Below are 458,938 nucleotides of genomic sequence, written 5' to 3' on the forward strand. Positions count from 1 at the left end.
CAGCCAGCGCGGCCAGTTCCTGCACTTCCAGAATCACCAGGTAATAACCGGCATCGGCGGCCGCCGGTGCCACCGGCTGCAGGATCGCCTCGCGCTCGAGCTGCAGCTCGCGCTTGCGCTCGTCCAGCAGGCGCATGGTGACGCGCGCCAGTGCCTGCAGCCCGGTGCGTTGAGTGTCGGTGAGCGTGCGCGGCTCGGTGTCGAGCACACAGACGGTGCCCAACGCCACGCCGTCGGAGGTGACCAGCGGCATGCCGGCATAGAAGCGCGCGCCGGTCTCGCCGGTGACGACCGAGACATCGGCAAAGCGGCTGTCCTGGGTGAGGTCGCGTACTTCCATCAATTGCTCGGGGCTGCGGATGGCGTGATCGCACACGGCCTGGCTGCGATCGGTCTGCTGCATGCCCAGACCGAGCTGGGCCTTGAACCATTGGCGGTCGCGATCGACCAGCGACATCAGTGCGATCGGCGTGTTGCACAACGAGGCCGCCACCTGCACGACGTCCTGGTAAGTGTCCTCGGGCAGGCTGTCGACGATGCGATAGCCGTCCAGGACCTGTTGGCGGGAGGCTTCGTCAGCCGGGGGCATTTGCTTCATCGGGTAAGTCGGACAAGCGCGAGCGAGAAAGAGGCCACGATACCGGCACCATCGATAACGCCGCGTGGATTTGCCATACGCCCGAGCACAGCCTGCAGGGCGGATTCAGATCCACATCCCCGCCGCGCTACGAGGCTAGGGGACATGCAACCGGCGGACTGAAGCGCCGGCGCGAGATTTCAAACCCAAGTGCGATGCCTGCGCATTGCACGCAGGCACCGGCGACTCATACGCGCACGCACCGTTGCGTACGCGGATCTGGCAACGGCGCGGCTCGAAAGCCGCGCCGTCGGTGTGCGACTGACCAGCCTCAGCGCTTGACCGGCTTGCCGTCCACGTCCAGCACCTGCACCTCACCCAGCTTGAGCGCACGCACCGGGGCTTCGATCTTCTTCAGGTCGCCCACGATCACCCAGGTCATCGCGTTGGGCGCGATGATTTCCTTGATGGCCTTCTGCGCGGCCGGCTGGTCGATCGCTTCCAGTCGCGGCTTGAGCGTCTGCACATAATCGTCGGGGCGGTCGAACTGCACGATGCCTTCGATCGCACCCAGCACCGCGCCAGTGGTTTCGAAGCTGCCGGGCAGGGCGCGGATGCGCTGGTTCTTGATCTTCTCGATCTCGTCGGTGGTCAGCGGCTTGTCGCCGATGATCGCGGTGGCTTCCTTGAGGATCTCGTTGGCCGACTCGGCGGTCTTGTCGGTCTGCACCGGCGCGGAGAACATGTACGGCCGCTGGCCCTGCGCATCCAGCATGCGGGTGCCGGCACCGTAGGCCCAGCGCTTGTTCTCGCGCAGGTTCATGTTCAGGCGCGAGGTGAAGGTGCCACCGAAGGCGCCGTTGGCCACGCCGATCGCCAGGTTGTCCGGCGCCTTGGTGGACGGTGCGAGCAGGCCGGCCAGAATCACCGACTGCGGCGCATCCGGGCGGTTGATCAGGTACACGCGCGGCTTGGGCTGCGCGGCGACCTGGACCAGGTTCTTCTTCGGCAACGGCGTGGCAGGCGCCTTCCAGTCACCGAAGGCGGCATCCAGCTGCGGGATGATCTGCGCCAGCGTGGTATCGCCGGCCACCAGGATGCGCAGGTTGTCCGGACGCAGCCACTGGCGGTGGAAGGCCTGCAGGTCCTGGGCGTTGAGGCTCTTGATCGCCGCCTCGGTGCCGCTGCCGGTGAGCGGGATGCCGTAGGGGTGGTTCTGGCCGAACAGCAATGGCGGCAGCGCACGCAGCGCCAGGCTGTTGGGCTGGGTCTTTTCCTGCGCAATGCCGGCCAGCCACTGGCCGCGGATGCGCTCGATGTCGGCAGCCTTGAAGGCCGGGTTGCGCACAATGTCGGAGAACAGCTGCAGCGACGGCTGCAGCTGGTCGTTGAGCGCATCCAGCGAGGCGCTGCAGCTGTCCAGATCGCAGCCGACCGCCGTGATGGCGCCCAGGCGCTGGCGACGCTGCGCCACTTCCACCGAATCCAGCGCGGCGGTGCTCTCGTTCATCAGCGCGGCGCTGAAGCTGGCGGTACCGAGCTTGTTGCCCTGGTCGGCCGCATACCCGGCATCGAACAGCAGTTCCACCTGGGTGACCGGGATGGTGTGGCGCTCGGCCAGGATCACCTCGACGCCGTTCTTCAACTTGCCGCGCTGCAGCTGCGGGAAGCTCAGGTCGGGGAACTGGCTGGTCTGCGGCACGCCCTTGCTGCGGTCCAGCGTGGAGGCGGTGGTTTTGTATTTGCCAGCGGCCGGCAGCCTGGGCGCCGGCTTGCCGGGTTCTTCGCCACGCGCGACCACCACCTTGTCTTCGGCGGCGGGGTCGAAGTCCTTGCCGGCCGGCAGCACGGTGAGCAGATAGTCGCCCTTGCCGAACCAGGTGGCCGCGGTCTGCTTGACGCTGTCCACGGTGGCGGCCTGGCCGCGCTGCAGATCCTGCTTGTAGGCGCCCGGGTCGCCGCGGTAGACCTGGCCCTCGGCCAGGATCACCGCCTTGCCACCGAAGCCGCCGACCTTTTCCAGCCCGCGCACGAAGCCGGCGCGGTAGGCCACCTGCGCGCGCTGCAGCTCGTCGGCGGTCGGGCCCTGGGCAATGAACTTCTTGAGCTCCTCGTCGATGATCGCCTCGACCTTGGCCGGGTCCACGCCGTCCTTCACGTCGGCCTGGATCTGCACCTGGCTGGACAGCGCGAACGGCTGGATCGCCGCCGACACGTCATCGACCAGATTGTCCTGGTAGACCAGGCGCTGATACAGCCGCGAGGTCTTGCCGCCGCCGAGCACGGTGGTGGCCAGGTCCAGCTGGATCGCCGCATCGCTGCCCAGCTGCGGCGCAACCCATGTGCGGTAGATGCGCGGCTGCGAGACGTGATCGTGCTGCACGCCACGCTTCTGCGCGGCCAGCGGGGTCACCCACGGCTGCTGGCGCGCCACCGGCTTGCCAGACGGGATGTCGCCGAAATACTGCAGCGCCTTGGCACGCGCCTGCGCCACGGTGATGTCGCCGGCCAGCACCAGGGTGGTGTTGGCGGCGCCGTAGTTGTCGTTGAACCACTGTTTGACGTCGGCCAGCGAGGCCGCGTCCAGATCTTCCATCGAGCCGATGGTGTCGTGCTGGTACGGGTGGTTGGCCGGGAACAGGTTGGACAGGATGTTCTGGTCCACGCGGCCGTAGGGGCGGTTCTCGCCCTGGCGCTTCTCGTTCTGTACCACGCCGCGCTGGGTGTCGAGCTCTTCCTGGCCGATCGCGCCGAGCAGGTGACCCATGCGGTCCGATTCCAGCCACAGCGCGGTGTCCAGCGCGGTGGTCGGCACGGTCTCGAAATAATTGGTGCGGTCGAACCAGGTGGTGCCGTTCATGTCGGTGGTGCCGACCTTTTCCAGCGGCGCGAAGAAGCTGCCCTTGTTGTTCTCCGAGCCGGAGAACATCAGGTGCTCGAACAGGTGCGCAAAGCCGGTCTTGCCGGCCGGCTCGTCCCCGGAGCCGATGTGGTACCAGATGCTTACCGCCACCACCGGCGCCTTGTGGTCTTCGTGCACCACCACGGTCAGGCCGTTGGGCAGGGTGAAGCGGGTGTAGCCGATCTCGGGAATGGCACTGCTGGCCGCGGGCTTGGACAGGCTGGCCGGGGCGGCAGCGACGGCGGGAGCAACGGTACCGGCAGCGACGCCGAGCACACCGGCGATCAACAGGGACAGCGGACGCAGCATGTGACACTCCAGAGCAGGACAATCGGCCGAGGGTAGTGGCTGCCCGGCAGTGTCGCAAATGCTGTCCGGCAGGGGGGCAGGTGCGGCCACCGGCGGGGCGGCGTGCGACGGGACGCCCGGGCCGGCGCGGGTGGGGGTGCGGCAACCACCGGCCCGCCAGCAGGCCCGGCGCACGCGCTCAAGTTGATCATCGCCTCGCCGTTACCTGGGGCGACCTACCTTGCCCAGACGTTGCCCGCCGATCACGCCATGACCGTCCTGTTGCCGCCCGTACCCATTCCCGCCGACGACGCCCTGCGCGTGGAGGCGGTGCGTCGGTTGGGGGTGCTGGATACCGAGCCGGAGGCCGAATTCGACGATATCGCCTGGCTGGCGGCCCACATCACCGGCGCCCCGATGGCGCTGGTGTCGCTGCTGGACGCCGACCGCCAGTGGTTCAAGGCGCGTTGTGGCACCGATCTGGAAGGTACCCCGCGCGCGATGTCGTTCTGTTCCTACACGGTGATGGGGACCGAGCTGCTGGAAGTGCCCGATGCGGCGGCCGATCCGCGCTTCGCGCGTAACCCGCTGGTCACTGCCGCGCCAGGGGTGCGCTCGTATGCGGGCGTGCCGCTGGTCGGCCGTGAGGGCTATGCCTACGGCACCTTGTGCACGCTCAGCACCCAATCGCGGCTGCTCGACGAAAACCAGAAGCAAGGCCTGATCCGCCTGGCGCGGCAGGCCGTCGGTCAACTGGAGGCGCGTCGCGACCGGTTGGCTGCGCAGGCGCAGCGGCAGACCCTGAGCCGTTTGCTGGAAGCCATGCCCGACGGCGTGGTGTCCTGCGACAGCGACGGGCTGCTGCATGAGTTCAACCACGCCGCACGGCAATGGCACGGCACCGATCCGCGCCTGTTGCCGCCGACGCAATGGGCCCAGCACTTCGATCTCTATAACGCCGACGGCAGTGCGCTGCTGCCCACCGACGCCATCCCGCTGGTGCGCGCCTGGGCCGGCGAGCACGTGCGCAATGCCGAGATGGTGATCCGCGCCACCGGCCAGCCGGCACGCAGCGTGCTGTGCAATGCCGACCCGGTGGTCAGCGACCAGGGCGCGGCATTGGGTGCGGTATGCGTGATGCACGACATCACCCAGTTGCGCGATGCCTCGGCTGCGCTGGCGGGCGAGCGCGCACGTCTGCAGTCGCTGGTGGACGCCTCGCAGGATGTGGCGATCATCGCGTTCGATCCGAACGGGCGCATCGAATTGTTCAACCCCGGCGCCGAGCGCCTGCTGGGCTACGCGGCCGACGAGGTGTTGGGCCGCTGCCCGGCGCAGTTCCACCTGCCGGCCGAGCTGGAGCGGCACATGGCCACGCTGGCGTTGTCGCCGCCGTCGTACATCAAGCTGGCCGCCGCCGCTGCAGGCGACTTGCTCGAAGAAGAAATCTGGACCCTGGTGCGCAAGGACGGCGGACTGCGGCGCGTCCGGCTGTGCTTCAACATCATCCACGACGCGCAGCAGGGACTGTCCGGCTATCTGGCAATGGCCATCGACGTCACCGCCGAGCTGCAGGCGCAGGCCGCCGCGCAGCTGGCGGCCGAGCACTTCCGCGGTGCGTTCGAAACCGCCCCGCAGGGCATGGCGATCGTCTCGCTGGATGGCGACTGGCGCGACGTCAACCCGTCGCTGTGCAGCATCCTGGGATATCCGCGCGAGCAGCTGTTGCGCACCACCTTCCAGACCATCACTCACCCCGACGATCTGGACATGGACCTGCGCCTGGTGCAGGAACTGATCGACGGCAAGCGCGACAATTACAGCCTGGCCAAGCGCTACATCAGCCAGCAGGGCGCGGTGATCTGGGCGCAGCTGTCGGTGTCGCTGGTGCGCGACAGCAGCGGCGCGCCGGTGCATTTTGTCTCGCAGATCCAGGACGTCACCGAACGCCATGTCGCCGCCGAGCGCCTGGCCGAAAGCGAAGCGCGGCTGCGTGCGATCAGCGATGCCACCCCCACCCTGGTGGGACATTACGATGCCGCGCAGCGCTGCCTGTTCGCCAACCAGGCGCATCGCGACTGGCTCGGCGTGGAGCCGGCCAGTCTGGTCGGCTGCGCGATCACCCAGGTACTGGGCGAGGAGCTCGGTGCGGAGGCGCGCGCTGCGCTGGCGCAGGTGAGCGCCGGGCAGCGGGCCCACTTCGAACACGTTCTGCGTGGTGGCGCGACACCGCGCGATGTGGAAATCACCCTGGTGCCGGAAATGCAGGGCGCAGCGGCGCAGGCGCAGGGATTCTTCCTGATGGCGCAGGATGTCACCGCGCACAAGACCCTGCATCGGCTGATGCACGAGCGTGCGACCCGCGACGCCCTGACCGGCCTGCCCAATCGCCACGCCTGGTCCGAGGCGCTGCAGGTTGCGGTGACCCAGGCGCAACAGCGGCAGTGCGCGGTCGCGGTGATGTTCCTGGATCTGGACGGCTTCAAACGCATCAACGATGTCCACGGCCACCGCGCCGGCGACGCAGTGCTGGTCGCCTTCGGCCGCTGCCTGCAGCAGGCGGCCGAAGGCCACTATCTGGTGGCACGCCTGGCCGGCGACGAATTCGTGGTGCTGCTGGACAACCTGCAGGATCCGCAGACCGAATGCGCCGCCGTGGCAGACCGGATCCGCGCCGCATCGGCGGCGGGCGCCATGTTCGGTGAGCAACATCTGCCGATCCGGTCCAGCATCGGCGTCGCCTGGCAACACGGCCAGCAGGCCGACGCTGCCAGCCTGATGCACGCGGCAGACGAAGCGATGTACGCCGTCAAACGCGCCCGCCACGGCAGTGCCACCGCCGGACGCGACGCCGCGCGCTGACGCAGCGCATGCAGCAACACACACTTCTCCAACAGCAGAAGGTGCCCGCAGGGCGGGTGAGGGTACGGCCTACCCATAAAACCGCGTCAATCGCATCGATGATGTTCACTACCGGCGATGTTGAGGCCCATTATCGCGGCCGTCTGGAGAGGTGATGCAGGGGATGGATGCATGGATTGCAGAGCGATGATCTGCGGCTTGGCTGCAAGGCCCTTGCCCGCCTACCATCGCAGGACACGCCGCAAGTACGTCCTTGTAGGCTCTTACGCGGCATCCATGCCGCGTAAGGTCCCGCGACGGTAGGCGCGCAAGGACCCATCGAGATGGTCGGTGTGCATGATTGTGAGCCGTGCACGTTGCACGGCGGTCTGCTGATCTGCGGTCTGGTCAGCTTCTTTTGATCCGATGACGCGCTTGTTCTGGTGCAGATGCGGCTTTCGGGCACGCTTACCCGAATCCCCGCTCCGCGCCCCAGCCCGCGGTTGCGTCACGCGCGCCAGTGGCGCGCATGCCGTGCCTTCGCGCTCGCAGGGAGATGCGCTCTACATCCCTCCATCAAGCCGCCTGCACCACCGAGCGCCGTTGCGTCAGTGCAGCCTGCTGCGGCACCAACCGGAACACTGCCACTGCGCGGGTCAGATCCGCCGCCTGGTCTTCCATGCTGCGTGCCGCAGCGGTGGCTTCTTCCACCAGCGCTGCGTTCTGCTGGGTCATTTCATCCAGCTGCATCACCGTGGTGCTGACCTGCTCGATACCGGCGCTTTGCTCGGTACTGGCGGCGGTGATCTCGGCCATGATGTCGGTCACCCGCTGCACCGAGCTGACCACCTCGGTCATCGTGCTGCCGGCCTGTTGCACCAGGTCCGAGCCCTGCGCCACTTTTTCCACCGAATCGGAGATCAGCTGCTTGATCTCCTTGGCCGCGCCGGCCGAACGCTGCGCCAGCGCGCGCACTTCGGTGGCTACCACCGCAAATCCGCGGCCCTGCTCGCCGGCGCGTGCCGCTTCCACCGCCGCGTTCAAGGCCAGGATGTTGGTCTGGAACGCGATGCCGTCGATCACTCCGATGATGTCGGAAATCCGTGCCGACGATTGCGTGATTGCCTGCATGGTGCTGACCACTTCCTGCACCACGCGGCCGCCGCTTTCGGCCACTTCGCCGGTGCCCTTGACCAGCTGATTGGCCTGGCGCGCGTTGTCGGCGTTCTGGCGCACGGTGGAGGTGAGTTCTTCCATCGACGCGGCGGTTTCTTCCAGGTTCGCCGCCTGGTGCTCGGTGCGTGTGGACAGGTCGGCATTGCCGCTGGCGATCTCGCCGGCGGCGGTGTTGATCATCTCGGCCGAGTGCTGGATGCCCTGCACGATGGTGGTCAGCTGGATCGCCGTACGGTTGGCCGCATTGGCCAGGCGGCCGAATGCGCCCTCGTAATGCGATTCCACCCGCTGCGACAGATCGCCATCGGCAATCGCGGCCATGATGCGGCCGACATCGTCCAGGCCTGCATCGGCCTGCTGCATCAGGCGGTTCAATGCCTGCACCATTTCGGCAAATGCGAACTGGTAGCGCGCCTGCTCGCCACGTGCGGAGAAATCGCCGCGCGCGGCCGCGTCGGCCAGGCGTGCGATATCGCTGTTGATTGCCGACAGGTTGCTCTTCACCGTGTCCAGCGCTTCGTGCAGCGCCGCGCGCTGGCCGGGCAGGCGACGCATGTCGCGGCGCAGATCGCCGCGGCCGTACTCGCCCATCAGGTCCATCGCCTCGTTGATGGCATCCAGATGCTCGAACACCACCGTGTTCACGCCATGCGCCAGGGTGCCGTAATCGCCAGGGAAATCCTCCGGAATGCGGTGCGCGATGTTCTCGCCCTGCTGCAGGCGGATCATGGTCTGCATTTCGCCGTTGAAGCGCTGCAACTGGGTCTGCATCTGCTGCATGCTGTGCATCAGCTGGCCGGTTTCGTCGCGCGATTCAACCCGGATATCGTTGTCGAAGCGGCCCGAGGCGATCGCCTCTGCGGTACGCGATGCTGCCCGCAGCGGTGCCGCCATCGCCGAGGCGATCAACCAGCACAGGCCGATCACCATCGCCACCAAGGCGCCGCCGATCAGGGTCAGGGTGCGGGTGAAGCCCCAGGCCTGCACCTGGATGTCCTCGGCGTACACGCCCATCACCAATACCCAGTTCCAGGCCGGAAAGGTCTTGGCATAGCTGATCTTGGGCAGCTGCTCCTGCTTGCCCGGCTTGGGCGCGTTGTAATAACTGAAGCCGTTGCCGCGCTCGATCGCCGTCTTGATGTCGCGATAGACGTACTGCCCGGCATCGCTCTTGTAGTCGCTCATGTCGGTGCCGACGGCGCGCTTGGGATGCATCAGGATGCGCATCTGCGGGTCGACGATGAAGAAGTAATCCACCCCGTCGTTGGTGCGCATGTCGGCCAGCGTGGTGCGTGCAGCTTCCTTGGCCTGCTCGACCGTCAGTTCGCCGGCCTTGGCCTTGTCTGCATAGTGCTGCATCACGGTCAGGCCCATCTCCACCTCGGTCTTGACGCTGAGCTTGCGCGCCTCGATCAGGTCCAGGTATTGCAAGCGGGCCGCAGCCACTGCCAGCAGGATCACGCCCACCGTCAACAAGCTGCACAACAGCACGAACTTGCGGGTGAGCGGGAGATTGGCAACGTGACGACGCAACAGGGAGACAACAGGCATGGGACGGCATCCAGAACGCGCGCAGGGCGCTATGTCATGAATAGCGGCTGATTCACATGCGGGTTGAATGCTAATTGCGGCAGCGTCCGCTTTCGGCAGCTGCAATGTAGGAGCGCCCCCGGGCGCGATGGGGCGTTATCGATAACGCTTCATCGCGCCCGGGGGCGCTCCTACAAGGTCATGGGCATCGATCCAGCGATCGATGGGTGACGCGACATTGGTGACTTGCAGACTGTCGGCAGCTTGCAAGGTAATGGCGGACACGCACTGCGTGCCCGCCTTATTGCATCAGCCTGCCGCGCAGAAGCCGAATTCGGCCGTCGCACCGGCGGCCAGGGTGCGGTTGAAGTCCACCCCGCTGGCCTTGAGCGTGCTGCCGCTCTGCGACCAGGTGACGTTCCAGGCGTTGTTGACGGTGCCGGTGACAGGCAGCGAGATCGCCCAGGTGCCGCTGGCGGTGCCGGTGTTGGTGACCTGCACGCGGTTGCAGTAGCCACCGTTCCACTGGCTGTCCACGCTCACCTTGGTGCTGAAGCTGCCGCTGGGTGTCGGTGTCGGTGTCGGTGTCGGTGTTGGCGTGGGAGTCGGAGTGGGAGTAGGCGTCGGCGTGGTGCTGCTCACCGTGCCCCACAGCGTCCGCAGCAGCGCCATCTTGTCATCGCGCACGCTGGTCCAGTCGTCGCGCAGGATGCCGCCAGTGTCGCCACTGTTGGGATTCCACGACCAGTAGAAGCCCTCGTTGATGCCCTTGCTGCGCAGGTACTTCACCAGCGCGTCCTGCCAGACCTTGTCGCGTGCGTCGCCTTCGCCGTACTTGCCGCCGAATTCGCCCAGCAGCAGCGCATACGTGCCGGCGAACTGGCCGAAGTGGCGGTCCCAGATCGCCGGCATGTTGTTGGGGAAGTTGCTGTCGTTGAAGTACGCCTGCGCGTACACGTCCGGCCCGTAGACATGCGGTGCCAGCAGCAGCCGGTTGGCCGGAATGTTCAGCGGGGTGCAGGCCAGCGGCTGCAGGTTGCCGCCCCAGAAGATGCCGCCGTTGGTCGAGCAGACCGGATTGTCGGTGATGCCTTCCACCGCGATGATCCACTTCGGCGCCACCGCCAGCACCGCGGCCGAACCGCGCTCGGCGGCCTTGTTCCAGTCGGTGGCCGCGTTGCCGGTGCCCCAGGTGGCGGCACCGTGCGGCTCGTTCTTCAGGTCCAGGCCGATCACGCTGGGCACGTTCTTGTAGCGGTTGGCGACAAAGCGCAGATCGTCCAGCCACTGTGCTTCGGAATACGAGCCGGTGTACCAAAGCTCGGAGATGGCGGCGCAATCGGGGGTGTGGTGATCCAGCAGCACATACATGCCGCGCGCGTTGAATTCGTTGATCACCTTGTCCAGGATCTGCAGCGAGCTCAGGCCCTGCAGATCGGCATTGAGGCTGTAATCGATGCTGGTCGGCATCGTGCTGCTGCGCAGGGTGGCCGGGCAGAACGGCAGACGCACGGCGTTGAAGCCCAGGTCCTGCATCTGGTTGATCATGTCCTTCCAGTTGCGTGCCCACAGACCGTGCATGACATGGTTGCCGGTCTCGAAGCCGAACACGTTGACGCCCTTGAGCTGCACCACCTTGCCGCTGTCGTCGACAATCTTGTTGTTGCTGATGGAGTAGCTGAAGGCCGGTGCGGCGGCGAGCGCCAGCGCGGTGGCCAGTGCGAGCGTACTGGCAGTCCTGAAGATGGACATGGTGGTCTCCCTAGCGAACCCGGCTCGACACCCGAACCCGGTGAGGGGGGCATCTTGGTCCGCGGCCGCATCGTTTGGCGTGATCCGGACCACAGAAAGGCGCATTGCCGCACCGGTCACACGCAGGCTGCGGGCCGGGTCGCTTTCGCGCACACTATCGCCGCTGTCGCCTGTCCGCAGGCTGTCCTTTCTGTCCCCGGAGTGTCTTCCAATGTCCTTTCTGCGTGCCGAACTGGCGCAATGGCGCGCCTCGCCTGCGCGCGAACTGATGGCCGGTGCGGTCGCTACCTTTGCGCTGATTCCCGAAGTGATCGCCTTTGCGTTCGTGGCCGGCGTCGACCCGCAAGTGGGGCTGTTCGCGTCGTTCGTGATCGGGATTGTCATCGCGTTCTTCGGCGGCCGCCCAGCGATGATTTCCGCTGCGGCCGGGTCGGTGGCCCTGGTGGCCGCACCGCTGGTGGCCGCACACGGCTTGCCCTATCTGCTGGCGGCCGGGCTGCTGGCCGGTGCGGTGCAGATCCTGTTCGGTCTGTTGCGGCTGGGCGTGCTGATGCGTTTTGTCAGCAGCTCGGTGCGCACCGGCTTCGTCAACGCGCTGGCGGTGCTGATCTTCGCCGCGCAGCTGCCGCATCTGCAGCACGCCAACCTGGCCACCTGGGGCATGTTGGCGTTGGGCCTGCTCATCATCTACGGCCTGCCGCGGCTGCCGTTGCCGGGCGTGTCGGCAATCCCTTCGCCGCTGCTGTGCATCCTGGTGCTGACGGGGCTGGGCTCAGCGTTGCACCTGCCACTGGAGACGGTGGCCGACCTGGGCAAGCTGCCCAACGCGCTGCCGGTCCTGCAATGGCCGGCGGTGCCGCTGACGCTGGAGACCTTGCGCATCATCGCCCTGCCGGCGCTGGCCATCGCGATGGTGGGGCTGCTCGAATCGCTGATGACCGCACGCGTGGTCGACGAACTCACCGACACCCCGAGCAACAAGAACCGCGAGTGCACCGGGCTGGGTCTGGCCAACACCGCGGCCAGCCTGTTCGGCGGCATTGCCGGCTGCGGCATGATCGGACAGACCGTGGGCAACGTGAAATACGGCGGGCGGGGCCGTCTCTCCACCCTGTTCGCCGGGGTGTTCCTGCTGATCCTGATGGTGCTGCTCAAGCCGTGGGTCTCGCAGGTGCCGGTGATCGCGCTGGTGGCGATCATGGTGATGGTCTCGGCCGAGACCTTCGACTGGCGTTCGCTGCGCACCGTGGTCACCCATCCGCGCACCTCCAGCGTGGTGATGCTGGCCACCGTGGCGGTGACCCTGGTCACCCGCAACCTGGCCGCCGGGGTGGCGGTGGGCGTGGTATTGAGCGGGGTGTTCTTCACCTTCAAGGTGGCCGGGCTGCTGCAGATCACGCACAGCGACGGCGACGACGGCGTGCGTACCTACCACGTGCGCGGGCAGGTGTTCTTCGCCTCGGCCGACGTGTTCATCGACGCCTTCGACGCGCGCCAGGTGCCCGGCCGCGCAGTGGTGATCGACGTCGGCCGCGCGCATTTCTGGGACATCACCGCGGTGGCGGCGCTGGACAAAGTGGTGCAGCGGCTGCGTCATCACGCGCTGGACGTCCAGGTCAAAGGGCTGAATGCCGGCAGCCGGCGTCTGATGCAGGCGCACGCGCTGGGCGACGATGCGCTGGAGTCCGCACTGCCGTAAGCGCGCTGGTGCGCCGGCCGGTCGTGCGCCTGCACATCCGTGTACGCCGGCTGGCCGTGCGCTGCGCCGGCCGGCGGGCGGACTCAAGTTCGCGCGTTCAGCGCCGATGAACCGGCATCGAGACTGCCGGTGACCCGTCGTGATGCCAGTGCGTTCCAGCCCGAGAGGTGTGCCCGCGTGCCGTGACCGGCGCTGCGGGCCTGCGTCTGCCCGCGGGATGGTGCGGCAATGACCACGGCACCGTTGCTGGAACGCATGGTGGACCTGACCGCCATCCGCGATGCCGATCTACTCGACCTCAGCCTGTTGCGCACCATGCGCGAGGTCTGCGCGTCCGAGGAATTGTCGTTGCTGCGCATCGCGCCGGATGGCCGCACCATGGCCGAAACGCGGCTGCGCGAGGATGGCCGGCTGTCGCTGACGGTGGCCGATATCCACGACGCGCAGATGCGCGCGCAACTGGCCGACCTGCATGGGCCGGGCGATGTGGTGCAGTTGCAGCAGGACGGCCGCGCGCTGCTGGTGTACCCGATGATGGAGGCACGCGGCATCCGCACCTGCCTGCGCGTGGGCGGTTCGCGCGCACCCGGCGCTGCCGAACAGGTGATGCTGCAGGGCTTTGCGCGTTTTTTCCAGAATTACCGCAGCCTGCTCGACGATGCCCAGCGCGATGCGTTGACCGGCCTGCGCAACCGCAAGACCTTCGACGATGTGATCCTGCGCCTGTTCGCCGGTGGTGCGGACGCGGCGGCCAGCGAAGGCGTGTGGCTGGGGATCGTCGACATCGATCACTTCAAGCGCGTCAACGACAGCTTCGGCCACCTGTACGGCGACGAGGTGCTGTTGCTGGTTGCGCAGTTGATGCAGCGCTGCTTCCGCCAGGACGATCTGCTGTTCCGCTTCGGCGGCGAGGAGTTCGTGATCGTGTTGCGCGGCGTGGACCGCGACCTCGCGGTGAGTCTGTTCGAGCGCTTCCGTATGGCGGTGGCCGAGCAGGTGTTTCCGCAGGTCGGCAAGGTCACGCTCAGTACCGGCATCGTCGAGCTCACCGACGGACAGTTGATCAGCCAGCTGCTCGACGAGGCCGACAAGGCGCTGTACTGGGCGAAGCAGCACGGCCGCAATCGCACCGAGGTGTACGCCGAACTGGTGGCCAGCGGAAGGATGCAGCAGGTCACCCAGCAGGTCGGCAGCGTCGACCTGTTCTGAGCGACAGTGGCGTTCGGCGGCGGCGCTGCGGCATAGACCGCCGCAGCCTTTAGCTGTTTGACGGCATCCAGCGCCGTGAGGCGCAAAGTGGATGCCGTGCCAGGTGGCAGCGCGATGTGCTGCGCCGCGCCGCATCGCTGGCTGGCCCTATCGATCAATGCTGCGTCGCTGCCGATGCATGTCGTCAGCGCGACGGCATGCATCGCTCGCCGCCGTGCACACCCGATCGAACGCCGCAGTAGCTACACTCCAGGGCTGTTCGGACACTACCTGGGTGCTGCAGTGAAGCGAGTTGTTACCAAACGCGTTGCAATGGGAATGCTGGCGATGGCGGTCTCGACCGCACTGATGGCGGCGACGCCGAGCTTCGATGGCGCGCGCATCTCGCGCGACGTCAAGGAGCTGTCCTCCGATGCCTATGAAGGCCGTGGCCCGGCCACCGCCGGCGAGGAAAAGACCATTGCCTACCTGAGCAAGCAGTTCGCCGACGCCGGCCTGCAGCCGGGCGGCGATCTGACCGACGGCAAGCGCGCCTGGACCCAGGCGGTGCCGCTGCGCCGCGCCGATATCGTCGGCACGCCGACCATCGCCCTGCAGCACGCCGGCAAGCCGCAGGCGCTGACCCAGGGCAAGCAGATCGCCATCCGCGCCGCGCTGGATGGCTCGTCCAAGGTCGACATCGCCAACGCACCGCTGGTGTTCGTCGGCTACGGCGTCAAGGCGCCCGAGCGTGACTGGGACGACTTCAAGGGCGTGGACCTGAAGGGCAAGATCGCGGTGGTGCTGATCAACGATCCGGATTTCGAAACCGGCAAGGGCGCCTTCGACGGTGCCGGCATGACCTACTACGGCCGCTGGACCTACAAGTACGAAGAAGGCGCCCGCCAGGGCGCGCTGGGCGTTCTGGTGGTGCACGAAACCGCGCCCGCCTCCTATGGCTGGGACACCGTGGCCAGCTCCAACACCAACACCATGTTCGACGTGGTGCGCGACAACCCGCGCGCCGCGCATCCCACCCTGGAAGGCTGGATCCAGCGCGATCTGGCCGCCGACCTGTTCAAGCAGGCCGGGCTGGATTTCGACACCTTGAAGAAGCAGGCGCAGACGCGTGGCTTCAAGCCGGTGGAACTCAAGGGCCAGGGGCTGAGCGCCAGCTACCAGGTCAAATCCGACGTGATCACCTCGCACAACGTGGTCGCACGGCTGCCAGGCAGCACGCATCCGGATGAAACGCTGATCTACAGCGCGCATTGGGACCACATCGGCGTCGGCAAGCCGGACGCACGCGGTGACACCATCTTCAACGGCGCGCTGGACAACGCCAGTGGCACCGCCGCACTGCTGGAGCTGGCGCGCGGCTTTGCCGCCGGCCCCAAGCCGCAGCGCTCGGTGGTGTTCCTGGCGGTCACCGCCGAAGAAAAGGGCCTACTGGGCTCGGAGTTCTACGCCTCCAAGCCGCTGTACCCGCTGGACACCACCGTGGCGGTGATCAACATGGACGGCATGAGCCCGTTCGTACCATCGCGCGATTTCGGCATCTACGGCACCGCAAAACTCGAATTGCTCGATCAGCTCAAGACCGTCGCCGGCCAGTGGAAGCTGCGCTACACGCCCGATCCCAAGCCGCAGGCGGGGTACTTCTTCCGCTCGGACCATTTCTCCTTCGCCAAGCGTGGCGTGCCGGCGCTGTCCTACGCGGCCGGGCAGGATTGGGAAGTGGGCGGCGTGGCCGCGGGCAAGGCCGCCTCCGACGACTACACCGCCAAGCGCTATCACCAGCAGGGCGACGAGTGGAAGCCGGACTGGACCTTCGCCGGTGCGGCGCGCGATCTGGGCGTGCTGTACGCGCTGGGCCAGCAGCTGGCCGATTCGCGCCAGTGGCCGAACTGGAGCAACGATTCGGAGTTTCGCGCCACCCGCGACGCCAGCGAGGCTGCGCGCAAGTAACACCGGCCGCTATGGCGGCAGCGCTTCCGTCAGGTGGCGCTGCTGTTGTTCGATGCGGCATGTGCGATGTGCGCATGTGCCGCCTCCGGACAGGGAGGGCGCCAGAGCGGCTGATCTGGCGCCTGGCTGCAGGGCCCTTGCCGCCCACCATCGCAGGACACGCCGCAAGTACGTCCGTGTAGGCTCTTACGCGGCATCCATGCCGCGTAAGGTCCCGCGACGGTGGGCGGGCAAGGACCACCGGAGATGGTCGGTGGGCATGGTGCAAGCAAGGCACGATGCATTTAACGATGCGGCTCAACGCCGATGTCCATTGCTTGACCAACAGCTTTCACTTGGCCACCGACCAACTCCCTGGCGCGGTGTCCTTGCCGGCGATCACAGGCGCAGACGCAGCCTTCATGCACTGCGCCGACGTGGGCCAGGCCCGACATCGCTTATTCCGATACACCATGACGCGCGGCAGAATGCCTCAGATTCGCTCAGTTCCATTGAGGTGATCGCGCGCGCCGGAAGGCTGGCGCTGCAACCGATTGCAGTTCCTGGCACATCACTTGCAGTTGTTCTGACATGGCAGTGCGGTTTGCCGCCCGTGACAGCACGCGCGCCAGACTGCAATCTGTTGGGGTAGCGTTCGGTCGCTGCGGCGTAGTCTGCCGCGCGGTCCTCGTCGGGTGGGGCGAAGACTGCAGCGCGGCCTTCGTTTCCTTTAACGGTCGATTCTTTAAGATGAGCCGCGACGTCATCGTCGCAGCCAGGAGAGCTTGTGCATCGGAGTGGTCTTAGAGCTGCTGATTCTGCGACGTGGTCCCGCACTGCCGGGCTCGCCCGCACTGCGGTGCATGCGGCGACGTCGCCACGCGTAGCGGGGAGGGATCTCCCGCTTCAGCCCACACTGCCGCGATCGTGCGGCGGGCAGCCTTGATGGACGGCACTGTGACTCTTTCCCCCGCACCAACCGATCTTCCCCCCGTTTCTGCCCTCGACGCCGGTCAGCCCACGCTGCCACCGGAAGCGCCGCTGGCCATGCCCGAGCAATCCCTGCGCGAAGGCCGTCTGCAGGTGCCGCATCAGCGCACCGCGCCGGTCGGCATCGGCTTTCGGCGCTTCTATCTGATCGGCGGCACCGTCGCCACCACCGCCGTGGCGGTGTGGGTGATGCTCAGCGTGCTGTGGCCCGATGGCCTCAGCGTGCTGGAAGGCTGCCTGCTCGGCCTGTTCGTGCTGCTGTTTGCCTGGATCGCGATGTCCTTCGCCAGCGCGGTGGCCGGTTTCGTCACCGTGGTGGCGCGCGCCGGACGCAAGCTCGGCATCGACCCGGAAGCGCCGCTGCCGACCCTGCACACGCGCACCGCGTTGCTGATGCCCACCTATAACGAAGACCCGCGCCGGCTGCTGGCCGGCCTGCAGGCAATCTACGAATCGGTGGCCGAAACCGGCCAGCTGGAGCATTTCGACTTCTTCGTGCTCAGCGATACCACCCGCGAACACATCGGCCGTGCCGAAGAACTGGTGTACAACGAGCTGTGCGACCGCGTCGACGGACACGGGCGCATCTTCTACCGCCGCCGCGCCGACAATGCCGCGCGCAAGGCCGGCAATGTCGCCGACTGGGTGCGCCGTTTCGGCGGCAACTACCCGCAGATGCTGATCCTGGACGCCGACAGCGTGATGACCGGCGACACCATCGTGCGGCTGGTCGCCGGCATGGAAAACAACCCGGACGTGGGCCTGATCCAGACCCTGCCGGCGGTGGTCAACGGGCAGACCCTGTTCGCCCGCATGCAGCAGTTCGGCGGGCGCGTGTACGGGCCGATCATCGCCTTTGGCGTGGCCTGGTGGCATGGCGCCGAGAGCAACTACTGGGGCCACAACGCCATCATCCGCACCCAGGCCTTCGCCGATCACGCCGGCCTGCCGTCGCTGCGCGGGCGCAAGCCGTTCGGCGGGCATGTGCTCAGTCACGACTTCGTCGAGGCGGCGCTGATGCGGCGTGGCGGCTGGGCCATGCACATGGTGCCCTACCTGCAGGGCAGCTATGAGGAAGGCCCCCCCACGCTGACCGACCTGCTGATCCGCGACCGTCGCTGGTGCCAGGGCAACCTGCAGCACGCCAAGGTGGTGGGCGCCAAGGGCCTGCACTGGATCAGCCGCATGCACATGCTGATCGGCATCGGGCATTACTTCACTGCGCCGATGTGGGGCCTGCTGATGCTGATCGGCATCGGCATTCCGCTGGCCGGTGGCGGGATCGATCTGGCCGGCGACCTGCCGTTCTCGCCCGCCCGTTACTGGCATGGCAGCAGCCAGGGCAACGCGATCTGGATCTTCGTCTGCACCATGTTCGTGCTGCTGGCGCCCAAGCTGCTGGGCTATATCGCGCTGCTGCTCAACCCGCGCGAGTTGCGCGCCTGCGGCGGCGCGATCCGCGCGCTGCTGAGCATCCTGCTGGAAACCGTGCTGGCGGCGCTGATGGCGCCGGTGGTGATGTACCTGCAGTCGCGCGGCGTGTTCGAGGTACTGGCCGGCAAGGATTCGGGCTGGGATGCGCAGGTGCGCGACGACGGCAAGCTGTCGTGGCCGGCGCTGTTGCGCAGCTACGGCGGGCTGACCGTGTTCGGCCTGTTCATGGGCGCGGTGGCCTATACGGTGTCGCCATCGCTGGCGGCCTGGATGGCGCCGGTGATCGTGGGCATGGCGGTGTCGATCCCGGTCGTGGCATTGACCTCGTTGCGCCGCACCGGCCTGGCCCTGCGCCGCGCCGGCATCTTCTGCATTCCCGAAGAGCTCGATCCGCCCAAGGTACTGGTGCGTGCGGCCGAGCTGCGCCGTGCCGCCGCACTGGAGCCGTCGCTGATCTGAGCGCGCAGGCGGCGCATGGCTGGATCGGTGCGCGTTGCGATCTGCGCGTCTGTCGCGCCGGGGCAGCGGCGCGCACCAGGCGGCGAGAGCGGTCGGGCTGTCCGGCTCGACCGGCCCGTGATCGGCCCGGCCGATGGCGACATGCATAATGCCCAGCCCGCAAGCGGAGCTGGATGATGCTGGAAGTGATCGAACGCGAGACCGGACCGAACCCGCAATGGACCGTGCTGTGGCTGCACGGCCTGGGCGCCGATGGCAGCGACTTCGCCCCGATGGTGCCGGAACTGGTGCGCCCGGACTGGCCGGCGCTGCGCTTCGTGTTTCCGCATGCGCCGATCCGCCCGATCACCATCAACAACGGCGTGCGCATGCGCGGCTGGTACGACATCGTCGGCATGGATTTCGCCACGCGCGCCGACAAGGCCGGCATCGCCGAATCGGTGGCCCAGGTCGAGGCATTGATCGCCCATGAGCAATCCCGCGGCATCGCCCCCGAGCGCATGCTGCTGGCCGGGTTCTCGCAAGGCGGCGCGGTGACCCTGGCGGTCGGACTGCAGCGCCGCGTACCGCTGGCCGGGTTGATCGCCCTGTCCACCTATCTGCCCGAGCCGGCGGCGGCCGCCAGCCAGCTGCAGCCGGTCGCTGCCCGCCAACCTGTGTTCATGGCCCACGGCACCGCCGACCCGGTGGTGCCGTTCGGTGCCGGCCAGGCCAGCATGCAGACCCTGCGCACGCTCGGTTTCGAACTGGACTGGCACACCTACCCGATGGGCCACCAGGTCTGCCTGGAAGAGATCGAGGCCTTGCGCACCTGGATGCAGGCGCGCTTCACCGCCGCCTGAGGCCATGGCCCAGCACGCGCCCCAGACCGCCTGGATGCCGGACCTGTGCCGGCTGCCGCGGTTGGGCGCCATGCTGGGCCTGGCCGAACTGGTGGTGCTGGTGGTGACCCTGGTGCCCGACGCCGGTGCGGCGCGCAATATCACCCTGTCGCGCTTTGTCTCTGCCAGCGGCCTGGCGCTATGGCTGGCGCTGGCGGTCAGCGTGCTGTTATGCGTCCTGCGGCCGGCGTTGTCGCGGCTGCCGCCACGGGTGGGCGGGCTGGCCGCGCTGTCGATCGCCGCGGTGGTGGCGATGCTCGGTGCCGGAATCGTGCACGCCCTGTATGCGGCGCTCGACCAGGCCCCGCTCGGTCCCCTGGTCGGCTTCTGGCGCTTCACCCTGGGCAGCGCGGCGACGGTGGTGCTGATCACCGCGCTGGCACTGCGCTACTTCTACGTCAGCGACCGCTGGGAAGCGCAGGTGCAGGCCAATGCGCGTGCCCAGGCCGATGCCTTGCAGGCACGCATCCGTCCGCATTTCCTGTTCAACAGCATGAATCTCATCGCCAGCCTGCTGCGCCGCGACCCGGTCGTGGCCGAGCAGGCGGTGCTGGACCTGTCGGATCTGTTCCGCGCCGCGCTCGGTGCCGGCGAAGGCATGTCCAGCCTGCGTGCCGAATGCGAACTGGCCGAACGCTACCTGGCGATCGAATCGCTGCGCCTGGGCGAGCGCCTGCAGGTGCGCTGGCACCGGCAGGAGCCGTTGCCGTGGGAGCTGCCGATGCCGCGCCTGGTGCTGCAGCCGCTGGTGGAAAACGCCGTGCTGCACGGCGTCTCGCGCATGCCCGAGGGCGGCACGCTGTACCTGTCGCTGCGCCAGCGCGGCAACCAGTTGCAGATCCGTATCGTCAATCCGGCACCGCAGCCGGGCACCCAGTTGCCGCTGGTGGCCGGGGCCGGGCATGCCCAGGCCAGCATCTCGCACCGGCTGGCGTTCCAGTTCGGGGCCGGGGCACGGATGGCGGCCAGCTGGGCCGAGGGCTACTATGCTTGTGAGATCACATTGCCGCTGTCGTGACGGGGGAGTCGCTGCAGCGAAGGGGGATGTCCATGACGGCCACGCAAGTGCGGGTGCTGATCGCCGATGACGAGCCGCTGGCGCGCGAGCGCCTGCGCCTGCTGCTGGGCGAACATCCGCATGTCGAAGTGATCGGCGAGGCCGAAAACGGCCAGCAGGTGTTGCAGCAGTGCCATCACCTGCATCCGGACCTGGTGTTGCTGGACATCGCCATGCCCGGCGTCGACGGCCTGGAAACCGCGCGCCTGCTGCGCCAGAGCCAGCCGCAACCGGCGGTGGTGTTCTGCACCGCCTATGACCAGCACGCATTGTCGGCCTTCGATGCCGCCGCGCTGGACTACCTGATGAAACCGGTGCGCCCCGAACGCCTGGCTGCCGCACTGGAAAAGGTGGCCACCTTCCTGGCCGGGCGCGCCCCCAGCGCCACGCCGCCGCCGTTGCGCACGCATCTGTGCGCACGCCTGCGTGGCAGCCTGCGGCTGATCGCCATCGGCGACATCCGCTACCTGCAGGCCGAGGAAAAGTACGTCATCGTCCACCACGCCCGCGGCGAGGACCTGATCGAAGAGTCGCTCAAATCGCTGGAAGACGAATTCGCCGACCGCCTGGTGCGCATCCACCGCAATTGCCTGGTCGCGCGCGCCGAACTGGTGGAACTGCGCCGCAGCGGCGATGGCCAGGTGCACGCGGTGCTGCGCAACGTGCCGCACCCGCTGGAAGTGAGCCGCCGCTGCGTGGCCAGCCTGCGCGAGCAATTGCGTTAGTGCGTGACCTGTCACGTGTGCTGAGGTGCGTTGCTCGGTCGCGGCACTGTGCTGCGGGCGCCGGCGTGCGCTCCAGGTAGGAGTTACGCGCCCGGTCCGTGATAATGGCCCGATGACCACGCTCCGCATCGCTACCCGTAAGAGCCCGCTCGCCCTCTGGCAGAGCGAACACGTCGCCGCCGCGCTGCGCCAGCACCACCCCGGCCTGGAGGTCGCGCTGGTGCCGATGAGCACCCGCGGCGACGAGGTGCTGGACCGTTCGCTGGCCGCGATCGGCGGCAAGGGCCTGTTCCTGAAGGAGCTGGAGCTGGCGATGCTGCGCGGCGAGGCCGATTGCGCGGTGCATTCGCTCAAGGATGTGCCGATGGAGCTGGACGCGCCCTTCGTGCTGCCGGCGATCATGGAGCGCGGCGATGCCGCCGATGCATTGGTGTCCAATCTCTATGCCAACCTGCAGGCGCTGCCGCTGGGCGCACGCGTGGGTACCTCCTCCTTGCGACGTCAGGCGCAGCTGCGCGCGGCCCGCCCGGATCTGGAATTGATCGACCTGCGCGGCAACGTCAACACCCGCCTGGCCAGGCTCGATAACGGCGGTTACGACGCCATCGTACTGGCCTGCGCCGGCCTGCAGCGGCTGGGACTGGATGCGCGCATCACTGCGCGTCTGGACGTCCCTGACTGGCTGCCGGCACCGGCCCAGGGCGCGGTGGCGGTGGAATGCCGTGGCGACGATGCGCGTATCCATGGCCTGCTGGCAGTGCTGGACGCCGGCCGCACGCGCGCCTGCGTGGAAGCGGAGCGGGCGATGAATCGCGCGCTGCACGGCAGCTGCCATGTGCCGGTGGCGGCATTCGCGCGTTGGGAAGGGCAGGGCCTGTTCCTGCAGGGCATGGTGGGCAGCGCCAGCGATGGACGCCTGATCCACGCCGAGGCGCACGGCAGCGCTGACGACACCGAGGCCCTCGGCCGCCTGGTCGCGCAAGGCCTGTTCGACAAGGGCGCCGCGCAACTGCTGGCCGAGCTGTAACGCGCCGTCGCGTCAGCCGGTAACACGACCGGTATCGACGCCAGCGCCCAGGCGCAACCTCCAGACCTGGCCGCGACGCACGCAATGCCCGCCCGCACGCAACCCCCGCTCTTCGTAGGAGCGGCCCCGGCCGCGAGAGGCTTTATCGGGAACGCCCTCGCGGCCAGGTCCGCTCCTACCGCTCGCGGTTGCGTAGTCGAATGTCTGGGCCCATTGACCACCGCTTCGCGCAGGGGCCTCTTCGGCAAGCTGCGCTCTTCGTAGGAGCGGCCCCGGCCGCGAGAGGCTTTATCGGGAACGCCCTCGCGGCCAGGTCCGCTCCTACCGCTTGCGGTTGCGTAGTCGAATGTCTGGGCCCATTGACCGCCGCGTCGCGCAGGGGCCTCTTCGGCAAGCTGCGCTCTTCGTAGGAGCGGCCCCGGCCGCGAGAGGCTTTACCGGGAGCCTGTCGCGGCCAGGTCCGCTCCTACCGCTCGCGGTTGCGTAGTCGAATGTCTGGGCCCATTGACCGCCGCGTCGCGCAGGGTCTGTCCGGCAAGCTGCGCTCTTCGTAGGAGCGGCCCCGGCCGCGAGAGGCTTTACCGGGAAAGCCCTTCGCGGCCAGGTCCGCTCCTACCGATCGCGGGTGTTTACTTGAACGTATAGACCAGGTTGACCGTGGTCAGGGTGTCGGTCTTCTTGTCGCCGTCGCTGACCTCGCTGTTGTGGCGCATCTGCCAGGCGGCCTTGAGCGCGAAGTGCGAGTTCATGCTGACCTGCACGCCGAAATCGTTCTGCGCGTAGGTGTTGTATTCGCCCGATTCCACCAGCAGCGTGTTGATCAGGTCGGTGTTGTCGGTGACGGTGTACTTGAGGTCGAACAGCCCGCGCCCGATCAGCCCGGTCTCGTTGCGGTCTTCGTCGCTGTTGTGCGCGCGCCGGATACCCGGGCCGATCTGCGCATCCAGGTAGAAGCGGTCGGCATCGATCAGGCGCGTGCCGTAACCGATACCGAAGGTGGCCAGGCGGTCGTAGGTGGCAAAGTCGTCGTGTTCGTAACGGCCGGTGGCGGTGAGCTGGCGGTGCTCGCCCAACTGCAGCGCGCTGCCGGCGCTGCCGGTGTAACGCTCAGCAGTGGTCTGGCGCTCGCGCGAGGTGCTGCCGTCGTCGTTGGTGTTGGTGTATTCGGAACTGGAGCGCAGCGCGGTGGCATCCAGGCTGTGGATCCAGTCACCGTCGGTATAGCGCAGGCGGATCCGGCCATTGAGGCTGTCGGTGGTGCTGTTGCCGTGGGCGGCGGCATAGCCGAGCTCGCCACTGCTCCCGCCCCACGGCGACGGCATCACGGCTGCGGCAGGGTCCGCCGGGGCCGGTGCGACTGCCTGGGCCCAGACGGTGGGCGTGATCAACAACAGCGGCAGCAGGGCAGACAACGGGGCACGGCGGGACATGGGCGGCTCGCTTTGGAGGACAGGGGCGAAAGAGGGTGGAAGCGATTTCATGATAACGGACTGAGCGGCTGCGTCATGAGCAAGTGAATGCCGCGCTTCAGAAGGGGTTCGGGCGTCGGCTTGCGCAACGGCAGCGGCTGGCGCATCGCAAGCAGGCCCGGCCTGCGCGCGCTGCAGGCCCGCGGCCCGCCCGCCCGCGCGCAGTCGCGGCGCCGATCCAGGCATGATTGCCGGTGTACAGCGACGCTCACCCTGCCACGCAAAGACTCGGACATAATCGACGCATGGACCGCTACGAACGCATCAACTCCCTGCATCGCTTGCTCAAATCGGCACGCTACCCGGTCACGGTGGCGCGGCTGCAGGATGAGCTGAGCTGCTCCCGCGCAACCGTGTACCGCGACCTGGCGTTTCTGCGCGATGCGCTGATGGCGCCGGTGGAAGGCGACGGCGAATCGGGGTTCCGTTATCTCTCCGGCGAAAGCGACCGCTTCGAACTACCCGGCCTGTGGCTGAGTTCGGAAGAACTGCACGCGCTGCTGGCCTCCCAGCAACTGCTGGCGCGCACCGGTGGCGGGGTGTTGTCCTCGATGCTGGCGCCGCTGCAACAACGCATCGAAGGGCTACTGGCCGCCCAGGCCGGCGTGTCGCAATGGCCGGTGGACCGGGTGCGGGTGATTCCGCACCGCGGCCGCAAGCTGGACGAAGCCAGCTTCCGCACCGTGGCCTCCGGCGTGCTGGAGCGCAAGCAGCTGAGCTTCGACTATCGCGCCCGTTCCACCGACGAATCGACCAAGCGCACGGTGTCCCCGCAGCGCATCACCCACTACCGCGACAACTGGTACCTGGATGCCTGGGACCACGGCCGCGATGGCGTGCGCAGCTTTGCGGTGGACCGCATCAATCACGCACGCCTGCTCGAGAGCGTGCCGCGCGATGTGCCCGACAGCGAGCTGGATGAGCAGCTGGCGGCCAGCTACGGCATTTTTTCCGGCGCGCCCAAGGGCTGGGCGACCATCGTGTTCAGTGCCAAGGCCGCGCGCTGGGTCGCCGACGAGCACTGGCATTCCAAGCAGCAGGGCCGCTTTCTGGCCGATGGCCGCTACGAGCTCAAGGTGCCGTACAGCAACTCGCGCGAACTGCTGATGGACGTGCTGCATTACGGCTCGGACGCGGAGATCGTCGAGCCGGTCTCGCTGCGCGAGCAGGCCAAGGCGCTGCTGTCGCTGGCCTTGAGCAATTACGACTGAGCGTGGCGGGGGCGTGATGCCTGGAGCAAGCTGTCGTGCGACAGCTGCGTGCGCGTATCCGAAGTAGCCGCTAATGCAGCGTAGCGCGCGTCAATGCCGCCAATGGTGGTAACGCGCGTTGCAGCGCAGTTCCTGCTGCAACCGCGCCGGGAGCGTGCAATTGAAGTTGACGTACCAAGGTCGATAGCGACGCATTGCACCGAATCTTATCGACCGTCGTACCAACCAGCTCATGCCTGTATCAACCGAATCCGGCCGGGCAACCGACCGGCCCGCCCACCAAGCTCAGCGCTTGTTGGGCACTTCAAACCCCAAACGATCCACCTGCTCGCGCAGCTGCGGCACGCGCTTGAGCTTGTCGGTGTAGATGGAGTAGTCGTCGCGCATCTTGTCGACCAGCTTGCGGTACTGGTCGCGGCTCATGTCCGGCTTGCGCGCGAAGATCCAGGCCAGGTCGCGGCCGGGGTAGGAGATCAGCATCCACGAACCGTCCGGTGCGATTTCCAGGATGCGCTGCTTGGCCGGGATGACCTTGTAGAACCATACCCGCCAGTCGCGGTTGCCGCTCTCGGCATCCACCGAGGCGCGTGCGTTGACCTCTTTCTCCGGCTCGCCGAAGCCCTCGCGGTACACATAGCGCACCGCCACCTTGCCGTCTTCGACCAGGGTGTATTCGTCGCGGCTGGTGACGTGGCCGCGCTCGACTGGGTTGGGCATGCGTGCGATCACGTACCAGGTGCCCATGATCTTGGACAGATCGACCGCCGGCTCGCTGGCAGGCGCGTCCTTGGCGGATGCCACGGGCAGGCCGAGGACGAACAGAAAAGCGAGGGCGATCGTAACGGTCAGGCGCATCGCAACATCACAAAGGGGCAGTTGGAGCAGCACACTACCGCATGCAGGGGGCAAGTTCGCGTCAACGGTCGGGTCTGGCGCACCCGGCTGCCTCGGACGCGGCAACCGTAGGCCTGGGTCCGGGCGCGGAAGAGGGCGCCATCGGCGGCTTGGCAATGGTTATCGCACCGCGGCGCCGGCACCCGGCAAGGCGGTCTCTCCGGTTTTCGCCGCCAGGTCGCAGTCGGTGAGATGGGCGCAGGCAATCCTGCCGGCCTGTCCTCATCCTTCCTGCCACGGAGTGCCGCCATGTCGATTCGTCCTTCCCGTCGTTCCGAACGTCCCGACCCGCGCGTGCTGCGCCCGGTCCGGCAGATCGCCCTGGCCGGCCTGGCCCTGGTGCTGGTGTGGCCAGCCGCGCGCGGCCACAGCGAGTGGATCGGCTGGCTGCCGCTGTGGCTGGTCGGCATGCCGATGCTGGCCTGGTGGAGCCTGCACCGGTTCGCGTTGCCGGCACTGGTGCGGCCCGGTGCGCGGCGCGGCGCGCCACGTCGGCGCGGGCCGCAGGCGCAACGCCGACGCAGCACGTCGCGTGCGGCGACACAGGCGCGCGCGGCCTGACCTTCGGCAGGGTCGGGCGGCGGAGGGCTATGCTACGTTCCCGGCGTTCGTTCTCCCGGAAACATTCATGTCCAAACTCGCCTCGATCTGCCTGGTTGCCGGTCTGATCACCGCTGGCGCCGTCTCTGCAGAGGAAACCGCCGTGTCCAACGATCCCTACGCCTGGCTGGAAGATGTTTCCGGCGCCAAGTCGCTGGACTGGGTCAAGGCCCAGAACGCCAAGACCGAGGCGCGCCTGGCCGCCACGCCGGCCTTCAAGCAGATGGAGACCAGCATCCGCGAAGTGCTGGATTCGGACGCGAAGATTCCCGGCGTGCAGAAGATCGGCGAGTACTACTACAACTTCTGGAAGGACAAGCAGCACGAGCGCGGCCTGTGGCGGCGCACCACGCTGGACGAATACCGCAAGCCGGCGCCCAAGTGGGAAACGGTGCTGGACCTGGATGCGCTGAACAAGGCCGAAGGCGAGAACTGGGTCTGGCACGGCGCCGACTGCCTGCGCCCGGATTACCAGCGCTGCCTGATCGCGCTGTCGCGCGGCGGCGCCGATGCCGATGTCACCCGCGAGTTCGATCTGGCCGACAAGCAGTGGGTCAAGGACGGCTTCTTCCGCCCCGAATCCAAGGGCGGGCTGGGCTGGATCGACCGGGACACCGTCTACGTGTTCACCGATTTCGGTGCCGGCACGATGACCAGCTCCGGCTATCCGCGCATCGCCAAGCAGTGGAAGCGCGGCACTCCGCTCAGCGCCGCCACGGTGGTGTACGAGGGCAAGCCGACCGACATGTACATCGCCGCGATGCACGACGACACGCCCGGATTCGAGCGCGATTTCGTCAGCCGCACGCTGGCCTTCTACAACGAGGAGCTGTATCTCAAGGGTGCCGACGGCAAGCTGGTCAAGGTGGATGCGCCCAACTCGGCCAGCAAGTCGGTCAAGCGGCAATGGCTGACCCTGGAACTGCGCGAACCCTGGACCGTGGCCGGCAAGACCTACAAGGCCGGCTCGCTGCTGGCCACGCGCTTTGACGACTTCATGGCCGGCAAGCGCAGCTTCGATGTGCTGTTCGAGCCCACCGACAGCACCTCGCTGGCAGGTATCGCCTGGACGCGTTCGCACCTGGTGTTGAACGTGCTGGAAGACGTCAAGAACCGCCTGAGCGTGATCACGCCTGGGCAGGATGGCTGGAAGAAGAGCGCCTTCGTCGGTGCGCCGGCGTTCGGCACCGTCGACGTCAGCGCGGTGGACAGCGACGACAGCGACGCGCTGTGGTTGACCGTTACCGACTACCTGACCCCGACCACCTTGTCGTGGGTGGAGGTGGGCACCGCGCCGCAGCCGCTCAAGGCCATGCCGGCGTTCTTCGATGCCGGCAAGGACAGCATCGAGCAGCACTTTGCCACCAGCAAGGACGGCACCCGCGTGCCGTATTTCCTGGTGCGCCCCAAGGCGTTGAAGCTCGATGGCAGCGCGCCGACCCTGCTGTACGGCTATGGTGGTTTCGAGATTTCGATGACGCCCAATTATTCCGGCGGACTGGGCCGCGCCTGGTTGGAAAAGGGCGGCGTCTACGTGGTGGCCAACATTCGCGGCGGTGGCGAATACGGCCCGCGCTGGCACCAGGCCGCGCTCAAGCAGAACCGCCACAAGGCCTACGAAGACATGGCTGCGGTGGCCAAGGACCTGGTCGCGCGCAAGATCACCTCGACCAGGCATCTGGGCGTGCAGGGCGGCAGCAATGGCGGCCTGATGACCGGCAACATGCTGACCCAGTATCCGGAGCTGTTCGGCGCGGTGGTGGTGCAGGTGCCGCTGCTGGACATGAAGCGCTACAGCCATCTGCTGGCCGGTGCCTCGTGGATGGCCGAGTACGGCAACCCGGACACCGACGACTGGAAGTTCATCCAGACCTTCTCGCCGTACCACCTGTTCGACCCGGGCAAGACCTATCCGCCGGTGATCTTCCTGACCTCCACGCGCGACGACCGCGTACATCCGGGCCACGCGCGCAAGATGGCCGCCAAGATGATCGAGGCCGGCAAGGACGTGACCTATTACGAGAACATCGAAGGCGGCCACGGCGGCGCGGCCAACAACGCACAGGCCGCGCATATGGCGGCGCTGGCCTACAGCTTCCTGTGGGAGCGGCTAGCGGATTGAGTTGATGTACCGATACGGGCGCGCCGGCAATGGTCGGCGTGCCCGTATTGTTTTGGATGTTTTGCGATCGATTGATCTAGTCGGAGAGTGGTCGATGCTGGCGCTGATGGTTGCTTTGGCATTGAGCGGCTGTGCTGCTCAGGATGCGCACTACGTGCTGCGTGATCACCCCGACGTGCGTGCCGAATTCCATCAGGTCGCCAGCGGCCCACAGTGGCCATCACATTTGGCGTTGCGGTTGCACTCCACAAGCTCCGGCCGGGATGCGTGGTTTCTGCCATGGAATGGTGGCAGCGACGGAAGTCAGCATATGGCCTCGACGACCGACGTCACTGCGCCGGGCTGGCATCCGCCAGACCCCGACGGCGGGCCGCGACCGTTGGGCGATGTCAGCTATATCGGTACAGATGCGGACTATCGCGTCTTGAGCGAGGTGCCGCGCCTGGGCGCACCGGCACCGGCGCACTTTCTGTTGCCCGACCTGCGCGAAGCGGTGTGGTACCGGGCCAGGCAGGACCAGCGCTTGGACGTTGCACGGCAATTCTTCGATCTGGATGGCTGTACCGCGCAGAAGAGGTCGTAGTTCCGGGAGCATCTGGATGAGGCTGGACGATCTGGGACCCCGGATTTGTATCCTGGGACCATCCAATAGTGGGAAATCGACGTTGTCGCAGGCGATCGGGCAGGCGCGCGGATGCGTGTGTGTGCATCTGGATCAGCTGCATCATCTGCCCAACACTGCCTGGACACCTCGATCCAGGCAGGAATTTTTTGCGCTCCACGATCTCGCCATTGCTGGCGAGCAATGGGTGATGGAAGGCAACTATCTGGGTTGCCTTCCGCAGCGTCTGGCACGTGCAACCGGCATTGTTCTGCTGGATATCCCGACGATGACCAGCATGGTGCGCTATTTGCGGCGAACCTGGTTCGAGCATCATCGCTGCGGTGGCCTTGATGGCGCCAGGGAGCAAGTGAAGTGGGAGATGCTTCACCACATCGCGGTCACCGAACGCAGGAAGCGAAAAGACCTCGCGTTGGTGTTCGAGCGCACCATGCTGCCAAAGATCGCATTGCGCACGGTGGCGGCGATCGATCAGTTCTATCGCTCCGCGGGTCTGAAATTCCGGGACTAGCGCCAGTGGCAAAGAGTTCTCGCAGCGAAGCTCAGGCGAGGACCGCCGACCAGGGCTTCGTGCTCAAAACGCTGCATGGATCGCGGTGTTCTGACTTGGCATCAGGCTGCGGATGCTTACAAATGACCCAACCCACGCGCGATCCGCTCCACCGCTTGCTGCAGACGTGGCAGGCTTTGCGTATAGGCGATGCGCACGTGTTGATTGGCGCGATGGAAGCCGAAGTCGATGCCGGGAGTAAAGGCAACATGCTCGGTCTCCAGGAAGTGTGCGCAGAAGGCCTGGGCATCGTCCGAGAATGCGCTGATATCGGCATACAGGTAGAACGCACCCTGCGGTTCGACGGCGATGTTCAAGCCCAGTGCACGCAGCGCGGGCAGCAGGTAATCGCGGCGCTGCTGGAACTCGGCGCGGCGCGCTTCGAAGATGGCGATGCTGTCGGGCGTGAAGCAGGCCAGCGCGGCGTGCTGGGCGATCGTGGAGGCGCTGATGTAAAGATTCTGCGCGAGTTTTTCCAGCTCCGGCACCGCCTCGGGCGGGGCGACCAGCCAACCCAGGCGCCAGCCGGTCATGCCGAAGTACTTGGAAAAACTGTTCAGCACGAAGGCGCTGTCGTCCACTTCCAGCACGCTGTGCGCATCCATGCCGTAGGTCAGGCCGTGGTAGATCTCGTCCACCACCAGGTGGCCGCCGCGCGCATGCAGCGCCTGCGACAAGCCGGCCAGTTGCGCGCGCGACAGCACGCTGCCGGTGGGATTTGCCGGCGAGGCGACCAGTGCGCCGACGCTGTCGGCGTTCCAGCAGGCGTCGACCAGGCCTGGCGTCAGTTGGTAATCGGTGTCTGCGCCGACCGGCACCAGTTGCGCGGCGCCTTCGACCAGGCGCAGGAAATGCCGGTTGCACGGATAGCCGGGGTCGGCGAGCAGCCAGTGTTTGTGCGGGTCGACCAACAGGCTGCTGGCCAGCAGCAATGCGCCGGAGCCGCCAGGAGTGACCAGGATGCGTTCCGGATCGATAGCGCAGCCGTACCGCTGCGCGTAAAACCCGGCGATGGCGGCGCGCAGCGCGGGCAGGCCGCGGGCGGCGGTGTAGCGGGTGTGTCCGGCCGCCAGTGCGGCCTGTCCGGCCGCGACGATCGGTGCGGCGGTGGTGAAATCCGGTTCGCCGATCTCCAGGTGGATCACATCGTGGCCGGCCTGTTCCAGCGCATTGGCGCGCGCCAATAGCGCCATCACATGAAACGGCGCGATGTCCTGGCTGCGGCGGCTGTAGCGGGGGGCATGCGAATGTAGGGAGTCCATACCGAAGAGGATAGAGCAGCATGACCTCGGGCACATGACGCTCCCGGCCGGGCTCTTCCACACTCGGGTGCTGGGATGGCATTGCGTTCATCCAACGGACCCCAATCTGATGAAGCCTGTCCTCGCCCTTCTGATCGCCAGCCTGATGACCACATCTGTTCCTTCCGCCTTCGCAGCTCTCCCGCCGCCACCGGACGTGGCCAAGCGTCCGCATGTGGTCAAGGCCCCGTTCGGCGCCACCCGCAACGACGACTACTACTGGCTGCGCGACGACAAGCGTGAGGACAAGTCGATGCTGGCCTATCTCAACGCCGAGAACGCCTACACCGACACGGTGATGGCGCCGCTCAAGCCGCTGGAAGACACGCTGTATACCGAGATCGTCGGGCGCATCAAGCAGGACGACGCCAGCGTGCCGTATCGCGAGCGTGGCTACTGGTATTACACGCGCTTCGAGGCCGGCAAGGACTACCCGATCCAGGCGCGCCGCAAGGGCAGCATGGACGCGCCGGAACAGATCCTGCTCGACGTCAACCAGATGGCGCAGGGCAAAGGCTACTTCAGCGTCGGCGATGCGGAAGTCAGCCAGGACAATCGCATCCTGGCCTGGGCCGACGATGCGGTGGGCCGTCGCCAGTACACGATCCGTTTCAAGAATCTGGACACCGGCCAGATCTACCCCGATACGGTGGAAGGCGTGTCGGCCAACGTGGTCTGGGCCGACGACAACAAGACGCTGTTCTACGTCGAGAACGATCCGGAAACGCTGCTCACCGTGCGGGTGAAGAAACACGTGCTGGGCACGCCCTCCAAGGACGACGTGCTGGTCTACGAGGAGAAGGACGACAGCTTCTACATGGGCATCGGCCGTACCCGCGACGACAAGTACATCACCATCGGCGTGGAAAGCACTGTGTCGTCGGAGACGCGTTATGCGCCGGCCGACAATCCCGAGCGGTTCACTCTGCTGGCCAAGCGCGAGCGCGATGTCGAATATCACCCCGAGCATTTCGATGGCCGTTGGGTGATCCGCACCAATGCCGATGGCGCCAAGAATTTCAAGCTGGTGACCGCACCCACCGATGCGACCACGCGCAAGCAGTGGACCGACTGGGTGGCGCACGATGACAAGGTCTATATCGAAAACTTCGAGCTGTTCGACGGGTTTACCGCGATCGAAGAGCGCTCCGGCGGGCTGGAACGCGTACGCCTGCTCAAGGGTGATGGCAGTCATGAGTACGTCAAGGCGGACGAGCCTGCGTATTCGATGGGCCTGGCGGTCAATTCCGAGCCGGACACCGAGTGGTTGCGCTACAGCTACACCTCGCTGACCACGCCGGCGACCACCTACGAACTCAATACGCGGACCGGCGAGCGCAAGCTGCTCAAGCAGCAGCCGGTGATCGGTTACGACGCCGGCAAGTACGTCACCGAGCGCGTCTGGGTAACTGCGCGCGATGGCGTCAAGGTGCCGGTGTCGCTGGTGTACAAGCGCGGCTTCAAGAAGGACGGCACTGCGGCGTTGTTCCAGTACGCCTACGGCAGCTACGGCATGTCGATGGACCCGGCCTTCAATCTGCCGGCGATCAGCCTGCTGGACCGTGGCGTGGTGTATGCCATCGCGCACATCCGCGGCGGCCAGGAAATGGGCCGCCAGTGGTACGACGACGGCAAGCTGCTGCACAAGAAGAACACCTTCACCGACTTCATCGACGTCACCCGCGGCCTGGTGGAACAGGGCTATGCCGCCAAGGATCGCGTCGCCGCTTCCGGCGGCAGCGCCGGTGGGTTGCTGATGGGCGCGGTGGCCAACATGGCCCCGCAGGACTACCGCGTGATGGTCGCGCAGGTGCCGTTCGTCGACGTGGTCACCACCATGCTCGATGCCAGCATCCCGCTTACCACCAACGAATACGACGAGTGGGGCAACCCGGAAAAGAAGGCCTATTACGATTACATGCTGTCCTATTCCCCGTACGACAACGTGACCAGGCAGGCCTACCCGGCCCTGTTCGTCGGTACCGGCCTGTGGGATTCGCAGGTGCAGTACTGGGAGCCGGCCAAGTGGGTGGCCAAGCTGCGCGACGACAACACCGGTACCCAGCCGATCGTGTTCCGCACCAACATGGAAGCCGGCCACGGCGGCAAGTCCGGCCGCTTCCGCCGTTACCGCGAACTCGCCGAGTCCTATGCGTTTGTGCTGGATCAGCTCGGGGTCAAGTAGTTGAGGGGCGGGGATTGGGGAGTCGGGATTGGGGATTGGTAAGCAAAACCCGCCCAATCCTGCGTGCAGACGTCCCCTTATCCGCGGTTCGGGGCCCCTTCTCCCGGTGCGAGAAGGGGATGCCCGGACCATCTCTGCGCCCGCTGGCCGTATCATTTACCCATGACGCGACCGACTCGATTCCGCTGGGCCTGGTGGTTGCTGGCCTACGCCAGCCTGGCGACCGGCATCGTCGGTATCTTCGTGCCCGGCCTGCCGACGACCGTGTTCATTTTGATTTCCGCCTGGGCCGCCTCGCACGGCTCCGAGCGCCTGCACAACTGGCTGCTCTCGCATCCGCGCTTCGGCCCGGCAATCGTCGAGTGGCAGACCTATCGCGCGGTCAGCCGCAAGGCCAAGTGGATGGCCACGCTCACCATGACCGTCTGCGCCGGCATCATGCTGTGGTGCGTGCCGGTGTTCTGGGTCAAATGCCTGTCGATCGGCAGCATGGCGGTGGTGGCGATCTGGCTGTGGCTGCGCCCCGAGCCGCCACCGCGCGCGCTGCCCGCTGCGCATTGAGCGCACGGCAGTCAGGGTGTTCTGGCTATACTTCGGGCATGAGCATCATGTCCCGACCGTCTCTTCGTCTCGCACTGGTTGGTGCGACCTTTGTCCTGCTTGCCGCCTGCGGCAACAAGGGCCCGCTGGTGATGCCGCAAAAGCCGGTGCCGGTGGAAGCCCAGCCGGTGCTGCAGCCGCCGGACGCGCCGCAACCGCTGGATGAGTCCTCGCCTGCGCCTGCGCCGGTGAACACCGATACGCAGCCCGCGCCCACCACCGACCAGCCCGCTAGCAGCGGCAATGAGCGCTGACGGCCGCAGCGGGCGTCTGCGTTTCACCAAAATGCATGGCGCCGGCAACGATTTCGTGCTGCTGGACCTGCGCGACGGCACGCCGCCGCCGAATGCCGCGCTGGCCGCACGCCTGGCCGACCGCCATTTCGGGGTGGGCTGCGACCAGATCCTGACCATCGAACCCCCGCGCAGCAGCGAGGCGGTGGCCGCGTACGGCATCTGGAATTCCGACGGCTCGGCCGCGCGCCAATGCGGCAACGGCGCGCGCTGTGTGGCGGCCTGGCTGGTGCGCGACGGCACCGCGCAGGGCGATGACTTCGTCATCGATAGCCCGTTCACCTCCCACCGCGTGCAGCGTCTGGATGCCGGCACCTATGCGGTGGCGATGGGCGTGCCGCAATTCGAGCCCACGCAGATCCCGCTGGCCGGCTTTGCGCATGCGCGCGAGGAATACGCGCTGCCGGTGCATGGCGAAACCGTGCGCTTTGGCGCGGTGTCGATGGGCAACCCGCATGCCGTGGTGGAAGTGGGGCGGGTGGAGGCGGCGCCGGTGGAACGCGTCGGCGGCCTGTTGCAGCAGAACGCCGCGTTCCCCGATTCGGTCAACGTCGGCTTTGTGCAGGTGGTCGACCCGACGCATGTGCGCCTGCGCGTGTTCGAGCGCGGCGTCGGCGAAACCCTGGCCTGCGGCAGCGGTGCCTGCGCGGCGGCGGTGGTGCTGATGCAGCGTGGCCGTGTCGAGCGCGACGTGCAGGTGTCCTTGCCCGGCGGCGAGCTGCGCATCCGTTGGGCCGGCGAACAACAGGAAGTCGTCATGTCAGGCCCGGCCGTGTTCGTCTTCGATGGAGAGTGGAACTGATGAGCGAGAACACGGACACATTCAGCGCGCACGAAGTGGCAACCTGGTTGCGGCGCCACCCGACCTTCCTCAAGCAGTTCCCGGATCTGGCGGTGAGTCTGCTGGTGCCGCGCGACGACGGCCCCACTGCCTCGCTGGCCACCTATCAGCTGGAAGTGCTGCGCGACAAGAACCGCGAGCTGTCGCGGCGCCTGCACGAGCTTGGCCACAACGCGCAGGACAACGAGCGCCTGGCGGTACGCACGCATCAACTGACCCTGGCGCTGATGCGCCAGACCAGCGCGGCCGACACGCTCAAGGCGATGGCCGCCTCGCTGGCGGAAGATTTCAATGGCGAACTGGTGCGGCTGGTGTTGCTCAAGCCGGTCGCCGGCCTGGAGGCCGACTGGCTGCAGATCATCGCCGCCGACGATGCGCGGCTTGCCCCGTTCCGCGATTGCCTGAGCGACGGCGAGCCGATCTGCGGCCGCCTGCAGGCAGAAAAACACGCGCTGCTGTACGCCGACCAGGCTGCCAACGTGCAATCCACCGCGCTGCTGCCCTTGCCCGGCATTGGCCTGATTGCGGTCGGCAGCAGCGACGCCAACCGCTTTTATCCCGGCATGGGCACCTTGTTCCTGCGCATGATGGGCGAGTCCCTGGGCGTGGCCTTGCAGCGCTTCGACACATGATGCGCCGTGCAGGGTGCGCCGATGCGTGCAGCCTGCGCTGGATGGCCGCGCCGATGGTGCGGCAGCGGGGAGTCTGAGGTGGCGTCGGTCGACGATTTCCTGGGATACCTGCAGGTCGAGCGGCAGGTGTCTGCGCATACGCTGGATGCCTACCAGCGCGATCTTGCTGCGTTGGTGAGCTGGGCCGGCGAACAGGCCATCGACGATGTGGCGCAGCTCGATAGCGCACAGTTGCGGCAGTTCGTTGCGGCCGAGCACCGGCGCGGGTTGTCGCCCAAGAGCCTGCAGCGTCGCCTGTCGGCATGCCGCAGTTACTACGCCTGGTTGCTCAAGCATGGCCGCATTGCCGCAAGTCCGGCGGCGGCAATGCGTGCACCCAAGGCGCCACGCAAATTGCCGCAGGTGCTCGATGCCGATGAAGCGGTGCGTCTGGTCGAGGTGCCCACCGACGCGCCGCTGGGCCTGCGCGATCGCGCCTTGCTGGAGCTGTTCTATTCGTCCGGGCTGCGCCTGAGCGAGCTCTGCGCGCTGCGCTGGCGCGACCTGGATCTGGACAGCGGTTTGGTGATGGTGCTCGGCAAGGGCGGCAAGCAGCGTCTGGTGCCGGTGGGTTCGCATGCGATCGGCGCGCTGCGCGAATGGCTGCGCGACAGCGGCGGGCGTGCCGATACGCATGTATTCCCCGGCCGCGCCGGCGGTGCGATTTCGCAGCGCGCAGTGCAGATCCGCATCAAGCAACTGGCAGTGCGCCAGGGCATGTTCAAGGACGTGCATCCGCATATGCTGCGGCACAGCTTTGCCAGCCACATCCTCGAATCCTCCGGCGACCTGCGCGGCGTGCAGGAATTGCTCGGCCATTCGGACATCGCCACCACGCAGATCTATACGCATCTGGATTTCCAGCACCTGGCCAAGGTCTACGACGCTGCGCATCCGCGCGCCAGGCGCAAGAAAGCTGCTGAGTGAGTGGCGCGGCGTGTGTTGCGCGTAGCGGTTAACCACTTCTCTGAAGTACCGCCGCGTGCGAATCGCCGCTCTAGAGCCGCTCTCCCATTCGGAGAGGGGCTGGAGCGCAGGCATCGGCGCTTGTACGCGGATCCATGCGCGGGCCTGCGTGGTTATTCGGGCCGGAGCGTTTCTTGCAGTGATGCGCATATGACGGCCGCATACTGCGGTGACAGGTTTGCGCAGCAGCGTCTCCGCGCCGGCGACGATCCCCCGGTTCATCCCGAAGCGCACACCACGCTCCCGATCGTTCTCGTGTGCGGCTGCTCGATGCCTGCGTACCGGGAGCGCAGACGCATGCTGTCTGCCGTCTGAGCGCGCTGCATCAGTCGCCCGCGCCGCATGCGCGCAGCATGCTTGAACCCGGCAGGGGCGTCCCCACCTCATTGGAAACCCCCGGAGGACCCATGGACCCCAGCCAGAACCCCAACATCGTTCACGCCACCACCATCATCTCGGTTCGGCGTGGTGGGCATGTCGCCGTTGCCGGCGATGGCCAGGTCACCCTCGGCCACACCGTCATGAAGGGCAATGCGCGCAAGGTGCGCCGGCTCGGCCGTGAGGGTCAGGTGCTGGCCGGTTTTGCCGGTGCCGCCGCCGATGCGTTCACCCTGTTCGAGCTGTTCGAAGCCAAGCTCGACAAGCATGGGCAACTGACCCGTGCCGCCGTGGAGCTGGCCAAGGATTGGCGCACCGAGCGCCGCCTGGGCAAGCTCGAAGCGCTGCTTGCGGTCGCCGACAAGGAAACCTCGCTGATCATCAGCGGGACCGGCGACGTGATCGAGCCGGAAGACGGCATCATCGCCATCGGTTCGGGCGGTTCGTACGCCCTGTCGGCTGCCCGCGCGCTGCTGGCGCACACCGAGCTCGATGCCAAGACCATCGCCACCGAAGCGATCAACATCGCCGGCGATATCTGCATTTATACCAATCGCAATGTGGTGGTCGAAGAGCTGTGAATCGGGAGTGGGGAATCGGGAATCGCAACAGCGGTTTTGGTTCCACCCCGACGATATAGGCTCTTGATTTCGCGCTTGCGATTCCCCTTTCCCCATTCTCGATTCCCCAATGCCAAATTCCGATACTTCAACCATGACTCCGCGCGAAATCGTGCAGGAGCTCGACCGTCATATCGTTGGCCAGCACGATGCCAAGCGTGCGGTTGCCATCGCGCTGCGTAATCGCTGGCGCCGCATGCAGCTGCCCGAAGAGCTGCGCAACGAGGTGATGCCCAAGAACATCCTGATGATCGGCCCGACCGGCGTCGGCAAGACCGAGATCGCGCGGCGTCTGGCCACCTTGGCCAATGCGCCGTTCGTCAAGGTCGAAGCCACGCGCTTTACCGAGGTCGGCTATGTCGGCAAGGATGTAGAACAGATCATTCGCGACCTGGCCGACACCTCGGTCAAGCTGTATCGCGAACAGGCCAAGGTGCGCGTGCGCAACCAGGCCGAAGAACGCGCCGAAGACCGCCTCCTGGATGCGCTGCTGCCGCGCCGTGCGGCCGGGATCGGGTTCGATCCGGAAGCGGCGCGCAACGAGCCCTCGGCGCAGGACAACGACACCCGCATCAAGTTCCGCCGCATGCTGCGCAGCGGCGAGCTGGACGAGCGCGAGATCGAGCTGGAAGTGGCGGTCAACGCCAGCATGGACATCATGACCCCACCGGGCATGGAAGAAATGGGCCAGCAGCTGCGGCAGATGTTTTCCAACCTGGGCAGCGGCAAGTCGCAGAAGCGCAAGCTCACCATCAAGGCCGCGCGCCCGCTGCTGATCGAAGAAGAAGCCGGCAAGCTGGTCAACGAAGACGACGTACGTGCGGCGGCGATCGAAGCCTGCGAGCAGCACGGCATCGTGTTCATCGATGAAATCGACAAGGTCGCCAAGCGTGGCGAAGCCGGCTCCAATGGCGGCGATGTCAGTCGCGAGGGCGTGCAGCGCGATTTGCTGCCGCTGGTGGAAGGTTCCAACGTGTCGACCAAGTACGGCACGGTCAAGACCGACCATATCCTGTTCATCGCCTCCGGCGCGTTCCATCTGGCCAAGCCCAGCGATCTGATTCCCGAATTGCAGGGTCGTTTCCCGATCCGTGTCGAATTGACCGCGCTGACCAAGGCCGATTTCGTGCGCATCCTCACCGAGCCCAAGGCGGCCTTGATCAAGCAGTACGAAGCCCTGCTGCAGACCGAGGGTGTGCGCCTGACCTTCGGCGCCGATGCAGTGGAGCGCCTTGCCGAGATCGCCGCGCAGGTCAACGAGCGGCAGGAAAACATCGGCGCGCGCCGCCTGCACACGGTGCTGGAGCGTCTGCTCGATGTGCTGAGTTATGAGGCGCCGGATCGCGACGGCCAGAGCGTCACGGTCGATGCGGCCTATGTCGATGCGCAGCTCGGCGAGCTGGTGCAGGACCCGGACCTGAGCCGCTATATCCTCTGACGGCGAGGGCACCGCACTAGAGAGTTGGTCGGTGGCCGCGTGAAAAACTGTTTGCCGAACGTGCGTCGGACTTCGAGCCGGCGCATCAGGGTCACGGCGCGCATCACGCACTGCCCTTACTGCTCTTAAGCAAGCACACCGACCATCTCGACTTGGTCCTTGCCCGCCCACCGTCGCGGGACCTTACGCGGCATGGATGCCGCGTAAGAGCCTACATGGACGTACTTGCGGCGTGTCCTGCGATGGTGGGCGGGCAAGGGCCTCGCAGCCAAGCCGCAGATCAAGCGCTCTGCAGCCAAACCGCTGCACCCAAACCGCTCAGTCCTCGCCGATATCCTCGTTCCACACGTCCGGGTTGGCCGAGATATAGCCGCCCAGCAGGTCGATGCATTCCTGGCTCTGCAGGTCGATGACAGTAACGCCGTGCTCGCGCAGCCAGGACACGCCGCCCTGGAAGGTGACCGACTCACCGACCACCACGGTGCCGATATTGAACTGGCGCACCAGCCCGCTGCAGTACCAGCACGGCGCCAGCGTGGTGACCATGATGGTGTCCTTGTAGCGACGCTGCCGGCCGGCCTTGCGGAAGGCATCGGTTTCGCCATGCACGGAGGGATCGTTTTCCTGCACGCGGCGGTTGTGGCCGCAACCGAGCAGACGTCCGTCGTTGTGGTACAGCGCCGCGCCGATCGGGATGCCGCCTTCGGCCAGGCCCTGGCGGGCTTCGGCAATGGCGGTGTCGAGCAGTGCGCGGTAGTCGGGGGTGGTGATCATGCAGGCTCCTGGGTGGCGGCGTCGGCGCGACGCAGCATGTCGATGTGGGGAATGCCGTCTTCCAGATACGGTGCGGACGAGGGCGTGAAACCGTGTGCGGCGTAGAACGCCTGCAGGTGCGCCTGCGCACCGAGTTGCACGGCGCTGGCGGGCCACTGCCGGTGCACCAGCCGCAAGCCTTCCTGCAGTAATGCGTGTGCGAAGCCGTGGCCGCGCTGCGTGGCGGCAATCACTACCCGGCCGATGCTCGGCTCGGGGTAACTCACACCGGGCGGTAGCACGCGCAGATAGGCGGCCAACGCACCGTCGTCGGTGCTACCGAGCAGATGCAGTAAACCCGGCAGGCTGTCCTTGCCATCCAGCTCCGGATACGCGCACTGCTGCTCCACCACGAACACATCCGAGCGCAGCCGCAGCAGCGCGTACAACTGCGTGGTGCTCAGTTGGTCGAAGCGCAGGCACTGCCAGTGCAGCGAGGGTGGGGACAGGGACGACATCACCGCATGATAGCGGCTGCGTCGCGTCAGTCGACCGCGCTGTCGGTGTCGATCGCCACCACCACCGACATGCCCGGGCGCAGCCGCGGTGCCAGCGCCTGGTCCGGATCGACGCTGATGCGCAGCGGAATGCGCTGGGCGATCTTGACGAAGTTGCCGGTGGCGTTGTCGGCCGGCAATACGCTGAATTCCGAGCCGGCGGCCGGGGAGATTTCCTGCACACGGCCGTGCAGGCGCGCATTGTCCAACGCATCCACGGTGAAGCTGGCGCGTTGCCCGATGCGGATCTTGGCCATCTGGGTTTCCTTGAAATTGGCCACGATCCACAACGTGTCCGGCACCAGCGACATCAGCTGCGTGCCATTGGTGACGTAGGCGCCCTGGCGTACGCCGAGCTGACCAAGCTGGCCATCGCGCGGGGCCAGGATGCGGGTGTTGTCCAGATTGATCTGCGCCAGTTGCACGGCCGCTTGCGCATTGGCCACCGCCGCTTCCAGGGCGGCGCGATTGACGGTGACGCTGCGTGCGTTCTCCTCGGCGGCCTGCACGGCGGCGCGCGCCTGCGCCACGCCGGCATCGGCCTGCGCACGTGCGGCGAAGGCGGTGTCGCGATCCTGTTCGGATACCAGTTTCTGCTCGGCCAGCTGCTGCGCGCGCGCATACGCCGAGCGGGTGCGGTCGCGCTGGGCCTGATTGCTGCTCAGTGCGGCGCGTTGTTCGGCGATGGTGGCATCGGCGCTATGCCGCTGCTGGTCCCAGTTGGACAGGTTGGCCTGCGCGGTCTGCAGCTGCGCCCTGGCCTGTTCGAGCTGCTGGGCATAGATGCGGTCGTCGATCCTGGCCAGCAACTGACCGTGTTTGACGTGGGCGAAGTCCTGCACCGGCACCTCGGTGACATACCCGCTGACCTGCGGCGCGATCACCGTGATCTGGCCATGCACCATCGCGTTTTCTGTGCGCTCGACGGCGCTGACGAACGGCGGCAGGCGCCATGCATACAGCACCAGGGCGACACCGAGCAGGGCCAGCCCGCCGAAGCCGATCACGCCACCGATGCGGCGGCGCCTGCGGCGTTGCAGATCGGCAGGAGAGGTTGAAGCTGCAGGTGTATTCATGGGCGCGCGGTGGAAGCAGGAGAGGGGGACGCAGCGGATGGGCGCAGATAACGCCGCCACACCAGCACGGACAGGATCCACAGCCCGGTGGCGATGGCGATGCAGCCGATCAATAGGAATACGTCGTTATAGGCGAGCACATTGGCTTCGCGCGTGGCCACGCTGCCCAGGGCGCGCACGCCCTGGGCCTGGCGCAGCGCCGGGTCGCCGATGCTGCGGCCGTACAGCGCGGCATAGGCCTGCACGCGCGCGGCCACTTGCGGGTCGGTCAATGCCAGATGTTCGACCAGTTGGCTGGAATGATATTTCTCGCGCACGACCTGCACGGTGCCGAGCAGCGCGCTGCCGAGCAGGCCGCCCATGTTCTGTGCCATGCCGAACAGCACGATGAAGCTGATCAGGTTGCCCGGCTGCGCGATGACCCGACCCAGCCCGGCCACCATCGCCGGGCCGATGAAAAAGGTGCTGCCAAAGGCGAGCAGGAACTGGCTGACGTACATCTGCTCCGGGCGGGTGAGGCTGGTGGCATCGGCATCCATGAAACAGCCGATGCAGATCGCCGCCACTGCAATGATCAGATGCTCGGCCACCCGCGCCGGATTGATCAGCCACGCGCTGGCCGCCACGCCGACCACTGCACCCAGCAACATCAGCGCGAACAGGGTCTGCAGCTGCGTGTTGGCCAGCCCCAGGGTCTGGAAGAAGCCGATCGCGCCGGTGCTCTGCTCGGACAGCACCAGCCGGATCAGCAGGATCGCCAGGCCCAGCCGCAGCATGTCGCCGCTGGCCAGCCAGCGCGTGTTGATCATCGGGTTGCGGCGGTTGTGCTCGATCCACGCCGCCGTGCACAGCAGCACAATGGAGGCCGCCAGCACCACGCCCAGCCACGGTGTGCTGGTCCACCACAGCAGCCGCCCCAGCGACAGCACCGCCGCCAGCCCGGCCGAACCGGCCGCGAACAGGCTGAAGGTGAGGAAATCCAGCGGCTCGAACACGCGATAGCGGTCGCTGGGCGGCAGTTTGAGCGCCAGCACGCAGGCCAGCGCGAACACCGCCAGGCCCAGTTCGAACAGGTACAGGCCCTGCCACTGCGCAAATTCCAGCAGATCGGTGGAGAACACCCGCGCCAATGGCAGCGCCAGCTGGGTCACCCCCAGCCCGGTCACCACCGCCTTGAGCCGGTATTTGGCCGGGAACGCCTGGATCACGTAATACAGCCCCAGCGAGCTGAGCGCGGCGCCCACCAATCCGTGCGCGGCACGCACGGTGATCGCCGAGCTCAGGCTGTGCACGAACAGATGCGCGAAGGCGATGACCGCATACAGCGCCAGGAAGATCTCGGTGAAGCGCCGCAGCCCGAACTGCTGGCGGAACTTCACCAGCAGCAGGTTGGCCGACATGTTGGTCATCACGTAGGCGGCCGGCAGCCAGGCCATTTCAGTGGCGTAGGCGCCCAGCGTGCCCTGCAGATAGGTCAGGTTGGCGGTGACCAGCGCATTGCTCAGCCCGCCGGTCAGCGCCACCACCACGCCCACCAGCCCGTACTGGATGCGGCGCCGGGTGGAGTGCAGGGGGGTGGAGGCCGACCCGGGTAGGGTGGGCTTCTCGTGGGGCTGCCAGTCGCGCTGGACGTACTTGTCGTGCACGCAGGGCTCGCAGGGCCGGTCGCAGGGAAGGCAGCGATTGTGGTCCGGTTGCGGTCATGGCGGCGTCAGCAGTGCGATAATCCGCCCATGAGCGAATCCCCCTATACCTCCGGTACCACCCATTTCGGCTTCCGCGACGTCGCTGCCAAGGACAAGCAGAAGCTGGTCGGCGAAGTGTTCACCTCGGTCGCGCGCAACTACGACCTGATGAACGATCTGATGAGTCTGGGCGTGCACCGCGCATGGAAACGCTACTTCGTGGCGACCGCGCAGGTGAAGCCGGGCGACCGTGTGCTGGACCTGGCCGGCGGTACCGGCGACATCGCCGTGCTGCTCAAGGAGCGCGTCGGCAACGAGGGCGCGGTGGTGCTGGGCGACATCAACGCCGGCATGCTGTCGGTGGGCCGTGACCGGCTCACCAACCGCGGCCTGGTGGCCGGCTTCGATTACGTGCAATGCAATGCCGAGGCGCTGCCGTTCCCGGATCAGAGCTTCGATCTGGTGACCATTTCCTTCGGCCTGCGCAATGTCACCGACAAGGACGCCGCGCTGCGCGAGATGTATCGCGTGTTGAAGGTGGGCGGGCAGGCGCGTGTGCTGGAGTTTTCCGAAGTCACCGCCGACTGGTTCAAGCCGATCTACGACTTCCACTCGTTCAAGATCCTGCCCAGGCTGGGCCAGCTGTTCGCGCGCGACGCCGACAGCTACCAGTACCTGGCAGAAAGCATCCGCAAGCACCCGCCGCAGGAATCGCTCAAGGGCATGATGGGTGAGGCCGGATTTGCGCGTTGCCACTACAAGAACCTGACCGGCGGCATCGTGGCGATCCACTCCGGCTACAAGATCTGACCCGGATCCGACGCAGCGTGATCTGAGCGTCCGGTCCGGCGCGCAGCATGCGCCGGACATCCCGCGTCGGACATCGCACGAGCACGCCATGCTCGTGTCCGCTTGCCGCACGATTGCACTGTGCGCAGGTGCGTTTGCCGACAAACTTTTGAGACTCCCGTCGCGTTGGCTCCACTGACGGTCGGCGACACTAGGCGCTCTTTTGCCGGAGACGTGGATGCGCTTGTACGCAGGGTTGTCGCGCGTGTTTCCCCGCTCCTTCAGCGCCAAGCTGCTGGCGGTGACCTTTGTCGGCATCCACCTGCCGTTGCTGTTGTTGATCGCCTGGCTGGCCGCGCAAAGCGAGTTGAGCGGGCGCCCGCTGTGGTCGGTGGTGATCGTGGCGCTGCTGGCCACGCTGGCTGGCACCGCGGCGACCCTGTCGGCCCTGTATCGCCTGCTCGCACCGCTGCGCATCGCCGCCGACGCGCTGGATGCGTATTACGCCGATCAACGTCTGCCCAGCCTGCCCGAACATGGCGACGACGAACTGGGGCGGTTGCTGCGTGGCATCAATCGCAGCCTGCGCGGCATCGATGCAGGCATGCGCGATCTGAAGAAGCACGCCTTGTTCGACCCGCTGACCGAGGCCTTGAACCGGCGCGGCTGCGAACAGGCGATGCGCGATTCGGTCACCGCCGCGCAGCGCGAAGGCTGGCCGTTCGTGCTGTTCGTGCTGGACATGGACAACCTCAAGCCGATCAACGACCGCTTCGGCCATCTGGCCGGCGATCGCGTGCTGGTAAGGCTGGTGGAATCGGCCTACGGCTGGCTGGGCGCGCAGGACTGGATCGGGCGCTGGGGCGGCGACGAGTTCCTGATCGGCGTGCATGCCAGCGAGGACGACGCCACGCTCAAGCTCAATCAGTGGCTGTCGATGCTCGAACGCGAGGATGCCGACGAGGCGCCGCTGCATGTGAGCGCCGGCAGCGCGGTGTGCGAGCGTGGCCTAGATGCCACCGAGCTGTATCGCCGCGCCGATGCGGCGATGTATCGCGCCAAGTTCTCCGGTGGCCGGCGTCTGGTACGCGACGGGCATGACAGCCCGCGCAGCCATCCGGTGGTCTAGGCGATCCGGCAATCGCCTGGCGGCCGGGCCGCAGGCGGGTGCACGCCGCGCATGGGCGGCATGCGTCACGCCATCACTGCGGTTGCTGCGCCAGGCCCGCGCCGATGCGGCCAGCGACATGCACGGTGTCCCCAGCCGGCGCGGGTTGAGCGGCCGGCACGTGCTCGCCATCGGCCGCACGGGCAGGCAACCGCCCGGGGCGTTAAAATGCCCAATTCCCTTGCTGCGGTGCCGTCGATGCGCTTCCCGTTCCTGTCGCTGTCCCTGGCCGTGTCCATTGCGCTGGCCGGCTGTTCCAACGAGTCCACGCCGCCGGCCGCCAGCACCGCCGCGCCGGCCACCACTGCCAAGGCCCCCGTGAAAGCAGACGCCCGCAACCACGACGAAAGCTCCTACGCCCAGCCGCAGCTGGTGGTGATCAAGGATCTGGCGCTGGACCTGAAGCTGGATTTCGACGCCAAGCAGATCGGCGGCACCGCCACCTACACGCTGGAATGGAAGGACAAGGCCGCCAAGCAGCTGGTGCTGGACACGCGCGAGCTGAGCATTGCGCAGGTGCAGGCCGACGACGGCAAGGGCACGCTGGCGCCGCTGCAGTTCGCGCTGGCGCCGGCCGACAAGACCTTCGGCAGCAAGCTCACCATCGAGGCGCCGAATCAGCCGGCCAAGGTCGTGATCACCTATCACACCGCGCCGACCGCCTCCGGCCTGCAGTGGCTGGAGCCGTCGATGACCGAAGGCAAGCAGTTGCCTTTCATGTTCAGCCAGTCGCAGGCGATCCACGCGCGTAGCTGGGTGCCGTTGCAGGACACCCCGAGCGTGCGCTTCACCTACAGCGCGCATGTGACCTCGCGCCCGGACGTGATGGTGCTGATGAGCGCCGACAACGACCCCAAGGCCGCGCGCGACGGCGACTACAGCTTCAAGATGCCCGAGCCGATTCCGTCCTATCTGCTGGCGATCGCCGCCGGCGATGTGGTGTTCAAGCCGATTTCCGCGCGCTCGGGCGTCTGGGCCGAGCCGGCCATGGCCGACAAGGCCGCCAAGGAATTCGAAGACACCGAAAAGATGATCGGTGCGGCCGAAAAGCTGTATGGCCCGTATCGCTGGGGCCGTTACGACATGCTGGTGCTGCCGCCGTCGTTCCCGTTCGGCGGCATGGAGAATCCGCGCCTGACCTTCGCCACGCCCACCGTGATCGTCGGCGACAAGTCGCTGGTCTCGCTGGTCGCGCACGAACTGGCGCATAGCTGGTCCGGCAACCTGGTGACCAATGCCAGCTGGAAGGACATCTGGCTCAACGAAGGCTTCACCACCTACGTGCAGGCCCGCATCACCGAGGCGCTGTATGGCGTGGAGATGGCCGAGATGGAGCGCGAGATCGACCAGGGCGACCTGCTGGCCGAAGTGAAGGACATGGCGCCGGCCGACCAGGCGCTGGCGCTGCCGCCGCTGGCCGAGCGCGACCCCGACGAAGCCCTGAGCCAGGTGGCCTACGTCAAGGGCGCGTGGTTCCTGCAGTTCCTGGAGCAGCGCTTCGGCCGCGAGGTGTTCGACCCGTTCCTGCGCGGCTGGTTCGACGATCATGCGTTCCAGAGCGCCACCACCGACCAGTTCGTCGATTACCTCAACAAGAACCTGCTGGACAAGCATCCCAACACGGTCAGCGCGGCCGAGGTGGATGCGTGGTTGAAGCAGCCGGGCATCCCGGCCTTCGCCGCCAAGGCACGCTCGCGCAGCTTCTCGATCGTGGACACCGCACGCATCGCCTGGAGCGGCAGCGGCACGCTGCCGAGCAAGCAGGTCACCGGCGAATGGGGCACGCAGGAATGGGTGCACTTCCTCAGCGGTATGGGCGCCACGCTCAAGCCCGAGCAGCTCAAGCAGCTGGATGAGACCTACCACTTCACCGGCACCCCGAACGGCGAAATCGCCATGCGCTGGTATCCGCTGGCGATCCGCAGCGGCTACACCGATGCGCGCCCCGCTGCAGGCGAGTTCATCGAACGCGTCGGCCGCCGCAAGCTGGTGCTGCCGATCTACGCCGAATTGTTGAAGACCCCGGACGGCATCGCCTTCGCCGAGCAGGCCTTCGAAAAGGCCAAGCCCAGCTACCACCCGATCACCACCGCATCGGTGGCCGAGATGATCGCCAAGGCCAAGGCGGCACCGCCGGCGCAGCCGCAGCCGTAATGGCAGGGGAGGGCGTTGTAGACGCCCTCCCGCCGCTTTCCTTGCTGCATCGTGCAGGCAGCATCGCGCCCTGCAATCGCCGTCGTAGGAGCGCACCCGGGCGCGACGTGGCTTTACCGGGAATGCTCCATCGCGCCCGGGTGCGCTCCTACGGCGTGCCGCAGGTTGATCGCGCCCGGGTGCGCTCCTACGCTGTGTGGCCGTTTGATCGCGGCTGTCGCGGGCAGGCTGGTATCGTTGCCGCTGCCTTTCATGCCTTCCGGAGTCGACGATGAAGTATCTGCTGAGCGCGGCCTTGTGCGTCGCTGCAGTGAGTGGCTGTACCGACCGCGAGGCGCAGCGTCAGGCGCAGGCAAGCGCGCAGGCGCAGGCCAAGCAACAACAGGCCGATGCACTCGCCAAGCAATACGACGAGGCGGTGAAGGCCGGTAACTGGGACATGGCACGCGCGCATGGCGCCGCACTGCTGGAAGGCTACGCCGGTACCGCGGCGGCCACACGCATCGAACCCGGCTATGCCGACATCAAGGCCAAGGGCGACCAGGCGCGCGAACTGCGCCGCATGCAGGCGTTGTGGCAGTACTCGCAGGTGCCGGCCAAGGGCGGCACGCAGCGCTCGGCGATGATCGATGCCAAGAGCCGCGTGGATGTCGACGGCAGCGGCCCCAAGCCGGTGAGCCTGGTGTTCCGCGATCACCCGCAGTGGAAGCGTCACAGCTATCTCGTGCTCAAGGCCGGCGACTTCAATTGCTATGGCGGCTGCAAGGTGCAGGTCTCGGCCGATGGTGGCGCAGCACGCCCGATGGCCGCGCACCGCCCCGACACCGATGAAGCGATCGCGATGTTCATCGACGACGACAAGGCGCTGTGGAAGCTGGTGCGCAATGCCAAGCGCATCAGCATCGCGTTCCCGGTGAAAGCCGGCGGCACACGCACGGCAGAGTTCGACGTGGGTGGCCTGGATACCACCCAGATGCCGGGCTGGAAGTAGGCGCACCGCCCTTGCACGGCAACAGCTGCGCAGTCGGCGTACTGCATCGGCATGAGGTGCCGGTCCATTCGGGTGAGTGCGCGATGTGCGTTCCCTGACGGCTTGCGGCGTTGCCTCAACCATCTCTGGAGTCTCCTCACGTATGGACGCCATGGCCATCACACAGATCTCGCCCGCGTTGTCCGGCTACCGCCACTGGGTATTCGACATGGACGGCACGCTGACCGAAGCGGTGCACGATTTCGCGTTGATCCGACGCGCGTTGGAGATCCCGCCCGAGGCGGACATCCTGCACCACCTGGCATCGCTGCCGGCCGAGCAGGCCGCAGCCAAACACGCCTGGTTGCTTGAGCACGAGCGTGAACTCGCACAGGCCGCACAGCCTGCGCCCGGTGCAGTGGCCCTGGTGCGTGCGTTGCAGGCAGCCGGATGCCGGCTCGGCATGCTCACCCGCAATGCGCGCGCATTGGCGCAGGTGACATTGCAGGCGATCGGCCTGCACGATGCATTCGCCTGGGACGACATCGTCGGCCGCGATGAGGCCGCCCCCAAACCCGCACCCGATGGCTTGCAGTATTTTGCGCAACGCTGGGCAGTGGGGGGCACAGCACTGGTCATGGTCGGCGATCACCACAACGACCTGGCCTGCGGCCGTGCAGTCGGTGCCTGCACCGTGCTGGTCAACACACCCGGCGATCCATGGCCCGGCCTTGCCGACTGGCGGTTGCAGGATTGCACGCAGTTGCTGACGCAGTGGAACCGCTAGCGTGAGCTTTGGCGAGTAGGCCAGGCGCGCGAAGCATGGAGTGCGATGCGTGGCTGGCCGCGTGTCGCTGGATGACGATCAGGACACCGTCATCGCATTGGAAGTGACATGCGCTCGAAGGGGCGTGGACGCTGCTGAATCTTGCAACGCGTCATCAGCAAGCCAGACAGCACACGGCTGTCTGCGCCGTACCCTCATCCGCCCTTCGGGCACCTTCTCCCGATGGGAGAAGAGAAACGTGGCAGCACCCCGTTCGACGACGTAGCTGGCCTTCGGTGAGGTGAGGTGTTGCCTTGCGCAAGCCACAGCAGCTATGTCGCCTCAAGCGTGCAAGGTGCGCAGCACTGACCGACAGGCAGTCCCACCCCCGCTGCACCATCCATGTCACAGCACGCCCGGCGCAAACTGTGCCAGAACCGTGACAGTGCGCCTTGCGCAAGCGACTGCCATCACATCAAACCCTGCTGCTCCAACATGGTGCGTCGCACCAGTGCGCTGGCATGGCGTTTGCTCTTTCCCTCTCGACGTTTCCGACGTCCGCGGTGCAACTGGCGGGTGCAACGCCTGCGCTGCGGGATGTTTCAACCGACTGGTTGTTCAATCGAGAGGGGTAGACGCATATGCACCAATCTTCCTGTCGCAGCCTGCGCAGCAGTGTGCTGCTCATGCTTGCGCTGAGCGCCGCGTTGGCCGGCTGCAAGAAAGACGCCGCCACGGAAACGACGACAACGCCCGCACCGGCCGCCAAACCCGCCGCGCCGGCGGCCGCCGCCGTGGTCGATACCGACAGCGAGTTCACCACCAATGCCAGCAACCCGGACAACTGGGGCGGCATCGGGCGCGACTTCGCGCTCACCCGGCACAGTCCGCTGGCCGAGATCAATCGCGACAACGTCAAGAACCTGAAGATGTCGTGGGAAATGAAGACCGATGCCACGCGCGGCCACGAAGGTCAGCCGCTGGTGATCGGCAGCGTCATGTACATGGTCAGCGCGTATCCGAACAACGTGTTCGCCATCGACCTGGCAGCGCAGGACGACGGCGGCAAGGTGTTGTGGAAGTACACCCCGCAGCAGGACGAACGCTCGGTGGCGGTGGCGTGCTGCGATACGGTCAACCGCGGCGCCTCCTATGCCGATGGCAAGCTGGTGTTCGGCAGCCTGAGCGGCGATGTGATCGCACTCGATGCCAAGACCGGCAAGGAAGTGTGGAAGCAGAAACTCGCGCACCCGGACAAGGGCGAAACTATCACCATGGCACCGATCATCGCCGACGGCAAAGTGGTGGCCGGCATCAGCGGCAACGAGTTCGGCGTGCTTGGGCGTGTCGCTGCCTACAACTTGGCCGATGGCAAGCAGGCCTGGTCCTGCGATGCGGCCGGTACTGACAAATCGATCTGCCTGGGTGCGGATTTCAACAAGGCCAACCCGCAGCATGGCCAGCTCGGCGATCTGGGCGTCAAGACCTTTCCCAACGACGAATGGAAGCGTGGTGGCGGTGCGGCCTGGGGCTGGTACAGCTACGACCCGAAGTTGAAGCTGCTCTACTACGGCACCGGCAATCCCGGCCTGTGGAGCCCGTCGTATCGCTGCGGCAAGACCTCGCAGGAGGAATGCAACAACGGCGAGCATGACAACAAGTGGTCGATGACCCTGTTCGCCCGCAAGATCGATACCGGCGAAGCGGTGTGGGGTTATCAGAAGACCCCGTTCGATCAGTGGGATTACGACGGCATCAACGAGCCGATCCTGGTGGACCTGACCATCGACGGCAAGCAGGTGCCATCGGTGGTGCAGTTCGATCGCAACGGCTTTGCCTACGTGCTCGATCGCCGCGACGGCACCTTGCTGCGCGCGCACAAGTTCGTACCGGCCAACTGGGCCGAACGCATCGACATGAAGACCGGCCGCCCGGTCAAGGTGGCCGCGCATTCGCCGCTGGAGCGCGGCAAGAAGGTGCAGGCCTTCCCGTCGGCGATGGGCGGCAAGGACCAGCAGCCGTGCTCGGTGGATCCGGCCAATGCGGCGGTGTTCTTCTGCGGCACCAACAACTGGCATATGGAGCTGGAACCGCAGGAACGCGGCAACACCATGATGGGCCTGCCCTACGTGTTCGCCAACGTGATGATGAAGCCCAACGAGCCGGGTGCACTGGGCATCGTCAAGGCCTTCGACGTGGTGGAAGGCAAGTCCAAGTGGGAGATCAAGGAGAAGTTCCCGGTGTGGAGCGGCACCCTGGTCACCGACGGCGGGCTGGTGTTCTACGGCACGCTGGATGGCTGGTTCCGTGCGGTGGACAAGGACACCGGCAAGAAGCTGTGGGAGATGAAACTGCCCTCTGGCATCATCGGCAACCCGATCGCCTACAAGGCCAATGGGCACCAGTACGTGGCGGTGTTCTCCGGCATCGGTGGCTGGATCGGCCTGCCGGTGGCCGCAGGTCTGGATCCGTCCGATCCGTATGGCGCGCTGGGCGCAGCCGGTCTGGCATTCGGTGCCGGCTTCGACAAGATCCCACTCGGCGGCATGGTGCACAGCTTCCGGATCGATGGTGCCGGCAAGACCGTGACCGCCAGTGCAACCGCCACGGCGGCTGCAGGCGGCACCGCCAACACCGCAGCGAAGACCGCACGATGAGTTCCACGCAAGGCGTTGGACGCGCGCACTGGCAGTTCGCTGCCGGTGCGCGTGGCATGCACCGACAGCTGTGTCGGCTGCTGGTGCTTTGCAGCCTCGGACTCGTCGCCGCAGGCTGCACCCGCGAGCCGTCCTCACCGACGGCTCGCGCTTCTGCTTCCGCTGCGGCGCCCGCCACGGCGGCTGCCTCCACTGTGGCACCGGTTGCGACAAATACTCCACCGCCAACGCCCGATCCGCACGTGCTGCGGGTCTGCGCCGACCCGGGCAACATGCCGCTGTCCAACAAGGCCGGCGAGGGCTTTCAGAACAAGATTGCGCAGGTCGTGGCCGATGCCATGGGCCGGCGCCTGGAATACGAGTGGCGCACCTATTACCAACGCGGGCTGGCACGCAGCACGATCACTGCCGGCCGCTGCGATGTGTTGATGGACCTCAACAGCGATTTCGAGCAGGGCCTGACCACGCGCCCGCTGTATCGCTCGGCCTATGTGCTGGTGACGCGCAAGGGCCTGGATCTGGTGCCGACATCGCTGGACGATCCGGCGCTGAAAACACTGCGGCTGGGCGTGTTCCAGAGCTCGCCCGCACGCCAGGCCCTGTACGAGCACGGCATCAGCGGCCAGGTGCAATACCTGTTCTACGACTCGGCCACGGCGCCGGAAGAACATCCCGGCAAGCTGGTCGAGCGCGTCGCCGCCAATGAACTGGATGCGGCCGAATCCTGGGGCCCGGTGGCCGGTTATTACGCGCAACGCAGCGGCCTGGGCATGGTGCCACTCAATACCATCGACGATGCGGTGCTGGAGTATTCGATGGCGTGGGCGGTGTCGCGCAAGAACGCGGACCTGCGCGATGCCTTGAACACGGCCATGCAACAGAGTTCAGCAAAGATCGCCGAGATCCTGCGCAGCTATCACGTGCCGCTGGTGCGCTGTGGCGACTGCGTGGCGGCCGGCGATCTGGCCGCGCACGGGCCGTATGCCACGCCGACGCCAGTATCCAAGGCGCCAAGCCCGGCCGCGTCCTCGCAGGAGCTGGCGCAGCTGCAACTGCGCATCGCCGACGGTGCCGATCCGAACCAGGAACTGGCGCATGCGCTGGATGCAGGCGACGCGGTGCGTGCGGCGTGGCTGTTGCGGCATGGCGCCGATGCCAACCGTCCCAACCTGCTCGGCGAGCCGCCGTTGCATCAGGCCATCCGCAACCAGGAACCGGATCTGGTCGGCCTGCTGCTCGATGCCGGCGCACGCCTGGATGCGCGCGATGGCAGCGGCTGGACCGCCTTGATGAAGGCGGCCTGGGCCAACGATGCCGATAGCGTGGCCAGGTTGCTCGGCAAGCGCGCGCCGGTGGACACCGTCTCCAGCGATGGCTGGAGCGCGCTGGACCTGGCGGTGTCCTACGCCGATGTCGGCGTGGTGCAGGCCTTGCTCAAGGCGGGCGCGGATGTACGGCGTGCCAATGCCACCGGCTTCACGCCGGTGATGTTCGCGGTGGCGCGCGACGACCCGGCGATGCTCGATGCGGTGCTGGCCGGCGGTGCCGACGTTGGCCACGCCAACCAGGCCGGCGTCACCGCATTGATGCTGGCCGCCGCGGCCGGGCGCGACGCGGCGGCCAAGCGCCTGCTGGCGGCCGGCGCCGACCCTGCCGCACGCAATCGCGACGGCAAGACCGCCGCTGCATTAGCGCAGGCACGCGGCGATAACGCGCTGGCCACGCTGCTTACCGAGGCCAGGCGCCCCTCCCGGCAATGACTGTGTCACCCGCCGCGCGCACGGGGTGCGCGGTGCTCCCTCCGATCAGAAAGGTTCGTTCATGCGCAAGTCCACCGTGGGTTGTTTCGATCGTTCCATGCGCGCACCGCTGTGCGCGGTGATGCTCAGCGTCGTGCTGGCCGCCTGCGGCAAGGACGCACCGCCGCCCGCGCCCGCGCCTGAGGCGGCCACCGCACCGGCTGCCAGCCCGCCGGCGCCGGCCACCGGCACTGCCGCGCCTGCGCCTGCGGCGGCGAGCGCCGCGGTGCCCAACCCGGCCGCCGGGCCTGCGCCGGATCCGGCCACGCCGCCCGCAGCGCCGGCCACCGTGGTGCCGATCCCGAAGGGGCCGGAGGTCAAGGTCACGCCCGAGCTGATCGCCGAGGGCAAGAAGATCTATTTCTCCGCCGGCTGCAATGCCTGCCATGGCGGCACCGGTGGCGGCGGCATGTGCCCGCCGTTGACCAACGACATCTGGGTGTATGGCAGCGACGACGACACCTTGCGCACGCTGATCAGCGAAGGCACCGCCGCGATGATCACCCACGGCAAGACGCGGGTCGGGCATGAAAAGGTGGTCGGGCAGATGCCGCCGTTCGCGCCGGTGCTCAAGCCGGGCGACACCGAAAAACTGCTCGCCTTCATCCATTCGATCAACAAGACCGCGGGCAAGGCGCAATGAGGCCAGCGCCAACCGGTTGGCAGCACATCCTTGCAGCAACTGCGCTGGGCGCGCTGCTGGCCTTGGCCGGTTGCCGGCGCGATGCGGAGCCGTCGGCGTCCAACGCTGCGCCGGCGGCAGCGATGCCTGCAACGATGCCTGCAACGAAGGCCGCGGCACCGGTGCCCGCAACTCCGCCGGTATTTGCCTATGTGCCCAACCAGCGCAGCGGCACGGTGTCGGTGATCGATACGCACACCGACACGGTGGTGCGTACGCTCAGCGCGCAGGGGCAACTGGGCAAGCGTCTGCAGCAGGTATTGCCGGGCCCGCAGGGGCATCTGTACCTGATCGATGCCGAGCATCACCGCCTGATCGAACTCGATACCGACAAGGACGCGGTGCTGCGCAGCGTGGAGATCGGCGAGAACGCCGAAGGCATTGCGCTGTCGCCGGACGGCAAGCAGTTTGCGGTGTGCGTGGAAGGCCAGAACCAGGTGATGTTGATCGATGCGGCGCAGTTCAGCGTGCAACAGGTGATCGCCAAGCGCGGGCAGGCGCCCGAGCACTGCGCCTACACGCCGGACGGGCAGTGGCTGCTCACCAGCAACGAGGGCTCCAACGACATGGACATGATCGAGCTGGCCACCGGTCGCTCGCGTGGCGTGGTCGCCACCAGCGGTCATCCGCGCGGCATGGCGTTCGCGCCCGACGGGCACAGCGTCTACATCGCGCAGGAAACCGCCAACGTGGTTGACGTGATCGACCTGCAGACGCGCCAACGCCGCGCCAGCCTGCCGGCCGGCGTGCGCACGGCCGGCGTGGCGTTGTCGGCCGACGGCACGCGGCTGTATGCGTCCAACGGCGGTGCCGGCACGCTCAGCGTGATCGATACCAACACTGCGCGCAGTCTCGCCGAAATCGCGGTGGGGCTGCGGCCGTGGAATCCGGCACTGACCCCGGCCGGCGACAAGCTGTATGTCGCCAACGGGCGCTCGAACACGGTCAGCGTGATCGACACCGTCGCGTTGCGCGAGATCAAACAGATCCCCGTCGGCGAACTGCCGTGGGGCGTGGTCATCGCGCGCTGAGCGGCGGGCATGCCGCAGCGCGCCAGGGAGGCCGGATGAAGACACGCGCTGCGGTGGCATGGGGTCCGCACCAGCCGCTGACCATCGAAGAGGTGGACCTGCAGCCGCCGCGGCCCGGCGAGGTGCTGGTGCGCCTGGTCGCCACCGGGATCTGCCATGGCGATGCGCATGCATTGGCGCACGGGCAAGCAAGCAGCTTCCCGGTGATCCTGGGGCAGGAGGGCGCGGGCATCGTCGAAGCGGTCGGTATCGGCGTCACCAGCGTGCAGCCCGGCGATCACGTCATCCCGCTGTACATGCCCGAATGCGGCGTGTGCAAGTTCTGCCGCTCCGGCCGCACCAACCTGTGCCAGGCGATCCGCAGCAGCCAGGAGCGCGGGCTGATGCCCGATGGCAGCAGCCGGTTCTCGTTGCACGGCCGGCCGATCCTGCACCACATGGGCACCAGCACGTTCTCCGAATACACCGTGGTGCCGGAGATCGCGGTCGCGCGGATCCAGCCGGAGGCAGCGCTGGATCAGGTCTGCCTGCTCGGCTGCACGGTCACCACCGGCATCGGTGCGGTACTCAACAGCACGCATGTGCGGCCCGGCGACTGCGTGGCGGTGTTCGGCCTGGGCGGCATCGGCTTGTCGGTGGTGCAGGGCGCGGTACTGGCGCAGGCCGGGCGCATCATCGCGGTGGATATCGACCCGACCAAGTTCGCGCTGGCGCGCGCGTTGGGCGCCACCGATTGCCTGGATCCGCGCGACTACGGCGCACCGATCCAGCAGGTGATCGTGGACCTCACCGATGGCGGCGCCGACCACAGCTTCGAATGCGTGGGCGATGTCGGCGCGATGCGCGCGGCGCTGGAGTGCTGCCACAAGGGCTGGGGCGAGAGCGTCATCCTCGGCGTGGCCGACGACGCGCAGGAAATCAGCACGCGCCCGTTTCAACTGGTGACCGGACGGGTATGGCGCGGCAGCGCCTTCGGCGGAGTGAAAGGGCGCAGCGAATTGCCCGGCTATGTCGCGCGCTATCTGCACGGCGACATCCGGCTGGCGCCGTTGATCACCCGCACGCTGGCGCTGGACGACATCAATCAGGCGCTGGCGGACTTGCGTGCGGCGCGCGGCATCAAATCGATCGTGCTCTATTGAGGAGACGCAGATGGCAGCAGGCACACGCAGCACAGCGAAGTTGCACCATCACGCACTGGCAGGCGCCTGCGCCAGCGCCTTGCTCGCAAGCAGTGCGCTGGCAGTGGCGGCCGAGGCGCCGCAGGTGACCTGGCTGGACCGCATCGAGGTCACCGCCACGCCGATCCCCGGCACCACCATCGATGCGGCGCAACTGCCGTACATGGTGCAATCGGCCACCAACAGCGAGCTGTCGCGCGCGCGCAGCAACAACCTCGGCGATCTGTTGCAGCGGCGCTTCGTCGGCGTGGATGGCAACGATGTGCAGGGCAGCGCGTTCCAGAACGACCTCACCTTCCACGGGTTTCGCGCCTCCGCCTTGCCCGGCGCCTCGCAAGGCGTGTCGGTGTATCTGGACGGCGTGCGTTTCAACGAACCATTCGCCGACATCGTCAGCTGGGACATGCTGCCCGAGTCGGCAATCAATGCAGTGACCCTGATGCCCGGCTCCAATCCCTTGTTCGGGCCGAACACGCTCGGTGGCGCGGTGGTGTTGTCTACCGCATCAGGCCTCACCTCACCAGGAGTGCAGGGCGAGCTGAGCATCGGCAGCGGTGCGCGCAAGCGCCTGGATGCCAGTTATGGGCTCGCCAGTCAGGACGGTTGGCATGGCTTCGTCGCGGTGACCGGTTTCGACGAGAACGGCTGGCGCGATGCCTCCGAGGGCCGCCTGGGAACCGTGTTCGGCAAGGTCGGCAAGCAGGGCGAGCAGACCGACTGGAGCCTGTCGGTACTGCACGGGCGCAGCCGCCTGATCGGCAATGGCCTGCTGCCGGATACGCGCTACACCGACGATGGCCCCGAGCCCGGCCTGTATCGCGCCGACCGCCGCGCGGTGTACACCTCGCCCGATCTCACCCGCAATCGCAATACGCTGTTCACCGCGCAACTGGACCATCGTTTCACTGCGGACACCGCATTGCATGCACTGGCCTACGCACGCGTGGGCCGCCGCGACACCGTCAATGGCGATATCGGCGAGGACTACGAGGAATTCGTCGAAGAATGCGCCTCCGGTTACGCCGACGATGGCAGCGCGCTGGATGCCGATTGCGATGTCGCACGCGCCGATGCCGATGCATTGCCTACCGGCGCGCTCAACACCACCCAGATGCGCCAGGAGGCGCAAGGCCTGGCAGTCAACCTGAGCAGGCAATGGGGTGCGCATGCGCTCAGCACCGGCGTCACCTTTGATCGTGGCCATGTGCGCTATCAGCAATTCGCCCGCGATGGCTGGGTGCAACCGGACCGCTCGGTCGCTGCCGATCCGGATGCCGAGCGCGCGTTTTTTTCCGGCGTGCGCGGCAGCACCAAGACGCTGGGCGTGTTCGTCGCCGACACCTGGGCGCTGGACGCTGCCACCCATCTCAGTGCCGCAGTGCGCTGGAACCGCGTGGTGGTGGACAACATCCTTTCCACCGCCGACGACGGCGACCGCCCACGCGAGCGCTTCGTCTATGCCAAGGCCAATCCATCGTTAGGGTTGACCCATCGGCTCGATTCGGGACTGACGCTGTACGGCTCGGTCGCGCAAAACAGCCGCGCACCGACCGCGATCGAATTGGGCTGCGCCGATCCCACCCAGCCATGCCGCTTGCCGACCGGCCTGCAAGCCGACCCGCGTCTGGAGCAGATCGTCTCGCGCACGTACGAGCTCGGCGCGCGCTGGGCGCCGTCGGCCAACAGCAACGCCAGCCTGTCGGTGTACCGCGCCGACAATCGCGACGACATTTTGTTCCTGCGTGCACCGGACACCCAGCTGGGTTACTTCGACAACGTCGGCCGCACCCGCTACCAAGGCGCGGATCTGGCGCTGCGTCTGCGCAGCGGCGACTGGCAATGGTCGGCCGGCTACAGCTTCCTGGATGCGACCTACCGCAGCGATGGCGAGCTGCTGTCCGGCGAGCGCGTGATCGCCTTGCGTCCAGGCCTGCGCATCGCCGCATTGCCGCGCCACAACCTCAAGCTCGGCGTGGAATGGCAGCACGATGCGCTGACCCTGGGCGCTGGGGTGCGTGCGGTGTCCGGGCGCGTGGCTAGCGGCAACGAGGATGGCCAGGTCGACAATGCCGACGACGACGAGCCCGCACCCGAGCGCATCGACATCGGCACCGCCGGCTACGCGCTGGTGGATCTGCAGGCGCGTTGGCAACTCGGCGCGCGGCTGTCGCTGTTCGCCCGCATCGACAACGTCTTCAACCGCCGCTACGCGACCTACGCGGCCGTGGCCGAAGACGTGTTCCCCGATGGCGAACTCGCGCGTCCGCAGGATGCGCCGGTGGAAACCGGCCCGGCAAGGTTCCTCGCGCCGGGTGTGCCGCGGCAGTATCTGATCGGGTTGCGTTGGGCGTTATGAGGCTGGGGATTCGGGATTGGAGATTAGGAATTCGCAAGGCGCCAGGTGCAATCGCCAGTCGCCCGCAGCGTTATCTGGATGGTGCCGAGCTGCGCTAGCCGAGGGCGCGGTGCCCTCACCGCTCGCAGGACACGCCGTAAACCCGTCCCTGGGGGCTCGGTGGCGGCATCCATGCCGCCACACGGTCCCGCAAGCGGTGAGGACACCGCACCAGACAGTTGATTGGTTGCCTTGTTCAAAACCATGCACACCGACCATCTCGACTGGCCCTTGCCCGCCCACCGTCGCGGGACCTTACGCGGCATGGATGCCGCGTAAGAGCCTACATGGACGTATTTGCGGCGTGTCCTGCGAGGGTGGGCGGGCAAGGGCCCTGCAACCAAGCTCCAAATCATCCGCTCCACAATCGCGGCATTGACACGTGGTGCATGCCGCACCAAACAACAGCGGCACCCACCTGATGGTCAAGAAGTGCTCTTGATAAATCGCTCCAAATACCAGCGCCAAGAACCAGCATGGGCTCTAACGAATCCCCAATTCCGAATCCCAAATCCCCGCCCCTCAATCACCCGGTATCCAGGCCATGCTTGCGCAGCTTTCGATACAGCGTGTTGCGACTGATGCCCAGGGCATCGGCGGTGCGGCTGACATTCCAGCGGTGGCGTTCGAGTTGTTGCTGCAGCACCAGGCGTTCGGCCTGGTCGAGTGCGACGCGGCCGGGCATGTCGTCGGCGGCCACCGCGCCGCCATCGACCAGGCACGGTGCGCTGCCGGCATCGACGATTTCCTGCGGCAGATTCGGCAGGCGGATCACTCCGTCGCTGCACAATACCGCCGCCGTGCGCAGCACATTGCGTAGTTGGCGCAGGTTGCCCGGCCATGCGTAGCTCAGCAGTTTGTGCATCGCTTCTTCGCTGATGCGCACGCTGTGCTCGCTGGTTTCCTCGCGCAGCAGCGTGCGGATCAACTCGGCCTTGTCGCTGCGCTCGCGCAGCGGTGGCAGGTGCAGCACCACGCCATTGAGCCGGTAATACAAATCCTCGCGAAACTCGCCGGCCGCCACCCGCTGCGCCAGATCGCGATGGCTGGCGCTGATCACGTGCAGCTCCAGCGGTACCGCGCGTTCGCTGCCCAGCGGGGTGACGCATTGTTCTTCCAGCACGCGTAGCAGGCGGCTCTGCAAGGGCAGCGGCATGTCGCCGATTTCATCCAGAAACAGGGTGCCGCCGCTGGCCTGCAGCAATTTGCCATGGCGGCCTTCGCGCGCGGCATCGGTGAAGGCACCGCGCGCATACCCGAACAATTCGCTCTCGATCAATGCCTCGGGAATTGCCGCGCAGTTGATCGCCACGAACGCGCCGCCGGCCCATGGCGAGCCGCGGTGCACCGCCTTGGCGAATTCCTCCTTGCCGGTACCGGTATCGCCGCGCAGCAGAATCGATACGCGATGCGCAGCCAATTTCAATGCATTGGCCAGGTTGTGGCGCATGCGCGAATCCGAGCCGACATGTTCGCCGGGTTGCAGCTCGGTATCCGGTGCCAGCTGCGCCGGCCCGCCCACCGCCGGCAGCGCAGCGCGCGCGCGCGGCGGGCGCACCAGTGCGTAGAACCGCCGCCCGTGGCAGGCGCAGCGGATCGACCACAAGGTGCCGGCATCGCTGCCGGCGCGATGCTCGAGGGTGTCGAAATCCAGCTGCATCACCTGCGCGATGTTGCGTCCTACCAGCTGGCTGCGATCGATCTTGCCCAGTTGCTCCAGCACCGCCTCGTTGACTGCCAGCACGCGGCCATCGGTATCGATCGCGATCAGTGCCTCGTGCAGCAGGCCGGCGAACTCGGGCCGGCTATGGAAGCGCAGGATGAAGGCATGGCCGAACTGGTTGAGGAAATGCGAGCGCGAGATCTGCGCCGCCGACATGCTCACCAGGGCCACGGTGTGGCGCTGGATCTGCTTGCCGTCTTGCGCGTTGGGGGTGGACGCATCCAGCACCGCCAGCAGCCCGCCATGCGGGTCCAGGATCGGTGCGCCGCTGCACGACAGCGGCAGATGGCGGGTCAGATAATGTTCGCCGCGGTGCACGCTGACTGCGGTGCGTTCGGCGGCGCAGGTGCCCAGGCCGTTGGTGCCCTGGTGACACTCGGCCCAGCTGGCGCCGCAGAACAGACCGGCCTGGCGGAATTCGCGCAGCAGGGTCGGGTCGTGCACCCTGTGCAGCACGGTCGCCTCGGCATCGGCAAAGATCACGGCGTAGCCGCTGCCGGCGATCTGCTCGTAGAGGTTTTCCATCTCCACCTTGGCAATGCGCAGCACATCGCCCAGACGTTGCTGGCGCTCGCGCACGTGCAGCGCATCGTGCACCAGCGGCTCGGGGGCTGCCTCGGGCAACAACGCGTAATCGTCCAGGCAGCGCCGCCACGAGCGCGACAGTGGCGCGGCAAGCGGCGCGATGTCGCGCAGCCGGCGGATCTGCCGGAGCGCATCCGGCTCGATCTCCGGCAGGGCGATGGACGTGGCGGCGACAACGCTTGGCTCGGACATGGGCCAGCGTTCCTCAGTGGGCGCGAAGCGTCAGTAGAGGCACAGATCGGGCCGATGCTCAAACTGCATTGCAGCAATTGCGGTGCCGACGCGCCCCTTTCCTGCGGGAGCGGGAGCGGGGGTGCGGTGAGGGGCGGTGCGAAGCGTCGTGCTGTTCACGTTGCACGGGGCTTCGCCCGTCCCCTCATCCGCCCCTGCGGGGCACCTTCTCCCGAGAGGAGAAGGGCAAGCGCTGATCAGCGGCGGTGCGCGTCAGAGCGCGTAGCCGAACTGCTGCTTGAACTGGTCGTTGAACTCGGCAAAGTCGAACCGCTGGTTCTGCGTGCCCGGGTGCTCCACCTTCAGCGCGCCCATCAGGTTGCCCATTCGCCCGATCGTCAGCCAGTCGTAACCGCCCTGGATGCCGTAGATCAGGCCGGCGCGGAAGGCGTCACCGCAGCCGGTCGGGTCGACCACGCGGCGCTCGTGCGCCGGCGGGATGTCGTAGGTCTTTTCCGGCGTATGCACCAGCGCGCCCTTGGGGCCCTGCGTGGTGATGTAGGCCTGCACGCGCGAGACGATGTCCTTCTCGTCCCAGCCGGTGCGCTCCTGCAGCAGGTTGGATTCGTAGTCGTTGACCACCACGTACTGGGCCTGCTCGATGAACTGGCGCAGTTCCGGGCCGTTGAACAAGGGCATCGCCTGGCCGGGGTCGAAGATGAAGGGGATGCCGGCGGCAGCGAACTCTTCCGCATTCTGGATCATGCCCTCGCGCCCATCCGGGCCGACCAGGCCCAGGGTCACGCCCGGCACATCCTTCACGTGGTTCTCGTAGCTGCGCATCATCGCGCCCGGATGGAAGGCGGTGATCTGGTTGTTGTCGTGGTCGGTGGTGATGAAGGCCTGCGGGGTGAACAGGTCGTCGATGATCTTCACCCGCGACAGGTCGATCCCCAGCGTTTCGAAGTGTTCGCGGTACGGGCCGAAGTCCTGGCCCACGGTGCCCATCGGGATCGGCGCGCCGCCGAGCAGATGCAGGTTGTAGGCGATATTGCCGGCGCAACCGCCGAACTCGCGGCGCATGCGCGGGACCAGGAACGACACATTCAGGATGTGCACCTTGTCCGGCAGGATGTGGTTCTTGAACTGGTCCGGAAACACCATGATGGTGTCGTAGGCGAGGGAACCACAGATCAGTGCGGACATCGAGTCAGGCCTTTGCGTTGGGAAATACCCGCCAGTTGCCGGGCATGGCAGCGGGACGGCGCGCGCGCCGCGGCGCAAAGGGTAACGGCTGCGACCGATCAGGGCCACAACCGCATGCCATGCCCGGCGTGACCGGCACATGAAAACGACGCCGAAACGGCCGATTTTTCCTTGCCCGCACCGGGGGGGATTGCTAGGCTAGTGGACTTCGTTTTCTGCCCAAAATTTCGCCAGTCTGGCGGCGGGCACGCGACTTACCCAGGAACAACTCCCTCGATGTTCAAGAAACTCCGCGGCATGTTCTCCAACGACCTGTCCATCGACCTGGGCACGGCCAATACGCTGATATACGTACGCGGGCAGGGCATCGTACTGAACGAACCTTCGGTGGTGGCGGTGCGTCAGGACCGCGCAATCGGCGGCACGCGCTCGGTGGCCGCCGTCGGCGCCGAGGCCAAGCAGATGCTCGGCCGCACCCCGGGTCACATCACCACGATCCGCCCGATGAAGGACGGCGTCATCGCCGACTTCACCTACACCGAGGCAATGCTGAAGCACTTCATCAAGAAGGTGCACAAGTCGCGCTTCCTGCGCCCGAGCCCGCGCGTGCTGGTGTGCGTGCCGGCCGGTTCCACCCAGGTCGAGCGCCGCGCCATCAAGGAATCGGCGGAAGAAGCCGGTGCGCGCGATGTGTATCTGATCGAGGAACCCATGGCCGCGGCGATCGGTGCCGGCATGCCGGTGACCGAGGCGCGCGGTTCGATGGTCATCGACATCGGCGGCGGCACCACCGAAGTGGCGGTCATCTCGCTCAACGGCATCGTCTACTCGCAGTCGGTGCGCGTGGGCGGCGACCGCTTCGACGAGTCGATCACCAACTACGTGCGCCGCAACCACGGCATGCTGATCGGCGAAGCCACCGCCGAGCGCATCAAGCTGCAGATCGGCTGCGCCTACCCGCAGGACGAGGTGCAGGAGATGGAAATCTCCGGCCGCAATCTTGCCGAAGGCGTGCCGAAGATGATCAAGATCAACTCCAACGAAGTGCTCGAGGCATTGCACGAGCCGCTGTCGGGCATCGTCTCGGCGGTCAAGCTGGCGCTGGAACAGACCCCGCCGGAACTGTGTGCCGACGTGGCCGAGCGCGGCATCGTGCTCACCGGCGGCGGTGCACTGCTGCGCGACCTGGACCGCCTGATCTCCGAAGAAACCGGCCTGCACGTACAGGTCGCCGACGACCCGCTCACCTGCGTGGCCCGCGGCGGCGGTCGCGCGCTGGAGCTGGTGGACATGCACGGCAACGAGTTCTTCGCGCCGGAGTGATGGGGACGGGAATCGGGAATCGGGATTGGGGAATCGTAAAAACATTCCCTGCCTGCGGCCCTTTGCGGTTACGACGCAGTCCCGCCGATTTGAGTTCCAGAGCAGCCATCAAAACTACTGCGCAGCCGCCTGGCGGGCGTGGCAGGTGCTCGGAATCCTCATGCACCCCCCGTACACTCCGGTTCCTGCGCGCCGCCCGCACCCACCTGACGATTGCTCGCTACGTTTTGTTAGCCGCTCCTAGCCTGAGCCGCACCAAGGGCAGCACAGCGCTCTCCGATTCCCCATTCCCGATTCCCCATTCCCGGCCCTGACAGTGCCCTCCTACGCCGGTCCTCCCGTCGCCTCCCGTCCGGGCGAAGTCACCTCCACGCTGCGGCTGCTGGTCTATCTGGTGCTGGCGATCGTGCTGATCGCGCTCGATAGCCGGGGGGGCTGGCTGAGCCAGGTGCGTCTGCAGGCCAACCTGCTGATCCAGCCGATCTGGGCGGTGGCCGGGTTGCCGGGGCGGATCGGCTCGCAGGTGCGCGACAACGCCGCCACCCATGCGCAGCTGGTGGAAGAAACCCGTACCCTGCGCAATCAGTTGCTGGTGGCCAATGCGCGCCTGACCCGGCTGCAGACCGCCGCGCTGGACAATGCGCAGCTGCGCGAGCTGCTCAACGTGGCCGAGCGCCGCGGGCTGGACGTGCAGCTGGCGCCGATCCTGGATATCGACCTGGACCCGACCCGGCAACGCCTGCTGCTGGACGCCGGCAGCCGCGATGGCGTGCTGCTGGGCCAAGCGGTGATCGATGCCGGCGGGTTGATGGGCCAGGTGATCGAAGTGACCCCGCTGCATTCGACCGTGCTGCTGCTGACCGACCCCGACCACGCGGTGCCGGTCAGCGTGGCGCGCAACGGCGTGCGCCTGATCGTCTACGGCCGCGGCGACCGGCTGGAACTGCGCGACATCCCGCTCAGTGCCGGCGTGCAGGTGGGCGACGAAATCGTCACCTCCGGCCTCGGTGGCCGCTTCCCGGCTGGCTTCCCGGTCGGCAAGGTCTCCGAACTGCACCCGGACGACACCCACGCCTTCCTGGTCGGCGAACTGACCCCGGCCGCCAAGCTCGATCGCGGCCGCGATGTGCTGCTGCTGCGCGCGGGCAAGCCGTTGCGGGTGGTGCCGGGAATCGGGAATGGGGAATCGGGAATCGGGAGTGGCAACGGCGCCGAGGCGACGCCCTCCGCGCGATTGACCAGGCAAGCCGCAGCACCTGCATCGTCGCAAGGGGCTGTGCCTGCTAATTCCCAACTCCCGGATCCCGACTCCCGTCCCCAAAACAACCAGGGCGCAGCCACCGCGACGCCGCAGCGTGGCGCTCCTACCAATTCCCGATTCCCTATTCCCAATTCCCGTTCCCGAAACAACCAGGGCGCAGCAACCGCACCGCCGCAGAACACCGCTCCTACCGATTCCCCATTCCCGACTCCCAATTCCCGTCCGGCTCCGCAGGAGACGGACCAATGACCCGTATGCGCAACACCTGGATCCTGCCGGCGAGCATCGTCATCGCGCTGGTGCTGGGCCTGCTGCCGCTGCCGGTGGTGGTGCAGCCGCTGCGTCCTTACTGGCTGGCGCTGGTGCTGGCGTACTGGGTGATCGAGGAGCCGGACCGGGTCGGGCTGGGCATCGCCTTCGTGGCCGGCGTGCTGGCCGACCTGCTGTATGGCGGGCTGCTCGGCGAGCAGGCGCTGCGGCTGGTGATCATGACCTTCATCCTGCAGCGCTTCCGCGCGCGGATGCGCTTCTTCCCGGTCTCGCAGCAGGCGCTGGCGATCGGCGGGCTGCTGCTCAACGACCGCATCGTCTCCTCGGCCGTGCATCTGGCGGTGGGCGAGCCGACCCTGCCGTGGAGCTACTGGTGGGCGCCGCTGCTGGGCATGGCGCTGTGGCCGCCGCTGTTCGTGTTGCTGGATGCGGTGCGGCTGGGCAAGCGGAGCAAGAAGTAAGCCATGCACGGGCGCCGTCATCCCAAGAACCCGCATGCGGAGGCCGAGCAGTTCCGCCGGCGCGCGGTGCTGGGCTTTGTGATGGTGGTGATCTGCCTGGTCGGGCTGGGCGGCTGGTATTTCAAGCTGCAGGTGCTCGACCACGAGGTCTATGCCACGCGCTCGGAAGCCAACCGCATCAAGCCCAAGCCGGTGGTGCCCGGGCGCGGCATGATCTACGACCGCACCGGCCGGCTGCTGGCCGAGAACGTGCCGGCCTTCCGCCTGGACGTGACCCCGGACAAGGTCGCCGACATGGACGCCATGCTGGCCGCGCTGGGCAAGGTGATCCCGATCGCGCCGGAGGATCTGGAGCGCTTCAACCGCGAGCGGCGCGCACGCCGCAGCTTCCTGCCGGTCACCCTCAAGCTGCGCATGAGCGATGAGGAAATGGCGCGCTTTGCGGTGGAGCGCTGGCGCTTCCCCGGCGTGGAGCTGGAGCCCTACCTGACCCGGCGCTACCCGTACGGGCCGCTGTTCGCGCACATCATCGGCTACGTCGGCCGCATCGACGAGAAGGACCTGGCGGTGCTGGGCGAGGGCAATGCCGCGCTCACCCACATGGGCAAGTCCGGGCTGGAGCGCTACTACGAGCAGGACCTGCGCGGCCAGGTCGGTTACGAGCAGGTCGAAACCAACGTGCAGGGGCGGGCGATCCGCACCGTCGGCCGGGTCGCGCCGCAGTCGGGCGCGGATCTGCGGCTGTCGGTGGATGCCGACCTGCAGCGCGCGATGGTGGCCGCGTTCGGCGAGCACGAGGGCGCGGCGATCGCGATGGACCCGCGCACCGGCGAGATCCTGGGCATGGTCAGCCTGCCCAGCTACGACCCCAACCTGTTCGTCAACGGCATCTCGCATACCGACTTCAAGATGCTCAACGACAACCCGTCGCGGCCGCAGTTCAACCGGCTGGTGCTGGGCGGCGTGGCGCCGGGCTCCACGCTCAAGCCGCTGATCGCGCTGGCCGGCCTGGACAGCGGCCTGCGCCGGCCGGAAGACCGGGTGCTGTCCACCGGCATGTTCTACCTGCCCGGGGTCAGCCGCGGCTGGGGCGACTCGCACCGCGGCGGCCATGGCTGGACCGATCTGCGCAAGTCCATCGCCCAGTCGGTCAATACCTATTACTACCGGCTGGCGGTGGACATGGGCATCGAGCGCTTCGACCACTACCTGGGCGAGTACGGCTTCGGCCAGCCGACCGGGGTGGACCTGCTCGGCGAGATCGGCGGCATCCTGCCGTCGCCGGCCTACAAGTACAAAACCCGCAAGGAGCGCTGGTATCCCGGCGACACCGTCAACATCGCCATCGGCCAGGGCGACTGGAAGGTGACCCCGCTGCAACTGGTGCGCGGGGTCTCGGCGATCGCCAGCGGGCTGCTGCTGCGCCCGCACCTGGTGCTGGAGCAGCGCACCGGCTTCGATCACCCCTGGCAGCCGATGATCCAGCCGCCGGGCAAGCCGATCAGCCCGAGCGCGGCGCATCTGCAGGTGGTGCGCGAGGGCATGATGGACACCATGCGCCCCGGCGGCACCGGCTATGCGATCACGCCGGGCGCGCCGTATCAGATGGCCGGCAAGACCGGCACCGCGCAGGTGGTCAGCCGCAAGGGCGTGGCTGCGGTGGACCCGCGCAGCCTGCCGCTGCACCTGCGCCACCGTGGCCTGTTCGTCGGCTTCGCGCCGGCCGACAACCCGGTCATCGCAGTGGCGGTGGCGGTGGAGGGCGGTGGTTTCGGTACCAGCTCGGCAGCGCCGATCGCACGCAAGATCTTCGACGCCTGGCTGCTCGGCAAGCTGCCCGCCGGCCTGGAGCCGCTGGACAGCGAGCTCGGCATGACCGCGGTGGGCGTCAACCAGTTCGAAGCCGGCGCCACCGATGCGCGCCAGGCCGGCGATGCGGCCGCGGCCACGCTGGACGAGCTGCCGGTGGTGATCGGCCAGACCGCGGTGGCGTTGGACCCCAACACGCCGGCGCAGCCCGTGGTGCCGGATGTGCCCGATGCGGTCCAGGAGACCGACCATTGAGTGACATCCTGCGCTGGCTGGTGGACATGGTTGCGCGCTTCACGCGCAGCCTGGACTGGGTGCTGTGCCTGGCGCTGGGTGCGCTGATGGTGATCGGCCTGTCGGTGCTCAAGAGCGCAGGCGGCGCCGCCAACGGCGATCATCTGGTGATGGCGCAAGCCGTGCGCTTCGTCATCGGCCTGGCTGCGATGTGGGGCATTTCGCGCATGTCGGTGCTGCGCCTGCGCGCCTGGACGCCGTGGGTGTACGGCCTGTCGATGCTGCCGCTGCTGGCGGTGTTCGCGCTGGGCACCGGCAAGTACGGCCGCCAGTGGCTGGACCTGAAACTGTTCTACCTGCAGCCGGCCGAACTGCTCAAGATCAGCCTGCCGATGATGGCCGCCTGGTATCTGCACCGCATGCCGTTGCCGCCGCGCATCTCCACCGTGCTGGTGACCGGCGTGATCATCGGCGTGCCGACCGCCCTGATCATGCTGCAGCCAGACTTCGGCACCGGCGTGCTGATCGCCGCCAGCGGCGTGTTCGTGCTGCTGCTGGCCGGCCTGCCGTGGTGGTGGGTGGCGGTGGGCGTGGGCGGCGTCTCGGCGGCCGCGCCGGTGGCCTGGTTCTGGCTGCTGCGGCCTTACCAGAAGGACCGCATCATGATGTTCCTCAACCCGGAAAACGATGCGCTGGGCGCCGGCTGGAACATCATCCAGTCCAAGATCGCGATTGGCTCGGGCGGTTTCGACGGCAAGGGCTGGGGACTGGGCTCGCAGTCGCATCTGAACTTCATTCCCGAACAGACCACCGACTTTGCATTCTCGGTGCTCAGCGAGGAGTTCGGCTGGATCGGCGTGGCGACCGTGCTCAGCCTGTACCTGATCGTGATCGCGCGCTGCCTGTGGATCGCCTCGCAGGCGCGCGACACCTATTCGCGCCTGGTCGCCGGTGCCACCGGCCTGGCCTTCTTCGTTTACGTGCTGGTCAACGGCGGCATGATTTCCGGCCTGCTGCCGGTGGTGGGCGTGCCGATGCCGCTGATGAGTTACGGCGGTACCTCGGCGGTGTCGCTGCTGGCCGGGCTGGGCTTGGTGATGGCGGTCAAGGCGCACCGCCCGGTGCACGGCTACTGAGCCGGCAGGTTCTGCAGCCGACGCTGACAGGCACTCACCCATGTCGAAAGAGCCAATCACACCAGGCCAGGCGCAGCACGCCGCTGGCGACAAGCCCATGACACGCAGCTGACGCTGCGCAAGGCGCGCGCGGTTCTGCGCGCTGCGTTGCAATGACGACATCCCGGCGCAGGGCCGCTTCGCGCATGCGGCATCGGGTTCGCTCGCCTTCTGTGAATGGGCGCGTCGCTCCGTAGAGTCCGATGCGCCGCCGTCCTGCGCGCGGCCGGGTCGCGTTGCAGTTGCAGGCACGCGCCATTCCTCTTCCAGGTGACCTCTTCCATGAAACTGCTAACCGCCGCGATCGGCGGTGTCTGTCTTACGTTCGCCGCACACGCCGGCGCCATCAACCTTGCCACCGGCGATACGCGCGCGGTCTCCGAGCCGGCGATTCCCGCCACCTGCCAGCCGGTAAGTGCCAGCTACACGCCGAGCGGGCGGCTGTTCGACGCCGCGCTGGAAAGCGCGCCGCCCGATACCAAAGCCATCCAGGCCGCGCTGACTGCCTGCACCGGCAAGAACGGCAGCGTGCTGCTCAAGGCCGGCACCGGCAACGCGTTTCTCAGCGGCCCGCTGACCATTCCCACCGGCGTCACCCTGGTCGTCGATCAGGGCGTGACCCTGTACGGCTCGCGCAATCCGGCCGACTACGGCAGCGGTTGCGGTATCGCAGGCGCCAAGAGCGGCGGCTGCCTGCCGCTGATCAGCGTCAAGGGCACCAGGTCGGGCGTGATGGGCGTACGCACCGGCGGGCGTCAGGGCACGATCGACGGGCGCGGCGACCTGCCCATGCTCGGCAAGAGCACCACCTGGTGGGAGTTCGGCGAAAACGCCAAGGCTGCCGGCCAGGTGCAGAACAGCCCGGACCTGATCAAGGTGCAGAACTCCAATACGTTCACCCTCTACAACGTCAATCTGATCAATGCGGCGTACTTCCATTTCTTCGCGCATATCGTCGATGGCCTGACCATCTGGGGCGTGCGGGTGAAGTCGCCGGCGACCAGCCCCAACACCGACGGCCTGGACCTGGACAGCGTGGTCAACGCCAGCCTGGTCGACAACGATGTAATGGGCGGCGACGACTGCGTGGCGATCAAGACCATTGCGTCCAAGTCCGGCAACATCAGCGTGCGCGACAACCGCTGCTACGGCACCCACGGCATCTCGATCGGCAGCGAGGTGATGTCCGGGGTCAACAACGTGCTGGTCGACAACAACGCCATCACCGCCACCGACGATGCCGGCAGGCGCAGTACCGACAACACCGGCTTGCGCATCAAGACCAGCCTTGCCAAGGGCGGCCCGGTCAGCCTGGTCACCTATCGCAATACCTGCTTGTACGGGGTGACCAGCCCGCTGGTGATCAACCCGTTCTATTCGGTGGGCGGCAGCGGCACCAAGCCCAGCTTCGCCGGGGTCGTCGTCAACGGCCTGCGTACCACCGGCGATGTCGGCCTCAAGGGCAAGGGCTGGATCCTGAAAGGCTTCGATGCGCAGACGCCGCTGGACCTGACGCTGGCCAATGTAGCCACCGGCAATACCGCGGTCTCCGCCAGCGATGCGCAGATCGGGCTGAGCAACAGCGCGCTCACCCCGACCGGCAGCAACGTCACCACCTCCAGCGTGCAACTTGGCGGCAGCGTACCCACCTGCTCGACTGCGCCACGCTTCCCGGCCCTGTGATCGACCAGGCGCGGCCACTCCGCCGCGCCTGACGGCCGGATCGACCTCAAGGGACCCAAGCCGGCCGCTCATGCCATCAGAGGAAGAAATCAGAAGCAGGCCCACGGCATGCCGCCAGACACAAAGCGTCGCCAGCCCCTGGCCCGGTCCACCAGACAACCCCGGTCGGCACACGAGCACCCCCGCACCCCGCACCCCACAATTCCCCCGAATCCCGAATCCCGAATCCCGAATCCCCATTCCCCATTCCCGCACAGCACCCAAACCAATCCCCAATCCCCCCTCCCAAATCCCCGCCGCCCGGAGCGGCAAACTAAAGCTCTTTCCTTTCATGGTCTTATTGCCAGAAGTTCATCTGTTCTCTGTTACCCTCGGCCGATGATTCGACGCACTCTGACCTGCCTGCTCACCCTCGGCTTTGTCGCCTGCGCGACTCAGCCCAGCCCTCCGACCCCGCCGCCGGCCGCCAGCGCGCCCCCGGCCAAGCCGCCGAGCGCCCCGGTCGCGCCCGTCAGTGCCGCTGCCGAAGCGCCCGCGCTGCCGCCGGTGGACCTGACCCCGGTGCCGTTCGAGATCGCCCGCGCCAACTTCGTGCGCGACACCGCCGCTAAATACGGCATCGACGCCGCACAGATCGAAGCGGTGCTGGCGCAGGCGCAATTCAAGGACGCCATCGTCACCGCGATGTCGCGCCCGGCCGAGCGGGTCAAACCGTGGAACGAATACCGCCCGATGTTCATCACCCAGGCGCGAATCGATGGCGGCCGCAAGTTCCTGGCCGAGCATCGTGCCGAGCTGAGCAAGGTCGAAGCGGCCACCGGCGTGCCGGCGCAGGTGATCGTGGCCATCATCGGGGTGGAGACCAGTTACGGCAGCAATGCCGGCAAGTACCGCGTGCTGGACGCGCTGTACACGCTGGCGTTCCGCTACCCGCGCAGCGGCGACCCGGCCAAGCTCGAACGCGAAGTGCGTCGCGAGCTGTTCTTCCGCGATGAACTTGGCCAGCTGTTCGCGCTCGGCAAGGAAGAGCAGCTCGATGTCACCACGCTGATCGGCAGCTATGCCGGCGCGATGGGCATGGGCCAGTTCATGCCGTCCAGCTACCGCCAGTTCGCCGTCGACGGCGATGCCGACGGCAAGCGCAACCTGTTCACCGACCACAACGACGTGTTTGCCTCGGTCGCCAACTACTTCGTCAAGAAGGGCGGTTGGGTGCGCGGTGGCCAGGTCGCGGTGCCGGCCACGCTGGCCGCCGGCCACGAGGAATTCAATCCCACCGACTGGTCGCCGGTGTACACGCTGGCCGACCTGTCTGCGCGCGGCTATCACCCGAATGCGCCGGTGGTGGCCGGCAGCACCGCCACCCCGATCACCCTGGACGATGCCAACGGCAAGCAGTACTGGCTGGGCTTCCAGAATTTCTACGCGATCACCCGTTACAACATTTCCAAGATGTACGCGATGGCCGTGTTCCAGCTGTCCGAGGCCATCGCCGGCAAGGAGTTACCCCCGGCATGAACAGCACGACAGGCCCCAAGTGGCTGATCCCGATGGCGCTGATGCTCGGCTTGGCGGCCTGTAGCAGTGCACCGAAGAAAAGCGCCGGTACCGGCGGCAGCGGCGCGATCAAGGGCGTCAAGGTCGACGGCAAGGGGCCGGCGTATGTGGCCACCGGTTGCCCCTCGACCTCGCCCTACGCACCCGCCAAGGAAGACCCGTCCACGCGCGGCGACTACACCGCCGGCGGCCTGTACAAGCCCGGCGTCAAGGACACCACGCCGGACCACGTGCCCAACGTGGCCTGCATCCCCGAACCGCTGGTCACCAACGAGCCGCGCTCGGCGGTGGGCAACCGCTCGCCGTATGAGGTGCTGGGCAAACGCTACGTGGTGATGGACAACCCCGGCGACTATGTCGAACGCGGGACTGCCTCGTATTACGGCAGCAAATTCCACGGCCGGCTGACCTCCAACAAGGAGGTCTACGACATGTACGCCTTCACTGCCGCCCACAAGACCTTGCCGTTGCCCAGCTTCGCCCTGGTGACCAACACCGACACCGGCGACTCGGTGGTGGTGCGCGTCAACGACCGCGGCCCGTTCCACGATGGCCGCGTGATCGATCTGAGCTACGCCGCAGCGGTCAAGCTGGGCATCACCGGCAAGGGCACCGGCAACGTCGAGGTACGCGGCCTGACCGAAGCCGACAACGGCAATCTGCTGGCCAAGCGCCGCAGCGGCCGCGCGCCGGTCAGCACTGCGGTGGCCGCCGCACGGCCGGCCGCCAGTGCCAGCCAGATCGATGGGTTGGTGCAGCGCCTGCCCACCCGCACCGTGCCGGCCGCCGCCCCGCGCGCAGTGGCCGCCAGTGCCGCCGCTCCGGTGGCCGCCGCAGGGGCGGGCAGTGCAGGAGCGGGCAGTGCAGGGGCCGCTGCGATTCCCGCGGGCGAGCGTTGGCGCTACCGCGTGGCCGATTCGCGCCAGCCCGGCAACGCCGACAACTTCGATGCCTGGATGAAGTCGCAGGGCGTGCGCGTGGCCACCGGCAAGCCGGCTGCCGCCGCGCCGCGGCCTGCCTCGGCTGCCCCGGTCGCGGTCGCGCCAGCCGCCCCGGTCGCGGTGGCGGCGATCAAGCCCGCCGACAGCGCGCCGGCACGTCCGCTCAGGAGCGAACCGGTACCGGTCAAGGCGCCGAGCGTGGCCGAGGCGGCACTGGGCGACATCCTGTTGCAGGTGGCCAGTTTCGCCAGCCGCGAAAACGCCAACCGCGCGCTGTCGCAGCTTGCCTCGGCCGGGATCGCCGGTGCCAGCGTCAGCGACATCGTCAGCGGCGGTCGCACCTTGTGGCGGCTGCGCGTCAATGCGCGCGATCACGCCAATGCCTCGGAAATCGCGCAGCGCATCGCCGGCCTGGGCTTCGGGCGCCCGCAGATCGTCGCCAACTAGCCACGATCGATCCGGCAGCCAAGGCGTCGGTGGGTAGGCCGGCGCCCGCTATCGACAGCTAGCGTCGGGCAGCCGCAATCACCACGCGCCCCATGCAGCTTGCTCGATCGCCCAGTGCGTCAGCCACGTTCGGCGCGTCGTCTGCCGCCATCGCTGAACTGCGCAGGCGCGCGCAGCATCGCGTGCGTCGCCCTGATCGCCGTGGCGCCTTACAATTTCGCATTACCCAGCCTTCGGGCCCGTCAGGAGTCGTTCTTCAATGAAATTCCGCTTCGCCGCCGCTGCGGTGGCCACGTTCGCCTTTGGCCTGGTCTGCGCGCAGACCCCTGCGCCGCAGCCGACGCCTGCCGTTGCCGCTGCGCCGGCCGCCGTCCCGGTTCCGCCCGCACCCGCGCCGGCGGTGTCCAAGTCCTGGATCCTGATGGATTACGCCACCGGGCAGGTGCTGGCCGGTGAAAACATCCATCAGCAGCTGGCCCCGGCCAGCATCACCAAGGTGATGACGTCCTACGTGGTCGCTGCCGAAATCAAGAATGGCAAGGTCAAGCGCGACGACCAGGTCATGATGAGCGAGCGCGCCTGGCGCGAGGGCGGTGCCGGCACCGACGGCAGCTACAGCGGCTTCCCGGTCAACCAGACCGCGCGTCTGGAAGACATGGAAAAGGGCATGGCGATCCAGTCCGGCAACGATGCCGCGATCGCACTGGCCGAGCATGTGGCCGGCAGCGAAGAAGCCTTCGCCTCACTGATGAACAGCTACGCCGCCAAGATCGGCATGAAGGACTCCTACTTCGTCAACGCGCACGGCCTCAGCGCCGAAGGTCACCATTCCACCGCCTACGACCTGGCGATGCTGGGCCGCGCGATGGTGCGCGATTACCCGGAGACCTATGCCTACAACAAGATCAAGGAATTCCAGGTCGGCAGCATCAAGCAGAACAACCGCAACCTGCTGTTGTGGCGCGACCCGGCGGTGGACGGCATCAAGACCGGCCACACCTCCGAGGCCGGCTACTGCCTGCTGAGCTCGGCCAAGCGCGGCGACCAGCGCCTGGTGGCGGTGGTGATGGGCGATTCGTCCGAGCGCCAGCGCGCCGACGACAGCCTGGCCCTGCTCAACTGGGGCTTCCGCTTCTTCGAAACCCACAGCCTGTACGCGCCCGGCAAGGTCGTGACCAAGCAGAAGGTCTGGAAGGGCCAGCAGGACGAAGTGCAGCTCGGCGTGGCCCAGCCATTGCTGGTCAGCCTGCAGCGCGGCCGCTACAACGACCTCAAGCCCAGCATGGAAGTGGCCAAGAACCTGCAGGCCCCGATCAAGCAGGGCCAGCAGATCGGCACCGTCAAGGTCAGCCTGGACGGCAAGATCATCGCCCAGGCCCCGCTGGTCGCCATCAACGCAGTCGAGGAGGGCGGCTTCTTCAAGCGCCTCTGGGATGCGTTCTGGATGTGGTGGGAATCAGAATAAAAAAATGCCGGCGAAAGCCGGCATTTTTTTGGAATCGGGAATCGGGAATCGGGAATCGGGAATCGGGTGTGTTGCGTTTGCTCTACCTATTCCCCATTCCCGATTCCCAATTCCCAGCCCTCAAAGCATCCGGCTGATCGTGAAACTGCCATACACCGGCGTTTCGCGCTGGGTGTCGAATTCGCGGGTGCGGTGGTAGCGGGCGATGGCGAACTTCCAGCGGCCGTACATCACCGCCAGGCCGTAGCCGACGTCGCCTACGAACGGGCGCTTGTCCACGCTGTGGCTGTTGCGGAAGGTGTTGCCGTCCAGGGTGATGTCGCGCAGCACCCAGCGCGCATCGGTGGTCAGGAACAGATGGCCCGACCAGCCGCTGGCGCGTCCGAGCCGGCTGGGGGCGGTATTCTCGCCGGCCGGGCGGGTCGGGGTGCTGCCGAAGTCGTCCGGCAGCTTCCAGCCGAAGCGCACCTCGCCACCGGCATTCAGATGCGTGGCCATGTTGCCGACCGCGCCGCCCCAATGCGAGATGAAATCCCAGCCGAAGCCGTCCGCATTGACTGCCGCATCGCCCGGCCAGCGGCGCATGCGCTCGTGCACCAGGTTGATCAGCGGCTCGTTGTGCAGCTGGTTGTCCCAGCCCTGGAATTTTTCGTCGCCCAGCACATCGTGGATCGCATCCTGCGCTTCCTGCGCAAATGCCCACGGGCCGACCACGCCGACCTGCAGCTGGGTGGTGCGCAGATGCGCATCGTTGCGCGCGTTGTAGCCGAAGCTCGCCAGCAGGATGCCCGCATACGGGCGATCGTCCGGGATCACATCGCGGCGGGTGGGGTCGGTGGGAGTGAAAATCGCCTGGCCGATCGAGAACACCATGTTCTGCTGATCGAACTCGCCCGGATGCAGACGCTCCAGATAGCCGTTGACCCAGCGCGCGGTGCGCGGCAGGCAGGGGTCGTCGGTGTAGTCGACCAGGTTGGGCGACACCAGCGTCAGCACCGCGCCGTTGGAATAGCCCTGGTCCTGATCCTCTCCGCCGAACAGGTCGTTGTCGACCCGGAAGTTCACCGCCGGCGGCGTCCGGCTCATTCTGCTGGAATCGCACTGGTCGGCAGCCACGGCCGGCATCGACAGTGCGGAAAGAGAGAGCAGCAGGGCAGCGGACAAGGCGCGCGGTCGAAGCATGGAGGGCCTGGAAAGGTAAGGAGGGGCGATGTTCAGCAAAGGTGCCTGCGGCCGCTGCTGCGCCGCGTGAACGTGCCCAGGAGCACAAACATTTTCTGCCGGCGCCCCACCGTGTAGAACCATCACCGGCGCGTATCTGTGTTTGGTCCGGGATTGTAATGGCAGATTCTTGCTGAAAGTTGGGGGCGGCCCGCCCGGCTCCCCGGCCGTAACGCGCTCATCCGTTCGACCAGTGCGGGCTTGGGTTTGTCCGCCATCGTCCCGATAATGGGCGGATGGAAATCAGCACCGACAACCCCGATCACGGCTTCCAGTTTCCCGGTACCTTCGAGCTCAGCGCAATGGGCGCGGCCGAGCGCGGGCTGGAAAGCGAACTTCCGCGCCTGCTCGCCGCCACCGGTGTGGAGCTGCTGGAGGAAAGCATCAGCTGGAAGCATTCGTCCAGCGGCAAATATGTCTCGGTCAAGATCGGCTTCCGTGCCGAGAGCCGCGAGCAGTTCGACGCTGCGCACCAGGCGCTGCGCGACCACCCGGAAGTGAAGTGGACGCTGTAGCGATCCAGGCTGCGGAAAGCCCTGTCCCCGTCCTGCCGGCGCAGTTGCGCGATCTCGGCCGACAGGCGTACGCGCCAGTTTGGCGTGCGATGCAGCGTTTCACCGATGCGCGTGATGAGGCCACGGCCGACGAAGTGTGGGTGGTCGAGCATGCGCCGGTGTTTACGCTGGGCCAGGCCGGCAAGCCCGAGCATGTGCTCGCGCCGGGCGAAATTCCGGTGCTGCAGGTCGATCGCGGCGGCCAGGTCACCTATCACGGCCCCGGCCAGCTGGTGGTCTATCCGCTGCTGGACCTGCGTCGGCTCAAGATCGGCGTGCGCGATTACGTGTGCAAGATCGAGCAGGCGCTGATCGACACGCTGGACGAATGGAACATCCTCGCTGAGCGCCGCGAGGGCGCGCCGGGCGTGTACGTGGGCGGGGCAAAGATCGCCGCGCTCGGGATCCGGGTGCGGCGCGGCTGCACCTTCCACGGCCTGTCGTTCAATGTGGCGATGGACCTGGAGCCGTTCCACCGCATCAACCCCTGTGGCTATCAGGGCCTGCAGGTGACCTCGGTGCTAGACTTGGGCGGCCCCTCCGGGATGGACGCCGTCAAGGCGGTGCTGCTCGATCAGCTGGCGCGCCAGTTCGGTCTCGTCCTGCAGCCTGTCTCCGCGTTGCCCGACCTTTCGCTTCCGGCCTGAGCGCCCGTTACTGCCATGACCCAGCCTATCGCCCGTTCCATCCCCTTGCAGGTCGTCTCCGGCGACACCGCCGCACCTGCGCCGCTGCAGACCGGCGTCAAGCAGATCGGTGGCGACAAGATCAACCGCTCGCCAGTGCAGTTCGTCGATGCGCCGGTGTTGCGCAAGCCGTCGTGGATCCGGGTGCGGATTCCGTCCGGCAATGCAGTGCAGAACCTCAAGGCCAAGCTGCGCGAAAACCGCCTGGTCACGGTCTGCGAGGAAGCCAGCTGCCCGAACATCCACGAGTGCTTCAGCCACGGCACCGCCACCTTCATGATCCTGGGCGAGGTCTGCACGCGGCGCTGCTCGTTCTGCGATGTGGCGCATGGCCGGCCCAAGCCGCCGGATGCAAACGAGCCGGCCAGCCTGGCCACCACCGTGGCCGACATGGGCCTGAAGTATGTGGTGGTGACCAGCGTGGATCGCGATGACCTGCGCGACGGCGGTGCCCAGCATTTCGTCGACTGCATTTCGGCCATCCGGGTCAGCTCACCCAAGACCCGCATCGAGATCCTGACCCCGGACTTCCGCGGCAAGGGCCGCATGGACCGCGCGCTGGAGATCCTGGCGCTCAGCCCGCCGGACGTGTTCAACCACAACATCGAAACCGTGCCGGATCTGTACCCGAACGTGCGTCCGGGTGCCGACTACCAGTGGTCGCTGACCCTGCTGCAGCGCTTCAAGGCGCAGCATCCGTCCATCGCCACCAAGTCCGGCATCATGCTCGGCCTGGGCGAGACGATGGAGCAGGTGCACGCCACCTTGCGCGACCTGCGCGCGCACGATGTGGACATGATCACCATCGGCCAGTACCTGCAGCCGACGCCGCACCATCATCCGGTGATGCGCTACTGGACGCCGGAGGAATACAAGGCGCTGGAGGACTACGGCAATGCGCTGGGCTTCAGCCACGTCGCTTCCGGGCCGATGGTGCGCTCCTCGTATCACGCCGATCGTCAGGCCGCCGGCGCGGGCGTTGCTGCTTAAGCCAGCCGATCACGCCTGCGCCCACGCTCAGGCGGGCGCGGCCGCCAGTGCCGGCGTCAGCTGATGCCGCATCCGGCCGCATGCCGAGTGCATGTCGTCGCGAACTGCCCGCGACCGCCCTCGAGTAGCTCCGATGATTTCGAGCTAGAACGACCCACACGACCCCGCACACCGCGGGGTCGTGTCGTCTCCGGCCGCTGCTCTCGGCTTGCAGGGTACGGGCGCGTTCACAATCCGCTACAGGCCCGGCGCTAGGCTGATTCAGCCAGCGGATGACAACGCCAGCAACTTTCGGCACTGTCATGCTGTCTGATCCGTTCACCGCCTTTCTTTCGTCGGCCCTGTGCCGAGAGCCATTCGATGACCTACAACGTTTCTGCGTCCATGAAGGCCGGCCTGCTGGCGCTGGTGTTGACCACTCCGATGGCATTGCTCGCACGCGCCGACACGGCGTTGCCGGCGGCAGCCACGCCCGATCAGGCCACAGCGACCAAGCTGGTCTATGGCCTGCTCTCCGACAGCCGCTATGCCTACCGTCCGCGCACGCTGGACGAGGCCATGACCAAGGACGTGTTTAAGCGCTATCTGGAAACCCTGGACGGCAGCAAACAGTTCTTTACCCAGACCGACATCACCGGCTTCGCACCGCTGGAAGCAGGCGTGGGCGACGCGCTGCGCGGCGGCAAGCTGGATCCGGCGTTCCAGGTGTTCTCGGTCTACAAGAAGCGCGTCGACCAGCGCGTCAAGTATGCGCGCGACCTGCTCAAGCAGGACTTCGATTTCACCGGCAGCGACAAGTTTGAGTACGACCGCAAGGACGTGCCGTGGGCTGCCGACGACAAGCAGCTGGACGTGCTGTGGCGCCAGTCGGTGATGAACGACTGGCTGCGCCTGAAGCTGGCCGGCAAGAAGCCCGAAGACATCCGCAAGACGTTGGACAAGCGCTATGCGGCGCTGGCTGATTCGGTCAACGAGTTGAAGGCCGAGGACGTGTTCCAGTTCTTCGTCAACGCCTACACCAACGCAGTCGATCCGCATACCGACTACTTCACGCCGCGCACGGCCGAAAACTTCAATCAGCAGATGTCGCTGTCGTTGGAAGGTATCGGTGCGCAGCTGCAGAAGCAGGACGACATGGTGGTGATCCGTGAGGTCATCCCGGGCGGTCCAGCAGCGGTGGATGGCACGCTCAAGCCGGGCGATCGCATCGTCGGCGTGGGCCAGGCCAAGAACGGCGCGATCGAGGATGTGATCGGCTGGCGCATCGACGACGTGGTCGCCAAGATCCGCGGCAGCAAGGACACCCAGGTGCGTCTGGAATACATCCCGGCCGAATCGGGCATCGACGGCAAGCACCGCACCGTGACGCTGACCCGGCAGAAGGTGCGCCTGGCCGAGCAGGCCGCCAAAGGCGAGACCATCACCCTGCCGGCCAAGGGCAACGAGCCGGAGCGCCGCATCGGCATCATCAAGCTGCCGGGCTTCTATCAGGATTTCGAAGGCCGTCGCCGCAACGCGACCGACTATGCCTCGGCAACGCGCGACGTCGCCAAGCTGCTGGCCGGCTTCAAGACCGACAAGGTCGACGGCGTGGTGCTGGACCTGCGCAACAACGGCGGCGGTTCGCTGGACGAGGCGATCGAGCTCACCGGCCTGTTCATTGAGCAGGGCCCGGTGGTGCAGGTGCGCGAATCCGGCGGCCGGGTCACCGTCAATGGCGACAGCAATCCCAAGGTGGCCTGGGATGGTCCGCTGGGCGTGCTGATCAACCGCGGCTCGGCATCCGCCTCGGAGATCTTTGCCGGTGCCATCCAGGACTACGGCCGCGGCCTGGTGATCGGTGAAACCAGCTTCGGCAAGGGCACGGTGCAGAACATCGTCGACCTGGACCGCTGGCCGGCGGCGGAAGGCCAGCGCTACGGGCAGGTCAAGCTGACGATCGCGCAGTTCTTCCGCGTCAGCGGCTCCAGCACCCAGCACAAGGGCGTGGTGCCGGACATCGCATTCCCGGCCAGCGTGGATGCCACCGAGTTCGGCGAGAGCACCTACGACAACGCGCTGCCGTGGACGCGCATCGCCGCCGCACCGCACACCCAGTACGGCAACTTCGCGCCACTGCTGCCCAAATTGCAGGGCCTGCACACCGCGCGTATCGCCACCGACAAGGAATTCCAGTGGTGGGAAGAGGACGTCAAGCAGTTCCGCGATGAGAAGGCCAAGAAGTACATCTCGTTGAACGAGGCCGAGCGCGTTGCCGAGCGTCAGAAGCAGGATCAGCAGCGCAAGGATCGCCAGCAGGTGCGCAAGCAGCTGGGCCTGCCGCTGGACCCGCTTGCCGAAGACAGCGACGACGGCCTGACCGGCAACGAGCGCGATATCGTCAAGGACACCGCGCGTGAGAAGGCCGCAGAAAAGCGCCCGGATCCGCTGCTGCACGAATCGGCCGCCATCCTCGCCGATGCGCTGGGCCTGCTGTCGCAGGACCAGCCGCTGTCGGCGCAGGTGCTGCCGCAGTCGACCGCGCCGGGACGTTGGGCCGACTGATCGTTCGTCGAACAGCTGGCGACGACATCAGCGTTAAATACAAGAAACGCCACCGCATCGCGGTGGCGTTTTTATTGGCCGACCCTTTCATGTCTGGCACGACGTCGCGAGCGGATTTGACTGACGATCGATTGCCGGCTGCCGTGCCTGCGTGTCGTGCGACGCCCGTTGTGCTTACGCCAGTGCCTGCCAGACACCTTGCAGACCGAGCACCAGCAAGGTGGTGAAAAAGAAACGTCGAAACGTCTCGGCGGAAATGCGGTTGCGCACCCAGGCACCCAGCCACATGCCGATGGCGGTGGGTAGCAGTGCCCACAACGACGGAGCGATCGCCGCGCGGGGTAGCGCGCCGTGCCAGGCCAGGGCACTGGCCAGCGCCAGCGTCGCCACGCCGAAACACCAGCCCAGGGAGCGGATCAACAGCTCGCGCGGTAGTTGCAGGGCGGTGAGGTAGGGCAGTGATGGCAGCACGAACACGCCGGTGGCGCCACTCAACAGACCGGTGGCCAGCCCGGCCAGTGGCCCTGCCCACGGTTCGTGACGTGCCTGCATCGTCCAGTGTCGACGGGCCAGCCCAAGCAAGGCGTACAGCGCCAGCAGCGCGCCCAACCCGGCGCGGACCAGGCTGGGGTCGGCGCCTGTCAGCACCCCTGCACTCAGCCAGGTGCCCAGCGTCACGGTGGCCAGCAATGGCCACAGACGTCGCAACAGGGTCGCCGTGTCCGGCCCCCAGGCTTGCTGCACATTCGTCACAAGCGAAGGCAGAACCAGTAAGGTCGCTGCCTCGGCAGGCGTCAGCCACAGACCCAGCAGCCCCATCGCAACGGTCGGCAAGCCCATCCCGGCCACGCCCTTGACCCAGCCTGCCAGCAAAAACACGCCTGCGATCAGATACCAGTGGGTGTGCAATGTCTCCATGCAGCCAAGGATCCGGGCTTGTTCCGCGGCAGACAATGCGTGATTGTTTGATGCAGGCTTCGGCAGCGCCGAAGGCTAAGGCGGGATGCCGCGCGTGCAGAGGCCCCTGGCTTGGCTGGCCTGTCCTGTCGGTGGCGAGCGCATGTCGATGACATGCACGTGCTTGTGGAGCGCTCATGCATCTGGAATTTGTCGATTTACGGTTGTTCATCGCGGTGGTCGAGACCGGCAGCATTACTGCCGGTGCACAACGCGCGGCGTTGTCGCTGGCCGCTGCCAGTGCGCGGATTCGTGCGCTGGAGCTGCAGGTGGGCGCCGTACTGCTGGAACGCGGGCGCCGCGGCGTCAGCCTGACTCCGGCCGGCGGCGTGTTGCTGCGGCACGCACGGCAATTGCAACGGCAGGCCGAGGCGCTGCAGCTGGAGCTGGGCGGCTACGGTGGCGGTGGCCAGGTGACGCTGCGGCTGGCGGCCAATACCGCGGCGCTGTCGGCATGGTTGCCCGAACGGTTGGCGGATTTTCTCATCGCACATCCGCAGCTGGATCTGGCATTGACCGAGCAGGGCAGCGACGAAGCTGCCGATGCGGTGCGCGAGGAACGCGCCGACATCGCCGTGGTCGCAGGTCATGCCGATCTCAGTGGGCTGCAGGTGCTGCCGTTCCGTGAGGATCGGCTGGTGCTGGTGATGGCTGCAGCGCATCCACTGGCCGGCGCCGCGACACTGCAATTGAGCGAGCTCGCCGGAATGGACACGCTGGGGCTGGCCGGCGACAGCGCCTTGCAACGGCATCTGCGCGTGCAGATGAACCGCGCCGGCGTGCAGGTGCGCATGCGTGCAAAGGTACAAGGCATCGACGTGTTGTGCCGCATGCTCGCACAAGGCATGGGCGTGGCGATTCTCCCGCACGCCGCAGTGCAACGCTCATGCGTGCGCGATCAACTGGCCACGGTGCCCCTGGATGCAGCCTGGGCACCGCGGCAACTTTCGATCGTGCTGCGTTGCGAGCCTGTGCCGTCGACCATGCTGCAAGCGCTAGTGGATTGGCTGCAACACGACTGAGCTGCGTAGCGTCAGAGCGGCCGGCATCGTGACAGCGTCACGTCGCTGGCGCGATCAACGCGGCCAGGCGAATTCGGCCAGCACCGGATAGTGGTCGGACGGCAATACACCGCCGGGACGCTGATTCAGCGTGGAAAAGCGTGTCGGTGTCAGGCCGCGGAACAGGATCCAGTCGATACGACGGGTCGGCTGCGTGGTGAAGTCCTGGAAGGTTTTTTCCGGGCCTTGCGGTTCGGGGGCACGGGCGCGTGCATCGCCAAGCGAGGCGGTGAGGACGCGGTAGGTGCCCTGGTCAGGATCGCTGTTGAAGTCGCCGGTCAGCACCACCGGAATGTTTGCCGGCAGCGCCGCGATGCGCGACAGGATCAGGCGCGCGCTGTGCTCTCGGGCGGCCTCGTCCTGGTCGCGGTGGGCGAAGTGCGTGTTGAGCAGATAGAAGCGGCGCTTGTCGCTGCGACGCTCGAACAGGGCCCAGGTCACCATGCGCGGCAGGTCGGTGTTCCAACTGCTGCTGCCGGGGACCTGTGGCGTTTCCGACAGCCAGAAGTCGCCCGATTCCACCACCGACAACGCGCGGCTGTCGTAGAACACGCCCATGTGCTCGTCGCTGTCGTCGCCGCGGCGGCCCTTGCCGAACCAGCGGTAATCAGGCAGTTGCGCAGCCAGATATTGCGCCTGTTCCTGCACCAATTCCTGCGTGCCGAAGACATCCGGGTGCGCTTGTTCGACCAATGCCGCCATCGCCGTGCGGCGCACGCTCCAACGCTTGTCGCCATCGGTATCCACCGGCACGCGCACATTGAACGACATCACCCGCAAGGGCGCAGGCGCAGGTGCAGACAACGCAGGCAAGGCGATGCACAGCAGCGCGAGTGCGGCGAACAGGGAACGTGAGATGGCGCAAACGGACAGGCGTGACATGCAGGCGGATTCCTCAAGGACCAATCGGCGAGTCTAATCGGCATGCATGACCGAAATGTCATCGACATACCGCGCCCGCTTGACGTCGTCGCACATCGGCGTAGCATTTGCACCAAGCCATCGGATAGACCGCTGGCTGCCTACTCAACCGTGAGGGATTCTCATGGCACCGCAGTACGACTATCTCGTGTTTATCGGGCGTTTCGAGCCCTTTCACAACGGCCACGCCGCCGTCGCCCGCCACGCGCTGGGCAAGGCGAACAAGCTCATCGTGTTGATCGGCTCTGCCGACACGCCTCGCACCATTCGTAATCCGTGGACCGTCGCCGAACGTGCGGTGATGATCGAGTGCGCGTTGCCGGGCGAGAGCCAGCGGCTGATCCTGCGCCCGTTGCGTGACCATCTGTACAACGAAAGCCTGTGGATTGCCGAGGTGCAGCGCCAGGTCGCCGAGGCCGTACAGGCCGATGGCGGCACGCCCGATGCGCGCATCGGCCTGATCGGCATGGACAAGGACGCCAGCAGCTACTACTTGCGCGAGTTTCCGCAGTGGCCGCTGGAAGATGTGCAACATACCGCCACGCTGTCGGCCACCGAGTTGCGCCGCTATCTGTTCGAGGCCGGCGAGATCGGTTTCCACGGTGGGTTGCTGATGCTGCGCGGCAATGTGCCGGCGCCGGTGTACGACATGCTGGAAGCGTTCCGACGCAACTCGCCGAGCTACGCGCAGCTGGTGGCCGAATACCGTTTCATCGAGCAGTATCGCGCCGCTTGGAAGGATGCGCCGTATCCGCCGACCTTCGTCACCACCGATGCGGTGGTGGTGCATTCGGGCCACGTGCTGTTGGTGCGTCGTCGCGCCGAGCCGGGCAAGGGCTTGTGGGCATTGCCGGGCGGTTTCGTCGGCCAGGACGAAGGGCTGCTGGACGGCTGCCTGCGCGAGCTGCGCGAGGAAACACGGCTGAAGGTGCCGGTGCCGGTGCTCAAGGGCTCGTTGCGCGGACGCCAGGTGTTCGACCACCCCGAGCGCAGCCTGCGCGGGCGCACCATCACCCATGCATTCCATTTCGAATTTCCGGCCGGTGAGTTGCCCGCGGTGCGTGGTGGCGACGATGCCGACAAGGCGCGCTGGATTCCACTTGCCGAAGTCATGGCGATGGGCCCGCGCCTGTACGAAGATCATCTGCATATCCTCGAATTCTTCCTGGGTCGCGGCTGAGGCCGACAACAATTGCGTGCCGTCATCCACCAAATGCGTCCGGGCGCAATCCAAGATCGGCTTGAACCGTAGCCTCCCCGCCGGCGGACAGACCGCTGGTTCATTCGACGCGAAGGAGCTTCCGTCATGCATTACCTCGATAACCTGCTGCTCAACACCGACAGCTACAAGGCCAGCCACTGGCTGCAGTATCCACCCGGCACCGATGCAGCGTTTTTCTATGTCGAATCGCGCGGTGGCGTCTACGACCAGACCGTGTTCTTCGGGCTGCAGTCGATCCTGAAAGAGGCCATCAGCCGGCCGGTGACGCATGCCGACATCGACGATGCGAAGGCCTTGCTGGCCGCGCATGGCGAGCCGTTCAACGAGGCCGGCTGGCGTGACATCGTCGATCGTCTCGGCGGGCAACTGCCGATCCGCATCCGTGCCGTGCCCGAAGGCACGGTCGTGCCCACGCACAACGTGCTGATGACGATCGAATCCACCGATCCCAAGGCGTTCTGGGTGCCGTCGTACCTGGAAACGCTGCTGTTGCGCGTGTGGTACCCGGTGACGGTGGCAACGGTGAGCTGGCAGGTGAAGCAGGTGGTACGCGATTACCTGCAGCGCACCAGTGACGATCCGGAAGGGCAGTTGCCGTTCAAGCTGCATGACTTCGGAGCGCGTGGGGTGTCCAGCCTTGGTTCGGCCGCGCTGGGCGGTGCCGCGCATCTGGTGAACTTCCTCGGCACCGATACCTTGTCGGCGTTGCTGCTGGCGCGTGCGCATTACCACACGCCGGTAGCCGGCTATTCGATTCCCGCTGCCGAGCACAGCACCATCACCAGCTGGGGCCGCGAGCGCGAGGCCGATGCGTATCGCAACATGCTGGCGCAGTTCGCGCGCCCCGGTTCGCTGGTGGCGGTGGTATCGGACAGCTACGACATCTACCGCGCGATCCGCGAGCATTGGGGCACCACCTTGCGTGAGGAGGTGATTGCCTCCGGTGCGACGGTGGTGATCCGTCCGGATTCGGGCGACCCAGTGGATGTGGTCGAGCAATGCCTGCTGCTGCTGGACGAGGCGTTCGGCCATCAGCGCAACGGCAAGGGCTACAAGGTGCTCAACCATGTACGGGTGATCCAGGGCGATGGCATCAACCCGCAGTCGCTGCGCGCGATTCTCGAACGCATCACTGCTGCCGGCTATGCCGCCGACAACGTCGCCTTCGGCATGGGCGGTGCGCTGTTGCAGAAGGTGGATCGCGACACCCAGAAGTTCGCGTTGAAGTGCTCGGCCGTGCGCGTGGACGGGCAATGGATCGATGTCTATAAGGACCCGATCACCGACAAGGGCAAGCAGAGCAAGCGCGGTCGGCTGACCCTGCTGCGCGACCGTGCCGATGGCAGCTATCGCAGCGCGTTGCTGGATGAAGTCGACGCGCATGCCGACAGCGAAGATGCGCTGGTGACGGTGTGGGAGAACGGCGTCATGCAGCAGGAGTGGACCCTGGAGCAGGTGCGCGCACGTGCCGACGCCGCGCGCCGCTGACGTTCGCCGCGCGGCTAGCGGCATGCACGCCTCCTTCGACGACGACTCGTTGCTGTCTGCATCGCCGCTGTTGGCCGGGTTGCGCGCCGCCGCGCCCAGCCTGCGGCGGCGTGTGCCGCAGCAGGACGAGAGCAGCCGATGGCATGCATTGCGCATCGGCGAGCGCGCGTATCGGGCAGCGTTGCCGATCACCTTGACCCCGTATGCCTCGGTACGGCCATGTTCGGCGCGCTGCGGCTTCTGTTCGGAAAACCTGCGTCAACACCGTGGTGGCCCGGCGGCAGCGATGTTACGGCCAGGGCCGGACTACTTTGCGCAGTTGCGCGCTGCGTTGCAGCTGCTGCACGGGGTGCCGTTGTCGTATTCTTTGTCCGGCCTGGAGATGACCGACGACCCGGACTGGTTGCAGGCCTTGCTGCAGACCCTGGCGACGACGCCCGACGGCCCGTGCGTGGAGCAGCGTGTGCTGTACAGCAATGGTGCCGGCCTGGCGCGCGCGCAGGGGGCACAGTTGCTTGATGCCCTGGTCGACTTCGGCCTGTCGTGGATCGAGCTGTCGCGTCACCACCCGCTGCAGGCCGGCAACGACGCGATCATGCGCTTTCGTCCAGACGAGCCCATTGCCGATGCGGCCATTTTCGCGCGGACGGCGCAACGCATCGCAGCGCGCCTGCCGGTGCGGCTGGTCTGCATCGTGCAGCGGGGCGGCGTGGACTGTGCCGATGGCGTGGCGCAGTACATCGCGTGGGCGCGTCGCTGTGGCGCCACGCAGGTGATCTTCCGCGAGTTGTCGCGTCTGGACGATCCGTACCGCAACAATGGCACCTGGCGCTATATCGCGCAGCATCGCATCGGCATGGAAAGCCTGTTGGCGGACTGCATGCAGCAGCCGTGGTGGTCGCATTGGCAAGCCGACGGCATGACTGAGGGTTATTACTTCTGGAATCTGCGCATGCGCAGCGAGGATGGCCTCGAAGTGGTGTTCGAAAGCGCCGACTACGCGGCCATGCACGCACGCCACGCCACCGGCGACCTCTACAAGCTGGTGTTCTTCGCCAATGGCCGCCTGTGCGCGGGCTGGGACCCGGATGCCGATGTGCTGTGGGAGCCGGCCGATGGATGAGCTCGACCAGCGCAGCTGGTGGACGCCGGCGCCGGATGAGCCGTCCTGGGCATTGCCCGAGGATCTGCGCGCAGCCGATCCGCTTGGCGGGCGCGACTGCGGCTGGGTGAATCAAATGCGTCCGTTCGTGCGGCACTTCAGCGTGCCGGGCGCGCAGGTGTTCGACCCGTTCTGTGGATTCGGCAGCACGCTGCTGGCGGCGACGCTGGAAGGGCGTGGCGCGCATGGCATGGAGATCGATGCCGCTCGTGCACAACTTGCACGTACGCGCCTGCAGCGGCACGGCGTGCAGGCGCCGGTCGTGGTCGGCACGCTGGTCGACACCGCGCCTGCGGCGGCGATCGATCTGTGCCTGACCAACGTGCCGTATTTCGGTTGCCACTGGCGCGGTGCGGCACTGCCGGGGCAGTTGTATGCCAGTGCCGATTACGCAGGCTATCTGTCCGGCATGCGGGCGGTATTGCATGCCTTGCGCAAGCGGATGCGAGTGGATGGCTTCGGTGTGGCGATGGTGGAAAACGTCGTCGTCGGCGGGCGGGTGATTCCGCAGGCGTGGGATCTGGGGCGGATCCTTGCCAGCCTGTTCACCCTGCGCGAGGAGCGGGTGCTGTGCTACCGGCGGCCGGGCGCAGCGCTGGCGCCTGCAGGCACGCACAGCAATCGCAGCCACGAGTACGCGCTGATCTTCCAGCACTGCCGTGCGCAGTTGGACCTGCAGCAGGCAGCGCTGCTGCTGCAGGCGCTACGTGCAGACGGCCTGCCGGTGCAGGTGCACGGCAGCTACGCGCGCTGGCTGCAGGCGCCCGAGTCGGTGCCGGAGGGGCCGGCGGATCTGGACCTGATCCTGCAGGCCGAGCAGCCGCTCTGGGACCGCCTCACCGTCTGGCTGCAGGCGCAGGGATTCGCCTTGAGCCTCTGGGGCGAGCCATGCCGGGCGCCGGTCGCGCTGGCGGCGGTGCGTGCCCACCACTATCTGCGCGCCGAGCGCATCGGCGCAGACGGCAGCCGCCTGCAGCTGGACCTGCAACTGCCAGCGGATGAACCGCCGTTGCCCTGATCGGCCAAGCGACGCCGCGCGCACACCGGTTGCGGCTATGCTCTGTGCCGGTTTTGGATGCCGGAATGTCTCCATGTCTTGTTCTTCCCTGATTGCGCGCGGTGCCCTGCTTGGCGCGCTGGCAACCCTGGCTGGTTGCGGTGGCAGCAAGGGCGACACCATGCTGATGCGTGAGTCGTTCAATTCCGACGACACCTACTCGCGCAGTGTGGCCTCCACCTCGCCGCAGGCCTGCGAGGCCGCGCGCCGGGTGTTGTTGAGCCAGGGCTATGCGGTGACGCGTGCCGATGCCGCTGCGGTGGAAGGCAGCAAGAACTTCCAGCTCAAGGAAGCCGACCAGAGCGAACAACTCAATCTGCGCATTTCCTGCGCCACGCAGGACGGCGGCAAGGCGCAGGTGTTCGTCAGCGCATTGCAGGACCGTTACGCGCTGAAGAAGAGTTCGACCTCGGCCAGCGTCGGCGTGGGCGTGCTCGGTTCGTTGTCGTTGCCGGTCGGCAGCAGCGGCGATTCGCTGGTGCGCGTGTCCAGCACCACGGTGCAGGACGCGGCCTTCTACAAACGCTTCTTCGACCGTCTGAATTCGTACCTGCCCAAGGTGACCGAAGCGGTGCCTGCACCTGCAACTGCTGCTCCGCCACCGCCACCGCATGCGATATCACAAGCACCGGCTCCGGTGCCTGCGGCCGCTCAGGCCAGCGAGGCGGCCACTGCTCCCGCCACGCCAGCAACAGCTGCGCCGCAACCTGCTGCAACGCCTGTCGCACAGCCGCCGGTGGCGCCATTGCCGGTGGAGGCGCAGGACCCACCGCCGACACCAGCCAAGCTGCCGCAAACCGAGCCAGCAAGCCAACCGTGACGAAGCGATTCAGGCTCTGCTCCAGAGCCTGAATAGCCGGTTGCACGCTTCACGTCGCGTTCTCGACCAAGTGGCGAAAGTGCAGCCATGACTCGCCAAGGGGCGAGATGGAGACAGACGATGAAGATGCGCAATTCCCTCGTGGGTATGTCCCTGATCGCGTTGATGGCAACCAGCACACTGGCGCAGGCGCAAACGCGTTCGTACCAGCAGCGTTACACCGAAGCAGATGAAGGCCGCAAGTTCGGCGATGGCACGCGCGTGCGCTGCCGCAATGTCGAAGTGCAGAAGAACTCGACCGATCCCAATCGCATCGGCGGGACAGTTGCCGGCGCGGCCATTGGTGGCCTGCTCGGCAACCAGGTTGGTGGCGGCAACGGCAAGAAGCTGGCAACCGTGGCCGGTGCAGTTGCCGGCGGCGCAGCGGGCCGCACCATCCAGGGCAACCGCCAGCAAGCCAACGGTAACCGTCAGGTCGAGCGCGTCTGCGAACGCCGCTGAACCTGATGCAGTGAATCCTACGAGCCCCGGTCCTGCCGGGGCTTTCTACGTCTGAGGATGCAGCAACTTGCTGCCGATTTACACCACCTTGTACCGATGAGTGCGTTTCAGAAGCCCCGCCCGCGGCGGTGGACGGGACTGATGCGGCCTGCGTCAGTATCAGTATTCGCGCCGCACCGACCGCGCCGCCGCCTCTCCGTGCGTCTATGCGCGATGGCGCTGCTCGGTGTGCAGCTGTTGCAGGCTGCCGCGGCCGCGCCGAGCGAGACCGCACGCAAGGCGTCCGTTGACTGTGTGGATGCCTTGCTGCAGAAGCTGGGCTGGAGCATTCGCAGCGCCGCAGTGGGTGCGCCGGTGATCCAGCGCGGCGAGCCGTGTACGCGCGGTTCGCTTGCGCAGGCGCGTGCGGCCGGCGATCTGCAACTGACGCTGCCGGCCAGCTGGAACGCGCAGCAACGCGGCGCCGCGCTCAAGGCCTTGCTGGACGACAGCGCCACCCAATGCGCATACGCGTTCGAACTCGGTGCGGCCACACGGCGTGCCACCACGCAGCTACAGGACAACCCGGGCTACCGGTTTTCGGCGCTGCAGCTGGGCTGGATCGGATTCGGCTGGCGTGGCGCGGCCTCGCAGGGCTGGAGCGGCTTTCGCAGTTTCGGGCGCGGCTATCAACCGCGCGGCAGCAATGCGCAGGCGCTGGATGCGTTCTATCGCGGCCAGGTGCGCTCCGAATGCGGAGTGGGGCGGCAGGTGGCCCAGCTGGCCACCCAGCGCGAGTTGTATGGCGATGCCGGATTCGATCAGGTGTTCACCTCGGGCGAGTTGTCGATCGGCACATTTCTGACCCTGCACGACACCGACAGCATCCTGCTGGGTGCGCATGCCGGCGAGTTCTTCGCCGACGGCAAGGCGGTCAGGACCACGCAGCTGGGGCGGCAGGCATTTGTCGGCGCGCCGGGGTTTATCGCGCATGTGTTCGACAAGTCGTTTCTGGACGACATCCACAACCAGGCCGAAAACTTCGTGGTGGTGGACGTCAGTGATGCGGCGGCGCAGGCGCTGGCGCAGCACGGCGGCTTCGCGCATTACGACGCGCGCAACCGGCAGATATGGGAGCTGGCCAGGGAGCTGCGCGGGCCGGGCAAGCGTCGCTTCGAGCGGCTGCTGTACGAGCGCGATGCCGCGTTGCGTGCCACGCTCGATCCGCAGCAGCAGGCACGCCTGCAAACGCTACAAGGCCTGCTGGATGACCCGTTCTACCAGGGCTTTCTGGTGTACGTGCATCCCAAGGGCATCAAGCCGATCGGGTACCACGTGGCGCGCCTGCTCGATCGCAATCCGCGCACGCCGTATGCCATCGACCTGACCCTGCACAATCTGCGCAGCACCTTGTACTGGCGTTGGATCGACTGGCAGCTGCAACAGTGCGGCGCCGGCACCGCGGCGGAACAATCCATTGAGAATTCCGCCACGCCAGCGTACGCCGGGCGTGGCACCCTGCACTGATCAGATCATGAGGAGCGAATATGGAACTGGGTATGGTGGGTTTGGGCCGCATGGGCGCCAACATGGCCGAGCGCCTGGTGCACGGCGGACACCGCGTGCATGGCTACGATCCGGGCGAAGCCGCGCGTAGCAGTGCACAGGCCAAGGGCATTGTCACTGCCGATGCGCTGGCCGCGCTGGTGTCCGCGCTGCCGAGCCCGCGCGTGGTGTGGTTGATGGTGCCGGCGGGCAAGATCGTCGACGACACCCTGGCGCAGCTGCTGCCGCTGTTGCAGGCCGGCGACATCGTCATCGACGGCGGCAATTCGTACTACAAGGATTCGCAACGCCGCGCCGCGCTGCTGCATGCCAGTGGGATCGCCTTTGTCGATTGCGGCACCAGCGGCGGCGTCTGGGGCCTGCAGGAAGGCTACAGCCTGATGGTCGGCGGCGACGAAGCGGCGGTGACCACGCTGCATCCGGTCCTGGCCACGCTGGCGCCGGCAGCGGACAAGGGCTGGGGCCGCGTCGGCCCGAGCGGCGCCGGCCACTTCACCAAGATGGTCCACAACGGCATCGAGTACGGAATGATGCAGGCCTATGCCGAGGGCTTTGCGCTGATGCAGCACAAGACCGACTTTGCGCTGGACCTGCACCAGGTCGCCGAGATCTGGCGCGATGGCAGCGTGGTGCGTTCGTGGTTGCTGGATCTCACCGCCGATGCGCTGGCGCACAATCCGACCATGGCCGGTATCGCACCGTTCGTGGCCGATTCGGGCGAAGGGCGCTGGACGGTGGCCGAGGCGATCGACCTGGAAGTGTCGGCGCCGATCATCACCTTGTCGCTGATGGAGCGGCTGCGCTCGCGCGACAAGGATTCGTTCACCGACAAGCTGCTGGCCGCAATGCGCAACCAGTTCGGTGGTCATGCGGTCAAGACCACCACGGAAGCCGCGCCGACGATCGGCAGCAAGGACGTCTGAGCGATGCCGATTCCTGCGCGCCTGCATGGCGCGCAGTGCAGGTCTGTTCCATCGCGTCTGTGTCTGGCGACTGCCGGCGTGCCCGCTGACTGATGGCAGTGCGCATCGATGCAGTGCCCGGGCGTGGCAGCGCAGAACGCGAGCGCGCCATTGCCGATGCCAAATGTCGGCTGGGCGCCTGCACCGGCGCCCGGCCGTGCATCAGTCGCGTGAAGCCGCGTTCGCGCCTTCCAGCCATTGCACCTGGCCCGAGGCGGCGCTGCGTTGTGCCAGCTCCAGCAGCTCCATCACCTGCACCGCGTCGGCAGTGCTGACCGGTGCCGGTCCGGCGCCCGCCAGGGCATCGCGAAACGCGGCGTAGCACTGGCGGTAGTCGCCCGGCGTGGTGTCGGGTTGATGGGTATGCACGCGGCCTTCGTCGTCGACGCGGGTCAGCGTGCCCGGAAGCGGGTCCACGCCCCAACCGGCGGTACCGGGGCGGCGCCCGGCGCGCAGCTGGTCTTCCTGGGTATCCAGCCCATGCTTGAGGTAACTGCCACGAGTGCCGTGCACGGCAAAGCGCAGGCCGCTGTCGGCCACCAGCGAGCCGGCGTGCAGGATCACGCGCAGCCGCGGGTAACGCAGGGTGACGTGGAAGTAGTCGTCGCTGCGCGCCTGGTTGCGCTGGCGCTGCAGGTCCGCGCCGATCGCCTGTGGCGTGCCGAACAGCTGCAGCGCCTGATCGAGCAGATGCGGCCCCAGGTCGTACCAGAGACCGGCGCCGGGGATATCGCTTTCGCGCCAGCGGTCGCGCACCTGCGGCCGGAAGCGGTCGAAGTGAGAATGGAATTCCACCACCTCGCCCAACTGGCCTTCGTCGATCAGCCGGCGCACGGTGAGGAAGTCCGCATCCCAGCGCCGGTTCTGGAACACGCTGACGATACGCCCGGCCGCCGCCGCAGCAGCGACCACCTCGCGCGCCTGTGCGGCGTCCAACGCAAAGGGTTTGTCCACCAGCACATGCTTGCCGGCGGCCAGGGCCTGCAACGCGAATGGTGCGTGGGTCTGGTTGGGGGTGGCCAGCACCACCGCATCCAGCGCCGGATCGGCCAATGCGGTTTCCAGATCGGCCAGCACGGCGACATCGGGGAAGTCGGCCTGCACCTGCTGCGGCTTGGACGACACCACGCTGTGCAGGGCCAGACCGGGGGTGCCGGCGATCAGCGGGGCATGGAAGGTGCGGCCGACATAGCCATAGCCGACGACGGCCAGATTGAACGGTTTAGGCATTGAAAACGGTTCATCGCAACGACGGAGGAGGCCTGCATGGTATTGCACCCACCCGTGTGCGCCGGGTTCACAACCCCTGCATCCGGCAGTCACGTATGCACGACGAGCGCCACTGCAGACTGCGGCCACATTCACAGGAGGGTACATCCGATGAAGAACATCACACATGCACGCAAGTTGCTGGCTCTGGCGCTGTCGCTCGGTCTGACGCTGGGTGCCTCGCAGGCATTCGCTGCGCCGCAGGAGCACGCCGCGCACAAGGATCACGCTGCCGACAACATGAACGAATCCAAGAAGCCGGTGACCGACACCTGGATCACCACCAAGGTGAAGGCCGATCTGCTGGCCACCGACAATGTGTCGGGCACCGACGTCAAGGTCGAGACCAAGAACGGCATCGTCACCCTGACCGGCACGGTTGCCACTAAGGCCGAGCACGACAAGGCCGTGGCAGTTGCCAAGGGCATCGAAGGCGTCAAGAGCGTCAAGTCCACCGGCCTGAAGGTCGTCGCTGCAAAGATGTAACTGCAGCGGTAGCGAATGCCGGGCCAGCCGAGGCGAGGCGGCTGAACCGAGCACAAGGCGCACTCCATGGGGTGCGCCTTTTTTGTTGCCTGCGCGCAAGACGGGCACGCCGACGGGCGGCCGGTCGCTCGCGCCATTTTCACGTTTACTGCACTTATGATATGCCCATTCAGCTATGTCGCCGTGGGAGTGATCAGGCTGAATCGTTAATCTCATCCTGAGCCTGATCGGAGACAATGCCGACTTGCCTTCGGGGCCTTGGCAGCGAGCGGATACAGACCTAGCAATGCAGACAACGGTCCAAGAAGACAGATGGGATCGCTGGCGCCTGCCATTACTGGCGGTTGCCGTGTTTCTGATTGTGGTGGTGCCGTCGCTGCTGCTGCAGCAGATGGCGCACAACGCCAACCAGGCCGCGGTGTGGGTGTCGCATAGCCAGGAGGTGCAGGAGACCGCCCAGCGCCTGGAAGCGGCGATGCGCGATACCGAATCTGCAGCCTTGATGCGCTCGCATGGCGTGCAGCGCCCGGCCCTGCTGGAGCGCATGCGGCGCGGCCGGCGCGAGTCGCTGGCGGCAGTGCAGCGGCTGATCGTGCTGACCAAGGACAACCCCGCACAGCAGGTGCGGATGGGGCGCATCCAGAGCACCATCGAGCGGCGCCTGTTGCTGGCCGAGCGGATTGCGGTGACCACCGCGCCGGAGCAGATCCGTCTGCTGATCAACGACATGACCCTGAACAACCCGATCCGCGTGCTGATCGACGAGTTGCAGGACGCCGAGGGCAAGCTGCTGGAGTTGCGCAGTGCGCGCGCCGACACCGAACGCACGCATTACGCGGTGTTGAGCTGGGGCACGCTGGTGGTGCAGTTGCTGCTGCTGGGCACGGTGACCTGGTTGCTGCAGCGGCAGATCCGTCGCCGCCTGGCCGCCGAGCAGGAATACCTGCGCGCCAACGGCCGCGCGTCGTCGGTGCTGCAGACCGTGCGCGAGCCGATCGTGCTGCTGGATTCCGGCCAGCGCATCCTGCTGCACAACCCGGCGTTTGCCGAGTTGTACGGGCTGGACGAGCGCGGCAACGAATCGATGCCGCTGGAGGACGTGGGCGATGGCGTCTGGCGCGATGCGCAGATCCATCAGCGGCTGGCCGACGTGTTGCTGCGCGGCCGCGAGTTGTGGGACTACGAACACGAGCAGCGCGCCGCCGATGGCGTGCAGCGCACCATGCTGATCAACGCGCGGCGCATGCCGCTGCCGGACACCAGCGACGAAGACGTGGTGCTGATGACGGTCAGCGACATCAGCCTGCAGAAGGCCTCGCAGCTGCGCATCCAGGAGCTCAACCGGCAGATGGAAGGCAAGGTGGAGCAGGTGTCGGAGGTCAATCGCGAGCTGGAAGCCTTCAGTTATTCGGTCTCGCACGATCTGCGCGCGCCGCTGCGCCATGTGGCCGGATTCTCCGACAAGCTGGCGCGCCACCTGGGCGATGCGGCGGACGAGAAATCGCGTCACTACATGGAAGTGATCAGCAGCTCGGCGCGGCGCATGGCGTCATTGATCGACGATCTGCTGGTGTACTCGCGCCTGGGCCGCAGCGCGCTGCGGTTGCAGGCGGTGGACATGCAGTCGCTGGTGTCGGAAACCCGCGCGATCCTGGATTCCAACGTGCAGAGCGAGAACACCGGCCACCGTGTGGACTGGCATATCGCGCCGTTGCCGGTGCTGGTGGCCGACGAGAACATGATGCGCCAGCTGTGGATGAACCTGCTCGGCAACGCGGTGAAATACAGTACCAAGCGCGAGGTGGCCAGGATCGAGGTCACCTATACGCCGATGGCCGACGGCGGCCACCAGTTCAGCGTGCGCGACAATGGCGCCGGCTTCGACATGGAATACAGCGCCAAGTTGTTCGGCGTGTTCCAGCGCCTGCACAAGGCCAGCGAATATCCCGGGACCGGTATCGGCCTGGCCAGCGTGCGGCGTGTGCTGACGCGTCACGGCGGCCGGGTCTGGGCCGAAGGCGCGGTCGACGAAGGCGCCACGTTCTATTTTGTGCTTCCTCCTGCGCTTGAAGCGCCCAACCAAGAGTTCAATGTATGACCGCCATCCGTACCATTCTTCTGGCAGAAGACAGCCCGGCCGATGCGGAAATGGCCGTCGACGCGCTGCGCGAGGCCCGCCTGGCCAATCCCATCGTGCACGTCGAGGACGGCGTGGAGACCATGGACTATCTGTTGCGTCGGGGCATCTTCGCCGATCGCGAGGAAGGCTTGCCGGCGGTGTTGCTGCTGGACATCAAGATGCCGCGCCTGGACGGGCTGGAAGTGCTCAAGCAGATCCGCAGCGAGGAGTCGCTCAAGCGCCTGCCGGTGGTGATCCTGTCGTCCTCGCGCGAGGAGAGCGATCTTGCCCGCAGCTGGGACCTGGGCGTGAATGCCTACGTGGTCAAGCCGGTGGACGTGGATCAGTTCTTCAACGCAGTCAAGACGCTCGGCACCTTCTGGGCGGTCATCAATCAGGCACCGGAGCTGGACTGACCCATGCTGCAAGAGGGGGGCAAACTGGAGCAGCTGAAGATCCTTCTGGTGGAAGATTCACCGGAAGACGCCGAGCTGTTGTCCGATCAGCTGCTCGATGCTGGGCTGGATGCGGCGTTCGAGCGGGTGGACAGCGAGCCGTCGTTGCGTGCCGCACTGGATGAATTCCAGCCGGACATCGTGCTGTCGGACCTGAGCATGCCCGGTTTTTCCGGCCATCAGGCGCTGCGCCTGGTGCGCCAGAGCGGCGCCACGCCCTTCATTTTCGTCTCCGGCACCATGGGCGAGGAGACCGCGGTCAAGGCGCTGCAGGACGGCGCCAACGACTACATCATCAAGCACAACCCGACCCGTCTGCCGAGCGCGGTGATCCGCGCGATCCGCGAGGCGCGCGCCGACCTGGAACGCCAGCGCGTGGAGAGCGAGCTGATGCGCGCGCAGCGGCTGGAAAGCCTGGCAATGCTGGCGGCCGGGTTGAGCCACGACCTGCGCAACATCCTGCAGCCGTTGCTGATCGTGCCCGACCTGCTGGCCGGACGCACCGACGATCCGCAGCTGCGCCAGCTGGCCAACGTGGTGGCCGAGTGCGGCCGGCGCGGGCACGAGATGGCCGAGTCGATGCTCTCGTTCGTGCGTGGCTCCAACAAGCCGCGCGAGCAGGTGTCGATCGCCAGCCTGTTCCAGGCGGTGCAGATGTTGCTCAAGAGCAGCCTGCCCGACGGCGTGCGCCTGCAGATGGACACGATCCCGCTGGATCTGACCATCGAGGCCAACTACACCGAGTTGCAGCAATGCCTGCTCAACCTGGGCCTGAATGCGATCCAGGCGATGCCGGGCGGCGGGATACTGACCCTGTCGGCCGATCGCCACGACGGCACGCGCGTGCGCATGAGCGTGGCCGACACCGGCGTGGGCATGAGCGAGGACACCCGCGCACGCCTGTTCAGTCCGTTCTTCACCACCAAGGCCGATGGCACCGGCCTGGGGCTGATTTCCTGCAAGCGCATCGTCGAAAGCTACGGCGGCAGCATCGTGGTCGACAGCCGCCTGGGCGAGGGCACGCGGTTCGACATGATCGTGCCGATGCGTGCGGCCGCAGTGACGATTGCCGACACCGAGCCGCCGCTGGCGTTGGGGCATGGGCAGCGCATCCTGCTGGTGGATGGCGAGGCCACGCGTCTGTCGCTGCTGGGCAATGCCTTGTCCAGCCAGGGCTATCAACCGCAGCTGGCCACCGATGGCGCGGCGGCGCTGCAACTGGTGCAGCAGCACGCGATGCCGGACCTGGTGATCATCGACAGCGACATCATCCAGCTCTCGGCGGTGAGCGTGTTGTTGAGCATGCAGGAGCTGGGCTACCACGGCCCGGCGATCGTGCTCGAGGATGTCGGCGCGCCGCTGCAACGTTCGCATTTTCCGCCGGACATCCCGGTGCATGTGCTGCGCAAACCGCTGGAAATGCGCCGGGTGTTCCGCGCGGTGGCGCATGCGCTGGAAGCGGCCTGAGGCCAGGGTCTGGCGCGCAGGCTCAGATGCGGCACGATTGCAACAGTTGACGCCCACGCTGGCCGCATGCGCGAATAACGCATGACCACCGTGCTTCTCAGCCTCGGCAGCAACGTCCAGCCGACCCACTACCTGCGCCTGGCCGTCGACGCCTTGCGCGCACGCTTCGGCCAGCTTGCCGTCTCGCCGGCGTACCGCACGCCGGCGGTGGGCTTCGACGGGCCGGACTTCGTCAACAACGCCGTGGCGCTGGACACGGACATGGAGCTGGCTGCGCTGGATCATTGGCTGCATGCGCTGGAAGATGCGCACGGCCGCGATCGCAGCGGCCCGCGTTTCAGCGACCGCACCCTGGACGTGGATGTGGTGTTCTTCGGCGATTGCATCATCGAAGGCCCCGGTCATCTGCGCATCCCGCGGCCCGAGCTCAAGCATGCCTTCGTATTGAAGCCGCTGGCCGATATCGCACCCGACTTTGTCGACCCGCTGAGCGGGCAGACCCTGGCCGCGCTGTGGCAGGCGCATCCGCAGCACGGCATCGCGTTCACGACGGTGGCGCTGGATGCGGCCCCGGCGCTGGACGTGGCGCGCTAGCGCCGTTGCAGCTCAACTGAGCTGGCGGCCACCGTCCACATGCAGGGTGTGGCCGGTGACGAAGCCGGCGTCGTCCAGCAGCCAGCGCACCGCCTCGGCGATTTCCTCCGGCGTGCCGATGCGGGCCAGCGGCGTGCGTGCGAGCAGCGCCTGCCTGGCCGCTGCGGATTTGCCTTGCTCCGGCCACAGGATCGCGCCGGGCGCGACCGCGTTGACGCGTACCTCCGGTGCCAGCTCCAGCGCGAGCGAGCGGGTCAGCATTTCCAGCGCACTCTTGGACGCGCCGTACAGCGGGTGATTGCGCATCGGCTGCTGCGCGTGCAGGTCGGTGATGTTGACGATGGCACCGCGATGCTGGCGCAGCTGCGCGGCGGCAGCCTGGGCGATGAAGAACGGTGCGCGTGCATTGACTGCGAACAACTCGTCCCATTGCGCGGCTGTCGCTGCGCCGAGCGCGGTGGGGTAGAACGCGGAGGCATTGTTGACCACGCCATCCAGGCGGCCGAACGCGGCGATGCAGTCGGCGACCAGCTGCGCCGGTGCCTCCGGCAGGCGCAGATCCGCGTGCAAGGCCTGTGCACTACCGGCGCGCAGGGCGTACAGCTCCGCTACACGCGCGCCGAGCGCCTCGCCGGAGCGGTGCGCATGCAGGGCGACGCGGTAGCCGGCCGCATGCAGTGTGGTGGCGATCTGCGCGCCGATCCGGCGACCTGCACCGGTGATCAACACCACCTTGGAACTGTCTGTCATGGCGTACTCGCTCGGCGTTGCAAAGGGCTCGGCTATCCTGTGCATTGTCCCCGCAACCGGTGCCCGCATGCACGCCGACCTTCCTACTCCCGATCCGGACGCCCTGGCGCATAGCGACCGGCTGGCCGCGCATCTGCGCGCCGAGATCGCCGCCGCCGGTGGTGCGATTCCGTTCTCGCGTTTCATGGAGCTGGCGTTGTACGCGCCGGGTCTGGGCTATTACAGCGCCGGCTCCAGCAAGTTCGGCGAGGCTGGCGATTTCGTCACCGCACCGGAGCTGGGGCCGTTGTTCGCGGCTACCGTGTCCGGGGCGCTGGCACCGGTGCTGCAGCAGCTCGGGCCGCAGGCGCGCGTGCTGGAAGTGGGCGGCGGCAGCGGTGCATTTGCCGAAGTCACGCTCAAGCGTCTGCTTGAGCTGGATGCGCTGCCGGAGCGTTACGCGATCCTGGAGCCCAGTGCCGACCTGCGCGAGCGTCAGCGCGAGCGGTTGGGACGCAGCCTGATCCCGCCGGTGTTCGATCTGGTGGAGTGGCTGGACGGGCCGTTCCCGGACGATTGGGACGGGGTGCTGTTCGCCAACGAAGTGATCGACGCATTGCCCACGCCGCGCTTCACGCTGCGCGACGGCGAGGTCTATGAAGAAACCGTGGTGCTGGATGCGCAGCAGCAATTCGCGCGCGGCGAGCAGCCGGCCGATGCCTTGCTGGGCGCGGCAGTGCGGCATCTCGAACGTTATCTGGAGCAGCCCTTCGCCGATGGTTATCGCTCCGAGCTGCTGCCGCAGTTGCCCTACTGGATCCAGGCGGTGGCTGGCGGTCTGAAGCGCGGCGCGATGTTGTTCGTCGACTACGGTTACCCGCGTGGCGAGTTCTATCGTGCGCAGCGCGAAGACGGCACCCTGCGCGCGTTCTATCGCCATCGTATGCATGAGGATTTGTATCGCTGGCCGGGCCTGCAGGATCTGACTGCGTCGGTGGACTTCACCGCGTTGGCCGAGGCCGGCACCGGAGCCGGTTTCGAGTTGGCCGGTTACTGCACGCAGGCGAGTTTTCTGCTCGGCAATGGCCTGGATGCGTTGTTGGCGCAGGCCGACACGCGCACCGACGAAGTAGGGCGCATGCGGCTGCGCGAGCAGATCAAGCGGCTGACCTTGCCCAGCGAAATGGGCGAGCGCTTCCAGGTGATGGGTTTTGCGCGCGACGTCGATTTTGCGCCGGCATTTCTGGCGGGCGATCTCACGTGGCGGCTGTGACGCAGACGCTGCGCCCGTTTCATCGGCCGCGGTTGTGGGTGGGGTTGTGGATCGCTGCGATCGTGGTGGTGATCGCGGTCTGCCTGGGGCCGCCGCCGGAGATTCCGGAGCTGCCGGATAACAGCGACAAGGCCGAGCACTTTTTGACCTTCGCGCTGTTGTGCTGGGGCGCGGTGCAGTTGTTTGCCACGCGCCGCGCGCAGGTTGGTGCGGCCATCGGTCTGGTGGCTTTAGGCGTTGGCATCGAGATCGCGCAAGGCGCACTGACCACCAACCGAAGCGCCGACCCATACGATGCGCTGGCCGACACGCTGGGCATTGCTGCAGGCCTGTGCCTGGCGTGGACGCCGTTGTGTCTTGTGATGTTGCGGATCGACCAGCGCCTGTTCGCGCGGGGTTGAGTTGCGTGCGCGCATGCGTGTACGAATGCGCGTGTGCGCCAGGCACTGCCGTTATCGAGCGGTGTACTTGCGATGGCGCATTGACGCATCGGCAGCGGGTAGCGGGATGTCGTGGCAGCTGCCTGCAGTGTGTGGAGTCCCGGATCCGGCGCATGGCTGCATCGGGTAGCAGCCACGCGTACATCATCGGATGAGACGTCGATCGCAGCCTGTGGATGCGCGGGTTACAGCTTCATGTTCAGGCCAAGATAGAGCTGGCGCCCTGCCGCTGGCGAAAACATCGGCTGCGCCTGCGTCCAGAAGAAGCTGTCGTACCACACGTAGGCATACTCGCGGCCGGTGGCATTGCGGACCTGCAGATCCACGCTCCAGGCGGGATTGATGGTGTATCTGGCGGTGAGATCCAGGGTGGCGAAGCCGCCGTATTTGCCGGCCAGGTTGCGCTCCTCCAGGTAGTAGTCGCCTTGCGCGCGGCCCTGCATTCCCAAGCGCAGCGCAGCGGTCGGGCGGTACTCGACACCGACGTTGCTGATGTAACGCGGCGTTGCGGCCACTTCGCGGCCGACCAGCGACACGCTGGCATCGCGGTCGTCGCGTTCGATCTTTGCCTCCTGGTACGCGTGCGATGCCCATAGCGTCCACCTGTCGCCCAGCTGCGCATTGATCTGCGCATCCACCCCACGCCTGCGTGTCTTGCCCAGGGTGACGGTGGTGCCGGTGGCGGGCATGTTGGAGACTTCGTTGGCCGCATCCTGTTGCCACACCGCAATGCGCGCCTGGCCGCCCTGGAACGGGCTGAATTTCATGCCCAGCTCCACGCCGGTATTGGTGGACGGGCGGACGTCCGCCTGCCCGGCGGTGAGGTAAGCCGGCGCCGTGGACCCGGTCAGCACCTGGAAGCTGCGGCCCCAGTTGGCATAGACGTTGGTGGTCGGGGTGAAGGCGTAGACCAGGCTCAGTTTGGGCTGCTCGATGGTGCCGTAGCGCTGCAGCGGCGCGCGAACGCCGCCGGGCAGTTGGGTGTCGCCGTCGAAGCGGTCCACACGGTAGGCCGGCACGATCTTCAGCGCCTCGGTCGGCTGATAGATCGCCTGCACGTAGGCGCCCCAGTTGTCGAAGGTATGGCGGTCGTCGTTCTGGATGCGTGCCGGCGTGGCATTGAAATTAGTGGGCTCGGCGTAGCTGAAGCGCTCGCGTCGGTAGGCGTTGTCCTGATGCTCGTAGTTGATGCCGCCTTCCAGGGTGAGCGTGTCGCTGCTGCGCCAGGTCAGCGTGTTGAGCATGCCGACCTGGGTCTCGTCCCAGATGCGGCGCTGGCGTGGCGCATTGCCGGTGGGCAGGTCGCTGAAGGTCACCCGGCGGTCGTCGTGATAGCGGTTGGAGTAAAGCTTGGTGCCGAAAAACAGCCCGTCTGCCAGCTTTAGATCCAGATGGACGCCGAACTGGCGCATGTCGCGGTCGTCGCCGTCGTTGCGGTTGCGCAGGTCCGAACTGCGACGGTCTGCCTGCATTTCCGCTGCGGTCATGAAGCCGGGTTCGTCGGCGTGGTTGTGATAGACGCGTGCGGTCAGGCCGATGCGCATGCCGTCGTCGAGGTTGCCGTAGAACCATTTGCCGCCCAACGAATACTTGCTGGAGGTGTCGTGGTCGCGGTAGCCATCGGAGGCCTGCACGCCGACGAAATAGTTCTGCGCAAACCCGTCGCGTTCGCGCCCCACGGCCAGCTGCGCATCGCGGGTGTTGAAGCTGCCGTAGGTCAGGCGCGCGTCGGTGTAACTGCCGCCCTGGCGCGTGCCGAAATTGATGTTGCCGCCGATATTGTGCAGGCCGTAGCGCGGATCATTGGTGCCGCGCACCACTTCGATGTAATTGATTTCCAGCGGGAACAGCATGTCGATGAAGCGCTGGTTGCCACTGTTGACGTTGCTGGGGATGCCGTCGATCAGCGTCTTGATCGCATTGAGGTAACCCTCGCCGTTGAAGGCGCGAAAGCTGACCTTGCCCGATTCGGCGCCTTGCCGGGTTTCGGTGAGCTGGATGCCGGGCATCTGCCCGAGCAGCTCCCAGCTATAGGACACGTTCTTGTCCTCGATCTGATCGGCCCCCAGCACGTCCACCGAGGTCAGTACCTGATGCGCGGTGAGTTGGCCTTCGCCATGCTGGTGGACATCGACCTTGCCGAGCGTCAGCGCCGAATCGGACGACTGTGCGCGTGCCTCAGGGAGCAGCAGAACGGCGCCGACGGCCGCCGCGAGAATGTGGATCTTCATGGATCGGACAGCACCAATACGAAGTGGGAAACCGAATATGGCATCTTTTGCAATATTATAACATAAATGATAAATCTTCGATCCCAGCTGCAGGGTGCTCGCGGTGCGCGTGCGCTGCCGGGGGCTGGATCGCGGCAGCCAGCGCGCTTCGCACCGCGCTCAGCGGTGGCTGCGGTCAGCAGGATTGGAGGCCGGCAGCAGCTCCGGTGACCAGGCGTGGCTGGCCCGGCGCAACAGGCTTGGGTGGCAGGCGGCAGGGGGGGGGGGCTGGTCGCGTCGGTACGTGCCGGCCGCTGGTGCCGGTGTTCTGCGGAGCGTTAGCCAGGCATGCGTACCGCGCGTTCGCGCAACCACTTGGTCGCCACCCACTTTTCGCCGGCCAGGACCGGTGCGCCGGCATGCAGGCTGCGTGTCATTGGATGCGGGCGATCGTAGCTGAAGAACACCGCATTGCCTTTGACGGCGGCAACGTCCAGGTGCGCATCGGGAAAGCGCGTGGCGCCGCCGCGTTCCGGCGTGTTGAGATACATCACCAGCGACGCGACGCGTTGGCCGCCGGCCTGCAGCAACACCGGCGTGCCGGCGGCCGCGGGGTCGAAGTAATCGTAGTGCGGTTGATACTCGGCGCCGGTGGCATAGCGCAACACCTGCAGTCCTTCGCCGTGGTCCACGGGCCAGTCGAGCAGGCGGGCGATGCGTGCTTCGATGCGTTGGCACAGCGCATCCTGCCCCAGCTGCAGGCACATGCTGTGGCTGGTGCGTGCGGCATGCACGATCTGCGCGCCGTTGTCGTTGTCCACCGTGCGCGAACGCGCCAGACGTGGCTGCGCCAGTGCGATCAATGCCTCGCATTCGGCATCGGACAGGAAATCGCCCAGCACCACCACGCGCGGCAGCAACAGGCTGACCAGCACGCGCACCTGGCGATCGCCCAGGTCCAGCAACGAGGCATCGTTGTCCTGCAGCACTGCCGGCACGCGCACCGGCACCGGCAGGCCATGCGTCTGCGCGTGCTGGTGGATGTGGTCGCGCAGCAGGGCCTCGACTGCATCGATGGCGTCCTGTTCGTTCCAGCCCTGATCCAGGAGCGGCTGTAGCGCTTGTTCGGGCGGCTGGCCGGTCATTGCCTGCGCAATGATCCAGTCGCCCAGGGTAGCGGGGATGGGAGGCGGAGTCATCCTCCTACAGTGCATGTCAATGTGTGGCAGGCATGTGTCAATTGTGTCGTCGTAAGACAAATGAAACAGACAGCCCCTATAAAAGTGACGGGGATCTTGAACGTGCTCGCCACTGCAGTGAGCGGAACGCAACCAATTCTTGACGACTCCTCTTCATACCGGACCTTTCTTGACCTGGAGATCAGCCGCATGTCCGTTCGCAATAGCAGCAAGACACTTCTCATGACCTTTGGTACCGCGCTGGCCTTGTCGGCCTGCGGTGGTGGTGCCGATCGTGTCGCCTCGCCCGGCGAGGGCGCATTTCCGCCGGCACCGACGCCGGCTCCCGCACCGACCCCGGCGCCCACGCCGGCACCGACGCCCGCTCCGGCACCGACCGGCCCGGCCGCCGATTGCCCGACCGGTTTCTCCAACGTCGGCACCATCGCCAACAACACGCTGCGCGCCTGCCAGCTGCCGGACACCATCAACGGCAACCTGGTGGTGCCGGCACGTGCGGGCACGGCGTATTCGATCAGCGGACGCGTCAACGTGGGCACCGACCGCGGCGGCAACGCCATCGCACCGGCCGCCGGCAGCACGCAGGGCATCCTGACCATCGAGCCGGGCGTGACCCTGTTCGGTTCGGCGGGTAGCGACTACATCGTGGTCAACCGCGGTTCGCAGATCTTTGCCGAAGGCAGCGCCACCGCCCCGATCGTGTTCACTGCGCGCCAGGCGCTTGAGGGCCAGGTTAGCGCCAACACCATCGGCTTGTGGGGTGGCATCGTGGTGCTGGGCCGTGCGGCCATCAACAACTGCCCGGGCACCACGGTCTCCGGTACGCCGGAATGCCAGGCGCAGGTGGAAGGCACCAACGCGTTCTACGGTGGCAACAGCGCCACCGACAACAGCGGCTCCATGCGCTACCTGCGGGTGATGTACTCGGGCTTCGAAATTTCGCCCAACAACGAGCTGCAGGGCATCACCCTGGCCGGCGTGGGCAGCGGCACGCGCCTGGATCATGTGCAGATCCACAATAGCTCCGACGACGGTATCGAATGGTTCGGTGGCACCGTCAACGGCAGCCACATCGTGATCACCGGCGCCGACGACGATTCGCTGGATACCGACGCCGGCTGGAACGGCGCCCTGCAGTTCGGCATCGTGGTGCAGCGCGCCGGTGGCGGCGACCGCATGAACGAGTGGAGCAGCCTGCGCCGTCAGCCGTATTCGCGCCCGAAGGTGGCCAACTTCACCTACGTGGGCAATGCGCGCGCCGGTGCGGCGATCATGCTCAACCAGGGCACGCAGGCCGCGTTCTACAACTCGGTCGTCACGCGTCCGGCCGGTGGCAGCGGTGATGGCCTGGTGTGCTTCAACCTGGCCGATGCCGACACGCTCGGGACCTTCAACTCGGTGTTCTTCGCCTGCCCGACGGCCTTCGGCAGCGACGCGCGTGCGGCCACCCAGTTCGCGGCCGGCACCAACAACGTCGCCAACGGCGTGTCCACGTTGCAGAACACCTTCGTCAATGGCGCCAATGAAAGCGCCGTGCCGGCCTTCCAGGGCTTGAACGGGGTGAGCAGCTTCTTCCAGCAGGTGAACTACATCGGTGGCGTGCGCGATGCCAACGACACCTGGTGGCAGGGCTGGACCTGTGGCCTGACCGCCGATCGTCCCTGCTGAGGCACAGCATCGCAAGGCAGCCCGCGCGGCTGCCTTGTGATGCGTCCAGCTTCATCTTTCAGTTGCCAGGGCTCCCACGATGCGAACCTCCGCTGTCGCCCGTCTCTCGCGGACGGGCCTGTCTCTTTCCATTTCTACCTTGCTGTTTTCCGGCGCTGCGCTGGCGCAGTCGACCACCACCGATGCCGGCTCTGCCAGCGGCAGTAGCAGCACCGCTACCAGTGCGCCCAAGCAACTCGACCAGGTCGTGGTGCGCGGCGAGTACATTCCCGAACCGATGCTGCAGACCTCGGAGGTGGCATCGTTCGTCACCCGTGAGGACATGGAGCGCACCGGCGACAGCAGCGCGGCGGTAGCGCTGACGCGTGTCACCGGGCTGAGCCTGTCGCGCGGCAAGTATGTGTATGTGCGCGGCCTGGGCGAGCGTTATTCGTCGGCACTGTTCAACGGCTCGCCGTTGCCCAGCCCCGAGCCGATGCAGCGCGTGGTGCCGCTGGATCTGTTCCCAAGCGATGTGCTGGCCAGCGTGACCGTGCAGAAAACCTATTCGGCCGATTATCCGGGCGAATTTGGCGGTGGCGTGATCGATCTGCAGTCGATGGCAGTGCCGGACAAACCCTTCCTGTCGCTGACCGTGGGTGGCGGCGTCAACAGTGTCAGCACCGGCGAAAAAGGCCTGACCTATTACGGCTCCGGCGATGACGAATGGGGCTACGACGATGGCACCCGCAAGCAGCCTGCCGCGTTGCGCGATGCGATCCAGAGCGGCCGGCGCGTGGATCTGGGCAGTTTCTCGCGCGAGGACATCCGCCGTATCGGCCGCAGCTTGAACGACGCCAACCTGTATGTGCTGCAGGAAAAGGACAGCATCGCCCCGGACGTCAATGTCGGCGGCAGTGCCGGTTACAGCATGGACGTGGGCGAGGCCAAGCTGGGCATCATCGCGGTGGCCAGCTACGACAACGAGTGGCGCACGCGCACCGGCAAGCAGCAGGACGGCATCTTTGTCGGCGATACGGTCGAGTTCAATTCCAACTACGACTTCGCCACCACCCGCAACAACGTGCGCACCAACGGCATGCTGGGCCTGGGCTGGGAATACGGCCGCCACACCATCGGCTGGACCACCTTGTATGTGCACGATGCCTTGAAGGTGGCACGCAGCCGTGCCGGCCGCGATGAGCTGGCCGGTTTCGATGTGCGTGACGACAACACCGAGTGGTACGAGCGCCAGCTGATCAACAACCAGCTGCGCGGCACGCACGCGTTCGGCGAGTACGACGATCTCAAGATCGAATGGCGCGCAGCGGTGGCCAATGCCAGCCGCGATGTGCCGTACGAGACCGGCATCCGCTACGAGTTGCTCGATGGCTACTGGGCGCACGATGCCTCGCGCGTGCAGAACTACACCCGCTTCAGCAAGGTCGACGACAAGGTGGCCAGCGGCGGGGTGGATGTGACCTGGCGTTTGCCGATCGAGCACGACTTCACCGTCAAGGGCGGTCTGGCCTATCTGGACAACGATCGCAGCGCGTGGAGCCGCGAGTTCCGCTTCCTGGCGCTGGACGGCCCGCTGCCGTTCTACAACCAGTTCCAGCGTGTGGATTACCTGATCTCCGATTACAACCTCAGCAACGATCTGCTGCGCCTGCGCGAGACCACCGGCAGCTTCGGTGCGGCCGCGTACGATGCGACCCTGAAGGTCAAGGCGGCGTATCTGCAGGCCGAGGGTGAGATCGTGCCGACCCTGCGCGCCACCGTCGGTGTGCGCTACGAAGACGCCACCCAGGCGGTGCATCCGTACGACATCTTCACTGGCGTGCGCCAGGACAGCGTGGCACCGCTGGAGAACAGCTACGCGCTGCCATCGGCCACGGTGACCTGGAACTTTGCCGAGAACCAGCAGCTGCGCTTTGGTGCGTCCAAGACCATCGCGCGCCCGCAGTTCCGCGAGATGGCGCCGCAGCAGTACCTGGACCCGGATATCGACCGCCAGTTCTTCGGCAACCCGTTCCTGGTCGATAGCGAGCTGGTCAACCTGGATGCGCGGTACGAGTGGTTCTTCGAGCCGGGCGAGTATTTCACCGTCGGCGCGTTCTACAAGAGCATCGACAAGCCGATCGAAGCCATCGTCAACGATGCACCCGGCGGCGGCATCGTGCAGAGCTTCATCAATGCGCCCGAGGCCACCTTGTACGGCATCGAACTGGAGGCCAAGAAATATCTGGACCTGCCGATCGCGGCCGACTGGTGGGGCGACAAGCGGGTGTTCGTGTCCGGCAACTACACGCGCACCAAGTCGGAGGTGAGTGCCAGCGATGGCGACACCGTGCAGCCGTTCGGCTTCACCGCACCGGTGCAGGCGACCTTGTTCATCCGCGATGGTTCGGCCTTGCAGGGGCAGTCCGATGACATCGCCAACCTGCAGATCGGTGTGGAAAGCGAGAGCACCCACAGCCAGGCCACCTTGATCGCCAATTATGTCGGTGAGCGGGTGTCCGCGCGTGGTCGACCGGGGCAACCGGATTACATCGACAAGCCCGGCACCTCGCTGGATCTGGTGATCAAGAAGGGCCTGGTATGGTCGGGCAATACGCTGTCGTTGAACTTTGCCGCACGCAACCTGCTCAAGACCAAGTACCAGGAATATCAGAGCCTGGGCGGCAACCGGGTGGACCTGTACGAGTACCAGCCCGGCGTGACGTATGACCTGAGTGTGACAGCGCGCTTCTGATCCGACGCCTGCTGCCAGTATCGCAAACGCCCGCCCTGCCTCGCATGGCGGGCGTTTGCATCTGGGCCCGTGTCACCGTGTGTCGGCATGTGTCATCACTTTCTTCGAACTGACACATTGCTGCCGCATTCTGTCATCCGACCGCAATCCTGAGACGGATGTCCGCTTTGCAGCGCGCTTTGCCCTCCTTGAAACCCCTGATGTCGGCGCGCGGCCGCAGCGCACTGGCCTGCGTGCTGCTGGCCTTGCTCGCGTTGCAGTGCGCGCGCGTGATGTGGTTGGTGATCGCCCCGATCGGGCCGTTGGGCACAACTCAGGTCGCCACGCCTGCACAGGCTGAATTGCCGGCACTGCGCCGCGATGTGTTCTATCGCAGCGTTGCGGAGGCGAATAGCGACGGCATCGTGTTGCATGGCGTACGCGCGGGTGGCGCGCAAGCGGCTGCGTTCCTGAGCAGCGGCGACGGCAGGCAGGGGGCGTATCGCATCGGCGATGGCGTAGTGGCTGGGGTGACGGTGCAGGCGATCGCGAGCGATCACGTGCTGCTGCGTACCGGTAGCGGCGTGCGACGTCTGGCCTTGGTGGAATCCACCGCGTCTGCGGCGGCCACATCGCCGGCAACGGCCGCGCCCGCAGCAGCGGGCGGCGCACCTGCGGTGACGTCGAATGTCGGCGCCGCGGCCGGCACGGCCACGGCGGCGGCCGTCGACCCGCAACAACTGCTCACCACCGCCGGCCTGCGTGCAAGCGAAGACGGCAGTGGCTTCACCGTGATGCCACGCGGCGATGGTGCGCTGCTGCGCCAGGCCGGCCTGGCGCCGGGCGATGTGCTCACCCAACTCAATGGCCGCACGCTCGATGCCGAACACCTGCGCGAGCTGCAGGACGAACTGCGCGATGGCCAGGCGGCCACGCTGACCTACCGCCGCGACGGCCAGACCCACACCATGACCTTGAAGCGCCCGCAATGACTGCTGCCCGCCCCAGATGGCTGTTTTCGGCCACGTTGTTGCTCGCCCTGCCGGCGGTGCCGATGCTGTCGCTGCATGCCGCCGATGCGCCGGCCGTGCGCCTGCAGGATGTGGACCTGCGCGCCTTCATCCAGGATGTGTCGCGTGCCACCGGCATCACCTTCATCGTGGACACGCGCGTGCAGGGCACGGTCAACGTGGCGCGTGCGCAGGCGATGTCGGAACAGGATCTGCTCGGCATGCTGCTGGCGGTCTTGCGTGCCAATGGCTTGATCGCGGTGTCCAGCGGGCCGTCGACCTATCGCATCATTCCCGACGATACCGCTGCACAGCAGCCGGCCAGCGCCGCCAACGGCAACCTGGGATTTGCCACGCAGGTGTTCACCCTGCAACGCGTGGATGCGCGCAGCGCCGCAGAGATCCTCAAGCCCTTGATCGGGCGCGGCGGCGTGATCATGGCGATGCCGCAGGGCAACAGCCTGTTGATTGCCGACTATGCCGACAACCTGCGCCGGGTACGCGGCCTGGTCGCGCAGATCGACACCGACCGCGCGGCGATCGACACGGTGAGCTTGCGTAATAGCTCTGCGCAGGAACTGGCACGCACGCTGACCTCGCTGTTCGGGCAGGGGGGCGAGCGCAGCAATGTGCTGTCGGTGTTGCCGGTGGAAAGCAGCAATTCGCTGATCGTGCGCGGCGACCCGGCGCTGGTGCAGCGGGTGGTACGCACCGCGGTGGATCTGGACGGGCGCGCCGAACGCCGCGGCGATGTCAGCGTGGTGCGGCTGCAGCACGCCAGCGCCGAGCAATTGCTGCCGGTGTTGCAGCAGCTGGTCGGGCAGACGCCGGGCAACGAGGCACAGCCCGGGCAGGACACGCGCTCCAACGCGGTGGATGTGGCCGCCGGCGCTACGGGCGCTGCGCAGACGCAGGTGATCACACCGGCTGCCGGCAAGCGCCCGGTGATCGTGCGCTATCCCGGCTCCAACGCCTTGATCATCAATGCCGACCCGGAAACCCAGCGTGCCCTGATGGATGTGATCCGTCAGCTGGACGTACATCGCGAGCAGGTGCTGGTCGAAGCGATCGTGGTGGAGATCTCCGACACCGCCGCCAAGCGTCTGGGTGTGCAGCTGCTGTTGGCCGGGCGCAATGGCACGGTGCCGTTGATTGCCACGCAGTACAGCGGCGCCTCGCCGGGCATCGTGCCATTGGCCGCGGCAGCGGCCGGCACGCGCAGCAACAACGGCGACGACGATTCGGTGCTGGAACAGGCGCGCAATGTGGCCGCGCAATCGCTGCTGGGCCTGAGCGGCGGCCTGATCGGGCTGGCCGGGCAAAGCAACGATGCGGTGTTCGGCATGATCATCGATGCGGTCAAGAGCGACACCGGCTCCAACCTGTTGTCGACCCCGTCGATCATGACCCTGGACAACGAGCAGGCGCGCATCCTGGTCGGGCAGGAAGTGCCGATCACCACCGGTGAAGTGCTGGGCGCGGCCAACGACAACCCGTTCCGCACCATCCAGCGCCAGGACGTGGGCGTGGAGCTGGAAGTGCGCCCGCAGATCAATACCGCCGGCGGCATCACTCTGGCGATCAAGCAGGAAGTCTCGGCGATTGCCGGGCCGGTCAGCGCGCAGTCGTCGGAGCTGGTGTTCAACAAGCGCCAGATCGAAACCCGCGTGGTGGTGGAAAACGGCGCCATCGTCGCGCTCGGCGGCCTGCTCGACCAGAACGACCGGCAGACCGTGGAGAAGGTGCCGCTGCTGGGCGATGTGCCCGGCCTGGGCGCGCTGTTCCGGCACAAGTCGCGCAATCGCGACAAAACCAATCTGATGGTATTCATCCGCCCGACCATCATCCGCGACGCGGCCGATGCGCAGCGCATGACCGCGCCGCGCTACACCTATCTGCGCGATCGCCAGTTGGCCGATGGCGACCCGGAAGCCGCGCTCGATGCGCTGGTGCGCGACTACCTGCGTGCGCAGCCGCCGCAGCTGCCGGCCGCGCCATCGTCGGCCGTGCCCGCACCGGCAAAAACGCCTGCGCCCGGCGCGCGTCCCGCGCAGCGCTGATGCCATGAACACCGCGCGCGCCAGCATTTCCTACGCGTTTGCCAAGCGCCACGGCGTGGTGCTGCTGGGCAGCGACAGCGCCGCGCAGATCGGCCTGCGCGAAGGCGGCGACGTGCAGGCGCTGATCGAGCTGCGGCGTGCGCTGGGCATGCCGTTGCAGGTGCGCACGCTGGCGCCGTCGGTGTTCGACCGGCATGTGTCGGAGATCTACGCCGATGCCGGCATGGAGCAGGGCGTGCAGGTCGAGGCGCTGGACCTGCACGGCAGCCTGGATTCGTTGATCGACGACATCCCCACCGCCGATCTGCTCGACAGCCAGGACGATGCGCCGATCATCCGCCTGATCAACGGCATCATCGCCGAGGCCGCGCGCCTGGGCGCCTCGGACGTGCATCTGGAATCCTACGAATCGCGGCTGCGCGTGCGCCTGCGCGTGGATGGGGTGATGCGCGAGGCGGCCACCTTGCCCGGACGCATCGCGCCGTTGCTGGTGTCGCGGGTCAAGGTGATGGCGCGGCTGGATATCGCCGAAAAACGCATCCCGCAGGATGGCCGCGTGTCGCTGGTGATGGGCGCCAAGGCGCTGGACGTGCGCGTGTCCACGCTGCCGACGCGCAGCAGCGAGCGGGTGGTGCTGCGCATCCTGGACAAGGAGCAGGGCACCTTGTCGCTGGCCCAGTTGGGCATGCCACCGGCGGTGATGCACACCGTGCAGCGCGCCCTGCAGGTGCCCAACGGCATCGTGCTGGTGACCGGGCCGACCGGCTCGGGCAAGACCACCACGCTGTATGCGGCGCTGAGCCTGCTCAACGATGGCTCGCGCAACATCCTCACGGTGGAGGACCCGGTGGAATACGCCATCGACGGCGTCGGCCAGACCCAGGTCAACGCACGTGTCGGCATGACCTTCGCGGCCGGCTTGCGCGCGATCCTGCGCCAGGATCCGGACGTGGTGATGATCGGCGAGATCCGCGATGCCGAGACCGCGCAGATCGCCGTGCAGGCCAGCCTCACCGGCCACCTGGTGCTGTCCACCGTGCACACCAACGATGCGGTGGGCGCAGTCACGCGGCTGCGCGACATGGGCATCGAGCCATTCCTGCTCGCGTCGAGCCTGCGGCTGATTCTGGCGCAGCGCCTGGTCCGTCGCCTGTGCACGCAGTGCCGCGCACCGCGCCCGCTGGATGCCAGCACGCGGCAGATGTTGCAGGCACCTGCCGATGCAACCATCTACGCCGCCGTGGGCTGCGCGGCCTGCCACCACAGCGGTTATGCCGGGCGCGTGGGCATCTACGAAGCCATCGCGGTGGACGATGCGATGCGCCGCCTGATCGGCGACAACGCCGACGAGGATGCCCTGGCGGCAGCGGCCTTCGCACGCGCAGCGCGCCTGGGTGATGCCGCGCGCGCGGCTGTGCTGCAAGGCCTCACCACGCTGGAAGAAGCGCTGCGGGTCACCCGCCAGCAGGACGATGCGCATGCCGCGGTTTGACTACACCGTGCTCGACCTGCATGGGCACAGCCGTCAGGGCGTGATCAGCGCGGACACGGTACAGGCTGCGCGTGCGCAACTGGAGCAGCGGCAGTGGGTGCCGGTACGCGTGGAGGCGGCGGTGGCGGCCAGCAGCGTGCGTCCGGCGCGTTTCAGCGGCAAGGATCTGGTGCTGTTCACCCGGCAACTTGCCACGCTGGTGGAAACCGCGCCGCTGGAAGAAGCGCTGCGCACCATCGGCACGCAATCCGAGCGGCGCGGCGTGCGCCGGGTCACCGGCCAGACGCACGGGCTGGTGGTCGAGGGCTTCCGCCTGTCCGATGCGATGGCGCGCCAGGGCACTGCGTTTCCGCCGCTGTACCGCGCGATGGTGGCCGCGGGCGAGAGTGCCGGGGCGCTGCCGCAGGTGCTGGAGCGCCTGGCCGACCTGCTGGAGCGGCAGGCGCAGGTGCGCAGCAAGCTGCAGTCTGCGTTGGTGTATCCGGCGGCCTTGGCCCTGACTGCCGGTGCGGTGGTCATCGTGCTGATGACCTTCGTGGTGCCCAAGGTGGTGGACCAGTTCGATTCGATGGGCCGCGCGTTGCCATGGCTGACGCGCGCGGTGATCGGCGTGTCTAACTTCCTGTTGCATGCAGGCATTCCGTTGCTGGTGGCACTGGTCATTGCGGTGATCGCAGCGCTGCGCCTGCTCAAGCGCCCGGAGGTACGCCTGGCGGCCGACCGTGCGGTGCTGCGCGCGCCCTTGCTCGGCCGGTTGATCCGCGACCTGCATGCCGCACGCATGGCGCGCACGCTGGCGATCATGGTCAACAGCGGGTTGCCGCTGATGGAAGGGTTGATGATCGCCGCGCGCACCGTCGACAACCGCGCCTTGCGGCTGGCCACCGACAACATGGTCACGGCAATCCGCGAGGGCGGCAGCCTGGCCGCGGCGATGAAGCGCGCCGGCGTGTTTCCACCGACGCTGCTGTACATGGCCTCCAGCGGCGAAAACAGCGGGCGCCTGGCGCCGATGCTGGAGCGCGCCGCCGATTATCTGGAGCGCGAGTTCGCGTCGTTCACCACCGCGGCGATGAGCCTGCTGGAGCCGGCCATCATCGTGCTGCTCGGCGGGGTGGTGGCGGTGATCGTGCTGTCGATCCTGCTGCCCATCCTGCAATTCAACACCCTCGCGCTTGGTTAAGCGCGGACGCTTATCCCTGGAGATCCTCATGCAGTCTATCCATCACCGCCAACGTCCTTGCTCGCTGTCCTCGCAAGCGCGAACGCGCGGCTTCACCCTGGTCGAGTTGATGGTTGTCATCGTCATCATCGGCCTGCTGGCCACGGTGGTGATGATCAACGTGATGCCCAGCCAGGACCGCGCCATGGTCGAGAAGGCGCGTGCCGACGTGGCGGTGCTGGAGCAGGCGCTGGAGACCTATCGCCTGGACAACCTCAGCTACCCGAGCACCGAACAGGGCCTGCAGGCCTTGCTCAATGCGCCGAGCGGGTTGACCCGGCCCGAGCGCTATCGCCAGGGCGGCTACATCCGCCGCCTGCCGGAAGATCCGTGGGGCCATGCGTATCAATACCGCCGTCCGGGCCGCAGTGGTGGCTTCGACGTCTACTCGTTCGGTGCCGATGGTGCCGAAGGCGGCGACGCCGACAATGCCGATATCGGCAACTGGCGCTGAGTCGCAACAGTGCTCGCGCAAACGGCCATGGCAAGGCAAGCACGGGCATGTGCGTCGCGAGCGCAGGCGCGCGGATTCACCCTGCTCGAACTGCTCGCCGTCCTGGTGATCACCGCACTGGCCAGTACGCTGGTGGTGCTGACCTTGCCCGATACGCGGCGCGACCTGCACGACCAGGCCGATGCATTGGCCAGTGCCTTGCTGCATGCACGCGACGAAGCCATCCTTAGCCTGCGCATGGTCGAGGTGACCGTGGATGCAGGTGGCTACAGGTTCCGCCGCCAGGCGCAGCAACGCTGGGTGCCGCTGGATGAAAAACCGTTCGCCGCGATGCGCTGGCCTGCCGGCGTGCAGACGCAGTTGCCGGTGGGCGGGACGCAGTTGAGCGTGCGCTTCGATCCCACCGGTGCGGCCACGCCGCAACGCATCGCGCTGGCCGACGGCCAGCAACAGCTGCAGGTGGTGGTGGACGCCGCCGGCGTGGTACGGGTCGATGCGCCCCTGCGGTAATCCCCATGCCTGCGCCGGGTTTTCGCTGCTCGAACTGTTGGTCGCGCTGGCGATCTTCGGCATGGCCGTGGTTGGCCTGCTGAACCTGTCCGGCGAAAGCACGCGCACCGCGGTGGTGCTGGAAGAGCGCGCCCTGGCTGCGGTGGTTGCGGAGAATCAGGCGATCGACGCAATGCTGGCGCCCACCGCCGCAGCAGTGGCGCCGGCGAACGGGCAGGAAATGCTGGGCGGACGCAGCTGGGACTGGCGGCGTACGTCGATGCCAGCCGGCAGTACCGGCATCGTGCGCATCCAGGTGCAGGTGCGCGCCGCAGCGCAGGCGCAGGAAATCGCCAGCCTCAGCGTCTTGCGGAGCGCCGAATGATGCGTGCACCTCGCAGCGCAGCGGGCAGTTGTGGCAGCGCGGGCTTTACCTTGATCGAACTGCTGGTCGCCCTGGCGGTGTTCGCGCTGGTGGCGGTCGCCGCGGTGGTGGTGATGCGCCAGAGCATCGACCAGCGCGATGCGGTGCGTGCACGTTTGCAGCAGGTCCGCGAGTTCCAGCTTGCACATGGCCTGTTGCGCAGCGACCTGCAGCAGGCCGCAGTGCGGCGCACGCGCGACAGCGAGGGCGGCGCTGCACGCACCGCGTTCGTCGCCAGCCCGCCCGGTGTGCCGGGGCCGCTGTTCGGTTTTGTACGACGCGGCTGGAGCAATCCGGATCAGGCGCCGCGCGCGTCGCTGCAATACGTGGAATACCGCGTGGTCGATGGACGCCTGGAGCGCAGTGCACGCCCCGCACTCGACGGTGCAATCGCCGGTCCGCCGCAGGTGGTGTTGCGTGGGGTGCGCTCGGCGGTGGTCGGGTTCCATTATCGCGCGCAGTGGAGCGATGGTTGGAGCGGCGGGCTCGACGCGTTGCCGGATGCGATCTCGCTGGAGCTGGACCTGGAGCAATGGGGCCGCGTGCGCCAGTTGTTCCTGCTGCCGGAGGGGCGCGGATGAAGGCCTTGAACGCACGCAGGCAGCAACGCGGCGTCGCACTGCTGACGGTGCTGTTGCTGGTGGCGGTGATGACATTGCTGATGGTCGCAGTGCTGGACGATCTGCGCTTTGGCCTGCGCCGCAGCGGCAACGGCGAGGCGATGACGCAGGCGCAGTGGTATGCGTTGGGCACCGAAACCATCGCCCGGCAACGCCTGCAGGCACTGGCCAGGCGCGACCCGATGCGCACCACGCTGGAGGGTGGCTGGAACGATCAACCGGTGACCTTCCCGCTGGACGACGGCGCAGTGAGCGTGCGGCTGCGCGACCGCGGCGGCTGCTTCAATCTCAACAGCGTGGTCGCCGGTGCACCCGAGCAATGGCAGCGCAGCGACGACGGCGCAGCGCAGTACCGCGCCTTGCTGGAGGTGCTGGGCATCGCACCGCAACAGGCGCAGGCGCTGACCGATGCGCTGGTGGACTGGATCGACAGCGATAGCCAGCCCGGTGCGCAGGGCGCCGAAGACGATCGCTACCTGCAATCGGCAGTGCCGTTGCGCAGCGGGGCGACCCTGCTGGCGGGCGTCAGCGAGCTGCGCGCCATCGCCGGCTACACGCCGCAGGTGATCGCGCAGTTGCGGCCGCATGTGTGCGCACTGCCGGAGGCGCGGCTGTCGCCGGTCAACATCAATACGTTGCGTCTGCAGGATGCGCCGGTGCTGGTGGCGCTGACCGAAGGCGCCCTGGAATTGCCGGCCGCGCGCCGCGTCATCGCCGCGCGGCCGGCCGGAGGATGGCGCGACGCCAGGACCTTCCTGAGCCAGCCTGCGCTGATCCAGGCCGAGCTTTCCAATGCAGTGCTGGAACAGATCGAATTACGCACCCGCTACTTCTCCCTCTACAGCCAGGTCGACCACGCCGGCGCGCAAGTCGTGCTGGACGCCTTGCTGCAGCAGGATCCTGCCGGACGCGTGCGGCTGGTGGCGCGCCAATGGAGTTCCGACGAATGAGTACCACCTTGCTGTTGCTGCCCGCCGATGCCACCGCGCACGCGATCGCCGTGCGTGTGGACGCGCATGGCCAGGTACTGTCGCAGCGTGTGGCCAGCGCGCCGTATGAACCGTCCGCACGCACAGTGCTGGTGGTGCCGGGCGTGGATGTGCATCTGCGCTGGCTGAGCCTGCCTGGCCGCAGCATCGCGCAGTCGGTCGCGGCCGCGCGCCTGCAACTGGCCGAACATCTGGCTGTGGAGACGCCGGCCCTGCATGTGGTGATCGCCGATCGCAGCGAGGCCGATGGCACGCGCCTGGTCGCTGCGGTGGATGGCGCAACAATGCAGCAGTGGTTGGCGCGCGCAGCGCAGCTGGGCGTCGTCCCCGATGCGGTGGTGCCCGATTGCCTGTTGCTGGAGCCCGCCGCGGACGCTGCGGCGGCAGTGGTGGACTGGGACGGTCGCTGGCTGATCCGTGGCGCAAGCCTGGCCTGCAGCCTGGAGCCGGAGGCCGCGCGCATGCTGCTGGGGGCGCGCGCGCCGGCACAGCCGCCAGCGCAGGACACCGCGCACGCCATTGCCTGCCTTGCGCAAGGCGCCACGCGCGCACCGATCAACCTGCTGCAACACGCGTTCGCTGCGCGGCCGGCCGCTGCGCGCACGGTCACTACGCGCCGTCTTGCGGCGCTGGCCGCGCTGGTGCTGCTGTCGCCGCTGGTGCTGGTGCTGGCACAGACACTGCGCTACGAAATCGGCGCGCGCCTGCTGCAATCGCGCGCCGCCGCGCAGTTGGGCGTGCGCGATGCGGCGGCGGTGCCGGCCGCGCTGCAGGCACGCCGGCATACCGGGGCAGCGGCCGATCGCCTGGCCATGCAGCTCGGCGACTTGTTCGCGGCGGTCGATGCCATGCCGGCGGCGGAACTGGATCAGATCGACTACCACGCCACACAGCCGCTGCGCGGCACCCTGCTGCACGCCGATGGCGCCAGCCTGCAACAGTTGTCCACGCGTCTGGCCGGGGAGGGGTGGCAACTGCAGCCCGGCAGCAGCCAGGGCGAGGACGATCGCCTGCGGACGTCGTTCGTGCTGGAGCCATTGCGATGACTGCACCTATGCAACGCGGCGCGCAGTGGTGGCAGGCACGTGCGCCGCGCGAGCGGCTGATGCTGGGCGTGATGTGCGCCGCCGTGGCTGCGTTCGCCTGGTATGCGCTCTACACCCCGTTGCGGCACTGGCGTGCCCAGGCGCAGGCGCGCTATGCCGCTGCGGCGCAGTTGGTGCTCGATGCATCTGCGCAGGCATCGGCGAGCAGGCGTACCGCTGCTCCTGGTACGGCGGCACTGAGCGAGCTCATCGCAAGCAGCGCACGCGAAGCCGGCGTCGGCATCACCGCCCAGCAGCGCAACGCAGCGGGCGGGGTGGACGTGCAGATCGATGCGGTCAGCGCCGCCAGCTTGTTCGGCTGGCTGGAGCGGCTGCGCCAGGCGCATGACCTGGCGCCGACGCAGCTGAGCATCGTGCGCGACCAGGGCCAACTGCGGGTACGCTGCGGGTTTACGGAGCCTGCACCGTGACGCGCCTGCGTTGGATCCTGGTCTTTTTGTTGATGGTGGGCGTTGCGCTGCTGGCATGGCTGCCCCTGCGCCTGGTGTTGCCACGCGAGGGCTTGCCGTTCTCGGCGCTGGACGTGGAGGGTCCGGTATGGGCCGGCACCTTGCGGCAGGTGCAATGGCAGGGCATCGCCTTTGGCGATGTCATGGTGCGGCCGCGCATCTGGCCGCTGTTGCGTGGACAGCGCCAGGTGCACCTGCAGGCCCCGCAGCTGCAACTGCTGCTGGTGGATGGCGCGCAACACGGTATCGGCGATGCGCAGGGCCAGCTGCTGTTGCGCCAGCCGGCGGGCATGGCCTTGATCGATCTGGCGGTGGAGCTGCAGCAGGTGGATCTGCTGTTCGATGCCACCGGTTGCGTGCAGGCAGGTGGCCGGGTCGGCCTGCAACTGCTGGCGAGCGGGGCGGGCGAGCTGCCCGGTCTGCCGCCGTTGCGCTTGTCCGGGCAGCCGCGATGCGTGGATGACAGCGCCGTGCTGAGTCTGCTGCCCGATGCACCGTTGCCTGCCGGCGTGCAGGCCGATGCACAGCTGCAAGTGTGGCGCGATGGGCGTTGGCAATTGCAGTCACGCATCGATCCGGGGCAGGACGCAGTGTTGGGCGTGGGCCTGCAGTTGCTGGGCTTTGCCGCCACTCCGGAGCGCAGCTTGTTGCGCATCGACCAGGGGCAATTGCGCTAGGACTGCTGTTACGCGCGGCGCGGCGAGAATCTGTCGCCTGCACCATTAGCGTGCATGCCCGGAGGCTGGTGTCTTCATCGTGGCCGCTGCGAAGGCACAGTTCATTGATTCGTTGACAACGTTGTCGGCGCAGGACCCTGCGTACTCATTGCGCCAGTTGCTGGGTTGCTTCGATAAGGCAGAAGTGCTGCTTCCGATACACGGGAGCGTGCGGTATGGACTGTGATCCAGCCCGCAACGCGTGTGCTGCGGCCCACACATTCCGGACCCACCGGAATTGGTCTGGTTACCGGGGATTGGTCAGAGACTGGTCCTGTGACAACGATGCCCGCCACGCACCCAAATGATCCTTTGTGCACCGTCGAAGGTCTTGAAAAGCAGGGCTCAGACGCGTTCGCAGCCGCCGGTCAAACACTTTCGGCAGTGACTGTTGACAGGATCTTTTAAAGACCATAAGAATCAAATCCACTGAATTGGTATTTGCCAGTCAGGGCCGTTGATCAGCAATGGCATGCGATGTCCGTCCTGGGAGGGAGGCGGCATCGGCACCCACGGGGGGCCGTACGGGGTGCTCGCAGACAACAGATCGCAGGCGGTTCCGCACGTCCGGAACTGGTGGCCTATGCGCGTGTGGGTGGGTTGCCCAGCGTCGTGATCTGTCTTTGCTGATCGATCGGAATGCCAGCCGCGTCGTCGTCCAGCCATTCCACCTCAGGATCTCCCATGTCACCTGTCCCGCGTGCCTCGTTGCGTTGTTGTTCGCCCTCCTCGCTGTCCGTCGCCATCGCGCTGTCGCTGCTTGCCTGCGGTGCCAGTGCGCAGACGCAGCAATCGCCTCCGACGGCATCGGCGCAGATCTCCCAGCTCGATACCGTCAAGGTCACCAGCTCCTACCAGAAGAGCCTGATCACCGCGATGGACAACAAGCGCGACGACGTGCGCATGACCGATGGCATCTCCGCACAGGACATCGGCAAGTTTCCTGCCGAGAATATCGCCGAGGCGATCCAGCGCATCCCCGGCGTGCAGATCTCCACCATCAACGGGCGTGGCTCCACCATCAGCGTGCGTGGTCTGGGCCCGCAGTATTCGGCCACCACCATCAACGGCCAGGTGATCAAGAGCGCCGACTTCACCGACGGGTTCCGCTACGACATCATCCAGCCGGAAGTGGCCGCCGGGATCGAGGTCATCAAGTCGCCGTCGGCGGACATGGATGCCGGTGGCCTGTCCGGCACGGTCAACATCAACACCACCAAACCGCTGGACTACCAGCAGACCAAGTTGCTGTTCTCGGCCAAGACCCAATATGCGGAGTTTGCCGGTGGCTCGCCCACGCCCAAGGGCGTGCTGACCTATATCGACCAGTTGAAGTTCGGTGGTGGCGATCTGGGCGTGTTCCTCAGTGCCGGCTACCAGAAGCTCAAGGACCGCGCCGATTATCTGTGGATCGACCGCTGGTACACGCAGGACACCGACGCCGGCACCTTGTACATCCCGCGTCGTCCACGCTATCGCTCGATCGAGCGCGAGACCACGCGCAAGATGTTCAATGGCGGCCTGCAGTGGAAGCCCAACGACCAGCTGGAGATGAACCTCACTGCGCTGTATTCGCAGGACAAGACCGCCAACGACATGAACCAGCTGGTGTACTCGTTCGAGCGCAGCCCGCTGACGGTGCTGCAGACCAACGGCCTGACCGCCACGCAGGTGTCGGCATCGGACTACTGGCTGGAAAACAACCGCCAGATCGAACAACACGATCTGTCCACACAGTTGCTCACCTACGACTTCAAATGGAAGGGCGATGCCTGGACGCTCAGCGGCGCGGCCAATTACACCCAGGGCAAGACCGACGAGAACGAACGCGCCGCGATCCTGGGCCGGATCCCCTCGGCGACGCTGCTGGATACCTCCAATCCCGACGCGATCTCGCTGACCACCGATGCCGACGCCACCGATGCAAGCGCCTGGGACAAGCGCAATCTGGTACGTAGTGAATATCCCAACGGTTCCATCCAGTCGCTCAGCAACAAGGAATGGTCGCTGCAGCTGGATGCCGAACGGTATCTGGAGCTGGGTGCGTTGAATGCGGTGCGCTTCGGTGCCAAGTACCGCCGCGAAACCTTCGAGCGCGACGTGCGCCGGCGCGACTTTCTGTATCTGCTCAGGACCGGTGCGGTGTCGGGCTTCGACATGTTCCCGGAGCTGTCGGCCGCCAACAGCACGGTGAGCAACTTCCTCGACGGGCAGCTGGCCTCGCAGGACAGCTGGGTCACCCCGGACATCGCCGCCTACGCACGCTCGCTGGCGGCCGCCGGCATCAGCGTGCCGGTGCTGTTCGCACCGCAGAGCAGCTACAGCATCGAGAACGACATTTCCTCGGCCTATGCGATGGCGCGCATCGATACCGACATCGGCAGCATGCGTCTGCGCGGCAACCTCGGCCTGCGCTACGAAAACACCAAGCGCACCACCGACACCTACCTGACCCAGGCGCAGGCCGCCAGCGACGATGCCAATGTGGTGATCGGCACCGCGCGCGCGCCGTACGAGTATTCCAACTGGCTGCCCAGCCTGAATCTGGTGCTGGACATGCGCGACGACCTGCTGCTGCGCTTTGCCGCCGCCAAGGTGCTGGTGCGGCCGATCCTGGACAGCAACACCGCCATCGCCTCGACCATCTCCACCGGCACCAATACCGGCGGCACCACCACCTATGTCGTCACCCAGGGCCAGACCGATCTGAAGGCACTGACCGCCGACCAGGCCGACCTGAGCCTGGAGTGGTACTACGGCAACGGCGGCGCGCTGACCGTGGCCGGCTTCTGGAAAAACATCAAGAACGGCACCTTCAACAGCATCGTCTGCCCGGCCGCCTTCAACGGCACCGCGCTGTCCAGCAACGCGGCCGGCGACTGCGTGGACAGTGGCGGCGATATCTACGAGATCACCGCCACCACCAACGACTCGAGCAAGGTCAAGATCCGCGGTTACGAACTGGGCTGGACGCAATCGCTGGATGCCTGGTTGCCGATCGACGGCTTCGGGGTGACCACCAACTTCACCCGGGTGATTCCGCAGCGCGATACCGATTTCCAGATCCGCAACCTGTCCGAGCAGACCTGGAACGCCACCGCGTACTGGGAGAGCGCGCATTATTCGGCGCGTGTCTCGCTCAACCATCGCAGCGAGTACGAACAGGACAGCAGCGACAGCTTCTTCGCGCGCGAAGGCCACACCATGAAGGCGCGCACCCAACTGGATGCGGTGCTCGGCTATCAGGTCAACGACAAATTGAGTTTCCAGCTCGGTGGCCTGAATCTCACCAACCGCACCGAGCAGGCCTACAAGGACATCGCCAGCCGCTGGCAGATGACCGGCGTCACCGGCCGCAACTACTACCTGTCGATGCAGTGGGACATGCTGTGATGCCGGGCCAGCGAGCACTGCGCCGGCAGGCATCGCTGCGGGTGGCAGCCAGCAGCGCAGGCAATGCCGCAGGTGTGATGGACGCGCGCCATGCAGTGGCTGCGCGCGTGGATGCGCGGCATGCGCCACGGAGCGCGCCTGCGGTGCAGGCTGGCGGGCGCCATCATGCGCAGGCGTGAGTTCCTTGCCGGCAGCGTCTGCGCCTCGTCGCTGCTTGGCGTGCCGGCGCTGCTGCCGGGCGCGGCGAACGCTGTAGCGACGCGCGCGGGCAGTGGCGGCACGCCGCGTCCCGCGCCACCGCCAGCGGGCACCGATGGCGCAGGCCAGTGGCTGGACCTGGACGAGGGCTGGCGCTTCCACGCGGGCGATCTACCGTTCCCGCGCCTGCTTGCGCAGGACGAAACCTACGACAATGCCAAGGCCGGCCGCGCCTGGGGTGCGGCGGCGCCGGACTACGACGACACCGGCTGGCGACAGCTGCAACTGCCGCACGACTTCGTGGTGGAGCAGGCGGTGCGCGCCGACGCCAACATCGCGCAAGGCTATCGCCCACGCGGCATTGCCTGGTACCGGCGCACGCTACGGCTGGACGAGTCCGCGCGCGGCCAGGCGGTGGAACTGCGTCTGGACGGCATCGCCAGCCATGCCACCGTGTGGGTCAACGGCATGCTGATGGCGCGCAGCTGGAGCGGCTACAACGGGCTGGTCATCGATCTCACGCCGGTCGCGCGCTACGGCAATGCCGTGAACAGCATCGCCATCCGCGTCGATGCCGAGGCGATGGATGGCTGGTGGTACGAAGGCGGCGGCATCTATCGGCACACCTGGCTGGTGCTGCGTGCGCCCTTGCATATCGCCGGCGATGGCCTGGCGGCGGTGCCGCGCGAAGGCCCGGGCGATCTCTGGCAGCTGCCGGTGCAACTGGACCTGGTCAACAGCGGCGAACGGCCTGCCGAGGCGTGGGTGGATGTGGCGCTGCGCGACCCAGACGGTGCTGTCGTGGCGAGTGGCGAGACGCAACTGCGCGTGGCTGCATTCGGTACCGTGCAGGCGGCCATCAGCATGTCGGTGCCGCAACCGCAGCGCTGGAGCGTGGATACGCCGGTGCTGTACCGCGTGCAGGCCAGCGTGCGTGGCACGGACGGCCGCAGCGACCGTGCCGAGTGCGAGATCGGCTTTCGCAGCCTGCGCTTCGATGCCGACCACGGCTTCTTCCTCAATGGCCGCCCGCTCAAGATCAAGGGCGTATGCTTGCATCAGGACCATGCCGGTGTCGGTGTGGCGCTGCCCGATGCCTTGCACGCGTTCCGCCTGCAGCGCCTGAAATCGATGGGCTGCAATGCCATCCGCCTGCATCACGCGGTGGCGCCGGAACTGCTGCAGGCCTGCGACCGGCTCGGCATGCTGGTGATGGCCGAGAACAGGCTGTTCAATCCCGCACCCGAGTATGTGGCGCTGCTGCAGAACATGGTGCGGCGCCAGCGCAACCATCCCAGCGTGTTCCTGTGGTCGCTGCTCAACGAGGAGCCGCTGCAGGGCACCGCCACCGGTTACGCGATCATGGCGCGCGCCGCCAGCGCCGTGCGCGCGCTCGACGATAGCCGCCCGATCACCGCCGGCATGAACGACGGCATGTTCGCCACCCGTGGCGCGGCCGATGTGGTGGACGTGCTCGGCTTCAACTACCGCCAGTTCAACTACGACCGCGTGCATGCGGCGCGGCCACGCACGCCGATGCTGTCCAGCGAGGACACCAGCGCGTTCCAGACCCGCGGCGCGTGGTTCACCGACCTGGACGCGCACGTGGTGGCCGAAGACGACAGCCTGGCCGCGGACTGGGGCAATACCCACCGCCGCGCCTGGCAGCTGATTGCCGAACGCCCGTTCGTCGCCGGCAGCTTCGTGTGGACCGGCTTTGATTATCGCGGCGAACCCACGCCGTTCGAATGGCCGTCGGTGGGCGCGTTCTTCGGCATCATGGATCAATGCGGATTTGCCAAGGGGGCCTACTGGTTGCGCCGCGCGCTGTGGATCGACGACGCGCCGGTGCTGCACCTGTTGCCGCACTGGAACTGGCCCGGTCGCGAAGGCCGGCCGATCAAGGTGATGGCGTTCTGCAATGCTACGCAGGTGGAGCTGTGGCTCAATGGCCGCTCGCTGGGCAAACAGGCGGCGGATCGCGCGCAGATGAATCAGTGGCAGGTGGATTATGCGCCGGGCGTGCTGGAAGCGGTGGCCTGGCGCGACGGCCGCGAGGTGGCGCGTACGCGGGTGGAAACCACCGGCGCGCCTGTCGCGTTGCGGCTCACGCCCGACCGCCCCCAGCTGCGCGGCGATGGCCGCGATGCGCAGCCGGTGACATTGGAAGCGGTGGATGCGCAAGGTCGCCACGTGCCCGATTGCAATGCAATGCTGACGCTGCAGATCAGCGGTGGCCGCTTGCTGGGGGTTGGCAATGGCGACCCGAATGCACACGCCGCCGATCAGGGCATGCAAGTGGCCCTGTTCAACGGGCTGGCGCAGGCGATCGTGCAGGCCGAGCGTGGCGCAGGCGTATTACGGCTGCAGGCGCGCAGCGCAGGCGTGCGCGATGCGGTGGTCGAGATCGCGTGCGTGACGGTGCCGCTGCCAGCCACGGTGCCGATCGTGGCGCCGGTGATGGTGGTCGAAAGCTGGCGCCACACCGCCGCCTTCGCGCAGCCGCCGGCGCCGGATCTCTCGCGCCGCCCCAACGACAACAACAGCTGGAGCAACACGTTGCCCGGCACCCTGGAAACCGCGCCCGAACGCGCCGGCTACGTGTTGTACCGCACCCAGTTCACACCGTGGCAGGGCGTGCAGGCCCACGGCGGCATGCTCGACCTGGGCCGCCTCAGCGGGCCGGCGCAGGTGTTTCTGGATGGCCGTGCAGTGACGCAGGCGGCGGCCGGCACACCGATCAAGTTGGCGCTTGCACCCGCGACCGGCGCGCGCACGCTGGCGGTGATCCTGCAGGTCGCTGCGGATCAACCGTTTGGATTCCACGACGTCGTCACCGTGCAGTATCGGAACTCGCCATGATTACCTCATCGTTTTTCCCGTCCTCGCCCGCGCGGCTGTTCGCCGGCGCAGTGCTGGGCGCATTGCTCGCCATTCCCCTCACCGTGCTTGCCACACCACCCGCACAGGCGGTGCTGCAACGCCTGATCGGCGCACGCGCCGCCCAGTTCGAGATGCGCGTGGCACCGCGCGGCGACGGCGCGGACTGGTATCGCATCGATGCCGGCGGCGACACGGTGCGCATTGCCGGCTCCTCGCAGGTGGCCTTGGCGCGTGGCGCCTACGCCTATCTTGGCCAGGCCGGTGTGGCCTCGATGAGCTGGGAAGGCGACCGCGTGGCGCTGCCGGCGCAATGGCCGGCCTACAGCAGCGGCCAGGTGCGCACGCCGTTTGCGCATCGCGCCTATCTCAACACCTGCACCTACGGCTACACCACGCCGTTCTGGGACTGGCCGCGCTGGCAGCGCGAGATCGACTGGATGGCGCTGCACGGCATCGACATGCCGCTGGCGATGGAAGGGCAGGAGGCGATCTGGCAGGCGCTGTGGCGCGAGTTCGACGTGGGCGATGACGCGCTGGCGGAGTATTTCTCCGGCCCCGCCTTCACCCCGTGGCAGCGCATGGGCAATATCGAAGGTTATCGTGCACCGTTGCCGCAGCAATGGATCGACAGCAAGCGCGTGCTGCAGACGCAGATCCTCACCCGCATGCGCGAGCTGGGCATGCAGCCGGTGCTGCCGGCGTTTGCCGGCTACGTGCCCAAGGCATTCGCGCAGGCGCATCCCAACGCGCGCATCTACCGCATGCGCGCCTGGGAAGGCTTCCACGAAACCTACTGGCTGGATCCACGCGATCCGTTGTTCGCCCAGGTCGCGCGCCGGTTCCTGGAGCTGTACACGCAGGCCTACGGTGCAGGCGAGTTCTATCTGGCCGACGCCTTCAACGAGATGCTGCCGCCGGTGGCCGACGACGGCAGCGACGTGGCCGCCGCCAAATACGGCGACAGCATCGCCAACTCCGATGCCGCACGTGCCAAGGCGGTGCCGGCGGCGCAACGCGATGCACGCCTGGCCGAATACGGGCAGGCCTTGTATCGCTCCATCGCGCAGGTCAATCCGCAGGCCACCTGGGTGATGCAGGGCTGGCTGTTCGGTGCCGACCGCGAGTTCTGGCAACCGCAGGCGATCGCTGCGTTTCTCGGCAAGGTACCCGACGCGCGACTGATGGTGCTGGACATCGGCAACGACCGCTATCCCGGCACCTGGAGGGCAGCGCAGGCCTTCGACAACAAGCAGTGGATCTATGGCTACGTGCACAACTACGGCGCCAGCAACCCGTTGTACGGCGACTTCGCGTTTTATCGACACGATCTGCAGGCCTTGCTGGCCGATCCGGACAAACGCAATCTGCGCGGCTTTGGTGTGTTTCCGGAAGGGCTGCACAGCAACTCGGTGGTCTACGACTATCTCTACGCGCTGGCCTGGGAGGGCCCGCAGCAATCCTGGTCGCAATGGCTCACGCAATACACCCGCGCGCGCTACGGCCGCAGCGATGCGGCCTTGCTGCAGGCCTGGTCGGATCTGGAGGCGGGCATCTACCAGACCCGCTACTGGTCGCCGCGCTGGTGGAACAAGCGCGCCGGCGCGTATCTGCTGTTCAAGCGGCCGACCGCCGACATCGTTGGCTTCGACGACCGCCCCGGCGATCCGCAACGCTTGCGCCGCGCCATCGACGCGTTGCTGCAGCAGGCCGACCGCTATGCCGACGCGCCGCTGTACCGCTACGACCTGATCGAAGACGCACGGCACTACCTGAGCCTGCATGCCGACCGTCAATTGCAGGCGGTGGTGCAGGCCTACGACGCCGGCGACCTCGCGCGCGGCGATGCGCTGCTGGCACGCACCACGCAACTGGTGCAGGGGCTGGATGCACTGGTCGGCGGCCAGCACGAAACCCTGGCCGACTGGACCGGCCAGGCCGCCGCAGCCGCCGGCAACGATGCCGCACTGCGGCGTACCTATGTCGGCAATGCACGTGCGCAGGTCAGCATCTGGGGCGGCGACGGCAATCTGGCCGATTACGCGTCCAAGGCATGGCAGGGCATGTACGCGGATTTCTATCTGCAGCGCTGGACGCGCTTTCTCGGCGCATACCGTGCGGCACGCAAGGCGGGCACACCGTTCGACGCAGCGGCAGTCAACGCGCAGCTTGCCGCGTGGGAGCGCCAATGGGCCGCGCAGGACGAAGTGCCGAAGCGACAGTTACCCCGCGACCCACTGACCTTGCTGCGCGGCTTGCTGGCGCAGGTGGACGCGCAAGAGGGTTTGCAACGTGCCATGCAACGCAATGTGCAAGGCAGTACGCGCGATGCAACGCAAGGCGTTGCCCAAGGCGACGTGCACGGCATGGCGCACGGTGCCATTCGCGGCACCACGCAAGGTACTGCCCAATGAGCAGATCCATATTGCACATCGCGGCCCTCCATGAGCGCTTCCGTACCGAAGCAGCGACACTCGCCACGGGCAGCACGTCTGCAGGCCGCCTCCCCCTGCAGTCGCTGGGCAAGGAACTGCAATGAGCGCACAAACACTCCCTGCTGCAGCTGGTGCCGCAACCGCAACACCCAGGCGCGAACGCTTCCTGTCGCTGGACGTGTTCCGCGGCCTGACCATCTTCCTGATGATCCTGGTCAACACCGCCGGGCCCGGCGCGCAGCCATATGCGCAGCTGACCCACGCGGCCTGGTTCGGCTTCACGCTTGCCGATCTGGTGTTTCCCTCGTTCCTGTTCGCCGTCGGCAGCGCGATGAGTTTTGCGCTGGCCACCGGCACGCCGCACCGGCAGTTCCTCGCCCGCGTGGGCAAGCGCGCCGCGCTGATCGTGATGTGCGGCGTGCTGATGTACTGGTTTCCGTTCTTCCACCCGCAGCCCGATGGTGGATGGGCGTTCACTGCAGTCGATCAACTCCGCCTGACCGGCGTGCTGCAGCGGATCGGCCTGTGCTATCTGCTCGCGGCGCTGCTGGTGCGCTATCTGCCGCCACGCGCTATCGCGCCGGTTTGCGTCGCGCTGCTGCTGGGCTACTGGGCGTTGCTGTACGTCTTTGGCGAGCCCGGTGCGGAGCTGAGCAAGACCGGCAACGCCGGCACCCGGCTGGACCTGTGGCTGTACGGGCATGCGCATCTGTATCGCAAGGATGGCGGCTTCGACCCCGAGGGCCTGCTTGGTACGCTGTCGGCCACGGTCAACGTGCTGGCCGGCTATCTGGGCGGGCGCTTCCTGCAGCGGCACGGCAAGACCGGTGCCGCCACGCGCAGCCTGTTGCTGGCGGGCGCGGGGCTGGTGCTGCTGGCGTTGCTCTGGCACCCGGCCTGGCCGCTGTCGAAGAAGCTCTGGAGCGGGTCGTTCGTCGCCTGCACGGTAGGCCTGGATCTGCTGGCGCTGGGCGTCCTGGTCTACCTGCTGGAGTTGCGCGGCTGGAGCGGCGGCAGCGGCTTCTTCACCGTGCTGGGGCGCAACCCGCTGGCGATCTACCTGTTCTCCGAACTGTTCGTGGTGGTGCTGCGGCTGATTCCGGCCGGCAGCTCCGGGCTGGACCTGTACGCCTGGGCCGGCATCCGCGTGTTCCAGGCCATTGCGCCGGGCCCGCTCGGGTCGCTGCTGTGCGCGCTGAGCTACACGTTGCTGTGTTGGTGCGTGGGCTGGTGGATGGATCGGCGGCGCTGGTATCTGCGGCTGTGATTGCCCGACCCGGCAACGGGTGACGCAGCCCCGGCGCGCGGACAGTGCCGCACCGGCCTGATCATCGGCATGCATCCCGCCCTTGACCAGCGCGGTGGACGCCTGCGTCAGCCAAGCTTGTCATCGCTCCCGACGATCCACAGCCGCTAATGCGCTGCGGGCAAATTGGTACTATATTGGACCTAACGAATCCAAGTCGGTCCGGAGGACAGGCAATGGCCAAACCGAAAACCGAAGCCAGGACGGACACCGACCCCCGGATGGACGCGCTGACGCTGGATGCCTCCGCGCCGACGCCGCTGTATCTGCAACTGGCGAGCAAGCTGGACGAGCAGATCCGCGGCGCGCAGTGGAAGGCCGGCGAGGCGCTGCCGGCCGAGCGCCAGCTGTGCGAGCGGCTGCAGATCTCGCGGGTGACGCTGCGCCAGGCCGTGGACGTGCTGGTCGAACAGGGTTTGGTCTCGCGCCGGCAGGGCGCCGGCACCTTCGTCACCACGCAGATCCAGCACCAGCTCAGCGGCCTGACCAGTTTCAGCGAGACGCTGCGCATCAAGGGCTACGAGCCCGGCACGCGCTGGCTGGAGCGGCGGCTGCGTCCGGCGCATGGCGAAGAGATCCTGCGGCTGGGCCTGTCGCCGGATGCGGCGGTGGCCTCGCTGACCCGCCTGCGCAGCGCCGACGACCGGGTCATGGCCTACGAGCATGCGGTGTTGCCGCAGCGCATCGTTGCCGACCCGCAGCAGATCGGCGATTCGCTCTACAGCTACCTGGACGCGCAGGGCACCCCGGTGGTGCGCGCGCTGCAGTACTTCCGCGCGATCAATCTGCCCGCGCGGCTGGCCGAACACCTGCGCATGAAGACCGGCGAGGCGATCCTGCATGTGGTGCGCGTGGGCTATGCGCGCGACGGCAGCGCGATCGAATTGACCGACACCTATTGCCACAACGATTTCTACGATTTCGTCGCCGAACTGCGTCGCTGATCCAGCGCGGCGCCCCCCAACCGACAACTCAAGAGCCAGCCGATCCATGACTACCGCCAGGCCTGCAAATCCCGTTGTCTCGATCGCCATCGTCGGCGTGCTGTTCTTCATCATCGGCTTCTTCACCTGGATCAACGGGCCGCTGATCACCTTCGTGCGGCTGGCGTTCGACCTCAACGAGGTCAACGCCTTCCTGGTGCTGATGGTGTTCTACCTGTCGTACTTCTTCCTGGCGCTGCCGGCGTCGTGGATCCTCAAGCGCACCGGCATGAAGAAGGGGCTGGCGCTGAGCCTGGTGGTGATGGCGGTGGGCGCGGCCGGATTCGGCCAGTTCGCCACCCAGCGCTGGTATCCGGGCGCCTTGGGCGGCCTGTTCGTGATCGGCAGCGGCCTGGCGCTGCTGCAGACCGCGATCAACCCGTACATCAGCATCCTCGGGCCGATCGAGAGCGCGGCGCGGCGGATCGCGCTGATGGGCATCTGCAACAAGATCGCCGGCATCCTGGCGCCGATCCTGATCGGCTCGCTGGTGTTGCACGGCATCGGCGATCTGTCCGCGCAGGTGGCCAGCGCTGATGCGGCGACCAAGCAGCAGCTGCTCACGGCCTTCGCCGCCAAGATCCACGCACCGTATCTGGTGATGTCTGGCGTGCTGCTGCTGCTGGCGATCGGCGTGCTGTTCTCGCCGCTGCCGGAGCTGCGGGCCTCCGAGGCCAATGCCACGCCCGGCAGCGCGGTTGGCGTGCAGAAATCCAGCATCTTCCAGTTCCCGCACCTGTGGCTGGGCGTGTTGTGCCTGTTCGTCTACGTGGGCGTGGAAGTGATGGCCGGCGATGCGATCGGCACCTACGGCCACGGCTTCAATCTGCCGCTGGACAGCACCAAGATCTTCACCTCCTACACGCTGGGCGCGATGCTGGTTGGCTACATCGTCGGCCTGGCGTTGATTCCGGGTGTGATCTCGCAGGCGCGCTACCTGAGCGTGTCGGCGGTGCTGGGCGTGCTGTTTTCGCTGGGCGCGCTGCTGACCCACGGCTATGTGTCGGTGGGCTTCGTGGCCGCGCTCGGTTTTGCCAACGCGATGATGTGGCCGGCGATCTTTCCGCTGGCCATTCGCGGGCTCGGCCGCTTCACCGAGATCGGGTCGGCCTTGCTGGTCATGGGCATTGCCGGCGGCGCGATCATTCCGCAGCTGTTCGCCATTCTCAAACAGCACTACGACTTCCAGGTCGTGTTCGCTGCGCTGATGGTGCCGTGCTATCTCTACATCCTGTTCTATTCGCTGCGCGGTTACCGTGTGGGCCTGCCGGCCCAGGCCAAGTGAACCAGGCAGCATGATGCGTTCCGACGAACAAGGCACACCCATGCGCAGGCCCACCATCAAAGATGTCGCCGAGCGCGCCAAGGTCTCGTTGAAGACCGTGTCGCGCGTGATCAACAACGAACCGTCGGTGATGCAGGCCACGCGCGCGCGCGTGCTGCGCGCCATCGCCGATCTCGACTACGAACCCGATCCGTCCGCGCGCAACCTGCGCAGCGGCACGCCGTTCGTGATCGGCCTGGTCTACGACAATCCCAACCCGTATCACATCATCGGCATCCAGAACGGCGTGCTGGCCGCCTGCCGCGAAACCGGCTTCGGCCTGCAGATCCATCCCTGCGATTCCACCTCGCCATTGCTGGCCGAAGAACTGGCCGAATGGGTGCAGCGCTCGCGGCTGGCCGGCGTGGTGCTGACCGCGCCGATGTCCGAGCGCCCCGAGTTGATGGCCGGCCTGGCTGCGCGCGGCATCAAGAGCGTGCGCATCATCGCCGCCACCGACGATCCGGGCGACGGCCCCTGCGTCTATATCGACGACCGCGCTGCCGCCTACGAGATCACCGAGCATCTGGTCCAGCTGGGCCATCAGCGCATCGGGTTCCTGTGGGGTGGCCCGCAGCACCGCTCCAGCGGCGAGCGTTACGCCGGTTACGAGGCGGCGTTGAAGGACTACGGCATCACCCTGGACAAGCACCTGGTGATTCCCGGCGATTACACCTTCGACGACGGCTTCCGTGGCGCGCGCCGGCTGCTGTCGTTGCGCGAGCCGCCCACCGCCATCTTCGGCAGCAACGATGAAATCGCCGCGGGCGTGCTGGCCGCGGCCAAGTCCACCGGCATGAACGTGCCGTATCAATTGTCGATCGCCGGCTTCGAGGACAGCCCGTTCTCGCGCCAGTCATGGCCGGCGCTGACCACCGCCAAGCAGGCCACCGACGACATCGCGCGGCATGCCGCACGCCTGTTGATCAGCCAGCTGCGCAGCGATGCCTACGACGACCAGCCCGCGCAATTGCAGAACCGCGGCTTCGTGCCGCAGCTGGTGGTGCGCGGTTCCACTGCACCGGCGCAGACGCCGTCCGCCAAATCCCTTCCTCCCGAATCCGCCTGAGCACGATGAGCCTTCCCACCGAAACCGAGACCTTGATGTTCCGCGAGGCGGCGCAGACCGCCGACGTGGTCGCCGCACAGTTCGCCCGCAATGCCGACACCGTCGCCGCCCTCGCGCAGTCGCTGCGCGATACGCCGCCGCCGTTCGTGGTGACCTGTGCACGCGGCAGTTCCGATCACGCAGCGACCTACGCCAAGTATCTGTTCGAAACACAACTGGGCATCGTGACCGCCTCTGCATCGCCGTCGGTGGGCTCGGTCTACGCATCGCCGCTGCAGTTGCGCGGTGCGCTGTACATCGTGATTTCGCAATCGGGCAAGAGCCCGGACCTGCTACGCAATGCCGAGGCCGCCAAGGCGGCCGGCGCGCGCGTGGTCGCGCTGGTCAACGTCGAGGATTCGCCGCTGGCGCAGCTGGCCGAGGTGGTGATTCCGCTGGGCGCAGGCCCGGAAAAAAGCGTTGCCGCCACCAAGAGTTATCTCGCCTCGCTGGCTGCGCTGCTGCACCTGGGCGCGGTGTGGAAGAACGACCCGGCCCTGCTCGCGGCGGTGGAGGCACTGCCGCAGCAGTTGCGCGCCGCCTGGCAGGCCGACTGGTCCGCGCTCACTGCCGGCCTGGTGCCGGCACACAACCTGTTCGTGCTCGGTCGCGGCCTGGGCCTGGGCGCGGCGCAGGAAGCGGCGCTGAAGTTCAAGGAAACCTGTGGCCTGCATGCCGAGGCGTACAGCTCGGCCGAGGTCAAGCACGGCCCGATGGCGCTGGTGGGGCCGGGCTTCCCGGTGCTGGTGTTCGCCCAGCCCGACGAAACCGGCGCCGGCACGCGTGCGCTCGCGGCCGAATTCCGTGCGCGTGGCGCGCAGGTATGGCTGGCCGCCCCTGACGGCGACCTGCCGCTCGTGGATGCGGCGCACTCGGCCAGCGCGCCGCTGCTGACCGTGCAGAGCTTCTACCGCGCGATCAACGCGCTGGCCCTGCAACGTGGCAACAATCCCGATCTGCCGCCGCATTTGAACAAGGTCACGGAAACCGTTTGAACATGGATGCTTCCCCGATTCAAGCGTTGTGCAATGCACGCGTGCTCACCGACGATGGCTTGCAGGATGGGCTGGTGGTCCTGCTGGCCGGCACGCAGATCCAGGCGGTGGTGGCGGCCGACGATGCGCGCGTTGCGCAGGCGCATACGCGCGTGGATCTGGGCGGCGCCACCTTGCTGCCCGGCTTCATCGACATCCAGGTCAACGGAGGTGGTGGCGTGTTGTTCAACAATGCGCGCGACCCGCAGGCGCTGGCCACGATCGCGGCCGCGCATCGCCGCTACGGCACCACCGGCATGCTGCCGACATTGATCAGCGACACCGCCGAGGTGATGGCCGAGGCGATCGCCGCCACGCGCCAGGCCATCGCGCAAGGCGTGCCCGGCGTGCTCGGCATTCATCTGGAAGGCCCGTACCTGAGCCCGGCCCGCAAGGGCACGCACGACGCGCACAAGTTCCGCCTGCCCGACGCGCACGAGATTGCCGTCGATACCTCGTTGGACAACGGCGTCACCCTGATCACGCTCGCACCCGAGCGCGTACCGCTGGACGACATCCGCGCCTTCGTCGCCGGCGGCGCGATCGTGTTTGCCGGCCACACCGCGGCCAGCTACGAGCAGGCGCGCGACGGCATTGCCGCCGGCGTCAGCGGTTTCACCCATCTGTACAACGCGATGTCGCAGTTGGCCGGGCGCGAGCCCAGCGCGGTCGGCGCCGCATTGGAAGACCCCGATGTGTGGTGCGGCATCATCGTCGATGGCGTGCACGTGCACCCGGCCAGCCTGCGCGTGGCGCTGGCAGCCAAACCGCGCGGCAAGCTGTTGCTGGTCACCGACGCCATGCCGATGGTCGGTGCCGACAGCCCCAGTTTCGACCTTTACGGCGAAACCATCACCGCCGTGGACGGCGTGGTACGCAATGCCGACGGCGCACTGGCCGGCTCGGCGCTGGACATGGCCACGGCCGTGCGCAACAGCGTGCAGTGGCTGGGCGTGGATCTGGCCGAAGCCGCGCGCATGGCGTCCACCTATCCGGCGCAATGCATCGGCCTGGGCCAGCGCCTGGGCCGCATTGCACCCGGCTATCAGGCCGACCTGGTGCTGGTGGATGCCGACGTGCAGGTACTTGCCACCTGGGTGGCCGGGCAGCGCGAGTAAGTCCGCGCGCCGCCGCACGAACCCGTTCGTGCGGCGCGATGCGCTTGAAATCTTGTTTGCGGTCTTGTCTGCGGTGAACCGCCATCGTCGGTACGCTGAGGCGTGATCGTGCGTGCGTGCGTGCGTGCGTGCGTGAGTGCAGGGCATGCTTTCGCCAAGCTCCGGAAAGGCATCAGTGTCGAACGCTGGAGCAGCCAAGCAGAAGTCGGGCGCTTGCGGCGTCACGCAACGCGTAGTGCAACCGACGCGCTTTCCGTTGCAGTAGACGCTCGACGATGACTGCAGCCGCATGCGCTTGCCGCACGTCAGCACTGCAATCGCAGTGGTTTGGCAAGGCGCCGCATACACCATCCACCACAACAAAGCCTGCAACACACTCTGCATCGCAACATCCGGCTGCGCAGCCTTGTGGCATCAGGTCGCTACGCGCAGTGGTCTGCATCGTCGATGCACATGAGTGCGAACAAGATCACGCTGTCATTCCAATATCTGCATCGCCGGTGCGGTTTCAGGCATGAAACTGGGCTTTTGTGGCAGCGAGTTGACAGGCCCGGCTGCGAAAGGCACCTTCGCTGATAACGTTGTCAGCGAGCAGGAGCCACTTCTGAAATCTTGAAAGCGTTGTCGTCCGGCCGCTGGTCGGACTGGCGCTGACCCGCATGCCGCTACGGCGATGCGGGACGCTGCTCGCATCCGGCACAGGGGACGGAGTGCGGGCATGTCACGCGCACCGCGCGTTGTCGTGCAACCACATGGTTGCCACCTGACATCCGTCAAGAGGTCTACGCAATGCCGTCTTCCCGTGTATTCGAGTTGTCCCGTCACCTGTTCTGTCATGCGCACCCGCCGCGTCGTACCCCATTGAGCACTGCAGTCCGCGGCCTGTTGATCGGTGGCGCTACCCTGGCAGGTCTTGCCGCGTTGCCCGCAGGTGCGCAGGAGCAGGCTGCAGCCCCGCAGGAACAGGCGCCCGCGCAAACCAATCCCTCGGTATCCACGCTGGACGAGGTCAAGGTCGTCGGCTATCAGGCAAGCCTCGGCAAGGCACTCAACGTCAAGCGCAATGCCGATGCGATCGTCGATGCGATCAGCGCCGAAGACATCGGTAAATTCCCAGACACCAACGTCGCCGAGTCGCTGTCGCGCCTGTCCGGCATCACCGTGGATCGCCAGTTCGGCGAAGGCGAGAAGGTCAGCATCCTCGGCACCGATCCGGCACTCAATCGCGTGCTGCTCAACGGCCAGACCATTGCCTCCACCAGTTGGGGCGGCGATCCCAACGACCCGGATAGCCGCTCGTTCAACTACAGCACGCTGGCGCCGGAAGTGGTCGGCCTGATGGAGGTCTACAAGACACCGGAGGCACGCATCGACGAGGGCTCGATCGGCGGCACCGTGATCGTGCACACCCGCAAGCCGCTGGACCTTGAGCGCAACACCCTGACCGGCACGCTGAGCTACGGCTATAACGATCGTTCCGAGGAGGGCAAGCCAAATGCCTCGGCGCTGTACAGCTGGAAGAACCAGGATGAAACGCTCGGTGTGCTTACCTCGGTGATGCATTCGCAGCGCGTGTTGCGCCGCGATGGCGTGGAGATCTTCGGCTACGACAATGTGCAAGGCGCGGGGTTTCCGGCGTCCGTGGTCGGCAACAACACCGGCGTGTTTCCGACCTCGATCAACACCGCATTGTTCCAGCAGACGCGCAAGCGCGACGGCGTCAGCGCGGCGTTGCAGTGGAAGCCGGATGCCGATTTCGAGCTCAATCTGACCGGTTTGTACGTCGAGGAGAGTTTCGACAACTACAACCAGAGCCGCTACGGCTACTGGGGTTCCACCCCAGGCGATGCGCAGGCGCTGGGCTTCGAGAACGGCGTGGCGACCTCGGGTACGTTCGGCGACCAGTCCAACACCTACCTGGACGGCTACCTGCGCAACAGCGATGTCAGCACCGGCAGCATCCATCTACGCGCCGACTGGCATGGCGATGGCTGGAATGCGTCCAGCCAGGTGGGCTACACCAGTTCGCAGGGTGGAGCCGAGCGCATCTACGGCATCCAGTTCCGCAACCTCGCCGGTTACAGCTACAACATCGACGGGCGTCGCACCGCGATGGACTACAGTACCGACCCAACCAACGCGTCGGCGATGCAGCTCAACAATGCCTCGGCCAGCCACAGCCCGCAGTACGACAAGGAACGCTACCTGCAGCTGGACTTCGACCATGCGGTGGAGTGGGGGCCGTTCACCCAGATCCTGACCGGCATCAAGCTGACCAATCATGCCACCGGGCAGTCCTCCTACAGCCGCACCTGGACCCCGAACGACGGCAGCACCCTGGCCGCATTCTCGCCGGGCACCACGCCGTCGGGCTATCTGGACGGCTTGTCGACCAGCGCCGACATGCAGCGCTGGTCGACCATCAACAGCGGCGCCATCAGCCAGTACATCGGTGGCCTGGAGGGCGATGACGGCTTGCCGATCAGCTACGCCGGCAACTACAGCATCGAAGAGCAGAACCGCGCCTGGTTCCTGCAGGGAAATTTTTCCGGCGAGCGCTATCGCGGCAACGTCGGCGTGCGTTACGTGCACACCCGCGATTCCACCGATGGTTTCAGCTATGCGCCCGGTGGCGGCTATACGCCGGTCAACTTCCTCAACAGCTACGGCAAGTGGTTGCCGTCCTTCAACATCGCCTACGACCTGCGCGACGATCTGATGCTGCGCTTTGCTGCCTCCAAGGTGATCGCACGGCCGCGCTACACCAACATGACCCCGTACGTGGCCACCGACGACACCACGCTCACCGCGTCCACGGGCAATCCTGGATTGAGTCCGTACGAGTCCACCAACCTGGGCGCATCGCTGGAGTGGTACTTCTCCGACAGCAGCCTGCTCAGCGGCGAGTTCTTCTCGCGCGATATCTCCAACTACATCCTGACCACCGTGGAAGACCGGGTGTTCTTCAACAACGCCACCGGCGGCTCGAGCACCTATCAGACCTCCGTGCCGACCAACGCTGGCGATGCCAAGGTGCGCGGCGTTGCGCTCAACCTGCAGCGCAACTTCGGCAACGGGTTCGGCGTGGTGGCCAACTACACCTATTCCGATTCCAAGACCGACGGCGATTACAGCCTGCCATACAATTCGCGCAACGCCTACAACATCAGCCCGTACTACGAGCAGGGCAAATGGAGCGCGCGGGTGAATCTGGGCTGGCGCTCGGAATACTTCACCCAGATCGGCCGCCTCAACGGCCAGCAGATGACCGATGCATTCACCCAGGTCGATGCCTCGTTCGGCTACCAGGCCACCGAGCGCCTGCGCGTGGCGCTGGAAGCCACCAATCTGCTGGATGAAACCTACTTCAGCTATATCGGTAACAAGAACCAGCCGTACTACATCTACAAGAACGGCCGCTCCTTCATGCTGAGCCTGAATTTCAAGCTGTGACGTCGGCCGGGCGGCTGCTTTCGGGCAGCCGCCTTGTTGCAATGGCGGCGACTCGCGTTTGCAATGAGTCGCTGACGGTCGCCGGCGGATCTTTCGCCAGCCAGTATCGCTGCAGCAACGCTTTGCTTGGCACGGCTACATCCCTGTCGCGTTTCGACAACGGTATGCGCGATGCATCGGCTACGTGCCGGGCTTTCTTGCGGCCGCAATCGCCGCAATCCGCGCCTTCGCCAATGCCTCGCCGATCTGCGGGCCTTGCAAGCCTTGTGCGGCCAGGTCGCGCGCATTGATGGCTAGCGCAGCGGCATGCAGGCGTTTGAGTTGTTCGCCCTGTGGGTACGCGGCGTCTTCGCTACCCAGCCGGCCACGCTTGTCGGCTTCGCAGACAAGCGCGAGTTGCGCGATGCGCTCGGGGCGGCGGAACGCGTCGCAGCGCACCAGCAGCTCGTGCACGGTGCGGTCGCGTAGTTCGGCCAGGCGATGCACGTTCAAGTGTTCGCGGCAGGCGGTGATGGCGAGCTGGCGATAATCCTGCGGCACCTTGAGCCGCTCGCACAATGTCTGCAGCGGGGCAACGCCGCGCTGTTCGTGCATGATGTGGCGCGGCCATTCTTCCGCTGGTGTGAGTGCCTTGCCCAGGTCGTGGGTCAATGCGGCAAAGCCCACCAGCGCGTCGCCGGGCGCCAGTCGCGCAGCCATGTCGCTGACCATTTCCTGGTGAATGCCGGTATCCACCTCCGGATGAAACTCGGCACGTTGCGGCACGCCATACAGTGCATCGATCTCGGGCAGGATGATGCGCAGCGCATCGGTGTCGTGCAGCGTGCGCAGGAATGCCGACGGCTGCGCACTCTCCAGCACGCGGCGCAATTCCTGCCACACACGTTCGGGCACCAGGCTGTCCAGCTCGCCGCTGGCGGCCATCTCGCGCATCAGTGCTGCGGTCTCGGGCGCGACAGTGAAACCAAGCGGTGCCAGGCGTGCCATGAAGCGGGCAGCACGCAATACGCGCACGGGATCTTCGACAAAGGCCGGCCCCACGTGCCGCAGCACGCGCGCCTGCAGATCGCGCGCGCCGCCATACGGATCGAACAACTCGCCGGTGTCCTCGTCGCGTGCGATCGCATTGATGGTGAAGTCGCGGCGCAGCAGATCCTCTTCGAGCGTCACCGAAGGATCGGCATCCACCACGAAGCCGCGATAGCCGCGCCCGGACTTGCGCTCGGTACGCGCCAACGCATACTCCTCGCCGCTGCGCGGATGCAGGAACACCGGGAAATCCTTCCCCACCGGTTTGAAGCCCAGGCGTTCCATCTGCGCCTGATCGGCACCGACCACCACCCAGTCGCGGTCGCCAGCGGGCTGGCCAAGCAGGGCATCGCGGACTGCGCCGCCAACAAGATAGATCTTCATCGCGACATGATGCCCGATGCGGTGCGTGCGTCGTAGAGCGACTGATCCATTGCTTGGCTGTAGGGCCCTTGCCCACCCATCATCGCGACATGCCGCAAGGCAGCGTGGCCCATCTACGGCTTTGCGCATAGATCCGCTGTAGAGCGGGTGATGTGTGGCTTTACTGAAGGGCCCTTGCCCGCCCACCATCGTGGGACATGCCGCAAGGCAGTACGGCTTTGCGGATAGATCAGCTGTAGAGCGGGGTGATGTGTGGTTTTGCTGCAGGGCCCTTGCCCGCCCACCCTCGCGGGACACGCCGCAAGTACGTCCATGTAGGCTCTTACGCGGCATCCATGCCGCGTAAGGTCCCGCGACGGTGAGCGGGCAAGGACCAGTCGAGATGGTCGGTGTGCATGTGCAAGCAGCGCAGGACGTGCATTGCTCGGATCGCGGTGTGTCCGATCAGCCTCTTATCGCAACCTGAGCAGCAGGCAGGCTTCCAGCAAGCAAGCTACAAATCTCTCATCTGCCCAAGGTAGGTCAGGCAAAACGCTTTCATGAAGCAGCCGACCAACTTTCTGGCGCGGTGTCCTTGCCGGTTGCGGGACCGTGTGGCGGCATGGATGCCGCCACCGAGCCTCCACGGACGGATTCACGGCGTGTCCCGCAAGCGGTGAGGGCACCGCGCACTCGCCGACCCGAGCTTTCGATGCACCGAAACAACGCAACGTCGGGAAAGCTTGGTTAGCCCCAGAGCCCCAGAGCCCCAGAGCCCAGAGCCCCAGAGCCCCAGAGCCCAGAGCCCAGAGCCCAGAGCCCAGAGCCCAGAGCTCAGAGCCCAGAGCCCAGAGCTCAGAGCCTCGGAGCCTCGGAGCCTAGGAGCCTCGGAGCCTCGGAGCTTGAGAGCTTGAGAGCTTCAGAGCTTCAGAGCTTCAGAGTCTGAAGCCTCAAAGCCCGAAGCCTAGGAGCGAACGAAAGGCGAGTACCAGAGCGGCATCGTCTGCCCTGCGCCCCAGGCCAAGACAACTACGCGCAACCGCGCAAGCACGATCACCTCATCCGGCCGCCATGCCCGGCGGCTGACTGGGAGCTCAGTCCTGCGCCGCGTTATTGGTCGCCTGGCCTGGCGTGCACACCGGTTTCAGGCGCTTGTCCACCAGCTTGCCCATCAGGCGATCGCTCAGCGGCAGCATGTCGCCGTTGAGCCGCCAGTCGTAGATCACGCTGAAAGCCAGCACACGCGCGACGTACTCACGGGTTTCCTTGTAGCTGATGGTCTCGATCCAGAAGTCCGGCTCGAAGTTGGGCCGTTGCGATTGCCAGCGCCCGGTCGGCCCCGGGCCGGCGTTGTAGGCGGCGATGGTGAGGTAGGGCAGGCCGTAGGTATTGAGCAACTGGCGCAGGTAGGCGGTGCCGATGGCGATGTTGGTGTCCGGCTCGTACAGACTGGTGGCGCCCGCGTAACCAGGCAGGGCGATGCCCTTGGCCACGGCCGCGCCGGTGCCCGGCAATACCTGCATCAGGCCCATCGCGTTGGCTGGCGAGCGGGCGCGCGGATTGAAGATGCTTTCGGCACGGATCTCCGCTGCCACCCAGGCCGGGTCGATCGCGTTCTTGGCCGCTTCGCGGCGAATGCTGTCGTCGTGATGCAGCGGAAAGCGCAATGCATACAGGCGTTGTTCGTCCGGCTGCTTGCCGAGCGCGAACACTGCGCGATCGAACCAGCCATTCTCGCTGGCCACCTGCACCGCCAGCCGGCGCTGGGTGTCGTCGAAGCGGCTTGCGGCATCGTTCCACTCGGCCACGGCCCAACCGGGGCGGTCGATCTGGAACAAGGCGATGGCGCGGAGCAACGCCGGATCGCGCGCGACGGCGGCCTTGGCCTGCGGGGTGTCCTTGGGCTCCCACGGGCACAGCCGATAAGGCTGCTGCAGACGATCGGCGGCCAGGAAGCCGTGGAAGGTCGGCGATTGCGCGGCTGCGCGATACAGCGGCTGCGCGGCCGCGGCAGCGCCGGTCTTCTCGGCCAGGCGCGCCTCGAAATACTGCCAGCGCGAATCGCTGCGCTGGGTGGCGGGCATCTTGCGGATCGCCGCCAATGCCGCCGGCCAGTCGCCACGCGCCATCGCCTCGCGCGCGCGCCATTCGTGCAGGCGCTCGTCGTACGAGGCATCGGGCACTGCATTGAGGCGACGCGCCGAATCCGGCAGGTACGACGCCACCGTCCACAGCGCGATCTGGTACAGCACCTGGCCGCGCTGCGCCTCGCTGAAGCCGAGCGCGCTGGCCAGCTGCGGCAACTGCTGCTCGGCCGCATCCGGGTCGCTCTTGGCCAGCTTGGCCAGGCCATCGACTGCGATGCGCCGGCTGCGCTCGGTCCTGGGCCAGCTCGATGCACGTGGATGCACCTTGTCCAGAAACGCGGCGTAGTCGTTGGCCAGGGCCAGATCGGCTGCCGGCAGACCGCGTGCGGCCGTGCGCATCACTGCGGGCAGTTGTGCATCGGCGGCCGCCTCCACGCGCTCCCAGCGCAGCGCCGGAATGAGCTCGCCGCGCGACTCCAGCCCGGCGACCACCGGATCGCAGGCATCGGGCAGGCCCTTGCCGGTACGCCATAACGTCAACGCATCGCGACTCCACTGCGCATCCAGCTTGCCGGTTGCCTGTCGCGCGGTCAGCTGCGCACAGCGCAGGCCAACGTTGTCGGTGGGTTTCCAGTTGGCCAGCAACGTGGTCCAGTCCTGACGACGCGCCACTGCCGGCAACCAGGTGCTGCGGAAGCTTTCGGCCACCGGCTGGCCTGCATAACGCTGCAGGAATCCCTGTGCCTGCGTGTTGGAGACGTTGTCGATGTTGCGCTTGAGCGTGGCAAATTCCAGCCAGCCATAGAGCGGGTGACGGCTCAGAGCACCGAGCTGACCGGCATCGGACTGGCCGCGCTCTGCGGCGGCGATGGCATCGCGCATGGCGGTCAGTTGCGGGTCGAGGCTTTGGGCATGCAGCGTGGTGCTGCCAAGGCACAGCAGGCCGACGAAAACAGTGGCAAGACGGGGGGCATAAGTCATTGCGCGATGATACCGAAGCGCGCCTGCGCACCTGAGTGAATACGCGCAGGATCGATGCCCGCCAGCGTTGTCGTCAGCGACATGCGCCGCAAGGTGCAGACGCGTGCCGTTGGCGTGCGCTTGTGGTCTGCGGCCCGGCGTGCAATGCGAAGCGTCTCTCACTGCTACATGGTTGGCTTGCGGGGCGTTAAGGTTTCGTTTAAAAGTTGGGGCGGACCGCAGGGCACGGGGGCGTGCGGACACTTAGCAGTCCTTCTGGAGAGAGAAAGGATGAAGCGTCTGATTGGCTCCCCGCGGTCATGCCTGGCCGTGCAGTTGTCGTTGTGTCTGGTTCCCACACTCGCTTGGGCGCAACAGCCCGAGGCCGCCCCGAGTACGCGCACGCTCGACAGCGTGCAGGTCACCGGCACCCGCATCAAGACCGCAGAATTGCAGGGCCAGGTGCCGATCCAGACGCTCAACCGCGCCGACATCGAACGCACCGGCCTGACCTCGATCGGCGAGGTGCTGCAGGAACTCACCGCGTCGGGTTCGGCGCTCAACGCCAAATTCAATTCGTCCGGCAACTTCGGCTTCCCGCCCGATGGCGGCGGTGTGGGCGCCGGCTCGGCGCAGGTGGATCTGCGCCATCTCGGCTCCAAGCGCGTGCTGGTGCTGGTCGATGGCATCCGCTGGGTCAACGAGTCTTCGGCCTCCGGCGTGGGCTCGTCGACCGATCTCAACACCATTCCGTTGGCGATCGTGGAGCGCATCGAGGTGCTCGAAGACGGCGCCTCGTCGCTGTACGGCTCCGATGCGATCGCCGGCGTGGTCAACATCATCACCCGGCGCAGTTTCGACGGTGCGCAGGTCACGCTCAACTATGGGCAGTACGGCAAGGGCGACGGCGCCAACCAGGGCATGGACCTGGCCTGGGGCACCAGCGGCGAGGATTTCAGCCTGTTTCTGGGCGCCAGCTACGTCAAGCAGGATCCGATCTACGCACGCGACCGCGCGCAGGCCCGCTTCCCGATCCCGGGCACCGGGCTGACCTTTGCCAGCTCGGCAACGCCCGATGGTCGCTTCCAGTTCGTCGACCCCAACACCGGCGTGCGCCAGAACCTCACGCCCAACGCCGGCGTCGGCACGCCGCAATACGACGGCAGCGCCGGCTGTACGCGCAGCGACGACTACCACTGTTTCGGCACCGCAGACCGCTACAACTTTGCCGAACAGAACCTGTTGCTGACACCGTCCGAGCGCAAGGGCGTGTTCGCGCAATTCCGCTATTACTTCAACGACGACGTGCAGTGGTACGTCAAGGCGCTGGGCAACCGGCGCGAGTCGACCAACCAGGCCGCGCCCGAGCCGATCTTTCTCGGCCCCGATGCCGGCACCGGCAATCCGCTGGCCGACAACATCGTGATTTCGGCGCTCAATCCGTTCAATCCGTTCGGCTTCGAGCTGAACTCGGCTACCAACTTGATCCAGATCGGCCGCCGCCCGGTGGAAGGTGGGGCGCGCCGTTTCGAGCAGCAGGTCGACACGCAATACTTCGGCACCGGTCTGGTGGGCACCTTCGAAGGTGCGGCGCGCACCTGGTTCTGGGACATCAACGGCATGTACAGCAAGAACAAGGCCGAACAGACCAACTACGGCAGTTACAACCTCTACAACATCAACCTCGGCCTGGGCGATCCGGCCGCATGCGCGGCGGTGGCCGGCTGCGTGCCACTGGATATCTTCAGCGGCGCCGGCAGCATCACGCCGGAGATGTTGCGCTGGATCCAGCCGGTAGTGCGCGACCGCAGCCAGAACGAGTTGAGCCTGTTCACCGCCAATCTGAGCAGCGAGCTGTTCCAGCTGCCCGGTGGCGCGGTGTCGTTCGCCACCGGCTACGAATACCGCAAATACGAAGGGTCCTACCAACCCGATCCGCTCACCGTGGCGGGACGCTACAACGGTGTGCCGTCGTTGCCGACGTCAGGCAGCTACGACGTCAACGAGGCCTATCTCGAACTCAATATCCCGATCTTCGCCAATGCGTCGTTGGGCGACAAACTCGACCTGAATATCGCTGGCCGTTATTCGGATTACTCCACTTTCGGTGGTGAGTTCACGCCAAAGTACGGCTTGCGTTGGCAGGTCACCGATGAGCTGGTGCTGCGCACCAGTTATGCAGAGGGCTTCCGTGCGCCGACCATCGGCGAGCTGTTCGGTTCGGCCGCGCGCGCCGATCTGCAGTTGTCCGATCCGTGTTCGATCGGGCTGGGCGGCGCCGCGCCGCGCGGCAGCGCCGCGAACTGCGCATCGCTCGGTGTGCCGGCCGGCTATCAACAGGCCAACCAGCAGATCTCGGTCACCACCGGCGGCAATGAGCAACTGGATCCGGAACGTTCGCGCAGCTTCAGTGCCGGCTTTGTGTTCAGTCCTGGCTTTGCCAGCAATGCCAGCTGGTCCGACCGCCTCGACCTGGAGATGACGTTCTATCGCCATCATGTCGATGGCGCGATCCAGGCGATCAATGCGCAAACCCAGCTGGATTTGTGCGTGGATACCCTGGACGCGCTGTATTGCAATGGCATCGGGCGCGCCTCCACCGGCGGCATCAATGCATTCAACAACCGGTTGACCAATCTCGGTTCGATCAAGACCGACGGTTGGGATGTGGACCTGTTCTGGACGCTGCCGGAAACTGGGTTGGGGCGATTCAAGTTGTCCTGGCAGAACACCTTTGTGGGCCGCTACGAGGCACTCGGTGCGGCAGGGCAGCGCCAGCCGCAGGGGCCGGGCATCGAAGTGGTGGACAGCGCGATCCCCGAGTGGACCAGCAACGCGGTACTGGACTGGTCGCTGGGCAACTGGACCGCATCGTGGACGGCGCGCCACATCTCCAAACTCACCGAGCAATGCGGCGATGCGGTGGAATTTGCGGTGTGTTCCGATCGTGCCACAGGCACCAATCGCCTGGATGCGATCACCTACCACGATGCACAGCTGGGTTATCGCGTCGATTGGCTCAAGGGGCTGCAGCTCACGGCCGGCTTGAACAACGTCTTCGACAAGGACCCGCCGCTCTGCCTGTCGTGCTCACTCAATGGCTACGACGCCTCTACCTACGACATCCCCGGTGGACGCTTCTGGTATGCGCGGGTCGACTTGAAGTTTTAGTCCATCAGGTCGGGTCGGTCGTAAAGCGGAGAGCGGCTGATCTGCGGCTTGGCTGCAAGGCCCTTGCCCGCCCACCATCGCAGGACACGCCGCAAGTACGTCCCTGTAGGCTCTTACGCGGCATCCATGCCGCGTAAGGTCCCGCGACGGTGAGCGGGCAAGGACCATCGAAGATGGTTGGTGTGCATGGTTGCAAGCAGTGCATGACGTGCGCTGTTCGGTAATAGCGCATCCGATCAGCTTCCCGATTCAATCCGAGTAACAAGCAGCTTTTCACACGACCACCGATCCACTCTCTAGTGCGGTGTCCTCGCCGATTGCGGGACCGTGTGGCGGCATGGATGCCGCCACCGAGCCTACAAGGACGTACTTGCGGCGTGTCCCGCGAGCGGTGAGGGTGCCGCGCACTCCACTAACCAAGCTTTTGATCGCATCTAAACGGCGCTACGACTCTAAATCTCGGTTGTCTTGAAGTGCTTGGAGAGTGTGGATAGATCAATTGCAGAGCGGTTGATCTGCGACTTCGCTGCAGGGCCCTTGCCCGCCCACCATCGCAGGACACGCCGCAAGTACGTCCCTGTAGGCTCTTACGCGGCATCCATGCCGCGTAAGGTCCCGCGACGGTGAGCGGGCCAGGACCCGTCGAGTTGGTCGGTGTGCATGGTTGCAAGCAATGCATGGCGTGCGTTTTTCGGTAATGACGCATCTGATCAGCTTCGCAACGCAACGAGATCAGAACACGGTCTTTTAGCAAGCAACATGCAAATGTTCTGGTGCGGTGTGCTCACCGATTGCGGGACCGTGTGGCGGCATGGATGCCGCCGCCGAGCTTACAAGGACGTACTCGTGGCGTGTCCTGCGAGCGCTGAGGGCACCGCGTACTCGACCCAGGGTGGCGCACCGCGTTTTTTCTAGCATCACCCGCGCACAGGTGCATCGCCGGCCACGTAGTAGTCGGCGGTGCTGCGCGGCAGTGGCGTGCGGCCACGCATGCGGTCGGCGATCTTCTCGGCGATCATGATGGTGGTGGCGTTGAGGTTGCCGGTGATGATGCGCGGCATGATCGAGGCATCGATCACCCGCAGGCCCTCCATGCCGTGTACGCGGCCCTGTCCGTCGACCACCGCCATGTCATCGGTGCCCATCGCGCAGGAGCAGGACGGGTGATACGCCGTCTCTGCGCGTGCGCGCACGAAGGCATCCAGCTCGGCATCGGTCTTGCAGTCCGCGCTCGGGCTGATTTCACGGCCACGATAGGCATCCAGTGCGGGCTGGGCGATGATCTCGCGGGTGATGCGGATCGCATCGCGAAATTCCTGCCAGTCCTGATCGGTGGACTGGTAGTTGAACAGGATCGACGGATGCTGGCGCGGGTCGCGCGACTTGGCATGCACGCGCCCGCGGCTGGGGGTGCGCATCGAGCCCACATGCGCCTGGAAGCCGTGTTCCTTCACCGCATTGCTGCCGTTGTAATTGATCGCCACCGGCAGGAAGTGATACTGGATATTGGGCCAGTCGAACTCTTCGCGCGTGCGGATGAAGCCGCCGGCTTCGAACTGGTTGCTCGCCCCGGTGCCGGTGCCGGCGAACAACCACTGCGCACCGATGGCTGGTTGATTCCACCATTGCAGTGCCGGGTACAACGACACCGGCTTGGTGCAGGCGTACTGGATGTAGACCTCCAGGTGGTCCTGCAGGTTCTGGCCGACGCCGGGTAGGTCGTGCACCAGCTGCACGTCGAGTGCGCGCAGCAGGTCCGGCGCGCCGATACCGGAGCGTTGCAGTAGCTGCGGCGAGGCAATCGCGCCAGCACACACCAGCACTTCGCGGCGCGCATGCGCGTCGATGCCCTCGCTGCTGTTGCCGACCAGGTAATGCACGCCGATCGCGCGCTTGCCGGCAAACAGGATGCGGTCGGTGGTGGCGTGGGTGACGATGTGCAGGCCATCGCGCGGACGTGCCATGTCCAGATAGCCGCGCGCGGTGCTTGCGCGACGCCCCCGCGGCGTCACCGTGCGGTCCATCGGCCCGAAGCCTTCCTGCTGATAGCCATTGAGATCGTCGGTGCGCGGGTAACCGGCCTGCACGCCGGCGTCGACCATGGCATGGAACAGCACGTTGTTGTCGTTCTTCGGCGTGGCCACGCTGACCGGGCCTTCGCCGCCGTGATAATCGTTGGCGCCGATGTCGCGTGTCTCGGCCTTGCGGAAGTACGGCAACACGTCGCGGTAGCTCCAGTCTTCCAGTCCCGGCCGCTTGGCCCAATGGTCGAAATCCAGTGCATTGCCGCGGATGTAGCACATGCCGTTGATCAACGACGAGCCGCCCAATCCCTTGCCGCGCCCGCATTCCATGCGTCGGTTGTCCATATGCGGCTCCGGCTCGGTCTCGTAGGCCCAGTTGTAGCGACGGCCCTGTAACGGGAACGCCAGTGCCGCCGGCATCTGGGTGCGGAAATCCAGCCGGTAATCCGGCCCGCCGGCTTCCAGCAGCAACACGCTGACGCCCGGATCTTCGGTCAGGCGCGCGGCCAGCACGTTACCTGCCGAGCCGGCGCCGATGATGATGTAGTCGTATTCGCGTTGCATGGGGTTCTCCTTGTTGCGGTGCCGGTGTGAAGCGGCTTTCAAGACGATTGCGCGGTGGGCGGCTGTTCTTGTTCGAAATGGCGGCGCGGTCTACAGGATTCAGCTCGCGCAGCTCGCCGGTATCGCCGGCGACGGCTGCCAGGTAGCGGCGGCCGGTCAAAACACCGACGCGTAGCGCTCCAGTTCGACCTGGATGGATTTGGTGCGGGTATAGGCCTGCAGCGTGGCCAGGCCGTTTTCGCGACCCACGCCGGATTGCTTGTAGCCGCCCACCGGCATCGCTGCCGGCGACTCGCCCCAGGTGTTGATCCAGCAGATGCCCGCCTGCAGGCGATGGATCAGGCGATGCGCGCGCGCCAGGTCGGGTGTCACCACACCTGCGGCCAGGCCGTAGGTGGTGGCATTGGCGCGCGCGATCGCTTCGTCTTCGTCGTCGTAGGTGAGCAGGCTCAGCACCGGGCCGAAGATCTCCTCGCGCACGATGGTCATCACGTCGGTGCAGTCGCTGAAGATGGTCGGTGCGACATAGCAGCCCTGTGCCAGCGCGCCATCGCGCAGACGTTCGCCACCGCACAGCAGGCGCGCACCCTCGGCCTTGCCCTGTTCGATGTAGTCCAGCACGCGCTGCATGTGCGCGGCGCTGACCAGCGGGCCGAAGGTGGTGCGCGCGTCCAGCGGGTCGCCGATGTGGATGCGTTGCACGCGTGCCAGCAGCCGCGCCTCGAAGGCGTTGCGCAGCGCGCGCGGCACGAACACACGCGTACCGTTGGTGCAGACCTGCCCGGAGCTGTAGAAGTTGGCCATCATCGCGATGTCGGCGGCCAGATCCAGATCGGCGTCGGCGCAGACGATCAGGGGCGACTTGCCGCCCAGTTCCATGGTCACGTCTTTCAGCGACGAACTCGAGGCACTGGCCATCACCTTGCGCCCGGTCGCGGTGCCGCCGGTGAAGCTGATCTTTTCGATCTGCGGGTGCTCGGTGAGCGCGGTGCCCACGCTGGCGCCGTCGCCGGGCAGCACGTTGAACACGCCATCGGGCAGGCCGGCCTCGGTGAAGAGTTCGGCCAGCTTGAGTGCGGTCAGCGGTGTCACTTCGCTGGGTTTGAAGATCATCGCGTTGCCGGCCGCCAACGCGGGCGCGGCCTTCCACAGCGCGATCTGGATCGGGTAATTCCACGCGCCGATCGCGCCGACCACGCCGAGCGGCTCGTGCCGCGTGTAGAAGAAGCTGCCTTCGCGCAGCGGTACCTGTGCGCCCTGCAGCGCCTGCGCCACGCCAGCGTAGTACTCCAGCACATCCGCGCCGGTGACGATGTCCACGCTGCGGGTTTCGCTCAGCGGCTTGCCGGTGTTGAGCGTTTCCAGCTCGGCCAGCGCATCGTTGCGCTCGCGCAGCAATGCCACCGCACGCAGCAGGATGCGCGAGCGTTCCACCGCGGTCAGTGCCGCCCATTGCTGCTGGCCGGCCGTGGCGCTGTCGACCGCGGCATCCAGGTCGTCGGCACCGGCGTTGTGCACATTGGCCAGCACCTCGCCGGTGGCGGGGTTGACCACCTCGAAGGTGTGGCCGCCGCGGGCGGGAACGTAACGGCCGCCGATATACAGCAACTGGTCGGGAAAACGTGGCATGACAAACCTCCTGTGGGGCGCACGCGGCAGCGGCGGCACCTCAGCGAGTGAGATGCAGGAACTGCAGGTGACGCTCGTATTGATCGATGATGTCGTTGATGATCTGCTCGCGGCTGTAACCGACCAGGTCGTAATCCTGGCTGCCTTCGTACAGATACACTTCGGCGCGGTAATAGCGTTGGTTGCGCAGGCGTTGCGCGGCGAAAGACGGCGTCAGGTAGCCGCGCATCACCACCTGGTAGCGGAAGCCCTGCTGCTCGCCGTGGTCGACGCTGATTTCCATGTCGTCGTCGTCCAGCCGGCTGCTGACCTGCCAGCCTTCTTCCTGCAGCTGCGCGGTGACCGCTTCGATCGCCGGGCGCACGTGGTCGTGCATGAAGCGATAGACCTCATCGCGTGCCGGGAAATGCATCGCCTGGCCCAGGCGCTGACGCCAGCCGCGGTGATGCCGCGATTGCCCGATCAGCGGGCTGGGGCTGTAGAGCTGCGCACGCTTGCGTTGCGATTCTTCGCTGAGCGCGCGCGACAAGCCCCAGGCCATCAGCAGCAACACCGCAGAGAACGGCAGCGAGGCCAGCACCACGGCCGATTTCAATGCGTCCATGCTGCCGGCCAGCAGCAGGCCGCCGGTCACCACCGCGGTGAGCACACCCCAGAACACGCGCAGCCAGCGCGGGCCATCGTCGTGCGGCTCGCCGCCGTGCGAGGACAGCGTGGACAACACCACCGTGCCGGAATCGGCGGAGGTGACGAAGAACACGAAGCTGATCGCCACCGTCACCGTAATCACCGTGCGGCTCCACGGGTAGCCCTGCAACAGCGAATACAGCACCGTCTGCGGCGCATCGATGGCCTGTTGCGCCAGCGCGCCCTGGCCGTGATGCAGCAACTGGTCCAGCGCGCTGTTGCCGAAGATCGACAGCCACGCCAGGGTGAAACCGAGCGGTATCAACAACACGCCGAGCACGAATTCGCGAATGGTGCGGCCGCGCGAAATGCGTGCGATGAACAGGCCCACGAACGGCGCCCAGCCGATCCACCACGCCCAGTAGAACACCGTCCAGTTGCCGAGCCAGTCGCTGCGGCCGCCGTAGGCATACACATCGAAACTCTTGTTGACCACGCTGCCCAGGTAGTCGCCCAGGTTCTGGATCAGCGCATTGAGCAGATACTGCGTGGGGCCGGCGAACAGCATGAACAGCAGTAGCGCGATCGCCAGTAGCATGTTGATGTCCGACATCCAGCGCACGCCTTTTTCGACGCCGGATACCGCCACCACGATTGCCGCGCCCATCATCGCCACGATCAGCGCGACCTGCACCCAATGGGTGTGCGGCACATCCATCAAGGTGCTCAGGCCGGCGTTGAGATGCAGCACGCCAAAGCCCATATCCGCGCCCAGGCCGAACACGGTGGCCACGATGCCCAGCGCATCCACCGTGTAGCCGATCGGCCCGTTGATGCGCTTGCCGATCAGCGGATACAGCGCCGAGCGCAGGGCCAGCGGCAGGTTGTGGCGGAATGCGAAATACGCCAGCGCCATCGCTGCCAGCGCGAACACGCCCCAGCCATGCAGTCCCCAATGCAGAAACAGCAGCTGCATCGCCTGCCGCGCGGAAGCTTCGCCGCTGCCGGTGCCGCCCTGCGGCGGTTGCAGGTAATGGGTGAGCGGTTCGGAGACGCAGAAGAAGAACAGCGTGATGCTGATGCCCGCGGCGAACAACATGCCGGCCCAGGACAGATAGCTGAATTCCGGTTCGTCGTGATCGGCGCCGAGCTTGATGTTGCCGTAGCTGGACAAGGCCACGCCAAGCACAAACACCAGATACACCGTCATCGCCAGCAGGTAGTACCAGCCGACATTGCGCGAGGCCCAGGTCTGCGCGTCCAGCAGCACGCGGCCCGCTTCGAGCGGAAACAACGACACCAACAACGCAAACGTACACACCACCGTGGCCGCCAGCACGAACACCGGGCGCAGGGTGCGCACCGGCAACAGCTGCGGCTCAACCGCACTCATGTCGACACACTCATATGACGCGTATCACGTGCTGTGCTCCCAACGAAAAACCGCCTGCGTTATCGCACAGGCGGTGTCGAGGGGGTGTCATCGGTCGAGTCCGCCAGTGCGAACCCGTAGCCACTTTGCTTGGTGGCTAGCGCAGCAGCTGCAGCGGCACGCGGATGTCCATGCCCACCGCAAGATGGTCGGAGAACGCGGCGGGAATCGCTTCGATATGCTCGATGGTGAGGCTGTCGCTGACCAGGATATGGTCGATCGCCCGGTCCGGACGCCAGCTCGGAAACGTATGCACTTCGCAGCTCGGCGGCTGCAACCGCGTGTGCCGGTACAGCGCCTGCATTTCCGGCCGGTCGGCCATGCAGTTGAAATCGCCCATCAACATCGCGTTGGGATGCTCGGACAACAATTCGGCGATGAAGGCCAGCTGCGCCATGCGCGAATTGGCGCCCAGCGACAGATGCGCCACCGCCACCGCCAGGCCTTCGCGCCCCTGCCCGAACTTGGCCAGCAGGATGCCGCGCCCGCCGATCCGGCCGGGCAGGGCGTGGTCCTGCACTTCCAGCGGTTCCAGCTTGCTGAGCAAACCATTCGCGCTGGAGGCCACCCCGCCCATGCGGCGGTTGGGCTGGTGGCTCCAGTAATGGAAGCCGGCGCGCTCGGCCAGATAGTGGGTCTGGTTGGTGAAGCCCGAGCGCAGGCTGCCCGGGTCGGCCTCCTGCAGGCCAACGATGTCGCGCTCGCCGGCCAGCTTGGCAATGCTGTCCAGGCTGGTGCGCTTGCTGCCCAGCGGCAACGCATGCGACCAGCTGCGCGTGACGTAATCGCTGTAACGGCGGGTGCTGGAGCCGGCCTGGATATTGGCCGTCAGCACCCGCAGGGTGCGCGAATCCGAAGCGTTCACAGGGCGGCGATCGACAGGATCACTTGGCCAGCGTGGCGCGTTCGCGCGCAATCAGGTGATCGGCAATGCGCAGCATGTCCGGGAAGCTCTGGCCCTTGACCAGGTACTTGCCGTTGACGATCAGCGACGGGGTGCCGGTGAGCTTGCTGCGGGTGGCGAACTGCTTGGCGCGGTTGGTCTTGGCCGACACGCCGAAGCTGCTCATGGTGTCGATGAAGGTCTTCTGGTCCACGCCGTACTTGGCGTAGAACGCGGCGATGTCCTGCACCGAATCCTTGCCGCGCTCGCCCTTGAGGGTCTGCTCGGTGTGGATGGCCTTGTACAGCGCTTCGTGGGTCTTTTCCTGCACGCCCAGGGTTTCGGCGGCGTAGAACGCACGGCCGTAGTCGTCCCACGGGCCGCCGAACATCGCCGGCACATAGACGAAGTGCACGTCCGACGGCAGGCCGGCCTTCCACGGCCCGATCAGTGGCTGGAACGCGTTGCAGGCGGGGCAGACATAGCCGAAGACCTCGGCCACTTCGATCTTGCCGGCGGCCTGCTGGTACGGCTGGCCGCCTTCGATATCCAGATAGTCGGTGCCGGCGACCGGCTCGGGGCCGTTCGGCGCGCGCGGTGCGGCGCTGGGGGCGGCGGCCGGCGGGGTGCTGGCGCTCTCGCCAACTGCAGGCGGTGCGGCGGGATCGGCGGCCGGCGTGGCAGCAGCCGGAGCAGGCGCCGTTTCGGCAGCCGGCGTGGTGGCGGCAGGTGCGGTGTCGGACGAGCCGTCCTGGGCCTTGCAGGCGACCAGGATCGGCAGCAGCGCCATCAGCGTCAGGGCGAAGCGGGTCTTCATCGGATTGGATCTCCAGCGTGGGGCGAGGAAAGGGCCGGACGGCCGCGGGGCGCATGATGCCACGGGCGGCCGTCGGTGGCGGTTACGCGGTTCAGCGCTTGGCAGGCGCAGCGTGTTCGCGGGCGATCAGGTAGTCGGCCACGCGCAGCATGTCCGGGTAGTTGCGCGCGCCGATCAGATAGCGCCCGTTGACGATGATCGCCGGGGTGCCGGGCAGCTTGCTGCGCTTGGCGAACTCGCGCGCGGCATCGAGTCTGGCATCGACCGCCTGGCTCTTGTAGGTCTCGATGAAGCGCTGCTGCGGCACGCCATAGCCGGCGTAGAAGGCGGCCAGCTCCTCCGGGGCGACGTTCTGGGTCGGCACGGTCTGCTTCTCGTGGATCGCCTCGAACATGGCGCGATGGCTGCGCTTGGCCACGCCCAGGATGTCGGCGGCGAAGTAGGCACGCGCGAAGGCATCCCAGAACCCGCCGAAGGCCGCCGGCACCGGGGTGAAGCGCACATACGACGGCTGCTTGGTCACCCAGGCCTCCAGGGTTGGCTCGAAGTGCGCGCAGTGCGGGCAGGTGTAGCCGAACACCTCGACCACTTCCACCTTGCCGGCCAGAGGCGCGTACGGCTGGCCGCCGTCGATGACGATGTAGTCGTCGCCTTCGACCGGCGGGGCGTTCTTGTCGGCGGCACAGGCCGCCAGCGGCATCAACAGCAACAACAGCAGGGACAGGCGGGAAAACAGATTCATGCAGGCTCCGTGGGGGTGGAAAGGGGGAGGGCGGGAAACGACGACGCCGGTCGCGGGACCGGCGTCGTGACACGCTGTGGCGGTTGCGGCGGTCAGCTCATGAGCGGGCGGGCGTTGCTGCGGGCAGTTGCGCGGCGGCGGCATCGTCGGCGCGGTCGTGCAGACCCTGCAGGTAGCTGGCCAGCGCCTGGATCTCCTGCTCGGTCAGCGGGTGCGCTACCTGCGCCATGATATTGAACAGCGCCGGGTTGCGCTCCTGGGTGGTGCCGACCTGGTATTCCTTCAGGCGCCGCGCCACGTACTCGGCATGCTGGCCGCCCAGGCGCGGATACGCAGGGCCCGGATTGCCGCTGCCGGACGGCCCATGGCAGGCCATGCAGGCCGGCACGCCGCGCGCGACATCGCCACTGCGGTAGAGCTTCTCGCCGACTTGGTAGAACTTCAGGCCCTGGTACGGCCCCTCGTTGACCACCGCATCGTCGGCCACCCCGGCAGCGGCTTTTTGCGTGGCGAAGTAGGCGCCCAGGTCGCGCATGTCCTGCGCGGTGAGGTCCTTGACGAACGGCACCATCACCGCCGACATGCCGGTATTGCGCTCGCCGCTGGCGATCAAGGCGACCTGGTGCGCCACGTAGCGCTCGGTCTGGCCGGCGATGCGCGGGTACATGGCCACCGCCGGATTGCCGTCCGGGCCATGGCAGGCCGCGCAGGCGGCGGCCTTGGTCTGGCCGGCCTTGGCATCGCCCCAGGTGGTCTTGGACAGGTCCACCTCCAGCGGGGCAATGCGCACCGGCGGCGGATCGGGGATCGGCGTGACCGCCGACTGCGCAAACGCCACGGCGGCGATGACCGGCACGGCGAGGGCGGCGAGGACTAGCACACGAGCATGGCGCATCAGCTAAAGCTCCGTATGGACCCGGCCCGCGCGCGTTGGGTGCTGGCTGTGGCAGGCGTGCTTCGATTATCGACACGCCTTTGCGCCAGGGTCAACGAACAGTGCAGCAAAACCGTCAGGCCCCGAACGTGCGATCCTAGGGAGATGTCGCTCCTTATCGAACAAGCCCGCTACCACCTGTCCGCCCACAACGCCCGGCAATTGCCCGACGATGGCGGCTACGAGGTCGCCTTCGCCGGCCGCTCCAACGCCGGAAAATCCAGCGCGCTCAACGCGCTGACCCGCCAGAACGCACTGGCCCGGGTGTCCAAGACCCCCGGCCGCACCCAGCAGTTGGTGTTCTTCCAGATCCAGCCCGAGCGCTATCTGGTGGATCTGCCCGGTTACGGCTACGCCAAGGTGCCGCAGGACCTGCAGGCGCACTGGCAGGCCTTCATCGACCGCTATTTCCGCACCCGCGAAGCCCTGCGCGGGCTGGTGGTGGTGATGGACATTCGCCATCCGCTCAAGGATTACGACCTGCAGATGCTCGGCTATGCGGCCGAGCGCGGCCTGCCCGCGCACGGTTTGCTGACCAAGGCCGACAAGCTCGGCCGTGGCCAGCAGATGCAGACGCTGCAGAAGGTCAAGAAGGAAGTGACCTCGCGCTTCGGCGACAGCGTGACCGTGCAGACCTACTCCGGCGAGTCGCGCCAGGGCGTGGACGAGTTGCGCGGCATCGTCGGCGGCTGGCTGGGCCTGGACGTCGCGGCGCCTGCCGCGGAGTGAGCCGGGGCGGGCCTGGCGCATGACGCCTGGCCTTCAGAGCATCAGGACGGCGAGCCAGGGCTCGCCGTTTTTTCATTGCGGCACGGCGCCGAATTCGGTCGGCACCCAGGCGAACGCCTTGCCCTCACGGCGCACATGACCCAGGCCCGGGAACGGCAGATGCGCGCCGGCCACCCACCAGCGGCCGTCGGCGGCCTGCGCCAGCAGACGACGCCGTGAGGCGATCGCCTTGCTGCGGTCGCTGTCGGCCTCGAATGAGGCGTCCGGCTGGGCAAACTGCACGGCGTGGTAGTGCAGCACGTCGCCCCACACCAGCACGGTGTTGCCGGCGCCACCGTCGAAGCGATAGGAGACGTGGCCGGGCGTGTGGCCCTGGCTGTCCAGCGCGGTGATGCCGGCCGGCAATGCGCTGATGCCGGGCTGGAAGCGGCGCAGCCGACCCTGGGCCTGATACGGCGCCACCGCTGCGCGTGCCAGCGGGAAGGCGAACTGCAGCGTCGGCGCGGCACCGGCCTCCGAGGCCGGGTCCAGCCAGTACGCGGCATCGGCCTCCGACAGCCACACCGTGGCGTTGGGAAAGGCCGGCCTGCCCTGTGCATCGAGCAGCCCGCACAGGTGGTCCGGATGCGCGTGGGTGAGCAGCACATCGTCGACCTGGGCGGGATCGTAACCGGCGGCGCGCAGGTTGCTCAGCACCTGACCCAGGCCGGGCCCCAGGCACTGCGCGGTGCCGGTATCGACCAGGCTGAGGTGGCTGCCGTCCTGGATCAGATAGGCGTTGACTGCCGTCTGCAGCCCCTTGCCGTCTTCGGGCACGTAGCCCTGCGCGAGCAGGCGGTCGCGCTCTGCCGGGGCCACGTTGGACAGCTGTTGCCGCGTCAACGCCACGCTGCCGTCGAACAAGGCGGTGACGCGCAGCGTGCCGATGCGCTGCAGGTAGAAGCCGGGGACCTGTGCGTGGGTGGATGCGGGCGCAGCGGCGTGCGCCAGCGTGGCGCTTGCGGCGAGCAACAGCGGCGCCAGCGGACGCAGGGCGGAAAAAACAGACATGAGCAACTCCAGGACAGGCGGCAAGCGCCGCGGTGTCGTCATGCTGGCCGCGGCGACCTGCGCGATTCGCTCATTGCGCTGCGCGAAGCGCTCGCGTCGGCGATCTAGCGGCTATTGCCGATGCTGGCCGGATCCAGCCCGTAGCGCTGCTGGAAGCGCTGACTGAAGCTGCGGGTAGAGCGATAGCCGGCCCGCGCGGCCACGGTCTTGAGCGGCCAGCGCGTGCTGTAGAGCAAGGCCATGGCGTGCGCCAGCCGCGCGTCGGTGATCAGTTCGCGCAGCGAGCGGTGTTCGGCAGCCAGATGCCGGCGCAAGGTGGCGCCGCTGATGCCCAGGCTGTCCTCGATATCGCGCGAGCGCCACGCCCGCTGCGGTTGCGCGGTGATCAGCGTACGCACCTGCTCGGCAACGCTTGGTGCCGGCGGCAGCAACAGGCCGCCGTGGCCGCGGCGGCAGAGGGTGACGACCAGTGCGGCCAGCGCCAGGCGTGCTTCGGTATACAGGCCGTGTTGCAGCGCATCGCGCCATTGCCGCAGCGTCAGCGCGAAATCGATCGCCGGCAGTTGCGCGATGTCGGCGCCGGCCTCGGGCAGCGGCTCGTTCCACAATGCGCGTGCAGCGGCCAGCGCCTCTTCGCAGAGGGGGACCACTACGCTCAGGTAGAGCCCGGTCTGCGGGTCGGGCGTGTTGATCACATCGATGCGGCAACGGCGCGTCACCAGGAACAGGTCGCCCGGCACGAACTGCAGCGATTGGGTCGCGCTGCGCACCTGCTTGCGGCCCTGCAGCACCATCGCGAACTGCGCCTGGGTCAGATCCACCGAGCGCGCCCCGTGTTCGCGCCGCGCACTCACGCAGGCAAACCCTTCGGCGCGCTCGCAATGCAGCAGGCTGGCCATCTGCGCGAGCAGGGCGTCGGTGGGTGTGGGCGCAACGGTCATGGCCGGGCGATGCTACAGGATCGCGGCTGCGCGGCTGCGCGGCTGAGGACGATCAAACGCCGTGCATCCGCGCCTGCGGGAAGTTGCGGGGGGGCCAGTTTCAGCCTGGACGGTTGCGGCCTGCGGTGCCCTCCGTCACGCCCGGCCCCAGGTGCTGCGGTCACGCCAGCGCTTGCTGCCTGCCTCGGCCACGCCGTGCGCATGGATGGAAATCTCAGACCCGGCCGATGGCAGCAATTCTTTCCATGCCCTGCGGTTATAGTGCGGGCCTTGCGGTGGCAGGGGAGGACCCCCACATCGTTCCCCTAAATTTTCCTGCGAGCCTGCCCTTGTCGAGTCCCAGCCACGTTGCCGAAACGCCGATCACCGAACGCGCGGAGCTGGTCCAGGTGCTGGCCTCCGGCGAGAAGCCCAGCGCTGACTGGCGGATCGGTACCGAGCACGAAAAGTTCGGCTTCCAGCTCGACGACCTGCGCGCGCCCACGTTCGAAGGTGAGCGCGGCATCCAGGCATTGCTGACCGGGTTGACCCGCTTCGGCTGGGAGCCGGTGCAGGAAAACGGCCACACCATCGCGCTGCTGCGCGACGGCGCCTCGGTGACGCTGGAGCCGGCCGGCCAGCTGGAACTGTCGGGCGCGGCAGTGGAAACCCTGCATCACACCTGCGTGGAAACCGGCACCCATCTGGACGAGGTGGCGCAGGTGGCCGGTGAGTTGCAGCTGGGGTTCCTGGGCATGGGCTTCCAGCCCAAGTGGCGCCGCGATGAAATGCCGTGGATGCCCAAGGGCCGCTACCAGATCATGAAGAACTACATGCCCAAGGTCGGCTCGCTCGGCCTGGACATGATGACCCGCACCTGCACGGTGCAGGTCAACCTGGATTACGCCACCGAAGCGGACATGGTGAAGAAGTTCCGCGTGTCGCTGGCGTTGCAGCCGATCGCCACCGCGTTGTTCGCCGATTCGCCGTTCACCGAAGGCAAGCCGAACGGCTACCTCAGCTACCGCTCGCACATCTGGACCGACACCGACGCCGACCGCACCGGCATGCTGGACTTCGTGTTCGAGGACGGCTTCGGCTACGAGCGCTATGTCGATTACCTGCTCGATGTGCCGATGTATTTTTCCTACCGCGACGGCGTCTACGTCGATGCCAGCGGACAGAGCTTCCGCGACTTCATGCAGGGCAAGTTGCCGGCATTGCCGGGCGCGTTGCCGACGCTGCGCGACTGGTCGGACCACATGACCACCGCGTTCCCGGAAGTGCGCCTGAAGAAGTATCTGGAAATGCGCGGCGCCGACGCCGGCCCGTGGGACCGCCTGTGCGCGCTGTCGGCGTTCTGGGTGGGGTTGCTGTACGACGACACCGCGCTGGATGCGGCCTGGGATCTGGTCAAGGATTTCAGCACCACCGAGCGCCACGCGCTGCGCGACGGCGTGCCCAAGCATGCGCTCGGCCTGCCGTTCCGCAATGGGACGGTGCGCGATTTGGCGGTGGAAGCGGTCAAGATCGCCCGCGAGGGCCTGCGTCGGCGTGCGCGCCTGAATGCCGATGGTCAGGACGAAACCGGCTTTGTGGATGTGATCGCCGAGATCGCCGAGAGCGGCGTGACTGCTGCCGAGCGCAAGCTGGCGCTGTATCACGGTGCATGGAAGGGCGACATCGATCGCGTGTTCCGCGAGTTTGCGTACTGAGCGCTTGCTGATCGCAGCAGTGGTCGCGCGCGGCTGATCGATCGCGCGGATCGTTGCTTGCAGGCGTGAACTCTCGGGTGCGCGCCGGCCTGCACCGCCGAGCCTGCGGGCGAGAGAACGTACTCCAACCCGGCCCTAGCGCCGCTCCGGCATGCACGGCAGGCGCACCGTCACCCGCAGGCCGCCACCTGTTGCACGGTTGTCCAGGCGCAGGTCGCCGCCATGCGCCAGCACGATGCTGTGCGCCACCGACAAACCCAGCCCGATGCCGCCGGTGTCGCGATTGCGCGAGGACTCGCCACGCACGAACGGCAACAGCAGCTGTTCGCGCTGGGTCGGGTCGATGCCGGGGCCGTCGTCGTCGATCCACAGCACGCCCTCTTCGCCGTCGCGCTGCAGTTGCAGGCGCGCGCGCTTGCCGTATTTCAGCGCGTTCTCCAGCAGGTTCATCACTGCGCGCCGCAAGGCCAGCGGGTCGCCATCCAGGGTGATCGCCGGGCCGGGCAGCAGTTCGGCATCGGCGCCGATGTCGGTGGCGTTGTCGACCACGCTTTCCACCAGCAGGCGCAGGTCCAGCGGCGCGCGCTTGCCGCGGTGGCGATCGTTCTGGATGAAATCCAGCGCGGCGGAAATCATCGCCTTCATCTCGTCGATGTCGGCCAGCGCCTTGTCGCGCAACGGCGGCTGTAGGCTGTCCAGGCGGAACGACAGGCGCGCCAGCGGCGTGCGCAGGTCGTGCGCGATCGCCGCCACCATGTGGGTGCGTTCGTTGATCAGGCGGTTCAGGCGGGCCTGCATCGCATTGAACGAATCGGCCGCGCGCACGATCTCCGGCGGGCCGCTGCGTTGCAGTGCGGCAGCATCCGGGTTGCGGCCCAGCCGGTCGGCGGCTTCGGCAAAGCGCTTGATCGGCGCCGACAGCGCGCGCGAGAACCACCACGCCAGCGGCACGTTGGCCAGCAGGCCGGCCAGGAACAGCAGCACCACATGGGTCTTGAACTCGGCCGACAGCCGCCGCGGTGGCGATTCGACCGTGCGCCAGCGGCCATCGGGCTGTTGCAGCGCGGCGGTGAAGCCGTCCAGCAAGGGCACGCCCGGGGTCAGGCGCTCGCTTTCCCAGGCGCCGGGGCTGTCGTCCGGACGCAGTCCATTGCCGAACGGTGGGGCACCGGGGTGGCGCTCGCGCGGCCAGTCGCCTGGCGCCGGCGGCGAGCGCTGCAAGGCCTCGTGGCGATTGCCGGCGTAACTGGCATCGCCATCATCGGCCCCGAATGCCTGCGATTGGCCGGGCATGCGCGGCGGTGGGGACATGCCGATGCGCGGGCCCTGGCGATCGTCGGCGCTGCGGTAGAAGCGCACGCGCTGCTCGGGGACATCCAGCCAATGGGCCAGCAGCATTTCGGCGAACCCGTCGCGCACCTGGCCTGCCGGCGGCAGCGGGGCCTGGGCCGATTCGTGCACCGTCAGGGTCTGGGTGCCGGCCGGCATGCGCGTGGACAGCAGCGCCACCACCTCCGGCGGATGCACCGGCGGCTCGTAGACCGGGGTGCGCATCACCAGCAGGGCGATGCCGATGACCTGGGCGGTGAGCAGCGCCACCGCCAGCAGCACAAAGGTACGGGCAAAGATCGACAGCCCGCGACGTGCCGGTTTGCTCACAGACGCGAAACGCCTGGCAGCAGCATGTAGCCCTCGTTGCGCACGGTGCGGATCAACTCGGTATGCACGCGCTCGTTGATCTTGCGGCGCAGGCGGCTGATCTGGCTATCGATGGCGCGGTCGTAGACGTCGGTATCGCGGCCACGGGCGTAGTCCAGCAACTGGTCGCGGCTGAGCACCCGCTGCGGATGCTCGACGAAGGTACGCAGTAGCGCGAACTCGCCGTCGGACAGGTTGATGAAGATGCCGGTGGGGTCACGCAGGTCGCGCCGCACCACGTCCAGCCGCCAACCGGCGAACTCGTAGACATTGCCACGGTGGTCGGCCTGCTCGCTGCTGGCCTGGCTGCGGCGCAGCAGGGCGCGTACCCGCGCCAGCAGTTCGCGCGGATTGCAGGGTTTGGCCAGGTAATCGTCGGCGCCCACTTCCAGGCCGATGATGCGGTCGGTGTCGTTGCCCAGCGCGCTGAGCATGATGACCGCAGGTGAACCGCGCTCGCTGGCCAGCGCCCGCGCCGCGCTCAGGCCGTCTTCTCCAGGCATCATCACGTCGAGTACGATGAGGTCCGGGCGGCGCTGGGCGATGCTCTTGCGCATCTCCGCCACGTTTTCGGCAACGTCCACCTGGTAACCGTGGGCGCTGAGGAACTCGCCGATCAGCTTGCGCAGGTCCGGGTCGTCGTCGACCACAAGAACGCAGGGTTGTTGCATGTCCATGGAGATCATCGTCGGTGGCGCGGAGCTTGGCCCGCGCAGGGTGGTGGCGACCGGGTACATGGTGCTCGCAGTTGCAGGGCTGGAGCACGCATCATAATGATTGAATTTGTCAACCTTTGGCACACGTGTGACGCAACATGACAGAACGGGACATCGCGCAGGAAACCGGGCCATCGACACTGTGCCGCAGCAATGGCGAGTGTACGCATGACAAGGCGTTTCCGATGATGCGGGTGATCAGCCGCGACAACGGCGTGGGCCTGACCCGGGACATGGTGCTGATGGCGCAGACGCTGCGTGCCGGCGGCATACCGGTGCAGGAAGTGGGCTTCACCAGTCAGCGGCTGCACGACACCGCACGCGAAGCCCGTCTGTGGGCCAGTCGCGCGCTGTTCGGGCGGGTGCCGGTGCAGATCTTTTCCGAGCGCGTGTATGCGCGCTGCCTGCCGCTGGGCCAGACCAACCTGCTGGTGCCCAATCCGGAATGGTTGCTGCCCAAGTGGCTGCCGCGGCTGCCGCAGTTCGACGCGGTGTTGTGCAAGACCCATCACGCGGAGCGGATTTTCCGCAGTCTGGGCTGCACCACGCGGTTCATCGGCTTCACCAGCCCGGATCGCTACGACGCACAGGTCGTGCGTCAGCGTGCGTTCTTCCATCTGGCCGGGCGCAGCACCGCCAAAGGCACCCGCGTGCTGCTGGAGACCTGGCAGCGGCATCCGGAATGGCCGCTGCTGACGGTGGTGCAGAATCCGCGCACGGCCGGCAAGCCGGTGGTGGCGCCGAACATCGACCACCGCGTCCGTTATCTCGACGACGCCGAACTGCGCCGCCTGCAGAACGCGCACCTGTTCCATCTGTGCCCATCCGAGGCCGAAGGCTTCGGGCATTACCTGATGGAAGCGCTGAGCGTGGGCGCGGTGACGCTGGCCACCGACGGTGAGCCGATGAACGAACTGGTCAGGCCCGAGCACGGCGTGCTGATTCCGGTGGCCGAGGTGCACCAGCGGCGTCTGGCGTCGTACTACTTCGTGGACGCGGCGGGCATTGCGCAGGCGGTGGAAACCGCGCTTGCCTTGTCGCAGGCGCAGCTGGATCAGCTGTCGGCCAACGCGCGGGCGTTCTACCAGGCCAACGATGCCGCATTCGCCGCGCGCTTTCGCAATGCGGTGCTGGCGTCGTTGCCGGCAGATGCGGCGGACGTCGCCACAGACGTGGCCCAGGCGGTCGTCGAGAACTGATGCGTTAGCCCCTGGCTTGGCCGGGACACCGCTCTGACAAAGCCCCAGCGTGTTGGATACAGCACGGTGCTGGCGTGGTCCCAGGTCTTGCACGCTGCATGACGGCGCACGCCAGCGATCGGCGCGCAGCGGCAAATGCACGACATATCACGATGCAACGCTCTCCCTGACCAAGCGGGTATAGCCCGCTATTGCCATGTGCGTGCGGTACGCGCATGCGCCATCCAGCCAGGGAGATCGACGATGGTCCAGACACGTTCCACAGCCGTTGCCATCAGTGCATTGCTCGCAGTGATCGGCCTGGGCGGCTGCGCCAGTTTCTGCGGCGCGCCTTCCGGCGGGCCACCGCCGCCGCCCGCGCCACCACAGGCACAGCGTGGTCCGCCACCGCCACCGCCACCGCCACCGCCACCGCCACCGAGTGCGAGCGATCTGGCCGCGATGCAGGCCTGTGCTCAAGAGCAGGGAGTGGCCTTGCCCTCGCCAGCTGCGGCCACGCCGCATCCCGATGCGCCCACGCAGGGCATGGACCGCAGTGCGTTTGAGCGCTGTCTGGCCAGCAACGGCGTGCGGCGGCCAACGCCGATGCCCGGCGGCCCGGCGCCAGATCGCCCGCACGGGCCTGGCGAACCACATGGTCCGCCACCCCACGATCCCGACTTCGACGCCGCGTTGCAGGCCTGTGCCACCGCGCAAGGCATCGCGTTGCCTGCGCCTGACGCGCCGCCCCTTGGCCCGCCTCCGCCCGCGCTGTCGCAATGCCTGGAGGCCGAAGGTTTCGCGCCACCGCCGCGGCATGGCTGATCGTGCTGATCACGCCGCCCGTCGGTTCCAGCTGCTGGCGGCGACGCTGCAGCTGGAGTGAGTTGCGCAGGAGCGGCGGTCGCCCTGCACGATGCATTGCTGGATCCGGAAGAAGCGGACGCTGGCCACGCTTGGCGGCCTCTACCTGGATCCTCTGACAATCGCCAGGCAGTCGCGAGGCCGACTGAAGCGATTTCCCTCCGTGATGCTTCAGCCGGGTCCTATCCGTACACCAGGCACCCGACGACACTCGGCAGTGTCGAGCACGCTACTGACAAGCTCTTCGCCATCGATTGCCCACTGTGTGCGCTCACCCGGTACGAATGATCGATGACGATGCGCGCAGGCAAGAGCCGGACACGATGAGTGCCGTGCCCGACGACACCATGCAGGACAACGCGGCGCTGCGGGACGAGCTTTCCGGCATGCGTCGCCTGCATGCCCTGCAGGTCAGCCTGGCGGCACAGGCCGATGCGCGCATCGCGCTGCAGGAGATCACCGCGCTTGCCTGTGCCTTCGCGCGTACCGACTGCGGCTGTGTGCAACTGGTCAGTGCACACAACAGCGAGATGGAGCTGCGTGTCTATCGCGGACATGACGAACGCAGCACATTCGTCCAGCAGTTCCTGAAGGACGGCTTCCAGGCGACCTGCGACACCGTGCGGCGCGAACGCCGGCAGTTGGTGATCGAGGACATCGAAACCTTCACCCCGTTGAAGGGAACGCCCGATTATGAGGCCGCGCTGTGCAGCGGCATCCGTGCTGCCCAGTTCACTCCGTTGTTCAATCGTGCCGGTGGCCTGCTGGGATTGCTCGGGACCCAGTTCACGGTGCCGTATCGGCCTGCGGAGCACGAACTCAGATTGCTCGAACTGCTCGCATGGACGGCTGCCGACTACATCGAGCGCCATCGCGGCGAGCTGGCCTTGCGCATGAGCGAGTCGCGGCTGGCCGCGCTGTCGGCGGCAAGTTCCGAGGTGCATTACCGCATGAGCGCCGACTGGGACGAGATGCACCAGCTGACCGCCGGCGCACGCACTGCCGATGCGATGGCGACCAGCCGTTCCTGGATCATGGATTACATCCCTGCAGAGGATCAGGCGCTGGTGCGGAGCAGGATCGATGCAGGGATCCGCGCGCGCAGCGCGATCGTGTTCGAGCACCGGGTGCGACGCGCCGATGGCAGCATTGCGTGGATGGCGACCAAGGCGGTACCGGCACTGGGTGCGGACGGGCGCATCACCGAGTGGTTCGGTGCCGGCGCCGACGTTACCGCGCGCAAGCAGGCCGAGGAACATCTACGCGAAAGCGAGGCGCGGCTGACCTATGTGCTCGATCAGGTTCCGATCGGAATCGGCCTGTTCGATACGCAAGGCCGCTTCACCTACCGTAATCCACAACTGCGTGAGCAGCTGGCAGAGCGGGTGCCCTCGCGCGAGTCATTGCAGGAGCAACCGTGGGCCGGGGTCGACCAGCAGGGGCGGGCGGTTGCGATCGAGGAATTTCCCTGCGCCCGTGCGCTGCGTGGCGAAGATGCGACCATGCCGGTGGATTTCCTCGATCCCCGTGACACTGCGCAGCGCTGGTTGCGCATCACCGCGGTGGCGCTGCGCGAAGAGGATGGTGTGACCGGTGGCGTTGCGGTCGTGCAGGACGTCACGGTGCAGCGCCAGGTGCAGACGGAAGTGGGCGCGCTTGCCGAGCGCAATCGCGACATCCTCGAAAGTATTTCCGACGCCTTCTATGGCGTCGACGCGCAGGGGCGCTTCACCTACATCAACCAGAAAGCCGAGCTGCTGTGGGGGCGTTCGCGCGACCAACTGCTGGGAAACCTGCTGTGGGAGCAGTTTCCGGACTCGATCGGGTCGCTTCCGTATCAGGCGCATGTGCGCGCGGCACAGACACGCCAGGTGGTCAGACTGGAAGCCTTGTCGCCGGCATTGGGGTACTGGGTGGATATCAGCATCTATCCCACCAACGATGGCGGCATGTCGGTGTACTTCCGCGACATCTCCGACAAGAAACGCGCCGACGCGCGGCTGCGTGCCAGCGAAGAACGCTTCCGCACCGCATTGACGATCGAAACCGTCGGTGCGACCTACTTCGACATGGGCGGCCGCTTCACCGATGCCAATGACACCTTCCTGAAAATGAGCGGCTACAGCCGTGCCGACGTGGAAGCGGGCACGCTCTCCTGGCAGGCGCTAACCCCACCCGAAGCCAGGGACCTGTGCGAGCGGGCGTTCGAGGAACTCAGGACCAAGGGCAGCGCCACACCGTATGAGCGCCAATACCTGTGCAAGGACGGAACCCGGCGCTGGGCCCTGTTTGCGTCCAAGCGCTTGCCCGACGGCACCGGCTTCGAGTTCGTGCTCGACATCACCGACCGCAAGCTCACAGAAGCGGCGCTGCGCGAGGTGCAGGACCGCAATGCCTTCCTGCTGAAACTCTCCGACGCGCTGCGGCCGCTGTCCGATCCGGCTGCGATCCAGGGCGAGGCCGCGCGCGTGCTGGGCGAGCATCTGGCCGCCGGCCGCGCCTACTACGTCGAGGTGGATGCCAGGGCGCAGCAGTACGTGGTCGAGCGCGACTGGCATCAGCCCGATGAAACCAGTCATGCACGTCGTTTCGCGTTGACCGACTGGCCGATGCCCTGGCTGCTCGACGCGCAGACCTGGGTGGTGCGCGATGCCGCCACCGATCCTGCATTGCCCGACGATCAGCGCGCGGCCTATCTGGGCAACCAGATCGCTGCGCTGATCGTGGTGCCGCTGATCAGGGGCGGCCAGCTGGTGGCGACCTTCGTGGTCAATCAACGCAGCGCACGCAACTGGAATGCCGCCGAGATCCGTCTGGCAGAGGAAACCGCCGAGCGCACCTGGGCGGCGCTGGAGCGTGCGCGTGCACAGGGCGCGCTGCTCGAAAGCGAGGAGCGCTACCGGGTGATTCTGGAGAGCGCGCTTGACTACGCAATCTTTACCACCGATACGCGCGGACACATCCAGACCTGGCCACCGGGAGCGGAGGCGGTGTTCGGCTGGACCGCGGAAGAGGCGATCGGCCAACACATCGCGATGACCTTCGTTGCCGAAGATCGCCTGACCGGCGTGCCGCAGCGCGAGATCGAGCAGGCGCATTACACCGGCGGCACGCCGAATGTGCGCTGGCATCGGTGCAAGGATGGCCGGCACGTCTTCATCGAAGGCGCAACGCGGCCGCTACGCAATGGCAGCGCCGAGCCGCTGGGCTATCTCAAGATCGGCCAGGACGTGACCCGACGACGGCAGTGGGAAGATCGCCAGCAGGTGTTGCTGGCCGAGTTGCAGCACCGCACGCGTAATCTGATGGGTGTGGTGCGTGTGGTCTTCAATCGCACGCAACGCAGCAGCAAGACCATCGCCGAGCTGGCGCTGATCTACAACGATCGCCTGGATGCCCTGGCGCGCGTGCAGGGCCTGCTGTCGCGCCTGAACGAGGGCGATCGCATCTTGTTCGATGAATTGATCCGGGTCGAGCTGTCGGCCATGGGCGCGATCGATGCGCAAGGCCAAGGCGACCGCGTGACACTGGACGGCCCCGCCGGCGTGCGTCTGCGCTCCAGCACTGTGCAGACCTTTGCGCTGGCCCTGCATGAGCTGGCGACCAATGCCAACAAGTACGGCGCGCTTGCACAGGCCGGCGGCCAGTTGCGGGTGCGCTGGCGCCTGCTGGGTACCGCCAAGGGCACTCGCCTGCATATCGAGTGGAGCGAGACCGGTGTGCATATGCCGGCGCCTGGCGAAGCGGCGCAAGGCTCCGGCTATGGGCGCGAGCTGATCGAACGCGCGTTGCCGTACCAGCTGCAGGCCGAGACGACTTACGCGCTGGGGCCGGACGGCGTGCGCTGCACCATCGAGCTGCCGGTATCGCAGAGCATGCGTCTGGACAGCGACGACAGCTGACGGGCGCGTGTTGCGCCTGCACACGCCTGCCAGTGGCGTGCTGCAGTGCGACGGAGGCGGCCGGCGGGCCGAATCTGCCGCCGTGCAGCAGCAAAGGGCGAGGAGCTGCGGACGCCTGGATGGACCTTCAACGCCATGGCTGGCGTGGTGGTGTCGCAGCTGGACTCCGATCCAGGCCACAACCGTCAGCAGCCTCTTTGCGCCGACATGCTCATGGGCATGGATTTTTTCGGATGAATCCATATACTGCCCCCCAGTATCTGGCCGGAGCCGTCATGCCGCATTCGCCGCAGGAGAAAAAGCGGGCGCTAGCACGCGTACGGCGCCTGCGCGGGCAGTGCGACGCGCTTGAGCGCGCGCTGGAGGCGGGCGCAGACTGTGCGCCTGTGCTGCAGCAGATCGCCGCAATCCGGGGTGCCGTCAATGGGCTGATGTCGCAGGTGCTCGAAGCGCATATCCGCGAGGACTTCGGCCACGCCGCCGCTTCCGACGCGCAGCGCGCCGAGCGGGTGCAGGAGCTGCTCGGGCTGGTCCGGTCCTATCTCAAATGAACTCCCACCGGGCCGGCGCCTGCCGTGCCCGTCCTTGAACCCCATCATCAGGAGCGCCACCACATGAAATCCCGTGCAGCAGTTGCATTCGGACCCGGCAAGCCGCTGGAAATCGTCGAGATCGACGTCGCACCGCCACAGGCCGGCGAAGTGCTGGTCCGCATCACCCACACCGGTGTGTGCCACACCGACGCGTTCACGCTGTCCGGCGACGACCCGGAGGGCATCTTCCCGTCCGTGCTGGGCCACGAGGGCGGCGGCATCGTCGAGCAGGTCGGCGAGGGCGTCACCAGCGTCAAGGTCGGCGACCACGTGATCCCGCTCTACACCGCCGAATGCCGCAAGTGCAAGTTCTGCCTGTCGGGCAAGACCAACCTGTGCCAGGCCGTGCGCGCCACCCAGGGCAAGGGCCTGATGCCCGACGGCACCACGCGCTTCTCCTACAACGGCGAGCCGATCTACCACTACATGGGCTGCAGCACCTTCAGCGAGTACACCGTGGTGCCGGAGATCTCGCTGGCGGTGGTGAACCCGGAAGCGCCGCTGGAAAAGGTCTGCCTGCTCGGTTGCGGCGTGACCACCGGCATCGGCGCGGTGCACAACACCGCCAAGGTCAAGCCGGGCGAAAGCGTGGCGGTGTTCGGCCTGGGCGGCATCGGGCTGGCGGTGATCCAGGGCGCGGTGCAGGCCAAGGCCGGGCGCATCCTGGCCATCGACACCAACCCGGGCAAGTTCGACCTGGCGCGCAGCATGGGCGCCACCGATTGCATCAACCCCAAGGACTACGACAAGCCGATCCAGGAGGTCATCGTCGAGCTGACCGATGGCGGCGTGGACTTCAGCTTCGAGTGCATCGGTAACGTCAACGTGATGCGTTCGGCGCTGGAGTGTTGCCACAAGGGCTGGGGCGAGAGCGTCATCATCGGCGTGGCCGGCGCCGGCCAGGAAATCAGCACCCGTCCGTTCCAGCTGGTGACCGGCCGCGTATGGCGCGGGTCGGCCTTCGGCGGCGTCAAGGGACGGACCCAGTTGCCGGGCATGGTGGAGCAATCGATGAAGGGCGAGATCGATCTCGATCCATTCATCACCCACACCATGCCGCTGGAAGAGATCAACGAGGCCTTCCACCTGATGCACGAAGGCAAGTCGATCCGCACCGTGATCCATTTCTGACCGTACGGCCAGGAGCGGCGCGCGGCCGCTTCCGCGCACGTGGTACCCGATACTCCGGGAGGGGCATGATGACCAGCGTCTCGATTCATCCTTCGGTAGACAGTGGTATAGCGCGTGGCGGTGCGGAGAGCTTTCAGGGCGGAACCCTTGAATGCCACTGCGCCAGCGACAAGGTGACCGTGGACGTGGCTGCGCAGACCGCGCACAACCACGCCTGCGGCTGCAGTAAATGCTGGAAGCCGGAAGGCGCGACGTTTTCAGTGATTGCGGTGGTGCCGCGCGACAAGGTGACGGTGACCGCGCATGCGGAGAAGCTCAAGGTCGTCGACGAAAGTGCGGCGATCCAGCGGCATGCGTGCACCGGCTGCGGTGTGCATATGTTCGGTCGCATCGAAGACAAGGGGCACGCGTTTTACGGGCTGGACTTCATCCATACCGAGTTGTCGCAGCAGTCGGGCTGGTCGCCGCCGGGCTTTGCGGCGTTCGTGTCCTCCATCATCGAAACCGGCACGCCGCCGGCGGACATGGACGGCGTGCGTGCGCGCCTCAACGAGCTCGGACTGACCCCGTACGACTGCCTGTCGCCGGGATTGATGGATGCGCTGGCCGCCAACGTGGCACGCAAGAAAGGTTTGCTGCACTGATCGTCCAACCCCGCGGCCGGCGCTCGTGCCGGCCGCGGGTTTTTATCGAAGGAATCTCATGGAACGTATCGAACACCATGCCTGCTTCGGCGGCTGGCAAGACGTCTACCGGCATCAGTCGCAGAGCTTGAACTGCAGCATGCAGGTCGGCGTCTATCTGCCCCCGCAGGCCGCCGATGGCCCGTTACCAGTGCTGTACTGGCTGAGCGGGCTGACCTGCACCGAACAGAACTTCATCAACAAGGCCGGTGCGCAGCGGTATGCGGCCGAGCATGGCGTGATCCTCGTCGCGCCCGACACCAGCCCGCGTGGCGACGATGTGGCCGACGCGGATGGCTACGACATCGGCAAGGGCGCCGGCTTCTATGTGGATGCCACCGAGCAGCCGTGGGCGGCGCATTACCGCATGTACGACTATGTGGTGAACGAATTGCCGGCGTTGATCGAAGCGCAGTTCGCCACCACCGGTGCGCGCGCGATCAGCGGCCACTCGATGGGCGGCCATGGCGCCTTGACCATCGCGTTGAAGAATCCGGGCCGCTATCGCAGCGTGTCGGCATTCTCGCCGATCGTGGCGCCCAGCCAGGTGCCGTGGGGCGAGAAGGCATTCGGCCAGTATCTGGGTCAGGACCGCGCAGCGTGGCAAGCGTACGACGCCACTGCGTTGATCGCACAGGCGCAGGAACGCCTGCCGCTGTTGATCGATCAGGGCGATGGCGACGAATTTCTGGAAAACCAGCTGAAGACGTCGCTGTTTGAACAGGCTGCCAAGGCTGCCGATTATCCGGTTACGGTGCGGCTGCAGCCCGGTTACGACCATAGCTACTACTTCATCGCCAGCTTTATCGGCGAACACATCGCACACCATGCCGCGGCATTGCGTGGTTGATCGTTTGGTCGAGTGCGCGGTAGGTGCGTGGTATGCGATGGTGAATGGTGGATGGTGGTGCGCATTGCGTTACGTTGCATTGCCGCGCTGCCGTGTTGCGCGGGCCGCGGCATGAGTAAAGCGTCGAATTGATTTCCCTGCTCCCCTCGGGAGAAGGTGCCCCGCACGGGCGGATGAGGGACGGGCGACGCCCGATGGAGCGGGCAGCTGGCCTCGTAGAGCAGCCGATCTGCGCGTGGCTGCAGGGCCCTTGCCCGCCCACCCTCGCGGGACACGCCGCAAGTACATCCATGTAGGCTCTTACGCGGCATCCATGCCGCGTAAGGTCCCGCGACGGTGGGCGGGCAAGGACCAGGCGAGATGGTCGGTGTGCTGGTGCAAGCAGAGCATGGCGTACCGTTGTTTGGATAACGGCGTCCTGTCAGCTTTTCAATACAGCGCATTCGACAGGCAGGCTTCAACACAACGCCCTGCAGACGTCCTGGTAAGGCGCGCAAGCAGCCTTTTCGCATCTGAAGTCTGCGTCGACCAGCTGCGTCACATCATTATCTTGTCGGCTATCGCCATTGCCACAAACCAAGAACGGCTAACGCACTACCTGTGCCGCAAGCTTGCCCAATCGGCGCATCGCGCGCTCCAGCGTGTCGCTCCATGGCTGGCCGCAGGTCAGCCGCAGGTGATCTGCGTAGTCGCCACGGCTGGAGTACAGATGACCGGGCGAGGTGCCGATGCGTTCTGCCAGCGCGGCCTCGAACACGGCCTGGCCGCTACCGCCGTCGGGCAATTGCAGCCATAGCGATAACCCGCCTGCCGGGTCGCCCACGCGCGTGCCTTCCGGCCAATGCCGCACGATGGCATCGCGCAGCCGCTGCCCGTTGTCGGCCAGGGTGCGGCGTAGCTTGCGCAGATGCCGTTCCAGATCGTGTTGCGTCAGGTAGTCGGCCAGTGCCAGTTGCGGCAGGCTGGCGCTGCCGACGGTGGAAAAGTACTTGGCACGCACCAGGGCGTCGGTCCAGTCGCCACCCAGCAACCACCCCACCCGCAGGCCGGGCGAGAGCACCTTGGAGAACGAGCCGCAGGTGATCACGTTGGCATGCGTATCGAAATGGCGCAGCGGACGTGGACGTTGCCCCGACCAATCCAGTTCGCCGTAGATATCGTCTTCGATCACCACGGTGCCATGGCGTGCGCAGCTGTCGAGCAATGCGCGCTTGGCGCTGTCGGGCGTGAGGCTGCCGCTTGGATTGTTGAAGTTGGGAATCAGCACTGCCGCACGCACCGGCGTGCGCTGCAACAGCGTATCCAGACGCGCGATATCGATACCCTGGCCGGGACGGTTGGGTACCTCCAGCACCTTCAGGCGCAGTGCCGCCACCGCCTGCAGGATGCCGTGATACGTGGGCGTTTCCACCAGCACCACATCGCCTGGTGCGGTGAGCGTGCGCAGCGCCAGGCTGATCGCCTCCATCGCGCCGGCGGTGATGACCACCTCTTCTGCGTCGACGGTGGTTGCGCAGTGTGCATAACGTTGTGCGATCTGGCGGCGCAGTGCGGCGTGCCCTTGCGGCGGTGCGTAATCCAACGCCGCCGTACGCTGGCGACGCAGCTGCCGCGACAGGGCCGCGGCCAGTTGCGCGGTGGGCAATAACGCAGGCGCGGGGGTGGCAGTGTGCAGCGGCACCAGGTCGGTACGCGCCAAGGTGTCGAGCACGCGCTGCAAGGCCGGGTTGTCGACCAAGCCCGGTTTGCGCCGACGTGTGACGGGTGCTGCGGCCGGCAATGCAGGCGTCGTACTGCGCACGAAGTAGCCTGAGCGCGGGCGCGCTTGCACGCGCCCTTCGCGTTCCAGTTGCAGGCAGGCCTGCACGGCGGTGGCGGTGCTGATGCCATGGTTGGCGGCCAGTTGCCGGATCGAGGGCAGGCGCTCGCCGGCACGCAGGGTGCCGCCTTCGATCTGCTGCCGCAGCTGCGTGGCCAGCGATTCGTACAGCAGCATCTGCGGGCGCCTTCCATCTGTATCGGTCAATTTGCAGCGTATCTGAATCTGTGATGGTCGGGTAGCGCGTTGCAGACTGGCCGTGCCCGGTGAGTACGCCAGGTATCTTCCCTTGTGTGAGGTTGGCCGTGCTGCTTCCTGTGTTTATCGTCGATGCGTTCACCACGCTGCGTTTCAAGGGCAATCCGGCAGCCGTGGTGCCGTTGCAGGCCTGGTTGCCGGAGCCGGTGATGCAGGCCATCGCCAGCGAACACAATCTTTCGGAGACCGGCTTCTTCGTTCGCGACGACAGTGGCGTATTCGACATCCGCTGGTTTTCTCCGCTCAAGGAGGTCGGCTTCTGCGGGCATGCGACCTTGGCCAGCGCGTTCGTGATCGCGACGCACCAGCTGGCGGCGTTTCCACTACGCTTGCGTGCGCCGGCTGTCGGTGAGATCGCCGTTGCCAGGATGGATGAGCGCAGCTTCGAGCTGCGCTTTCCCAACCAGGAGCCGTCGCTGCTGCAAGTAGTGCCGCACGCGTTGTCTGAGTCGTTATCGATCGCGCCCCACGCTGTCTATGCGAACGTGCAGGCGTATATCGCCGTCTACGCCGACCAAGCACAGGTGCGTGCGGTGACGCCGGATCTGGGCCGGATGCTGGCGCTAGCGCCGCGCGATGTGGCGGTCACCGCACCAGGCCTTGAGCATGATTTTGTTTCCCGCTACTTCTGGCCCTGCAACGGCGGTAGCGAAGATCCGGTTACCGGATCGATTCATGCCGCGCTTGCGCCGTTATGGGCGCAGCGGCTGGGCAAGACGCAACTCACCGCGCTGCAGGCCTCCGCGCGTGGCGGCGAACTGCAGTGCCGGGTCGAGCCGCGGCATGTCTACGTGCGCGGCAGCGCTGTCCAGTATCTGCAGGGAACCATTGCGCTATGAACACTCCCCTACCTGTGCATGCAGTATCGGCCGGCGCTGGGCGACGGGCGGTCTGGCAATTGCTGGTTGCCGAAGTCCTGATCGGTTCGGTCGGCGTATTCGTCCACGAAAGCGGGCAGGATCCGGTGACGGCGGTGTTCTATCGCTGCCTGTTCGGGGCGCTGTTTCTTACCCTATGCGGCTTGGTCGGTGGACAGCTACGAGGGCTGTGGCGCGAGCGTGCGCTGTTGCGCGATGCCATCGTCAGCGGTGTGCTGCTGGTGTTGAATTGGGCGGCGTTGTTCGCCGGCATGGCGCGCTCGTCGATCGGCGTGGCGACCATGGTCTACCACGTGTTTCCGTTCGTGATGTTGCTGCTGGCCGCGCTGGTGCAAGGCGAGCGCACGCGGCGTGCCGATCTGGGCTGGACGTTGCTGGCATTCGTCGGCGTGGCCTGCTCGGCAAATCCGGCGCGGTTGTGGCAGGCGGCCGACCGTGGCTATCTGATCGGCATTGCACTCACGCTGCTGGCGGCGCTGCTATGCGGTGCGTCGCTGCTGATGTCGCGCCGTATCAGCCGCGAGCGGCCGTTGGCAGTGGTGACGGTGCAATGCTGGGTCGGCACGTTCCTGCTGGCCGGGTTTTCCAGCAGTGCGGCGTTGCATCCGGGTGTGCACTGGCTGTGGCTGGCGGGCCTGGGCGTGATCCACAGCGGTATCGTCTATGTGCTGTTCTATTCGTCCTATCGCCATCTGCATGTGGCCACGATTGCGGTGCTGGCGTTCGTGTATCCGCTGGTGACGCTACTGCTGGACTATCTGCTCTATGGCCACGCATTGGTGCCGGTGCAGTGGCTGGGCCTGGCGCTGATCGTGGTGGGCACACTGGCGGTGAATCTGAAATGGCGCTGGCCGCGGCGTGTGGCAGACAGCGCACCGGCCTGAGCAAAGTGCCGCCGCGTCGTGCACGCGGCGGCCGTGGAACTCAACGCACGTCGCGCAGTTCCCAGTGGTGCCCGGCCAGGGCCTGCATGCGCTGCTTGAGCAGGTCGCCGGGGATACTGGTGGTGGCGACCAGGTCCACACGCAGATCGCCCTGCTTGCCGGTAACCGTGGCCGATGGATCGTTCACGCCCAGGCTGGGGTCCACCGCGTCCGGGTCGGCCTGCAGCTGGCGCCAGCGATCGAACCAGGCCGGATCACGCAAGGCGGCCTGCAACTGTTCGGCAAAGGCCTCGGCACCATGGGCACTAAAGCTCACGCTCGCATCGCCGCCGCGGGCGAGCTTGGGGTCGGGCAGGCTGATCGAGTAGCTGACAGGCATGTGCAAGGACTCTGATGGATGACGCCGGTACGTTAGTGCAGCGGCGGTGATCGCTCCGTCGACAGGTGGGGACACGTGGGGAGCCTCCAGCTGCGGCGTCACGCTTGTTTTTGCGAGCGGAGCGGGCGCTGTGCGCTCGCCTCGCCAGGTCTTGACTGCCTCTGGAGAACGAGGATGCAACTCGGAGATCCGGTTGTCTTTGTGTCTTAGGACATTAGGGGAGTAGGTGGCGCGGATAGGTCTGCTGTAGAGCGGTTGATCTGCGGCTTTTTGCAGGGCCCTTGCCCGCCCACCCTCGCAGGACACGTCGCAAGTACGTCCGTGTAGGCTCTTACGCGGCATCCATGCCGCGTAAGGTCCCGCGACGGTGAGCGGGCAAGTACCAGTCGAAATGGTCGGTGTGCATGGTGTTCAACGAACCAGCCTGCAACCGTGCGGTGTCTTCGCCGCGCCCTCGACGCTGTGAGCTTGCTGCAGGGCCCTTGCCCGCCCACCATCGCAGGACACGCCGCAAGTACGTCCCTGTAGGCTCTTACGCGGCATCCATGCCGCGTAAGGTCCCGCGACGGTGGGCGGGCAAGGACCAGTCCAGATAGTCGGTGTGCACGGGCGAGCAGGGCGTGGCATGCAGTTTTTGCAGCATGGCTAATCAGTTGCCAAGACGAGCCGAGCAGTTAGCAGGCTTTCAATGAAGCAACCTCAAAACGTCCTGGTGCGGTGACCTTGCCGGTTCCGGGACCCTTGGCGGCATGGATGCCGCCAAGGAGCCTCCATGGACGGATCTACGGCGTGTCGCGGAAGTGGTGAGGGCACCGCGCCCTCGACCAACGAGGCTTTGCTCCGACCTCATAACGCACTGACTCAAAACCTGGTCGTCCTGAGTTGGGACTAGAGGCCGAAGTTGCCCGGAAACGACTGCATAGCGCGGAGACGTGACTGCAGACCGTCGCCATACAGCATTTATGCGGAATTTACGCGGCGGCTGTTGCAGGTCCATAGCGACTTTACGCAGCCCGGGAAGACACTGCGCGGGTTGGCGGAGCGGTTCCGCCGTGGACGATCCCGATGCATCCCTTGACCTGTCTGCTCCATCGCCGCTACGCGCGCGGTGCGGCAGCTCTTTGCCTTGTCGGCCTGCAGACGCTGCATGCGCCGTCGCCTATCGCATCCATCGCGCCGCGTTGCGCGCGTCTCGGGGAGTAGCCGACATGCCTGCCTGGTTGTCCCTGTTGTGCGGCGTGGCCGTACTCGTTGCCGCCGCGTACCTGTTGTACGTGGTCCTGCGCCCCGAAGACTTCTGATGCGAGTGCGCTCCAATGATTGAAACTCTCCTTGTCTACGCGCTGGCCATCGTGCTGGCCTGGCCCCTGGGCCGCTACCTGGCAGCGGTGATGCGCGGCGCCCCGATGCGTGGCGACGTGCTGTTCGGCTGGATCGAACGGCCGTTGTATGCGTTACTCGGTACCCGCCCGCAGCAGGGGATGTCGTGGCGTGGGTATGCGGTAGCGTTCCTGCTCAGCAACCTGGTTGTCGGCCTGCTTACCTGGGCAGTGTTCATGACCCAGGCGTGGCTGCCGTTCAACCCGGACGCCATCCCGAACATGCGCTGGGACACCGCGCTGCACACTATGGTGTCGTTCGTCACCAACACCAATCAGCAGCACTACTCGGGCCAGGCGCAGTTGTCGTATCTGGCGCAGATGACCGGCATCGTCGGCCTACAGGTGGTCACGCCGATGATGGGCCTGGCATTGGCGGTGGCGACCTTGCGCGCATTATTCGGGGGGCGGGCGGTCGCAACTGTGTTCGATGCCTCGCCGGCATCCAATTCGACGGCCAGCGCCAAGCCACGGGTGGCCGGGCTGGAGGAGCCGGAGATCGTCATGCCACGCCCGGGGCGGCAGCAGTCGGCTGCCGGATTGGAGGCGTTGCCGGAGGCAGACGTCGGCAATTACTGGGCGGATGTGATCCGCGCCAGCGTGCGTGTGTTGCTGCCGCTGTGCCTGCTGTGGACCGTGCTGCTCGGCTGGCAGGGCGTGCCCTCCACGCTGCAGGGTGCGGCCACTGCCGCACCGCTGGACAGCAGCGCCGGCATGTCCAAGCAGACCATTCCGGTCGGGCCGGTTGCCGCGATGGTCGCGGTCAAGCAGCTCGGCACCAACGGTGGCGGCTGGTACGGCCCCAACAGTTCGGTGGCGCTGGAAAATCCCACGCCGCTGAGCAACCTGCTGGAGACCTTGGCACTGGTGCTGTTGCCGATGAGCGTGGTGTTCATGGTCGGCTATCTGACCGGGCGCAAGCGCCTCACCGCGCTGGTGTTCGGCACCATGCTGACGATGTCGGTCGCATCCACCGCGCTGTTGCTGTGGTCCGAAGCGCATTCGTCCAGCGCCAGCTCGGCTGCCTTGATGGAAGGCAAGGAGGTGCGTGTCGGCGCAGATGCGTCTGCGTTGTGGGCGGCCTTGACCACGCAGACCTCCAACGGCTCGGTCAATGCGATGCACGATTCGCTGGCGCCGTTGAGTGGCCTGGTCACGCTGGTGGACATGCTGATCAACGCGATCTGGGGCGGCATCGGCTGCGGCCTGCAGCAGTTCGTGGTGTATCTGCTGCTGAGCGTGTTCCTGGCCGGTTTGATGACCGGGCGCACGCCGGAGTTGTTCGGCCGCAAGATCGAAGCGCGCGAGGTGCAGTTGCTTGCGCTGCTGATCCTGCTGCAGCCATTGGTGGTGCTGGGCTTCACCGCAGTGGCGCTGGCGGTGCCGGCATTTACCGCCAATTCCAATCCCGGCTTCCACGGCATCAGCCAGGTGTTCTACGAGTACACCTCGGCCTTTGCCAACAACGGGTCGGGTTTCGAAGGCCTGGGCGATGCGACGTACTGGTGGAACCTGAGTTGCTCGGCGGTGCTGGCATTGGGCCGCTATCCCGCGCTGATCCTGCCGCTGATGGTGGCCGCGCGCATGGCAGTGAAGCGGCGCGCGCCGGAATCGGCCGGCAGCCTGCGGGTCGAAACGCCAACCTTCGCGCTGACCCTGATGGCGATCGTGCTGGTGCTCACCGTGCTGCAGTTCATGCCGGCACTGGTGCTGGGTCCTATCGCTGAACACCTCGCCCTGGCGGCGTCCTGAGAGCTTGAGCAATGTCTACGATCGATACGACTGAAAAACGCGCGCGCGGTGACGCGGCGTTGTTCGACGCCGCCGTGCTGGTGGCGGCGATGCGCGCGGCCTTCCTCAAGTTGGCGCCGCGGCATCTGCTGCGCAGCCCGGTGATGGCGGTGGTGATGGGCGGCACGCTGCTGGCGGCGGTGATCACCGCCAGCGGGTATGGCAATGCCGGGTTTGGCTGGGCGGTGACGGCGATCCTGTTCGTCACCGTGCTGTTCGGCAATTTCGCCGAGGCCATCGCCGAGGCGCGCGGGCGTGGGCAGGCCGCATCGTTGCGCCGTGCGCGCAAGGATCTGGTCGCCCGCCGGGTGGAAACCGCACTTGGCGGCCGCGAGACCCGCGTGCCGGCGGCAGAGCTGCGCCCGGGCGACTACGTGATGGTGTCCGAAGGCGAATTCGTCCCGGCCGATGGCGAGATCGTGCGCGGCGTTGCAACGATCAATGAAGCGGCGGTCACCGGCGAATCGGCACCGGTACTGCGCGAGGCCGGCACCGATCGCAGTGGCGTGATCGGCGGAACGCGGGTGCTCTCCGACGAGATCGTGTTCAAGGTCACCGCCGAGCCGGGGCATAGTTTCCTGGATCGCATGATCGCCTTGGTGGAAGGCGCCAACCGGCAGAAGACGCCGAACGAAATTGCGCTCACCTTGTTGCTGGCGGCGATGACGCTGACCTTCCTGATCGTGGTGGCCTCGCTGCCGGCGATCGCCGGCTTCGTCGGGGTCACGCTGGACCCGCTGTTGCTGATCGCGCTGCTGGTGTGCCTGATCCCGACCACCATCGGCGGGCTGTTGCCGGCGATCGGCATCGCCGGCATGAACCGCGCGCTGTCTGCCAATGTGCTGGCCAAATCCGGCAAGGCGGTGGAAGTGGCCGGCGACGTGGACGTGCTGTTGCTCGACAAGACCGGCACCATCACCTACGGCGACCGGCAGGCCACCGCGTTCCATCCGCTGGCCGGTATCGACCGTGCGCAGCTGCGCGATGCGGCAATGCTGGCCTCGCTGGCCGACCCGACGCCGGAAGGCAAATCCATCGTCAAGCTGGCACGCCAGCAGGGCGCGGTGGCGGTCGAGCCGGAGGGCGCGCATTTCATCGGCTTCACCGCGCAGACCCGCATGTCTGGCGTGGATCTGGCCGGGCGCAGCATCCGCAAGGGTGCCGGCGATGCGATCGTGGCCTATGTGCAGGCGCAGGGCGCCACGGTGTCGCCGGAGTTGAACGGCCGCATCGAAGAAGTCGCGCGCGGCGGCGCCACCCCGCTGGTGGTGGCCGAAGGCCGGCATGTGCTGGGCGTGGTCGAGCTGAGCGATGTGGTCAAGCAAGGCATCAAGGAAAAGTTCGCGCAGCTGCGTGCGATGGGCATCAAGACGGTGATGATCACCGGCGACAACCCGCTCACGGCCGCCGCGATTGCCGCCGAAGCCGGCGTGGACGACTACATCGCCCAGGCGCGCCCGGAAGACAAGCTGGCCCGCATCCGCGCCGAGCAGGCCGGCGGGCGGCTGGTGGCGATGGTCGGCGACGGCACCAACGATGCGCCGGCGCTTGCCCAGGCCGACGTGGGCCTAGCGATGAACTCCGGCACGCAGGCGGCCAAGGAGGCCGGCAACATGGTCGATCTGGATTCGGATCCGGCCAAACTGCTGGCGGTGGTCGAAGTGGGCAAGCAGCAGCTGATCACGCGCGGTGCGTTGACCACGTTCTCGTTGGCCAACGATGTGTCCAAGTACTTCGCGATCCTGCCGGCGCTGTTTGCCGCGGCGATTCCGTCGATGGCCGCGCTCAACGTGATGCAGTTGTCCAACCCGCGGCATGCGGTGCTGGCGGCGTTGATCTTCAATGCGCTGATCATCCCGGCATTGATTCCGCTGGCGTTGCGCGGCGTGCGCTTTCGCCCGTCCAGCGCCACGGCCCTGCTGCGCCGGAACATGCTGATGTACGGCGTGGGTGGCGTGTTGCTGCCGTTTGCCGCCATCAAGTTGATCGACCTGGCGCTTGTCGCCACTTTGGGGAACTGAGTCATGACGATTTCTTCGAAAACCGGTACGTCCACGGCGCAGCCATTGCGTGACGACGGCGCCCTGCGCGGGGCGGTGATGCTGGCGTTGTTCATCCTGCTGGGCCTGGGCCTGAGCTATTCGCTGGTCGCCACCGGCATCACCGGTGCGCTGTTCCCCGCGCAGGCGCACGGCTCGTTGCTGCGCGATGACACGCGTGTGGTCGGCTCGGCCCTGGTGGCGCAGCCGTTTGCCAATGCGCGCTATTTCCAGCCACGCCCCTCGGCGGCCAAGTACGACCCAAGCGCGGCGGCCGGCAGCAACCAGGCGCGCTCCAATCCCGACCTGCAGAGCCGCATCGCCGCCACGCGCGCCGAGGTGGCTGCACGCGACGGCATCGCACCGGAGGCGGTCCCCGCCGAGCTGGTCACCCAATCCGGCAGTGGCCTGGATCCACACCTGAGCCCGGCCGGCGCCCAGGTCCAGGTGCGCCGCGTCGCCGCCGCGCGCGGCTGGCCGGAACAGCGCGTGGCTGCGCTGGTACGGGCCGCCACCGAACAGCCACAGTTCGGCCTGCTCGGGCAGCCGCGGGTGAATGTGCTGGCACTGAACCTGGTGCTGGATCGCGCGGGGAATGGGGAGTCGGGAATCGGGAATGGGGCCAAGCAACAGCACTAGAGCTGTCAGCTCGCGGTAGGCTGCACCAATCCCCAATCCCCAATCCCGCTTCCCCAATCCCGGCCTCCATGATTGACGCCCGCACCCAACAAGCCGACGCGCTGATCGGCGAACTGCAGCGCGAACATGGCGGGCGCCTGACCGTGTTTCTGGGCGCAGCGCCCGGGGTGGGCAAGACCTACGCCATGCTGTCGCGGGCGCGCGAGCGCCTGCGCCAGGGCATGGACGTGGTGGCCGGGGTGGTGGAAACCCATGGCCGCAGCGAAACCGCGGCACTGCTGGACGGCCTGCCACTGCTGCCGCGCACCCGCATCAACTACCAGGGCCGGGAGCTGGAAGAACTCGACCTGGACGCGTTGTTGGCGCGCAAGCCGAAGCTGGCGCTGATCGACGAGCTGGCCCATCGCAACGTGCCGGGTAGCCGGCACGAACGGCGCTGGCAGGACATCGTGGAACTGCTCGATGCCGGCATCGATGTCTACACCACAGTCAACATCCAGCACCTGGAAAGCCTCAACGACATCGTGCTGCGCATCACCGGTGTGCGCGTGTCCGAAACCGTGCCCGATGCGGTGTTCGACCGCCTGCGCGACATCGTGCTGGTGGACCTGCCGCCGCGCGAACTGATCGAACGCCTGCAGCAGGGCAAGGTGTATCTGCCCGAGCAGGCGACACAGGCCTTGCAGGCGTTCTTTTCGCCTTCCAACCTCACCGCGCTGCGCGAGCTGGCGATGCAGACCGCGGCCGACCGCGTCGACAGCGACCTGCGCGACACCCAGGCCGCACGCGGTTTGCCAGGCACTGCCGCCTTGCGTCGCCGCGTGGTGGTGGCCATCGATGGGCGTGGCAGCTCGGATTATCTGGTGCGGGTGGCGCGGCGGTTGTCCGAACGACGCGATGCACCGTGGACGGTGGTCACCGTGCAGACGCGCACCGTGGCCGACGCCGCCTGGCAGCTGGAGATCGACCGCGCCTTCGCACTGACACGCCGCCTGGGGGGCGATACCGCGCTGCTGCACGGCGCCAACGTCGCCGAGGCGTTGCTGGATTTCGCCGCGCAAAACGGCGTGTCCACGCTGGTGCTGGGGCGCACGCGCGAACGCCCGCTGGCGCGCATGTTCAACCGCACACTGACCCAGCAACTGCTGCAGCGTGGCGCGCATTACGAACTGGTCATCGTCAGTTCCGCGGACGCGCGCGCACGCGCACGCCAGCGTTGGCGCAATCCGCGCCAGTGGCTGCAGCGTTACGACCTGGCCTTCGCGGCGATCGCCGCCGCCGCCGCGGTCGCGGTGGCGTGGGTGATCCAGCGCTGGACCGACATCGACGACCTGTCGATGGTGTTCATCGTCGCGGTGGTGCTGGTGGCCTCGCGCACGCGCATGGCTGCCGCGGTGATCGCCGCGCTGCTGAGTTTTGTCGCCTACAACTTCTTCTTCATCGAACCGCGCTTCACCCTGCACATCAGCGCGCGCCAGGGCGTGGTGACGGTATGCCTGTTCCTGATCGCCGCCCTGGTCGCCGGCCGCCTGGCCTCGCGCCTGCGCAGCCAGGTGCTGGCCTTGCGCGCTGCCAATGCGCATGCCAATGCGCTGCAGACGCTGGCCCGCGAGCTCAGCACCGCCGCCGATCTGGGGCAGGTGCTGGAAGCCGGCCGTCGCGCGCTGGCCACGGCCCTGGATGCCGAGGCCTGGTTGCGCCTGGAGCAGCGCGAAAGCGATGCGCCGGCCAGCTTCGGTGCACTCGATCGCAGCGCGGCGGACTGGACCCAGCGCCACGGTCAACCGGCCGGCCGCTTCACCGACACGCTGGCCGGCGCGCAGTGGTGGTGTCTGCCGGTGCGGCACGAACGCGGCAGCCTGGGGGTGGCCGCGCTGCGCTTTCGTCAGAGCGTGCAGCGGCCCGGCCTGGAGGAGCGTCGGCTGGCCGAAGCGATGGTGGAGGACATCGGCCAGGCGGCGCTGCGCACGCGCCTGGTCGCCGATCTGGAAGGCGCGCGTGTCAGTGGCGAAACCGAGCGCCTGCGCTCGGCATTGCTGTCCTCGGTCTCGCACGATCTGCGCTCGCCGCTGGCCTCGATGATCGGCTCGGCCAGCAGCCTGGCCAGCTACGGCGATGCAATGGACGCGCAGGACCGCCACAGTCTGCTCGATACCATCCAGCTCGAAGGCGAGCGGCTGGATCGCTACATCCAGAACCTGCTCGACATGACCCGGCTCGGCCACACCGGGCTGACCTTGAAGCGCGACTGGATTGGTGTGGACGAGCTGATCGGCTCGGCCACGCGGCGGCTGCAGCGCTACCAGCCGGCGGTGCGCCTGCAACTGGATCTGGCCGCCGACCTGCCGGCGATCTGGGTGCACCCGGCACTGGTGGAACAGGCCATCTTCAACGTGCTGGAGAATGCGGCGAACTTTTCGCCAGCCGGTGTGGCCGTGACCGTGCAGGCACGGCTGCAGGCCGGCGCGCTGCAGATCGATATCGGCGACCAGGGTCCCGGCATTCCCGAGGACGAGCGCGCGCGCATTTTCGACATGTTCTACAGCGTGGAGCGTGGCGACCGCGGCCGTCACGGCACCGGGCTGGGCCTGACCATCTGCCAGGGCATGATCGGCGCGCATGGCGGCAGCGTGGAGGCGCTGGCCGGCGCCGATGGTCACGGCACCACGATCCGCATTACGCTGCCGTTGCTCGTTCCCGCCGCGCCACCTCGCCCCGATGCCGACTGACCCCACTGCCATCCCGCCTGCCCGCGTGCTGATCGTCGACGACGAGCCGCAGATCCGCCGCTTTCTCGACATCAGCCTGCGTGCGCAGGGCTACCGCGTGCTGCAGGCCGGCACCGCCGAGGAAGGCCTGGCCACGCTGGCCGGGCAGGGCGCCGAACTGGTGGTGCTGGACATCGGCCTGCCCGATCGCGACGGCCACGAGGTGCTGCGCGAGATCCGCCAGTGGTCCAACGTGCCGGTGATCATGCTCACCGTGCGCGCCGGCGAAACCGAAAAGGTCGCCGCGCTCGATGCCGGCGCCAACGACTACGTCACCAAACCGTTCGGCGTGCAGGAACTGATGGCGCGCATCCGCGCGCTGCTGCGCCAGGCCGGCGCCGGCAGCACGGTGGAAGAGAGCGTGTTCGACGACGGCCGCCTGCACATCCACCTGGGCCTGCGCGAGGTCACCCTCGATGGCGAAGCGGTGCCCTTGAGCCGCAAGGAATACGCCTTGCTCGCGCTGCTGCTCAAGCACGCCGGCCGCGTGGTCACCCAGCCGCAACTGCTGCGCGAGGTGTGGGGCCCCACCCACGAGGAAGATACCCATTACCTGCGCATCCTGGTCGGCAAGCTGCGCCAGAAACTGCACGACGATGCCGCCGACCCGCATTACATCGTCACCGAACCGGGCGTGGGTTTGCGCTTTATCGGGGTGACGCGCTGAGGCGACAACGCCACTAGCGCGGTGGCAGCACCTTGCCCGGATTCAGGATCCCGTCCGGATCGAGCGCGGCCTTGATCGCGCGCATCGCCGCCAGCGTCTCTGCGCTGAAGGCCTGGGCCATGAAGTCGCGCTTGGCCACGCCGATGCCGTGCTCGCCGGAGAGTGTGCCTTCCAGCGACAGCACCAGTGCGAACAGACGCGGCAATGCGGCATGTGCGCGCGCGTCTTCGTCGGCATCGGCCGGGTCGTACATGATGTTGACGTGCAGGTTGCCGTTGCCGGCATGGCCGAAGGCCACGATCGGCAACGCGAATTCGGCGGCAAGCGCTTCCACGCCGGCCACCAGTTCGGGGATGCGCGAGACCGGCACCACCACGTCCTCGTTGATCTTGCCCGGCTTGATCGTGCGCAATGCCGGCGACAGCGCACGCCGCGCGGCCCACAACCTGTCGCGCGCGCTGCCATCGGCGGCCACGTCCAGGCTCACCACGCCCTCGCCATCGGCGGCATCGTGCAAGGCCTGCAATGCGTAGGGCAGGGTGTCGTGATCGCCATCGGCTTCGATCAGCAGCATCGCGCCGGCCTCGGGCACATCGCTGCCATTGCGGCGCAGTAATGCGATCGCACTGGCATCCATGAATTCCAGCATCGTCGGCGTGGTCGGTTGCGCCATGATGCGCGACACCGCCGCCGCGGCGCTGGCCGCATCGCGATACAGCGCGCGCACGCCGGCTTGCGCGATCGCGCGCGGCGTCAGCTTCAAGGTCGCTTCGACGATGATCGCCAGGGTGCCTTCGCTGCCGACCAGCAGATGCGTCAGGTCGTAGCCGGTGGAATTCTTCGTGTACGCGCCGCCGCAGCGGATCACCTCGCCGGTGCCGGTCACAGCGACCAGGCCGAGCACGTTGTCGCGGGTGGCGCCATATTTCACCGCGCGCGGGCCGCCGGCATTGGTGGCCAGATTGCCGCCGACGCTGCAGATGTCCGCGCTGGACGGATCCGGCGGCCAGAACAGGCCATGCGGCTGCAAGGCCTGCTGCAATTGGCCGTTGAGCAGGCCCGGTTGCACGATGGCGCAGCGATCGGCCGGACGCAGCGCAACGATGCGATCCATGCGTGCCATCGACACCACCACGCCGCCGGAAAACGGCACCGCCGCACCGGTGGTGCCGGTGCCGGCGCCGCGCGCGACGATCGGCACGCCATGCGCGCGGCAGGCCTGCACGATGGCCACCACATCCTCGGTATCGCCCGGCAAGGCGACGGCGGCGGGCAATGCCCAGCGGCGCGAATCGTCCTCGCCATAGCGGCGCCGCGCGTCGTCGCCGGTCAACCAGCCATCGGGGCCAAGCCGCGCGGCCAGTAACGCGGCCAGGGCAGTGGGAAGCACATCGGTCATGAAGTGTGATCCTGTGGTGCCGCGCGCTGGATGCATTTCCATCCCAGCACCGCGACGGTGAGCGGCAGCCAGACCCAGCGCAGCTCGGAGAGCAGCGTGGCAAGGCCGCGCGCATTGAAGAAACCGTTGGCGAAAGGCGACACGCGAATCGGCCGCCATGGCGCGAACCAGCGCGCCTCGCTCCAGGGCCAGGTCAGTGCAACGCCCAGGCCACCGGAGGTCATCGCATCCAGCAATGGATGCGATGCGGCGCAGACGAACAAGAACGCTGCTGCCTGCAGCGCGTCCGCACGCAACAGGCGATGCGCAACACCACCCAGCAGCGCGATCAGCCCGGCAAACAGCAACGAGTGGCTGGCACCGCGATGGCCGAACGCATCCGCATACGGAACATGCAACGCGAACGCCAGCACATCGGCATCGGGCAACATCGCCGCGACGATGCCGGCACCGAGCAGGCGCGGCGACAGGCGGCCGCGTTCACTGGCGCACCAGAGCGCCAGCGGCACCGCGGCATGGGTGATGATGGTCGGCATCGCGCGTGGGTCGTCGTCGTCAGCAATCGTCGGCGCGGAAGGCGTCGCGGATCCAGTTCAGCACCACCGGCTCGCCGCTGGCTTCCACTACATCGAAGCGGCACGGCAAGGTCGCCAGCGCCGGGTGATGGGCAAGGAACAACTGCGCGGCCAGCACCAGCTTGCGGCGCTTGCGCGCATCCACCGATGCCGCGCCGCCGCCGAAGCGGTTGTCGCGGCGATAGCGTACTTCCACGAACACCAGCGCCTGGCCGTCGCGCATCACCAGATCCAGTTCGCCGCCGCGGTAGTTGGCGTTGCCCACCACCAGCCGCAACCCGGCCTGCTCCAGCAGCGCGCGTGCGGCCGCCTCCACCGCCGCACCCCGCTGCTGGCGCGCTGCCGGCATGGCGTCAACGGCCGTCGGCGATCGGCACCGGGCGGCCACCGTTGAAGGTGGACCAGGCCGGGGTGCGCAGCACGTTGCCGAAGCCATCCAGATGCAGCGTGCCGGTGGCGCCACGCAGGCCGCCGTCGGTGCCGGTGGCGAGTTTTTCCAGATATGCGCTGATCTTCCAGGCGTCGTAGCCGAACGCGAACAGGCGCGCGCCGGGTCCGCGTGCGCTGGGCAGCGTGCTGGCGACCTGGGTCGAGGCCGGCAGCCCGGACACGCCCAGCGCGGTCCAGGTCTCGCTCGGGTAGATGATGCCGTCCAGGGCCAGGTCGTCTTCGACCTTGCCGGTGCCGGCCACCAGCTGCGAGGTGCCCACGCGCGACTTGCCGGCGAATCCACTCAGGGCCAGTTGCGGCGCCAGCGCGCGCGCGGTGTTGCCGCGCACTGCCAGGAACACCGCATCGGCGGCACCGTAGTTGCGCAGCTGCGCACCGATGTCGCCCGGCACCTCGGCCACGCTGATGCTGCCGGCGACGCTGCCGCCGCGTTCTGTGAAGCGGTCGCGGAAGGCCTTGATGGTGCGCTTGCCGTTGTCGTCGCTGGTGCCGACGATCAGCACGTTGCGGCGCTCGCGCGAGAGCAGGTATTCGGCGGCCATGATGCCGTCGTCTTCCGGCGCCAGCGAGAAGCCGGCGCTGCCGCTGGGCGGTGCCTTGTTGTCGGTGGGGCGGTTGAGCGCCAGCACCGGCACTGCCAATTGGCCGCGCGCGAACACGGCGCTGACCTCGTCGCGACCCAGCGGGCCGACCACGTAATCGACCCCGGCGCTCACCGCCTTGTCGTAGGCGGCATTGGCGCCGGCGGCAGTGCCGGCGGTGTCGAAGAAGCGCAGCTCCGGGCGGCGGCGGGTTTCGGCGTAGTAACCGGCCAGCAGGCCATCGCGCACCGGCGCCGAGGCGGTCGCCAGGCTGCCGCTGAGCGGCAGCAGCACGCCCAGTTTGACCGGCGGGCGGTAGCCGTCGCGTTCGGCCGGCGGGCGCTTGCTGGTGTCAAAGCCCCATTGCGCGTCGCGATCGAAGGCGCGCGGCAGCGCCAGCCCGCGGCTGATCAAGGCGCGGCCGGCGAAGTTGTACAGCGGGTCGCCCGCCGGCAGCGCCGCGGTGCGGCCCTTCAGCGTGGCGTCGTCGAGTGCGGCGAGCAGGCGCACGATCGCGCGCTGGTTCTCGCTGCGCGGGGTGCCGGTCAGGCTGGCGTCGGCGCGTGCGCGGTCGGCGGCGGCCCCGAACAGGTCGCCGGTGCCTTCCAGTGCGGCGGCGCGTGCCAGCAGCCAGCGGGTCTGCAGCGGCTGCGGCAGTCCTTGCGGGCTGTCGCCCAGGGCCTGCAGCGCCTGCGCGGCCTGCTTGTCGATCACCGCCAGCTCGCCGGTCAATAGCGCGAAGCGGGCGCGGTCTTCGCCGCTGAGATGGCGCGGGGTCACCTGCGCCAGCAGCGTGCGCGCACGCGCGTCATCGCCGGCGTCGTGCCAGCCGAATGCAGACGCGGCCAGCAGGCGGCTGCGCTGCGCACCGCTGGCGCTGGCGGCCTCGGCTTCCAGTTGCTGCGCCGCCTCGCGCGGCTTGCCCTGGTCCAGCAACGCCAGCGCCGCGCTCTGGGTAGGCGAGGCGGTCTGGGTCACGCTGCTGGTGGCGCAGCCGGCGGCCAGCATCACCATCAGCGACAGGGCGGAGATCCTTGCAACACGCTTGTTCATTTCAGATCCATTGGACGGGGCCCGCCGGGGCGGACCGTTAAAAACGCTACGATTCTACCCTTTGCCCTACGGAATACCGTTGATGACCTCCCCCGGAACCCTGCACGTGGTCGCCACGCCGATCGGCAACCTGGCCGACCTGTCGCCGCGTGCGCAGGAGGTGCTGCGTGGCGTGGCCGCGATCTGCGCCGAAGACACCCGCCATACCCGCCAGCTGCTCGGCCATTTCGGCATCGACCGCCCGTTGCTGGCCCTGCACGACCACAACGAAGAGGCGATGTCCGAGCGCATCGTCGCGCGCCTGCGCGAGGGCGAGTCGCTGGCCATCGTCAGCGACGCCGGCACCCCCCTGGTCAGCGACCCCGGCTTCAAGCTGGTGCGCGCCGCCCGCGCGGCCGGGATCCGGGTCAGCCCGGTGCCGGGTGCCTGCGCCGCCATCGCCGCGCTCAGCGTGGCCGGCCTGCCCAGCGACCGTTTCGGCTTCGAGGGCTTTCTGCCGGCCAAGAGCGCCGCCCGCCGCGAGCGCCTGGCGCACCTGGCCGGCGAAACCCGCACCCTGGTGTTCTACGAGTCCTCCCACCGCATTGTCGAGTCGCTGGCAGACCTGCGCGGGGCCTTCGGTGACGAGCGCCCGGCGGTGATCGCCCGCGAGCTGACCAAGCTGTTCGAAACCGTGCTCGACGGCACCCTGGCCGAGCTGCAGGCCAGGGTCGAAGCCGACGACAACCAGCGCAAGGGCGAGTTCGTGGTGATGGTGCAGGGCGCCGCCGACGCCGCCGAAGGCCAGCTGGCCGAAGGCCGCCGCGTCTACGCCAAGCTGGCCGAACACCTGCCGCCGTCCACTGCCGCCAAGCTGGCCGCCGAACTGACCGGTGCGCCGCGCAAGGCCTTGTATGGCGGGTAGGTGTGCTGTTGCAGGAGCACGTTGACCTGTAGTGGGATTTTTCTTGATAGGGCCTCTCGCGCCCGGGTGCGCTCCTACGGGCAATTGCGGGCCTGCCGGCGATGGCGGGGCCGGCTCGCGGCGCCGTTCTGAAAGGTGGCGATAGCGTATAGTGCGCCCCGGCGGAGTCGGCCAGACAGTCGCGTCACTCGCAAGAGTGCCGAGGAAAGTCCGGGCTCCATAGGGCAAGGTGCCAGGTAACGCCTGGGCGGCGCAAGCCGACGGAAAGTGCAACAGAAAGATACCGCCTACGTCCCTCGTCACCCCTCTGCCGCCACTGAAGCGTGTCGGCGATGCATATAGGCATCGCCAAGTGCGTTCGGAGGCCGCAGAGGGGTGGCGAGGGGCCGGTAAGGGTGAAATGGTGCGGTAAGAGCGCACCGCGAGTCCGGTAACGGACCGGCACGGCAAACCCCACCTGGAGCAAGACCAAATAGGGATCCATTGGCGTGGCCCGCGCTGGATCCGGGTAGGTTGCTTGAGCGCTGCGGTGACGTAGCGCCTAGACGAATGACTGTCCACGACAGAACCCGGCTTACCGGCCGGCTCCGCCACCTTACTTTCGGGCGTTCGCCCTTCTCAACGCGGGGCCCCTCTGGGGGCCAGAACTCCGCGGCTGTGTCGCTGCCTTCTTTGGGCGTTCGCCCCAAGCAGACACCCACGCTTGGTACCGCCTTCGGCAGTACAAAACGCGGGCCCCGCTCCTAGGCATGCCAAAACCCTGCGGCTGTCGCCGCGCCCCCTTGACTCAAGGGGGCTTGCACTTGGGTGCGTTGCTGGGGCGCCTTGCCTTGGCTGCGATCACTGTGCGCTGGTTGCGGCAGTCATTGTCGACGCGTCCCGACGATGTCCAGCCGCGTTTCGCCCTGGAAGATCCCGGCGGGGCCGAAGCGGCGTTCGTGGATGAAGCCGCTGCCCTGGTGGTCCACCGCGACGATGGTGCTGGCGCGGGTGCCGTAGCTGGAGCCGTTGATGAAGGCGGCCGAGAGCAGGCGTTCGGTGGGCAGGTCCACGCCGGTGTGGGGCAGGGCGGCGTCGGGCGCGATGGCGGGGTTGCCCAGGGCGGTCCACAGCGGTTGCAGGTCGTCGCTGCCGGCGGCACACCAGTCGCGCAGGACTGCAGTCAGCGCGGCGGTCTTGGGCCAGTGCGCGTCCAGCGGGCCGTTGGACATGCCGTGGATGCCCGGCGCCAGCGTGCGTGCCAACGGCGGGTGGTTGCTGAGGTGTTCGCAGCGCTCGGCGTCGCACAGCAATAGATTGAATGGCGGGAATTCGTGCGCAGCCGCTGCCAGGTCGCCGGCGTACACGGCCGCGTCCAGGCTGCCGGCCAGGTAGTCGGCAATGAGATGTCCGCGCGAGCGGCCGGACGCGGTGGCGAGCGGGTCGCGCACATTGGTCACCACTGCGGCGCGGCCGTCGCTGCCCAACCCCATCCAACTGCCGCCCGAGCGCAGGTCGCGGCCCGCCAGCATGCCGTCGGCGGGTGCCGGCCAGCGCGCCAGCGCAGCGGTCGGCCGGTCGTGGAATTCATCGCGGTTGCCCGCCAGCAGCAGGCGCCAACGCGGGTGGGTTTTCCAGGCAAGAGCGACCAGGCACATGGCGCCGATTGTCGCCTGTTTGCGCAACGACCATGTGCAGCTGGCGCAGTGTGAAGTGAGACTGCGGTCGGGTTTACATGGCCTTCACGCCCCTGAATTTTTGTTCAATCTCAAAATCTGAGATGAAACAGCAACTTGTGGATAACCTTTGAACAAGTCTCTAAAGAGTGCTGCAACTCATTGATGCGACTGGCGATTTGTGACCTTCAAAGTTGTTGACAACCTTTGACGCGCTGCTAAGGTGGGCAACGGAGGGAAAACCAGGTGTTTTGTGGTTTTTCGTGGTTCAATGATCCCCCAGCGGGTATTCGAGGTTGTATTCGGTGTTTCAGGGCGAGACTGCCATCACGGTGGACGACAAGGGGCGTATGGCGGTGCCAACCGCGTACCGCGACCTGGTCACGCGTGTGAGCGGCAATCGCCTGGTGCTCACCTACAACCCGTTCGAAGCCGGGTGCCTGTGGCTGTACGCGGAAAAGGAGTGGGAGCGGGTGCGTGACGATGTGATGTCCAAGCCCAATACCCAACGCGTGGTCCGCACGCTGCAGCAGAAACTGGTGGGTTCTTCCGCAGTGCTGGAGCTGGACGCCAATGGCCGTCTGAGCATCCCGGCCAGCCACCGCAATGCGGTCGGCATCGAGAAGAAGGCCGTGCTGCTGGGCATGGGCGACAAATTCGAACTCTGGAGCGAGCAGGCACATCGCGCACTGATCCAGCAGACATTGTCTGACGGGGATCTGGGCGATGAATTGCTCGATCTCAGGTTGTGAGCCGGGGTGCCCGGATGCGCGGTGAAGCGCAGCCCGGTCACCCGGTGTCGCAGCCACCGGCGGCCCATGTGCCGGTGCTGTACACGCAGGTTCTGGACGGCCTGCAGGTGATCGAAAACGGAACCTATCTCGATGGCACGTTCGGACGTGGCGGACACGCCCGTGGCGTGCTGCAACATCTTGGCCCGGGAGGTCGACTGCTGGTGATGGACAAGGACCCCGACGCGATCGCCGTGGCCGAACAGTCGTTCGGTGACGATGCGCGCGTGTCCATCCATCGCGGCAGCTTCGCCGGCCTCGGCCAGGTGGTCGCTGCGGCAACCGTCGACGGCATCCTGCTGGATCTGGGCGTGTCCTCGCCGCAGCTGGACGTGGCCGGGCGCGGTTTCAGTTTCGGCAAGGACGGCCCGCTGGACATGCGCATGGATCCGGATGCCGGCCAGAGCGCGGCCGAGTGGCTGGCGCATGCCAGCGACCGCGAGATCGCCGACGTGCTGTGGACCTATGGCGAAGAGCGTCAGAGCCGTCGCATCGCGCGCGCCATCGTGGCCCGCCGCGCCGAACAGCCGCTGCTGCGCACCGCGCAACTGGCCGATCTGATCGCCTCGGTGATGCCGCGCGGCGACAGCAAGACCCATCCGGCCACGCGCAGCTTCCAGGCGATCCGCATCTACATCAACCGCGAGCTGGACGATCTGGAAGCCGGCCTGGACGCCGCCCTGGGCGCGCTCAAGCCCGGCGGCCGCCTGGCGGTGATCAGCTTCCATTCGCTGGAAGACCGCATCGTCAAGCAGTTCATGGCCCGCTACGCCAAGGCCCCGCCGAGCAACCGCCGCCTGCCCGAAGCGCAGCCGTTCGTGCCGACGCTGCAGCTGATCAGCGGCGCCATCAAGGCCGACGACGCCGAACTGGGCGTCAACCCACGCGCCCGCAGCGCGGTGTTGCGGGTGGCCGAAAAGCTGGGAATGGGGAATGGGGAATCGGGAATGGGCAAAGGCAACAGTGCCGCTGCTTCACGAATCCCGAATCCCGAATCCCGACTCCCGGCGTCTCAAGGAGACGCCGCATGAGCCGCCTGCTGCTCATCGTGCTGCTTGCCTGCAGCATCGCCTCGGCGATCGGGGTCGTGTACATGCGCCACATGCATCGCAAGCTGTTCGTGCAGTTGTCCAAGCTCGAGCACACGCGCGATGAATTGAATATCGAATTCGGCCGGCTGCAGCTGGAGCAGGCCACCTGGGCGGAAAGCAATCGCGTGGATCAGGTTGCGCGTGCGCGCATCGGGATGAAGTTCCCGGAGACCAACGACATCGTGGTGGTGCGCCCATGAGCAGACGGCAGGTGACCGAACGGCAGGACAGCCGTTGTGCACGGCGTAGCCGCCCGCAGGGTGGCGCACACGGAGGTGCGCCATGAAGGCCGGCCGCAACCGCGCGCGCAGCAACTTCAACCTGCGTGGCCGCCTGACGCTGGTCGGCATCGCGCTGGGCCTGTGCTCGGTGACGCTGATCGGCCGGGCGGCGTTCGTGCAGCTGGTCAACCGCGATTTCTACCAGCGCCAGGGCGAAGCGCGCTATCTGCGCGAACTGCCGATCGCCACCTCGCGCGGCATGATCACCGACCGCAACGGCGAGCCGCTGGCGGTGTCCACGCCGGTGGAATCGATCTGGGTCAATCCGCAGGAACTGTTGCGCAACCCGGACCGCATCCCCGAGCTGGCCAAGGCGCTTGGCCAGCCGCTGGACGAGTTGAACGCCAAGCTGGCGCAGAAGGCCGGCAAGGAATTCATGTACCTGCAGCGCCGGATCAACCCGGACAAGGCACATGCGATCGTCGACCTGAAGATCCCCGGTGTGTTCTCGCAGCGCGAGTTCCGTCGCTTCTATCCGCAAGGCGAGGCGATGGCCCACGTGCTGGGCTTCACCAATATCGATGACCGCGGCCAGGAAGGCCTGGAGCTGGCCTTTGACGAATGGCTGCGCGGCAAGCCGGGCTCCAAGAAGGTGGTGCGCGATGCGCGCGGCGCGATCGTGGAGAGCGTGGATCTGGTACGTCCGGCCCAGCCAGGCAAGGACCTGACGCTGAGCATCGACCGCCGCATCCAGTTCCTGGCTTACAAGGAGCTGCGCAACGCACTGATCGAAAACAATGCGGCCGGCGGGTCGATGGTGGTGATGGATGTGGCCACCGGCGAAGTGCTGGCGATGGTCAACCTGCCTACCTACAACCCCAACGCGGTCACCGGCATCAACCCGTCGGCGCGCCGCAACCGTGCGGTCACCGATCTGGTCGAGCCGGGCTCGACGATGAAGCCGCTGACCGTGGCCACCGCGCTGACCGCCGGTGTGGTGACCAAGGACACGGTCATCGACACCAACCCCGGCTACATGTCGGTGGGGCGCTTCACCATCCGCGATGTGCCGCGCAACAACGGCGTGCTCAACGTCACCGGCGTGATCACCCGCAGCTCCAACATCGGCGCGGCCAAGATCGCCGCCAAGGTGCCGGACCAGACCTTCTATCAGTCGATCCGCAACTTCGGTTACGGCGCTGCCCCGCACAGCGGTTTTCCCGGCGAATCGGCCGGCGTGGTGCTGCAGCCGGCGCGCTGGAGCGGCCCGTCCAAGACCACCATGTCCTACGGCTACGGCCTGTCGGTGACGCCGCTGCAGATCGCGCAGGCGTACGCCACGCTGGGCAACGGCGGCAAGTTGACCCCGCCGACCTTCGTGCGCGGCCAGCACAACGAAACCCGCCAGGTGGTCACTCCGGAAGTGGCGCGCCAGGTCATCGACATGATGGAAACCGTGGTCACCCAGGGCGGCGCCAAGGGCGCGGCGATCCTGGGCTATCACGTCGCCGGCAAGACCGGTACCGCGCGCAAGAACGGCGCCAACGGGTACGAGCGCGGGCATTACAACGCGCTGTTCGCCGGCCTGGTGCCGGCCACGCGTCCGCGCTTTGCCACCGTCATCGTGATCAACGATCCGCAGGGCAAGGTGTATTACGGCGGCCTGGTGTCGGCGCCGGTGTTCCACAGGGTGATGGAGGGCGCGCTGCGGCTGATGGACGTGCCGCCGGACGACATCCAGTCGTGGCTGGCCGCGCAGGCCGCCGGCAAGACCGGGCAGCCGGTGGTCAAGCCGCAGCCGGCCGATCTGGACCCGGCGTTGGTGCCGGATCCGGTGGATGAAGTGTCTGCGGGTATTCCCACCGCACTCGCGCCGGCTACATTGCCCGCACCCGCCCAGCCTGCACCGCTGCAGGAGAGCCGCCAGTGAGCCGCAGCATGCCGCTGTCGCAGTTGTTGCCGGACGTGCCGCTTGCGCGCGAGGTGCAGGTGTCGGGCCTGGTGATGGACAGCCGTGCGGTGCGTGCGGGCGATGCCTTCGTGGCGATCGCCGGTTTCGGTGCGCATGGTCTGGGCTTTGTCGACCAGGCGCGCGCCAATGGCGCGGCGGCGGTGTTGTTCGAGCCGCCGGCGCCGGCCGATCTGCCGGCACCGGCCGACGCGATCGCGGTGCCGGGCCTGCGGGCGCGCCTGGGCGCGATGGCCGATCAGTTCCACGGCCAGCCCTCGCGGGCGATGCGCATGGTCGGCGTCACCGGCACCAACGGCAAGACCTCCACCGTGCAATTGCTGGCGCAGGCCCTGACGCTGCTCGGCACCCCGGCCGGCACGCTCGGCACCCTGGGCGTCGGCCTGTACGGCAGCGCCGTGCCGACCGGTTTCACCACGCCGCTGGTGCTGCAGACGCATGCCTTGCTGGCGCAGTTGCGCGACGCGGGCGCGCAGGCGGTGGCGATGGAAGTCAGCTCGCATGCGCTGGACCAGGGCCGCGTGGATGCAGTGCATTTCGACGTGGCGGTGTTCACCAATCTCACCCGCGACCATCTCGATTACCACGGCGACATGGCGCAGTACGGCGCGGCCAAGGCCAGGCTGTTCACGCGCGCCGGATTGAAAGCCGCGGTGGTGAACCTAGACGATGAATTCGGCCGCACGCTGCTGGCCTCGCTCGACCCCGCGCTGCGCGCGATCGGCGTGAGTTCGCGCGCGCAGGCCCAGGCAGGCGTGCGTGCGCAGGCACTGCAGCTGGACCACAACGGCATCAATTTCGCGCTGCATCTCGACGGCCAGGTGCACCCGGTGCACTCGCCGCTGCTGGGCCGCTTCAATGTGGACAACCTGCTGGCCGTGGCCGGTGCGTTGTCTGCGCTGGAGATCGCGCCGGCGCAGATCGCCGAAGTGCTCGGTCGGTTGCAACCGATCCACGGCCGCATGAATCGCCTCGGCGGCGCGCATGGCGCACCGCTGGTGGTCGTCGACTACGCACACACGCCCGACGCGCTGGAACAGGCATTGGCCAGCCTGCGTGCGCATGCACAGGACCGGCTGATCTGCGTGTTCGGCTGCGGCGGCGAGCGCGACACCGGCAAGCGCCCGCAGATGGCGGCCATTGCCGAGGTCAATGCCGACGTGGCGATCGTCACCGACGACAACCCGCGCGGCGAAGATGGCGATGTGATCGTGGCCGATATCCTGCGCGGCTTCGCACGCCCGGATGCGGCCATCGTGCAGCGCGACCGCGCCGCGGCGATCCATCAGGCCATCAGCATGGCCAGTGCCTCCGACATCGTGCTGATCGCCGGCAAGGGCCACGAGCCGTACCAGGAAGTCGCCGGCGTGCGGCATGCCTTCGACGACGCCATCGTGGCGGCGCAAGCCTTGTTGCCGCGTACCGTGCTGGGAGTGCGCGCATGAAGCTCACGCCGCTGTCGTTGATCGCCCACTGGGCCGGTGGCGAGCTGCATGGCGACGACGCCATGATCGACACCGTCGGCAACGACACCCGCACGCTGGCCAACGGCAGCCTGTACGTGGCGCTGCGCGGCGAGCGTTTCGACGGGCACGACTTTGTCGCAGACGCGGTGGCGCACGGCGCCAGCGGTGTGCTGGTCGATCGCCTGCTGCCGGCGCTGAGCGTGCCGCAGGTGCTGGTGGAAAATACCGAACTGGCGCTGGCGCGTATCGCCGCCGGCATGCAGCGCGATCGCGCCACGCGGCTGATCGCCTTGACCGGCTCCAACGGCAAGACCAGCGTCAAGGCGCTGCTGCTGGCCATCCTGACCGAGGCCGGGCGGGTCGACGGCACCACCGTGTACGCCACGCCGGGCAACCGCAACAACGAGATCGGCCTGCCGCTGGCGGTGATCGCGGCGCCGGACGATGCGGACCTGGCGATCTACGAAATGGGCGCCGGCAAGCCGGGCGATATCGCCTATCTCACCGAGATCGCCCAGCCGCACGTGGCCCTGGTCAACAACATTGCGCCTGCCCATCTGGAACGCCTGGGCAGCCTGCTCGGCGTCGCCCGCACCAAGGGCGCCATCTACGCCGCATTGCCGGCCGATGGCGTGGCGGTGATCAATGCCGACGATGCCTTCGGTGCCTGGTTCGAGCAGCAACTGCATGCGCAGCCGGTGCAGGGCCGTCGCGTGTTGCACTACGGCCTGCAGGCCAGTGCCGACATCACCGCGCATGGCTTGCGGCTGCAGGCCAGTGGCGCGCAGTTCACCCTGGTGACCCCGCAAGGCCAGGCGCAGATCGCGCTGCCGTTGCCGGGCCGCCACAACGTGCTCAACGCGCTGGCTGCGGCCGGCCTGGCCTTGGGTGCGGGCATCGCCTTGCCGATCATCGCCGCCGGCCTGGCGCAGGTGCGCCCGGTGGCCGGTCGTCAGATCACCCACGCCCTGCCTGGCGGCGCGGTGCTGATCGACGACAGCTACAACGCCAACCCCGGCTCGCTGGATGCCGCCATCGACACCCTGGCCGCTGCGCCTGGCGAAGGCTGGCTGGTGCTGGGCGACATGCGCGAACTCGGCCCGGAAGGCGCCGCCCTGCATGCCGCCGCCGGACGTCGCGCGCGCGCGGCCAAGCTGCAGCGCCTGTACGCGCTGGGCGAGCTCAGTGCCGCCGCCGCACAGGCGTTCGGCGAGGGCGGCCGCGTGTTCGCCACCCATGCCGCGTTGATCGCGGCCTTGCAGGCGGATCTGGCGCAGCTCGCCGTTTCGCCGACCCAAACGCAGGAATCTTCTTCGATGTACGAACACACCGGTGCGGCGGCGCAGACTGCCGCCACCACGGCGCAAACCCCGCCCACGCTGCTGGTGAAAGGCTCCCGTGGCAGCGCCATGGACCGCATCGTCGCCGCGCTGCTCGCACCGGCGGAGGACGCATCCCATGCTGCTTGAGCTGGCGCGTTGGCTGCAGCAACTGGAGAGCCTGTTCGGGCTGTTCAACTATCTGACCTTCCGCGGCATCCTGGCCGCGCTGACCGCGTTGTTCCTGTCGCTGTGGATGGGCCCGGCGGTGATCCGCAAGCTGGCCCAGTTCAAGGGTGGCCAGCCGATCCGCCAGGATGGCCCGCAGACGCATTTCTCCAAGGCCGGCACCCCGACCATGGGCGGCTCGCTGATCCTGCTGACGGTGACCTTGTCGGTGCTGCTGTGGGGCGACCTGCGCAACCGTTACGTATGGTTGGTGCTGGCGGTGATGGTCTGTTTCGGTGCGATCGGCTGGTACGACGACTGGATCAAGATCGTGCGCCGCGATCCCAATGGCCTGAAGTCGCGCTGGAAGTATCTGCTGCAGTCGATCTTCGGCCTGGCCGCGGGCCTGTTCCTGTACTACACCGCCGACGTGCCGGCCGCGATCACCTTCTACATCCCGATGTTCAAGTCGATCGCGCTGCCGCTGGCCGGCGTGAGCTTTGTGGTGATCGCCTATTTCTGGATCGTCGGCTTCTCCAACGCGGTCAACCTGACCGACGGTCTGGACGGCCTGGCGATCATGCCGACCGTGCTGGTGGCCTGTGCGCTGGGCGTGTTCGCTTACGCCTCGGGCAATGTGGTGTTTGCCGAATACCTGAAGATCCCGCTGATTCCCGGGGCCGGCGAGCTGATCATCATCTGCTCGGCGATCGCCGGCGCAGGCCTGGGCTTTCTGTGGTTCAACACCTATCCGGCCATGGTGTTCATGGGTGATATCGGCGCGCTGTCGCTGGGCGCGGTGCTGGGCACCATCGCGGTGATCGTGCGCCAGGAGATGGTGCTGGTGATCATGGGCGGGGTGTTCGTGATCGAAACGCTGTCGGTGATGATCCAGGTCGCCAGCTTCAAGCTGACCGGCAAGCGCGTGTTCCGCATGGCGCCGATCCATCACCACTTCGAACTCAAGGGCTGGCCGGAGCCGCGCGTGATCGTGCGCTTCTGGATCATTTCGGTTGTGCTGGTGCTGATCGGCCTTGCCACGTTGAAGGTGCGCTGATGAACGACATGTCCCGCCAGGCCACGCGACTGGACGCCATCGGCGGTCGCTACGACCCGTGGCTGCTCGGGGCCGCGGCCACGCTCGCCTCGCTGGGCGTGGTGATGGTGGCGTCCAGCTCGATCGAGCTGTCCGACAACCCGTTCTATTACCTGACCCGCCATCTGCTGTTCCTGGGCATCGGCGTGGGCCTGGCGTTCTGGGCGATGCGCACCGAGCTCAAGACCATCGAGCAGTACAACCAGGTGTTGCTGTTGGCCTGTTTCGGCCTGCTGATGGTGGTGTTCGTGCCCGGCCTGGGCAGCAGCGTCAACGGCGCCAAGCGCTGGATCAACCTGGGCGTGTCGAAATTCCAGACCGTCGAAGCGGTCAAGGTGCTCTACATCGTGTGGCTGTCCAGCTACCTGGTGCGCTTTCGCGACGAGGTCAATGCGACCTGGCCGGCGATGCTCAAGCCGCTGGGCGTGGCGATCGCACTGGTCGGCCTGCTGCTGATGCAGCCGGACTTCGGCTCGTCCACGCTGCTGCTGGCGATCACCGCCGGCATGCTGGTGCTGGGCGGGGTGAACCTGCCGCGCATGTCGATGCCGATCGTGTTCGGCCTGCCGGTGTTCGCCTTCATCGCGATCCTGGAGCCGTACCGGCTGCGTCGCATCACCTCGTTCCTGGACCCGTGGGCCGACCAGCTCGGCTCCGGCTATCAGCTGTCCAACGCCTTGATGGCGGTCGGCCGTGGCCAGTGGACCGGCGTGGGCTTGGGTGCCTCGGTGCAGAAGCTCAACTACCTGCCCGAAGCGCATACCGACTTCATCTTCTCGGTCATCGCCGAAGAGCTCGGCTTTGTCGGCGTGTGCGGGGTGATTTCGCTGTACGCGCTGCTGGTCGGCCGCGCGTTCTGGCTGGGCATGCGCTGCGTGGAAATGAAGCGTCACTTCTCCGGCTACATCGCCTTCGGCATCGGCTTGTGGATCAGCCTGCAGAGCTTCGTCTCGGTAGGCGTGAACCTGGGCATCCTGCCGACCAAGGGTCTGACCCTGCCGCTGATTTCCTCCGGCGGTTCGTCGGTGCTGATGACCTGCGTGGCGATGGGCCTGCTGCTGCGCGTGTCCTACGAAATGGATCGTGCCGAGCGCCTGCGCAGCAAGTTGTCGCCGCAGGGTGCGGGCGCACCGTCGGCCGAGCCGGCCGAACCGGTGGTCGAATCGGCCGCGCCGGCCTACGTGCCCGCGCGCAAGCCGCAGCGCGAGCCGGTTGCCGCCGCGCCGGCACCGGTTGCCGCAGCCTCGGCCACGTCTGCGCATGCGTCTGAGTTCCTGCGCGGCACCAGCCGCATGCAGCCGCGCGTGGAACCGACCTTCGGGAGGATTGCATGAGCGCTCATGCGAATCCCGCGCAAACGCCTGCACATCCAGGTGCGGGGATCCGACCAGTGATGATTCTGGCTGGCGGCACCGGCGGGCATATCTTCCCGGGTCTGGCCGTGGCCAAGGTGCTGCGCGCGCGTGGCGTGCCGGTGACCTGGCTGGGCGCCGACGGCGCAATGGAAACCCGGCTGGTGCCGCAGCACGATATTCAACTCGATACGCTGGCCATCAGCGGCCTGCGCGGCAAGGGCCTGGTGAAATTGCTCGGTGCACCGGTGCGGGTGATGCGCGCGGTGCGCGCCGCCGGCTTCGTGCTGCGCAAGCGCCAGCCGCGCGCGGTGATCAGTTTCGGCGGCTTTGCGGCCGGCCCGGGCGGCCTGGCAGCGCGGCTGCTCGGGGTGCCGTTGCTGGTGCATGAGCAGAACCGCGCGCCCGGCATGACCAACAAGGTGTTGTCGCGGTTTGCGCGCCGTGTGCTGACCGGTTTCCCGGGCAGCTTCGCCGGCGAAGAAGCGGTGGGCAATCCGGTGCGTGCGGAAATCGCAGCGCTTCCCGCGCCGGCCACGCGTCTGCTCGGCCGTGGCAGTGCCGTACGCGTGCTGGTGCTCGGTGGCAGCCAGGGCGCACGCGCATTGAACCAGGCCGTGCCGGCGGCACTGGCTGCGCTCGGTCACCCGGATGTGGACGTGCGCCACCAGTGCGGCGAAAAGCTGCGTGCCGAAGCCGAGGCCGCGTACGCGCAGGCGGGCGTCAACGCCAGCGTCGAACCCTTCATCGCCGACATGGCCGCCGCCTACGCCTGGGCCGACCTGGTCGTGTGCCGCGCCGGTGCCTCCACGCTGGCCGAACTGTGCGCCGCCGGCATCGGCAGCGTGCTGGTGCCCTTCGCCGCCGCCGTGGACGACCACCAGACCCGCAATGCCGAATACCTGGTTGGCGCCGATGCCGCCGTGCTGCTCAAGCAGGACGACACCCTGGCGGCGCGCCTGCAGCAGGTCTTGCAGACCCTGCTCGCCGACCCCGCCCGCCGCCTGGCGATGGCGCAGGCCGCCCGCACCCTGGCCAAGCCGGACGCCGCCGAACGCATCGCCGACATCATTCTGCAGGAAGCCGGGAGTGGTGAATCGGGAATGGGGAATGGGCAGAGCTCAGAACAATTGCAGGAACAGACAGTGATGCAAGAAAACAAGCACACCGGTCAGGCGCTCAACGCCGCCGGTGCCTCGCTTTACACGATTCCCGATTCCCGATTCCCGATTCGCACCTCCACCGGAGGTGCCGCGTGATTCGCCGTCTGCAGGACAGTGGCGACCTGGTGCGTGCGTTTCCGCGCGTGCATTTCGTCGGTATCGGCGGCACCGGCATGAGCGGCATTGCCGAGGTGATGCTGACGCTGGGCTATGAAGTCTCCGGCTCGGACAACTCCGATAACGTGGCGACGCGGCGGCTGGCCAAGCTGGGTGCGCGGGTGATGCGCGGGCATTCGGCTGCCAACGTGCTCGGCACCGATTGCGTGGTGGTGTCCAGCGCGATCCGCGAAGACAACCCCGAGCTGATGGAAGCGCGCAGCCAGCGCATTCCGATCATGCCGCGTGCGGCGATGCTGGCCGAGTTGATGCGGTTCCGTCGCGGCATCGCGGTGGCCGGCACGCATGGCAAGACCACCACCACCAGCCTGGCCGCAGCGGTGCTGAGCGAGGGCGGGCTGGATCCGACCTTCGTCATCGGCGGGCAGTTGCTGGCCGCCGGCGCCAACGCCAAGCTGGGTGGCGGCCAGTGGCTGGTGGCCGAGGCCGACGAAAGCGACGGCAGCTTCCTGCGCCTGAATCCGCTGATGGCGGTGATCACCAACATCGATTCGGATCACCTGGAAAACTACGGCAACGATTTCGCACGCATCCAGGCCGCCTTCGCCGAGTTCCTGCAGCGCCTGCCGTTCTACGGCCTGGCGTTGCTGTGCATCGACGACCCGGAAGTGGCCGCGCTGGCCGGCAAGACGCCGCGCCACGTGATGAGCTACGGCATGAGCGAAAACGCCGACGTACGCGCCGAAGACGTGGTGCAGGACGGCCCGCGCATGCGCTTCACGCTGCGCCTGCCCGAAGGCACCACCACGCCGGTGACGCTGGCCTTGCCGGGCCGCCACAACGTGCTCAACGCATTGGCGGCCGCCGCGATCGGCTGGCAGCTGGGCGTGGCGCCGGAGACCATCGCGCGTGCGCTGGAAAACTTCGCCGGCATCGGCCGTCGCTTCAACGACCTGGGCGAAGTCACCACCAGCACCGGTGCGCGCGTGCGCGTGGTCGACGATTACGGCCACCATCCGCGCGAGCTGGAAGCGGTGTTCGCCGCTGCCCGTGGCGGCTGGCCGGACAAGCGCCTGGTGGTGGCATTCCAGCCGCATCGCTACAGCCGTACCCGCGATCAATTCGATGCCTTCGCCGCGGTGCTGAGCACCGTCGATGCGCTGGTGCTGAGCGAGGTCTATCCGGCCGGCGAAGCGCCGATTCCGGGCGCCGATGCGCGCGCGCTGGCGCGTGCGATCCGTGCGCGCGGCCGCAGCGAACCGGTGGTGGTCGGGCAGATTTCCGGCCTGGCCGAAGTGCTGCCGGACGTGCTGCAGGACGGCGATCTGCTGCTGATGATGGGCGCCGGCGATATCGGCTATGTCGCGCAGCACATCATCAACAACGGTTTCACCGGAGCGAGCGCATGAGCGCGGTGATTCCCAACGCACGTACCAGCGATCCGGCCGCGTTCGGCCGCGTCGCCGTGCTGCTCGGCGGTACCTCGTCCGAGCGCGAAGTGTCGTTGAACTCCGGCAGCAACGTGCTCGACGCACTGTGCGCGCGCGGTGTCGACGCGCAGCCGGTCGACGGCATTCCGGCCCTGGCGCAGGCCCTGGTCGAAAAACGCTTCGATCGCGTCTTCAACGTGCTGCACGGCCATAACGGCGGCGGCGAAGACGGCATCGTGCAAGGCCTGATGGAAGCCTTCAAGGTGCCGTACACCGGCTCCAACGTGCTGGGCTCGGCGTTGAGCATGGACAAGATCCGCACCAAGCAGGTGTGGCTGTCGCTGGGCTTGTCCACGCCGCGCTATGCGCGCCTGGCCGCCGGTGCCAGCGCCGACGACATCCATGCCGCCGCGCGGCAGATCGGCTTGCCGGTGATCGTCAAGCCGGCCAACGAAGGCTCCAGCGTCGGCATCAGCCGCGTGTTCGACCAGGCCCAGCTCGAACAAGCCGTGCTGCTGGCGGCGCGCTACGACGGCGCGCTGCTGATGGAGCAGCTGATCGAAGGCGACGAACTCACCGTGGCCGTGCTCGGCGAGGTCGCGCTGCCGTCGATCCGCATCGTGCCCAAGGGCCAGTGGTACGACTACAACGCCAAGTACCTGGCCGACGACACCCAGTACCTGTGCCCGGGCCTGGACGGCGATGCCGAGACGCAACTGCGCCAGCTCGCCCTGGACGCCTTCCGTGCTGCCGGCGCCAGCGGCTGGGGCCGCGTCGACGTGATGCGCGACCGTGCCAGCGGCCAGCTGTATCTGCTGGAGGTCAACACCGCCCCGGGCATGACCAGCCACTCGCTGGTGCCCAAGGCCGCGCGCCAGCTCGGCATCGATTTCGAAGAACTGGTCTGGCGCGTGCTGGAGCAGACGCTATGACGCCGGGAATGGGGAATCGGGAATCGGGAATCGCAAAAGCGACAGCCGGCAGTGCGCCGCTGTTGACGATTCCCCATTCCCGATTCCCCATTCCCGCGCGCGGAGCGCGCGCATGAACGCCACCCTGCGCATCCTGGCGTGGTTGCTCGCGGTGGCGCTGGTCGCGTTGCCGGTGGTGGCCGTGCTCAATGGCTGGGTGGGTGCCGAGCGTTGGCCGTTGGCGCGCTTGCGGGTGTCGGGCGACTTCAAGCGGGTGCCGGCCGAAGAGTTGCGTGCGGTGGTCCTGCCATATGCGCGCGCGGGCTTTTTCGCGGTGAAGCTGCAGAACGCGCAGGACGCCATCGCGCGCCTGCCGTGGGTGGAAAGTGCGCAGGTGCGCAAGCGCTGGCCGGACGTGCTGGAAGTGCACGTCACCGAGCACAAGCCGTTCGCGCGCTGGGGCACCGACCGCATGTTGTCCGAGCAGGGCCGGTTGTTCCGCACCCCGCCGTTGTTGAAGGATTTCAAGCTGCCGCAACTCGGTGGCCCGGACAGCAAGACCCAGGACGTGGTGGCGCTCTACAACGAATCGCGCGCGTTGTTCGCGCCGACCGGGCTGGATGTGGAGCGTCTGGAAATGGACGCGCGCGGCAGCTGGTCGCTGGGCCTGAGCAACGGCGTGCAGATCGTGATCGGCCGCGACGACGCCCGCGCGCGCCTGCAGCGCTTCGCCCGCGTGCTGCCGCAACTGGCCGACCCGCAACGCCCGATCGCCCGCGCCGACCTGCGCTACACCAACGGCTTCACGGTCGAGCGGCGAATGGAGAGTGGGGAATCGGGAATGGATAAGAAACCCAAGCCGGTGTCGCCCGCTGCGCCTCACGCACTTGTCCTCAATTCTCCTCGCCTCCGTGCACCGCTGTTGACCATTCCCCATTCGCTATTCCCTATTCCCGGCTTTAAGACATGAACCGCAAAGGCGACAAATCCCTCATCGTTGGACTGGACATCGGCACCTCCAAGGTCGTCGCGCTGGTCGGCGAGTACTCGCCCGGCAATCCGATCGAAGTGATCGGTATCGGTTCGCATGAATCGCGCGGTCTCAAGCGCGGCGTGGTGGTGGACATCGAGTCCACCGTGCAGTCGATCCAGCGCGCGGTGGAAGAGGCCGAGCTGATGGCCGGCTGCGAAATCCGCTCGGTGTACGCGTCGATTTCCGGCAACCACGTGCAGTGCAAGAACTCGCCCGGCATCGTGCCGATCCGCGACGGCGAAGTGACCTGGAGCGATCTGGAGCGCGTGCTGGATGCAGCCAAGGCCGTGGCCATTCCTGCTGACCAGCGCATCCTGCATGCGATCCCGCGCGAGTACGTGCTGGACGATTCGCAGGAAGGCATCCGCAATCCGGTCGGCATGACCGGCGTGCGCCTGGAGGTGCACGCGCATCTGGTGGTGTGCGCGCAGTCGGCAGCGGCCAACATCACCAAGTGCGTGCAGAAGTGCGGCCTGCAGGTGGACGATCTGGTGCTGTCGTCGCTGGCGTCCAGCGTGGCGGTCCTGACCGCCGACGAGCGCGAACTGGGCGTGGTACTGGTGGATATCGGCGCCGGCACCACCGACCTTGCGGTCTACGTGCAGGGCGCGATCTGCCACACCGCCTCGTTGCCGATCGCCGGCGACCACGTCACCAACGACATTGCGCACATGCTGCGCACGCCCACCCCGGAAGCCGAACAGATCAAGGTGCGCTACGCCTGTGCGCTGGCGCAGCTGGCCACCGCCGAAGAAAGTATCCAGGTGCCGTCGGTCGGCGATCGTCCGCCGCGGCGCATGCCGCGGCATGCGCTCGCGCAGGCGGTGCAGGGCCGTTACGAGGAAATCTTCGAAATGGTGCAGGCCGAACTGCGCCGCTCCGGTTTCGAGGAAATGGTGCGCGCCGGCATGGTGCTCACCGGTGGTGCGTCGAAGATGGAAGGCGTGGTCGAACTGGCCGAAGAAATGTTGCAGATGCCGGTGCGCGTGGGCATTCCCCAGCACGTCACCGGCCTGGGCGAAGTCGTCGGCAACCCGGTGCATGCCTCCGGCGTGGGCCTGCTGCTGATGGGCAGCCAGATCGAACACCCGCGCCGCCCGTCGATCCCGACCGGTCGCGCCGGGAGCTTGTTCAAGAAATTGAAGAACTGGTATCGCGGGGAATTCTGAAGAATCGGGAATCGGGATTCGAGAATTGGTTGAAGCAAAGGCAAAGCGGTTGCGGCAGATTTGAGTGGAGAGCGGTGAGAGCGGGCAGGGCGTAGTTTTTTTTGCGGTTCCGTCGAGGAAGCAGTGGTTGGCGTGGAGGTGATTCGCTGTTGCGATTCCCCATTCCCGACTCCCCATTCCCGGCATTCAAACAACAACATTCGCCGACATGCGGGTGTTGGGCTGGCGAACGGAGCAATCCGATTCCCCATTCCCGATTCCCCATTCACGGCATCTAAAGAGGACACTGACATGGCACATTTTGAACTGATCGAAAAGATGGCTCCCAACGCGGTAATCAAGGTCGTTGGCGTGGGCGGCGGCGGCGGCAACGCGGTTGCGCACATGGTCAACACCAATGTCGATGGCGTGGAGTTCATCACCGCCAACACCGACTCGCAGGCGATCAAGAACTGCGGCGCCAAGCTGCAGCTGCAGCTCGGCACCAACGTCACCAAGGGCCTGGGCGCGGGCGCCAATCCGGAAGTCGGTCGCCAGGCCGCACTGGAAGACCGCGAGCGCATCATGGACGCGCTGCAGGGTGCGGACATGGTGTTCATCACCGCCGGCATGGGCGGCGGCACCGGCACCGGCGCAGCGCCGGTGGTTGCACAGCTGGCCAAGGAAATGGGCATCCTGACCGTGGCCGTGGTCACCAAGCCGTTCCCGTTCGAAGGCCGTCGCCGCATGCAGGTTGCGCTCAAGGGCATCGAGGAGCTGAGCCAGCATTGCGACTCGCTGATCACCATCCCCAATGAAAAGCTGATCACCGTGCTCGGCCGCAACGCCACCATGATCCAGGCCTTCCGCGCCGCCAACGACGTGCTGCAGGGCGCCGTGCAGGGCATCGCCGACCTGATCGTGCGTCCGGGTCTGATCAACGTCGACTTCGCCGACGTGCGCACCGTGATGTCGGAAATGGGCCTGGCCATGATGGGCACCGGCTCGGCACGCGGCGACGATCGCGCGCAGGCCGCTGCCGAAGCCGCCATCCAGAACCCGCTGCTGGACGACGTCAACCTGGCCGGTGCCAACGGCATCCTGGTCAACATCACCGCCGGCCCGGACTTCACCATGTCCGAGTTCGACGAGATCGGCCGCACCATCGAGGCGTTCGCCTCGGAAGATGCGACCGTGGTCGTCGGCACCGTGCTCGACCCGGACATGCAGGACGAAGTGCGCGTCACCGTGGTGGCCACTGGCCTTAACCGTGCGGTTGCCCGCCAGACCCAGCGTCCGGACCAGCGCGCGCCGATCAAGCTGGTGCGCAATGCCACCACCGGCCAGCCGGAGTTCGGCGATTTCGACACCAGCGGCGGCGATGCGGTGTCCAAGGCCGTCGGCGGCAGCATGGGCCTGGGCCTGCGTCGTCCGAGCAGCGACTCGGTCGGCAGCGGCAGCAACAACGGCGGCGGTTCGGCTGCGCCGGCCGCAGACCTGCCCAACGATTACCTGGATATCCCGGCGTTCCTGCGCCGCCAGGCCGACTGAGGATCGTCGGCTGCGTCGCTACGGCGGCGCGGTCCGTTCCGCCCCGGGGTTCGCCTCGGGGGTGCAGTGCCATGTCCTTTCTGCCGGGTCGGCCACGATCCGGCAGCTTTTGCAGTGGCGTGACCCGGGGATTACAGTTCCCGTCACGCGCGACTTGTTAAAATTCAGATAATCTCTACGGATTAGACAGCCGGTTCAGCGTCTGTCTGCATTGTTCATCCAGACTTCGCATATGACCCAGCAACGCACTCTCAAGAACACCATTCGCGCCACCGGCGTCGGCCTGCACAGCGGCGACAAGGTGTACATGACGCTACGACCGGCTCCGGTCGATCATGGCGTGGTGTTCCGGCGTGTGGACCTGGAGCCGATCGTCGAAGTCCCGGCCGATGCCGAACTGGTCACCGAGACCACGCTGTGCACCGGCCTGACCTGCAATGGCGCCAAGATCCAGACCGTCGAGCACCTGATGTCGGCACTGGCCGGCCTGGGTGTGGACAATGTCATCGTCGAACTGTCTTCGGCCGAGCTGCCGATCATGGACGGTTCGTCCGGCCCGTTCGTATTCCTGCTGCAGTCGGCAGGCATCGTCGAGCAGAACAAGGCCAAGCGCTTCATCCGCATCAAGCAGACGGTGGAGGTGCGCGAGGGCGACAAGGTCGCGCGCTTCGAGCCGTACGAGGGCTACAAGCTCGGCTTCACCATCGAATTCAATCACCCGATGATCCCGGCCAAGCAGTCGCGCCAGGAAATCGAGTTCTCCACCTCGGCCTACGTCAAGGAAATCTCGCGCGCCCGCACCTTCGGCTTCATGCGCGACCTTGAATACATGCGCGAGCGCAATCTGGGCCTGGGCGGTTCGATGGACAACGCCATCGTGCTGGACGAGTTCCGCGTGCTCAACGAGGACGGCCTGCGTTACACCAACGAATTCGTGCGGCACAAGATCCTGGACGCCATCGGCGACCTGTATCTGGCCGGCGGCGCCATTCTGGGCGCCTACGAAGGCTTCAAGTCCGGCCACGCGCTCAACAACAAGCTGGTGCGTGCGCTGCTGGCGGATCAGGCCGCCTGGGAATGGGTCAGCTTCCCCGAAGGCACCGTGCAACCGCCGGTCACCTACGCCAGCCCCGTCTACGCCTGATGTCGGGGAATGCCGCAGTCGGCGTTCGAAGTGTGAACTGCGTCGGATTACCGGCCCGTTCTTAACTTTTATTTAAGACTTCTCTAACTCCTGCGTGGCTGAGGCCCGCTAGGATGCGTCGGGTCGTGCGCGGTCTTCGCAATTCTTTCACGCTGCGGCGGCCGCTTCGCACCAGCGGCGCGGTGCTCACCGTTTGGTGGGTGGAACATCCTGCAGGGAGGCCAGCGCATCGCGCAGACCTCTGTGCGTGGCCTCCGAGACGGGGCGCGGACGCTCGCGATTCTGCTGCATTGGGGAATGCAGCGGGGTGGTAGTGGTCTTGATGGTCACTGCGGTGGCCTTCAGTCCGATGGATCGGGCGGCATCCAGTAATTGGGTCTCGGCAAGTCGCAACTTGGCATGCCAGACAGGTGAATCAACCAGAAAAACGAGCTGTTCGTCTCTGACATTGGCCAGCCGGCAACGGGTGGCCAGATGAGGCGGTAACAGGGGGCGCAACTGTCGGTCCAGCGCATCGAGCCACAACGCTCGGCGCAAGGGGTCGCCAGCCTTTTCACCCAACGCGGCCTCGATGGCCGGTTGTGGGACGGAAGGGTTGCGTGCGTTGGACTTGGGCTTGGACATGACACTCATATGGCGTTGAAGAAAGTTGTAATCAAATCTCGCGAAACCCGGGCGCAGCGGTTGGCCCGCCAGTTCCAGGGCTTTGCCGCGGATCGACCGATGGTAGTCCTCGGCGCCGTGCTTGGGCTGGGCATGTTGATCGGCATCGGTGCCAGCACCGCCACCGGCATGGTGACCAATTCCGCGTTGCAGGCCAAGGTTGCCCGGCAGCAGGCCGAGCTGGCCCAGGCGCAGCGCGCCTCGCAGGCGCAGGTCAACGCACTGGCCGCGCGCATGGGCGAGCTGCAGGCGCAGGCCACCCGTCTCAATGCATTGGGCGAGCGGCTGACCGAAATGGGCAAGCTGAAGGACGGCGAGTTCGACTTCGATGCCCCGGTCGGCGTCGGTGGCGGCGACGAGCCGGTCAGCGACATGCCGGTCGAGTCGCTCAAGCAGACGCTGGGGCAGGTCGAACAGCAGTTCTCCGCCTCCGGCCAGCAACTGAACGTGCTGGCCGCGCTGATGTTCGATCATCAGCTCGAACAGAATTCGGTGCCCTCGCGGATGCCGATCCGCAACACCTACATCACCTCCGGCTTCGGCGGCCGCGCCGATCCGTTCGACGGTGGTTCGGCCTTCCACAAGGGCGTGGACTTCCACGCCAACGTGGGCGACCCGGTGATGTCGGTCGCCGACGGCGTGGTCAGCTATGCCGGCGTGCGCGGCGGCTATGGCAACGTGGTGGAAGTGGACCACGGCAACGGCTATGTGACCCGCTACGCGCACAACTCGCGCCTGGTGGTGAAGGTGGGCGACCTGGTCCGCGCCGGGCAGCAGGTGGCCCGGGCCGGATCCAGCGGGCGCTCCACTGGCGCCCACGTGCATTTCGAGGTGTGGGCGGACGGGCGGGTGGTCAATCCGCGCAAGTTCCTGGGCGATACCAACACGCCGGTGGGCCGCCGCGGGCGCGGTTGACGACGGCGCGGGCGGCGCTTGATTCGTGAAGGCCCGCCCCAAGCTACAATAGGGTGTTGCCATCGACAGGGCGCAGTGCGCCCTGTTTCGTTTACGGCGGCCGGGTCTTGGGGACCGGCGTCGGTCAAACCGTTCCTTTTCAACCGGTTTCTTCAATGATCAACAGTCTGCTTACCCGTGTCTTTGGCAGTCGTAACGAACGCCAGCTGCGCCAGCTCAACCGCCTCGTCACCCAGATCAATGCGCTGGAGCCGACGATCGAGAAGCTCTCCGACGCCGAGCTGCAAGCCAAGACCCCGGAGTTCAAGCAGCGACTTGCCGCCGGCGAGTCCCTGGACAAGATTCTTCCCGAAGCCTTCGCGGTGTGCCGCGAGGCCAGCCGCCGCGTGCTCGGCATGCGCCATTACGACGTGCAGCTGATCGGCGGCATGGTGCTGCACCTGGGCAAGATCGCCGAGATGCGCACCGGTGAAGGCAAGACCCTGGTCGCCACGCTGCCGGTGTACCTCAACGCGCTGCAGGGCGAGGGCGTACATGTGGTCACGGTCAACGACTACCTGGCGCGCCGCGACGCCGCGCAGATGGGCAAGCTGTACAACTGGCTGGGCCTGAGCGTGGGCGTGGTGTATCCGGGCATGCCGCACAGCGACAAGCGCGAGGCCTACGGCAGCGACATCACCTACGGCACCAACAACGAGTTCGGTTTCGACTACCTGCGCGACAACATGGCGCTGTCCAAGGCCGACCGCTACCAGCGCAACCTGCATTACGCGATCGTCGACGAAGTCGACTCGATCCTGATCGACGAGGCGCGTACCCCGCTGATCATCTCCGGCCCGGCCGACGAGTCGCCGGAGCTGTACATCCGCGTCAACCGCATCGTGCCGCAGCTGACCAGGCAGGAAAGCGAAGAGGGCGAGGGTGACTTCTGGATCGACGAGAAGGGCAAGCAGGTGCATCTGTCCGAGGCGGGCATGGGCCACGCCGAAGAACTGCTGATGCAGGCCGGCATCCTGGAAAATGCCGAAGACGGCCTGTACGCCGCGCAGAACCTGAGCGTGGTGCATCACCTCAATGCCGCGCTGCGCGCGCATGCGATCTATCAGCGCGACGTGGACTACATCGTGCGCGATGGCGAGGTGGTGATCGTCGATGAATTCACCGGCCGCACGCTGAGCGGGCGCCGTTGGTCCGATGGCCTGCACCAGGCGGTCGAGGCCAAGGAAGGCGTGCCGGTACAGCGCGAGAACCAGACGCTGGCCAGCATCACCTTCCAGAACCTGTTCCGCATGTACAAGAAGCTGTCCGGCATGACCGGTACGGCCGACACCGAAGCCTACGAATTCCAGAGCATCTACGGCCTGGAAGTGGTGGTGATCCCGACCAACCGCCCGACCGTGCGCAAGGACCATCCGGACCAGGTGTTCCTCAACCGCAAGGGCAAGTTCAACGCGGTGCTGGCCGACATCGAAGACTGCGCCAAGCGCGGCCAGCCGGTGCTGGTGGGTACCACCTCGATCGAGACTTCGGAGATGCTGTCCGAGCACCTGCGCAAGGCCGGGGTCAAGCACGAAGTGCTCAACGCCAAGCAGCACGAGCGCGAAGCCACCATCGTGGCCAACGCCGGCCAGCCGGGCGCGGTGACCATCGCCACCAACATGGCCGGCCGCGGTACCGACATCGTGCTGGGCGGTTCGCTGGAAACCGAGCTGCATGCCATGGGCGACGACATCAGCGACGAGCAGCGCCTTGCGGCCAAGACCGAATGGCAGCGTCGTCACGATGCGGTCAAGGCGGCCGGCGGCCTGCACATCATCGGTACCGAGCGGCACGAATCGCGCCGTATCGACAACCAGCTGCGTGGCCGTGCCGGTCGTCAGGGCGACCCGGGTTCCTCGCGCTTCTATCTGTCGCTGGAAGACAACCTGATGCGCATCTTCGCCTCGGACTGGGTCCAGAAGGCGATGCGCATGATGGGCATGAAGGAAGACGACGTCATCGAAGATCGCCTGGTCAGCCGGCAGATCGAAAAGGCGCAGCGCAAGGTGGAAGCGCACAACTTCGACATCCGCAAGAACCTGCTGGACTTCGACGACGTCAACAATGACCAGCGCAAGGTGATCTACGCCCAGCGCGACGAATTGCTGGATGCCGAATCGGTCAAGGACAACGTCGACGGCATCCGTGGCGATGTGATCTACGACCTGGTCGCACGCTTCGTGCCGCCCAACTCTGTCGATGAGCAGTGGGACCTGAAGGGTCTGGAAGCCACGCTGGAATCGGAGCTGGGCATGCCGCTGGCGCTAAGCGAGATGGCACGCACGCAGGAAGAACTGGACGCCGAGCAGATTGCGGCCAAGGTGCAGGCAGCGGTGGATGCGCACTTTGCCGAGAAGGAAGCGGCGGTGGGCAACGACACCATGCGCGCATTGGAGAAGCACGTGATGCTGACCGTGCTCGACCAGGGCTGGAAGGAGCATCTGGCCAAGATGGATTACCTGCGCCAGGGCATCTATCTGCGCGGGTATGCGCAGAAGCAGCCCAAGCAGGAATACAAGAAGGAAGCCTTCGAGCTGTTCTCCGAGATGCTGGAGAACGTCAAGCGCGAAGTGATCAACCTGCTGGCGCGCGTGCGCATCCGCAGCGAAGAGGAAGTGGCCGAGCTGGAAGAGCAGGAGCGTCTGCAGGCGCAGGCGCGCTTGATGGCCTCGCAGTTCCAGCATCAGGACGCCGGCGGCTACGGTGCCGACGAGGAAGTGGAACAGATGCAGGGCGGCAACGCCCCGGTGCCGGTGTCGCAGGTGACCCGCGACGAGCCCAAGGTGGGCCGTAACGATCCGTGCCCCTGCGGCAGCGGCAAGAAGTACAAGCATTGCCACGGTCAACTCAGCTGAGCTGAGTTGACCGTGGTGCAGCCCGCTTGGCGGGCTGCACACCAGGCGTCCGCATAGCGGACGCCTGGTGCACGGTCCTTGCTTCCGATCCCCGCGCCTTTGGCGCGCCCCCTTACCAAGGGGGGCTCTGCTTACGGATGGGATCCTGAGGGGGTCTTGAAGCAGGAAAGGGGATATCGCAGACCGGGTACGAGGCCACGCTCAGGTTTCGCCGCCCTTGGCCAATTCCCTGCGAAGGCATGGCTTGCATCGTTGCCAGGCAACGACGGGACACCAATCGCATAGACGCTGGAAGCGTCCGGCGATTTGTCTTGCGGTGGGCCTCGGCACGGTAGCTCTGCCGCGCTGTCCATTTCTTGTGGCGCCAACGGCGCCCGCCGCATGCAGGCGTCTCCGCCGGTGCCACTGCGGGGCGTATGCTCGATCCATATCCTGCGTGGAGTGCGGTCATGGCGTTGCTATCCAGCCAGCAATTGAAGGTGTTCGTGCCTGCGCGCGACTACGCGGTGTCGCAGCGGTTCTATCGCGCGCTGGGCTTCGTGCAGGAGGACGAGGTAGGCAATGTGACCTGCTTCCGGCATGGCACGCATTGCGCATTCCTGCTGCAGGATTTCTATCTGCGCGAACTGGCCGAGAACCTGATGCTGCACCTGTGGGTGGACGATGCCGACAGCTGGTGGCAGCACGTGCACGACACCGGCCTGGGCGCGCAGTTCGGGGTGAGCTGCAGCGCGCCGGAAGATCGGCCGTGGGGCGCACGCGATTTCACCTTGCACGATCCCAGCGGCGTGCTCTGGCGCATCGGGCATCCGCTGTAGGCGTGAATCGTGAATCGGGAATCGGGAATCGGGAATGGGGAATTGCAAAGGCGGGCATGGTGCCTGCTTCAACCGATTCCCGATTCCCGAATCTCCATTCCCCGCCGCCAAGCGATTGCACTGAACGGCTCACTCGCGGCACTCTTGTGCCATGCCTGATTCTCTAAGATCCATCCACGTCGTTGCCGGCGTGATCACTGACGCCCGCGGCCGCATCCTGCTGACCCGCCGTACCGAAACCCGCGACATGCCCGGCCTGTGGGAGTTTCCGGGTGGCAAGCGCGAACCTGGCGAGACCTCCGAACAGGCATTGGTGCGCGAACTCAACGAAGAGCTCGGTATCGAGGCGCAGGTCGGCGAGTGGCTGATGGACGTGCCGCAGTTGTACCCGGACAAGCGGCTGCGCCTGGAAGTGCGCCACATCACCGCATGGAAAGGCAGCCCGCGCGGCCGCGAAGGCCAGGCGATGACCTGGGTGGCCGCCGACAAGCTGACCCGTTATTCGATGCCGCCGGCCGATGTGCCGGTGGTCGGTGTGCTGCGCCAGCCCGACCGCTATCTGATCACGCCCGAGCCGGCCGATGACGTGCTGTGGCTGGAAGGTCTGGAGCGTGCGCTGCAGGAGGGCATCACGCGCATCCAGTTGCGTGCGCGGCAGGCCGAACCGGCGCGCTGGCAGGCCTTGCTGCAGCAGGTGATGCGCCTGCGTGGCCGTGCGCGCGCGCAACTGCTGCTCAACCGTAACATCGCACTGGCCGGCGAACTCGGCATCGGCGTGCATCTGGGCGCGGAGCAACTGGCCAGCCTGCAGCAGCGCCCGTTGCCGGCCGAGCAGCCGGTCGCCGCTTCCTGTCACGGGCTGGAAGACCTGCGCCACGCCCAGCGTCTTGGCTGCGATTTTGCGGTGCTGGGCCCGGTGCAGGCGACCGCGTCGCATCCGGGTGCAATACCCCTGGGATGGGATGGATTCGAACGCTTGCGCGAGCAGGTCTCCTTGCCGATCTACGCACTCGGTGGCATGCAGGTCGGCGACCTGCTTGAAGCCCGTTCGCATGGCGCACAAGGCATCGCGGCGATTCGCGCGCTGTGGCCGCAGTGACCCTGCAGTCAGCGATCTTGGTGGTGTTCGGCGGATTGCCGGGCGTCGGCAAAAGTTCCATTGCCCAGGCGCTACTGACGCAATGCACTGCGTTTTATTTGCGTATCGATACGATCGAGCAGTCACTACGCGAAAGTGGTGCACTCGCCAACGATGTCGGAGCAGCGGGCTACATGACCGCTTACGCACTTGCCGAGGCCAATCTGCAACTGGGTCACGTGGTGGTCGCCGATTGCGTGAACCCGTTGCCGGTCACCCGTGAAGCGTGGCGCGATGTAGCTCGTCGTGCACGGAGCCGCTTGCTGGAGATCGAGGTAGTGTGCAGCGATCGCAACGTGCATCGGCAGCGCGTGGAATTGCGGCAAAGCGACGTGGTCGGATTGCGCGTGCCGGGGTGGGCCTCCGTGCTCGCGCATGATTACGTGGCCTGGACCGAGCCGCACTGGGTGATCGACAGCGCCGTGCTGAGCCCGCAGCAGGCGGTCACGCAGATCATGGGCCGGCTTGTCGCATAGCCTGCAAGCGTCACCTATGAGGCATGAGGTTCGGGGTCTCTGAGCCGATACGCTCACTGCCTCGCAGCCCACACCACCATCGTCACCATCACCGATTGCCGGGGCAATGCGCCGTCGCATGTACTTGGCCGCTGCAATCCGCTTACGCCGGGCGCTGCGCTAAAACGTCACCCAGAAGCAGTTGTACTGCCGGCGCAGCCGCAACACGCTGCTTGCGGGCGCACCGCTGGCGAGGTTCTGTTCCAGGCGCAGGCCCCAGGGCCGCGGGCGGCTTGGCGGTGCCGGGAGTGGGGCGTCGATGGCGCTGCCGTCCAGGGATGGAGCCGCTGCCGTGCCGGCATCGGCTTCCCAGGTCGGCGGATCGCGTTGCGGGTACATCGGCACGATGTCCAGCAATGGGCGTTGCACGATCGCCTCCAGCCGGCTCAGCACTTGGTTGGCAGCGGCGTCGGACTGGCCGCTCCACAGGTAGAGGCTGGAGAGCCGATTGACGTCGCGGCTGTCCACCGCCAGTTGCAGCAACGACACCAGTTCGCTCAGCCGGCGCGGGCAGCCGTAGCGATGCAGGCCGGTGTTGCCCTGCGTGCGCGCGGCCGGCGGCGGGCGCGCCGCGGCGCCGACATCTTCGCAGCGGCGGTCGGTGAACATGGTCTGCCCGTCCGCTGTCACGCAGCGACGGATCTCCTGCGCCTGCACGCGCGTGGCCGGGCACAGGCAGAACAACAGCAGCAACGGCAGCAGGAGGCGAGGCATCGGCGCAGCGTAACGGGGCCTGCGTGAGCCGGCGAGCAACGCGCCGGGACCGAAAGAGCTTGCACGGCGTTTGCGCATCACACGCGCGTTTGCCAGTGATGTGCCCGCACAGATACGCCTGCCGAGGGCATGGCTGCGAGCGGCTGGCTCAGCGCCCGAGCAGCTGCAGCACCTGCGTGGTCGGCTTGGCCAGGTTGAGCGTGTAGAAGTGCAGGGCAGGCGCGCCGCCGGCGATCAGGCGCTCGCACACGGTGGCCACCACTTCCGCACCGAAGGCGCGCACCGCATCGGCATCGTCGCCGTAGGACTGCATCTTCTTGCTGATCCAGCGCGGAATTTCCGCACCGCATTGCTCGGAAAAGCGCCGCAACTGCGAGAAATTGGAGATCGGCATGATGCCGGGGATGATCGGGATCTCCACGCCCATGCGCTGCACGGCGTCGCGGAAATGAAAGTACGCGTCGGCGTTGTAGAAATACTGGGTGATTGCGGCATCGGCGCCGGCATCCACCTTGGCCTTGAAGTAACGCAGATCGCTCAGCGCGTCGGTCGCCTGCGGATGGGTTTCCGGATACGCACCGACCTCGATCCGGAACGCGTCGCCGTGCTCGGCGCGGATGAAGGCGATCAGGTCCGAGGCGTAACGTAGGTCGCCCGGATGGCCCATGCCCGAGGGCAGGTCGCCGCGCAGCGCGACGATGCGGGTACAGCCGATCGCGCGATACAGCTTGAGCAGCTCGCGGATCTCCTGGCGGCTGCCGCCGACGCAGGACAGATGCGGGGCGGCTTCGAAACCGTGCTTCTGCTTGAGGTGACGCACCGTCTCGGAGGTGTAGCTGAGCGTGGAGCCGCCGGCACCGAAGGTGCACGACACGTATTCCGGCGCGTAGCCCTTCAGCCTGGCCGCCGTGCGGTCCAGCTGGGCGCGCTGGTCGTCGGTCTTGGGCGGGTAGAACTCGAAACTGAGATGCGTCATCGCGGCGGGTCCGGCGGATCGTACTGGCATAATATCGCTTCATCGCGATGAATGCATATTTGGTTGCGGGTGTCCTGCATTCGGTTACCTCGCGTGCTGTCAGCGGAATGACGGCGCGATCTGCGGGGACCTGCAGGCGCTTGCCGCGCGGCGGCGAGCGAAGCCTTGCCTTGCAGCGGGCAGGCGAATCGCGTTTGTCGCCGCACTGGTTTCACGCGTGATGCCGGTCATCGCGTGGTTGCTTACCGTGACTTGGCGGAGACAGTGGTTGCGCTGCGCCTGCGTGCCATGTCGCGAGCGGGCTTGCGCCGGACGTTGACGCGGGCAGCTCTACACTGGGTGCACTTTCTACGGAGTGCTGCGCATGAGCGATACCACGATGACTGCAATCGCCATACGCGATGGCAAGGGCGATGCGGATGCACTGTACGCCAGCGAGCAGCCGCGCCCGCGTCCGGCGCCGGGGCAGGTGCTGATCCGCGTGCATGCGGCCGGGATCAATCGTCCCGATCTGCTGCAGCGTGCCGGCCACTATCCGCCGCCGCCCGGCGCGCCGCAGACGCTCGGGCTGGAAATCGCCGGCGAGATCGTGGAGCCGGCCGGTCGCTGGAAGGTCGGCGATCGGGTGTGTGCACTGCTGGGCGGTGGCGGATACGCACAGTACGCAGCGGTCGACGCGCGGCATGTGCTGCCGATTCCGCCTGGCATGGATCTGGCGCATGCCGCGGCGCTGCCGGAAACCATCTTTACCGCGTACACCAACCTGTTCGAGCATGGCCGGCTGGCGGCCGGGGAATGGCTGCTGCTGCATGGCGCCACGTCCGGGATCGGCGTGACTGCGATCCAGATGGCCAAGGCCGCCGGTGCGCATGTGCTGGCGACTGCGCGTTCGGCAGGTAAGGCGGCGCAGGCGCGCGAACTGGGTGCCGATGTGGCGATCGACTCCACCACCGAATCGTTTGTCGACGTGGCCAAGGCGCACGGCGGGGTGGATGTGTCGCTGGACATGGTGGGCGCTGCGGTATTCGCCGACACCCTGGAGGCGCTCAACCCACGCGGGCGCATCGTCTACATCGCCTCGCAGGCCGGCTCGACCATCGAGGTGCCGATCCCGCTGCTGATGCGCAAGCAGGCCATCCTCACCGGCTCGACGCTGCGCCCGCGCAGTGCCGACGAAAAGGCGCGCCTGGCCGCGGAAGTGGAGCGCGTGGTGTGGCCGTGGATCGCGCAGGGCAAGCTGCGCGTGCTGCTCGACAAGCGCTTCCCGCTCAACGAAGCCGCTGCAGCGCACCGCTATCTGGAGCAGGGCAGCCACCTGGGCAAGGTCGTGCTGGAGATGTGAGCGCATCGCAAGGCGCATGCAGGTCGCTCTGTCTGCAGCCGGCGTCGCAGGCTTGGCCATACATCGGCCGCAGCCCGGGCGCCCCACCGTAGCCGCCGAGTGCTCCAGCGCGACCAGGTGGAAGGCCACGAACGGCAAGGCGTGCCGTGCAGTTGCACCGATGCAGCATGGCGGCTCCTGCACGGCCACCGGGCGGCGCAGGTATAGCAAAACAAGCAGGAGCGATGTCTCGCAGCGAACCGCAGCGTGACCTTACACTGCGCCGTTGCGTGCGCGTGCAGCGCGCCGCTGCCGCAGTGTCCGTGCATGCGCCCGAAACGGGCGATCGCGCGGGTCCCGCCACGTCCCTATCAGCCCGAAGGTTTCGATGAAGCATCCAGACGCATTGCGCATTGCCCTTGTCGGCATCGGCAAGATCGCCCGCGACCAGCACGTGCCCACCATCGCCGCGCGTGCCGATGTGCAGCTGGTGGCCACGGTGAGCCGGCATGGCACGGTCGATGGAGTGCCGGCCTACCACAGCCTGGAAGAGGCCTTCGCGGCGCATCCGCAGATTGAAGCGGTGGCGCTGTGCACGCCACCGGTCGGGCGGCACGCGCAGGCACAGGCCGCGCTGGCCGCCGGGCGCCATGTGTTCCTGGAAAAACCCCCGGCCGCCACCCTGGCCGAGATCGACGATCTGCGCGTGTTGGCGCAGCGTGCGCAACGCAGCCTGTTCACCAGCTGGCATTCGCGCTGCGCCGCTGCCGTGGAGCCTGCGCGGGCGTGGCTGGCCGACAAGCAGATCCTGCGCGCGCATATCACCTGGAAGGAAGACATTCGCCATTGGCACCCGGGCCAGGACTGGATCCTGGAGCCGGGCGGCATGGGCGTGTTCGACCCCGGCATCAATGCGCTGTCCATCGTCACGCATCTGCTGCCGCGCCCCTTCGCGCTGCGCGAAGCGGAGTTGCACACGCCGGAAAATCGCCAGGCACCGCTGTACGCCAGGCTCGGTTTTGTCGATACCGCAGGGGTGCCGGTAACGGCGGAACTGGATTTTCTGCAGACCGGCCATCAGCGCTGGGATATCGAAGTGGACACCACCGATGGCCTGCTCATGCTCAGTGAGGGCGGTGCCAGGCTCAGTATCGATGGCCAGCCGCAGCCAGTGGAAGCCGCCGGCGAATACGACGGCTTGTACCGGCGTTTCGTGCAGCTGGTGCGCGCCGGCGAATCGGAGGTGGATGTCACCCCGTTCGTGCATGTGGCCGATGCGTTCATGCTCGGCGCGCGCAAGGTCACCGCGCCGTTCGCCTGGTAGCCGGTCGCACCATCCAACGTGTTGCAGCACCCACAACACCGGCGATAAGCCGGTGTTTTTTGTGTCAAAGGCTGGGTGTCTTTGAGACGTGCTTCAACCACGCAGCGGACGCCTCGTGCTGGCCAGACAGCTCAGCGGCGCCACATGCGTGCACCGCGCGCCGGCAGCGTGAAGGTGTAGGAGCCGCTGGAAATACGCACCACGCTGCCCGAGCCCAGTGCATCCACATAATCCGCATTCCAGTACAGCACGCTGCCATTCATCGCCACAGTGGTGGTGACCGGATTGCCGCACTTGTTGATGCCGACAATGCCCAGGCTGCCGCGCCGGAACAGCACATGGCAGGAGCTGGACGACAGCACCTGCATGTCGCTGCCCTGCACGCCGTTGTGGAAGCCGATCATGCGGCGCAGGTCGTCGCGCAGATAGGCGTTGACCCAGCGGTTGTCGCCGCTTTCGTTGTTGTCGGTGTAGACCATCGGCATGCCGCCGTTGCGGCCGATCAGATACGCGTATGCCAGCGTCTCGTCGACGGGGTCGAGGATGGCGTAGCGGAAGCCAGCATTGTTGGGGATGTCATGGGTGACGGCGAAGGTCACCGCGCGATTGCCCGGCAAGGCCTGTCCGGTGGACGCGGGATCCACCAGCTGCTGCAGGCTGGCGCCAATGGCGAATGCATTGCGCACCGCGTTGAACAACGGGAAGTCGTAGGCCGCATGCGGTGTGGACTGCAGGTACGGCGCCAGGAACTGGTCGTAATCGCCATTGCCGCTACCGCCGCCGGTGATCACTTCGCCGAACACATACACGCCGGAACGAATGCCCGCATCGAAGACCCGATTGAGATGGTCGAAGCTCATATGCTTGGCCGCATCGACACGGAAGCCGGTCACACCCAGGCCCTTCAGCGCTTGCAGATAGGCGCGCTGCTGCTGCACCACCCAATCGTTGCCGACCAGGTCGGGCAGGCCCGGATCGCTGCCGCCACCGCAGATGCGATAGGTGCGCACCTGGTAGGCGTCGTTGTAGTTGGTGATGCACTGGGCCGGACCGAAATCGCTGGCGCTCAGGAAATTCGATTGCAAGGTGCCGAACAGACGCAAGGTGTCGTAACGGCCTGGATTCGCAGCGTATTGCGCGAGCACGGCGCTGCCGGGGTAGTTGAGATCCGAGCGTGTCGCGGCCTCGTTGGCCATGTGGTTGAGCACCACGTCGGCATAGGTTTCCACGCCGTTATTGGCCAGCGCCTGCACCATGCGCGAGAACGCTGCGGTGTCGCCCAGCGGGCCATCGATCACGCGCAGATCCTGCGGCTGGTAGCGTGCCCACCACGCGCTGCCTTGCGAGCGATAGGCGGGAGCGACCAACACCTTGCGATAGCCGGCATCGGCAATCTGCTTGGCGCGTGCCTCTACGGTGGCATACGGCCAATTGAAGGCATGCAGGATCACATCGGCCTGCACATTGGCGGTGGTCAGCAGCAGCACCAGCGCGGCGAGCAGCAGCCGCGAGCTGCGTTGAAGCCGTGAGGGTAGGAGTGGAGTGTGCGTATCGCGCATCGGATGGATCTCCAGTCGGTAAGCGCGAGCACACGCATGCTGTGCGATGCCCGCATCAAGGCCTCCGGCCCCTGTTCCGGAAAGCGCGCGCACGGCGTGCAGCGCGCGGTGATGCTAAGCGTGCATCGCGGCGCAACATCGCTATTGTGCATACGTATTCAATGTGAGTACCTGCAAAAACCCCGATGCAGGTCGCGCTTTGCGCGGTGCCGGTGGATCGCGGTACCGCGGTACGGCGCGGTGCTGCAGCCGGGGCGGGCTTGGGCAGTCAGGCTGGGTGGCGCGGGGCGCGGTAAACTGGGCGCACATTCACCGGTTCCCCTCCCATGCGCAATCCGCTGCAAGAACAACTGCTCAAGGCCGGCCTGGTCAAGAAGGCCCAGGTGGACAAGGTCGCGCGCGAGCAGAACAAGCAGCGTCATGCCAAGGGCGCGGCCGTGGTGCCGGCCGAGGTCGACAAGGTGGACGCGGCGCGGCTACAGGCCGAGCGTGCCGAGCGCGATCGCGCGCTGGCCGAGGAACGCAAGCTGCAGCAGCGGCGGCAGGAAGTGCTGGCCCAGGTCCGGCAGATCGTCGAGACCAACAAGGTCAAGCGCGATGGCGAGATCGACTACCGCTTCAACGACGGCCGCGTCATCCGCAGCGTGCTGGTCAATCCCACGCTGCGCAGCCAGCTGGCCAGCGGGGCGCTGGTGATCGTGCGGCATGGCGATGGCTTCGAGCTGATTCCGCGCGCGGCCGCCGACAAGGTCTACAGCCGCGATGCGGACACTGTGGTGCTGGATCATGGCCATAGCAGCACGCCTCCGGCGCCGGACAGCGACGACGACTACTACAGCCAGTTCAAGGTGCCGGACGATCTGATCTGGTAAGTGGCCGCATGGCAGGGCTGCAGGCTACCCTGGCGTTCTTTGCCACCCACCACCGTCATGTCCATCGTTCTCACACCGTTTGCCCGCACCCGTCTGTTTCCCCGCGATGGTCGTCGCAACGCCATCCAGGACTGCACGCCCGAGCAGTTCATCCAGCGGCTCAATGAAGAGGCGCCGGTGCGCGTGATCGAAGGCTATGCGCCGTTCTGCCAGCTGCATGTGCACCGCAACTGGACCTCGACGCGCTGCCTCACTGCACCGATCACCGACGACAACCGCCACCAGCTGCGCTCCGGCTACGAGGCACGCAGCACGCAGGAGTTACCGGTGCTGGTGCGCTGGTTCGAAGGTGTGGAGCCACCGGTGGCGACGTATCTGCTGCCGATCCTTTATAGCCGCGATCAGCTGGCCAAGGAGGGCGCGTCGATCGACGCCGACTGGGGCGTGGTCGGTTGCCTCTACACCACCGAGCCGGAAGAAATTCCGATGGCGCCCATCACCATGCTGCGCAATGCACTGGGCGTGGACGAGGGCGGCTCGGGTGTGGCACTGGATCGCGATGCGTACCGGCGCAGCGTTGCGTTCTGGGAACGCAATGCGAACTGGCGGCCGTAGCGGGCGGATAGCCACGGCGTGTCGTGCAATTCTTCCGCGCGGCAGGGAACGCAGCGCTGCTCTTGAACTCTGGCGTGGCAGTGCGGTGCCGCTCGCCACCGCGGGCGCTTGCTTTCGTCGAGCATAAAAACGTAGCTGCAGGTGGGACTGCAGAGCCGAGCAGCGTCTGCAGTTTTCGGACTTGCCGCAGCGCGACAGTCTCAAGCGCGGCATTGCGTGGATTGCACCGGATCAGCTGCCGGCACCCCTGGCGCAGATGCGTGCTAGCCGACGCCGAGCACGGGCATGTCCGGGGCGACCCATGCGACGGTAGTGATCGCGCCTTGCACCAGTCCCCGATCCCTGAGCTGCGCGAAGACGGCCGCAGGCGGCCAGCCCGCAGGTGCGTCGGCAAAGGGAAGCTGCAGTGATTGCAGCAGGCTGAGGATTTCGGCAAGTTCTTCAGAGCCCTTGAAGCTCAGACTGATGCGGTCTTGCATCGAACTGCCGCGCATCAGCAATGTCTGGCGCATGGCACTGTCGCAGATCACATGGACATGTTGATCCAGGACAGCGGAAACATGGTTCATGCGTTGCAGCCGCCGCTCAGATCTCGCTGAGGATATGGCTGCGGCGCTGTTGGTACTCCGCATCGGTGATCAATTGCTGAGACCTCAGCGTGTCCAGCTCCAGCAGTCTGGCTTGAGCGCTCTTTGGCGCTGCTGACCCTGTCGTTGCCACAGTCGATTTGCGCGACGCGCGCTTTGCGACCCAGACGATCAGGCTGATCACGGCAGCAATGCTGCAGAAGAAGAAAAGAACGATGATCCAGTGCCAGATGCTGAAGCCGCCCATGTTGGTTCCTTTTGACGATGGGTGTTACGTAGTGGTTGACCGGTCTTGCTGCCACGCAGGTAAGCCACAAGCCTTGCCCGAGTATCGCATACGGCAACAGCTGCCATGCCGACGGCAAGGCTACCCGGCGTGCTGGATTCCATGGTGCCTTGCTCGAGGCGTTGCATCCATGCGAGGCATGTCGATGCCGCAGGCACGAACGCAGATTGGTCGCCATGTGGGGCCGCTTGCACGCGGGGCCATCCAGCATCCTGCAAAGAAAACGGGCGCCTTGCGGCGCCCGTTCTGTTCAAGCGGTGACATGCGGGCAATCAACCGCCCGATTGATCAGTAGCGGTAATGATCCGGCTTGTACGGGCCGGCCACGTCCACGCCGAGGTAGTCGGCCTGGTCCTTGGTCAGGGTGGTCAGCTTGACGCCGATCTTTTCCAGGTGCAGACGTGCCACTTCTTCATCCAGGTGCTTGGGCAGGATGTAGACCTTCTTCTCGTAGCTGTCGCGCTTTTCCCACAGGTCGATCTGCGCCAGGGTCTGGTTGGCGAACGAGTTGGACATCACGAAGCTCGGGTGGCCGGTGGCACAGCCCAGGTTGACCAGCCGGCCGTCGGCCAGCAGGAAGATCGCATTGCCGTTGCCGAACACGTACTTGTCGACCTGCGGCTTGATGTTGATCTTTTCCACGCCCTTGAGTGCGTTCAGCGCATCGACCTGGATCTCGTTGTCGAAGTGGCCGATGTTGCAGACGATGGCCTGGTCCTTCATCGCCTGCAGGTGCTCGACGGTGATGATGTCCTTGTTGCCGGTGGTGGTGACGTAGATGTCGCCGCGGCCCAGCGTGGATTCGATGGTGTTGACCTCGAAGCCTTCCATCGACGCCTGCAGGGCGCAGATCGGATCGATCTCGGTGACGATCACGCGGGCACCGTAGGCACGCAGCGAGGCGGCACTGCCCTTGCCGACGTCGCCGTAGCCGCAGACCACCGCGACCTTGCCGGCCAGCATCACGTCCATCGCGCGCTTGAGGCCATCGGCCAGCGACTCGCGGCAGCCGTACAGGTTGTCGAACTTGCTCTTGGTGACCGAGTCGTTGACGTTGATGGCCGGGATCAGCAGCTTGCCGGCTTCGGCGATCTGGTACAGGCGGTGCACGCCGGTGGTGGTCTCTTCGGAGACGCCCTTCCAGTCCTTGACCACGCGGGTCCAGTAACCCGGACGCTCGACGGCCACGCGCTTGAGCAGCGCCTTGATCACGCCTTCCTCGTGCGAGGAGGCCGGCTCGTCGACCCAGGTGGAGCCGTTTTCGAGCTCATAGCCCTTGTGGATCAGCAGGGTGACGTCGCCGCCGTCGTCCACCACCAGCTCCGGGCCGGTCTGGGTGCCGTCGGGCAGGGTGAAGGTCAGCGCGTCCAGGGTGCAATCCCAATACTCTTCCAGCGTCTCGCCCTTCCAGGCGAACACCGGCGTGCCGGAGGCGGCGATCGCGGCGGCCGCGTGGTCCTGGGTGGAGAAGATGTTGCACGAGGCCCAGCGCACGTTGGCGCCGATGTCCTTGAGCGTTTCGATCAGCACCGCGGTCTGGATGGTCATGTGCAGCGAGCCGGTGATGCGTACATCCTTCAGCGGCTTGGTCTGCGCATGCTTGCGGCGGATCGACATCAGGCCCGGCATCTCGTGCTCGGCGATGTCCAGCTCCTTGCGGCCCCAATCGGCCAGGGAGAGGTCGGCGATCTTGTAATCGGTATGTGGGGCGATTTTCGTGACAGCGTTCATGCAATAGCTCCGGTAAGCAGACCAATGTCTGCAATGCGGGGCGCCGTTGAACGATGAATGCTTGTCGAGCCTGGCCGTATTTCCTGCACTTTTCGTGCAGTTGGCGGATCAGTCCGCCATACCGGTCGCAGCGCCCCTCGACGAGAGCGTTGATTATATCGGCAGCACCCCCCTCCGGCATGAATTGGCCGGCTTGAAGTGGCACGCGCCCCAACCAACGGCAGGGGAGCGGGGGAGCGCGTGGCTGCTATGGTCCGGAGTCGATCGACACTGGGGATGGACAATGCAGGCGACACCCGATGCACGGCACGGCAGGCGGCAGCAGCGATGGGCCCTGGCAGGCGTACTGGCGCTGAGCGCACCACTGGCTGCGGCCGCAGCCGTCGCGTCGGCTGGCCCGCCTGCCGCTGCGGCAAGCACTGGCTACCAACTGCCCTCCAAGGCGCTGCAGGCAGTGGTGGACGCCCCGCGCGCGCCGCTGCTGCACCTGTCGCCCAAACGCGACCTGGGCGCGATGGTGCAGTTGCCGGCGTTGCCGGACATCGCCGAGGTGGCCCAGCCCGAACTCAAGCTGGCCGGCCTGCGCATCCATCCCCAAACCTTTGCCAGCAGCCGGTTCTCCTTTGCCGACAAGCTGTGGCTGCTGTCGGTGGCCGACGGCAGCGAGCGGCAGATCGCCGGGCTGCCGTCACCACTGTCGCTGGCCACGTTGAGCTGGTCGCCGGATCAGCGCTACTTGGCGTTCCGCCGCGAGGACGCGGCCAGCGGTGCCAACGAGCTGTGGCTGGTGGACGTGGCGGCCGGGCAGGCGCGGCGTCTGGTGGCCGGTTTGAACACCAGCGTCAACGACGATCTGCGCTGGTTGCCCGATGGCAGCGGTCTGCTGCTGCAGCAGCAAGTGGCCGGGCAGGGCGCGCCGCCCACCCGCGATGCGGTGCCGGACGGCCCGGCGATCCAGCAGACCAGCGCCGCTGCCGGCGTGCGCTCGCTGCCGACCTATCAGGACCTGCTGCGCAACGAGGCCGATGCGCGCGTGTTCGAGTATTACGCCACCGGCCAGCCCATCATCGTCAGCGTGAGCGGGCAGGTGCGCCCGATCGCCACGCCCGGCATCTATCTCAATCTGTCGGTGTCGCCGGATGGCCGTTACATCCTGAGCGAACGCAGCGAACGGCCGTTCTCGTATCTGGTGCCAGTGGACAACTTCGCACGCCGTATCGAGGTGCTGGACCTGCAGGGCAAGCTGGTGCGCCAGATCGCCCGGCTGCCATTGGTGGAAGGCCTGCCGACCGGCAACGATGCCGTGCCCACCGGCGTGCGCGACATTGCCTGGCGCGTCGATGCGCCGGCCACGCTGGTCTGGGCCGAGGCGCAGGACGGCGGCGACCCGGCACGCGAGAGCAAGGTCCGTGATGCGGTAATGATGCAGGCTGCGCCATTTACGCGTGCGCCGGTCACGCTGGCGCAACTGGGCAGCCGCTTCGAAGGCATCCAGTGGGGCCGCGGCGATCTGGCCATCCTCAGCGAAAGCTGGTGGAAGACCCGCCGTACCAAGCAGTGGCGTATCGCACCGGACCAGCCGCAGCGCGCGCCCGAATTGCTGTGGGACCGCTCCTCGCAGGACCGCTACAACGATCCCGGCACGCCGGCGACCGTGGCCGACGGCAAGGGCCGCACGCTGCTGCAGACCGGTGCCGATGGCAACAGCCTGTTCCTGCTCGGCAAGGGCGCCTCGCCGGAAGGCGACCGCCCGTTCGTGGATCGCTTCGATCTGCAGAGCAGACGCGCCACGCGCCTGTTCCATTCGCAGGCGCCGAGCTATTCCGCACCGCTGGCATTGCTGGATGCGCAAGGCACGCAGTTGCTGCTCAGCCGCGAGTCGCCTGAGGAGCCGGCCAACTATGTGGTGCAGGCATTGGGCGATGCAGCGCCTGCGCCGCGTGCGTTGACGCATTTCGCCCATCCGCTGCCGCAGTTGCGTGGCGTGCAGAAGGAGCAGATCCGCTACAAGCGCGCCGATGGCGTGGACCTCACCGCCACGCTGCTGCTGCCGCCCGGTTACGACCCCAAGCGCGACGGCCCGCGGCCGCTGCTGATGTGGGCTTATCCGGGCGAGTTCAAGAGTGCCGACACCGCCAGCCAGGTCACCGACTCGCCCTATCGCTTCAACGCGATCAGCTACTGGGGGCCGCAGGCGTTTCTGGCGATCGGCTATGTGGTGCTCAACAACCCGACCATGCCGATCGTCGGCGAAGGCGATGCCGAACCCAACGACACCTATGTGCCGCAGCTGGTCGCCGATGCGCAGGCCGCGGTGGACGAAGTGGTGCGGCGCGGGGTCACCGACCGCGAGCACATCGCCATCGGCGGGCACTCCTACGGCGCCTTCATGACCGCCAACCTGCTCGCGCACACGCGGCTGTTCAAGGCCGGCATCGCACGCAGCGGTGCCTACAACCGCACGCTCACCCCGTTCGGCTTCCAGGCCGAGGAGCGCAACTACTGGCAGGCGCAATCGGTGTATCAGGCGATGTCGCCGTTCAACTACGCCGACAAGATCAAGGATCCGCTGCTGTTGATCCACGGCCAGGACGACAACAACACCGGCACCTTCCCGATCCAGAGCGAGCGCATGTTCGCCGCGATCAAGGGCCTGGGCGGTAACGCGCGGCTGGTGCTGCTGCCCAACGAATCGCATGCGTATCGTGCGCGGCAGTCGATCCTGCAGATGCTGGCCGAGAGCGAGCAGTGGTTGAAGACCAATCTCGGCGAGCCGGTGAAGGAGACCGGCGCGACGCGCACGCGTTGATCGGTGGTGCGCTGGCACCGGTAGGAGCGCGCTTGCGCGCGATGGGGCTTTATCGATAACGCCTCGTCGCGCCCGGGTGCGCTCCTACGGCGAATGCGTCCGCCTCGCGTCCCGGGAAGATTCGCTGCGCCGTCCACACGATTGGCGCGATCACCGGTAGGAGCGCACCCGGGCGCGACGCAGCATGACCAGGACCGCCACCTCGCGTAGCAGCGGACCTGTCCGCGATGGGGCATCACCGGGAAAGCCCCATCGCGCGCCAGCGCGCTCCTACGAGGGCCATCGGCAGGGAGCGCCAGCACACGATGGTTGGTGTTGAAACCGTCGTGCCGGTCGCGATCATCTAATCCTTTTGGGTTAGTCTTCGACGACTTTGCGCTTGAGAGGGTGTGCGTTTCCGATGAACGAGTACCGCAGCAGTCTTGTGTTCGCTACCCCCGATCTTGCCTTGCGCGACGATGTGCGTCGGCTCGGTGCACTGGTCGGTGACCTGCTCGCCGAGCAGGTCTCTGCGGAATTTCTCGATGAGATCGAACGCGTCCGCACCACGGCGATTGCGCGCCGCGAGAGCGATGCCCCGCCGTCGACGCTGAGCGAGCAGCTGGCCGGGCGCGAGCCGCGCGACGCCGAATCGCTGGTGCGCGCCTTCAGCACCTATTTCCAGGTGGTCAACATCGCCGAGCGCGTGCACCGCATCCGCCGCCGCCGCGAATACCAGCGCAGCGGCACCGACACGCCGCAGCCGGACGGGTTGCACGATGCCTTGCGCCGGCTCAAGGCGCAGGGCGTGACGCTGGACGAACTCAGCGAGTGGTTGCCGCGGATCGACGTGGAGCCGGTGTTTACCGCGCATCCCACCGAGGCGGTGCGCCGCGCGCTGCTGGAAAAAGAGCAGCTGATGGTCGCCAGCCTGGTCGACAACCTGGACGGCATGCGCACGCCCAACGAGCGCGCCACCGACGCGGCGCGCTTCCGCATGGCCTTGACCGCGTCCTGGCAGACCGCCGACTCCTCGCCGGTGCGCCCCACCGTGGAGGACGAGCGCGAGCATGTGGGCTTCTATCTCACCCAGGTGCTGTATCGCGTGGTCCCGGTGATGTACGAAACTCTCGAACACGCCATCGAAGAAACCTACGGCAGCGTGCCGACCCTGCCGCGGCTGCTGCGCTTCGGCACCTGGGTCGGCGGCGACATGGACGGCAACCCCAACGTGGATGCCGTCACCATCGCCGGCACGCTGGATGCGCAACGGCGTGCGGTGCTGGACCGTTATCAGAAGGAACTCTGGCAACTGGCCAGTCTGCTCAGCCAGTCGACCACGCTGGTGGCGGTGAGCCCGGCATTGAGCGAGCAACTGCAGCGCTACCGCGCGCTGTTGCCGGAGGACGCCGCACGCTCGCGTCCGCGCCACGGCGACATGCCGTACCGGCTGCTCAACGATCTGATGCGCGCGCGCCTGCAGGCCACGCTGGACGATGCCGAGGGTGCCTACGCCAGCCCGTCCGAGCTGGAACACGACCTGCAATTGATCCTGGACAGCCTGCAGGCCAACAAGGGCCTGCACGCCGGTTGGTTCGCGGTGCGCCGCCTGTTGTGGCGTGTGCGCACCTTTGGTTTCCACCTGGCGCGGCTGGATGTGCGCCAGGAATCGAGCGTGCATGCGCGTGCGGTGGCCGATGCACTCGGCCAGGCGGATTGGGATGAACAGGAGGCCAGGCAGCGCGCTGCATTGCTCGGTCCGTATGCAGCCGGCGAGCAGGCATTGCCGCGCGTGGATGACGAAGGCAATGCGCGGCTGGATGCGGTGTTTGCCGCGCTTGCCGATGCGCGCAGCCGCCACGGCGCCGATGCGCTGGGCAGCTACATCATCTCGATGGCGCACAACCGCGCCGACGTGCTCACCGTGCTGGCGCTGGCGCGCCGTGGCGGCCTGGTCGACGACACCGGCGCAGTGCCGCTGGATATCGTGCCGCTGTTCGAAACCGTGGACGATCTGCGCGGCGGTACCGGCACCGTGCAGGATCTGCTGGCCGACCCGGTCTACCGCCAGCATCTGGCCGCGCGCGGCGATACGCAGATGGTGATGCTGGGGTATTCGGACAGCGGCAAGGACGGCGGCATCACCGCCTCGCGCTGGGGGCTGCAGCGCGCGCAGGTGGAACTGCTCGAAGCCGCCGCCGAGCTGGGCGTGCGGCTGACCTTCTTCCATGGCCGCGGTGGCTCGATCGCACGTGGCGGCGGCAAGACCAGCCGCGCGCTGGATGCCGCACCGCGCGGCAGTGTCGATGGCCGGCTGCGCGTGACCGAGCAGGGCGAGGTGATCCATCGCAAGTACGGCATCCGTGCCCTGGCGCTGCGCTCGCTGGAACAGATGACCGGCGCGGTGCTGCTGTCCAGCCTGCGCCCGCGTGCGCCCGAGCCACGCGAGGATCGTTGGCGGCCGGTGATGGACCTGGTCGCCGAACGCAGCACCGTGGCGTATCGCGCCTTCGTCGGTGCGCCGGATTTCATGCAGTACTTCCGCCGCGCCACGCCGATCGATGTGATCGAACGCATGACGCTGGGCTCGCGCCCGTCGCGCCGGCTCGGCCAGGACGCGGCGTTGTCCAACCTGCGCGCGATTCCGTGGGTGTTTGCCTGGAGCCAGGCGCGTGCGGTGATCCCTGGCTGGTACGGCGTGGGCAGCGGCCTGCAGGCGGCGGTGGATGCCGGGCACGAAGACACCTTGCGCGAGATGGCGCAGGACTGGCCGTTCTTCCGCACCTTTCTCGACGACGTGGCGATGGTGCTGTCCAAGGGCGACCTCACCATCGCCGAGCTGTTCTCGCGGCTGTCGGGGGAACTGCACGAGCGGTTCTTCCCGGGCATCGGCGCCGAGCTGGCGCTGACCAAGGGCTGGGTGAAGGCATTGACCGGCCAGCAGTCGCTGCTGCAACACGACCCGCGGCTGGCCTTGTCGATCCGCCTGCGCAACCCCTACATCGACCCGATCAGCGTGCTGCAGGTGGACCTGCTGCAACGCTGGCGTGCCACCGATGGCGAGGACGACGAACTGCTGCGCGCGCTGGTCGCCTGCGTCAACGGCGTCTCGCAAGGCGTGCAGAACACCGGCTGATCCGGTTCGCTGATTGGACCGTCGGATTCGATGGTCCAATCCGATCCGACCGTTGGTCGGAGAGGGCGCGGAATCGACAAGCGGACTCTGGTGTAACCGGACAAATCTGTCCGATAATGCCGCGATGACGACTTCCCGCCCTGATGCCGCGCTGCGCCGCCGGCAGATACTCGATGCCGCCGACGAAGTGTTCAGCGAACACGGCGTCAATGCCCCGCTGGAACTGGTGGTCGAGCGTGCCGGCCTTGGCCGCGCCACGTTGTACCGCAATTTCCCCGACCGGCTCGCGCTGATGACCGCGCTGATGACCCGCGGCCTGGATGGCCTGGAGCGGCTGGCCGCCGATCTGGCCGAGCGCCCGGACGGACTGGCCGTGCTGCTGCACGACGTGGCCGAGCACATCGCCCAGTCCGCGCCGCTGGTGGATTTCTGGCGGTCCATCGAACGCGCGCACCCGGCGGTGGAAACCGCCGACCGGCGCGTGGTGAGCATCTTCCTGCCATTCGTGCACCGTGCCCGCGACGCGGGCCTGTGCCGTGCCGATGTCGACGACGAACAGCTGCTGCTGGTGATCGACATGCTGGGCAGCTGCCTGCGCGGCAATGACGAGTCCGAACGCAAACGCCTCGCCCATCGTTCGGCCGATCTGTTGATGCACGCATTGGGCATGCAGGTGCCGGAAGGCGGCACCCGATGAAATCGGCCACGCGTTCGCGCATCGGGCGCTGGACGTTGCGGGGGGCGCTGGTGCTGGCCGCGCTCTGGGGCGGGCTGGCGATCTATTTCGCACTGACCGGCAATGCGTTCGTGCGCGCGGCGTGGGTGGGTTCGTGGTGCGCGATGGCAATCGCGGCGTTGTGGGGCCTGCGCCGTGGCCGCGAGAACTGGGCCTTGGTGGGCATCTTCAGTGCGGCGTTTGCGGTGCTGGCGGTGTCGTGGTGGATGATGCAGCCCAGCCAGGACCGCGACTGGGCCGACGATGTCGCCCAGCGCCTGCGGCCCGAGGTGCACGGCAACATCGTCACGCTGCACAACGTGCGCAATTTCGACTGGCATAGCGAAACCGACTACCAGCCGCGCTGGGAAACCCGCCAGTACGATCTGGACCGTCTGGTCAGTGCCGATCTGGCGCTGTCGTACTGGATGGGCCCGGCGATCGCGCACACCCTGGTGTCGTTCGGTTTCGACGACGGCTCGCACGTGGTGTTCTCGCTGGAAATCCGCAAGGAGCGCGACGAGTCGTTCTCGGCATTGGGCGGGTTTTTCCGCAGTTTCGAAGAGACCCTGGTAGCCGCCGACGAGCGCGACATCCTGCGCGTGCGCACCAATGTACGCGGCGAGGACATGTATCTGTATCGGCTGGCGATTCCCAAGGCCGGGCTGCGCCGCATGTTCATGGGCTACGTGGGCCTGGCCAACGACTTGAATCGCGCGCCGGCGTTCTACAACACGCTCACCAGCAACTGCACCACGATCGTGTTTGCGTTGGCGCGGCAATTGCAGCCCACATTGCCGCTGGATCATCGCCTGCTACTGTCCGGCTACGCCGACGCATACGCCTACGATCACGATGGGCTGATGCCCGGCTACGACTTCGCGACACTGAAGCAGCGTGGGCATTTCACCGCACGTGCGATCGCTGCCGACAAGGCGGCCGACTTCTCCGAGCGCATCCGCGCCGGCATGCCGCTTGCACCGGCGCCTGCCGCTACCGCGAGCGCACCCCGGTGATGCCGCGCTTGCGTGGATGTCGTACCGCTGCAGTGCTGGCGGGTGTACTAGCGAGCCTGTGGCTGAGTGGCTGCGCCATGGTCACGGTGCAATCGCACAGCAGCGGCGACTTCATCGCGCGCACGCGTGGCGATGTGCTCAGCACTGGCGCGTTGAGCCAGGCCAGCGGCGAGACGGTGCAGGTGGCCGGTCTGCAACCCAAGGCCTGCCGCAGCGACCCGATGCCCTGCCTGCAGCAACTCGCCACCGTGGCAGGCATCGGCGATGAGCGCCGGCTGGCAACGCAGGCCGAGCTATGGACCGCGCATGCGATTGCGCTGGGCGGGCGCGACCCGACAACCATGAGCGATGCCGCAGTCGATGCCTGGTTGGAGGCCGCGCGGCATGCGTACGCGTATCTGTTTTTCACCGATCGGGCGCCCAGCGCGCGTGCGTTCGAAAATCGCCAGACGCAGGTGCGCGACTACTACAACTACGCGGTGCAGCAGGTGATCGAACGCCTGTTCGCACGCGCGCAGCAGACCGGCCAGAGCGAGCGCGAGCCGACCAGCATAGGCCGCTGGCAGGTCGGTATCGACATGTCTGCATATCGGTTGCCGGGCGGCGGCAACACGCCGCGCGCGATCTTTGCCGCCTCGGCATTGCGCTTCGATGGGCTGCGCAGCACGTATCGACGCGACGGCTTCGGCGCCGAACTGGTGGCCGAGGTGGACCCGCAGGTGGTCGGCGACCCTGCCGGACTGGCCTTGCAACAATCTGCTGCCGCTGTCGCGACACCTGAGCGTCCACTGCCCACCTTCAGCGAGATGCCGTATGCACCGGCAACGCTGCTGCTGCGCTTCGAGGGCGATACGCTGGATGCGGTGCTGCGCGGTCGTGCCGTCACCGTGGTGCCTTACGACCCGTATCGCCAGAACGAAGTGGTACTGCATGGCCAGCGCGTGCCGCTGGCGGCCAACTTCACCGCCGCGTACGGCCTGTGGCTGGCCAGGTCCGGGTTTGCCGCGCAGTCCCTGCGCTCGATGCTGGGCAGCGCGCGCGGCATCGACCGCCCGCATCTGTATCTGATGCAGCCCTACGACCCGAACCGACGCGTGCTGCTGATGCTGCATGGCCTTGCCAGCAGCCCGGAAGCCTGGGTCAATGTCGCCAACGAAGTGATGGGCGATGAAGCACTGCGCCAGCGCTACCAGATCTGGCAGGTGTACTACCCCACCAATGCGCCGGTGGCGGTCAACCGCGCCGAAATCCAGGCTCTGGTGGAGCGCAGCCTGCAGCACTTTGATCCGTCCGGCACGGCGATCGCATCGCACGACATGGTGTTGATCGGCCACAGCATGGGCGGGGTGATCGGGCGCCTGCTGGTGTCTTCGTCGGGCGAGCGCCTGTGGAATTCCCTGCTGGAAGACTACCGGCTGGACGGCGAGCGCGGCGCACGCGTGCGCGCGAAGCTGTCGCCGTTGCTGCATTTTTCGCCAATGCCGCAGGTCGACCGCGCCATCTTCATCGCCGCGCCGCACCGCGGCACGCCCCTGGCCGAAGGTGGGCTCGGGCGCTTCGTCGGCCGCCTGGTGCGTTTGCCGATCGCCTTGCTGGATCGCTTCGGCGATGTGTTTCAGGATCTGGCCAGCAGCGAGCGGCGCGCGCAAGGCGACGACCCGCGACGCAAGCGGCGCCTGCTGCCGCCGACCAGCATCGACAACCTGCGCGATACCGACCCGTTCGTGCGCGCCAGCATGGACCTGCCGATCTCCCCGCAGGTGCATTACCACACCATTGTCGGACGCGAAAAACCGCAGGTGCCGCTGGCCGAGTCCGACGATGGCCTGGTGCCGTATCGCAGCGCGCATCTGGACGGTGCCGAGTCGGAGCTGGTGGTGACCTCCTGGCATAGCGTGCAGGAAACCCCGCAGGCGATTCTGGAGATTCGCCGCATCCTGCACGAGCAGCTGCAAGCCGAAGCGGCAGACACAAACCAGGCGCAGGCCGCGCGTCCGGCTGCGACGCCTGCGACGTTCTGAGTGCGCTGCACCCTCGCTGGAAGGTGTGGCTACTAGTCACGCACCGCGGGGTGTGGAGTTTGTCCGCTGCCAATGCGCACCATTGTCCGGTACGCGTCCCGGCGTTGCGATCGCTCACGCCTGGGCCGGCAAACCTGGGCAACACGCGGTCATCCGGTGGGTGCGGACGACGCGCAGGAGGCGGAGTGCACGAGCATGCCGATCCCGGCACCGACCGCACTGCCTGACGGTCGCGCAGTCGTTGCGTTGGCCGCGTTTAGCGCGTTGTTTACCTGGCCCGTGCTATCAGGCGGTTCTCGAACACGCTCGAACCAGGGAAGACGCAATGCGCAAGACGCTGTCGGCAGTGATCTGGGTGCCTTTGCTGCTGGCCGGTTGCGGCCGCGGCGAAGGTCAACGCGAGGCAGCCGACCCTGCGGGCGCCACGCCGCCGGCAGCGCAGACCGCAGCGCCTCCATCCGCATCGCCACCGGTCGCCGATGAAGCGGTGCCCGAGTTCCCGGCCATCCCGTCGATCGTGGTGCCGGAGATTGCTGGCGTGACCCCGGCGCAGCGCGCACTGGAAGCCTCGCTGCAGGACATTCTGGACCCGATCGAAGGCGTCAGCGTGACGCCGGCACGTTGCGGCGATGGCGGCAGCCTGATCAACGACGCCGGCATCACCAGCGTCGATGCCAACGGCAATCTGCTGCGCAACGGCGACGGCGGGCTGTTCCACCTCAAGGCCGATGGCAGCGGTACCGCCAACTTCGACGGCGGCCTGATCCGCGTCAATGCCGATGGCAGCGGCACCATCAATGCCAGCGGCGCCGGGGGCGACGACGCGATCATCCAGGTCCAGGCCAGCGGCGCCGGCACCTACAACGGCCCGGCCGGCCTGATCAGTCTGGATGGCAAGGGGGCAGGCACCTGGAACAGCGACAAGAGCGGCTTGGTCGACAACCACGGCGATGGCAGCGGCACCTGGAACGGCCCGCGCGGTCTGATCACCATCAACGCCGACGGCTCGGGAACCTGGAACGGCCCGGACGCACTGGTGCAGAACCGCGGCAATGGCACCGGCACCGTCGGTACCCCGCCGCGCGAAGTGCGCATGCCGCCGCTGCCGAAGGTGCCGCCGGCCGGGCGCTTCCCGCTGCTGCAGAAGTTCGCACTTCCCGGCGCACCGTGCGGCTATCTGATCACCTTGAACGAGCGCATCCTGTTCGACTTCGACAAGGCCGAAATCCGCCCCGACGCCGCGCGCGTACTCGACGTGCTGGCGGCCGCACTCGGCAAGGTCAGCGCCAAGGACATGGAGGTTCGCGGGCATACCGATGCCAAGGGCAGCGACGCCTATAACCAGGCGCTGTCCGAGCGCCGCGCCGAGGCGGTGCTGGCCGCATTACGCACCCGCGGTGCCGCGCAGTCGGCCGGCGCAAAAGGCTATGGCGAATCGCAACCGGTGGCACCCAATACGCTGGATGGACAGGACAACCCCGGCGGGCGACAACTCAACCGACGCGTGGAAATCTTCCTGCGCACCTGAGTGCGGGCCGATCTGCACGCATACAGTCGCATGCAGGCGCAGGAGCACGACGGTCCCGGATAGCTGGCGCGCCGCGCAGGCGTGTGTCGATGGACGGATGCCGGTCCACCTCATGTCAGCGCGGCGCGGCCTCGCGCAGTGCGTCCTGATGGTCGGTGCGTGGGTGATCTACTCAAAGCGGCGCACCATGCGGTGAGTTGCAGGTGGAAAAGACTGATGCCGCACTTCGAGCGGCCAACACACCGACTGCGCCGCCGGCATGCGGGGCGGCCGTGCTCGAAAGCATCACGGACCACTCGTACATTTCGATTCTGAGCGCGCCCTCCGCACCCACCTGACGACCGCCAGCGTTCTTGTGTTGGCCGCTCTGGTACCGCAACCGTGCGACTGCTTCGGAGCATTCATCGCCGCGTGGTGGCTACCCGGACATGTTGGATAAGTTCCGCCAGGTGTCGTCTGCCTTGCACATTGGCCCGGTAAATTCCGCGATGAACAACGGGATGACCAACGCGTATGGGTTCCAGGCAAGCGAAGAGAATGGGGCAGGGCGGTGAACAGACGCCCGCAGGCGATGACGGCAGCGACGCGATGGGGATCGCGTCGTTGCCGTCGTGCGGGATCAATGCGCCGTTGCACGCAGGTGCCAGGCAACGTTCGACGACAGCACTGCGGCTACGATGGCGGATGCCGGCACTCGCACTCGGCGCGCTGCTGCTGATCGGCTGCACGCCGCGTCCGCCCGGGCCGCCCGCAATCGCGCAGACCGCACAGCTGGAACGCGTGGTGGCTGTCTTCCGGCACGGCGTGCGCGCACCGCTGCAGGGCGAAGCCGCCGCCGCGCACTATGCCGATGCGCCGTGGCCGCAATGGTCCACACCGGCCAGCCTGCTGACGCCACACGGGCGCATCGGCGTGCAGTTGAGCGGCGACTATCTGCGTCAATGGCTGGCGCAGCAGGGCGTGCTGCCGCGTAGCGGGTGCCCGGCAGCAGGCAGCGTCTCGGTCTGGGCCAATACCGATCAGCGCACCATCGACAGCGGCGCCTTGCTGGCCGAGGCGCTGGCACCGGGGTGCGGGATCGTCGCCGGACATCGCCCGGCCGGCAGCAACGATCCGTTGTTCCGCCCGATCGAAGCCGGCGCGGTGCCGTTCGATGGCACGGCGGCGGTTGCGGCGATCGAAAGGCAAACCGGTGGCCCCGCCGCATTGCTGCGAGGGCACGCAGCCGAGTTGCAGGCAATGCAGCAGATCCTGGGTTGCACGCGCACCCCCTGCGACTTCGCGCAGATGCCGTCCACGCTGGCACCGTCGGCCAACGGGCGCGGCCTGGCCCTGGGTGGGCCGATCGACCTGACCTCCGGCACCGGCGAGGTGTTGCTGCTGCAATACGCCGAAGGCCTGCCGCTGTCGCAGGTCGGCTGGGGCCGCGCCACACCCGAGCGGCTGGCGCAGGTCTCGCGCTTGCATGCCTTGTTGTTCGACATCTACGCACGTCCGCATTACATGGCCTCACGTTCGGGCGCACCGCTGGCGCGCGAAGTGCTGCAGCGCTTCGGCGATATGCAGGCGCCAAAGGTCTCGGTCTTCGTTGGCAGTGACACGCATATCGCCGCGTTGAGCAGTTTGCTGGGCGTGCACTTTCATCTCCCCGGCTACGGCGCCGACGATCCGCCGCCGGGCGGCGCGTTGCTGCTGGAGCTGTGGCGCGAACCGAATGGGCAGCAGGTGGTGCGTGCGCGGTATCTGGCGCAATCGCTGGATCAACTGCGGACGCTGGCGCCATTGGATCTAGCGCACCCGCCGTTGCAGCAGGAACTGGCCTTGGGTCTATGCACGGGCGAGCAACGGATGGCGTGTCCGTTGAAGGCGTTCGCTCAGGCGTTGGAGCAACAGTTGCAACGTGAGCCTTGAACGCAATGCCGGGGCTTCGATGTGCAGGCACCTTCAGCTCGTCGAAGCATCCGCATGGAGCGGGTAGATGTCGTGCGCAAGATTGATCGGAGTACGGAATTGGTCGGCAGCGCGGCGCCGCATCCGGTGTCGGGACACGCCGTAAATCCATCCCTGGAGGCTCGGTGGCGGCATCCATGCCGCCACACGGTCCCGCCCCCGGACGCGACACCACGCTCCCAGCATTGCTGCTGCTGATCGGCAAGCACTGTTTTCAAGCAGACGTAGCGCCTGCGGATTGGGTCGGCCAGGTCGTCGAGATCACCTCAACACTTCGTCGTTAGGTAGTGGCGGTAGAAGCAAGATCCAGGCCACGACCAGTCAATCAGCCGCCGCTTTTCTCTCAGTTGCCGACAATGATCGGTGGTGCTTGCGCGGGTGCCGGTGTGGGACCTTGAGCGGCATGGATGCCGCGCCAGAGCCTACATGGACGTACTTGCGGCGTGTCCCACACCGGTACGCGCGCAAGCGCCCGCAGTAGACCGAAGCAGTCGCATGAAAACGCCAGATGTCGTGCGCAAGATCGATCGATGCGCGGAGTCGGTCGGCAGCGCGGCGCCGCATCCGGTGTCGGGACACGCCGTGAATCCGTCCCTGGAGGCCCGGTGGCAGCGTCCATGCCGCCACACGGCCCCGCGCTCCCAGTATTGCCACTGCTGATCGGCAGACACTACGCGTGCAACCGCCTTCAGTGGCCGAAGCCCTCAATAACAAAGCATCAGTGACCGGAGCATTCGCACAACCCCACTAGACGTCCAACACGGAGATTCGTCGCCACGCGGTGGCCGCATCAAAAAACCGGACACGCAGTGAATCCATCCGTGGTGCTTCGTTGGACGCATCCACTCCACCAAAACGCACATGGGCCGCATCAGCGGCCCATGTGCAATTCACTATATTCGCTCCCGCAGGAGCAGCTGGCTTACTTCAGCTTGGCGTCGGCGCGCAGGGCGTCGGCGCGGTCGGTCTTTTCCCACGAGAACGCGGTGGCGGTGTGCTGCGCACCGGTTGCGTCGGTGTAGGAGAAGTCCTTCGGCTTGCGGCCGAAGTGGCCGTAGGACGCGGTCTGCTGATACATCGGGTGGATCAGGTCGAGCATCTGGATGATGCCGAACGGACGCAGGTCGAAATGCTTGCGGATCAGCTTTTCGATCTGCTCGTCGGCGATCTTGCCGGTGCCGAAGGTGGTGACCGAAATCGAGGTCGGCTCGGCCACGCCGATGGCGTAGGAGACCTGCACTTCGCAACGGTCGGCCAGGCCGGCAGCCACCACGTTCTTGGCCACATAGCGCGCGGCGTAGGCTGCCGAGCGATCGACCTTGGACGGATCCTTGCCGGAGAACGCACCGCCACCGTGACGCGCCCAGCCGCCGTAGGTGTCGACGATGATCTTGCGGCCGGTCAGGCCGCAATCACCCACCGGCCCGCCGATCACGAACTTGCCGGTCGGGTTGATGTGGAACTTGGTGCCCTTGTGCAGCCACTTGGCCGGCAGCACCGGCTTGAGGATTTCCTCGCGCACGGCCTCGACCAGATCCTTCTGCTTGATGCCAGGATCGTGCTGGGTCGACAGCACCACCGCGTCGATCGCGGTCGCAACGCCGTCTTCGTAGCGCAGGGTGACCTGCGACTTGGCGTCCGGACGCAGCCACGACAGCGCCGAGTTCTTCTTCTTGCGGATCTTGGCCTGCTGCTCGACCAGGCGGTGCGCCAGATGGATCGCGGCCGGCATGTGGCTGTCGGTCTCGTTGGTCGCGTAGCCGAACATCAGGCCCTGGTCGCCGGCGCCCTGCTGTTCCGGGTTCTTGCGATCCACGCCCTGGTTGATGTCCGGCGACTGCTTGCCGATCAGGTTGAGCACGCCACAGGTCTCGCCGTCGAAGCCGACGTCGGAGCTGTTGTAGCCGATGTCCAGAATGACCTTGCGGGTCAGCGCTTCCAGGTCGATCCAGGCACTGGTGGTCACTTCGCCGGCAACGATCGCCACGCCCGTCTTGACCATCGTCTCGCACGCCACGCGGGCGCGCTTGTCCTGGGCCAGGATGGCATCCAGCACTGCGTCGGAGATCTGGTCGGCGATCTTGTCCGGATGGCCTTCGGAGACCGATTCGGAGGTGAACAGGTAGCTGGACATCAGGCTTATATCCCTTGATTCGGATGAAAAGATGGGTGCGGATGATACACCGTCCGACAACCCTGTGCATTGTGCGCCTGAACAGCCCGCTGTGGCGTTAAACCCGTGTCGTGGCGCGGGTTTGCACGGTCATCCGGGTGTCGTCAGCTTGCCATGCAATGGTCGTACTGACCGGTCAGCATGCGCGCGTGCCTGGCGGCATGGCTGCGTGCAGCCACGCCGCTGGAGGGGAATGAGCCATATCGTCGGACAGTGTGCCGGGGCGAGGGGCGCATGGCTGCCATGGCGACCACGAGCCGGGATGCGCGCGTCCGATTGCAGCGCTACGCCGCGGCTTGCTGCGGGGCGCATCTGTGTCAGCGCGCTGCCGATGCCTGCGCGCTGCGCACGCAGCCTGCCTGCGCAGCGCCCGATCGCGGCCGACATTTTTTGCCCTGGAGATGTCCGCATGCACGTGTCCACATTGCACCCTCCCGTCCGCGCCCTGTTCCTGTCCGACCTGCACCTGGGCTCGCGGCACTGCCATGCTGCCGAGATTGCCGCGTTCCTCGGCCGCCAGCGTTGCCAGACCCTGTATCTGGTCGGCGACATCATCGACCTGTGGTGGATGTCGCAGCGGCGCGCGGTCTGGGACGCGGCGCATCAGCAGGTGATCGCTGCCCTGCATGCGCAGGCCAGGCGCGGCACCGAGATCATCTACGTGCCCGGCAACCACGACCGTGCCATCCGCCGCTTCTGCGGCCTGGTAATGCCGGCCATGCAGGTGCGCCGACGCAGCGTCCACACCTTGCTGGACGGGCGCCGGCTGCTGGTCACCCACGGCGACGATTACGACGCGCAAACCCATTTCGGCGGCTTGCAGGAACGATTTGGCGACTGGCTCTATTACCGCATCCTCACCGGCAATCAGCTGACCAATCGTCTGCGGCGGCGCCTGGGCATGCGCTACTGGTCGCTGGCCGAGTTCCTCAAGCGCCGCAGCGGTGCGGCCGAGCGCTACATCGGCCGCTTCGTGGCGGCCGGCCTGGCCGATGTGGTGCGTCGCGATCTGGACGGCATCGTCTGCGGGCACATCCATCGCGCCGCACTGCGCATGCAGGCCGGCCATCTCTACGCCAACACCGGCGACTGGGTGGAGAGCCTGACGGCGCTGCGCGAAACGCAGTCCGGCGCACTGCAACTGGTCAACCATCACGGCGACGTGCTGGCCGAGCTGGCGCCGCAACCTCATGCCGCGCAGCAGCGCGCGGCGTGAGGTTGGCCAGGCGCAGCAGCTGCCGGCAGACCGCAGCTGCCGGTATGTGCCATCGGACGTGCGCGGCGTGCAGCGTTCGCTGTCCTGGTGCAAGGACTGCGGACGGCGGCTGCAGCGCCGTTTTCGACCGCGAGCCGCAGCGCGATGCGAGCACTGCGGCTACTGGCTGACTGCCGGCCGGCCGGAACGCACGTGATGGCACTGGACGATGCCCGTCCTGCTAGCATCGGCCGATGGATTCATTGACCCAGATCGTTCTTGGTGGCGCCGTCGCTGCCGCCATCGCACCGGCCGGACAGCGCCGTGCAGCCCTGTTGGCCGGCGCCGCACTGGGCACCTTGCCCGATCTCGATGCGCTGGTATTGCTGCCGCTGACCGACGATCCAGTCACGCTGATGACGGTGCATCGCAGCGCCAGCCATTCGTTGTTCGTGCTGCCGTTGCTGGGCTGGCTGATCTGGTGGATGTTTCGCCGTTACGGCAACGGGCGCGTGGCCACTGCGCCCAAGCGCTGGTTCTGGGCGATCCAGCTGGCCTTGATCACGCATCCGCTGCTGGATGCCTTCACCGTCTACGGGACCCAGCTGTGGTGGCCGCTGCAGCCGCATCCGGCAATGTGGTCGAGCGTCTTCATCATCGACCCGGCCTACACGCTATGGCTGTTGCTGGCCTGCGCGGTGGCATGGTTTGCGCGCGCGCGGCCGCTCGCGCAGCACGCGCTGGTGATCGGGCTGGCGCTCAGCTCCGCCTATCTGGGCTGGTCGTTGCTGGCCAAGCACCTGGTCGACCAGGAAGCGGACCGTGCACTGGCCGCGCTCGGCTTGAAGGATGCGCCGCGTTTCTCGGTGCCGATGCCGCTCAACACCTTGCTGTGGCGCGTGGTGGCGATGACGCCCAACGGTTATGTGATCGGCGAACGCTCGCTGGTGGCCGACAAGGGGCCGATGCAGTTTCGCGGCTATTCCAGCAACACCCAGGCCCTGGGCGAGGTGGCCGGTTTCGACGCGGTGCGCCGGTTGACTTGGTTCAATCGCGGTTTCATGCGCGCACGCCTGGTCGATGACGAGCTGATGCTCAGCGATCTGCGCATGGGCCTGGAGCCGGACTACAACTTCAACTTCGTGGTGGCGCATCGCCAAGACGGGCAATGGCAACCGATTACGCCCCGGCAGATCCAGGCCGCCTACCGCGCGCCGGTGGCGCGCGATCAGATCGGTGAGGTACTGGCGCAGATGTGGCGCCGTATCTGGCACGAGCCCGCCGGCACGGTACTGACCGGCGACCTGGAACACGCCACCACGCCTGCGCCGGCCGCTCGGTAGCTTAGCTCAGTCGGTTCGCCCAGCAATACGCACGCAGCAAGTCCGGGCAGCCCGCCGGCTCAATACACCGTCGCGCGCGCCTGCACGAACGAGTAGAAGAACACCGCGTTCGGGTCGCTGTGCACCTGCGCCAGTTCGCGGCGCATGCCATCCACGGTGTCTGCGTTCACCGCACCGGCCTCGCGCAACTGGTCGGCCGCCGACAGCAGCACTTCTTCCCAGAACCCGATCATGGTCTTGCGCCGGCCCGGCTCGCGGTTGTCCAGATGCAGCGTCTTGATCTCGGTGTGCACATCGCGAAAGCCGCCCGCCAGCAGCAGGTTGCCCAGCTTGGCGCCGACGAACGGGTCGCCGCCCTGGTCGTGCTGGAAATCGTTGAAGGCCATCCAGTAGCGCCACAGATTGGGCGAATACGGATGCAGCAGGAACGAGGCGTTCATCACCTCGGTGACATACACCGGCGAGCCCGGCAGCAGCACACGCCGCACCTCGTTGAGCACGCGCGCAGGCGAGGGCACGTGCTCCAGCACCCAGCACAGGAACGCCGCATCGAACTGACGCGCCTCGAACGGCAGATCGCTGGCATCGGCCTGCTGCAGCGTGTAGCGCTCGCGGCACCATGCCAGCCGTTCCAGATTGGCGCGTGCCGCGCCCAACTGCGCCTCGCTCAGATCCACGCCGGTGACATGCAGGTCGGGAAAGCGGCGCAGCAGGATTTCGGTCTGCGCGCCCACGCCGCTGCCCACTTCCAGCAGCCGGCGTGCGCCGCTGTAGTCGATCTGGTTGAACAGCGTGGCTTCCAGCAGGCGCGCCTGTTTGAGCAGGCGTGCCTGTTCGGTGGACGAAAACCCATGCAGATAGGTCGGGGTGTCGCTTGGTGCGGTCATGGCTGCAGCTCCAACAACGCAGGAAAACTCAGGCGGCAACCGACAGCGCTGGCGGCACGCCGGCGATCAAGGCATCGAAATACGCGCGGGTCAGTTCCAGCTGCGCTTCCGGCGTTTCGGCGCGATTGACCACTGCACGGAAGTCGGCGCTCTGCGGGTGATCCTTGGCGTACCAGCCCAGATGCTTGCGCGCGATGCGCACGCCCTGCGGCTGCCCGTAGAACGCATGCAGTGCGTCCAGATGGCCGAGCAGGGTGTCGCGCACGAACGCCAACGACGGCGGCGGCAACAGCTCGCCGGTGGACAGATAATGCGCCACCTCGCCGAAGATCCACGGGCGCCCCTGCGCGGCACGCCCGATCATCACCGCATCCACGCCGGTCTCGCGCAGCACTAGCGCCGCCTTCTGCGGCGAGTCGATATCGCCATTGGCGATTACCGGAATCTGCAGCGCCGCCTTGATCTGCGCAATCGTGGCGTACTCGGCCGTGCCGGTGTAATGCTGGTCGCGGGTGCGCCCGTGCACGGCCAGCGCGGCGATCCCGCAGTCCTGCGCGATGCGCGCGATGGTCGGGCCGTTGCGGTGATCGCAGTCCCATCCGGTGCGGATCTTCAGGGTCACCGGCACATCCACCGCCTGCACCACCGCGCTGAGGATGCGTGCCACCAGGTCTTCGTCGCGCATCAGCGCCGAGCCGGCCCAGGCATTGCAGACCTTCTTGGCCGGGCAGCCCATGTTGATGTCGATCAGCTGCGCACCGTGGTCGACGTTGTAGCGCGCCGCCTCGGCCAGTTGCTGCGGCTCGGTGCCGGCAATCTGCACGCTGACCGGATCCGGCTCGCCGGCATGATCCATGCGGTGCAGCGATTTGCGCGTGCCCCAGAAGCGTGGATCGGAGATGGTCATCTCCGACACCGCCAGCCCGGCGCCCAGCCGCTTGCACAGCAGCCGGAACGGCTTGTCGGTGACGCCGGCCATCGGGGCCAGGATCACTTTCGGGTCGATGGAGTAGGGGCCGATCTGCATGGTGGCATTGTAGCTGGGTGGGGGATTGGGGAATCGGGATTGGGGAATCGGGAATCGGGAATCGGGAATCGGGAATCGGGAATCGGGAATCGGGAATCGGGAATCGGGAATCGGGAGAGCAGTTCCGGCCTTCGGTCTTGCGCGGTTTCTGTGCGGGTTGCGTGACCAGTAGAGCGAGGGCAGCGGCGAGAATATTGGTTGACCGTACCCTCACCCCAACCCCTCTCCCGACGGGAGAGGGCTTTCTTCCTTCTCCCTTCGGGAGAAGGTGGCGCGTCAGCGCCGGATGAGGGTACGGGTGCCCGACGCGGCATGACGCCAGGTACCGCCGCCCAGATTGCTATCCGATGAAGAGAACCGAAGCTCAGCGCAGCCGGGTTTGCGGCGTCCGTCGACGGACACGTCCCAACGTGCCGTTCGCGGATCGAAGCAGTCTCCTGTGTATGCCGACGCCTTGAACGCAAAAGGCGACCGCATCGCTGCGGTCGCCTTCGTTGTTTGCTTGAAGCGTGCGGATCACACGGCGGGTTCGGGCACCATGCGCGGCATCGAGGTGGCGGCGCCTTCCACTTCGGTGGAGCGCGCGGCGTAGCGGGTGGCAAAGCGCACGTGGGTGACGAAGCTGGCAGTCGGCGCCTGCGCCAGCGAGGCGACCAGCGCGCCATTGAAGGCGTCGCCGGCGCCGGTGGTGTCCACCGTCTGCGCGCTTTCCGCGCCCACGCGGTAATGCGCGGCCGTGTCGCCGCGCAGCTGTTCTTCCGCATGCGAGATGAAGGCGCCCACCGATCCCAGCGTCACCACCACGGTACCGCCCGGCAGCAGCTTGCGGCACAGCGAATGCAGCGTGTTGCCGTCCAGCGCCGCCACATCGTCGGCATTGATGCGTTCGCCGACGTGGCGGCCGAGCAGGGCTGCAAATTCGGTTTCGTTGGGCGTCAGCACGTCCGACAGCTTGAGCAGGCCGATCGAGGTCGGCGCATTGGCCGGTGCGGCGTTGAGCACGGTCAGCACGCCACATTCGCGTGCCAGCGCCAGCGCCGACTCGATCGTCTCCGCCGGCGATTCCAGCTGCGCCAGCAACACGCCGGACGAGGCCACGAGCGCGCGCTGGTTGTCCACGAACGCTGCGCTCAGCACCGAGTTGGCACCGGCGCCGATCACGATGGTGTTGCGGCCGTGCGCGTCGACATAGATACCGCCGGTGCCGGTCGGCTCGTTGCTGGGCTCGGCGATCAACGCAAAGCCGTCGTGCGCAGCCAGCGAGCGCGCCAGCGCGCCGCCGGCGTCGTCGCCCAGCGCGCACAGGAAGTGCGTCCTGGCGCCGGCACGTGCGGCCGCGACCGCCTGGTTGAAGCCCTTGCCACCCGGGCCGGTGCTGTAGCGACCGGCGATGGTGGCACCCGGCGCAGGCAGGACATCACAGCGCCACACGTGATCGACATTGAAGGACCCGACAACGACGACCGAACTCATAAATACCCTTGACTTGAATGACTGAATGAAACGTGGCGTGCGGTGATTAGACCGTCACGCCGATGAACCCGCGCCGCCTCAACCGAAATGCGAGAGCACGCCGGCAATGGTAGCGGTCATGAACGTGGCGATCGAACCGCCCAGCACTGCGCGCAGGCCGAATTTGGCCAGATCGTGACGGCGTTCCGGTGCCAGCCCGCCGATGCCACCGATCTGGATCGCAATCGAGCTGAAGTTGGCAAAGCCGCACAGCGCATACGTGGCAATCAGCCGACCTTCCGCGCTCAGGCCAACGCCCGGCACTTCGCCCTTCACGATACGCGACAGCTCGCTGTAGGCGACGAACTCGTTGATCACCACCTTCTGCCCGATCAGCGAACCGACCGTGGTCGCGTCCACCCACGGGGTGCCGATCACCCAGGCGATCGGCGCCAGCACGTAGCCGAAGATCGTCGACAGGTTGGTCGGCCGGCCCAGCAGTGCGGCGGCGCCGGTGATCTCGCCCAGCCAAGTCAGCGGTGCGTTGATCAAGGCGATCAGCGCAATGAAGGCCAGCAGCATCGCGCCGATGTTGAGCGCCAGCCGCAAACCGTCGCCGGCGCCGGCGGCCGCCGCATCGATGACGTTGCTGGTGGTCTTTTCCACTTCCATCTTGACCGTGCCGCGGGTTAGCGGGGTGCCGGTCTCCGGCACCAGCAGCTTGGCCACCACCAGGGTGGCGGGCGCGGCCATGATGCTGGCAGCGAGCAGATGCTTGGCATAGAACGCCTGCTGCACGGGGTCGCTGCCACCGAGCATGCCGACATAGGCGGCCAGCACGCCGCCGGCGATATGCGCCATGCCGCCGATCATCATCGTCAGCAGCTCGGACTGGGTCATCTTGGGGATGTACGGACGCACCGTCAGCGGCGCTTCGGTCTGGCCGATGAACACGCTGGCGCACACGCTGGTGGTTTCCGCACCGGACACGCGCATCACCTTGGTGATTGCCCACGCCATCGCGCGGACCACCACCTGCATCACGCCCAGGTGGTAGAGCACGCCCATCAGCGCCGAGAAGAAGATGATGGTGGGCAGCACCTGGAACGCAAAGATGAAGCCGTAGCTGTCGATGTTCATCAGGTTGCCGAAAATGAAGGTGGACCCCTCATTGACGAAGCTCAGCACCTTGACGAAGCCCTTGCCCAGCGAGTCGAACACATCGCGTCCGCCCGGCACCAGCAGCACCAGCGCGGCGAACGAAATCTGCAGCGCCAGACCGGTGGCGACCAGCCTCCAGTCGATCGCGCGGCGGTTGCTCGAAAACAGCCAGGTGATGCCGATGAGCACCGCCAGACCGAACAGGCCGAAACCGATCCTTCCCAAACCTTCGACCATTCCAATCCCCGGGGCTGCTGACGGCAAAACGAGAAGCCTAGAGCAGGGGGTGACCGTGGGCAAGGCGAGCAGCATTCAGGGCCCGCCCGTTGGCCCGCAGGCGAGCCGGGGCGGGCGCGGGCAGTTGCCTGCGCGCGGGCGGGCGAGCCGCGCTTGCGCAAGGTCATTGATCGGGGGGGCGTCGATTCGCTGCCGAGCGTCGCCCGCAAAGACCGCGCCCCGAAGCGCGATCACCTTACCGGACGCCGCTTTTCCAATCAGCCGTCGACAAAACCCGTGGTGCTTGCGCGCGTACCGGCGAGGGACCTTGAGCGGCATGGATGCCGCGCCAGAGCCTACATGGACGTACTTGCGGCGTGTCCCACGCCGGTACGCGTGCAAGCGCCCTCGGTAGACCGGAGCTTGCACTGAGAACCTGAAGATCTCATGCGCATGGTTGGTCGGCGGCGCGGCGCCGCATCCGGCGTCGGGACACGCCGTGAATCCGTCCCTGGAGGCTCGGTGGCGGCATCCATGCCGCCACACGGTCCCGCCCCCGGACGCGGCACCACGCTCCCAGCATTGCCACTGCTGATCGGCAAGCAATGCGTCAAGCACGTGTTGATGTCTGCGGACTCCGTGGCCGCTGTGATCGGTAAGCGATCCATCTGGCGTCACGCGCCAGGCATGGACGCTAGGAAGAACGTGCAGCTCATCTGGCTGTTTGCACTTCTTTCCGGAAGCGATAGAACCGGTGGTACCTGCGCGTGCCGGCATGGGACCTTGAGCGGCATCGATGCCGCGCAACCCTGTCGCCCCGGCAGCACCACGTCCTACACTGCGCACGCCGATCCGGGGCAGGGCGCCGCGGAGGTTGCTGGAGTCTGCCAATGCAATACCGTCGTCTGGGGTCCACCGGGCTGCAGCTGTCGGCCCTGTCGTTCGGGGCCTGGGTCACCTTCGGCAAGCAGATCGGGCGCAGCGAAGCGCGCAACCTGATTGCCGCCGCCTGGGACAACGGCATCAATTTCTTCGACAACGCCGAGGTCTACGCACGCGGCCGCGCCGAAGAAGTGATGGGCGATGTGATCGCCGACCTGCGCCTGCCGCGCGATGGTTACTGCGTGTCGAGCAAGGTGTTCTTCGGCGCGGTGGACAGCCCACGTCCGACCCAGCGCGGACTCTCGCGCAAGCATGTCACCGACGCCTGCCATGCCGCGCTCAAGCGCCTGCGCGTGGACTATCTGGACCTGTACTTCTGCCACCGGCCCGATCCGGACACGCCGATCCGCGAAACCGTGCGCAGCATGGATGCCCTGATCCGCCAGGGCAAAGTGTTGTACTGGGGCACCTCCGAGTGGAGCGCCGAGCAGTTGCGCGAGGCCATCAGCATCGCCGAGCAGGAACACCTGCACGCTCCGGCGATGGAGCAACCGCAGTACAACCTGCTGCACCGCGACCGGCTGGAGCGCGAATACGCGCCGCTGTGCGAGGGCGGGCTGGGCACCACGATCTGGTCGCCGCTGGCCTCGGGCCTGCTGACCGGTAAGTACAACGCCGGCGTGGACGCGGACAGCCGCCTCGGCCAGCCGGGCAATCAGTGGCTGCAGGACGAAGTGCTGGGCGCACCGGAAGCGCGCCGCCTGGAACGCGCCCGCGCCTTCTGCGCGTTGGCCACCGAGCTGGGCCAGTCGCCCGCACGCCTGGCGATCGCCTGGTGCCTGCGCAACCCGCACGTGTCCACGGTGATCCTGGGGGCCAGCCGGGTCGCGCAGCTGGAAGAAAATCTCGGCGCGCTGGAGACCCTGACCCAGGTCGATGCCGACGGTTGGGCACGGGTGGAGGGGGCGACGCGCTGAGGAGTGCCCTGTGCGGTGCATGCGTGCGGGACAGTCGACTGCGCTGCGTTGGTTTGTTGGTTCTCAACGCGAACAAGAGGCTGCACCTGGCAGGTCGTGCACGCCAGCCAAATCCATGCATCGCAAGGTGCTGCCGTCCGCTCAGTCCTCGCGCTTGCCCAGCGTAGTCCTCACCACCGATGTGATCAGCAAGGCCAAGAACTGTGCACGGAAAAACCCCAATCAGAAATCGCGGCTGAATCTTTTCAATAGGATTGGTGAATCGAAATCGTCTGAACCATGCAAAGGTCGTGTCAAGAAGATGAGAATGGCTCTTGATCATTAAATGAGAATGGTTATTATTTGTCTGGCCAACCGACTGGAGATCCAGATCATGACCGCTCATCCCGTGCTGCTCCGCTCCGAACCGGTCAACCTGCGCGACCGTGCTGCTCCGCGCGCCGTCCCCGCAGAAGACCTCATCAGCAGCGAGGCGCTGCTCAAAGGCCGTCGCGAAGTGCTGATCCAGCATGGCGACCGCGTCTATCGCCTGCGCCACACCAGCAATGACAAGCTCATTCTGACCAAGTAAGTTCCACCCTCCGATTCCGCGCAGTGGCGCAGGGGATCGGGTTGTCTGCCGCGGGCGTTGCCGCCGCCGTCCGCGCATCCCACGCTCTTTCCCGGCGGCCGGTCGCGGCCTAGTCTGCAGCACACGCTGCCGGGAACTTCCCTCAAAGGTTCCCGATGATTCGCCTGCATCCGCTGGTGGTCGCGCTGTCGCTTGCGCTGCCCGCTCTTCCGTTGAGTGCCCACGCTGCCGACCTCGCCGCCAGTGGTGATGCCGCGCATGAGGTTCACGACTTCGACCGCTTGCAGGTGACCGCCACGCGCACCCAGCGTGCCCTGGTCGATGTGCCGAGCACCGTGGATGTGATCGATCGCGAACAACTGGACAACCAACTGGTGCGCGAGCTCAAGGATCTGTTCCGCTACACGCCCGGCGTGTCGGTGACCAGCACCAGCGGCCGCTTCACCGGCGCCAACGGTATCCGCATCCGCGGGCTGGACGGCAACCGTGTGGCGATCCTGGTCGACAACGTGCCGGTGTCGGACACCTTCAGTTTCGGCAGCTACCTCAACGCCAATCGCAACTTCGTCGATCTGGAAACGCTCAAGCGCGTCGAAGTGGTGCGCGGGCCGGCCAGCTCGCTGTACGGTTCCGACGCGCTGGGCGGCGTGGTGGCCTTCGTCACCAAGGATCCATCCGATTACCTGAGTGCCGACAAGCACAGCTATGTCGGCCTGAAGTTCGGCTACGAAGGCGACTGGAACGGCCTGTTCGCCTGTGCCACCGGCGCGTTCGGCGGCGAGCGCTGGAGCGGCATGGTGGCGGTCAGTCATCGCCAGGGCCAGGAAGCACAGAACCAGGGCGACAACCGCAGCCGCGATTTCACCCGTACTGCGGCCAACCCGCAGCGCATCGATGGCCGCAGCGTGCTGGCCAAGCTGGTGTACGCGCCCAGCGCGCAGCAGCGTTTCAAGCTCACCGTGGAAGGCAACGAAGACTACGGCAGCATCGATGCATTGACCGGCATCGACCCGCGTGTGACCACGCCATCGCAGCGTATCCTGTCGCAGGACGGACGCGACCATCAGACCCGCGCGCGCGTTTCGCTGCGCCACGAGCTGGATGCGCTGGATTGGGCGCTGGCCGACGATCTGCAGTGGCAGCTGTATCGCCAGGACAGCGAGAGCCTGCAGCGTACCGACGAGCTACGCGGCAACAACACCCGCCGTCATAACGAACACAACTTCGATCAGCGCGTCCACGGCCTGCTGGTCAACGCGCACAAGACCATCGACACCGGCACGCTCAGCCACGACATCACCTATGGCCTGGACGGCACCTGGACCGACACCCGCGCCAAGCGCGATGGCTACTCGGTCAATCTGGCCAATGGCGCAATCACCAATCGCGTCGGTCAGGACGTGTTCCCGGTGCGCGATTTTCCCAAGAGCGAGACCACCAAGCTCGGGCTGTATGCGCAGGACGAGATCCGCCTGTTCGATGGCCAGCTGTCGCTGACGCCCGGGGTGCGCGTGGATTACTTCCGGCTGTCGCCGCAGGTGGACGACATCTTTCGCGAAGACAATCCCGGCGTTGCCGCCGAGACCATCGACGAGACCCAGGTGTCTCCCAAGTTCGGTGCGGTGTGGCGGTTTTCGGACGCGTGGTCGGCGTATGCCAATTACGCACACGGCTTCCGCGCGCCGCCGTACAACGACGTCAACATCGGCTTCACCAATCTGCAGGCGCGCTACACCGCCATCGCCAATCCGGATCTGAAATCGGAGACCAGCCGCGGTGGCGAACTCGGGCTGCGTTTCAATGATGCAGTCGGCTATCTCGGTGTCAGCGTGTACTACACCGACTACCGCAACTTCATCGAATCGTATGCGCCGGCCGGCTTCAATGCCGAAGGGCTGATGCTGTTCCAGTCGCGCAACGTGGACGATGTGGTGATCAAGGGTGCCGAAGCGCGCGGCGGAATCGACCTGGGCGCGCTGGCCGGCTGGCAGGGTTGGTCGCTCAACAGCGCCGTGGCGTATGCGGAAGGCGACAATCTCACCGACAACACCCCGCTCAACTCGGTCGACCCGCTGCGCGGCACGCTCGGCGTGGCCTTCGACAGCGATGCCTGGGGCGCGGAACTGATCGGCACCTTCGTCGCGCGCAAGCGTCGCCCGCAGCTGGACAGCTATTACACCCCGGCCGGCTACGCCACGCTGGACCTGTTGGGGCATTGGCAGTTCGCACCCGGTGCCAAGGTCACCGCCGGCATTTTCAATCTCGCCGACCGCCGCTATGTGGACTGGAATGCGCTGCCCAACGGTACGCTGGCCAGCAGCACGGTGCTCGATCGCTTCACCGGCGCCGGGCGCACCGCCTCGGTCAGCCTGGCGGTGAGCTGGTAGCGGCCATGTCCATCGCCCGCCCGCTGCCGTCGTTGTCGCATGCACGTGCCACCCGCGCTGCGCTGCCGCGTCCGCAGCAGTTGGCGGCGTTGGGTACGGTGCTGTGCCTGTACCGGCCCGCATTGGGCAACGAACTGGATGGCTGGCAGCACGCGGTGGATGCGGCGGCGTGCCGGCAGGTCGACAGCGATGGCGTGCGTGAGAGCATCTGGTTCTTCGATGCCGAGGGGCAGTGCTGCTGGCGCATCTGCCTGCTGCCTGACAGCGATTTCCTGATCTGGGATCGCCTGGTCTCGCGGCTGCCGCCATTGCCGATGGAAACCCATGAGCTGGGCGTCGGCGAGCGGCTGTGGCGTCGTCTGGCCGGGCGCATGCGTGGGGAGGCGTGGCGATTGAGCGCACTGCGCCTGCAGGCGGCCGCCGCCCGCGAGCAACCGTTTGTCGCCAGCCTGGCAACCGTGTCGGCGCTGGGTGCGGAGGTCGCCGCACGCCTGGCGCGCGAAGAGGGCATCGACGGCCGCGTGGAGGTGGACGATTGCTGCTGCGCGCGCGCTGCCGCCTTGCGCACGGCCTCGACCACATCCAGCAACAACAACCCATCCGACATGACCACGTCGCTGGTGCGCCTAAGCCGCTGACGTCTCCAACCACTCCCGAGAGTTCCGATGAGCCGAACGTTTCCCCGTTGTATCGCAGTGACGCTGAGCCTGTTGCCGTTGATTGCCGCCGCCGACGCCCAGCGCGATCGGCAGAGCATCCTGGCGATGCAGGGCGAATACGCGGTGGACTTTGCCTTTGACGAGACGGTGTTGCTCAAGCCCGGTTACGAGCGTGCATCGGCCATGCGCAGCGGCGCCAGCGAAGTGGTGATCGTGGTGGAAGATTCACCGCGCAAGCTGGTGTTGCAGCATCTGCTGGTCGACGAGAAGAGCAGGCACGTGACCAAGCATTGGCGGCAGGACTGGATCTACGAGGCGCCGCAGCGTTTCGAATTCAGCGCCGATCAGACCTGGACGGTGCATGCGCTGCCGCCGGCAGTCACCACCGGCGCCTGGACCCAGTGCGTCTACGAGGTCAGCGACGCGCCACGCTATTGCGGCACCGGGCGCTGGGACTATGCCGACGGCCATCCCACCTGGACCAGCGACCTGAGCTGGCGCCCGTTGCCGCGCCGCGAATACACCAAGCGCAGCGACTACAACGCGCTCGCGGTGATCAATCGCCACACGCTCACGCCCAACGGCTGGACCCACGAACAGTTCAACACCAAGGTACTGCGCAAGCCCGACGGCAGCCAGGAAGCGATCGCGCGCGAGTTCGGTTTCAACGATTACCGCAAGACCACCGAGGTCGACTTCGCCCCGGCCTATGCGTACTGGAAGGGCACCCAGGGCTACTGGGCCAAGGTGCGCACGCGCTGGGCCAGGTTGCTCGATACGCCACCCGGCCTGCATCTGAAGACCAAGCCGGACGGCATGGCGATGATCATGCCGATGTTCCAGCAGGCCGAGGCGGTGCAGAGCGGCAAGCGGGTCAAAGACGCGCAGCTGGACGCGGTGTTCGCGCAGTGGGTCGAACCGGCAAACTAGGCACCCGCATTCCGTAGGAGCGCCCCCGGGCGCGACGTGGCATTCCCGAGAAGGCCCATCGCGCCCGGGACGCTCCTGCGAGGTCGCGCCCTGGTGCGCTCCTACGAGCGAGACGGCTGGGCGCCCAGAGCGATGGGGGCCAAGGTGCGCACGCGCTGGGCCAGGTTGCTCGATACGCCGCCCCGGCCTGCATCCGAAAACCAAACAGGACGCGGTGTTCGCGCAGTGGGTCGAACCGGCGAATTAGGCGCCCGCATTCCGTAGGAGCGCACCCGGGCGCGACGTGGCATTCCCGAGAACGCCCATCGCGCCGCAGGACGCTCTTGCGAGGTCGCGCCCGGGTGCGCTCCTACCGGCGAGACGGCGCTTGGTCATTATTCCTTGAACATCAGGAATGCCGCGACCAGGATCAAGCCGAATGCGGCCCAGTGATTCCACTTCAACGATTGGCCCAGGTAGAAGGTCGAGAAGCCGGCGAACACCAGCAGCGTGATCACTTCCTGCATGCCCTTGAGCTGCGGCGCCGAGTACACCGCGCTGCCCAGGCGGTTGCCCGGTACCTGCAGGCAGTATTCGAAGAACGCGATGCCCCAGCTGACCAGGATCGCGATCATCAGCGGCGTGCTCTTGTACTTCAGATGCCCGTACCAGGCAAAGGTCATGAACACGTTGCTGGCGATCAGCAACAGCACCGGATACAGATAGGCAGTGAAGGGGGCGGTAGGCATGACGGCAGACGGCAGGTAAGGGGGCGGCAGCATAAGCCAGCCCCGTTAAGCGCACGCGACCGTGCCGATGAGCCCGGCACGCGGGCTCAGGGCGTTGGTGGCCGGCGCAACACGTTCATCTGCAGCGTGGCCAGGCAAAACGCCTGGTTATGCATCGCTGCGCCAGTGGCTCCCGCGCTCACCCCTTAGCGCTGCATGCCCCAGCGGCGCACGGTCAGCCGCTCGATGGCCTGGAACACCACGCCTTCCACCAGCAGCCCCAGCACGATCACCATCGCCAGGCCGGCGAACACGCGATCGGTATACAGCTCGTTGCGGTTCTGGAAGATGTACCAGCCCAGGCCGCCCTGGCCGGAGGTGGCGCCGAACACCAGCTCGGCGGCGATCAGGGTGCGCCAGGCGAAGGCCCAGCCGATCTTCAGCCCGGACAGGATCGCCGGTAGCGCGGCGGGAATCAGCAGCTGCGCCACGTAGCGCGGCCCACGCAATCCGTAATTGCGCCCGGCCATGCGCAGGGTTTCCGGCACGGCCTGGAAACCGGCGTAGGTGGTCAGCGCCAGCGGCCACAGCACCGAATGCACCAGCACGAACACCAGGCTGCCGGTGCCCAGGCCGAACCACAGCAAGGCCAGCGGCAGCAGCGCGATCGCCGGCAGCGGATTGAACATGGCGGTCAGCGTGCCGAGCACGTCGCGGCCCCAGCGCGTGGAAGCGGCCAGCGCGGTCAGCACGAAGGCCAGCACCACGCCGAGCGCATAGCCCTGCGCCAGTACGCGCAGCGAAGCGCCCACGCGGCGCAGCAGCTCGCCGGACAGCAGCCCGTCGTAGAACGCGCGTGCGGTCTGCAGCGCGCTGGGCAGCATCAGATCGTCGCCGACCACGCGTGCGGCGATCTCCCACACCGCGACCAGCACCACCAGCACCAGCGCCTTGCGCAGCCACGGCGGTGCCTGCCAGCGCGTCGGCGCGGCGGCTGCAACCAATGCCGGGTCCAGCGGCTGCAGGGCGACTTCGTACTCGGCCCGCACCGGTGGCAGTGGCGGCAGCGCGGTGGCGTTGCTGCGGCTCATGGCAGCGCCTCGCGTTGGCGCTCGGCCGGGCGACGCAGCGGCGCCACCTTGGCGTCTTCCAGGGCGTCGTCGGGCAGGTCGAACAGCAGCCGATGAATGCGCTGCGCGGTCTGCTGGAATGCCACGCTGCCGGCGCTGTGCGGGCCGAACGCATGCGCGTTGAGCTCGGCGCGCACCTGGCCCGGATGCGGCGACAACAGCAGCACGCGATTGCCGACCACCAACGCCTCCTCGATCGAATGGGTGACGAACAACAAGGTGAAGCGCGATTGCTCCCACAGCTCCAGCACCTGCTCCTGCATGCGCGAACGCGTCAGCGCATCGAGTGCGGCGAACGGCTCGTCCATCAGCAACACGCGCGGCCGCATCGCCAGCGCGCGTGCAATCGCCACGCGTTGCTTCATGCCGCCGGACAAGGTGTGCGGGTAGGCCTGGGCAAACGCGCTCAGCCCGACCTGCGCCAGGCTGTCGTCGGCACGTTCGCGCGCCTCGGCACGCGACAGCCTGCGGGCTGCGCGCAGGCCGAACACCACGTTCTCGCGTACGGTCTTCCAAGGCGCCAGCTGGTCGAATTCCTGGAAGACGACGACCCGGTCCGGCCCCGGCCCGGTGACCGCCTTGCCATCCAGACGGATCTGCCCCTCGCGCGGGGTGACGAAGCCGGCCACCGCCTTGAGCAGGGTGGATTTGCCGCAACCCGAAGGCCCCAGCAGCACGAAGCGATCGGCTTCATGCACATCGAAGCGCACGCGATGGGTGGCGCGCACCACGCGTTGCGCCGAGGCGTATTCCAGGCTGACGTGATCGACCTGCAGCAATGGGGTGGACGGACTCATCGCTCAACTCCCGCCCGCAATCAGCGGGTCGTCGAAGAAGTAGTCGCCCAGCTTGCCCGGGGTCTGCTTGATCGCGCCACTGTGCTGCATGAACTTGCCCAGCCCCAGCGTGTTCTGCGGCACCACGGTGAACTGCACTTTCGGGTCCTTGAGGATCTGCAGCACCAGCGCGCGATCGATGCTCGATCCATTGCGACGCAGGAAGATATCCGCCGCCTGCTCCGGATGCGCGGTGACGAAGCGTGCGGCCTGATTCAGCGCCGCGACGAAGGCGCGATAGGTCTTGGGATTGTCGCGGCGGAATTTCTCGGTGGCATACAGCACGGTGGCCGAGGAGGGGCCGCCTTCGATCTCGTAGGAACTGGTCACGATGTGCGCGGCCGGGTTGCGCGCCAGTTCCTGCTCCTGGAATGGCGGGCTGGCGAAATGCGCGGTGATCTCGGTGCGGCCACGGATGATCGCGGCGGCCGCGTCCGGGTGCGGCAAGGCCACCTGCAGCGGATCCAGCTGGTGGGTGCCCTTGTCGCCCCAGCGTTGCTGGGAGGCATGCTGCAGGAAACGCGACTGCACCGACACGCCGGTGGCCGGCACCGCGATGCGGTCCTGCGGGGTGAAATCGCCGATGCTCTTGATGCGCGGATTGTTGCTGATCAGGTAGTACGGGAAGTTGCCCAGCGACGCCACGCCGCGCACGTTCTGGCGGCCATGCGTGCGGTCCCAGATGGTGAACAACGGCCCGACACCGGCACCGGCGATATCGATCGAACCGGTCAGCAAGGCATCGTTGACGGCGGCGCCACCGGACAACTGCAGGAACTGCACGTCGATGTCCACGCCGGCGGCCTTGCCCTGCTGCTCGATCAGCTTCTGATCCTGTGCCACGTCCAGCAACAGATAGACGATGCCGAACTGTTTGGCGATGCGCAGCTTTCCTTCGGCCTGCGCATGCGCGCTGTGCAGCAACGGCAATGCGGCCAGGAGCAGCAGCGCGACATGTCGGGAAAAACGTCGGCGCTGCGGACGTGCGTGAGAGGTGACGGTCAAACGCATGCGGCGCTCCAGTCGAGGGGGGAGGAAGAGGGCGCGTTTCCCAGCGCATTACGTGTTGCGAAACGCGCGCGAGGCAGCACCTTGGCTAGAACGGCGCATCGCCTTCGATGGTGGTGCGGTTGAGCCGGCGACGCAGATGATCGGGCGTGCCGGCGGCCAGATGCATGACCGAGCGGTTGTCCCAGAACACCATGTCGTGCGGCTGCCAGCGATGCCGATACACCAGCGCATCGCCGGTGCTGTGTGCGAACAGGGCCTGCAGCAGTGCAGCACTTTCGTCGTCGGGCAAGCCGACGATGCGGGTGGTGAAATGCTCGCTGACAAACAGCGCTTTCTGGCCGGTTTCCGGATGGGTGCGCACGATTGGATGCTGCACCGGCTTTACTTCGGCAATCTGCTCCGGCGTCAGCGCCGGGCGCCACGGATTGCGCGCACGCAGTTCTTCGTACTTGGCCAGATAGCTGTGCTCGGCACGCAGGTCCTGCACCGCGTGCTTGAGCGCGTCGGGCAGGGTCTGCCAGGCCAGGTGCTGGTTGGCGAACAAGGTGTCGCCGCCTTCGCTGGGCAATTCCTGCGCATGCAACAGCGAGCCCAGGCTGGGGGTGTCCTTGTACGACAGGTCCGAGTGCCAGTAGTGGCCGGCATCACCCAGGCCGATCGGCTCGCCGTTCTCCTTGATGTTGGACACCACCAGCACTTCCGGATGTCCGCGCAACTGGAAGTTGCGCAGCACATGGATCTGCAACGGGCCGAAGCGACGGCTGAAAGCGACCTGCTGCGCCGGCGTGATGCGTTGCTCGCGGAACACCAGCACGTGGTAGTCCAGATGCGCCTGATGGATACGCGCGAAGGTGTCTGCATCCAGTGGCTGTGACAGATCCAGGCCGATCACTTCGGCGCCCAGCGGGGCGTCGAACGGCACGATCCGGACGCTGGAAGAGTGCTTTGGGGAAACCGCATCGCGCGGCGGCTGCGCACGCGCAGCGGAAGTGATGCTGGCCATGACGGTGGCACCTCGACGGCAACGGATGGCCGCCTGGGCCGGCGGCCGGACACACCACTGTAGGCAGTCCGGTCGCCGCTGCGAACGTACGATTGGCAAGGTGCTTATGCGCTGCCGGTATATGCAGCGGTGTGACGGAACGCGGACGGGCGACGCCTGCGCGCCGCCCGTCCGCGGGTTCAACCGACCCGGCCTTAGTCGGTCCGCAGTGCCAAGGCCGGCGGCGTGGACAGGATGCGGCGCGTGCCCGACCAGCCGGCCAGCAGACTCAGCGCAAGGCCAAACGCGCCGCCGAGCAGCAGGCGCGGCCAGTCCGGCGTCAACGCGATCTCGAACGCCTTTTGCCCGACCACCGCCCCGATCACCGCGGCGGCGGTCACCGCCAGCGTCGCCGCCAGCAGGCCGAGCGTGCCGAACTCCACCAGCACCGCGCCACGCAACTGGCCGCGGCGCGCGCCCAGCGTGCGCAGCACCGCGCTGTCATAGCGGCGCTCGCCGGCGGTGGCCTGCAAGGCCGCCAGCAGCACCAGCACGCCGGCCAGCAGGCTGAAACCCATCACCAGTTGCACCGCCTGCGCCACCTGGTCGATCACCTCGCGTACGCGGCCGAGGATCGCATCGATATCCAGCACCGAAATGTTGGGGTAGTCGCGGCTCAGCGACGCCAGCTTGGGCGCGTTGCCGGGCGGCAGGTGGAGGCTGGAAATCAGGTTGTACGGCGCATCGCCGACCGAGCCCTGGTTGAGCAGCAGGAAGAAGTTGACCCGGAACGAGTCCCAGTCGGCCTCGCGGATGCTGGTGACGGTGAAGCTGCGCTGCTGCTCGCCCAGCAGCAGGGTGATGCGGTCGCCCAGTTTGAGCTGATACCGCTGCGCCCAGCCTTCTTCCACCGAGGCCTCCGGCGCGGTGCTGTCGGCCGCCCAGAACTTGCCTTCCAGCAAGGTGTTTGCCGGCGGAAATGCATGCCGCCAGGAGAAATTGACCGGCCGGTTGTCGCCGTCGCCATCGTCGGCCGGATCGCGGTCGCCGCGCAGTGGCGGCTTGTCGTTGATCGCCACCAGGCGCCCGGTCGAAAACGGCTCCACGGCCGCATCCTGCACACCCAGGCCGCGCAGCGTCTGCAGCACCGGTTCGGTCTGCTCGGGCTGGATATTCATCAGGAAATAGTTGGGCGTGTCCGCCGGCAGCCGATCGCGCCATTGCCCGAGCAGGCCGGGGCCGACCACCGCCAGCAATAGCAGCGCGCACAACGACAGCGACAGCCCGACCAGCTGCACCACGCTCAGCCCGCGGCGCCGCGTCAGCGAGGCCAGGCCCAGCTTCCAGGCGCCGCGCAGGCGGTGCTGGATCGGCCGCAGCAGGGCCAGCAGACCCAGTCCCAGCGCCATCGCCACCAGCGCCAATGCGGCCAGGCCACCCAGCACCCAGCCGGCCAGCACCAGGTTGCCGGTCGCGTACACGGTCAGCGCCAACGTGGCCGCCAATGCCGCGGCGTAGACCAGCAAGGAACTCGGCGGCACCGCGGCAAAGCTGCGGTTGAGCACGCGCATCGGCGGCACGTTGCGCAGCCGCAGCAGCGGCGGCAGGCCGAAGCCCAGCAACAGCACCAGGCCGATGCCTGCACCGGCCAGGGCAGGGGTGGCCTGCGGCAGCGGCAGCCGGTTCGGGATCAGGCTGCCCAGCGCCTGCACCAGGCCTTCCTGCGCGAGCATGCCTAAGCCGATACCGACCAGGCAGGCAGGGATCGCGGTCAACAGCAATTGCAGCGACAGCATCGCCAGGATGTCGCGCTGACGTGCGCCCAGGCAGCGCAACACCGCCACGGTGTCGATACGCCGCATCGCAAAGCGGTTGGCTGCCAAGGCAGTGGCCACACCGGACAACAGCACCGCCAGCAACGCCGACAGGGCCAGGAAACGGCCCGCACGGTCGAACGCCGCACGCATGCCGCGCTGGGTGTCCTCGATGCCGACCAGGCGGTATTCGCTGGCGCGCGGTTTCAGCCAGGTACGCAAGTCGGCGATGGCAGCGGGCGCGCCGGAAAACATCAGCCGGTACGAGGCGCGGCTGCCCGGGCCGAGCAGGCCGGCACCATCAATATCGGCGCGATTGACCAGCAGCGGCGGCGACAGCTGCATCAGCTCGCCGGAGGCATCCGGTTCGGCCCGCAGCACGCCGGTGATGGTGAGATGGCCGGCGCCGAATTCCAGCTGTTCGCCCACGCGCAGGCCCAGGGCCTCCAGCAGGCGGGGATCGGCATAGGCCTGGCCCGGCGGTGGTGCGCCCGCAGGCTTGCCCTGCATGCCGGCACTGTCCGTGGACACCAGCAATTGCCCACGCAGCGGGTAGCCCGCGCCAACCCCGCGGATATTGGCCATCTGGCTGGCGTCGCCATGGAACAGCACGCTGGGGAAGCTGACCATGCGCGTGCTCTGCAAGCCACGCCGCTGCGCTTCCGCGGCGAAGTCGGCCGGAATCTCCTGGCGGCCGGTCACGCCGAGATCGCCACCGAGCACCTCGGCCGCGCTGGAGGTCAGCGCCAGGGTCACCCGATCGACCAGCGTGCCGACGGCCGTCATCACCGCCACGCCCAGCACCAGCGCGGCGAACACGGTCAGCAGGTCGCCGGCCAGGAATTCGCGGCGCACCGCGCGCGCGGCTTGGCGCAGCACGTTCATGCGGCCGAACCGGGCTGGGCGTGCAGGCGGCCGCTGTCGATGCGGTAGATGTGGTTGCAGCGCTGCGCCAGCGTCATGTCGTGGGTCACCAGCACCAGGGTGGTATCGCTGGTGGCATTGAGCGCAAACAGCAGGTCGCTGATCTGCGCGCCGGTGGCCTGGTCCAGGCTGCCGGTGGGCTCGTCGGCAAACAGGATGCGCGGTTTGGCCACGAAGGCGCGTGCCAGCGCCACACGTTGCTGCTCGCCGCCGGACAGCTGGCGCGGGTAGTGGCGCGCGCGCGCGCTCAGGCCCACCGCCTCCAGTACCTCGCGCACCCGCGCCGGGTCCTCGCGCCCGGCCAGTTCCAGCGGCAGCGCGATGTTTTCTTCGGCGGTGAGTGCCGGCAGCAGATGGAAGCTCTGGAACACGAAGCCCACCTCGCGCGCGCGCAGGGCGGCACGCGCCTCTTCGTCCAACTGGCCCAGCTGCTGGCCGGAGAGCGCGATGCTGCCGCGGCTGGGCAGGTCCAGCCCGGCCAGCAGGCCGAGCAGGGTGGTCTTGCCCGAGCCGGACGCGCCGACGATGGCGATACTGTCGCCTTCACTGACCGTCAAGCTGATGTTGTCGAGGATGTGGAGTGTTCCCTCCGGTCCGCTGACGGACTTGCCGACCTCGCGGACGTCGATGGCGGTGCGGGTGCTGGAGCGGGGGGCCAGACTGTCGATGAGGAATCTCCGAATGCGTGAAAGAACACTGCGATATGGCGCGCTGGTCCTGTGGCTGCTGACACTGTCCCTGCTTGCGCCGGGAATTGCCTCTGCCAAAAGTCCGGTGGCGACCGCACCGATCCTGGTGGTCGGCGACAGCCTGAGCGCTGCGCACAACATCCCGGTGCAGTCCGGCTGGGTCACCCTGCTGGACCAACGCCTCAAGCGTGACATGGCGACGCCACCGGCGGTCGTCAATGCCAGCATCAGCGGCGAAACCACCTCCGGTGCGCTGACGCGGCTGCCCGGCCTGCTGCAGAAGCACCGCCCCGGCGTGGTGGTGATCGAACTCGGAGGCAACGATGCGCTGCGCGGCCTGACCCCGGCCCAGCTCAAGGGCAACCTGGAAAAGATGATCCAGCTCAGCCAGCAGGCCGGCGCGAAGGTGTTGCTGCTGGGCATCGATGTGCCGCCCAACTACGGCCCCGCCTACCGCGAGCGCCTGAAGGCGAGCTACGCCGACCTGTCCAGGCAGTACAAGACCGCCTTGGTGCCGTTTTTCCTGGAAAAGGTCGCGCTGCAGCCAGGCCTGATGCAGGCGGACGGCCTGCATCCCACTGCCGCTGCCCAGCCCAGGGTGCTAGAAACGGTGTGGCCGGCGCTGCGTCCGTTGCTCGGGCGCTGACAACCGGCGGCCACCGCGCGCCGCCACAGAACGTTAGTTGGTCTTCACGCCCTTTCCACTGCTGATCCGGCATGTTTCACAAAGCTGAAGACCGAGGAAAGTCCATGCGTCAGACCAAGGAAACGTCCGGCCTCGTGCTGGTCGTCGAAGACAACCGCAATATCTCTGAAATGATCGGCGAGTACCTGGAAGGCCGTGGCTTCGAGGTCGACTATGCGCAGGACGGACTCGACGGCTACCGTCTGGCCGCCGAGAACAGCTACGACGTGGTCGTGCTGGATCTCATGCTGCCACGTCTGGACGGCATCGAAGTGTGTCGCCGCCTGCGTAACGACGCACGCAAGTCCACCCCGGTACTGATGCTGACCGCCCGCGACACGCTGGACGACAAGCTCACCGGCCTGGGTTTCGGTGCCGACGACTACCTGACCAAGCCGTTTGCTATCCAGGAACTGGAAGCGCGCCTGCGTGCCCTGATCCGCCGCGAGCGCCGCCAGGTCGGCTCGGAAGTGCTCAAGGTCGCCGACCTGGTGCTCGATCCGGTCAGCATGCGCGCCACCCGCGCCGGCACCGAGCTGCAGCTCTCGCCGATCGGCCTGCGCCTGCTCACCATCCTGATGCGCGAGTCGCCGCGGGTGGTCACCCGCCAGGAAATCGAGCGCGAGATCTGGGGCAACGGGTTGCCGGATTCGGACACCCTGCGCAGCCATCTGTACAACCTGCGCAAGATCATCGACAAGCCGTTCGACCGTCCGTTGCTGCACACCGTGCAGAGCGCCGGCTATCGCATCGCCGACATCGCCCAGCCGATGGCCTGATGTTACCGGCCGGCCGCCGTTCTGGCGGCCGGTCACCTCCTTTAGGCGCCCACGCGCCTGTCGCTTCCGCGTGATGCCGTCTGGCTGCACGACGGGCTTACGGAAGCGTTGCCTATAATCCGGCGCTCTCCCCTGGATGCAGCAATGCCGCACGGGCTTCCACGAAAAATACGTCTCGCCTTCCTGCTGCAGGTCGCCCTGGCGAGCCTGGCGATCGTGCTGGGCGGCTATCTGCTGTCCTTCGTGATCAAGTACAGCCTGGTGCGCACCGTGCTTGCCGACGAGGCAGTGCATTTCTGGCGCCTGCACAAGAGCGCGCCGAGCAATCCGCCGCCGAATACACGCAACATCCAGGGTTATTTTTCCCCTTCCGGCCAGGGCCGCGATCCCGCGCCCGCGGCGTTGCGGCAGTTGTCGCCGGGCTTCAGTGAAGTGGCCGCCGCCGACGCCCTGGTGTATGTCGACCAACGTCCGGAAGGGCGCTTGTACCTGGTGTTCCCACGCTCGCGCGCGGCGCACCTGACACTCTGGTTCGGGGTGGTGCCGGCGATGCTGGTGCTGCTGGCGATCTATGGCGTGTTCTGGGTGACCTACCGGATTTCCAAGCGGCTGGTCTCGCCGATCAGCTGGCTGGCGCGGCGCGTGTCGCAGTGGGATCCGCGCAATCCCGATGTCGACGAACTGGCGCCGGAGCGGTTGCCTGCCGATCTGCAGGGTGAGACGCGGCAATTGGCCGCCGCGCTGCATGCGCTGGGGCAGAGGGTCAGCGACCATGTCGCACGCGAGCGCAATTTCACCCGCGATGCCAGCCATGAGCTGCGCACACCGTTGACGGTGATCCGGGTGGCCAGCGACATGGCGCTGGCCGACGACGAACTGTCGCAGCGCACCCAGCGCAGCCTGCGCCGGATCCAGCGTGCCGGCCGCGACATGGAAGCGGTGATCGACGCCTTCCTGATCCTGGCGCGCGAGGCCGAGATCGACCCGCAAAGCGAAACCTTCGATGCCGCCGAACTGGCCAGCGAGGAAGTCGACAGCGCCCGCGAACTGCTGGGCGACAAGCCGGTGTCCCTGACGATGGTTGGCGACCGCAGCCTGCAGATGTTCGCCCCGCCGCGGGTGATGCGCGTGGTGCTCAGCAACCTGCTGCGCAATGCCTGCGCCTACACCGACACCGGCAGCATCGAGGTGGAAGTCACCCAGGACCGCATCATCGTGCGCGATACCGGCATCGGCATGAGCGAGGAAGCGCGCGCGCGCGCATTCGAGCCGTTCTTCCGCGCCGATCCCACCCGCCCGCAGGGCACCGGTCTGGGCCTGTCGATCGTGCGCCGGCTGTGCGATCGCTTCGGTTGGCGGATCGAGCTGCATAGCGAGTCCGGTGTCGGCACCTCGGTTGCGGTGGTGGTGGCCTGAGTTAACGATAGTCTTGGCTCGCGCGGTCTGTCGCCATCCGTTGCCGCGGGGGAGCGCCCGCAGCACTGATCGATAAGGTTTGGCTGGTTTGGGACCGTCTGCTAATGAGGCAGACGCGCTGCATGCGCCTGGGGCGCCGTTTGCGATTGACGACGCAGCTATTTCCACCGCGTAGCATGAGGCTGTCCGCCTCGCTGATCCACCGCAGACGCCAGCTGCATCTGCGGGATCGCTTGCCGCAATTGATCGACCGATCTGGCAAGCGCCTCGCCAGATCGACCTGCAGGGCGCTACTTCTGCTCCAACACCGGGGCCATCGCCTTGCGCCAGATGGCGTAGCCATCGGCGGTCATATGCAGCATGTCCTGGCGAAACAGCTCGGCGCGCGGTTTGCCGTCGGCGTCGAGCATCGGCGTGTAGACGTCCACGTAGTCCACGTGCGGCAGCGGCGCGAGTGCGTCCTTGATCAGGCGGTTGGCAGTGACGATCGAAGGCAGCAGATGCGCGCGCGACGGGCTGGGTTTGATCGACAGATAGCTGATGCGCGCGGTGGGCAGATCACGGCGGATGCGCTGCACGAATGCCAGCACGTCGTCGCGCACCTGCTGCGGCGTGCGGCCGCTGTTGAGATCGTTGTCGCCGGCATACAGCACCACCTGGCGTGGCGCATACGGGATCACGATGCGGTCGGCGTACCAGGTGCTGTCGCGCACCTCCGAACCGCCGAAGCCGCGATTGATCACCGGCATGCCGGGGAAATCCTGGGCCAGCGTGTCCCAGAAACGGATCGACGAACTGCCGACGAAGACGATGCCGTGCTTGGGCGGCGGTTGTTGCGCATCACTGTCGGAAAAGCGCCGCATGTCGTCTTCCCAGGCGGCGTTGGACACCTGCGCCGGTATCTGTGGCGCGGTGTGCGGGGCGGCGGCGTGGACGTGGCCGGACAACAAGGCAAGCGCGCACAGCAGCGTGCGCAAGGGATGTTTGGTCATGCGAAAGAACCTGCGACAGTGAAGCGGACCACCATGGTGCGACAGGCTGGAAGCCGAGGGCAAACCGGCGGGCGTCCAGCGCCTGCCACGGGTTGCTCGCAGAGCCTGCCGCCGGGCCTGCACCGGCAATGTGGAAAAGACTGCGCCATGCGGCAGCATCTGACGGCCTTGCAGGCCCAACGCCAGCTGTTGCGGCACCTGGTCACGCCCTGGCGGCGCGCTGCACGACGGTGCAAGATTCGCACTTTCCCCAGCAGTGACCACGCCATGCGTTCGAGCCGTCCCCAGATATGCCCTTGCGGCCGGAAGCACTGACGCATGGCCGATCAACTGGGACACGTGCCACGCGGTCCGCGCCGCATGCTCAAGGCAGCGGTCTGGTCATGGCAGGGCCTGCGCGCGGCATGGCTGCACGAATCCTCGTTTCGGCTGGAGGTATGCCTGGCGGTAGTGCTGCTGCCGCTGGGGCTGTGGCTTGGCCAGTCCGGCCTGGAACGCATTGCGCTGATCGCGCCGTTGCTGATCGTGCTGGCCGCCGAACTGCTGAACTCGGCCATCGAGGCGGTGATCGAACGTTACGGCCCCGAGCACCACGTGCTGGCCGGCCGCGCCAAGGACATGGGCTCGGCTGCGGTGTTCCTGCTGCTGATCAATGTGCTGCTGTGCTGGGGACTGATCCTGCTGCCGCGCTTGCTCTGAAGAGTGTGGGCTGCGCGACGCGCAGCTGCCAATCGGCTTCTGTAGGCGACTGGATTGGCAGGTGCATGGAGACCTTCGTTGCGATGGGACGCACCGGATCGCGCCAGCTGACGTATCAACCTGTCACGCGGCATGCAGCGACTGCTTCTGCCGATGGCCGGGCGTCATCTTGCCTGGCCGAATCGCCTGCCAGGCGCACGCGTGCATGCCGGCTTGACTCGCCGCGTGGCATGCTGCGGCTCTCTTTCAACGGAATCGCCTGCATGCCCGTCCTGATTCGCGCCCTGGTGTTGCTGATCCTGACCGTCTCGCTGTCCGGTTGCGGCTACAACGCGATCCAGCAGAAGGAAGAAGGCGTCAAGGCAGGTTGGTCGGAGGTGCTGAATCAATATCAGCGGCGCGCCGACCTGATTCCCAATCTGGTGCGCACCGTGCAGGGCTATGCCCAGCAGGAGCGCCAGGTGCTGACCGAGGTGACCAATGCGCGCTCGCGGGTCGGGCAGATCCAGGTCAATGCCGACGACGAAGCCTCGCTCAAGCAGTTCCAGCAGGCGCAGGGCGAACTCGGCAGCGCACTGTCGCGCCTGTTGGTGGTCAGCGAAAACTATCCGCAGCTGAAATCCGACCAGTCGTTCCGCGATCTGCAGGTGCAGCTGGAAGGCACCGAGAACCGCATCACCGTGGCGCGGGGTCGCTACATCCAGACGGTGCAGGAGTACAACACCTACATCCGTTCGTTCCCGCAGGTGATCACCGCCAAGATCTTCGGCTACCAGCCCAAGCCCAATTTCAGCGTCGAAAACGAAGCGCAGATTTCGCGCGCACCGCAGGTGGATTTCGGCAATCAGCAGACGCCGCAGCAGCCCGCGCAGCCAGCGCAGTAAATACATGAATTTGCGCAGTACCAAATACTGCGCAATGTGCAGCACGGCATGTCGAGGCGATCGTTAGGTTTGCGATGGCAACCCATCGATCGCCAGTTGGATCAATGCCAACTTTCAGGAGCGGCACATCAAGCTCTCTGCCTTGGGGCGATAAGGCACGGCTTGCGCGCCGCTGGCGCACGTGCCTTTGAGCGCCCACGCTGCTAGCGAGGGCTAGGGCGCGGTGCGGGGGAGGGTACTAGGCGAAACCTGTGCGTTATTCATTCACACGAGGCTTCGCTCGCATCCTCATCCGCCCCTTCGGGGCAGCTTCTCCCGCATGGAGAAGGATCAGCCAAGTACCAGTGCCGATGAAGTGTCAGTGCTAATCAGCCAGGAGTTGCGAATGCGGAAGAACTACACGCGGGTGTTCTGGATGTTGGCGCTGTTGCTGTTGCCGGCCTCGCTGCTGGCGCAGGATCTGGCAGCCATTCCGCCACTGCGCTCGCCGGTGGTCGATACCACCGGCACATTGGACGCCACGCAGATCCAGCAACTCGAGCAGCAGGCCCTGGCCTTGCAGCAGCGCAAGGGCGCGCAGTTGCAGGTCCTGATCGTGCCGACCACGCAGCCGGAGGCGATCGAGCAGTACACCCAGCGCGTGTTCGACCAGTGGAAGATCGGCCGCAAGGGCGTGGACGACGGGGTGTTGCTGCTGGTGGCCAAGGACGACCGCCGGGTGCGGATCCAGCCCGGCTACGGCCTGGAAGGTGCGATCCCCGACATCACGGCCAACCGCATCATCCAGGAGTATCTGGCGCCGCGCTTCCGTGAGGGCGACTACGCCGGTGGCATCAGTGCGGCGACTGCGACGCTGGCCGGCCTGATCGAGGGCGAGGCCTTGCCCGCGCCGGTCAGCGGGCACGCCGATGGCGGCGCGGGCAATGGCTCGGGTGGCGGCGGCTGGATCATGGCCTTGTTCATCGGTTTTGTGGTCGCGATGGTGGCGCGCGGCATTCTTGGTGCCTTGCCACGGCCGCTGCGCGCGCTGCTGACCGGCGTCGCCGCCGGTGGCGCCGCCTTGCTGTTTACCTCGCTGCTGTTCGCCAGCGCCGGCGCTGCGGTGATCGGGCTGCTGGCAGGCCTGGCGTCCGGTTCGCCGGGGCGCTTTGTCGGCGGCGGTGGGTGGGGCGGTGGCGGATTCGGTGGCTTTGGAGGCGGTGGCCGCGGCGGTTTCGGCGGCGGCGGCTGGGGTGGTGGTGGCGGATCATCGGGAGGCGGTGGCGCCTCGGGGAGCTGGTAATGCGGTGGCTCAGGCATGTCTTCGCGCCCTCGGCGCAGCGCAGTTTCCCGGCCGGCTGCATGGACGCGATCGCCGCGGCGGTTGCCGCCAGCGAGCGCACCCATACCGGCCAGGTCATGGTGGCGGTGGAAGCCGACCTGCCGCTGGACGCGCTATGGCGCGGGCACACCGCGCGCCAGCGTGCCGAGCAGGCCTTCGCGCAATTGCGCACCTGGGACACCGAAGCCAACAACGGGGTGCTGCTGTATCTGCTGCTGGCCGACCACGCTATCGAAGTGGTCGCCGACCGTGGGCTGCGCAGCCGGGTGCCGGAGGCGCAGTGGGCAGAGGTGTGCCGGCGCATGCAGCAATTCCTGCGCGAGGGCGAGCACGAGGCGGCGGTGCTGGCCGGGATCGAGGCGGTAACCGAGCTGTTGACCGAGCATTTTCCTGCCGCTGCCGGCTCCCAGCATGAAGATGAGCTGCCCGATCGTCCCCAGCTCTTAGGCTGAACGCGTGCGAGGTGTCAGAATAGACGCCTCGCTTTTTCGTGATCCGCGGTCCGCATGATCTATCTGCACGCCATCGACCCCATCGCCTTCTCGCTTGGACCGGTTCAGGTGCACTGGTACGGGTTGATGTACCTGGCCGCGTTCTTCTCTGCCTGGGCACTGGGACGCTCGCGCATCCTGCGCGGCCGCCTGCCGGGCGTGGACATGGACGGATTTTCCGACCTGTTGTTCTACGGCATGCTCGGCGTGGTGCTGGGCGGGCGCATCGGCTACATGCTGTTCTATGCGTTCGACAGCCTGCTGTCCAACCCGTTGATCCTGTTCAAGGTGTGGCAGGGCGGCATGAGCTTCCACGGCGGCCTGCTGGGCGTGCTGATCGCCTGCGGGCTGTGGGCGCGCAAGCACCGGCTGCACTTCTTCGACGTGATGGATTTCGTGGCACCGCTGGTGCCGCTGGGCCTGGGCTTCGGGAGGCTCGGCAATTTCGTCGGCGGCGAGCTGTGGGGCAAGTTCACCGATGCCGGCTGGGGCGTGATCTTCCCGCTTGCACCGGAACTGGCCGGCAAGTTGCCGGCAGAACTCCAGGCGCAGTACGCCGCCGGTGCGTTGAACCAGTTCGCGCGGCATCCTTCGCAGCTCTACGAGGCGGCGCTGGAAGGGGTGGTGATGTTCGTGGTGCTGTGGACCTTCTCGATGAAGCCGCGCGCACGCTATGCGGTGTCGGGGATGTTCGCGCTGCTGTACGGCGTGTTCCGTTTCATCGTGGAATTCGTGCGCGTGCCGGACGCACCGATCGGCTACCTGGCCTTCAACTGGCTGACGATGGGGCAGATCCTGAGCCTGCCGTTGATCATCGGCGGCCTGGTGTTGCTGGCGATGTCGCGCCGCGCGCCAGTGCTGCAGCCGATGCTGGCGCAGACCGCGGGCGCGGAGGCGGCCAAGTGAAGCCCTATCTGGACCTGCTGCAGCATGTGCTGGAACACGGCGCCGAGAAGTCCGACCGCACCGGTACCGGCACGCGCAGCGTGTTCGGCTGGCAGATGCGCTTCGACCTCAACGATGGCTTTCCGCTGGTCACCACCAAGAAGCTGCACCTGCGCTCGATCATCCATGAGCTGCTGTGGTTCCTGCAGGGCGACACCAACATCGGCTATCTCAAGGACCACCAGGTCCGCATCTGGGACGAATGGGCCGACGACAACGGCGATCTCGGCCCGGTGTACGGCAAGCAGTGGCGGCGCTGGACCGGCCCGGACGGCGTCGAGATCGACCAGATGCAATGGCTGGTGGACGAGATCAAGCGCAACCCGGATTCGCGCCGGCTGGTGATCAGCGCCTGGAATGTCGGCGAGCTGCCGCAGATGGCCTTGATGCCGTGCCACAGCCTGTTCCAGTTTTATGTGGTGAACGGCAAGCTCAGCTGCCAGCTGTATCAGCGCAGCGGCGACATCTTTCTCGGCGTGCCGTTCAATATCGCCAGCTATGCACTGCTGACGCATATGGTGGCGCAGGCCACCGGCCTGGGCGTGGGCGATTTCGTGCACACGCTGGGCGATGCGCACCTGTATTCGAATCACTTCGCGCAGGCGCGCGAGCAACTGACCCGCACACCGCGCGCGCTGCCGCGCCTGCGCCTGAATCCCGCCGTGACCGACCTGTTCGCGTTCCGCTTCGAGGACATCGCCATCGAGGGCTACGACCCGCATCCGGCGATCAAGGCGCCGGTGGCGGTGTGAGCATCGCTTGGCTGGCGAGTGATGCCACACATTGATTTGATGTTCGAAGGGATATCGTCCGCTGCATGAAACTTATCCTGATCGTCGCCTTCGACCGCAACAATGCCATCGGCCGCGACAACGAATTGCCGTGGAAGTTGCCCGACGATCTCAAGCGCTTCAAGGCGCTGACCTTGGGCAAGCCGATCCTGATGGGGCGCAAGACCGCGCAGTCGCTGGGGCGTGCCTTGCCGGGGCGAGTGAACCTGGTGCTGACGCGTTCGGGGCAGGTGCCGTTCGCGGACATGCAGGCGGTGGCGTCGCTCGATGAGGCGATTGCGCAGGCCGAGGCGGCCGGTGCACAGGAGCTGTGCATAATCGGTGGCGGTGAGGTCTATCGCCTGAGCATGGAGCGTGCGGACCTGCTGGCCGTCACCGAAGTGGACACCACCGTGGAACGGGCCGACACCTACTTTCCGCCGATCGACCCGGCCGTGTGGGAGCCGGTGCAACGCGAGTCGCATGCGGCCGATGCGCGCCATGCCTTTGCATTCGATTACGTGGACTATCAGCGGCGCTGAGCTCACTTAGCCGCGCATGCACGACGGTGTTGCCGAGGGCATGCAGTCCGCGGTTTCGAGACGGCGATGCAAATCGATGCGCTCGCGTGCCGAAAGGCCCAATGTGCAAGCGTGCCAGTCGCGTAGCGGATACATGATCAGGCTGATTTGCAATCGCCGAGGCATCACCTCGGCATGCTGCAACCAGTGCGCCGACCACGCCCGTTAACTAGTCCGCAGCGGGAGCGGGCGGAGCAGCACTGGGAGCGGTCGAACCGGCGCTCGCGTTCGCATTGTCTCCGCCACCGCCACGCTGGCGTTGCCGGCGGCGCGGTGGCCGGCTGCGCTGTGCGGTCTTCGGCGGCTGCGTGATCGGGATTCCCGGCACCTGCACCACGCGCAGTTCGTCGGTATCCAGCTGCAAGGCGGTGAGTTTGCCGCCCCATACCGCACCGGTATCGATGGCGTGCACGCCCTGGGTGATGGTCAGCCCGAGTGCGGACCAGTGCCCACAGACGATCTTGAGATCGCGCTCGACCCGGCCCGGTACTTCGAACCAGGGATACAGGCCCTGCGCCTGGGTACCCGGCGTGCCCTTGTCGTCGGTGGCAATGCGCCCGCGCGGGGTGCAATAGCGCATGCGCGTGAACAGGTTGATGATTGCGCGGCTGCGGTCGTACCCGCTCAGGCCCGGCGACCAGCCCGGCTGATCGCCGTACATGTTGCGCAGCAGTTTGCGATAGCCGCCGCCCTGCAGTTGCTGCTCGACCTCGCGCGCATGTTTCTCGGCCATCTGCGTGGTCCATTTCGGTGCCAGCCCGGCATGGATCATCATCCAGCCCAGTTCGCGGTCCACATGGGCCAGCTTCTGCATCCGTAGCCAGTCGAGCAGCAGGTCGCGGTCCTCGGCCAGCACGATGCGGAGCAGATCCGGGTTGACCTTGCGTTGTTCCTCTTCCGAACGCGCGCCGATCGCCAGCAGCGACAGGTCATGGTTGCCCAGCACCACCACGCTGTGCGCGCGCAGCGAATGCACCAGGCGCAGCGTTTCCAGCGATTGACCGCCACGGTTGACCAGGTCGCCACAGAACCACAGGGTGTCCTGCGCGGGGTCGAAGTTGATTTTTTCCAGCAGGCGCTGGGTGATGTCGTAACACCCCTGCAGGTCGCCAATTGCCCAGACGCTCATCGCGTGCGCTCCATCAGTCCAGCATCCATCAGTGCAGCGTCCTGGGTACGCTCAGCACGAAGGCGGCGATCGGGGCGGTGAATTCGGTGCCATCGTCGGCCACCATGTCGTAATGACCTTGCATCTGTCCCTGCTCGGTCTCCAGCAGCACGCCGGAGGTGTAACTGAACGCCTCGCCGGGACGCAGCCAGGGCTGTTCGCCGACCACGCCTTCGCCATCCACCCGTTCGGTGCGTCCGTTGGCGTCGGTGATCTGCCAATGGCGCGCGATCAGGCGCGCAGGCACGGCCCCCGCGTTCTGGATGCGGATGCTGTAGGCGAAGGCATAGCGGCCTTCGTCGGGGGTCGATTGATGGGCGAGGAAGCGGGGCGACACCTCGACCTCGACCCGGTAGCGCGGATCATCGTGCATGCGGAAAGTCTAAATAAAACCGTGTGGGAGCGGCGCTCAAGCCGGCTCGACATTGGCCAGGCGGATGAAATCCGCGACCTCGAGTTGTTCTGCGCGAGCATCCGGACGCACCTGCGCGGCCTCGAAGTGGGCGGGCTCGCAGACGTTGGACAAGGCATTGCGCAGGGTCTTGCGACGCTGGCCGAAGCCGGCGCGCACCACGTCGGCAAAGCGCCGCCGATCCCTGATCTGCACCGTGGCCGGATCGCGCGGCACCAGCCGTACCACCGCCGAGTCCACCTTCGGCGGCGGCCGGAATGCGCCCGGCGGCACCACGAACAGCGCGGTGACCTCGCAATACGCCTGCAGCATCACGCTCAAGCGCCCGTACACCTTGCTGCCGGGGCCGGCGGCCATGCGGTCGACCACTTCCTTTTGCAGCATGAAGTGCATGTCGGCTACCGCACCGGCATGGTCCAGCGCATGGAACAGGATCGGCGAGGAGATGTTGTAGGGCAGGTTGCCGACCAGCCGGATCGGCGTGCCATCGGCCAGTGCAGTGAAATCCACACTGAGCACATCGCGATGGATGATGCTCAGCGCGCCGATCGGTGCGGCCGCGTAGGTCAGTGGTGCGATCAGGTCGCGGTCGAATTCGATCACGGTCAGTGCGCCGTGCTTGCGCAGCAGCGGAAAGGTGATCGCGCCCTGACCAGGACCGATTTCGACCAGGTGCTGGCCGGCGCGCGGGTCCACTGCCTGCACGATGCGGTCGATGTAATACCGGTCGGCAAGAAAGTGCTGGCCAAGCGACTTCTTGGCCGGTGCGCTGAAAGAATGATTCATGTGCGCAGTTTAACGTGGCAGCGCCTGCACGCGGTGCCGGTTCTGCGCATGGCCGGCACGCCAGACGGGCTGCGTGCACGCTGTGCCCCGTCGATTGTTGGCAATCAGGCCTCGCTCAGCCGCGTGCGGCCAGGCGCGCGCATAGCTCGGTCGCCGCCATCAGGCTGGACGGGTCGGCGATACCGCGCCCGGCCAGCTCCAGCGCGGTGCCGTGATCGACCGCCACGCGCGGATAGGGCAGGCCGAGCGTGATGTTGACCGCCTGCTCGAAGCCGCTGTACTTGAGCACCGGCAGGCCCTGGTCGTGATACATCGCCACCACCGCATCGAAGCCGGTGAGCTTCTGCGGCAAAAATGCGGTATCGGCCGGCAGCGGGCCGATCAGCTGCATGCCGTCGCCGCGGAGCTGCTCCAGTACCGGGATGATGACGTCCAGTTCCTCCCGGCCCAGGTGCCCGTCTTCGCCGGCATGCGGGTTGAGGCCAAGCACCGCGATGCGCGGGCGTTCCAGGCCGAAGTCGCGTCGCATCGCGGCGTCGGTGATGCGCAGGCAGCGCGTCACGGCCTCAGCAGTGATCGCATCGGCCACTGCGCGCAGCGGCAAATGGGTGGTCACCAGGGCGACACGCACGATGGCATTGGCCAGCATCATCACCACCGGGCAGCCCGCCTGCTCGGCCAGCAGCTCGGTGGTGCCGGTGTAGGGAATGCCACCGGCATTGATCACCGCCTTGTGCACCGGGCCGGTGACGATGCCCTGCAACTTGCCGGACAGGCAGTCGCCGGCGGCGCCACGCAGGCCGGCAATGACCGCCGCCGCATTGGCAGGGTCCGCGGTGCCGAAACGGGTCGGCACGGCCTGGCGGATCGGATGCAGCGGCAGGTCGCCGGGCGCGCGGGCGCGCTGGTCCGGATCGAGCAGCCGTACAGACAAAGACAGCGCCTTTGCGGCGCTGTGCAGGGTGTCCGGATCGGCGTAGGCGATCAGGTGGGCATCCGAGCGCGGCCGCCGGGCGAGCCGGACGCACAGTTCCGGCCCGATCCCGGCCGGCTCGCCTGGCACCAGCGCGAGCGACGGGAGCATCGAATCAGCGCGTCGGCTGCGCCGGCGGCGGCGTCGGTGCGGCAGGCGCCGCAGGGTCGGCCGGCTTGGCTGGAGCGGCAGTGGCATCGCCATCGGCGCGATCGCCGGTGCGGAAGCTCACATACGCTTCGCCACGCAGCTCCTGCAGATAGCGGTTGTACTCTTCTTCCAGCTTGCGGCGGCCGATCGTTTCACGGATCTGCGCACGCTGGCTTTCGGCACTGACGTCGGTCTGACGGCTGCCCACGCGCTGCACGATGTGCCAGCCCGCCTGGGTGCGGAACGGTTCGGACACCGCGCCATCGGCCAAGCCTTCGACCTGCTTGCCGAAGTCCGGGCCGAACGCATCGGCCGGGAACCAGCCCAGATCGCCACCCTGGCCACGGCTGTTGGTGTCTTCGGAGGATTCCTTCGCGGTAGCCTGGAAGTCGGCGCCGCCGGTGATGCGGGCACGCAGCGTGTCGATCTTGGCCTTGGCCTGCGCCTCGGTCTGGCTGTCGTTGATGCGCACCAGGATGTGGCGTGCGTTGTATTCGGTGACCAGCTTCTTTTCGCCGCCGGCATTGGCGTCGCGCATTTCCACCAACTTGAGCAACTGGAAACCGCTCGGGCCGCGCAACGGACCGGCGACCTGACCGGGCTGCATGTCGCGGATCAGCTGGGCGAATGCGTTGGGGATCTCGTCCAGGCTGCGCCAGCCCAGGTCGCCGCCTTCCAGCGCGTTCGGGCTGTCGGAGTACCGCACTGCGGCCGCCGAGAAATCCAGCTCGCCCTTGTCGATCAATGCCTTCACGCCATCGACCTTTTTCTGGCCGGTGGCGATCTGGTCGGCCGTCGCGCCTTCCGGCAGGCCGACCAGGATGTGCGCCAGGTGATATTGGCTACCGGTGGTGGCCTGCTGCGCCAGCGCAGTGTCCACTTCACCTTCGCTCACGCTGATGCGGCTCTGCGCAAAGCTCTGACGCAGGCGCTGCACGATGATTTCGTCGCGCACCGAAGCACGGAAATCGCCATAGCCCATGCCGTCGGCCGCCAGTTTCTGGCGCAGGCCATCGACAGTGGTGCCGTTCTGCTGGGCGATACTGGCGATTGCCCGGTTGAGTTCCTCGTCGCTGACGCGGATACCGCTGCCATCGGCGCGCCCGACCTGCAATTTGACCAGAACCAGACGCTCCAGCACCTGGCGCTGCAGGACATCGTCCGGCGGCAGCTGGTTTTCCCGGCCGGCGTACTGCGACTTGACGTTGCGTACGGCGCGATCGAGCTCGCTCTGCAGCACCACGTCTTCATCGACGATGGCGGCAATGCGATCCAGCGGCTGGGATTGCTGTGCCGAGGCCAACGGCGAGAGCGTGCTGGTGAGTACCAGCAGCGAGGCAAGAACAACAGAGAAAGGCTTGGTCATGGAATCAAGTTCGGATCGTAATCGTCCGGATTAGTCGTGGTATTGCTGGGCGGGACCAGGTACAGGTCGTCGCGGTAATAGCCGAGAATAGCACGGCGCAAAGTGCGGTCCGTGTTCTGCCCGAACGAGCTCAGGCCCTTCAGCACGAACTCCACCTGGATGGAGTTGTCCATCTCGCCATTGCGGTTGCGCACGAACCGGCGCACCAGCGCGCGCACCGCCAGGCAGCAGCTGTCCCACTGCACGCCACCGATGATTTCCAGTGGCTTGCGGTCCAGCAGCGAGTAGTAATAACGGCCGACCGCACTCCAGCTGGGGTTGATCGGGTACAAGAAGGAGAAGTCGGCCTGCTTGAGCTGATCGTTGTTACTGATCAGATCGCGGCGGTACCGGTAAGCCAAATTGATGATGCCGTCGTTGTTGAGCAGGTAGCGCGTACGCAGGCTGGCCAGATCTTCCTTGCGCGAGTTCGGGTTCCACTGATAAGTGGCGCCCATCGACCAGCGGTCGTTGATCATATAGTTGGCATCAGCCACCCAGGCGGACTTGCCCTGCTCGATGGTCTGCTCGCTACCGGCAGCGGCATTGGTGCTGTTGTTGATGGTGACCAGCGAATCGTTGAAGTACAGGATCTGGCCGGCACTCAATGACAGCTTCTCGCGGCCGTCGTCCTGGCGCAGCCAGCGCGAGGTCACTGCCAGGGTCAACTGGTTGGCATCGTTCTGACGGTCGGCGCCGGTATAGCGGCTGTCGCGGAACAACTGTCCGTAGCTGAAGGTGAACGGGCGGGTATCGAAGACCGGCAGATCGTCCTGGTCGCGGTAGGGCACGTACAGGTAGTACATGCGCGGTTCCAGCGTATTGAGATAGTTGGTGCCGAACACCGAGGTCTCGCGGTCGAAATACAGACCGGCGTCCACCGATGCGATCGGCAGGCTGCGCGACGGAGAACGGTCGCCGGTCAGCGGCGCGGTGTTGGCCAGCGTCGAATCCAGCTGATACGCGGTGTAGCGCCAAGCCACGGTCGGAGTGAAGAACCAGGCTGCGCCGGACAGCGGCATCGAGATATAGGGCTTGATGTCAAAGCGCGAACCGCTGCCGTATTCCTTGTTGCGGATGTTGGTGCGGACGTATTCGTCGCCGTTGTTATTGTTGTTGTTGCTATTCGGAATGAAGTCCACTCGATACGAATCGTCATGGGTGAACCGCACTGCCTCGGCATACACGCCGGCCTCGAAGATGCCGAACGGCTTATCCCAGGTGAAATAGGCGCGAGGCTGGCGGTTGTAGGGCAGCGCCTGCTCGTCCAGCGTGTAGTCGGTCAGCTGCCAACGGTCGGCCATTAGGCCGGCGGTCCAGGTCTCGCCCGTCCCGTAGACGCCTACAGTGCTCTGCAGGCTGGAGGCCGAGCCCATCCCATTGATGCGGCTGGTGAAATCTTCCACATAGCGGGTGTCGCTGACCCAGGAGATACTGCTGCGCGCCTGCCAGTGATCATTGATGTTGTGGTAGCCGCTATAGAAGACGCTGCCGCGGTCCTTGTCGCGCAACTTGTCGTTGGGCAGGTAGTTGCCGGTGATTTCGCCGCGACCGCCTTCGTACAGGTAGCGGAACTCGGTGCCGAACATGAAACCGCGCTTGCTCATGTAGCGTGGCAGCAGGGTCGCGTCGTAGTTCGGCGCCAGGTTCAGGTAGATCGGCTGCAGGTAGTCGAAGCCATTGCGTCCGGACAGGCCGAACTGTGGGAACAGCAGACCGGTCTGGCGACGGTCGTCGATCGGGAACTTGAACCAGGGGAAGTACAGCACCGGCACCTTGCCGATCTGCAGCACGGCGTTGCGGGCGGTGCCGAAGCCTTCTTCGTTGTCGACGTCGATCTCCGGCGCGCGCACGCGCCAGATCGGCTGCGAGGGATCGCAGGTGGTATAGGTCGAGCGGTGCATCTGCCCGACCTGGCCCTGCAGGTCCACCGACTCGGCCGCGCCGTTACCGCGCCGGTCCACCAGCTGGTACTGGATGTTGGTGACCTTGTGGGCGTCGGTGTCCTGATTGCCCTCGGCACGGTCGGCGACCATGCGGAAGGAGGTGTCCTGGTAGCGGACATGGCCTTCGGCGATGTAGTTGCCGGTCTCGGTGTCCATGCGCAGGTTGTCGGCGCCCAGGAACTGGTCGCCGCGCTTGAGCGCTACATTGCCCTGGTACTGCGGGGTGGTGCTGGTGCCGGACAGCTGGTCGCCTTCGATGTCGGTCGGCAACTGCTGGCGCATTTCGGCGGCCTTGGCGTCTGCGGCGGGCGCGCCGTCGAAGCCTGGCAGCGGATCCACGGCCGGGCACAGTCCCCAGTTCAGCGGCTTGTCGGCACCCATGGCCGGGAGGCAGATGGCGATGCTCAAAGGCAGGGGCAGCAGGCGGAGAACTCGGCGCACGCGTGATTCAACCAATAAAATGGCGACTAGCTTGCCGTATACCCCGCATAGGGGCAATGAAGAGCTCCCTGGTCGGGAGGGCGAGGTTCATCGCGATGGGGGGCGCGAGCAAGGCGCCGGTAGGGTTCAACGCAGCGCGGCCACGTGCGCCACGCTGCTTTCGCGCAAGGCCTGCAGGTCGTAGCCGCCTTCCAGCATGGACACCACCCGGCCACGGGCATGCCGCTCGGCCAGGGTGCGCAGCGCGCTGGTCAGCCAGGCGAAGTCGTCGGCATCGAGCATCAGATCGGCCAGCGGATCGCGCAGATGCGCATCGAAGCCGGCCGAGATCAGGATCAGCTGCGGGCGGAAGGCATCCACCAGCGGCAGCATCTCGTCTTCCCACACGTTGCGGAAGCGCAGCCCGTCGCTGCCTGGTTGCAGCAGCAGGTTGTGGATGTTGCCGATGCCGCGCTCGTAAACGCTGCCCGAGTGCGGATAGAGCCCGGACTGGTGGGTGCTGAGATACTGCACGCTCGGGTCGCGTTCGAAGATCGCCTGCGTGCCGTTGCCGTGGTGGACGTCGAAATCCACGATGCTGATCCGTTCCAGCCCATGCCGGTCGCGCGCGTGCGCGGCGGCCACGGCAATATTGTTGAACAGGCAAAAGCCCATCGACACCTGCGCGGTGGCATGGTGCCCGGGTGGGCGCACGGCGCAGAAGGCGGTGCGGGTGGCGTCCTGCATCACCGCGTCCACCGCGGCGATGCCGGCCCCGGCCGCGCGCAACGCCGCCGCGCGCGAGCCGGGCGACATCACGGTGTCCACGTCGAGCCGGTGGTGGCCTTCGAAGGCGGTTTCCAGTACCGCGTCGACCTGTTCGCGCTCGTGCACCCGGCACAGGTCGCCGAGCTTGGCCAGCGGCGCCTCGCGCCAGTCAAGGTCCGGGAACGCGTCGCGCAGTGCCTCCACCACCGCTTCCAGGCGGGCGGGGCTCTCGGGATGCTCGGGGCCGGCGTCGTGCCCGAGGCAGGCGGGATGGGTAAAGACCAACATGGGGCAAATCTAGCCTGTCCGCCGTGCCATGTGCAGGTCAGCCGCGCCGGCGGTCGTGCCGCCACAGCACTTCCTGCTGGCCATCGGCGCGCGCCAGCACGCGCGCCAGCACGAACAGCAGGTCGGACAGCCGGTTCAGGTAGCCGATCGCCTCGCTGCGCACGCTCTCCTGGCGCGATAGCGCAACGGTCTCGCGCTCGGCCCGACGCACGATGGTGCGGGCCAGGTGGCAGCGCGCAGCGGCCTCGCCCCCGGCCGGCAGGATGAACTCCTTCAGTGGGGGCAGCATGTCGTTGAAAAGGTCCAGCTGGCGCTCCAGCGCATCGATATCGGCGCTATCGATGGCGGCATGGCCGGGGATGCACAGCTCGCCGCCCAGATCGAACAACTGGTGCTGGATGGTGGTCAGCAGCCCGGCGATCGGTTCCGGCACGCCGGGGGCAGCCAGCAGCACGCCGATGGCCGAGTTGGCCTCGTCCACGGTGCCGTAGGCGTTGACCCGCAGCGCATCCTTGCCGGTACGGCTGCCGTCGCCCAGCCCGGTGCTGCCGTCGTCGCCGGTGCGCGTGTAGATCCGTGACAGCCGATTGCCCATCTCAGCCGGCCTGGGTCTGGCCGGGCGCGCTGGTCAGGCGCTCGGCGGCCACCTGGATCGCCGCGGCAGCGGCGACATATAGCGCGGCGCTGCGCAGATACGGCCCAAGCCAGTCGGTGTAGTTCTTGAACCAGCCGGTCACGGTCGGCTCGGCCACGCTGGCACTGATCCAGTAGAAGCTGCCCTGGGCGATCAACTGGCACAGCGCCACCGAGAGCAACAGCGCCGGCACCAGCCGGGTCAGCGCGCTCCACTGCGCGCCGTGGTACTGCCGACGCAGCCACATGCCCCCGGCCCACAGCGCGAAATACGCCGGGATCAGGCACCAGTACGCCGGCGACACGCAGTAGTGCCGCCAGAAGCTCAGGCCCTGGCTGGTGATCACCAGCCAATCCACCGCCACTGCCAGCAGCATCAGCAGCGGGAACGCCAGCCTGGTGCGCGCGGTCAGATGGAAGCCGCCGATGAAGAACACCGCCCAGGACGCGTCGGGGATCGGCGCGAAGTGATTGATCCGCGTGGCCGCCATCAGGACGGCAAGCAGACTCAAAACCAGGGTGTCGTGCGAGCGAGGAGTCATGCGCGGAGGTGGCCGGATCACAGGCGGGCGAGTGTAGCGTGGAACCCGGCACGCCCGCGCCATTGGCGGCCTTGCGGTGGCCCGCCTGGCCGCCCCCGTTGCTGGACACGACGAACGCAAATTGGTGGGTGCCCGGATGCGTCCTGCACCGGCCAGGGCCGGCAGCGCTCCCTGCGCGAGCAGCCGGGCGCGGCAAGCTGTCCCACCCGCTCGCGGCAACGGGTCATGGGCGAAGGCTTATCATGTGGCAATGACACATCCACATGACGTTCTGATCGTCGGCGGCGGCCTGGTCGGCTCCAGCCTGGCGATTGCGCTGGACCGCATCGGCCTGGATGTCGGGCTGGTGGAAGCCACCCCGGCCGGCACGCCGCCAGCGGTGTTCGACCAGCGCAACCTGAGTTTTGCCGCCGCCACCGTCAATGCGCTGAGCGTGCTGGGGGTGATGGCCAAGCTGCGCAGCGCCCCCGGGCCGATCCGGCGCATCCACGTCAGCCGGGCCGGCGACTTCGGCCGTGTGCAGCTGGATGCGGCCGATTACGGCCGCGACAGCTTCGGCCAGGTGGTGGTGGCGCGCGATTTCGGCGAGGCATTGGCGGCACGTCTGGACGAGCTGACCCGGTTGCGCCGCTATCGCCCGGCACGCTGCATCGGGGTCGAGCCGGTGCAGGACGGTCTGCGCGCGCTGCGGATTGCCACCGCCGATGGCGAGCAGCGCGTGCAGGCCCGGCTGGTGGTCGGCGCCGACGGCACCCATAGCGCAGTGCGCGAGCTGCTGCATATCGGCAGCGATGCGCACGACTTCCTGCAGACCTTGTTCGTGGCGCGGGTGCGCGCCTCCCGCCCACCGGATGGCACCGCCTGGGAGCGCTTCGGCGAGCACGGGCCGACTGCGCTGTTGCCGCGCGGCGATCGCCACTACGGCGCGATCCACTGCGTGGCGCGCGCCGAGGCCGAGGCGGTGGCCGCGCTCGACGAGACCGGATGGCTGGCCAGGTTGCAGCGGGCGGCTGGATGGCGCGCCGGGCGCTTTGTCGCCAGCGGCGAGCGCAGCGCGTACCCGCTGGTGCAGGTGCTGGCCAACGAGTTGGTCGCCGAGCGCGTGGTGCTGCTCGGCAACGCCGCGCAGACGCTGCATCCGATCGGCGCGCAAGGCTTCAACCTCGGCTTGCGCGATGCACTGACGCTGGCCGAATTGATCGAGCACGATCGCAGCGATGCCGGGGCCGGCGCATTGCTGGCCGGTTACCTGGCACGCCGACGCGTGGACCGCGAGCAGACCATCGGGTTCTCCAGCGGGCTGGCGCGGCTTACGGGGAATCCGGCGCCGTTGCTGCGGCCGTTGCGCAGCCTCGGCCTGCTCGCCACCTCGCAGGCGGCGCCGCTGCAGTCGATGCTGGTCGGCGGGGCGATGGGTTTCCGGGGCGATGTGCCGCAGTTGTGCAGGGGCGTCGCATGAGCCGTCGTGGTAATCGTGATGCCTTGATCGTTGGCGGTGGCGTGGTCGGTGCCGCCTGCGCGCTGGCGCTGGCCGATGCCGGCCTGAGCGTGGCCCTGGTCGAAGGCAGCGAGCCCGCGCGTTGGCGGGCCGACCAGCCCGATCTGCGCGTCTATGCCTTTGCCGCCGACAATGCCGCATTGCTCGACAGCCTGGGCGTCTGGGCCTTGGTGCGCGCTGCCCGCGTGCAGCCGTACCGGCGCATGCGGGTCTGGGATGCGGCCGGTGGTGGCGAGCTGAGCTTCGATGCCGACACCCTGGGCCGCGAACAACTCGGCTGGATCATCGAACACGCGGTGCTGGTCGATCGCCTGTGGGCCGCCGTGCACGCGGCCGGCATCGAGGTGCATTGCCCGGCACGCGTGGTCGAGCTGGAGCAGGACGCACACAGCGTGCGGCTGCGCCTGGACGATGGCAGCCGCCTGGAAGCGGCGCTCGCCATCGCTGCCGACGGCGCCGCATCCACCTTGCGCGAGCTCGCCGGTCTGCCGGTGTCGCGGCATGCCTACGCGCAGCGCGGCGTGGTCGCCTTCGTGGAGACCGAACAGCCGCATCAGGCCACTGCCTGGCAGCGTTTCCTGACCACCGGCCCGCTGGCATTCCTGCCGTTCGCCGATGGCCGCAGTTCGATCGTATGGACCTTGCCGGATGCCGAGGCCGCGCGCGTGCTGGCGCTGGACGATGCCGACTTCTCGCGCGAGCTGACCCAGGCCTTCGCGGCGCGGCTGGGGCAGGTGCGTGTGGTCTCCGCGCGCACGGCGTTTCCGCTGCAACGGCAACTCGTGGAGCAATACGTCAGCGGCCGCGTGCTGACCTTGGGCGACGCCGCGCACGTGGTGCATCCGCTGGCCGGGCAGGGCGTCAATCTGGGCCTGCGCGATGTCGTTGCGTTGCGCGATGAGGTGCGCAATGCGCTGGCAAGGCGTGCGGACTGGGCCGCCCCGCATCGGCTGCAGCGCTGGGCGCGCACCCGGCGTAGCGAGAACACCGTGGCCGCCTATGGCTTCGATGCGATCAACACGGTGTTTTCCAACGACGACATGCATCTGACCCTGTTGCGCGGGTCGGTGCTCGGGCTGGCCGGCACGTTGCCGCCGCTGGTCGATATTCTGTGGAAGCGCGCTTCCGGCAGCGCGTGATCGCCTGACGGCCGACGCGCATGGCGTCGGTCATGTGTTGGTATGTCGATACGCTTATAGCGCGGGCAGCATGTTCCATACGACGGGCGCAGCCGGCGTGGCTACAGTCGAGCCATGTCATCTTCCACCACCCGTTCGTCCAAGCCCGGCCTGCTGCTGCTCTGCGGCCTGCTCTGCGACGCCAGCATCTGGCAGCCGCAACGCGCGGCGCTGAGCGATCTGGCCGAGGTGCAGGTGCTGGACTTCGCTGGCTTCGACAGCATCGTGCAGATGGCAGCACACGTATTGGCCGTCGCTCCGCCGCAGTTCGCGGTGGCGGGCCATTCGATGGGCGGGCGGGTGGCGCTGGAAATCGTGCGCCAGGCGCCGCAACGCGTGCAGCGCCTGGCCTTGCTGGACACCGGTATTGCGCCACGCCGCGACGGCGAGCGTGAGCAGCGCGCGGCGCTGGTGCGGCTTGCGCAGACGCAAGGCATGCAGGCGCTGGCACGGCAATGGCTGCCGCCGATGCTGCATCCGGACCGGCACGCCGATGCCGGGCTGATGAACCCACTGATGGCGATGGTGCAGCGGCATAGCGTGCAGACCTACGCCGGCCAGATCGAAGCCCTGCTGGAGCGCCCCGATGCCGCGCCGGTGCTGGCGCAGATCCGCTGCCCGACCTTGCTGGGCGTGGGTCGGCAGGACGTCTGGAGCCCCTTGGCCCAGCACCAGCAGATGGCGCGGCAGATCCCGCACGCACGGCTGGTGGTCTTCGAAAACAGCGGGCATATGGCGCCGCTGGAAGCACCCGCGGCCGTCAGTGCAGCAATGCGCGACTGGCTGCAGGACGCGTGATGGCGGCCCGGTCCGGCCGGCGGCGCGTGCGCTGCCGTCGCTGACCAGGCGTGTCGGTTTTTTCAGCAACACCCCGAGGAGGCTGCATGCCCAACGATGCATCGATCATCATTGCCTGCGAGCAGGCGATTCGCCAATTCGCACTGCTCAATGATCGACACGATCACGACGGGCTCGCCGCATTGTTCACTGCCGACGGCGTGTTCGCCCGCCCCAGTGCGCCGGAGCTGCCGGTGCACGGGCGCGAGGCGATTCTGCAATCGTTCCGCGCCCGCCCGCCGCGGACGACCTGTCACCTGATGCTCAACACCCTGGTCAGCATCCAGTCGCCGACCCTGGCGCATGCGCACAGCAAGGTCCTGCTGTACACCGCTGCAGACACCTCGACGGCGCCGCCCTGGACGGCTCAATCGCCTGCGTTGCTCGGCAGTTTCGACGACGTGCTGGTACTGGAGCAGGGGCGCTGGTTGTTCAAGCAGCGGCTTGGCGCCTTGCTGATGCGCATCGGCGCTGACTGATCGCTGCCTCTAACCCATTCAACGACGCACAGACGGCGCGTTCGCCGCCGCCGCGTACCGCAGCACCGCTTTCCTCCCCCACGTCGCGCCGCAGTCATCCATCCATCGCATTGGAGAATCGCCTAGTGGAACGCGTGAGCTCATCTGCCCGTTGTGCCGTTGCACCGCCACGGTTGCCGTCGTACCGGCGCCGTGTCCTGACCTTGCTGACACTGCTGGGCGCCGGCGTGCCCGTTGCGGCATCCGCACAAGCGGTGCCGGAAACCGCTGCACCGCCGCAGGGCATCAACCTGGGCGGGACGAGTTTTCTCGATGGCTTCGGCTCCTCGACGCCGGGCTGGACGGTGATCGAGTATCTGCGCCACTACGACTTCGACGCGATCAAGGACGCGCGCGGCGACGATTCGGCCGCCTTCCGCGATCCCAAGGTCGGTGTCAGCGTCCTGCTGACCCAGCTGATCTACGTCACGCCCTATCGGTGGAAGCGCGCGTCGCTGAGCCTCAATGCGATCGTGCCGCTGGTCAATTACGACATGTCCTTCGCCGCAGACAGCCCCGTGCAGTTGCGCGGCAACGGGTTCGGGATGGGCGACATTTCCTTCGGCCCGGCGCTGCAGATCGACTCGGTGATGCGCAACGGACGAGTCCTGTTCTTCCAGCGCTTCGCAATCGATGCGTTCGCTCCGGTGGGCAAGTTCGATCGCGATGTCGCGATCAACCAGAGCACCGGATTCTGGTCGGTGGCGCCGCATTGGGCGTTCACCGTGCAGCCCAGCGACAACTGGGAGATCAGCATGCGGCTGAACTATCTCTACAATTTCCGCACCGATCGCGCCGGCGGCGTACCGCCGATCCCGGGATTCCGTTTTCGCAATGGTCAGGCCGGCGATGTGCTGTGGGCCAACCTGGCCAGCTCGGTCAAGGTCAGCGAGCAACTGCGCCTGGGCATCAACGGGTATTACCTGCAGCAGCTGAAGGACAACCGCACCAACGGGCAGCGTGTGCCCGACAGCAAACGCATGCAGTTCTATCTCGGGCCGGGGCTGTCCTGGCGGCTGGATGCCAACAACCTGCTGAATTTCAATGTCTATCTGCCGGTAGAGGTGAAGAACTCGGTGGCCGGCACCAGCGTCAACCTGATGTTCGTGCATTCCCTTTGACGTGGAAGCACGCACATATCCGCAGCATGCGCGCCGGCGGGTCTGCGTGCATGCTGCGGCGCAGACGGATGCAGGCAACGCTGCATGCAGCGCAAGCCCGGGTAGTCCTGCGTTCGAGTTCTGAGCTGTGCAGGCTGCTGCGCCAGACCAGGCCTCGCCAGTGCACGCTGTCCGCGCCAAACCCGTGCGCGCGTCAGATGCCCATGCTGTGGCGCTGGGTATTGGCATGCTCGCGGAACAAAAGCTCGGCACGCGCGCCATCGCGTTGTTCGATGGCCGAGACGATGGCGCCGTGCTGCCGATGTCCGTAGTACAGATCGTCGTAGGCCAGGGTGGGCGAGCGTTGGCCGAACACCACATTGACCGGGCTGACGAAGGGCACCACGGTGCACCGGTCCACGGTCTCGGTCAGGATCGGCTTGTTGGCTGCCACCACGATGGCACGGTGGAAGCGGGCATTCATCGCGCCATAGGCCTGCTCGTCGTCGGCATCCAGGCTGCGCGAGGCCAGGATCCGGTCGCCTTCGCCCAGACAGGCATGCAGCGTGGCCAGCAACGCAGCCGAGGCGCCCTGTTCGGCGACGGCGCGTGCGGCCATGCCTTCCATCAGGGCGCGCACCGCCAGGGCGTCCAGGCTTTCCTGCTGGCTGAAACGTCGCACCGCATAGCCGCGGTTGCCGGCCTGCACCAGCAGGCCTTCCTGGCACAGCGCTGGCAGGGCCTGACGGATGGGGGTGCGCGAGATGGCCAGTCGTTCGGCCAGCGCGGCTTCGGTGATGCGCTCACCGGGGGCGAAGGTGCCGCACAGGATCAGTTCGCGTAGCTGCTGGACCGCTTGCAATCGGTGGTTGTTCGCCATTGGCTCCATTCTCTCGCGCCGTACCGCAGCGCACGTTCCTTCGACGGGGAAAACTCGCAAAACCGGTATAAAAACCTTGCAGATGAGAGCGCTTGGTGGCACTTTGGATCCCAAGGATACCGTTTTGGCGGTCCGGAGTGGCTGGTCGGCGTTGTTGGGATCCCATGGCGGGACGGATTTCGACTCAATCAATGGTGCGCACCCGGCCAGGGAAAGTGGCCGGCGTGCATCGCAGGAGTGCAGCATGGCAAGCATCATCGGCGGCATCGGAACCTCGCACGTTCCCACCATCGGGGTGGCCTACGACAAGGGCAAACAGCAGGATCCATTGTGGAAGCCGTTGTTCGACGGCTACACGCCGGTGGCTGCCTGGTTGGCCGAGCAGCAGGCAGACGTGCTGGTGTTCTTCTACAACGACCATTGCACGACGTTCTTCTTCGACCTGTATCCGACCTTCGCCCTGGGCATCGGCGAGCGCTTCCCGGTGGCCGACGAAGGCGCAGGGCTGCGCAACCTGCCGCCGATCCGCGGCGATGTGCAATTGCAGGCGCATATCGCCGAATGTCTGGTCAACGACGAGTTCGATCTGACTGTTTTTCAGGACAAGCCGATCGACCATGGCTGCGCGGCGCCGCTGCCGTTGCTGTGGCCGCACGTGCCGGACTGGCCGGGCACGGTGGTGCCGATCGCGATCAACGTGCTGCAGTACCCGCTGCCGACCGCGCGCCGCTGCTACCGCCTGGGCCAGGCGGTGCGGCGGGCGATCGAATCCTATCCGGAGGATCTCAGGGTGGTGGTAGTGGGCACCGGCGGGCTGTCGCATCAGATCCACGGCGAGCGCACCGGTTTCAACAACACCGACTGGGACATGGAATTTCTGGACCGCTTCCAGCATGCGCCGGAAACGCTGACCGATCTCACCCACACCGATTACGTGCGCCTGGGTGGCGCCGAGAGCGTGGAGCAGATCATGTGGCTGGCGATGCGTGGCGCGCTGGGCGGGCCGATCCGCAAGCTGCATCAGAACTACTACCTGATGACCACCACCGCGATGACGGTAGTGTTGTACGAGCCGGGCGTCGAAGCCGCTGACGCGCCGTCTTCGGCGCAGTTGCTCGCGCACGCCACGTCTACCGCGAATGCTGCATGAGGGCCGGCCGATGAATCCGCAAGTACAGGGCATGGAGCAGATCGGCGGCACTTACCTGTTCGATCTGCGCACCAGCAACCGCGCGTTGCGCCTCAACCGATTTTTCTGGCATATGATCCGCGCCCCATGGCGCGATCGCTTTCTTGAAGATTCCGAAACCCTGATGCAGGAAGCCGGCCTCACCGAGCATGAAAAGGCGCTGATCCGTGCACGCGACTGGCTCGGGCTGGTGCAGTACGGCGCCAACTTCTTCGTCATCGAAAAATTTGCCCGCGTGGTGCGCATGACCAATCTGCAGGTCTACGCCATCATGCGTGGCGAATCCTTCGAAGATTTCATGCAGACCCGGCGTGTACCCGATGCACGCTGAGCTGCAGGCGGCGGCCTGGTGCCGTCCCGCCGCATTCCCCGACTTCCCAACGTAAGGTCTACCCCCATGACCATGTCCTCCGTGTTCTTCGAACACCGCATCAAGGTCCGGCATCTACGTGTCATCGAGGCGCTGGACCGGCAGAAAAGCCTGCTCCGCGCCTCACGCGTCTTGAACGTCACCCAGCCCGCATTGACGCGTGCCCTGCAGGAGATCGAAGAGATCGTCGGCGCGCCGCTGTTCGAGCGCCATTCGCGCGGCGTGCGCCCCAATGCGATGGGCGAGGTGCTGGTACAGACCGCGCATGTCGTGCTCGGCCAGTTGCGCCGCGCGCAGGACACCTTCGAAGGGCTGTTGCAGGACGACGCGCTTACCATCACCGTGGGTGCGTTGCCGGTCGCCGCTAGCGGCCTGTTGCCGGCCGTGCTGGCCGCCTTGTATCGCGCCGAACCCACGCTGCGGGTACGCCTGCTGCACGGACGCACCGACGAGCTGCTGCCCAAGCTGGCCGGTAACGAGATCGACCTGGTGGTGGGTCGGCTGTATCCGCTGGCCCGCTACGACGCGTTGATCCGCAAGGTGCTGTACCAGGATCCGATCGCGCTGGTGGCGCGCAGCGATCACCCCCTGTTTGCCAACGGCCAGGTGCGCATCGCCGAAGCCGCTGCGTATCGCCAGGTGCTGCCGACGCTGAGCCAGCATGTCGAGCGCGACGTGGCGCAGGTGATGCGCGAGCATGGGCTGGCCACGCGCGATCAGCTGCGTTCCAGTTCGGCCAGCTTCACCCGCGAGATCCTGCTCGGCACCGACAGCATCGCGGTGATGCCGAGCATGATGGTGGCCGGGGATATCGCACGCGGCGAGCTGCGCGCCTTCCAGCTGCAGCAGCCGTCGCAGGCGCGCGCAGGCGGGGTGATCTATCGCGATGGCAGTGCCATCCACAAGCCCGGCGTGCGCCTGTTGATGCGCGAACTGGAACACCAGTTGGCGGTCATGGCCGAGCAGGGGGCGGTGTGGGTGGACGACCAGATCAGCGAGGACAACCTGTTGCTGGGCGAGTCCGCGTGATCGATTGAGCGCGGCATGCGCGGCGTAAGCCGCTGCCATGTCGCGATGGCGCTGGAGTGCGGCATGCATGCAACGGGCAGCTCAGGCTGCCCGTTGTGCTGTCTGGCATCGGTCGCTGCCATGTCGCTGGTGTGGCGGGGCAGCAGCCTGCGGATCACTGCCGGCTGCTCGCGGCGCAATCCACATCCGGGCGCATCACGTCTGGGTGGCCAGCGCATCTTTCAGGCGCGCCTTCTGCAGCTTGCCGGTCGCGGTGCGCGGCAGCGCCTCGACCACGCGCAGGTGTTTGGGCACCTTGTATTTGGCCAGCCGTTCGATCAGATAGGCGCGGATCTGCTCCAGATCCGGCGTCTCGTCGGCCGGCACGATCGCCAGGTAGCCCACCTCTCCCCATTGGGGGTCGGCGATCCCCACCACTGCGCATTCGCGCACCTGCGGGTGATCGGCAAGCAGCGCTTCGATCTCGGCCGGGTACACGTTCTCGCCGCCGGAAATGAACATGTCCTTCTTGCGATCGACGATCCAGAAGAACCCGTCGGCATCGCGCCGCACGATGTCGCCGGTGCGGAACCAGCCGTGCTCGTCGAGCGCAGCGGCGCTTGCCTGCGGGTCGCGCCAGTAGCCGGGGCTGAGGTTGGGGCCGCGCAACAACAGCTCGCCGGGCATGCCGACCGGGCAGTCGTTGCCATCGCCATCGACCACGCGCGTCTGCACTGCAGGGGTCGAAATGCCGACCGCGCCCAGCTTGTCGCGGATCACCGCGCAGTCCACCGACATGCCGAACACCGTGCCGGCCTCGCTCATGCCGAAGCCGCTGACCATCGGCACACCGTCGTCCAGCCAGCCGAGCAGGTCATCGCTGGCATGCGGCGCGCCGCCGCTGACCAGCGCGGTGAGATGCCGCAGCGACGCCGCGTCGAAACCGGGCTGGCTGCGGAAGGCCTGCATCATCTGCGGCACGCCGACGTAATGGGTGATGCCCAGCGACTGGTCGCTCAGCCAGCCCAGCGTGCGCCTGGGCTCGAAGCCATTGGAGACCTGGATCGAGCCGCCCACCGCCAGCACCGGGCGCACGTTGGTGGCCAGGCCGATGATGTGGAACATCGGCGCTTCGCACAGGAAACTGCTACCGGCATCCACGCGCGTGGTGACGCCGAAGTTGTGCGCCACCTGCTGCAGGTTCTGCTCGCTCAGCATCACGCCTTTGGGCTGGCCGGAGGTGCCGGAGGTGAACAGGATCAGGCTGATGCGTTCGGGTGGAATCGACCCGGTGTCCGCCGGTTCGAGCGTGTTCGCCGCATCGACGAAGTCGGCCAGCGAGGCGACATCGGCGCGCCCTGCCGCAACGTCGTCGCCCAACAACAGGCGTGGCTCGGCGCGCTGCAGCAATGCATCCAGTTCGGCCGTGCTCAGCCGCCAGTTCAGCGGCACGTAAATCGCGCCGACGCGTCCACAGGCGAAATGCAGCGCCACCTGCCAGACCGAATTGCGCGCCAGCACGGCGAGCCGTTCGCCATCGATGCAGCCGCGCGCCTGCAGCAAGGCGGCCAGACGGCCGATCAAGACATCCAGTTCTGCGTACGTCCATTGCCGGTCCTGCAGCAGGTCGCGGGCGGCAAGCCGGTGTGGGGTAAGGCGGGCGTGGAAGGAGATCGAGTCGGTCGGCATGGTCATGGCGCTGTCTTCCGAATGCAGATTGGGGGAGTGACTGGCGTGAGTGCGACGGCTGCGGCTGAAGGTTGACGCGTGTGCGAAAACACCTGGCGAACGTTCACCAGAAAGTGCGGACACACCGCAGGAACCGATGGGCAAGGCAGTGCCTGTCGCATCGCGTTGCGACCGCGCTCTGGTGATTGCGCGGTCGGTGGGCTGAAGGGCCTAATTGAGATAGATGGTCTTGGTTTCGAGGAAGGCGTGCAGCCCTTCGATGCCGCCTTCGCGGCCGATCCCGGAGTGCTTGACCCCGCCGAACGGCATGTCGAAGTCCACCCACATGCCATTGATCGAATGACTGCCACTGCGCACGCGGCGGGCGATGCGGTAGGCGCGATCGGGGTCCTCGCTGTAGACCGTGCCGTGCAGGCCGAAGTCGCTGGCATTGACCTTGGCGATCAGGTCGGCCTCGTCGTGGTAATCGATGAAGCTCACCACCGGGCCGAAGATCTCTTCGCGGGCGATGGTCATGTCCGGCGTCACCCCGGCAAACACCGTCGGCTCGATGAAGAAGCCGCGCGGCAGATGCGTCGGGCGGCCGCCGCCCATGACCAGGCGCGCGCCCTCGGCGCTGCCTTGTGCGATGTAGGACTGCACGCGCTCGAGCTGGCGGCCAAGCGCCAACGGGCCCATGCCGGTCTCGGCTGCGAACGGGTCGCCCAGCTTGAGCGCGCCAACGGCCGCGCAGTACGCCTGCAGGATCTGGTCGCGTCGCTGCGCCGGCACCAGCACCCGGGTGAGCGCGAAGCACACCTGGCCGGTGATCGGCATCGAGTAGGGCACCAGGCTGGGCAGCAGCTTGGCGATGTCTGCATCGTCCAGCACGATCGCGGCCGACTTGCCGCCCAGCTCCAGCCCGACCCGCGCCAGGCGCTCGGCGCAGGCCACCCCGATCAGCCGCCCCGCCTGGGTGGAGCCGGTGAAACTCACCTTGTCCACCTGCGGATGGCGGATCAGCTGTTCGCCGACCTCGCGACCGCCCGGCAGCAGATTGAACACGCCATCGGGCACGCCGGCGGCGCTGATGCATTCGGCCAGGATGTAGGCGTCGATCGGCGTTTCCGGTGAGGGTTTGGCCACCACCGTGCAACCGGCCGCCAGGGCCGCAGCGACCTTGTAGCAGAGCAGCACCAGCGGTGCGTTCCAGGGAGTGATCGTGGCGACCACGCCTACCGGCTCCTGCACGATATGCACGCGGCCGCCGTTGGCACGTGCACGCGGCTCCACGAATGGGTGGGTTGCGATCAGGTCGCCGTAATAGTCGAACAGGCCGGGTGCCTGCTGCGAGGCGCGGCGACTGAAGCCGATGGTGGCGCCGACCTGCCCGGTCCAGGCTTCGGCCAGCTCCGGCAGGCGCGCACGCAACCGTGCGGCCACGCGCTTGAGCACGACGCCACGCTCTTGCGGCGATAGCTGCGGCCAGGGGCCGCTGTCGAACGCGGCACGCGCGGCGGCGATGGCCGCCTCGGTGTCCGCCGGCGAGGGCTCGGTGTAGCGCAGCAGGCGTTGTTCGGTGTGCGGGGCAATCACATCGACGTCGCGATCGCCGCTGCTTGCGCGCCATTGGCCGTCGATGAACAGGCCCAACGGCCCACGCGCGGCGATCCCGCGCAGGGTTGCGGACAAGGCTTCCATACTCCCTCCTCGGTGCAGAAAACCACTGGCAGCGCCAGCGATGCGCGTGCTGCGCGCATCGCTTCAGGCGCCGTAGGACGTGCTCAGGCGCTGTTTTTGGTCAGGTCGTATTCGCCCAGGCCAGGCTTGTAGCTTTTCTCGTCGATGAACTGACGGATGCCTTCCTTGCGGGCGTTGTTGTCGAACGAATTGGCCGCTTCCTGCATGCGCACCAGGTAATCTTCGGCTTCGTCGTAGGTCATGGTGCCGACCCGGCGCACCGCATCTTTTGCGTACTTCAGCGCGACCGGGTTCTTCCTGAGCAGCAGCTCGGCCACCTCGCGCGTGCGCGCTTCCAGCCGTTCCAGCGGCACGCTTTCGTTGACCAGGCGCCATTCGGCGGCCTTCTTGCCGTCGACCATCTCGCCGGTCAGCGTCATCCACATCGCATCGCGCATGGACAGCAGTTCCACCGCGACCTTGGTGACGCCGCCACCGGGCAGGATGCCCCAGTTGATTTCCGACAGGCCGAACTGCGCCTCGTCGGCGGCGATCGCCAGATCGCAGGCGAACAACGGCCCGAAGCCGCCACCGAAACACCAGCCGTTGACCATCGCGATGGTGGGTTTCTGGTACCAGCGCAGGCGGCGGAACCAGCCATAGGATTCGCGCTGCGAGCGACGCACGCCGCGCAGGCCCTGGGCCTCGGTCTCGCGGAAATATTCCTTCAGGTCCATGCCGGCCGACCAGGCGGTGCCTTCGCCACCGAGCACCAGCACGCCGACGTTGTCGTCGAATTCCAGCTCGTCCAGCACGTCCATCATGCGGCGGTTGAGCGCCGGGCTCATCGCATTGCGTTTGTCGGGGCGTGCGAACTTCACCCAGGCAATGCGGTTTTCGATGCGGACCGATACCACGTCATGCTCGTTCAAGCGGCGTCTCCTTCGAGTCGGTACAGAGTGGAAGTCACAGTTCTTCGGCGAGCGCGGCGTCCGGCACGTTTGCCCGTTCCAACGTGGCGCTGGCGTTCAACTTGCAGAGTAGGCGCAGCAAGGTCTGCTGCTCGCTGGCCTGCAGGCCGGTGCAGGTGCGCGCGACCGCCCGCGCCAGGCAGCCCTGCGCGGTGCCGAGCGTGCGCTCGCCAAGCGGGGTGAGGTACAGGCCCTTGCTGCGTCGGTCGCGGCCGGCCAGGCGCTCGATCAGGCCCTGCTCGGCCAGTGCGTTGGCGATCTTCATACCGGCAGCGCGATTGACCAGCAGGCGGTTGCCCAGTTCGGTCTGGTCGCAGCCGGGCTGGTCGCGGATATGGATCAAGGCGGTGACGCGCGCCGGGGTCAGGTGCAGTTCGGCCAGTTCCTGGCGCGCGGCGTGGCTGGAGGCCAGGGTCGCCAGTTGCAATTGATAGCCAAGGTCTGCGGCAAGGGCCAGGCGAGCGCTCATCGATCCATCCAAATTGTATCCGTTAAATACAATCTAGCCGACCGAAGCGGGCACTGCAAGAGGTTGTGGCGGTCATAAACGAAGGGCCGTGCGCGCCTGCGTAGCGCGGACGCGCGCGGCCCTGTTTGCGATGCTGCCGAATGCCTTACTGGATCAGCCAGCCGGCCAGCTGTTCGCGGCTCAGGTGGCCGCTGTGCTGGGTGTCGAGCGCGTCGAATTCATCGGCCAGTGCCGGGTTGGCCTGTGCCTCGGCGCGGCTGATGCTGCCGTCGCCATCGGTATCCATGGCCTGGAAGTCGATGCGGTAGCTGCCGACCACGCTGTTGGGCTGGATCGAGCGCACGATCACGCTGGACTCGCCGCGCGGGCGCTCCAGCTGGGCCTGATGGGTGACCTCACCGCTGGACAGCGGCTGGGTGCGAATCACATTGGGCACATCGATCAGCGGCATGCTGCTGGCCGGCGTTGGCGCCTGTTGCGCGAGCGCGTGGCCGCCAAGCAACAGCAATACGGAAAACGAAACGGTACGAACGGTGGTCATCAGATCCCCCTGATGTGGAACAGCCCGCAAGCATAGAGGCTGTCGGGCGTCCTGAGGTGTGCAACGTGCGCTCGGGCTGACGGCAGTGCAGCGTGCGCGATGCGGCATCGGCAACCGGAACCCATGGCCGCAGCGCACCGTCGCACGCCGCATCCAGGACAGCGGCTCAGCCGGGGATGAATGGAAACACGATTTTCAACAAGCCCTTCAGACCGCCCTCGGCAGTGCTGGCCACGGCCTTGGCGCCCAGGCTGTTGAGCGCGCGCCGTACGTCTTCCCAACGCACCTGCGCGATATCCTTCTTCAACAGGTCCGCCACTTCTTCGGCGGTGGGCGTGAGCTTTTGCAGTTCGCGCACGGTGGCCTGCGGATCCGGTTGCAGATAGCCCCAGCGCTCGGCGACTTTCAGCAGCGTGTCGAAGCGTACCGCGACCACTTCGCGATTGCGCTCGTACACCGGCAAGGCACCCACATCCAGGATGGCCTGTTCGAATTGCTGCGCATCGTCCGGGTGCTCGATGCGTACCGCCAGAAAGCCTTCCTTGCGGCTACGCTCGCTGACGTGCTTGGCACCGGAGCGCAGGTTGTCTTCGGTGAGCACGTTGGCGACGATGCGCTGCATTGCAGCGTCGCCTTCCTCGGGTACCAGCGAGCGCCAGCGCGCATAGCCGTCACGACGCAGCGCCTTGACCTTGGCCGAGGTCACCCGCAGCTGCAGCGCGACCATCGCGTTGGAGCTGTTGCGCGAGATGGCGCCGTCGCGTTCGAGCAGCACGAAGATCAGCAATTCCAGATCGCGCTTGGTCAGCGATTGGAATCCCTGCAGCAGGGTCAGGCGCAGGAATTCGTTGCCGAAGGCCGCCGCGTCCTTGAGTTCGATCGGTTGCATGGGGAGTCCTCCACGGGTGACCTGCAGGATGCCAGGACGCTGTTGCGCGACCTGAGAACCGTTGCGACGCGCGCAGCAGTTTCAGCGTCCGGTTTCGCGGCCCGGACGATCGGACCTGAACGTTTCAACTGCGCCACGATCCTGCAAGGTGACGAACACCTGTTTGCCATCGGTGCCGCCGAACGCGACGTTGCTGGCCTTGCGGCCTTTCAACGCGACCGTGCGCAGCAACTTGCCCTGCGGCGAGACCACCGCGATCTGCCCGGCATCGTAGCGGGCGATATAGAGGTTGCCGTCGGCATCGCAACGCATGCCATCCATGCCGAAGTCCGGGAAGCTGATCAGCAGGCGCTTGTTGCGCAGGCCGCCGTCGACGCGGTCGTATACCCATACCTTGCGCGACATGCTTTCGTTGACGTAGAGATGCTTGCCGTCGGGGCTGACGTCCAGCCCGTTGGGAGTGGTCATGCCCGATTCCATCAACGCGACGACGCCCTCGCGGCTGATGTGCCACAGGCGGCCGCTGTTGTCCTTCCAGTTCGGGTCGCTTGCATAGAAGCTGCCATCGGGCGCGATCGCCAGATCGTTGGGGCCGTCGGCGTCGGGCAGCGAGGCGAAGGTGCTGACCGCACGCGTCTGCAGGTTCACCTGCAGGATCTTGTGGCCGGTGAAGTCGGCCACGTACATCGTCCCGTCGCGGAAGCGGATGCCATTGCCGGTACTGCCCTCGGGCAGGGTCACGAAGACCTCTGCCTTGGCGCTGCCATCGGCGTGCAGGGCAATGCGCGCGATGGTGCCGTCCTTGCCCAGATTCACCGCATAGAGCGCGCCATCCGGTCCGGCGGCAGGACCTTCGGCATTGTGGGTGAAGGTGCCGTCGCCGATCAGGTCGCGCGCGACGAAGGGCGCATCGGCAGCGATCGCCAGCGAGCTGGACAACAGCAACGCCAATGGCAGGAAACGGCGGCGGACGACAGCGGTCATGCGGCATGCTCCAGATGGGATCGTTGCCAGTGTGCCAGAACGTGCGCAGCGGCCATGGCGGTGATCACGCACGATCAAGTAAGGTGCCCGGGCAGCATTGGCCGACGAGCGACCAACAGCAGCACTGCGCCCATCTGCGGGCAGTGTGAGTGGGCGCGCTGCGGCATGTACCTACTGACACTCCGTGCGAGTGTGTCGTCGTCGCTGACGACCGCATGCGATGGTGTCAGCCGCTCTCAATCTTGCCAAGGAGGTTTGCATGTCCGTGGAATCGATCACACGTCGCCGTTTGCTCGCCGCGTTCGGCAGTGCAGGCATCCTGCTTGCTGCGCCCGGCTGGGCATTGCCGAAGAAAAAGCCGGGCAAGCCGCTCAACGTGGCGTTGGCCGGCCTGGGTAGTTATGCCAGCGAACAGCTCGCGCCGGGCCTGGCATTGACCAAGCATTGCAGGCTGGCCGGCATCGTCACCGGCACGCCCGCGAAGATTCCGCAGTGGCAGGCCAAGTACGGCATCGCCGACCGCAACGTCTACAACTACGAGAACTTCGACCGGATCGCCGACAACGACGACATCGACGTGGTGTACATCGTCACGCCGACCCATCTGCATGCGCCGCTGACGCTGCGGGCGGCGGCGGCCGGCAAGCACGTCTGGTGCGAAAAGCCGATGGCGATGCATGCCGGCGAATGCGAGGCGATGATCGCGGCGTGCAAGCGCAACAAGGTGGCGCTGACGATCGGTTACCGCATGCAGCACGAACCCAACACGCGTCGCCTGATCGCGATGGCCAGCGAAAAACCGTTCGGCGCGATGCAGCGTGTGCGCGCCGAGGCCGGGTACAACGGCTATCACGATGCGACCAAGGCCGATCGTCCGTGGCGCTTGCGCTCCCAGTTCGGCGGCGGGGCGATGTACGACATGGGCGTGTACCCGCTCAACGCCGCGCGCTACACGGTGGGCAGCGAGCCATTGGCCGTGACTGCCAAGCGCTGGACCGATCGCCCCGAGCTGTTCGACGAAGTCGACGAGCATATGGACTTCACCCTGGAATTCCCGAACGCGGTGCGTGCCGAGTGCAAGACCAGCTTCGGCAACAACATGAACGTGCTGCGTGCCGAATGCGAACGCGGCTGGTACGAGTTGTCGCCGTTCCAGAGCTACCAGGGCGTGACCGGCAAGGCCAGCGACGGGCGCGTGTTCGACGCCAAGGTGCCGCACCAGCAGGCACTGCAGATGGACGAGGACGCGCTGGCGATCATCAACGGCACCCCGCTGCGCGCGCCCGGCGAAGAAGGCCTGCGCGACATCCGCATCGTCGATGCGATCTACCGCTCTGCCCGCGAGGGCAGCAAGCGAATCGTGCTCTGATCGCGCCTAAGCTCCGTCAATCGACGGAGCTGCCCGCCGAAGCGAAACGGGCAGGCTGGCGCGCACCAGCCTGCCACGATGAAGTCCCCAAGGGCCGTGCAGTCGACTACCAAAAAGCGGCTACCCAGCAATCACGCCAGATTGCCATCAGTGCGACTGGCGCAGGTGAATCACCACACCAGCTCCCGCGATACCCGCCAGCACCCACCGCAATAACAACGCCACCAATCCGCGCTTTTACGATTCCCGATTCCCGATTCCCGAATCCCAGCTCTTACGATTCCCCAATCCCGATTCCCCGCTCTCAACCCCGCATCGCCAACACCGTGATCTCCTCACGATCGTGATACAGCTGCTTGGCACGCACGATCAGCGATTTCTCGGCCTGCTGCTCGAACAGGTCCAGGCACAGGCGGGTTTCGTCCCAGCGCTTTTTCATCGGCAGCTTGAGGTTGAAGATGGTGTTGCGGCACCAGCCTTCGCGGATCCAGGTGGCCATGCGTTCGGCCACGCGGCGCGGTTGCTCGACCATGTCGCAGACCATCCAGTCCAGTGCCTGCGCAGGCTTCCAATGAAAGCCGTCGGCACGCAGATGCTCGACCAGGCCGGTCTCCAGCACATGCTCGCGTAGCGGGCCGTTGTCGACGCTGGTGACATGCACATGCTGGCGGGTGAGCACCCAGGTCCAGCCGCCGGGGGCCGCGCCCAGGTCGGCGGCGCGCATGCCGGGTTTGACCAGCGCTTCGCGTTCGTCCGGTGCGAGCAGGGTGAGCAGGGCTTCGTCGAGCTTGAGCGCCGAGCGCGATGGCGCCTCCGGCAACAGCTTCAAGCGTGGAATGCCCAGAGGCCAGGGCGCGCTGTCGGCACTGTCGGCCACTGCCAGCAAGGCGTGGTCGCCATCGAGAAAACAGATATGCAGCCGTGCCAGGCGCGGCTGCGGCTTGTCGGTGAGCAGGCCGGCCTTGCGCAAGGCCGGACGCAAGGCGTTGCCGAAGCTGCGCGCCAGCCCTGCCAGCGGCTTGCCCGCGTCCGAATCCGGGTGTTCCACCCACAGATCGCCGAAACGCGGCTGGCCTTCCAGTGCGGCCAGGATCGGCGTGATGCGGTCCTTGGGGTCGATGCCCTTGAGTTCGGCAATCACCACCAGCTTCTGCCGCGCGAAGATCAGCTCGCGCCAGTGCAGCCTGGCAGCCAGTTGTGCGGCCTCATCGCAGACGAACAGCACATAGCCGTCGTTGCGCTGGGTACGCGCATAGCCGGCGATGCCGACGAATGCGGCGCGCGCGCTCAACTCGGCGGCCAGCTCCGGCTCGAAGCCCTGGCGGCAGTAACACAGCAGGCCGCTCATCGCAGTGCCTGGCGTGCGCGATCGCTGCGGGGCAGATCAGTAATGGTCACCGCCGCCCTCGCCATAGTTGCGCAGTACCGCGCAGGCCTGGTCGCGATGCACGTCGCGCACCACCTCGATGCCGCGGCGGGTGAGCTCGCCCACCCAGTCGGCAGGCAACGGGCCTTCGTCGAATTCGGTCAGCGCCATCACGTCTTCGGCGCGTGCGCCGATCAGCAGCCGGTCGATGCCGGCCCACACCGTGGCGCCGTAGCACTGGCAGCACGGCTGCGCGGAGGTGGCCAGCGTTACCGGCGACAGCACATCGTTCAGGCGCGGCGTCTGCAGGCGCTGCTGCGCGAGCATGTAGGCCATGTTTTCGGCATGCGCCAGCGAGGTGGTCTGCGGCACCACGCGGTTCACCGCCGCGGCGATGATGCGGTGGTCCGGGCCGAACACGATCGCACCGAACGGGCCGCCGCTGCGCTCTTGCACATTCATCCGCGACAGTTCGATTGCCAGCGCCACCTTGTCCTCGTCGCTGGGATAGGCGCGGCTGTCGTCGACATGCGCGTGGATCCAGTCGGGCAGCGTGAGGTGGACTTGCGCGTAAAGCATCAGTGGACCATTTCTGTAGAGGGGGGAGCGGGGCGCAGTGTATCGGCCTGGGCGTCCTTTGCGGCACATTGCCCGGCCACGCACTGGCAGGCACTGATCTCGCGGAAGCCGCACACGCTCATCATGCCGCTGGCCTGGCACTGCGCCATCACGCCTTTGGGGTCGGTGGCACTGTTGACGTTGACGCAGGCCGGGAAGGCGCCGCAGCAGTTGCCCACGTTCTTCACCGTGCAATCGGCGTCGGTGCGGCAGGTGGTGGTCACGGTGACCGGTTTGCCGGTGGCCGGGCCACTTGCCGAGCCGGTCGCCGGAGGCGGCGCGGCGGTATCGGCCGGCGGTGCGGCCACACAGCCGGTCGACACCAGACAGGCCAGCAGCAACAACGTGCTCAGACACCGGGACAAAAGACGGGACATGCGGCCGCTCCGATCAGACAGGTGAGCGGCCATGGTAAGCCCCGGATGCGCGGAATGTGGCGCGCGCTGGATCAGCTACGGAAAACCCCGCGATCCAGGCCCTGCACGCGTTGCGGCTGACGACCCTGGCCGGGGCGCGGCGTGCGACCGCAACACGCCTGCAGCCTCAATGCAGTCAACGCTGTCTGCGCAGCGCCCGCTGGCAGCGCGTGGCAAGGTCCAGTTGCTGCATGCTTTCGTCGCGGCGATCGCTGGGCAGATCGTCATCTGGCCGGCCCGGAAGAAGCGTGCAGAACACCTCGGCCGGGGTCACCGCGTTCGAGACGGGTGGCTGCGGCGAGCAGGCCGCCAGGCCGAACGACAGCGAAAACACCGCGCTGCGCAGCGTGTTTGCAGGCGGGCGTGGACATGGTTGTGGGAGGCACATGGCGGCGTTGCTGGCGGACACAGCCTGCAATCTAGGCCGCTGCGTGCATCAGGTGCCGGCGTCATTTCGCTTCCGCATGCAGTGCTGCGCACCACAGCACGCCGACCAGCAGGCAGGCGATGGCGGCCAGCTCCAGTGGCGTGGGCAGGCGCATTTCCCAGGCAAAGCCGTACAGCAACGCAAAGACCGTCTCGAACACGATCATCTGGCCAACCAAAGTCAGCGGCAGCACCCGGCTGGCCCGGTTCCACAAGGCGTTGCCGATCACCGAGGCCAGGATGCCCAGCAACAGCGAAATACCCCAGAAACTGGCCCAGTCGATCGGCGCATGTGGCGCGCTGCCGATCAGTGCGGCCGGCGCCAGCAATAGCGCCAATGCGCCGGTGACCACGCCGGTCAGCAGCGACCAATCGCCACCGGACAGGTCCGGGCGCCGCCGCAGCCAGCGCGCATTGCCGATCGAATAGGCCGACCACGACACCAGTGCACCGACTGCGCACAGCAGGCCGGCGATGCGGGTGGCGCGATCGCTGGCGTGGTGAGCGGCATCGTGTTGCAAGGTGTCCAGGGCGACCAGCGCCACGCCGATGACGCACAACACGCAGGGCGCGGCCAGGCGTCGCAGTTGCACCGCGCCTGCGGCCCGCGTGCCGATCACGGTGACCACCACCGGCAGCAGGCCGATGATCAGTGCGGTCGCCGCACTGCCGGCCCACTGCACCGCGCTGCCGAGCAGCACGTAATAGATCAGGTTGCCCAACAGGCTCAGACGCACCAGCGCCCACCATTCGGCGCGCCCCAGCCGCGCAGCGGTCTGGCGCGCGCGCGGTGCCAGCACCAGGGCTGCGACCGCGCCATACGACAGGTAACGGGCAACGGCCAGTTGCAACGGCGTGAACGCCGCCAGCAACTGCGGCGCCAGAAACACCAGTCCCCATAACGCACCTGCGCCGATGCCGCAGGCAACACCCACCATCAAGCGCTCACGCATCGTGCTGCTCCTTCATGCCATGCAGCATGCAACGAAGTGCGGCAGGCAGTCTCCATTGCGCTTGTTCATCAACTCAGAAGATACCGCTCTGAGGCGCCGTCCCCACTGGCTGCATCACGCGTGATGACCACAATGGGTGCGCCGATCGCCGCAGGCCTCGCTGCGGCTGCCTGCTGCCGTTCCCGCGCCGGATGGCTGGCATCCGGCGCGGTCTGACTCACTTGGCCCAGGTGTCGCGCAGGGTCACGCTGCGGTTGAACACCGGCGTGGCGGCGCTATGGTCGCGGCGATCGGCAACGAAGTAGCCGGTACGCTCGAACTGGAACGACTGCTCGGGTGCGGCCTGTGCCGCGCTCGGCTCCACATAGCCGCGCACGCTGCGCTTGGACTCGGGGTTGAGATGGTCGCGGTAGGTCTTGCCCTCGGACTCGTCATCGGGCTTTTCCACCGAGAACAGGCGGTCGTACAGGCGGATTTCCGCTTCCACCGCATGCGCGGCGCTGACCCAATGGATGGTGCCCTTGACCTTGCGGTTGGCGCCTTCCATGCCCGGACGCGACTCCGGGTCCAGCCAGCCACGCAGCTCGACGATCTCGCCTGCGTCGTTCTTGATCACCTCGTCCACGCGCGCAATGCCTGCGCCGCGCAGGCGGATCTCGCCGTCGGGCACCAGGCGCTTCCAGCCCTTGGGCGGGACTTCGGCAAAATCCTCGCGCTCGATCCACAGCTCGCGTGAGAACGGCACCTCGCGCGTGCCGAAGGATTCGTCCTTGGGATGGTTGGAAAAGCTCAGCGTCTCGCTGTGGCCTTCCGGCAGATTGGTCAACACCAGCTTGAGCGGGTCGACTACGGCCATGCGGCGCGCCGCGGCCGCATCCAGATCCTCGCGCAGGCAGCCTTCCAGCACCGAGAAATCGATCAGCGAGTTCTGCTTGCTGATCCCCACCCGGTCCACGAACAGGCGCATCGCCGCCGGCGTATAGCCGCGCCGGCGCAGGCCCTGCAGCGTGTACATGCGCGGGTCGTCCCAGCCGTCCACCAGCTGTTCTTCCACCAGCGCGGTGAGCTTGCGCTTGCTCATCACCGTGTAGTTGATGTTCAGCCGCGAGAACTCGATCTGGCGCGGCTTGGCGGCCTCGCGCGGCAGGCCCTTGTCCAGCAGCGGCTGCAGCAGCTCCGGATGCGCGGCCAGGTCCACCTTGTCCACGCACCAGTCGTAGAGCGGGCGGTGGTCTTCGAATTCCAGCGTGCACAGCGAATGGGTGATGCCTTCCACCGCATCGCCCAGCGAATGCGCGAAGTCGTACATCGGGTAGATCGGCCACGCATTGCCGGTGTTCTGATGCTCGACATGCTTGATGCGGTACAGCGCCGGGTCGCGCAGGTTGATGTTGCCGCTGGCCATGTCGATCCTGGCGCGCAGGGTGCGTGCGCCATCGGGGAATTCGCCGGCACGCATGCGCCGGAACAGGTCCAGGTTTTCCTCGACGCTGCGCTCGCGGAACGGCGAATTGCGGCCGGGCTCGGTCAGCGTGCCGCGGTATTCGCGCACCTGCTCGGCGGACAGGTCGCAGACGAAGGCATGGCCGTCGCGGATCAGTTTTTCCGCGGCCAGGTAATACACCTGGAAATAATCCGATGCGTGGCGCAGCTGCGCCCACTCGAACCCCAGCCAGCGCACGTCGTCCTGGATGGCGACCACGAACTCGGGGTCTTCCTTGGCCGGGTTGGTGTCGTCCAGGCGCAGATTGCACAGCCCGCCGAACTCGGCGGCCAGGCCGAAATCCAGGCAGATCGCCTTGGCGTGGCCGATATGCAGATAGCCGTTGGGCTCGGGCGGGAAGCGGGTGCGGATGACCGTGTGCTTGCCGCTGGCCAGATCCTCGCGGACGATCTGGCGGATGAAGTCTTTCTTCTCCGCCGGGGCGGTGGCGTTGGTGGCTAGGGTCTCGGACATGCGCGCATCAGCAATAGGTAAACCGCAAGTTTAGGCGGTGGCACCGGTTAGGGGTAGGCGGCGTGTCGGGGCCGGCCATCGCGCGCCACCTGCGCGCGGTGGTCCTGCGCGCAAGCGCCTTGCTGCCGGGGCCTGCATGGCTGGCCGCAGCCAGGCCGGCTGCCATCGGCAGGCGGCACGGCGGGCTGGCCGGCACCGCCGCCGGCGCGTACGCTGCGGCGATCCTTCGGAGTGCCCCACGCATGCCTTTGCCCCGCCTGGTGATCGGCGACAAGACCCTGTCCTCCTGGTCGCTGCGCCCGTGGCTGCTGCTGCGGCATTTCCAGGTACCGTTCGAAGAGATCGCGCTGCCGCTGGATACGCCGCAATTCCAGGCCCGCATCGCCGGTTATTCGCCCACCCGCAAGGTACCGGTGCTGTGGGACGACACCCTGCATGTCTGGGATTCGCTGGCGATCTGCGAATACGTCAACGAACGCTGGCTGGATGGCCGCGGCTGGCCGTCCGAGCTGTCCGTGCGCGCGCAGGCCCGCGCCGCGGCGGCGGAAATGCACTCGGGCTTTGTGGACTTGCGCACCCAGCTGCCGATGAACCTGGCCCGCGCGCCTGGCCCGGCCCGCTGGGACGCGGCTGCCGAGCGCGATATCACCCGCATCCAGGCGCTGTGGGCCAGCCTGCGCGCCGAGCATGGCCATGCCGGGCAGTTCCTGTGCGGCGACTTCGGTATCGTCGATGCGATGTTCGCCCCGGTCGCGCTGCGTTTTGCCAGCTACGGCGTGCCGTTGTTCGAGGCTGCCGGCGATTACCTGGCCGCACTGGATGCATTGCCGGCACTGCGCGAGTGGAAGCAGGACGCCGCGCGCGAACGCCTGGAGCGCGGCTGACATGCAGATCGCGTATCGCGCCAGTCACATCATCGACGCGCATCTGGCCAAGCACGCGCTGGAGGATGCCGGCATCACCGCTTTCGTGTTTGGCGAGTCGCTCTTGGGCGGTGCCGGGGAACTGCCTGCCTTCGGCGTGCTGCAGGTCTGCGTGGCCGACCTGCACCTGAGCCAGGCACAGGCGGTACTGGCAGAGATCGGCCTGTGCGGCGAGGTCACCCGCGCGCTGTAGCGCAGCGCCCGTCGCAGGAGCGCACCCGGGCGCGACGTGGCGTTCATCGGCACAGCCACGTCGCGCCCGGGTGCGCTCCTACGCTGGTGTTATCGGCACAGCCTCGGCGCGCCCGGGTGCGCTCCTACGATGTGCGCGCGTCATTCCGGCTGGCGCCACCCTGGCGGCGCCGCATCCGGTGCGGCCAGCGCCCGCAGGCGTTTGAACAGCACGGTAGTTTCGGCCACGTTCCAGACCCGCAGCGCGACCTCGAAGGTGTCCAGCGGCTTGGTCAGGAAGTCCTTGGCGCCCAGGCCCAGGGCGCGATGGCGCGCGCTGCGGCTGGGGTCGGCGGTGAGCACGATCACCGGCAGGAAGTGGCCGGGATCGGACAGCCGCGCCAGCTGTTCCAGCAGTGCATAGCCGTCGAGTTCCGGCATCTTCAGATCCAGCAGGATCAGGTCCGGCGCGAATGCCGACACCAGCCCCATCACCCGCAATGGGTCGGTGGTGGCGATGACCTGCTGGAAGCCCTCGCGCTGCAGCAGGTCTTCGAGCAGCCGCACATTGGCCGGCTCGTCGTCGACGATGAGGATGCGGGAACCCAGGATTTCGTCGCGTGTCATGCCAGCAGCCCGTCGATCACAGTGAAGAATTCCGCCACATCGAGCGGCTTGGTCAGATACGCGCGCACGCCCTGATTGCCGACGCGCGCCAGGGTGGCGGTGGTGGCATCGGCACTGATCACCACCACCGGCACGCCGGCGGTGCCCGGTTGCGCCTGCAGCTCGCGCAGCAGTTCTTCGCCGTTGCCGTCGCTCAGATGCAGGTCCAGCAGGATCAGGTCCGGCACGCCGTGCTGCAGCAGCGCGCGCGCCTGCGCCAGGCTGGCCGCTTCCAGCAGCTGCCATTGCGGGCGGCGTTCGCTGAGGGTGCGGATCAGGGCCTGGTTGGACGGGTTGTCTTCGATGCTCAGCAGCCGGCACACGCCCGTGCCCGCGTTACTCGGCGGCACGATGGCGCGCGCCGGCTCGCTGCGTTGCGGTTCGCCCTGCGGCAGCGAGATCCAGAAGCGCGCGCCATCGCGGCTGCTGTCCACGCCGATGCGCCCGCCCATCGCCTCGATCAGCCGCTTGCTCAGTGCCAGGCCCAGGCCGGTGCCTTCCACCGCCGAGCGCTCGGCACCCAGCCGCTCGAACGGCGTGAACAGCCGCTCGATCTGCGCCGGCGTCAGGCCCGCGCCCTGGTCGGCGACCGTGATGCGCACCTGCTCGCCATCCGGCCGCGCGCTCACCTGCACCTGGCCGCCGGTGCGATTGAACTTGACCGCGTTCGACAGCAGGTTGAGCAATACCTGGCGCAGTCGCTGCGCATCGGCGCGCACCGTCCACGGCCCGTCGATGGCAGCCGGCTGCAGCGCGATGCCGTGCTTGTCCGCGTCCGGGGCGATCAGGCCCAGCGCCTCGTGGACGGCCGCGCGCACCGAGACCGGCTCCGGGCTCAGATCCAGTTGGTCGGCTTCGATCCGCGCAATGTCCAGCAGCTCGGTGATCAGCCCCAGCAGGTGCCGGCCGGCGCCGAGAATATGCTGCAGATGACGGCGATGCCCGGGCTCGGGCAGATCCATTTCCAGCACCTGCGCATAGCCCAGGATCGCATTGAGCGGCGTGCGCAATTCGTGGCTGCTGCGCGACAGGAATTCGGTCTTTGCACGGTTGGCGGTTTCTGCCTCGCGCCGTGCCAGTTGCGCTTCGGCGGCACGTGCGGCGAGCAGTTCGCTGGCCTGCGCCAGGCGCTGGCCGACCTGGCCCAGCTCGTCGCCGGCGCGCGGTTGCGGCGCCAGCGGCAGGCCTTCGCCCAGCCGGTCGGCATTGGCGGCCAGCGTGCGCAGGCGTCCGGACAGTGCCGAGGCGAACCACGCCACCGCGAACACCGCGCCCAGGCCGCCCAGCATCGCCGCACTTAAAGTGATGATGAGATTGCGCTGGCGCAGCCCCTGCGCCTTGGCGGTACGTAGCTGCAATTGCGCGGTTTCGTAATTGCGCAGTTCGCGCAGTTCGGCACGCAGGATGTCGAGCTTGTACTTGCCGTCCCACAGCTGGCGGATCTCTTCTTCGCGGCTCAGATCCGGTGCCAGCAACCGGCGCCACCCCTGCATCTTTTCCGCAAACAACGGTTTGATGCGCGCAAACCGTTGCGCCTGCCCCGGGTCGGTGATGCGTTGCGACAGCCGCTCGGCCACCCGTTGCAGGCGCGGCTCGGCATCGCGGTATGGGGTAAGGAATTCATCGCGGCGCACCAGCCGATACCCGCGCACGCCGGCCGCGGTTTCGGCCAATAGCGCGTGTGCTTCGTACAGATCGCTCAACACCTCCAGCGTCTGCCGCACATCGTTTTCGGCGGCGATGTTCTGCCGCTCCACGCTGTAGATCGCCATCAGGGCCACCGCCAGCAGCAGCAGGGGCAGGGTCACCACCGCCAGGCTCTTGCGGGTGATCGGCCAATCGTTCCAACGCACCGCCATTGCATTCATAGCGCGAGTCCGGCTTGGACCGCGTACACCGCGGCCTGGGTGCGATCTTTTACCTCAAGTTTCTGCAGGATTCGCTCCACATGCACTTTGACCGTGCCGGGAGAAATCCCCAGTTCAGCTGCCAGCGTCGCATTGGTGAGGCCGCGCGGCAGCAGGGACAGTACCTGTTTCTCGCGCTTGCTGAGCGCGGCCAGGCGGTCGTCCTGCACCGGCTTGCGCCGACGCGTGGCGAGCGGTCTGGCCGGTTCGGCCACCATCGCCGGCAGCAGCAGTGCAAAGGCCTGCAGCGCCTGCACATCGTCGTTGCCGGGGGCGGGACGGGTGTCGTTCCAGGCCACGCACAGCATGCCAAGGGTGCTGCCCAGCGCCTGGATCGGCACCTTGGCCTCGCGGATATCGGCCGGGCGCGGTGGCATCAGCCAGGCCGCTTCATGGCTGTCGCCGGCTGCGCTGGCACCGGGCGGCAATGCGCGGCCGCGGCTGGCCAGCACCTGCGCGCGCGGCCCGCGCTGTGCCAGCACCGCGCCATGTTCCAGGCCCAGCAACAGCAGCACCCGGCCCAGTACCGCGTCGCAGGCCTGTTCCGGCGTCTGTGCCTGACGCAGCGCCACCGCGACTTCCCAGAGCGCCTGCCAGCGTGCGCTGTCGGATGCTTCGCGGCGTAGCGTCAGGCGCCAATCGCCAGCATTGGTAGGGGTTTCCATGAGTTCGCTCTAGGCCGATCAGCATATTTGAGTATATGCCAGTCGGCAGAATTGTTGGGGCCGCTTGGTTTCGATACTGCGCTTGCCCGATGCGGCAACCCCCTCAACCACACGGAGATTTCCCATGCGTCGCACTCTGTTCTCTCTGGTTCTGGCTCTGGCTGCCACCCCGGCGCTGGCTGGCGGCGTGATGCACTACACCGACAAGGCCACGTTGCCGGCCGGCGGCGAAGAACGCGAAGTCGCCGCGCTGTTCGACACCTGGAACGCGGCACTGGCTACCGGCAATCCGGACAAGGTGGCCGATCTGTATGCCCCGGACGGTGTGCTGCTGCCGACCGTGTCCAACGAGGTCCGCGCCTCGCGCGAGCAGATCGAAAAGTACTTCGAGATGTTCCTGACCAAGAAGCCGCAGGGCGTCGTCAACTACCGCACCGTGCGTGTGCTCGATGACGACAGCGCGGTGGATGCCGGCGTCTACACCTTCACGCTGACCGACAAGGACGGCAAGAAAACCGACGTGCAGGCGCGCTACACCTTCGTGTACGAGAAGCGCGACGGCAAGTGGCTGATCATCAATCACCACAGCTCGGCGATGCCGGAAGTGGACACCGCCACCGCCTCGGTGACCAGGAAGTAACGCCGCATTGGCCGTAGTGGCTTGAAAGCCGCTACGGCCGGCGCCATCCAGCAGGCAATCCTCACGATTGCGGAGTTGCACCATGCTGGGAATCGGCGCTTTCAAACAACGCATGCCACGTCCGGGCGAGGCCTTGCCCGGACGCGCGCAGGCACTACCGCTCCACAACACCCACCTGATCAACGGCCATCCGTTGCGCGGGGAGTTCACCGGCCTGGCCCAGGTGCAGTTCGGGCTCGGCTGCTTCTGGGGCGCAGAACGCAAGTTCTGGAACCTGCCTGGGGTGTACACCACGGCGGTGGGTTACGCCGGCGGCGAGACACCCAACGCCACCTACGGCGAAGTGTGTTCCGGGCAGACCGGCCATACCGAAGCGGTGTTGGTGGTGTACGACGAAGCGTCGGTGTCGTTCGCACAGTTGCTGCGCACGTTCTGGGAAAGCCACGACCCCACCCAGGGCATGCAGCAGGGCAACGACGTCGGCACGCAATACCGCTCGGCGATCTATTGCACGACACAGGCGCAATACGACGCTGCGCTCGCCAGCCGCGATGCGTACCAGCAGCAACTGGACGCCGCCGGGTATGGCGCGATCACCACGGAGATCCGTTTCCCGGCGCCTACGTTCTACTACGCCGAAGACGATCACCAGCAATATCTCGCCAAGCATCCCAATGGCTATTGCGGGCTTGGCGGAACGGGAGTGAGCTGCCCGATCGGGCTGGATGCCTGACGGAAAGGCGGGCCGGATTGAAGCGCTGTCATCCACGTGATCGTGGCGGCGTGCCGATGGCCAACAGTGACCGGCAGCGTCATCACGATCAGGCAGCGCATGGGAGTGCATGCCAGGCAACTTGAATGGCTATGTCGGAGACGACGTGGCCATCTTTTTTTGCGGCGTGCACACCACGCGCCGGCACCGCCGCGGGTGGCCGAGCGGCGAACCGGCCCGGCGCATCATTGCGGTCAATCACGACCGCCGATAGGTGCAATGGATCGGTGCGGCGACCCACTGCATCCAGTCAGTGCAGCCAATGCGCCAGGCGTGCCGGAATCCGCCGGATCAGACGAACTCGCCGGCGAACATGCCGCGCAGCTGGGCGAGCATGTCGGTGCGTTCCGGATGCAGCAGTCGCATGCAGGCAAGCGCGAAGCCGACCGGGCTGGTGCCGGGTGCGGTGATCACGCCGTCGGCGGTCACCACCTTTTCGTGCCGGTATTGCGCAGCACCGGCATACGGCACCACGTGTTCCTGCAGGAAGGCCAGCGCGTTGCTGGTGTGCGCGCGCTGGTCGAGCAGGCCGGCATAGGCCAGGGCGATGGTGGCGCCGCAGATCGCCGCCACCGGGCGCTGGTGCTGCACGCGCTCGACCAGCAGGCCGCTCAGGCCGGGGATTTCGCCGGCCTGCCAACGCTCGCTGCCGGGCAGGATCCAGAGATCGGCGTCCAGCGGCGCCAGATCGGAGAGGGCGAAGTCCGGGGTGATGCGCAGCCCGCCGATCGACTGCACCGGCTGACCATCGATGCTGGCGATGGCGACCTGGTCGCCGAACCATTCGCGCGCCGCCGGCAGGACAACGCCAATTTCCCAATCGGCCACGCCGTCGACCATCACCACTGCAATGTTTGCCATTGTCCGCTACGCCAGTTGAGGAACCCGGATTCTAGGCAGTGCGGGTTGCGCGGGTGTAAGCGACGTGTGGAGAACGACGCCGAACCGCGCGCCGATCAGGCCAAAATGCGCGCATGGCAGCTCAGTGGCGGCAGTGCGGGCGTCGATGCGTCCACAAGCTCGACGGTGCCTGGAAAGTGCGGTGGCCCAGGCCGGCCGCAGTTTCCAATGCCAGCATCGCGAGGGCCTTGCCTTACGCGTCGTGACTGCAGCGTGCTGCGCAGCCAGATTGCAGAAACCAAAACGCCCACAGCCACCAGGCTGCAGGCGTTGGTACTGCGACCCGCGGTGCTGCAATCAGCCGGCGAGCTTGTCGGTGATGGTCTTGCGCAGTGCCTGCAGATCCTTGGCGAAGGCGTCGATGCCGCTGGCCAGCTTTTCGGTGGCCATCGGGTCGGCTGCCAGATCGGTGGCGAAGCTGTCGCTGTCGATCGGGGTGATCTGCGCGTTGTCGGCCTGCGCAGGCGAGAGCTTGCGCGGCAGTTCGCCATATTCGGCGTCGAGCTTTTCCAGCAGCTCCGGTGAGATGGTCAGCCGGTCACAACCGGCCAGGGCTTCGATCTGCGCGGTGGAGCGGAACGAGGCGCCCATCACCACGGTGGACGAGCCGCGCTGCTTGAACTCGTTGTAGACCGTGCGCACGAACACCACGCCCGGGTCTTCGTCGATGCTGGCCGGGGTCTGCCCCTGGGCGACGTAGTAGTCCAGGATCCGGCCGACGAACGGCGAGATCAGGAACACGCCCGCTTCCGCACAGGCCAGCGCCTGCGAGCGGTTGAAGATCAGGGTCAGATTGCAGTCGATGCCTTCGCGCTGCAGCTGGCGCGCAGCCTCGATGCCTTCCCAGGTGGCCGCGATCTTGATCAGGATCTTGTCCTTGGACACGCCACGCTCGGCGTACATCGCGATGAACTTGCGCGCCTTGGCGATGGTCGCCTCGGTGTCGTGCGCCAGGTCGGCATCGACCTCGGTGGAGACGCGGCCAGGGACCAGCTCGGCCAGCCTGACGCCGACGCCGATAGTGAGGCGGTCGGCCACTTCGTTGACGGTGCTGGTGCGGTCTTCGCCGCCGTGTTCGCGGCCCCAGGCCAGTTCGCGCTCGATCAGGTCGGCATACACCGGCAGATCCAATGCCTTTTTGACCAGGGTGGGATTGGTGGTGCAGTCGACCGGCTTCAGGCGCTTGATGGCGTCGTAGTCGCCGGTGTCGGCAACGACGACGGACAGGTCACGCAACTGGGCAAGCTTGGAGGGAGCAGTCATGCGAGTTCTCTCGAATCGTGGAACGGGTCGTGGATAGGACGCAGCGCGCTACGGTAGCGCGCCTGGCGTGTGAAGTCAGGCGCCGGCCAATGCATGTTGATCGTGCACGGCGCTGACACGCAGACGCAGGTCGCGCCCGTCGGGCGTGCGCCAGTCGATGCTCTGACCGACCGACAGGCCGAGCAGCGCACTGCCAACCGGCGCCAGCACCGAGATGCGGCCGTGCTGCACATCGGCCTCGTGCGGATACACAAGGGTGAGCGTATGTCGTTCGCCATGCAGCTCATCTTCGCAATCGATGCGGGAGTGCATGGTGACGACATCGCCGGGAATCTGGTCGGGCGGCACGACGCGTGCGCGGCCCAGTTCGTCACTCAGCGCGGTGGCGGCCGGGTGCTTGTTGAAAGCCGGGGAATCGAGCAGGGCCTCGAGCCGGGCGAGGTCATGGCTGGAAACCAGGATGGACGGCGGCAAGCCGCTGTGGTGCTGCGAAGTCATGGCAATCTCCTTGACGATGGCGGCCCGCCAACATGGCAAGCCTCACTGCCCAGATGAGGGCGCCGCTGCCCGATCGCAATGCATGGCGAGATGGCGCATTGCCCCGGCTGGGTCGGGCAATGCAGGCGCGGCACTACCAGTTGCGGGCCGTGGCCATAGAACCACGCAAGCACGGCAGTGTTGCAGCGCTCAGGTGCGCGCCTTCACTCAGCGACAAGTGGCTGACTTGAAGTTTCCCGTCCGAGTCCACCACGTGCCAATGACACCACAACCGCCAGGTGCTTCCAGAGACATCGCGCCATAACCACCCACCAAACAAAAAACGACGCTTGCGCGTCGCTTATGTCCAAGAAAAGGTGAAAAAAAAACACGTCAAGCAACCGCAGCCATGAAACGATTTCCCGATTCCCGATTCCCGATTCCCGATTCCCGATTCCCGATTCCCGATTCCCGATTCCCGATTCCCGATTCCCGATTCCCGAATCCTCAGGCCGCAACCGCCTTAGGCCCGGTCGCCGGCTGGTCCAGCGTGAACAGGCTCTCCGGCAACTCCTTGAACAACTGCGCCAGCTGCTCCAGGAACGCGGTCATGGCCGAGCTGCGGCGCCAGGCCATGGCGATGCGGCGGCTGGGCTGCTTGTCTTCGCGGAAACGGATCAGGCGGATGTTCTCCGAGCGCGCGACCGGTGGTTTGACCGCCAGCAGCGGCAGCAAGGTCACACCGACATTGGCAGCCACCATCTGGCGCAGCGTCTCCAGGCTGGTGGCCTGGAATTCGGATTTTTCCAAGGCGCCGGCAAGATGGCAGACATCCAGCGCCTGCTCACGCAGGCAGTGGCCGTCTTCCAGCAACAACAGCCGCTGCTCGGACAGATCGTCCAGCGTCATGCTGTCGTGGCGCGACAGCGGATGGCCTTCCGGCACGGCCAGCACGAAGGGTTCCTCGAACAGGAATTCGGCATGCAGCTGCTCATCCTGCAATGGCAGTGCGAGCAGCGCCGCATCCAGCCGGCCTTCGCGCAGCTGGTGCACCAGTTGATCGCTTTTTTCCTCGATCAGCAGCAGTTCCAGGCGCGGGAACCGCTCGCGGATCCGCGGCACCACATGCGGCAACAGATACGGCGCCAGGGTGGGAAAGATGCCCAGCCGCACGGTGCCGGCTTCCGGATCCTGGCTGCGCCGCGCGGCTTCCTTCATCTGTTCCACTTCGGCCACGATGCCGCGCGCGCGCATCGCCGCTTCGCGGCCGGCCGGGGTCAGCATCACCTTGCGCGGCGCACGTTCCACCAGCGGCACGCCAAGCTCGTCTTCGAGTTTCTTGATCTGTGTGGACAGTGTCGGTTGACTGACGAAGCAGGCCGTCGCAGCACGGCCGAAATGCTTGTGGTCGGCCAGGGCGACCAGATATTTCAGGTCACGCAGATTCATGTGCAGCAGCCCTCATTGCGGTGACGGGGTACGACTGGAGCTTAGCGCCCGGGCTGGCCGGGCGCTGGCTTGAGTGCGCTTATGCTGCCTGGGCGACGTTGTCGGCGCTGACCGGTGCACTGGAGCGGATCAGGTAATCGAACGCGCTCAACGCAGCCTTGGAACCTTCGCCCATCGCGATCACGATCTGCTTGTACGGCACCGTGGTGGCGTCGCCGGCAGCGAATACGCCCGGAACATTGGTCTGGCCACGGTCGTCGACGATGATCTCGCCGCGTGGCGACAACGCCACCGAGCCCTTGAGGAATTCGGTGTTGGGCAGCAGGCCGATCTGCACGAACACGCCTTCCAGATCCACGTGCTGGATGTCGCCGCCGGTGCGATCCTTGTAGACCAGGCCGGTGACCTTCTGGCCATCACCCAGCACTTCGGTGGTCTGCGCGCTGGTGATGATGCGCACGTTGTGCAGGCTGCGCAGCTTGCGTTGCAGCACTTCGTCGGCGCGCAGCTTGTCGTCGAACTCCACCAGCGTGACATGCGCCACGATACCGGCCAGATCGATCGCGGCCTCGACGCCCGAATTGCCGCCGCCGATCACCGCCACGCGCTTGCCCTTGAACAGCGGGCCATCGCAATGCGGGCAATAGGCCACGCCCTTGTTCTTGTACTGGTCTTCGCCCGGCACGTTCATCTGCCTCCAGCGCGCGCCGGTGGACAGGATCACGGTCTTGCTCTTGAGCGAGGCGCCATTGGCCAGCTTGATCTCGATCAGACCATCGGCACCGGCCGGAATCAGCTGCTCGGCGCGCTGCAGGTTCATGATGTCCACGTCGTACTGGCGCACATGCTGCTCGAGCGCGGCGGCCATCTTCGGGCCTTCGGTTTCCGGCACCGAGATAAAGTTTTCGATCGACATGGTGTCCAGCACCTGACCACCGAAACGCTCGGCGGCCACGCCGGTGCGGATGCCCTTGCGCGCGGCGTAGACGGCCGCTGCCGAGCCGGCCGGGCCGCCACCGACCACCAGCACCTCGAAGGCGTCCTTGGCGGCGATCTTGGCGGCGTCGCGCTTGGCCGCGTTGGTGTCGAGCTTGGCGACGATCTGCTCCAGCGTCATGCGGCCCTGGTCGAACAGCTCGCCATTCAAGTAGACGGTGGGCACCGACATGATCTGGCGGGTTTCGACCTCGTCCTGGAACCACGCGCCGTCGATGGCCACGTGCTTGATGCGCGGGTTGAGCACGGCGGCAAGATTCAGCGCCTGCACCACGTCCGGGCAGTTCTGGCACGACAGCGAGAAATAGGTTTCGAACTGGTAGTCGCCATCCAGGTGCTGCACCTGCTCCATCAGCTCGGCGGCAGCCTTGGACGGGTGGCCGCCCACCTGCAGCAGCGCCAGCACCAGCGAGGTGAACTCGTGGCCCATCGGCAGGCCGGCAAAGCGCAGCGAGATGTCCTGGCCCGGCGTGGTCAGCGCGAACGAGGGCTTGCGCTGGTTGTCATCGCGGTGGATGTCCAGGCTGATCTTGTCCGACAGCAGCACCAGATCCTCGAGCAGGTCGAGCATTTCGCGCGAGCCGGCGCTGTCGTCGATCGAGGCATTGATCTGGATCGGACGGGTAACCCGTTCCAGGTAGGCGGTCAGCTGGGTCTTGAGGTTGGCATCCAACATGGAGAACTCCTGGGAATGGGCAAGGGGAGGGCGTGGCGTCGCTGCGCTGAGGCAGGTCGCCGGGGAGGAAGGGGATGAACCGCAGCCGGCGCGATGTCGGGAATGCGTGCTGGCGATGGCTGGCGGGCAGCCCGGCACCGGCTCCGGTTCACCCCCGGCCCAGTGCTGGGCCGGAGATGCTCCGGCCTCAACCACAGGCCGGAGGTGTCAGTCGGTTTAGATCTTGCCGACCAGGTCCAGCGACGGAGCCAGGGTCTTGGCACCTTCCTTCCACTTGGCCGGGCAGACCTGGCCCGGGTTGTTGGCGACGAACTGGGCAGCGGTCAGCTTGCGCAGCGTCTCGGTGACGTCGCGGGCGATCGCGTTGTCGTGGATCTCGAGGGTCTTGATGACGCCGTCCGGGTTGATGATGAAGGTGCCGCGCAGGGCCAGGCCTTCTTCTTCGATGTGCACGCCGAACGCGCGGGTCAGCTTGTGGGTCGGATCGCCGATCAGCGGGAACTGCGCCTTGCCCACGGCCGGCGAGGTTTCGTGCCACACCTTGTGCGAGAAGTGCGTATCGGTGGTGACGATGTAGACCTCGGCGCCTGCCTTCTGGAACGCGGCATAGTTGTCGGCGGCGTCTTCCACTTCGGTCGGGCAGTTGAAGGTGAAGGCGGCCGGCATGAAGATCAGCACCGACCACTTGCCCTTCAGGCTGGCCTCGGTGACTTCGATGAAGTTGCCGTTGTGGTACGCATTCGCCTTGAACGGCTGGACCTGAGTGTTGATAAGAGACATTGAGTTTCCTCGTGCGATGAAGGGGGCGGGGGATGGAACAGTCGCCATGGTAGGTAGGATCGATAGATTTCTCAAATCGATTGATGGAATTGTATAGATAGGCTGTGGCTATCGAGTTTGCAGACGGCGTCTGCCGCTGCAGGGGCCGATTCCATCTCCGATAATGGTCAGCCGATGTTGCGCATGAGTGAATGATCCGTATGAGTGAGGACCCAGCCGGTCTTGCCGCCGAGCAGTTGCTGCGGCGTGCGGTCGAGCGGATCGAGCGCAGTGATGCCGAGCCGCTGCTGCTGCACGCGCTGGGCCGCGACCGCGCCTGGCTGTTCGCGCATGGCCGCGATCCGGTCGAGTCGTCGGTCGCTCAGGCATTCGCGGCATTGGTGCAGCGGCGCCAGGCCGGCGAACCGGTGGCGTACCTGACCGGCACGCGTGGGTTCTGGACGCTGGATCTGGCGGTCTCCCCTGCCACGCTGATCCCGCGCGCCGACACCGAGGTGCTGGTCGAGCTGGCACTTGAGCGACTGGACGCCCGGCCGGGCCGCCGCGTTGCCGATTTGGGTACCGGCAGCGGCGCGATCGCGCTGGCCATCGCCAGCGAGCGGCCGCAGGCACAGGTGATCGCCACCGATGCCAGCGCGGCGGCGCTGGCGGTTGCCCGGCGCAATGCCGACAGCCACCGCTTACGCAATGTCGAATGCCGGCAGGGCAACTGGTTTGCGCCGCTGGCCGGCGAGCGCTTCGACCTGATTGCCAGCAACCCGCCGTATATCGCCGCGCAGGATCCGCATCTGGGCGAAGGCGACCTGCGCTACGAGCCGGCCAGTGCGCTGGCTTCCGGCCCCGATGGCCTGGACGACATCCGCCTGATCGTCGCCGATGCGCCTGCGCATCTGCTGCCGGGCGGCTGGCTGCTGCTCGAACACGGCTGGGACCAGGGCGCGGCGGTGGCCGGGCTGCTGCAGGCGCGTGGCTTCGACGCGGTGGCCACGCATCAGGACCTGGAGCAGCGTGACCGGGTGACGTCGGGGCGCTGGTCGCCCGCTGCGGGCTAGCGCGGCCGGCCACGGAGCGGTCGCCAGGTGGAGGGGGGACGGCGCGCTCGGAGCTGAAACAGGACATGCCGCTTCCGGGCACCGACCGTGCCCGTCCGGCGCTGCGTGCAGGAGCCTGGCTCCGTCGCTCCACTCCTTCGCGCTTCGCCGTGCGCCCGCCCTGGCTCGATCGCATGGGGCGCCCGCGTGTGCAGACCGGGTGCCGATACACTAGCGGTTTCCCGCAGGACCGACGCATGCGCACGCTCTATCCCGAGATCACGCCGTACGACCACGGCACCCTCCAGGTCGACGACCGCCACACCCTGTATTTCGAACAGTGCGGCAATCCGCAGGGCAAGCCGGTGGTGATGCTGCACGGCGGCCCCGGCGGCGGTTGCAACGACAAGATGCGGCGCTTCCACGACCCGGCCAAGTACCGCATCGTGCTGTTCGACCAGCGCGGCGCAGGCCGTTCCACCCCGCATGCCGATCTGGTGAACAACACCACCTGGGACCTGGTCGCCGACATCGAGCGCCTGCGCGAACACCTGGGCATCGCACGCTGGCAGGTGTTCGGTGGCAGCTGGGGTTCGACCCTGGCGCTGGCCTATGCGCAGACCCATCCGCAGCAGGTCACCGAGCTGGTGCTGCGCGGCATCTTCCTGCTGCGCCGTTTCGAGCTGGAATGGTTCTATCAGCAGGGCGCCAGCCGGCTGTTCCCGGATGCCTGGGAGCATTACGTCAACGCGATTCCAGTGGTGGAGCGCGCCGATCTGATCTCCGCCTTCCATCGCCGCCTGACCAGCGACGACGAAGCCACGCGTCTGGCCGCGGCCAAGGCGTGGAGCGTGTGGGAAGGTGCCACCAGCTTCCTGCATGTGGACGCCGACTTCGTCACCGGACACGAGGACGCGCACTTCGCCCTGGCGTTCGCGCGCATCGAGAACCACTACTTCGTCAACGGCGGTTTCTTCGAGGTCGAAGACCAGCTGCTGCGCGACGCGCACCGCATCGCCGACATCCCCGGCGTGATCGTGCACGGCCGTTACGACGTGGTGTGCCCGCTGCAAAGCGCCTGGGACCTGCACAAGGTATGGCCGAAGGCACAGCTGCAGATCAGCCCGGCATCGGGGCATTCGGCCTTCGAGCCGGAAAATGTCGATGCGCTGGTGCGCGCCACCGACGGGTTCGCCTGAGCGCAACCGCGAGCGTGCACGGGAAGCTGCAGCAGCGCTCGCGCGCCAGCGGTAGGAGCGCACCCGGGCGCGACGTAGGGTAACGGGACGGCCTGTCGCGCCCGGGTGCGCTCCTACGAGGCAACCGTCGTCACCGAGGCTGCAGATCAGCGCGGCCGCCGCATGCTCCGTAGGAGTCAGTGCGGCAGCAGCGCCTGCGCCAGCGGCGGCAGGATGCGTGCCAGGCGCTGCGCCCACGCCTGTTGCCCGGCGGCATCGGCAATCAGGTCCTGGCGCAGTTCCAGTTCCACATGCAGCAGTCCGCGGCCTTCGCCATAGACCGGAATCGCATAGTCGCTGGTGTCGCTGACCGCGTAGGGCTGGTTGTCGCCAACCACCAGATCCGGCTCGTCGCCCAAGGCCTGCAGCAGGCGGTGCGCCAGCCGCGTGTCGCGGTTGTACAGCACGCCGGCATGCCAGGGCCGTGCATTGCCGGCCATGATCGGCGTGAAGCTGTGCATCGACACCAGCACGGTGGGTTGCCCGCGCTGTGCGCGTGCATCCAGTTCCGCCGCAATGCGCGCGTGGTACGGCGCAAAGATCGCATCGATGCGCTGCTGCCGATCGTCGGCCGACATCTGCAGGTTGCCCGGAATCGAGGTGCCGTCGCTGACCTCGGGCATCAGCGTGGCCGAAGCATGCGGGCGATTGCAGTCGATCACCAGGCGCGAATAGGTCTGCGCGATGGCGACCGCATCCAGCGCATCGGCCAGCAGGCGGGTGACCTCGGCAATGCCGATATCCCAGCCGATGTGGCGGTCCAGCTCCTGCTGCGGCAAGCCCAGATTGGCCAGTCGCGCCGGCACGCGCTGACCGGCGTGGTCAGCGATCAGCAGCCATGGCGAGGCGGCCTGCGGGTTGTGCACGCTGAACGGTGCGGGATCGTCGGCACCGAGCAGGCGGGCAGCGGTCGCTTCAGCCACGCGGGGTGCCGTCCAGTGCGTGATCGACCAGATACAGCCCGGCCCACAGTTTGGGGTCCATCTGATAGCCCTCGGTCATCTTCTGCACCAGCCAGGCGCCGACCTGCGTGCGCGGGATCTCGTGCACGGTGATGTCTTCGCTGGCATCGCCGCCGCCGGCGCCGACCTTGCGCAGGCCGGTGGCGCGGACGAAGGCGATCTTCTCGCTGCTGGCGCCGGCCGAGGTCGGGCCGATCATCAGCACTTCGGCGTGCTCGGCGGTCCAGCCGGTTTCTTCTTCCAGTTCGCGAATGGCCGACAGCTCGATCGACTCGTCGGCATGCACGTCGCCGACCAGGCCGGCCGGCATTTCGATGGTGCGGGCCTGCAGCGGCACGCGGAACTGTTCGACGAACAACATCGCATCGTCCGGGGTCACCGCCACGATGATCGCGGCCAGGCCGCCGGCGTGCACGCGTTCGGAATATTCCCAGGTGCCGCGCACGACCATGCGCTGGTACTTGCCTTCGTAGACCACGGTGGGCGGGGTGTCGTGTCGGTTCATGGATGCAGGCCTTGTTCCAGGGAAACGGGAGTGCGCGGTGCCGGCGCGCCGCCGCAGGCGGCCAGCAACCGGCGCCGGGTGAGCGGGCCGAAGCGCAGGCTCTCGCACAAGCCGCCCAGCATGTCGGTATCGGCTTGCGCGCGCGTGAAACCGGCATCGGTCAGCGCCAGCGGCGCGTCAAGTGCGATGGTGGTGAGCTGACGCCACAGCAGCGCGTGCTCGCGTTGCTCGCGCAGGCGCGCGGCCATCTGCGCCGCGCCGCGCAGGCGCAGGAAAGGGATCTCGTCGATGCGCTCCAGCAAGGCATCCAGGCTGCCGAAATGCGCCAGCAGGACCGCCGCCGATTTGGCGCCGATGCCGGTGACGCCGGGAATGTTGTCGATCGCATCGCCACACAGCGCCAGGTAGTCGGCGATCTGATGGGCGTGCACGCCGTGGCGCGCCTTGACCCCGTCCATGCCCCAACGCAGGTTGCGCGCGTAATCCCACTGCTCGTCGTGCTCGAGCAGCAGCTGCGACAGATCCTTGTCGGCCGACACGATCACCCCGCGCAGGCCGTGCGCACGCACGCTGTGCAAGGCGCTGCCGATCAGGTCGTCGGCTTCGTAGTCGCGGTGCGCCAGCACGCTCAGGCCCAATGCCGCGCACAGCGCCTTGCAATGCGCGAACTGGCGCCGCAATGCATCCGGTGCCGGAGTGCGATTGCCCTTGTAGGCCGGGTAGAGCGCATGCCGAAAACAGCTGTCCAGCGCTTCGTCGAAGGCGATGGTGATGTGCTGCGGATCCTCGCGTTCGAGCAGGTCGAGCAGGAAGCGCGCAAAGCCGTGCACGGCGTTGGTCGGCCAGCCTTGCGCATCCTGGAATTCGTCCGGGATCGAATGCCAGGCGCGGAACACGTACAGGCTGGCATCGACCAGATACAGCGGGGTCGGTCGGCTGATCGACGGCGGCGCGCCTGCAAGCATGGGGGTGTGCGTGGTCACGGGGTCCAGTCGCGCAGCAGCGCACGCGGGTCCGGGCGCTCGCGCTCTGGCACCTGCAGGCGCGGGGTGCCGATATGGATGAAACCGGCGATGCGCTCGTTCTGCTCCAGGCCCAGATAGCCGGTCACCGCCGGGTCGTAGGCCATCCACGCGGTCAGCCATTGCGCACCGAAGCCATGCGCCTGCGCGGCCTGCAGCAGCGCAAAACACACGCAGCCGGCGGTGAGCAGCTGTTCCTGCTCGGGCACCTTGTGCCCGGGGCGCAGCGCGGCGATGACCACGATCACCAGCGGCGCATCGTTGAAACGGTTGCGGTCTTTTTCGACCGCGGCGGGCGGCGCAAGCGGGTCGGCGGCCAGGCTGCGCTCGGCCAGGAAATCGCCCAGTGCCTGGCGGGCATCGCCGCTGATGCGCAAGAAACGGAACGGCACCAGCTTGCCGTGGTCGGGCACGCGCACTGCCGAGGTGAGCATGCGCAGCAGGGTGTCTTCATCCGGGCCGGGTTCGCCCAGCTGTTTGGAGGGGACCGAGCGGCGCGCGTCCAGCGCCTGGAGCGAATACGGTGCGTGCATAATTCCGGGTCGAGGCGAGGATGCGGGCAATTATAGACGGGCCCTTCCCAACGCCCGCCGCATCATGGGCGGCGGGCCGATGCCGGCCCGGTCGTGACATCCCTTCCATGTTCGTCCTGTGCGCCGCCCGATGACCCAGTTCGTATCCACCCCCGTGCTCCCCAGCCGCAATTCGCAGCTGCTCGACCAGGTACGCGAGATCGTGCTGGTGCCGCTGGCCGATGCGTTTGTCCAATTCCAGGACACATTGGCCGAGGCACTGTTCCAGCTGGCGGCCGATGCCGGCCCGGCCCAGAACGACTTCCTGGAGGCAATCCAGGCGGTGCGGCAGCAACGCGAGCCGATCACCGCGCGTTTCCGCGGGCATCTGGCCAAGGCTTGGCAGGGGCTGGAATCCGGGCGGCCGTTGTCGGCCGATCGCAGCCTGAGCCGCGGTGCGGCCGGGCTGACCCTGCTGCCCGAGCAGGACCTGGAGGTGCGCCTGGCGGTGCGCAACCTGGCCGGCGCGCTGCAGCACCAGTGGCGCACGGAGCTGATGCGGCTCAATCGCTATCTGGGCTTCATTGCCGGCGGGCTGCGTATCGACGGCGACAGCAATCCGTTCGGGCCGGAGCATCTGGGCGTGGCCCTGTACGAGGCCTTTCAGGGGGTGACGCTGGCGCCCAAGGCGCATCTGGCGGTGATCAAGGTCTGCGAGCAGCACCTGATGGAACGCGTCGGCCAGCGCTACGGCGCGCTGGAACAGGCGCTGGCGCAGGTGGCGCGCTTGCGCGAGTTGCCGCAGCCGCGCAGCCGGCGGCGCGGCATTCCGCGCCAGGACGAAGGCGCCGGCGAGCAGGCCGCCGAGACGCCGGACTGGATCGCGCGCTTCTTCGCCGACTGGTCGGGCGGGCAGGGCGCGTTGGCCGGCGTCCAGGCAATCGACGTGCATCTGCGCAGCGGCCGCGAGCTGTTGCCGGCCGGCCTGCACCATTTGCTGCAGCATGCACGCCGCCAACGCGAACCCGATGGCGACACGCCCGCACCTGCCGGGCAGCGCCTGCTGTCGCCGCGCGAGGTGGTGTCGGCGCTGTCGCTGCTGCAGACCATGCCTGCGGCCGGCTTCGATGCCATCGACGGCACCGATTCGGGCCTGGCATGTGGCCTGCGGCAGCAGGTCAGGCGCGCCGCCGCCGCGCTTGGGGTGGATCCGGCCACCACCTGCCTCAACCCCGACGACGAGGACGCGCTGGATCTGGTGGCCTTGTTGTTCGCCGCGATCCTGGTGCAGAGCCATCTTTCGGATGCGCAGCGCAGCCTGCTCGGCCAGTTGCTGGTGCCGATGGCCAAGCTGGCGATGCTGGACGGCCACCTGTTCGTGCGCGACGGCCATCCCGCACGCCGCCTGCTCAACCTGTTGGTCGACGCCTGCGATGGCAATGCCGGCGAAACTGCGGCAGAGGAGGCTTTGCTCGGCCAGGTGCAGGCGGTGATCGACACGGTGGTGCGCGATTTCGACGAGCATCCGGGGCTGTTTCTGACGCTGGAGGCCGAGTTCGGCGCCAGCTACGAACAGTATCGGCGCCGGGTGGAAATCGCCGAGCGCCGTGCCAGCGAATTGCAGCGCGCCGAAGAACGCCGCGAAGCCGCACGCAGCATTGCCGCGCAGGCGCTGGCAGAGCGCCTGGCGCGCGGGCCGCTGCCGCCGCTGGTCGAGCACTTCCTCGGCCGCGTCTGGCAGCCGTATGTGCAACAGGTGGCGTTGCGTGGCGACGGCACCGGGCAGGCCTTGGACGCGGCCGTGGCCCTGGGCGATGCGGTGTTGGCGCAACTGGGTGCTGCGCCTGGCGGCGCCGCGCTGGAGCCGCAGCGTGCGCAGCTGCTGCAGGCGTTCGCGCTGGCCGGCCTGGCGCAACGCGACGCCGAGCTGGCCCTGCAGGAACTGCAGCGCGCGCTGCCGTCCACGCCATCGGTGCCGGCTGCGGGAGCGCCGGATCCGGCCCTGTTTGCGCCGACCTTGAGCGCGCTGCGCCCCAGCCCCGGTCCGGCCGAGCCGGTCGGCGAGCCGCTGACGCCGATGCTGGATGCCACCGCGCAGGTGGAATTCGATCGTGTCACCGCCGATTTCTTCCGCGGCATGGCGCTCGGCACCTGCCTGGAGTTCGTCGACCGGCACGGCCGCGTGCAGGCCGGCAGGTTGTGCTGGATCAGCCCGATTTCCGGGCGGCTGATGTTCGTCAACCGGCGCGGCGGGCGGCTGTGCGTGTCCTCGCCGGAGGAACTGGCGATGATGGTGTGGCTGGACCGCCTGCGTCTGCATCGCGACGAGGACGCGTTCTACAGCGCGATGCAGGATGTCGTCGATGCGCTGGACCGGCCGCACATGCTGAAGGCTTAACCCCCGCAGGCGGTTAATACGCGCTGGCAAGCGCCACCTCAGCGATGCACGCTAGGATGTCCGACTGACACGCAAACCCTGGGCGGTCACGACTAAAGTGCGAATTGCGTCACACTTAACAAACGAGCGAAACGCCTACCATGCGGTGGCGGAATTTGGGGCCGCGTCTGTTTTCTTTCGTTTGAATATTTTCACGCCTGCAGGGGCGGGGAGCCTTTGCGCATGACTTTTCAGCCCAGTCCGTCGGGACATCCGGGCCGTGACCAACGCTTGCTCGAACAGGCGCACGCCGTGTTCGTGCCCGCACTCGCGCAGGTTTTTGCCGCTGCAGTCGCACACTTTGACGATGTGCTGTTCGATCGCGCCGAATCCGCGGGCACATCGCAGTTGTTGTTTCTCGACGGCATGCGCGAGTTGCGCCGCAAGCGCGACGAAGTGGCCACGCGGTTCCGCCAGCAGCTGGACGACGGCTGGCAGGCGTTGTTGCTGGGCGAGCCGCTGTCGGCCGAGGTGGTCCTGGCAGGCGACATCGGCACCGGCCCGCTGAGTCTGGTGCCCGAACACGTGCTCGAATCGCGGCTGGCGGTGCGCAACCTGGCCACGGTGCTGCTGCGCGACTTCAAGCAGGTGCTGGCGCGGGTGGACCGCCGCCTGGGCTGGATCGCCGGCGGCCTGGAACTGGTGGCCGACACCAACCCGCTCGGTCCGGAACATCTGGGCGTGGCGATCCACGAAGCTTTCGCCACCTGCGACCTGGCGCCGGAAGTGCGCCTGGTGCTGATCAAGCTGTGCGAGCGCGACCTGGCCGAGCCGATCGGCAAGCTGTATGCGCGCCTGGACGAGACGCTGGCCAAGGCCGGCGTCATGCCGGAAATCTCCCAGCCCAAGCGCCCGCCGCCGCGCGTGCAGCCACGCGGCGACACGCCCGAGGAGCGCGCCCAGGCCGAGGCCCAGGGCGCGGCTGCCGACATCGGCGGCGACGACCAGAGCGACCAGTACGCACCGGCCTGGGCCAACCGCTTCCTGGACCGCTGGGCGCACAGCCGCGGCCGCATGCAGGCCGCCGCCCAGCGTGGCCAGGCCGGTGGCGGCGCTGCCGGCGGCATGGATGGCGGTGAGGCCGATCACCCCGGCGGCAGCCAGGGCATGTTGCTGGAAGCGTTGCACGAACTGCTGCAGCAGACCCGCAGCGTGCGCGACAACACCGCCTCTGCCGCATCGGTGGCGGTGGGCCAGCAACGCCCGCTGAGCCAGCGCGAGATGATGTCGGTGCTGTCGCTGCTGCAGGCCACGCCGAGCGCGACGCTGCAGGCGGCCATCGGCGACGACACCGAGTCGCTGGCGCAGCGGCTGAAGAACGAAGTGCTGTCCAGCGCCACGCGGCTGGGCGTGGACCCGGCGACCGCGCGCCTGGACCCGATGGACGAGGATGCGATCGACCTGGTCGGCATGCTGTTCGACGTGATGCTGGACGAGCGCGATCTGGAAAACCGTTCGCGCGAAATGATCGGCCGGCTGGTGGTGCCCTTCGTCAAGGTCGCGCTGCTGGATCGCAAGATGTTCGTGCAGAAGACCCATCCCGCGCGGCGCCTGCTCAATTCGCTGGCCGAGGCCTGCGAAGGCAACACCGGCGACAGCGCTGCCGAGCGTGTGCTGATGGGCAAGGTCGAGGAAATCGTCGACCGCCTGGTGGCCGAATTCAACGAGAACCTGGCGATCTTCCTGACCCTGGAAGAGGAATTCCGCGATTTCCTGTCGCAGCACCGGCGCCGGGTGGAAATCGCCGAGCGGCGCGCCACCGAAACCCAGCGCGGCCAGGAAAAGCTCGAGCTGGCACGCAGCCGCGCGCTGTCGGAGCTGGAACAGCGCACGCAGGCCGGTACGCCGCTGCCCAGGGCCGTGGAGGATTTCCTGCGTCAGCCGTGGCTGCACCATCTGACCATGGCGATCCTGCGCGACGGTGAGGAAGGTCCGGGCACCGTCGAGGCACTGGCCCTGGCCGATGGCGTGCTGGAAGAACTGGCCGAGGCACGTCGCCACATCGTCGGCAAGCCGTGGCTGCAGGTCTGGCAGCCGGCCCTGCATCGCGTATTTGCCAGCGTCGGCCTGCATGGCGATGCGGTGGTGGTGGCGATCACCGCATTGCACGACACCTTGCAGGCCATTGCCGAAGCGCGCCCGGAGCTGGAAAAGGCCCTGCCGGAGCTGCCGCAGGTCAACCTGCCGCCGCCGGCTGCCGAAAGCGTCAGCGTGGTGCTGGGGGCCGAGGCGGTGGCGCAGAGCATCGATAGCGCCGATGCCGAGCGTTTCCGTGCGATGGATATCGGTACCTGGCTGGATTTCGTCGACAAGGACGGCAAGGTGCAGGCGGGCAAGCTGTCGTGGGTGAGCCCGATCTCGCAGCGGCTGCTGTTCGTCAATCGCCGCGGCGTACGCTTCTGCGTCGCTTCGCCTGAAGAGCTGGCGGTGATGGTGCGCCTGGGCAGGCTGCGCGAGCACATCAACGACGGCGCCTTCGACAGCGCCATGCAGGGCGTCATCGACCGCCTGGATCCGTTGCACAACAGCACCGTGCACTAGCGGGTACCGCGCGATGCGCTTGCCGCATCGCGGTACGCTCAGGCCCGCGCCGGGCCGATAAAGTCCAGCGCCGCTTCGATGACCGAGGCATGGTCGACCATGCGGTTGTGTCCCAGGCCTTCGGTGGTCAGCAACTGCGCCTGCGGCCACAGCGCCGCAAAACGCGCGCCTTCGTCCCAGGGTGTCTCGCGGTCGCGGCGGTCATGGATGATCAGGGCCGGACGCTGGAAACGCGGCAGATGCGGGGACGCATCGAAATCGGCAAAGCGTTTGCCGGTGATCGCATGCAGCAGGTTCTCGAACGGAACGAAGGTCTTGGCCGCGATGCCAAAGGCGCGGAACTGGCGGCGTGCGGTCTCGGCCGGGGCCAGCAATGGCGCGATCAGCACGTAGCGCGCCGGCTGCCAGGCCGCTTCATCGGCGAACACGACCGATGCCGAACCCAGCGAATGACCGATGAAGGCCGCCGGCCGGCCGAAGCGCCGTCCGATCCGGCGCAGCACCTCGACAAAGTGCGGCATGTAGCTGATGCGCCCACCGCTCAATCCGTGCCCGGCCTGGTCGAAGGCCACCACTGCGTAGCCCAGCGCCTGCAGCCGTGGCACCCAGGCGGCAAAGCGCAGGCCATAGCTGGACCAGCCGTGGGAGAGCAGCACATACGGTTGCTGCGCCGGATCGCCCCAGACATACACCGCGATCTCGATGCCATCGATGGACAGGCTGTCGCGGCCCACGTCGGACAGCGTGGCCAGGGTGGATGCGGCATGCCGGCGCGATGCCGCATCCGGCGTCACGAAGCGGCGCGCCAGCAGGCGGCCGGTCGGGCCGGGGGCCAGGCGGCTGGCCAACCCGAACAGCGTGCGGGTCAGGCGCATGCGCCAGCGGGAGGATGCCTTAGCCATGGGAACACTCGCTGGGGGAAGGGCTGCACCCGTCGCCAAATCTTGACGCTGGCAAGATGCGGGGCGAGTCTGCACCGCCAATCTTGTCAGCGTCAAGATTCCCTGCTCCAATGACATCCCGATTTGCGAAGCCGCCATGTCCCACGCGCCCAAGTCAGCGACGTATCACCACGGCGATCTGCCCGCCGCCCTGCGCCGCGCGGCCTGGGAGATCGTCGGCGAATCGGGTCCGCGCGGGCTGAGCCTGCGCGAGTGCGCCCGCCGTGCGGGCGTTTCGCATGCCGCACCGGCACATCACTTCGGCTCGCTGGAAGGCCTGGTGGTGGAACTGGTCGCAGACGGGTACGAACGCATGGTCGAGTGGATCGTGCAGGCCCAGCGCGAGGTCGACCCACTGCTGGGCGGCGGCCTGGGCTATATCCGGTTCGCCATCGCCTACCCGCAGCAGTTTCGCCTGATGCAGAGCCTGGAGCCGCAGCGACGCAGCCTGCCGCGCCTGCTGGCGGCCATCGATGCGGCAATGGCCTGCCTGCGCGATGCCCTGCATGCGGCCTGGCTGGCCCGGCACGGCAGTGCGCCGGATGCGCACCTGCTGCATCAACGGGTGCTGCTGGCCTGGAGCGCGGCGCATGGTTATGCGTGTCTGGCCATCGACCACCGCACCGAAGCGGTGGCGCTGGCACCGCCCGAGCAGTTGCTCGCCCCGATGCTGCCGGCCTTGCTGACGCCCTGAGCGTGGCTGCCGCGCTCTGCTAGCATCGCCGCGACGACAGGCGCGCGAGCGGAGCAAGCCATGGCTGTGCAGGTGCTGGTGCTGAAAGAACGCGCGGCAGGCGAGCGCCGCGTCGCCGCCACGCCGGAAACGGTCAGGAAACTGGTCGCGCTCGGCGCCAGCGTGTGGATCGAGCCAGGCGCCGGCTGTGCCAGCAGCATGGCCGACGCCGCGTATCTGCAGGCCGGGGCGCAGCTCGCCACGGCAGACACGCTGGCCCAGGCCGAGGTGCTGCTGAGCGTGCAGGCACCGCCCACCGAACTGCTGCAGCAATGCAGGCCCCACACCGTGCTGATCGGCATGCTGGCGCCGGACGCCGACCCGGCACGTGCGCAGGCGATTGCCACCGGTGCGCTGGTCGCGTTTCCGCTGGAGCGCCTGCCGCGCACCACGCGTGCGCAATCGATGGACGTATTGAGTTCGCAAGCCGGTATGGCCGGCTACAAGGCCGTGCTGATCGCCGCGCAGCTGGCGCCGCGCTTCTTTCCGATGCTGACCACCGCCGCCGGCACCATGCGCCCGTGCAAGGTGTTGGTGATCGGTGCGGGCGTGGCCGGGCTGCAGGCGATCGCCACCGCCAGGCGGTTGGGCGCGCAGGTCGAAGGCTTCGATGTGCGCCCGGAAACGCGCGAGCAGATCGCCTCGCTGGGCGCGCGCTTCCTGGATCTGGGCGTGAGCGCGGCCGGCGAGGGCGGTTATGCGCGCCAGCTCACCGACGACGAACGCGCCGAACAGCAACGCCGGCTGGCCGAACACCTCAAAGGCGTGGACGTGGTGGTCTGCACCGCCGCCGTGCCCGGCCGGCCGGCGCCGAAGATCCTGAGCACGGAGATGCTGCACGGCATGCGCGCCGGCAGCGTGATCGTCGATCTGGCCGCGGAAACCGGCGGCAATTGCGCTGCCACCCGGCCCGGCGATACCTATGAGCGCGACGGCGTGGTGATCGCCGGGCCGCTCAACCTGGCCAGCCAGGGCGCGGTGCACGCCAGCGAGATGTTCGCGCGCAACGCCTACGCGTTCGCCGCATTGCTGATCAAGGATGGCGCGCTGTCGTTCGACTGGGACGACGAACTGCTGGCCAAGACACGCTGGTCGGCGCCAGCGACTGCGTAGCCCCGCCGAGCCCATGCGCCTTGCGCACTGGCGGGTAGGAGCGCGCTGGCGCGCGATGGCGCTTTATCGGTAATGCTCCGTCGCGCGATGGCGCTTGTCTGTAACGCTCCGTCGCGCGCCAGCGCGCTCCTACGGGGGCTGCGCGCATGTTCGTCTGTGACCGGGATGCCGCCCGTGCGCTGGGGTGCCGCATCCGCCGCGGCAGCGCTGCGTCAATCGTCGGTGGGCGGATGCTCGCGCAGCCAGGTGCTGCGTTCGGCCGGGCTCATCTTCTGCCAGCGTTGCTGCAGCTCATTGCGTTGTTGCTGGTTGAGCGTGCGCATGCGTTCGAACAAGGCCTTGGCCTCGCGGCGTTGCTCCGGGCTCATGTTGCGGAAGCGGTCCATGCCGGCCTTGGCCTGTTTGCGCTGCTCCGGGGTCATGTCCAGCCAGCGGCGCGCGTGGCGGTACATGCGCGGGCGTTCTTCCGGCACATCGTTCCAGCGTTCGCGCAGCGCATCGATCAGCACCTGCCGCTGCTGCTGGGTGAGCTTGTCCCACTCGGGCATCGGCGTGTCTGCCTCGCGCGGTCCGGGTCCTCGCGGGCCGGGGCCATCCGGCGGTGGCGGTCCCGGCGGTCCGGGGGAATGGGCCTGAGCCAGCAGGGACGCGCAGGGCGCGGCGCACAGCAGCAGGGTCAACAACAGGCGGGTGGTGCGGGTCATCGTGGTTATTCCATGGCCAGGGCGGTATCGGACCCCAGCCAGACGTACAGGTCCGGGTTCTGGGTCAGCATGTCGTCGGTATCGGTGGTGGTGCCGGCGACCACCTGGGTCGGGGCGCGGTCCGGCGAGGCGCGCTCGCCTGGACGCAGCTGCAGGCCGATGCCGACCGCCAGCAGGCCGGAACACGCGGTCGCCAGCAACCAATAGCCGCGCCGGGCGCGCGTGGGAGCGGCCGCATGACGGGCCTGGCGCAGGCGCGCCAGGGTCTGCGGCGGCAGGCTGGTCAGTGCGGAGGCATGCAGCTGGCGCAGGTGCGCATCCAGCTGGGCCGGGTCGTGGGAGCGGTTCACAGGAAATCCTCGAACTGTTTTTGCAACGCGTCGCGCGCACGCGACAGGTGGGTTTTGACCGAGCCTTCCGAGCAGCCCATCGCCTTGGCGGTGGTGGCCACGTCCAGGTCTTCCAGCACGCGCAGCGTGAACGCTTCGCGCTGGCGCGCCGGCAGGTTGCGCAAGGCCTCGACCAGCCGTTGGTAGGCCTGTTGATGCTGTTGTTCGTCCACCGGGCCGGTGCCGGGGTCGGCCCAGTCGATGGTGCCTTCGTCGTCGGCGCGCTCGGCCGGCGCCCAGAACTTCAGGCGGAAGCTGCGCCTGCGCTGCAGGTCGATGATGCGGCTGCGCAGGATGCTCCAGAACAGCGGCGTCCATTCGGTGGCCGGGCGCTCGCGGTAACCGAGCAGTTTCACCATGGCGTCCTGCACGGCGTCCAGCGCATCTTCGCGGTGACGCAGGCCGGCCTCGGCAAAGCGGAACGCACGCGGGCCGATGCCGGCCAGGAAGGCGTCCAGCGAAACCGGCACGGTGGCGGCCGGTGCGGCAGGTTGCGGATCGAAAGGGGTTCCCACCAGCACAGCGTAGCTTCCGCGGAGACGATACGACGTCAACGGGCGAGTGCCGATTCGGTTGACACGCGCCCGGGCGCGTACGGCGTGGGTATGATCTGCGGGCCGCACCGGCCAGTGGAGCGAACGACGATGAGCGACGGATTCGTAGCGCTGTACATCTTCATGCTGGCGGCCATCGCCGGCCACGTGATCATCTCGCGGGTGCCGGTGATCCTGCATACCCCGCTGATGTCCGGCTCCAACTTCATCCACGGCATCGTGCTGATCGGTGCGATGGTGGTGCTGGGGCATGCCGATACCACGCTGGAAAAGGCGCTGGGATTTGTCGCAGTGATGCTGGGTGCGGGCAATGCGGCCGGTGGTTACGTGGTGACCGAGCGGATGCTGGACATGTTCAAGTCCAGCAAGAAGCCGTCGGGCGGGGACGCGCCATGAACGTCTCCACTGCCGAGCTGCTGGCATGGCTGGTGAAGTCCAGCTATCTGGTCGCGGCGACCTTGTTCCTGCTCGGGCTGCAGCGCATGGCGTCGCCGCTGACCGCGCGCAGCGGCATCCGCTGGGCCGGGCTGGGCATGCTGATCGCCACGGTGGCGACATTCTTCCTGCCCGAGCTGCATAACGTGCCGCTGATCCTGGCCGCGCTGGCGATCGGTACCGGGGTGGCGTGGTGGTCGGCCAGGAAGGTTGCCATCACCGACATGCCGCAGATGGTGGCCTTGTACAACGGCATGGGCGGCGGCTCGGCGGCGGCGATCGGGGCGGTGGAGTTGCTGCGCTTTGCCTTCTTCGCCAACCGCGATACCACCCACTGGAGCGCCCAGGCGATCGCCGAACTGGCGGCGCGGCGGCCGGACACCCCCACGGTGGTGCTGGCGGTGGTGGGCTCGGCGATCGGCGCAGTGTCGCTGTCCGGGTCGATCGTGGCCTGGGCCAAGCTGGATGGCCGGCTCGACCGTCGGGTGACCTTCGCGGGCCAGCAGGCCTTCAATCTGCTGGTGGCACTGGCAGTGCTGGTGCTCGGCATCTGGGCGGCCAGCAGCCTGCAGCCGCTGGCGATCATCGCCTTCTTCGTGGTGGCGCTGGCGCTGGGTGTGTTGATGACGCTGCCGATCGGCGGTGCCGACATGCCGGTGGTGATCTCGCTGTACAACGCATTCACCGGCCTGGCGGTGGCTTTCGAAGGCTATGTGCTGGGCAACGAGGCGCTGATCATCGCCGGCATGATGGTCGGCGCGGCCGGCATCCTGCTGACGCGCCTGATGGCCAAGGCGATGAACCGGCCGATCAGCGGCGTGCTGTTTTCCAACTTCGGCGGCGGCGGGCAGGCGCAGGAGATCGCCGGGGCGCAGAAGCCGATCGAGGCCGGCGACGTGGCGGCGATGATGGCGTTCGCCGAGCGGGTGGTGATCGTGCCCGGCTACGGCATGGCGGTGGCACAGGCGCAGCACAAGATCTGGGAGCTGGCGCAGCGGCTGATCGCGCGCGGGGTCAAGGTGAAGTTCGCAATCCACCCGGTCGCCGGGCGCATGCCCGGGCACATGAACGTGCTGCTGGCCGAAGCCGGCGTGCCCTACGACCTGATCGCCGACATGGACGACATCAACCCCGAGTTCGCCAGCACCGACGTGTCGCTGGTGATCGGCGCCAACGACGTGGTCAACCCGGTGGCCAGGACCGATCCGGCCAGCCCGATCTACGGCATGCCGATCCTGGACGTGGTCAATTCGAAGAACACGATAGTGATCAAGCGCGGTAAGGGCACCGGCTTTGCCGGCATCGAGAATGCGCTGTTCTACGCCGACAACACCCGCATGCTGTACGGCGATGGCGCGGAAGCGGCCGGCGCGCTGGTCAGCGAGCTGAAGGCGCTGGACGGGGGCGGGCACTGAGGCGTCGCTTCAAGAAAATACAGGGCTTTGTAGGGCGTAGCGGTGTTTAAAGACATTCAAAAGCTCGGCTCTTCGAGTGCGCGGTGCCTTCACCGCTTGCGGGACACGCCGTGAATCCGTCCGTGGAGGCTCCTTGGCGGCATCCATGCCGCCAAGGGTCACGCAACCGGCAAGGACACCGCACCAGGAAGTTGGTCGGTGGTCGAATGAAAAGCTGCCTGTTGCGATTGCAAGTCTTGCGTTGGGACGCTGAAACGTTTGCAGGTTGCTTTGTTGAGCCGCTGCCGTTACCCGGTTTGTGCTGGAAAGCCGATCGAACGCACGGTGATCCGAACAACACACACACACCATGCTTTGCTTGCAACCAAACCACCGACCATCTCGACAGGTCCTTGCCGGCCCATCGTCGCGGGACCTCACGCGGCATGGATGCCGCGTAAGAGCCTACATGGACGTACTTGCGGCGTGTCCTGCGATGGTGGGCCGGCAAGGGCCCTGCAGCAAACTCGCAGCGTCGAGGGCCCCGCAGCCAAGCCGCAGAGCTCCCCGGAAATCGCTGCGTCAGGAAAATAAAGCGCCAGCGCTAAGCAGGAGCGGCGTGACTAGAGCTGTGCACATGAAGCATCAGCTTCAACGGATGCCGAGTGGCAGCCGTTGCGAACGCGTCCGACTCAGCGCGCCGCCCACCACGCCAGGACCAGCGCGGCGGCATAGCACAGCAGGTCGAAGCCGTTGTTGGCCAGTTGCAGCAGGGTCCAGGCCAGCCCGGTGCCCATCTTCTGTGCCGAGGTCCACGGGTCCAGGCCCAGTGCGTTACCCAGCTGCGCCGAGGCGATGCCCCAGTTGGCGCCGACGATGATCAGCGCGGTCGCCACGACCGCGATGCCGATGCGCAAGGGACCGGCGCCCAGCGTGCCCAGGCGCAGCATCCAGACGATTTCCAGCGCCACCAGCACCGCCATCCAGCCGGCCTGGTTGCCCAGCGCGAGCGCGACGAGCATCCAGGCAATCAGGGCGGTGACGCATCCCAGCAGCAGGAGCGGGGGCCAGAGCCAGTGGGCGGTTCTGGCGGACGCGGTGGTAGGCGGCATTGGAGCTCCTGACAGTGCGCACATGATAAAGCGCGCGATGTACTTTGCGCGGTGATGGACGCGCCGATGGAATGCAGCGTCGTCGCCGGCTCCATCCCGCAACGGCAGCGGCCTTGCCGTGGTCGGCTAGAATGGCGGACTTGCGCGCATCCGCCGCGGCCCCATATCCAGCCCATGTACTCCCGTAGCAGCGAACCCGTCCAGTTCGAACGCGATTGCGATGCCGTCATGGTGCCGCAGGGCGATTCGGTGACCCTGCCCGCAGGCAGTTACGGCTATATCACCCAGGCGCTGGGTGGCAGCTATACGGTCTTTGTCGAAGGCAACCTGTTCCGCATTGCCGGCAAGGATGGCGATGCGATCGGCAAGGAGGCCCCGCCGGGGCTGGAATTGCCCGCCGATGCCAGCGACGAAGAGGTGGAGGCACTGGTGTGGCAGCAGTTGCGCACCTGTTTCGACCCCGAGATCCCGTTCAACATCGTCGATCTGGGCCTGGTCTACGAGGCGGTGGTCAGCCATCGCGAGGAAGACGATCAGCGCCGGGTGGACGTCAAGATGACCCTCACCGCGCCCGGTTGTGGCATGGGCGAGATCCTGGTCGACGACGTGCGCAGCAAGGTCGAAATGATTCCGACCATTGCCGAGGCCGACGTCGAGCTGGTCTTCGACCCGCCGTGGGGCCGGCATATGATGTCCGAAGCAGCCCGTCTCGAGACCGGCATGCTCTGACCGTCAGGCGCCATGTCCAAGAGGTGGCGCCGCGTCCTTTCGCCCGCCATACAGGAATCTTCCGGTGTCCGTGTCCTTCGCTTCCACCCGTTCCCCGTCGCCGCGCAGTGCCGACGAGCTGTCCGTGATCCTGGCCGCGCCCGGCTTCGGGCTGCATTTCACCGACCACATGGTCGCCATTTCCTGGACCAACGAGCTCGGTTGGCACGACGCGCAGGTACGCGCGTATGGCCCGCTGCAGCTGGATCCGGCCGCCTCGGTGCTGCATTACGGCCAGGAAATCTTCGAAGGCATCAAGGCCTACCGGCATGCCGACGGCTCGATCTGGACCTTTCGCCCGCAGGCCAATGGCGAGCGGCTGCAGCGCTCGGCGCGGCGGCTGGCGCTGCCGGAACTGCCGGTGGACCTGTTCGTCGAATCGCTGCGCCAGTTGGTGGCGGTGGATGCGAGCTGGGTGCCGTCGGCCCCGGAAACCAGCCTGTACTTCCGCCCGTTCATGATTGCCGACGAGGCGTTCCTGGGCGTGCGTGCGGCGCACAAGGCCTCGTACTACGTCATCGCAAGTCCCGCCGGTCCGTATTTCGCCAAGGGCGTGGCACCCGTGTCGATCTGGTTGTCCACCGAGTACGCACGTGCGGCCAAGGGCGGCACCGGTGCGGCCAAGTGCGGCGGCAACTATGCCGCCTCGCTGCTGCCGCAGCAGAAGGCCTATGCGCAAGGCTGCTCGCAGGTGCTGTTCCTGGACCCGGTGGAAGGCAAGTACATCGAAGAACTGGGCGGCATGAACGTGTTCCTGGTCTACAAGGACGGCACGCTGGTGACGCCGGAACTGTCCGGCAGCATCCTGGAAGGCATCACCCGCGACAGCATCCTGCAACTGGCACGTGATCGCGGCATGCAGGTGATCGAGCGCAAGGTCGCCATCGACGAGTGGAAGCAGGGCGTGGCGTCGGGCGAGATCACCGAGGTGTTCGCCTGCGGCACCGCTGCCGTGGTCACCCCGATCGGCGAGCTGAAGGGCGATGGCTTTGCGGTCGGCGATCTCTCCGCACCGGCCGGCGAGGTGACCATGTCGCTGCGCCAGGAGTTGACCGACATCCAGTACGGGCGCGTCCCGGACCGCCACGGTTGGCTGGTGCGTCTGTCCTGAGCCAGCGCATCGCGTCAAAGAAGGCCTCTGCGCGGTCGCGCAGGGGTCTTTTTTTTGGGGCAACGCAGCAGGTGTGTGCCAATTCCTGTCCGGATATGTCGTCAACTGGCTGAACGGTGCCGTACGGTGTCACAAATCTGATATTTAATTTTTCGAAAGTGCGAACTTCTTATTGTCCAGTCTGGTTGTAGTGCGGTAGGTTCGCTGAACGGATCGATAACAGGGGATCGGTCCGGGACCTCGGTGCTGACCTATGGAAGGCGGCACCGGCTACCACCGCTACGGCGGTTCTCTTTGATCTAGAAGGGAATTCGATGTCGAACGAGTCTTTCCGCAAGCGCCCCCGCGCACTGACCATCCTGAGCGCAGCTGCGCTGACCTCGTTGTTGCTGGCAACCCCGGCCTTTGCCGGCGAGGTGTATCTGGATGGCCTGGCCACCGCCCAAACCCACCAGAAATTCATCGTGACCTATAAGGACGGCAGCACCGCGCTGGCCAGTCCAACCGCGCTGAGCACCTCGCTGCGCACCGCCGCGCGCGCTGTTCCGGCCAAGGCCGGCAAGGCGTTGGGCCTGAACTCGGTGCGCCGCCTGGCGCTGGGACCGGAGCTGGTCAAGGCCGACCGTGCACTCGACCGTGCCGAAGCCGAGACCCTGATGCGCCAACTGGCCTCCGACCCCAACGTGCAGAGCGTGGAAGTTGACCAGATCCTGCACGCCACGCTGACCCCGAACGACACCCGCCTGTCCGAGCAGTGGGCCTTCGGCACCACCAATGCCGGCCTCAATATCCGCCCGGCCTGGGACAAGGCCACCGGCGCCAATGTGGTGGTGGCGGTGATCGACACCGGCATCACCACCCATGCCGATCTCAACGCCAACATCCTGCCGGGCTACGACTTCATCAGCGATGCCACCACGGCGCGCGATGGCAACGGGCGCGACAGCAATCCTGCCGACGAAGGCGACTGGTACGCCGCCAATGAGTGCGGCACCGGCATTCCCGCCGCCAATTCCAGCTGGCATGGCACCCATGTGGCCGGCACGGTGGCCGCGGTGACCAACAACACCACCGGCGTGGCGGGCACGGCCTACAACGCCAAGGTCGTGCCGGTGCGCGTACTCGGCAAGTGCGGCGGCTCGCTGTCGGATATCGCCGACGCCATCATCTGGGCCTCCGGCGGCAGCGTCAGCGGCATTCCGGCCAATGCCAATCCGGCCGAGGTGATCAACATGTCGCTCGGCGGCGGCGGTACCTGCTCGACCACCATGCAGAACGCGATCAGCGGTGCGGTCTCGCGCGGCACCACGGTGGTGGTGGCGGCAGGCAACGATTCTGCCAACGTGTCCGGTTCGCTGCCGGCTAACTGCGCCAACGTGATCGCGGTGGCAGCCACCACCTCGGCCGGCGCCAAGGCCAGCTATTCCAACTTCGGCACCGGGATCGACGTGTCGGCGCCGGGCTCGGCGATCCTGTCCACGCTCAACAGCGGCACCACCACCCCGGGCAGCGCCAGCTACGCGTCCTACAACGGCACCTCGATGGCGGCGCCGCATGTGGCCGGCGTGGTCGCGCTGGTGCAGTCGGTCGCGCCGAGCGCACTCACCCCGGCTGCCGTGGAAACCCTGTTGAAGAACACCGCACGTGCGTTGCCGGGCGCCTGCTCGGGCGGCTGCGGCGCCGGCATCGTCAATGCCGATGCGGCGGTGACTGCCGCCATCAGTGGCAGCAATGGCGGCGGCGGTGGCGGCACCGGCAACACCCTGACCAACGGCACGCCGGTCACCGGACTGGGCGCGGCCACGGGTGCGGAGCTGAACTACACCATCGCAGTGCCGGCCGGTAGCGGCACGCTGACCGTGGCGATCAGCGGCGGCAGCGGCGATGCAGACCTGTACGTGCGTGCCGGCAGTGCGCCGACCGACACCACCTACACCTGCCGTCCGTACCGCAGCGGCAATGCCGAGACCTGCAGCATCAGCGCGCCGTCTGGCACTTACTACGTGCGCGTCAAGGCGTACAGCACGTTCTCCGGCGTGACCTTGCGCGCCAGCTACTGAGGCACGTCGGCACTGCCTGGCCCCGGCCAGGCAGTGCCGATCCGATCCGCTTCACCCCATCAGCGACCTATTGCCCACGTCTGCCGCATCGGCAGGCGCCGGCGGTGTGTTGCCGCTCGACCGGAATGGACATCGGTCAGTCGTCTCGCCGGGCGCCCGCGCCCGTGCACTGCCTGACCCGATCCGCAGCACGTGGAGCCGGTTTGGCCATCTCGCCGCAATTGCGGTACCTCTCAATTAAGGAACGATCGATGTCCAATGTGTCGCAACGTCGTGCGCCCACGCGCGCGCTGGTGGTTCTAGGTGTGTCCGCGCTGACTTCGCTGCTGGCAGTGCCGGCGTTTGCTGGTCAGGTCAATCTTTCCGGGCTGGATTCGCAGCCCACCCTGGACCGCTTCATCGTCAAGTACAGGGACGGTTCCAGCGCCGCGGTGAGCCCGACCTCGCTGCGCGCATCGCTCAATTCGGTCGCCACCGCCGTGCCGGCGCGCGCTGGCCGCGCGCTGGGCCTGAATCACGTGCGTCGCACCGCGCTGGGGTCGGAAGTGCTCAAGACCGACCGTGGCCTGGACCGTGCCGAGGCCGAAACGCTGATGCGCCGGATCGCCGCCGACCCGAGCGTGGAGTACGTGGAAGTCGATCAGATCATGTACCCGACGCTGACCCCCAACGACACCCGTCTGTCCGAGCAGTGGGGTTTCGGCACCACCGCCTCGAGCATCAACGTGCGTCCGGCCTGGGATACCGCCACCGGCACCGGCGTGGTGGTGGCAGTGATCGACACCGGCATCACCAGCCACCCGGACCTCAACGCCAACGTGCTGCCGGGCTATGACTTCATCAGCGACGCGGCGCGTGCGCGTGACAACAATGGCCGCGACAACAACCCGGCCGACCAGGGCGACTGGCGCGCAGCCAACCAATGCGGCTCCGGCGTGGCAGCGGCCAACTCCAGCTGGCACGGGACCCATGTGGCCGGCACCATTGCTGCGGTCACCAACAACAGCACCGGCGTGGCGGGTACCGCATTCAATGCGCGCATCGTGCCGGTGCGTGCGCTGGGCCTGTGCGGCGGCACCACCTCCGACATTGCCGACGCAATCGTGTGGGCATCCGGCGGCACCGTCTCCGGCGTGCCGGCCAATGCCAATCCGGCCGAAGTGATCAACATGTCGCTGGGCGGCAACGGCACCTGCTCGAGCACCTACCAGAACGCCATCAATGGCGCGGTGTCGCGCGGCACCACGGTGGTGGTGGCGGCCGGCAACAGCAATGCCAACGTGGCCAACTTCACGCCGGCCAGCTGCGCCAACGTGATCTCGGTGGCGTCGATTACCTCGGCCGGTGCGCGTTCGAGCTTCTCCAACTTCGGCAGCACCATCGACATTTCCGGCCCGGGCTCGGCGATCCTGTCCACGCTCAACAGCGGTACCACCACCCCGGGCAGCGCCAGCTACGCCTCCTACAACGGTACGTCGATGGCTGCACCGCACGTGGCCGGCGTGGTGGCGCTGGTGCAGTCGGCGGCCAGCCGTCCGCTGACTCCGGCGGCGGTGGAAACGTTGTTGAAGAACACCGCGCGTCCGCTGCCGGGCGCCTGCTCGGGCGGCTGCGGTGCCGGCATCGTCAACGCGGCCGGTGCGGTCAGCCAGACCCCGTAAGACGCCTCGCGGTGCCAGCGGCCGTGCCGTTGGCACCGCTGCGGTCTGCGTGATGCGGTGTGTCTGCAGCACGCTCGATACCCCCATTGCCCCGCCAGAGTGCGGGGCAATGGCGTTTGGGCGCCGGCGCCGGACGGTGGGACGGCGCGGTCCTGGCCGCCGCCGGCATCTGCCTCTCGAGCGGCCACCTTAACCAACCCGGTGGTTCGCCACGCCTGGCCAGCGATACCGGCTCAGGTCCGCGCATACCCGGTCGATAGCGTGGGTAGGTGGGCAGCGACGCCAGTCGGCGCGCCTCACCACGATGCAAGGGCGGCACAGGTGTGCCCTCGTTTGCACCACGACATCCCGGGGAGGGGTCGATCCATGCGTTATTTACCGTTCAAGGGGCTGCGCCATGTCGCGCTGGCCTGTGCACTGCTATGCGGCACGGCGCCTGCATTCGCCGGCGACGTCAGCCTGCAGGGGCTGGGGTCGGCGTCCGCCCATCAGCGTTTCATCGTCAGCTACAAGGACAGCAGCGCCGGCAACCGTGGGCGTCTGAGTGGCTCGTTGCGTGAGATCGCCCGCGCGGTGCCGGCGCGGCGCGGACGGGCGCTCGGCCTGTCGTCGTCGCGCTGGCTTGGGGTCGGGCCGCAATTGCTGGTGGCCGATCGCGCGCTGGACCGGGTCGATGCGGAAACCCTGATGCGTCGTCTGGCGGCCGACCCGGCGGTCAAGCGGGTGGAAGTGGACATGCTGCTGCGCCCGATGCTGGTGCCCAACGACAGCCGCCTGTCCGAGCAATGGGCGCTGGGGACCACCAGCGCCGGCATCAACGTGCGCCCGGCCTGGGACAAGGCCATCGGCAAGGGCGCGGTGGTGGCGGTGATCGATACCGGCGTGACCGCGCATCCGGAGCTGTCGGCCAATGTGCTGGCCGGCTATGACTTCATCAGCGATGCCTTCATCGCCCGCGACGGCAACGCGCGCGACACCGATGCCGCCGATCCGGGCGACTGGGCCGCGGCCAACGAGTGCGGCAGCGGCGCAAGCGCGTCCAGTTCCAGCTGGCATGGCACCCATGTGGCCGGCATCGTCGCGGCCGCCGCCAACAATGGCGCCGGCACCGCGGGCGTGGCGTTCAATGCAAAGGTGCTGCCGGTGCGCGTGCTGGGCCGTTGCGGCGGCTACCTGTCCGACATCGCCGATGCGATCGTGTGGGCCTCCGGCGGCACGGTGTCCGGCGTGCCGGCCAATCCGACCCCGGCCAGGGTGATCAACCTGTCGCTGGGCGGCATCGGTTCCTGTTCGACCACCTTGAGCAATGCGATCGCCAGTGCGGTGTCGCGCGGCACCAGCGTGGTGGTGGCTGCCGGCAACAGCAATATCGACGTATCCAAAAGCGTGCCGGCCAATTGCCCGAACGTGATCGCGGTGGCGGCGACCACCTCGGCCGGGGCCAAGGCCAGCTTTTCCAACTTCGGCCAGGGCGTGGATATCGCCGCGCCGGGGCAGGCGATTCTGTCCACGCTCAACAGCGGCAGCACGGCGGTGGGCACCCCAGGTTACGCGGTCTACAGCGGCACCTCGATGGCGGCGCCGCATGTGGCTGGCGTGGTGGCATTGATGCAGTCGGTGGCGCTCAATCCGCTCAGTGCGGCCAGCGTCGAAGCGATGCTCAAGAGCACGGCGCGTGCATTGCCGGTGGCGTGTCCGCAGGGGTGTGGGGCAGGGTTGGTCAACGCCGATGGTGCGGTGGCTGCGGTGATCGCCTCGACCACCCTGACCAGCAATGCAGCACGCAACGGCCTGGCCGCAGCCACCGGTGGCTCGCTGTATTACCAGGTCAACGTGCCCGCAGGCACGCGCAGCCTGCGGGTGGCGCTCAGCGGTGGTAGCGGCAATGCCGATCTGTCGCTGCGTGCCGGTGCATTGCCGAGCGATACCGCCTACAGCTGCCGCACTGCGGTGGTGGGCAATGCCGACAGCTGCACGCTGAGCGCGCCCGCGCCAGGGGTGTATTACGTGCGGCTCAAGGCCACGCTGGCGTTCTCGGCGGTCACGCTGGTGGCCACGTACTGAGCGTGCCCGGAGTCCTGCGCCGGTGGGGTGCAGGACTCCGGTCTTCCTTGGGGCGTGATCTTGCATCGGCCATGTGACGCCGGCGATGCCTCACGCCGCAGCGGAGGTGCGTGATCGCTGCCGCAAACCGGAGCCACCTTTGGATTTCCAGATGCCGGCTTGCGTCAGCCGGCCCACACGCGGCGCGGTGTCTCGCCGCGGCTAGTCGCAAACACTGCAGGGCCGCGCCTGCAATGCGGCAACGATGCCATCGCCCGGCAATTCCAGCAGCAAGCCGCGTTGCCCGGCGTTGATCCACAGCGACGGGGCATCCAGTGCACTGGCTTCGATCACGACCGGCGCCTGGCGTTGCTGCCCCAGCGGGCTGATGCCGCCGACCTTGTAGCCGGTGCGACGCTCGGCATCGGCCACCTCCATCATGCGCGCCGACTTGCCGTTGCAGGCACTGGCCAGTTTCTTCAGCGACACCCGGCGATCGCACGGGATCACCACGCACACCGCCTGGTCGTCGACCCAGGCCATCAATGTTTTCAGCACCGTGTGCGGCGCCAGTCCCAAGGCGTTCGCCGCCTGCACGCCCTTCGCATCGGCATCGGCCTGGTAGGCGTAGGGGTGCAACACGTAGGCCACGCCGGCGGCATCCAATGCCTTGGTCGCGCGGGTGGCCTTGCTCATGGCGTCAGAGCGATTCGAAGCGGTTGGCGGCGACGTTCTTGCGCACCTTTTCCGGATTCCAGATGCGCCCGTTCATGGCGATGTACACGCCCGCCGGCAGCGACTGCACCGCGCCGACCGCGCAGCCGATGTTGAACTCGGCATCGGAGCCGCGAAAGCGCGCCGGATTGAGCGCGCCGGTCATCACGATGGTCTTGTCGGCGATCGACTGCAGCACCTTGCCGGTTTCCACCATCGAGTCGGTGCCGTGGGTGATCAGCACGTGGCGGGTCGGCTGGGCGGCGATGGTGGCGCGCACAAGTTCGCGGTCGGCGTCGGTGATGTGCAGCGAATCCTTGCGGATGATCGGAATCACCGAGAAGCGGAAGGTCACGCCCAGCTCCTTGAGGATCTGGCCGATCTGCGGGTCGCCGATCTGGTAGTCCGATTTGTCGTCGAAGTAGATCTTGTCGATCGTGCCACCGGTGGTGACGATCAGGAGGTCTTCCATTGCTGCGGGTCCTTCAAACGGGCGCGGTGCAGGCCGCGCGAGGGCCGTCATGATACGACCCCGGCGCGGGTGCTGCCCAAGCGGGTCAACGTGGAGGGCGCTTGCGGCCGAAGCGCGCCGCCATGCCGGGGCCGCCCACCAATGCCACCACCAGCAGGGCCAGCAGTACTTCCAGCCAGGCCAGCCCACGTGCCTGCGGCTGGCTCCAGGCGGCCATCACGCCGTGACTGAACCAGCCCAGCGCAAACACGCCGGCCCAGAAACGCGCACGTGCGCTGCGCAGCGCCAGCGCGGCCATCAGCGCCGGCGGCAGTGCGAACACCAGCAGCGCCGCGGTGCGGTGGCGGTCGTCGTGAAACCAGCTCACGAACAGTACCGTCAGCGCGATCAGCGCGGCAGTCAGCAGCCAGTGCGTGGCACGCACGCTCATGGGCTGGCCAGGCGCCGGGCGATATCGGCCACCCGGCGACCCAGCGCACGCGCCAGCAGCGCTTCGTCCTCGCTCGGTTGCGGGTCGCCGCCGGCGCCGGAGACATGGCTGGCGCCATAGGGCGTGCCGCCGCTGGTGGTATGGCTGAGCGCCGGCTCGGTGAACGGGATGCCGACGATCAGGCAGCCGTGGTGCAGCAGCGGCAGGTGCATCGACAGCAAGGTGGATTCCTGGCCGCCGTGCATCGAGGCGGTGGAAGTGAACACGCCTGCCGGCTTGCCGGCCAGGGTGCCGCTGGCCCACTCGGCGCCCAGGCCGTCGAGGAAATGCTTCATCGGCGCGGCCATGTTGCCGAAGCGGGTCGGGCTGCCCAGCAGCAAACCGCTGCATTCGGCCAGATCGGCCTTGTCCACATACGGCGCGCCCTCGTCCGGCACCGGCGGGGCGCTGGTCTGGGTCACCGCCGCTACCGGCGGTACCGTGCGCAGCCGCGCACCCATGCCCGGTACTTCGCCGATGCCGCGCGCGATCTGCCGCGCCAGCCGCGCCACCGAACCGCCACGGCTGTAATACAGCACCAGAATCTCCGCCATCGCGCATCTACCGCCTGTGTGAGTTGCCGCAGTATCGGCCAAGCCACCGCCTGCCTGCACGCCGCAGTTGCGGCAAGGCCGCGATGACGGCGCATCGGGTACCCTTGCGCGATGTTGCGCGTGAACAAAATCCACCAATGGAAAGAACGGCTGCGCGACCGCGCGCGGACGGTCAGCTTCGGGCGCTTCCTGTGGCGCCGCTTTCTCGACGACCGCCTGTTCCAGGCGGCCGCCTCGCTCGCCTACACCACGGTGTTCGCGCTGGTGCCGCTGGCGATCGTGGTGTTCGGGGTGCTGTCGGCGTTCCCGGCCTTCAACGAGTGGAAGGACGCGCTGACCGACTTCATCTTCAACAACTTCGTGCCCGGCGCGGCGCGCTCGGTGCAGAACTACCTCAATCGTTCGCTGGAGGATCTGGGCAAATTCACCGTGGCCGGTATGGTCGCGCTGGTGGCCTCGCTGCTGATCACCCTGCATAGCATCGAGCAGACCTTCAACAGCATCTGGCGGGTCGCCGCCGCACGCCCGAAGGTGACGCGCTTCCTGATCTACTGGACGGTGCTGACCCTGGGCACGATGCTGGCCGCCGCCTCGATGGCGATGGCCGCCTACGTGTTCGCGCTGCCGCTGTTCCGCACCACCGAAGGCCAGTGGCTGGCCGAATTCGCCTGGCGGCTGGCGCCGATGGCGGTGGAATTCGTCTGCATCGTGCTGATCTACCGCGTGGTGCCGCAGCATGGGGTACGCCTGCGGCATGCGCTGCCGGGCGCGTTGCTGGCGGTGATCCTGATGGAAATCGTCAAATGGGGCTTCGGCTTCTATCTGGGCAATTTCCAGACCTACCAGCGCATTTACGGCGCGCTGTCGGCGCTGCCGATCCTGCTGTTGTGGATCTACCTGAGCTGGGTTTCGGTGCTGCTGGGCGCCTCGCTGGCCTCCTCGATGGCGGCATTCCGCTACCAGCCCGAAGCGATGCGGCTGCCGCCGGGTTTCGAGATCTATGGCCTGCTGCGCCTGCTCGGCCGCTTCCGCCAGGCACGCATCCACGGCAACGGCCTGGATGAAGACCGCATCCTGGCGCTGGAGCCGATGCTCACCGACACGCTGATGCAGGAGTTGCTGTGCGAACTCAAACGCATCCGCCTGCTGCGCCGCGACGAGCGCGGCCAATGGCTGCTGGCGCGCGACCTGGACGTGGTGCCGCTGGCCGAACTCTACGAAAGCTGCCAGCTGCGCGTGCCGATCGAAGACCGCCCCCTGCCGTGCCGCGACGATGCCTACGGCCAGGCCGCTGCCGCTGCGCTGGAACAACTGCGCCAACCCTTGCGCAGCGTGCTGGCGCAACCGGTCGGCGACCTCTACACCCACCTTCCCGGAGACCTCCCATGACCGTGCGCCTTGTGCGCGGCGCCTGTGCGCTGCTGTTGCCGCTGTTGCTGCTGACCGCCTGCAAGCCCACCGGCGAGGGCACGCCCTCCGCCGGCGGTGCAGCGCCGGCGACCACCGCACAGACGCCGCAAAAGCCGGCCGCTCCCGCCGACCCGGCCAGCCCAACCGACACCTCGGTGGTGCAGCAGACCGCCGAGATGCCCAAGCTGTCGCTGCCGACCGTGACCGGCGAGGCCTACGACCTGGCCGCGCATCGCGGCAAGTGGGTGGTGGTCAATTTCTGGGCCACCTGGTGCGCGCCGTGCCTGAAGGAAATGCCCGAGCTGTCGGCGCTGCACACCATGCGCGACACCGTCGAAGTGGTGGGCCTGGCCTATGAAGACATCAGCAGCGCCGACATGCAGGCGTTCCTGAAGGACCACCCGGTGTCGTACCCGATCGCCATTCTCGACCCCTACCAGCCGCCGCAGGACTTCGCCACGCCGCGCGGCTTGCCGATGACGTATCTGATCGGGCCGGACGGCAAGGTGGCCAAGCAGTTCCTCGGCCCGGTGACCGCACGCGACATCGAGACGGCGGTGGGCATCACCGGCAAGGCCGGCTGATGCAGGCGGCGCGCTTTATCGTCACCGGCGTGGTGCAGGGCGTGTGGTTCCGCGCCTCCACCCGCGAGCGTGCGGTTGCGCTGGGCCTGCGTGGGCATGCGCGCAACCAGCCCGACGGCAGCGTGGAAGTGGTCGCCGCCGGGCCAGACGCCGCGCTGGATGCGCTGGAAACCTGGTTATGGCAAGGCCCGCCGGCGGCCAGCGTGGCGGCGGTGACCCGCACGCCCTGCGCGCCGCCGCCGACTGAAGAATTTGTAACTGGCTGAGTCGCTGCCAGCCGAGCAGGCCAACAGACTTGCGATGCGTCGCCGATAACCTTGTCAGCGCGATCAGGCGTGCAGGGGGAATATATGGCCGCTCCATCTCAAGATCACACCGACGGGCAGGAACTGCCTGCCCACCACCGCAACCGTCGCCTGGCGCAGCTGGCGCCATGGCTGTACCTGGGCGTCCTGTCGGGTAGTGGCTGGCTGCTGTTTCTGCAGCCGCAGACCCGCGTGCTGCAGCCGGGGCAGGCGGCCACCAGCTGGCTGCTGGCCTGGATCTTCGGCGGCATCGTGATCGCTGCGGTGCTGTGGAGCCTGAAGCTCGCACGTCACGGCCTGGGCGCGTCCGCTGCCAGCTATCCGCTGTCGGCGCGTCTTCCCGATTCCTGGTCCGACGCCTACGCAGCCCTGTTGCGCCCGGCCCCCGCGGTGCCGCTGTCGGCCTCCAGGCCGGATCCCGCCGGCAACCAACGCGGCGCAGCCTGGCACCGTTTCGGCGGCGGCATGCTCAGCGTGGAGAATTTCGATCCCAACGACGCCACCCGCGCGCCCTGGGACACCCTCGATGCCCAGGCCTGCATCGCGCGTCTGGACGATCTCCGTCCGGCCTGGCAGAACGCCACCGCCAACCGCGCGCTGCAACAGGAGCGTCGCTATTGGCTGGACGTGGTGCTGTCGCTGCTCGACCACGGCGTGATGCGCCCGCTGCAGGACGGCTACCTGCCCGACACCGCCACGCTGCGCACCGAACGTTTCCTGCTCGGCGCCGATGCCGGCCCGATCGTCCTGGCCGAAGTGCCGGCGCTGTTCGCACGCCGCCTGGCGCTGGCGATCGAGACCATGCCGGCCCCGCAGCGCGAGGCGGCCGGCGTCCAGTGGCGTCTGCTGCAGCAACTGCACGGCCTGGTTGCCGAGAGCCGCATGCTGGACGAGCGCTCGCAGGTCATCCAGGTGCTGGCGTGGAATCCGGACGTGGACCTGGATCAGGTCGAAGTGGCGTACATCCTGGCTGCCGAGTACCGTCAGGGCATGCGCGACTGGTTGCGCCGCGCCGCGCTGGTGCGTCTGCCCGACAGTGCGCTACGCCTGGACGAAGTGCTGCTGTCGTCCTGCAGCCCGCTCGGTGCGCAGGCCGACGACGTCGACTACATCGAAGCGATGCGCCCGCTGCACCGCGGTTTCATGCAGCTGTTCAGCCAGCGCCTGAGCCAGCTGGTGCTGCAGGCCGAGCAGGCCGAGCGCCAGGCCGGGCTGTACCCCTTGCCACGTGCCACCGCGGCCAGCGACGAGATCTCTCAGGACTGGCCGGCGTAATCGTCGATCGGTTCCAGCACGCCGTAACGTTCCTTGTGCGGCTTGCCGTCCAGCGGCGGCAGCTGCAGCGTGTCATCGGGCACCGCGGTGTCCGGGAGCCGATCCAGCAGATTGCGGATCAGGCTCAACCGGCCGCGCTTCTGGTCGTTGAAATCCACCAGCGTCCATGGCGCGTCCGGCGTATGCGTCACCTCGAGCATGCGCTCACGCGCGGCAGTGTAGTCCTCGTACTTGCTGCGTGACTGCAGATCCACCGGCGACAGTTTCCAGCCCTTGAGCGGATCTTCCTGGCGTTCGGCAAAGCGCTGTTCCTGCTCGGCCTGATCCACGCACAGCCAGTACTTGAACAGCAGGATGCCGTCGTCGACCAGCAGTTGTTCGAAGCGCGGCGCCTGCTCCAGAAACGCGTCGTACTGCGCGTCGGTGCAATAGCCCATCACCCGTTCCACGCCGGCGCGGTTGTACCAGCTGCGATCCATCAGCACCAACTCGCCGGCCGCTGGCAGGTGCGCCACATAGCGCTGGAAATACCATTGCGTGCTTTCGCGATCGTTGGGTGTCGGCAACGCCACCACCCGGCACTGGCGCGGGTTCAGATGGCTGGCGATGGCCTGGATCACACCGCCCTTGCCAGCGGTGTCGCGGCCTTCCACCAGTACCAGCGCGCGCTGGTTGGTATGCCGCAGCCAGCGCGCCATGTTGACCAGCTCCAGCTGCAGCGGTGCCAGCAACTTCTTGTAGGCCTTGCGTTTCAGGTGCGACATGCGCGTTCCAACAGCGATGGAGCGCGCAGGCTATTCGCCCAGACGTGGACGCAGTGTCGCCAGATTGCAGGGCTTGGTCCGCGCATCCAGCTGCGCACGCACGATCTTTTCCCAGGCCGTGCGGCAGGCCGAGGTGGAGCCGGGCAGGCAGAACACGAAACTGTGATTGGCCAGCCCCGCAAACGCGCGCGACTGCAGTGAGGAGGTGCCGATTTCGTCGACACTGACCGCGCGGAACAACTCGCCGAAACCGGGCATGGTCTTGTCCAGCAACGGGGTGATCGCCTCGGGCGTGCTGTCACGGCCGGTAAAGCCGGTGCCGCCAGTGATCAGGATGCCGTCGACCTGCGCATCGGCGATCCACGCAGAGACGATCGCGCGCATGCGGTAGCGATCGTCCGGACACAGGGCGCGCTCGTGCAGCACATGGCCGTCGTGAGTGAGGGCATCGACCAGATAGTCGCCGGAGCGATCATCGGCCAGCGTGCGGCTGTCGGACACCGTCAGCACGCACAGGTGCAAGGGAATGAAGTCGGGATTGGAAGGCATGCCCCAAGCCTAGCGAGCCGGAACGACCGGGTACAGCACCACGGCGTGAAGCCGCACAACATTGATTGCCAGCGGGGTTCGCTGACACCGGCAATTAGCAACTGACAGTTCGTGGCAAATCGACCAGTCGCTCTCCCTGCGGGGCGAGAAGGCACAGCTTGCGCGCCCCTGGTGCGCGTTCCGCCGAGCGCCCACGCCGCAAGGTTGGACGCCCCTCTCCCGCCGGGATAGGGGCTGGGGTGAGGGTACGGCGAAGCAAGATGCCTGTCGGTACTCGCTTCGGTGAGGGCGGCAGCGCGGCCGGTGATCGGCTCCTCGGCTCGGCAGACATCCTGTCTGACTCGCCGCCGCGGCACATCCCTGTGCCGCTCTCCGCCAATCCCCGGCCACGCTGCCGCTCTGCACGTTGTTTCCATGACCTGAAAAGGTCTTGAAGAAACTCAATGACGCTTTCAAGCACCTCTCCCGCAGGGGCGAGGAGGGACAGCTGGGCGCGCGTGCCTTGGACCGCCCGCGCCGCAAGCGCGGGCCGGGGCACGGACGCGCGGGTTTGGGTGGAGTACAGCGGAAGACAGCCATCTACCTTGAAAAGGCAAGCAGCCCGCTAGTTACCCAACCAACCATGTTGGCGCGCGAGTGCTTGCATCAGATCCGCGAACCCGTCGGCAAACCCATCCATATCGAACACGCCCGACTCGCGCCGACGCTCCGCCACCCGCGCACGCAGCGCACTCAATGCCGCTGGATCACCCGCCAACGCCACCGCCTTGGCAACGAACGCAGCGTCATCGGCCACATTCATCTCATCCAGGCCCAGATGATGATTCAGGCTGCCGGCCACGCGCGCGGCAAATGTCTCGCCGGGCGTGGTCAACACCGGGCAACCGGCCCATAAGGCATCCGATGCGGTGGTATGCGCGTTGTACGGATGCGTATCCAGGAACAGGTCCGCATGCCGGTAGCGCGCCAGATACTGCGCGTGCGGCAGCTTCGGCATGAACACCAGGCGCTGCGCAGCCACGCCTTGCGTCTGCGCCACCGCACGCAGGCGTGCGTCGGCCTCGCCCGGTCCGGACAACAGCCACAGCACGCTGCCCGGCACCGCACGCAACACCGCCAGCATGCGCGCCATGCTGCGGGGATTGAGCTTGTAGCTGTTGTTGAAGCAGCACAGCACCACGCCATGCTCGGGCAGGCCGCACTGCGCCCGCGGCGGCGGCTCGGCGACCACGCGCGAGGTGTCCGACGGCTGAAACGCACCGTTCAGGCGCAGCACGCGCTCGCGGTAGAACGGCTCCAGCGACGGCGGCAGCGCAAACGCATCGCCCAGCACATAGTCCATCCACGGCGCGCCCGACGTGCCCGGATATGCCAGCCAGTTGAGCTGCAGCGGCGCCGGCCGCAGTGCGAACACTTCCGGGCGCCCACCACCGCCCCAGCCGCGCAGGTCGAACAGCAGATCGATGCCCTGGTCGCGGATGTGCTGCGCGGTGGCCAGGTGCCCGAGCGCGGTGACATCGTGCAGCGTGGTGGCTTGCGCCAGGCGCGCGCGGATCTCGCTGCGGTCGTCATGGCTGGTGGCGAACAGATGCAGTTGCAGCGCCGGCTGCCGGCGCTTCAGCGCTTCGAACAGCGCGACCGTCAGCAAGCCGGTGGGATGCGCACCAAAGCCGTTGGAAACGAAGCCGAGCCGCAACCCGCCCTGGCTGCGCATGGCAGTCGGCGGTAGCGGGCGCAACATCGCAGCGACTGCCTGGGCGCGCGTCCGTGCACATGCCAGCTGTTCGGCAGCGCTGGTGTCCTCGCTCAGGAAGGCGAACGGTTCCACCGCGGCAGCGCCCTGCGCCACGGCACTGCGCACCTGCGCAGCGAGCGCATCCAGCTCACGCCAGTCGCACAGGCGGCGTCGCCAGTTGAGCAGTTGCGCAGCGATATACGGCTCATCGGGCAGCAACTGGTGCGCACGCGTATACGCGGCCGCGGCAGCTTCGGCCTGGCCTGCATCTTCCAATGCATGCCCCAGCCACAGCGCGATGCCCGGATGTTGCGGCACCAGGTCCGATGCCTGCTGCAACAACGCTGCCGCGTCGGCATGCCGTTGCTGCGTCCAGCGCACCCGGCCAAGCCGCGCCACCGCTTCCGGATGGCCTGGCTGCAGTGCAAGCGCGCGTTGTACCGCGGCCTCGCCTGCAACGATTGCGCCCATGCCGAGCTCGGCATCGGCCAGCATCAGCCATGCGATGAAGTCGCCCGGCTGGCGTCGCACCGCCTCGCGCAGCTGCAGCAGCTCGCGCGGGACCTGCGCACTCACGGGCTGTCGCTCAACCGTGCCAGTTCGTCGGCCTGATGCTCGTGCAGCAGTCGTGCGATCAGTGCATCCAGATCGCCTTCGATGATGTTGGGCAGGTCGTACAGCGTCAGGCCTTCCACGCGGTGGTCGGTGATGCGGCCCTGCGGGAAGCTGTAGGTGCGGATGCGCTGGCTGCGGTCGCCGCTGCCGACCTGCAACTTGCGCGTCTGCGCTTCGGCGGCGGCCGCCTTGCTGCGTTCGGCTTCCACCAATTGCGCCTTCAGCCGCTTCATCGCCTTGTCGCGGTTGGCGTGCTGGCTGCGCTCGGTCTGGCATTCCACCACCACGCCGCTGGGCACATGGGTGATGCGGATCGCCGACTCGGTCTTGTTGACGTGCTGGCCGCCGGCACCGGACGAGCGGAAGGTGTCCACCTTCAGGTCGGCCGGGTTGATCACGATCTCTTCCACATCGTCGGCTTCGGGAATGATCGCCACCGTCGCCGCCGAGGTGTGGATGCGGCCCTGCGACTCGGTCGCCGGCACGCGCTGCACACGATGGGTGCCGGATTCGAATTTCAGTCGCGAATATGCGCCGCGTCCGACCACCCGTGCCACCACTTCCTTGTAGCCGCCGTGCTCGCCGGGGCTGTCGGATTCGATTTCCACCTTCCAGCCCTGGCGCTCGGCATAGCGCGCGTACATGCGGAACAGGTCGCCGGCAAAGATCGCCGCCTCGTCGCCACCGGTACCGGCGCGTACTTCCAGGAACAGGTTGCCGTCATCGCGCGGGTCGCGCGGCACCAGCAGCAAGGCCAGTTGCGCATCCAGTTCTTCCAGGCGCGCCTGTGCGACGGCGATCTCCTCTTCGGCCAGCTCGCGCATCTCCGGATCGTTGCGCATCGCTTCGGCCGCGCTCAGGTCGGCCTTGGCGCGCGCTTCGTCTTCCAGGGCCACGGCCACCGGCTCCAGCTGCGACAGTTCGCGCGACAGCGCGCGGAACCTGTCGTTGTTGTTGACCACATCGGGGTCGGAGAGCAGGTGCTGCAGTTCTTCGCGGCGCTCGGCCAGCGCTTCGAGCTTACGGCGCAGGGTCGGCGTCATCGGTCCTCACGATCGGGGTGGCTACAGGGGGATGTTGGCAACCCGGTTTTTCCGGGAACAGCCGGTCGGCCGCGCTGGTCAATTCCAGGTCGTTGTTGAGCGCGGCATCGCGCAGCGCGGCAGTGGGCGGATGCAGCAGCCGGTTGGTCAGCGCGTGCGCCAGCTGTTCCAGTACTTCGTCGGCCGGCTTGCCGTTGTGCAATTGCTGGCGCGCCTTGGCCAGCAGTTCGTCGCGGGTACTGTCGCCGAACGCGCGCAAGCGCTTCAGCGGCGCCTGGCGCGCGTTGGCCTGCAAGGTCTCGACATAGCGTGCCACCTGCAGGTCGATGATGGCTTCGGCCTGGTCGGCGGCTTCACGGCGGCCGCGGCGGTTGTCTTCCACCGCGCGTTCCAGGTCGTCCACCGTGTACAGGTAGGCGTCGCCGAGTTCGGCCACCGAGGCTTCGATGTCGCGCGGCACCGCCAGGTCGAACAGCAGCATCGGCTTGCGCTTGCGCGCGCGCAGTGCCTGTTCCACCTGCACCCGCGTCACGATCGGCTCGCGCGCGGCGGTGGCCGAGAACACCACGTCGGCTTCGGCCAGATGGCGGTCCAGATCGGTCAGCGGCAGGGCGTAACCGCCGTGCTGGCTGGCCAGCGTCTGTGCATGCGCAAGCGTGCGATTGGCGATCAACAAGCGGCGCACGCGGCCTTCGCTCAGATGCTTGGCTGCCAGCTCGATGGTTTCGCCCGCGCCGATCAGCAGCACGGTGGATTCGTTGAGCCGCGCGAAGGATTCCTGCGCCAGTCGTACCGCAGTGGAGGCCACCGACACCGGATTGGCACCGACGCGGGTATCGGTGCGCGCCCGCTTGGCGACCGAGAAGGTCTGCTGAAACAGGCGGTCCAGCCCGCTACCCAGCGCGCCATGTGCACGGGCCACTGCCCAGGCATCCTTCACCTGGCCCAGGATCTGCGGCTCGCCCAGCACCATCGAGTCCAGCCCGGTGGCGACGCGGAACAGGTGGCGCACCGCCGCTTCCTCCTGATGCTGATAGAGGTAACCACTCAAGCCCGGCGCATGGGTTTCCAGCCAGGTCACCAGGCTGTGCGGGTCGTCGGACATCGCATACAGCTCGGTGCGGTTGCAGGTGGACAGCAGCGCGGCCTCGCGCACCTGCGGCAACGCGCGCAGGGATTCGAGCGCGCGCGGCAACGCGTCACCTGCGAACGCCGCGCGTTCGCGCAGGTCCACAGGTGCGGTCTGGTGATTCAGTCCGAGCACCCACAACGTCATTGTTCAGTTGCTTGCGATAAGCTGGCGGCCATTCAGGGCCCCATTTTACGGCCCGGTTGCCCCCGATGCCTGTACCGATTCGCATCCTGTGTGTTCTTTTGCTGGTCGCAGTCTCCGCCAGCGCCACTGCAGCACCCAAGAAAGCACCGCCCGCGCCGCCGCCCGGTCGCGCCGGCGCCACCTCGCTGGAGCCGGTGCTCGCCGGCGAATTCGCCTTGCAGGCCGGGCAGTTGGACGATGCCGCCCGCGCCTACCTGGACGCCGCCAAGGCCGAGGCCGGCGACGCCGGGCTGGCCGAACGCGCCGCCCGCATCGCCATGCTGGCCAACGACGACCCGCGTGCGATCGAGGCCCTGGCGCTGTGGCGCTCACGCGCACCCTCGTCGATGTCCATGCGCAGTACCGAAGCCTCGCTGGCCTTGCGCCGCAACGACCTGCGTACCGCCCGCCGTGATCTGCTCGGCCTGCTCAAGGAGCCAGACCCGCGCGGCTGGCGCTTCGCCCTGATCGCCCTGGCCAATGGCGGGCGCGAGCCGGAAGCCTCCGCCGACGTGCTCGAGGACCTGGTCAAGGCCGGCGCCATCCCCAATCAGATCGAAGCCTGGCAGGAATTCGGCCGGCTCGCCCTGCGCATGGAGCGCCCGGCGCTGGCCAAGCGCATCGTCGACGAAGTGGTGCGCCGCTTCCCCGAAGAGCCGCGCGTGGCCTTGTTGCACGCCACCCAGCTGCAGCAGGAAGGCAAGAACGACGAAGCGCTGGCACTGCTGAAGAATGTCGAGCCGCAGGCGGTCAAGGATTCCGAGCTGCGTGGCGCGCTGGCATTTGCCTACGACGCCATGGGGCAGACCGAAGCCGCCGCACGGGTGTTGTCGACCGGGCCGCAGGACACCCAGACCTACGGGCTGCGTGCCTCCATGCTGGCCAAGGAAAAGGATCGCACGGCGCTGGAGGCGCTGTACGGCGAGCTCAAGAGCAATGCCGCCAAGCCCGACCCCGACCGCCGCCTGCTGCTCGGCAAGATCGCCGAATTCCTCAAGCGCTACGACGAGGCGGTGGAATGGTATCGCGGCGTGCCCGGCGGCTCGCAGCTGAGCGAAGCGCGCCTGCGCGCCGCCAGCGCCCTGTACGAGCTGGGCCGCAAGCCCGAGGCGCTCGCCGAAGCGCGCGCATTGCAGAGCGATGCCACTGCCGACGACGACGCGCGTCGCGACGCCTATGTGCTCGAAGCCGAGCTGCACCAGCGCGCCGACGACGCAGCGGGTGAACTGGATGCCTTCGAGCGCGGCCTGGCCGCCTATCCGGACGACGGCGCGCTGCTGTACGCCCGCGGCCTGGCCTGGGAGCGCCGCGACGATGTCGCGCGTGCCGAGGCCGACCTGCGCAAGATCCTGGTGGCCGAACCGGAAAACGTGGCGGCGCTGAACGCGCTGGGCTACACCCTGGCCGACCGCACCACCCGCTACAAGGAAGCGCTGGCGCTGATCGACCGCGCCCGCACCGCCGACCCGGACAACCCGGCCATCGTCGACAGCTACGGCTGGGTGCTGTATCGCATGGGCCGCACCAAGGAAGCCCTGGTGCAGCTGCGCCGCGCCTGGGCGCTGGTCAAGGACCCGGAAATCGCCGCGCACGTGGGCGAGGTGCTGTGGGTCAGCGGCAAGCAGGACGAAGCGCGGCGCTACTTCGATGAGGCACGGCGTCTGGATCCGGACAACCGCGCGCTGCAACGCGCCGTGGAAAAATTCGGGCTATGAGCGGGACGATCCGAACACTGGCCCTGAGCGGGCTGGTGCTGGTCGGGCTGTCGGCCTGCGTCAGCGTGCCGCGCGGGCAGGGCGGTGGCGCCGCAGTGGTCGCGCAGGTTTCCGAGGGTGCGCGGCAGGCCGAAGCCGCACGCCAGGCCTGGCTGCAGACGCATCCTGCCTGGTCGTTCCAGGGCCGGGTGGCGATCAGCAAGGGCAGCAATGGTGGTAGCGGCCGCATCGACTGGCAGCAGGACGGTGCGCAGTATCGCGTGCAGCTCAGTGCGCCGGTAACCCGGCAGAGTTGGGTGCTCACTGGCGACACCGCCAGCGGCGCCGGACGCCTGGAAGGGCTGGAGGGCGGCCCGCGCAGCGGTCCGGATGCCGAGCAGGTGCTGCTGGAAGCGACCGGGTGGACCATCCCGGTCAACCAGATGCCGGACTGGGTGCGCGCGCTGCGCATCGCCGACACGGGCGCCGAACGCGCCGATCTGGATGCGGCCGGGCGACCGCGTACCGTGCAGCAGGATGGCTGGACCATCGACTTTCTCGCCTGGGCGCCGGCCGGCGCCGGGCAACCCGAGCTGCCGCAGCGCATCGAAGCCCGCAACGGCGAGGCCAAGGTGCGCCTGTTGGTCGATCAATGGACGGTATCGCCCTGATGTCCGCGGTGGAGACGGGCTGGTCGGCGTGGCCTGCGCCGGCCAAGCTCAACCTGTTCCTGCAGATTGTCGGGCGCCGCGCCGATGGCTACCACCTGCTGCAGACCGTGTTCCGGCTGCTGGACTGGGGGGATACCATTCATCTTCGTGTGCGCAACGACGGGCTGATCCGGCGCATCGGCGACAGCCTGCCCGGCGTGGCGGAAGACGATGACCTGGTCATCCGGGCCGCGCGCCTGCTGCAATCCAGCGCGGGCACGCAGGCCGGCGCCGACATCCGGGTCGACAAGCGCATCCCCGCCGGCGGCGGCTTCGGCGGCGGATCGTCGGACGCCGCCACCGTGCTGGTCGCGCTGAATGCCTTGTGGGGCCTGGGCTTGCCGGTCCAGACACTGGCCGAGTTGGGGCTGCGGTTGGGCGCCGACGTGCCGGTGTTCGTGCGCGGTCACAATGCCTGGGCCGAGGGTGTCGGCGAGCGACTGACCCCGATCGGTCTTCCGGCGGCGTCCTACGTGCTGGTCGATCCGGGAATTCACGTGCCCACCCCGGTCTTATTTCAATCACGGGAATTGACGCGGGATGCCGCGCCCGTGAAAATAGCGGACTTCGCTTCGGGTTCCCTGCTCGACAATGCGTTCGAGCCGGTCCTGCGGCGCCGTGAACCCGCCATCGAGGCAGTGTTCCAGGCGCTGTCCAGGATTGGGACGCCGCGCTTGACCGGGTCGGGGAGCGGGTGTTTCGTCGAATTCGCCACGGGCGCTGCTGCAGAGCAGGCCATGGCGCAGTTGCCGGACAGCCTGAGGGCGTGGGTCGTGGAAGGTGCAGCGCACTCGCCACTGCTCGACGCGCTGCACGCGAGACAGGTTTGATGCAGGGGCGTCGCCAAGAGGCCCAAGGCACCAGGTTTTGATCCTGGCATTCGTAGGTTCGAATCCTACCGCCCCTGCCAGTTGTTGATGCAGGTCCCTCTGCAACAGTCGTACATGCAGGTCCCCTGCAACAGCCGTATATGCAGGTCCCTCTGCAACAGCCCGCACATCCATGTGCGGGGATTGAACAAGAAGCCCGGCATTTGGTCGGCTTTGTCCAGCTCCATCATCGCCCGCACGCTCTTTGCCGCCGCCCGAGAGATCCCATGCAAGACCAACGTAACCTGCTGGTGTTCTCCGGCAATGCCAACAAGCCGCTTGCCCTGAGCATCTGCAAGGAGCTCGGCGTTCGCATGGGCAAGGCGCTGGTCACGCGCTTCTCCGATGGCGAGGTGCAGGTCGAGATCGAAGAAAGCGTGCGCCGGCAGGAAGTGTTCGTGATCCAGCCGACCTGCGCGCCGAGCGCGGAAAACCTGATGGAGTTGCTGGTGCTGATCGACGCGCTCAAGCGCGCCAGCGCCGCGTCGGTGACCGCGGTCATCCCGTACTTCGGCTACTCGCGCCAGGACCGCCGCATGCGCTCCTCGCGCGTGCCGATCACCGCCAAGGTCGCCGCCAAGATGATCTGCGCAATGGAGGCCGACCGCGTGTTGACGGTCGATCTGCACGCCGACCAGATCCAGGGCTTCTTCGACGTGCCGGTCGATAACGTCTATGCCTCGCCGCTGCTGCTGGCCGACATCTGGCGCGCCTACGGCACCGACAACCTGATCGTGGTATCGCCTGACGTGGGCGGCGTGGTGCGCGCGCGCGCCGTCGCCAAGCGCCTGGACGATGCGGATCTGGCCATCATCGACAAGCGCCGTCCGCGCGCCAACGTCGCCACGGTGATGAACATCATCGGCGATGTGCAGGGCAAGACCTGCGTGCTGGTTGACGATCTGGTCGACACCGCCGGTACCCTGTGCGCCGCCGCTGCCGCGCTGAAGCAGCGCGGCGCGCTCAAGGTGGTGGCCTACATCACCCACCCGGTGCTGTCCGGCCCGGCAGTGGACAACATCAACAATTCGCAGCTCGACGAGCTGGTGGTCACCGACACGATTCCGCTGAACGAAGCTGCGCGCACCTGCGCCAAGATTCGTCAGCTGAGCGTGGCCGAACTGCTGGCCGAGACCATTCGCCGCATCGCCTTCGGCGAGTCGGTGAGTTCGCTCTACGTCGACTGATGCCGCATTCGGTGCCCGGAGTTCCGGGTGCCGGTACCACGTCTCGCCTGGTCGCGGGTGAGACGCTTCATCGCCGCGAGGCGGTATTCCAATCTAGGTAGTGAAACAACATGGCAAAGACTCACGAAATCAAGGTCGAGCGCCGCGCGAACGAGGGGAAGGGTGCGAGCCGCCGCCTACGTCACGCTGGCGTCATTCCGGCCATCGTTTACGGTGGCGAACTCGAGCCGGTCAGCATCCAGCTCAACCACGAGCAGATCTGGCTTGCCCAGCAGAACGAGTGGTTCTACTCGTCGATCCTCGACCTGAACCTCAATGGCGACGTGCAGCAGGTGCTGCTGCGTGACATGCAGCGCCATCCGTTCAAGCAGCTGATCATCCACATCGACTTCCAGCGCGTCAGCGCCAACGAGAAGCTCAGCGCCGCCGTGCCGCTGCACTTCATCAACGAAGCGGCCTCGCCGGCCGGTAAGTCCAGCGAAGTGGTCGTGACCCACGAACTCAACGAAGTTCAGGTGGTCTGCCTGCCGAAGGATCTGCCGGAGTTCATTGAAGTGGACCTCGGTGCCCTGGAAGTGGGCAACGTGATCCACTTGTCCGAGATCAAGCTGCCGGCCGGTGTGGAAATTCCGGAGCTGAAGCTGGGCAAGGAGCACGACGTGGCGGTGGTTGCTGCCAAGCACGTGCGGATCGAGGAAGAAGACGCTGCCGGTGAAGAAGGCAGCGAAGGCGCCGAGACCAAGTAAGCCGTCGGCCGATCCCTCGCACTGCGCGGGATCGGCTGCGGTCACTGGCATGTCTGCACTCCGCCTGATTGTCGGACTCGGGAATCCCGGTCCGGAACACGCGCAAACCCGGCACAACGCCGGGTTTCGTTTCGTCGATGCCCTCGTCGAACGCCATGGCGTGCGCTGGGGGCTGGACGCCAAGTTGTTCGGCGAGACCGCAAAGGTCGAGATCGCCGGGCAATCGGTCTGGCTGCTCAAGCCGGCCACCTTCATGAATCTCAGCGGCAAATCGATCACCGCCGCGTTGCGGTTCTGGAAAATCGAGCCGGAGCAACTGCTCGTTGCACACGACGAACTGGATCTTGCGCCGGGCATCGCGCGGCTCAAGTTCGATGGCGGTCACGGCGGCCAGAATGGCCTGCGCGACACCATTCGCCTGCTGGGGCACGGTAAATTCCATCGCTTGCGGATCGGCATCGGCCATCCCGGCCACAAGGACCGCGTGGTGCCTTGGGTGCTGGGACGGGCAGGGCGCGACGACGACGCGGCAATCGGCGCTGCGGTGGACGCGGCCATCGATGTCCTGCCGCTGGCACTGCAAGGTAATTTCAACGAGGCGATGAAGCGCCTGCATACGGAAAAATAGAGAATGGGGAATCGGGAATGGGAGGAGCGTTGCTCTTGCCATTCTCGATTCCCGATTCTCCATTCACTGGAAAACCCATGGGTATCAAATGCGGCATCGTCGGCCTGCCCAACGTCGGCAAGTCGACCCTGTTCAATGCGCTGACCAAGGCGGGCATCGCTGCGGCCAATTTTCCGTTCTGCACCATCGAGCCGAACGTCGGCATCGTGCCGGTGCCGGATCCGCGCCTCAATCAACTGGCTGAGATCGTCAAGCCGCAGAAACTGATTCCGACCGCGGTCGAGTTCGTCGATATCGCCGGCCTGGTGGCGGGTGCGGCCAGCGGCGAAGGGCTGGGCAACAAGTTCCTGGCGCATATCCGCGAAGTCGACGCGATTACCCACGTGGTGCGTTGCTTCGAGAACGACGACGTCATCCATGTGAACAACAAGGTCGACCCGATCAGCGATATCGAAACCATCGATACCGAACTGGCATTGGCCGATCTGGACAGCGTGGAAAAGGCGCTCAACCGTGCCGAGCGTAGCGCCAAGGGAGGCGACAAGGATGCTGCGGCGCGCAAGCCGGTGCTGGCCAAGTTGCAGGCCGCGCTGTCCGATGGCAAGGCGGGGCGTGCAGCTGGCCTGGACGACGATGAAAAGGCGCTGGTGCGCGACCTGTTCCTGTTGACGCTCAAGCCGGTGATGTACATCGCCAATGTGCTTGAGGACGGTTTCGAGAACAATCCGCACCTGGACGCGGTGCGTCGGCATGCGTTGGCCGAAGGTGCGGAAGTTGTGCCGGTCTCGGCAGCGATCGAGGAAGAGCTGTCGCAGCTCGACGACGAGGACCGCGACACCTTCCTGGCCGACCTGGGTCTGGACGAGCCGGGTCTGAATCGCGTCATCCGTGCCGCCTACAAGCTACTTGGCCTGCAGACCTACTTCACCGCCGGCGTCAAGGAAGTGCGTGCGTGGACGGTCAGGGCTGGCTCGACCGCGCCGCAGGCGGCAGCGGTGATCCATACCGATTTCGAAAAGGGCTTCATCCGCGCCGAGACGATCGGCTTCGACGACTTCATCAAGCACCGCGGCGAAGCCGGTGCGCGCGACGCCGGGCGTTTGCGTCTGGAAGGCAAGGAATACCGCGTGCAGGAAGGCGATGTGCTGCACTTCCGCTTCAACGTCTGACCGGTTGCGCGCGACCCCGATGGTCGCGCGTCTTCGGCACTGACGATCTGCTCAAAATTTTTGTTGACACCGCATGCATCCCACAACAAAATAACGGGCTGCTTCACCCCGAACCGAATTCGCCTCATCGCGCACCGGTCCGGTAGTAAAAGCTGGAGGGATACCCAAGCGGCCAACGGGGGCAGACTGTAAATCTGCTGGCTTACGCCTTCGGTGGTTCGAATCCACCTCCCTCCACCAGTTTCATGTTGTGGCATGCAGTTCCCGGCGCGGGAGTAGTTCAACGGTAGAACCTCAGCCTTCCAAGCTGATGGTGCGGGTTCGATTCCCGTCTCCCGCTCCATTGAACGCAAATGCATGGCATAATACAAAACTCGCTCACGTAGCTCAGTCGGTAGAGCACCTCCTTGGTAAGGAGGAGGTCGAAGGTTCGATTCCTTTCGTGAGCACCACTACTCAATCGTCTTCAACTCCAAACGATTACCGAGACACGCACCCATGGCAAAAGCTAAATTTGAGCGCACCAAGCCGCACGTGAACGTCGGCACCATCGGTCACGTCGACCATGGCAAGACCACGTTGACAGCCGCGCTGACCAAGATCGGTGCTGAGCGTTTCGGTGGCGAGTTCAAGGCGTACGACGCGATCGACGCGGCGCCGGAAGAGAAGGCGCGCGGCATCACGATTTCGACCGCCCACGTCGAATACGAGTCCCCGACCCGTCACTACGCGCACGTCGATTGCCCCGGCCACGCCGACTACGTCAAGAACATGATCACCGGTGCGGCGCAGATGGACGGCGCGATCCTGGTGTGTTCGGCTGCTGACGGCCCGATGCCGCAGACCCGCGAGCACATCCTGCTCTCGCGTCAGGTCGGCGTGCCGCACATCGTGGTGTTCCTGAACAAGGCCGACATGGTCGACGACGCCGAGCTGCTCGAGCTGGTCGAGATGGAAGTGCGCGAGCTGCTCAGCAAGTACGACTTCCCGGGCGATGACACCCCGATCATCCACGGTTCGGCGCGTCTGGCGCTGGACGGCGACCAGAGCGACATCGGCGTGCCGGCGATCCTGAAGCTGGTCGAGGCGCTGGATTCGTTCATTCCGGAGCCGACCCGCGACGTCGACCGTCCGTTCCTGATGCCGGTCGAAGACGTGTTCTCGATCTCCGGCCGCGGCACCGTGGTGACCGGTCGTATCGAGCGCGGCATCATCAAGGTTGGCGACGAAATCGAAATCGTCGGCATCCGCGACACCCAGAAGACCACCGTCACCGGCGTGGAAATGTTCCGCAAGCTGCTGGACCAGGGCCAGGCAGGCGACAACGCCGGTCTGCTGCTGCGCGGCACCAAGCGTGACGACGTCGAGCGCGGCCAGGTGCTGTGCAAGCCGGGTTCGATCAAGCCGCATACCGAGTTCGAAGCCGAAGTCTACGTGCTGTCCAAGGACGAGGGTGGCCGTCATACCCCGTTCTTCAAGGGCTATCGTCCGCAGTTCTACTTCCGCACCACCGACATCACTGGCGCCTGCCAGCTGCCGGAAGGCGTGGAGATGGTGATGCCGGGCGACAACGTGAAGATGGTCGTGACCCTGATCAACCCGGTCGCGATGGACGAAGGTCTGCGCTTCGCCATCCGTGAAGGCGGTCGTACCGTCGGCGCCGGCGTGGTTGCCAAGATCATCAAGTAAGTGCCTGCATCCAGTCGCCTCGCGGCGGCTGGTGCCAAACGAATGGCGGGCCGGCTGAACCGCGGTCCGCCTTCGTTGTCTTAGGGTTTGCGGTAAACGAGTACATACGCCAGTAGCTCAATTGGCAGAGCAGCGGTCTCCAAAACCGCAGGTTGGGGGTTCGAGTCCCTCCTGGCGTGCCACTCCTCTTTCCGGCCCAGCGATTCGGGTCAGATCGGTAACTAGAGCCGGATGAATAGCAAAATCGAGCCTTCCAAAAGCGCGTCTGCTGCCAGCGCTGATATCGTGAAATACGTCATCTCCGCGCTCCTGGTGATCGCGGGGTTGTTTGTGTGGTTCTGGTTTTCTGCGCCCGAGCGCGCCACCCAGTTTGGTGCCTGGACGCCGCAGTTGCGTGCGCTGGCAGTGATCGTGGGGCTGGTGGCCGGCGCATTCGTGTTTTTGGGAACCGGCAAGGGCCGGGAAACCCGTGAATTCATGTCCGAATCCAGGTTCGAGTTGCGCAAGGTGGTCTGGCCGACGCGTCAGGAAGCCATCCGCACCACCTGGGTCGTGATTGTCGTTGTGATCATTCTGAGTTTGCTGTTGGGCGGCTTCGACTTTGTCATCCAGAAGCTCACGCAGTGGTTCCTGGCTCGTTGAGGAGAATCAAGCAGTGAAGCGTTGGTATGTCGTTCACGCCTATTCAGGCTTCGAAAAATCCGTTGCGCAGGCATTGCGTGACCGTATCGCCCGTGCCGAGATGGAAGACCGTTTTGGCGACGTCTTGGTGCCGACCGAAGAGGTCATCGAAATGCGCGCCGGCCAGAAGCGTCGGTCCGAGCGCAAGTTCTTCCCCGGCTACGTGCTGGTGCAGATCGAGACCCACGAAGAGGCCGGTATCCCGCGCATCGACAATGAAAGCTGGCACTTGGTGAAGGAAACTTCCAAGGTGATGGGGTTCATTGGCGGCACTGCCGACCGTCCGCTGCCGATTCGCGACGAAGAGGCCGATGCGATCCTGCAGCGTGTGCAGGACGGCGTCGAGAAGCCGCGTCCGAAGGTGCTGTTCGAGCCGGGTCAGATGGTGCGCGTCACCGACGGTCCGTTCAACGACTTCAATGGCGTTGTGGAAGAGGTCAATTACGAGAAGAGCAGGCTGCGGGTTGCCGTGCTCATCTTCGGTCGCTCCACGCCGGTCGAGCTCGAGTTCGGTCAGGTCGAGAAGGGCTGACGCCGGCCGGGCGCCGTCTAGGCGTCCGACTTGAATGCTGCTATAGTGCGCGGCTCGCTGACCTGGCGAACCGCCGGGAACCAATGGCTGCCGCATGGCAGCCATCTGCGTGTGGTCAGAAACGTGAAGCCGGGACACGTGATTTCCCGGTCCGATGGGGAGCCTGCAGTCAAGGCGCTAGCACCCGGAGAGTATCGAAATGGCAAAGAAGATAACTGCTTACATCAAGTTGCAGGTCAAGGCCGGTCAGGCCAATCCTGCGCCGCCGGTCGGCCCTGCCCTGGGTCAGCGCGGTCTGAACATCATGGAATTCTGCAAGGCGTTCAACGCAGCGACGTCCAAGCTGGAGCCAGGTCTGCCGACGCCGGTGGTCATCACCGCGTACTCCGACCGTACCTTCACCTTCATCACCAAGAGCACCCCGGCCAGCGTGCTGCTCAAGAAGGCTGCAGGCGTGAGCTCCGGCTCCAAGCGCCCCAACACCGACAAGGTGGGCAAGGTGACGCGCAAGCAGCTGGAAGAGATCGCCAAGGTCAAGGAAGCCGATCTGACGGCAGCCGAGCTGGAAGCGGCAGTGCGCACGATTGCGGGTTCTGCCCGCAGCATGGGTTTGACGGTGGAGGGCTAAGACATGGCACAGAGCAAGCGCGTTAAGGCCATTGCGGCCGCTGTCGTTCCGGGCAAGACCTATGCCTTCGAAGACGCAATCAAGATCCTGAAGACCGTGACCAAGGCCAAGTTCGTCGAGTCGATCGACGTTGCCGTGCGCCTGGGCGTGGACGCCAAGAAGTCCGACCAGCAGGTGCGCGGTTCCACCGTGCTGCCGGCCGGTACCGGCAAGAGCGTGCGCGTTGCGGTGTTCGCGCCGGCCGGTGCCAAGGCTGACGAAGCCCTGGCCGCTGGTGCCGAGGCGGTGGGCATGGACGACCTGGCCGAGAAGATGCAGGCCGGCGATCTGAGCTACGACGTGGTCATCGCCACCCCGGACGCGATGCGCGTCGTCGGTAAGCTCGGCACCCTGCTGGGCCCGCGCGGCCTGATGCCCAACCCGAAGGTCGGCACCGTGTCGGCCAACCCGGGCGAAGCGGTCAAGAATGCCAAGTCGGGTCAGGTGCGTTACCGCACCGACAAGGCCGGCATCATCCACTGCACCATCGGCAAGGCCAGCTTCGATGACGAAGCGCTGAAGTCGAACCTGCAGGCGCTGTTGCTGGACCTGATCAAGGCCAAGCCGGCCACCTCGAAGGGGACCTACCTGCAGAAGGTGTCGGTCAGCTCGACGATGGGCCCTGGCGTGACGGTCGACCAGTCCAGCCTTGCGCTGAAGTGAGCTGATGGGTCGGGCCTGTCATGGGCCTGACCCGTCTGTGTAGTACAGCATCGTTTTTCCGGCCCGGGTCACCGTGTGCTGGGAGTCCGTTCCCTCCTTTGGGGTAACGGACATTTTGAAGGCGATCGCCGGCATGTCCGGCGGTAGCCGTCAAAGACCGCAGGCGCGGTCAGCGCAGATCGACGACGGGCATGGATGCTCGCTTTGGCAAGGAGTCGCCGTCGATGCAGCGGGATCGCTTAATCAGGTTCGCAAGAGCCGGCCGGCGTAGATGGTGTCGCCCTTCTGGAGCTTTCTGGTTTACGCGCGTCTGGGACATCCCGGATCGAGCCCACTCCAGGTCTAGAACGGCCACCAAAGGAACATCGGTCGATGTTCCCGGCTTCCAGGAAGGAGGCTGCCCTGGACCGCAACCGGCAGGAGCCGCGAGCGGAGTAGTTTGAAGCTGGGATTGGAGATTCGGCATTGGGGATTGGCAGAAGCGGCTTCATCAGCTCTGGCGAATCCCGAATCGCTAATCCCGAATCCCGGCTTTAACGGAGGAGTGCAATGGCTCTCAATCTGTCTCAGAAGCAAGAAGTAGTCGCCGAGCTGGCAGACATCGCCGCCAAGGCTCACTCCTTGATCGCCGCCGAATACGCTGGCATCACGGTCTCCCAGATGACCGCGATGCGCAAGCAGGCCCGCGAAACCGGCGTGTTCTTGAAAGTTGTCAAGAACACCCTGGCTGCGCGCGCCGTTGAAGGTACTGATTTCGCTGTCGTCGCTGACAAGCTGGTCGGTCCTTTGCTGTATGCGTTTTCGATGGAGGAGCCCGGCGCTGCCGGTCGCCTGATCAAGGAATTCGCCAAGGGCAACGACAAGTTGCAGGCAAAGGTCGTGTCCATCGGCGGGGAACTGTTCCCGGCTGGCCACGTCGACGTGTTGGCTTCGCTGCCGACCCGCGATCAGGCCCTGGCCATGCTGGCCCGCGTGCTGTCCGAACCGGCTGCCATGTTTGCCCGTGCCGTCAAGGCCGTGGGCGACAAGCAGGGTGGTGGCGACGAAGCCGCCGCGCCGGTCGCCGAGACTGCCGAAGCTTGATGTCCTAGCGTTCGCTAGAACCCCAATCCAGAAAATCATTTAAAGGTAATCACAATGTCCCTTACCAACGAACAGATCGTCGACGCCATCGCCGAGAAGTCCCTGATGGAAGTGATGGAGCTGGTCAAGGCCATCGAAGAAAAGTTTGGCGTCTCCGCCGCCGCTCCGGTCGCTGCTGCTGCAGCTGGCCCGGCTGCCGTGGTCGAAGAGCAGACCGAGTTCAACGTGGTGCTGACCAACTGCGGCGCCAACAAGGTCGGCGTCATCAAGGCCGTCCGCGCCGTGACCGGCCTGGGTCTGAAGGAAGCCAAGGATCTGACCGAAGCCGGTGGCATGCTGAAGGAAGGCGCGTCGAAGGACGAAGCCGAGAAGATCAAGAAGGAACTGACCGAAGCTGGCGCGACTGTCGAAATCAAGTAAGCAGTCCCTTGCATCGCCAGCGTTTCACGGTGATGCACTGAAGGCTGGGAGCGTAAAGCTCCCGGCCTTTGGCCGTTGATGGAAAGCCGGGATTTGGGAGGCGGAATTCGGGATTCGAAGGCAATCTTCGCGCATCCCCAATCACGCGATTCCCAATCCCCGCTTCACCGAGTTGGTAGTTGGAAGTAGCGGGAGAAGGCGTGCTGGTGCCGGCAATACCAGCGACTTCCAACTGACAATTTTGTTATTTCAGGGCCGCCGCGACGCGGCCCCCGCAGCCTAGGGTGAAGACTCATGACGTCTTATTCGTTCACCGAAAAAAAGCGTATCCGCAAGGACTTCGGCAAGCAGCGCTCGATTCTCGAAGTGCCGTTCCTGCTTGCCATCCAGGTCGATTCCTACCGCGAGTTCCTGCAGGAAGACGTGGAGCCGAACAAGCGTAAGGACCTCGGTCTGCACGCGGCATTGAAGTCGGTGTTCCCGATTTCCAGCTACAGCGGCAATGCCGCGCTGGAATACGTGGGCTATAAGTTGGGTCAGCCGGTGTTTGACGAGCGTGAATGCCGTCAGCGTGGCATGAGCTATGGCGCGCCGCTGCGCGTGACCGTGCGCCTGGTGATCTACGACCGCGAGTCGTCGACCAAGGCCATCAAGTACGTGAAGGAGCAGGAGGTCTATCTGGGCGAAATCCCGCTGATGACCGACAACGGTACCTTCATCGTCAACGGCACCGAGCGCGTCATCGTCTCGCAGCTGCACCGCTCGCCGGGTGTGTTCTTCGACCACGACCGTGGCAAGACCCACAGCTCGGGCAAGCTGCTGTACAGCGCCCGCATCATTCCGTACCGCGGTTCCTGGCTGGACTTCGAGTTCGACCCGAAGGACGCGCTGTTCACCCGTATCGACCGTCGCCGCAAGCTGCCGGTGTCGATCCTGCTGCGCGCGCTCGGCTACAGCAACGAAGAGATGCTGGCCGAGTTCTTCGAGATCAATACGTTCCACATCAATCCGGACGAAGGCGTGCAGCTGGAGCTGGTGCCGGAGCGTCTGCGTGGCGAAACGCTGAACTTCGACCTGGCCGATGGCGACAAGGTCATCGTGGAAGCGGGCAAGCGCATCACCGCCCGTCACGTCAAGCAGCTCGAAGCCGCCGGCGTTGCCGCGCTGGCCGTGCCGGACGACTATCTGCTCACCCGCATCCTGTCGCACGACGTGGTCGATGGTTCCACCGGCGAACTGCTGGCCAATGCCAACGACGAGATCACCGAAGACCAGCTGGCAGCGTTCCGCAAGGCCGGCGTCGATGCGGTCGGCACCCTGTGGGTGAACGATCTGGACCGCGGTCCGTACCTGTCCAACACCCTGCGGATCGATCCGACCAAGACCCAGCTCGAAGCGCTGGTCGAGATCTATCGCATGATGCGTCCGGGCGAGCCGCCGACCAAGGAAGCCGCACAGAACCTGTTCCACAACCTGTTCTTCACCTTCGAGCGCTACGACCTGTCCACGGTCGGCCGCATGAAGTTCAACCGTCGCGTCGGCCGCAAGGACGTGCTGGGCGAGTCGGTGCTGTACGACAAGAAGTACTTTGCCGAGCGCAATGACGAAGAATCCAAGCGTCTGGTCGCCGAGCACACCGACACCTCCGACATCCTGGAAGTGATCAAGGTGCTCACCGAGATCCGCAACGGTCGCGGCGTGGTCGATGACATCGATCACCTGGGCAACCGTCGCGTGCGTTCGGTCGGCGAAATGGCCGAGAACGTGTTCCGCGTGGGCCTGGTCCGCGTCGAGCGCGCGGTCAAGGAACGCCTGTCGATGGCCGAGTCCGAGGGCCTGACCCCGCAGGAACTGATCAACGCCAAGCCGGTGGCTGCGGCGATCAAGGAATTCTTCGGCTCCTCGCAGCTGTCGCAGTTCATGGATCAGAACAACCCGCTGTCGGAAGTCACGCACAAGCGTCGCGTCTCCGCGCTGGGCCCGGGCGGCCTGACCCGCGAGCGCGCCGGCTTCGAAGTGCGCGACGTGCATCCGACCCATTACGGCCGCGTCTGCACCATCGAAACCCCGGAAGGCCCGAACATCGGCCTGATCAACTCGCTGGCCGTGTTCGCCCGCACCAACCAGTACGGCTTCCTCGAGACGCCGTACCGCAAGGTGCTGGACGGCAAGGTCTCCGACGACGTCGAGTACCTGTCGGCGATCGAGGAAAACGAGTACGTGATCGCCCAGGCGAACGCGCTGACCGACGCCAAGAACATGCTCACCGAGCAGTTCGTGCCGTGCCGGTTCCAGGGCGAGTCGCTGCTCAAGCCGCCGGCCGAAGTGCACTTCATGGACGTCTCGCCGATGCAGACCGTGTCGGTCGCCGCGGCGCTGGTGCCGTTCCTGGAGCACGACGACGCCAACCGCGCACTGATGGGCGCCAACATGCAGCGCCAGGCCGTGCCGACGCTGCGTTCGCAGAAGCCGTTGGTCGGTACCGGTATCGAGCGTGCGGTTGCGCGCGACTCGGGTGTGACCGTCAATGCCTTGCGTGGTGGCGTGATCGAGCAGATCGACGCGGCCCGCATCGTGGTCAAGGTCAACGAGGCAGAAATCGGCGGCGGCACCGATGCCGGCGTGGATATCTACAACCTGATCAAGTACACCCGCTCCAACCAGAACACCTGCATCAACCAGCGTCCGCTGGTGAACGTGGGTGACGTGATCGCACGCGGCGACGTGCTGGCCGACGGCCCGTCCACCGACATCGGTGAGCTGGCGCTGGGTCAGAACATGCTGATCGCGTTCATGCCGTGGAACGGCTACAACTTCGAAGACTCCATCCTGCTCTCCGAGCGCGTGGTGGAAGAAGATCGTTACACCACGATCCACATCGAAGAACTGACCTGCGTTGCGCGCGACACCAAGCTGGGGCCGGAGGAAATTTCCGCCGACATCCCGAACGTGTCCGAGCAGGCCCTGAACCGTCTGGACGAGAGCGGCGTGGTGTACATCGGTGCGGAAGTGCGCGCCGGCGACATCATGGTCGGCAAGGTCACGCCGAAGGGCGAGAGCCAGCTGACGCCGGAAGAAAAGCTGCTGCGTGCGATCTTCGGTGAGAAGGCGTCCGACGTGAAGGACAGCTCGCTGCGCGTGCCCCCGGGCATGGACGGCACCGTCATCGACGTGCAGGTCTTCACCCGCGACGGCATCGAGAAGGACAAGCGTGCGCGTCAGATCGAAGAGTCCGAAATCAAGCGCGTCAAGAAGGACTTCGACGACCAGTTCCGCATCCTGGAAGCGGCCATCTACGCACGTCTGCGTTCGCAGATCGTGGGCAAGGTCGCCAACGGTGGTCCGAACCTGAAGAAGGGCGACAACGTCACCGACGCGTATCTGGACGGGCTGAAGAAGTCCGATTGGTTCCAGCTGCGCATGAAGGACGAAGACGCTGCAGACGCCATCGAGCGTGCGCAGAAGCAGATCCAGGCGCACGAAAAGGAATTCGAGGCACGCTTTGCCGACAAGCGCGGCAAGATCACCCAGGGCGACGACCTCGCACCGGGCGTGCTGAAGATGGTCAAGGTGTTCCTGGCAGTGAAGCGCCGCATCCAGCCGGGTGACAAGATGGCAGGCCGCCACGGCAACAAGGGTGTGGTCTCCAACGTCGTGCCGGTCGAGGACATGCCGTACATGGCCACCGGCGAGCCGGTCGACATCGTGCTGAACCCGCTCGGCGTGCCGTCGCGTATGAACATCGGCCAGATTCTGGAAGTGCATCTGGGCTGGGCCGCCAAGGGCCTGGGTCGCAAGATCCAGCGCATGCTGGAAGCCCAGGCGGCGGTCAGCGAACTGCGCAAGTTCCTGGACGACATCTACAACCACGACAGCGCGATCAATGCACAGCGCGTGGACCTGTCGCAGTTCAGCGATGAGGAGTTGCTCAACCTGGGCAAGAACCTGGTCGATGGCGTGCCGATGGCCACCCCGGTGTTCGACGGTGCCAGCGAAGCGGAGATCAAGCGCATGCTGGAACTGGCCGAACTGCCGCAGAGCGGTCAGACCCAGTTGTACGACGGTCGTACCGGTGAAGCGTTCGATCGCAAGACCACGGTCGGCTACATGCACTACCTGAAGTTGAACCACCTGGTCGACGACAAGATGCATGCACGCTCGACCGGTCCGTACTCGCTCGTCACCCAGCAGCCGCTGGGCGGCAAGGCGCAGTTCGGTGGTCAGCGCTTCGGTGAGATGGAAGTCTGGGCGCTGGAAGCCTATGGCGCGGCCTACACCCTGCAGGAAATGCTGACGGTGAAGTCCGACGACGTGCAGGGCCGCAACCAGATGTACAAGAACATCGTCGATGGTGAGCACGAGATGGTCGCGGGCATGCCGGAATCCTTCAACGTGTTGGTGAAGGAAATCCGCTCGCTGGCGATCAACATGGAACTGGAAGAGTGATCGAGCTGGATCCTGGCGCCGCGATGCGGCGCCGGGATCCGGAACGTAAGGCCCTCGGTTTCATCTCAGCTACGAAATTCCTCCGACCCGGAGATATCAAATGAAAGACCTGCTCAACCTCTTCAATCAACAGCGCCAGACGCTGGATTTCGACGCGATCAAGATCGCGCTGGCATCGCCGGACCTGATCCGTTCGTGGTCCTACGGCGAAGTGAAGAAACCCGAAACCATCAACTACCGTACCTTCAAGCCCGAGCGTGACGGCCTGTTCTGCGCCGCCATCTTCGGACCGATCAAGGACTACGAGTGCCTGTGCGGCAAGTACAAGCGCATGAAGCACCGCGGTGTGGTCTGCGAAAAGTGCGGCACCGAAGTCACCCTGGCCAAGGTGCGTCGCGAGCGCATGGGTCACATCGACCTGGCCTCGCCGGTCGCGCACATCTGGTTCCTCAAGTCGCTGCCCTCGCGCATCGGCCTGATGCTGGACATGACCCTGCGTGACATCGAGCGCGTGCTGTACTTCGAAGCGTACGTGGTCACCGAGCCGGGCCTGACCCCGCTCGAGCGCCGCCAGCTGCTGACCGAAGAGCAGTACCTGACCGCACGCCAGGAGTACAACGACGACTTCGACGCCGCCATGGGCGCCGAGGCCGTGTACGAGCTGCTGCGCACGATCGACCTGCAGTCGGAAATGACCCGCCTGCGCGAGGAAATCGCCAGCACCGGTTCGGAAACCAAGCTCAAGCGCCTCACCAAGCGCATCAAGCTGATCGAAGCCTTCCTGGAATCGGGCAACCGTCCGGAGTGGATGGTCATGACCGTGCTGCCGGTGCTGCCGCCGGATCTGCGTCCGCTGGTGCCGCTGGATGGTGGCCGCTTCGCGACCTCGGATCTGAACGATCTGTACCGCCGCGTGATCAACCGCAACAACCGTCTGCGTCGTCTGCTCGAGCTCAATGCGCCGGACATCATCGTGCGCAACGAGAAGCGCATGCTGCAGGAATCGGTCGATGCGCTGCTGGACAACGGCCGTCGCGGCCGTGCCATCACCGGCACCAACAAGCGTCCGCTGAAGTCGCTGGCCGACATGATCAAGGGCAAGCAGGGCCGGTTCCGTCAGAACCTGCTCGGCAAGCGCGTGGACTACTCCGGCCGTTCGGTCATCACCGTCGGTCCGTACCTCAAGCTGCACCAGTGCGGCCTGCCGAAGAAGATGGCGCTGGAGCTGTTCAAGCCGTTCGTGTTCGCCAAGCTGCAGCGTCGCGGCCTGGCCACCACCATCAAGGCGGCCAAGAAGCTGGTCGAGCGCGAAGAAGCCGAAGTCTGGGACATCCTGGAAGAGGTGATCCGCGAGCATCCGGTGCTGCTGAACCGTGCGCCGACCCTGCACCGTCTGGGCATCCAGGCGTTCGAACCGGTGTTGATCGAAGGCAAGGCCATCCAGCTGCATCCGCTGGTGTGTACTGCATTCAACGCCGACTTCGACGGTGACCAGATGGCCGTCCACGTGCCGCTCTCGCTGGAAGCCCAGCTGGAAGCGCGTGCGCTGATGATGTCCACCAACAACATCCTGTCGCCGGCCAACGGCGAGCCGATCATCGTGCCGTCGCAGGACGTGGTGTTGGGCCTGTACTACATGAGCCGCGCCCTGGAGAACAAGAAGGGCGAGGGCATGGTGTTCGCCAACACCAGCGAAGTGAAGCGCGCCTACGACAACCGCGTGGTGGAACTGCACGCCAAGGTCAAGGTCCGCATCACCCAGGTGGACGTGGAAGCCGACGGCAAGCGCAGCAGCGGCACCTCGATCGTGGACACTACGGTCGGTCGTGCACTGCTGAGCGAAATCCTGCCCGAAGGCCTGCCGTTCCAGCTGGCCAACACCGAGATGACCAAGAAGAACATCTCGCGTCTGATCAACTCCAGCTACCGTCTGCTGGGCTTGAAGGACACCGTCGTGTTCGCCGACAAGCTGATGTACACCGGCTATGCCTACGCAACCCGCGCAGGCGTGTCGATCGGCATCGACGACATGCTGATCCCGGACGAGAAGAAGGGCATCCTCACCGAGGCCGAAGCCGAAGTGCTGGAAATCCAGGAGCAGTACCAGTCCGGTCTGGTCACCGCCGGCGAGCGCTACAACAAGGTCGTGGACATCTGGTCGCGTACCAGCGAGCGCATCGCCAAGGCGATGATGGACACCATTGGTACCGAGAAGGTCGAAAACGCCAAGGGCGAGACCATCGACCAGAAGTCGATGAACTCGCTGTACATCATGGCCGACTCCGGTGCGCGTGGTAGCCAGGCGCAGATCCGTCAGCTGGCCGGCATGCGCGGCCTGATGGCGCGTCCGGATGGCTCGATCATCGAGACGCCAATCAAGGCGAACTTCCGCGAAGGCCTGAACGTGCAGGAGTACTTCAACTCCACCCACGGTGCCCGTAAGGGTCTGGCCGATACCGCGCTCAAGACCGCGAACTCGGGTTACCTGACCCGTCGTCTGGTCGACGTGGCGCAGGACGTGGTGATCACCGAAGTCGATTGCGGCACCACCGAAGGGTTGATCATGACCCCGATCGTGGAAGGCGGCGACGTGGTGGAGCCGTTGAGGGAGCGCGTGCTGGGCCGTGTGGTGGCCGAGGACGTCTACCTGCCGGGCAACGACGAAGAGCCGATCGTCACCCGCAACACGCTGCTGGACGAAGCCTGGGTTGCCAAGCTGGAAGACGCCAGCGTGCAGTCGGTGAAGGTGCGTTCGACCATCAGCTGCGAGTCCTCGTTCGGCGTGTGCGCACGTTGCTACGGTCGCGATCTTGCACGCGGTCACCAGGTCAACATCGGTGAAGCGGTCGGCGTCATCGCCGCCCAGTCGATCGGCGAGCCGGGTACCCAGCTGACCATGCGTACGTTCCACATCGGTGGTGCGGCATCGCGTGCGGCGGCAGTGGACAACATCACCGTCAAGACCACCGGTTCGGTGAAGTTCAACAACCTCAAGTCGGTGGCGCACGCCAGCGGCGCGTTGGTCGCTGTCTCGCGTTCGGGCGAACTGTCCGTGCTCGACGGCCACGGCCGCGAGCGCGAGCGTTACAAGCTGCCGTACGGCGCCACCATCACCGCCAAGGACGGTGATGCGGTCAAGGCCGGACAGAGCGTGGCGAACTGGGATCCGCATAACCACCCGATCGTGTCGGAAGTGGCCGGCTTCATCCGCTTCATCGACTTCGTCGACGGCGTCACTGTCATCGAGAAGACCGACGAACTGACCGGTCTGGCCTCGCGCGAAATCACCGACCCGAAGCGTCGCGGTGCACATGCCAAGGAACTGCGCCCGATCGTGCGCATCGTCGATGGCAAGGGCAACGACCTGACGATCCCGAATACGGATCTGCCGGCCCAGTACCTGTTGCCGCCGCGCTCCATTGTCAACCTGCAGGACGGCGCCGCCGTCGGCGTGGGCGACGTGGTTGCCAAGATCCCGCAGGAAGCGTCCAAGACCCGCGACATCACCGGTGGTCTGCCGCGCGTTGCCGACCTGTTCGAAGCACGCAAGCCGAAGGATCCTGCGATCCTGGCCGAGCGCTCGGGCATCATCAGCTTCGGTAAGGACACCAAGGGCAAGCAGCGCCTGATCATCAAGGACACCGACGGGTCGGAACACGAAGAGCTGATCCCGAAGTACCGCCAGATCATCGTGTTCGAAGGCGAGCATGTGACCAAGGGCGAGACCGTGGTGGACGGCGAGCCGAGCCCGCAGGACATCCTGCGTCTGCTGGGTGTCGAGCCGCTGGCTGCGTACCTGGTCAAGGAAATCCAGGACGTGTACCGCCTGCAGGGCGTGAAGATCAACGACAAGCACATCGAGGTGATCACGCGCCAGATGCTGCGCAAGGTCGAGATCGTCGACCAGGGCACCAGCAAGTTCCTCAACGGCGAGCAGGTCGAGCGCCAGCGCGTCATCGAGGAAAATGCACGCCTGGTCAAGCGCAACGAACTGCCGGCCAAGTACGATCCGGTGCTGCTGGGTATCACCAAGGCCTCGCTGGCCACCGAGTCGTTCATCTCGGCGGCCTCGTTCCAGGAGACCACCCGCGTGTTGACCGAGGCTGCCGTGCGCGGCACCCGCGACAACCTGCGCGGTCTGAAGGAAAACGTGATCGTGGGTCGTCTGATCCCGGCCGGTACCGGCCTGGCGTATCACGCCGGACGTCGCAAGTCGTCGGGTCTGACCGACTCGGAAATGGAAACGCTGTCGGGCAAGCCGGCGGTGGCCGAACCGGTCGCAGCCGTGGCCGACGCTGGCGCGGACGAGGAGTAAGCGCTCCGACGGCGGTCGCAAGACCGCCGTAAGCCAAGCGAAAAGGAGGGCAGGAGGCCCTCCGTTTTCCGGCCTTGGATGGGCCAGCAGGGTTAGAATTCCGTGAAGTTGACGGAGATTCGTCCTGCCAGCTATACTTCCCTGTCTCGGCGGGCCGTTTTTCGGCCTGCCTTTGTTTTCGTGCAAGGCCGTCTCGGCCTCTCAATCAGAAGAATCAACTGATGACGACGATCAATCAGCTGGTCCGCAAGCCTCGGCAAGCGACCACCTACAAGAGTGCCTCCCCGGCACTGGACAAGTGTCCGCAGCGCCGTGGCGTCTGCACACGCGTCTATACCACTACCCCGAAGAAGCCGAACTCGGCCCTGCGTAAGGTTGCCAAAGTGCGCCTGACGAACCAGGAAGAGGTCATCAGCTACATCGGTGGTGAAGGCCACAACCTGCAGGAGCACTCCGTGGTCCTGATTCGTGGTGGCCGCGTCAAGGATCTTCCCGGTGTGCGTTATCACACCGTCCGTGGTTCGCTGGACGCCGCCGGCGTCGCAAAGCGCCGTCAAGGTCGTTCCAAGTACGGCGCCAAGCGCCCGAAGAGCTAAGGAAACACTCCAATGTCCCGTAAAGGTTCTACTCCGCAGCGCACCGTCCTGCCTGATCCAAAGCATGGCAGCGAAACCATTGCCCGCTTCATCAATATGGTGATGCAAAGTGGCAAGAAGTCGGTTGCTGAGAAAATTGTCTATGGCGCGATGGACGTCATTGGCGAAAAGAATCCGAATGCCGTCGAGCTGGTGCAGAAAGCACTGGACAACGTGGCCCCGGCTGTCGAAGTTAAATCGCGTCGCGTCGGTGGTGCTACCTATCAGGTGCCCGTCGAAGTGCGCTCCTCCCGTCGCATGGCGCTGGCAATGCGCTGGTTGATCGACTCCGCGCGCAAGCGTGGCGAGAACACCATGCCGCGCAAGCTGGCTGCAGAACTGTTGGACGCCTCGGAAAGCCGCGGCGGCGCGATCAAGAAGCGCGAAGAGACGCACCGTATGGCGGAGGCGAACAAGGCGTTCGCACATTACCGCTGGTGACCTCGTGGGCCTTGGTAACGGGGCCCTTCAGCACCATATGAGTGCTGTTTGCGACGCGTTACGCGTCGCATCCAATCCGAAGGCCGCCGAAAGGCGGCGTTCGGCCATCCGAAATCCAAGAAATTGAGAGGCTCCCCGTGGCCCGCACCACCCCTATCGAGCGTTACCGCAACTTCGGCATCATGGCCCACATCGATGCCGGCAAGACCACCACTTCCGAGCGCATCCTGTTCTACACCGGTGTCAGTCACAAGATCGGCGAAGTCCATGACGGCGCTGCAGTGATGGACTGGATGGAGCAGGAGCAGGAGCGTGGTATCACCATCACCTCCGCTGCGACCACCGCGTTCTGGTCGGGCATGGACAAGTCCATGCCGCAGCACCGCTTCAACATCATCGACACCCCCGGGCACGTTGACTTCACCATCGAAGTGGAGCGCTCCTTGCGCGTGCTCGACGGTGCGGTGTTCGTGCTGTGCGCCGTCGGTGGCGTGCAGCCGCAGTCCGAGACCGTGTGGCGCCAGGCCAACAAGTACTCGGTGCCGCGCATGGCCTTCGTCAACAAGATGGACCGTACCGGTGCCAACTTTGACAAGGTCGTCGAGCAGCTGAAGGCCCGTCTGGGTGCCTACGCCGTGCCGATGCAGGTGCCGATCGGCGCCGAAGACGGCTTCGAGGGCGTGGTCGACCTGCTCAAGATGAAGGCGATCCATTGGGATACCGCATCGCAGGGCACCACCTTCGAATACCGCGACATCCCGGCCGATCTGGTCGAGATCGCGACCGAGGCGCGTTCGTTCATGGTCGAGGCGGCTGCAGAAGCCAGCGAAGACCTGATGGACAAGTACCTCAACGAAGGCGACCTGAGCGAAGAAGAGATCCTGGTGGGTCTGCGCGAGCGCACCCTGAAGGTCGAAATCGTGCCGGTGTTCTGCGGCTCGGCGTTCAAGAACAAGGGCGTGCAGGCCATGCTCGACGGCGTCGTGCACCTGTTGCCGTCGCCGGCCGACCGTCCGCCGGTCCAGGGTATCGATGAGGACGAGAAGGAAGACACCCGTCCGGCCACCGATACCGCGCCGTTCTCGGCGTTGGCGTTCAAGATCATGACCGACCCGTTCGTGGGCTCGCTGACGTTCTTCCGTGTCTACTCGGGCACGTTGAACTCCGGCGACCAGGTCTACAACCCGGTCAAGTCGAAGAAAGAGCGCGTGGGCCGCATCCTGCAGATGCACTCCAACAATCGCGAAGAGATCAAGGAAGTGCGCGCTGGTGACATCGCCGCTGCCGTGGGTCTGAAGGACGTCACCACCGGCGACACGCTGTGTGCGCAGGACAAGGTCATCACCCTGGAGCGCATGGTGTTCCCGGAGCCGGTGATCTCGATGGCGGTGGAGCCCAAAACCAAGTCGGACCAGGAAAAGATGGGCATGGCCCTGGGCCGTCTGGCGCAGGAAGATCCCTCGTTCCGCGTCAAGACCGACGAGGAATCCGGCCAGACCATCATCTCGGGCATGGGCGAGTTGCACCTGGACATCATCGTTGACCGTATGCGTCGCGAGTTCAATGTCGAGGCCAACGTCGGCAAGCCGCAGGTGGCCTACCGCGAAACCATCCGCAAGTCCGACGTCAAGTCCGACTACAAGCATGCCAAGCAGTCCGGTGGTAAGGGTCAGTACGGTCACGTGGTGATCGAGCTGTCGCCGATGACCGAGGACGATCGCAAGAGCGACAACGTCAAGGACGATTTCCTCTTCATCAACGACATTACCGGCGGCATCATCCCGAAGGAATTCATCCCCTCGGTCGAAAAGGGTCTGCGCGAGACGATCACCAGTGGTCCGATCGCCGGCTTCCCGGTGGTGGGCGTGAAGGTCAAGCTGGTGTTCGGCTCGTACCACGACGTCGACTCCTCGGAAATGGCGTTCAAGCTGGCCGCGTCGATGGCGTTCAAGCAGGGCTTTGCGAAAGCCAGCCCGGTGTTGCTGGAGCCGATCATGAAGGTCGAAATCGTCAGCCCGGAGGATTACCTGGGTGACGTGATGGGCGACGTGAGCCGTCGTCGTGGCGTGCTGCAGGGTCAGGACGACAGCCCGTCGGGCAAGATCATCAACGCGATGATTCCGCTCGGTGAAATGTTCGGCTACGCGACCTCGCTGCGCTCGATGAGCCAGGGCCGCGCGACGTTCTCGATGGAATTCGACCACTACGAAGAGGCACCGGCCAACATCGCCGACGCCGTCACCAAGAAGGGCTGAGTTCGCTCAGCCGCTTCTCACAAATTTTTCAATTAGAGGTAGTTAGTCATGGCAAAAGCTAAATTTGAGCGCACCAAGCCGCACGTGAACGTCGGCACCATCGGTCACGTCGACCATGGCAAGACCACGTTGACAGCCGCGCTGACCAAGATCGGTGCTGAGCGTTTCGGTGGCGAGTTCAAGGCGTACGACGCGATCGACGCGGCGCCGGAAGAGAAGGCGCGCGGCATCACGATTTCGACCGCCCACGTCGAATACGAGTCCCCGACCCGTCACTACGCGCACGTCGATTGCCCCGGCCACGCCGACTACGTCAAGAACATGATCACCGGTGCGGCGCAGATGGACGGTGCGATCCTGGTGTGTTCGGCTGCTGACGGCCCGATGCCGCAGACCCGCGAGCACATCCTGCTCTCGCGTCAGGTCGGCGTGCCGCACATCGTGGTGTTCCTGAACAAGGCCGACATGGTCGACGACGCCGAGCTGCTCGAGCTGGTCGAGATGGAAGTGCGCGAGCTGCTCAGCAAGTACGACTTCCCGGGCGATGACACTCCGATCATCCACGGTTCGGCGCGTCTGGCGCTGGACGGCGACCAGAGCGACATCGGCGTGCCGGCGATCCTGAAGCTGGTCGAGGCGCTGGATTCGTTCATTCCGGAGCCGACCCGCGACGTCGACCGTCCGTTCCTGATGCCGGTCGAAGACGTGTTCTCGATCTCCGGCCGCGGCACCGTGGTGACCGGTCGTATCGAGCGCGGCATCATCAAGGTCGGCGACGAAATCGAAATCGTCGGCATCCGCGACACCCAGAAGACCACCGTCACCGGCGTGGAAATGTTCCGCAAGCTGCTGGACCAGGGTCAGGCAGGCGACAACGCCGGTCTGCTGCTGCGCGGCACCAAGCGTGACGACGTCGAGCGCGGCCAGGTGCTGTGCAAGCCGGGTTCGATCAAGCCGCATACCGAGTTCGAAGCCGAAGTCTACGTGCTGTCCAAGGACGAGGGTGGCCGTCATACCCCGTTCTTCAAGGGCTACCGTCCGCAGTTCTACTTCCGCACCACCGACATCACTGGCGCCTGCCAGCTGCCGGAAGGCGTGGAGATGGTGATGCCGGGCGACAACGTGAAGATGGTCGTGACCCTGATCAACCCGGTCGCGATGGACGAAGGTCTGCGCTTCGCCATCCGTGAAGGCGGTCGTACCGTCGGCGCCGGCGTGGTTGCCAAGATCATCAAGTAAGTGCCTGCAATCCAGCGGCTTTAGTCGCTGGATCTGCAAGAAGGAGGGTCGGCGCAAGCCGGCCCTTTTTTTGGTCCCGGGTCAGGGCTCGCAAACGTCCTTATAGGGCAGGGTGCTTGCGCGACCACAATCACGCCGCTATAATGCGCGGCTCGGTGTCCCTGGGTAGGGCGCTGAGTTACAGCGAAAAGAACGGCAGGATGCCGCTCGTGTTCGCCAGACCGGGAAGGTCGCGTTGCATGGAGCACTCAACAACTCACATGTTGTTGACCGTGCTCTTGTTGCGCACTATACTTTTCTGTCTGGGCAGGCCGGTTTACCGGTCTGCCTCAGTTTTTGGGCGGAGGAAATGCCCTCGCCAGCAGGACGCGCGGCGATTTCATCTACGTCAGGAATATCGGGGCAGGTATCCCAGAGGCCTTGCCCGTCGCTCTTTTAACGAAGGAAGCTTCCGTCATGTCGGAACAAAAGATCCGGATTCGGTTGAAGGCGTTCGATCATCGTTTGATCGACCGTTCGGCCAGCGAGATCGTCGAAACGGCTAAGCGGACCGGCGCGCAAGTGCGTGGCCCGATCCCGTTGCCGACCAAGATCGAACGTTACACCATCCTCGTATCCCCGCATGCCGACAAGGATGCGCGTGACCAGTACGAAACCCGCACGCACAAGCGTGTGCTCGATATCGTCGACCCGAACGACAAGACCGTGGACGCGCTGATGAAGCTCGAACTCGCGGCTGGCGTCGACGTACAGATCAAGTTGACCTGAGGACTACGACCATGACGAAGAAATATTCGTTGGGCTTCGTGGGCCGTAAGGCTGGCATGAGCCGCGTCTTCACTGAAGATGGCCGCTCGGTGCCGGTTACGCTGATCGAAGCAACTCCGAACCGCATCGCGCAGATCAAGACCGTTGAAACCGACGGTTACAGCGCAGTGCAGATTACCGTTGGCGCGCGTCGCGCCGCACTGGTCAACAAGCCGGCCGCTGGTCACTTCGCCAAGGCGAAGGTGGAAGCGGGTCGCGGCTTGTGGGAATTCCGCGTTGAAGATGCGCAGCTCGGCGACTTCGCCGTCGGCGGCGAAATCAAGGCGGACATCTTCGAGGTCGGCCAGAAGGTCGACGTCCAGGGCGTCACCAAGGGTAAGGGTTTCCAGGGCACCATCAAGCGCTACAACTTCCGTATGGGCGATGCAACTCACGGTAACTCGCTGTCGCATCGCGCGCCGGGTTCGTTGGGTCAGCGCCAGACCCCGGGTCGCGTTTTCCCGGGTAAGAAGATGTCGGGCCACATGGGCGCCGTGCAGCAAAGCACGCAGAACCTGGAAGTGGTCAAGGTCGACGTCGAGCGTGGTCTGATTGCTATCCGCGGCGCCGTGCCTGGCGCAGCTGGTGGCGACGTGATCGTCCGTCCGGCGAGCAAGGCATAAGGAGAGATGACGATGGAACTCGTTATCACGGGTAGCAACAACAAGGTCTCGGTCTCCGATGCCGTGTTCGGTCGCGAATTCAGCGAAGATCTGGTTCACCAGGTCGTCGTCGCTTATCGCAATGCCGGCCGCGCTGGTACCAAGGCTCAGAAGACGCGTTCGGAAGTTGCGGGCACGACCAAGAAGTCGAAGAAACAGAAGGGCGGCGGTGCGCGTCATGGCGCGCTGACGGCTCCGATCTTCATCGGCGGCGGCGTGACCTTTGCGGCCAAGCCGCGCAGCTTCGAACAGAAAGTCAACCGCAAGATGTACCGTGCGGCCATCTGCGCGATCTTCTCTGAGCTTAATCGCCAGGGTCGCCTGATGATCGTCGATGCGTTCGACGTCGAAACCACCAAGACCCAGGGTCTGATCGAGAAGCTGAAGGGACTGGACGTGGGCAAGCGCCCGCTGATCGTCACTGAGGAAGCATCCGAGCACCTGTATCTGTCCGCCCGCAATCTGCCGTATGTGCAGGTGCGTGATGTGCAGGGTCTGGATCCGGTCGCTCTGGTCGGGGCCGATACGGTCGTGATCACCGCCGATGCGGTCAAGAAGGTCGAGGAGTGGCTGGCATGAGCAGCAACGAAAAAATCTTCAGCGTGCTGCGTGCTCCGCGAGTCTCTGAAAAGACCGCGCGCCTGCAGGAAATCTCCAACCAGTATGTCTTCGAAGTTTCGAACGAAGCCACCAAGGCCGATGTAAAGGCCGCGGTTGAGCAGCTGTTCGACGTCAAGGTCAAAGCGGTCAACGTGGTCAACGTCAAGGGCAAGAGCAAGTCCTTCCGTAACCGTGCTGGCAGCCGTGGCAATTGGCGCAAGGCGTACGTCCGCCTGGTTGATGGTCAGTCCATCGACGTAACGGCCAAGGCCTGAGGTCCATCCCATGCCATTGATGAAGTTCAAACCCACCTCTCCCGGCCGTCGTTCCGCCGTGCGCGTGGTCACCCCCGATCTGCACAAGGGCGCACCGCACGCGGCGCTGCTCGACTCGCAGAGCAAGTCCGGTGGTCGTAACCACCATGGCCGCATCACCGTGCGTCACGTCGGTGGTGGTCATAAGCAGCACTACCGCATCATCGACTTCAAGCGCAACAAGGAAGGCATTCCGGCGCGTGTGGAGCGGATCGAATACGATCCGAACCGTACCGCTCATATCGCCCTGCTGTGCTACGTCGACGGCGAGCGTCGCTACATCATCGCCCCCAAGGGCCTGAAGGCTGGCGATCAGGTCATTGCCGGTGCCAACGCACCGATCAAGACCGGCAATACGCTGCCGCTGCGCAACATCCCGGTCGGTACGACGGTCCACGGTATCGAGCTGAAGCCGGGTAAGGGCGCTCAGATCGCACGTGCTGCCGGTGCAGCCGTCCAGCTGGTCGCTCGCGAAGGCATCTATGCCACGCTGCGTCTGCGCTCGGGCGAAATGCGCAAGGTGCCGGTCGAGTGCCGCGCCACCATCGGCGAAGTCGGCAACGACGAGCACAACCTCGAGAAGCTGGGCAAGGCTGGCGCCAAGCGCTGGCGCGGTGTTCGCCCGACCGTTCGCGGTGCGGCCATGAACCCGGTCGATCACCCGCACGGTGGTGGTGAGGCCAAGGCTGGCCAGGGTAATCCGCATCCGGTCACCCCGTGGGGTGTTCCGACCAAGGGTTACAAGACGCGCAAGAATAAGCGCACCCAGCAATTCATCGTCCGCGATCGTAGGGGCTAATCGACCATGGCACGTTCACTTAAGAAGGGCCCGTTCGTCGATCACCACCTTGCAAAGAAGGTGGAGTCCGCTGCGGGTAGCAAGAAGCCGATCAAGACCTGGTCGCGCCGTTCGATGATCCTGCCGGAAATGGTAGGCATCACCATCGCCGTGCATAACGGCAAGAACCACATTCCGGTGCTCGTCAACGAGAATATGGTCGGCCACAAGCTCGGCGAATTTGCCGTCACCCGGACCTTCAAGGGTCACGGTGGCGACAAGAAGTCGAGCAGGTAAGGAGAGATGACGATGGAAGCGAAAGCAATCCTGCGCACCGCGCGCATCTCCCCGCAGAAGGCCCGCCTGGTCGCTGACCAGGTGCGTGGACTGTCCGCCGAACGTGCGGTCAATCTGCTGAAGTTCTCGGACAAGAAGGCTGCGCACCTGATCAAGAAGGTTGTGGAGTCGGCTATTGCCAATGCCGAGAACAATCAGGGCGCGGATGTCGACGAGCTGAAGGTCAAGACCATCATGGTTGATGAAGGTCCCTCCCTGAAGCGTTTCATGGCGCGGGCGAAAGGCCGCGGTACCCGCATCCTCAAGCGCACCAGTCACATCACTGTGATTGTCGGCGCCGCCAAGTAAGCGGAAAGGAAAAGACCATGGGTCATAAAGTTCATCCGACTGGAATTCGCCTTGGCATCGCCAAGGACTGGAATTCCAAGTGGTACGCAAGCAAGGCCGACTTCGCCGCCTACCTGGCAGCCGACCTGAAAGTGCGTGAAATGCTGCGCAAGAAGCTCGCGCAGGCAGGTATCAGCAAGATCTTGATCGAGCGCCCTGCCAAAACCGCCCGCGTGACGATCCACACCGCCCGTCCGGGCGTGGTGATCGGCAAGCGTGGCGAGGACATCGAAAAGCTGCGTAAGGAAGTGAGCGCGATGATGGGTGTTCCTGCCCACATCAACGTCACCGAAGTGCGCAAGCCGGAGCTGGATGCGCAGCTGGTCGCCGAGTCGATCGCGCAGCAGCTTGAGCGTCGCATCATGTTCCGCCGCGCAATGAAGCGCTCGGTCGGCAACGCGATGCGCTTGGGTGCCCTGGGCATCAAGGTCAATGTGGCTGGCCGCCTCAACGGTGCAGAAATTGCCCGTTCGGAGTGGTACCGCGAAGGCCGCGTGCCGCTGCACACGCTACGTGCCGACATCGATTACGGTTTTGCCGAGGCGTCCACGACGTACGGCATCATCGGCATCAAGGTCTGGATCTATAAGGGTGAGGTCTTCGACTTCTCCCAGGTTGGCCAGGAGAAGCAGGACGACAGCCCGCGCAACGATCGTAACGATCGCGGCGACCGTGGTGACCGTCCTTCGCGCCCGGCTCGTGAAGCGAGGTAACGGCAATGTTGCAACCCAAGCGAACCAAATATCGCAAGATGCACAAGGGCCGTAACGACGGCCTGGCATGGAGCGGAAACGCCGTCAGCTTCGGCGAGTACGGCCTCAAGGCAACCGCGCACGGTCAGCTGACCGCGCGTCAGATTGAAGCAGCACGTCGTACGATCAGCCGCCACGTCAAGAAGGGCGGCAAGATGTGGATTCGTGTGTTCCCCGACAAGCCGATCACCAAGAAGCCGATCGAAGTCCGCATGGGCTCCGGTAAGGGCAACGTGGAGTACTGGGTCGCGCAGATTCAGCCGGGCCGCATGATCTATGAAATCGAGGGTATTCCCGAGGATATCGCACGTGAGGCGTTCCGCCTTGCCGCCGCGAAATTGTCGGTGACCACCACTTTCGTGACCCGGACGGTGCGCTGATGGATATCAAACAACTCCGCGAGAAGTCGGCTGACGAACTGAAGGCCCACCTGACCGATCTGCGTAAGGAGCAGTTCTCGCTCCGTATGCAGCAGGTCACCGGCCAGCTGCCGAAGACCCACGATACCCGCCGGGTGCGCCGCGAGATTGCTCGCGTCAAGTACCTGCTCGGCAGCACCAAGTAAGGACGGCCGCGATGAGCGACAACAACGAAAAGCAAGCGCTGCGCACGGTCGAAGGCCGTGTCGTCAGCAACAAGATGGACAAGACGGTCACCGTGTTGGTGGAGCGCCAGGTCAAGCACCCGTTGTACGGTAAGTACATCAAGCGCTCGTCCAAGCTCCACGCACACGACGCCGACAATGCCTGCAACGAAGGCGATGTCGTGCGTGTGACCGAGATTGCTCCAATGTCCAAGACCAAGAACTGGCGGGTGGTCGAAATCGTCACCCGTTCGGCCGAATAAGGGAGATCTGAATCATGATCCAGATGCAGAGCTACCTCGATGTCGCCGACAATTCGGGTGCCAAGGAAGTGATGTGCATCAAGGTGCTGGGCGGCTCCAAGCGCCGTTACGCACACATTGGCGACATCATCAAGGTGACCGTCAAGGACGCCATTCCGCGCGGTAAGGTCAAGAAGGGCGAAGTCTACGACGCCGTCGTGGTGCGTACCCGCAAGGGTGTGCGCCGTCCCGACGGTTCGCTGATCCGCTTCGATGGCAACGCCGCTGTGCTGTTGAACAATAAGCAGGAGCCGATCGGGACCCGCATCTTCGGGCCGGTGACGCGCGAGCTGCGTTCCGAGAAGTTCATGAAGATCGTCTCGCTCGCTCCCGAAGTGCTGTGAGCGGAGGACATATACATGGCTAACCGTATCAAGAAGGGCGACCAGGTCGTCATCAACACCGGCAAGGACAAGGGTAAGCAGGGTGAAGTTGTGCGTGTGGATGGCGATCGCGTGATCGTCTCCAATGCCAACGTCATCAAGCGCCACACCAAGCCGAACCCGCAGGCGGGTGTCGCCGGCGGCGTGGTCGAGCGTGAAGCGTCGATCCATATCTCCAACGTCAATATCGTCAACCCGGCAACGGGCAAGGGCGAGCGCGTTGGCTTCAAGGTGCTGGAGGATGGACGCAAATTGCGTGTGTTCCGCTCCAGCGGTGAGGCGCTCGACGCCTGAGGAATGCGATCATGAACACTCGTCTCGAAAAGTTTTACAAGGAAAACGTGGTGCCGGCCCTGATGAAGGAATTCGGCTACACCAATCCGATGGAAGTGCCGAAGCTGGTCAAGGTCACGCTCAACATGGGCGTGGGCGAGGCGGCTACCAACAAGAAGATTCTGGAAAATGCGGTCGCCGACATGTCCAAGATCTCCGGTCAGAAGCCGGTGGTCACCAAGTCGCGCGTTTCGGTCGCATCGTTCAAGATTCGTGACGGTTGGCCGATCGGCTGCAAGACCACGTTGCGTCGCGCCAAGATGTACGAGTTTCTGGATCGTCTGATCAACATCTCGCTGCCGCGCGTGCGCGACTTCCGTGGTGTTTCGGGTCGCTCCTTTGACGGTCGTGGCAACTTCAACATGGGTGTGAAGGAACAGATCATCTTCCCGGAAATCGACTTCGACGCCGTCGACGCGATCCGCGGTATGGATATCGCCATCACCACCACCGCCAAGACGGATGCGGAAGCGAAGGCGCTGCTGGCAGCGTTCAAGTTCCCGTTCCGTAACTGACCGTCGAGGACATCCGAAATGGCAAAAACCTCCATGATCCACCGCGACATCAAGCGTGCAAAGCTGGCGAAGAAATTCGCCGGCAAGCGTGATGCGCTGAAGAAGATCCTCTCCAGTCAGGATGCGTCCTACGAAGAGAAGATCGACGCGTCGACCAAGTTGCAGAAGCTGCCGCGCGATTCGTCGCCGAGCCGCCACCGCAACCGTTGCGAGTTGTCCGGTCGTCCGCGCGGTGTCTACCGCAAGTTCGGTCTGGGTCGCAACATGCTGCGCAAAGCCACCATGAACGGCGACGTTCCTGGCCTGCGCAAGGCAAGCTGGTAACAGCATTGCCGGTCGCTCGCGGCCGGCTTGAGCAGGATGGTTCTGTTCAACATGGGAGTCCGACGCAAGTCGGGCTCTTTTGTCGTATACTTCCGCTTCTGTCTTGCCCGCACGGGCCTGGCATGGCGTAAAGGGTCCTGGCCCATCCCCAGGAAAACACAAGATTTTCGCGAAAGCGGATATCGGTGCACTCAAAGGTACTCATATGAGCATGACTGATCCCATCGCCGACCTGCTGGTACGCATCAAGAATGCGGCCGCGGTTGGTAAGCAGACGGTGAAATTGCCGTCGTCCAAGATCAAGGTCGCGATCGCCCAGGTCCTGAAGGACGAGGGTTACATCACCGACCTGCGCGTGACAGCGACCGAGAACAACAAGTCGGAGCTGGAAATCGTGCTGAAGTATTTCGAAGGCCGTCCGGTCATCGAGACCCTGAAGCGTTTCTCGCGCTCGGGTCTGCGCCAGTACCGCGGCAAGACCGAGCTGCCCAAGGTCCTGGGTGGCCTGGGTATCGCCATCATTTCCACGTCGAAGGGCATCATGACCGATGCGCAGGCTCGCGAAGCCGGCGTTGGTGGTGAAGTCCTGTGCTTCGTGGCCTAAGGGAAGGAATCGATCATGTCCCGTGTAGCCAAGAAGCCTGTCTCCCTTCCGAAGGGTGTTGAACTCAAGGTCCAGCCCGAGCTGGTCAGCGTCAAGGGCCCGAAGGGCACCCTGACCCTGCCGAAGCCGGTTGGCGTCGAAATCGCCGTTGACGGCGACGTTGCCACGCTGTCGGCCAACGAGCCGTCGCAGATCGCCATCACCGGCACCGTGCGCGCCATCCTTGCCAATATGGTCAAGGGCGTGTCCGAAGGCTTCGAGCGCAAGCTCGAGCTGGTGGGCGTCGGTTACCGTGCCGCCATGCAGGGCAAGGACCTGAGCCTGGCGCTCGGCTTCTCGCACCCGCTGGTGTTCGTGGCGCCGGAAGGCATCACGCTGTCGACCCCGACCCAGACCGAAATCGTGGTCCAGGGCGCCGACAAGCAGCGCGTCGGCGAAGTTGCCGCCAAGATTCGCGGTTTCCGTCCGCCGGAGCCCTACAAGGGCAAGGGTGTGAAGTACGCCGGTGAAGTCATCATTCGCAAGGAAGCCAAGAAGGCTTAATGGCGAGTCCCTCGCAAGAGCCCGCACATCCCTGTGCGGACTTTTGATAGGAGCGCGCTTTCCCTTCAGCTTCCGTAGGATAAATATCATGAGCATCAACAAGAACATCGCCCGTCTGCGTCGCGCCAAGTCCACCCGTTCGCACATCCGTGAACTGGGCGTCGCTCGCCTGTCGGTGCTGCGCACCGGCCAGCATCTGTATGCGCAGGTCTTCACCGCCGACGGCTCCAAGGTGATCGCTGCGGCGAACACCCTGCAGGCCGACGTCAAGGAAGGCCTGAAGAACGGCAAGAACAGCGATGCGGCCGTCAAGGTCGGCAAGCTGATCGCCGAGCGCGCCAAGGCTGCGGGCATCGAGAAGGTCGCATTTGACCGCTCGGGCTATCGCTACCATGGCCGTATCAAGGCGCTGGCCGACGCAGCTCGCGAAGGCGGCCTGCAGTTCTAAGCACTGCTGCGGATGTGGCCATCGGCCACATCCGCGTTACCGCCGGCAGGGGAGATGCCGGACCGTCCCGTTCTTTTGCAACGGTGCCGGGAACACAGCGTGACTTCACAACCATAAGCGGCTTCGAGCCGTACATACCCAATCAATCAAGGAATCAAGATGGCAGAAGAACGTGCACCGCGGGGTCGTGATCGCGACCGTAACCGCGAAGAGAAAGTCGACGATGGCATGATCGAAAAGCTGGTCGCGGTCAATCGCGTCAGCAAGACGGTCAAGGGCGGTCGCCAGTTCACCTTCACCGCGTTGACCGTGGTCGGCGATGGTCTGGGCAAGGTCGGTTTCGGTTATGGCAAGGCGCGCGAAGTGCCGGTCGCCATCCAGAAGTCGATGGAGCAGGCGCGCAAGAACCTGGCGACTGTCGATCTGAACAACGGTACCTTGTGGCATGCCGTCAAGTCCGGCCATGGCGCAGCACGCGTCTACATGCAGCCGGCGTCGGAAGGTACGGGCGTCATCGCCGGCGGTGCCATGCGCGCTGTGCTGGAAGCGGTCGGCGTCAAGAACGTGCTGGCCAAGGCGGTTGGTTCGCGTAATCCGATCAACCTGGTCCGTGCAACCCTGAAGGGTCTGTCGGAAGTGCAGTCGCCGGCCCGTGTTGCGGCCAAGCGCGGCAAGAAGGTGGAGGAGCTCAACCATGGCTAAGGACACCAACAAGACCGTGAAGGTGCGCCTGGTGCGTGGCCTGCGTGGAACCCAGTCGCGTCACCGCCTGTCGGTGCGTGCGTTGGGCCTGAATAAGCTCAACGATGTGCGTGAACTGAAGGACAGCCCGCAGGTTCGCGGTCTGATCAACACCGTTCACTACCTCGTCAAGGTTGAGGACTAATCCCATGACTTTGCATCTCAATGACCTCAAGCCCGCCGACGGCGCCCGTACCGAGCGCACCCGCGTCGGTCGTGGCATCGGCTCCGGCCTTGGCAAGACCTGCGGCCGCGGCCACAAGGGTTCGTTCGCTCGCAAGGGCGGCGGCAAGATCAAGGCCGGCTTCGAAGGCGGCCAGACGCCGATGCAGCGCCGTCTGCCGAAGATCGGCTTCCGTTCCAAGATGGCGCGTGACAGTGCCGAAGTGTTGTCCTACCAGCTGGACAAGCTGGAAGCCGGTGAGATCGACTTTGCAGCGCTGCGTGCGGCCAATCTGGTCCCGAGCCGCGCCAAGAAGGCGAAGATCGTGCTGAAGGGCGAGCTGAGCAAGAAGTTCGTGCTGAAGGGTGTCGCCGCAAGTGCGGGCGCCAAGGCAGCAATCGAAGCTGCCGGCGGCAGCGTAGAGGAGTAATCGGCAGATGGCGCAGGCTGGCATTGGTAACCTCGGTGGCGGGCTCGGCAAGTTCACGGAACTTCGCCAGCGGCTACTGTTCGTCCTCGGGGCATTAATCGTCTATCGCATCGGCTGCTATGTGCCGGTGCCGGGCGTGAATCCCGATGCCATGCTTTCGTTGATGCAGGCGCAGGGCGGCGGCATCGTGGACATGTTCAACATGTTCTCGGGCGGCGCCCTGCACCGTTTCAGTATTTTTGCGTTGAACGTGATGCCGTATATCTCGGCATCGATCGTGATCCAGTTGGCCACGCACATCTTTCCCGCCCTCAAGGCGATGCAGAAGGAAGGCGAATCCGGCCGACGCAAGATCACCCAGTATTCGCGCATCGGTGCGGTGTTGCTGGCGGTGGTGCAGGGCGGCAGTATCGCGCTGGCACTGCAGAACCAGACCGCGCCTGGTGGCGCTCCGGTGGTGTACGCGCCGGGCATGGGTTTCGTGCTCACCGCAGTGATTGCGCTGACTGCCGGCACCATCTTCCTGATGTGGGTGGGCGAGCAGGTCACCGAGCGTGGCATTGGTAACGGCGTGTCGCTGATCATCTTTGCCGGCATCGTTGCAGGCCTTCCGTCGGCGGCGATCCAGACCGTCGAGGCCTTCCGCGAAGGCAATCTGAGCTTCATCTCGCTGCTGCTGATCGTCATCACCATTCTGGCGTTCACGCTGTTCGTGGTGTTCGTCGAGCGCGGGCAGCGGCGTATCACAGTCAATTACGCACGCCGCCAGGGCGGCCGCAATGCGTACATGAACCAGACCTCGTTCCTGCCGTTGAAGCTCAACATGGCAGGCGTGATTCCGCCGATCTTCGCCTCCAGCATCCTGGCCTTCCCGGCCACGCTGTCGATGTGGTCGGGTCAGGCGGCGTCTGGCAGCGGTGTGGGTTCGTGGCTGCAGAAGATCGCCAATGCGCTCGGGCCCGGCGAGCCGGTGCACATGCTGGTGTTCGCCGCACTGATCATCGGTTTCGCGTTCTTCTATACCGCGCTGGTGTTCAACTCGCAGGAAACCGCCGACAACCTCAAGAAGTCTGGCGCACTGATTCCCGGTATCCGTCCGGGCAAGGCGACGGCTGACTATGTGGACGGCGTGCTGACGCGCCTGACCGCAGCGGGTTCGTTGTACCTGGTGATCGTCTGCCTGCTGCCTGAAATCATGCGCACCCAGCTGGGCACCTCGTTCCACTTCGGTGGTACGTCGCTGCTGATCGCCGTGGTGGTGGTGATGGACTTCATCGCGCAGATCCAGGCCCATCTGATGTCGCATCAGTATGAGAGCCTGCTGAAGAAGGCCAACCTCAAGGGTGGCTCGCGCGGCGGTCTGGCGCGCAGTTAAGTGGTACACTAGATCTTCATTGCGTGAAGACGGCCTGGTTCCCGGGCCACGATCTTCCGATCAGAAGGGCGGCTCGCGCGACGTCTCGCGCGCGGGTGTGACGAGGTGGTCCTGTGCGGGAGTAGTACAGGCGATTCGGAGAAGTTTTCTGGATCAACATCGTCCGGCGCCGGAGCGAGGGCACACTCCCCACGCCGGGTCCATGGAACTTTTGGTTCCACGGGCTTCAAAGCAATCCGAGGCCTTGCTACAATTCCGAGTTCACTTTTGATCCATCCTGCCGGATGGCGCCTGGGCGCTGTCGGGCCATCACTCAGTTGGAGAATCGCGTCATGGCGCGTATTGCAGGCGTCAACCTGCCAGCCCAGAAGCACGTCTGGGTCGGGTTGCAAAGCATCTACGGCATCGGCCGTACCCGTTCGAAGAAGCTCTGCGAATCCGCAGGCGTTACCTCGACCACGAAGATTCGTGATCTGTCCGAACCCGAAATCGAGCGCCTGCGCGCCGAGGTCGGCAAGTATGTCGTCGAAGGCGACCTGCGCCGCGAAATCGGTATCGCGATCAAGCGACTGATGGACCTGGGCTGCTATCGCGGTCTGCGTCATCGCCGTGGTCTCCCGCTGCGTGGTCAGCGCACCCGTACCAACGCCCGCACCCGCAAGGGTCCGCGCAAGGCGATCAGGAAGTAAGGGATAGATCATGGCAAAGCCAGCAGAAAAGAAAACGAAGAAGAAGATCAAGCGCGTCATCACTGACGGCGTCGCTCACGTCCACGCTTCGTTCAACAACACCATCGTCACCATCACCGATCGCCAGGGCAATGCACTGTCGTGGGCCACGTCCGGCGGCGCCGGTTTCCGTGGTTCGCGCAAGTCGACCCCGTTCGCTGCTCAGGTTGCCGCCGAAAAGGCTGGCCGCGCTGCGCTCGACTACGGCGTGAAGTCGCTGGAAGTGCGTATCAAGGGTCCGGGTCCGGGCCGTGAGTCGGCCGTGCGTTCGTTGAACAACGTGGGCTACAAGATCACCAACATCATCGACGTGACGCCAATCCCGCACAACGGGTGCCGTCCGCCGAAGAAGCGTCGCGTCTAAAGGGAGCGATAAGAAATGGCTCGTTATATCGGTCCTACCTGTAAGCTCGCCCGCCGCGAAGGCGTCGATCTTTCCCTCAAGAGCCCGGCGCGCGCGCTGGACTCCAAGTGCAAGCTTGAGCAGAAGCCCGGCCAACACGGCGCGGCTCGCAAAGGCAAGCTCTCCGACTATGCCACCCAGCTGCGCGAAAAGCAGAAGGTCAAGCGCATCTACGGTTTGCTGGAGCGTCAGTTCCGCAACTACTACAAGAAGGCCTCGACCAAGAAGGGCAACACCGGCGAGAACTTGCTGCAGTTGCTGGAAACCCGTCTGGACAACGTCTGCTACCGCATGGGCTTTGCCGTCACCCGTCCGGCCGCCCGCCAGCTGGTGTCGCACCGTGGCGTGTTGGTCAATGGCAAGTCGGTGAATCTGGCTTCGTACCAGATCAAGGCTGGCGATGCGATCACGCTGTCGGAAAAGGCACAGAAGCAGCTTCGCGTGCAGGAAGCCCTGACCGTGGCTGAGCAGCACGACATGACGCCGTCGTGGGTCGAAGTCGATTCGAAGAAGTTCAGCGGCGTGTTCAAGGCCGTTCCGGATCGCGCTGACCTGCCTTCGGATATCAACGAAGCGCTGATCGTCGAGTTGTATTCGAAGTAATTCACATTGGAGAGCCTCCGGCACCGCCGGAGGTTCGCAGGAGACCCCGCAACATGACGGTTACCGCCAACCAGGTTCTGCGCCCCCGTGGTCCGCAGATCGAACGTCTTACCGACAATCGCGCAAAGGTCGTGATCGAGCCCTTGGAGCGCGGTTACGGGCACACGCTGGGCAATGCCCTGCGTCGTGTGCTGTTGTCGTCGATCCCGGGTTTTGCGATCACCGAGGTCGAGATCGACGGCGTGCTGCACGAGTACACCACGGTCGAAGGGCTGCAGGAAGACGTGCTTGACGTCCTGCTCAACCTGAAAGACGTGGCGATTCGTATGCATAGTGGCGACAGCGCGACGCTGTCGTTGTCCAAGCAGGGTCCGGGCACGGTCACTGCGGCCGACATCAGGACCGATCACAACGTCGAGATCATCAACGGCGACCACGTGATCTGCCACCTGACCAAGGACACGGCGCTGAACATGCGCCTGAAGATCGAGCGTGGTTTCGGCTATCAGCCGGCTGCCGCGCGTCGTCGTCCGGACGAAGAGACCCGCACCATCGGTCGTCTGATGCTGGATGCGTCGTTCTCGCCGGTGCGTCGCGTTGCCTATGCCGTGGAAGCTGCGCGCGTTGAACAGCGCACCGACCTCGACAAGCTGGTGATCGATATCGAAACCAACGGCACGATCGATGCCGAGGAAGCCGTGCGCACCGCCGCCGACATCCTCAGCGATCAGCTGTCGGTGTTCGGCGATTTCACCCACCGCGATCGCGGTGCGGCCAAGCCGGCTGCCAGCGGCGTGGATCCGGTGCTGCTGCGCCCGATCGACGACCTCGAGCTGACCGTGCGTTCGGCCAACTGCCTGAAGGCCGAGAGCATCTACTACATCGGTGATCTGATCCAGAAGACCGAAGTGGAGCTGCTCAAGACCCCGAACCTCGGCAAGAAGTCGCTGACCGAAATCAAGGAAGTGCTGGCACAGCGCGGCCTTGCACTGGGCATGAAGCTGGAGAACTGGCCGCCGGCCGGTGTCGCCCAGCACGGCATGCTTGGTTAATGCATCACCGCATGGGCGTCTTCGGGCGCCCATGCTGTTTTTTTACATCGACGGGCCAAAGCCCGCGGTGACATCCGGTCAAAGGACGGCCGGCTCGGACCAACCGCAGTCCATTCAACAGCGCCAGGATGGCGACAGCGTCTCTCAAGCAGTCTCAACATTCCTTAGGAAATCACACTCATGCGTCACCAGAAATCCGGTCGTAAATTCAACCGTACCAGCGCGCACCGCGAAGCCATGTTCCGCAATATGGCCGCGTCGCTGTTCAAGCACGAGCTGATCAAGACCACCTTGCCGAAGGCCAAGGAACTGCGTCGCGTCGCCGAGCCGCTGATCACCATCGGCAAGGTCGATGGCGTTGCCAATCGTCGTCTGGCGTTTGCTCGCCTGCGCGACAAGGAAGCAGTGGGCAAGCTGTTCGTCGAACTGGGCCCGCGTTACGCGACCCGTCCCGGCGGCTACCTGCGCATCCTGAAGGCCGGCTTCCGTGCCGGTGACAATGCGCCGATGGCGTATGTCGAGCTGGTCGACCGTCCGGTCGTCGCCGAGGAAGTGGCCGAGTAATCGGTTCGCCCTTCGCAAAGATTCTCGAAAAGCCCGGCTAGCGCCGGGCTTTTTTATTGCCTGTGCCGGACCATGGCGGTCGGTCTTGGTATGGGTGTTTCGGCAACAGCGCAGCGATGTGCATGCCCCAACCAGGATCAAGCTCACCGCTGCAAAGGCGGCCGTCTCCGGGCGGTGTCGAGGGTCTGCAGACCGACACATGACTGGCGACATGCATGGCTGCACCGGGCCTGCTGCCGGGCGACCTGCCCGATGCAGGCATCCGTGGTCACCGCGGCAGCGATGGCTGATAATCGGGCATTCGATCCTAGGCAAGCGGTAGCGATGAATCCATTTCGTTGGGGTTTCCGGGCGCAGTTCTTGCTGGGCTTTCTTGCCTGCGCAGGATTGCTTGCCTATGCGATCTACGTACAGCTGCATCTTGGGCTGGAGCCATGCCCGCTATGCATCTTCCAGCGGATCGCGTTTGCGGCGCTGGCGCTGTTGTTTCTGCTGGGCGCGTTGCATGGGCCGCGCGCAGCGGGCACGCGCAAGCTCTATGGCGTGCTCAGCTTCATCGCTGCCGGCGTCGGCATGGGCATCGCGGCGCGGCATGTCTGGGTGCAGATCCGGCCCAAGGACATGATGTCCTCGTGCGGGCCGCCGTTGAGCTTCCTGAGCGAGACGATGGGGCCGTTCGAAGTGTTCCGCACCGTGCTGACCGGCACCGGCGACTGCGGCAATATCGATTGGCGCTTTCTGGGCCTGAGCATGCCGATGTGGAGCATGCTGTGGTTCGTGGGCCTGGCGCTGTGGGCGCTGTACGCCGGCTTCAGGCAGCGTGGTCCGCGCAAACTGTTCTGATCGTTTCGTTCCGGCGCTGGCCGGCGCCCGAGATTTCTGGAGTTCACGATGTCCGCTTCCCCTCATTCGTCCGTCAACCAGGCAGAGCAGTGGTCGCCGCAGAGCTGGCGGCAGCGTCCGGCGTTGCAGATGCCGGTCTACCCGGACGCCGTTGCGCTGGAACACACGCTGGGCGAGTTGCGGCAGCTGCCGCCGCTGGTGACCTCCTGGGAAATCTTTGCGCTCAAGCGCCAGCTGGCAGAAGCGCAGGAAGGCAAGCGCTTCCTGCTGCAGGGCGGCGATTGCGCCGAGAACTTCAGCGATTGCGAATCGGGCACGATCTCCAATCGCCTGAAGGTGCTGCTGCAAATGAGCCTGGTGCTGGTGCATGGCCTGCACCTGCCGGTGGTGCGGGTAGGGCGCTTTGCCGGGCAGTACGCCAAGCCGCGCTCGGCCGATACCGAAACCCGCGACGGGGTGACCTTGCCGAGCTACCGCGGCGATGTGATCAACGCGCCAGCCTTCACTGAAGCGGCGCGCGTGCCGGATCCGCAGCGCATGATCACCGCGCATTCGCGCTCGGCGATGACGATGAATTTCGTGCGCGCTCTGATCGACGGCGGCTTTGCCGACCTGCACCATCCCGAATACTGGAATCTGGACTGGGTGGGGTATTCGCCGCTGGCGGCGGACTACCAGAAGATGGTGGCATCGATCGGCGATGCGGTGCGCTTCATGGAGACCCTGTCCGGCGCGGAGGTCTACAACCTCAATCGCATCGACTTCTACACCTCGCACGAGGCGCTGTTGCTGCCGTACGAGGAAGGCCTGACCCGGCAGGTGCCGCGCCAGTGGGGCTGGTTCAACCTGAGCACCCATTACCCGTGGATCGGCATGCGCACCGCCGCGCTGGATGGCGCGCATGTGGAATACCTGCGTGGCGTGCGTAACCCGATCGCGATCAAGGTGGGGCCATCGGTGCAGCCGGATCAGCTGTTGCGTCTGATCGACGTGCTCAATCCCGAAGACGAACCCGGCCGCCTGAGCTTCATCCATCGCATGGGTGCGGCGCAGATCGCCGAGAAGTTGCCGCCGCTGCTGGAGGCGGTCAAGCGCGATGGACGTCGGGTGTTGTGGGTGTGCGATGCGATGCACGGCAATACCGAAAGCACCGGAAATGGCTATAAGACACGGCGTTTCGACAATATCCGCAGCGAGGTCGAGTTGTCCTTCGATCTGCATGCGGCCGCCGGGACGCGGCTGGGCGGGGTGCATCTGGAACTGACCGGCGAAGACGTCACCGAATGCACCGGTGGCGCGCGCGAGTTGACCGAGCGCGATCTGGAACGCGCTTACCGCTCCAGCGTGGATCCGCGCCTGAACTACGAGCAGTCGCTGGAAATCGCAATGGCGATCGTGCGCAAGCAACAGCAGGTGGCGTCGCAGCCGCTGGGCGCGTGATGTCACCGTACGCATGACGTGATGCTCATGCCGCGTGCGGCATGATGCTGCAGCCATCCCTCTTTCCCCCCACAGGAGGAACGGTTTGACTGCCGATTGGAACGTCATCCGCGAATACGCAATCCCGCTTGGTGCCGCGCTGCTGGCGGGCATCGTCACCTGGTCGCTGATGCTGTGGCTGTTTCGCCGCATGCAGGGCCGCGACTATCGCCGTGCACGCATCATTCGCGTGGTCACGCTGCCGGCTGCCTTCATCCTGCCGCTGCTGTTTCTGGGCGTCGCCACCGAAGCGACGCCGCTATCCGGCAAGGGGCTGGCGGCGATGCAGCATCTGCTGCACGTCGGCATCGTTGGCTGCGTGACCTGGCTGTTGGTGCGCGCCGTCGCCGCCGGTGAAATGGCGATCCTGCGCAGCAACCCGATCGAGGTGTCCGACAACCTCACCGCACGGCGCATCCAGACCCAGACACGCGTGCTGAGCCGGGTGGTCATGGGCGCGGTGATCCTACTCGGCATCTCGGTGGTGTTGCTTGGTTTCGAGCAGGTGCGCCAGATCGGCAAGACGCTGCTGGCCTCGGCCGGCATCATCGGCCTGGTGGCCGGCATCGCGGCCAAGCCGGTGTTCGGCAACCTGATCGCCGGTCTGCAGATCGCCCTGACCCAGCCGATCCGGCTGGACGATGTGGTGATCGTGGAAGGCGAATGGGGCCGCATCGAGGAGATCGGTAGCTCGTATGTGGTGGTGCGGATTTGGGACGAGCGGCGGATGGTGGTGCCGTTGACCTGGTGGATCGAGCACCCGTTCCAGAACTGGACGCGCAGCAGCGCCGACCTGCTCGGTACCGCATTCCTGTGGCTGGACTACCGCACCCCGATCGCGGCGGTGCGCGCCGAGCTGGAGCGCATCTGCAAGAGCGAGCCGCTGTGGGATGGACGCGTGTGCGTGACCCAGGTGACCGAAACCAGCGAGAGCACGATCCAGGTACGCCTGCTGGTGAGCGCGCGCAATTCCGGCGATGCGTTCGATCTGCGCTGCATCAGCCGCGAGCGCATGATCGACTTCCTGACCCGCGAGCACCCGTACGCACTGCCCAGGATTCGCGCCGAAATCGCCGCGCAGGAAAAGCCACCCCTGCGTGCCGCCGCGCCCATCGCCCAGGAGAGCGTGCGCTCGCCCGGTGCCGAAGACGGCGAGCCTGCGACTACGGTGTAGCTGCAGGCGCGGCCGCCGGCGCGCTGGGCGCAGTCGGCGCATAGCGGGGCGCAACACGCGCCTTGCTGCGTTGTTCGTAGGCGTAGGCCAGTTCGATCAGGCGCGGCTCGCTCCAGGCGCTGCCCATGAACAATAGGCCCAGCGGCAGGCCCTGGGTCTGCCCCATCGGCACGCTCATGCTGGGATAACCGGCCACCGCAGCCGCACCATAGCCGGCTCCGGGAAAGGTGTCGCCCTTGACCAGGTCGGTGACCCAGGCAGCACCGGTGGTCGGCACGATCAACGCATCCAGGCGATTGGCCTGCAGCGCGGCGTCGATGCCGTCCGGCCCGGCCAGCCGTTTGGCAGTGGCGCGGGCCGTGAGATAGGCGGCATCGTCCAGTCCGGGCGCGGCCTGCGCCTGCTCGAACAGCTCCTGTCCGAAGTAGGGCATCTCGCGCTGCGCGTGGCTGCGATTGAAGGCGATCACCTGCTCCAGGCTCGACACCGGCGCGGCGTGGCTGCGCAGATACGCGTTCAGGCCGGCCTTGAATTCGACCAACAAGACCGTTTGCTCGGCGGCGTCCCACTGGCCCTCGGTCGCCAGGCTGGTTTCGATCACGGTGGCGCCGGCGGCGCGCAGCGTCTGCACCGCGCGTTGCAGCGCGGCGGCAATGGCCGGATCTTCGCGCAAGGGATTGCGCAGCAGGCCCAGGCGGGCGCCGCGCAGGCCATCGGGTCTGAGATGCGCCAGATAGTCCGGCGCGGACGTCGGTGCAGTGCGCGCCGCAGGATCCTGCGGGTCGGGCGCGGCAATCGCCTGCAGCACCGCGACCGCATCGGCGACGCTGCGCGTCATCGGGCCGGCGGTGTCCTGGCTGGCCGAGATCGGAATGATGCCGTCGCGGCTGACCAGGCCCACGGTCGGTTTGAGCCCGACCAGGCCGTTCACCGAGGCCGGGCAGGTGATGCTGCCGTCGGTTTCGGTGCCGATGCCGACCGTGGCCAGGCTGGCGGCGATCGCCGCGCCGGTGCCGGCACTGGAGCCGCAGGGATTGCGATCCAGCGCGTACGGATTGCGGGTCAGCCCGCCGCGTGCGCTCCAGCCGGAGCTGGACTTGGTGGAGCGGAAGTTGGCCCACTCGCTCAGGTTGGTCTTGCCCAGGATCACCGCGCCAGCGGCGCGCAGGCGCTGCACCAGAAACGCATCGCGGCCGGGCCTAAAATCGGCCAATGCCAGCGAGCCGGCGCTGTTGACCATCGGCAGCGCATCGATGTTGTCCTTGAGCAGTACCGGAATGCCATGCAGAGGCCCGCGCACATGGCCAGCGTGGCGTTCGGCGTCCAATGCACGTGCGTCGGCTTCGGCCTGCGGGTTGAGTTCGATCACCGAATTGAGGGTGGGCCCGGCGCGATCGATGGTGGCGACACGCTGCAGGTACGCGCGGGTCAGGTCCAGGCTGCTGATCGTGCCGGACGCCATGCGTGCCTGCAGGCTGACGATGTCGGCGTCGATCAGATCGTCTTGCCTGGCAGTGGCTGCGTTGGCACCGGCCGAGGTCAGGCTTTCGGTATGCGCACAGCCGCACAGCGCAAGCAGCAGCGCGAAGGACAAGGTGGTGGATCGCATTGGCGGTGTTCCCCGGAGACTGCTCGCAGGCTAACGGCGCTGCGTCGGGGTGACAACGTGTATGACATGCCCGCAGACGGGCCGGGGGCGTCAGCGGCGCCGGCGCTTGATCAGATCGCGTGCCAGCACGCCGACCACAAGCAGATTGATCGCCAGCACGCCCCAGGCGGTCCAGCCGGGATGGCGGACGATGGCGTAGATATCGAAAGGCAGGTAGATGGCAGCCGACAGGCAGCCCAGCAGTGATGCCCAGGCCTTGGCACGCCACAGACCCCAGGCTTCCACCACGTGCAACAGGCCATACGCCAGCATTGCGGCAGCGGCCAGATGGACGGCGTCGGGACTGATGGTCTTGAGCAACGACGGCAGTGCGCCGTGGTCGGGATCCAGGTTGAAGCGGCGGATCAGTGTGCTGACCGCGTTCTGCAGCGGGAGCGGGCCCAGAATTTCCAGGCCCGTCGCCGCCAACAGCGCAAGCGTCCCCTTGACCGCCTCTAACAAGGCGATCACATGCAGCCCCGGATGCGCACGCGGATCCGGGCTGTAGGGCGTGTTGCTCACGAAGATGGACGTCCCGTGTTTAGCCGGAACGGCCAGCGCGCTTGCGGTCGCTTTCGGTGAGGAACTTCTTGCGCAGGCGGATTTCCTTCGGGGTGACTTCCACCAGCTCGTCGTCCTCGATGAAATCCAGTGCCTGCTCCAGCGTGTACTTGATCGCCGGGGTCAGCTTGATCGCATCGTCCTTGCCCGAGGCGCGCATGTTGGTCAGCGGCTTGGTCTTGATCGCGTTGACGGTCAGGTCGTTGTCCTTGGAGTGGATACCGACCAGCTGACCTTCATACACGTTGTCGCCTTCGGCAGCGAACAGGCGGCCACGCTCTTCCAACGGCCCCAGTGCATAGGCCGGGGTGGCGCCCGCAGCGTTGGCAATCATCACGCCGTTCTGGCGCTTGGCGATCGCGCCCTGTTCCTTCGGACCGTAATGGTCGAACACGTGGAACAGCAGGCCCGAGCCCTGGGTCAGGGTGCGGAACTCGTTCTGGAAACCGATCAGGCCACGCGCCGGGATCATGTAATCCAGGCGCACGCGGCCCTTGCCGTCCGGCTCCATGTTCTTCAGCTGGCCCTTGCGGGTGCCCAGCTTTTCCATCACGCCGCCCTGGTGCTGTTCTTCAATGTCCACCACCAGCTGTTCGATCGGCTCCATCTGCTTGCCGTCGATTTCCTTGATGATGACTTCCGGGCGCGACACGGCCAGCTCGTAGCCTTCACGACGCATGTTCTCGATCAGCACCGACAGGTGCAGTTCGCCACGGCCGGAAACCAGGAACTTGTCAGCGTCGGAGCCTTCCTCGACCTTCAGTGCCACGTTGTGCACCTTCTCGCGGTCCAGACGGTCGCGCAGCTGGCGGCTGGTCAGGAACTTGCCGCCGGACAGGTCCTTGTTGCCGGCGAACGGCGAGTTGTTGACCTGGAAGGTCATCGAGATGGTGGGCTCGTCCACGGTCAGCGCCGGCAGCGCTTCCGGGGCGTCGAGCGCACACACGGTGTCGGAAATGGTCAGCTCGGCCACGCCGGAGATGGCGACGATGTCGCCGGCCTCGGCGGTGTCCTGCTCGATGCGCTCCAGGCCGAGGAAGCCCAGCACCTGCAGCACCTTGCCCTGGCGCTTCTTGCCTTCGCGGTCGATCACGCTGACCGGCATGTTCTTCTTCAGCACGCCGCGCTGGATGCGGCCGATGCCGATCACGCCGACGAAGTTGTTGTAGTCGAGCTGGCTGATGCGCATCTGGAACGGGCCGTCCGGATCCACGTCCGGTGCCGACACGTGCTGCATGATCGCTTCGTACAGCGGGGTCATGTCGCCGTCGCGCACGCTCGAATCCAGGCTGGCGTAGCCGTTCAGGGCGGAGGTGTAGACGATCGGGAAGTCCAGCTGCTCGTCGGTTGCGCCGAGCTTGTCGAACAGGTCGAACACCTGGTCGATGACCCAGTCCGGGCGTGCGCCGGGACGGTCGATCTTGTTGACCACCACGATCGGCTTGAAGCCCATCGCGAACGCCTTCTGGGTCACGAAGCGGGTCTGCGGCATCGGGCCGTCCATCGCATCGACCAGGATCAGCACCGAGTCCACCATCGACAGCACGCGCTCGACTTCGCCACCGAAGTCGGCGTGTCCCGGGGTGTCGACGATGTTGATGCGGTTGCCGTTCCAGGTGATGGCCGTGTTCTTGGCCAGGATCGTGATGCCACGCTCCTTTTCCTGGTCGTTGCTGTCCATCACGCGCTCAGCCAGCACGGTGCGTTCGGACAGGGTGCCGGACTGCTTCAGCAGGCAGTCGACGAGGGTGGTCTTGCCATGGTCAACGTGCGCGACGATGGCGATATTGCGGAGTTTTTCGATAGACATGCGGAAAGGGCCCCTGTCTGGCGCCAGTCTTGAGATGAGGTAAGCCCGACATTATAGCGGTTTCGTTGCCGCACCGTTGCGTTCGGCCGCCGAGCGGTCCAAAACGCCCATTCAGCTTGATCCGGTACCCCCGACGATGGTCCAACCTGCACGGCCGCCTGCACGCCCGGGTGTATCCTAATGGGCTGTCATACACCCTGAAACCTGCAAGGATTTCCATGTCCCTGATTGCCCATTTCGACACCACCCGCGGCCCGATCGTGGTCGAGCTGTTCGCCGACAAGGCCCCGCTGACCGTTGCCAACTTCGTCAACCTGGTCCAGCGCGGCTTCTACGATGGCCTGAGCTTCCACCGCGTCATCGCCGACTTCATGATCCAGGGCGGCTGCCCGGAAGGCTCCGGCCGCGGCGGCCCGGGCTACCGTTTCGAGGATGAAGCCAACAACGGCGTCGGCCACGAGCGCGGCGTGCTGTCCATGGCCAATGCCGGCCCCAACACCAACGGCAGCCAGTTCTTCATCACCCACACCGCCACCCCGTGGCTGGACGGCAAGCACACCGTGTTCGGCAAGGTCACCCAGGGCCTGGACGTGGTCGATGCCGTCGCCCAGGGCGATGTGATCAACAAGGTGACGATCGAAGGCGATACCGACGCCGTGCTGGCCGCCAAGGCCGACCGTGTCGCGGAGTGGAACAAGATCCTCGCCGCCTGATGTCTTTCCCCCGAACGGCCGCCCTGTGCGGCCGTTCGTCTGTCACTGCGCGCCGCCAGGCCCTGCGCCACGCCAGCGTGCACCTCCACCCATGTTTTTTAGCAGAGGAAACTCCCCATGAAAGCACCTGTTCGTGTTGCCGTGACCGGCGCTGCCGGCCAGATCGGCTATGCCCTGCTGTTCCGCATCGCCTCCGGCGAAATGCTGGGCAAGGATCAGCCGGTGATCCTGCAATTGCTGGAACTGTCCAATGAAAAGGCCCAGGCCGCGCTCAAGGGCGTGATCATGGAGCTGGAAGACTGCGCATTCCCGCTGCTGGCCGGCGTGGTCGGCACCGACGACGCCGAAGTGGCGTTCAAGGACATCGACGTCGCCCTGCTGGTCGGTGCACGTCCGCGCGGCCCGGGCATGGAGCGCAAGGACCTGCTGCTGGAAAACGCCAAGATCTTCACCGCGCAGGGCGCGGCGTTGAACAAGGTCGCCAAGCGTGACGTCAAGGTGCTGGTGGTCGGTAACCCGGCCAACACCAATGCCTACATCGCGATGAAGTCGGCGCCGGATCTGAACCCGAAGAATTTCACCGCCATGCTGCGTCTGGACCACAACCGTGCGCTCAGCCAGCTGTCCCAGAAGCTCGGCAAGCCGGTCGGCGGCATCGAGAAGCTGGTGGTCTGGGGCAACCACAGCCCGACCATGTACCCGGACTACCGTTTCGCCACCGCCGATGGCGCGTCCATCGGCGATGCGATCAACGACCAGGAATGGAACGCGTCCACCTTCATCCCGACCGTGGGCAAGCGCGGCGCGGCGATCATCGAAGCGCGCGGCCTGTCCTCGGCTGCGTCGGCCGCCAATGCCGCCATCGATCACGTGCGTGACTGGGTGCTGGGCAGCAGCGGCAAGTGGGTGACGATGGGCGTGCCGTCCGACGGCTCCTACGGCATCCCGGAAGGCGTGATCTTCGGCTTCCCGGTGACCACCGCCAACGGAGAGTACACCCTGGTCAAGGATCTGCCGATCGACGACTTCAGCCAGAAGTACATCGACAAGACCCTGGCCGAGCTGGAAGAAGAGCGCAGCGGCGTGTCGCATCTGCTGGGCTGAGTTTCTCGCCTTGCTGTTGTAACGAAAACGCCGGGCAATGCCCGGCGTTTTTTTATGTGGCGCTTGTGCGATGCCCCGGCTCAGGCCAGGCCTTCGGCCTGCAATGCGGCCTGCACATCGGCATCGTCCAGCATGCGCTGCACGAATGCATCTATCGCGCTCAGGCCACTGAGGTCCACGCCCACCTTCTGCGCCCATCGCAGCGTTACGAACAGATACGCATCGGCGCCGGTGTGGGTGTCGCCTGCCAGCCAGTTGCGTCCCTGCAGATGCGTGTCGACACGTTCGTACAAGGTGCGCAGCTTGCTGCGTGCGTCGTCATGGCTGCGCGCGATCAGCGCGTCGTCCTGCAGATAGGCGGTGCTGCCGAAGATCGGCTTGAAGGCCGGATGCACATCCGCATTGGCGAAGGCGATCCAGCGATTGATCTCCGCACGGCTGCGCGCGGTGCCATCGCCGGACAGACCGGTGAGCGGCGCGATGTCGGCGATGTAGTTGAGGATGGCGGCGTTCTGGGTCAGTGCCCAGTCGTCGACGACCAACAGCGGCACAGCACCGGCCGGGTTGAGGCGCAGATATTCGGGGGACTTCATCGTGGCGGCGTCAACCACCTGCAGATCGAAGGGCAGCCCCGACCAGCGCAGCACGATGTGATCTGCCAGCGAACATGCGCCCGGCTTGGTGTACAGCTTCATGAGAATTTCCGCACAAGAACGAAGACGCAAGCTTAGCGGCAACGCGTGAGTGCGTGGGCAGCGTCAGGATGCGGTGCGCGGGCGCAGCTTCTGTACGCGGTAGAACGTGTGGTCGCCGATGGTGGCCACCTGGTAGGCATTACGCCAGCTCGGGCTTGCGATCGCGCTTGCGGCAAAGTGACTGGCGCCCGGCACGATTTCCTTGCGTTGCCCCACCGGCAGCGCCCAGTTGCGCTCTGCAGCCAGTGCCACATCCAGCGCCTTGTTCCAGGCATCGTCGTTTTTCAGTTGCGTCCCCGGAGCCACGATGGTGGGCGCGAACTGCTTGCGTGCAGTGACCACCTGACACATCGAGTCGCCCCACAAGCCGCTGTCCAGCCGACGCAACGCAACTTCGGCGACGGCTTGCTGGCCGCGCAAGGTCTGATCACGCGCTTCCAGGTACACGGTGGTGCTCAAGCACAACGAATCTGCAGCCGGCTGCGGCAACAACTGCGACAGCCAAAGTATCCAAACCAGTTTCATATAACTCCTTGCTCCGTATGGGCCGATCCGCAGAGCATCCAAGGTGGATGCACCAGTACAGAGGGCTTGGCGTCATGGGGAGGCGACCTGCCACGGGTCGCCCGGTCTCCGGCGAAAGAAGATCTACCGGAGGTGCCCGCCAAATGCGGCGGGTCAAAAAGTTGGCGCAAGGTAGGCGTCGATCACAGAATCGCGGCTGAATAGGCGGGGTTGACGGGTGTAATTGCTTGCTGCATCTGCGGCTTGGTTCGATGACACCAGCGCGACGCATCCGTCGTGTGCGTCGCATCGCGCTGGCGACAGCGGATGCCGCAACGGATCTCGATACGGTGCGCGTGCGCTGTTGCGCCTGCGCAATGGCTCAAGACGTGCAATGCGTTGCACTTAGGCTACGCATGCAATGCCATCTGCAGTCTGCGCTACACGTCATCGTCACTGAGGGATGTGCTTGCGTATCGCCGCTTTCTACTGCAGCGGGGCTGTGTCGAGATGCGAACGCGGGGTGCATAAAGGAGCTTTCAGTGCATGGTGCTTGATGCTGTCCGGATCATGCATCGAGCGCTCGCATGTGCATCGTAGAACGCGGTGTTGTAATCACTAGAGCAGGCGTCCGAAGTGCTCGATGCGCGTTGATGGTGGCGAGTGAACACGAAGCGCCACGACGGTATTGGCCCTCGCATCGCAGCACCAAGTCGCGCGCCAGGCTTGCATATCCATCGTGCACAAATGCGTCAGCGGAATTTTAGATGGCTTGTAGTGGCTGCGACGATATGCAGCCGAGATCGTCAAAATCATCGATCACGATTCCTTCGACGGTATCGGTGGCACAGCGGCGTTGGCCATGAGGCAATCGCAGTGCGCGCTTGCTAACGCTGTTGCTATTCGCAGTGCACATGTTCGAACGCATCAGGCGTGTTGAATCACACGCATCAAGTTCAACATGGTGCGAAACAATCTCATGCAGACATGCAGACATGCAGACATGCAGACATGCAGACATGCAGACGAGCAGACGAGCCGGTACGCAACTGCGCCGGATACGGTGCCAATTTGGTGAGCGTCAGCAATGCCAGGGCCAGTGCTGCGATGACCGCCAAGGGCAGCAACTGATCGCGCCGCCACTTCAGCGCAGCTAGTGGCGATGCAGTCGTGGCAGCCGTATGCGCGTAAGGCTGCAATGCATTGCGTAACCACCATGCCGACAGCACGGCAATACTGCTGACCAAAGCGACTACCCATCAACGCAGTCGACGCGGCGGCAGGCGTGCCGCCTTCAGAACCAGGCCGATCGCGGCGCTGACCAAGAGCGCGGACAGCCCGCTGCCGATCGGACGCAGCGCACTGACGCCGCGCGTGCCACGCCAGGACCAGTGGCCCAATCCCATCAAGGTGTTCTGTGCGACGTCGCCTACTGCATGAGCGGCGCGGAAGGGCAGGCTGAGCAGCGATACGCTGATCAGGCGGACATCGGCGGGATGTGGATGCGATGCAGCGATGTAGTCGGCATCGCGGGCATCCCGGTTTATCGCCGCGCTGCAGGAAAAAGAATGGACTGCGCTGCACCGATCAGCGGCGCTCACGGGGTTGGGCGCCAGGTCGATGGCAGCGTCAGCGCCTGCATCGATCCGGCGCATATGGATTCCGGCGCCGGCATCTCATGGGTGAACCGGTCATCGCTTCATCACCGCCACCACCGGCGTTGACGTTGCGCCAGCCCCGCTCCATGACGCTCGCAAAGAGGTTGGTGCGGGTGTCGCGCTCAGGCTGCTGTGGCGTTCAGCGCATTGCGGCAACGCGTGTTACAACTTCGCCGCCAGTCGGCAGGCCTGATCGATCGCACGCTTGGCGTCCAGTTCGGCGGCGACATCCGCACCGCCGATCAGATGCGGTTGCTGCCCGTTGGCCTGCAGCGCAGCCAGCAGGTCGCGGCGCGGCTCCTGCCCGGCGCAGACCACCACCGTGCCGACATCGAGCACTTGTTCGGCGCCGTCCACGCGGATCCGCAGCCCGGCGTCGTTCACGCCCAGATATTCCACGCCGCCCAGCATCTTGACGCCCTTGGCCTTGAGTGTGGCGCGGTGGATCCAGCCGGTGGTCTTGCCCAGGCGCGCGCCGGGTCTGCCGGGGCTGCGCTGCAGCAGCCAGACCTGGCGGGCCGGGCGCGCGGGTTGCGGCCTGGCCAATGCCCCAGCCGTTTCGAAGCTGGGGTCCACGCCCCATTCGGCCATCCAGCGTGCAGGGTCCAGCGACGGCGATGGCCCCGTGTGCACGAGAAATTCGCCGACATCGAAGCCAATCCCGCCGGCCCCGATGATCGCGACCTTGTCGGCAGCGACATGGCGGCCCAGCACCACGTCCAGATAGCTCACGACCATCGGGTGATCGGCGCCGGGGAAGTCCACCTTGCGCGGCTCGATGCCGGTGGCCAGCACAATCTCGTCGAAGTCTTTCAGGTCTGCCGCTTCGACCCGGGTATTCAGGCGCAGCTGCACCCCGGTCGCATCGATGCGGTGGCCGAAGTAGCGCAGCGTCTCGTTGAATTCTTCCTTGCCCGGGATGCGCCTGGCGACATTGAATTGCCCACCAATTGCATCGCCCGCATCGAACAAGGTGACGCGATGACCGCGCTCGGCGGCGACTGTCGCGCAAGCCAGACCGGCCGGGCCGGCACCGACCACCGCAATGCGCCTGGGGTTGGGGGTCGGTGCGTAGATCAGTTCGGTTTCGTGCGCTGCGCGCGGGTTGACCAGGCAGCTCGCCAGCTTGTTGTCGAACACATGATCCAGGCAGGCCTGATTGCAGGCGATGCAGGTATTGATGGCGTGCGACTGGCCGGTGCGTGCCTTGTTGGCCCACTGCGGGTCGGCCAGCAGCGGGCGCGCCAGCGACACCATGTCGGCGGCGCCGTCGGCCAGGATGCGCTCGGCCACTTCAGGCATGTTGATGCGGTTGGTGGCCACCACCGGAATACGCAGGTGCGGCTTGAGCTTGGCGGTCACACCGGCAAATGCGGCGCGCGGTACCGAGGTGGCGATGGTCGGGATGCGTGCCTCGTGCCAGCCGATACCGGAATTGATGATGGTCGCGCCCGCCGCTTCGATCGCCTGCGCCTGCGTCAGGATGTCCTGCCACTGGTTGCCGCCTTCGACCAGGTCCACCAGCGACAGCCGGTAGATGATGATGAAGTCCGGCCCGCACGCCTCGCGGATGCGTCTCACGATCTCCACCGCAAAGCGCATGCGCTTGGTCGCATCGCCACCCCAGGCATCGCTGCGCTGGTTGGTGCGCGCGGCGGTGAATTCGTTGATCAGATAGCCTTCCGATCCCATCACCTCCACACCGTCGTAGCCGGCGTCGCGGGCCAACCGCGCCGCACGCGCGTAAGCGGCGATCTGACGATCCACCGCACGTGCCGATAGCGCGCGTGGGGTGAACGGGTTGATCGGCGCCTTGAGCCTGGACGGTGCCACCGACAGGGGGTGATAGGCATAGCGCCCGGCATGTAGCAGCTGCAGGCAGATCTTCGCGCCGTGCGCATGCACCGCCCGGGTGACCTGACGATGCGGGCGCACCTCCCACGGCCACGACAGCTTGCCGCCGAACGGCTTGAGCCAGCCCACCACGTTCGGCGAAAAGCCGCCGGTGACGATCAAGCCGACCCCGCCGGCAGCGCGCTCGGCGAAATACGCGGCCAGTTTGGGGAAATCGCGCGCCCGGTCTTCCAGACCGGTGTGCATCGAGCCCATCAGGACGCGGTTGCGCAGTTGCGTGAAGCCCAGATCGAGCGGTGCGAACAGGTGCGGGTAGGACGAGACGGACGGGCCGGTGGCGGGCGACATGGTGTGGATACGCTGGCGTACGGAGTGCGCACGATGCAGGCAAACGGGCCTGGCGGCAAGTCTTGACCCGCCTGTACGGCGCAATCGGCGGTTTCGGAGGGGAGGGCGGTACGGTTGGCCTGCACATCGGGCCGTATCTCAGTGGAGGTGCCCATGTCTGCCAAGCGCAACCAATGGCGCGAAGAAGAAGACGCCTCTGCTGGCCCGCTGGCTGGCTGAGGCTCGAGCGGGCACTTACCGACTTCTTGATCAGTGCTGTCAGCTGGGCGGCCGCGCTCCAGCGCCGCGCGGGTCGCGGGGGCGAGTCTCTGTCGAGCGGGGCCGATCCGCCCGCGCCGCTGCCGCGGAACAGATCGCCTCGCATTACAGGAAACGCCTCTGCGATCGGGCCTGCGCCCCAGCAGCGAGGCGGACCGCACGATCAGGGTGCCCTCCCGCCTTGCCGCTGGGTCACGTGCGCGCGCTGGGGCCGTGCTGCCTTCTTCCTCTGCGAGCCAACGGCCCGTGCCCGCTGCGGCAGCCGGACTCAAGCGGTAACGGCGATCACCTCACCAACCCGCCAGTACCAGCTTGCCGATCGTGCTGCCGCTTTCCAGCCGTCGGTGCGCCTCGCGCAATTGCTGCGCATTGATCGGCGACAGCGTTTCAGTATGGGTGGTGCGCAGCTCGCCCGCATCGATCAGGCTGGCGGCGCGGTTGAGGATGCGGTGCTGCTCGACCATGTCCTCGGTTGCGTAGCGGGCACGGGTGAACATCAGCTCCCAGTGGATGCCGATGCACTTGGCTTTGTAGGGATCGCCGATCGACAGCGGGCCGCGCGGCTCCACGATCAAGCCCACATGCCCCTGCGGTGCCAGGATCTCGCCCAGTTGCTCCCAGTAGCGGTCGGTGTCGGCCAGGTTGAGTGCGGCGTCCACGCTCTGCATTCCCAAGGCCTGCAACTGCGGCTGCAGCGGCTGGTGATGGTCGATCACATGCTGGGCGCCCATCTGCCGCACCCATTCGATGGTTTCCGGTCGCGAGGCGGTGGCGATCACGCTGAAGCCGGCATGCCGCGCCAGCTGGATGGCGATCGATCCCACGCCGCCCGCGCCACCGATGATCAGCACGTGCTTGCCGCGATTGCGCGCGCCGTCGAAAGAGAACGGCATGCGCTGGAACAGCAGCTCCCAGGCGGTCAACGTGGTCAGCGGCAGGGCCGCGGCCTGGGCGAAGCTGAGTGAGGTGGGCTTGCAGCCGGCGATGCGCGCATCGACCAATTGGTATTGCGCGTTGCTGCCCGGGCGGCCGATGTCGCCCGCGTAATACACCTCGTCGCCGACCGCGAACGCGGTGACCTCGGGGCCTACCGCTTCGACGACGCCAGCCGCGTCGTAGCCCAGGATCTTCGGCGCATCCAGCGTCTGTGGCTTGGGTGCACGCACCTTGGTGTCGACCGGATTGACCGAGATCGCCTCGACGCGAACCAATAAGTCATACCCCGAAGGGGCCGACGGGGCCGGAAGTTCCATGTCAAGCAGTGCGGCGGGATCGTCGATCGGAAGATGACGGGTGATGACGACAGCTTTCATCGGGTCGCTCCATGTGGGGAGTTCAGGGTGCGTTGTGAAGCCGTCGCGCCGCAACCACCGACCCCACAATTCAGCTCGGACGGGGCCTGGCGTTCACCAATGTGGTTTTCGCATCACTGTGCAGCCCGCCGGAAAGGTGGATTCGCCAGCGTATTCAACTGGCTTAATTGGGCTGCGGTTCATGCAGGTCAGATGTGCAAACTGAGTGCGCGGTCCTTCCCTTCATGAAACTGTATACGTAGTATTGAAAGGGATCGCCGGCCCTGGTGATTGCTTTCACATGTTATATGACCGTTAACGCGATCTTCACTGAAGCCGGCTTAATCTGCGCCCCGATGGCTCTGGATGTGACGAGCATCTTTACCAAGAACAACGCCTCTATCGGTTTTATCTCCCAAAGAAGGAGCTGTATACACATGAACAAGAAAATTCTCACTGCCGCGTTGCTCGGCGGTCTGGCGGTTGCCCAGGCTGCTTCCGCGCAGGAGTTCGATGACCGTTGGTACCTGACCGGTAGCGCTGGCTTCAACTTCCAGGACAGCGATCGTCTGACCAATGATGCCCCGTTCGTCACCCTGGGTCTGGGCAAGTTCGTCAGCCCGAACTGGTCGATCGACGGCGAGCTGAACTATCAGAACCCGAACTTCGATGCCAACCAGGATCAGAACTGGAGCCAGTACGGCATCTCGTTCGACCTGCGTCGCCACTTCATCCAGGAAGGCCGCGGCTGGAACCCCTACCTGCTGTTCGGTCTGGGCTACCAGCGTTCGGAAGAAGAATTCGACGCGACCCCGAACCCGGTTTCGCCGGGCCAGCAGAAGGACGGCAACTTTGCCGCCAAGGCTGGTGTCGGTCTGCAGACCACCTTCGACAAGCGCGTCGCCGTGCGTGCCGAGTTGGCCTACCGCGCTGACTTCAACGACCAGAGCGTTGCTGCTCCGCAGGAAGACTGGTTCGGCGACGTGCTGGCTTCGGTCGGCGTCGTGATCCCGTTGGGACCGGCTCCGTCGACCGCTCCGCCGCCGGCTCCGGCTCCGGTTGCTCCGAGCTGCGCAGACCTGGATGACGACGGTGACGGCGTCAACAACTGCGACGACAAGTGCCCGGCTTCGCAGCCTGGCCAGACCATCGGTCCGGACGGTTGCCCGGTGCCTGTGTCGATCGATCTGAAGGGCGTGAACTTCGACTTCAACAAGTCGACCCTGCGTCCGGACGCCGTCTCGATCCTGAGCGAAGCGACCGAGATCCTGAAGCGTTACCCCGACCTGAAGGTTGAGGTTGCTGGTCACACCGACTCGAAGGGTACCGACGAGTACAACCAGAAGCTGTCCGAGCGTCGTGCGACCACCGTGTACGACTACCTGACCAAGAACGGCGTTGATGCGTCGCGTCTGGTTGGTCCGATCGGCTACGGCGAGAGCCGTCCGATTGCTCCGAACACCAACCCGGATGGTTCCGACAATCCGGAAGGCCGTGCGAAGAACCGTCGTACCGAGCTGAACGTCCAGAACTAATTGGACCGCTAGCTGTTGCATACAAAACCCGGCCTTGCGCCGGGTTTTGTCTTTGTGGGGACCGCAAAACCTGCGCCTGGACGGTGCAAATCCTGTCTGCGTTGCCATCCAAGCACGTTTCCGGTTGAAACGGCGTTCATCGCTGCCTACACTCGCCGCGTCAACACCACACTCATAATTGGAAGAACCCGATGCTGCGTACCGCTACGGCTGGATTGCTCTGTCTCGCCTTGATTCCCGCCGCCGACGCCGCTCCGAACTGCGCCGGCAGCACGGTGTCCCAGCCGCTGCCGTTGCCCGCCACCGTCATTGCGCCGGCGGCCGCCGAGTTCTACACCCGTAGCGTGCAGCTGGGCATGCCCACCGGCGTGCTGGCACAGCCTTACACCACCGAGCAGTCGGTGGACCGGGTGCTGCTGCGTCTGCGCGTGGAAGGCTGCCAGGATCTGGCCAAGGTCATTCCGCCTGGCGGCACCGTCAATCCGAACGATCCGGCCGCCTACAAGGCCACCACCGCGTTCGACAACACGCCGTGGCGCTTTGACATGAGCCAGAACGGCAAGCGCATGACCGCCGAAGAATTCGATGCCTGGATGAAGGCGCGCGGTGTGCGCGTGGTCAAGGCACGCCCGGTGGCTGCGCCGGCTCCGGCTGCTGCCGCAACCGCAACGCCTGCGGCCGACGCCAAGTCGGTCGAAAACAAGTAAGCAACGCGGTCGGGACGGCATGACCCGGCGGCCTGCGCCGGCGACGTCCCGGCAGCGCACGCGTGGTCCGGCGGGCGCGTCGCGCGCCTCCGGTACGACCACGGCGACCACCGCGCCACGCCACGGGCTGGCGCGCGTGCTGTCCAAACTGGGCGTGTGTTCGCGTACCGAAGCGGCGCGCTGGATCGCCGATGGGCGGGTCAGCGTGGCCGCGCGCGTAATACGCGATCCCGAATATCCCATCCGCGCCGATCAGCACTCCACCATCCGTGTCGACGCACAGCCATTGGCCGGCCCGGCGCGTTGCTATCTAATGCTCAACAAGCCGCGTGGCGTGGTCACCACCGCGCGCGACGAGCAGGGCAGGGACACGGTGTATCGCTGCTTTGATGGTGCCGGCTTGCCGTGGATCGCCCCGGTCGGGCGCCTGGACAAGGCCAGCGAAGGCCTGCTGCTCTTCAGCAACGATCCGCAATGGGCGGCCACGGTGACCGACCCGATGACCGGGCCGGACAAGACCTATCACGTGCAGATCGATTGCCGCCCGAGCGCTGCGCAACTGGCGCAGCTGCAGGCCGGTGTGGTCGATCCCGATCCGGACGGCGAGGGCGTACTGCTGCGCGCCAAGCGGGTCGGCGTGCTGCGCGAAGGCGAGCGCAATGCGTGGCTGGAGATCGTGCTGGACGAAGGCCGCAATCGGCAGATCCGCCGCTTGCTGGCTGCGGTGGAGATCGGCGTGCTGCGGCTGGTGCGGGTGGCGATCGGCTCGCTTGCGATGGGCGAGCTGGGCAAGGGTGCGTGGCGGATGCTCAGCCCAGCGGAAGTCAGTGCGCTGACGGCGGCTCCCGCCAGCGCGCCAGACGCGCGCTGAGCAAGGCGCTCACCACCTCGACGGCGCGGGCGTCGCCGGCACCGTTGGCATCGTGGCGTCGGCCCTTGGCGTGATTGCAGCCGGCGCAGGCCAGGGCGAGGTTGCGCGCTGCATTGGCATCGTCGCCGACCAGCGCACACAGGGCCGCCGCCGCGCGACGGCCGAACCAGGCCTGCGGGACCACGTGTTCCAGCGTGGTGTGCCCGAACGGTTCGCCATCGGCGCGCAGTTGCAGGCGCCGACGGCAATGCAGGCAGCGGGTTTCCCAGTTGCCATCCAACAGCTGCGCCTGGGTATCGGTCTGCGCCGCGAGCAGCAGCCGTTGGCGCAGCACCGAGCGCATCAGTGCTGGATGACGTCCAGTTCGCGGCCGATCTTGATGAACGCGTCGATCGCCTGATCCAGCTGCTCGCGGGTGTGCGCGGCGCTGATCTGGGTGCGGATACGCGCCTGGCCCTTGGGCACCACCGGGAAGAAGAAGCCGATCGCGTAGATGCCTTCTTCCAGCAGCCGCTCGGCGAATTTTTGTGCCAGCGGCGCGTCGTAGAGCATTACCGGGCTGATCGGGTGCACGCCGGGCTTTAGGTCGAAGCCGGCAGCGGTCATGCGCTCGCGGAAGTAGCGGGTGTTGTCGACCAGTTGCGTGCGCAGCTCGCCGGCGGCTTCCAGCATCTGGAAGGCCTTGATGCCGGCAGCCACCACATGCGGCGGCAGCGAGTTGGAAAACAGGTATGGGCGCGAGCGCTGGCGCAGCAGTTCGATGACTTCGCGCTTGGCGGTGGTGAAGCCACCCAGGGCGCCGCCCATCGCCTTGCCCAGCGTGCCGGTGATGATGTCGATCTGGTCCAGCACGCCCTTGACCTCGGCCGAGCCGCGGCCGCTGGCGCCGAGAAAGCCGGTGGCATGGCATTCGTCGATATGCACCAGCGCGTTGTATTTGCGGGCGAGGGCGGTGATCTCGTCCAGCGGGGCGATGAAGCCGTCCATCGAGAACACGCCGTCGCTGGTGATCAGCTTGGTCTTGCAGCCGGCCGCATCGGCGGCCTGCAACTGCGCTTCCAGATCGGCCATGTCGCAGTTGGCGTAGCGGAAGCGCTTGGCCTTGCACAGGCGCACGCCGTCGATGATGGAGGCGTGGTTGAGCGCGTCGGAAATGATCGCGTCCGCTTCGCCGAGCAGCGGTTCGAACAGGCCGCCGTTGGCATCGAAACAGGCGGCGTAGAGGATGGTGTCCTCGGTGCCGAAGAAATCGGCGATGGTGCGCTCGAGCTGCTTGTGCAGGTCCTGGGTGCCACAGATGAAGCGCACCGAGGCCATGCCGAAGCCGTGCGTGTCCAGCGCGTCCTTGGCGGCCTGGATGATGTCCGGGTGGTCGGCCAGGCCCAGATAGTTGTTGGCGCAGAAGTTGAGCACGCTGCGGCCATCGGCCAGGGTGATCCGCGCCGACTGCGGGCCGGTGATGATGCGCTCGGACTTGAACAGACCCTGGGACTGGATGGTTTCCAGTTCGGCGGCGTAATGGGCGGTCAGCGCAGCGGGAGCGTTGGTCATGGCGGTCGCAGTGGCAAGAGACGCATGATTTTAACGATCACGGTGGCATACCACTACGTCATGCAAAATCAGCATAAGGTGCGGCCTTGATGTCATTTCACCGCCTGCGTGCCGCTGCGCAGCATGGCATGCTTGCTGTTCAGCTGCGCCCCAACGGTTTGGAGATTGCTGTGACCCACCCCCGCTTCCGTCTTATGGCGACCGTGTTGTGCAGCCTGCTGGTCCTGGCCGGCCCGGCTGGCGCGCGCGACATCGGCCTGCTCAATGTCAGTTACGACCCCACCCGCGAGTTCTATCGCGACTACAACAGCGCCTTCGCCGCGCAGTGGAAGCAGCAGCATCCGCAGGACACCGTCACGGTGGAGACCTCGCACGGCGGTTCCGGCAAACAGGCACGTGCGGTGATCGACGGCATCGAGGCCGATGTGGTCACGCTGGCGCTGGCCTACGACGTCGATGCGATCGCCGAAAAGGCCAAGCTGATCGACAGTGACTGGGAAAAGCGCCTGCCCGACAACAGCGCGCCGTACACATCGACGATCGTGTTCCTGGTGCGCAAGGGCAACCCGAAGAACATCCATGATTGGCCAGACCTGCTGCGCTCCGGCGTGGCGGTGGTGACGCCCAACCCCAAGACCTCCGGTGGCGCGCGCTGGAATTACCTGGCCGCCTGGGCCTACGCCGACCATATCTTCAAGGGCGACCGCGAGCGCATCTTGCGCTACATGCAGGCGCTGTTCCGCAACGTGCCGGTGCTCGATACCGGTGCGCGCGGCGCCACCACCACGTTCGTGCAGCGTGGCATCGGCGATGTGCTGCTGGCCTGGGAAAACGAGGCGCTGCTGGCGCGCGAAGAGCTGGGCAAGGACAAGTTCGAGATCGTGGTGCCCAAGCTGTCGATCCTGGCCGAGCCGTCGGTGGCGCTGGTCGACAAGAATGTCGACAAGCACGGCACCCGCGAGGTGGCCGAGGCCTATCTGCGTTACCTGTATGCGCCGGAAGGGCAGAAGCTGGCGGCCAAGCATTTCTATCGGCCGCGCCATCCGGAATTTGCCGACCCTGCCGACCTGGCACGGTTCCCGGACATCAAGCTGGTAACCATCCAGGAAGCGTTCGGGTCATGGGACAAGGCGCAGCAGGAACACTTCGCCGACGGTGGCGTGTTCGATCAGATCCAGGCAAAAAAGTAGGCGATGCCGATGTCGGTTGCACCCCACCCAGCGCCGTCACCGCGCCGACGCGTGATGCCGGGGCTGGGCTTGAGTCTTGGAATCACGCTGACCTGGCTGGGATTGATCGTGCTGATCCCGCTGCTGGGCATCTTCATCAAAACCAGCGGGTTGGGTTGGGACGGCCTGTGGCGGGTGTGGAGCGAGCCGCGCGTGCTGTCGGCGTTGCGGGTGAGCTTCGGCACCGCGTTCGCGGCCGGCGCCTTCAATGCGGTGATGGGCACCTGGGTGGCCTGGGTGTTCGTGCGCTACAACTTTCCAGGCAAGCGCCTGTTCGATGCGGTGATCGACCTGCCGTTCGCATTGCCGACTGCGGTGGCCGGCATCGCGCTGACCGCGTTGTATGGCGGCAACGGCTGGGTTGGGCGCTGGCTGGAGGCGATCGGCATCAAGGTGGCCTACACGCAGTTGGGCATCGTGCTGGCGCTGGTGTTCGTCGGGTTGCCGTTCGTGGTACGGGTGGTGCAGCCGGTGCTGGCCGAGAGCGAGCGCGAGCTGGAAGCGGCCGCGGCCACGCTGGGCGCATCGCGCTGGCAGACAGTGTGGCGGGTGGTGCTGCCTGGGCTCTGGCCGGCAGTCCTGACCGGGTTTGCGCTGGCCTTCGCGCGGGGCGTGGGTGAGTACGGCTCGGTGATCTTCATCGCCGGCAACCTGCCCAATTCGACCGAGATCGCGCCGCTGCTGATCACCATCCGGCTGGAGGAATTCGACTATGCCGGCGCCACCGCGATTGCCGCGGCGATGCTGCTGCTGTCGTTCGTGATCCTGCTGGTGGTCAATACGCTGCAGGCACGCCTGCTGCGCTATCAACGGAGGACTGCATGAACGATGCTGTTTCGCCGCTGCCTGCGATGTTGCACACCCGCCAGATGACCGAACAGGCCCGCCGCATCACCGACTCGGCCACCAACGAGCCGCGTTGGGTGCAATGGTTGATGATTGCGGGGGCGCTGCTGTTCCTGCTGGCGTTCCTGCTGCTGCCGCTGGTGCTGGTGTTTGCCGAGGCGCTGCGCGGCGGCTGGGAGACCTTTCTGCGCGCGATCGTCGACCCGGATGCGTTGTCGGCGATCAAGCTGACCCTGATCGTCACTGCCATCGTGCTGCCGCTGAACCTGGTGTTCGGCGTGGCGGCGGCGTGGGCGGTCAGCAAGCACCAATTCCCCGGCAAGCGCTTGCTGATCAGCCTGATCGACCTGCCGTTCTCGGTGTCGCCGGTGGTGGCGGGCCTGATCTTCGTGCTCATTTTCGGCCGCAGCGGCTGGGCGTGGCCGTTGATCGACGAAGGCTGGCGACTGCAGTTGCCGTTTTTTGGCGAGTTGCTGATCCAGTTGCCGCGCATCGTGTTTGCGTTGCCCGGCATCGTGCTGGCGACGACCTTCGTCACCTTTCCTTTCATCGCGCGCGAGCTGATGCCGTTGATGGAGCAGCAGGGCAGCGATGAAGAACTGGCCGCCTTGAGCCTGGGCGCGAACGGCTGGCAGATGTTCTGGCGGGTGACCCTGCCGAACATCCGCTGGGGCCTGCTGTACGGCGTGTTGCTGTGCGCAGCGCGTGCGATGGGCGAGTTCGGTGCGGTGTCGGTGGTGTCCGGGCATATCCGCGGGCGCACCAATACACTGCCCCTGCATGTGGAAATTCTCTACAACGAATACGCCTATAGCGCCGCGTTTGCGTGTGCCTCGTTGCTGGCACTGACCGCGCTGCTGACGCTGGCACTGAAGACGTACCTGGAATGGCGGCACGGCGATTCGCTCGCCGCCAACCACCGACATTGAGGTGAACATGGGCATCCGCATCCACCGCCTGCGCAAGCAGTTCGATACGTTCACCGCGCTGGACGACATTACCCTGGACGTGCGTCAGGGCGAGTTGCTGGCCTTGCTGGGGCCGTCCGGTTCGGGCAAGACCACCTTGCTGCGGATCATGGCCGGGCTGGAGCATGCCGATGGCGGGCAGGTGCTGTTCGGCGACGAAGACGCCACCCGCATGAGCGTGCAGTCGCGCCGGGTCGGCTTCGTGTTCCAGCACTACGCGCTGTTCAAGCATATGGACGTGTTCGAGAACATCGCGTTCGGCCTGCGGGTGCGACGCGGCAACGAGCGCTGGGCCGAAGCGCGTATCCGCGCACGGGTGGAGGAGCTGCTGGCGCTGGTGCAGTTGCAGGGCCTGGAGCAGCGCTATCCCACCCAGCTGTCCGGTGGCCAGCGGCAGCGTGTGGCCTTGGCGCGCGCATTGGCGATCGAGCCGCGCGTACTGTTGCTGGACGAGCCGTTCGGTGCGCTGGATGCGCAGGTGCGCCGCGATCTGCGCCGCTGGCTGCGCGAACTGCACGAGCGGACCGGCCTGACCACGGTGTTCGTCACCCATGACCAGGAAGAAGCGCTGGAGCTGGCCGACCGGGTGGCGATCCTCAACCGTGGCCGCATCGAGCAGCTCGACACGCCGGCGATGATCTACGACAAGCCGGCTTCGCCGTTCGTGTATTCGTTCGTGGGGGCGGTGAACCGTATTCCCGGCGTGCTGGCGCAAGGCCAGATTCAAGTCGCCGGGCATGCCTTGCCGGCGGCGAATGCCGCGCTGGCGGCCGGCCCGGTCGAGGTTTACGTGCGGCCGGAAGATCTGGTGCCGGACGATGCCGGCTGGCCGGCCACGGTGGCCTGGTCCCAGCGCAGCGGGGCGCGTCTGCGTCTGCGTGCAACGCTGGAGCCGGCAGGCAACGAGGTGGAAGTGGAGCTGCCGGCATCGGCGGGCAGCTTTCAGCCCGGGCAGCAGCTGCGGCTGGCCGCGCGGCATTACGGGGTGTTTCCGGTCTGATTTGGGCTGGCTGGCGCCAGCCAGGAATGGTGAATCGGGAATAGGGAATTGGAACTAGTGGTCGGCAGCGGTGCGCATTGCTGTTGCGAATTCCTAACTCCCAATCTCCACTCCCGGCCCATCAAGATTCCGCGCGGGCGGTCGATGAGACAGAACGCTGACCAGCGTCATCTGCGCTCGAGCGTGTGCGCTGGGTCAAGCGAGCGCGACGTGTATGTTGCGCTGCAATGACGGTTGGACTAAGAAGTCATGGCAGTCCCGCCTTGCGCAATCCGACCGCCCATCGTTCCAGGAGATGTTCATGAAGCCGTCCTCGCTCGCGTGTTGTCTGTCGTTGCTGCTGCTCGGTGTGGTGCCGTTGGCACAGGCGCAGGACGAACAAGCCCCCGCTTCTTCCTTCAGCGGCACCTTTGCGGTGACCAGCGACTATCTGTTCCGCGGTATTTCGCAGACCAATGAAGAGCCCGCCTTCCAGGCCGGACTCACCTACAAGACGCCGTTCGGCCTGTACATCGGCACCTGGACGTCCAACGTCGACTACGGTGCCGGCGATCCGGATTGGGAAGTGGATGGCTTTGTCGGCTACAACACCGATCTGGGCACCAATTTCAATTTCGATGTGATGGTCAATCGCTACCAGTACCTGGGAGCGGGTGCGTCCAATTACGCCGAGTTGATCACTAAGACCACGTTCCTGAAAACCTATAGCCTCACCGTTGCCTACACCAACGATCTCTACGGCACCAAGACCGATGGCTACTACTACGCGCTGGATGCCAACTGGTCGCTGCCCTACGACTTCACCTTCGGCGCGCATGCGGGGCACAGCGTCTATACCTCGTCGCTGAGTCAGGTGGACCACGACTACAACGACTTCGGCGTGAATGTCGGCAAGGCCTTCGGTCCGCTGGGCCTGAGCGTTGGCTATTACGACACCAGCGAGGCGGCGGAATTCGGCTTCGGTCGGCAGAATTCGCAGAACCATCTGGTGGCGACTGCCACGGTTACCTGGCCGTGATGCCGTGATGGCAATCGCTTGAACAGCGGCTCTAACGACTCAGCCGTGCAGTGGTAGTGGTGAGGCGGCAAGAGTTGATGCCTGGGTTCTTCAGTGCCTGAAGTTGAACGACACCGAGGCTCAAATCTCGTTGGTTTTGTCTTTGAGTGATGCATCGTTAGCGGGCAAGGACCAGTCGAGATGGTCGGTCGTTGAAGCAGTCGCCGATGCGATAGCTCAATCGTAGAGCGGTTGATCTGCTGCCTGGCTGCAGGGCCCTTGCCCACCCACCATCGCGGGACACGCCGCAAGTACGTCCCTGTAGGCTCTTACGCGGCATCCATGCCGCGTAGGGTCCCGCGATGGTGAGCGGGCAAGGACCAGTCGAGATGGTCGGTGTGCACGGTAGGAGCAGTGCTTGATGCGCGCTGTTCGACAATGGTGTGCAGGCTCAATATCCAATGTAGGTTGGGCGAAGCGTTTTCTTATGCGGTCACAGACTATTTCTCTGGTGCGGTGTCCTTGCCGGTTGCGGAACCCTTGGCGGCATGGATGGATGCCGCCAAGGCGCCTGCAGGGATGGATTCACCGCGTGTCCCGCGAGCGGCAAAGGCGCCGCGCCCTCAACCAGTGAGTTTGCCTGCTGCGTAGCCAGTGCTCTGAAGATGGACATGCAAAAGGCGCCTTGCGGCGCCTTTTGCGTTGAAGCGTATTGGTCGATCAGTTCCAGCTCAACACGACCTTGCCGGCCTTGCCTTCTTCCATCAGGTCGAAGCCCTTCTGGAAATCGTCGATCGGCAATTGGTGGGTCAGCACCTTGTGCAGCGGGAAACCCGACAACACCAGTTGCGTCATCTTGTACCAGGTCTCGTACATCTTGCGGCCGTAGATGCCCTGCACGGTGAGGCCCTTGAAGATGATCTTGTCCCAGTCGCAACCGGCGCCGCGCGGCATGATGCCGAGCATGGCGATCTTGCCGCCGTGGTACATGCAGTCGAGCATGTCGTTGAAGGCGCGCGGGTTGCCGCTCATTTCCAGGCCCACGTCGAAGCCTTCCATGTGCAGGTCGGCCATGACCTCCTTGAGCGAGGTCTTGGACACGTTGACCACGCGCGTGGCGCCCATGTCGGCCGCCAGCTTGAGGCGGAAGTCGTTGACGTCGGTGACCACCACGTTGCGCGCACCGATGTGCTTGCAGATGCCGGCGGCAATGATGCCGATCGGGCCGGCGCCGGTGATCAGCACGTCCTCGCCGATCACGTCGAATTCCAGCGCGCAGTGCGCGGCGTTGCCGTAAGGGTCGAAGAACGCGGCCAGCTCCGAGGGAATCTGGTCGGGGATCGGCCACAGGTTGCTGGCCGGCATCACCATGTACTCGGCGAAGGCGCCGTTGACGTTGACGCCGATGCCGACCGTGTTGGGGCACAGGTGCGGGCGGCCGCCACGGCAGTTGCGGCAGTGGCCACAGACGATGTGGCCTTCGGCCGACACGCGCTGGCCGATCTGGTAGCCGGTCACCGCTGAACCGAGCTCGGCCACGCGGCCCACGAACTCATGGCCGATGGTCAGGCCGGGCTTGATGGTGCGCTGGCTCCACTCGTCCCACAGGTAGATATGCAGGTCGGTGCCGCAGATCGCGGTCTTTTCCAGCTTGATCAGCACCTCGTTGGGGCCGGGGCTGGGGATGGCGACCTGTTCCAGCCAGATGCCCTTGTTTGCTTCGCGCTTGACCAGCGCCTTCATCGTCTGCGCCATCTGGCGGGACCTGCTGAGTGAAAGTAAGACGGCGATTATATGCGGCGGGAGGTCGCGGCCATGCGGCGGTGCGGGAGTGAGTGATGTCGGCTGACCCGGTTCATGGCGGGGTAGGGCCGGTGCCGTCCGTTTACTCTCGGGAGAAGGTGGCGCGCAGCGCCGGATGAAGGGGCGCCTCAGAGATTTGTCGCCGCCTGCGATGGCAAGCGCGTCGCCACGCGTCGCCAGGATGAATGATCGGCGTCACCCTCACTCTCACCCTCAACGCCCCCGCTCCGCGCCGCTGCCCGCACCCGCGGCGGGACGCTCCAAAGCACGCGCGCCTGGGTGCGCAAGCTGTGTCTTATCGCCCGAGAGGAGGGGCGGCGGTGGCTCAGAACTTCACATCCAGACTCATGAAATACTGCCGCGGTGCGCCGACCACCATCGTCTGGTTGTAGCCATCCGGATCGGAGGCGACATAGCCGTTGGTGCCGGTGCTGGCGAAATAGCGCTTGTCGGTGAGGTTGGTGATGTTGAGCGCCAACGCCACATCGGCCACCCCGCCCACGCGACCGAAGTCGTAGCGCGCGCCGGCATTGAACAGCCAGTACGAAGGCACCTGCGAATCGTTGAGGAAGGTGATGTAGCGCTTGTCGACGTACTTGCCGTCCAGATCCAGGCGCAGGTTGCCGAGCTGGTAACTGGCGCTGGAGGAGAACATCAACGCGGGGATGCCGACCACGTCCTTGCCGGAGGTGGCGACCACGCCGTTGTTGAGGTAATCGTCCTGGTAGCGCGAGCGGTTCCACGACAGCGAGTTCAACCAGCTCAGGCCCTCCACCGGGCGCCACATCAAGGCCAGATCGGCACCCGCGCTATGCACGGCGCCGACGTTGCTCAGGATCGCCGCGCAGGTCTGCACGGCGGTACACGGCGAGGTGGTCAACAAGCGGTTGGAGAACTTGGTGAAATAGGCATCGGCCGACAGCTGGAACTGCGCATCCTGCACGCGGTAACCCACCTGCACGGTCTGTGATTCTTCCGGTTCCAGCGTGGAACGGCTGCGGTCGAACGCCGCCTGCGAGGTGCCGAACGGAGTGAAGCCGAACGCGGCGATGTTCTTGCTGTAGGAGGCGTACAGGTCCTGGCGCTCGTCCAGCTTGTAGTTCACGCCGACCTGCGGCAGGAAGTTGTCTTCGGCACGGATGCGGCCCTGTGCCAGTGCGGTGGTCGGCACCAGCGATTGCGCGCGCGTGGTGGTGCTGAGCGCCTTCGCGCCGTAGTTGAGGGTCAGCCGATCGTCGAGCAGGCGCACGGTGTCCTGCAGGTACAGCATGCGGGTCTGGGTGGTGTAGCGCTGCAGGAAATCGCGACGGAACGGGGTCTGCGCTTCATACACGTTGTACAGCGAGGTATAGCCCTCGTTGCCGAGCGCGAAGTAGTTGCGCTGCTGCGTGGTGCGTGCGTTTTCCGCCCACAGGCCCACTTCCAGATCGTGGTTGCCCCACGCCCATTTCAAGGCGCTGGTGCCGCCGAAACGATCCAGCCCGTAGTCGGTGGTGCGCATCGACAGCGGCACCTGCGCAGAGGTGCGTACATACGGCGTCACCCACTGACCTTCGCCACGATTGCCGTGGTAGTAGCCGGTGGCATCCAGGGTGGCGCCGCCGAACACGAACGTGCCCGACAGCCCGGCCAGGTTGTCGCGGCGCAGGCCGCCACCCGCGTAGTAGCTGGCATCGAGCCAGCTGTAATCGTCGGGCAGCCCGGCCAGCGATTGCGGATAGCCGTTGGCCAAGCCGCTGGTGGCGCCGGTGTTCTGATACGCACGCGCCATCTGCACGGCGGTGGCCCAATCCGGCTGCAGGTAGTCGTAGTCCCAGCCCAGTGCGCGCTGGCTGGTCAACGACAGGTCCATGTAGTCGTATTCCTTGCGCCGCGAGGTATCCACGAACAGGCTCAGACGGTTGCCGTCGCCCCACTGGTAGACGGTCTTGAGGTTGGCCTGCTCGGACTGCTGGTCGCCGAAGCCCTTCCATTTGTCGGTGCTGGCATTGGCATATGACAGGTACGCCGACAAGCCGTTGCGATCGCCGGTGTCGCCGCGCACGAAGGTGCGGCGCGTGGCATCGCTGCCGACCGTCTGCACCAGGCGCAGGCCCGGCGTGCTCTGCGGGTCGGCCGAGTAAAACTGCATGGTGCCGCCAAGGTTGGTGTTGGACGCAGTGCCCAGCGCACCGGCGCCTTGCGCGATTTCCACCGAGCCGAGGTTTTCCGAAATGATGGCGCGGGTGATGTGCAGGCCGTTGGTGACGCCGTAGCTCATGTTGCCGAGCGGAATGCCATCGAGCGTGTAACCCAGCCGGCTCTGATCGAAGCCGTGCAGGGTGACCTGCGTGGACCACTCGTAGGTGCCGAACGGATCGGCCGACTGGAACTGCACGCCTGGCAGCTTTTCCACTGCCTTGAAGGCGCTGCTGCCCGGTGTCAGCTGCTCGATGTCCTGCCGGCTGATGCGCTGGACCTGGCGGGTGCTGCCTTGCGACACCACGTTGATCGCGTCCAGCTGGGTGGCGTTGGTGGCGGCATCGGCCACGCTGGCCGGGGCATCGGCTACCGGCGCATCTGCACCGGCAACCGGATCGGCCGCCGGTGTGGCAGCAGAGGCGATGGCGGGGAGCAGCGCGGCCAGGGCAAGCGCCAGCGGAGTGACATGAAAACGGCGAGCGGAAGTCATGGGGGAATCCTGTTCGAGCACGGCTGAGGGCAACGCGCGGTGCAGGACCGGCGTTTCGCGACGCAGGGTGTCAACGACGTATGAAACATTGATGACGGTGGCTGTCGCAAAACTGTCGTGCTTGCCCGCTATACGTGTCGTACCCGGCCGCACAGTGCGGCGACGTACACGTATTTCCTGCAGGTTCCGTAGCCATGACGTCCTCCCCTTCGCGCCGCGATTTCCTCAAGCGCGTCGCCGCGCTGACCGCCGCCGGCGCCATGCCGTCCTCGATCGGCCGCGCACTCGCGCTGCCGGCCAACTCGCGCACCGGCACGCTGCGCGACATCGAACACGTGGTGATCCTGATGCAGGAAAACCGCTCCTTCGATCATTACTTCGGTGCGCTGCGCGGCGTGCGCGGCTTCGGCGATCCGCGCCCGTTGCAGCTGCGCGACGGTCACCCGGTATGGAGCCAGCCGGCCGCCGATGGTCGTCGCCTGCTGCCATTCGCCTTCGATTCGCAAGACACCTGTGCGCCGTTGATCAAGAGCCTGGATCACTCGTGGAAAGCCGGCCACGGGCAGGACCCGGCGCGCTGGGCCGAGTACGACGCCTGGGTGCCGTACAAGGGCGAATTGACGATGGGATATTTCCAGCGTCACGACATCCCGTACTACCACGCACTGGCCGATGCGTTCACCATTTGCGATGGCTATTTCTGTTCGTTGCACGGGCCGACCAATCCCAATCGCATGTACCTGTTCACCGGCACCAGCGGCCCGAGCGTGGGCAATCTCGGTGCGCAGGCGGTGACCAATGCCGACGACGGCAACTGGACTGCCGACATGGCGCGCGACAAGCCCGGTTATGCGGCAATGGACTGGACCACCTATGCGCAGCGCCTGCAGGCCGCAGGTGTGGACTGGCGCGTTTACCAGGAGTACGACAACTTCGGCTGCAACTCGCTGGCGTATTTTTCGCACTACCGCGATCTGCACCCCGGCGACGAACGTTACCGACGTGCACGTGCCTGCGTGCCCGGGTCCACTGCAGACAATGCCGCCACCACGCAGGCCGATCATCTGGTCGCCGCAATCGCCGCCGACGTGCAGGCCGATCGCTTGCCGCAGGTGTCCTGGATCGTGCCGCCCACCGCGTACTGCGAGCATCCGGAAGCGCCGCCGGCCTATGGCGAATCGTTGGTGGCGCGCCTGATCGATGCGCTCACCGCCAATCCGCAGGTGTGGGCGAAGACCGCGCTGATCATCAACTACGACGAGAACGATGGCTTCTTCGATCACGTTCCCGCAGCGCTGCCGGCACTGGATGCGCGCATGGGGCGGAGCAATGTCGATACGCGCGGGGAGGTTTACGAGGGCGTGCCGATGGGGCTGGGCATCCGCGTGCCGATGCTGGTGATCTCGCCCTGGACGCGCGGTGGCTGGGTCAATTCGCAGGTGTTCGATCACACCTCGGTGCTGCGCTTGCTGGAACGCCGCTTTGGTGTGGCCGAGCCCAACATCAGCCCGTGGCGTCGCGCGGTCAGTGGCGATCTCACCAGCGTGTTCGATTTCCGCAAGCCGGACGACTCGGCACTGAGCGCGTTGCCGTCGGTCGACGACTACCGCGCGCGCACCGCCGCGGTGCGCAACAAGCCGCTACCGGTGCCGCCGGCCAAGGCCAGCATGCCGCGGCAGGAGCCGGGACAACGTCCGGCGCGCGCGTTGCCGTATGCCTTGCAGGTGCATGCGCGCGAGCAGGGCGACGGCGGCGTGCAGCTGCAGTTCGTCAACAGCGGCGCTGCGGCAGCCGCGTTCAACGTCTACACCAGCGCTGCGAGTGGGGGCCCGTGGTACTACACCGTGTTGCCCGGCACCCGCCTCGACGATGTGCCGGTCGGCGCTGCGCACAACGGTGCCTATGCGCTGAGCGTGCATGGACCCAATGGCTTCCTGCGCGAATTCGCCGGCGACCTCGCTGCGGCCGGGACGCAATCGGCAGCGCCATGGTTGGAGGCGCGGCAGGACGGCGAGGTGCTGGTGCTGGACATCGGCAATGCCGGGCAGCAGCCGTGCACGCTGCAACTGCGCGCGCTGGACTATGCAGACCCGACCGCGCGCTCGCTGCACCTGGCTGCAGGTCAGCGCCAGACCGTGCGTCTGGCGCTTGCTGCCAGTGATCACTGGTACGACCTGGTGCTGGAACAGCCGGGCGCGGTGTTCCGCCGCCGCCTGGCCGGGCATCTGGAAACCGGCAGGCCCAGCCGCAGCGATCCGGCATTCGGGCGCGCCTGAGCCGGCGCCGGGGGCGCACCGGTGATGGACGCGCAGGGGAGGCGGGGTTGTTCTGGCCTCGACGGCAACCGGGCGTCGGTGAGCTGCAACGGGATCTTCGATCCGGCGATGACCCGCACGATCGCCATGGATAGCCGGTATTTGCGTTGGGTCATGCCGGAAGTCGCTCCGGCACCGCAGCTGTTGCCGGAACTCGGCGTGCGCCGACGCGGGCGGCCGGCGCCGCAGCGGGAGGGGTTATCATGCGCTCCCGTTTCGCTGCGGCGAGCCGGCCCCTTCCCCAAGGAATCTCTCGCGCATGCGCATCCTGCTTGCCCGTCACGGCGAGACGCCGTGGAACGCCGAAGGCCGTTACCAGGGCCAGATCGATATCCCGCTGTCGCCGGTCGGCGAAGGCCAGGCCGCTGCCCTCGGCGCGCGTCTGCAATCGTTGGAGATCACCCGCGCGGTGGCATCGCCGCTGTCGCGTGCGCAGGCCACCGCCAGGCTGGCGCTGGGCAGCAACCGCGAAAGCCTGCTGCAGACCGATGCAGACCTGCAGGAAATCGCCCACGGCGAATGGGAAGGCCTGCTGGCCAGCGAGATCAACGACAAGGATCCGGCACGTCTGCGCGCATGGCGCGACGAGCCCGATACCGTGCTGATGCCCGGCGGCGAGTCCCTGCGGCAGGTGCTGGACCGCAGCTGGCGCGGCCTGGCGCGCGCGGCCGAAGGCCTGGGCGCGGCCGACACCTTGCTGGTGGTCGCGCACGATGCGGTCAACCGCGTGATCCTGTGCAAGATCCTGGGCCTGCCGCTGTCCCGGCTGTGGACCTTCCGCCAGGCACCGACCACGCTCAACCTGCTCGAAGGCGAGGACGTGGATCACCTGGAAGTGGTGCGGCTCAACGACTGCGCGCACCACACGCCGTTTTTTGGTGAAGCCAAGCATCGGGCGCTGTAAGACAATGCCCGGCACGGACGCTGGATGAGACCGTGGCCTGTGATATCGGCACAATTGCCAGGTGGCCCAGGGCGCTTCGCTACGCTGTTTCTGGCAGCGTGTCCGGCCTGCTGGCGCTGGGGGCGTTCTCCGACTTCATTCCTGCGCCTTTCCTGTCCGGTCGGGCCTGGATAGCGCCGATGTTGCTGCTGGGAAGCGGTCTGACGGTATCGATCGTCGCGCCGGCCTATCGCATCGGCGGGTGGAAGGCGGTCGTTGGCAAGCAGCTGTTCAACACCGTGATGGCGCTCTGCCTGGCGCCGCCGCTCTTGGGATTGCTGTGCTGGCTGGTGCTGGCCAGAGGTGGGCCCTGGGTCTACACCCGCATCGCCGGTGTCGATTTCGAAGAGACGCATGTCATGCAGACCGCCGCCATGCCCGGCGCGCGAGCGTGCAAATACCGGTTGAGTGGCGGGCCGCTCGCGCATCGTTTTCCGGGCCATCTGTGCATCGACGAAGCGCAGTATCGGCGTCATCCCGAGCAGCGCGTCTCGGTGCTGTTGCGCGGTCAACGCTCCGTGTTGGGCATGCGCATTGCGTCCATTTCCGATGTCCCCTGACTGCGGGCGACAGCGCTCGTCCAGTTGCTGGCTGAGGCGCGCGCGCCCTGTCGGCCCATGCGACGGTGCGCGATCTGCCGGCGTGCCTGGTGATATGCGCTGCGCGCCGGCAAACGGCGATAATGCGCTTCTTCTCGCGCAGCCCTGACCGTGAACGCAACCGACTCCCTCTCCGACTGGCTCGCCTACATCGAGCAGCAGCATCCGCAGAACATCGCCATGGGCCTGGAGCGCGTGCGCGAGGTCGCTGCGCGGTTGCAGATTGAAGCGCCAGCCACGCATGTCATTGTCGTAGGCGGCACCAATGGCAAAGGCTCCACCGTGGCCTTTATCGAGGCGATCGCGCAGGCCGCCGGCTGGAAGGTGGGCAGCTACACCTCGCCGCATCTGCTGCGCTACAACGAGCGCGTGCGCATCGACGGCAACGAGGCCGGCGACGCGCAACTGGTGGACGCCTTTGCCGCCGTCGAAGCGGCACGTGGCCAGACCGCACTGACGTATTTCGAATACGGCACGCTGGCGGCGCTGTGGCTGCTGCAGCGCTCCGGGCTGGACCTGGCGGTGCTGGAAATCGGCCTGGGCGGGCGCCTGGACGCGGTCAACATCATTGATTCGGATGTGGCGGTGATCACCACCGTGGATATCGACCACACCGATTGGCTGGGCGAGGACCGCGAGGCGATCGGCACCGAGAAGGCCGGCATCATCCGCGCCTGGAAGCCGGTGGTGCTGGGCGAAATCGACCCGCCATCGAGCGTGTTGCGGCGGGCCTACCAGTTGGGCGCCAATGCGATCCGCGCCGGCAGCGATTATTTCTTCGAGTCGATCGAGGCGCAGCACTCCGACGCGCCGCAGTGGCGCTGGCGCGATGTCGCGGTGACCCTGGAGCTGCCGATGCCGGCCTTGCAGGCGCCGGTGCAACTGGCCAACGCCGCTGCGGCGATCGCCGCGTTGCAGGCCTTGCCGGTGGAACTGCCCGATGCCGCCTGGGCGCAGGGCATTGCCAATGCACGGGTGGCCGGGCGCCTGCAGCGCAGCGACATCGATGGCGTGCAGGTGCTGCTGGATGTCGGCCACAACCCGCAGGCCGCGCGCGCGCTGGCCGATGCGCTGGGCGCGCAGGCGCACACCGGCACCACCCATGCGATCTACGCCGCATTGGCGGACAAGGATGTGCTGGGCGTGGTGGAGGCGGTGGGCGCGCAGGTCGACCATTGGGCCCTGGCCGGGCTGGACGGTGCGCGGGGGCAGTCGGCGCAGGCCTTGCAGGCCCGTCTGCAGGGCAGTGCCGCAGCGCAGGCGGCCTGCCACGGCGATGTGGCGGGCGCACTGCGCGCGGTCCTGGCGCAGGCCTCACCGGGCGATCGGGTGCTGGTGTTCGGCTCGTTTCATACCGTTGCCGACGCCCTAAGCGCACTTCGTTCAGTCCACCCGGGTCGGTAGCCCGGCTGCGGCCTTATAATCGCCGCGGCACCCCGCCACGCCGCCTCTCGTCTCTCTACGTGGATACTGCTCTGAAACAGCGACTGATTGGCGCCATCGTTCTGGTGGCGCTTGCCGTGATCTTCCTGCCGATGCTGGTCAAGGGCCCTGCGCCGTCGAGCGGCGTGGCCGATGTGCCGCTGGAGGCGCCTGCCGCACCGGCCAATGGCGAGTTCGAAACCCGCGAATTGCCGCTGGTCACCCCGGGCGATGCGCCTGCCGGTGGCGCGCTGGGCATGCGCGGCGCCGGCTCGGCGCCGGCTGCGGTGCAGGACAACCCGGACGCGGCCGATCTGGCCAACCCGTCCAGCGCGCCGTCGGCGCCTGAGGTGGCGGCCGGCAACTACGCGGTCAACTTCGGCGCCTACGCCACCAGCGCCGACGCCGACGCGGTGCTGGCGCGGCTCAAGCAGGCGCAGCTGCCCGGCTTCAGCGAAAAGACCCAGATCAACGGCCGCCCGGCCTGGCGCGTGCGCGTGGGGCCGTATGTCGACCAGGCGCAGGCCGAATCGGCGCGCCTGCAGGCGGTAAAGGTGCGCAGCGACGTCAACGCCCAGGTGGTGACGCTGGATGCCAACGCCGCCGCGCCAGCGCCTGCAGCCAGCACACCGACGCCGGCACCGGCCCCGGCCGCAAAACCCAGCAGCAGCGTGGCCGCCGCCAGCACCGCCGCACCGACCAAGACCGAAAGCCTGCCGCCAGAGCCGGCCAAGCCGGTGGCCGCCGCGCCCAAGCCGGCCGAAGCGCCCAAGCCCGCTCCGGCCAAGCCGGAGGTGGCGAAAACGGAGCCGGCCAAGCCCGAGCCGACCAAGCCGGTCGTCGCGGCGCCCGCCGCGCCGGCAGCCCCTGCGGCCAGTTCGGTCGGCTTTGCGGTGCAGCTGGGCGCCTTCGGGCGCGCCGAAGACGCCGACGCCTTGCGCGACCGCGTGCGCGCCGCCGGTTTCAGTGCCTTCGTCGAACAGGTGCGGACCGACAAGGGCGCGCTCAACCGCGTGCGGGTCGGCCCGGTGGCCAACCGTGGCGATGCCGAGCAGTTGCGTGCGCAGGTGGCGGCCAAGGTCGGCATTTCCGGCATGGTGCGTCCGCATCCGTAAACCATTGCGCCTCCATCGGGCGGGCGCGGTGCATGGTGGAGATCGGCATGCCGGTTGGTTCGCTACGTGCAGTGCGGCTCGTCCGCAGCCCGCCTGATCGCCGCTTGCGTGGTATCGCCAGCGGCGAGCGGATTTCCTGATCGCCTCACACCCATGGAGGGGAGCGCAATGAACACCGAGCCAGGTTGGACCAGCGGCGCACGCGCCGCGCGGAGAAGTGGGCAATGATCGACATGGTGCTGGGCGTCATCATCCTGGTGTCGGCCCTGTTGGGCCTGCTGCGCGGGTTTGTCGCCATCGTGGTCGGCACGCTGTCGTGGTTGCTGGCCGGCTGGGCGACATTCCAGTTCGGCGGCCCGGCTGCACGCTGGATCGCCGACGGCAAGCATCCGTCGGCGACCGAATCGTTTGGCGGCTACGCGATGGTGTTCGTCGGCGTGCTGATCACCGTGGCGGTGATCGGCATGGTGATCCGTGCCGGGGTGGATGCGGTGCGCCTGGGCGGGATGGACCGCATGCTCGGGTTCGGCCTGGGGCTGGTGCGCGGCGGTTTTCTGGCCAGCGTGCTGGTGCTGCTGATGAGCTTCACGCCGCTGCCGCGCGAGCCGTCCTGGCGCCAGTCGATGCTGATGCCGATGCTGTCGCCGGGCGCGAGCTGGATGCGGGCGCAACTGCCGGCCTGGCGGATGCCGTCGATGGACATGCCATCAATGGAACTCGGCAACTTGCCAACGGAGTTGGGGAAGTTGCCCTCGGCAGGCGATAATACGGACCTGGGCAAGGCGCTGTCCGGGTCCGGTCTGAGCGACACCATCACGCGTGCGCTTGGGCAACCCGGCAAAGCCGCCAGCGACGGACGCGATCCGGCGCAGGCGATGCCGGCCAATATCGATCCGGCGCAGGTTCGCGGCGGAGAAAGCGACCCGGCTCGGGTCGAGTCCCAAGGCCAGGCACGGCCCCCTTCACAGTAACGGCGCAAGCCGTAGCGGAGAACGCGCACCATGTGTGGCATCGTCGGTATTGTCGGCAACCAGAACGTCGCCGGGCAGCTCTATGACGGCCTGACCGTCCTGCAGCATCGTGGGCAGGACGCCGCAGGCATCGCCACCGCAGACGGCACGCGCCTGCGTGTGCAAAAGGCCAACGGGCTGGTACGCGACGTCTTCGACGAAAAGAAGATGGCGGTGCTGGAAGGCCGGGTCGGCATCGCGCATTGCCGCTACCCGACCGCAGGCTCGGAAGGCATGGACGAGGCGCAGCCGTTCTACGTCAACTCGCCCTACGGTATCGCGCTGGCGCACAACGGCAACCTGATCAACACCGAGGCCTTGCGCCAGCAGGTGTTCGAAGCCGACCGCCGCAACATCAACACCGATTCGGACAGCGAAGTGCTGCTGAACGTGTTCGCCTACGAGCTGGACGCGCAGCGCATGCTGACCCCGGAAGCGGCGATCCGCGCGGTGGCCGGCGTGCATCGCCGTTGCAAGGGCGGCTATGCGGTGGTCAGCGTGGTGCTGGGCCTGGGCCTGGTGGCCTTCCGCGACCCGCATGGCATCCGTCCGCTGGTGCTGGGCAAGCGCGAGCATGCCGAAGGCACCGAATACATCGTTTCCTCCGAATCGGCCGCGCTGGACATCCTCGGCTACCAGCGCGTGCGCGACGTGCGCCCCGGCGAGGCGATGGTGATCACCGCGCGCGGCGAGCTGTTTTCGGAAGTCTGCGCCGCACCGACCGTCAACGCGCCGTGCATCTTCGAGTACGTGTACTTCGCGCGTCCCGACTCGATGATCGACAACATCTCGGTGCACAAGGCGCGCATGCGCATGGGCCTGAAGCTGGGCGAGAAGATCCTGCGGCTGCGCCCGGACCACGATATCGACACCATCATCCCGATCCCGGACACCTCGCGCGATGTGGCGCTGGAGATGTCCAACGTGCTCGGGGTGAAGTACCGCGAGGGCTTCGTCAAGAATCGCTACGTGGGCCGGACCTTCATCATGCCGGGGCAGGGCGAGCGGCAGAAATCGGTGCGGCGCAAGCTCAATCCGATCCACCTGGAGTTCCGCAACCGCGTGGTGCTGCTGGTCGACGATTCGATCGTGCGCGGCACCACCAGCCGGCAGATCGTGCAGATGGCGCGCGATGCCGGTGCGCGCAAGGTGTATCTGGCCTCGGCCGCGCCGCCGGTGCGTTACCCCAATATCTACGGCATCGACATGCCGGCGGCCGAAGAACTCATCGCGCATGGCCGCAGCGAGCTGGAAATCCAGGAATTTTTGGGCTGCGACTGGCTGATCTACCAGGATCTGGAAGACCTGGAAGTGGCCGTGCGCGAAGGCAACCCGGACATCCAGCAGTTCGATTCCTCGTGCTTCAACGGCGAGTACATCACCGGCATCGAACCGGGCTATTTCGAACGCATCCAGCAATTGCGCTCGGACGATGCCAAGAAGCGTCGCCGCGCGTGAGGCAGTGCGGTAGCGCTGCAGCTCGGCACTACCCAGACATGGCCTAGAACCGCTGTGCCTCGCAGGAGTACCTGCGTGGCGATCGCGTGATTTGGCTACTGCCGATCGACAGGCGGGTGCGCTGAGCAGGTTCGGCAGTGGCGCCAGCTGCTGGTTGCTCCCAGACCGCACCTGCGACGGCTGCGTAGGGGTCTCGATCGCCGCTGCAGATCGAAGCGCCAGTTGTCGATCTGGCGGCTACCGCAACGACGGAGTGATGGACACGATGGATCTTCTGCAAGCCGCACATGCCTGCCTGCAAGCGGCCGATCCGCTGGAGAAAGTCGCGTTGACGCAGCGACATGCGGCCGCGTTCCGCGCCGGTGCGTTGCCGTTGCCACCGCCGCAGGCGGCGCCTCCGGAGCCGATCCGCATGCCTGGCCGACCTGCAAGGCCGGTGCTGGTGCATCCGCGCGAGGTGCCGCGGCGCGGGCTGGGCAACCCGGAAGGCCGCGCCGCCTTTATCCACGCCATCGCGCATATCGAGCTCAACGCCATCGACCTGGCCTGGGATGCGGTGTATCGCTTCCGTGGGTTGCCGGCGGCGTTCTATGCCGACTGGGTTGGCGTGGCCGACGACGAATCGCGCCACTTCATGCTGCTGCGCGCGCGATTGCACGACCACGACCACGACTACGGCGACTTCGCCGCGCACAACGGCCTGTGGGAAATGTGCGAGAAAACCGCACATGACGGCCTGGCACGCATGGCGCTGGTGCCGCGCGTGCTGGAAGCGCGCGGGCTGGATGTGACACCGGCGATGATCGTCAAGCTGCGCTCGCTCGGCGATACCGCCACTGCCGAGGTGCTGGACACCATCCTGCGCGAAGAGGTGGCGCATGTGGCGGCCGGCTCGCGCTGGTACCGCTGGTATTGCGCGCAGGCCGGCATCGAGCCGCGCGCGCGCTTCAAGGCGCTGCTGCACGAGTACGCCGGCGGTTACCTGCATGGCCCGTTCAATCTGCAGGCGCGGCTGCTTGCCGGCTTCGATGAGAACGAACTGGCCGATCTGGTGGAGCAGGCCGGCTGAGCGGCCGGTGGTGAATGTGTGGGCGGGCTGCAGTGCGCGATCGGTCGATCGCCATTTGCGGAGCAGATTGAATTGGCTCGCACCGGTTCCACGCTGGGTGATGCGCGTTTGCAGCCTCGCTCGTGGAGTACCGAGCGCATTGGCGGCAGAACGATTGCAGCGCATGACTTCGACGCGCATCGCTGTCCTTCGTCGTGGCATGGTGCCCGCGCCCGGTTGCCTCCACGCGCAACACGCCATCTGCGCGGCAACGCGCGTTCGATCACCGGACTGTGCGCTGGGTCCTCCCGCACAGCTGCCGGAATCGCATCCATTCAACGGCAGACATCACAAAAACGTAATTTTCTTTTGTAACAACTTGCAATCGGCACGGACCGACGCGCCTTAATGGCGTCCCGGGGGCAGGGGCCCGGTGTTTCACATCCGTTACTTCCATGTCTAAGGAGAGAGAGACGATGAAGTCGAAGTCGATGTGCACCACGGTGGGTCTGATCGCCATGTGTCTGGCCGGTTCGGCCGCCGCTGCCGGCAAGCCGCTGTATCAATCCGGCCCTGCGCTGAGCCGCAGTGCGAGCGCCACCGCCACTGCCGAACCCTCGTTGCAGCGCCTGCTCAGCGCACCGTCCACCGCCAACGCGCAGGTGGTCCAGCTTGACGCCGGTGCCGTCACTGCCTCGGAAAAGCTGCTGGAACTGCAGCTGGATGGCCAGACCGTCACCGCCACCCAGGCCAAGGTCGATGCGCTGGAAGGCGGCGATAGCGTGTGGTACGGCAATCTCGGCCCGCGCGCCGGCACCCGTGCCCGCACGCTGTCGGGTGTGGATCCGCTGAACTCGGCCATCCTGGTACGCAGCGGCGATACCGTCACCGGCACCATCCGCTACGCCGGCAAGCTGTATCGGCTGCGGCCGCTCGCCGATGGCCGCCATGTGCTGGTGCAGGTGGAAGAAAGCCGCCTGCCGCAGGAACACCCGGCCGAATACAGCCTGCTGCCGAAGATCGACATGCCCAGCGACGGGCGCGTCACCGCGGCCGCCGCATCGTCGGGCAGCCCGGCGACCATCCGCGTGCTGGTAGTGGCCACCAATCAGGCGGTGACCGCCTACGGCGGCAACATGCAGTCGCTGGTGCAACTGGCAGTGGCCGAGGCCAACCAGGGCTACATCAACAGCAATGTCGGCATCACCTTGCAGCTGGCGCGTTACGAGACCACCAGCTACAGCGAAACCGGCAATTTCACTACCGACCTGCAGCGCTTCCGCGTAACCAACGACGGTTACATGGACAGCATCCACACCAGCCGCAACACCTACACCGCCGATGTGGGCGTGATCGTATTGAACAACAGCAGCTACTGCGGCCTGGCATCGGGCATCGGCTCCACCGCAGCGACTGCGTTTGCTTCGGTGTACTGGGACTGCGCCACCGGCTATTACAGCTTCGCGCATGAAATCGGCCATCTGCAGAGCGCCCGTCACGACGCCACCAACGACCCCAGCACCTCGCCATATGCCTACGGGCACGGTTATCGCTACGGCAACAGCTGGCGCACCATCATGGCCTACGACTGCAGCAGCAGCTGCCCGCGCCTGAACTACTGGTCCAACCCCAACATCAGCTACAACGGCGTGCCCATGGGCAACGCCAGCACCGCCGACAATCAGCGCGTGCTGGTCAACACCAAGGCCACCATCGCCGGCTTCCGCTGAGTACCAAGCCGATCGTTCCGTCGTCGGGCCCGGCACGCAGGTGCCGGGCCTTTGCCGCTACACGCAGGCGCAGTGATCGCGCAGACTAGAGGCACTGCCGGCAGCTGCCGGCGTGTCCTGCGGAGCGGAACACCCATGTCCAAGTCCCTGCGTTATGCGGCGCTGTGCCTGGTCGCGCTGGCAGTTGCCGGCTGCAAACAGCAACCTGCCGACCCGGCCCCTGCGCCACCCAAACCGGCGGTGTCCGCGCCGGCAGCCACGACCGGCAACGATGCCCGCGCCCGCGCGCTGGATGTGCTGGAAACCCGCCTGCAGAACGACCATTTCTATCCGGACAACTGCATCAGCATCGTCGACGAAGACGACGCTGAGCCCTCAGCGGATGCGTTCGACTTCGCAGTGCGCGAGCGGCATGGCAACGAGTGCCCCGGCGATCCGCAGACCAACCCGGTGCGCGATCGGTTCCGCGTGCAGGCCGATGGCACGGTGCTCTGGTACGACATAGTCAATGGCGACTTTGTCGACTACGCCGAACATGCGCGCAGCATGCAGTGATGCGTCTGGAGGCTGCATGGACCGTGCGGTTGCGTATCAGCAGGCTGGCGCGATCAGGCGTGCCGACAACCCGTCGACGCATCTATCTGCATTCCAGTACGGATGAGCAGCACACCGAGTGTGCGCAGGCCTGAGTTCGAAACCACGGCGCTCGCCTCCATGTGCCCATCGCGGTCTGTCGCTTGCAAACGGGTTCCGGGCGAGCGGCCTGCGCCGAGCTGGCCGCTCGCTACTTGCTGTCAGCCACGTTAAAGCGGCAACTGCTCCAGCGACACGCCGTCGGCATCCACATGCAATACCGAGCCTTGTTCGTACCAGTCGCCCAGCACGATGCGCGTGCAGGTCTGGCCGCCGGCCTGCAGGGTGTGGATTGCAGGGCGATGGGTGTGACCATGGATCAGGCGATCTAGGCCATACCGCACGAAGGTGGCCTCCACCTCGGCCGGGGTGACATCGGTGACGGTCTCGAAGCGCGATTGGTCGCCCTGCTTGAGTTCTGCATGACGCGCCTGGCTGGCAGCGCGTGCCTGCTGCGCGAAGGCCACCCGCGCGGCCAGCGGCTGCGCCAGGAACTGCGCCTGAAAGACCGGATCGCGCGTCTGCGCACGGAACGCCTGGTAGGCGGTGTCGTCGGTGCACAGCAAATCGCCATGCATCAGCAAGGTCGGGTGTCCGTACAGATCGACCACGGTGGGGTCGGGCAGGATGCGGAAGCCCGCGCGTTGCGCATACGCTTCGCCGACCAGGAAGTCGCGGTTGCCCGGCATGAAGAACACCGGCACGCCGCTATCGGCCACCGCATGCAGCGCCACGGCCACCGCATCGGCAGCGGTCGATGGCGTGTCATCGCCGATCCAGGCTTCGAACAGATCGCCAAGGATGTAGAGCGCGTCGCTACCGGGCACCTGCGTGCGCAGGAAGTCCAGAAACAGCTCGGTGATCGCCGGCCGGGCCGGATCCAGATGCAGGTCGGAAATGAACAGGGTCGTCATCGCGCCATTGTACGGCGGGAGCGCGGGACGGGAATCGGGAATCGGGAGTCGGTGGAGCGTTGCATCGCGGAGCGAGTGCCGGGTGAACGGCTGGCTGCGGCAACGAGAGGATCACCGGCCTGGTCGGGCAGATGCCGCGATGACAGCGCTCAATCCTCAGCCGAGCAACACCGGCAATCCCCACAGCGACAGGCTGGCCAGCACTACGCCGATCGCGGTGGCAGCGAGGACATCGCTGGGATAGTGCAGGCCCAGCACCACGCGCGACAGCGCCACGCCGGCCGAGAACGGCACCAGCAGGGGCGCCAGCCACGGGTAGTAGGCCAGTGCCACGATGCTGAAGGACACCGCATGCAAGGTGTGGCCGGACGGAAAACTGAACTCGTCCAGCGGCGCCACCCAGGCGCGGATGCGCACGTCGGCCGCATACGGGCGTGGCCGACGCGTCCAGCGCTTGAGCGATTTGTACAAGGTCAGCGCGAGCACGCCGGTGGCGGCCATGTGCGCAGATGCGCGCACGCCGTCCATGCCGTCGAGCAGCACCAGCAAACCCATCAGGCTGTACCAGAACACGCCATCGCCGAGCCGACTGATGGTGGCGAATGCGCGCCGCACCGGGTGGCGACGGCACCAGTGGTTGGCGCGCCGGCACCAGCGCGCTTCGTGACCGCGCAGAAGTTCAAGCCGCGTTGCCGACATAACGCCCCCGTGCCGCAGTGATGCCCATCAGCAAGGCCTCGAAGTCGGAGACCACGTTGTCCGGATGCAGTTTCTTCATCGCCTGTGCGGCCGCCGCACCCTGGCGCTGGCGCATCGCATCGTCGTCGGTGAGTGCGACGGCCGCCTGGATGAACGCCTCGTCGTTCTCCACTGCCGCACCGCTGTGGCCGCTGCGCAGATACTCGCGTGCGGCGCCGTAGTCGAAGGCCACGGTGGCCACACCACTGGCCATCGCCTCCAGGGTCACGTTGCCGAAGGTCTCGCTGCGGCTGGGGAACAGGAACAGATCGCCGCTGGCGAAGTGGCGCGCCAGCGCCTCGCCGCGCTGGATGCCGCAGAAGATGAAGTCCGGATTCTCGTGCGCGATTTTTTCGCGTGCCGGGCCATCGCCCACCCAGACGAAGCGCGCCTTCGGGCGGATCTGCTGCAGCTTGCGGAACGCGCGAATCGCCAACGGCAGGTTCTTTTCGTTGGCGATGCGTCCGACATAGATCGCGGCGAAGCCTTCGCCCTCGATGCCCCATTCGGCACGCAAGGCCGGATCGCGCCGGGCCGGATCGAACTGCTGGCTGTCCACCGCGCGTGCCAGCAACTGCACGCGCTCGAAGCCGCCGTCGCGCAGGAACTGCTGCAGCTCGCGCGTGGGCACCAGGGTGGCCTCGGCCTGATTGTGGAAGCGGCGCATCCAGCGCAGCGCAGTACCCTGCAGCCAAGCGGCACCGTAGTCGGGCAGGTATTCGTCAAAGCGGGTATGGAAGCCGGTGGCGACCGGAATGCCGAGCCGGCGTGCCGCACGCATCGCCGACCAGCCCAGGGGGCCTTCCGTGGCCACATAGACCGCATCCGGTTGCGTGATTTGCCAATGACGAACGAGGCGTTGGGTTGCCGGCAATCCGAATTTCAGTCCCGGGTAGCGCGGCAGCGCCGCGCCGCGCACCAGCAGGGCGGTGGCCGCATCGGTATCGCCGCTCTGCCGTGGACGCACCACGTCCACCTGGTGTCCGCGTGCGCGCAGGCCGGTTTCCAGCCCGTGCACGGTCAGCGCAACACCGTTGACTTCGGGGGGATAGGTTTCGGTAACGATCGCGTAGCGCATGCCCGTTCTCCGGTTTTCGCTAGCTTCCGGGAGGGCGATGGCATGGATGTTGCGCGGATAAGTCGCGGCGGTGACAGTGGAGCCGGGAATGGGGAATGGGGAATGGGGAATCGCAAAGGCAGCGTGCTGCACTTGTTTAGCGCAATCGCCACCAGTCAGAACTTCTCAGAGCTCCGTGGTCGACTATTCCCGAATCCCCATTCCCGATTCCCGCCTGAGGCCGCAGGCCTCAGGTCACAAACGGTTTGAACGCGATCCCCAGCCCGGCCATGCTCTCGACTTCGCCGATCAGGTCGGCGCGCAGCAGCGGGCGCGAGTCGATCCAGCTTTGCGAGAGGATCAATGACAGGCGGGTGTCGTCGGCGGTGAGTTCCAGGGTCGGAATCGGGTCCGATTCGTGGGCGCGATGCAGCAGCACCGCCAGCCGCAGCAGCGCGGCCTTGCGCCGGGTCGGCAGCAGCAGGCGGTCCGGCAGCGCATCGAACGCGGTCTTGGGCACGTTGCGCCGGTGCGTGCGCACCAGCGATGCCAGCACCTGCTGCTCCTGGCGCGAGAAACCGGCGATGTCCGAGTGCTCCAGGATGTAGCTGCCGTGCACGTGATACTGGCTGTGCGCGATGATCAGGCCCAGCTCGTGCAGGCGCGCAGCGCGGCGCAACACCTGCGCGTCGTCGCCATCCAGCTGCCAGGATTCGCAGACCTGGTCGAACAGGCGGCAGGCAGTGGCTTCCACGCGCTGCGCCTGCACTTCGTCGATGCCGTAGCGCTGCACCAGCGAGGCCACCGAGCTGTCGCGCGGGTCGTTCTCGCCGCCGCGGCCGAGCATGTCGTAGAGGATGCCTTCGCGCATCGCCGCCTTGCTGACCATCAGCTTCTCCAGCCCCAGGGCCTGGAACGCCGCTTCCAGCACCAGGATGCCGCCGGCGATGATCGGCCGCCGCTCGGCGGCCAGGCCGGGCAACTGGATGTCCTCGATGCGCTTGGCCTTGAGCAGTTCATCGCGCAGCGCCGGCAGCGCCTCGGCGGTGATTGCGCCCTTGGTGAGCTTCATCGCCGCACAGATCTCGCCGATGGCCTTGTGCGTGCCGGACGAGCCGATCGCCTCGTGCCAGCCCAGCGCCTTGTACTGATTGGCGAACTGCTGGAATTCGGTGCCGATCTCGGTCAGCGCATCCTTCCATTTCTTCTTCGACAGCTTGCCGCCGGGAAAGAAGCGGCGCGTGCTGGCGATGCAGCCGGCCTGCAGGGACTCGCGTTCCAGGGTCTGGAATCCGCGGCCGATGATGAACTCGGTCGAGCCGCCGCCGATGTCGATCACTAGCCGGCGTTGATCGGGCTTGGGCGGTTGCGCATGCGCAACGCCGAGATAGATCAGGCGCGCTTCCTCGCGTCCGCTGACGACTTCGATCGCATGCCCGAGCGCGGTTTCGGCCGGCATCAGGAACGCCTGCGGCGAGCGCAGCTGACGCACCGTGTTGGTGGCCAGCGCGCGCACGCGCAACGACGGCACTTCCCGGATGCGCTGGCCGAAGCGCGCCAGGCATTCGAGCGCACGCTGGCGCGCTTCGTTGGAGAGGCCGCCCTTGCCATCCAGGCCGTCGGCCATGCGCACGGTTTCGCGCAGGCGATCGACCACGCGCAGCTGACCCATCAGGTAGCGCGCAATGACCATGTGGAAGCTGTTGGATCCTAAGTCGATGGCGGCGAGGAAATCGCCATCGCGCAGGGGCGGGATCGTGGGGGAGGGCATTGGCATGGGCGCATGGTAGCCGATGGGCCGTTTGCCCCGTGAGGGGCCGCGCCCGTGCCGCTTTCAGATCCGTTCGAGCAAGGTCATCTGGGCCGAATGGGCCGGCTCGCCAGGGCCCGGTAGGCGCTTGTGATAGACGCCATCGGCATCCAGCTCCCAGGCGTTGACGTTGTCGTCCAGGTAGTTCTGCAGCACCTCGCGGTAGACGCGCTTGGCCAGATCCGGGTCCAGGATCGGGAAGCAGGTCTCCACGCGCCGCAGCAGGTTGCGCTCCAGCCAATCGGCGCTGGCGCAGTACAACTCTGCCGCGCCATCGTTGCCGAACCAGTACACGCGACTATGTTCCAGAAAACGCCCCACGATCGAGCGCACGCGGATATTGTCCGACACGCCGGGGACGCCCGGGCGCAGCGTGCAGGCGCCGCGCACGATCAGGTCGATCTGCACGCCGGCTTGCGAGGCGGTATACAGCGCACGGACGACCTGCGGCTCGTTGAGGGCATTCATCTTGGCGATGATGCGGCCCGGGCGGCCGTTGCGGGCCAGCCGCGTTTCACGCTCGATCCGCTTCAACACGCCGGCGTGTAGGGTGAAGGGCGACTGCAGCAACTGCTCCAGCTTCATGCGCGGAGCCAGCCCGGACAACTGCTGGAACAGCATGTGCACATCGTTGCCGATTTCCACATCCGCGGTGATCAGGCTGATGTCGGTGTACAGGCGTGCGGTACCGCTGTGGTAGTTGCCGGTGCCCAGATGCACATAGCGTTTGAGCTTGCGTCCCTCGCGGCGCACGATCAGCAGCATCTTGGCGTGCGTCTTGAAGCCGACCACGCCGTACACTACCTGCACGCCGGCTTCCTGCAGCTTGTCGGCCAGGCCCAGGTTGGCCTCTTCGTCGAAGCGCGCGCGCAGCTCCACCACCACGGTGACGTCCTTGCCGTTGCGCGCGGCCAGGATCAGCGCATCGACGATCAGCGAGTCCTTGCCGGTGCGGTACAGCGTCTGCTTGATCGCCAGCACGTTCGGGTCGACCGCGGCCTGGCGGATTACGTCCAGCACCGCGGTGAACGCATCGAAGGGGTGATGCAGCAGCACATCGCCCTTGCTGACGATCTCGAAGATGCCGTCGTTGTCGCGCAGGGTGCGCGGGTTGAACAACGGATACTTCAGTTCGGGGCGCTGCACCAGATCGTAGACCTGGGTGACGCGGCTCAGGTTGACCGGCCCGACGATGCGGTATACCGCGTTTTCGTTCAGGCCGAAGTTCTGCAGCAGGGTGCGCATGATCGGCGCCGGGCAGTCGTGCGCGATCTCCAGGCGCACCGCCGGGCGATAGCCGCGGGTGACCAGCTCGTCGCGCAAGGCCAGCGCCAGGTTCTCGACTTCTTCCTCGTCCACCACCAGCTCGGAGTTGCGGGTGACACGGAACTGATACGAGCCCTTGACCTGCATGCCGGGGAACAGCTCGTCGACGAACTCGGACAGCACCGAGGACAGGAACACGAAGCTCTGCGTGCCCTCCGGCGACAGGCTCGCCGGCAGCTGGATGATGCGCGGCAACGAGCGCGGCGCACGCACGATGGCCAGATGACCGGCGCGCCCGAATGCGTCCTGGCCCTCCAGCACCACCACGATGTTCAAGGTCTTGTTGAGGATCTTCGGAAACGGATGCGCCGGGTCCAGCCCCAGCGGCGACAGCACCGGCATGATCTCGTTGCGGAAGTACGCCCGCAGCCAGCGCTTCTGACGCGAGGTCCAGGCCGTGCGGCTGAGCACGGCCACGCCGGCATCTTCCATCGCCGGGCGCAGCACTTCATTCCACGCGTGGTACTGCTGTTCGACCAGCTTGGCGGCGCGGTCGTGGACTGCGTTGAGGATGGCGGTCGGGCTCAGGCCATCCGGCGCCGGCGGCAGGCCGAACTCCTGCGCATGCCGCACGGTGGCGGCGCGGATCTCGAAGAATTCATCCAGGTTGGTGCAGGAAATGCACAGGAACCGCAGCCGTTCCAGCAATGGCACCTGCTCGTCCAACGCCTGTGCCAGCACCCGGAAATTGAAGTCCAGTTGCGACAGTTCCCGGTTGATGTACAGCGCCGGATCGCGCAACGGATCGGTGGCGATGTCCTCGGAAGGTGTGACGTCGTGCAGTTCTTTGGCGTGGCCCATTGGAATCGGTCATCAAGACGGAGATGGTGTGCGGCGTGGCAGCGCGCCAGAGGCAGCGCAGGCGATGTAGCGCGTCGTGAGCGCGTGCATCGCACCGCGGTGCGGCGCGCACCTCTTACATATCACGCCGAACGTGACAGTGGCAGGGACTGATCGCGCTGCACGACGCGCGCAGCGACAAAATGGCATGAGAATTCGCTCCCGCGTCCGACTTCGCTTTCGATTTCCAGACGCGCCTGGTGCAGTCCCAGGATGTGCTTGACGATCGACAGTCCCAGCCCGGTGCCGCCACTCTCGCGCGAGCGGCTGCTGGAGACGCGATAGAAGCGCTCGGTGATGCGCGGCAGATGCGAGGCGGGAATGCCGTAGCCGGTGTCGCGCACCGCCAGGGCCGCGCCATCGCCTTCGCGCACGAAGCGGATCGTCACCGTGCCGCCGCCGGGCGTGTAGCGCACCGCATTGGTGACCAGGTTGGAGAAGGCGCTATGCAGCTCCTTGTTGGAGCCGAGCAGGTCCACGCCGGCCTCGTCGAACACTTCCACGGTGTGGCGGCCCTGGCTGTGCGCTTCGGCCTCGCGCCGCAGCGTCGACAGCATCGGCGCCATCGCCACGTGTTCCTCGCCGAGTTCTTCCTGCGATTCCAGCCGCGACAGCGTCAGCAGGTCTTCGACCAGCTGCGCCATGCGCTGCGACTGCTTGCGCATCTCGGCCAGCATCGGGCCCGAATCGGGAAAGTCTTCCGGGTCGAGCATGTCCAGGTAGCCGTGCACCACCGTCAATGGCGTACGCAGCTCGTGCGAGACGTTGGCCACGAAGTCGCGGCGCACCTGCTCCAGTCGCAGCAGTTTGCTGACATCGCGCGCCACCAGCAGCCAGTAATCGTCCGAGTAGGGGATCAGGCGCAGATTCAGGCGCAGATCCGGATCCACCGGCGAGGCGGCGTCGAGCATGGGCTCGGCGTTGCGGCCGGCGGCCAGCCAGTGCGCCAGCGGCAACGGCTGCAACCGCTCCACCACCGACACGCCCATGTCGCCCGGATGATGCAGCCCCAGCAGTCCGCCCGCGGCCCGGTTGAACCACTGCACGCGCTGGCTGTTGCGATCCACCACCACCACCGCATCCGGCAGCGCCTGCGCGGCGGCGCGGTAGGTGCGCAGCATCTCGATCAGGCGACGCTTGCGCGCGCGCATTTCGGCCTGGCTGCGATAGAGCAGGCGATCCAGCTCGTTCCAGGCGCCGATCCCGGCGGCGGGCTCGGCACGCTGGCGCGCGGTCAGGCGCTGCAGCACCTGGCGCAGCCGCCAGTAATGCCAGGCCAGCACCCCCAGCGCGGTCAGCGTCAACGCCATCCACACATGCTCGATCAGCACGCCGACCAGCACGGCAGCGCCCAGCAACAGCGCGAGAGTGCCGAGCGTCTTGAGCCAGGCGGAACGGATATGTTGAGGCATGGAAGGCGTTACCACGGAGCGTCAGGTGGGCGTGCGAGCCAGCCCAGCGGCAGGGCCGACCGGCTGTGCGGCAAGCACTAGGTTGCCGAAGAGAAACGGTAGCCCGAGCCACGCACGGTCTGCACCATGTTTTCCAGGCCGAACGGTTCCAGCGTCTTGCGCAGGCGGCGGATGTGCACGTCGATGGTGCGCTCTTCCACATACACGCTGCCGCCCCAGACATGATCCAGCAGCTGGGTGCGGGTATACACGCGCTCGGGATGTGTCATGAAAAAGTGCAGCAGGCGGTATTCGGTCGGGCCGATCGGCACCGGTGCGTCGCCGGCAAACACCCGGTGCGCGGCGCCGTCGATGCGCAGGCGGCCCACCGCCACGCTGCCGTCCTCGTCGTCCTCGCGGGTACGGCGCATCACCGCGCGGATGCGCGCCAGCAGCTCGCGCGCCGAGAACGGCTTGACCACGTAATCGTCGACCCCGGCTTCCAGGCCACCGACGCGGTCGTTCTCTTCGCCGCGTGCGGTCAGCATGATGATCGGAATCTCGCGGGTCAGCTGTTCCTTGCGCCAGCGCCGTGCCAGATCCAGCCCGCTGGTGCCTGGCAACATCCAGTCCAGCAGGATCAGGTCCGGCACGCGGTCGGCGATGGCGGTCTGCGCCTCGCGGGCATCGCCGGCATGGATGGGTTCGAACTCGCCTTTGCGCAGCGCGAACGCCACCATGTCGCGGATCGCGGGTTCGTCGTCGACGATCAGAATGCGTTTTTGCACGCGGGGCTTACCGTCTGGCTTTGGTTGATCGCCAGTAGACTACGGTTTTGTGACTCTAATGTGACATGCCGGACGACAGCCGCCGCGGCCGAAGCGGCCTGTGCCGCTGGCAGGCGCGGTGTTGAACCCGTCGACCCACGCTCGAATGACCATTGCGCCAACCGTCACATGCGCTAGCGCGTCGACAGATCCGGGTCGCGGATGCCTTGCCGGCGCAGCTCCAGCACGGTCGGCGTGATCGCCGCGATGCGTGCGTCCACCCGCGCCCGTGTCACATAGTCGAGATCTTTCTTCTTCAGCGCTTCCAGCTGGATCAGCGCCTGTTCCGGACGTCCGTTCAAGTACGCAGCTTCGGCATAGGCCTCGCTGGCGCGCAGATGGTCGCCGGACAGCTCGCAGGCGCGCGCGTAGGTCTGTTGCAACAGGGGATCTTCGCTGCTGCGATGCAGGAGCGGCTCCAGCACCTGGCGCGCGCGCTGGCCGGATTCCTTGCTGGCCTGCTCGTTGAGCGCGCCGGCATAGGTCAGCGCCACCGCGCGGTTGTTCGGCAGTTGCTTGAGCAGCGCGTCGAAACGCGCATTGGCCACCTCGCGCTGGCCCACCCGCGCCTGCGCCTCGCTCAGCCCCAGCGTCAGCCACAGGTTGTCGGGGTGCGCCTCCAGCAGGCTGGTCAGTTCGGCCACCGGCTCGCCGGGCCGCCCGCCGCTGTTGCGCAGGCGTGCCAGCGCCAGCCCGTAGCGCTGCGCATCGGTCAGGCCGTGCTTGGCACTGCGGCGCAGGGTCTCGTATTCGCGGATGGCCGCATCCGGCGTGGTGGCGCTGAGCACGCGCAGGCGTTCCTTGGCCCAGTCGAAGTTCTGCTGGTCGCCGCTGCGGCTCAGCGCATCCACCGGCAGCCGTAGCGCATACGGTAGCAGTGCGTTGCCGTTGCGGCTCAGCGGTTCGGACAGCGACGGGTCGGCCGGGTCCACCCGTTCCTGGCGCGTGCCGCCCGGCACCGAGGTGGTCAGCACCACGGTGTTCTTCTTCATCTGCTCGGCGCGCGCCTTGGCCTCGCTGATGCGGGTGACCGTGACCGGGTGGGTCTGCAGAAAGTCCGGCGCGCTGTAGCCACCCTCGTTGGCGCGCATCGCCACCGACATGCGCTCGAAGAAGCCGGCCATCGCATCCACGTCGTAGCCGCTGCGCACCAGCGTGCGGATGCCCAGCCGGTCGGCCTCGGATTCGTTGGAGCGGGTGTAGTCGATCTGGCGCTGCTGCATCAGCCCCATCGCACTGGTGATGCCGGCCATGGTGGCATCGCCCTTGGAATTGCCGCCGGCCTGTTGCGCGGCGACCACCGCCGCCAGCATGCCGAGCAGGATCGGGATCTGGTCGCGCTGCGCCCGTTCCACCCCGCGCAGCACATGCTGCTGGGTGACGTGGGCGATTTCGTGCGACAGCACCGCGGCCACCTCGTCCTCGCGCTCGGCGGTCAACACCAGCCCGGCATTGACCGCGATATAGCCGCCCAGCGTGGCGAAGGCGTTGATCTGGCGGTCGCGCAGCATGAAAAACGTAAACGGCTGCTGCGGCTGGTCGCTGTTGGCGCCGAGCCGGGTGCCCATGGTCTGCAGCCAGTCGGTGATCAGCGGGTCGTCCAGCACGTAGTCGTAGTTGCGCAACTCGGCCAGCATCATCTTGCCGTACTCGGCCTGGCGCGCCGGGGTCAGCAGCTCGCCGGCAGACGAGCCGATGTCGGGCAGGCGGTTTTCCTGCGCGGGTGCCACCCCCATGGCAACGGCCAGCGTGAGGGCGGTGGCGAGCGGTAGCAGGCGCAAGTGGAACTCCCAGGTGGTGCGCGGAGCATGCAGGCAGCACGGCGCGATGGCGTGAATCATCGGTTAATCCACAGTGTTGCGGTGACGACATGGAAATTCCAGTCGCCCGGTACCATTGTCAGACCTCAGACCAACCACGGAGTTTCCCGTGAGCCAAGACACCAACGTGCAGGATGCGGCCAGCGGCCCGCAGATCACCCTGTATTCCTCCGCCATTTGCCCGTACTGCGTGGCGGCCAAGAACTTCCTCAAGAGCAAGGGCCGGACCTGGACCGAGGTGCGCATCGACCTGGATCCGGCCGAGCGCAACAAGATGGTTGCGCTGGCCAAGCGCACCAGCGTGCCGCAGATCTTTGTCGGCGACGTCCATGTGGGCGGTTACGACGACATGATGGCGATGCACCGGGCCGGCAAGCTCGAGCCCTTGCTGGCCGGCAACACAGGCGGCCAGGCATGAGCGAGACCGGCAGCGGCAGCGACGACCGGCTGCGCGAGTTCACCGAATTCCGCCAGCGCATGAACCAGCGCATCCTGGCCGAGCCCAACCAGGTGGTGCGCCGGTTCTTTGCGCTGGACACCCAGACCTACCAGGCGGGCGCGCTGGATGTGAAGACCAAGGAACTGCTCGGCCTGGTCGCCTCGATGGTGCTGCGCTGCGACGACTGCATCAGCTACCACGTCGCCCAGTGCAAGGAGGCCGGCGTGACCCGCGAGGAATTCTTCGAAACCTTCTCGGTCGGCCTGGTGGTCGGCGGCTCCATCGTCATCCCGCATCTGCGTCGCGCGGTGGACTTCCTCGACCAGCTCGACGGCGGCGCCCCGGCACCGGAGCAGCACGCGCACGGGTGAGTGGGTGGGAGGGGGAGAGGTGATTCGGAATTGGTAACGGCGGGCGAGGGCGCGTGCCGCCTGTTGTTGGCGGCTTTGCGTTGAGGTGGTCCGATTTGGGCACCGGCCGCTGGCTGGGACGGCAGGTGCTTTCAGGCAGCTGCACTGAAGTTGTGCCTGCAGGCGGTGGTACGCGCGGCCGTTCGCTGCACCGAATGGCTGCCGTGCGCATCCGGGGGCTCTTAGACCAAGGTCGGTTTGGGCGCCTTCACCGGCATCGGGCATAATTGCCTGTGAAACCTCCTTGCGCCGCTCTGCCGGGTATTGCGGCTGGCGCTCCCCCCTTCAAGTTCGGAAACCCAACGTTATGACGCAGACAATCACGGTCATCCGCGGCGACGGTATCGGCCCGGAGATCATGGATGCCACGCTGTTCGTGCTCGACGCGCTGCAGGCTGGCCTGACCTACGAGTACGCCGACGCTGGCCTGGTCGCGCTGGAAAAGCACGGCGATCTGCTGCCCGAGTCCACCCTGGCCTCGATCACCAAGAACAAGGTGGCCCTGAAAAGCCCGCTGACCACCCCGGTCGGCGAGGGCTTCAGCTCGATCAACGTCGCCATGCGTCGCAAGTTCGACCTGTACGCCAACGTGCGTCCGGCCAAGTCGTTCCCCAACACCAAGTCGCGTTTCGCCGATGGCGTGGACCTGATCACGGTGCGTGAGAACACCGAAGGCGCCTACCTGAGCGAAGGCCAGACCGTGTCCGAGGACGGCGAGACCGCGTTCTCCGGCGCCCGCGTCACCCGCAAGGGCTCCGAGCGCATCGTGCGCTACGCCTTCGACCTGGCGCGCGCCACCGGCCGCAAGAAGGTCACCGCGGTGCACAAGGCCAACATCATCAAGTCGACCTCGGGCCTGTTCCTGAAGGTGGCACGCGATGTGGCCACGCAGTACCCGGAAATCGAATTCCAGGAAATGATCGTCGACAACACCTGCATGCAGCTGGTGATGCGTCCTGAGCAGTTCGACATCATCGTGACCACCAACCTGTTCGGCGACATCATCTCCGACCTGTGCGCCGGTCTGGTCGGCGGCCTGGGCCTGGCCCCGGGCGCCAACATCGGTGTGGACGCGGCGATCTTCGAGGCCGTGCATGGCTCGGCGCCGGACATCGCAGGGCAGGGCAAGGCCAACCCGTGCGCGCTGCTGCTGGGTGCCGCGCAGATGCTGGACCACATCGGTCAGCCGCAGAACGCCGAGCGCCTGCGCGAAGCGATCGTGGCCACCCTGGAAGCCAAGGATTCGCTGACCCCCGACCTGGGCGGCACCGGCAACACCATGGGCTTCGCCAAGGCCATCGCCAGCCGCCTCTGAGCGACACGGCGACAGCAAAAAAAAAAGGGCGCCCAGGCGCCCTTTTTTTGCGTTGAGTCCAGGGATTTGGGGAGTCGCTCTTACGAATCCCCAATTCCGACGCTCGATTCCCCGCTCAATTCCGCGACTGCAGCTTCGACAGCAAGCGCAGGAACTCGATGTACAGCCACACCAGCGTCACCATCAGGCCGAACGCGCCATACCACTCCATGTGCTTGGGAGCGCCCTGTTCGACACCGCTTTCGATGAAGTCGAAGTCCAGCACCAGGTTCAGTGCAGCCACCACCACCACGAACAGGCTGAAGCCGATGCCGATCAGGCCCGAGTCGTGGATGAAGGGGATGCGCACGCCGAACAGGCCCAGCACGATGGTCGCCAGATACACCAGCGCAATGCCGCCGGTGGCTGCCACCACGCCCAGCTTGAAGTTCTCGGTGGCCTTGATCATGCCGCTGCGATAGGCAAACAGCAGCGCGAACATGGTGCCGAAGGTCAGCAGGACCGCCTGGAACACGATGCCGTTGAAACGCGCCTCGTAGACTGCCGAGATCGAGCCCAGGAAGAAGCCTTCCACCAGCGCGTACAGCGGCGCAGTGACTGGGGCCCAGGTCGGCTTGAAGCTGGTCGCCAGTGCAAACACCAGCCCGCCGATCGCGCCGGCGATCATGTACAGCCGCGCGGCAGGCAACGGAGCGCCATCGGCCCCGATCGACTGCGACCAGGCGAAGGCGGCGGTGACCACTGCCATCAGCAACAGCAGGCCGGTCTTGTTGACGGTGCCGTTGAGCGTCATCGCCTGACCATCGCGGGTGACTACCGAGCCGGAACCGAGGTCGAGGAAGGTGGATTCCCGAAGGGCGGGATTGCCGCTACGCATGCGTGTTCTCCATGAAATGTAGATGCCTGCCGACTTGGCGAGCGATGCCGCGAGGATACCGGATCGTCCGATTTACACAGAGTGATTGACAGCAAGCCCAATCATTCCCAAAATAGCCGACCTTTCCAGCCTTCGGGATTGAAAGGTCCCGCCGGGGTATAGCGCAGTCTGGTAGCGCGCCTGCTTTGGGAGCAGGATGTCGGGGGTTCGAATCCCTCTACCCCGACCATTCCGAGCTCTTGACGGCGTGGGAATGCGAAGTTCGGTCCGGGCGCCCGTAGCTCAACCGGATAGAGCACCGGCCTTCTAAGCCGGCGGTTACAGGTTCGAGTCCTGTCGGGCGCGCCATCGGCGGTGCGGTAGGAAGTAGGTTTCAGTGGTGGCTGTAGCTCAGCTGGTTAGAGTACTGGATTGTGATTCCAGATGTCGGGGGTTCGAGTCCCCTCAGCCACCCCACTGATTGCAGGAAAAGTTGGACCCGATGCATCGCGGGGTGTTGCAACGACGCAAAAACGCGCATACAATGTGCGATCAGTTTCAGGGCCGTTAGCTCAGTTGGTAGAGCAGTTGACTCTTAATCAATAGGTCCAAGGTTCGAATCCTTGACGGCCCACCAAACAAAAGCACTTAGGCATCCGCCTAAGTGCTTTTCTTTTTGTGCTGAGGAAAAGATGACGCAAGGAATCGGCTGCAGCTTCGCTGTCGTCTCGGTCGGCGGCCGCGGCAACGCAGTGCCGATCTCGGCCGGGCACGATGTCTGGCTTGTGTCAGGTGCGCAATCGCCACCGGTCGTCGCTGCCCGGTCGAGCGAGCGCACATGAGGCCTGCTGTGTCCGGAGCATTGCGGCATTCGATCCTGGGCCAGGTTGGCGTCTTCGCGATCGTCGGTCCTCCGCTCGGCGGGCTGCTGGGCCTGGTGCTGTTGACCCAGTTCGACCTGCTGACCGCGTTGTTGATCGTTGCCTGGTCCTACGGCCTGGTGTTGCCGGTGATTGCCTGCGCCGCGGCGGGATGGCTGTGTGCGCGCATCTGTGCCTGGCGGTACCGTGGGCGCCGGCCCAACCTGCTGGTCCACGTTGGCATCGGTGCGTTGAGCGGTCTGCTCTCGACCGGGGTGATCGTGCTGCTGCTGGCGATCATCGGCGGCTGGTCGATGATGTCCGACCGCACGGTCATGCTGACGCTGCTGCAGTGTGGTCTGGCGGCAGGTGGCGCCTGCGCCGTGCTTGTCTGGCTGATGTGGTCGCGCCTGGCAGTGTCGCCTCGCGCGAGGTGACGGGCCGCCAGGCAACGTCCATCAGCATGCGCAGCAAGAGGTTCTTTGCTGCACTGGATGGCGCTTACGACCTTGATGCGGTGCGCTACGCCTGATCGGCGACGGGCAACTGCAGCCGTGGTCGCTTACGGCGATGCGGCGGTCGCCGGCGCCGCGCTCTGCTGCATGCGTGGGAACGCCAGCGTAAAGCATGCGCCCTGGCCGGGCGCCGATGTCACTTCGACAAAGCCACCTGCCTGACGGACCGCGCTGTACACCTGCGCCAGCCCCAGGCCCGCGCCTTTGTCGGCATCCTTGGTGGTGAAATACGCTTCGAACAGGTGCGCCTGCACGTGCGCATCCATGCCATGCCCGTTGTCGGCCACGGCGATGGTGACGTAGCGCCCGGCCGGCCTGGCCAGGCTGGCCTGTTCTTCAGCGACCACGGCGTCGCCGGTCTCCACGCGAATGACGCCGCCACCCTGGCAGGCATCGCGGGAGTTGATCACCAGGTTCAAAATGGCGCGTTCCACCGTGTGGCGATCCACCATTGCGCAGCATCCACCTTCGGTGGTGCGCAGCTGCAATTGCAGATCCGCGCCGACCACCTGTTCGAGCAGGGGGCCGAGCTGTTCGGTCAAGGCCGCCAGGTCCACCGATTCCGGGCTGTACGGATATTGCCGCGAAAACCCGACCAGGCGCTGTGCCATGACCGAGCCATGTTGAAGCGCCGCGTCGGCCACGCTCAACAGCTTGGCATCGTGCGCATCGATCCTGGCGCGCTGTACCACCAGTTCGATGGCCGAGGTTGCCGCCTGCAGCACGTTGTTCAAATCGTGCACCACGCCGGCCAGCAGTTGTCCTACCGCTTCGCCCTTTTGCGCCTGCTCGGAAATCTTTTCGGCGGCGCTCTGTGCGGCGCGCGCAATGTCCAGGTCGCCTTCGATGCGCTCTTGCAGGTCGCGCAGGCTGTGCAGTTCGCTCGACAGCGAATGTTCGCGCGCGCGCGCCATGCGCAGCACGCCGCTGGAAAACGCGCGCTCTGCGGCCAGGGTCGAATCCAGTGTGCGAAACGCGGTCTCCAGCGCGCGGCGGTCGGAGATGTTCCTGCTCACCGCCAGGATTGCTTCGACCTTGCCAAGCGCATCGAACAGCGGGCTGGTGACGACCTGCCAGATCTGGCGCACGCCGGCGAAGTTCACGCCGGCGGCCTCGAATTCCTGGATCGAACCGGCACGGGAGCCGGCGATGGCCGCATCCACCAGCCCGGCTGCCTCCGCTGGCCACAGGTCGCGCCACTTCCGCGCGATCAGTTGATCCTGATGACTGGCGCCAAGCTCGGTCAGGCCATTGACGTTGATGGCCGTAATCCGCCCATCGAGGTCGATCTCCTTGATGCAGTCGCGGGACAGGGCCACGATCTGCCGATACCGATCTCTCATCGCGATGACTGCCTCTACTGGTGTTAACGGAATTTTAGCGAACCTAGGCTTTACCCAGCGCTAGCGGGGCGGAAGGTACGCCGCTAGGCCGGGTGGCATGATGAATGCATTTACCTTTAGTGTGTCGGATTCAGGGCCGCCTTGCATCGTGCTGCCCGTGCGGGCGGCAGGCACGCAAGCCGGCTCCTGTTTCTACCAGCCGCATCGCCCTCGCGATGCTTTTTCTTTCCCGGCATCCCTGCAACAATGGCCGGGCTGGCAGCATCGCGAAAGTGGCGGAATTGGTAGACGCACCAGATTTAGGTTCTGACGCCGCAAGGCGTGGGGGTTCGAGTCCCCCCTTTCGCACCAATGCAGTGCGGCCGTGCGTGTTCCGGCCGCTTCCCGCCGCAGGCCTGGGGGCTTTCCATTGCGCGGCGCAGTGACGCGTATTCCGCTGGCAGCGGCCGCCGTTATCGGCGAAACTACAAGGCTCGGCGGCTTTCTCGCCATCCGTCAACCCGCATCTTCCATCTCGTGCCGACGCTTGTGCAGTCGGTGGCAGGAGTCAACATGCAAGCATCGATCGAATCCACCGGCAATCTGGAACGCCGCCTGACCTTCACCCTGCCGCAGGAGCGCCTGGAGACGCATGTCGGTGGCCGCCTGCGCGAACTTGCGCGGACCACGCGCATCAAGGGTTTCCGCCCGGGCAAGGTACCCACCAAGGTCATCGAGCAGCGCTTCGGTCAGCAGGTGCGTGCCGAGGCGATGGAAGGCCTGCTGCGTGAGACCTTCGATTCGGCGGTGCGGGAGCATTCGCTGCGTCTGGCCGGCAACCCGCGTATCGACCAGGGCGAGAGCGATTTCGACTTCGTCGCCACCTTCGAAGTGGTGCCGGATTTCGGCGATATCGACGTGGCCAAGCTGTCGGTGGTGCGTCATACCGCCGAAGTGACCGATGCCGACATCGATCAGATGATCGAGAACCTGCGTCTGCAGCGCCGCACCTGGAACCCGGTCGAGCGCGGCGCGCAGGTCGGTGACCTGGTGGCGCTGGAGACCTGGTCGCAGGCCGGCGACGAGCGTCTGCCCGCCGAAGGCGTGGAAACCGGCAGCAGCGTGCTGGGCTCGGGCGTGATGTTCGACCAGATCGAAAAGGGCCTGGAAGGCCTGGCCAAGGGCGAAGACAAGACCCTGACCATCGACTTCCCGGCCGAGTGGCGCGTGCCGCAGCTGGCCGGCAAGACCGTGCAGGTGCACGTCAAGGCGGTCGAGGTCTCCGAGCCGGTGCTGCCGGTGGTGGACAAGGAGTTCATCAAGAGCTTCGGCGTGAAGAGTGGCGATGCCGAGCAGTTCCGCGCCGACATCCGTACCAACCTGGAGCGCGAGCTCAAGGGCGCGCTGATGAACCGCCTGCGTCGCGAAGTGGGCGAGCAGCTGATCGCCGCCTATGCGCACGTGGAAATGCCGCCGCGTCTGGTTGAGAACGAAGCCCGTTCGATGCTGGCGCAGCAGGTCGAGCAGGTCCGCCGCAGCGGCCGCAACCCGGGCGAGATTCCGGCCGATGCCCACCAGGGTTTCATGGACGCGGCTGCCAAGCGCGTGCTGGTCGGTCTGCTGGTGGGCGAGGTGGCCCGTCGCAACGAGCTGCGCCTGGAATCCAAGCGCGTCAGCGAAACGCTGCGTCTGATCGCCTCGACCTACGAAGAGCCGGAGCAGGTCATTGAGATGTACCGCAACGACCCCCAACTGATGAGTGGACTGCAGAGCCGTGTCATGGAAGAGCAGGTGATCGACTGGATCGCCGAGCGCGCCCAGCACACCGAGCAGTCGCTGTCGTTCCAGGACGCCATTCGGGTCTAAGGTAAGCGACCGCGTGACACCAACCCGCATCCCGATGGCTGGGATGCGGATGTCAAACCCGGGCATCGGCGCAAGCCGCTGCCACTACAGGAAGACTGATGAGCATTGTGACCAAAGCCCTGAACCTGGTGCCGATGGTGGTCGAACAGACCAGCCGCGGCGAGCGTGCGTATGACATCTACTCGCGTCTGCTGAAGGAGCGTCTGATCTTCCTGGTCGGTCCGATCGACGACCACATGGCCAACGTGATCGTGGCCCAGCTGCTGTTCCTGGAAGCGGACAACCCGGAAAAGGACATCAGCATCTACATCAATTCGCCGGGCGGCGTGGTCACCGCCGGCATGGCGATTTACGACACCATGCAGTACATCAAGCCGGACGTGAGCACCATCTGCGTCGGCCAGGCCGCCTCGATGGGCGCGCTGTTGCTGGCATCGGGTGCGGCCGGCAAGCGCTATGCGCTGCCGAACTCGCGCGTGATGATCCACCAGCCGCTGGGTGGCTTCCAGGGCCAGGCCACCGATATCGACATCCATGCGCGCGAGATCCTGACCCTGCGTTCGCGTTTGAACGAGATCCTGGCCAAGCACACCGGCCAATCCCTGGAGACGATTGCGCGCGATACCGAGCGCGACAACTTCAAGAGTGCGGTCGATGCGCAGGCCTATGGCTTGGTCGACCAGGTGCTGGAACGCCGTCCGGAAGAGTCGATCCAGCCGTCTTGATCGCCAGATTGCTGAAATTGCAGGAAAAACCGGCAGGGTCGGGCTGGGCGGATGTCCTCCCGACCCTGTGCTATTCTCGAAATCGAACCCCCGTGCATCGGGTGGGGTAACTGGGTAACAGAAGCATGAGCGAAGACCGCCAAGGTCGTTCCGGCGACAGCAACAAGATTCTCTACTGCTCGTTCTGCGGTAAGAGTCAGCATGAAGTCCGCAAGCTGATTGCCGGTCCCAGCGTATTCATCTGCGATGAGTGCGTTGAGCTG

General features: G+C 66.3%; 390 protein-coding genes, 10 tRNA genes, 3 other RNA genes, 3 pseudogenes and 1 riboswitch (2 of these 407 cut by a window edge). Of the genes and pseudogenes, 274 read left to right on the plus strand and 132 right to left on the minus strand.

What is annotated here, in order from left to right; genetic code table 11:
• Both AC06DU_RS03200 and AC06DU_RS03205 read right to left on the minus strand, forming a co-directional pair.
• Positions 1-598 carry the 5' portion of a GAF domain-containing protein gene (locus AC06DU_RS03200; RefSeq protein WP_478203540.1) on the minus strand. 338 nt of this gene lie to the left of the window's left edge, so only the first 598 of its 936 coding nucleotides appear in the window; it begins with the start codon at positions 596-598; its stop codon lies off the left edge, out of view.
• Positions 599-908: 310 nt separating this feature from the next.
• Positions 909-3,788 (minus strand): M16 family metallopeptidase, encoded by a 2,880-nt coding sequence (locus AC06DU_RS03205; protein ID WP_478203541.1) that lies wholly within the window; start codon positions 3,786-3,788, stop codon positions 909-911.
• Between the two features lie 102 nt (positions 3,789-3,890).
• Between AC06DU_RS03205 and AC06DU_RS03210 the strand changes: the two genes are divergently transcribed.
• The gene (locus AC06DU_RS03210) at positions 3,891-6,629 is read left to right on the plus strand and encodes a PAS domain S-box protein (protein WP_478203543.1); all 2,739 of its coding nucleotides are present in this window, start codon (positions 3,891-3,893) and stop codon (positions 6,627-6,629) included.
• Between the two features lie 555 nt (positions 6,630-7,184).
• Here AC06DU_RS03210 and AC06DU_RS03215 read toward each other — a convergent pair.
• Complete coding sequence (locus tag AC06DU_RS03215) at positions 7,185-9,317, minus strand: methyl-accepting chemotaxis protein (protein ID WP_172454409.1); 2,133 nt, start codon at positions 9,315-9,317, stop codon at positions 7,185-7,187.
• A gap of 306 nt (positions 9,318-9,623) precedes the next feature.
• Complete coding sequence (locus tag AC06DU_RS03220; protein ID WP_478203545.1) at positions 9,624-11,066, minus strand: cellulase family glycosylhydrolase; 1,443 nt, start codon at positions 11,064-11,066, stop codon at positions 9,624-9,626.
• 211 nt (positions 11,067-11,277) lie between these two features.
• On the opposite strand from AC06DU_RS03220, the gene AC06DU_RS03225 reads away from it, so the two are divergent.
• From AC06DU_RS03225 to hemC, 8 genes are all read left to right on the plus strand, one after another.
• Complete coding sequence (locus AC06DU_RS03225; RefSeq protein ID WP_478203547.1) at positions 11,278-12,765, plus strand: SulP family inorganic anion transporter; 1,488 nt, start codon at positions 11,278-11,280, stop codon at positions 12,763-12,765.
• A 228-nt stretch (positions 12,766-12,993) separates the two neighbouring features.
• A complete protein-coding gene (locus AC06DU_RS03230) occupies positions 12,994-13,974 on the plus strand; it encodes a GGDEF domain-containing protein (RefSeq protein WP_478203549.1) in 981 nt (326 codons plus the stop codon).
• Between the two features lie 318 nt (positions 13,975-14,292).
• Entirely contained in the window at positions 14,293-15,921 is a 1,629-nt protein-coding gene (locus AC06DU_RS03235; protein WP_179465001.1) for a M28 family metallopeptidase, read from the plus strand.
• 924 nt (positions 15,922-16,845) lie between these two features.
• Positions 16,846-18,783, plus strand: a complete 1,938-nt coding sequence (mdoH, locus tag AC06DU_RS03240) for a glucans biosynthesis glucosyltransferase MdoH (RefSeq protein ID WP_478203551.1) — start codon at positions 16,846-16,848, stop codon at positions 18,781-18,783.
• 173 nt (positions 18,784-18,956) lie between these two features.
• A complete protein-coding gene (locus AC06DU_RS03245) occupies positions 18,957-19,625 on the plus strand; it encodes an alpha/beta hydrolase (protein ID WP_478203553.1) in 669 nt (222 codons plus the stop codon).
• Positions 19,626-19,629: 4 nt separating this feature from the next.
• Positions 19,630-20,682 (plus strand): sensor histidine kinase, encoded by a 1,053-nt coding sequence (locus AC06DU_RS03250; RefSeq protein WP_016903807.1) that lies wholly within the window; start codon positions 19,630-19,632, stop codon positions 20,680-20,682.
• 32 nt (positions 20,683-20,714) lie between these two features.
• A complete protein-coding gene (locus AC06DU_RS03255; protein WP_016903806.1) occupies positions 20,715-21,446 on the plus strand; it encodes a LytR/AlgR family response regulator transcription factor in 732 nt (243 codons plus the stop codon).
• Positions 21,447-21,558: 112 nt separating this feature from the next.
• Positions 21,559-22,473 carry a hydroxymethylbilane synthase gene (gene hemC, locus AC06DU_RS03260; protein WP_065032133.1) on the plus strand — a complete coding sequence of 305 codons (915 nt, stop codon included), beginning with the start codon at positions 21,559-21,561 and terminating at the stop codon, positions 22,471-22,473.
• Positions 22,474-23,102: 629 nt separating this feature from the next.
• Here the strand turns inward: hemC and AC06DU_RS03265 are convergent.
• Positions 23,103-23,903, minus strand: coding sequence for a DUF481 domain-containing protein (locus AC06DU_RS03265; RefSeq protein ID WP_104569115.1), 801 nt, complete (start codon positions 23,901-23,903; stop codon positions 23,103-23,105).
• Positions 23,904-24,187: 284 nt separating this feature from the next.
• Here AC06DU_RS03265 and AC06DU_RS03270 point away from each other — a divergent pair, with 284 nt between their 5' ends.
• Positions 24,188-25,153 carry a helix-turn-helix transcriptional regulator gene (locus AC06DU_RS03270; RefSeq protein WP_024940221.1) on the plus strand — a complete coding sequence of 322 codons (966 nt, stop codon included), beginning with the start codon at positions 24,188-24,190 and terminating at the stop codon, positions 25,151-25,153.
• Between the two features lie 285 nt (positions 25,154-25,438).
• Here AC06DU_RS03270 and AC06DU_RS03275 read toward each other — a convergent pair whose 3' ends face one another.
• The gene (locus tag AC06DU_RS03275; RefSeq protein ID WP_016903639.1) at positions 25,439-26,008 is read right to left on the minus strand and encodes a lipocalin family protein; all 570 of its coding nucleotides are present in this window, start codon (positions 26,006-26,008) and stop codon (positions 25,439-25,441) included.
• 288 nt (positions 26,009-26,296) lie between these two features.
• Between AC06DU_RS03275 and AC06DU_RS03280 the strand changes: the two genes are divergently transcribed.
• The 4 genes and pseudogenes from AC06DU_RS03280 to AC06DU_RS03295 form a co-directional block, all read left to right on the plus strand.
• Entirely contained in the window at positions 26,297-26,608 is a 312-nt protein-coding gene (locus AC06DU_RS03280; protein ID WP_024940223.1) for a hypothetical protein, read from the plus strand.
• 67 nt (positions 26,609-26,675) lie between these two features.
• A complete protein-coding gene (locus tag AC06DU_RS03285) occupies positions 26,676-28,769 on the plus strand; it encodes a prolyl oligopeptidase family serine peptidase (protein ID WP_478203555.1) in 2,094 nt (697 codons plus the stop codon).
• Between the two features lie 4 nt (positions 28,770-28,773).
• Entirely contained in the window at positions 28,774-29,352 is a 579-nt protein-coding gene (locus tag AC06DU_RS03290) for a hypothetical protein (RefSeq protein WP_478203557.1), read from the plus strand.
• 82 nt (positions 29,353-29,434) lie between these two features.
• Positions 29,435-29,710: pseudogene (locus AC06DU_RS03295) on the plus strand (P-loop NTPase family protein); the annotation flags it as partial.
• A gap of 308 nt (positions 29,711-30,018) precedes the next feature.
• On the opposite strand, the gene AC06DU_RS03300 reads toward AC06DU_RS03295, so the two are convergent.
• Complete coding sequence (locus tag AC06DU_RS03300; RefSeq protein WP_478203558.1) at positions 30,019-31,203, minus strand: pyridoxal phosphate-dependent aminotransferase; 1,185 nt, start codon at positions 31,201-31,203, stop codon at positions 30,019-30,021.
• A gap of 109 nt (positions 31,204-31,312) precedes the next feature.
• On the opposite strand from AC06DU_RS03300, the gene AC06DU_RS03305 reads away from it, so the two are divergent.
• The 8 genes from AC06DU_RS03305 to hslU all read left to right on the plus strand — a co-directional run bounded on the left by AC06DU_RS03305 (position 31,313) and on the right by hslU (position 39,234).
• On the plus strand, positions 31,313-33,427 hold the full coding sequence (locus AC06DU_RS03305; protein WP_478203559.1) for a S9 family peptidase: 2,115 nt from the start codon (positions 31,313-31,315) through the stop codon (positions 33,425-33,427).
• 162 nt (positions 33,428-33,589) lie between these two features.
• Positions 33,590-33,988 (plus strand): YbaN family protein, encoded by a 399-nt coding sequence (locus AC06DU_RS03310; protein ID WP_046345683.1) that lies wholly within the window; start codon positions 33,590-33,592, stop codon positions 33,986-33,988.
• Positions 33,989-34,026: 38 nt separating this feature from the next.
• Positions 34,027-34,281 (plus strand): LPS translocon maturation chaperone LptM, encoded by a 255-nt coding sequence (gene lptM, locus AC06DU_RS03315; RefSeq protein ID WP_478203561.1) that lies wholly within the window; start codon positions 34,027-34,029, stop codon positions 34,279-34,281.
• Complete coding sequence (gene dapF, locus AC06DU_RS03320) at positions 34,271-35,122, plus strand: diaminopimelate epimerase (RefSeq protein WP_478203562.1); 852 nt, start codon at positions 34,271-34,273, stop codon at positions 35,120-35,122. Before lptM ends, dapF begins: the two co-directional genes overlap by 11 nt.
• The gene (locus AC06DU_RS03325; protein ID WP_016903630.1) at positions 35,122-35,793 is read left to right on the plus strand and encodes a DUF484 family protein; all 672 of its coding nucleotides are present in this window, start codon (positions 35,122-35,124) and stop codon (positions 35,791-35,793) included. The genes dapF and AC06DU_RS03325 overlap by 1 nt, the downstream gene beginning before the upstream one ends.
• A 78-nt stretch (positions 35,794-35,871) precedes the next feature.
• Positions 35,872-36,759 carry a tyrosine recombinase XerC gene (xerC, locus tag AC06DU_RS03330; RefSeq protein ID WP_054591936.1) on the plus strand — a complete coding sequence of 296 codons (888 nt, stop codon included), beginning with the start codon at positions 35,872-35,874 and terminating at the stop codon, positions 36,757-36,759.
• A 446-nt stretch (positions 36,760-37,205) separates the two neighbouring features.
• On the plus strand, positions 37,206-37,757 hold the full coding sequence (gene hslV / locus AC06DU_RS03335; RefSeq protein ID WP_005997221.1) for an ATP-dependent protease subunit HslV: 552 nt from the start codon (positions 37,206-37,208) through the stop codon (positions 37,755-37,757).
• Between the two features lie 109 nt (positions 37,758-37,866).
• Complete coding sequence (hslU, locus tag AC06DU_RS03340; protein ID WP_024940232.1) at positions 37,867-39,234, plus strand: ATP-dependent protease ATPase subunit HslU; 1,368 nt, start codon at positions 37,867-37,869, stop codon at positions 39,232-39,234.
• 318 nt (positions 39,235-39,552) lie between these two features.
• Here the strand turns inward: hslU and AC06DU_RS03345 are convergent, their stop codons facing one another.
• Genes AC06DU_RS03345 through AC06DU_RS03360 form a run of 4 tightly spaced genes read right to left on the minus strand, consistent with a single transcriptional unit; the run spans position 39,553 to position 43,266 of the window.
• Complete coding sequence (locus AC06DU_RS03345) at positions 39,553-40,008, minus strand: nucleoside deaminase (protein WP_016903626.1); 456 nt, start codon at positions 40,006-40,008, stop codon at positions 39,553-39,555.
• Positions 40,005-40,505, minus strand: coding sequence for a GNAT family N-acetyltransferase (locus tag AC06DU_RS03350; RefSeq protein ID WP_478203563.1), 501 nt, complete (start codon positions 40,503-40,505; stop codon positions 40,005-40,007). The genes AC06DU_RS03345 and AC06DU_RS03350 overlap by 4 nt, the downstream gene beginning before the upstream one ends.
• Before the next feature lie 26 nt (positions 40,506-40,531).
• The gene (locus tag AC06DU_RS03355; protein ID WP_039523380.1) at positions 40,532-41,620 is read right to left on the minus strand and encodes an HlyD family secretion protein; all 1,089 of its coding nucleotides are present in this window, start codon (positions 41,618-41,620) and stop codon (positions 40,532-40,534) included.
• Positions 41,617-43,266, minus strand: a complete 1,650-nt coding sequence (locus AC06DU_RS03360) for an MFS transporter (RefSeq protein WP_024940236.1) — start codon at positions 43,264-43,266, stop codon at positions 41,617-41,619. The genes AC06DU_RS03355 and AC06DU_RS03360 overlap by 4 nt, the downstream gene beginning before the upstream one ends.
• A gap of 87 nt (positions 43,267-43,353) precedes the next feature.
• On the opposite strand from AC06DU_RS03360, the gene ubiE reads away from it, so the two are divergent.
• The 11 genes from ubiE to AC06DU_RS03415 all read left to right on the plus strand — a co-directional run bounded on the left by ubiE (position 43,354) and on the right by AC06DU_RS03415 (position 58,858).
• On the plus strand, positions 43,354-44,115 hold the full coding sequence (ubiE, locus tag AC06DU_RS03365) for a bifunctional demethylmenaquinone methyltransferase/2-methoxy-6-polyprenyl-1,4-benzoquinol methylase UbiE (protein ID WP_016903622.1): 762 nt from the start codon (positions 43,354-43,356) through the stop codon (positions 44,113-44,115).
• Between the two features lie 217 nt (positions 44,116-44,332).
• Entirely contained in the window at positions 44,333-45,223 is an 891-nt protein-coding gene (locus AC06DU_RS03370) for a GGDEF domain-containing protein (protein WP_024940237.1), read from the plus strand.
• A gap of 237 nt (positions 45,224-45,460) precedes the next feature.
• A complete protein-coding gene (locus AC06DU_RS03375; RefSeq protein ID WP_478204358.1) occupies positions 45,461-47,416 on the plus strand; it encodes a M1 family metallopeptidase in 1,956 nt (651 codons plus the stop codon).
• A 271-nt stretch (positions 47,417-47,687) separates the two neighbouring features.
• Positions 47,688-48,407: a hypothetical protein gene (locus AC06DU_RS03380; RefSeq protein WP_102580431.1), complete on the plus strand. Its 720-nt coding sequence runs from the start codon at positions 47,688-47,690 to the stop codon at positions 48,405-48,407.
• A gap of 142 nt (positions 48,408-48,549) precedes the next feature.
• On the plus strand, positions 48,550-49,173 hold the full coding sequence (locus tag AC06DU_RS03385; protein WP_478203565.1) for an HAD family hydrolase: 624 nt from the start codon (positions 48,550-48,552) through the stop codon (positions 49,171-49,173).
• 620 nt (positions 49,174-49,793) lie between these two features.
• Positions 49,794-51,809: a methanol/ethanol family PQQ-dependent dehydrogenase gene (locus AC06DU_RS03390; protein WP_326520423.1), complete on the plus strand. Its 2,016-nt coding sequence runs from the start codon at positions 49,794-49,796 to the stop codon at positions 51,807-51,809.
• On the plus strand, positions 51,806-53,569 hold the full coding sequence (locus AC06DU_RS03395; protein ID WP_478203566.1) for a quinoprotein dehydrogenase-associated putative ABC transporter substrate-binding protein: 1,764 nt from the start codon (positions 51,806-51,808) through the stop codon (positions 53,567-53,569). The genes AC06DU_RS03390 and AC06DU_RS03395 overlap by 4 nt, the downstream gene beginning before the upstream one ends.
• 25 nt (positions 53,570-53,594) lie before the next feature.
• The gene (locus AC06DU_RS03400) at positions 53,595-54,251 is read left to right on the plus strand and encodes a c-type cytochrome (protein ID WP_047128075.1); all 657 of its coding nucleotides are present in this window, start codon (positions 53,595-53,597) and stop codon (positions 54,249-54,251) included.
• Entirely contained in the window at positions 54,248-55,321 is a 1,074-nt protein-coding gene (locus AC06DU_RS03405; protein ID WP_478203567.1) for a beta-propeller fold lactonase family protein, read from the plus strand. Before AC06DU_RS03400 ends, AC06DU_RS03405 begins: the two co-directional genes overlap by 4 nt.
• Before the next feature lie 35 nt (positions 55,322-55,356).
• Positions 55,357-56,463: an S-(hydroxymethyl)glutathione dehydrogenase/class III alcohol dehydrogenase gene (locus AC06DU_RS03410; RefSeq protein ID WP_478203568.1), complete on the plus strand. Its 1,107-nt coding sequence runs from the start codon at positions 55,357-55,359 to the stop codon at positions 56,461-56,463.
• A gap of 10 nt (positions 56,464-56,473) precedes the next feature.
• Positions 56,474-58,858, plus strand: a complete 2,385-nt coding sequence (locus tag AC06DU_RS03415; protein WP_478203570.1) for a TonB-dependent receptor — start codon at positions 56,474-56,476, stop codon at positions 58,856-58,858.
• 565 nt (positions 58,859-59,423) lie between these two features.
• Here the strand turns inward: AC06DU_RS03415 and AC06DU_RS03420 are convergent.
• Both AC06DU_RS03420 and AC06DU_RS03425 read right to left on the minus strand, forming a co-directional pair.
• A complete protein-coding gene (locus tag AC06DU_RS03420) occupies positions 59,424-61,397 on the minus strand; it encodes a sigma-54-dependent Fis family transcriptional regulator (protein WP_478203571.1) in 1,974 nt (657 codons plus the stop codon).
• A 252-nt stretch (positions 61,398-61,649) separates the two neighbouring features.
• Positions 61,650-62,582 (minus strand): carbohydrate kinase family protein, encoded by a 933-nt coding sequence (locus AC06DU_RS03425; RefSeq protein WP_003482735.1) that lies wholly within the window; start codon positions 62,580-62,582, stop codon positions 61,650-61,652.
• Positions 62,583-62,858: 276 nt separating this feature from the next.
• Between AC06DU_RS03425 and AC06DU_RS03430 the strand changes: the two genes are divergently transcribed.
• The 10 genes from AC06DU_RS03430 (at position 62,859) to AC06DU_RS03475 (ending at position 75,208) form a co-directional block, all read left to right on the plus strand.
• A complete protein-coding gene (locus AC06DU_RS03430) occupies positions 62,859-63,905 on the plus strand; it encodes a rod shape-determining protein (protein ID WP_003482734.1) in 1,047 nt (348 codons plus the stop codon).
• 160 nt (positions 63,906-64,065) lie between these two features.
• Positions 64,066-64,141: non-coding RNA, sX9 sRNA (locus AC06DU_RS03435), on the plus strand.
• A gap of 80 nt (positions 64,142-64,221) precedes the next feature.
• The gene (gene mreC / locus AC06DU_RS03440) at positions 64,222-65,415 is read left to right on the plus strand and encodes a rod shape-determining protein MreC (protein WP_102580438.1); all 1,194 of its coding nucleotides are present in this window, start codon (positions 64,222-64,224) and stop codon (positions 65,413-65,415) included.
• A complete protein-coding gene (mreD, locus tag AC06DU_RS03445) occupies positions 65,412-65,897 on the plus strand; it encodes a rod shape-determining protein MreD (protein ID WP_016900812.1) in 486 nt (161 codons plus the stop codon). The genes mreC and mreD overlap by 4 nt, the downstream gene beginning before the upstream one ends.
• Before the next feature lie 3 nt (positions 65,898-65,900).
• Positions 65,901-67,961, plus strand: a complete 2,061-nt coding sequence (mrdA, locus tag AC06DU_RS03450; RefSeq protein ID WP_039523408.1) for a penicillin-binding protein 2 — start codon at positions 65,901-65,903, stop codon at positions 67,959-67,961.
• The gene (gene rodA / locus AC06DU_RS03455) at positions 67,958-69,076 is read left to right on the plus strand and encodes a rod shape-determining protein RodA (RefSeq protein ID WP_024940727.1); all 1,119 of its coding nucleotides are present in this window, start codon (positions 67,958-67,960) and stop codon (positions 69,074-69,076) included. Before mrdA ends, rodA begins: the two co-directional genes overlap by 4 nt.
• A 321-nt stretch (positions 69,077-69,397) precedes the next feature.
• On the plus strand, positions 69,398-70,798 hold the full coding sequence (locus tag AC06DU_RS03460) for a glycoside hydrolase family 28 protein (RefSeq protein WP_478203573.1): 1,401 nt from the start codon (positions 69,398-69,400) through the stop codon (positions 70,796-70,798).
• Between the two features lie 378 nt (positions 70,799-71,176).
• The gene (gene mltB, locus AC06DU_RS03465; protein WP_478203575.1) at positions 71,177-72,316 is read left to right on the plus strand and encodes a lytic murein transglycosylase B; all 1,140 of its coding nucleotides are present in this window, start codon (positions 71,177-71,179) and stop codon (positions 72,314-72,316) included.
• On the plus strand, positions 72,313-73,743 hold the full coding sequence (locus AC06DU_RS03470; protein WP_435014911.1) for a septal ring lytic transglycosylase RlpA family protein: 1,431 nt from the start codon (positions 72,313-72,315) through the stop codon (positions 73,741-73,743). Before mltB ends, AC06DU_RS03470 begins: the two co-directional genes overlap by 4 nt.
• Positions 73,744-74,002: 259 nt before the next feature.
• A complete protein-coding gene (locus AC06DU_RS03475) occupies positions 74,003-75,208 on the plus strand; it encodes a D-alanyl-D-alanine carboxypeptidase family protein (RefSeq protein ID WP_016900824.1) in 1,206 nt (401 codons plus the stop codon).
• A gap of 120 nt (positions 75,209-75,328) precedes the next feature.
• On the opposite strand, the gene AC06DU_RS03480 is transcribed toward AC06DU_RS03475, so the two are convergent.
• The gene (locus tag AC06DU_RS03480; RefSeq protein ID WP_024939686.1) at positions 75,329-76,390 is read right to left on the minus strand and encodes a lipid A deacylase LpxR family protein; all 1,062 of its coding nucleotides are present in this window, start codon (positions 76,388-76,390) and stop codon (positions 75,329-75,331) included.
• Between the two features lie 275 nt (positions 76,391-76,665).
• Between AC06DU_RS03480 and AC06DU_RS03485 the strand changes: the two genes are divergently transcribed.
• From AC06DU_RS03485 to AC06DU_RS03500, 4 genes are all read left to right on the plus strand, one after another.
• The gene (locus AC06DU_RS03485; RefSeq protein WP_016900827.1) at positions 76,666-76,944 is read left to right on the plus strand and encodes a YbeD family protein; all 279 of its coding nucleotides are present in this window, start codon (positions 76,666-76,668) and stop codon (positions 76,942-76,944) included.
• Positions 76,945-77,033: 89 nt separating this feature from the next.
• Positions 77,034-77,630 carry a lipoyl(octanoyl) transferase LipB gene (gene lipB / locus AC06DU_RS03490; protein WP_252374684.1) on the plus strand — a complete coding sequence of 199 codons (597 nt, stop codon included), beginning with the start codon at positions 77,034-77,036 and terminating at the stop codon, positions 77,628-77,630.
• Between the two features lie 15 nt (positions 77,631-77,645).
• Complete coding sequence (gene lipA, locus AC06DU_RS03495; RefSeq protein ID WP_016900831.1) at positions 77,646-78,659, plus strand: lipoyl synthase; 1,014 nt, start codon at positions 77,646-77,648, stop codon at positions 78,657-78,659.
• A gap of 384 nt (positions 78,660-79,043) precedes the next feature.
• A complete protein-coding gene (locus tag AC06DU_RS03500) occupies positions 79,044-81,203 on the plus strand; it encodes a carboxy terminal-processing peptidase (RefSeq protein ID WP_181097827.1) in 2,160 nt (719 codons plus the stop codon).
• Between the two features lie 174 nt (positions 81,204-81,377).
• On the opposite strand, the gene AC06DU_RS03505 is transcribed toward AC06DU_RS03500, so the two are convergent.
• Positions 81,378-82,121: a sulfite exporter TauE/SafE family protein gene (locus AC06DU_RS03505; protein WP_167708400.1), complete on the minus strand. Its 744-nt coding sequence runs from the start codon at positions 82,119-82,121 to the stop codon at positions 81,378-81,380.
• 176 nt (positions 82,122-82,297) lie between these two features.
• Here AC06DU_RS03505 and AC06DU_RS03510 point away from each other — a divergent pair, with 176 nt between their 5' ends.
• On the plus strand, positions 82,298-83,182 hold the full coding sequence (locus AC06DU_RS03510) for a LysR substrate-binding domain-containing protein (protein WP_167708401.1): 885 nt from the start codon (positions 82,298-82,300) through the stop codon (positions 83,180-83,182).
• A 54-nt stretch (positions 83,183-83,236) separates the two neighbouring features.
• Here AC06DU_RS03510 and AC06DU_RS03515 read toward each other — a convergent pair whose 3' ends face one another.
• A complete protein-coding gene (locus tag AC06DU_RS03515; RefSeq protein ID WP_435014909.1) occupies positions 83,237-84,103 on the minus strand; it encodes an endonuclease/exonuclease/phosphatase family protein in 867 nt (288 codons plus the stop codon).
• 163 nt (positions 84,104-84,266) lie between these two features.
• Between AC06DU_RS03515 and AC06DU_RS03520 the strand changes: the two genes are divergently transcribed.
• The 8 genes from AC06DU_RS03520 to gnd all read left to right on the plus strand — a co-directional run bounded on the left by AC06DU_RS03520 (position 84,267) and on the right by gnd (position 92,860).
• The gene (locus AC06DU_RS03520) at positions 84,267-85,322 is read left to right on the plus strand and encodes a bifunctional nicotinamide-nucleotide adenylyltransferase/Nudix hydroxylase (protein ID WP_434982470.1); all 1,056 of its coding nucleotides are present in this window, start codon (positions 84,267-84,269) and stop codon (positions 85,320-85,322) included.
• A 126-nt stretch (positions 85,323-85,448) separates the two neighbouring features.
• On the plus strand, positions 85,449-86,852 hold the full coding sequence (locus tag AC06DU_RS03525) for a nicotinate phosphoribosyltransferase (protein WP_104577073.1): 1,404 nt from the start codon (positions 85,449-85,451) through the stop codon (positions 86,850-86,852).
• 22 nt (positions 86,853-86,874) lie between these two features.
• Positions 86,875-87,975, plus strand: coding sequence for a radical SAM family protein (locus AC06DU_RS03530; protein ID WP_478203577.1), 1,101 nt, complete (start codon positions 86,875-86,877; stop codon positions 87,973-87,975).
• Entirely contained in the window at positions 87,968-89,032 is a 1,065-nt protein-coding gene (locus tag AC06DU_RS03535; RefSeq protein ID WP_478203578.1) for a DNA methyltransferase, read from the plus strand. The genes AC06DU_RS03530 and AC06DU_RS03535 overlap by 8 nt, the downstream gene beginning before the upstream one ends.
• A gap of 73 nt (positions 89,033-89,105) precedes the next feature.
• Entirely contained in the window at positions 89,106-89,891 is a 786-nt protein-coding gene (locus AC06DU_RS03540) for a DUF2242 domain-containing protein (RefSeq protein ID WP_024939675.1), read from the plus strand.
• A gap of 120 nt (positions 89,892-90,011) precedes the next feature.
• A complete protein-coding gene (locus tag AC06DU_RS03545; protein WP_024939674.1) occupies positions 90,012-90,392 on the plus strand; it encodes a glycine zipper 2TM domain-containing protein in 381 nt (126 codons plus the stop codon).
• A gap of 213 nt (positions 90,393-90,605) precedes the next feature.
• Positions 90,606-91,898 carry a hypothetical protein gene (locus tag AC06DU_RS03550; protein ID WP_478203579.1) on the plus strand — a complete coding sequence of 431 codons (1,293 nt, stop codon included), beginning with the start codon at positions 90,606-90,608 and terminating at the stop codon, positions 91,896-91,898.
• A gap of 20 nt (positions 91,899-91,918) precedes the next feature.
• On the plus strand, positions 91,919-92,860 hold the full coding sequence (gnd, locus tag AC06DU_RS03555) for a phosphogluconate dehydrogenase (NAD(+)-dependent, decarboxylating) (protein WP_104560615.1): 942 nt from the start codon (positions 91,919-91,921) through the stop codon (positions 92,858-92,860).
• Positions 92,861-93,061: 201 nt separating this feature from the next.
• Here the strand turns inward: gnd and AC06DU_RS03560 are convergent, their stop codons facing one another.
• Positions 93,062-94,129 (minus strand): oxidoreductase, encoded by a 1,068-nt coding sequence (locus AC06DU_RS03560; protein ID WP_184457178.1) that lies wholly within the window; start codon positions 94,127-94,129, stop codon positions 93,062-93,064.
• A 150-nt stretch (positions 94,130-94,279) separates the two neighbouring features.
• On the opposite strand from AC06DU_RS03560, the gene AC06DU_RS03565 reads away from it, so the two are divergent.
• The 5 genes from AC06DU_RS03565 to folK all read left to right on the plus strand — a co-directional run bounded on the left by AC06DU_RS03565 (position 94,280) and on the right by folK (position 99,289).
• Positions 94,280-94,654, plus strand: coding sequence for a BON domain-containing protein (locus AC06DU_RS03565; RefSeq protein ID WP_024939670.1), 375 nt, complete (start codon positions 94,280-94,282; stop codon positions 94,652-94,654).
• 286 nt (positions 94,655-94,940) lie between these two features.
• On the plus strand, positions 94,941-96,752 hold the full coding sequence (locus AC06DU_RS03570) for a sensor histidine kinase (protein WP_024939669.1): 1,812 nt from the start codon (positions 94,941-94,943) through the stop codon (positions 96,750-96,752).
• Complete coding sequence (locus tag AC06DU_RS03575; RefSeq protein ID WP_016900854.1) at positions 96,749-97,189, plus strand: response regulator; 441 nt, start codon at positions 96,749-96,751, stop codon at positions 97,187-97,189. The genes AC06DU_RS03570 and AC06DU_RS03575 overlap by 4 nt, the downstream gene beginning before the upstream one ends.
• A gap of 3 nt (positions 97,190-97,192) precedes the next feature.
• A complete protein-coding gene (locus tag AC06DU_RS03580; RefSeq protein WP_478203581.1) occupies positions 97,193-98,695 on the plus strand; it encodes a two-component system sensor histidine kinase NtrB in 1,503 nt (500 codons plus the stop codon).
• Positions 98,696-98,776: 81 nt separating this feature from the next.
• Complete coding sequence (gene folK / locus AC06DU_RS03585) at positions 98,777-99,289, plus strand: 2-amino-4-hydroxy-6-hydroxymethyldihydropteridine diphosphokinase (protein WP_184432155.1); 513 nt, start codon at positions 98,777-98,779, stop codon at positions 99,287-99,289.
• 12 nt (positions 99,290-99,301) lie between these two features.
• Here the strand turns inward: folK and AC06DU_RS03590 are convergent, their stop codons facing one another.
• Positions 99,302-100,039, minus strand: a complete 738-nt coding sequence (locus AC06DU_RS03590; protein ID WP_478203583.1) for a pteridine reductase — start codon at positions 100,037-100,039, stop codon at positions 99,302-99,304.
• Between AC06DU_RS03590 and AC06DU_RS03595 the strand changes: the two genes are divergently transcribed.
• Both AC06DU_RS03595 and AC06DU_RS03600 read left to right on the plus strand, forming a co-directional pair.
• Positions 100,038-101,291, plus strand: coding sequence for a class I SAM-dependent methyltransferase (locus AC06DU_RS03595; RefSeq protein ID WP_024939666.1), 1,254 nt, complete (start codon positions 100,038-100,040; stop codon positions 101,289-101,291). The two genes, AC06DU_RS03590 and AC06DU_RS03595, sit on opposite strands and share 2 nt — an antisense overlap.
• A gap of 32 nt (positions 101,292-101,323) precedes the next feature.
• Positions 101,324-101,692, plus strand: coding sequence for a VanZ family protein (locus AC06DU_RS03600; protein ID WP_208412966.1), 369 nt, complete (start codon positions 101,324-101,326; stop codon positions 101,690-101,692).
• Positions 101,693-101,916: 224 nt separating this feature from the next.
• On the opposite strand, the gene AC06DU_RS03605 is transcribed toward AC06DU_RS03600, so the two are convergent.
• A complete protein-coding gene (locus tag AC06DU_RS03605) occupies positions 101,917-103,962 on the minus strand; it encodes a TonB-dependent receptor (RefSeq protein WP_478203585.1) in 2,046 nt (681 codons plus the stop codon).
• 317 nt (positions 103,963-104,279) lie between these two features.
• Positions 104,280-105,140, minus strand: coding sequence for a 2OG-Fe(II) oxygenase (locus AC06DU_RS03610; protein ID WP_478203587.1), 861 nt, complete (start codon positions 105,138-105,140; stop codon positions 104,280-104,282).
• 189 nt (positions 105,141-105,329) lie between these two features.
• Between AC06DU_RS03610 and AC06DU_RS03615 the strand changes: the two genes are divergently transcribed.
• The 24 genes from AC06DU_RS03615 (at position 105,330) to AC06DU_RS03730 (ending at position 139,784) form a co-directional block, all read left to right on the plus strand.
• Positions 105,330-106,808, plus strand: a complete 1,479-nt coding sequence (locus tag AC06DU_RS03615) for a hypothetical protein (RefSeq protein WP_024939662.1) — start codon at positions 105,330-105,332, stop codon at positions 106,806-106,808.
• Between the two features lie 79 nt (positions 106,809-106,887).
• Positions 106,888-109,542, plus strand: coding sequence for a TonB-dependent receptor domain-containing protein (locus tag AC06DU_RS03620; RefSeq protein ID WP_104569087.1), 2,655 nt, complete (start codon positions 106,888-106,890; stop codon positions 109,540-109,542).
• 158 nt (positions 109,543-109,700) lie between these two features.
• Entirely contained in the window at positions 109,701-110,513 is an 813-nt protein-coding gene (locus tag AC06DU_RS03625; RefSeq protein WP_046345640.1) for a type II secretion system protein N, read from the plus strand.
• The gene (gspD, locus tag AC06DU_RS03630) at positions 110,510-112,591 is read left to right on the plus strand and encodes a type II secretion system secretin GspD (RefSeq protein ID WP_478203589.1); all 2,082 of its coding nucleotides are present in this window, start codon (positions 110,510-110,512) and stop codon (positions 112,589-112,591) included. Before AC06DU_RS03625 ends, gspD begins: the two co-directional genes overlap by 4 nt.
• Before the next feature lie 4 nt (positions 112,592-112,595).
• The gene (gene gspE, locus AC06DU_RS03635) at positions 112,596-114,083 is read left to right on the plus strand and encodes a type II secretion system ATPase GspE (protein WP_478203591.1); all 1,488 of its coding nucleotides are present in this window, start codon (positions 112,596-112,598) and stop codon (positions 114,081-114,083) included.
• Complete coding sequence (gene gspF / locus AC06DU_RS03640) at positions 114,070-115,266, plus strand: type II secretion system inner membrane protein GspF (protein ID WP_039531584.1); 1,197 nt, start codon at positions 114,070-114,072, stop codon at positions 115,264-115,266. Before gspE ends, gspF begins: the two co-directional genes overlap by 14 nt.
• A gap of 28 nt (positions 115,267-115,294) precedes the next feature.
• Complete coding sequence (gspG, locus tag AC06DU_RS03645; RefSeq protein ID WP_016900868.1) at positions 115,295-115,759, plus strand: type II secretion system major pseudopilin GspG; 465 nt, start codon at positions 115,295-115,297, stop codon at positions 115,757-115,759.
• A 27-nt stretch (positions 115,760-115,786) separates the two neighbouring features.
• Positions 115,787-116,269 (plus strand): GspH/FimT family pseudopilin, encoded by a 483-nt coding sequence (locus AC06DU_RS03650; protein ID WP_104553695.1) that lies wholly within the window; start codon positions 115,787-115,789, stop codon positions 116,267-116,269.
• Complete coding sequence (gene gspI / locus AC06DU_RS03655; protein WP_478203593.1) at positions 116,253-116,633, plus strand: type II secretion system minor pseudopilin GspI; 381 nt, start codon at positions 116,253-116,255, stop codon at positions 116,631-116,633. Before AC06DU_RS03650 ends, gspI begins: the two co-directional genes overlap by 17 nt.
• Positions 116,630-117,253 carry a type II secretion system minor pseudopilin GspJ gene (gene gspJ, locus AC06DU_RS03660; RefSeq protein ID WP_228911839.1) on the plus strand — a complete coding sequence of 208 codons (624 nt, stop codon included), beginning with the start codon at positions 116,630-116,632 and terminating at the stop codon, positions 117,251-117,253. Before gspI ends, gspJ begins: the two co-directional genes overlap by 4 nt.
• Complete coding sequence (gene gspK, locus AC06DU_RS03665) at positions 117,250-118,242, plus strand: type II secretion system minor pseudopilin GspK (RefSeq protein WP_166771704.1); 993 nt, start codon at positions 117,250-117,252, stop codon at positions 118,240-118,242. The genes gspJ and gspK overlap by 4 nt, the downstream gene beginning before the upstream one ends.
• Positions 118,239-119,327 carry a type II secretion system protein GspL gene (gene gspL / locus AC06DU_RS03670; protein WP_478203594.1) on the plus strand — a complete coding sequence of 363 codons (1,089 nt, stop codon included), beginning with the start codon at positions 118,239-118,241 and terminating at the stop codon, positions 119,325-119,327. Before gspK ends, gspL begins: the two co-directional genes overlap by 4 nt.
• Entirely contained in the window at positions 119,324-119,797 is a 474-nt protein-coding gene (gene gspM, locus AC06DU_RS03675; RefSeq protein ID WP_478203596.1) for a type II secretion system protein GspM, read from the plus strand. The genes gspL and gspM overlap by 4 nt, the downstream gene beginning before the upstream one ends.
• Before the next feature lie 32 nt (positions 119,798-119,829).
• The gene (gene gspN, locus AC06DU_RS03680) at positions 119,830-120,513 is read left to right on the plus strand and encodes a type II secretion system protein N (protein ID WP_102255680.1); all 684 of its coding nucleotides are present in this window, start codon (positions 119,830-119,832) and stop codon (positions 120,511-120,513) included.
• Between the two features lie 723 nt (positions 120,514-121,236).
• A complete protein-coding gene (locus AC06DU_RS03685; protein WP_478203597.1) occupies positions 121,237-123,945 on the plus strand; it encodes a TonB-dependent receptor in 2,709 nt (902 codons plus the stop codon).
• 165 nt (positions 123,946-124,110) lie between these two features.
• Complete coding sequence (gene galA, locus AC06DU_RS03690; protein WP_478203599.1) at positions 124,111-127,005, plus strand: beta-galactosidase GalA; 2,895 nt, start codon at positions 124,111-124,113, stop codon at positions 127,003-127,005.
• On the plus strand, positions 127,002-129,437 hold the full coding sequence (locus AC06DU_RS03695; protein ID WP_478203600.1) for an alpha-N-acetylglucosaminidase: 2,436 nt from the start codon (positions 127,002-127,004) through the stop codon (positions 129,435-129,437). The genes galA and AC06DU_RS03695 overlap by 4 nt, the downstream gene beginning before the upstream one ends.
• A 121-nt stretch (positions 129,438-129,558) precedes the next feature.
• Positions 129,559-130,725 carry an acyltransferase family protein gene (locus AC06DU_RS03700; protein WP_478203602.1) on the plus strand — a complete coding sequence of 389 codons (1,167 nt, stop codon included), beginning with the start codon at positions 129,559-129,561 and terminating at the stop codon, positions 130,723-130,725.
• A gap of 260 nt (positions 130,726-130,985) precedes the next feature.
• Complete coding sequence (locus AC06DU_RS03705; protein ID WP_016900882.1) at positions 130,986-131,708, plus strand: GntR family transcriptional regulator; 723 nt, start codon at positions 130,986-130,988, stop codon at positions 131,706-131,708.
• 46 nt (positions 131,709-131,754) lie between these two features.
• The gene (locus AC06DU_RS03710) at positions 131,755-133,032 is read left to right on the plus strand and encodes a sugar MFS transporter (RefSeq protein ID WP_024940299.1); all 1,278 of its coding nucleotides are present in this window, start codon (positions 131,755-131,757) and stop codon (positions 133,030-133,032) included.
• 40 nt (positions 133,033-133,072) lie between these two features.
• A complete protein-coding gene (locus AC06DU_RS03715) occupies positions 133,073-134,140 on the plus strand; it encodes a LacI family DNA-binding transcriptional regulator (RefSeq protein WP_024940298.1) in 1,068 nt (355 codons plus the stop codon).
• A gap of 5 nt (positions 134,141-134,145) precedes the next feature.
• Positions 134,146-135,174, plus strand: coding sequence for an SIS domain-containing protein (locus tag AC06DU_RS03720; protein ID WP_478203603.1), 1,029 nt, complete (start codon positions 134,146-134,148; stop codon positions 135,172-135,174).
• A gap of 2 nt (positions 135,175-135,176) precedes the next feature.
• Positions 135,177-136,331 carry an N-acetylglucosamine-6-phosphate deacetylase gene (gene nagA / locus AC06DU_RS03725; RefSeq protein ID WP_024940297.1) on the plus strand — a complete coding sequence of 385 codons (1,155 nt, stop codon included), beginning with the start codon at positions 135,177-135,179 and terminating at the stop codon, positions 136,329-136,331.
• A 789-nt stretch (positions 136,332-137,120) separates the two neighbouring features.
• Positions 137,121-139,784: a TonB-dependent receptor gene (locus AC06DU_RS03730; RefSeq protein ID WP_478203605.1), complete on the plus strand. Its 2,664-nt coding sequence runs from the start codon at positions 137,121-137,123 to the stop codon at positions 139,782-139,784.
• Positions 139,785-139,964: 180 nt separating this feature from the next.
• Here AC06DU_RS03730 and AC06DU_RS03735 read toward each other — a convergent pair whose 3' ends face one another.
• Both AC06DU_RS03735 and AC06DU_RS03740 read right to left on the minus strand, forming a co-directional pair.
• Positions 139,965-141,197: a multifunctional CCA addition/repair protein gene (locus tag AC06DU_RS03735; RefSeq protein ID WP_434982449.1), complete on the minus strand. Its 1,233-nt coding sequence runs from the start codon at positions 141,195-141,197 to the stop codon at positions 139,965-139,967.
• 1,073 nt (positions 141,198-142,270) lie between these two features.
• Positions 142,271-144,244 carry a transglycosylase SLT domain-containing protein gene (locus AC06DU_RS03740; protein WP_167708423.1) on the minus strand — a complete coding sequence of 658 codons (1,974 nt, stop codon included), beginning with the start codon at positions 144,242-144,244 and terminating at the stop codon, positions 142,271-142,273.
• Positions 144,245-144,514: 270 nt separating this feature from the next.
• Between AC06DU_RS03740 and AC06DU_RS03745 the strand changes: the two genes are divergently transcribed.
• On the plus strand, positions 144,515-147,394 hold the full coding sequence (locus tag AC06DU_RS03745; RefSeq protein WP_478203606.1) for a TonB-dependent receptor: 2,880 nt from the start codon (positions 144,515-144,517) through the stop codon (positions 147,392-147,394).
• A 917-nt stretch (positions 147,395-148,311) separates the two neighbouring features.
• On the opposite strand, the gene betA is transcribed toward AC06DU_RS03745, so the two are convergent.
• The 7 genes from betA to AC06DU_RS03780 all read right to left on the minus strand — a co-directional run bounded on the left by betA (position 148,312) and on the right by AC06DU_RS03780 (position 157,007).
• The gene (gene betA / locus AC06DU_RS03750; RefSeq protein WP_478203608.1) at positions 148,312-149,982 is read right to left on the minus strand and encodes a choline dehydrogenase; all 1,671 of its coding nucleotides are present in this window, start codon (positions 149,980-149,982) and stop codon (positions 148,312-148,314) included.
• Between the two features lie 156 nt (positions 149,983-150,138).
• A complete protein-coding gene (gene betB, locus AC06DU_RS03755; RefSeq protein ID WP_024940791.1) occupies positions 150,139-151,611 on the minus strand; it encodes a betaine-aldehyde dehydrogenase in 1,473 nt (490 codons plus the stop codon).
• Between the two features lie 40 nt (positions 151,612-151,651).
• Entirely contained in the window at positions 151,652-153,631 is a 1,980-nt protein-coding gene (betT, locus tag AC06DU_RS03760; RefSeq protein WP_478203609.1) for a choline BCCT transporter BetT, read from the minus strand.
• Positions 153,632-153,767: 136 nt separating this feature from the next.
• On the minus strand, positions 153,768-154,505 hold the full coding sequence (locus AC06DU_RS03765; RefSeq protein WP_024940789.1) for an endonuclease/exonuclease/phosphatase family protein: 738 nt from the start codon (positions 154,503-154,505) through the stop codon (positions 153,768-153,770).
• A 49-nt stretch (positions 154,506-154,554) separates the two neighbouring features.
• Positions 154,555-155,370 (minus strand): thiol:disulfide interchange protein DsbA/DsbL, encoded by an 816-nt coding sequence (locus AC06DU_RS03770; protein ID WP_016902612.1) that lies wholly within the window; start codon positions 155,368-155,370, stop codon positions 154,555-154,557.
• Positions 155,371-155,461: 91 nt separating this feature from the next.
• Positions 155,462-156,112 (minus strand): thiol:disulfide interchange protein DsbA/DsbL, encoded by a 651-nt coding sequence (locus AC06DU_RS03775; RefSeq protein ID WP_478203611.1) that lies wholly within the window; start codon positions 156,110-156,112, stop codon positions 155,462-155,464.
• A gap of 97 nt (positions 156,113-156,209) precedes the next feature.
• On the minus strand, positions 156,210-157,007 hold the full coding sequence (locus AC06DU_RS03780; protein ID WP_046344264.1) for a c-type cytochrome: 798 nt from the start codon (positions 157,005-157,007) through the stop codon (positions 156,210-156,212).
• A gap of 144 nt (positions 157,008-157,151) precedes the next feature.
• On the opposite strand from AC06DU_RS03780, the gene yihA reads away from it, so the two are divergent.
• Positions 157,152-157,775, plus strand: coding sequence for a ribosome biogenesis GTP-binding protein YihA/YsxC (gene yihA / locus AC06DU_RS03785; RefSeq protein ID WP_024939454.1), 624 nt, complete (start codon positions 157,152-157,154; stop codon positions 157,773-157,775).
• A gap of 72 nt (positions 157,776-157,847) precedes the next feature.
• Here the strand turns inward: yihA and AC06DU_RS03790 are convergent, their stop codons facing one another.
• Positions 157,848-158,825 (minus strand): MBL fold metallo-hydrolase, encoded by a 978-nt coding sequence (locus tag AC06DU_RS03790; protein WP_478203612.1) that lies wholly within the window; start codon positions 158,823-158,825, stop codon positions 157,848-157,850.
• A 104-nt stretch (positions 158,826-158,929) separates the two neighbouring features.
• Positions 158,930-159,766 carry a helix-turn-helix transcriptional regulator gene (locus tag AC06DU_RS03795; RefSeq protein WP_024939452.1) on the minus strand — a complete coding sequence of 279 codons (837 nt, stop codon included), beginning with the start codon at positions 159,764-159,766 and terminating at the stop codon, positions 158,930-158,932.
• Between the two features lie 329 nt (positions 159,767-160,095).
• Between AC06DU_RS03795 and AC06DU_RS03800 the strand changes: the two genes are divergently transcribed.
• On the plus strand, positions 160,096-161,460 hold the full coding sequence (locus tag AC06DU_RS03800; RefSeq protein ID WP_102254810.1) for a glutamate--cysteine ligase: 1,365 nt from the start codon (positions 160,096-160,098) through the stop codon (positions 161,458-161,460).
• A 135-nt stretch (positions 161,461-161,595) separates the two neighbouring features.
• On the opposite strand, the gene AC06DU_RS03805 is transcribed toward AC06DU_RS03800, so the two are convergent.
• Both AC06DU_RS03805 and AC06DU_RS03810 read right to left on the minus strand, forming a co-directional pair.
• A complete protein-coding gene (locus AC06DU_RS03805; protein WP_478203613.1) occupies positions 161,596-163,119 on the minus strand; it encodes an ATP-binding protein in 1,524 nt (507 codons plus the stop codon).
• The gene (locus tag AC06DU_RS03810) at positions 163,116-163,835 is read right to left on the minus strand and encodes a response regulator (protein WP_087962308.1); all 720 of its coding nucleotides are present in this window, start codon (positions 163,833-163,835) and stop codon (positions 163,116-163,118) included. Before AC06DU_RS03810 ends, AC06DU_RS03805 begins: the two co-directional genes overlap by 4 nt.
• A 137-nt stretch (positions 163,836-163,972) precedes the next feature.
• Here AC06DU_RS03810 and AC06DU_RS03815 point away from each other — a divergent pair, with 137 nt between their 5' ends.
• The 7 genes from AC06DU_RS03815 (at position 163,973) to fghA (ending at position 173,075) form a co-directional block, all read left to right on the plus strand.
• A complete protein-coding gene (locus AC06DU_RS03815; protein WP_054591881.1) occupies positions 163,973-165,073 on the plus strand; it encodes a glycosyltransferase in 1,101 nt (366 codons plus the stop codon).
• A gap of 243 nt (positions 165,074-165,316) precedes the next feature.
• Entirely contained in the window at positions 165,317-165,877 is a 561-nt protein-coding gene (locus AC06DU_RS03820) for a hypothetical protein (protein WP_478203615.1), read from the plus strand.
• A 362-nt stretch (positions 165,878-166,239) separates the two neighbouring features.
• A complete protein-coding gene (locus AC06DU_RS03825) occupies positions 166,240-169,818 on the plus strand; it encodes a PAS domain-containing sensor histidine kinase (RefSeq protein WP_478203616.1) in 3,579 nt (1,192 codons plus the stop codon).
• A 275-nt stretch (positions 169,819-170,093) separates the two neighbouring features.
• Positions 170,094-170,369: a formaldehyde-responsive transcriptional repressor FrmR gene (frmR, locus tag AC06DU_RS03830; RefSeq protein ID WP_016902624.1), complete on the plus strand. Its 276-nt coding sequence runs from the start codon at positions 170,094-170,096 to the stop codon at positions 170,367-170,369.
• Between the two features lie 63 nt (positions 170,370-170,432).
• The gene (locus tag AC06DU_RS03835) at positions 170,433-171,542 is read left to right on the plus strand and encodes an S-(hydroxymethyl)glutathione dehydrogenase/class III alcohol dehydrogenase (RefSeq protein WP_016902625.1); all 1,110 of its coding nucleotides are present in this window, start codon (positions 170,433-170,435) and stop codon (positions 171,540-171,542) included.
• Positions 171,543-171,610: 68 nt separating this feature from the next.
• Positions 171,611-172,186, plus strand: a complete 576-nt coding sequence (gene gfa, locus AC06DU_RS03840) for an S-(hydroxymethyl)glutathione synthase (protein WP_039524052.1) — start codon at positions 171,611-171,613, stop codon at positions 172,184-172,186.
• Positions 172,187-172,244: 58 nt separating this feature from the next.
• Entirely contained in the window at positions 172,245-173,075 is an 831-nt protein-coding gene (fghA, locus tag AC06DU_RS03845; protein WP_478203618.1) for an S-formylglutathione hydrolase, read from the plus strand.
• Between the two features lie 586 nt (positions 173,076-173,661).
• Here the strand turns inward: fghA and AC06DU_RS03850 are convergent.
• Positions 173,662-175,071 carry an aminotransferase-like domain-containing protein gene (locus tag AC06DU_RS03850; RefSeq protein ID WP_478203620.1) on the minus strand — a complete coding sequence of 470 codons (1,410 nt, stop codon included), beginning with the start codon at positions 175,069-175,071 and terminating at the stop codon, positions 173,662-173,664.
• Between the two features lie 128 nt (positions 175,072-175,199).
• On the opposite strand from AC06DU_RS03850, the gene AC06DU_RS03855 reads away from it, so the two are divergent.
• Together AC06DU_RS03855 and AC06DU_RS03860 are read left to right on the plus strand one after the other, a co-directional pair.
• A complete protein-coding gene (locus AC06DU_RS03855) occupies positions 175,200-175,991 on the plus strand; it encodes a PhzF family phenazine biosynthesis protein (RefSeq protein ID WP_478203622.1) in 792 nt (263 codons plus the stop codon).
• Positions 175,988-176,914: a DMT family transporter gene (locus AC06DU_RS03860; protein WP_478203624.1), complete on the plus strand. Its 927-nt coding sequence runs from the start codon at positions 175,988-175,990 to the stop codon at positions 176,912-176,914. The genes AC06DU_RS03855 and AC06DU_RS03860 overlap by 4 nt, the downstream gene beginning before the upstream one ends.
• Positions 176,915-176,954: 40 nt before the next feature.
• Here the strand turns inward: AC06DU_RS03860 and AC06DU_RS03865 are convergent, their stop codons facing one another.
• The gene (locus AC06DU_RS03865; RefSeq protein WP_478203625.1) at positions 176,955-177,293 is read right to left on the minus strand and encodes a hypothetical protein; all 339 of its coding nucleotides are present in this window, start codon (positions 177,291-177,293) and stop codon (positions 176,955-176,957) included.
• 1,208 nt (positions 177,294-178,501) lie between these two features.
• On the opposite strand from AC06DU_RS03865, the gene AC06DU_RS03870 reads away from it, so the two are divergent.
• The 6 genes from AC06DU_RS03870 (at position 178,502) to AC06DU_RS03895 (ending at position 186,576) form a co-directional block, all read left to right on the plus strand.
• Positions 178,502-178,594 (plus strand): potassium-transporting ATPase subunit F, encoded by a 93-nt coding sequence (locus AC06DU_RS03870; RefSeq protein ID WP_006452907.1) that lies wholly within the window; start codon positions 178,502-178,504, stop codon positions 178,592-178,594.
• A 15-nt stretch (positions 178,595-178,609) separates the two neighbouring features.
• On the plus strand, positions 178,610-180,424 hold the full coding sequence (gene kdpA, locus AC06DU_RS03875) for a potassium-transporting ATPase subunit KdpA (RefSeq protein ID WP_478203626.1): 1,815 nt from the start codon (positions 178,610-178,612) through the stop codon (positions 180,422-180,424).
• Positions 180,425-180,435: 11 nt separating this feature from the next.
• The gene (gene kdpB, locus AC06DU_RS03880) at positions 180,436-182,484 is read left to right on the plus strand and encodes a potassium-transporting ATPase subunit KdpB (protein WP_039515790.1); all 2,049 of its coding nucleotides are present in this window, start codon (positions 180,436-180,438) and stop codon (positions 182,482-182,484) included.
• Between the two features lie 3 nt (positions 182,485-182,487).
• Positions 182,488-183,141, plus strand: coding sequence for a potassium-transporting ATPase subunit KdpC (kdpC, locus tag AC06DU_RS03885; RefSeq protein ID WP_478203628.1), 654 nt, complete (start codon positions 182,488-182,490; stop codon positions 183,139-183,141).
• Positions 183,142-183,209: 68 nt separating this feature from the next.
• On the plus strand, positions 183,210-185,870 hold the full coding sequence (locus AC06DU_RS03890; RefSeq protein ID WP_478203630.1) for a DUF4118 domain-containing protein: 2,661 nt from the start codon (positions 183,210-183,212) through the stop codon (positions 185,868-185,870).
• Entirely contained in the window at positions 185,860-186,576 is a 717-nt protein-coding gene (locus AC06DU_RS03895) for a response regulator (RefSeq protein WP_016903095.1), read from the plus strand. Before AC06DU_RS03890 ends, AC06DU_RS03895 begins: the two co-directional genes overlap by 11 nt.
• 13 nt (positions 186,577-186,589) lie before the next feature.
• Here the strand turns inward: AC06DU_RS03895 and AC06DU_RS03900 are convergent, their stop codons facing one another.
• Genes AC06DU_RS03900 through AC06DU_RS03915 form a run of 4 tightly spaced genes read right to left on the minus strand, consistent with a single transcriptional unit; the run spans position 186,590 to position 190,634 of the window.
• Positions 186,590-187,975 carry an FAD-binding oxidoreductase gene (locus AC06DU_RS03900; protein ID WP_435014888.1) on the minus strand — a complete coding sequence of 462 codons (1,386 nt, stop codon included), beginning with the start codon at positions 187,973-187,975 and terminating at the stop codon, positions 186,590-186,592.
• Positions 187,972-188,511: a metal-dependent hydrolase gene (locus AC06DU_RS03905; RefSeq protein WP_024939435.1), complete on the minus strand. Its 540-nt coding sequence runs from the start codon at positions 188,509-188,511 to the stop codon at positions 187,972-187,974. Before AC06DU_RS03905 ends, AC06DU_RS03900 begins: the two co-directional genes overlap by 4 nt.
• A gap of 19 nt (positions 188,512-188,530) precedes the next feature.
• Complete coding sequence (locus AC06DU_RS03910; protein WP_102581974.1) at positions 188,531-188,899, minus strand: YraN family protein; 369 nt, start codon at positions 188,897-188,899, stop codon at positions 188,531-188,533.
• 4 nt (positions 188,900-188,903) lie between these two features.
• Positions 188,904-190,634, minus strand: coding sequence for a penicillin-binding protein activator (locus AC06DU_RS03915; RefSeq protein ID WP_039530705.1), 1,731 nt, complete (start codon positions 190,632-190,634; stop codon positions 188,904-188,906).
• Between the two features lie 82 nt (positions 190,635-190,716).
• On the opposite strand from AC06DU_RS03915, the gene rsmI reads away from it, so the two are divergent.
• The gene (rsmI, locus tag AC06DU_RS03920) at positions 190,717-191,538 is read left to right on the plus strand and encodes a 16S rRNA (cytidine(1402)-2'-O)-methyltransferase (RefSeq protein WP_039523544.1); all 822 of its coding nucleotides are present in this window, start codon (positions 190,717-190,719) and stop codon (positions 191,536-191,538) included.
• Positions 191,539-191,701: 163 nt separating this feature from the next.
• Positions 191,702-192,131: RNase P RNA component class A (gene rnpB, locus AC06DU_RS03925), an RNA gene on the plus strand.
• Positions 192,132-192,401: 270 nt separating this feature from the next.
• Here the strand turns inward: rnpB and AC06DU_RS03930 are convergent.
• Positions 192,402-193,175 (minus strand): NRDE family protein, encoded by a 774-nt coding sequence (locus AC06DU_RS03930; protein WP_478203631.1) that lies wholly within the window; start codon positions 193,173-193,175, stop codon positions 192,402-192,404.
• Positions 193,176-193,489: 314 nt separating this feature from the next.
• Here AC06DU_RS03930 and mraZ point away from each other — a divergent pair, with 314 nt between their 5' ends.
• From mraZ to lpxC, 15 genes are all read left to right on the plus strand, one after another.
• The gene (gene mraZ / locus AC06DU_RS03935) at positions 193,490-193,945 is read left to right on the plus strand and encodes a division/cell wall cluster transcriptional repressor MraZ (RefSeq protein WP_016903087.1); all 456 of its coding nucleotides are present in this window, start codon (positions 193,490-193,492) and stop codon (positions 193,943-193,945) included.
• Positions 193,946-193,959: 14 nt separating this feature from the next.
• Complete coding sequence (gene rsmH, locus AC06DU_RS03940) at positions 193,960-195,015, plus strand: 16S rRNA (cytosine(1402)-N(4))-methyltransferase RsmH (protein ID WP_478204360.1); 1,056 nt, start codon at positions 193,960-193,962, stop codon at positions 195,013-195,015.
• Positions 195,012-195,275 carry a cell division protein FtsL gene (gene ftsL / locus AC06DU_RS03945; RefSeq protein ID WP_005991913.1) on the plus strand — a complete coding sequence of 88 codons (264 nt, stop codon included), beginning with the start codon at positions 195,012-195,014 and terminating at the stop codon, positions 195,273-195,275. Before rsmH ends, ftsL begins: the two co-directional genes overlap by 4 nt.
• A gap of 82 nt (positions 195,276-195,357) precedes the next feature.
• Positions 195,358-197,226 (plus strand): peptidoglycan D,D-transpeptidase FtsI family protein, encoded by a 1,869-nt coding sequence (locus tag AC06DU_RS03950; protein WP_478203633.1) that lies wholly within the window; start codon positions 195,358-195,360, stop codon positions 197,224-197,226.
• A gap of 8 nt (positions 197,227-197,234) precedes the next feature.
• Positions 197,235-198,710 (plus strand): UDP-N-acetylmuramoyl-L-alanyl-D-glutamate--2,6-diaminopimelate ligase, encoded by a 1,476-nt coding sequence (locus AC06DU_RS03955; RefSeq protein ID WP_080931498.1) that lies wholly within the window; start codon positions 197,235-197,237, stop codon positions 198,708-198,710.
• A complete protein-coding gene (locus tag AC06DU_RS03960; RefSeq protein ID WP_478203635.1) occupies positions 198,707-200,200 on the plus strand; it encodes a UDP-N-acetylmuramoyl-tripeptide--D-alanyl-D-alanine ligase in 1,494 nt (497 codons plus the stop codon). The genes AC06DU_RS03955 and AC06DU_RS03960 overlap by 4 nt, the downstream gene beginning before the upstream one ends.
• On the plus strand, positions 200,190-201,275 hold the full coding sequence (gene mraY, locus AC06DU_RS03965; RefSeq protein WP_024939425.1) for a phospho-N-acetylmuramoyl-pentapeptide-transferase: 1,086 nt from the start codon (positions 200,190-200,192) through the stop codon (positions 201,273-201,275). Before AC06DU_RS03960 ends, mraY begins: the two co-directional genes overlap by 11 nt.
• Positions 201,275-202,648 (plus strand): putative lipid II flippase FtsW, encoded by a 1,374-nt coding sequence (ftsW, locus tag AC06DU_RS03970; RefSeq protein ID WP_478203636.1) that lies wholly within the window; start codon positions 201,275-201,277, stop codon positions 202,646-202,648. Before mraY ends, ftsW begins: the two co-directional genes overlap by 1 nt.
• Positions 202,645-203,925 carry an undecaprenyldiphospho-muramoylpentapeptide beta-N-acetylglucosaminyltransferase gene (murG, locus tag AC06DU_RS03975; RefSeq protein ID WP_184626318.1) on the plus strand — a complete coding sequence of 427 codons (1,281 nt, stop codon included), beginning with the start codon at positions 202,645-202,647 and terminating at the stop codon, positions 203,923-203,925. Before ftsW ends, murG begins: the two co-directional genes overlap by 4 nt.
• Positions 203,922-205,355 (plus strand): UDP-N-acetylmuramate--L-alanine ligase, encoded by a 1,434-nt coding sequence (gene murC / locus AC06DU_RS03980; RefSeq protein WP_016902185.1) that lies wholly within the window; start codon positions 203,922-203,924, stop codon positions 205,353-205,355. The genes murG and murC overlap by 4 nt, the downstream gene beginning before the upstream one ends.
• Positions 205,352-206,308 (plus strand): D-alanine--D-alanine ligase, encoded by a 957-nt coding sequence (locus tag AC06DU_RS03985; RefSeq protein ID WP_434982429.1) that lies wholly within the window; start codon positions 205,352-205,354, stop codon positions 206,306-206,308. Before murC ends, AC06DU_RS03985 begins: the two co-directional genes overlap by 4 nt.
• Before the next feature lie 112 nt (positions 206,309-206,420).
• Complete coding sequence (locus AC06DU_RS03990; protein WP_102581980.1) at positions 206,421-207,257, plus strand: cell division protein FtsQ/DivIB; 837 nt, start codon at positions 206,421-206,423, stop codon at positions 207,255-207,257.
• A complete protein-coding gene (ftsA, locus tag AC06DU_RS03995) occupies positions 207,254-208,489 on the plus strand; it encodes a cell division protein FtsA (protein WP_003485272.1) in 1,236 nt (411 codons plus the stop codon). The genes AC06DU_RS03990 and ftsA overlap by 4 nt, the downstream gene beginning before the upstream one ends.
• A 291-nt stretch (positions 208,490-208,780) precedes the next feature.
• Complete coding sequence (gene ftsZ / locus AC06DU_RS04000) at positions 208,781-210,019, plus strand: cell division protein FtsZ (RefSeq protein WP_016902188.1); 1,239 nt, start codon at positions 208,781-208,783, stop codon at positions 210,017-210,019.
• A gap of 232 nt (positions 210,020-210,251) precedes the next feature.
• Positions 210,252-211,163, plus strand: coding sequence for a UDP-3-O-acyl-N-acetylglucosamine deacetylase (gene lpxC / locus AC06DU_RS04005; protein WP_024938333.1), 912 nt, complete (start codon positions 210,252-210,254; stop codon positions 211,161-211,163).
• Positions 211,164-211,349: 186 nt separating this feature from the next.
• On the opposite strand, the gene AC06DU_RS04010 is transcribed toward lpxC, so the two are convergent.
• Positions 211,350-211,796, minus strand: coding sequence for a DciA family protein (locus AC06DU_RS04010; RefSeq protein ID WP_024938332.1), 447 nt, complete (start codon positions 211,794-211,796; stop codon positions 211,350-211,352).
• On the opposite strand from AC06DU_RS04010, the gene AC06DU_RS04015 reads away from it, so the two are divergent.
• The 5 genes from AC06DU_RS04015 to AC06DU_RS04035 all read left to right on the plus strand — a co-directional run bounded on the left by AC06DU_RS04015 (position 211,797) and on the right by AC06DU_RS04035 (position 218,067).
• A complete protein-coding gene (locus AC06DU_RS04015; protein WP_024938331.1) occupies positions 211,797-212,741 on the plus strand; it encodes a M23 family metallopeptidase in 945 nt (314 codons plus the stop codon). It begins immediately after the preceding gene.
• 155 nt (positions 212,742-212,896) lie between these two features.
• Positions 212,897-215,635 carry a preprotein translocase subunit SecA gene (gene secA, locus AC06DU_RS04020; RefSeq protein ID WP_024938330.1) on the plus strand — a complete coding sequence of 913 codons (2,739 nt, stop codon included), beginning with the start codon at positions 212,897-212,899 and terminating at the stop codon, positions 215,633-215,635.
• A 449-nt stretch (positions 215,636-216,084) separates the two neighbouring features.
• Positions 216,085-216,453: a VOC family protein gene (locus AC06DU_RS04025; protein WP_016902193.1), complete on the plus strand. Its 369-nt coding sequence runs from the start codon at positions 216,085-216,087 to the stop codon at positions 216,451-216,453.
• Between the two features lie 151 nt (positions 216,454-216,604).
• Positions 216,605-217,552, plus strand: coding sequence for a Nudix family hydrolase (locus AC06DU_RS04030; RefSeq protein ID WP_349781331.1), 948 nt, complete (start codon positions 216,605-216,607; stop codon positions 217,550-217,552).
• Positions 217,540-218,067 carry a P-loop nucleotide/nucleoside kinase family protein gene (locus AC06DU_RS04035; RefSeq protein WP_478203638.1) on the plus strand — a complete coding sequence of 176 codons (528 nt, stop codon included), beginning with the start codon at positions 217,540-217,542 and terminating at the stop codon, positions 218,065-218,067. Before AC06DU_RS04030 ends, AC06DU_RS04035 begins: the two co-directional genes overlap by 13 nt.
• Positions 218,068-218,226: 159 nt before the next feature.
• On the opposite strand, the gene AC06DU_RS04040 is transcribed toward AC06DU_RS04035, so the two are convergent.
• Both AC06DU_RS04040 and metF read right to left on the minus strand, forming a co-directional pair.
• Positions 218,227-218,898, minus strand: coding sequence for a hypothetical protein (locus AC06DU_RS04040; RefSeq protein ID WP_349781333.1), 672 nt, complete (start codon positions 218,896-218,898; stop codon positions 218,227-218,229).
• Positions 218,899-218,968: 70 nt separating this feature from the next.
• Positions 218,969-219,796 carry a methylenetetrahydrofolate reductase [NAD(P)H] gene (gene metF, locus AC06DU_RS04045; RefSeq protein WP_024938327.1) on the minus strand — a complete coding sequence of 276 codons (828 nt, stop codon included), beginning with the start codon at positions 219,794-219,796 and terminating at the stop codon, positions 218,969-218,971.
• Positions 219,797-220,160: 364 nt separating this feature from the next.
• Here metF and AC06DU_RS04050 point away from each other — a divergent pair, with 364 nt between their 5' ends.
• Positions 220,161-221,138: an NAD(P)H-quinone oxidoreductase gene (locus AC06DU_RS04050; protein ID WP_104543330.1), complete on the plus strand. Its 978-nt coding sequence runs from the start codon at positions 220,161-220,163 to the stop codon at positions 221,136-221,138.
• Between the two features lie 367 nt (positions 221,139-221,505).
• Positions 221,506-222,441 (plus strand): Gfo/Idh/MocA family protein, encoded by a 936-nt coding sequence (locus AC06DU_RS04055; protein ID WP_065032058.1) that lies wholly within the window; start codon positions 221,506-221,508, stop codon positions 222,439-222,441.
• A 131-nt stretch (positions 222,442-222,572) separates the two neighbouring features.
• On the opposite strand, the gene AC06DU_RS04060 is transcribed toward AC06DU_RS04055, so the two are convergent.
• Complete coding sequence (locus AC06DU_RS04060) at positions 222,573-223,943, minus strand: alpha-amylase family protein (RefSeq protein WP_024938324.1); 1,371 nt, start codon at positions 223,941-223,943, stop codon at positions 222,573-222,575.
• Between the two features lie 383 nt (positions 223,944-224,326).
• On the opposite strand from AC06DU_RS04060, the gene AC06DU_RS04065 reads away from it, so the two are divergent.
• Positions 224,327-224,872, plus strand: coding sequence for a DUF2058 domain-containing protein (locus tag AC06DU_RS04065; protein ID WP_065032056.1), 546 nt, complete (start codon positions 224,327-224,329; stop codon positions 224,870-224,872).
• Positions 224,873-224,929: 57 nt separating this feature from the next.
• Complete coding sequence (locus tag AC06DU_RS04070; RefSeq protein WP_478203640.1) at positions 224,930-225,487, plus strand: DUF3228 family protein; 558 nt, start codon at positions 224,930-224,932, stop codon at positions 225,485-225,487.
• 263 nt (positions 225,488-225,750) lie between these two features.
• On the opposite strand, the gene AC06DU_RS04075 is transcribed toward AC06DU_RS04070, so the two are convergent.
• The 3 genes from AC06DU_RS04075 to ahcY all read right to left on the minus strand — a co-directional run bounded on the left by AC06DU_RS04075 (position 225,751) and on the right by ahcY (position 228,091).
• A complete protein-coding gene (locus AC06DU_RS04075; RefSeq protein ID WP_065032055.1) occupies positions 225,751-226,056 on the minus strand; it encodes a hypothetical protein in 306 nt (101 codons plus the stop codon).
• Between the two features lie 16 nt (positions 226,057-226,072).
• Positions 226,073-226,321, minus strand: coding sequence for an SHOCT domain-containing protein (locus AC06DU_RS04080; RefSeq protein WP_065032054.1), 249 nt, complete (start codon positions 226,319-226,321; stop codon positions 226,073-226,075).
• 327 nt (positions 226,322-226,648) lie between these two features.
• On the minus strand, positions 226,649-228,091 hold the full coding sequence (gene ahcY / locus AC06DU_RS04085; RefSeq protein WP_016902210.1) for an adenosylhomocysteinase: 1,443 nt from the start codon (positions 228,089-228,091) through the stop codon (positions 226,649-226,651).
• A 31-nt stretch (positions 228,092-228,122) separates the two neighbouring features.
• Positions 228,123-228,236, minus strand: a riboswitch (S-adenosyl-L-homocysteine riboswitch).
• 189 nt (positions 228,237-228,425) lie between these two features.
• On the opposite strand from ahcY, the gene AC06DU_RS04090 reads away from it, so the two are divergent.
• The 8 genes from AC06DU_RS04090 to AC06DU_RS04125 all read left to right on the plus strand — a co-directional run bounded on the left by AC06DU_RS04090 (position 228,426) and on the right by AC06DU_RS04125 (position 241,206).
• Positions 228,426-230,900 carry a S9 family peptidase gene (locus tag AC06DU_RS04090; RefSeq protein ID WP_478204363.1) on the plus strand — a complete coding sequence of 825 codons (2,475 nt, stop codon included), beginning with the start codon at positions 228,426-228,428 and terminating at the stop codon, positions 230,898-230,900.
• A gap of 400 nt (positions 230,901-231,300) precedes the next feature.
• Positions 231,301-234,015, plus strand: a complete 2,715-nt coding sequence (gene ppc / locus AC06DU_RS04095; RefSeq protein ID WP_478203641.1) for a phosphoenolpyruvate carboxylase — start codon at positions 231,301-231,303, stop codon at positions 234,013-234,015.
• A gap of 124 nt (positions 234,016-234,139) precedes the next feature.
• A complete protein-coding gene (locus tag AC06DU_RS04100) occupies positions 234,140-234,712 on the plus strand; it encodes a TetR/AcrR family transcriptional regulator (RefSeq protein WP_016902213.1) in 573 nt (190 codons plus the stop codon).
• Positions 234,709-235,746 carry a DUF4105 domain-containing protein gene (locus AC06DU_RS04105; protein ID WP_167763046.1) on the plus strand — a complete coding sequence of 346 codons (1,038 nt, stop codon included), beginning with the start codon at positions 234,709-234,711 and terminating at the stop codon, positions 235,744-235,746. Before AC06DU_RS04100 ends, AC06DU_RS04105 begins: the two co-directional genes overlap by 4 nt.
• Positions 235,743-237,767, plus strand: a complete 2,025-nt coding sequence (locus tag AC06DU_RS04110; protein ID WP_478203642.1) for an alpha/beta fold hydrolase — start codon at positions 235,743-235,745, stop codon at positions 237,765-237,767. The genes AC06DU_RS04105 and AC06DU_RS04110 overlap by 4 nt, the downstream gene beginning before the upstream one ends.
• A gap of 325 nt (positions 237,768-238,092) precedes the next feature.
• The gene (locus AC06DU_RS04115) at positions 238,093-239,295 is read left to right on the plus strand and encodes an OmpA family protein (protein WP_478203643.1); all 1,203 of its coding nucleotides are present in this window, start codon (positions 238,093-238,095) and stop codon (positions 239,293-239,295) included.
• A 287-nt stretch (positions 239,296-239,582) separates the two neighbouring features.
• Positions 239,583-239,659: non-coding RNA, sX9 sRNA (locus tag AC06DU_RS04120), on the plus strand.
• 320 nt (positions 239,660-239,979) lie between these two features.
• A complete protein-coding gene (locus AC06DU_RS04125; protein WP_478203644.1) occupies positions 239,980-241,206 on the plus strand; it encodes a histidine-type phosphatase in 1,227 nt (408 codons plus the stop codon).
• Between the two features lie 961 nt (positions 241,207-242,167).
• On the opposite strand, the gene metK is transcribed toward AC06DU_RS04125, so the two are convergent.
• A complete protein-coding gene (metK, locus tag AC06DU_RS04130) occupies positions 242,168-243,379 on the minus strand; it encodes a methionine adenosyltransferase (protein WP_024938312.1) in 1,212 nt (403 codons plus the stop codon).
• A 448-nt stretch (positions 243,380-243,827) separates the two neighbouring features.
• Between metK and AC06DU_RS04135 the strand changes: the two genes are divergently transcribed.
• On the plus strand, positions 243,828-244,634 hold the full coding sequence (locus AC06DU_RS04135; protein ID WP_039524069.1) for a UDP-2,3-diacylglucosamine diphosphatase: 807 nt from the start codon (positions 243,828-243,830) through the stop codon (positions 244,632-244,634).
• Positions 244,635-244,867: 233 nt separating this feature from the next.
• The gene (locus AC06DU_RS04140; RefSeq protein WP_054591386.1) at positions 244,868-245,956 is read left to right on the plus strand and encodes a metal-dependent hydrolase; all 1,089 of its coding nucleotides are present in this window, start codon (positions 244,868-244,870) and stop codon (positions 245,954-245,956) included.
• A 59-nt stretch (positions 245,957-246,015) separates the two neighbouring features.
• Here AC06DU_RS04140 and AC06DU_RS04145 read toward each other — a convergent pair whose 3' ends face one another.
• The 4 genes from AC06DU_RS04145 to AC06DU_RS04160 form a co-directional block, all read right to left on the minus strand.
• Positions 246,016-246,843, minus strand: coding sequence for a class I SAM-dependent methyltransferase (locus tag AC06DU_RS04145; protein ID WP_024938309.1), 828 nt, complete (start codon positions 246,841-246,843; stop codon positions 246,016-246,018).
• 28 nt (positions 246,844-246,871) lie between these two features.
• Entirely contained in the window at positions 246,872-247,870 is a 999-nt protein-coding gene (gene dusB / locus AC06DU_RS04150; RefSeq protein WP_065032042.1) for a tRNA dihydrouridine synthase DusB, read from the minus strand.
• A gap of 516 nt (positions 247,871-248,386) precedes the next feature.
• Positions 248,387-249,343, minus strand: a complete 957-nt coding sequence (locus AC06DU_RS04155) for a ribokinase (RefSeq protein WP_046345734.1) — start codon at positions 249,341-249,343, stop codon at positions 248,387-248,389.
• A gap of 78 nt (positions 249,344-249,421) precedes the next feature.
• A complete protein-coding gene (locus tag AC06DU_RS04160) occupies positions 249,422-250,720 on the minus strand; it encodes a NupC/NupG family nucleoside CNT transporter (protein WP_054591385.1) in 1,299 nt (432 codons plus the stop codon).
• An 869-nt stretch (positions 250,721-251,589) separates the two neighbouring features.
• On the opposite strand from AC06DU_RS04160, the gene AC06DU_RS04165 reads away from it, so the two are divergent.
• The 5 genes from AC06DU_RS04165 to AC06DU_RS04185 all read left to right on the plus strand — a co-directional run bounded on the left by AC06DU_RS04165 (position 251,590) and on the right by AC06DU_RS04185 (position 257,105).
• Positions 251,590-252,558 carry a potassium channel beta subunit family protein gene (locus AC06DU_RS04165; RefSeq protein ID WP_065032041.1) on the plus strand — a complete coding sequence of 323 codons (969 nt, stop codon included), beginning with the start codon at positions 251,590-251,592 and terminating at the stop codon, positions 252,556-252,558.
• A 331-nt stretch (positions 252,559-252,889) separates the two neighbouring features.
• A complete protein-coding gene (gene hemP, locus AC06DU_RS04170; protein ID WP_024938306.1) occupies positions 252,890-253,129 on the plus strand; it encodes a hemin uptake protein HemP in 240 nt (79 codons plus the stop codon).
• Between the two features lie 155 nt (positions 253,130-253,284).
• Positions 253,285-255,516, plus strand: a complete 2,232-nt coding sequence (locus AC06DU_RS04175) for a TonB-dependent hemoglobin/transferrin/lactoferrin family receptor (protein WP_478203646.1) — start codon at positions 253,285-253,287, stop codon at positions 255,514-255,516.
• Between the two features lie 5 nt (positions 255,517-255,521).
• Positions 255,522-256,154: a Hemin transport protein gene (locus tag AC06DU_RS04180; protein ID WP_478203647.1), complete on the plus strand. Its 633-nt coding sequence runs from the start codon at positions 255,522-255,524 to the stop codon at positions 256,152-256,154.
• 27 nt (positions 256,155-256,181) lie between these two features.
• Positions 256,182-257,105, plus strand: coding sequence for a DUF6607 family protein (locus AC06DU_RS04185; protein ID WP_478203649.1), 924 nt, complete (start codon positions 256,182-256,184; stop codon positions 257,103-257,105).
• Positions 257,106-257,479: 374 nt separating this feature from the next.
• On the opposite strand, the gene AC06DU_RS04190 is transcribed toward AC06DU_RS04185, so the two are convergent.
• The 7 genes from AC06DU_RS04190 to AC06DU_RS04220 form a co-directional block, all read right to left on the minus strand.
• On the minus strand, positions 257,480-257,833 hold the full coding sequence (locus tag AC06DU_RS04190) for a DMT family protein (RefSeq protein ID WP_024938302.1): 354 nt from the start codon (positions 257,831-257,833) through the stop codon (positions 257,480-257,482).
• Positions 257,834-258,018: 185 nt separating this feature from the next.
• Positions 258,019-258,903 (minus strand): ABC transporter permease, encoded by an 885-nt coding sequence (locus AC06DU_RS04195; RefSeq protein ID WP_046345740.1) that lies wholly within the window; start codon positions 258,901-258,903, stop codon positions 258,019-258,021.
• Complete coding sequence (locus AC06DU_RS04200; RefSeq protein WP_102252746.1) at positions 258,900-259,739, minus strand: ABC transporter ATP-binding protein; 840 nt, start codon at positions 259,737-259,739, stop codon at positions 258,900-258,902. Before AC06DU_RS04200 ends, AC06DU_RS04195 begins: the two co-directional genes overlap by 4 nt.
• Positions 259,740-259,742: 3 nt before the next feature.
• Entirely contained in the window at positions 259,743-260,789 is a 1,047-nt protein-coding gene (locus tag AC06DU_RS04205) for an ABC transporter substrate-binding protein (protein ID WP_478203650.1), read from the minus strand.
• An 85-nt stretch (positions 260,790-260,874) separates the two neighbouring features.
• Positions 260,875-261,792: a TauD/TfdA dioxygenase family protein gene (locus tag AC06DU_RS04210; RefSeq protein WP_478203652.1), complete on the minus strand. Its 918-nt coding sequence runs from the start codon at positions 261,790-261,792 to the stop codon at positions 260,875-260,877.
• Between the two features lie 194 nt (positions 261,793-261,986).
• On the minus strand, positions 261,987-264,470 hold the full coding sequence (locus AC06DU_RS04215) for an ABC transporter permease (protein ID WP_478203654.1): 2,484 nt from the start codon (positions 264,468-264,470) through the stop codon (positions 261,987-261,989).
• Positions 264,467-265,066: an ABC transporter ATP-binding protein gene (locus tag AC06DU_RS04220; protein ID WP_024938296.1), complete on the minus strand. Its 600-nt coding sequence runs from the start codon at positions 265,064-265,066 to the stop codon at positions 264,467-264,469. Before AC06DU_RS04220 ends, AC06DU_RS04215 begins: the two co-directional genes overlap by 4 nt.
• 109 nt (positions 265,067-265,175) lie before the next feature.
• Between AC06DU_RS04220 and AC06DU_RS04225 the strand changes: the two genes are divergently transcribed.
• The 3 genes from AC06DU_RS04225 to AC06DU_RS04235 all read left to right on the plus strand — a co-directional run bounded on the left by AC06DU_RS04225 (position 265,176) and on the right by AC06DU_RS04235 (position 268,078).
• Positions 265,176-265,844 carry an arylesterase gene (locus AC06DU_RS04225; RefSeq protein ID WP_181106135.1) on the plus strand — a complete coding sequence of 223 codons (669 nt, stop codon included), beginning with the start codon at positions 265,176-265,178 and terminating at the stop codon, positions 265,842-265,844.
• Positions 265,845-265,948: 104 nt separating this feature from the next.
• Positions 265,949-266,662, plus strand: coding sequence for a response regulator transcription factor (locus AC06DU_RS04230; RefSeq protein ID WP_002811889.1), 714 nt, complete (start codon positions 265,949-265,951; stop codon positions 266,660-266,662).
• A gap of 144 nt (positions 266,663-266,806) precedes the next feature.
• Positions 266,807-268,078 (plus strand): sensor histidine kinase, encoded by a 1,272-nt coding sequence (locus AC06DU_RS04235; protein ID WP_024938294.1) that lies wholly within the window; start codon positions 266,807-266,809, stop codon positions 268,076-268,078.
• A 290-nt stretch (positions 268,079-268,368) separates the two neighbouring features.
• Here AC06DU_RS04235 and AC06DU_RS04240 read toward each other — a convergent pair whose 3' ends face one another.
• A complete protein-coding gene (locus AC06DU_RS04240; protein WP_478203655.1) occupies positions 268,369-269,070 on the minus strand; it encodes an SGNH/GDSL hydrolase family protein in 702 nt (233 codons plus the stop codon).
• Positions 269,071-269,388: 318 nt separating this feature from the next.
• On the opposite strand from AC06DU_RS04240, the gene AC06DU_RS04245 reads away from it, so the two are divergent.
• The 7 genes from AC06DU_RS04245 to AC06DU_RS04275 all read left to right on the plus strand — a co-directional run bounded on the left by AC06DU_RS04245 (position 269,389) and on the right by AC06DU_RS04275 (position 274,722).
• Positions 269,389-269,769, plus strand: coding sequence for a diacylglycerol kinase (locus AC06DU_RS04245; RefSeq protein WP_046345747.1), 381 nt, complete (start codon positions 269,389-269,391; stop codon positions 269,767-269,769).
• A 263-nt stretch (positions 269,770-270,032) separates the two neighbouring features.
• Complete coding sequence (locus AC06DU_RS04250; RefSeq protein ID WP_478203657.1) at positions 270,033-270,653, plus strand: LemA family protein; 621 nt, start codon at positions 270,033-270,035, stop codon at positions 270,651-270,653.
• Between the two features lie 385 nt (positions 270,654-271,038).
• Complete coding sequence (locus AC06DU_RS04255) at positions 271,039-271,935, plus strand: TPM domain-containing protein (protein ID WP_478203659.1); 897 nt, start codon at positions 271,039-271,041, stop codon at positions 271,933-271,935.
• Positions 271,935-272,426 (plus strand): TPM domain-containing protein, encoded by a 492-nt coding sequence (locus tag AC06DU_RS04260; protein WP_024938289.1) that lies wholly within the window; start codon positions 271,935-271,937, stop codon positions 272,424-272,426. Before AC06DU_RS04255 ends, AC06DU_RS04260 begins: the two co-directional genes overlap by 1 nt.
• 54 nt (positions 272,427-272,480) lie before the next feature.
• The gene (gene lgt / locus AC06DU_RS04265; RefSeq protein ID WP_478203660.1) at positions 272,481-273,371 is read left to right on the plus strand and encodes a prolipoprotein diacylglyceryl transferase; all 891 of its coding nucleotides are present in this window, start codon (positions 272,481-272,483) and stop codon (positions 273,369-273,371) included.
• Positions 273,368-274,162 (plus strand): thymidylate synthase, encoded by a 795-nt coding sequence (locus tag AC06DU_RS04270; protein ID WP_039530607.1) that lies wholly within the window; start codon positions 273,368-273,370, stop codon positions 274,160-274,162. Before lgt ends, AC06DU_RS04270 begins: the two co-directional genes overlap by 4 nt.
• A 65-nt stretch (positions 274,163-274,227) precedes the next feature.
• Positions 274,228-274,722, plus strand: a complete 495-nt coding sequence (locus AC06DU_RS04275; RefSeq protein ID WP_478203661.1) for a dihydrofolate reductase — start codon at positions 274,228-274,230, stop codon at positions 274,720-274,722.
• Between the two features lie 208 nt (positions 274,723-274,930).
• Here the strand turns inward: AC06DU_RS04275 and AC06DU_RS04280 are convergent, their stop codons facing one another.
• The 9 genes from AC06DU_RS04280 to AC06DU_RS04320 form a co-directional block, all read right to left on the minus strand.
• Positions 274,931-275,890 (minus strand): symmetrical bis(5'-nucleosyl)-tetraphosphatase, encoded by a 960-nt coding sequence (locus tag AC06DU_RS04280; protein WP_115510521.1) that lies wholly within the window; start codon positions 275,888-275,890, stop codon positions 274,931-274,933.
• A gap of 28 nt (positions 275,891-275,918) precedes the next feature.
• Positions 275,919-276,302, minus strand: coding sequence for a Co2+/Mg2+ efflux protein ApaG (gene apaG / locus AC06DU_RS04285; protein ID WP_039523655.1), 384 nt, complete (start codon positions 276,300-276,302; stop codon positions 275,919-275,921).
• A gap of 36 nt (positions 276,303-276,338) precedes the next feature.
• Positions 276,339-277,127: a 16S rRNA (adenine(1518)-N(6)/adenine(1519)-N(6))-dimethyltransferase RsmA gene (rsmA, locus tag AC06DU_RS04290; protein WP_478203662.1), complete on the minus strand. Its 789-nt coding sequence runs from the start codon at positions 277,125-277,127 to the stop codon at positions 276,339-276,341.
• 115 nt (positions 277,128-277,242) lie between these two features.
• Positions 277,243-278,211 (minus strand): 4-hydroxythreonine-4-phosphate dehydrogenase PdxA, encoded by a 969-nt coding sequence (gene pdxA / locus AC06DU_RS04295; protein WP_478203664.1) that lies wholly within the window; start codon positions 278,209-278,211, stop codon positions 277,243-277,245.
• Between the two features lie 4 nt (positions 278,212-278,215).
• Positions 278,216-279,616 (minus strand): peptidylprolyl isomerase, encoded by a 1,401-nt coding sequence (locus tag AC06DU_RS04300; RefSeq protein ID WP_047124651.1) that lies wholly within the window; start codon positions 279,614-279,616, stop codon positions 278,216-278,218.
• Positions 279,613-282,042 (minus strand): LPS-assembly protein LptD, encoded by a 2,430-nt coding sequence (gene lptD, locus AC06DU_RS04305; RefSeq protein ID WP_478203666.1) that lies wholly within the window; start codon positions 282,040-282,042, stop codon positions 279,613-279,615. The genes AC06DU_RS04300 and lptD overlap by 4 nt, the downstream gene beginning before the upstream one ends.
• Positions 282,043-282,168: 126 nt before the next feature.
• Positions 282,169-283,077: a histone deacetylase family protein gene (locus AC06DU_RS04310; protein ID WP_478203667.1), complete on the minus strand. Its 909-nt coding sequence runs from the start codon at positions 283,075-283,077 to the stop codon at positions 282,169-282,171.
• A gap of 37 nt (positions 283,078-283,114) precedes the next feature.
• A complete protein-coding gene (locus AC06DU_RS04315; protein ID WP_478203669.1) occupies positions 283,115-283,672 on the minus strand; it encodes a cob(I)yrinic acid a,c-diamide adenosyltransferase in 558 nt (185 codons plus the stop codon).
• 1 nt (position 283,673) lies between these two features.
• Entirely contained in the window at positions 283,674-284,252 is a 579-nt protein-coding gene (locus tag AC06DU_RS04320; RefSeq protein WP_478203671.1) for a hypothetical protein, read from the minus strand.
• Positions 284,253-284,502: 250 nt separating this feature from the next.
• On the opposite strand from AC06DU_RS04320, the gene ubiH reads away from it, so the two are divergent.
• The 5 genes from ubiH to AC06DU_RS04345 all read left to right on the plus strand — a co-directional run bounded on the left by ubiH (position 284,503) and on the right by AC06DU_RS04345 (position 289,404).
• A complete protein-coding gene (gene ubiH, locus AC06DU_RS04325; protein WP_102581908.1) occupies positions 284,503-285,711 on the plus strand; it encodes a 2-octaprenyl-6-methoxyphenyl hydroxylase in 1,209 nt (402 codons plus the stop codon).
• Complete coding sequence (locus AC06DU_RS04330) at positions 285,708-286,889, plus strand: UbiH/UbiF family hydroxylase (RefSeq protein WP_126967003.1); 1,182 nt, start codon at positions 285,708-285,710, stop codon at positions 286,887-286,889. The genes ubiH and AC06DU_RS04330 overlap by 4 nt, the downstream gene beginning before the upstream one ends.
• A gap of 114 nt (positions 286,890-287,003) precedes the next feature.
• The gene (locus tag AC06DU_RS04335) at positions 287,004-287,726 is read left to right on the plus strand and encodes an alpha/beta fold hydrolase (RefSeq protein ID WP_054591364.1); all 723 of its coding nucleotides are present in this window, start codon (positions 287,004-287,006) and stop codon (positions 287,724-287,726) included.
• 86 nt (positions 287,727-287,812) lie between these two features.
• On the plus strand, positions 287,813-288,244 hold the full coding sequence (locus AC06DU_RS04340; protein ID WP_104577232.1) for a nuclear transport factor 2 family protein: 432 nt from the start codon (positions 287,813-287,815) through the stop codon (positions 288,242-288,244).
• Positions 288,245-288,369: 125 nt separating this feature from the next.
• Entirely contained in the window at positions 288,370-289,404 is a 1,035-nt protein-coding gene (locus tag AC06DU_RS04345) for a SphA family protein (RefSeq protein WP_478203673.1), read from the plus strand.
• A 193-nt stretch (positions 289,405-289,597) separates the two neighbouring features.
• Here the strand turns inward: AC06DU_RS04345 and AC06DU_RS04350 are convergent, their stop codons facing one another.
• The gene (locus AC06DU_RS04350) at positions 289,598-290,272 is read right to left on the minus strand and encodes a GntR family transcriptional regulator (protein ID WP_024938271.1); all 675 of its coding nucleotides are present in this window, start codon (positions 290,270-290,272) and stop codon (positions 289,598-289,600) included.
• A 235-nt stretch (positions 290,273-290,507) separates the two neighbouring features.
• Between AC06DU_RS04350 and AC06DU_RS04355 the strand changes: the two genes are divergently transcribed.
• The 3 genes from AC06DU_RS04355 (at position 290,508) to AC06DU_RS04365 (ending at position 292,851) form a co-directional block, all read left to right on the plus strand.
• Positions 290,508-291,413 (plus strand): gallate dioxygenase, encoded by a 906-nt coding sequence (locus tag AC06DU_RS04355; RefSeq protein ID WP_024938270.1) that lies wholly within the window; start codon positions 290,508-290,510, stop codon positions 291,411-291,413.
• A 10-nt stretch (positions 291,414-291,423) separates the two neighbouring features.
• On the plus strand, positions 291,424-291,783 hold the full coding sequence (locus tag AC06DU_RS04360; protein WP_065032019.1) for a protocatechuate 3,4-dioxygenase: 360 nt from the start codon (positions 291,424-291,426) through the stop codon (positions 291,781-291,783).
• Positions 291,784-291,849: 66 nt separating this feature from the next.
• A complete protein-coding gene (locus AC06DU_RS04365) occupies positions 291,850-292,851 on the plus strand; it encodes a LysR substrate-binding domain-containing protein (RefSeq protein WP_016900751.1) in 1,002 nt (333 codons plus the stop codon).
• 195 nt (positions 292,852-293,046) lie between these two features.
• Here the strand turns inward: AC06DU_RS04365 and AC06DU_RS04370 are convergent, their stop codons facing one another.
• The 7 genes from AC06DU_RS04370 to AC06DU_RS04400 all read right to left on the minus strand — a co-directional run bounded on the left by AC06DU_RS04370 (position 293,047) and on the right by AC06DU_RS04400 (position 300,032).
• Positions 293,047-294,525 (minus strand): AMP-binding protein, encoded by a 1,479-nt coding sequence (locus AC06DU_RS04370; protein WP_478203674.1) that lies wholly within the window; start codon positions 294,523-294,525, stop codon positions 293,047-293,049.
• A 204-nt stretch (positions 294,526-294,729) separates the two neighbouring features.
• Positions 294,730-296,199: an aldehyde dehydrogenase gene (locus tag AC06DU_RS04375; protein ID WP_478203676.1), complete on the minus strand. Its 1,470-nt coding sequence runs from the start codon at positions 296,197-296,199 to the stop codon at positions 294,730-294,732.
• Between the two features lie 83 nt (positions 296,200-296,282).
• Positions 296,283-297,110: a p-hydroxycinnamoyl CoA hydratase/lyase gene (locus AC06DU_RS04380; RefSeq protein WP_046345766.1), complete on the minus strand. Its 828-nt coding sequence runs from the start codon at positions 297,108-297,110 to the stop codon at positions 296,283-296,285.
• A gap of 34 nt (positions 297,111-297,144) precedes the next feature.
• Positions 297,145-297,618 carry a MarR family winged helix-turn-helix transcriptional regulator gene (locus tag AC06DU_RS04385; RefSeq protein WP_024938266.1) on the minus strand — a complete coding sequence of 158 codons (474 nt, stop codon included), beginning with the start codon at positions 297,616-297,618 and terminating at the stop codon, positions 297,145-297,147.
• 145 nt (positions 297,619-297,763) lie between these two features.
• Complete coding sequence (locus AC06DU_RS04390) at positions 297,764-298,159, minus strand: EF-hand domain-containing protein (protein WP_039530569.1); 396 nt, start codon at positions 298,157-298,159, stop codon at positions 297,764-297,766.
• 166 nt (positions 298,160-298,325) lie between these two features.
• Entirely contained in the window at positions 298,326-299,048 is a 723-nt protein-coding gene (locus AC06DU_RS04395; protein WP_016900745.1) for a hypothetical protein, read from the minus strand.
• An 81-nt stretch (positions 299,049-299,129) separates the two neighbouring features.
• Positions 299,130-300,032, minus strand: coding sequence for an SMP-30/gluconolactonase/LRE family protein (locus AC06DU_RS04400; RefSeq protein WP_478203677.1), 903 nt, complete (start codon positions 300,030-300,032; stop codon positions 299,130-299,132).
• 259 nt (positions 300,033-300,291) lie between these two features.
• On the opposite strand from AC06DU_RS04400, the gene AC06DU_RS04405 reads away from it, so the two are divergent.
• On the plus strand, positions 300,292-301,401 hold the full coding sequence (locus AC06DU_RS04405; RefSeq protein ID WP_046345768.1) for a Gfo/Idh/MocA family protein: 1,110 nt from the start codon (positions 300,292-300,294) through the stop codon (positions 301,399-301,401).
• A 304-nt stretch (positions 301,402-301,705) separates the two neighbouring features.
• Here AC06DU_RS04405 and rlmM read toward each other — a convergent pair whose 3' ends face one another.
• From rlmM to AC06DU_RS04435, 6 genes are all read right to left on the minus strand, one after another.
• Positions 301,706-302,749 carry a 23S rRNA (cytidine(2498)-2'-O)-methyltransferase RlmM gene (rlmM, locus tag AC06DU_RS04410; RefSeq protein ID WP_054591356.1) on the minus strand — a complete coding sequence of 348 codons (1,044 nt, stop codon included), beginning with the start codon at positions 302,747-302,749 and terminating at the stop codon, positions 301,706-301,708.
• Positions 302,750-302,785: 36 nt separating this feature from the next.
• Positions 302,786-303,346 (minus strand): nucleoside deaminase, encoded by a 561-nt coding sequence (locus AC06DU_RS04415; RefSeq protein ID WP_065032014.1) that lies wholly within the window; start codon positions 303,344-303,346, stop codon positions 302,786-302,788.
• Entirely contained in the window at positions 303,346-303,762 is a 417-nt protein-coding gene (locus AC06DU_RS04420; protein ID WP_054591355.1) for a hypothetical protein, read from the minus strand. Before AC06DU_RS04420 ends, AC06DU_RS04415 begins: the two co-directional genes overlap by 1 nt.
• A 175-nt stretch (positions 303,763-303,937) precedes the next feature.
• The gene (locus AC06DU_RS04425; RefSeq protein WP_144422643.1) at positions 303,938-304,210 is read right to left on the minus strand and encodes a hypothetical protein; all 273 of its coding nucleotides are present in this window, start codon (positions 304,208-304,210) and stop codon (positions 303,938-303,940) included.
• A 40-nt stretch (positions 304,211-304,250) separates the two neighbouring features.
• On the minus strand, positions 304,251-305,180 hold the full coding sequence (locus AC06DU_RS04430; RefSeq protein WP_104623370.1) for a DMT family transporter: 930 nt from the start codon (positions 305,178-305,180) through the stop codon (positions 304,251-304,253).
• A 217-nt stretch (positions 305,181-305,397) separates the two neighbouring features.
• Entirely contained in the window at positions 305,398-307,137 is a 1,740-nt protein-coding gene (locus AC06DU_RS04435) for a glutamine--tRNA ligase/YqeY domain fusion protein (protein WP_478203678.1), read from the minus strand.
• A 242-nt stretch (positions 307,138-307,379) separates the two neighbouring features.
• Between AC06DU_RS04435 and AC06DU_RS04440 the strand changes: the two genes are divergently transcribed.
• Both AC06DU_RS04440 and AC06DU_RS04445 read left to right on the plus strand, forming a co-directional pair.
• Positions 307,380-308,021 carry a glutathione S-transferase family protein gene (locus tag AC06DU_RS04440; protein ID WP_024938257.1) on the plus strand — a complete coding sequence of 214 codons (642 nt, stop codon included), beginning with the start codon at positions 307,380-307,382 and terminating at the stop codon, positions 308,019-308,021.
• A gap of 1 nt (position 308,022) precedes the next feature.
• Entirely contained in the window at positions 308,023-308,253 is a 231-nt protein-coding gene (locus AC06DU_RS04445) for a putative signal transducing protein (protein WP_016900736.1), read from the plus strand.
• A gap of 140 nt (positions 308,254-308,393) precedes the next feature.
• Here AC06DU_RS04445 and AC06DU_RS04450 read toward each other — a convergent pair whose 3' ends face one another.
• Genes AC06DU_RS04450 through AC06DU_RS04460 form a run of 3 tightly spaced genes read right to left on the minus strand, consistent with a single transcriptional unit; the run spans position 308,394 to position 311,469 of the window.
• The gene (locus AC06DU_RS04450) at positions 308,394-308,858 is read right to left on the minus strand and encodes a response regulator (protein ID WP_024938256.1); all 465 of its coding nucleotides are present in this window, start codon (positions 308,856-308,858) and stop codon (positions 308,394-308,396) included.
• Complete coding sequence (locus tag AC06DU_RS04455; protein ID WP_065032010.1) at positions 308,855-310,765, minus strand: ATP-binding protein; 1,911 nt, start codon at positions 310,763-310,765, stop codon at positions 308,855-308,857. Before AC06DU_RS04455 ends, AC06DU_RS04450 begins: the two co-directional genes overlap by 4 nt.
• Positions 310,762-311,469 (minus strand): helix-turn-helix transcriptional regulator, encoded by a 708-nt coding sequence (locus AC06DU_RS04460; RefSeq protein WP_478203679.1) that lies wholly within the window; start codon positions 311,467-311,469, stop codon positions 310,762-310,764. The genes AC06DU_RS04455 and AC06DU_RS04460 overlap by 4 nt, the downstream gene beginning before the upstream one ends.
• Before the next feature lie 124 nt (positions 311,470-311,593).
• On the opposite strand from AC06DU_RS04460, the gene AC06DU_RS04465 reads away from it, so the two are divergent.
• Both AC06DU_RS04465 and msrA read left to right on the plus strand, forming a co-directional pair.
• On the plus strand, positions 311,594-312,109 hold the full coding sequence (locus AC06DU_RS04465) for an SgcJ/EcaC family oxidoreductase (RefSeq protein ID WP_024938253.1): 516 nt from the start codon (positions 311,594-311,596) through the stop codon (positions 312,107-312,109).
• A gap of 82 nt (positions 312,110-312,191) precedes the next feature.
• Positions 312,192-312,842: a peptide-methionine (S)-S-oxide reductase MsrA gene (msrA, locus tag AC06DU_RS04470; RefSeq protein WP_102252716.1), complete on the plus strand. Its 651-nt coding sequence runs from the start codon at positions 312,192-312,194 to the stop codon at positions 312,840-312,842.
• 330 nt (positions 312,843-313,172) lie between these two features.
• Here the strand turns inward: msrA and AC06DU_RS04475 are convergent, their stop codons facing one another.
• The 6 genes from AC06DU_RS04475 to ahpC all read right to left on the minus strand — a co-directional run bounded on the left by AC06DU_RS04475 (position 313,173) and on the right by ahpC (position 319,422).
• Entirely contained in the window at positions 313,173-313,742 is a 570-nt protein-coding gene (locus AC06DU_RS04475) for a type 1 glutamine amidotransferase family protein (protein ID WP_016900730.1), read from the minus strand.
• Between the two features lie 336 nt (positions 313,743-314,078).
• Positions 314,079-315,044, minus strand: a complete 966-nt coding sequence (gene tal, locus AC06DU_RS04480) for a transaldolase (RefSeq protein ID WP_054591347.1) — start codon at positions 315,042-315,044, stop codon at positions 314,079-314,081.
• Between the two features lie 75 nt (positions 315,045-315,119).
• Complete coding sequence (rnk, locus tag AC06DU_RS04485) at positions 315,120-315,542, minus strand: nucleoside diphosphate kinase regulator (protein WP_016900728.1); 423 nt, start codon at positions 315,540-315,542, stop codon at positions 315,120-315,122.
• Positions 315,543-316,028: 486 nt separating this feature from the next.
• Positions 316,029-316,970, minus strand: a complete 942-nt coding sequence (locus AC06DU_RS04490; RefSeq protein WP_024940621.1) for a LysR substrate-binding domain-containing protein — start codon at positions 316,968-316,970, stop codon at positions 316,029-316,031.
• Between the two features lie 79 nt (positions 316,971-317,049).
• Positions 317,050-318,642 (minus strand): alkyl hydroperoxide reductase subunit F, encoded by a 1,593-nt coding sequence (gene ahpF, locus AC06DU_RS04495; RefSeq protein WP_478203681.1) that lies wholly within the window; start codon positions 318,640-318,642, stop codon positions 317,050-317,052.
• A 216-nt stretch (positions 318,643-318,858) separates the two neighbouring features.
• Positions 318,859-319,422: an alkyl hydroperoxide reductase subunit C gene (ahpC, locus tag AC06DU_RS04500; protein WP_016900725.1), complete on the minus strand. Its 564-nt coding sequence runs from the start codon at positions 319,420-319,422 to the stop codon at positions 318,859-318,861.
• Between the two features lie 200 nt (positions 319,423-319,622).
• Between ahpC and prmC the strand changes: the two genes are divergently transcribed.
• Entirely contained in the window at positions 319,623-320,474 is an 852-nt protein-coding gene (gene prmC, locus AC06DU_RS04505) for a peptide chain release factor N(5)-glutamine methyltransferase (protein ID WP_478203682.1), read from the plus strand.
• 236 nt (positions 320,475-320,710) lie between these two features.
• Positions 320,711-321,652, plus strand: a complete 942-nt coding sequence (gene pip, locus AC06DU_RS04510) for a prolyl aminopeptidase (protein WP_039512881.1) — start codon at positions 320,711-320,713, stop codon at positions 321,650-321,652.
• Between the two features lie 176 nt (positions 321,653-321,828).
• On the opposite strand, the gene AC06DU_RS04515 is transcribed toward pip, so the two are convergent.
• Genes AC06DU_RS04515 through AC06DU_RS04530 form a run of 4 tightly spaced genes read right to left on the minus strand, consistent with a single transcriptional unit; the run spans position 321,829 to position 324,713 of the window.
• On the minus strand, positions 321,829-322,614 hold the full coding sequence (locus AC06DU_RS04515) for an N-formylglutamate amidohydrolase (protein WP_478203683.1): 786 nt from the start codon (positions 322,612-322,614) through the stop codon (positions 321,829-321,831).
• Complete coding sequence (locus AC06DU_RS04520) at positions 322,607-323,158, minus strand: NUDIX hydrolase (protein WP_478203684.1); 552 nt, start codon at positions 323,156-323,158, stop codon at positions 322,607-322,609. The genes AC06DU_RS04515 and AC06DU_RS04520 overlap by 8 nt, the downstream gene beginning before the upstream one ends.
• Positions 323,155-324,123 (minus strand): 5'-3' exonuclease, encoded by a 969-nt coding sequence (locus AC06DU_RS04525; RefSeq protein WP_161961205.1) that lies wholly within the window; start codon positions 324,121-324,123, stop codon positions 323,155-323,157. The genes AC06DU_RS04520 and AC06DU_RS04525 overlap by 4 nt, the downstream gene beginning before the upstream one ends.
• Before the next feature lie 14 nt (positions 324,124-324,137).
• The gene (locus tag AC06DU_RS04530) at positions 324,138-324,713 is read right to left on the minus strand and encodes a nitroreductase family protein (protein ID WP_039523709.1); all 576 of its coding nucleotides are present in this window, start codon (positions 324,711-324,713) and stop codon (positions 324,138-324,140) included.
• Positions 324,714-324,843: 130 nt separating this feature from the next.
• On the opposite strand from AC06DU_RS04530, the gene AC06DU_RS04535 reads away from it, so the two are divergent.
• Both AC06DU_RS04535 and AC06DU_RS04540 read left to right on the plus strand, forming a co-directional pair.
• A complete protein-coding gene (locus AC06DU_RS04535; RefSeq protein WP_478203685.1) occupies positions 324,844-327,090 on the plus strand; it encodes a DUF1631 domain-containing protein in 2,247 nt (748 codons plus the stop codon).
• Positions 327,091-327,312: 222 nt separating this feature from the next.
• Complete coding sequence (locus AC06DU_RS04540) at positions 327,313-329,670, plus strand: DUF1631 domain-containing protein (RefSeq protein ID WP_054591339.1); 2,358 nt, start codon at positions 327,313-327,315, stop codon at positions 329,668-329,670.
• A gap of 38 nt (positions 329,671-329,708) precedes the next feature.
• Here the strand turns inward: AC06DU_RS04540 and AC06DU_RS04545 are convergent, their stop codons facing one another.
• Positions 329,709-330,572, minus strand: coding sequence for an alpha/beta hydrolase (locus AC06DU_RS04545; protein ID WP_478203686.1), 864 nt, complete (start codon positions 330,570-330,572; stop codon positions 329,709-329,711).
• 136 nt (positions 330,573-330,708) lie between these two features.
• Here AC06DU_RS04545 and AC06DU_RS04550 point away from each other — a divergent pair, with 136 nt between their 5' ends.
• Together AC06DU_RS04550 and AC06DU_RS04555 are read left to right on the plus strand one after the other, a co-directional pair.
• Positions 330,709-331,305 (plus strand): TetR/AcrR family transcriptional regulator, encoded by a 597-nt coding sequence (locus tag AC06DU_RS04550; protein WP_478203688.1) that lies wholly within the window; start codon positions 330,709-330,711, stop codon positions 331,303-331,305.
• Positions 331,306-331,365: 60 nt separating this feature from the next.
• Positions 331,366-332,457, plus strand: a complete 1,092-nt coding sequence (locus AC06DU_RS04555; RefSeq protein ID WP_160955069.1) for an NAD(P) transhydrogenase subunit alpha — start codon at positions 331,366-331,368, stop codon at positions 332,455-332,457.
• Between the two features lie 212 nt (positions 332,458-332,669).
• Here the strand turns inward: AC06DU_RS04555 and AC06DU_RS04560 are convergent, their stop codons facing one another.
• The 3 genes from AC06DU_RS04560 to AC06DU_RS04570 are packed head-to-tail and all read right to left on the minus strand — an operon-like array spanning position 332,670 to position 334,071.
• Positions 332,670-333,161 (minus strand): DUF3106 domain-containing protein, encoded by a 492-nt coding sequence (locus AC06DU_RS04560; protein WP_039810786.1) that lies wholly within the window; start codon positions 333,159-333,161, stop codon positions 332,670-332,672.
• A 5-nt stretch (positions 333,162-333,166) separates the two neighbouring features.
• Positions 333,167-333,511 (minus strand): hypothetical protein, encoded by a 345-nt coding sequence (locus AC06DU_RS04565; RefSeq protein WP_054591335.1) that lies wholly within the window; start codon positions 333,509-333,511, stop codon positions 333,167-333,169.
• A complete protein-coding gene (locus AC06DU_RS04570) occupies positions 333,508-334,071 on the minus strand; it encodes an RNA polymerase sigma factor (protein WP_104608429.1) in 564 nt (187 codons plus the stop codon). The genes AC06DU_RS04565 and AC06DU_RS04570 overlap by 4 nt, the downstream gene beginning before the upstream one ends.
• 123 nt (positions 334,072-334,194) lie before the next feature.
• Between AC06DU_RS04570 and AC06DU_RS04575 the strand changes: the two genes are divergently transcribed.
• Together AC06DU_RS04575 and AC06DU_RS04580 are read left to right on the plus strand one after the other, a co-directional pair.
• A complete protein-coding gene (locus AC06DU_RS04575; RefSeq protein WP_046346232.1) occupies positions 334,195-334,500 on the plus strand; it encodes an NAD(P) transhydrogenase subunit alpha part 2 in 306 nt (101 codons plus the stop codon).
• Positions 334,497-335,954: an NAD(P)(+) transhydrogenase (Re/Si-specific) subunit beta gene (locus tag AC06DU_RS04580; protein ID WP_478203690.1), complete on the plus strand. Its 1,458-nt coding sequence runs from the start codon at positions 334,497-334,499 to the stop codon at positions 335,952-335,954. The genes AC06DU_RS04575 and AC06DU_RS04580 overlap by 4 nt, the downstream gene beginning before the upstream one ends.
• Before the next feature lie 671 nt (positions 335,955-336,625).
• Here the strand turns inward: AC06DU_RS04580 and AC06DU_RS04585 are convergent.
• A complete protein-coding gene (locus tag AC06DU_RS04585; RefSeq protein ID WP_478203692.1) occupies positions 336,626-337,045 on the minus strand; it encodes a hypothetical protein in 420 nt (139 codons plus the stop codon).
• Positions 337,046-337,219: 174 nt separating this feature from the next.
• Between AC06DU_RS04585 and sufT the strand changes: the two genes are divergently transcribed.
• From sufT to AC06DU_RS04610, 5 genes are all read left to right on the plus strand, one after another.
• Positions 337,220-337,774 (plus strand): putative Fe-S cluster assembly protein SufT, encoded by a 555-nt coding sequence (sufT, locus tag AC06DU_RS04590; RefSeq protein WP_016900709.1) that lies wholly within the window; start codon positions 337,220-337,222, stop codon positions 337,772-337,774.
• Between the two features lie 64 nt (positions 337,775-337,838).
• Complete coding sequence (locus AC06DU_RS04595) at positions 337,839-338,924, plus strand: branched-chain amino acid aminotransferase (RefSeq protein WP_039523741.1); 1,086 nt, start codon at positions 337,839-337,841, stop codon at positions 338,922-338,924.
• A gap of 314 nt (positions 338,925-339,238) precedes the next feature.
• Entirely contained in the window at positions 339,239-340,984 is a 1,746-nt protein-coding gene (locus AC06DU_RS04600) for a S8 family peptidase (protein WP_478203694.1), read from the plus strand.
• A gap of 251 nt (positions 340,985-341,235) precedes the next feature.
• Positions 341,236-342,645, plus strand: a complete 1,410-nt coding sequence (locus tag AC06DU_RS04605; RefSeq protein WP_102252730.1) for a S8 family peptidase — start codon at positions 341,236-341,238, stop codon at positions 342,643-342,645.
• 366 nt (positions 342,646-343,011) lie between these two features.
• Positions 343,012-344,709, plus strand: coding sequence for a S8 family peptidase (locus AC06DU_RS04610; RefSeq protein WP_478203696.1), 1,698 nt, complete (start codon positions 343,012-343,014; stop codon positions 344,707-344,709).
• 201 nt (positions 344,710-344,910) lie between these two features.
• Here AC06DU_RS04610 and ybaK read toward each other — a convergent pair whose 3' ends face one another.
• The 4 genes from ybaK to wrbA all read right to left on the minus strand — a co-directional run bounded on the left by ybaK (position 344,911) and on the right by wrbA (position 346,957).
• The gene (ybaK, locus tag AC06DU_RS04615) at positions 344,911-345,384 is read right to left on the minus strand and encodes a Cys-tRNA(Pro) deacylase (RefSeq protein ID WP_024938588.1); all 474 of its coding nucleotides are present in this window, start codon (positions 345,382-345,384) and stop codon (positions 344,911-344,913) included.
• Between the two features lie 4 nt (positions 345,385-345,388).
• Positions 345,389-345,874 (minus strand): asparaginase domain-containing protein, encoded by a 486-nt coding sequence (locus tag AC06DU_RS04620; protein ID WP_016900703.1) that lies wholly within the window; start codon positions 345,872-345,874, stop codon positions 345,389-345,391.
• 85 nt (positions 345,875-345,959) lie between these two features.
• A complete protein-coding gene (locus tag AC06DU_RS04625) occupies positions 345,960-346,304 on the minus strand; it encodes a DUF2069 domain-containing protein (protein ID WP_047128204.1) in 345 nt (114 codons plus the stop codon).
• Positions 346,301-346,957, minus strand: coding sequence for an NAD(P)H:quinone oxidoreductase (gene wrbA, locus AC06DU_RS04630; RefSeq protein ID WP_024938586.1), 657 nt, complete (start codon positions 346,955-346,957; stop codon positions 346,301-346,303). Before wrbA ends, AC06DU_RS04625 begins: the two co-directional genes overlap by 4 nt.
• Before the next feature lie 51 nt (positions 346,958-347,008).
• Here wrbA and AC06DU_RS04635 point away from each other — a divergent pair, with 51 nt between their 5' ends.
• The 4 genes from AC06DU_RS04635 to AC06DU_RS04650 all read left to right on the plus strand — a co-directional run bounded on the left by AC06DU_RS04635 (position 347,009) and on the right by AC06DU_RS04650 (position 350,471).
• On the plus strand, positions 347,009-348,286 hold the full coding sequence (locus AC06DU_RS04635) for a YihY family inner membrane protein (protein ID WP_024938585.1): 1,278 nt from the start codon (positions 347,009-347,011) through the stop codon (positions 348,284-348,286).
• Positions 348,283-348,891 carry a TlpA family protein disulfide reductase gene (locus AC06DU_RS04640; protein WP_104568879.1) on the plus strand — a complete coding sequence of 203 codons (609 nt, stop codon included), beginning with the start codon at positions 348,283-348,285 and terminating at the stop codon, positions 348,889-348,891. The genes AC06DU_RS04635 and AC06DU_RS04640 overlap by 4 nt, the downstream gene beginning before the upstream one ends.
• A complete protein-coding gene (locus AC06DU_RS04645; protein ID WP_054591328.1) occupies positions 348,891-349,157 on the plus strand; it encodes an acylphosphatase in 267 nt (88 codons plus the stop codon). The genes AC06DU_RS04640 and AC06DU_RS04645 overlap by 1 nt, the downstream gene beginning before the upstream one ends.
• Positions 349,158-349,241: 84 nt before the next feature.
• Entirely contained in the window at positions 349,242-350,471 is a 1,230-nt protein-coding gene (locus AC06DU_RS04650) for a hypothetical protein (protein WP_478203697.1), read from the plus strand.
• Here AC06DU_RS04650 and ppk2 read toward each other — a convergent pair.
• The 5 genes from ppk2 to hemA form a co-directional block, all read right to left on the minus strand.
• Positions 350,453-351,235 carry a polyphosphate kinase 2 gene (ppk2, locus tag AC06DU_RS04655; protein WP_024938581.1) on the minus strand — a complete coding sequence of 261 codons (783 nt, stop codon included), beginning with the start codon at positions 351,233-351,235 and terminating at the stop codon, positions 350,453-350,455. The genes AC06DU_RS04650 and ppk2 overlap by 19 nt on opposite strands.
• A gap of 30 nt (positions 351,236-351,265) precedes the next feature.
• Positions 351,266-351,784, minus strand: a complete 519-nt coding sequence (gene moaB / locus AC06DU_RS04660; protein WP_024938580.1) for a molybdenum cofactor biosynthesis protein B — start codon at positions 351,782-351,784, stop codon at positions 351,266-351,268.
• A gap of 604 nt (positions 351,785-352,388) precedes the next feature.
• Positions 352,389-354,095, minus strand: coding sequence for an O-linked N-acetylglucosamine transferase, SPINDLY family protein (locus AC06DU_RS04665; RefSeq protein WP_478203698.1), 1,707 nt, complete (start codon positions 354,093-354,095; stop codon positions 352,389-352,391).
• Positions 354,092-355,177: a peptide chain release factor 1 gene (gene prfA, locus AC06DU_RS04670; protein WP_184381360.1), complete on the minus strand. Its 1,086-nt coding sequence runs from the start codon at positions 355,175-355,177 to the stop codon at positions 354,092-354,094. The genes AC06DU_RS04665 and prfA overlap by 4 nt, the downstream gene beginning before the upstream one ends.
• The gene (gene hemA / locus AC06DU_RS04675; RefSeq protein ID WP_478203699.1) at positions 355,155-356,453 is read right to left on the minus strand and encodes a glutamyl-tRNA reductase; all 1,299 of its coding nucleotides are present in this window, start codon (positions 356,451-356,453) and stop codon (positions 355,155-355,157) included. Before hemA ends, prfA begins: the two co-directional genes overlap by 23 nt.
• Positions 356,454-356,518: 65 nt before the next feature.
• On the opposite strand from hemA, the gene AC06DU_RS04680 reads away from it, so the two are divergent.
• The 55 genes from AC06DU_RS04680 (at position 356,519) to AC06DU_RS04950 (ending at position 400,748) form a co-directional block, all read left to right on the plus strand.
• Positions 356,519-358,207: a tetratricopeptide repeat protein gene (locus AC06DU_RS04680; RefSeq protein WP_478203700.1), complete on the plus strand. Its 1,689-nt coding sequence runs from the start codon at positions 356,519-356,521 to the stop codon at positions 358,205-358,207.
• Positions 358,204-358,857 carry a lipoprotein insertase outer membrane protein LolB gene (gene lolB / locus AC06DU_RS04685; protein WP_478203701.1) on the plus strand — a complete coding sequence of 218 codons (654 nt, stop codon included), beginning with the start codon at positions 358,204-358,206 and terminating at the stop codon, positions 358,855-358,857. The genes AC06DU_RS04680 and lolB overlap by 4 nt, the downstream gene beginning before the upstream one ends.
• Complete coding sequence (gene ispE / locus AC06DU_RS04690; RefSeq protein WP_478203703.1) at positions 358,839-359,726, plus strand: 4-(cytidine 5'-diphospho)-2-C-methyl-D-erythritol kinase; 888 nt, start codon at positions 358,839-358,841, stop codon at positions 359,724-359,726. Before lolB ends, ispE begins: the two co-directional genes overlap by 19 nt.
• A gap of 3 nt (positions 359,727-359,729) precedes the next feature.
• Positions 359,730-359,806 (plus strand) — tRNA-Gln (locus AC06DU_RS04695).
• Between the two features lie 186 nt (positions 359,807-359,992).
• Positions 359,993-360,952: a ribose-phosphate diphosphokinase gene (locus AC06DU_RS04700; protein ID WP_002811729.1), complete on the plus strand. Its 960-nt coding sequence runs from the start codon at positions 359,993-359,995 to the stop codon at positions 360,950-360,952.
• A 110-nt stretch (positions 360,953-361,062) separates the two neighbouring features.
• A complete protein-coding gene (locus AC06DU_RS04705) occupies positions 361,063-361,698 on the plus strand; it encodes a 50S ribosomal protein L25/general stress protein Ctc (RefSeq protein WP_016900688.1) in 636 nt (211 codons plus the stop codon).
• Between the two features lie 49 nt (positions 361,699-361,747).
• Positions 361,748-362,326 carry an aminoacyl-tRNA hydrolase gene (gene pth / locus AC06DU_RS04710; protein WP_102252621.1) on the plus strand — a complete coding sequence of 193 codons (579 nt, stop codon included), beginning with the start codon at positions 361,748-361,750 and terminating at the stop codon, positions 362,324-362,326.
• 77 nt (positions 362,327-362,403) lie between these two features.
• Positions 362,404-363,495 carry a redox-regulated ATPase YchF gene (gene ychF / locus AC06DU_RS04715; RefSeq protein WP_054591844.1) on the plus strand — a complete coding sequence of 364 codons (1,092 nt, stop codon included), beginning with the start codon at positions 362,404-362,406 and terminating at the stop codon, positions 363,493-363,495.
• A gap of 154 nt (positions 363,496-363,649) precedes the next feature.
• Positions 363,650-363,735, plus strand: a tRNA-Tyr gene (locus tag AC06DU_RS04720).
• Between the two features lie 29 nt (positions 363,736-363,764).
• Positions 363,765-363,838: transfer RNA gene (locus AC06DU_RS04725), tRNA-Gly, on the plus strand.
• 33 nt (positions 363,839-363,871) lie between these two features.
• Positions 363,872-363,947: transfer RNA gene (locus tag AC06DU_RS04730), tRNA-Thr, on the plus strand.
• 46 nt (positions 363,948-363,993) lie between these two features.
• Complete coding sequence (tuf, locus tag AC06DU_RS04735) at positions 363,994-365,184, plus strand: elongation factor Tu (RefSeq protein WP_003486726.1); 1,191 nt, start codon at positions 363,994-363,996, stop codon at positions 365,182-365,184.
• 106 nt (positions 365,185-365,290) lie between these two features.
• Positions 365,291-365,366, plus strand: a tRNA-Trp gene (locus tag AC06DU_RS04740).
• Between the two features lie 49 nt (positions 365,367-365,415).
• A complete protein-coding gene (gene secE / locus AC06DU_RS04745; RefSeq protein ID WP_016900684.1) occupies positions 365,416-365,826 on the plus strand; it encodes a preprotein translocase subunit SecE in 411 nt (136 codons plus the stop codon).
• 13 nt (positions 365,827-365,839) lie between these two features.
• Positions 365,840-366,397: a transcription termination/antitermination protein NusG gene (gene nusG / locus AC06DU_RS04750; protein ID WP_047128216.1), complete on the plus strand. Its 558-nt coding sequence runs from the start codon at positions 365,840-365,842 to the stop codon at positions 366,395-366,397.
• 199 nt (positions 366,398-366,596) lie between these two features.
• Positions 366,597-367,025: a 50S ribosomal protein L11 gene (rplK, locus tag AC06DU_RS04755; protein ID WP_046345810.1), complete on the plus strand. Its 429-nt coding sequence runs from the start codon at positions 366,597-366,599 to the stop codon at positions 367,023-367,025.
• A gap of 3 nt (positions 367,026-367,028) precedes the next feature.
• Entirely contained in the window at positions 367,029-367,727 is a 699-nt protein-coding gene (gene rplA, locus AC06DU_RS04760) for a 50S ribosomal protein L1 (RefSeq protein WP_016900681.1), read from the plus strand.
• 549 nt (positions 367,728-368,276) lie between these two features.
• Positions 368,277-368,810, plus strand: a complete 534-nt coding sequence (gene rplJ / locus AC06DU_RS04765) for a 50S ribosomal protein L10 (protein WP_016900680.1) — start codon at positions 368,277-368,279, stop codon at positions 368,808-368,810.
• A gap of 54 nt (positions 368,811-368,864) precedes the next feature.
• Complete coding sequence (rplL, locus tag AC06DU_RS04770; RefSeq protein ID WP_008574194.1) at positions 368,865-369,230, plus strand: 50S ribosomal protein L7/L12; 366 nt, start codon at positions 368,865-368,867, stop codon at positions 369,228-369,230.
• Positions 369,231-369,524: 294 nt separating this feature from the next.
• Complete coding sequence (gene rpoB / locus AC06DU_RS04775) at positions 369,525-373,676, plus strand: DNA-directed RNA polymerase subunit beta (RefSeq protein WP_024938570.1); 4,152 nt, start codon at positions 369,525-369,527, stop codon at positions 373,674-373,676.
• Between the two features lie 100 nt (positions 373,677-373,776).
• The gene (gene rpoC, locus AC06DU_RS04780; protein WP_024938569.1) at positions 373,777-377,991 is read left to right on the plus strand and encodes a DNA-directed RNA polymerase subunit beta'; all 4,215 of its coding nucleotides are present in this window, start codon (positions 373,777-373,779) and stop codon (positions 377,989-377,991) included.
• A gap of 221 nt (positions 377,992-378,212) precedes the next feature.
• Entirely contained in the window at positions 378,213-378,587 is a 375-nt protein-coding gene (gene rpsL, locus AC06DU_RS04785) for a 30S ribosomal protein S12 (protein WP_002811712.1), read from the plus strand.
• 12 nt (positions 378,588-378,599) lie between these two features.
• Positions 378,600-379,067: a 30S ribosomal protein S7 gene (rpsG, locus tag AC06DU_RS04790; protein ID WP_005993356.1), complete on the plus strand. Its 468-nt coding sequence runs from the start codon at positions 378,600-378,602 to the stop codon at positions 379,065-379,067.
• Positions 379,068-379,204: 137 nt separating this feature from the next.
• On the plus strand, positions 379,205-381,322 hold the full coding sequence (fusA, locus tag AC06DU_RS04795) for an elongation factor G (RefSeq protein WP_024938568.1): 2,118 nt from the start codon (positions 379,205-379,207) through the stop codon (positions 381,320-381,322).
• Positions 381,323-381,370: 48 nt separating this feature from the next.
• The gene (tuf, locus tag AC06DU_RS04800) at positions 381,371-382,561 is read left to right on the plus strand and encodes an elongation factor Tu (RefSeq protein WP_003486726.1); all 1,191 of its coding nucleotides are present in this window, start codon (positions 381,371-381,373) and stop codon (positions 382,559-382,561) included.
• Between the two features lie 456 nt (positions 382,562-383,017).
• Entirely contained in the window at positions 383,018-383,329 is a 312-nt protein-coding gene (rpsJ, locus tag AC06DU_RS04805) for a 30S ribosomal protein S10 (protein WP_003486723.1), read from the plus strand.
• 11 nt (positions 383,330-383,340) lie between these two features.
• A complete protein-coding gene (gene rplC, locus AC06DU_RS04810; protein WP_005993363.1) occupies positions 383,341-383,991 on the plus strand; it encodes a 50S ribosomal protein L3 in 651 nt (216 codons plus the stop codon).
• A 12-nt stretch (positions 383,992-384,003) separates the two neighbouring features.
• The gene (gene rplD / locus AC06DU_RS04815; protein ID WP_024938567.1) at positions 384,004-384,609 is read left to right on the plus strand and encodes a 50S ribosomal protein L4; all 606 of its coding nucleotides are present in this window, start codon (positions 384,004-384,006) and stop codon (positions 384,607-384,609) included.
• Positions 384,606-384,905, plus strand: coding sequence for a 50S ribosomal protein L23 (rplW, locus tag AC06DU_RS04820; RefSeq protein WP_002811694.1), 300 nt, complete (start codon positions 384,606-384,608; stop codon positions 384,903-384,905). Before rplD ends, rplW begins: the two co-directional genes overlap by 4 nt.
• A 10-nt stretch (positions 384,906-384,915) precedes the next feature.
• Positions 384,916-385,743: a 50S ribosomal protein L2 gene (gene rplB / locus AC06DU_RS04825; RefSeq protein WP_003486715.1), complete on the plus strand. Its 828-nt coding sequence runs from the start codon at positions 384,916-384,918 to the stop codon at positions 385,741-385,743.
• A gap of 6 nt (positions 385,744-385,749) precedes the next feature.
• Positions 385,750-386,019 carry a 30S ribosomal protein S19 gene (rpsS, locus tag AC06DU_RS04830; protein ID WP_005993369.1) on the plus strand — a complete coding sequence of 90 codons (270 nt, stop codon included), beginning with the start codon at positions 385,750-385,752 and terminating at the stop codon, positions 386,017-386,019.
• Between the two features lie 12 nt (positions 386,020-386,031).
• Complete coding sequence (gene rplV / locus AC06DU_RS04835) at positions 386,032-386,367, plus strand: 50S ribosomal protein L22 (protein ID WP_002811686.1); 336 nt, start codon at positions 386,032-386,034, stop codon at positions 386,365-386,367.
• Positions 386,368-386,384: 17 nt separating this feature from the next.
• A complete protein-coding gene (gene rpsC / locus AC06DU_RS04840; protein WP_024938565.1) occupies positions 386,385-387,119 on the plus strand; it encodes a 30S ribosomal protein S3 in 735 nt (244 codons plus the stop codon).
• A 5-nt stretch (positions 387,120-387,124) separates the two neighbouring features.
• The gene (gene rplP, locus AC06DU_RS04845) at positions 387,125-387,538 is read left to right on the plus strand and encodes a 50S ribosomal protein L16 (protein ID WP_011036127.1); all 414 of its coding nucleotides are present in this window, start codon (positions 387,125-387,127) and stop codon (positions 387,536-387,538) included.
• Positions 387,538-387,723 carry a 50S ribosomal protein L29 gene (gene rpmC, locus AC06DU_RS04850; RefSeq protein ID WP_006450638.1) on the plus strand — a complete coding sequence of 62 codons (186 nt, stop codon included), beginning with the start codon at positions 387,538-387,540 and terminating at the stop codon, positions 387,721-387,723. Before rplP ends, rpmC begins: the two co-directional genes overlap by 1 nt.
• A gap of 11 nt (positions 387,724-387,734) precedes the next feature.
• Positions 387,735-388,004, plus strand: coding sequence for a 30S ribosomal protein S17 (gene rpsQ, locus AC06DU_RS04855; protein WP_016900663.1), 270 nt, complete (start codon positions 387,735-387,737; stop codon positions 388,002-388,004).
• Positions 388,005-388,018: 14 nt separating this feature from the next.
• Entirely contained in the window at positions 388,019-388,387 is a 369-nt protein-coding gene (gene rplN / locus AC06DU_RS04860) for a 50S ribosomal protein L14 (protein WP_003486699.1), read from the plus strand.
• Positions 388,388-388,402: 15 nt separating this feature from the next.
• Entirely contained in the window at positions 388,403-388,720 is a 318-nt protein-coding gene (gene rplX, locus AC06DU_RS04865) for a 50S ribosomal protein L24 (RefSeq protein ID WP_003486696.1), read from the plus strand.
• Positions 388,721-388,731: 11 nt separating this feature from the next.
• Positions 388,732-389,274, plus strand: a complete 543-nt coding sequence (gene rplE / locus AC06DU_RS04870) for a 50S ribosomal protein L5 (protein ID WP_010371090.1) — start codon at positions 388,732-388,734, stop codon at positions 389,272-389,274.
• Positions 389,275-389,292: 18 nt separating this feature from the next.
• Complete coding sequence (rpsN, locus tag AC06DU_RS04875; protein WP_005917137.1) at positions 389,293-389,598, plus strand: 30S ribosomal protein S14; 306 nt, start codon at positions 389,293-389,295, stop codon at positions 389,596-389,598.
• Positions 389,599-389,803: 205 nt separating this feature from the next.
• Complete coding sequence (gene rpsH, locus AC06DU_RS04880) at positions 389,804-390,202, plus strand: 30S ribosomal protein S8 (RefSeq protein WP_010371096.1); 399 nt, start codon at positions 389,804-389,806, stop codon at positions 390,200-390,202.
• A 15-nt stretch (positions 390,203-390,217) separates the two neighbouring features.
• Complete coding sequence (gene rplF / locus AC06DU_RS04885; protein WP_024938564.1) at positions 390,218-390,745, plus strand: 50S ribosomal protein L6; 528 nt, start codon at positions 390,218-390,220, stop codon at positions 390,743-390,745.
• 88 nt (positions 390,746-390,833) lie between these two features.
• Positions 390,834-391,193 (plus strand): 50S ribosomal protein L18, encoded by a 360-nt coding sequence (gene rplR / locus AC06DU_RS04890; RefSeq protein ID WP_016900655.1) that lies wholly within the window; start codon positions 390,834-390,836, stop codon positions 391,191-391,193.
• Positions 391,194-391,352: 159 nt separating this feature from the next.
• Positions 391,353-391,895, plus strand: coding sequence for a 30S ribosomal protein S5 (gene rpsE, locus AC06DU_RS04895; RefSeq protein WP_003486682.1), 543 nt, complete (start codon positions 391,353-391,355; stop codon positions 391,893-391,895).
• On the plus strand, positions 391,888-392,079 hold the full coding sequence (gene rpmD / locus AC06DU_RS04900; protein ID WP_024938563.1) for a 50S ribosomal protein L30: 192 nt from the start codon (positions 391,888-391,890) through the stop codon (positions 392,077-392,079). Before rpsE ends, rpmD begins: the two co-directional genes overlap by 8 nt.
• 4 nt (positions 392,080-392,083) lie before the next feature.
• On the plus strand, positions 392,084-392,527 hold the full coding sequence (gene rplO / locus AC06DU_RS04905; RefSeq protein ID WP_016900650.1) for a 50S ribosomal protein L15: 444 nt from the start codon (positions 392,084-392,086) through the stop codon (positions 392,525-392,527).
• 7 nt (positions 392,528-392,534) lie between these two features.
• On the plus strand, positions 392,535-393,902 hold the full coding sequence (gene secY / locus AC06DU_RS04910) for a preprotein translocase subunit SecY (RefSeq protein WP_016900648.1): 1,368 nt from the start codon (positions 392,535-392,537) through the stop codon (positions 393,900-393,902).
• 332 nt (positions 393,903-394,234) lie between these two features.
• A complete protein-coding gene (rpsM, locus tag AC06DU_RS04915) occupies positions 394,235-394,591 on the plus strand; it encodes a 30S ribosomal protein S13 (protein WP_003486672.1) in 357 nt (118 codons plus the stop codon).
• 10 nt (positions 394,592-394,601) lie between these two features.
• Entirely contained in the window at positions 394,602-394,994 is a 393-nt protein-coding gene (gene rpsK, locus AC06DU_RS04920; protein ID WP_003486671.1) for a 30S ribosomal protein S11, read from the plus strand.
• Positions 394,995-395,009: 15 nt separating this feature from the next.
• Positions 395,010-395,636, plus strand: coding sequence for a 30S ribosomal protein S4 (rpsD, locus tag AC06DU_RS04925; protein ID WP_024938562.1), 627 nt, complete (start codon positions 395,010-395,012; stop codon positions 395,634-395,636).
• A gap of 53 nt (positions 395,637-395,689) precedes the next feature.
• Complete coding sequence (locus tag AC06DU_RS04930) at positions 395,690-396,688, plus strand: DNA-directed RNA polymerase subunit alpha (RefSeq protein ID WP_002811635.1); 999 nt, start codon at positions 395,690-395,692, stop codon at positions 396,686-396,688.
• Positions 396,689-396,868: 180 nt separating this feature from the next.
• Positions 396,869-397,252, plus strand: coding sequence for a 50S ribosomal protein L17 (rplQ, locus tag AC06DU_RS04935; RefSeq protein ID WP_003486665.1), 384 nt, complete (start codon positions 396,869-396,871; stop codon positions 397,250-397,252).
• Positions 397,253-397,576: 324 nt separating this feature from the next.
• Positions 397,577-398,095 carry a disulfide bond formation protein B gene (locus AC06DU_RS04940; protein ID WP_024938561.1) on the plus strand — a complete coding sequence of 173 codons (519 nt, stop codon included), beginning with the start codon at positions 397,577-397,579 and terminating at the stop codon, positions 398,093-398,095.
• A 48-nt stretch (positions 398,096-398,143) separates the two neighbouring features.
• Positions 398,144-399,535: a class II 3-deoxy-7-phosphoheptulonate synthase gene (locus AC06DU_RS04945; RefSeq protein WP_046345812.1), complete on the plus strand. Its 1,392-nt coding sequence runs from the start codon at positions 398,144-398,146 to the stop codon at positions 399,533-399,535.
• Between the two features lie 85 nt (positions 399,536-399,620).
• The gene (locus AC06DU_RS04950; protein WP_024938559.1) at positions 399,621-400,748 is read left to right on the plus strand and encodes a mechanosensitive ion channel family protein; all 1,128 of its coding nucleotides are present in this window, start codon (positions 399,621-399,623) and stop codon (positions 400,746-400,748) included.
• Here AC06DU_RS04950 and AC06DU_RS04955 read toward each other — a convergent pair.
• The 3 genes from AC06DU_RS04955 to typA all read right to left on the minus strand — a co-directional run bounded on the left by AC06DU_RS04955 (position 400,738) and on the right by typA (position 404,767).
• Positions 400,738-402,342, minus strand: a complete 1,605-nt coding sequence (locus AC06DU_RS04955; protein WP_478204365.1) for an amidase — start codon at positions 402,340-402,342, stop codon at positions 400,738-400,740. The genes AC06DU_RS04950 and AC06DU_RS04955 overlap by 11 nt on opposite strands.
• A 105-nt stretch (positions 402,343-402,447) precedes the next feature.
• Entirely contained in the window at positions 402,448-402,867 is a 420-nt protein-coding gene (locus AC06DU_RS04960) for a DUF2127 domain-containing protein (protein ID WP_172453112.1), read from the minus strand.
• A gap of 70 nt (positions 402,868-402,937) precedes the next feature.
• The gene (typA, locus tag AC06DU_RS04965) at positions 402,938-404,767 is read right to left on the minus strand and encodes a translational GTPase TypA (protein WP_016904579.1); all 1,830 of its coding nucleotides are present in this window, start codon (positions 404,765-404,767) and stop codon (positions 402,938-402,940) included.
• 218 nt (positions 404,768-404,985) lie between these two features.
• Here typA and AC06DU_RS04970 point away from each other — a divergent pair, with 218 nt between their 5' ends.
• Together AC06DU_RS04970 and AC06DU_RS04975 are read left to right on the plus strand one after the other, a co-directional pair.
• Positions 404,986-405,480 carry a peptidylprolyl isomerase gene (locus AC06DU_RS04970; RefSeq protein ID WP_016904578.1) on the plus strand — a complete coding sequence of 165 codons (495 nt, stop codon included), beginning with the start codon at positions 404,986-404,988 and terminating at the stop codon, positions 405,478-405,480.
• 117 nt (positions 405,481-405,597) lie between these two features.
• Positions 405,598-406,584 carry a malate dehydrogenase gene (locus AC06DU_RS04975; protein WP_434982951.1) on the plus strand — a complete coding sequence of 329 codons (987 nt, stop codon included), beginning with the start codon at positions 405,598-405,600 and terminating at the stop codon, positions 406,582-406,584.
• Positions 406,585-406,664: 80 nt separating this feature from the next.
• Here the strand turns inward: AC06DU_RS04975 and AC06DU_RS04980 are convergent, their stop codons facing one another.
• The 5 genes and pseudogenes from AC06DU_RS04980 to AC06DU_RS05000 form a co-directional block, all read right to left on the minus strand.
• Positions 406,665-407,279 (minus strand): glutathione S-transferase family protein, encoded by a 615-nt coding sequence (locus AC06DU_RS04980; protein WP_434982950.1) that lies wholly within the window; start codon positions 407,277-407,279, stop codon positions 406,665-406,667.
• A 63-nt stretch (positions 407,280-407,342) separates the two neighbouring features.
• The gene (locus tag AC06DU_RS04985) at positions 407,343-407,804 is read right to left on the minus strand and encodes a cell wall hydrolase (protein WP_016905076.1); all 462 of its coding nucleotides are present in this window, start codon (positions 407,802-407,804) and stop codon (positions 407,343-407,345) included.
• A gap of 1,010 nt (positions 407,805-408,814) precedes the next feature.
• A pseudogene (locus AC06DU_RS04990) lies at positions 408,815-409,279 on the minus strand (MFS transporter); the annotation flags it as partial.
• 324 nt (positions 409,280-409,603) lie between these two features.
• Positions 409,604-411,643: a 2,4-dienoyl-CoA reductase FMN-binding domain-containing protein gene (locus tag AC06DU_RS04995; protein ID WP_478203705.1), complete on the minus strand. Its 2,040-nt coding sequence runs from the start codon at positions 411,641-411,643 to the stop codon at positions 409,604-409,606.
• A gap of 548 nt (positions 411,644-412,191) precedes the next feature.
• Positions 412,192-413,214 (minus strand): zinc-binding alcohol dehydrogenase family protein, encoded by a 1,023-nt coding sequence (locus tag AC06DU_RS05000; protein WP_026064741.1) that lies wholly within the window; start codon positions 413,212-413,214, stop codon positions 412,192-412,194.
• A 416-nt stretch (positions 413,215-413,630) separates the two neighbouring features.
• On the opposite strand from AC06DU_RS05000, the gene AC06DU_RS05005 reads away from it, so the two are divergent.
• The 3 genes from AC06DU_RS05005 (at position 413,631) to AC06DU_RS05015 (ending at position 416,306) form a co-directional block, all read left to right on the plus strand.
• Positions 413,631-414,728 carry an OmpA family protein gene (locus AC06DU_RS05005; RefSeq protein WP_024938552.1) on the plus strand — a complete coding sequence of 366 codons (1,098 nt, stop codon included), beginning with the start codon at positions 413,631-413,633 and terminating at the stop codon, positions 414,726-414,728.
• A gap of 191 nt (positions 414,729-414,919) precedes the next feature.
• Positions 414,920-415,435: a hypothetical protein gene (locus AC06DU_RS05010; protein ID WP_478203707.1), complete on the plus strand. Its 516-nt coding sequence runs from the start codon at positions 414,920-414,922 to the stop codon at positions 415,433-415,435.
• A gap of 19 nt (positions 415,436-415,454) precedes the next feature.
• Positions 415,455-416,306 (plus strand): pseudouridine synthase, encoded by an 852-nt coding sequence (locus AC06DU_RS05015; protein ID WP_349778216.1) that lies wholly within the window; start codon positions 415,455-415,457, stop codon positions 416,304-416,306.
• On the opposite strand, the gene AC06DU_RS05020 is transcribed toward AC06DU_RS05015, so the two are convergent.
• The gene (locus tag AC06DU_RS05020; RefSeq protein ID WP_478203708.1) at positions 416,260-416,649 is read right to left on the minus strand and encodes an HNH endonuclease; all 390 of its coding nucleotides are present in this window, start codon (positions 416,647-416,649) and stop codon (positions 416,260-416,262) included. The genes AC06DU_RS05015 and AC06DU_RS05020 overlap by 47 nt on opposite strands.
• A complete protein-coding gene (kbl, locus tag AC06DU_RS05025) occupies positions 416,649-417,857 on the minus strand; it encodes a glycine C-acetyltransferase (RefSeq protein WP_046345819.1) in 1,209 nt (402 codons plus the stop codon). The genes AC06DU_RS05020 and kbl overlap by 1 nt, the downstream gene beginning before the upstream one ends.
• An 89-nt stretch (positions 417,858-417,946) precedes the next feature.
• Here kbl and AC06DU_RS05030 point away from each other — a divergent pair, with 89 nt between their 5' ends.
• From AC06DU_RS05030 to AC06DU_RS05050, 5 genes are all read left to right on the plus strand, one after another.
• A complete protein-coding gene (locus AC06DU_RS05030; RefSeq protein ID WP_179464656.1) occupies positions 417,947-419,047 on the plus strand; it encodes a sulfate ABC transporter substrate-binding protein in 1,101 nt (366 codons plus the stop codon).
• A gap of 3 nt (positions 419,048-419,050) precedes the next feature.
• Positions 419,051-419,911 carry a sulfate ABC transporter permease subunit CysT gene (gene cysT / locus AC06DU_RS05035; protein WP_046345821.1) on the plus strand — a complete coding sequence of 287 codons (861 nt, stop codon included), beginning with the start codon at positions 419,051-419,053 and terminating at the stop codon, positions 419,909-419,911.
• The gene (cysW, locus tag AC06DU_RS05040; RefSeq protein WP_024938545.1) at positions 419,908-420,861 is read left to right on the plus strand and encodes a sulfate ABC transporter permease subunit CysW; all 954 of its coding nucleotides are present in this window, start codon (positions 419,908-419,910) and stop codon (positions 420,859-420,861) included. The genes cysT and cysW overlap by 4 nt, the downstream gene beginning before the upstream one ends.
• A 7-nt stretch (positions 420,862-420,868) precedes the next feature.
• Positions 420,869-421,900, plus strand: coding sequence for a sulfate/molybdate ABC transporter ATP-binding protein (locus AC06DU_RS05045; RefSeq protein ID WP_016902217.1), 1,032 nt, complete (start codon positions 420,869-420,871; stop codon positions 421,898-421,900).
• 301 nt (positions 421,901-422,201) lie between these two features.
• The gene (locus tag AC06DU_RS05050; RefSeq protein ID WP_478203710.1) at positions 422,202-422,918 is read left to right on the plus strand and encodes a TorF family putative porin; all 717 of its coding nucleotides are present in this window, start codon (positions 422,202-422,204) and stop codon (positions 422,916-422,918) included.
• 699 nt (positions 422,919-423,617) lie between these two features.
• Here the strand turns inward: AC06DU_RS05050 and tdh are convergent.
• Both tdh and AC06DU_RS05060 read right to left on the minus strand, forming a co-directional pair.
• Positions 423,618-424,652, minus strand: a complete 1,035-nt coding sequence (gene tdh, locus AC06DU_RS05055; RefSeq protein ID WP_184379655.1) for an L-threonine 3-dehydrogenase — start codon at positions 424,650-424,652, stop codon at positions 423,618-423,620.
• Positions 424,653-425,025: 373 nt separating this feature from the next.
• Entirely contained in the window at positions 425,026-427,371 is a 2,346-nt protein-coding gene (locus AC06DU_RS05060; protein WP_478203711.1) for a TonB-dependent receptor, read from the minus strand.
• 194 nt (positions 427,372-427,565) lie between these two features.
• Between AC06DU_RS05060 and AC06DU_RS05065 the strand changes: the two genes are divergently transcribed.
• From AC06DU_RS05065 to AC06DU_RS05115, 11 genes and pseudogenes are all read left to right on the plus strand, one after another.
• Positions 427,566-429,647: a phosphocholine-specific phospholipase C gene (locus AC06DU_RS05065; RefSeq protein ID WP_478203712.1), complete on the plus strand. Its 2,082-nt coding sequence runs from the start codon at positions 427,566-427,568 to the stop codon at positions 429,645-429,647.
• 3 nt (positions 429,648-429,650) lie between these two features.
• Positions 429,651-429,851: pseudogene (locus tag AC06DU_RS05070) on the plus strand (S46 family peptidase); the annotation flags it as partial.
• A 94-nt stretch (positions 429,852-429,945) separates the two neighbouring features.
• On the plus strand, positions 429,946-430,590 hold the full coding sequence (locus tag AC06DU_RS05075) for a histidine phosphatase family protein (RefSeq protein ID WP_016902223.1): 645 nt from the start codon (positions 429,946-429,948) through the stop codon (positions 430,588-430,590).
• Between the two features lie 98 nt (positions 430,591-430,688).
• Entirely contained in the window at positions 430,689-431,189 is a 501-nt protein-coding gene (locus AC06DU_RS05080) for a hypothetical protein (RefSeq protein WP_104553638.1), read from the plus strand.
• Between the two features lie 150 nt (positions 431,190-431,339).
• Positions 431,340-432,632, plus strand: coding sequence for a bifunctional tetrahydrofolate synthase/dihydrofolate synthase (gene folC / locus AC06DU_RS05085; protein ID WP_478203713.1), 1,293 nt, complete (start codon positions 431,340-431,342; stop codon positions 432,630-432,632).
• A 59-nt stretch (positions 432,633-432,691) separates the two neighbouring features.
• A complete protein-coding gene (locus AC06DU_RS05090) occupies positions 432,692-433,765 on the plus strand; it encodes an SPOR domain-containing protein (protein WP_126965176.1) in 1,074 nt (357 codons plus the stop codon).
• Between the two features lie 224 nt (positions 433,766-433,989).
• On the plus strand, positions 433,990-434,736 hold the full coding sequence (locus AC06DU_RS05095; RefSeq protein WP_016902227.1) for a CvpA family protein: 747 nt from the start codon (positions 433,990-433,992) through the stop codon (positions 434,734-434,736).
• A gap of 30 nt (positions 434,737-434,766) precedes the next feature.
• Positions 434,767-436,233, plus strand: a complete 1,467-nt coding sequence (gene purF / locus AC06DU_RS05100) for an amidophosphoribosyltransferase (protein WP_016902228.1) — start codon at positions 434,767-434,769, stop codon at positions 436,231-436,233.
• A gap of 265 nt (positions 436,234-436,498) precedes the next feature.
• Positions 436,499-437,302: a ferritin-like domain-containing protein gene (locus AC06DU_RS05105; protein ID WP_478203715.1), complete on the plus strand. Its 804-nt coding sequence runs from the start codon at positions 436,499-436,501 to the stop codon at positions 437,300-437,302.
• Positions 437,303-437,757: 455 nt separating this feature from the next.
• On the plus strand, positions 437,758-439,011 hold the full coding sequence (locus tag AC06DU_RS05110) for a zinc-dependent metalloprotease (protein WP_039530459.1): 1,254 nt from the start codon (positions 437,758-437,760) through the stop codon (positions 439,009-439,011).
• Between the two features lie 135 nt (positions 439,012-439,146).
• Entirely contained in the window at positions 439,147-439,566 is a 420-nt protein-coding gene (locus AC06DU_RS05115; protein WP_154831539.1) for a hypothetical protein, read from the plus strand.
• A gap of 248 nt (positions 439,567-439,814) precedes the next feature.
• On the opposite strand, the gene lpxH is transcribed toward AC06DU_RS05115, so the two are convergent.
• From lpxH to AC06DU_RS05155, 8 genes are all read right to left on the minus strand, one after another.
• Positions 439,815-440,558: a UDP-2,3-diacylglucosamine diphosphatase gene (lpxH, locus tag AC06DU_RS05120; protein ID WP_016902232.1), complete on the minus strand. Its 744-nt coding sequence runs from the start codon at positions 440,556-440,558 to the stop codon at positions 439,815-439,817.
• 156 nt (positions 440,559-440,714) lie between these two features.
• The gene (locus tag AC06DU_RS05125; protein ID WP_016902233.1) at positions 440,715-441,257 is read right to left on the minus strand and encodes a phosphatase PAP2 family protein; all 543 of its coding nucleotides are present in this window, start codon (positions 441,255-441,257) and stop codon (positions 440,715-440,717) included.
• Positions 441,238-442,374, minus strand: coding sequence for a glycosyltransferase family 4 protein (locus tag AC06DU_RS05130; RefSeq protein ID WP_478203716.1), 1,137 nt, complete (start codon positions 442,372-442,374; stop codon positions 441,238-441,240). Before AC06DU_RS05130 ends, AC06DU_RS05125 begins: the two co-directional genes overlap by 20 nt.
• Before the next feature lie 229 nt (positions 442,375-442,603).
• A complete protein-coding gene (gene ppx, locus AC06DU_RS05135; RefSeq protein ID WP_024938415.1) occupies positions 442,604-444,124 on the minus strand; it encodes an exopolyphosphatase in 1,521 nt (506 codons plus the stop codon).
• 63 nt (positions 444,125-444,187) lie between these two features.
• A complete protein-coding gene (gene ppk1, locus AC06DU_RS05140; protein WP_179464663.1) occupies positions 444,188-446,290 on the minus strand; it encodes a polyphosphate kinase 1 in 2,103 nt (700 codons plus the stop codon).
• A gap of 122 nt (positions 446,291-446,412) precedes the next feature.
• Complete coding sequence (gene phoR, locus AC06DU_RS05145) at positions 446,413-447,741, minus strand: phosphate regulon sensor histidine kinase PhoR (RefSeq protein ID WP_039523856.1); 1,329 nt, start codon at positions 447,739-447,741, stop codon at positions 446,413-446,415.
• A gap of 77 nt (positions 447,742-447,818) precedes the next feature.
• Positions 447,819-448,508 carry a phosphate regulon transcriptional regulator PhoB gene (phoB, locus tag AC06DU_RS05150; protein ID WP_002806631.1) on the minus strand — a complete coding sequence of 230 codons (690 nt, stop codon included), beginning with the start codon at positions 448,506-448,508 and terminating at the stop codon, positions 447,819-447,821.
• Positions 448,509-448,681: 173 nt separating this feature from the next.
• Positions 448,682-450,328 (minus strand): M48 family metalloprotease, encoded by a 1,647-nt coding sequence (locus AC06DU_RS05155; protein WP_046346236.1) that lies wholly within the window; start codon positions 450,326-450,328, stop codon positions 448,682-448,684.
• 148 nt (positions 450,329-450,476) lie between these two features.
• Here AC06DU_RS05155 and grxC point away from each other — a divergent pair, with 148 nt between their 5' ends.
• The 3 genes from grxC (at position 450,477) to AC06DU_RS05170 (ending at position 452,531) form a co-directional block, all read left to right on the plus strand.
• Positions 450,477-450,785 (plus strand): glutaredoxin 3, encoded by a 309-nt coding sequence (gene grxC / locus AC06DU_RS05160; protein WP_016902239.1) that lies wholly within the window; start codon positions 450,477-450,479, stop codon positions 450,783-450,785.
• The gene (locus AC06DU_RS05165) at positions 450,782-451,177 is read left to right on the plus strand and encodes a carboxymuconolactone decarboxylase family protein (protein WP_046345833.1); all 396 of its coding nucleotides are present in this window, start codon (positions 450,782-450,784) and stop codon (positions 451,175-451,177) included. Before grxC ends, AC06DU_RS05165 begins: the two co-directional genes overlap by 4 nt.
• Positions 451,178-451,523: 346 nt before the next feature.
• Positions 451,524-452,531, plus strand: coding sequence for an isocitrate dehydrogenase (locus AC06DU_RS05170; protein ID WP_005998180.1), 1,008 nt, complete (start codon positions 451,524-451,526; stop codon positions 452,529-452,531).
• A 115-nt stretch (positions 452,532-452,646) separates the two neighbouring features.
• Here the strand turns inward: AC06DU_RS05170 and AC06DU_RS05175 are convergent, their stop codons facing one another.
• Positions 452,647-453,408 (minus strand): Bax inhibitor-1/YccA family protein, encoded by a 762-nt coding sequence (locus AC06DU_RS05175; RefSeq protein ID WP_039523860.1) that lies wholly within the window; start codon positions 453,406-453,408, stop codon positions 452,647-452,649.
• Between the two features lie 152 nt (positions 453,409-453,560).
• On the opposite strand from AC06DU_RS05175, the gene AC06DU_RS05180 reads away from it, so the two are divergent.
• From AC06DU_RS05180 to AC06DU_RS05200, 5 genes are all read left to right on the plus strand, one after another.
• Positions 453,561-453,637, plus strand: a tRNA-Pro gene (locus AC06DU_RS05180).
• A gap of 42 nt (positions 453,638-453,679) precedes the next feature.
• A tRNA-Arg gene (locus tag AC06DU_RS05185) sits at positions 453,680-453,756 on the plus strand.
• Positions 453,757-453,787: 31 nt separating this feature from the next.
• Positions 453,788-453,864, plus strand: a tRNA-His gene (locus AC06DU_RS05190).
• An 84-nt stretch (positions 453,865-453,948) separates the two neighbouring features.
• A tRNA-Lys gene (locus AC06DU_RS05195) sits at positions 453,949-454,024 on the plus strand.
• A gap of 201 nt (positions 454,025-454,225) precedes the next feature.
• A complete protein-coding gene (locus AC06DU_RS05200; RefSeq protein ID WP_227023902.1) occupies positions 454,226-454,684 on the plus strand; it encodes a hypothetical protein in 459 nt (152 codons plus the stop codon).
• Positions 454,685-454,809: 125 nt separating this feature from the next.
• Here the strand turns inward: AC06DU_RS05200 and AC06DU_RS05205 are convergent, their stop codons facing one another.
• Positions 454,810-456,105 carry a sensor histidine kinase gene (locus AC06DU_RS05205; protein WP_478203717.1) on the minus strand — a complete coding sequence of 432 codons (1,296 nt, stop codon included), beginning with the start codon at positions 456,103-456,105 and terminating at the stop codon, positions 454,810-454,812.
• A 266-nt stretch (positions 456,106-456,371) separates the two neighbouring features.
• Between AC06DU_RS05205 and AC06DU_RS05210 the strand changes: the two genes are divergently transcribed.
• The 4 genes from AC06DU_RS05210 to clpX all read left to right on the plus strand — a co-directional run.
• Positions 456,372-456,456, plus strand: a tRNA-Leu gene (locus AC06DU_RS05210).
• A gap of 201 nt (positions 456,457-456,657) precedes the next feature.
• A complete protein-coding gene (gene tig / locus AC06DU_RS05215) occupies positions 456,658-457,950 on the plus strand; it encodes a trigger factor (RefSeq protein WP_024938422.1) in 1,293 nt (430 codons plus the stop codon).
• Positions 457,951-458,048: 98 nt separating this feature from the next.
• A complete protein-coding gene (gene clpP, locus AC06DU_RS05220) occupies positions 458,049-458,675 on the plus strand; it encodes an ATP-dependent Clp endopeptidase proteolytic subunit ClpP (RefSeq protein ID WP_002806026.1) in 627 nt (208 codons plus the stop codon).
• Between the two features lie 125 nt (positions 458,676-458,800).
• Positions 458,801-458,938, plus strand: partial view of an ATP-dependent Clp protease ATP-binding subunit ClpX gene (gene clpX, locus AC06DU_RS05225; protein WP_003483788.1) — the 5' end (the start) only. Its footprint extends 1,149 nt past the window's final position; 138 of the gene's 1,287 nt are visible here — the first part of the coding sequence; the start codon lies at positions 458,801-458,803; the stop codon falls past the right edge of the window.

This window comes from Xanthomonas sp. NCPPB 3200 (assembly GCF_056393585.1).

What these genes read in the sequence shown, in the direction of transcription:
- lgt (WP_478203660.1), top strand. Translation starts at nt 272,481, where the DNA reads ATGATCTATCTGCACGCCATCGACCCCATCGCCTTCTCGCTTGGACCG.
- rplN (WP_003486699.1), top strand. Translation starts at nt 388,019, where the DNA reads ATGATCCAGATGCAGAGCTACCTCGATGTCGCCGACAATTCGGGTGCC.
- AC06DU_RS05010 (WP_478203707.1), top strand. Translation starts at nt 414,920, where the DNA reads ATGCTGCGTACCGCTACGGCTGGATTGCTCTGTCTCGCCTTGATTCCC.
- AC06DU_RS03695 (WP_478203600.1), top strand. Translation starts at nt 127,002, where the DNA reads ATGATTACCTCATCGTTTTTCCCGTCCTCGCCCGCGCGGCTGTTCGCC.
- yihA (WP_024939454.1), top strand. Translation starts at nt 157,152, where the DNA reads ATGTCGCTCCTTATCGAACAAGCCCGCTACCACCTGTCCGCCCACAAC.
- AC06DU_RS05200 (WP_227023902.1), top strand. Translation starts at nt 454,226, where the DNA reads ATGAGGCCTGCTGTGTCCGGAGCATTGCGGCATTCGATCCTGGGCCAG.
- AC06DU_RS03960 (WP_478203635.1), top strand. Translation starts at nt 198,707, where the DNA reads ATGAAGCTCACGCCGCTGTCGTTGATCGCCCACTGGGCCGGTGGCGAG.
- lipA (WP_016900831.1), top strand. Translation starts at nt 77,646, where the DNA reads ATGACCCAGCCTATCGCCCGTTCCATCCCCTTGCAGGTCGTCTCCGGC.
- AC06DU_RS03485 (WP_016900827.1), top strand. Translation starts at nt 76,666, where the DNA reads ATGGAAATCAGCACCGACAACCCCGATCACGGCTTCCAGTTTCCCGGT.
- gnd (WP_104560615.1), top strand. Translation starts at nt 91,919, where the DNA reads ATGGAACTGGGTATGGTGGGTTTGGGCCGCATGGGCGCCAACATGGCC.
- pdxA (WP_478203664.1), bottom strand. Translation starts at nt 278,211, where the DNA reads ATGCTCCCGTCGCTCGCGCTGGTGCCAGGCGAGCCGGCCGGGATCGGG.
- AC06DU_RS03415 (WP_478203570.1), top strand. Translation starts at nt 56,474, where the DNA reads ATGGCAGCAGGCACACGCAGCACAGCGAAGTTGCACCATCACGCACTG.
- AC06DU_RS04175 (WP_478203646.1), top strand. Translation starts at nt 253,285, where the DNA reads ATGATTCGCCTGCATCCGCTGGTGGTCGCGCTGTCGCTTGCGCTGCCC.
- rpmD (WP_024938563.1), top strand. Translation starts at nt 391,888, where the DNA reads ATGGCTAAGGACACCAACAAGACCGTGAAGGTGCGCCTGGTGCGTGGC.
- purF (WP_016902228.1), top strand. Translation starts at nt 434,767, where the DNA reads ATGTGTGGCATCGTCGGTATTGTCGGCAACCAGAACGTCGCCGGGCAG.
- AC06DU_RS04440 (WP_024938257.1), top strand. Translation starts at nt 307,380, where the DNA reads ATGCCTTTGCCCCGCCTGGTGATCGGCGACAAGACCCTGTCCTCCTGG.
- AC06DU_RS03410 (WP_478203568.1), top strand. Translation starts at nt 55,357, where the DNA reads ATGAAGACACGCGCTGCGGTGGCATGGGGTCCGCACCAGCCGCTGACC.
- AC06DU_RS04550 (WP_478203688.1), top strand. Translation starts at nt 330,709, where the DNA reads ATGTCCCACGCGCCCAAGTCAGCGACGTATCACCACGGCGATCTGCCC.
- mltB (WP_478203575.1), top strand. Translation starts at nt 71,177, where the DNA reads ATGATTCGACGCACTCTGACCTGCCTGCTCACCCTCGGCTTTGTCGCC.
- rpsE (WP_003486682.1), top strand. Translation starts at nt 391,353, where the DNA reads ATGGCAGAAGAACGTGCACCGCGGGGTCGTGATCGCGACCGTAACCGC.
- AC06DU_RS04195 (WP_046345740.1), bottom strand. Translation starts at nt 258,903, where the DNA reads ATGAGCCGCAGCAACGCCACCGCGCTGCCGCCACTGCCACCGGTGCGG.
- gspK (WP_166771704.1), top strand. Translation starts at nt 117,250, where the DNA reads ATGAAGGCCTTGAACGCACGCAGGCAGCAACGCGGCGTCGCACTGCTG.
- ychF (WP_054591844.1), top strand. Translation starts at nt 362,404, where the DNA reads ATGGGTATCAAATGCGGCATCGTCGGCCTGCCCAACGTCGGCAAGTCG.
- sufT (WP_016900709.1), top strand. Translation starts at nt 337,220, where the DNA reads ATGTACTCCCGTAGCAGCGAACCCGTCCAGTTCGAACGCGATTGCGAT.
- AC06DU_RS04280 (WP_115510521.1), bottom strand. Translation starts at nt 275,890, where the DNA reads ATGAGCGTCTGGGCAATTGGCGACCTGCAGGGGTGTTACGACATCACC.
- gspJ (WP_228911839.1), top strand. Translation starts at nt 116,630, where the DNA reads ATGATGCGTGCACCTCGCAGCGCAGCGGGCAGTTGTGGCAGCGCGGGC.
- AC06DU_RS04600 (WP_478203694.1), top strand. Translation starts at nt 339,239, where the DNA reads ATGTCGAACGAGTCTTTCCGCAAGCGCCCCCGCGCACTGACCATCCTG.
- AC06DU_RS04520 (WP_478203684.1), bottom strand. Translation starts at nt 323,158, where the DNA reads ATGAACCGACACGACACCCCGCCCACCGTGGTCTACGAAGGCAAGTAC.
- AC06DU_RS04645 (WP_054591328.1), top strand. Translation starts at nt 348,891, where the DNA reads ATGCAGGCGGCGCGCTTTATCGTCACCGGCGTGGTGCAGGGCGTGTGG.
- AC06DU_RS04390 (WP_039530569.1), bottom strand. Translation starts at nt 298,159, where the DNA reads ATGACCACCGTTCGTACCGTTTCGTTTTCCGTATTGCTGTTGCTTGGC.
- betA (WP_478203608.1), bottom strand. Translation starts at nt 149,982, where the DNA reads ATGCAACGCGAATACGACTACATCATCATCGGCGCCGGCTCGGCAGGT.
- AC06DU_RS03700 (WP_478203602.1), top strand. Translation starts at nt 129,559, where the DNA reads ATGAGCGCACAAACACTCCCTGCTGCAGCTGGTGCCGCAACCGCAACA.
- AC06DU_RS03420 (WP_478203571.1), bottom strand. Translation starts at nt 61,397, where the DNA reads ATGTCCGAGCCAAGCGTTGTCGCCGCCACGTCCATCGCCCTGCCGGAG.
- rpsL (WP_002811712.1), top strand. Translation starts at nt 378,213, where the DNA reads ATGACGACGATCAATCAGCTGGTCCGCAAGCCTCGGCAAGCGACCACC.
- AC06DU_RS03710 (WP_024940299.1), top strand. Translation starts at nt 131,755, where the DNA reads ATGACTACCGCCAGGCCTGCAAATCCCGTTGTCTCGATCGCCATCGTC.
- rplO (WP_016900650.1), top strand. Translation starts at nt 392,084, where the DNA reads ATGACTTTGCATCTCAATGACCTCAAGCCCGCCGACGGCGCCCGTACC.
- AC06DU_RS03500 (WP_181097827.1), top strand. Translation starts at nt 79,044, where the DNA reads ATGAAGGCCGGCCTGCTGGCGCTGGTGTTGACCACTCCGATGGCATTG.
- AC06DU_RS05130 (WP_478203716.1), bottom strand. Translation starts at nt 442,374, where the DNA reads ATGCGCTACGCGATCGTTACCGAAACCTATCCCCCCGAAGTCAACGGT.
- AC06DU_RS03350 (WP_478203563.1), bottom strand. Translation starts at nt 40,505, where the DNA reads ATGTCGTCCCTGTCCCCACCCTCGCTGCACTGGCAGTGCCTGCGCTTC.
- rpsC (WP_024938565.1), top strand. Translation starts at nt 386,385, where the DNA reads ATGGGTCATAAAGTTCATCCGACTGGAATTCGCCTTGGCATCGCCAAG.
- hemP (WP_024938306.1), top strand. Translation starts at nt 252,890, where the DNA reads ATGGTTATTATTTGTCTGGCCAACCGACTGGAGATCCAGATCATGACC.
- AC06DU_RS03270 (WP_024940221.1), top strand. Translation starts at nt 24,188, where the DNA reads ATGGACCGCTACGAACGCATCAACTCCCTGCATCGCTTGCTCAAATCG.
- AC06DU_RS04940 (WP_024938561.1), top strand. Translation starts at nt 397,577, where the DNA reads ATGAATCCATTTCGTTGGGGTTTCCGGGCGCAGTTCTTGCTGGGCTTT.
- AC06DU_RS04065 (WP_065032056.1), top strand. Translation starts at nt 224,327, where the DNA reads ATGCGCAATCCGCTGCAAGAACAACTGCTCAAGGCCGGCCTGGTCAAG.
- AC06DU_RS03850 (WP_478203620.1), bottom strand. Translation starts at nt 175,071, where the DNA reads ATGCTGCTGTACGAATCGCTGGCCACGCAGCTGCGGCAGCAGATCGAA.
- AC06DU_RS03575 (WP_016900854.1), top strand. Translation starts at nt 96,749, where the DNA reads ATGACCGCCATCCGTACCATTCTTCTGGCAGAAGACAGCCCGGCCGAT.
- dapF (WP_478203562.1), top strand. Translation starts at nt 34,271, where the DNA reads ATGAGCGCTGACGGCCGCAGCGGGCGTCTGCGTTTCACCAAAATGCAT.
- AC06DU_RS04315 (WP_478203669.1), bottom strand. Translation starts at nt 283,672, where the DNA reads ATGGGCAATCGGCTGTCACGGATCTACACGCGCACCGGCGACGACGGC.
- rsmI (WP_039523544.1), top strand. Translation starts at nt 190,717, where the DNA reads ATGACCTCCCCCGGAACCCTGCACGTGGTCGCCACGCCGATCGGCAAC.
- AC06DU_RS04350 (WP_024938271.1), bottom strand. Translation starts at nt 290,272, where the DNA reads ATGGAGCCAATGGCGAACAACCACCGATTGCAAGCGGTCCAGCAGCTA.
- prmC (WP_478203682.1), top strand. Translation starts at nt 319,623, where the DNA reads ATGAGTGAGGACCCAGCCGGTCTTGCCGCCGAGCAGTTGCTGCGGCGT.
- cysT (WP_046345821.1), top strand. Translation starts at nt 419,051, where the DNA reads ATGCCGATGTCGGTTGCACCCCACCCAGCGCCGTCACCGCGCCGACGC.
- rsmH (WP_478204360.1), top strand. Translation starts at nt 193,960, where the DNA reads ATGCGCGGTGAAGCGCAGCCCGGTCACCCGGTGTCGCAGCCACCGGCG.
- AC06DU_RS04225 (WP_181106135.1), top strand. Translation starts at nt 265,176, where the DNA reads ATGAGGAATCTCCGAATGCGTGAAAGAACACTGCGATATGGCGCGCTG.
- rnk (WP_016900728.1), bottom strand. Translation starts at nt 315,542, where the DNA reads ATGACTTCGCAGCACCACAGCGGCTTGCCGCCGTCCATCCTGGTTTCC.
- rplF (WP_024938564.1), top strand. Translation starts at nt 390,218, where the DNA reads ATGTCCCGTGTAGCCAAGAAGCCTGTCTCCCTTCCGAAGGGTGTTGAA.
- AC06DU_RS04165 (WP_065032041.1), top strand. Translation starts at nt 251,590, where the DNA reads ATGCAATACCGTCGTCTGGGGTCCACCGGGCTGCAGCTGTCGGCCCTG.
- AC06DU_RS04240 (WP_478203655.1), bottom strand. Translation starts at nt 269,070, where the DNA reads ATGACCAAACATCCCTTGCGCACGCTGCTGTGCGCGCTTGCCTTGTTG.
- rpsG (WP_005993356.1), top strand. Translation starts at nt 378,600, where the DNA reads ATGTCCCGTAAAGGTTCTACTCCGCAGCGCACCGTCCTGCCTGATCCA.
- AC06DU_RS03910 (WP_102581974.1), bottom strand. Translation starts at nt 188,899, where the DNA reads ATGCCGGCAGCGCGCCAGCAGCGGGGTGCGGCGGTGGAGGCGGCCGCA.
- AC06DU_RS04460 (WP_478203679.1), bottom strand. Translation starts at nt 311,469, where the DNA reads ATGGAAACCCCTACCAATGCTGGCGATTGGCGCCTGACGCTACGCCGC.
- AC06DU_RS04100 (WP_016902213.1), top strand. Translation starts at nt 234,140, where the DNA reads ATGACGACTTCCCGCCCTGATGCCGCGCTGCGCCGCCGGCAGATACTC.
- fghA (WP_478203618.1), top strand. Translation starts at nt 172,245, where the DNA reads ATGGAACGTATCGAACACCATGCCTGCTTCGGCGGCTGGCAAGACGTC.
- AC06DU_RS03370 (WP_024940237.1), top strand. Translation starts at nt 44,333, where the DNA reads ATGCGCTTGTACGCAGGGTTGTCGCGCGTGTTTCCCCGCTCCTTCAGC.
- AC06DU_RS03890 (WP_478203630.1), top strand. Translation starts at nt 183,210, where the DNA reads ATGATTGACGCCCGCACCCAACAAGCCGACGCGCTGATCGGCGAACTG.
- AC06DU_RS03780 (WP_046344264.1), bottom strand. Translation starts at nt 157,007, where the DNA reads ATGCGCCATGCTCGTGTGCTAGTCCTCGCCGCCCTCGCCGTGCCGGTC.
- AC06DU_RS03560 (WP_184457178.1), bottom strand. Translation starts at nt 94,129, where the DNA reads ATGCCTAAACCGTTCAATCTGGCCGTCGTCGGCTATGGCTATGTCGGC.
- rplC (WP_005993363.1), top strand. Translation starts at nt 383,341, where the DNA reads ATGACGAAGAAATATTCGTTGGGCTTCGTGGGCCGTAAGGCTGGCATG.
- tig (WP_024938422.1), top strand. Translation starts at nt 456,658, where the DNA reads ATGCAAGCATCGATCGAATCCACCGGCAATCTGGAACGCCGCCTGACC.
- AC06DU_RS04370 (WP_478203674.1), bottom strand. Translation starts at nt 294,525, where the DNA reads ATGACCATGCCGACCGACTCGATCTCCTTCCACGCCCGCCTTACCCCA.
- rplA (WP_016900681.1), top strand. Translation starts at nt 367,029, where the DNA reads ATGGCACAGAGCAAGCGCGTTAAGGCCATTGCGGCCGCTGTCGTTCCG.
- moaB (WP_024938580.1), bottom strand. Translation starts at nt 351,784, where the DNA reads ATGCCTTCCAATCCCGACTTCATTCCCTTGCACCTGTGCGTGCTGACG.
- AC06DU_RS03505 (WP_167708400.1), bottom strand. Translation starts at nt 82,121, where the DNA reads ATGGAGACATTGCACACCCACTGGTATCTGATCGCAGGCGTGTTTTTG.
- mrdA (WP_039523408.1), top strand. Translation starts at nt 65,901, where the DNA reads ATGCACGGGCGCCGTCATCCCAAGAACCCGCATGCGGAGGCCGAGCAG.
- AC06DU_RS04200 (WP_102252746.1), bottom strand. Translation starts at nt 259,739, where the DNA reads ATGAGTCCGTCCACCCCATTGCTGCAGGTCGATCACGTCAGCCTGGAA.
- ftsL (WP_005991913.1), top strand. Translation starts at nt 195,012, where the DNA reads ATGAGCCGCCTGCTGCTCATCGTGCTGCTTGCCTGCAGCATCGCCTCG.
- AC06DU_RS03715 (WP_024940298.1), top strand. Translation starts at nt 133,073, where the DNA reads ATGCGCAGGCCCACCATCAAAGATGTCGCCGAGCGCGCCAAGGTCTCG.
- AC06DU_RS04580 (WP_478203690.1), top strand. Translation starts at nt 334,497, where the DNA reads ATGAACGTCTCCACTGCCGAGCTGCTGGCATGGCTGGTGAAGTCCAGC.
- gspE (WP_478203591.1), top strand. Translation starts at nt 112,596, where the DNA reads ATGAACACCGCGCGCGCCAGCATTTCCTACGCGTTTGCCAAGCGCCAC.
- pth (WP_102252621.1), top strand. Translation starts at nt 361,748, where the DNA reads ATGTCTGCACTCCGCCTGATTGTCGGACTCGGGAATCCCGGTCCGGAA.
- tuf (WP_003486726.1), top strand. Translation starts at nt 381,371, where the DNA reads ATGGCAAAAGCTAAATTTGAGCGCACCAAGCCGCACGTGAACGTCGGC.
- AC06DU_RS03930 (WP_478203631.1), bottom strand. Translation starts at nt 193,175, where the DNA reads ATGTGCCTGGTCGCTCTTGCCTGGAAAACCCACCCGCGTTGGCGCCTG.
- AC06DU_RS04055 (WP_065032058.1), top strand. Translation starts at nt 221,506, where the DNA reads ATGAAGCATCCAGACGCATTGCGCATTGCCCTTGTCGGCATCGGCAAG.
- AC06DU_RS03325 (WP_016903630.1), top strand. Translation starts at nt 35,122, where the DNA reads ATGAGCGAGAACACGGACACATTCAGCGCGCACGAAGTGGCAACCTGG.
- folK (WP_184432155.1), top strand. Translation starts at nt 98,777, where the DNA reads ATGACCACCGTGCTTCTCAGCCTCGGCAGCAACGTCCAGCCGACCCAC.
- AC06DU_RS03580 (WP_478203581.1), top strand. Translation starts at nt 97,193, where the DNA reads ATGCTGCAAGAGGGGGGCAAACTGGAGCAGCTGAAGATCCTTCTGGTG.
- rpmC (WP_006450638.1), top strand. Translation starts at nt 387,538, where the DNA reads ATGGATATCAAACAACTCCGCGAGAAGTCGGCTGACGAACTGAAGGCC.
- AC06DU_RS04430 (WP_104623370.1), bottom strand. Translation starts at nt 305,180, where the DNA reads ATGCGTGAGCGCTTGATGGTGGGTGTTGCCTGCGGCATCGGCGCAGGT.
- AC06DU_RS03820 (WP_478203615.1), top strand. Translation starts at nt 165,317, where the DNA reads ATGGTCCAGACACGTTCCACAGCCGTTGCCATCAGTGCATTGCTCGCA.
- AC06DU_RS05205 (WP_478203717.1), bottom strand. Translation starts at nt 456,105, where the DNA reads ATGAGAGATCGGTATCGGCAGATCGTGGCCCTGTCCCGCGACTGCATC.
- AC06DU_RS04040 (WP_349781333.1), bottom strand. Translation starts at nt 218,898, where the DNA reads ATGCGCAAACGCCGTGCAAGCTCTTTCGGTCCCGGCGCGTTGCTCGCC.
- AC06DU_RS04030 (WP_349781331.1), top strand. Translation starts at nt 216,605, where the DNA reads ATGCCTGATTCTCTAAGATCCATCCACGTCGTTGCCGGCGTGATCACT.
- AC06DU_RS04560 (WP_039810786.1), bottom strand. Translation starts at nt 333,161, where the DNA reads ATGACCCGCACCACCCGCCTGTTGTTGACCCTGCTGCTGTGCGCCGCG.
- AC06DU_RS04455 (WP_065032010.1), bottom strand. Translation starts at nt 310,765, where the DNA reads ATGAATGCAATGGCGGTGCGTTGGAACGATTGGCCGATCACCCGCAAG.
- AC06DU_RS04555 (WP_160955069.1), top strand. Translation starts at nt 331,366, where the DNA reads ATGGCTGTGCAGGTGCTGGTGCTGAAAGAACGCGCGGCAGGCGAGCGC.
- rpsS (WP_005993369.1), top strand. Translation starts at nt 385,750, where the DNA reads ATGGCACGTTCACTTAAGAAGGGCCCGTTCGTCGATCACCACCTTGCA.
- lptM (WP_478203561.1), top strand. Translation starts at nt 34,027, where the DNA reads ATGAGCATCATGTCCCGACCGTCTCTTCGTCTCGCACTGGTTGGTGCG.
- AC06DU_RS03530 (WP_478203577.1), top strand. Translation starts at nt 86,875, where the DNA reads ATGCACGCCTCCTTCGACGACGACTCGTTGCTGTCTGCATCGCCGCTG.
- AC06DU_RS03305 (WP_478203559.1), top strand. Translation starts at nt 31,313, where the DNA reads ATGAAGCCTGTCCTCGCCCTTCTGATCGCCAGCCTGATGACCACATCT.
- AC06DU_RS04190 (WP_024938302.1), bottom strand. Translation starts at nt 257,833, where the DNA reads ATGCCTACCGCCCCCTTCACTGCCTATCTGTATCCGGTGCTGTTGCTG.
- rplL (WP_008574194.1), top strand. Translation starts at nt 368,865, where the DNA reads ATGTCCCTTACCAACGAACAGATCGTCGACGCCATCGCCGAGAAGTCC.
- AC06DU_RS03615 (WP_024939662.1), top strand. Translation starts at nt 105,330, where the DNA reads ATGTCCGTTCGCAATAGCAGCAAGACACTTCTCATGACCTTTGGTACC.
- AC06DU_RS04025 (WP_016902193.1), top strand. Translation starts at nt 216,085, where the DNA reads ATGGCGTTGCTATCCAGCCAGCAATTGAAGGTGTTCGTGCCTGCGCGC.
- rlmM (WP_054591356.1), bottom strand. Translation starts at nt 302,749, where the DNA reads ATGAGCGGCCTGCTGTGTTACTGCCGCCAGGGCTTCGAGCCGGAGCTG.
- AC06DU_RS05015 (WP_349778216.1), top strand. Translation starts at nt 415,455, where the DNA reads ATGACCCGGCGGCCTGCGCCGGCGACGTCCCGGCAGCGCACGCGTGGT.
- AC06DU_RS03900 (WP_435014888.1), bottom strand. Translation starts at nt 187,975, where the DNA reads ATGACCGATGTGCTTCCCACTGCCCTGGCCGCGTTACTGGCCGCGCGG.
- AC06DU_RS03310 (WP_046345683.1), top strand. Translation starts at nt 33,590, where the DNA reads ATGACGCGACCGACTCGATTCCGCTGGGCCTGGTGGTTGCTGGCCTAC.
- AC06DU_RS03590 (WP_478203583.1), bottom strand. Translation starts at nt 100,039, where the DNA reads ATGACAGACAGTTCCAAGGTGGTGTTGATCACCGGTGCAGGTCGCCGG.
- ppx (WP_024938415.1), bottom strand. Translation starts at nt 444,124, where the DNA reads ATGCCCTCCCCCACGATCCCGCCCCTGCGCGATGGCGATTTCCTCGCC.
- AC06DU_RS03745 (WP_478203606.1), top strand. Translation starts at nt 144,515, where the DNA reads ATGAAGCGTCTGATTGGCTCCCCGCGGTCATGCCTGGCCGTGCAGTTG.
- rpsN (WP_005917137.1), top strand. Translation starts at nt 389,293, where the DNA reads ATGGCAAAAACCTCCATGATCCACCGCGACATCAAGCGTGCAAAGCTG.
- betT (WP_478203609.1), bottom strand. Translation starts at nt 153,631, where the DNA reads ATGAGTGCGGTTGAGCCGCAGCTGTTGCCGGTGCGCACCCTGCGCCCG.
- AC06DU_RS03280 (WP_024940223.1), top strand. Translation starts at nt 26,297, where the DNA reads ATGTCGATTCGTCCTTCCCGTCGTTCCGAACGTCCCGACCCGCGCGTG.
- AC06DU_RS03870 (WP_006452907.1), top strand. Translation starts at nt 178,502, where the DNA reads ATGCCTGCCTGGTTGTCCCTGTTGTGCGGCGTGGCCGTACTCGTTGCC.
- AC06DU_RS05110 (WP_039530459.1), top strand. Translation starts at nt 437,758, where the DNA reads ATGAAGTCGAAGTCGATGTGCACCACGGTGGGTCTGATCGCCATGTGT.
- rplB (WP_003486715.1), top strand. Translation starts at nt 384,916, where the DNA reads ATGCCATTGATGAAGTTCAAACCCACCTCTCCCGGCCGTCGTTCCGCC.
- AC06DU_RS03610 (WP_478203587.1), bottom strand. Translation starts at nt 105,140, where the DNA reads ATGACTCCGCCTCCCATCCCCGCTACCCTGGGCGACTGGATCATTGCG.
- AC06DU_RS05020 (WP_478203708.1), bottom strand. Translation starts at nt 416,649, where the DNA reads ATGCGCTCGGTGCTGCGCCAACGGCTGCTGCTCGCGGCGCAGACCGAT.
- AC06DU_RS04700 (WP_002811729.1), top strand. Translation starts at nt 359,993, where the DNA reads ATGCAAGACCAACGTAACCTGCTGGTGTTCTCCGGCAATGCCAACAAG.
- AC06DU_RS03265 (WP_104569115.1), bottom strand. Translation starts at nt 23,903, where the DNA reads ATGTCCCGCCGTGCCCCGTTGTCTGCCCTGCTGCCGCTGTTGTTGATC.
- AC06DU_RS03545 (WP_024939674.1), top strand. Translation starts at nt 90,012, where the DNA reads ATGAAGATGCGCAATTCCCTCGTGGGTATGTCCCTGATCGCGTTGATG.
- kdpB (WP_039515790.1), top strand. Translation starts at nt 180,436, where the DNA reads ATGTCTACGATCGATACGACTGAAAAACGCGCGCGCGGTGACGCGGCG.
- AC06DU_RS03720 (WP_478203603.1), top strand. Translation starts at nt 134,146, where the DNA reads ATGAGCCTTCCCACCGAAACCGAGACCTTGATGTTCCGCGAGGCGGCG.
- AC06DU_RS05170 (WP_005998180.1), top strand. Translation starts at nt 451,524, where the DNA reads ATGACGCAGACAATCACGGTCATCCGCGGCGACGGTATCGGCCCGGAG.
- AC06DU_RS04395 (WP_016900745.1), bottom strand. Translation starts at nt 299,048, where the DNA reads ATGCAACCGATCGAACTCAAGGACGCGGCGGCCTTCGGCAACGAATTC.
- frmR (WP_016902624.1), top strand. Translation starts at nt 170,094, where the DNA reads ATGCCGCATTCGCCGCAGGAGAAAAAGCGGGCGCTAGCACGCGTACGG.
- AC06DU_RS05045 (WP_016902217.1), top strand. Translation starts at nt 420,869, where the DNA reads ATGGGCATCCGCATCCACCGCCTGCGCAAGCAGTTCGATACGTTCACC.
- AC06DU_RS03245 (WP_478203553.1), top strand. Translation starts at nt 18,957, where the DNA reads ATGATGCTGGAAGTGATCGAACGCGAGACCGGACCGAACCCGCAATGG.
- AC06DU_RS03205 (WP_478203541.1), bottom strand. Translation starts at nt 3,788, where the DNA reads ATGCTGCGTCCGCTGTCCCTGTTGATCGCCGGTGTGCTCGGCGTCGCT.
- AC06DU_RS03895 (WP_016903095.1), top strand. Translation starts at nt 185,860, where the DNA reads ATGCCGACTGACCCCACTGCCATCCCGCCTGCCCGCGTGCTGATCGTC.
- AC06DU_RS04540 (WP_054591339.1), top strand. Translation starts at nt 327,313, where the DNA reads ATGACTTTTCAGCCCAGTCCGTCGGGACATCCGGGCCGTGACCAACGC.
- AC06DU_RS03815 (WP_054591881.1), top strand. Translation starts at nt 163,973, where the DNA reads ATGACAGAACGGGACATCGCGCAGGAAACCGGGCCATCGACACTGTGC.
- AC06DU_RS05065 (WP_478203712.1), top strand. Translation starts at nt 427,566, where the DNA reads ATGACGTCCTCCCCTTCGCGCCGCGATTTCCTCAAGCGCGTCGCCGCG.
- typA (WP_016904579.1), bottom strand. Translation starts at nt 404,767, where the DNA reads ATGTCTATCGAAAAACTCCGCAATATCGCCATCGTCGCGCACGTTGAC.
- AC06DU_RS05115 (WP_154831539.1), top strand. Translation starts at nt 439,147, where the DNA reads ATGTCCAAGTCCCTGCGTTATGCGGCGCTGTGCCTGGTCGCGCTGGCA.
- AC06DU_RS03515 (WP_435014909.1), bottom strand. Translation starts at nt 84,103, where the DNA reads ATGTCACGCCTGTCCGTTTGCGCCATCTCACGTTCCCTGTTCGCCGCA.
- AC06DU_RS04275 (WP_478203661.1), top strand. Translation starts at nt 274,228, where the DNA reads ATGAAACTTATCCTGATCGTCGCCTTCGACCGCAACAATGCCATCGGC.
- AC06DU_RS03220 (WP_478203545.1), bottom strand. Translation starts at nt 11,066, where the DNA reads ATGTCCATCTTCAGGACTGCCAGTACGCTCGCACTGGCCACCGCGCTG.
- AC06DU_RS03300 (WP_478203558.1), bottom strand. Translation starts at nt 31,203, where the DNA reads ATGGACTCCCTACATTCGCATGCCCCCCGCTACAGCCGCCGCAGCCAG.
- AC06DU_RS04210 (WP_478203652.1), bottom strand. Translation starts at nt 261,792, where the DNA reads ATGGCCAGCATCACTTCCGCTGCGCGTGCGCAGCCGCCGCGCGATGCG.
- AC06DU_RS04605 (WP_102252730.1), top strand. Translation starts at nt 341,236, where the DNA reads ATGTCCAATGTGTCGCAACGTCGTGCGCCCACGCGCGCGCTGGTGGTT.
- AC06DU_RS05125 (WP_016902233.1), bottom strand. Translation starts at nt 441,257, where the DNA reads ATGTCGGCAACGCGGCTTGAACTTCTGCGCGGTCACGAAGCGCGCTGG.
- AC06DU_RS04680 (WP_478203700.1), top strand. Translation starts at nt 356,519, where the DNA reads ATGCCTGTACCGATTCGCATCCTGTGTGTTCTTTTGCTGGTCGCAGTC.
- kbl (WP_046345819.1), bottom strand. Translation starts at nt 417,857, where the DNA reads ATGACCAACGCTCCCGCTGCGCTGACCGCCCATTACGCCGCCGAACTG.
- AC06DU_RS03255 (WP_016903806.1), top strand. Translation starts at nt 20,715, where the DNA reads ATGACGGCCACGCAAGTGCGGGTGCTGATCGCCGATGACGAGCCGCTG.
- AC06DU_RS04135 (WP_039524069.1), top strand. Translation starts at nt 243,828, where the DNA reads ATGCACGTGTCCACATTGCACCCTCCCGTCCGCGCCCTGTTCCTGTCC.
- secY (WP_016900648.1), top strand. Translation starts at nt 392,535, where the DNA reads ATGGCGCAGGCTGGCATTGGTAACCTCGGTGGCGGGCTCGGCAAGTTC.
- AC06DU_RS03225 (WP_478203547.1), top strand. Translation starts at nt 11,278, where the DNA reads ATGTCCTTTCTGCGTGCCGAACTGGCGCAATGGCGCGCCTCGCCTGCG.
- AC06DU_RS04050 (WP_104543330.1), top strand. Translation starts at nt 220,161, where the DNA reads ATGAGCGATACCACGATGACTGCAATCGCCATACGCGATGGCAAGGGC.
- rplJ (WP_016900680.1), top strand. Translation starts at nt 368,277, where the DNA reads ATGGCTCTCAATCTGTCTCAGAAGCAAGAAGTAGTCGCCGAGCTGGCA.
- AC06DU_RS03385 (WP_478203565.1), top strand. Translation starts at nt 48,550, where the DNA reads ATGGACGCCATGGCCATCACACAGATCTCGCCCGCGTTGTCCGGCTAC.
- AC06DU_RS04260 (WP_024938289.1), top strand. Translation starts at nt 271,935, where the DNA reads ATGCGGTGGCTCAGGCATGTCTTCGCGCCCTCGGCGCAGCGCAGTTTC.
- AC06DU_RS04160 (WP_054591385.1), bottom strand. Translation starts at nt 250,720, where the DNA reads ATGGTCGAAGGTTTGGGAAGGATCGGTTTCGGCCTGTTCGGTCTGGCG.
- AC06DU_RS04010 (WP_024938332.1), bottom strand. Translation starts at nt 211,796, where the DNA reads ATGAGTGTCATGTCCAAGCCCAAGTCCAACGCACGCAACCCTTCCGTC.
- clpP (WP_002806026.1), top strand. Translation starts at nt 458,049, where the DNA reads ATGAGCATTGTGACCAAAGCCCTGAACCTGGTGCCGATGGTGGTCGAA.
- rplR (WP_016900655.1), top strand. Translation starts at nt 390,834, where the DNA reads ATGAGCATCAACAAGAACATCGCCCGTCTGCGTCGCGCCAAGTCCACC.
- AC06DU_RS04575 (WP_046346232.1), top strand. Translation starts at nt 334,195, where the DNA reads ATGAGCGACGGATTCGTAGCGCTGTACATCTTCATGCTGGCGGCCATC.
- hslU (WP_024940232.1), top strand. Translation starts at nt 37,867, where the DNA reads ATGCCAAATTCCGATACTTCAACCATGACTCCGCGCGAAATCGTGCAG.
- mraY (WP_024939425.1), top strand. Translation starts at nt 200,190, where the DNA reads ATGCTGCTTGAGCTGGCGCGTTGGCTGCAGCAACTGGAGAGCCTGTTC.
- AC06DU_RS03990 (WP_102581980.1), top strand. Translation starts at nt 206,421, where the DNA reads ATGAACGCCACCCTGCGCATCCTGGCGTGGTTGCTCGCGGTGGCGCTG.
- AC06DU_RS03380 (WP_102580431.1), top strand. Translation starts at nt 47,688, where the DNA reads ATGAAGTATCTGCTGAGCGCGGCCTTGTGCGTCGCTGCAGTGAGTGGC.
- AC06DU_RS03955 (WP_080931498.1), top strand. Translation starts at nt 197,235, where the DNA reads ATGCCGCTGTCGCAGTTGTTGCCGGACGTGCCGCTTGCGCGCGAGGTG.
- AC06DU_RS03395 (WP_478203566.1), top strand. Translation starts at nt 51,806, where the DNA reads ATGAGTTCCACGCAAGGCGTTGGACGCGCGCACTGGCAGTTCGCTGCC.
- AC06DU_RS03510 (WP_167708401.1), top strand. Translation starts at nt 82,298, where the DNA reads ATGCATCTGGAATTTGTCGATTTACGGTTGTTCATCGCGGTGGTCGAG.
- AC06DU_RS05050 (WP_478203710.1), top strand. Translation starts at nt 422,202, where the DNA reads ATGAAGCCGTCCTCGCTCGCGTGTTGTCTGTCGTTGCTGCTGCTCGGT.
- gspD (WP_478203589.1), top strand. Translation starts at nt 110,510, where the DNA reads ATGACTGCTGCCCGCCCCAGATGGCTGTTTTCGGCCACGTTGTTGCTC.
- AC06DU_RS04400 (WP_478203677.1), bottom strand. Translation starts at nt 300,032, where the DNA reads ATGACCGCTGTCGTCCGCCGCCGTTTCCTGCCATTGGCGTTGCTGTTG.
- AC06DU_RS04420 (WP_054591355.1), bottom strand. Translation starts at nt 303,762, where the DNA reads ATGTCCCGTCTTTTGTCCCGGTGTCTGAGCACGTTGTTGCTGCTGGCC.
- AC06DU_RS05165 (WP_046345833.1), top strand. Translation starts at nt 450,782, where the DNA reads ATGAGCGAGACCGGCAGCGGCAGCGACGACCGGCTGCGCGAGTTCACC.
- gspF (WP_039531584.1), top strand. Translation starts at nt 114,070, where the DNA reads ATGCCGCGGTTTGACTACACCGTGCTCGACCTGCATGGGCACAGCCGT.
- AC06DU_RS04015 (WP_024938331.1), top strand. Translation starts at nt 211,797, where the DNA reads ATGGCGTTGAAGAAAGTTGTAATCAAATCTCGCGAAACCCGGGCGCAG.
- AC06DU_RS03470 (WP_435014911.1), top strand. Translation starts at nt 72,313, where the DNA reads ATGAACAGCACGACAGGCCCCAAGTGGCTGATCCCGATGGCGCTGATG.
- AC06DU_RS05075 (WP_016902223.1), top strand. Translation starts at nt 429,946, where the DNA reads ATGCGCATCCTGCTTGCCCGTCACGGCGAGACGCCGTGGAACGCCGAA.
- AC06DU_RS03735 (WP_434982449.1), bottom strand. Translation starts at nt 141,197, where the DNA reads ATGAAGATCTATCTTGTTGGCGGCGCAGTCCGCGATGCCCTGCTTGGC.
- AC06DU_RS04975 (WP_434982951.1), top strand. Translation starts at nt 405,598, where the DNA reads ATGAAAGCACCTGTTCGTGTTGCCGTGACCGGCGCTGCCGGCCAGATC.
- AC06DU_RS04155 (WP_046345734.1), bottom strand. Translation starts at nt 249,343, where the DNA reads ATGAGTTCGGTCGTCGTTGTCGGGTCCTTCAATGTCGATCACGTGTGG.
- AC06DU_RS04125 (WP_478203644.1), top strand. Translation starts at nt 239,980, where the DNA reads ATGCCGGCACTCGCACTCGGCGCGCTGCTGCTGATCGGCTGCACGCCG.
- ispE (WP_478203703.1), top strand. Translation starts at nt 358,839, where the DNA reads ATGGACGGTATCGCCCTGATGTCCGCGGTGGAGACGGGCTGGTCGGCG.
- rpsQ (WP_016900663.1), top strand. Translation starts at nt 387,735, where the DNA reads ATGAGCGACAACAACGAAAAGCAAGCGCTGCGCACGGTCGAAGGCCGT.
- AC06DU_RS04235 (WP_024938294.1), top strand. Translation starts at nt 266,807, where the DNA reads ATGCCGCACGGGCTTCCACGAAAAATACGTCTCGCCTTCCTGCTGCAG.
- AC06DU_RS04145 (WP_024938309.1), bottom strand. Translation starts at nt 246,843, where the DNA reads ATGACCGCACCAAGCGACACCCCGACCTATCTGCATGGGTTTTCGTCC.
- tal (WP_054591347.1), bottom strand. Translation starts at nt 315,044, where the DNA reads ATGACTGCTCCCTCCAAGCTTGCCCAGTTGCGTGACCTGTCCGTCGTC.
- AC06DU_RS04490 (WP_024940621.1), bottom strand. Translation starts at nt 316,970, where the DNA reads ATGAATCTGCGTGACCTGAAATATCTGGTCGCCCTGGCCGACCACAAG.
- AC06DU_RS03460 (WP_478203573.1), top strand. Translation starts at nt 69,398, where the DNA reads ATGAAACTGCTAACCGCCGCGATCGGCGGTGTCTGTCTTACGTTCGCC.
- AC06DU_RS03620 (WP_104569087.1), top strand. Translation starts at nt 106,888, where the DNA reads ATGCGAACCTCCGCTGTCGCCCGTCTCTCGCGGACGGGCCTGTCTCTT.
- AC06DU_RS04640 (WP_104568879.1), top strand. Translation starts at nt 348,283, where the DNA reads ATGACCGTGCGCCTTGTGCGCGGCGCCTGTGCGCTGCTGTTGCCGCTG.
- AC06DU_RS03230 (WP_478203549.1), top strand. Translation starts at nt 12,994, where the DNA reads ATGACCACGGCACCGTTGCTGGAACGCATGGTGGACCTGACCGCCATC.
- AC06DU_RS04340 (WP_104577232.1), top strand. Translation starts at nt 287,813, where the DNA reads ATGCCCAACGATGCATCGATCATCATTGCCTGCGAGCAGGCGATTCGC.
- AC06DU_RS03650 (WP_104553695.1), top strand. Translation starts at nt 115,787, where the DNA reads ATGGCAAGGCAAGCACGGGCATGTGCGTCGCGAGCGCAGGCGCGCGGA.
- mdoH (WP_478203551.1), top strand. Translation starts at nt 16,846, where the DNA reads ATGGACGGCACTGTGACTCTTTCCCCCGCACCAACCGATCTTCCCCCC.
- metK (WP_024938312.1), bottom strand. Translation starts at nt 243,379, where the DNA reads ATGTCCAGCTACCTGTTCACCTCCGAATCGGTCTCCGAAGGCCATCCG.
- AC06DU_RS05060 (WP_478203711.1), bottom strand. Translation starts at nt 427,371, where the DNA reads ATGACTTCCGCTCGCCGTTTTCATGTCACTCCGCTGGCGCTTGCCCTG.
- AC06DU_RS04365 (WP_016900751.1), top strand. Translation starts at nt 291,850, where the DNA reads ATGACCATGTCCTCCGTGTTCTTCGAACACCGCATCAAGGTCCGGCAT.
- AC06DU_RS03235 (WP_179465001.1), top strand. Translation starts at nt 14,293, where the DNA reads ATGCTGGCGATGGCGGTCTCGACCGCACTGATGGCGGCGACGCCGAGC.
- AC06DU_RS03905 (WP_024939435.1), bottom strand. Translation starts at nt 188,511, where the DNA reads ATGCCGACCATCATCACCCATGCCGCGGTGCCGCTGGCGCTCTGGTGC.
- rpsH (WP_010371096.1), top strand. Translation starts at nt 389,804, where the DNA reads ATGAGCATGACTGATCCCATCGCCGACCTGCTGGTACGCATCAAGAAT.
- AC06DU_RS03525 (WP_104577073.1), top strand. Translation starts at nt 85,449, where the DNA reads ATGCATTACCTCGATAACCTGCTGCTCAACACCGACAGCTACAAGGCC.
- AC06DU_RS04930 (WP_002811635.1), top strand. Translation starts at nt 395,690, where the DNA reads ATGACGGTTACCGCCAACCAGGTTCTGCGCCCCCGTGGTCCGCAGATC.
- tuf (WP_003486726.1), top strand. Translation starts at nt 363,994, where the DNA reads ATGGCAAAAGCTAAATTTGAGCGCACCAAGCCGCACGTGAACGTCGGC.
- AC06DU_RS04435 (WP_478203678.1), bottom strand. Translation starts at nt 307,137, where the DNA reads ATGTCCGAGACCCTAGCCACCAACGCCACCGCCCCGGCGGAGAAGAAA.
- secA (WP_024938330.1), top strand. Translation starts at nt 212,897, where the DNA reads ATGATCAACAGTCTGCTTACCCGTGTCTTTGGCAGTCGTAACGAACGC.
- AC06DU_RS03825 (WP_478203616.1), top strand. Translation starts at nt 166,240, where the DNA reads ATGAGTGCCGTGCCCGACGACACCATGCAGGACAACGCGGCGCTGCGG.
- AC06DU_RS03520 (WP_434982470.1), top strand. Translation starts at nt 84,267, where the DNA reads ATGGCACCGCAGTACGACTATCTCGTGTTTATCGGGCGTTTCGAGCCC.
- AC06DU_RS05005 (WP_024938552.1), top strand. Translation starts at nt 413,631, where the DNA reads ATGAACAAGAAAATTCTCACTGCCGCGTTGCTCGGCGGTCTGGCGGTT.
- ahpF (WP_478203681.1), bottom strand. Translation starts at nt 318,642, where the DNA reads ATGTTGGATGCCAACCTCAAGACCCAGCTGACCGCCTACCTGGAACGG.
- AC06DU_RS03430 (WP_003482734.1), top strand. Translation starts at nt 62,859, where the DNA reads ATGTTCAAGAAACTCCGCGGCATGTTCTCCAACGACCTGTCCATCGAC.
- secE (WP_016900684.1), top strand. Translation starts at nt 365,416, where the DNA reads ATGAATAGCAAAATCGAGCCTTCCAAAAGCGCGTCTGCTGCCAGCGCT.
- AC06DU_RS03770 (WP_016902612.1), bottom strand. Translation starts at nt 155,370, where the DNA reads ATGAAGACCCGCTTCGCCCTGACGCTGATGGCGCTGCTGCCGATCCTG.
- gspN (WP_102255680.1), top strand. Translation starts at nt 119,830, where the DNA reads ATGGTGGGCGTTGCGCTGCTGGCATGGCTGCCCCTGCGCCTGGTGTTG.
- AC06DU_RS04610 (WP_478203696.1), top strand. Translation starts at nt 343,012, where the DNA reads ATGCGTTATTTACCGTTCAAGGGGCTGCGCCATGTCGCGCTGGCCTGT.
- gspG (WP_016900868.1), top strand. Translation starts at nt 115,295, where the DNA reads ATGCAGTCTATCCATCACCGCCAACGTCCTTGCTCGCTGTCCTCGCAA.
- rplP (WP_011036127.1), top strand. Translation starts at nt 387,125, where the DNA reads ATGTTGCAACCCAAGCGAACCAAATATCGCAAGATGCACAAGGGCCGT.
- AC06DU_RS04080 (WP_065032054.1), bottom strand. Translation starts at nt 226,321, where the DNA reads ATGGGCGGCTTCAGCATCTGGCACTGGATCATCGTTCTTTTCTTCTTC.
- rpsD (WP_024938562.1), top strand. Translation starts at nt 395,010, where the DNA reads ATGGCTCGTTATATCGGTCCTACCTGTAAGCTCGCCCGCCGCGAAGGC.
- AC06DU_RS03355 (WP_039523380.1), bottom strand. Translation starts at nt 41,620, where the DNA reads ATGAATACACCTGCAGCTTCAACCTCTCCTGCCGATCTGCAACGCCGC.
- AC06DU_RS05030 (WP_179464656.1), top strand. Translation starts at nt 417,947, where the DNA reads ATGTCATTTCACCGCCTGCGTGCCGCTGCGCAGCATGGCATGCTTGCT.
- AC06DU_RS05095 (WP_016902227.1), top strand. Translation starts at nt 433,990, where the DNA reads ATGATCGACATGGTGCTGGGCGTCATCATCCTGGTGTCGGCCCTGTTG.
- AC06DU_RS03425 (WP_003482735.1), bottom strand. Translation starts at nt 62,582, where the DNA reads ATGTCCGCACTGATCTGTGGTTCCCTCGCCTACGACACCATCATGGTG.
- AC06DU_RS04405 (WP_046345768.1), top strand. Translation starts at nt 300,292, where the DNA reads ATGTCCGTGGAATCGATCACACGTCGCCGTTTGCTCGCCGCGTTCGGC.
- gfa (WP_039524052.1), top strand. Translation starts at nt 171,611, where the DNA reads ATGACCAGCGTCTCGATTCATCCTTCGGTAGACAGTGGTATAGCGCGT.
- AC06DU_RS03685 (WP_478203597.1), top strand. Translation starts at nt 121,237, where the DNA reads ATGTCACCTGTCCCGCGTGCCTCGTTGCGTTGTTGTTCGCCCTCCTCG.
- AC06DU_RS05105 (WP_478203715.1), top strand. Translation starts at nt 436,499, where the DNA reads ATGGATCTTCTGCAAGCCGCACATGCCTGCCTGCAAGCGGCCGATCCG.
- AC06DU_RS03705 (WP_016900882.1), top strand. Translation starts at nt 130,986, where the DNA reads ATGGACGCGCTGACGCTGGATGCCTCCGCGCCGACGCCGCTGTATCTG.
- AC06DU_RS03605 (WP_478203585.1), bottom strand. Translation starts at nt 103,962, where the DNA reads ATGAAGATCCACATTCTCGCGGCGGCCGTCGGCGCCGTTCTGCTGCTC.
- AC06DU_RS03535 (WP_478203578.1), top strand. Translation starts at nt 87,968, where the DNA reads ATGGATGAGCTCGACCAGCGCAGCTGGTGGACGCCGGCGCCGGATGAG.
- AC06DU_RS03595 (WP_024939666.1), top strand. Translation starts at nt 100,038, where the DNA reads ATGGCGTACTCGCTCGGCGTTGCAAAGGGCTCGGCTATCCTGTGCATT.
- AC06DU_RS03790 (WP_478203612.1), bottom strand. Translation starts at nt 158,825, where the DNA reads ATGTCTGTTTTTTCCGCCCTGCGTCCGCTGGCGCCGCTGTTGCTCGCC.
- AC06DU_RS05000 (WP_026064741.1), bottom strand. Translation starts at nt 413,214, where the DNA reads ATGAAAGCTGTCGTCATCACCCGTCATCTTCCGATCGACGATCCCGCC.
- AC06DU_RS04300 (WP_047124651.1), bottom strand. Translation starts at nt 279,616, where the DNA reads ATGACCAAGCCTTTCTCTGTTGTTCTTGCCTCGCTGCTGGTACTCACC.
- AC06DU_RS04255 (WP_478203659.1), top strand. Translation starts at nt 271,039, where the DNA reads ATGCGGAAGAACTACACGCGGGTGTTCTGGATGTTGGCGCTGTTGCTG.
- AC06DU_RS04140 (WP_054591386.1), top strand. Translation starts at nt 244,868, where the DNA reads ATGGATTCATTGACCCAGATCGTTCTTGGTGGCGCCGTCGCTGCCGCC.
- AC06DU_RS03565 (WP_024939670.1), top strand. Translation starts at nt 94,280, where the DNA reads ATGAAGAACATCACACATGCACGCAAGTTGCTGGCTCTGGCGCTGTCG.
- dusB (WP_065032042.1), bottom strand. Translation starts at nt 247,870, where the DNA reads ATGCAGATCGGCCCCTACTCCATCGACCCGAAAGTGATCCTGGCCCCG.
- tdh (WP_184379655.1), bottom strand. Translation starts at nt 424,652, where the DNA reads ATGGCGCAGACGATGAAGGCGCTGGTCAAGCGCGAAGCAAACAAGGGC.
- AC06DU_RS03985 (WP_434982429.1), top strand. Translation starts at nt 205,352, where the DNA reads ATGAGCGCGGTGATTCCCAACGCACGTACCAGCGATCCGGCCGCGTTC.
- AC06DU_RS03475 (WP_016900824.1), top strand. Translation starts at nt 74,003, where the DNA reads ATGAAATTCCGCTTCGCCGCCGCTGCGGTGGCCACGTTCGCCTTTGGC.
- AC06DU_RS04585 (WP_478203692.1), bottom strand. Translation starts at nt 337,045, where the DNA reads ATGCCGCCTACCACCGCGTCCGCCAGAACCGCCCACTGGCTCTGGCCC.
- ybaK (WP_024938588.1), bottom strand. Translation starts at nt 345,384, where the DNA reads ATGAGCAAGGCCACCCGCGCGACCAAGGCATTGGATGCCGCCGGCGTG.
- AC06DU_RS04335 (WP_054591364.1), top strand. Translation starts at nt 287,004, where the DNA reads ATGTCATCTTCCACCACCCGTTCGTCCAAGCCCGGCCTGCTGCTGCTC.
- rpsJ (WP_003486723.1), top strand. Translation starts at nt 383,018, where the DNA reads ATGTCGGAACAAAAGATCCGGATTCGGTTGAAGGCGTTCGATCATCGT.
- AC06DU_RS04415 (WP_065032014.1), bottom strand. Translation starts at nt 303,346, where the DNA reads ATGCTTTACGCGCAAGTCCACCTCACGCTGCCCGACTGGATCCACGCG.
- AC06DU_RS03950 (WP_478203633.1), top strand. Translation starts at nt 195,358, where the DNA reads ATGAAGGCCGGCCGCAACCGCGCGCGCAGCAACTTCAACCTGCGTGGC.
- rsmA (WP_478203662.1), bottom strand. Translation starts at nt 277,127, where the DNA reads ATGAATCATTCTTTCAGCGCACCGGCCAAGAAGTCGCTTGGCCAGCAC.
- AC06DU_RS03285 (WP_478203555.1), top strand. Translation starts at nt 26,676, where the DNA reads ATGTCCAAACTCGCCTCGATCTGCCTGGTTGCCGGTCTGATCACCGCT.
- ftsW (WP_478203636.1), top strand. Translation starts at nt 201,275, where the DNA reads ATGAACGACATGTCCCGCCAGGCCACGCGACTGGACGCCATCGGCGGT.
- AC06DU_RS04115 (WP_478203643.1), top strand. Translation starts at nt 238,093, where the DNA reads ATGCGCAAGACGCTGTCGGCAGTGATCTGGGTGCCTTTGCTGCTGGCC.
- nagA (WP_024940297.1), top strand. Translation starts at nt 135,177, where the DNA reads ATGGATGCTTCCCCGATTCAAGCGTTGTGCAATGCACGCGTGCTCACC.
- gspM (WP_478203596.1), top strand. Translation starts at nt 119,324, where the DNA reads ATGACTGCACCTATGCAACGCGGCGCGCAGTGGTGGCAGGCACGTGCG.
- AC06DU_RS04545 (WP_478203686.1), bottom strand. Translation starts at nt 330,572, where the DNA reads ATGGCTAAGGCATCCTCCCGCTGGCGCATGCGCCTGACCCGCACGCTG.
- rplK (WP_046345810.1), top strand. Translation starts at nt 366,597, where the DNA reads ATGGCAAAGAAGATAACTGCTTACATCAAGTTGCAGGTCAAGGCCGGT.
- metF (WP_024938327.1), bottom strand. Translation starts at nt 219,796, where the DNA reads ATGACGCATCTCAGTTTCGAGTTCTACCCGCCCAAGACCGACGACCAG.
- AC06DU_RS04230 (WP_002811889.1), top strand. Translation starts at nt 265,949, where the DNA reads ATGCGTCAGACCAAGGAAACGTCCGGCCTCGTGCTGGTCGTCGAAGAC.
- hemC (WP_065032133.1), top strand. Translation starts at nt 21,559, where the DNA reads ATGACCACGCTCCGCATCGCTACCCGTAAGAGCCCGCTCGCCCTCTGG.
- AC06DU_RS04245 (WP_046345747.1), top strand. Translation starts at nt 269,389, where the DNA reads ATGGCCGATCAACTGGGACACGTGCCACGCGGTCCGCGCCGCATGCTC.
- AC06DU_RS04465 (WP_024938253.1), top strand. Translation starts at nt 311,594, where the DNA reads ATGCGTCGCACTCTGTTCTCTCTGGTTCTGGCTCTGGCTGCCACCCCG.
- AC06DU_RS04525 (WP_161961205.1), bottom strand. Translation starts at nt 324,123, where the DNA reads ATGCTTGCAGGCGCGCCGCCGTCGATCAGCCGACCGACCCCGCTGTAT.
- msrA (WP_102252716.1), top strand. Translation starts at nt 312,192, where the DNA reads ATGCTGGGAATCGGCGCTTTCAAACAACGCATGCCACGTCCGGGCGAG.
- rplW (WP_002811694.1), top strand. Translation starts at nt 384,606, where the DNA reads ATGAGCAGCAACGAAAAAATCTTCAGCGTGCTGCGTGCTCCGCGAGTC.
- AC06DU_RS03290 (WP_478203557.1), top strand. Translation starts at nt 28,774, where the DNA reads ATGTACCGATACGGGCGCGCCGGCAATGGTCGGCGTGCCCGTATTGTT.
- AC06DU_RS04450 (WP_024938256.1), bottom strand. Translation starts at nt 308,858, where the DNA reads ATGACACGCGACGAAATCCTGGGTTCCCGCATCCTCATCGTCGACGAC.
- AC06DU_RS04625 (WP_047128204.1), bottom strand. Translation starts at nt 346,304, where the DNA reads ATGAGCGTGCGTGCCACGCACTGGCTGCTGACTGCCGCGCTGATCGCG.
- hemA (WP_478203699.1), bottom strand. Translation starts at nt 356,453, where the DNA reads ATGACGTTGTGGGTGCTCGGACTGAATCACCAGACCGCACCTGTGGAC.
- AC06DU_RS04070 (WP_478203640.1), top strand. Translation starts at nt 224,930, where the DNA reads ATGTCCATCGTTCTCACACCGTTTGCCCGCACCCGTCTGTTTCCCCGC.
- rplE (WP_010371090.1), top strand. Translation starts at nt 388,732, where the DNA reads ATGAACACTCGTCTCGAAAAGTTTTACAAGGAAAACGTGGTGCCGGCC.
- ahpC (WP_016900725.1), bottom strand. Translation starts at nt 319,422, where the DNA reads ATGTCTCTTATCAACACTCAGGTCCAGCCGTTCAAGGCGAATGCGTAC.
- ftsZ (WP_016902188.1), top strand. Translation starts at nt 208,781, where the DNA reads ATGGCACATTTTGAACTGATCGAAAAGATGGCTCCCAACGCGGTAATC.
- AC06DU_RS04355 (WP_024938270.1), top strand. Translation starts at nt 290,508, where the DNA reads ATGGCAAGCATCATCGGCGGCATCGGAACCTCGCACGTTCCCACCATC.
- AC06DU_RS03345 (WP_016903626.1), bottom strand. Translation starts at nt 40,008, where the DNA reads ATGATCACCACCCCCGACTACCGCGCACTGCTCGACACCGCCATTGCC.
- AC06DU_RS03730 (WP_478203605.1), top strand. Translation starts at nt 137,121, where the DNA reads ATGCCGTCTTCCCGTGTATTCGAGTTGTCCCGTCACCTGTTCTGTCAT.
- AC06DU_RS04970 (WP_016904578.1), top strand. Translation starts at nt 404,986, where the DNA reads ATGTCCCTGATTGCCCATTTCGACACCACCCGCGGCCCGATCGTGGTC.
- ubiH (WP_102581908.1), top strand. Translation starts at nt 284,503, where the DNA reads ATGACACATCCACATGACGTTCTGATCGTCGGCGGCGGCCTGGTCGGC.
- AC06DU_RS03275 (WP_016903639.1), bottom strand. Translation starts at nt 26,008, where the DNA reads ATGCGCCTGACCGTTACGATCGCCCTCGCTTTTCTGTTCGTCCTCGGC.
- AC06DU_RS03390 (WP_326520423.1), top strand. Translation starts at nt 49,794, where the DNA reads ATGCACCAATCTTCCTGTCGCAGCCTGCGCAGCAGTGTGCTGCTCATG.
- AC06DU_RS03795 (WP_024939452.1), bottom strand. Translation starts at nt 159,766, where the DNA reads ATGACCGTTGCGCCCACACCCACCGACGCCCTGCTCGCGCAGATGGCC.
- prfA (WP_184381360.1), bottom strand. Translation starts at nt 355,177, where the DNA reads ATGACGCCGACCCTGCGCCGTAAGCTCGAAGCGCTGGCCGAGCGCCGC.
- AC06DU_RS04205 (WP_478203650.1), bottom strand. Translation starts at nt 260,789, where the DNA reads ATGCGTTTGACCGTCACCTCTCACGCACGTCCGCAGCGCCGACGTTTT.
- gspI (WP_478203593.1), top strand. Translation starts at nt 116,253, where the DNA reads ATGCGCCCCTGCGGTAATCCCCATGCCTGCGCCGGGTTTTCGCTGCTC.
- AC06DU_RS04105 (WP_167763046.1), top strand. Translation starts at nt 234,709, where the DNA reads ATGAAATCGGCCACGCGTTCGCGCATCGGGCGCTGGACGTTGCGGGGG.
- AC06DU_RS04535 (WP_478203685.1), top strand. Translation starts at nt 324,844, where the DNA reads ATGACCCAGTTCGTATCCACCCCCGTGCTCCCCAGCCGCAATTCGCAG.
- pip (WP_039512881.1), top strand. Translation starts at nt 320,711, where the DNA reads ATGCGCACGCTCTATCCCGAGATCACGCCGTACGACCACGGCACCCTC.
- AC06DU_RS03810 (WP_087962308.1), bottom strand. Translation starts at nt 163,835, where the DNA reads ATGGACATGCAACAACCCTGCGTTCTTGTGGTCGACGACGACCCGGAC.
- ftsA (WP_003485272.1), top strand. Translation starts at nt 207,254, where the DNA reads ATGAACCGCAAAGGCGACAAATCCCTCATCGTTGGACTGGACATCGGC.
- AC06DU_RS03405 (WP_478203567.1), top strand. Translation starts at nt 54,248, where the DNA reads ATGAGGCCAGCGCCAACCGGTTGGCAGCACATCCTTGCAGCAACTGCG.
- betB (WP_024940791.1), bottom strand. Translation starts at nt 151,611, where the DNA reads ATGCCACGTTTTCCCGACCAGTTGCTGTATATCGGCGGCCGTTACGTT.
- AC06DU_RS03250 (WP_016903807.1), top strand. Translation starts at nt 19,630, where the DNA reads ATGGCCCAGCACGCGCCCCAGACCGCCTGGATGCCGGACCTGTGCCGG.
- AC06DU_RS03570 (WP_024939669.1), top strand. Translation starts at nt 94,941, where the DNA reads ATGCAGACAACGGTCCAAGAAGACAGATGGGATCGCTGGCGCCTGCCA.
- hslV (WP_005997221.1), top strand. Translation starts at nt 37,206, where the DNA reads ATGGACCCCAGCCAGAACCCCAACATCGTTCACGCCACCACCATCATC.
- AC06DU_RS03775 (WP_478203611.1), bottom strand. Translation starts at nt 156,112, where the DNA reads ATGAATCTGTTTTCCCGCCTGTCCCTGCTGTTGTTGCTGTTGATGCCG.
- AC06DU_RS04385 (WP_024938266.1), bottom strand. Translation starts at nt 297,618, where the DNA reads ATGAGCGCTCGCCTGGCCCTTGCCGCAGACCTTGGCTATCAATTGCAA.
- AC06DU_RS04475 (WP_016900730.1), bottom strand. Translation starts at nt 313,742, where the DNA reads ATGGCAAACATTGCAGTGGTGATGGTCGACGGCGTGGCCGATTGGGAA.
- ubiE (WP_016903622.1), top strand. Translation starts at nt 43,354, where the DNA reads ATGAGCGAATCCCCCTATACCTCCGGTACCACCCATTTCGGCTTCCGC.
- ppk1 (WP_179464663.1), bottom strand. Translation starts at nt 446,290, where the DNA reads ATGGGCCACGCCAAAGAACTGCACGACGTCACACCTTCCGAGGACATC.
- galA (WP_478203599.1), top strand. Translation starts at nt 124,111, where the DNA reads ATGCGCAGGCGTGAGTTCCTTGCCGGCAGCGTCTGCGCCTCGTCGCTG.
- AC06DU_RS03625 (WP_046345640.1), top strand. Translation starts at nt 109,701, where the DNA reads ATGTCCGCTTTGCAGCGCGCTTTGCCCTCCTTGAAACCCCTGATGTCG.
- rpoB (WP_024938570.1), top strand. Translation starts at nt 369,525, where the DNA reads ATGACGTCTTATTCGTTCACCGAAAAAAAGCGTATCCGCAAGGACTTC.
- AC06DU_RS04360 (WP_065032019.1), top strand. Translation starts at nt 291,424, where the DNA reads ATGAATCCGCAAGTACAGGGCATGGAGCAGATCGGCGGCACTTACCTG.
- AC06DU_RS04620 (WP_016900703.1), bottom strand. Translation starts at nt 345,874, where the DNA reads ATGGAAGACCTCCTGATCGTCACCACCGGTGGCACGATCGACAAGATC.
- gspL (WP_478203594.1), top strand. Translation starts at nt 118,239, where the DNA reads ATGAGTACCACCTTGCTGTTGCTGCCCGCCGATGCCACCGCGCACGCG.
- AC06DU_RS04705 (WP_016900688.1), top strand. Translation starts at nt 361,063, where the DNA reads ATGGCAAAGACTCACGAAATCAAGGTCGAGCGCCGCGCGAACGAGGGG.
- AC06DU_RS04980 (WP_434982950.1), bottom strand. Translation starts at nt 407,279, where the DNA reads ATGAAGCTGTACACCAAGCCGGGCGCATGTTCGCTGGCAGATCACATC.
- apaG (WP_039523655.1), bottom strand. Translation starts at nt 276,302, where the DNA reads ATGCACGATGATCCGCGCTACCGGGTCGAGGTCGAGGTGTCGCCCCGC.
- rpsK (WP_003486671.1), top strand. Translation starts at nt 394,602, where the DNA reads ATGGCAAAGCCAGCAGAAAAGAAAACGAAGAAGAAGATCAAGCGCGTC.
- lpxH (WP_016902232.1), bottom strand. Translation starts at nt 440,558, where the DNA reads ATGACGACCCTGTTCATTTCCGACCTGCATCTGGATCCGGCCCGGCCG.
- AC06DU_RS04445 (WP_016900736.1), top strand. Translation starts at nt 308,023, where the DNA reads ATGCAGATCGCGTATCGCGCCAGTCACATCATCGACGCGCATCTGGCC.
- rpsM (WP_003486672.1), top strand. Translation starts at nt 394,235, where the DNA reads ATGGCGCGTATTGCAGGCGTCAACCTGCCAGCCCAGAAGCACGTCTGG.
- AC06DU_RS04635 (WP_024938585.1), top strand. Translation starts at nt 347,009, where the DNA reads ATGTTGCGCGTGAACAAAATCCACCAATGGAAAGAACGGCTGCGCGAC.
- rplD (WP_024938567.1), top strand. Translation starts at nt 384,004, where the DNA reads ATGGAACTCGTTATCACGGGTAGCAACAACAAGGTCTCGGTCTCCGAT.
- lipB (WP_252374684.1), top strand. Translation starts at nt 77,034, where the DNA reads ATGCAGCGTTTCACCGATGCGCGTGATGAGGCCACGGCCGACGAAGTG.
- rplX (WP_003486696.1), top strand. Translation starts at nt 388,403, where the DNA reads ATGGCTAACCGTATCAAGAAGGGCGACCAGGTCGTCATCAACACCGGC.
- AC06DU_RS04185 (WP_478203649.1), top strand. Translation starts at nt 256,182, where the DNA reads ATGAGCCGAACGTTTCCCCGTTGTATCGCAGTGACGCTGAGCCTGTTG.
- AC06DU_RS03860 (WP_478203624.1), top strand. Translation starts at nt 175,988, where the DNA reads ATGAACACTCCCCTACCTGTGCATGCAGTATCGGCCGGCGCTGGGCGA.
- AC06DU_RS03540 (WP_024939675.1), top strand. Translation starts at nt 89,106, where the DNA reads ATGTCTTGTTCTTCCCTGATTGCGCGCGGTGCCCTGCTTGGCGCGCTG.
- AC06DU_RS05175 (WP_039523860.1), bottom strand. Translation starts at nt 453,408, where the DNA reads ATGCGTAGCGGCAATCCCGCCCTTCGGGAATCCACCTTCCTCGACCTC.
- AC06DU_RS03480 (WP_024939686.1), bottom strand. Translation starts at nt 76,390, where the DNA reads ATGCTTCGACCGCGCGCCTTGTCCGCTGCCCTGCTGCTCTCTCTTTCC.
- murG (WP_184626318.1), top strand. Translation starts at nt 202,645, where the DNA reads ATGAGCGCTCATGCGAATCCCGCGCAAACGCCTGCACATCCAGGTGCG.
- rpoC (WP_024938569.1), top strand. Translation starts at nt 373,777, where the DNA reads ATGAAAGACCTGCTCAACCTCTTCAATCAACAGCGCCAGACGCTGGAT.
- ahcY (WP_016902210.1), bottom strand. Translation starts at nt 228,091, where the DNA reads ATGAACGCTGTCACGAAAATCGCCCCACATACCGATTACAAGATCGCC.
- ppk2 (WP_024938581.1), bottom strand. Translation starts at nt 351,235, where the DNA reads ATGTCGCACCTGAAACGCAAGGCCTACAAGAAGTTGCTGGCACCGCTG.
- AC06DU_RS04075 (WP_065032055.1), bottom strand. Translation starts at nt 226,056, where the DNA reads ATGAACCATGTTTCCGCTGTCCTGGATCAACATGTCCATGTGATCTGC.
- cysW (WP_024938545.1), top strand. Translation starts at nt 419,908, where the DNA reads ATGAACGATGCTGTTTCGCCGCTGCCTGCGATGTTGCACACCCGCCAG.
- ppc (WP_478203641.1), top strand. Translation starts at nt 231,301, where the DNA reads ATGAACGAGTACCGCAGCAGTCTTGTGTTCGCTACCCCCGATCTTGCC.
- lpxC (WP_024938333.1), top strand. Translation starts at nt 210,252, where the DNA reads ATGACCCAGCAACGCACTCTCAAGAACACCATTCGCGCCACCGGCGTC.
- AC06DU_RS04310 (WP_478203667.1), bottom strand. Translation starts at nt 283,077, where the DNA reads ATGTTGGTCTTTACCCATCCCGCCTGCCTCGGGCACGACGCCGGCCCC.
- rplV (WP_002811686.1), top strand. Translation starts at nt 386,032, where the DNA reads ATGGAAGCGAAAGCAATCCTGCGCACCGCGCGCATCTCCCCGCAGAAG.
- AC06DU_RS03865 (WP_478203625.1), bottom strand. Translation starts at nt 177,293, where the DNA reads ATGCCTGTCAGCTACTCGATCAGCCTGCCCGACCCCAAGCTCGCCCGC.
- AC06DU_RS04530 (WP_039523709.1), bottom strand. Translation starts at nt 324,713, where the DNA reads ATGCACGCACCGTATTCGCTCCAGGCGCTGGACGCGCGCCGCTCGGTC.
- kdpC (WP_478203628.1), top strand. Translation starts at nt 182,488, where the DNA reads ATGACGATTTCTTCGAAAACCGGTACGTCCACGGCGCAGCCATTGCGT.
- AC06DU_RS04985 (WP_016905076.1), bottom strand. Translation starts at nt 407,804, where the DNA reads ATGAAACTGGTTTGGATACTTTGGCTGTCGCAGTTGTTGCCGCAGCCG.
- AC06DU_RS03740 (WP_167708423.1), bottom strand. Translation starts at nt 144,244, where the DNA reads ATGACTTATGCCCCCCGTCTTGCCACTGTTTTCGTCGGCCTGCTGTGC.
- AC06DU_RS04330 (WP_126967003.1), top strand. Translation starts at nt 285,708, where the DNA reads ATGAGCCGTCGTGGTAATCGTGATGCCTTGATCGTTGGCGGTGGCGTG.
- lolB (WP_478203701.1), top strand. Translation starts at nt 358,204, where the DNA reads ATGAGCGGGACGATCCGAACACTGGCCCTGAGCGGGCTGGTGCTGGTC.
- AC06DU_RS04320 (WP_478203671.1), bottom strand. Translation starts at nt 284,252, where the DNA reads ATGACTCCTCGCTCGCACGACACCCTGGTTTTGAGTCTGCTTGCCGTC.
- AC06DU_RS03550 (WP_478203579.1), top strand. Translation starts at nt 90,606, where the DNA reads ATGGCGCTGCTCGGTGTGCAGCTGTTGCAGGCTGCCGCGGCCGCGCCG.
- rplQ (WP_003486665.1), top strand. Translation starts at nt 396,869, where the DNA reads ATGCGTCACCAGAAATCCGGTCGTAAATTCAACCGTACCAGCGCGCAC.
- AC06DU_RS03835 (WP_016902625.1), top strand. Translation starts at nt 170,433, where the DNA reads ATGAAATCCCGTGCAGCAGTTGCATTCGGACCCGGCAAGCCGCTGGAA.
- AC06DU_RS04375 (WP_478203676.1), bottom strand. Translation starts at nt 296,199, where the DNA reads ATGGAAGCCTTGTCCGCAACCCTGCGCGGGATCGCCGCGCGTGGGCCG.
- kdpA (WP_478203626.1), top strand. Translation starts at nt 178,610, where the DNA reads ATGATTGAAACTCTCCTTGTCTACGCGCTGGCCATCGTGCTGGCCTGG.
- AC06DU_RS03375 (WP_478204358.1), top strand. Translation starts at nt 45,461, where the DNA reads ATGCGCTTCCCGTTCCTGTCGCTGTCCCTGGCCGTGTCCATTGCGCTG.
- AC06DU_RS04945 (WP_046345812.1), top strand. Translation starts at nt 398,144, where the DNA reads ATGTCCGCTTCCCCTCATTCGTCCGTCAACCAGGCAGAGCAGTGGTCG.
- AC06DU_RS04180 (WP_478203647.1), top strand. Translation starts at nt 255,522, where the DNA reads ATGTCCATCGCCCGCCCGCTGCCGTCGTTGTCGCATGCACGTGCCACC.
- AC06DU_RS04995 (WP_478203705.1), bottom strand. Translation starts at nt 411,643, where the DNA reads ATGTCGCCCGCCACCGGCCCGTCCGTCTCGTCCTACCCGCACCTGTTC.
- AC06DU_RS04650 (WP_478203697.1), top strand. Translation starts at nt 349,242, where the DNA reads ATGGCCGCTCCATCTCAAGATCACACCGACGGGCAGGAACTGCCTGCC.
- mreD (WP_016900812.1), top strand. Translation starts at nt 65,412, where the DNA reads ATGACCCGTATGCGCAACACCTGGATCCTGCCGGCGAGCATCGTCATC.
- AC06DU_RS04250 (WP_478203657.1), top strand. Translation starts at nt 270,033, where the DNA reads ATGCCCGTCCTGATTCGCGCCCTGGTGTTGCTGATCCTGACCGTCTCG.
- AC06DU_RS03915 (WP_039530705.1), bottom strand. Translation starts at nt 190,634, where the DNA reads ATGAACAAGCGTGTTGCAAGGATCTCCGCCCTGTCGCTGATGGTGATG.
- AC06DU_RS04215 (WP_478203654.1), bottom strand. Translation starts at nt 264,470, where the DNA reads ATGAACGTGCTGCGCCAAGCCGCGCGCGCGGTGCGCCGCGAATTCCTG.
- phoR (WP_039523856.1), bottom strand. Translation starts at nt 447,741, where the DNA reads ATGCCTCAACATATCCGTTCCGCCTGGCTCAAGACGCTCGGCACTCTC.